The 457,890-nt window shown below is 71.6% G+C and carries 399 protein-coding genes, 4 tRNA genes, 20 pseudogenes and 2 riboswitches (2 of these 425 running past the window's edge); of the genes and pseudogenes, 185 read left to right on the forward strand and 238 right to left on the reverse strand.

Features of this window, described 5'->3' with window-relative positions:
• On the forward strand, positions 1-177 hold the 3' portion of the coding sequence (locus ACWG52_RS05700) for an alpha/beta hydrolase (protein WP_453128024.1). The gene continues 1,392 nt to the left of window position 1, outside the view; the window shows 177 of its 1,569 coding nt (coding positions 1,393-1,569); its start codon lies beyond the left edge, outside the window; the stop codon is at positions 175-177.
• 111 nt (positions 178-288) lie between these two features.
• On the opposite strand, the gene ACWG52_RS05705 is transcribed toward ACWG52_RS05700, so the two are convergent.
• Genes ACWG52_RS05705 through ACWG52_RS05720 form a run of 4 tightly spaced genes read right to left on the reverse strand, consistent with a single transcriptional unit; the run spans position 289 to position 4,715 of the window.
• Complete coding sequence (locus tag ACWG52_RS05705) at positions 289-741, reverse strand: SRPBCC family protein (RefSeq protein ID WP_389810399.1); 453 nt, start codon at positions 739-741, stop codon at positions 289-291.
• A 50-nt stretch (positions 742-791) separates the two neighbouring features.
• Entirely contained in the window at positions 792-2,174 is a 1,383-nt protein-coding gene (locus ACWG52_RS05710; RefSeq protein ID WP_453129041.1) for an MFS transporter, read from the reverse strand.
• 56 nt (positions 2,175-2,230) lie between these two features.
• Positions 2,231-2,644: a PaaI family thioesterase gene (locus ACWG52_RS05715; RefSeq protein WP_389810401.1), complete on the reverse strand. Its 414-nt coding sequence runs from the start codon at positions 2,642-2,644 to the stop codon at positions 2,231-2,233.
• Between the two features lie 46 nt (positions 2,645-2,690).
• Positions 2,691-4,715: an oxidoreductase gene (locus tag ACWG52_RS05720; RefSeq protein ID WP_389810404.1), complete on the reverse strand. Its 2,025-nt coding sequence runs from the start codon at positions 4,713-4,715 to the stop codon at positions 2,691-2,693.
• Between the two features lie 184 nt (positions 4,716-4,899).
• Here ACWG52_RS05720 and ACWG52_RS05725 point away from each other — a divergent pair, with 184 nt between their 5' ends.
• Positions 4,900-5,229 carry a hypothetical protein gene (locus ACWG52_RS05725; protein WP_389810407.1) on the forward strand — a complete coding sequence of 110 codons (330 nt, stop codon included), beginning with the start codon at positions 4,900-4,902 and terminating at the stop codon, positions 5,227-5,229.
• Positions 5,230-5,259: 30 nt separating this feature from the next.
• Here ACWG52_RS05725 and ACWG52_RS05730 read toward each other — a convergent pair whose 3' ends face one another.
• The 4 genes from ACWG52_RS05730 to ACWG52_RS05745 all read right to left on the reverse strand — a co-directional run bounded on the left by ACWG52_RS05730 (position 5,260) and on the right by ACWG52_RS05745 (position 11,534).
• Positions 5,260-8,283, reverse strand: a complete 3,024-nt coding sequence (locus tag ACWG52_RS05730; protein ID WP_389810410.1) for an alpha-mannosidase — start codon at positions 8,281-8,283, stop codon at positions 5,260-5,262.
• A gap of 76 nt (positions 8,284-8,359) precedes the next feature.
• Positions 8,360-9,220, reverse strand: a complete 861-nt coding sequence (locus ACWG52_RS05735; protein WP_389810412.1) for a carbohydrate ABC transporter permease — start codon at positions 9,218-9,220, stop codon at positions 8,360-8,362.
• Positions 9,217-10,092, reverse strand: a complete 876-nt coding sequence (locus tag ACWG52_RS05740) for a carbohydrate ABC transporter permease (protein ID WP_389810719.1) — start codon at positions 10,090-10,092, stop codon at positions 9,217-9,219. The genes ACWG52_RS05735 and ACWG52_RS05740 overlap by 4 nt, the downstream gene beginning before the upstream one ends.
• A 107-nt stretch (positions 10,093-10,199) precedes the next feature.
• Positions 10,200-11,534, reverse strand: coding sequence for an ABC transporter substrate-binding protein (locus ACWG52_RS05745; RefSeq protein ID WP_389810415.1), 1,335 nt, complete (start codon positions 11,532-11,534; stop codon positions 10,200-10,202).
• 373 nt (positions 11,535-11,907) lie between these two features.
• Here ACWG52_RS05745 and ACWG52_RS05750 point away from each other — a divergent pair.
• Positions 11,908-11,983 (forward strand) — tRNA-Cys (locus ACWG52_RS05750).
• Positions 11,983-13,845 (forward strand): hypothetical protein, encoded by a 1,863-nt coding sequence (locus ACWG52_RS05755; protein WP_389810417.1) that lies wholly within the window; start codon positions 11,983-11,985, stop codon positions 13,843-13,845. The genes ACWG52_RS05750 and ACWG52_RS05755 overlap by 1 nt, the downstream gene beginning before the upstream one ends.
• On the opposite strand, the gene ACWG52_RS05760 is transcribed toward ACWG52_RS05755, so the two are convergent.
• Positions 13,846-14,631, reverse strand: a complete 786-nt coding sequence (locus ACWG52_RS05760; RefSeq protein WP_389810419.1) for a hypothetical protein — start codon at positions 14,629-14,631, stop codon at positions 13,846-13,848. It abuts the gene before it with no gap.
• A 219-nt stretch (positions 14,632-14,850) separates the two neighbouring features.
• Between ACWG52_RS05760 and ACWG52_RS05765 the strand changes: the two genes are divergently transcribed.
• Positions 14,851-15,141, forward strand: coding sequence for a hypothetical protein (locus tag ACWG52_RS05765; RefSeq protein ID WP_389810422.1), 291 nt, complete (start codon positions 14,851-14,853; stop codon positions 15,139-15,141).
• Positions 15,142-15,169: 28 nt separating this feature from the next.
• On the opposite strand, the gene ACWG52_RS05770 is transcribed toward ACWG52_RS05765, so the two are convergent.
• Positions 15,170-16,555, reverse strand: coding sequence for a serine hydrolase domain-containing protein (locus ACWG52_RS05770; RefSeq protein WP_389810424.1), 1,386 nt, complete (start codon positions 16,553-16,555; stop codon positions 15,170-15,172).
• Between the two features lie 314 nt (positions 16,556-16,869).
• Here ACWG52_RS05770 and ACWG52_RS05775 point away from each other — a divergent pair, with 314 nt between their 5' ends.
• Together ACWG52_RS05775 and ACWG52_RS05780 are read left to right on the forward strand one after the other, a co-directional pair.
• Positions 16,870-18,135: an AraC family transcriptional regulator gene (locus ACWG52_RS05775; protein WP_389810426.1), complete on the forward strand. Its 1,266-nt coding sequence runs from the start codon at positions 16,870-16,872 to the stop codon at positions 18,133-18,135.
• 324 nt (positions 18,136-18,459) lie between these two features.
• Complete coding sequence (locus tag ACWG52_RS05780) at positions 18,460-18,930, forward strand: universal stress protein (protein WP_389810428.1); 471 nt, start codon at positions 18,460-18,462, stop codon at positions 18,928-18,930.
• 53 nt (positions 18,931-18,983) lie between these two features.
• On the opposite strand, the gene ACWG52_RS05785 is transcribed toward ACWG52_RS05780, so the two are convergent.
• Both ACWG52_RS05785 and ACWG52_RS05790 read right to left on the reverse strand, forming a co-directional pair.
• Positions 18,984-19,286 (reverse strand): hypothetical protein, encoded by a 303-nt coding sequence (locus tag ACWG52_RS05785; protein ID WP_389810431.1) that lies wholly within the window; start codon positions 19,284-19,286, stop codon positions 18,984-18,986.
• Positions 19,279-19,983 carry a TetR/AcrR family transcriptional regulator gene (locus ACWG52_RS05790; protein ID WP_389810435.1) on the reverse strand — a complete coding sequence of 235 codons (705 nt, stop codon included), beginning with the start codon at positions 19,981-19,983 and terminating at the stop codon, positions 19,279-19,281. The genes ACWG52_RS05785 and ACWG52_RS05790 overlap by 8 nt, the downstream gene beginning before the upstream one ends.
• Positions 19,984-20,111: 128 nt before the next feature.
• Between ACWG52_RS05790 and ACWG52_RS05795 the strand changes: the two genes are divergently transcribed.
• Positions 20,112-21,533: an amidase gene (locus tag ACWG52_RS05795; protein WP_389810438.1), complete on the forward strand. Its 1,422-nt coding sequence runs from the start codon at positions 20,112-20,114 to the stop codon at positions 21,531-21,533.
• A gap of 36 nt (positions 21,534-21,569) precedes the next feature.
• On the opposite strand, the gene ACWG52_RS05800 is transcribed toward ACWG52_RS05795, so the two are convergent.
• A complete protein-coding gene (locus tag ACWG52_RS05800; RefSeq protein WP_389810440.1) occupies positions 21,570-22,520 on the reverse strand; it encodes a serine/threonine dehydratase in 951 nt (316 codons plus the stop codon).
• A 14-nt stretch (positions 22,521-22,534) separates the two neighbouring features.
• Entirely contained in the window at positions 22,535-23,230 is a 696-nt protein-coding gene (locus tag ACWG52_RS05805; protein ID WP_389810443.1) for a TetR/AcrR family transcriptional regulator, read from the reverse strand.
• A gap of 156 nt (positions 23,231-23,386) precedes the next feature.
• On the opposite strand from ACWG52_RS05805, the gene ACWG52_RS05810 reads away from it, so the two are divergent.
• Complete coding sequence (locus tag ACWG52_RS05810) at positions 23,387-25,063, forward strand: ricin-type beta-trefoil lectin domain protein (protein WP_389810446.1); 1,677 nt, start codon at positions 23,387-23,389, stop codon at positions 25,061-25,063.
• A 16-nt stretch (positions 25,064-25,079) separates the two neighbouring features.
• Positions 25,080-27,416, forward strand: a complete 2,337-nt coding sequence (locus tag ACWG52_RS05815; RefSeq protein ID WP_453128031.1) for an alpha-N-acetylglucosaminidase — start codon at positions 25,080-25,082, stop codon at positions 27,414-27,416.
• 49 nt (positions 27,417-27,465) lie between these two features.
• Here the strand turns inward: ACWG52_RS05815 and ACWG52_RS05820 are convergent, their stop codons facing one another.
• Positions 27,466-28,707: an MFS transporter gene (locus ACWG52_RS05820; RefSeq protein ID WP_453128033.1), complete on the reverse strand. Its 1,242-nt coding sequence runs from the start codon at positions 28,705-28,707 to the stop codon at positions 27,466-27,468.
• A gap of 215 nt (positions 28,708-28,922) precedes the next feature.
• Here ACWG52_RS05820 and ACWG52_RS05825 point away from each other — a divergent pair, with 215 nt between their 5' ends.
• Complete coding sequence (locus ACWG52_RS05825) at positions 28,923-30,470, forward strand: molybdopterin-dependent oxidoreductase (RefSeq protein ID WP_453129042.1); 1,548 nt, start codon at positions 28,923-28,925, stop codon at positions 30,468-30,470.
• 27 nt (positions 30,471-30,497) lie between these two features.
• Here ACWG52_RS05825 and ACWG52_RS05830 read toward each other — a convergent pair whose 3' ends face one another.
• The 3 genes from ACWG52_RS05830 to ACWG52_RS05840 form a co-directional block, all read right to left on the reverse strand.
• A complete protein-coding gene (locus ACWG52_RS05830; protein ID WP_390136726.1) occupies positions 30,498-31,760 on the reverse strand; it encodes a cytochrome P450 family protein in 1,263 nt (420 codons plus the stop codon).
• Positions 31,761-31,845: 85 nt separating this feature from the next.
• Positions 31,846-33,135 (reverse strand): putative Ig domain-containing protein, encoded by a 1,290-nt coding sequence (locus ACWG52_RS05835; protein WP_390167607.1) that lies wholly within the window; start codon positions 33,133-33,135, stop codon positions 31,846-31,848.
• Positions 33,136-33,223: 88 nt separating this feature from the next.
• Positions 33,224-34,117 carry a LysR family transcriptional regulator gene (locus ACWG52_RS05840; protein ID WP_389810460.1) on the reverse strand — a complete coding sequence of 298 codons (894 nt, stop codon included), beginning with the start codon at positions 34,115-34,117 and terminating at the stop codon, positions 33,224-33,226.
• A gap of 573 nt (positions 34,118-34,690) precedes the next feature.
• On the opposite strand from ACWG52_RS05840, the gene ACWG52_RS05845 reads away from it, so the two are divergent.
• The 10 genes from ACWG52_RS05845 to ACWG52_RS05890 are packed head-to-tail and all read left to right on the forward strand — an operon-like array spanning position 34,691 to position 54,886.
• A complete protein-coding gene (locus ACWG52_RS05845) occupies positions 34,691-41,485 on the forward strand; it encodes an SDR family NAD(P)-dependent oxidoreductase (RefSeq protein WP_453128036.1) in 6,795 nt (2,264 codons plus the stop codon).
• Entirely contained in the window at positions 41,478-46,142 is a 4,665-nt protein-coding gene (locus ACWG52_RS05850; protein ID WP_453128038.1) for a beta-ketoacyl synthase N-terminal-like domain-containing protein, read from the forward strand. Before ACWG52_RS05845 ends, ACWG52_RS05850 begins: the two co-directional genes overlap by 8 nt.
• Positions 46,132-46,452, forward strand: coding sequence for an acyl carrier protein (locus tag ACWG52_RS05855; RefSeq protein WP_389810469.1), 321 nt, complete (start codon positions 46,132-46,134; stop codon positions 46,450-46,452). Before ACWG52_RS05850 ends, ACWG52_RS05855 begins: the two co-directional genes overlap by 11 nt.
• A gap of 7 nt (positions 46,453-46,459) precedes the next feature.
• Positions 46,460-47,335: an alpha/beta fold hydrolase gene (locus ACWG52_RS05860; protein WP_390167603.1), complete on the forward strand. Its 876-nt coding sequence runs from the start codon at positions 46,460-46,462 to the stop codon at positions 47,333-47,335.
• Positions 47,336-47,337: 2 nt separating this feature from the next.
• Entirely contained in the window at positions 47,338-48,525 is a 1,188-nt protein-coding gene (locus tag ACWG52_RS05865; RefSeq protein WP_390137161.1) for a glycosyltransferase, read from the forward strand.
• Entirely contained in the window at positions 48,522-50,387 is a 1,866-nt protein-coding gene (locus ACWG52_RS05870; protein WP_390136736.1) for a class I SAM-dependent methyltransferase, read from the forward strand. Before ACWG52_RS05865 ends, ACWG52_RS05870 begins: the two co-directional genes overlap by 4 nt.
• Positions 50,384-51,325 (forward strand): galactokinase, encoded by a 942-nt coding sequence (locus tag ACWG52_RS05875; RefSeq protein WP_389810477.1) that lies wholly within the window; start codon positions 50,384-50,386, stop codon positions 51,323-51,325. The genes ACWG52_RS05870 and ACWG52_RS05875 overlap by 4 nt, the downstream gene beginning before the upstream one ends.
• 46 nt (positions 51,326-51,371) lie before the next feature.
• A complete protein-coding gene (locus ACWG52_RS05880) occupies positions 51,372-52,658 on the forward strand; it encodes an alkaline phosphatase family protein (RefSeq protein ID WP_390167599.1) in 1,287 nt (428 codons plus the stop codon).
• 23 nt (positions 52,659-52,681) lie between these two features.
• On the forward strand, positions 52,682-53,953 hold the full coding sequence (locus ACWG52_RS05885; RefSeq protein WP_389810482.1) for an MFS transporter: 1,272 nt from the start codon (positions 52,682-52,684) through the stop codon (positions 53,951-53,953).
• Between the two features lie 9 nt (positions 53,954-53,962).
• Positions 53,963-54,886, forward strand: a complete 924-nt coding sequence (locus ACWG52_RS05890; protein WP_389810484.1) for an SDR family oxidoreductase — start codon at positions 53,963-53,965, stop codon at positions 54,884-54,886.
• Positions 54,887-54,924: 38 nt separating this feature from the next.
• Here the strand turns inward: ACWG52_RS05890 and ACWG52_RS05895 are convergent, their stop codons facing one another.
• Entirely contained in the window at positions 54,925-55,689 is a 765-nt protein-coding gene (locus ACWG52_RS05895; protein ID WP_390136745.1) for a TetR/AcrR family transcriptional regulator, read from the reverse strand.
• Positions 55,690-55,787: 98 nt separating this feature from the next.
• Here ACWG52_RS05895 and ACWG52_RS05900 point away from each other — a divergent pair, with 98 nt between their 5' ends.
• Together ACWG52_RS05900 and ACWG52_RS05905 are read left to right on the forward strand one after the other, a co-directional pair.
• Positions 55,788-58,049, forward strand: coding sequence for an ATP-binding cassette domain-containing protein (locus ACWG52_RS05900; protein ID WP_389810490.1), 2,262 nt, complete (start codon positions 55,788-55,790; stop codon positions 58,047-58,049).
• 64 nt (positions 58,050-58,113) lie between these two features.
• Positions 58,114-58,755 (forward strand): TetR/AcrR family transcriptional regulator, encoded by a 642-nt coding sequence (locus tag ACWG52_RS05905; RefSeq protein ID WP_389810492.1) that lies wholly within the window; start codon positions 58,114-58,116, stop codon positions 58,753-58,755.
• On the opposite strand, the gene ACWG52_RS05910 is transcribed toward ACWG52_RS05905, so the two are convergent.
• Entirely contained in the window at positions 58,742-60,010 is a 1,269-nt protein-coding gene (locus tag ACWG52_RS05910; RefSeq protein ID WP_389810494.1) for an enoyl-CoA hydratase/isomerase family protein, read from the reverse strand. The genes ACWG52_RS05905 and ACWG52_RS05910 overlap by 14 nt on opposite strands.
• Between ACWG52_RS05910 and ACWG52_RS05915 the strand changes: the two genes are divergently transcribed.
• Entirely contained in the window at positions 59,904-60,467 is a 564-nt protein-coding gene (locus ACWG52_RS05915) for a dihydrofolate reductase family protein (protein WP_390136748.1), read from the forward strand. The two genes, ACWG52_RS05910 and ACWG52_RS05915, sit on opposite strands and share 107 nt — an antisense overlap.
• 28 nt (positions 60,468-60,495) lie before the next feature.
• On the opposite strand, the gene ACWG52_RS05920 is transcribed toward ACWG52_RS05915, so the two are convergent.
• Positions 60,496-61,056, reverse strand: a complete 561-nt coding sequence (locus ACWG52_RS05920; RefSeq protein ID WP_389810500.1) for a DUF6434 domain-containing protein — start codon at positions 61,054-61,056, stop codon at positions 60,496-60,498.
• A gap of 113 nt (positions 61,057-61,169) precedes the next feature.
• Here ACWG52_RS05920 and ACWG52_RS05925 point away from each other — a divergent pair, with 113 nt between their 5' ends.
• Positions 61,170-61,751: a hydrolase gene (locus ACWG52_RS05925; RefSeq protein WP_389810503.1), complete on the forward strand. Its 582-nt coding sequence runs from the start codon at positions 61,170-61,172 to the stop codon at positions 61,749-61,751.
• Between the two features lie 80 nt (positions 61,752-61,831).
• A complete protein-coding gene (locus ACWG52_RS05930) occupies positions 61,832-63,799 on the forward strand; it encodes a CASTOR/POLLUX-related putative ion channel (RefSeq protein WP_453128045.1) in 1,968 nt (655 codons plus the stop codon).
• 51 nt (positions 63,800-63,850) lie between these two features.
• Here the strand turns inward: ACWG52_RS05930 and ACWG52_RS05935 are convergent, their stop codons facing one another.
• The 3 genes from ACWG52_RS05935 to ACWG52_RS05945 form a co-directional block, all read right to left on the reverse strand.
• Positions 63,851-65,812: a flavin monoamine oxidase family protein gene (locus tag ACWG52_RS05935; protein ID WP_389810509.1), complete on the reverse strand. Its 1,962-nt coding sequence runs from the start codon at positions 65,810-65,812 to the stop codon at positions 63,851-63,853.
• 132 nt (positions 65,813-65,944) lie between these two features.
• The gene (locus ACWG52_RS05940; RefSeq protein ID WP_389810512.1) at positions 65,945-66,682 is read right to left on the reverse strand and encodes a carbonic anhydrase; all 738 of its coding nucleotides are present in this window, start codon (positions 66,680-66,682) and stop codon (positions 65,945-65,947) included.
• A 109-nt stretch (positions 66,683-66,791) separates the two neighbouring features.
• Positions 66,792-67,658: a helix-turn-helix transcriptional regulator gene (locus ACWG52_RS05945; protein ID WP_389810515.1), complete on the reverse strand. Its 867-nt coding sequence runs from the start codon at positions 67,656-67,658 to the stop codon at positions 66,792-66,794.
• Between the two features lie 151 nt (positions 67,659-67,809).
• On the opposite strand from ACWG52_RS05945, the gene ACWG52_RS05950 reads away from it, so the two are divergent.
• On the forward strand, positions 67,810-68,637 hold the full coding sequence (locus tag ACWG52_RS05950) for an alpha/beta fold hydrolase (protein ID WP_453128047.1): 828 nt from the start codon (positions 67,810-67,812) through the stop codon (positions 68,635-68,637).
• A 114-nt stretch (positions 68,638-68,751) separates the two neighbouring features.
• Positions 68,752-69,648, forward strand: coding sequence for an alpha/beta hydrolase (locus tag ACWG52_RS05955; RefSeq protein ID WP_453128049.1), 897 nt, complete (start codon positions 68,752-68,754; stop codon positions 69,646-69,648).
• A 53-nt stretch (positions 69,649-69,701) separates the two neighbouring features.
• Here ACWG52_RS05955 and ACWG52_RS05960 read toward each other — a convergent pair whose 3' ends face one another.
• A complete protein-coding gene (locus ACWG52_RS05960; RefSeq protein WP_389810524.1) occupies positions 69,702-71,519 on the reverse strand; it encodes an ABC transporter ATP-binding protein in 1,818 nt (605 codons plus the stop codon).
• A gap of 202 nt (positions 71,520-71,721) precedes the next feature.
• Positions 71,722-72,885 (reverse strand): agmatine deiminase family protein, encoded by a 1,164-nt coding sequence (locus ACWG52_RS05965; RefSeq protein ID WP_453128051.1) that lies wholly within the window; start codon positions 72,883-72,885, stop codon positions 71,722-71,724.
• 158 nt (positions 72,886-73,043) lie between these two features.
• Here ACWG52_RS05965 and ACWG52_RS05970 point away from each other — a divergent pair, with 158 nt between their 5' ends.
• Positions 73,044-73,694, forward strand: a complete 651-nt coding sequence (locus ACWG52_RS05970) for a TetR/AcrR family transcriptional regulator (protein ID WP_389810529.1) — start codon at positions 73,044-73,046, stop codon at positions 73,692-73,694.
• Positions 73,695-73,704: 10 nt separating this feature from the next.
• Here the strand turns inward: ACWG52_RS05970 and ACWG52_RS05975 are convergent, their stop codons facing one another.
• The 10 genes and pseudogenes from ACWG52_RS05975 to ACWG52_RS06020 all read right to left on the reverse strand — a co-directional run bounded on the left by ACWG52_RS05975 (position 73,705) and on the right by ACWG52_RS06020 (position 84,620).
• A complete protein-coding gene (locus tag ACWG52_RS05975; protein ID WP_389810532.1) occupies positions 73,705-74,529 on the reverse strand; it encodes an ABC transporter ATP-binding protein in 825 nt (274 codons plus the stop codon).
• Positions 74,519-75,538, reverse strand: a complete 1,020-nt coding sequence (locus ACWG52_RS05980; protein ID WP_390167592.1) for an ABC transporter ATP-binding protein — start codon at positions 75,536-75,538, stop codon at positions 74,519-74,521. The genes ACWG52_RS05975 and ACWG52_RS05980 overlap by 11 nt, the downstream gene beginning before the upstream one ends.
• A complete protein-coding gene (locus ACWG52_RS05985) occupies positions 75,535-76,389 on the reverse strand; it encodes an ABC transporter permease (RefSeq protein WP_389810538.1) in 855 nt (284 codons plus the stop codon). The genes ACWG52_RS05980 and ACWG52_RS05985 overlap by 4 nt, the downstream gene beginning before the upstream one ends.
• Positions 76,386-77,348 carry an ABC transporter permease gene (locus ACWG52_RS05990; protein ID WP_389810541.1) on the reverse strand — a complete coding sequence of 321 codons (963 nt, stop codon included), beginning with the start codon at positions 77,346-77,348 and terminating at the stop codon, positions 76,386-76,388. Before ACWG52_RS05990 ends, ACWG52_RS05985 begins: the two co-directional genes overlap by 4 nt.
• Positions 77,345-79,018, reverse strand: coding sequence for an ABC transporter substrate-binding protein (locus ACWG52_RS05995; RefSeq protein WP_389810544.1), 1,674 nt, complete (start codon positions 79,016-79,018; stop codon positions 77,345-77,347). Before ACWG52_RS05995 ends, ACWG52_RS05990 begins: the two co-directional genes overlap by 4 nt.
• Before the next feature lie 87 nt (positions 79,019-79,105).
• Positions 79,106-80,119 carry an agmatine deiminase family protein gene (locus tag ACWG52_RS06000; RefSeq protein ID WP_389810547.1) on the reverse strand — a complete coding sequence of 338 codons (1,014 nt, stop codon included), beginning with the start codon at positions 80,117-80,119 and terminating at the stop codon, positions 79,106-79,108.
• A 137-nt stretch (positions 80,120-80,256) separates the two neighbouring features.
• Positions 80,257-80,481, reverse strand: a pseudogene (locus ACWG52_RS06005) (urease subunit gamma); the annotation flags it as partial.
• A gap of 420 nt (positions 80,482-80,901) precedes the next feature.
• Entirely contained in the window at positions 80,902-81,483 is a 582-nt protein-coding gene (locus ACWG52_RS06010) for a TetR/AcrR family transcriptional regulator (protein ID WP_389810550.1), read from the reverse strand.
• A gap of 122 nt (positions 81,484-81,605) precedes the next feature.
• Positions 81,606-82,775 (reverse strand): agmatine deiminase family protein, encoded by a 1,170-nt coding sequence (locus tag ACWG52_RS06015; protein ID WP_453128053.1) that lies wholly within the window; start codon positions 82,773-82,775, stop codon positions 81,606-81,608.
• Between the two features lie 114 nt (positions 82,776-82,889).
• On the reverse strand, positions 82,890-84,620 hold the full coding sequence (locus tag ACWG52_RS06020) for a serine/threonine-protein kinase (protein WP_453128054.1): 1,731 nt from the start codon (positions 84,618-84,620) through the stop codon (positions 82,890-82,892).
• Positions 84,621-84,735: 115 nt separating this feature from the next.
• Between ACWG52_RS06020 and ACWG52_RS06025 the strand changes: the two genes are divergently transcribed.
• The 4 genes from ACWG52_RS06025 (at position 84,736) to ACWG52_RS06040 (ending at position 87,800) form a co-directional block, all read left to right on the forward strand.
• A complete protein-coding gene (locus ACWG52_RS06025) occupies positions 84,736-85,332 on the forward strand; it encodes a TetR/AcrR family transcriptional regulator (protein ID WP_453128055.1) in 597 nt (198 codons plus the stop codon).
• Positions 85,333-85,524: 192 nt separating this feature from the next.
• Positions 85,525-86,682 (forward strand): agmatine deiminase family protein, encoded by a 1,158-nt coding sequence (locus tag ACWG52_RS06030; RefSeq protein ID WP_389810560.1) that lies wholly within the window; start codon positions 85,525-85,527, stop codon positions 86,680-86,682.
• 89 nt (positions 86,683-86,771) lie between these two features.
• Entirely contained in the window at positions 86,772-87,653 is an 882-nt protein-coding gene (locus tag ACWG52_RS06035; protein ID WP_389810562.1) for a DUF4436 family protein, read from the forward strand.
• A 9-nt stretch (positions 87,654-87,662) separates the two neighbouring features.
• Complete coding sequence (locus ACWG52_RS06040; protein WP_389810565.1) at positions 87,663-87,800, forward strand: hypothetical protein; 138 nt, start codon at positions 87,663-87,665, stop codon at positions 87,798-87,800.
• A 33-nt stretch (positions 87,801-87,833) separates the two neighbouring features.
• Here ACWG52_RS06040 and ACWG52_RS06045 read toward each other — a convergent pair whose 3' ends face one another.
• The gene (locus ACWG52_RS06045; RefSeq protein WP_453128058.1) at positions 87,834-88,985 is read right to left on the reverse strand and encodes a helix-turn-helix domain-containing protein; all 1,152 of its coding nucleotides are present in this window, start codon (positions 88,983-88,985) and stop codon (positions 87,834-87,836) included.
• Between the two features lie 257 nt (positions 88,986-89,242).
• Here ACWG52_RS06045 and ACWG52_RS06050 point away from each other — a divergent pair, with 257 nt between their 5' ends.
• Positions 89,243-91,984, forward strand: coding sequence for a M4 family metallopeptidase (locus tag ACWG52_RS06050; protein ID WP_453128059.1), 2,742 nt, complete (start codon positions 89,243-89,245; stop codon positions 91,982-91,984).
• 90 nt (positions 91,985-92,074) lie between these two features.
• On the opposite strand, the gene ACWG52_RS06055 is transcribed toward ACWG52_RS06050, so the two are convergent.
• Together ACWG52_RS06055 and ACWG52_RS06060 are read right to left on the reverse strand one after the other, a co-directional pair.
• Positions 92,075-93,325, reverse strand: coding sequence for an acyltransferase family protein (locus tag ACWG52_RS06055; protein ID WP_453128060.1), 1,251 nt, complete (start codon positions 93,323-93,325; stop codon positions 92,075-92,077).
• On the reverse strand, positions 93,322-95,415 hold the full coding sequence (locus ACWG52_RS06060) for a bifunctional polysaccharide deacetylase/glycosyltransferase family 2 protein (RefSeq protein ID WP_390137163.1): 2,094 nt from the start codon (positions 95,413-95,415) through the stop codon (positions 93,322-93,324). Before ACWG52_RS06060 ends, ACWG52_RS06055 begins: the two co-directional genes overlap by 4 nt.
• Positions 95,416-95,518: 103 nt before the next feature.
• On the opposite strand from ACWG52_RS06060, the gene ACWG52_RS06065 reads away from it, so the two are divergent.
• Both ACWG52_RS06065 and ACWG52_RS06070 read left to right on the forward strand, forming a co-directional pair.
• The gene (locus tag ACWG52_RS06065) at positions 95,519-96,073 is read left to right on the forward strand and encodes a hypothetical protein (protein WP_390168789.1); all 555 of its coding nucleotides are present in this window, start codon (positions 95,519-95,521) and stop codon (positions 96,071-96,073) included.
• 314 nt (positions 96,074-96,387) lie between these two features.
• Complete coding sequence (locus tag ACWG52_RS06070; RefSeq protein ID WP_389810575.1) at positions 96,388-97,326, forward strand: glycoside hydrolase family 16 protein; 939 nt, start codon at positions 96,388-96,390, stop codon at positions 97,324-97,326.
• 64 nt (positions 97,327-97,390) lie between these two features.
• Here the strand turns inward: ACWG52_RS06070 and ACWG52_RS06075 are convergent, their stop codons facing one another.
• Positions 97,391-98,683, reverse strand: coding sequence for a DUF5933 domain-containing protein (locus ACWG52_RS06075; RefSeq protein WP_389810734.1), 1,293 nt, complete (start codon positions 98,681-98,683; stop codon positions 97,391-97,393).
• A 331-nt stretch (positions 98,684-99,014) separates the two neighbouring features.
• On the opposite strand from ACWG52_RS06075, the gene ACWG52_RS06080 reads away from it, so the two are divergent.
• The gene (locus tag ACWG52_RS06080) at positions 99,015-100,517 is read left to right on the forward strand and encodes a SulP family inorganic anion transporter (RefSeq protein ID WP_389810578.1); all 1,503 of its coding nucleotides are present in this window, start codon (positions 99,015-99,017) and stop codon (positions 100,515-100,517) included.
• A 51-nt stretch (positions 100,518-100,568) separates the two neighbouring features.
• Here the strand turns inward: ACWG52_RS06080 and ACWG52_RS06085 are convergent, their stop codons facing one another.
• From ACWG52_RS06085 to ACWG52_RS06100, 4 genes are all read right to left on the reverse strand, one after another.
• Positions 100,569-102,101, reverse strand: a complete 1,533-nt coding sequence (locus ACWG52_RS06085) for an SPFH domain-containing protein (protein WP_389810581.1) — start codon at positions 102,099-102,101, stop codon at positions 100,569-100,571.
• Between the two features lie 100 nt (positions 102,102-102,201).
• The gene (locus ACWG52_RS06090; protein WP_389810583.1) at positions 102,202-102,711 is read right to left on the reverse strand and encodes a hypothetical protein; all 510 of its coding nucleotides are present in this window, start codon (positions 102,709-102,711) and stop codon (positions 102,202-102,204) included.
• Positions 102,712-102,870: 159 nt separating this feature from the next.
• Positions 102,871-103,920 (reverse strand): PucR family transcriptional regulator, encoded by a 1,050-nt coding sequence (locus tag ACWG52_RS06095; RefSeq protein WP_453128064.1) that lies wholly within the window; start codon positions 103,918-103,920, stop codon positions 102,871-102,873.
• A gap of 126 nt (positions 103,921-104,046) precedes the next feature.
• Positions 104,047-104,727: a TetR/AcrR family transcriptional regulator gene (locus tag ACWG52_RS06100; RefSeq protein WP_389810589.1), complete on the reverse strand. Its 681-nt coding sequence runs from the start codon at positions 104,725-104,727 to the stop codon at positions 104,047-104,049.
• Positions 104,728-104,864: 137 nt separating this feature from the next.
• Here ACWG52_RS06100 and ACWG52_RS06105 point away from each other — a divergent pair, with 137 nt between their 5' ends.
• Positions 104,865-106,682 carry an ABC transporter ATP-binding protein gene (locus tag ACWG52_RS06105; RefSeq protein WP_453128066.1) on the forward strand — a complete coding sequence of 606 codons (1,818 nt, stop codon included), beginning with the start codon at positions 104,865-104,867 and terminating at the stop codon, positions 106,680-106,682.
• Positions 106,679-108,394 carry an ABC transporter ATP-binding protein gene (locus tag ACWG52_RS06110; protein WP_389810594.1) on the forward strand — a complete coding sequence of 572 codons (1,716 nt, stop codon included), beginning with the start codon at positions 106,679-106,681 and terminating at the stop codon, positions 108,392-108,394. Before ACWG52_RS06105 ends, ACWG52_RS06110 begins: the two co-directional genes overlap by 4 nt.
• Positions 108,395-108,497: 103 nt before the next feature.
• On the opposite strand, the gene ACWG52_RS06115 is transcribed toward ACWG52_RS06110, so the two are convergent.
• Positions 108,498-108,890 (reverse strand): excalibur calcium-binding domain-containing protein, encoded by a 393-nt coding sequence (locus ACWG52_RS06115; protein ID WP_389810598.1) that lies wholly within the window; start codon positions 108,888-108,890, stop codon positions 108,498-108,500.
• A 4-nt stretch (positions 108,891-108,894) separates the two neighbouring features.
• On the reverse strand, positions 108,895-109,329 hold the full coding sequence (locus ACWG52_RS06120) for a hypothetical protein (protein WP_389810601.1): 435 nt from the start codon (positions 109,327-109,329) through the stop codon (positions 108,895-108,897).
• Here ACWG52_RS06120 and ACWG52_RS06125 point away from each other — a divergent pair.
• From ACWG52_RS06125 to ACWG52_RS06150, 6 genes and pseudogenes are all read left to right on the forward strand, one after another.
• Positions 109,319-109,912: a hypothetical protein gene (locus ACWG52_RS06125; protein WP_389810604.1), complete on the forward strand. Its 594-nt coding sequence runs from the start codon at positions 109,319-109,321 to the stop codon at positions 109,910-109,912. The two genes, ACWG52_RS06120 and ACWG52_RS06125, sit on opposite strands and share 11 nt — an antisense overlap.
• A gap of 243 nt (positions 109,913-110,155) precedes the next feature.
• A complete protein-coding gene (locus tag ACWG52_RS06130; RefSeq protein WP_453129043.1) occupies positions 110,156-111,100 on the forward strand; it encodes a type IV pilus twitching motility protein PilT in 945 nt (314 codons plus the stop codon).
• 431 nt (positions 111,101-111,531) lie between these two features.
• Positions 111,532-112,308 carry a hypothetical protein gene (locus ACWG52_RS06135; protein WP_371588872.1) on the forward strand — a complete coding sequence of 259 codons (777 nt, stop codon included), beginning with the start codon at positions 111,532-111,534 and terminating at the stop codon, positions 112,306-112,308.
• A gap of 479 nt (positions 112,309-112,787) precedes the next feature.
• Positions 112,788-113,267 (forward strand): hypothetical protein, encoded by a 480-nt coding sequence (locus ACWG52_RS06140; protein WP_453128069.1) that lies wholly within the window; start codon positions 112,788-112,790, stop codon positions 113,265-113,267.
• Positions 113,264-113,389 carry a hypothetical protein gene (locus ACWG52_RS06145; RefSeq protein WP_376681432.1) on the forward strand — a complete coding sequence of 42 codons (126 nt, stop codon included), beginning with the start codon at positions 113,264-113,266 and terminating at the stop codon, positions 113,387-113,389. Before ACWG52_RS06140 ends, ACWG52_RS06145 begins: the two co-directional genes overlap by 4 nt.
• A gap of 158 nt (positions 113,390-113,547) precedes the next feature.
• Positions 113,548-113,712: pseudogene (locus tag ACWG52_RS06150) on the forward strand (N-acetyltransferase family protein); the annotation flags it as partial.
• Positions 113,713-113,855: 143 nt separating this feature from the next.
• Here the strand turns inward: ACWG52_RS06150 and ACWG52_RS06155 are convergent.
• The 6 genes from ACWG52_RS06155 to ACWG52_RS06180 all read right to left on the reverse strand — a co-directional run bounded on the left by ACWG52_RS06155 (position 113,856) and on the right by ACWG52_RS06180 (position 117,674).
• Positions 113,856-114,047, reverse strand: a complete 192-nt coding sequence (locus ACWG52_RS06155) for a hypothetical protein (RefSeq protein WP_266606730.1) — start codon at positions 114,045-114,047, stop codon at positions 113,856-113,858.
• A gap of 118 nt (positions 114,048-114,165) precedes the next feature.
• The gene (locus tag ACWG52_RS06160) at positions 114,166-114,432 is read right to left on the reverse strand and encodes a metal-sensitive transcriptional regulator (RefSeq protein WP_266606729.1); all 267 of its coding nucleotides are present in this window, start codon (positions 114,430-114,432) and stop codon (positions 114,166-114,168) included.
• A 65-nt stretch (positions 114,433-114,497) separates the two neighbouring features.
• Positions 114,498-115,070, reverse strand: coding sequence for a rhodanese-like domain-containing protein (locus tag ACWG52_RS06165; protein WP_376681433.1), 573 nt, complete (start codon positions 115,068-115,070; stop codon positions 114,498-114,500).
• Between the two features lie 94 nt (positions 115,071-115,164).
• Positions 115,165-115,911: a sulfite exporter TauE/SafE family protein gene (locus ACWG52_RS06170; RefSeq protein ID WP_453128073.1), complete on the reverse strand. Its 747-nt coding sequence runs from the start codon at positions 115,909-115,911 to the stop codon at positions 115,165-115,167.
• Positions 115,908-116,267, reverse strand: coding sequence for a rhodanese-like domain-containing protein (locus ACWG52_RS06175; RefSeq protein ID WP_266444689.1), 360 nt, complete (start codon positions 116,265-116,267; stop codon positions 115,908-115,910). Before ACWG52_RS06175 ends, ACWG52_RS06170 begins: the two co-directional genes overlap by 4 nt.
• A gap of 39 nt (positions 116,268-116,306) precedes the next feature.
• Positions 116,307-117,674 (reverse strand): MBL fold metallo-hydrolase, encoded by a 1,368-nt coding sequence (locus tag ACWG52_RS06180; protein WP_453128076.1) that lies wholly within the window; start codon positions 117,672-117,674, stop codon positions 116,307-116,309.
• Positions 117,675-117,823: 149 nt separating this feature from the next.
• Here ACWG52_RS06180 and ACWG52_RS06185 point away from each other — a divergent pair.
• The 3 genes and pseudogenes from ACWG52_RS06185 to ACWG52_RS06195 all read left to right on the forward strand — a co-directional run bounded on the left by ACWG52_RS06185 (position 117,824) and on the right by ACWG52_RS06195 (position 119,527).
• Positions 117,824-118,197: pseudogene (locus tag ACWG52_RS06185) on the forward strand (DUF302 domain-containing protein).
• Positions 118,198-118,777: 580 nt separating this feature from the next.
• Entirely contained in the window at positions 118,778-119,269 is a 492-nt protein-coding gene (locus tag ACWG52_RS06190; protein ID WP_453128078.1) for an OsmC family protein, read from the forward strand.
• A gap of 3 nt (positions 119,270-119,272) precedes the next feature.
• Complete coding sequence (locus tag ACWG52_RS06195) at positions 119,273-119,527, forward strand: BON domain-containing protein (protein WP_376681436.1); 255 nt, start codon at positions 119,273-119,275, stop codon at positions 119,525-119,527.
• A gap of 160 nt (positions 119,528-119,687) precedes the next feature.
• Here the strand turns inward: ACWG52_RS06195 and ACWG52_RS06200 are convergent, their stop codons facing one another.
• From ACWG52_RS06200 to ACWG52_RS06210, 3 genes are all read right to left on the reverse strand, one after another.
• Positions 119,688-119,963, reverse strand: coding sequence for an isoamylase early set domain-containing protein (locus ACWG52_RS06200; protein WP_376681437.1), 276 nt, complete (start codon positions 119,961-119,963; stop codon positions 119,688-119,690).
• Between the two features lie 215 nt (positions 119,964-120,178).
• Entirely contained in the window at positions 120,179-120,397 is a 219-nt protein-coding gene (locus ACWG52_RS06205; protein ID WP_376681438.1) for a CBS domain-containing protein, read from the reverse strand.
• 253 nt (positions 120,398-120,650) lie between these two features.
• Positions 120,651-121,142 (reverse strand): CBS domain-containing protein, encoded by a 492-nt coding sequence (locus ACWG52_RS06210; RefSeq protein WP_376681439.1) that lies wholly within the window; start codon positions 121,140-121,142, stop codon positions 120,651-120,653.
• Between the two features lie 236 nt (positions 121,143-121,378).
• Between ACWG52_RS06210 and ACWG52_RS06215 the strand changes: the two genes are divergently transcribed.
• Positions 121,379-122,002 carry an Rv1733c family protein gene (locus ACWG52_RS06215; RefSeq protein WP_376681440.1) on the forward strand — a complete coding sequence of 208 codons (624 nt, stop codon included), beginning with the start codon at positions 121,379-121,381 and terminating at the stop codon, positions 122,000-122,002.
• Between the two features lie 80 nt (positions 122,003-122,082).
• On the opposite strand, the gene ACWG52_RS06220 is transcribed toward ACWG52_RS06215, so the two are convergent.
• Together ACWG52_RS06220 and ACWG52_RS06225 are read right to left on the reverse strand one after the other, a co-directional pair.
• Positions 122,083-122,481, reverse strand: coding sequence for a PP2C family protein-serine/threonine phosphatase (locus ACWG52_RS06220; protein WP_376681441.1), 399 nt, complete (start codon positions 122,479-122,481; stop codon positions 122,083-122,085).
• An 86-nt stretch (positions 122,482-122,567) separates the two neighbouring features.
• A pseudogene (locus ACWG52_RS06225) lies at positions 122,568-123,407 on the reverse strand (PP2C family protein-serine/threonine phosphatase); the annotation flags it as partial.
• A gap of 395 nt (positions 123,408-123,802) precedes the next feature.
• Here ACWG52_RS06225 and ACWG52_RS06230 point away from each other — a divergent pair.
• On the forward strand, positions 123,803-125,146 hold the full coding sequence (locus ACWG52_RS06230) for a phosphoribosyltransferase family protein (protein ID WP_453128081.1): 1,344 nt from the start codon (positions 123,803-123,805) through the stop codon (positions 125,144-125,146).
• A gap of 92 nt (positions 125,147-125,238) precedes the next feature.
• Here the strand turns inward: ACWG52_RS06230 and ACWG52_RS06235 are convergent, their stop codons facing one another.
• Positions 125,239-125,955, reverse strand: coding sequence for an MIP/aquaporin family protein (locus ACWG52_RS06235; RefSeq protein ID WP_376681443.1), 717 nt, complete (start codon positions 125,953-125,955; stop codon positions 125,239-125,241).
• 314 nt (positions 125,956-126,269) lie between these two features.
• Here ACWG52_RS06235 and ACWG52_RS06240 point away from each other — a divergent pair, with 314 nt between their 5' ends.
• Positions 126,270-126,452, forward strand: a complete 183-nt coding sequence (locus ACWG52_RS06240; protein WP_376681444.1) for a hypothetical protein — start codon at positions 126,270-126,272, stop codon at positions 126,450-126,452.
• A gap of 1,019 nt (positions 126,453-127,471) precedes the next feature.
• Here the strand turns inward: ACWG52_RS06240 and ACWG52_RS06245 are convergent.
• Positions 127,472-128,047: a DUF5994 family protein gene (locus ACWG52_RS06245; RefSeq protein WP_376681445.1), complete on the reverse strand. Its 576-nt coding sequence runs from the start codon at positions 128,045-128,047 to the stop codon at positions 127,472-127,474.
• A gap of 96 nt (positions 128,048-128,143) precedes the next feature.
• On the opposite strand from ACWG52_RS06245, the gene ACWG52_RS06250 reads away from it, so the two are divergent.
• Positions 128,144-128,476, forward strand: a complete 333-nt coding sequence (locus ACWG52_RS06250) for a DUF5994 family protein (protein ID WP_376681465.1) — start codon at positions 128,144-128,146, stop codon at positions 128,474-128,476.
• 795 nt (positions 128,477-129,271) lie between these two features.
• Here the strand turns inward: ACWG52_RS06250 and ACWG52_RS06255 are convergent.
• On the reverse strand, positions 129,272-129,463 hold the full coding sequence (locus tag ACWG52_RS06255; RefSeq protein ID WP_327381885.1) for a hypothetical protein: 192 nt from the start codon (positions 129,461-129,463) through the stop codon (positions 129,272-129,274).
• A 903-nt stretch (positions 129,464-130,366) separates the two neighbouring features.
• Between ACWG52_RS06255 and ACWG52_RS06260 the strand changes: the two genes are divergently transcribed.
• The 6 genes and pseudogenes from ACWG52_RS06260 (at position 130,367) to ACWG52_RS06285 (ending at position 134,917) form a co-directional block, all read left to right on the forward strand.
• Positions 130,367-131,092, forward strand: a complete 726-nt coding sequence (locus ACWG52_RS06260; RefSeq protein ID WP_376681446.1) for a sigma 54 modulation/S30EA ribosomal C-terminal domain-containing protein — start codon at positions 130,367-130,369, stop codon at positions 131,090-131,092.
• A gap of 63 nt (positions 131,093-131,155) precedes the next feature.
• Positions 131,156-131,962, forward strand: a complete 807-nt coding sequence (locus tag ACWG52_RS06265) for a CBS domain-containing protein (RefSeq protein WP_376681447.1) — start codon at positions 131,156-131,158, stop codon at positions 131,960-131,962.
• A gap of 16 nt (positions 131,963-131,978) precedes the next feature.
• On the forward strand, positions 131,979-132,863 hold the full coding sequence (locus tag ACWG52_RS06270) for a universal stress protein (RefSeq protein WP_376681448.1): 885 nt from the start codon (positions 131,979-131,981) through the stop codon (positions 132,861-132,863).
• 242 nt (positions 132,864-133,105) lie between these two features.
• A pseudogene (locus ACWG52_RS06275) lies at positions 133,106-133,741 on the forward strand (baeRF2 domain-containing protein); the annotation flags it as partial.
• Positions 133,720-134,541: pseudogene (locus ACWG52_RS06280) on the forward strand (nicotinate phosphoribosyltransferase); the annotation flags it as partial. The pseudogenes ACWG52_RS06275 and ACWG52_RS06280, both read left to right, overlap by 22 nt.
• 94 nt (positions 134,542-134,635) lie before the next feature.
• Positions 134,636-134,917 (forward strand): RtcB family protein, encoded by a 282-nt coding sequence (locus tag ACWG52_RS06285; protein WP_376681449.1) that lies wholly within the window; start codon positions 134,636-134,638, stop codon positions 134,915-134,917.
• Positions 134,918-135,125: 208 nt separating this feature from the next.
• Here ACWG52_RS06285 and ACWG52_RS06290 read toward each other — a convergent pair whose 3' ends face one another.
• Positions 135,126-135,404, reverse strand: coding sequence for a DUF1540 domain-containing protein (locus ACWG52_RS06290; protein ID WP_376681450.1), 279 nt, complete (start codon positions 135,402-135,404; stop codon positions 135,126-135,128).
• 24 nt (positions 135,405-135,428) lie between these two features.
• Between ACWG52_RS06290 and ACWG52_RS06295 the strand changes: the two genes are divergently transcribed.
• Complete coding sequence (locus tag ACWG52_RS06295; RefSeq protein ID WP_376681451.1) at positions 135,429-136,520, forward strand: tyrosine-type recombinase/integrase; 1,092 nt, start codon at positions 135,429-135,431, stop codon at positions 136,518-136,520.
• Between the two features lie 639 nt (positions 136,521-137,159).
• Here ACWG52_RS06295 and ACWG52_RS06300 read toward each other — a convergent pair.
• On the reverse strand, positions 137,160-137,663 hold the full coding sequence (locus ACWG52_RS06300) for a TspO/MBR family protein (RefSeq protein WP_376681452.1): 504 nt from the start codon (positions 137,661-137,663) through the stop codon (positions 137,160-137,162).
• Between the two features lie 39 nt (positions 137,664-137,702).
• Between ACWG52_RS06300 and ACWG52_RS06305 the strand changes: the two genes are divergently transcribed.
• Together ACWG52_RS06305 and ACWG52_RS06310 are read left to right on the forward strand one after the other, a co-directional pair.
• Positions 137,703-138,470, forward strand: coding sequence for a hypothetical protein (locus ACWG52_RS06305; protein ID WP_453128086.1), 768 nt, complete (start codon positions 137,703-137,705; stop codon positions 138,468-138,470).
• A 335-nt stretch (positions 138,471-138,805) separates the two neighbouring features.
• A complete protein-coding gene (locus tag ACWG52_RS06310) occupies positions 138,806-138,991 on the forward strand; it encodes a hypothetical protein (protein ID WP_443072688.1) in 186 nt (61 codons plus the stop codon).
• Positions 138,992-139,090: 99 nt separating this feature from the next.
• Here the strand turns inward: ACWG52_RS06310 and ACWG52_RS06315 are convergent, their stop codons facing one another.
• Positions 139,091-139,603, reverse strand: coding sequence for a universal stress protein (locus ACWG52_RS06315; RefSeq protein WP_453128088.1), 513 nt, complete (start codon positions 139,601-139,603; stop codon positions 139,091-139,093).
• Positions 139,604-139,895: 292 nt separating this feature from the next.
• Here ACWG52_RS06315 and ACWG52_RS06320 point away from each other — a divergent pair, with 292 nt between their 5' ends.
• Positions 139,896-140,258: an SAV_915 family protein gene (locus ACWG52_RS06320; RefSeq protein WP_329097292.1), complete on the forward strand. Its 363-nt coding sequence runs from the start codon at positions 139,896-139,898 to the stop codon at positions 140,256-140,258.
• Between the two features lie 11 nt (positions 140,259-140,269).
• Complete coding sequence (lysA, locus tag ACWG52_RS06325; RefSeq protein WP_376681456.1) at positions 140,270-141,604, forward strand: diaminopimelate decarboxylase; 1,335 nt, start codon at positions 140,270-140,272, stop codon at positions 141,602-141,604.
• Between the two features lie 136 nt (positions 141,605-141,740).
• Here lysA and ACWG52_RS06330 read toward each other — a convergent pair whose 3' ends face one another.
• On the reverse strand, positions 141,741-142,025 hold the full coding sequence (locus ACWG52_RS06330; protein WP_266845868.1) for a hypothetical protein: 285 nt from the start codon (positions 142,023-142,025) through the stop codon (positions 141,741-141,743).
• 54 nt (positions 142,026-142,079) lie between these two features.
• Between ACWG52_RS06330 and ACWG52_RS06335 the strand changes: the two genes are divergently transcribed.
• The 6 genes from ACWG52_RS06335 to ACWG52_RS06360 all read left to right on the forward strand — a co-directional run bounded on the left by ACWG52_RS06335 (position 142,080) and on the right by ACWG52_RS06360 (position 146,689).
• Positions 142,080-142,811, forward strand: coding sequence for a MerR family transcriptional regulator (locus ACWG52_RS06335; protein WP_453128092.1), 732 nt, complete (start codon positions 142,080-142,082; stop codon positions 142,809-142,811).
• A gap of 766 nt (positions 142,812-143,577) precedes the next feature.
• Entirely contained in the window at positions 143,578-143,904 is a 327-nt protein-coding gene (locus ACWG52_RS06340) for a PadR family transcriptional regulator (protein WP_266674586.1), read from the forward strand.
• Positions 143,901-144,257 (forward strand): DUF1048 domain-containing protein, encoded by a 357-nt coding sequence (locus ACWG52_RS06345; RefSeq protein WP_266845869.1) that lies wholly within the window; start codon positions 143,901-143,903, stop codon positions 144,255-144,257. Before ACWG52_RS06340 ends, ACWG52_RS06345 begins: the two co-directional genes overlap by 4 nt.
• A 1-nt stretch (position 144,258) precedes the next feature.
• Positions 144,259-144,585 carry a DUF1048 domain-containing protein gene (locus ACWG52_RS06350; protein WP_376681460.1) on the forward strand — a complete coding sequence of 109 codons (327 nt, stop codon included), beginning with the start codon at positions 144,259-144,261 and terminating at the stop codon, positions 144,583-144,585.
• 329 nt (positions 144,586-144,914) lie between these two features.
• Positions 144,915-145,901 (forward strand): ATP-binding cassette domain-containing protein, encoded by a 987-nt coding sequence (locus ACWG52_RS06355; RefSeq protein ID WP_376681461.1) that lies wholly within the window; start codon positions 144,915-144,917, stop codon positions 145,899-145,901.
• Positions 145,898-146,689: an ABC transporter permease gene (locus tag ACWG52_RS06360; RefSeq protein WP_266845872.1), complete on the forward strand. Its 792-nt coding sequence runs from the start codon at positions 145,898-145,900 to the stop codon at positions 146,687-146,689. Before ACWG52_RS06355 ends, ACWG52_RS06360 begins: the two co-directional genes overlap by 4 nt.
• Before the next feature lie 156 nt (positions 146,690-146,845).
• On the opposite strand, the gene ACWG52_RS06365 is transcribed toward ACWG52_RS06360, so the two are convergent.
• The 4 genes from ACWG52_RS06365 to ACWG52_RS06380 all read right to left on the reverse strand — a co-directional run bounded on the left by ACWG52_RS06365 (position 146,846) and on the right by ACWG52_RS06380 (position 153,721).
• Entirely contained in the window at positions 146,846-147,019 is a 174-nt protein-coding gene (locus ACWG52_RS06365; RefSeq protein ID WP_453128096.1) for a hypothetical protein, read from the reverse strand.
• A gap of 80 nt (positions 147,020-147,099) precedes the next feature.
• On the reverse strand, positions 147,100-149,037 hold the full coding sequence (locus tag ACWG52_RS06370) for an APC family permease (RefSeq protein ID WP_214346416.1): 1,938 nt from the start codon (positions 149,035-149,037) through the stop codon (positions 147,100-147,102).
• A gap of 386 nt (positions 149,038-149,423) precedes the next feature.
• Positions 149,424-151,574, reverse strand: coding sequence for a potassium-transporting ATPase subunit KdpB (gene kdpB / locus ACWG52_RS06375; RefSeq protein ID WP_376682787.1), 2,151 nt, complete (start codon positions 151,572-151,574; stop codon positions 149,424-149,426).
• 260 nt (positions 151,575-151,834) lie between these two features.
• Positions 151,835-153,721: an APC family permease gene (locus ACWG52_RS06380; protein WP_376682788.1), complete on the reverse strand. Its 1,887-nt coding sequence runs from the start codon at positions 153,719-153,721 to the stop codon at positions 151,835-151,837.
• A gap of 241 nt (positions 153,722-153,962) precedes the next feature.
• Here ACWG52_RS06380 and kdpF (ACWG52_RS06385) point away from each other — a divergent pair, with 241 nt between their 5' ends.
• From kdpF (ACWG52_RS06385) to ACWG52_RS06420, 8 genes are all read left to right on the forward strand, one after another.
• The gene (gene kdpF, locus ACWG52_RS06385) at positions 153,963-154,052 is read left to right on the forward strand and encodes a K(+)-transporting ATPase subunit F (protein WP_214346424.1); all 90 of its coding nucleotides are present in this window, start codon (positions 153,963-153,965) and stop codon (positions 154,050-154,052) included.
• Positions 154,053-154,086: 34 nt separating this feature from the next.
• The gene (locus ACWG52_RS06390) at positions 154,087-154,839 is read left to right on the forward strand and encodes a DUF4118 domain-containing protein (RefSeq protein WP_376682789.1); all 753 of its coding nucleotides are present in this window, start codon (positions 154,087-154,089) and stop codon (positions 154,837-154,839) included.
• A 239-nt stretch (positions 154,840-155,078) separates the two neighbouring features.
• Positions 155,079-155,168 (forward strand): K(+)-transporting ATPase subunit F, encoded by a 90-nt coding sequence (gene kdpF / locus ACWG52_RS06395; protein ID WP_037789535.1) that lies wholly within the window; start codon positions 155,079-155,081, stop codon positions 155,166-155,168.
• A gap of 6 nt (positions 155,169-155,174) precedes the next feature.
• Entirely contained in the window at positions 155,175-156,839 is a 1,665-nt protein-coding gene (gene kdpA / locus ACWG52_RS06400; RefSeq protein WP_376682790.1) for a potassium-transporting ATPase subunit KdpA, read from the forward strand.
• A complete protein-coding gene (kdpB, locus tag ACWG52_RS06405; RefSeq protein WP_453128099.1) occupies positions 156,836-158,941 on the forward strand; it encodes a potassium-transporting ATPase subunit KdpB in 2,106 nt (701 codons plus the stop codon). The genes kdpA and kdpB (ACWG52_RS06405) overlap by 4 nt, the downstream gene beginning before the upstream one ends.
• Before the next feature lie 22 nt (positions 158,942-158,963).
• Positions 158,964-159,680, forward strand: coding sequence for a potassium-transporting ATPase subunit C (locus ACWG52_RS06410; protein ID WP_453128100.1), 717 nt, complete (start codon positions 158,964-158,966; stop codon positions 159,678-159,680).
• 122 nt (positions 159,681-159,802) lie between these two features.
• Positions 159,803-160,492, forward strand: coding sequence for a response regulator (locus ACWG52_RS06415; RefSeq protein ID WP_327381725.1), 690 nt, complete (start codon positions 159,803-159,805; stop codon positions 160,490-160,492).
• Positions 160,493-160,531: 39 nt separating this feature from the next.
• Entirely contained in the window at positions 160,532-163,075 is a 2,544-nt protein-coding gene (locus tag ACWG52_RS06420; protein ID WP_453128101.1) for an ATP-binding protein, read from the forward strand.
• 65 nt (positions 163,076-163,140) lie between these two features.
• Here ACWG52_RS06420 and ACWG52_RS06425 read toward each other — a convergent pair whose 3' ends face one another.
• Both ACWG52_RS06425 and ACWG52_RS06430 read right to left on the reverse strand, forming a co-directional pair.
• The gene (locus tag ACWG52_RS06425) at positions 163,141-163,395 is read right to left on the reverse strand and encodes a winged helix-turn-helix domain-containing protein (RefSeq protein ID WP_376678672.1); all 255 of its coding nucleotides are present in this window, start codon (positions 163,393-163,395) and stop codon (positions 163,141-163,143) included.
• Between the two features lie 74 nt (positions 163,396-163,469).
• Positions 163,470-163,886 carry a hypothetical protein gene (locus ACWG52_RS06430; protein WP_453128102.1) on the reverse strand — a complete coding sequence of 139 codons (417 nt, stop codon included), beginning with the start codon at positions 163,884-163,886 and terminating at the stop codon, positions 163,470-163,472.
• A gap of 770 nt (positions 163,887-164,656) precedes the next feature.
• On the opposite strand from ACWG52_RS06430, the gene ACWG52_RS06435 reads away from it, so the two are divergent.
• From ACWG52_RS06435 to ACWG52_RS06445, 3 genes are all read left to right on the forward strand, one after another.
• Positions 164,657-165,463 carry an SDR family NAD(P)-dependent oxidoreductase gene (locus tag ACWG52_RS06435; RefSeq protein ID WP_453128104.1) on the forward strand — a complete coding sequence of 269 codons (807 nt, stop codon included), beginning with the start codon at positions 164,657-164,659 and terminating at the stop codon, positions 165,461-165,463.
• Between the two features lie 161 nt (positions 165,464-165,624).
• Entirely contained in the window at positions 165,625-166,401 is a 777-nt protein-coding gene (locus ACWG52_RS06440; protein ID WP_453128105.1) for a GNAT family N-acetyltransferase, read from the forward strand.
• 17 nt (positions 166,402-166,418) lie between these two features.
• Positions 166,419-167,249 carry an alpha/beta fold hydrolase gene (locus ACWG52_RS06445; protein ID WP_376680258.1) on the forward strand — a complete coding sequence of 277 codons (831 nt, stop codon included), beginning with the start codon at positions 166,419-166,421 and terminating at the stop codon, positions 167,247-167,249.
• A 62-nt stretch (positions 167,250-167,311) separates the two neighbouring features.
• Here the strand turns inward: ACWG52_RS06445 and ACWG52_RS06450 are convergent, their stop codons facing one another.
• Together ACWG52_RS06450 and ACWG52_RS06455 are read right to left on the reverse strand one after the other, a co-directional pair.
• Entirely contained in the window at positions 167,312-168,736 is a 1,425-nt protein-coding gene (locus ACWG52_RS06450) for a hypothetical protein (RefSeq protein ID WP_453128107.1), read from the reverse strand.
• 319 nt (positions 168,737-169,055) lie between these two features.
• A complete protein-coding gene (locus ACWG52_RS06455) occupies positions 169,056-169,742 on the reverse strand; it encodes a response regulator transcription factor (protein ID WP_266674626.1) in 687 nt (228 codons plus the stop codon).
• A gap of 561 nt (positions 169,743-170,303) precedes the next feature.
• Here ACWG52_RS06455 and ACWG52_RS06460 point away from each other — a divergent pair.
• From ACWG52_RS06460 to ACWG52_RS06470, 3 genes are all read left to right on the forward strand, one after another.
• On the forward strand, positions 170,304-171,293 hold the full coding sequence (locus ACWG52_RS06460) for a hypothetical protein (RefSeq protein WP_376680261.1): 990 nt from the start codon (positions 170,304-170,306) through the stop codon (positions 171,291-171,293).
• On the forward strand, positions 171,290-172,519 hold the full coding sequence (locus ACWG52_RS06465) for a hypothetical protein (RefSeq protein ID WP_453128109.1): 1,230 nt from the start codon (positions 171,290-171,292) through the stop codon (positions 172,517-172,519). Before ACWG52_RS06460 ends, ACWG52_RS06465 begins: the two co-directional genes overlap by 4 nt.
• Before the next feature lie 474 nt (positions 172,520-172,993).
• Complete coding sequence (locus tag ACWG52_RS06470; protein WP_376680263.1) at positions 172,994-173,785, forward strand: GNAT family N-acetyltransferase; 792 nt, start codon at positions 172,994-172,996, stop codon at positions 173,783-173,785.
• A gap of 74 nt (positions 173,786-173,859) precedes the next feature.
• Here the strand turns inward: ACWG52_RS06470 and ACWG52_RS06475 are convergent, their stop codons facing one another.
• Entirely contained in the window at positions 173,860-175,008 is a 1,149-nt protein-coding gene (locus ACWG52_RS06475) for a magnesium and cobalt transport protein CorA (protein WP_376680264.1), read from the reverse strand.
• A 290-nt stretch (positions 175,009-175,298) separates the two neighbouring features.
• Between ACWG52_RS06475 and ACWG52_RS06480 the strand changes: the two genes are divergently transcribed.
• Positions 175,299-176,387 (forward strand): magnesium and cobalt transport protein CorA, encoded by a 1,089-nt coding sequence (locus tag ACWG52_RS06480; RefSeq protein WP_376680265.1) that lies wholly within the window; start codon positions 175,299-175,301, stop codon positions 176,385-176,387.
• A gap of 85 nt (positions 176,388-176,472) precedes the next feature.
• Here the strand turns inward: ACWG52_RS06480 and ACWG52_RS06485 are convergent, their stop codons facing one another.
• Positions 176,473-178,035 (reverse strand): Na+/H+ antiporter, encoded by a 1,563-nt coding sequence (locus tag ACWG52_RS06485; RefSeq protein WP_453128112.1) that lies wholly within the window; start codon positions 178,033-178,035, stop codon positions 176,473-176,475.
• 212 nt (positions 178,036-178,247) lie between these two features.
• Between ACWG52_RS06485 and kdpF (ACWG52_RS06490) the strand changes: the two genes are divergently transcribed.
• The 8 genes from kdpF (ACWG52_RS06490) to ACWG52_RS06525 all read left to right on the forward strand — a co-directional run bounded on the left by kdpF (ACWG52_RS06490) (position 178,248) and on the right by ACWG52_RS06525 (position 186,861).
• A complete protein-coding gene (gene kdpF / locus ACWG52_RS06490; RefSeq protein WP_107093322.1) occupies positions 178,248-178,337 on the forward strand; it encodes a K(+)-transporting ATPase subunit F in 90 nt (29 codons plus the stop codon).
• Between the two features lie 2 nt (positions 178,338-178,339).
• On the forward strand, positions 178,340-180,886 hold the full coding sequence (locus tag ACWG52_RS06495) for an ATP-binding protein (protein ID WP_453128114.1): 2,547 nt from the start codon (positions 178,340-178,342) through the stop codon (positions 180,884-180,886).
• A 55-nt stretch (positions 180,887-180,941) separates the two neighbouring features.
• Positions 180,942-182,816 carry an NAD-binding protein gene (locus tag ACWG52_RS06500; protein ID WP_453128116.1) on the forward strand — a complete coding sequence of 625 codons (1,875 nt, stop codon included), beginning with the start codon at positions 180,942-180,944 and terminating at the stop codon, positions 182,814-182,816.
• 55 nt (positions 182,817-182,871) lie between these two features.
• On the forward strand, positions 182,872-183,315 hold the full coding sequence (locus tag ACWG52_RS06505; RefSeq protein WP_214346496.1) for a hypothetical protein: 444 nt from the start codon (positions 182,872-182,874) through the stop codon (positions 183,313-183,315).
• Complete coding sequence (locus ACWG52_RS06510) at positions 183,315-185,378, forward strand: hypothetical protein (RefSeq protein ID WP_376680268.1); 2,064 nt, start codon at positions 183,315-183,317, stop codon at positions 185,376-185,378. The genes ACWG52_RS06505 and ACWG52_RS06510 overlap by 1 nt, the downstream gene beginning before the upstream one ends.
• The gene (locus ACWG52_RS06515) at positions 185,375-185,905 is read left to right on the forward strand and encodes a hypothetical protein (RefSeq protein ID WP_376680269.1); all 531 of its coding nucleotides are present in this window, start codon (positions 185,375-185,377) and stop codon (positions 185,903-185,905) included. Before ACWG52_RS06510 ends, ACWG52_RS06515 begins: the two co-directional genes overlap by 4 nt.
• A 62-nt stretch (positions 185,906-185,967) precedes the next feature.
• Positions 185,968-186,192, forward strand: a complete 225-nt coding sequence (locus ACWG52_RS06520; RefSeq protein WP_214346505.1) for a hypothetical protein — start codon at positions 185,968-185,970, stop codon at positions 186,190-186,192.
• Between the two features lie 204 nt (positions 186,193-186,396).
• The gene (locus ACWG52_RS06525) at positions 186,397-186,861 is read left to right on the forward strand and encodes a hypothetical protein (RefSeq protein ID WP_376680270.1); all 465 of its coding nucleotides are present in this window, start codon (positions 186,397-186,399) and stop codon (positions 186,859-186,861) included.
• A 46-nt stretch (positions 186,862-186,907) separates the two neighbouring features.
• Here the strand turns inward: ACWG52_RS06525 and ACWG52_RS06530 are convergent, their stop codons facing one another.
• The 4 genes from ACWG52_RS06530 to ACWG52_RS06545 all read right to left on the reverse strand — a co-directional run bounded on the left by ACWG52_RS06530 (position 186,908) and on the right by ACWG52_RS06545 (position 192,116).
• Positions 186,908-189,427: a DUF4118 domain-containing protein gene (locus ACWG52_RS06530; RefSeq protein WP_453129044.1), complete on the reverse strand. Its 2,520-nt coding sequence runs from the start codon at positions 189,425-189,427 to the stop codon at positions 186,908-186,910.
• A 200-nt stretch (positions 189,428-189,627) separates the two neighbouring features.
• On the reverse strand, positions 189,628-189,936 hold the full coding sequence (locus ACWG52_RS06535) for a hypothetical protein (protein ID WP_376680272.1): 309 nt from the start codon (positions 189,934-189,936) through the stop codon (positions 189,628-189,630).
• A 106-nt stretch (positions 189,937-190,042) separates the two neighbouring features.
• A complete protein-coding gene (locus tag ACWG52_RS06540; RefSeq protein ID WP_376680273.1) occupies positions 190,043-191,338 on the reverse strand; it encodes an APC family permease in 1,296 nt (431 codons plus the stop codon).
• Positions 191,339-191,831: 493 nt separating this feature from the next.
• Entirely contained in the window at positions 191,832-192,116 is a 285-nt protein-coding gene (locus tag ACWG52_RS06545; protein ID WP_376680274.1) for a hypothetical protein, read from the reverse strand.
• Between the two features lie 592 nt (positions 192,117-192,708).
• Between ACWG52_RS06545 and ACWG52_RS06550 the strand changes: the two genes are divergently transcribed.
• The 3 genes and pseudogenes from ACWG52_RS06550 to ACWG52_RS06560 all read left to right on the forward strand — a co-directional run.
• On the forward strand, positions 192,709-193,554 hold the full coding sequence (locus tag ACWG52_RS06550; RefSeq protein ID WP_453128120.1) for an IS5 family transposase: 846 nt from the start codon (positions 192,709-192,711) through the stop codon (positions 193,552-193,554).
• Positions 193,551-193,955, forward strand: a complete 405-nt coding sequence (locus tag ACWG52_RS06555) for a hypothetical protein (RefSeq protein ID WP_453128122.1) — start codon at positions 193,551-193,553, stop codon at positions 193,953-193,955. Before ACWG52_RS06550 ends, ACWG52_RS06555 begins: the two co-directional genes overlap by 4 nt.
• 72 nt (positions 193,956-194,027) lie before the next feature.
• A pseudogene (locus tag ACWG52_RS06560) lies at positions 194,028-194,165 on the forward strand (IS256 family transposase); the annotation flags it as partial.
• A 136-nt stretch (positions 194,166-194,301) separates the two neighbouring features.
• Here ACWG52_RS06560 and ACWG52_RS06565 read toward each other — a convergent pair.
• From ACWG52_RS06565 to ACWG52_RS06585, 5 genes are all read right to left on the reverse strand, one after another.
• On the reverse strand, positions 194,302-195,297 hold the full coding sequence (locus ACWG52_RS06565) for a carbohydrate kinase family protein (RefSeq protein ID WP_453128123.1): 996 nt from the start codon (positions 195,295-195,297) through the stop codon (positions 194,302-194,304).
• A gap of 83 nt (positions 195,298-195,380) precedes the next feature.
• On the reverse strand, positions 195,381-196,223 hold the full coding sequence (locus ACWG52_RS06570) for a carbohydrate ABC transporter permease (protein ID WP_453128125.1): 843 nt from the start codon (positions 196,221-196,223) through the stop codon (positions 195,381-195,383).
• 3 nt (positions 196,224-196,226) lie between these two features.
• A complete protein-coding gene (locus ACWG52_RS06575; RefSeq protein WP_453128126.1) occupies positions 196,227-197,096 on the reverse strand; it encodes a carbohydrate ABC transporter permease in 870 nt (289 codons plus the stop codon).
• A gap of 256 nt (positions 197,097-197,352) precedes the next feature.
• Complete coding sequence (locus tag ACWG52_RS06580) at positions 197,353-198,696, reverse strand: sugar ABC transporter substrate-binding protein (protein WP_453128128.1); 1,344 nt, start codon at positions 198,694-198,696, stop codon at positions 197,353-197,355.
• An 81-nt stretch (positions 198,697-198,777) separates the two neighbouring features.
• Positions 198,778-199,797, reverse strand: a complete 1,020-nt coding sequence (locus ACWG52_RS06585; RefSeq protein WP_030297526.1) for a LacI family DNA-binding transcriptional regulator — start codon at positions 199,795-199,797, stop codon at positions 198,778-198,780.
• A gap of 180 nt (positions 199,798-199,977) precedes the next feature.
• Between ACWG52_RS06585 and ACWG52_RS06590 the strand changes: the two genes are divergently transcribed.
• The 3 genes from ACWG52_RS06590 to ACWG52_RS06600 all read left to right on the forward strand — a co-directional run bounded on the left by ACWG52_RS06590 (position 199,978) and on the right by ACWG52_RS06600 (position 202,486).
• Positions 199,978-201,324: a glycoside hydrolase family protein gene (locus ACWG52_RS06590; RefSeq protein WP_052872400.1), complete on the forward strand. Its 1,347-nt coding sequence runs from the start codon at positions 199,978-199,980 to the stop codon at positions 201,322-201,324.
• Positions 201,325-201,657: 333 nt separating this feature from the next.
• Positions 201,658-201,876: a helix-turn-helix transcriptional regulator gene (locus ACWG52_RS06595; protein WP_366266752.1), complete on the forward strand. Its 219-nt coding sequence runs from the start codon at positions 201,658-201,660 to the stop codon at positions 201,874-201,876.
• A gap of 160 nt (positions 201,877-202,036) precedes the next feature.
• The gene (locus ACWG52_RS06600) at positions 202,037-202,486 is read left to right on the forward strand and encodes a transposase (protein ID WP_453128131.1); all 450 of its coding nucleotides are present in this window, start codon (positions 202,037-202,039) and stop codon (positions 202,484-202,486) included.
• Between the two features lie 18 nt (positions 202,487-202,504).
• Here ACWG52_RS06600 and aspA read toward each other — a convergent pair whose 3' ends face one another.
• The 5 genes from aspA to ACWG52_RS06625 all read right to left on the reverse strand — a co-directional run bounded on the left by aspA (position 202,505) and on the right by ACWG52_RS06625 (position 208,070).
• The gene (gene aspA, locus ACWG52_RS06605) at positions 202,505-203,914 is read right to left on the reverse strand and encodes an aspartate ammonia-lyase (protein WP_453128133.1); all 1,410 of its coding nucleotides are present in this window, start codon (positions 203,912-203,914) and stop codon (positions 202,505-202,507) included.
• Positions 203,915-203,970: 56 nt separating this feature from the next.
• On the reverse strand, positions 203,971-204,987 hold the full coding sequence (locus tag ACWG52_RS06610; RefSeq protein WP_453128135.1) for an asparaginase: 1,017 nt from the start codon (positions 204,985-204,987) through the stop codon (positions 203,971-203,973).
• Between the two features lie 89 nt (positions 204,988-205,076).
• Positions 205,077-206,516 carry an amino acid permease gene (locus ACWG52_RS06615; RefSeq protein WP_257553328.1) on the reverse strand — a complete coding sequence of 480 codons (1,440 nt, stop codon included), beginning with the start codon at positions 206,514-206,516 and terminating at the stop codon, positions 205,077-205,079.
• A complete protein-coding gene (locus ACWG52_RS06620) occupies positions 206,513-207,244 on the reverse strand; it encodes a FadR/GntR family transcriptional regulator (protein ID WP_078613352.1) in 732 nt (243 codons plus the stop codon). Before ACWG52_RS06620 ends, ACWG52_RS06615 begins: the two co-directional genes overlap by 4 nt.
• A 31-nt stretch (positions 207,245-207,275) precedes the next feature.
• On the reverse strand, positions 207,276-208,070 hold the full coding sequence (locus ACWG52_RS06625; RefSeq protein ID WP_453128138.1) for a gamma-glutamyl-gamma-aminobutyrate hydrolase family protein: 795 nt from the start codon (positions 208,068-208,070) through the stop codon (positions 207,276-207,278).
• A 272-nt stretch (positions 208,071-208,342) separates the two neighbouring features.
• Between ACWG52_RS06625 and ACWG52_RS06630 the strand changes: the two genes are divergently transcribed.
• Positions 208,343-209,251, forward strand: a complete 909-nt coding sequence (locus ACWG52_RS06630) for a LysR family transcriptional regulator (RefSeq protein ID WP_053788610.1) — start codon at positions 208,343-208,345, stop codon at positions 209,249-209,251.
• A gap of 210 nt (positions 209,252-209,461) precedes the next feature.
• On the forward strand, positions 209,462-210,727 hold the full coding sequence (locus ACWG52_RS06635; RefSeq protein WP_453128140.1) for a hypothetical protein: 1,266 nt from the start codon (positions 209,462-209,464) through the stop codon (positions 210,725-210,727).
• Positions 210,728-210,915: 188 nt separating this feature from the next.
• On the opposite strand, the pseudogene ACWG52_RS06640 reads toward ACWG52_RS06635, so the two are convergent.
• Both ACWG52_RS06640 and tpg read right to left on the reverse strand, forming a co-directional pair.
• Positions 210,916-212,117 (reverse strand): annotated as a pseudogene (locus tag ACWG52_RS06640) (IS3 family transposase); the annotation flags it as partial.
• Positions 212,118-212,174: 57 nt separating this feature from the next.
• A pseudogene (tpg, locus tag ACWG52_RS06645) lies at positions 212,175-212,420 on the reverse strand (telomere-protecting terminal protein Tpg); the annotation flags it as partial.
• Between tpg and ACWG52_RS06650 the strand changes: the two are divergent.
• A pseudogene (locus ACWG52_RS06650) lies at positions 212,412-212,501 on the forward strand (transposase); the annotation flags it as partial. The pseudogenes tpg and ACWG52_RS06650 sit on opposite strands and share 9 nt — an antisense overlap.
• A 110-nt stretch (positions 212,502-212,611) precedes the next feature.
• On the opposite strand, the gene ACWG52_RS06655 reads toward ACWG52_RS06650, so the two are convergent.
• Complete coding sequence (locus ACWG52_RS06655) at positions 212,612-213,202, reverse strand: hypothetical protein (protein WP_453128142.1); 591 nt, start codon at positions 213,200-213,202, stop codon at positions 212,612-212,614.
• Between the two features lie 654 nt (positions 213,203-213,856).
• On the opposite strand from ACWG52_RS06655, the gene ACWG52_RS06660 reads away from it, so the two are divergent.
• Together ACWG52_RS06660 and ACWG52_RS06665 are read left to right on the forward strand one after the other, a co-directional pair.
• Positions 213,857-214,351 carry a winged helix-turn-helix transcriptional regulator gene (locus ACWG52_RS06660; RefSeq protein WP_453128144.1) on the forward strand — a complete coding sequence of 165 codons (495 nt, stop codon included), beginning with the start codon at positions 213,857-213,859 and terminating at the stop codon, positions 214,349-214,351.
• 65 nt (positions 214,352-214,416) lie between these two features.
• The gene (locus ACWG52_RS06665) at positions 214,417-216,723 is read left to right on the forward strand and encodes a WD40 repeat domain-containing serine/threonine protein kinase (protein ID WP_453128146.1); all 2,307 of its coding nucleotides are present in this window, start codon (positions 214,417-214,419) and stop codon (positions 216,721-216,723) included.
• Here the strand turns inward: ACWG52_RS06665 and ACWG52_RS06670 are convergent.
• The 5 genes from ACWG52_RS06670 to ACWG52_RS06690 form a co-directional block, all read right to left on the reverse strand.
• Positions 216,656-217,021, reverse strand: a complete 366-nt coding sequence (locus tag ACWG52_RS06670; RefSeq protein WP_453128148.1) for a hypothetical protein — start codon at positions 217,019-217,021, stop codon at positions 216,656-216,658. The two genes, ACWG52_RS06665 and ACWG52_RS06670, sit on opposite strands and share 68 nt — an antisense overlap.
• 740 nt (positions 217,022-217,761) lie before the next feature.
• Positions 217,762-218,085: a hypothetical protein gene (locus ACWG52_RS06675; RefSeq protein ID WP_453128149.1), complete on the reverse strand. Its 324-nt coding sequence runs from the start codon at positions 218,083-218,085 to the stop codon at positions 217,762-217,764.
• A complete protein-coding gene (locus ACWG52_RS06680) occupies positions 218,082-218,450 on the reverse strand; it encodes a DUF6247 family protein (RefSeq protein WP_351319650.1) in 369 nt (122 codons plus the stop codon). The genes ACWG52_RS06675 and ACWG52_RS06680 overlap by 4 nt, the downstream gene beginning before the upstream one ends.
• A 38-nt stretch (positions 218,451-218,488) precedes the next feature.
• The gene (locus ACWG52_RS06685; RefSeq protein WP_398566059.1) at positions 218,489-218,686 is read right to left on the reverse strand and encodes a type II toxin-antitoxin system prevent-host-death family antitoxin; all 198 of its coding nucleotides are present in this window, start codon (positions 218,684-218,686) and stop codon (positions 218,489-218,491) included.
• A 330-nt stretch (positions 218,687-219,016) separates the two neighbouring features.
• Complete coding sequence (locus ACWG52_RS06690) at positions 219,017-219,235, reverse strand: hypothetical protein (RefSeq protein WP_453128152.1); 219 nt, start codon at positions 219,233-219,235, stop codon at positions 219,017-219,019.
• 702 nt (positions 219,236-219,937) lie between these two features.
• Here ACWG52_RS06690 and ACWG52_RS06695 point away from each other — a divergent pair.
• Both ACWG52_RS06695 and ACWG52_RS06700 read left to right on the forward strand, forming a co-directional pair.
• The gene (locus ACWG52_RS06695) at positions 219,938-221,185 is read left to right on the forward strand and encodes a DnaJ C-terminal domain-containing protein (RefSeq protein ID WP_453128154.1); all 1,248 of its coding nucleotides are present in this window, start codon (positions 219,938-219,940) and stop codon (positions 221,183-221,185) included.
• A gap of 176 nt (positions 221,186-221,361) precedes the next feature.
• A pseudogene (locus ACWG52_RS06700) lies at positions 221,362-222,564 on the forward strand (IS3 family transposase); the annotation flags it as partial.
• Between the two features lie 331 nt (positions 222,565-222,895).
• On the opposite strand, the gene ACWG52_RS06705 reads toward ACWG52_RS06700, so the two are convergent.
• Complete coding sequence (locus ACWG52_RS06705) at positions 222,896-223,852, reverse strand: DMT family transporter (RefSeq protein ID WP_453128156.1); 957 nt, start codon at positions 223,850-223,852, stop codon at positions 222,896-222,898.
• A 70-nt stretch (positions 223,853-223,922) separates the two neighbouring features.
• On the opposite strand from ACWG52_RS06705, the gene ACWG52_RS06710 reads away from it, so the two are divergent.
• From ACWG52_RS06710 to ACWG52_RS06720, 3 genes are all read left to right on the forward strand, one after another.
• Positions 223,923-224,840 carry a LysR family transcriptional regulator gene (locus ACWG52_RS06710; protein ID WP_453128158.1) on the forward strand — a complete coding sequence of 306 codons (918 nt, stop codon included), beginning with the start codon at positions 223,923-223,925 and terminating at the stop codon, positions 224,838-224,840.
• A gap of 296 nt (positions 224,841-225,136) precedes the next feature.
• Positions 225,137-225,361 (forward strand): hypothetical protein, encoded by a 225-nt coding sequence (locus tag ACWG52_RS06715; RefSeq protein ID WP_453129045.1) that lies wholly within the window; start codon positions 225,137-225,139, stop codon positions 225,359-225,361.
• 96 nt (positions 225,362-225,457) lie between these two features.
• The gene (locus ACWG52_RS06720) at positions 225,458-225,607 is read left to right on the forward strand and encodes a hypothetical protein (protein WP_453128160.1); all 150 of its coding nucleotides are present in this window, start codon (positions 225,458-225,460) and stop codon (positions 225,605-225,607) included.
• A gap of 865 nt (positions 225,608-226,472) precedes the next feature.
• Here ACWG52_RS06720 and ACWG52_RS06725 read toward each other — a convergent pair.
• A pseudogene (locus ACWG52_RS06725) lies at positions 226,473-226,677 on the reverse strand (hypothetical protein); the annotation flags it as partial.
• Between the two features lie 162 nt (positions 226,678-226,839).
• Between ACWG52_RS06725 and ACWG52_RS06730 the strand changes: the two are divergent.
• Positions 226,840-227,676, forward strand: a complete 837-nt coding sequence (locus ACWG52_RS06730) for a PhzF family phenazine biosynthesis protein (protein WP_453128162.1) — start codon at positions 226,840-226,842, stop codon at positions 227,674-227,676.
• A 422-nt stretch (positions 227,677-228,098) separates the two neighbouring features.
• On the opposite strand, the gene ACWG52_RS06735 is transcribed toward ACWG52_RS06730, so the two are convergent.
• From ACWG52_RS06735 to ACWG52_RS06745, 3 genes are all read right to left on the reverse strand, one after another.
• Complete coding sequence (locus ACWG52_RS06735) at positions 228,099-230,561, reverse strand: ATP-binding SpoIIE family protein phosphatase (RefSeq protein ID WP_405941212.1); 2,463 nt, start codon at positions 230,559-230,561, stop codon at positions 228,099-228,101.
• A 208-nt stretch (positions 230,562-230,769) separates the two neighbouring features.
• The gene (locus tag ACWG52_RS06740; RefSeq protein WP_252308817.1) at positions 230,770-231,420 is read right to left on the reverse strand and encodes a hypothetical protein; all 651 of its coding nucleotides are present in this window, start codon (positions 231,418-231,420) and stop codon (positions 230,770-230,772) included.
• A 366-nt stretch (positions 231,421-231,786) separates the two neighbouring features.
• Positions 231,787-232,653, reverse strand: coding sequence for an alpha/beta fold hydrolase (locus ACWG52_RS06745; RefSeq protein ID WP_252308818.1), 867 nt, complete (start codon positions 232,651-232,653; stop codon positions 231,787-231,789).
• Between the two features lie 84 nt (positions 232,654-232,737).
• On the opposite strand from ACWG52_RS06745, the gene ACWG52_RS06750 reads away from it, so the two are divergent.
• A complete protein-coding gene (locus ACWG52_RS06750; protein WP_252308819.1) occupies positions 232,738-233,349 on the forward strand; it encodes a TetR/AcrR family transcriptional regulator in 612 nt (203 codons plus the stop codon).
• Positions 233,350-233,787: 438 nt separating this feature from the next.
• Here ACWG52_RS06750 and ACWG52_RS06755 read toward each other — a convergent pair whose 3' ends face one another.
• From ACWG52_RS06755 to ACWG52_RS06780, 6 genes are all read right to left on the reverse strand, one after another.
• Positions 233,788-234,060 carry a hypothetical protein gene (locus ACWG52_RS06755; RefSeq protein ID WP_252308820.1) on the reverse strand — a complete coding sequence of 91 codons (273 nt, stop codon included), beginning with the start codon at positions 234,058-234,060 and terminating at the stop codon, positions 233,788-233,790.
• A gap of 117 nt (positions 234,061-234,177) precedes the next feature.
• On the reverse strand, positions 234,178-235,119 hold the full coding sequence (locus ACWG52_RS06760) for an endonuclease/exonuclease/phosphatase family protein (RefSeq protein ID WP_252308821.1): 942 nt from the start codon (positions 235,117-235,119) through the stop codon (positions 234,178-234,180).
• Between the two features lie 840 nt (positions 235,120-235,959).
• Positions 235,960-236,463: a hypothetical protein gene (locus ACWG52_RS06765; protein ID WP_252308822.1), complete on the reverse strand. Its 504-nt coding sequence runs from the start codon at positions 236,461-236,463 to the stop codon at positions 235,960-235,962.
• Positions 236,464-237,088: 625 nt separating this feature from the next.
• Positions 237,089-237,646 carry a 2'-5' RNA ligase family protein gene (locus ACWG52_RS06770; RefSeq protein WP_252308823.1) on the reverse strand — a complete coding sequence of 186 codons (558 nt, stop codon included), beginning with the start codon at positions 237,644-237,646 and terminating at the stop codon, positions 237,089-237,091.
• A 206-nt stretch (positions 237,647-237,852) separates the two neighbouring features.
• Positions 237,853-238,284, reverse strand: coding sequence for a GNAT family N-acetyltransferase (locus ACWG52_RS06775; RefSeq protein WP_252308824.1), 432 nt, complete (start codon positions 238,282-238,284; stop codon positions 237,853-237,855).
• 726 nt (positions 238,285-239,010) lie between these two features.
• Entirely contained in the window at positions 239,011-239,874 is an 864-nt protein-coding gene (locus tag ACWG52_RS06780) for a PhzF family phenazine biosynthesis protein (RefSeq protein ID WP_453128169.1), read from the reverse strand.
• Positions 239,875-239,946: 72 nt separating this feature from the next.
• Between ACWG52_RS06780 and ACWG52_RS06785 the strand changes: the two genes are divergently transcribed.
• Positions 239,947-240,789, forward strand: a complete 843-nt coding sequence (locus tag ACWG52_RS06785; RefSeq protein WP_252308826.1) for a LysR family transcriptional regulator — start codon at positions 239,947-239,949, stop codon at positions 240,787-240,789.
• Between the two features lie 29 nt (positions 240,790-240,818).
• Here ACWG52_RS06785 and ACWG52_RS06790 read toward each other — a convergent pair whose 3' ends face one another.
• The 15 genes from ACWG52_RS06790 to pdhA all read right to left on the reverse strand — a co-directional run bounded on the left by ACWG52_RS06790 (position 240,819) and on the right by pdhA (position 256,695).
• A complete protein-coding gene (locus tag ACWG52_RS06790; RefSeq protein WP_030830728.1) occupies positions 240,819-241,724 on the reverse strand; it encodes a LysR substrate-binding domain-containing protein in 906 nt (301 codons plus the stop codon).
• A 337-nt stretch (positions 241,725-242,061) separates the two neighbouring features.
• Positions 242,062-243,525, reverse strand: coding sequence for an amino acid permease (locus tag ACWG52_RS06795; protein WP_252308827.1), 1,464 nt, complete (start codon positions 243,523-243,525; stop codon positions 242,062-242,064).
• 297 nt (positions 243,526-243,822) lie between these two features.
• On the reverse strand, positions 243,823-244,959 hold the full coding sequence (gene paaE / locus ACWG52_RS06800) for a 1,2-phenylacetyl-CoA epoxidase subunit PaaE (protein WP_252308828.1): 1,137 nt from the start codon (positions 244,957-244,959) through the stop codon (positions 243,823-243,825).
• Positions 244,959-245,495 carry a 1,2-phenylacetyl-CoA epoxidase subunit PaaD gene (paaD, locus tag ACWG52_RS06805; protein WP_314245591.1) on the reverse strand — a complete coding sequence of 179 codons (537 nt, stop codon included), beginning with the start codon at positions 245,493-245,495 and terminating at the stop codon, positions 244,959-244,961. Before paaD ends, paaE begins: the two co-directional genes overlap by 1 nt.
• Positions 245,489-246,355 carry a 1,2-phenylacetyl-CoA epoxidase subunit PaaC gene (gene paaC / locus ACWG52_RS06810; protein WP_252308830.1) on the reverse strand — a complete coding sequence of 289 codons (867 nt, stop codon included), beginning with the start codon at positions 246,353-246,355 and terminating at the stop codon, positions 245,489-245,491. The genes paaD and paaC overlap by 7 nt, the downstream gene beginning before the upstream one ends.
• Before the next feature lie 12 nt (positions 246,356-246,367).
• A complete protein-coding gene (gene paaB, locus ACWG52_RS06815) occupies positions 246,368-246,694 on the reverse strand; it encodes a 1,2-phenylacetyl-CoA epoxidase subunit PaaB (protein ID WP_252308831.1) in 327 nt (108 codons plus the stop codon).
• Positions 246,691-247,665 carry a 1,2-phenylacetyl-CoA epoxidase subunit PaaA gene (gene paaA / locus ACWG52_RS06820; protein WP_030830738.1) on the reverse strand — a complete coding sequence of 325 codons (975 nt, stop codon included), beginning with the start codon at positions 247,663-247,665 and terminating at the stop codon, positions 246,691-246,693. The genes paaB and paaA overlap by 4 nt, the downstream gene beginning before the upstream one ends.
• A 35-nt stretch (positions 247,666-247,700) precedes the next feature.
• Positions 247,701-248,546 (reverse strand): enoyl-CoA hydratase/isomerase family protein, encoded by an 846-nt coding sequence (locus ACWG52_RS06825; protein WP_314245586.1) that lies wholly within the window; start codon positions 248,544-248,546, stop codon positions 247,701-247,703.
• The gene (locus tag ACWG52_RS06830) at positions 248,537-249,403 is read right to left on the reverse strand and encodes a 3-hydroxyacyl-CoA dehydrogenase family protein (RefSeq protein ID WP_314245584.1); all 867 of its coding nucleotides are present in this window, start codon (positions 249,401-249,403) and stop codon (positions 248,537-248,539) included. The genes ACWG52_RS06825 and ACWG52_RS06830 overlap by 10 nt, the downstream gene beginning before the upstream one ends.
• Positions 249,400-250,170, reverse strand: coding sequence for an enoyl-CoA hydratase/isomerase family protein (locus ACWG52_RS06835; protein ID WP_030830748.1), 771 nt, complete (start codon positions 250,168-250,170; stop codon positions 249,400-249,402). The genes ACWG52_RS06830 and ACWG52_RS06835 overlap by 4 nt, the downstream gene beginning before the upstream one ends.
• Positions 250,167-251,351 carry a thiolase family protein gene (locus ACWG52_RS06840; protein WP_030830751.1) on the reverse strand — a complete coding sequence of 395 codons (1,185 nt, stop codon included), beginning with the start codon at positions 251,349-251,351 and terminating at the stop codon, positions 250,167-250,169. The genes ACWG52_RS06835 and ACWG52_RS06840 overlap by 4 nt, the downstream gene beginning before the upstream one ends.
• On the reverse strand, positions 251,344-253,050 hold the full coding sequence (gene paaN, locus ACWG52_RS06845; protein ID WP_266599554.1) for a phenylacetic acid degradation protein PaaN: 1,707 nt from the start codon (positions 253,048-253,050) through the stop codon (positions 251,344-251,346). Before paaN ends, ACWG52_RS06840 begins: the two co-directional genes overlap by 8 nt.
• A gap of 77 nt (positions 253,051-253,127) precedes the next feature.
• Positions 253,128-254,537: a dihydrolipoamide acetyltransferase family protein gene (locus ACWG52_RS06850; RefSeq protein WP_252308836.1), complete on the reverse strand. Its 1,410-nt coding sequence runs from the start codon at positions 254,535-254,537 to the stop codon at positions 253,128-253,130.
• Positions 254,534-255,553: an alpha-ketoacid dehydrogenase subunit beta gene (locus ACWG52_RS06855; RefSeq protein WP_252308837.1), complete on the reverse strand. Its 1,020-nt coding sequence runs from the start codon at positions 255,551-255,553 to the stop codon at positions 254,534-254,536. Before ACWG52_RS06855 ends, ACWG52_RS06850 begins: the two co-directional genes overlap by 4 nt.
• Before the next feature lie 5 nt (positions 255,554-255,558).
• The gene (gene pdhA, locus ACWG52_RS06860) at positions 255,559-256,695 is read right to left on the reverse strand and encodes a pyruvate dehydrogenase (acetyl-transferring) E1 component subunit alpha (protein WP_252308838.1); all 1,137 of its coding nucleotides are present in this window, start codon (positions 256,693-256,695) and stop codon (positions 255,559-255,561) included.
• Between the two features lie 150 nt (positions 256,696-256,845).
• On the opposite strand from pdhA, the gene ACWG52_RS06865 reads away from it, so the two are divergent.
• Positions 256,846-257,316, forward strand: coding sequence for an Lrp/AsnC family transcriptional regulator (locus ACWG52_RS06865; protein WP_453128177.1), 471 nt, complete (start codon positions 256,846-256,848; stop codon positions 257,314-257,316).
• A 12-nt stretch (positions 257,317-257,328) separates the two neighbouring features.
• Here the strand turns inward: ACWG52_RS06865 and ACWG52_RS06870 are convergent, their stop codons facing one another.
• The 4 genes from ACWG52_RS06870 to ACWG52_RS06885 all read right to left on the reverse strand — a co-directional run bounded on the left by ACWG52_RS06870 (position 257,329) and on the right by ACWG52_RS06885 (position 262,421).
• Entirely contained in the window at positions 257,329-259,113 is a 1,785-nt protein-coding gene (locus ACWG52_RS06870; protein ID WP_453129046.1) for an aldehyde dehydrogenase family protein, read from the reverse strand.
• Positions 259,101-260,147: a histidinol-phosphate transaminase gene (locus ACWG52_RS06875; RefSeq protein ID WP_252308840.1), complete on the reverse strand. Its 1,047-nt coding sequence runs from the start codon at positions 260,145-260,147 to the stop codon at positions 259,101-259,103. Before ACWG52_RS06875 ends, ACWG52_RS06870 begins: the two co-directional genes overlap by 13 nt.
• A gap of 996 nt (positions 260,148-261,143) precedes the next feature.
• The gene (locus tag ACWG52_RS06880) at positions 261,144-261,623 is read right to left on the reverse strand and encodes a hypothetical protein (RefSeq protein ID WP_453128180.1); all 480 of its coding nucleotides are present in this window, start codon (positions 261,621-261,623) and stop codon (positions 261,144-261,146) included.
• Between the two features lie 378 nt (positions 261,624-262,001).
• The gene (locus tag ACWG52_RS06885; RefSeq protein ID WP_453128182.1) at positions 262,002-262,421 is read right to left on the reverse strand and encodes an acyl-CoA thioesterase; all 420 of its coding nucleotides are present in this window, start codon (positions 262,419-262,421) and stop codon (positions 262,002-262,004) included.
• Between the two features lie 1,000 nt (positions 262,422-263,421).
• On the opposite strand from ACWG52_RS06885, the gene ACWG52_RS06890 reads away from it, so the two are divergent.
• Positions 263,422-263,874 (forward strand): hypothetical protein, encoded by a 453-nt coding sequence (locus ACWG52_RS06890; protein WP_386088926.1) that lies wholly within the window; start codon positions 263,422-263,424, stop codon positions 263,872-263,874.
• Between the two features lie 314 nt (positions 263,875-264,188).
• On the opposite strand, the gene ACWG52_RS06895 is transcribed toward ACWG52_RS06890, so the two are convergent.
• On the reverse strand, positions 264,189-265,097 hold the full coding sequence (locus ACWG52_RS06895; protein ID WP_453128184.1) for a LysR family transcriptional regulator: 909 nt from the start codon (positions 265,095-265,097) through the stop codon (positions 264,189-264,191).
• 281 nt (positions 265,098-265,378) lie between these two features.
• Between ACWG52_RS06895 and ACWG52_RS06900 the strand changes: the two genes are divergently transcribed.
• Together ACWG52_RS06900 and ACWG52_RS06905 are read left to right on the forward strand one after the other, a co-directional pair.
• Complete coding sequence (locus ACWG52_RS06900; RefSeq protein ID WP_453128186.1) at positions 265,379-266,140, forward strand: gamma-glutamyl-gamma-aminobutyrate hydrolase family protein; 762 nt, start codon at positions 265,379-265,381, stop codon at positions 266,138-266,140.
• A gap of 129 nt (positions 266,141-266,269) precedes the next feature.
• A pseudogene (locus ACWG52_RS06905) lies at positions 266,270-266,813 on the forward strand (IS630 family transposase); the annotation flags it as partial.
• Positions 266,814-266,915: 102 nt separating this feature from the next.
• Here the strand turns inward: ACWG52_RS06905 and ACWG52_RS06910 are convergent.
• From ACWG52_RS06910 to istA, 6 genes are all read right to left on the reverse strand, one after another.
• A complete protein-coding gene (locus ACWG52_RS06910; protein WP_453128188.1) occupies positions 266,916-267,314 on the reverse strand; it encodes a hypothetical protein in 399 nt (132 codons plus the stop codon).
• A gap of 1,691 nt (positions 267,315-269,005) precedes the next feature.
• On the reverse strand, positions 269,006-269,116 hold the full coding sequence (locus ACWG52_RS06915; RefSeq protein ID WP_453128190.1) for an SDR family NAD(P)-dependent oxidoreductase: 111 nt from the start codon (positions 269,114-269,116) through the stop codon (positions 269,006-269,008).
• Positions 269,117-269,455: 339 nt separating this feature from the next.
• Entirely contained in the window at positions 269,456-270,169 is a 714-nt protein-coding gene (locus ACWG52_RS06920) for an endonuclease/exonuclease/phosphatase family protein (protein ID WP_453128192.1), read from the reverse strand.
• 209 nt (positions 270,170-270,378) lie between these two features.
• A complete protein-coding gene (locus tag ACWG52_RS06925; RefSeq protein WP_453128194.1) occupies positions 270,379-270,753 on the reverse strand; it encodes an Imm1 family immunity protein in 375 nt (124 codons plus the stop codon).
• 36 nt (positions 270,754-270,789) lie between these two features.
• The gene (gene istB, locus ACWG52_RS06930) at positions 270,790-271,554 is read right to left on the reverse strand and encodes an IS21-like element helper ATPase IstB (RefSeq protein WP_453128196.1); all 765 of its coding nucleotides are present in this window, start codon (positions 271,552-271,554) and stop codon (positions 270,790-270,792) included.
• Entirely contained in the window at positions 271,551-273,146 is a 1,596-nt protein-coding gene (istA, locus tag ACWG52_RS06935) for an IS21 family transposase (RefSeq protein ID WP_453128198.1), read from the reverse strand. The genes istB and istA overlap by 4 nt, the downstream gene beginning before the upstream one ends.
• 311 nt (positions 273,147-273,457) lie before the next feature.
• Between istA and ACWG52_RS06940 the strand changes: the two are divergent.
• Positions 273,458-273,805, forward strand: a pseudogene (locus ACWG52_RS06940) (tyrosine-type recombinase/integrase); the annotation flags it as partial.
• Between the two features lie 99 nt (positions 273,806-273,904).
• On the opposite strand, the gene ACWG52_RS06945 reads toward ACWG52_RS06940, so the two are convergent.
• A tRNA-Pro gene (locus ACWG52_RS06945) sits at positions 273,905-273,978 on the reverse strand.
• A gap of 108 nt (positions 273,979-274,086) precedes the next feature.
• On the opposite strand from ACWG52_RS06945, the gene ACWG52_RS06950 reads away from it, so the two are divergent.
• Positions 274,087-274,560 (forward strand): DUF309 domain-containing protein, encoded by a 474-nt coding sequence (locus ACWG52_RS06950; protein WP_389813645.1) that lies wholly within the window; start codon positions 274,087-274,089, stop codon positions 274,558-274,560.
• On the opposite strand, the gene ACWG52_RS06955 is transcribed toward ACWG52_RS06950, so the two are convergent.
• From ACWG52_RS06955 to ACWG52_RS06970, 4 genes are read right to left on the reverse strand one after another with little or no spacing between them, the layout of a single operon-like run.
• The gene (locus ACWG52_RS06955; protein WP_389813642.1) at positions 274,557-274,946 is read right to left on the reverse strand and encodes a VOC family protein; all 390 of its coding nucleotides are present in this window, start codon (positions 274,944-274,946) and stop codon (positions 274,557-274,559) included. The genes ACWG52_RS06950 and ACWG52_RS06955 overlap by 4 nt on opposite strands.
• A gap of 4 nt (positions 274,947-274,950) precedes the next feature.
• Positions 274,951-275,607 (reverse strand): LutC/YkgG family protein, encoded by a 657-nt coding sequence (locus ACWG52_RS06960; RefSeq protein WP_389813640.1) that lies wholly within the window; start codon positions 275,605-275,607, stop codon positions 274,951-274,953.
• Positions 275,604-277,073 carry a lactate utilization protein B gene (locus ACWG52_RS06965; protein WP_389813637.1) on the reverse strand — a complete coding sequence of 490 codons (1,470 nt, stop codon included), beginning with the start codon at positions 277,071-277,073 and terminating at the stop codon, positions 275,604-275,606. Before ACWG52_RS06965 ends, ACWG52_RS06960 begins: the two co-directional genes overlap by 4 nt.
• A complete protein-coding gene (locus ACWG52_RS06970; RefSeq protein ID WP_389813634.1) occupies positions 277,070-277,825 on the reverse strand; it encodes a (Fe-S)-binding protein in 756 nt (251 codons plus the stop codon). Before ACWG52_RS06970 ends, ACWG52_RS06965 begins: the two co-directional genes overlap by 4 nt.
• Before the next feature lie 18 nt (positions 277,826-277,843).
• Between ACWG52_RS06970 and cobF the strand changes: the two genes are divergently transcribed.
• Complete coding sequence (cobF, locus tag ACWG52_RS06975; protein ID WP_389813632.1) at positions 277,844-278,596, forward strand: precorrin-6A synthase (deacetylating); 753 nt, start codon at positions 277,844-277,846, stop codon at positions 278,594-278,596.
• On the opposite strand, the gene ACWG52_RS06980 is transcribed toward cobF, so the two are convergent.
• Positions 278,583-279,743, reverse strand: coding sequence for an aminotransferase class V-fold PLP-dependent enzyme (locus tag ACWG52_RS06980; RefSeq protein WP_389813629.1), 1,161 nt, complete (start codon positions 279,741-279,743; stop codon positions 278,583-278,585). The two genes, cobF and ACWG52_RS06980, sit on opposite strands and share 14 nt — an antisense overlap.
• Complete coding sequence (locus tag ACWG52_RS06985) at positions 279,740-280,693, reverse strand: LysR family transcriptional regulator (RefSeq protein WP_453128200.1); 954 nt, start codon at positions 280,691-280,693, stop codon at positions 279,740-279,742. Before ACWG52_RS06985 ends, ACWG52_RS06980 begins: the two co-directional genes overlap by 4 nt.
• A gap of 124 nt (positions 280,694-280,817) precedes the next feature.
• On the opposite strand from ACWG52_RS06985, the gene ACWG52_RS06990 reads away from it, so the two are divergent.
• Positions 280,818-281,162, forward strand: a complete 345-nt coding sequence (locus ACWG52_RS06990; protein WP_389813780.1) for a YybH family protein — start codon at positions 280,818-280,820, stop codon at positions 281,160-281,162.
• 52 nt (positions 281,163-281,214) lie between these two features.
• Here the strand turns inward: ACWG52_RS06990 and ACWG52_RS06995 are convergent, their stop codons facing one another.
• A complete protein-coding gene (locus tag ACWG52_RS06995) occupies positions 281,215-282,963 on the reverse strand; it encodes a glycoside hydrolase family 71 protein (RefSeq protein WP_390136810.1) in 1,749 nt (582 codons plus the stop codon).
• 386 nt (positions 282,964-283,349) lie between these two features.
• Here ACWG52_RS06995 and ACWG52_RS07000 point away from each other — a divergent pair, with 386 nt between their 5' ends.
• Both ACWG52_RS07000 and ACWG52_RS07005 read left to right on the forward strand, forming a co-directional pair.
• Positions 283,350-283,763, forward strand: a complete 414-nt coding sequence (locus ACWG52_RS07000) for a hypothetical protein (protein ID WP_386235301.1) — start codon at positions 283,350-283,352, stop codon at positions 283,761-283,763.
• A pseudogene (locus ACWG52_RS07005) lies at positions 283,684-283,938 on the forward strand (SUMF1/EgtB/PvdO family nonheme iron enzyme); the annotation flags it as partial. The gene ACWG52_RS07000 and the pseudogene ACWG52_RS07005, both read left to right, overlap by 80 nt.
• Positions 283,939-283,976: 38 nt before the next feature.
• Here the strand turns inward: ACWG52_RS07005 and ACWG52_RS07010 are convergent.
• From ACWG52_RS07010 to ACWG52_RS07040, 7 genes are all read right to left on the reverse strand, one after another.
• Positions 283,977-284,753, reverse strand: a complete 777-nt coding sequence (locus tag ACWG52_RS07010) for a hypothetical protein (RefSeq protein WP_390168820.1) — start codon at positions 284,751-284,753, stop codon at positions 283,977-283,979.
• A gap of 201 nt (positions 284,754-284,954) precedes the next feature.
• A complete protein-coding gene (locus ACWG52_RS07015; protein ID WP_389813616.1) occupies positions 284,955-287,174 on the reverse strand; it encodes an NADP-dependent isocitrate dehydrogenase in 2,220 nt (739 codons plus the stop codon).
• Between the two features lie 222 nt (positions 287,175-287,396).
• Positions 287,397-287,750 (reverse strand): DUF805 domain-containing protein, encoded by a 354-nt coding sequence (locus ACWG52_RS07020; protein ID WP_389813613.1) that lies wholly within the window; start codon positions 287,748-287,750, stop codon positions 287,397-287,399.
• 315 nt (positions 287,751-288,065) lie between these two features.
• A complete protein-coding gene (locus ACWG52_RS07025; protein ID WP_453129047.1) occupies positions 288,066-288,881 on the reverse strand; it encodes a chitosanase in 816 nt (271 codons plus the stop codon).
• A 130-nt stretch (positions 288,882-289,011) separates the two neighbouring features.
• On the reverse strand, positions 289,012-290,094 hold the full coding sequence (corA, locus tag ACWG52_RS07030) for a magnesium/cobalt transporter CorA (RefSeq protein ID WP_389813610.1): 1,083 nt from the start codon (positions 290,092-290,094) through the stop codon (positions 289,012-289,014).
• Positions 290,095-290,202: 108 nt separating this feature from the next.
• Positions 290,203-290,595, reverse strand: coding sequence for a TOBE domain-containing protein (locus tag ACWG52_RS07035; protein ID WP_030009938.1), 393 nt, complete (start codon positions 290,593-290,595; stop codon positions 290,203-290,205).
• 73 nt (positions 290,596-290,668) lie between these two features.
• Positions 290,669-291,577, reverse strand: a complete 909-nt coding sequence (locus ACWG52_RS07040; protein WP_389813607.1) for a LysR family transcriptional regulator ArgP — start codon at positions 291,575-291,577, stop codon at positions 290,669-290,671.
• Between the two features lie 69 nt (positions 291,578-291,646).
• On the opposite strand from ACWG52_RS07040, the gene ACWG52_RS07045 reads away from it, so the two are divergent.
• The 3 genes from ACWG52_RS07045 to ACWG52_RS07055 all read left to right on the forward strand — a co-directional run bounded on the left by ACWG52_RS07045 (position 291,647) and on the right by ACWG52_RS07055 (position 294,592).
• The gene (locus tag ACWG52_RS07045) at positions 291,647-292,270 is read left to right on the forward strand and encodes a LysE/ArgO family amino acid transporter (protein ID WP_389813603.1); all 624 of its coding nucleotides are present in this window, start codon (positions 291,647-291,649) and stop codon (positions 292,268-292,270) included.
• A 79-nt stretch (positions 292,271-292,349) separates the two neighbouring features.
• Positions 292,350-293,345 (forward strand): NUDIX hydrolase, encoded by a 996-nt coding sequence (locus ACWG52_RS07050; protein ID WP_389813600.1) that lies wholly within the window; start codon positions 292,350-292,352, stop codon positions 293,343-293,345.
• 56 nt (positions 293,346-293,401) lie between these two features.
• A complete protein-coding gene (locus tag ACWG52_RS07055; protein WP_389813597.1) occupies positions 293,402-294,592 on the forward strand; it encodes an MFS transporter in 1,191 nt (396 codons plus the stop codon).
• Positions 294,593-294,790: 198 nt separating this feature from the next.
• On the opposite strand, the gene ACWG52_RS07060 is transcribed toward ACWG52_RS07055, so the two are convergent.
• Positions 294,791-296,236, reverse strand: a complete 1,446-nt coding sequence (locus ACWG52_RS07060) for a glyceraldehyde-3-phosphate dehydrogenase (RefSeq protein ID WP_033219914.1) — start codon at positions 296,234-296,236, stop codon at positions 294,791-294,793.
• A 143-nt stretch (positions 296,237-296,379) separates the two neighbouring features.
• Positions 296,380-297,981, reverse strand: coding sequence for a phospholipase D-like domain-containing protein (locus tag ACWG52_RS07065; RefSeq protein WP_390136817.1), 1,602 nt, complete (start codon positions 297,979-297,981; stop codon positions 296,380-296,382).
• A 199-nt stretch (positions 297,982-298,180) separates the two neighbouring features.
• Here ACWG52_RS07065 and ACWG52_RS07070 point away from each other — a divergent pair, with 199 nt between their 5' ends.
• Entirely contained in the window at positions 298,181-298,627 is a 447-nt protein-coding gene (locus ACWG52_RS07070) for a DUF7144 family membrane protein (RefSeq protein ID WP_453128205.1), read from the forward strand.
• Positions 298,628-298,718: 91 nt separating this feature from the next.
• Here the strand turns inward: ACWG52_RS07070 and ACWG52_RS07075 are convergent, their stop codons facing one another.
• The 11 genes from ACWG52_RS07075 to ACWG52_RS07125 all read right to left on the reverse strand — a co-directional run bounded on the left by ACWG52_RS07075 (position 298,719) and on the right by ACWG52_RS07125 (position 307,749).
• Positions 298,719-299,504: a class I SAM-dependent methyltransferase gene (locus tag ACWG52_RS07075; RefSeq protein WP_389813587.1), complete on the reverse strand. Its 786-nt coding sequence runs from the start codon at positions 299,502-299,504 to the stop codon at positions 298,719-298,721.
• Between the two features lie 154 nt (positions 299,505-299,658).
• Positions 299,659-299,732 (reverse strand) — tRNA-Pro (locus ACWG52_RS07080).
• A gap of 119 nt (positions 299,733-299,851) precedes the next feature.
• Positions 299,852-300,214, reverse strand: a complete 363-nt coding sequence (locus ACWG52_RS07085; protein WP_389813584.1) for an MmcQ/YjbR family DNA-binding protein — start codon at positions 300,212-300,214, stop codon at positions 299,852-299,854.
• 73 nt (positions 300,215-300,287) lie between these two features.
• A complete protein-coding gene (locus ACWG52_RS07090) occupies positions 300,288-300,857 on the reverse strand; it encodes a GAF domain-containing protein (RefSeq protein ID WP_389813581.1) in 570 nt (189 codons plus the stop codon).
• Positions 300,854-301,486 (reverse strand): GTP-binding protein, encoded by a 633-nt coding sequence (locus ACWG52_RS07095; RefSeq protein WP_389813578.1) that lies wholly within the window; start codon positions 301,484-301,486, stop codon positions 300,854-300,856. The genes ACWG52_RS07090 and ACWG52_RS07095 overlap by 4 nt, the downstream gene beginning before the upstream one ends.
• Positions 301,464-301,877, reverse strand: a complete 414-nt coding sequence (locus tag ACWG52_RS07100) for a DUF742 domain-containing protein (protein ID WP_051763219.1) — start codon at positions 301,875-301,877, stop codon at positions 301,464-301,466. Before ACWG52_RS07100 ends, ACWG52_RS07095 begins: the two co-directional genes overlap by 23 nt.
• Entirely contained in the window at positions 301,874-302,308 is a 435-nt protein-coding gene (locus ACWG52_RS07105; RefSeq protein WP_202505849.1) for a roadblock/LC7 domain-containing protein, read from the reverse strand. Before ACWG52_RS07105 ends, ACWG52_RS07100 begins: the two co-directional genes overlap by 4 nt.
• A gap of 37 nt (positions 302,309-302,345) precedes the next feature.
• Positions 302,346-304,208 (reverse strand): ATP-binding protein, encoded by a 1,863-nt coding sequence (locus ACWG52_RS07110; RefSeq protein ID WP_390136823.1) that lies wholly within the window; start codon positions 304,206-304,208, stop codon positions 302,346-302,348.
• 277 nt (positions 304,209-304,485) lie between these two features.
• The gene (locus ACWG52_RS07115) at positions 304,486-305,727 is read right to left on the reverse strand and encodes an MBL fold metallo-hydrolase (protein ID WP_390136825.1); all 1,242 of its coding nucleotides are present in this window, start codon (positions 305,725-305,727) and stop codon (positions 304,486-304,488) included.
• Positions 305,728-305,825: 98 nt separating this feature from the next.
• Entirely contained in the window at positions 305,826-306,611 is a 786-nt protein-coding gene (locus ACWG52_RS07120) for an SGNH/GDSL hydrolase family protein (protein WP_389813559.1), read from the reverse strand.
• Positions 306,612-306,774: 163 nt separating this feature from the next.
• A complete protein-coding gene (locus ACWG52_RS07125) occupies positions 306,775-307,749 on the reverse strand; it encodes a M23 family metallopeptidase (protein WP_389813556.1) in 975 nt (324 codons plus the stop codon).
• A 2-nt stretch (positions 307,750-307,751) separates the two neighbouring features.
• Positions 307,752-307,927: riboswitch (cyclic di-AMP (ydaO/yuaA leader) on the reverse strand.
• Positions 307,928-308,242: 315 nt separating this feature from the next.
• Here ACWG52_RS07125 and ACWG52_RS07130 point away from each other — a divergent pair.
• Positions 308,243-309,034, forward strand: coding sequence for a tyrosine-protein phosphatase (locus tag ACWG52_RS07130; RefSeq protein ID WP_389813553.1), 792 nt, complete (start codon positions 308,243-308,245; stop codon positions 309,032-309,034).
• Positions 309,035-309,081: 47 nt separating this feature from the next.
• Here the strand turns inward: ACWG52_RS07130 and ACWG52_RS07135 are convergent, their stop codons facing one another.
• The 15 genes from ACWG52_RS07135 to ACWG52_RS07205 all read right to left on the reverse strand — a co-directional run bounded on the left by ACWG52_RS07135 (position 309,082) and on the right by ACWG52_RS07205 (position 326,394).
• On the reverse strand, positions 309,082-310,494 hold the full coding sequence (locus ACWG52_RS07135) for an aspartate aminotransferase family protein (RefSeq protein WP_390167782.1): 1,413 nt from the start codon (positions 310,492-310,494) through the stop codon (positions 309,082-309,084).
• Positions 310,491-311,522, reverse strand: a complete 1,032-nt coding sequence (hpnH, locus tag ACWG52_RS07140; RefSeq protein WP_389813548.1) for an adenosyl-hopene transferase HpnH — start codon at positions 311,520-311,522, stop codon at positions 310,491-310,493. The genes ACWG52_RS07135 and hpnH overlap by 4 nt, the downstream gene beginning before the upstream one ends.
• A gap of 5 nt (positions 311,523-311,527) precedes the next feature.
• Complete coding sequence (locus ACWG52_RS07145; protein WP_389813545.1) at positions 311,528-312,193, reverse strand: phosphorylase family protein; 666 nt, start codon at positions 312,191-312,193, stop codon at positions 311,528-311,530.
• Positions 312,193-314,427 (reverse strand): squalene--hopene cyclase, encoded by a 2,235-nt coding sequence (gene shc / locus ACWG52_RS07150; protein ID WP_389813543.1) that lies wholly within the window; start codon positions 314,425-314,427, stop codon positions 312,193-312,195. The genes ACWG52_RS07145 and shc overlap by 1 nt, the downstream gene beginning before the upstream one ends.
• A 120-nt stretch (positions 314,428-314,547) precedes the next feature.
• Positions 314,548-315,723, reverse strand: a complete 1,176-nt coding sequence (locus ACWG52_RS07155) for a polyprenyl synthetase family protein (RefSeq protein ID WP_389813541.1) — start codon at positions 315,721-315,723, stop codon at positions 314,548-314,550.
• On the reverse strand, positions 315,720-317,099 hold the full coding sequence (hpnE, locus tag ACWG52_RS07160; protein WP_389813538.1) for a hydroxysqualene dehydroxylase HpnE: 1,380 nt from the start codon (positions 317,097-317,099) through the stop codon (positions 315,720-315,722). Before hpnE ends, ACWG52_RS07155 begins: the two co-directional genes overlap by 4 nt.
• 163 nt (positions 317,100-317,262) lie before the next feature.
• A complete protein-coding gene (hpnD, locus tag ACWG52_RS07165) occupies positions 317,263-318,225 on the reverse strand; it encodes a presqualene diphosphate synthase HpnD (RefSeq protein ID WP_390167780.1) in 963 nt (320 codons plus the stop codon).
• Positions 318,222-319,106: a squalene synthase HpnC gene (gene hpnC, locus ACWG52_RS07170; protein WP_389813532.1), complete on the reverse strand. Its 885-nt coding sequence runs from the start codon at positions 319,104-319,106 to the stop codon at positions 318,222-318,224. The genes hpnD and hpnC overlap by 4 nt, the downstream gene beginning before the upstream one ends.
• 409 nt (positions 319,107-319,515) lie before the next feature.
• Positions 319,516-320,298, reverse strand: a complete 783-nt coding sequence (locus ACWG52_RS07175) for an ABC transporter ATP-binding protein (RefSeq protein ID WP_389813529.1) — start codon at positions 320,296-320,298, stop codon at positions 319,516-319,518.
• A complete protein-coding gene (locus ACWG52_RS07180) occupies positions 320,291-321,220 on the reverse strand; it encodes an ABC transporter permease (protein ID WP_389813526.1) in 930 nt (309 codons plus the stop codon). The genes ACWG52_RS07175 and ACWG52_RS07180 overlap by 8 nt, the downstream gene beginning before the upstream one ends.
• Before the next feature lie 94 nt (positions 321,221-321,314).
• Positions 321,315-322,160: a glycosyltransferase family 2 protein gene (locus ACWG52_RS07185; RefSeq protein ID WP_389813774.1), complete on the reverse strand. Its 846-nt coding sequence runs from the start codon at positions 322,158-322,160 to the stop codon at positions 321,315-321,317.
• Between the two features lie 35 nt (positions 322,161-322,195).
• The gene (locus ACWG52_RS07190) at positions 322,196-322,975 is read right to left on the reverse strand and encodes a CDP-alcohol phosphatidyltransferase family protein (RefSeq protein WP_078909265.1); all 780 of its coding nucleotides are present in this window, start codon (positions 322,973-322,975) and stop codon (positions 322,196-322,198) included.
• Positions 322,953-324,014 carry an iron-containing alcohol dehydrogenase family protein gene (locus ACWG52_RS07195; protein ID WP_033219950.1) on the reverse strand — a complete coding sequence of 354 codons (1,062 nt, stop codon included), beginning with the start codon at positions 324,012-324,014 and terminating at the stop codon, positions 322,953-322,955. Before ACWG52_RS07195 ends, ACWG52_RS07190 begins: the two co-directional genes overlap by 23 nt.
• Positions 324,002-324,754, reverse strand: a complete 753-nt coding sequence (locus ACWG52_RS07200; protein WP_033219952.1) for a phosphocholine cytidylyltransferase family protein — start codon at positions 324,752-324,754, stop codon at positions 324,002-324,004. Before ACWG52_RS07200 ends, ACWG52_RS07195 begins: the two co-directional genes overlap by 13 nt.
• The gene (locus ACWG52_RS07205) at positions 324,751-326,394 is read right to left on the reverse strand and encodes a DUF5941 domain-containing protein (protein ID WP_453128215.1); all 1,644 of its coding nucleotides are present in this window, start codon (positions 326,392-326,394) and stop codon (positions 324,751-324,753) included. The genes ACWG52_RS07200 and ACWG52_RS07205 overlap by 4 nt, the downstream gene beginning before the upstream one ends.
• On the opposite strand from ACWG52_RS07205, the gene ACWG52_RS07210 reads away from it, so the two are divergent.
• The 3 genes from ACWG52_RS07210 (at position 326,371) to idi (ending at position 328,997) form a co-directional block, all read left to right on the forward strand.
• On the forward strand, positions 326,371-326,508 hold the full coding sequence (locus tag ACWG52_RS07210) for a hypothetical protein (RefSeq protein ID WP_390136831.1): 138 nt from the start codon (positions 326,371-326,373) through the stop codon (positions 326,506-326,508). The genes ACWG52_RS07205 and ACWG52_RS07210 overlap by 24 nt on opposite strands.
• A gap of 410 nt (positions 326,509-326,918) precedes the next feature.
• Positions 326,919-328,244: a GNAT family N-acetyltransferase gene (locus ACWG52_RS07215; protein WP_389813518.1), complete on the forward strand. Its 1,326-nt coding sequence runs from the start codon at positions 326,919-326,921 to the stop codon at positions 328,242-328,244.
• A gap of 153 nt (positions 328,245-328,397) precedes the next feature.
• Positions 328,398-328,997, forward strand: coding sequence for an isopentenyl-diphosphate Delta-isomerase (idi, locus tag ACWG52_RS07220; RefSeq protein ID WP_389813515.1), 600 nt, complete (start codon positions 328,398-328,400; stop codon positions 328,995-328,997).
• 42 nt (positions 328,998-329,039) lie between these two features.
• On the opposite strand, the gene ACWG52_RS07225 is transcribed toward idi, so the two are convergent.
• Positions 329,040-329,534, reverse strand: a complete 495-nt coding sequence (locus tag ACWG52_RS07225; RefSeq protein WP_389813771.1) for an ATP-binding protein — start codon at positions 329,532-329,534, stop codon at positions 329,040-329,042.
• Positions 329,535-329,664: 130 nt separating this feature from the next.
• A complete protein-coding gene (locus ACWG52_RS07230) occupies positions 329,665-330,342 on the reverse strand; it encodes an HdeD family acid-resistance protein (RefSeq protein ID WP_453128217.1) in 678 nt (225 codons plus the stop codon).
• 80 nt (positions 330,343-330,422) lie between these two features.
• On the opposite strand from ACWG52_RS07230, the gene ACWG52_RS07235 reads away from it, so the two are divergent.
• Positions 330,423-331,181 (forward strand): enoyl-CoA hydratase/isomerase family protein, encoded by a 759-nt coding sequence (locus ACWG52_RS07235; RefSeq protein ID WP_390137165.1) that lies wholly within the window; start codon positions 330,423-330,425, stop codon positions 331,179-331,181.
• 10 nt (positions 331,182-331,191) lie between these two features.
• Here ACWG52_RS07235 and ACWG52_RS07240 read toward each other — a convergent pair whose 3' ends face one another.
• Together ACWG52_RS07240 and ACWG52_RS07245 are read right to left on the reverse strand one after the other, a co-directional pair.
• On the reverse strand, positions 331,192-331,821 hold the full coding sequence (locus ACWG52_RS07240) for a DJ-1/PfpI family protein (RefSeq protein WP_386131246.1): 630 nt from the start codon (positions 331,819-331,821) through the stop codon (positions 331,192-331,194).
• 83 nt (positions 331,822-331,904) lie between these two features.
• A complete protein-coding gene (locus ACWG52_RS07245) occupies positions 331,905-332,888 on the reverse strand; it encodes a GlxA family transcriptional regulator (protein WP_389813509.1) in 984 nt (327 codons plus the stop codon).
• 100 nt (positions 332,889-332,988) lie between these two features.
• On the opposite strand from ACWG52_RS07245, the gene ACWG52_RS07250 reads away from it, so the two are divergent.
• On the forward strand, positions 332,989-334,626 hold the full coding sequence (locus tag ACWG52_RS07250; RefSeq protein ID WP_453128219.1) for an ABC-F family ATP-binding cassette domain-containing protein: 1,638 nt from the start codon (positions 332,989-332,991) through the stop codon (positions 334,624-334,626).
• Here the strand turns inward: ACWG52_RS07250 and ACWG52_RS07255 are convergent.
• From ACWG52_RS07255 to ACWG52_RS07280, 6 genes are all read right to left on the reverse strand, one after another.
• Positions 334,613-335,086, reverse strand: a complete 474-nt coding sequence (locus ACWG52_RS07255) for a hypothetical protein (RefSeq protein ID WP_390136833.1) — start codon at positions 335,084-335,086, stop codon at positions 334,613-334,615. The two genes, ACWG52_RS07250 and ACWG52_RS07255, sit on opposite strands and share 14 nt — an antisense overlap.
• Complete coding sequence (locus ACWG52_RS07260; RefSeq protein ID WP_453128222.1) at positions 335,083-335,862, reverse strand: SDR family NAD(P)-dependent oxidoreductase; 780 nt, start codon at positions 335,860-335,862, stop codon at positions 335,083-335,085. The genes ACWG52_RS07255 and ACWG52_RS07260 overlap by 4 nt, the downstream gene beginning before the upstream one ends.
• Before the next feature lie 8 nt (positions 335,863-335,870).
• Complete coding sequence (locus ACWG52_RS07265; protein WP_389813497.1) at positions 335,871-337,046, reverse strand: MAB_1171c family putative transporter; 1,176 nt, start codon at positions 337,044-337,046, stop codon at positions 335,871-335,873.
• The gene (locus ACWG52_RS07270; protein ID WP_389813494.1) at positions 337,036-337,536 is read right to left on the reverse strand and encodes a hypothetical protein; all 501 of its coding nucleotides are present in this window, start codon (positions 337,534-337,536) and stop codon (positions 337,036-337,038) included. Before ACWG52_RS07270 ends, ACWG52_RS07265 begins: the two co-directional genes overlap by 11 nt.
• Positions 337,537-337,806: 270 nt before the next feature.
• Positions 337,807-340,245: a Tex family protein gene (locus ACWG52_RS07275; protein WP_389813491.1), complete on the reverse strand. Its 2,439-nt coding sequence runs from the start codon at positions 340,243-340,245 to the stop codon at positions 337,807-337,809.
• Between the two features lie 84 nt (positions 340,246-340,329).
• A complete protein-coding gene (locus ACWG52_RS07280; protein ID WP_390136837.1) occupies positions 340,330-341,193 on the reverse strand; it encodes an SCO6745 family protein in 864 nt (287 codons plus the stop codon).
• Positions 341,194-341,624: 431 nt separating this feature from the next.
• Here ACWG52_RS07280 and ACWG52_RS07285 point away from each other — a divergent pair, with 431 nt between their 5' ends.
• Positions 341,625-343,172: a M1 family metallopeptidase gene (locus tag ACWG52_RS07285; RefSeq protein WP_390136838.1), complete on the forward strand. Its 1,548-nt coding sequence runs from the start codon at positions 341,625-341,627 to the stop codon at positions 343,170-343,172.
• Between the two features lie 57 nt (positions 343,173-343,229).
• Here the strand turns inward: ACWG52_RS07285 and ACWG52_RS07290 are convergent, their stop codons facing one another.
• Entirely contained in the window at positions 343,230-344,126 is an 897-nt protein-coding gene (locus tag ACWG52_RS07290) for an oxygenase MpaB family protein (RefSeq protein ID WP_453128227.1), read from the reverse strand.
• 130 nt (positions 344,127-344,256) lie between these two features.
• On the opposite strand from ACWG52_RS07290, the gene sph reads away from it, so the two are divergent.
• Positions 344,257-345,246: a sphingomyelin phosphodiesterase gene (sph, locus tag ACWG52_RS07295; protein WP_033220217.1), complete on the forward strand. Its 990-nt coding sequence runs from the start codon at positions 344,257-344,259 to the stop codon at positions 345,244-345,246.
• A 51-nt stretch (positions 345,247-345,297) separates the two neighbouring features.
• Here sph and ACWG52_RS07300 read toward each other — a convergent pair whose 3' ends face one another.
• Both ACWG52_RS07300 and ACWG52_RS07305 read right to left on the reverse strand, forming a co-directional pair.
• The gene (locus tag ACWG52_RS07300) at positions 345,298-346,983 is read right to left on the reverse strand and encodes a BCCT family transporter (RefSeq protein ID WP_390136842.1); all 1,686 of its coding nucleotides are present in this window, start codon (positions 346,981-346,983) and stop codon (positions 345,298-345,300) included.
• Between the two features lie 174 nt (positions 346,984-347,157).
• Positions 347,158-349,047 (reverse strand): AMP-dependent synthetase/ligase, encoded by a 1,890-nt coding sequence (locus ACWG52_RS07305; protein WP_389813475.1) that lies wholly within the window; start codon positions 349,045-349,047, stop codon positions 347,158-347,160.
• A gap of 85 nt (positions 349,048-349,132) precedes the next feature.
• On the opposite strand from ACWG52_RS07305, the gene ACWG52_RS07310 reads away from it, so the two are divergent.
• Positions 349,133-349,864 carry a MerR family transcriptional regulator gene (locus tag ACWG52_RS07310; RefSeq protein ID WP_389813472.1) on the forward strand — a complete coding sequence of 244 codons (732 nt, stop codon included), beginning with the start codon at positions 349,133-349,135 and terminating at the stop codon, positions 349,862-349,864.
• Positions 349,865-349,978: 114 nt separating this feature from the next.
• Entirely contained in the window at positions 349,979-350,647 is a 669-nt protein-coding gene (locus ACWG52_RS07315) for a maltokinase N-terminal cap-like domain-containing protein (protein WP_389813469.1), read from the forward strand.
• Between the two features lie 55 nt (positions 350,648-350,702).
• Here ACWG52_RS07315 and ACWG52_RS07320 read toward each other — a convergent pair whose 3' ends face one another.
• Genes ACWG52_RS07320 through ACWG52_RS07340 form a run of 5 tightly spaced genes read right to left on the reverse strand, consistent with a single transcriptional unit; the run spans position 350,703 to position 357,522 of the window.
• A complete protein-coding gene (locus ACWG52_RS07320; protein WP_389813466.1) occupies positions 350,703-352,874 on the reverse strand; it encodes a 3-hydroxyacyl-CoA dehydrogenase NAD-binding domain-containing protein in 2,172 nt (723 codons plus the stop codon).
• A gap of 51 nt (positions 352,875-352,925) precedes the next feature.
• Positions 352,926-354,140, reverse strand: a complete 1,215-nt coding sequence (locus ACWG52_RS07325) for an acetyl-CoA C-acetyltransferase (protein ID WP_390167770.1) — start codon at positions 354,138-354,140, stop codon at positions 352,926-352,928.
• Positions 354,141-354,187: 47 nt separating this feature from the next.
• Positions 354,188-355,330, reverse strand: a complete 1,143-nt coding sequence (locus ACWG52_RS07330) for an acyl-CoA dehydrogenase family protein (protein WP_389813461.1) — start codon at positions 355,328-355,330, stop codon at positions 354,188-354,190.
• Positions 355,331-355,339: 9 nt separating this feature from the next.
• Positions 355,340-356,365 (reverse strand): LLM class F420-dependent oxidoreductase, encoded by a 1,026-nt coding sequence (locus ACWG52_RS07335; protein WP_389813458.1) that lies wholly within the window; start codon positions 356,363-356,365, stop codon positions 355,340-355,342.
• Positions 356,365-357,522, reverse strand: coding sequence for a CaiB/BaiF CoA transferase family protein (locus ACWG52_RS07340; protein ID WP_389813455.1), 1,158 nt, complete (start codon positions 357,520-357,522; stop codon positions 356,365-356,367). The genes ACWG52_RS07335 and ACWG52_RS07340 overlap by 1 nt, the downstream gene beginning before the upstream one ends.
• 267 nt (positions 357,523-357,789) lie before the next feature.
• On the opposite strand from ACWG52_RS07340, the gene ACWG52_RS07345 reads away from it, so the two are divergent.
• Entirely contained in the window at positions 357,790-358,989 is a 1,200-nt protein-coding gene (locus ACWG52_RS07345; RefSeq protein WP_453128231.1) for a saccharopine dehydrogenase family protein, read from the forward strand.
• Between the two features lie 60 nt (positions 358,990-359,049).
• Here the strand turns inward: ACWG52_RS07345 and ACWG52_RS07350 are convergent, their stop codons facing one another.
• Entirely contained in the window at positions 359,050-359,727 is a 678-nt protein-coding gene (locus ACWG52_RS07350; RefSeq protein WP_389813451.1) for an endonuclease V, read from the reverse strand.
• A gap of 26 nt (positions 359,728-359,753) precedes the next feature.
• On the opposite strand from ACWG52_RS07350, the gene ACWG52_RS07355 reads away from it, so the two are divergent.
• Complete coding sequence (locus tag ACWG52_RS07355) at positions 359,754-360,053, forward strand: YciI family protein (RefSeq protein ID WP_033220007.1); 300 nt, start codon at positions 359,754-359,756, stop codon at positions 360,051-360,053.
• A gap of 505 nt (positions 360,054-360,558) precedes the next feature.
• On the forward strand, positions 360,559-361,089 hold the full coding sequence (locus tag ACWG52_RS07360) for a GNAT family N-acetyltransferase (protein WP_389813448.1): 531 nt from the start codon (positions 360,559-360,561) through the stop codon (positions 361,087-361,089).
• Here the strand turns inward: ACWG52_RS07360 and ACWG52_RS07365 are convergent, their stop codons facing one another.
• Both ACWG52_RS07365 and ACWG52_RS07370 read right to left on the reverse strand, forming a co-directional pair.
• Entirely contained in the window at positions 361,090-362,175 is a 1,086-nt protein-coding gene (locus ACWG52_RS07365; RefSeq protein ID WP_453129048.1) for a WD40/YVTN/BNR-like repeat-containing protein, read from the reverse strand.
• 115 nt (positions 362,176-362,290) lie between these two features.
• Positions 362,291-362,638, reverse strand: a pseudogene (locus ACWG52_RS07370) (amidohydrolase family protein); the annotation flags it as partial.
• On the opposite strand from ACWG52_RS07370, the pseudogene ACWG52_RS07375 reads away from it, so the two are divergent.
• The 8 genes and pseudogenes from ACWG52_RS07375 to ACWG52_RS07410 form a co-directional block, all read left to right on the forward strand.
• Positions 362,635-363,297, forward strand: a pseudogene (locus ACWG52_RS07375) (nitrate reductase); the annotation flags it as partial. The pseudogenes ACWG52_RS07370 and ACWG52_RS07375 sit on opposite strands and share 4 nt — an antisense overlap.
• 227 nt (positions 363,298-363,524) lie before the next feature.
• Positions 363,525-363,941 carry a spore wall synthesis regulator SsgD gene (locus ACWG52_RS07380; RefSeq protein WP_389813442.1) on the forward strand — a complete coding sequence of 139 codons (417 nt, stop codon included), beginning with the start codon at positions 363,525-363,527 and terminating at the stop codon, positions 363,939-363,941.
• 177 nt (positions 363,942-364,118) lie between these two features.
• A complete protein-coding gene (locus ACWG52_RS07385) occupies positions 364,119-365,762 on the forward strand; it encodes an ABC-F family ATP-binding cassette domain-containing protein (RefSeq protein WP_389813439.1) in 1,644 nt (547 codons plus the stop codon).
• Positions 365,763-366,085: 323 nt separating this feature from the next.
• Positions 366,086-367,057: an acyl-ACP desaturase gene (locus ACWG52_RS07390; protein ID WP_266606448.1), complete on the forward strand. Its 972-nt coding sequence runs from the start codon at positions 366,086-366,088 to the stop codon at positions 367,055-367,057.
• 72 nt (positions 367,058-367,129) lie between these two features.
• Positions 367,130-367,432, forward strand: coding sequence for a hypothetical protein (locus ACWG52_RS07395; protein ID WP_390136852.1), 303 nt, complete (start codon positions 367,130-367,132; stop codon positions 367,430-367,432).
• Positions 367,425-368,558 (forward strand): putative T7SS-secreted protein, encoded by a 1,134-nt coding sequence (locus tag ACWG52_RS07400; RefSeq protein WP_453128236.1) that lies wholly within the window; start codon positions 367,425-367,427, stop codon positions 368,556-368,558. The genes ACWG52_RS07395 and ACWG52_RS07400 overlap by 8 nt, the downstream gene beginning before the upstream one ends.
• Positions 368,559-368,638: 80 nt before the next feature.
• Positions 368,639-369,181 carry a hypothetical protein gene (locus ACWG52_RS07405; protein WP_389813430.1) on the forward strand — a complete coding sequence of 181 codons (543 nt, stop codon included), beginning with the start codon at positions 368,639-368,641 and terminating at the stop codon, positions 369,179-369,181.
• Positions 369,178-369,759 carry a hypothetical protein gene (locus ACWG52_RS07410; protein ID WP_389813427.1) on the forward strand — a complete coding sequence of 194 codons (582 nt, stop codon included), beginning with the start codon at positions 369,178-369,180 and terminating at the stop codon, positions 369,757-369,759. Before ACWG52_RS07405 ends, ACWG52_RS07410 begins: the two co-directional genes overlap by 4 nt.
• Here the strand turns inward: ACWG52_RS07410 and ACWG52_RS07415 are convergent, their stop codons facing one another.
• The gene (locus ACWG52_RS07415) at positions 369,760-370,002 is read right to left on the reverse strand and encodes a WhiB family transcriptional regulator (protein ID WP_033220027.1); all 243 of its coding nucleotides are present in this window, start codon (positions 370,000-370,002) and stop codon (positions 369,760-369,762) included.
• A 225-nt stretch (positions 370,003-370,227) separates the two neighbouring features.
• On the opposite strand from ACWG52_RS07415, the gene ACWG52_RS07420 reads away from it, so the two are divergent.
• The gene (locus ACWG52_RS07420) at positions 370,228-370,890 is read left to right on the forward strand and encodes a TetR/AcrR family transcriptional regulator (protein WP_389813424.1); all 663 of its coding nucleotides are present in this window, start codon (positions 370,228-370,230) and stop codon (positions 370,888-370,890) included.
• A gap of 9 nt (positions 370,891-370,899) precedes the next feature.
• On the opposite strand, the gene ACWG52_RS07425 is transcribed toward ACWG52_RS07420, so the two are convergent.
• Together ACWG52_RS07425 and ligD are read right to left on the reverse strand one after the other, a co-directional pair.
• Positions 370,900-371,778 (reverse strand): alpha/beta hydrolase, encoded by an 879-nt coding sequence (locus ACWG52_RS07425; protein ID WP_389813421.1) that lies wholly within the window; start codon positions 371,776-371,778, stop codon positions 370,900-370,902.
• A gap of 139 nt (positions 371,779-371,917) precedes the next feature.
• Positions 371,918-372,937 carry a non-homologous end-joining DNA ligase gene (gene ligD / locus ACWG52_RS07430; protein ID WP_453128240.1) on the reverse strand — a complete coding sequence of 340 codons (1,020 nt, stop codon included), beginning with the start codon at positions 372,935-372,937 and terminating at the stop codon, positions 371,918-371,920.
• A 75-nt stretch (positions 372,938-373,012) separates the two neighbouring features.
• On the opposite strand from ligD, the gene ACWG52_RS07435 reads away from it, so the two are divergent.
• Complete coding sequence (locus ACWG52_RS07435; RefSeq protein WP_453128242.1) at positions 373,013-374,083, forward strand: ATP-dependent DNA ligase; 1,071 nt, start codon at positions 373,013-373,015, stop codon at positions 374,081-374,083.
• Positions 374,084-374,101: 18 nt separating this feature from the next.
• Here ACWG52_RS07435 and ACWG52_RS07440 read toward each other — a convergent pair whose 3' ends face one another.
• Complete coding sequence (locus tag ACWG52_RS07440; RefSeq protein ID WP_389813414.1) at positions 374,102-375,502, reverse strand: NAD(P)-binding protein; 1,401 nt, start codon at positions 375,500-375,502, stop codon at positions 374,102-374,104.
• A gap of 138 nt (positions 375,503-375,640) precedes the next feature.
• Entirely contained in the window at positions 375,641-376,618 is a 978-nt protein-coding gene (locus tag ACWG52_RS07445) for an NAD(P)/FAD-dependent oxidoreductase (RefSeq protein ID WP_389813412.1), read from the reverse strand.
• A 66-nt stretch (positions 376,619-376,684) separates the two neighbouring features.
• Here ACWG52_RS07445 and ACWG52_RS07450 point away from each other — a divergent pair, with 66 nt between their 5' ends.
• Positions 376,685-377,302 carry a helix-turn-helix domain-containing protein gene (locus ACWG52_RS07450; protein WP_375932677.1) on the forward strand — a complete coding sequence of 206 codons (618 nt, stop codon included), beginning with the start codon at positions 376,685-376,687 and terminating at the stop codon, positions 377,300-377,302.
• Positions 377,299-377,790: a nucleotide triphosphate diphosphatase NUDT15 gene (locus ACWG52_RS07455; protein ID WP_389813408.1), complete on the forward strand. Its 492-nt coding sequence runs from the start codon at positions 377,299-377,301 to the stop codon at positions 377,788-377,790. The genes ACWG52_RS07450 and ACWG52_RS07455 overlap by 4 nt, the downstream gene beginning before the upstream one ends.
• Before the next feature lie 41 nt (positions 377,791-377,831).
• On the opposite strand, the gene ACWG52_RS07460 is transcribed toward ACWG52_RS07455, so the two are convergent.
• The 4 genes from ACWG52_RS07460 to ACWG52_RS07475 all read right to left on the reverse strand — a co-directional run bounded on the left by ACWG52_RS07460 (position 377,832) and on the right by ACWG52_RS07475 (position 383,090).
• Entirely contained in the window at positions 377,832-378,494 is a 663-nt protein-coding gene (locus ACWG52_RS07460) for a GOLPH3/VPS74 family protein (protein ID WP_389813405.1), read from the reverse strand.
• Positions 378,495-378,596: 102 nt separating this feature from the next.
• Positions 378,597-380,657 (reverse strand): MDR family MFS transporter, encoded by a 2,061-nt coding sequence (locus tag ACWG52_RS07465; RefSeq protein WP_453128245.1) that lies wholly within the window; start codon positions 380,655-380,657, stop codon positions 378,597-378,599.
• 72 nt (positions 380,658-380,729) lie between these two features.
• Entirely contained in the window at positions 380,730-382,097 is a 1,368-nt protein-coding gene (locus tag ACWG52_RS07470) for a 6-phospho-beta-glucosidase (RefSeq protein WP_453128247.1), read from the reverse strand.
• Positions 382,098-382,220: 123 nt separating this feature from the next.
• The gene (locus ACWG52_RS07475) at positions 382,221-383,090 is read right to left on the reverse strand and encodes an MmyB family transcriptional regulator (RefSeq protein WP_390136873.1); all 870 of its coding nucleotides are present in this window, start codon (positions 383,088-383,090) and stop codon (positions 382,221-382,223) included.
• A 334-nt stretch (positions 383,091-383,424) separates the two neighbouring features.
• On the opposite strand from ACWG52_RS07475, the gene ACWG52_RS07480 reads away from it, so the two are divergent.
• The 3 genes from ACWG52_RS07480 to ACWG52_RS07490 all read left to right on the forward strand — a co-directional run bounded on the left by ACWG52_RS07480 (position 383,425) and on the right by ACWG52_RS07490 (position 385,881).
• The gene (locus ACWG52_RS07480; RefSeq protein WP_033220048.1) at positions 383,425-384,093 is read left to right on the forward strand and encodes a helix-turn-helix domain-containing protein; all 669 of its coding nucleotides are present in this window, start codon (positions 383,425-383,427) and stop codon (positions 384,091-384,093) included.
• A 64-nt stretch (positions 384,094-384,157) separates the two neighbouring features.
• On the forward strand, positions 384,158-384,715 hold the full coding sequence (locus tag ACWG52_RS07485) for a toxin-antitoxin system, toxin component (protein ID WP_327738503.1): 558 nt from the start codon (positions 384,158-384,160) through the stop codon (positions 384,713-384,715).
• Positions 384,712-385,881: an MAB_1171c family putative transporter gene (locus ACWG52_RS07490; RefSeq protein WP_389813395.1), complete on the forward strand. Its 1,170-nt coding sequence runs from the start codon at positions 384,712-384,714 to the stop codon at positions 385,879-385,881. Before ACWG52_RS07485 ends, ACWG52_RS07490 begins: the two co-directional genes overlap by 4 nt.
• Before the next feature lie 30 nt (positions 385,882-385,911).
• Here ACWG52_RS07490 and ACWG52_RS07495 read toward each other — a convergent pair whose 3' ends face one another.
• Entirely contained in the window at positions 385,912-386,694 is a 783-nt protein-coding gene (locus tag ACWG52_RS07495) for a bestrophin-like domain (protein ID WP_389813392.1), read from the reverse strand.
• Between the two features lie 64 nt (positions 386,695-386,758).
• Positions 386,759-387,352, reverse strand: a complete 594-nt coding sequence (locus ACWG52_RS07500) for a hypothetical protein (protein WP_453128252.1) — start codon at positions 387,350-387,352, stop codon at positions 386,759-386,761.
• A gap of 115 nt (positions 387,353-387,467) precedes the next feature.
• On the opposite strand from ACWG52_RS07500, the gene ACWG52_RS07505 reads away from it, so the two are divergent.
• From ACWG52_RS07505 to ACWG52_RS07520, 4 genes are all read left to right on the forward strand, one after another.
• Complete coding sequence (locus tag ACWG52_RS07505) at positions 387,468-389,168, forward strand: serine/threonine-protein kinase (protein WP_389813387.1); 1,701 nt, start codon at positions 387,468-387,470, stop codon at positions 389,166-389,168.
• Positions 389,169-389,265: 97 nt separating this feature from the next.
• Positions 389,266-390,864, forward strand: coding sequence for a YfcC family protein (locus ACWG52_RS07510; RefSeq protein WP_390136875.1), 1,599 nt, complete (start codon positions 389,266-389,268; stop codon positions 390,862-390,864).
• 75 nt (positions 390,865-390,939) lie between these two features.
• Positions 390,940-392,250: a sensor histidine kinase gene (locus ACWG52_RS07515; RefSeq protein WP_390136878.1), complete on the forward strand. Its 1,311-nt coding sequence runs from the start codon at positions 390,940-390,942 to the stop codon at positions 392,248-392,250.
• Complete coding sequence (locus ACWG52_RS07520; RefSeq protein ID WP_453128255.1) at positions 392,238-392,900, forward strand: response regulator; 663 nt, start codon at positions 392,238-392,240, stop codon at positions 392,898-392,900. The genes ACWG52_RS07515 and ACWG52_RS07520 overlap by 13 nt, the downstream gene beginning before the upstream one ends.
• A gap of 7 nt (positions 392,901-392,907) precedes the next feature.
• Here the strand turns inward: ACWG52_RS07520 and ACWG52_RS07525 are convergent, their stop codons facing one another.
• From ACWG52_RS07525 to metG, 4 genes are all read right to left on the reverse strand, one after another.
• Positions 392,908-393,660 carry a hypothetical protein gene (locus tag ACWG52_RS07525; protein ID WP_453128256.1) on the reverse strand — a complete coding sequence of 251 codons (753 nt, stop codon included), beginning with the start codon at positions 393,658-393,660 and terminating at the stop codon, positions 392,908-392,910.
• A 27-nt stretch (positions 393,661-393,687) separates the two neighbouring features.
• On the reverse strand, positions 393,688-396,246 hold the full coding sequence (locus ACWG52_RS07530; RefSeq protein ID WP_389813371.1) for an MFS transporter: 2,559 nt from the start codon (positions 396,244-396,246) through the stop codon (positions 393,688-393,690).
• 40 nt (positions 396,247-396,286) lie between these two features.
• Positions 396,287-397,549, reverse strand: coding sequence for a hypothetical protein (locus ACWG52_RS07535; protein WP_389813368.1), 1,263 nt, complete (start codon positions 397,547-397,549; stop codon positions 396,287-396,289).
• Positions 397,550-397,727: 178 nt separating this feature from the next.
• The gene (metG, locus tag ACWG52_RS07540; RefSeq protein ID WP_033220058.1) at positions 397,728-399,443 is read right to left on the reverse strand and encodes a methionine--tRNA ligase; all 1,716 of its coding nucleotides are present in this window, start codon (positions 399,441-399,443) and stop codon (positions 397,728-397,730) included.
• A gap of 498 nt (positions 399,444-399,941) precedes the next feature.
• Here metG and ACWG52_RS07545 point away from each other — a divergent pair, with 498 nt between their 5' ends.
• Together ACWG52_RS07545 and ACWG52_RS07550 are read left to right on the forward strand one after the other, a co-directional pair.
• Positions 399,942-400,508 (forward strand): sigma factor-like helix-turn-helix DNA-binding protein, encoded by a 567-nt coding sequence (locus tag ACWG52_RS07545; protein WP_389813364.1) that lies wholly within the window; start codon positions 399,942-399,944, stop codon positions 400,506-400,508.
• A gap of 809 nt (positions 400,509-401,317) precedes the next feature.
• Positions 401,318-402,037 (forward strand): annotated as a pseudogene (locus ACWG52_RS07550) (IclR family transcriptional regulator domain-containing protein); the annotation flags it as partial.
• 391 nt (positions 402,038-402,428) lie between these two features.
• Here ACWG52_RS07550 and ACWG52_RS07555 read toward each other — a convergent pair.
• A tRNA-Leu gene (locus ACWG52_RS07555) sits at positions 402,429-402,513 on the reverse strand.
• A 232-nt stretch (positions 402,514-402,745) separates the two neighbouring features.
• Here ACWG52_RS07555 and ACWG52_RS07560 point away from each other — a divergent pair.
• Positions 402,746-403,951: a low temperature requirement protein A gene (locus tag ACWG52_RS07560; protein WP_390136881.1), complete on the forward strand. Its 1,206-nt coding sequence runs from the start codon at positions 402,746-402,748 to the stop codon at positions 403,949-403,951.
• Here the strand turns inward: ACWG52_RS07560 and ACWG52_RS07565 are convergent.
• Positions 403,935-404,876, reverse strand: coding sequence for a beta-ketoacyl-ACP synthase III (locus ACWG52_RS07565; RefSeq protein WP_033220062.1), 942 nt, complete (start codon positions 404,874-404,876; stop codon positions 403,935-403,937). The genes ACWG52_RS07560 and ACWG52_RS07565 overlap by 17 nt on opposite strands.
• Before the next feature lie 205 nt (positions 404,877-405,081).
• On the opposite strand from ACWG52_RS07565, the gene fdhD reads away from it, so the two are divergent.
• A complete protein-coding gene (fdhD, locus tag ACWG52_RS07570; protein ID WP_453128261.1) occupies positions 405,082-405,909 on the forward strand; it encodes a formate dehydrogenase accessory sulfurtransferase FdhD in 828 nt (275 codons plus the stop codon).
• 168 nt (positions 405,910-406,077) lie between these two features.
• Here fdhD and ACWG52_RS07575 read toward each other — a convergent pair whose 3' ends face one another.
• Entirely contained in the window at positions 406,078-406,509 is a 432-nt protein-coding gene (locus tag ACWG52_RS07575) for a (2Fe-2S) ferredoxin domain-containing protein (RefSeq protein ID WP_266353900.1), read from the reverse strand.
• Positions 406,510-406,518: 9 nt separating this feature from the next.
• Positions 406,519-407,559 (reverse strand): bile acid:sodium symporter family protein, encoded by a 1,041-nt coding sequence (locus ACWG52_RS07580; RefSeq protein WP_389813353.1) that lies wholly within the window; start codon positions 407,557-407,559, stop codon positions 406,519-406,521.
• 161 nt (positions 407,560-407,720) lie between these two features.
• On the opposite strand from ACWG52_RS07580, the gene ACWG52_RS07585 reads away from it, so the two are divergent.
• From ACWG52_RS07585 to ACWG52_RS07610, 6 genes are all read left to right on the forward strand, one after another.
• The gene (locus ACWG52_RS07585) at positions 407,721-408,578 is read left to right on the forward strand and encodes a LysR substrate-binding domain-containing protein (RefSeq protein ID WP_033220067.1); all 858 of its coding nucleotides are present in this window, start codon (positions 407,721-407,723) and stop codon (positions 408,576-408,578) included.
• Between the two features lie 103 nt (positions 408,579-408,681).
• Entirely contained in the window at positions 408,682-410,505 is a 1,824-nt protein-coding gene (locus ACWG52_RS07590; protein WP_389813348.1) for an AMP-dependent synthetase/ligase, read from the forward strand.
• A 101-nt stretch (positions 410,506-410,606) separates the two neighbouring features.
• Positions 410,607-411,875, forward strand: a complete 1,269-nt coding sequence (locus tag ACWG52_RS07595; protein WP_390136886.1) for an ABC transporter substrate-binding protein — start codon at positions 410,607-410,609, stop codon at positions 411,873-411,875.
• 9 nt (positions 411,876-411,884) lie between these two features.
• Positions 411,885-414,605 carry an ABC transporter permease subunit gene (locus tag ACWG52_RS07600; RefSeq protein WP_390167758.1) on the forward strand — a complete coding sequence of 907 codons (2,721 nt, stop codon included), beginning with the start codon at positions 411,885-411,887 and terminating at the stop codon, positions 414,603-414,605.
• Entirely contained in the window at positions 414,602-415,378 is a 777-nt protein-coding gene (locus ACWG52_RS07605) for an ABC transporter ATP-binding protein (RefSeq protein WP_389813339.1), read from the forward strand. Before ACWG52_RS07600 ends, ACWG52_RS07605 begins: the two co-directional genes overlap by 4 nt.
• A gap of 116 nt (positions 415,379-415,494) precedes the next feature.
• Positions 415,495-416,343 (forward strand): aldo/keto reductase, encoded by an 849-nt coding sequence (locus ACWG52_RS07610; protein ID WP_389813337.1) that lies wholly within the window; start codon positions 415,495-415,497, stop codon positions 416,341-416,343.
• 42 nt (positions 416,344-416,385) lie between these two features.
• On the opposite strand, the gene ACWG52_RS07615 is transcribed toward ACWG52_RS07610, so the two are convergent.
• Both ACWG52_RS07615 and ACWG52_RS07620 read right to left on the reverse strand, forming a co-directional pair.
• Complete coding sequence (locus ACWG52_RS07615; RefSeq protein WP_389813335.1) at positions 416,386-417,150, reverse strand: class I SAM-dependent methyltransferase; 765 nt, start codon at positions 417,148-417,150, stop codon at positions 416,386-416,388.
• 3 nt (positions 417,151-417,153) lie between these two features.
• Entirely contained in the window at positions 417,154-417,459 is a 306-nt protein-coding gene (locus ACWG52_RS07620; RefSeq protein ID WP_389813332.1) for a 4a-hydroxytetrahydrobiopterin dehydratase, read from the reverse strand.
• 174 nt (positions 417,460-417,633) lie between these two features.
• Here ACWG52_RS07620 and ACWG52_RS07625 point away from each other — a divergent pair, with 174 nt between their 5' ends.
• Positions 417,634-419,421 (forward strand): hydroxysqualene dehydroxylase, encoded by a 1,788-nt coding sequence (locus ACWG52_RS07625; protein WP_453128265.1) that lies wholly within the window; start codon positions 417,634-417,636, stop codon positions 419,419-419,421.
• A 32-nt stretch (positions 419,422-419,453) separates the two neighbouring features.
• On the forward strand, positions 419,454-420,254 hold the full coding sequence (locus ACWG52_RS07630) for a helix-turn-helix domain-containing protein (protein WP_386018784.1): 801 nt from the start codon (positions 419,454-419,456) through the stop codon (positions 420,252-420,254).
• On the opposite strand, the gene ACWG52_RS07635 is transcribed toward ACWG52_RS07630, so the two are convergent.
• Positions 420,240-420,662: a hypothetical protein gene (locus tag ACWG52_RS07635; protein ID WP_389813327.1), complete on the reverse strand. Its 423-nt coding sequence runs from the start codon at positions 420,660-420,662 to the stop codon at positions 420,240-420,242. The genes ACWG52_RS07630 and ACWG52_RS07635 overlap by 15 nt on opposite strands.
• Before the next feature lie 115 nt (positions 420,663-420,777).
• The gene (locus ACWG52_RS07640; RefSeq protein ID WP_453128267.1) at positions 420,778-421,074 is read right to left on the reverse strand and encodes a hypothetical protein; all 297 of its coding nucleotides are present in this window, start codon (positions 421,072-421,074) and stop codon (positions 420,778-420,780) included.
• 235 nt (positions 421,075-421,309) lie between these two features.
• Here ACWG52_RS07640 and ACWG52_RS07645 point away from each other — a divergent pair, with 235 nt between their 5' ends.
• Genes ACWG52_RS07645 through ACWG52_RS07660 form a run of 4 tightly spaced genes read left to right on the forward strand, consistent with a single transcriptional unit; the run spans position 421,310 to position 425,709 of the window.
• Entirely contained in the window at positions 421,310-422,335 is a 1,026-nt protein-coding gene (locus tag ACWG52_RS07645) for a hypothetical protein (RefSeq protein WP_389813322.1), read from the forward strand.
• Positions 422,332-422,967, forward strand: coding sequence for a toxin-antitoxin system, toxin component (locus ACWG52_RS07650; RefSeq protein WP_390136891.1), 636 nt, complete (start codon positions 422,332-422,334; stop codon positions 422,965-422,967). The genes ACWG52_RS07645 and ACWG52_RS07650 overlap by 4 nt, the downstream gene beginning before the upstream one ends.
• 16 nt (positions 422,968-422,983) lie before the next feature.
• Positions 422,984-424,504: an NAD(P)/FAD-dependent oxidoreductase gene (locus ACWG52_RS07655; protein ID WP_390167752.1), complete on the forward strand. Its 1,521-nt coding sequence runs from the start codon at positions 422,984-422,986 to the stop codon at positions 424,502-424,504.
• Positions 424,501-425,709: an MAB_1171c family putative transporter gene (locus tag ACWG52_RS07660; protein WP_389813315.1), complete on the forward strand. Its 1,209-nt coding sequence runs from the start codon at positions 424,501-424,503 to the stop codon at positions 425,707-425,709. The genes ACWG52_RS07655 and ACWG52_RS07660 overlap by 4 nt, the downstream gene beginning before the upstream one ends.
• Before the next feature lie 139 nt (positions 425,710-425,848).
• Here ACWG52_RS07660 and ACWG52_RS07665 read toward each other — a convergent pair whose 3' ends face one another.
• Positions 425,849-426,694: a bifunctional 5,10-methylenetetrahydrofolate dehydrogenase/5,10-methenyltetrahydrofolate cyclohydrolase gene (locus ACWG52_RS07665; RefSeq protein WP_453129049.1), complete on the reverse strand. Its 846-nt coding sequence runs from the start codon at positions 426,692-426,694 to the stop codon at positions 425,849-425,851.
• A gap of 78 nt (positions 426,695-426,772) precedes the next feature.
• A riboswitch (ZMP/ZTP riboswitch) is annotated at positions 426,773-426,875 on the reverse strand.
• Positions 426,876-426,932: 57 nt separating this feature from the next.
• On the opposite strand from ACWG52_RS07665, the gene ACWG52_RS07670 reads away from it, so the two are divergent.
• Complete coding sequence (locus tag ACWG52_RS07670; protein WP_389813312.1) at positions 426,933-427,694, forward strand: class I SAM-dependent methyltransferase; 762 nt, start codon at positions 426,933-426,935, stop codon at positions 427,692-427,694.
• A 215-nt stretch (positions 427,695-427,909) separates the two neighbouring features.
• Positions 427,910-429,502: an RNA polymerase sigma factor gene (locus ACWG52_RS07675; RefSeq protein ID WP_389813309.1), complete on the forward strand. Its 1,593-nt coding sequence runs from the start codon at positions 427,910-427,912 to the stop codon at positions 429,500-429,502.
• 63 nt (positions 429,503-429,565) lie between these two features.
• On the opposite strand, the pseudogene ACWG52_RS07680 reads toward ACWG52_RS07675, so the two are convergent.
• The 5 genes and pseudogenes from ACWG52_RS07680 to ACWG52_RS07700 form a co-directional block, all read right to left on the reverse strand.
• Positions 429,566-429,886 (reverse strand): annotated as a pseudogene (locus ACWG52_RS07680) (DUF2201 family putative metallopeptidase); the annotation flags it as partial.
• 215 nt (positions 429,887-430,101) lie between these two features.
• On the reverse strand, positions 430,102-430,542 hold the full coding sequence (locus ACWG52_RS07685) for an SRPBCC family protein (RefSeq protein WP_389813306.1): 441 nt from the start codon (positions 430,540-430,542) through the stop codon (positions 430,102-430,104).
• A 41-nt stretch (positions 430,543-430,583) separates the two neighbouring features.
• Positions 430,584-431,969, reverse strand: a complete 1,386-nt coding sequence (locus ACWG52_RS07690) for an amino acid permease (protein ID WP_389813304.1) — start codon at positions 431,967-431,969, stop codon at positions 430,584-430,586.
• A gap of 75 nt (positions 431,970-432,044) precedes the next feature.
• Positions 432,045-434,252, reverse strand: coding sequence for a phage holin family protein (locus ACWG52_RS07695; protein WP_389813302.1), 2,208 nt, complete (start codon positions 434,250-434,252; stop codon positions 432,045-432,047).
• A gap of 169 nt (positions 434,253-434,421) precedes the next feature.
• The gene (locus tag ACWG52_RS07700) at positions 434,422-434,826 is read right to left on the reverse strand and encodes a hypothetical protein (protein ID WP_033220099.1); all 405 of its coding nucleotides are present in this window, start codon (positions 434,824-434,826) and stop codon (positions 434,422-434,424) included.
• A 122-nt stretch (positions 434,827-434,948) separates the two neighbouring features.
• Between ACWG52_RS07700 and ACWG52_RS07705 the strand changes: the two genes are divergently transcribed.
• Both ACWG52_RS07705 and ACWG52_RS07710 read left to right on the forward strand, forming a co-directional pair.
• Positions 434,949-435,725, forward strand: coding sequence for an MBL fold metallo-hydrolase (locus tag ACWG52_RS07705; RefSeq protein WP_389813299.1), 777 nt, complete (start codon positions 434,949-434,951; stop codon positions 435,723-435,725).
• Positions 435,722-436,351, forward strand: coding sequence for a DedA family protein (locus ACWG52_RS07710; protein WP_453128272.1), 630 nt, complete (start codon positions 435,722-435,724; stop codon positions 436,349-436,351). The genes ACWG52_RS07705 and ACWG52_RS07710 overlap by 4 nt, the downstream gene beginning before the upstream one ends.
• Before the next feature lie 51 nt (positions 436,352-436,402).
• Here the strand turns inward: ACWG52_RS07710 and ACWG52_RS07715 are convergent, their stop codons facing one another.
• A complete protein-coding gene (locus tag ACWG52_RS07715; protein WP_453129050.1) occupies positions 436,403-437,350 on the reverse strand; it encodes an SMP-30/gluconolactonase/LRE family protein in 948 nt (315 codons plus the stop codon).
• Positions 437,351-437,501: 151 nt separating this feature from the next.
• The gene (locus ACWG52_RS07720) at positions 437,502-438,833 is read right to left on the reverse strand and encodes a serine hydrolase domain-containing protein (RefSeq protein ID WP_453128274.1); all 1,332 of its coding nucleotides are present in this window, start codon (positions 438,831-438,833) and stop codon (positions 437,502-437,504) included.
• 298 nt (positions 438,834-439,131) lie between these two features.
• Here ACWG52_RS07720 and ACWG52_RS07725 point away from each other — a divergent pair, with 298 nt between their 5' ends.
• Positions 439,132-439,593: a MarR family winged helix-turn-helix transcriptional regulator gene (locus tag ACWG52_RS07725; protein ID WP_390136895.1), complete on the forward strand. Its 462-nt coding sequence runs from the start codon at positions 439,132-439,134 to the stop codon at positions 439,591-439,593.
• A 27-nt stretch (positions 439,594-439,620) separates the two neighbouring features.
• On the opposite strand, the pseudogene ACWG52_RS07730 reads toward ACWG52_RS07725, so the two are convergent.
• The 3 genes and pseudogenes from ACWG52_RS07730 to ACWG52_RS07740 all read right to left on the reverse strand — a co-directional run bounded on the left by ACWG52_RS07730 (position 439,621) and on the right by ACWG52_RS07740 (position 442,808).
• Positions 439,621-440,744 (reverse strand): annotated as a pseudogene (locus tag ACWG52_RS07730) (MBL fold metallo-hydrolase).
• 34 nt (positions 440,745-440,778) lie between these two features.
• Positions 440,779-441,996, reverse strand: coding sequence for an aminotransferase class I/II-fold pyridoxal phosphate-dependent enzyme (locus tag ACWG52_RS07735; RefSeq protein ID WP_389813761.1), 1,218 nt, complete (start codon positions 441,994-441,996; stop codon positions 440,779-440,781).
• 239 nt (positions 441,997-442,235) lie between these two features.
• Complete coding sequence (locus ACWG52_RS07740) at positions 442,236-442,808, reverse strand: TIGR03086 family metal-binding protein (protein WP_389813283.1); 573 nt, start codon at positions 442,806-442,808, stop codon at positions 442,236-442,238.
• A gap of 211 nt (positions 442,809-443,019) precedes the next feature.
• On the opposite strand from ACWG52_RS07740, the gene ACWG52_RS07745 reads away from it, so the two are divergent.
• Positions 443,020-443,880, forward strand: coding sequence for a methyltransferase domain-containing protein (locus tag ACWG52_RS07745; protein ID WP_389813280.1), 861 nt, complete (start codon positions 443,020-443,022; stop codon positions 443,878-443,880).
• Positions 443,881-444,128: 248 nt separating this feature from the next.
• Entirely contained in the window at positions 444,129-444,497 is a 369-nt protein-coding gene (locus ACWG52_RS07750; protein WP_453128277.1) for an LppU/SCO3897 family protein, read from the forward strand.
• Here the strand turns inward: ACWG52_RS07750 and ACWG52_RS07755 are convergent.
• Both ACWG52_RS07755 and ACWG52_RS07760 read right to left on the reverse strand, forming a co-directional pair.
• On the reverse strand, positions 444,487-446,457 hold the full coding sequence (locus ACWG52_RS07755; RefSeq protein WP_390136905.1) for a DUF5107 domain-containing protein: 1,971 nt from the start codon (positions 446,455-446,457) through the stop codon (positions 444,487-444,489). The genes ACWG52_RS07750 and ACWG52_RS07755 overlap by 11 nt on opposite strands.
• Positions 446,458-446,522: 65 nt before the next feature.
• Positions 446,523-447,422: an arginase family protein gene (locus tag ACWG52_RS07760; protein WP_389813273.1), complete on the reverse strand. Its 900-nt coding sequence runs from the start codon at positions 447,420-447,422 to the stop codon at positions 446,523-446,525.
• Between the two features lie 121 nt (positions 447,423-447,543).
• Between ACWG52_RS07760 and ACWG52_RS07765 the strand changes: the two genes are divergently transcribed.
• Positions 447,544-448,251 (forward strand): hypothetical protein, encoded by a 708-nt coding sequence (locus ACWG52_RS07765; protein ID WP_453129051.1) that lies wholly within the window; start codon positions 447,544-447,546, stop codon positions 448,249-448,251.
• 39 nt (positions 448,252-448,290) lie between these two features.
• Here the strand turns inward: ACWG52_RS07765 and ACWG52_RS07770 are convergent, their stop codons facing one another.
• From ACWG52_RS07770 to ACWG52_RS07785, 4 genes are all read right to left on the reverse strand, one after another.
• Positions 448,291-450,327, reverse strand: coding sequence for a prolyl oligopeptidase family serine peptidase (locus ACWG52_RS07770; RefSeq protein ID WP_390167742.1), 2,037 nt, complete (start codon positions 450,325-450,327; stop codon positions 448,291-448,293).
• Between the two features lie 13 nt (positions 450,328-450,340).
• Positions 450,341-451,738, reverse strand: coding sequence for a M20/M25/M40 family metallo-hydrolase (locus ACWG52_RS07775; RefSeq protein ID WP_390136908.1), 1,398 nt, complete (start codon positions 451,736-451,738; stop codon positions 450,341-450,343).
• Position 451,739: 1 nt separating this feature from the next.
• The gene (locus ACWG52_RS07780) at positions 451,740-452,573 is read right to left on the reverse strand and encodes a M55 family metallopeptidase (protein ID WP_390136911.1); all 834 of its coding nucleotides are present in this window, start codon (positions 452,571-452,573) and stop codon (positions 451,740-451,742) included.
• A 281-nt stretch (positions 452,574-452,854) separates the two neighbouring features.
• Positions 452,855-453,298 (reverse strand): SRPBCC family protein, encoded by a 444-nt coding sequence (locus tag ACWG52_RS07785; protein ID WP_033220130.1) that lies wholly within the window; start codon positions 453,296-453,298, stop codon positions 452,855-452,857.
• A 423-nt stretch (positions 453,299-453,721) separates the two neighbouring features.
• Here ACWG52_RS07785 and ACWG52_RS07790 point away from each other — a divergent pair, with 423 nt between their 5' ends.
• From ACWG52_RS07790 to ACWG52_RS07800, 3 genes are all read left to right on the forward strand, one after another.
• Positions 453,722-454,753 carry an Rv2578c family radical SAM protein gene (locus tag ACWG52_RS07790; protein ID WP_390136913.1) on the forward strand — a complete coding sequence of 344 codons (1,032 nt, stop codon included), beginning with the start codon at positions 453,722-453,724 and terminating at the stop codon, positions 454,751-454,753.
• A gap of 112 nt (positions 454,754-454,865) precedes the next feature.
• Complete coding sequence (locus tag ACWG52_RS07795) at positions 454,866-456,458, forward strand: alpha/beta hydrolase (protein WP_453128280.1); 1,593 nt, start codon at positions 454,866-454,868, stop codon at positions 456,456-456,458.
• Between the two features lie 46 nt (positions 456,459-456,504).
• The gene (locus ACWG52_RS07800) at positions 456,505-456,924 is read left to right on the forward strand and encodes a RidA family protein (protein WP_390136915.1); all 420 of its coding nucleotides are present in this window, start codon (positions 456,505-456,507) and stop codon (positions 456,922-456,924) included.
• A gap of 10 nt (positions 456,925-456,934) precedes the next feature.
• Here the strand turns inward: ACWG52_RS07800 and ACWG52_RS07805 are convergent, their stop codons facing one another.
• Entirely contained in the window at positions 456,935-457,489 is a 555-nt protein-coding gene (locus tag ACWG52_RS07805; protein ID WP_389813258.1) for a HEAT repeat domain-containing protein, read from the reverse strand.
• A gap of 396 nt (positions 457,490-457,885) precedes the next feature.
• Here ACWG52_RS07805 and ACWG52_RS07810 point away from each other — a divergent pair, with 396 nt between their 5' ends.
• Positions 457,886-457,890, forward strand: partial view of a 3-hydroxyacyl-CoA dehydrogenase family protein gene (locus ACWG52_RS07810; RefSeq protein ID WP_389813255.1) — the 5' portion only. Its footprint extends 1,795 nt past the window's final position; the window shows 5 of its 1,800 coding nt (coding positions 1-5); its start codon is at positions 457,886-457,888; the stop codon falls past the right edge of the window.

The following is a 457,890-nucleotide window of genomic DNA, read 5'->3' on the forward strand; positions in this document are numbered from 1 at the left end:
GTGTACCTCTTCGACCCCACCTCCTGCGCCAACGCCGCGGTGAACGCGTACCTGACCACGGGCAAGCTCCCCGCCCAGGACGTCACCTGCCAGAACCCGCCGGCCGCCGCCGAGCGGCAGGGCGCGGAGGCGCCCGCGAAACCGCTGCCGTTCCCGTCCACGCCCGGACGCTTCTGACTCCGGCCGGAGCCGGTACCCGCCCGGGCCCCGGCCCGGGCGGGTTCCACGGCCACGCGTTCGGGCGGAGCGACGTCGACGCCCTCGCGCTGAACGTTCCCGGGACGGCCCTCAGGCCTTGATCGACGCCTCCGCGGCCGCCTTGATGCGCCGACCGAAGTCGGGGGCGTCCTTGCGGGCCGCGCCGAGGGCCAGGCCGACGAGCAGTTTGCCGATTCCGTGGCCTTCGAGGGTGTTGAAGATGCGGACGCGGGTGCGGCCGCCGGGGAGGGGTTCGAGGTCGTAGCCGCCCTCCGCCGTGACGAGGTTGCGGCTCTGCTCCGTCCAGCGGATCAGGTGCGGCGCGTCCAGGCCGACGATGCGGAACTCGCGGCCGGTCTTCATCCCGGCGTCCTTGACCGTGCTGCGGAAGACCGTGCCGAGGGCCGTGGGGCCGTCCGGGGTCTTGGTGATCTCCTGGACGCGGGGGCTGAACTCGGGGTCGTGCCGCCCGTCGGCCAGATAGGCGAACACCGCCTCCACCGGTCGGTCGATCTCGACACTCGCCTCGAACTGTCCGGACATGTGGGCTCCTCGGTACGGCTAGCTGTGGACCACGATCGCAGAGCGACACCTCATGCGCGCGCCGACGGCCCCTCGGCCGGCTCCTGGGCCGGGGCGGCGGGCCCGGCCTCGCCCGCTCCCGCGCGGCTGCCGCGCAGCGGGGTCAGCAGCGCGCCGCCGAGGACCAGCAGGCACAGCGCCCCGCCGGCCAGGCTGACGGCGGGGACCCCGTGGCGCGCGGCCAGCAGCGTGAGCACGGCCGCCCCCACCGGGCCCGAGGCGTTGTGGACCGTCCAGAAGGCGGAGGTGACCCGGCCGAGCAGGTGGTCCGGGGTCACCTCCTGGCGCAGGGTCATGCTGCAGATCCCGCCCAGGGTGATCCCGAACATGAAGACGGCGGCCAGGGCGGCGATCACCGGGACGCTGCGGCTGACGCCCGTCACCGTCACCCCGACGGCGATCATCGCGACCGAGGCGAGCCAGCACGTGCCGAAACCGAGGAGCCGGCGCAGTCGACCCGCGCTCAGGGCCGCCGCGACCGAACCGGCCCCGCTGACGGCGATCACGTAGCCGAGGGTGGCGGCGTCCCGGCCGAGGTCGTGCTGGACCCGGTAGATCAGCAGGTCGGTGGCGCCCATGGTGACGAACGTCAGCACGGTGAGCCCTACGGTGAGCGGGCGCAGCAGCGGGTGGCTCCACAGGAAGCGGAAGCCGACCACGAACATCTCCCGGAACACCCCGGCGCCGGCCCCCGCCCCGGCCTTGTCCGGCTCGTCGCCGGCCGGGCGCGCGGTGAACCTCAGCCGGCCCAGGCTCGCGGCGGAGACCAGGAAGGTCGCCCCGTCCAGGGCCAGTGCCCAGTCGGCGCCCACTCCGGCGGTGAGGAAGCCGGCCACCACCGGCCCGAGCAGACTCCCGAGGGCGAAGGTGCCCATCAGCCGTCCGTTGGCGGCCGTGAGGTCCTGCGTGCGCACCAGATGGGGGACGGCGGTCACGTACGCGACGTCGAACAGCGTCCTCAGGACGGCGGCGAGCGCGGTCAGCACGTACAGCAGCCAGATCTGCGGCCCGGCCACCCACCAGACGAGCGGTACCGCGCCGAACAGCACGGCCCGCGCCAGATCGCAGACGATCATGAGCCTGCGGCGGTCCAGCCGGTCCACCACGTACCCGGCGAAGACCCCCGCGCCGATGGAGGTGGCGCTGGAGACGACCGTGACCAGGCCCATCTGGACGAGCGACCCGGTGGCGTGGAGGACGAGCAGGGGGAGCGCGAGCATCGAGACGGACCCGCCGAGCACGGACAGCGCCTGGCCGAGCCAGAAGACGGTGAAGTCCTTGTTCCGCCGCAGCGGCGGAACACGATCGCATGGTGTGGATTCCGCCGAGATGGTGCCGCTCCCCCGTGCCCGCCGGCCGCCTTGGTGGTCGGCCGTCGGTGCGAGGGTAGGCAGCCGGCTCGTCGCCCGCCAACGCCTTTTCCCGGCTCCCCCGCTCCCCGGGGGGCGTCCTAGCCGAGCAGGGCGTACACCGTGGAGGCCGTGGCCGCCGGGTCCGTGGCGCCCTCTGGGGTCAGGGTGATGTCGGCGAAGGCCATCCGCTTGCCGAGCTTGGTGACCCGGACGTGGATCAGTACGTCGGCCCCGACCACCGGCCGCTGGAAGCTGGTGGACTGCTGGACGGTGGTCATCGGCCCGTAGGCGCCGCGGGCGGCGGAGATCGCGATGACGGTGGCCGTGTCGGCGGCCGCCATCATGGCCTGGCCCGAGAGGCCGCCGCCGTCCCGGGCCAGTTCGTCGGACCAGGGCAGCCGCAGTACGGCGTGCCGCTCCCCGGTCTCCTCGACGGTCAGTCCGAGGGCGAGCACCCAGGGGGCGAAGTTGTCGCCGAGGATCTTGTCTGCGTCAGTGGGTGAGATCGTCACCGGGCGATTGTGGCGGTCCCGGCGGACCACCACAATCCCCTTTCGGTCAGAGGCCGGCGGCCAGTTCCGTGCCCTGCTTGATGGCCCGCTTGGCGTCGAGCTCGGCGGCCACGTCGGCGCCGCCGATCAGGTGGGCCTCGACGCCGGCGGCGCGCAGGGCCTCGTACAGGTCGCGGCGCGGTTCCTGGCCGGTGCACAGGACCACCGTGTCGGCGGGCACGAGGTGCTGTTCGCCGCCGACGGTGATGTGCAGGCCCTGATCGTCGATGCGGTCGTACGTGGCCCCCGCGACGGAGACGACGCCCCGGTGCTTGAGCTCCGCGCGGTGGATCCAGCCGGTGGTGGTGCCGAGGTCCTTGCCGACCTTGGTGGTCTTGCGCTGGAGGAGGTGGACCTGGCGGGGCGGCGCGGGGCGTTCGGGGGCGGTGAGCCCGCCGGGGCCGGTGTACGTGGTGTCCACGCCCCAGTGGCGGAAGTAGACGTCGGGGTCCTGGGAGGCGCCCTCGCCGCTGTCGGTGAGGAACTCGGCGACGTCGAAGCCGATGCCGCCGGCGCCGACGACGGCGACGCGCTCACCGACGGGTGCGCCGTCGCGGAGCACGTCGAGGTAGGTGACGACGTTGGCGTGGTCCACGCCCTCGATGTCGGGGGTGCGGGGGGTGACGCCGGTGGCGACGACGACCTCGTCGTAGCCCTGGAGGGTCTCCACGTCGGCGCGGGTGTTCAGGCGGACCTCGACGCCCGACTCCACGAGCTGGGTGCCGAAGTAGCGGATGGTCTCCTCGAACTCCTCCTTGCCGGGGATGCGGCGGGCGACGTCGAGCTGGCCGCCGATGTGGCCGGAGGCCTCGAAGAGGGTGACGGCGTGGCCGCGGCCGGCGGCGGAGACGGAGCAGGCGAGACCGGCCGGACCGGCGCCGACGACGGCGACGCGCTTCCTGGTCCGGGTCGGGGACAGCACGAGCTCGGTCTCGTGGCAGGCGCGCGGGTTGACCAGGCAGCTGGTGATCTTGCCGCTGAAGGTGTGGTCGAGGCAGGCCTGGTTGCAGCCGATGCAGGTGTTGATGGTCTCGGAGCGGCCGGCGGCGGCCTTGGCGACGAAGTCGGCGTCGGCCAGGAAGGGGCGGGCCAGGGAGACCAGGTCCGCGCGCCCGTCGGCGAGCAGTTCCTCGGCGATCTCCGGGGTGTTGATGCGGTTGCTGGTGACGAGGGGGACGCTCACCGCGCCCATCAGCCGCTTGGTGACCCAGGTGTAGGCGCCGCGCGGGACGGAGGTCGCGATGGTGGGGATGCGGGCCTCGTGCCAACCGATGCCGGTGTTGATGATGGTGGCGCCGGCCGCCTCGATCTCCTTGGCGAGGTGGACGACCTCGTCGAGGGTGGAGCCGCCGGGGATGAGGTCGAGCATGGAGAGGCGGTAGATCAGGATGAAGTCCTCGCCGACGGCCTCGCGGGTGCGCCGGACGATCTCCAGCGGGAACCGCACGCGGTTCTCGTAGGCGCCGCCCCAGCGGTCGGTGCGCTTGTTCGTCGCGGCGGCGATGAACTCGTTGACCAGATAGCCCTCGGAGCCCATGATCTCGACGCCGTCGTAGCCCGCGAGCTTGGCGAGGCGGGCGGCCCGGACGAAGTCCTCGACGGTGGCCTCGACCTCGGCGTCGGTGAGCTCGTTCGGGACGAAGGGGCTGATGGGGGCCTGGAGGGCGCTGGGGGCGACCAGGTCCTTGTGGTAGGCGTAGCGGCCGAAGTGGAGGATCTGCATGGCGATCTTGCCTCCCTCGGCGTGCACGGCCTCGGTGATCACCCGGTGCTCGGCGGCCTCGTCCTCGCTGGTGAGGCGGGAGCCTCCCTCGAAGGGGCGGCCGGCGTCGTTCGGGGAGATGCCGCCGGTGACGATCAGACCGGCGCCGCCGCGGGCGCGCTCGGCGTAGAAGGCGGCGAGCCGCTCGAAGCCGCCCTGGTGCTCTTCGAGGCCTGTGTGCATCGAGCCCATGATCACGCGGTTCGGCAGGGTGGTGAAGCCGAGGTCCAGGGGGCTCAGCAGGTGCGGGTACCGGCTCTGGGAACTCATGAGGGGCGCCTCCTCGCGCGGGGGTGATGAACCTGTTCTAGCGAGCGGAGGTCGGTTTTGCAACTAAGTGCATAACCGGAGTCCTGCGGCCGGGACCCGTCCGCCCCCGGAATCCCGGGGCCCGGGCGCGGCCGACCCGCAACCCTGTGGCGGAGTTCACGCCGCCCCGCGTACCGTCGGCCCGATGACCGACCCCCGCACCCGGCCCGTGCATGACGACCGGGCGCGGCTGCTTCCGGGTGCCCCGCCGCCGCTGCCACGCCGGGCCCGGCGGGTCCTGGAGCACTCCGGCCCCGTGCCCTGGGCCACCAAGATCGGCACCTACCGCGCCGCCGCCCGGGTACCCGCCCTGCGGCACGCCGTCTTCCGCGCCGTCCCGCGCAGCCGGTACGACGTCCACGGGAGTGTCGACGCCGCCGAGGGCCTGGCCCTGCTCGACGATCTCGAACTCCCGCCGGACATCGAACGCCTGGCCGAGCTGGGCGGCGCACTGGCGGCGGACACCCGACCCTGACGGGCCGGACCGGGGTCCGCCGCGGGGGCGTCAGGCACGGCGCAGGCGGACCGTGACGATCTGGAACGGGCGCAGCGTGAGCGGGACCCGGCTCTCCGGGGTGGGGACACCCACCGCCGTGCCGGCCAGGGGGCGCTCCAGCAGGTCGCTCTCCACCGCCGCGGCCAGGGGGAAGTCCGCGGTCAGCGTGGCACGGGCGCGGCCACCGCGGGACTCGTAGAGGCGGACGATCACGTCCCCGCTGCGGTCCTCGGCCAGTTTGACCGCCTCGACCACCACCGCGTCCTCGTCGACGGCGACCAGCGGGGCGACCGGGCCGGCGCCCGGGACCACCCGCTCGGGCAGGTTCAGCGCGTGGCCCTCACGGACCGCGTCCCCGATCCCGGCGCCGGGCGCGAGCGAGAAGCTCAGGGTGTGGGAACCCTGGTCGGTCTCCGGGTCGGGGTAGCGCGGGGCGCGCAGCAGGGAGAGCCGGACCGTGGTGGTCTGGCCGCCGTCGGCCCGGACATCGCGGGTGACGTCGTGCCCGTACGTGGAGTCGTTGAGCAGCGCCACCCCCCAGCCGGGCTCTTCCGCGTGGATCCAGCGGTGGGCGCAGATCTCGAACTTCGCCGCCTCCCAGGAGGTGTTGGTGTGGGTGGCGCGGTAGACGTGCCCGAACTGGGTCTCGGAGGCGGTCCGTTCGGCCTTCACGTCCAGGGGGAAGGCGGCCTTGAGGAACTTCTCCGTCTCGTGCCAGTCCACGTCCGTGACGATGTCGACCGTCCTGGCCCCGGCCCGCAGGGTGATCCGCTGGACCGCCGCCGACCGCCCGAAGGAGCGGGTCACGCGTACGGTCGCCGCGCGCGGGCCGCTCCCGGTGACCTCCAGCCGGTCCAGCTCCACGAGGTCGGTGACCCGGTTGCGGTAGAACGCGTCGATGTCCCAGGCGTCCCACATGTTCGGGAAGTCGGGGTGGATCTGGAGCAGGTTCGCCGCAGTGCCCGGGGCGATCGTCTCCCGGCGCGCCTCCAGGTCGTAGACGGAGACGATCAGGCCGCGGGCGTCGATCTCCACCAGCAGTCGACCGTTGGCCAGGATGTGCCCGCCGCCGTGCCGCTCCTCCACCGTGACCGGCTCCTCCGCGGCGGCCGGGCGGCCGGCCCCGCCGGCCGGGACGCCGCGGCGGGCGTGCGGGGCGCAGTTGAAGACCAGCTCCTCGGTGCCCTGCCCCGCGAGCGCCTGCTGCGCGGCGAGGGTGATCGCCTGGAGCTCCTCGCGTACGGCCGCGTACGTCGCGCGTGCCTCGCGGTGCACCCAGGCGATGGACGAGCCCGGCAGGATGTCGTGGAACTGGTGGAGGAGCACCGTCTTCCAGATCCGCTCCAGGTCCTCGTACGGGTAGGCGTACCCCGCGACCCGCACCGCGGCGGTCGCCGCCCACAACTCGGCCTCGCGCAGCAGCGACTCGCTGCGCCGGTTGCCCTGCTTGGTCTTGGCCTGGGAGGTGTAGGTGCCGCGGTGCAGCTCCAGGTAGAGCTCGCCGGCCCAGACGGGAGCGTCCTCGTACTCGGCGTGGGCCTTCTCGAAGAAGGCGTCCGGGCGCTCGATCCGGACCTTCGGGGAGCCCTCCAGGTCCCGCTGCCGGCGGGCGCGGGCGAGGTGTTCGCGGGTGGGGCCGCCGCCGCCGTCGCCCCATCCGAAGGGGACGAGCGAACGTGAACCGTGGCCCTTCTCGCGGTAGTTGCGGGCGGCGTGGGCGAGTTGGGCGCCACCCAGGTCGCTGTTGTAGGTGTCGACGGGCGGGAAGTGGGTGAAGACGCGGGTGCCGTCGATGCCCTCCCACCAGAAGGTGTGGTGCGGGAACCGGTTCATCTGGGACCAGGAGATCTTCTGGGTCAGGAACCACTTGGAGCCGGTGAGCTTGACGATCTGCGGCATCGCGGCGGTGTAGCCGAAGGAGTCGGGGAGCCAGACGTTCTGCGTCTCGACGCCGAATTCGTCGAGGAAGAACTTCTTGCCGTGGAGGAACTGGCGGACCATGGCCTCGCCGCCGACCATGTTGGTGTCGGACTCCACCCACATGCCGCCGACCGGTACGAACTGCCCGTCCGCGATCTTCTTCTTGATCCGCTCGAAGAGCTCGGGCCGGTAGGTCTTGATCCAGTCGAGTTGCTGCGCCTGGGACATCGCGAAGACGAACTCGGGGTGCCGGTCCATCAGGTCGACCATGTTGGAGGTGGTGCGCGCGACCTTGCGGACCGTCTCGCGCAGGGGCCACAGCCACGCGGAGTCGATGTGGGCGTGGCCGACCGCGCTGATCCGGTGCGCGGAGGCGTTGGCCGGGGCGGCGAGCACGGCGGTCAGGCAGCCGCGGGCGGCGGCCGCGCTGCCGGGCACGTCGTCGAGGTCGAGGGTGTCCAGGGCCGTGCCGAGGGCCCGCAGGATCTCGTGCCGACGGGCGTCCGCGGTGTCGAGTTGGACCATCAGGTCGTAGAGCACCTCCAGGTCCTGGACCAGTTCCCAGACCTCCGTCTCGAAGACGGTGAGGTCCATCCGGGCGAGCCGGTACAGCGGCTGGTCGCCGCTGGTGGGCAGGTCCCCCTCGTAGGTGAGCGCGTGGTCGACGAGGACCGGGTTGGAGGCGGCCTCGACGTACCACTCGACCTGTTCGCCGCCCTCGGCGCGATCGGCCACGCGTACCCAGTCGTTGTACGGGTTGAGGGCCTTCACCTCGCCGCCGTCGGCCCGGTGGACCAGGCCCTCGCACTGGAATCCGGGCATCATCCGGTCGAAGCCGAGGTCGAGGACGGCTTCCACCGTACGGCCGGCCCAGTCCACGGGGACCGTGCCGGTGACCTTGAACCAGGTGGTGCCCCAGGCCGGGCCCCACGGGGCGCCGATCGCGCAGGGCTCGTAGGGGGCCGCGAGCCCTTCGGCGACGGGGACCGGTTCGCCGGGGGCTTCCCAGCGCTCGACGGTCAGCGGGACCGCGCGGGAGTGGACGGCGGGCTTGACGCGCTGCTCCAGAACCCGACGGAGGCGGTGTTCGGTGATGTTGCGGTCGTCATGCATGACGGCTGCTCCAGGGAGGGTGGTCGGCACGGAGTGTCGGTACGGGGGTGTCGGTACGGAGGGTGCGCGGGCCGGCTCAGATCTTGACGGCTCCCTCGCCCACGCCCTTGAAGAAGAAACGCTGGAGGGCGAAGAAGAGCAGCATCATCGGGACGAGCGCGGCCATCGCGCCGGCGGCGACGAGCCGCTGGTCGTTGACGGTGGTGGCCCCGGCCAAGGTCTTCAGGCCCAGTTGGAGGGTGTAGTGGTCGCTGTCGGTGAGGACCAGCAGGGGCCACAGGAAGTCGTCCCAGGCGCCCATGAAGCTGGTGATGCAGACGACGGCCAGGGCGCCCTTGGCCATGGGGAGGAAGACCCGGGTGAACCGGGTCCATTCGCCCGCGCCGTCCAGCACGGCGGCCTCCTCGACCTCCCGGGGCACGGCCAGGAAGGCCGCCCGCATGATCATGATGTTGAGTACGGAGACCGCGCCGGGCAGCCACACTCCGATGAGGGTGTCGACGAGACCCATCTCGCGGACGGTGAGGAACATCGAGATCATCACGGACTCGAAGGGGAACATCAGGGTCGCCACCAGCACGGTGAAGACGATCCGCCGCCCCATCCAGCCGGCTCGGGAGAGGGCGTAGCCGCCCATCGCGGCGAAGAGCATGTTCGAGGCGATCGCGAGGACGGCGACGGTGAGGGTGTTGCCGACGTACTGCAGGAGCGGGAAGGACTCGGCGACCCGGACGTAGTTGTCGAGGGTGGGCCGCGCGGGCAGCACGCCGTCGTACACGTTCTCGGTGCGGCCGCGTACGGAGGTCAGGAACTGCCAGACGATCGGGCCCAGCATGACCACGAGCATCAGCACCAGGGTGGCGTACCGCGCGGCGAAGGCGATCCGGTGGCGCCGGCGGGCGGCGGCGGACGCCGGTGTGCTCGCCTCTCGTCTCACGGCTCGTCCCCTTTCGACAGGCGGCGCCCCAGCAGGCTGAAGACCAGGGTCAGGAGGAACAGCAGGATGGAGAGGGCGCAGGCGTAGCCGGTCTCGCCGGAGAAGCCGAGGCCGACCTGCCGGATCAGGAAGGGCAGGGTGCGGGCACCGCCGCCGGGGCCGCCGCTCTCGCCGCCGAGGATGTAGATCTCGGTGAACACGCGCAGCGCCGAGATGGCGGAGAGGGTGCCGACCAGCAGCATCATGGGCTTCACCTGGGGCACGGTGATGCTGAAGAAGCGGCGGACGGGGCCGGCGCCGTCGAGGGCGGCCGCCTCGTGGAGGGCGGCGGACACGTTCCCGAGGGCGGCCAGGTAGAAGACCATGTAGTAGCCGAGGCCCTTCCACACGGTCACGATCATCGCGGAGACCAGCAGCATCGTGGAGTCCGTCAGAAACGGGATCGGCTCGGAGACGAGGTGCAGCCGTTGGAAGACGGTGTTGACCAGGCCGTCGCTGCGCAACACCCACTGCCAGATCAGCCCGACGACCACGGCGGAGGCGATCACCGGGGTGTAGAAGGCGGAGCGGAAGAAGCCGATGCCGGGAATCCTCGCCCGGACGAGGACCGCGAGGGCCAGCGGCAGGAGGACCAGGCAGGGGACGACGACCACGAGGTAGAGCACGCTGTTGCCGGTCGCGACCCAGAAGTCGGGGTCGGCGAAGGCGCGCCGGTAGTTGTCGAGGCCGACGAAGCCGCCGCCGCGCAGGATCTGGGCGTCGGTGAAGGAGAGGACGACGGTGTTGACGAACGGCCAGAGGCTGAACAGCGTCACCATCACGAGGCCGGGTGCGAGGAACAGGTAGGGGGTCCACCCACTGCGGTGGGGCAGTCCGGTCTCGGTCTCCACGGCCCGCGTGGCGCGCCGCCCCCGAGCGGCTCCGCGACGTCGCTCGTGTGCGCCGGCGCGGCTCCGCGGCCGGTCGGTGGTGAGGCCGGTCACTTGTCGGCCGCGGCGGCGAGGAGCTTGTTCGCCGCTTCCTGGGCCTTCCGCACGGCTGTCCGAGGGTCCTGTTCGCCCATGATGGCCTTCTGCATCTCGCGTACGACGGCGTCGCCGACCTGATTGGTCCACTGGACGGGGGTGTTGGCGTCGAGCGCGGCGGTCTTCAGCTGTTCGGCGCCGACGGCCCGGGCGAGGGTCTCCGCGTCCTTGCCGTCGCCCTTGTCGGAGAAGAACGGATCGGCGAGGCCTCGGGCGTTGGAGGGGTAGATGGTGGCCTTCCTGGAGAACTCCACCTGGTTGGGTCCGTTGGTCACCCACTTGGCGAACTCGGCCGCCGCGTCCACATGCGCGGTGTCCTTCTTGATGCCGAGCGACTGGGCGTAGATGCCGATGTGGCCGAGCTCGCCGGTGACGGCTCCGGCGACCTGGGTCTTGGCGTAGATCTCCGGGGCGTTCTTCCTGATGTCCTTGACGAAGCCCGGGGAGCCCGGACCGAAGACGATCTTGCCGCTGCCGTAGAGCTGGTTGATGTCGTCCGCCTTGAGGAGGGACTCCTTGGGCATCGCGCCCTTGGCGTACAGATCCTTCATCCGCTCCACCCACCGGACGGCCCGGTCCGTGTCGAAGGTGAAGCGGTCGCGCTTCTCGCTGAGGATCGGGATGCCCATCTTCTGCCAGTCCCCGGGCAGTCGCCCCTTCGGGTCGGCCATGAAGGCGGAGTACCGGCCGCCGGACGAGGCGGCGATCCGCTCGGCGTAGTCGAAGAACTGCTCCACGCCGGTCGGCGGCGCGGCCGGATCCAGACCGGCCTGCTCGAAGAGCTCTCTGTTGTAGGTGAGGATCTCCGGCGTCACGTACCAGGGGTAGGCGTACACGCTGTCGCCCTTGCCGGGAAGTTTGAACTGCTCCCAGGCTCCCGGCACGTACTCCTCGGCCGACGCCCCGTCGAGGGCGGCCACGTCGGCGAGCATGCCCCGGTCGCCGAGGAGCTGGAAGGAGTCGGTGGAGAGGTTGACCACGTCGGGGAGGGCTCCGGCCTGGGCGTCGGCGACGAGCTTCTCGTTGTAGCCGTCGCCGGGGACGTCCTCCCAGGTGACCTCGACCTCGGGGTACCGCTTCTCGAACGCGTCGATGACCCCCTGTACGTAGGTCGTGAAGGTGGGCTTGAGTTGGAGCGTCCGGAAGGTGATCGCACCGGCCACCTCGCCCGTCCGCCGCGCCTCCTTCCCGTCGGCGCCACCGCCGCTCAGGCCGCACGCGGTCGTCGAGAGGAGGGTTCCCGCGGCCAGCAGGACAACAGCGGTACGGGTCGGGTTCGAACGGGTCATCGTCGCCGCCTTTGCAGAAGTCCGGCCTCGTCGCCGGAGGCGGTGCCCACGGTCGTCCGCGAGCAAGACCTCGTCAATGAGGCAGGAGGACGGCCGGCCGGTGACGCATCGGTGCCGAATGGCCCGCCCGCGCCGGGCAGGTCCGGCAGGTCGCCTGCACCGCCGCTCCGAGCTGGACTGATGCGCTTTAGTACAAAGGCGGTCGAGCAGGGTGTCCATTCGACGACGGAGCCGCTTCCGCGTCACAACTTGACTTCTTATGGACGGTTCACGGCAGGAACGCGCTAATGCGCTTTAGTCGCACGACGCGAACCGCTCACGCGGGGATCGTGGTTGTGCGAGCGACGGAGGCACGTCTAAGTTCACCCTCGAACGGCGTGTAGCTCAGTAGCCAGAGCACCGACCTGCAAAGTCGGAGGGCGCAGGGGCAGGACCTGCCACGCCGGCCATGGACGAGAACACCGAGATCCGACTCCCCGCCCCAGAGCTCCCGACCGCCGGGCTCTCCGCCGCCGGGCTCTTCGAGCACCATCTCACCGACGAGGGCCTCGCCCGGCTGTGGTCGATGCTCGACAGCGGGCGGTACGAGGTGCGCGCGCCGGAGGAGGCCGCGCTGCTCTGCGTCGCGTGGCTGGTGCGCGCCGGGGAGAGCGGCGCGGCGGCCGCGCTCGTGGAGGAGATACGGCCCTTCGCGGGCGAGGTCCGCTTCGCGCCGCACCCCGCGGACCGGCCCGTTCCGGCCGCGGACACCGTGCACGTGCGCACCGTCGGCGAGGTCGCCGGGATGCTCGCGCTCCGCGCGCCGCGCCCCGGCATCGCGGCGCAGCACGAGGCCCTGACCGTCTGGCGGCCCTTCGAGGACGAGTTGCTCGACCACTGGCTGCGCGCCGGCGCGGACCCCGAGCAGGACGCCGGGCGGCACAGCCGGCAGGACACCGAGGAGGGCGCCGCGCTCCTCGCGCGGTACCGGCGGCTCGCGGCCACGCACACCCGCTGCACCAAGCACCTCGACCCCAAGGCCAATGCGGCGGTCCTGCGCCGCGCCCTGGAGGAACGGGTCGCCGGGCGGGCGCTGTCGCCCCGCCTCTCCGGACTGCTGCGCCGTGCCGTCGCCTCGATGGTCGCCAAACGCGGCCGGCCCGGCTCCGCCGAACACACCCGGCTGCGCGCCGCCCAGGCCGCCCAGGCGGACCGGCTCGCGCACCACGACCTGACCGCCCTCGTCCTGCGCCGGCTCGCCCCGCTCGACGTGAGCCGGGCGGTGGAGGACATCGGGCCGTTCATCGGCCCGGTGACCGCCGAGGAGGCCGCGAGGTACGGGCTGCCCGCCGGGGCCGTCGTCCCGGCCCCGGTACGGGCCGCGGTCGCCACGGCGCGCAGCGCGCCCCTGGACACGTTGCTGGAGCACGGGCTGATCCCCTCCGCGGAGGTGCTCGGCGAGGTGGCGGAACAGCTGATCTGCACGCACACCGCGCGGGGATACGCCGATCCGGCGCTGCGCACGCTGATGGCGGCGACCTACCGGGCCGGACGCGATCGCCGCCATCCGCACCGGTGGACCCCGAAACACCATGCACGGATCACCGAGCTGCCCTGGGTACGGGCGGTCGCCCCCTGGGCCGCCGACCCGGTGGAGCAGGCTCGTTCGACCCTGCGGACGCTCGGCGAGGCCTGCGTACGGGCCTTCCCGGGCGCCGGGCTGCCCAACCTGACGGTACGGATGCTGTCCGGGCTCGCGCGGCTCGCCGAGCTGCCCGTACCGCTCGCCGCCGAGCCACTGGCCGACTCGTACAGCGGGATGGCCGGCCCCGAGGTCCTGGCGGCGGCGCGGACCGCCGCCGAGCTGCTGCGCGGCACCGTCTACGAGCGCTACCACGGCATCGACCACACGGCCGTACGGGACCTTGCGGACGCCCGGGACCGGCACGGCTTCGCCCTGCTGTGCGCCGAGCGTGCCGGGCGCCCCGAACAGCCGCCGGCGAGCGACCCGGCGGTCGTCGCGCAGGCCCACGTCCTCACCACGTCCAACCTCGCCACCCTGGTCGTGCACGCGGGCCTCGCCCCGCGCGGCGGCTGGGGCGGCCCGGCTCGGGGCGCGTTCGCCGCCGCGACCGCTCCGGCTGCCACCGCGAAGAGCACCGCGTGCGCCTGGCGGCAGTTGCTGTTCCACCTCGCGCTGTGCGACGCGGACGAGCGGGCCCGCGTACTCACCTGGATCGACGCGCGGGCCGCCCGGCTTCCGGCACGCGCCGCCGCGCGGATCGCCGGGCCGCTGGCGGATCTGCGCCTCGCCGCCGCCGCTGTCGGATAGTCACTTGGGCTTGTTGCGGTAGATGCGACGGCCGGCCAGGTGCGTGGTGATCGTCTCGCCGCGCCACAGTTTCCGGTCGCCGTCCATCTCGTCCGGCGCGGGCCATCGACCGCGGCTGATGTCCGACCGGATGCTGTCGGGCTGCAGGCCGGAGGCCTCGGCGATCTCGACGACGGTGTAGCGGCGGGACGGTTCGAGCGCGGTGGCCTCCCGGGTGTGGTGCTCGCCGAAGAACCGGGCGATGGCCTCCGGGTCGAACTCGATGGTCCTGCCGCGCTTGCCGATGGCGGCCGGCCATCCGGGGTGCCGGCCCCATCGGGGGTTCTCCGACAGGTAGCGGGCGCTCATGCCGTAGTGCTCGGCTATCTCGGTGTACGTGACGCCTGTGCGGCCCTCGGGAGGTACGGGCCCGCCGTTCGCCGCGCGGGAGCCGGCGGCCGACCGGGGGTGCCCGCCGGCGCGTGGCTCCGGCGCCGCCCGGCCCGGGCGGGCTTCGGCGACGGTGAGGACGACCGTACGGCCGTCCGGGTCGGTCAGCGTGTGCCGGCCCGGCGGCAGGAAGCCGGCGCCGTTCGGCGGGGCGGTGAGGCCGAGGCGCAGGTACCCGGTCTCCGGGCGGTTCGTGGCGGGGTAGAGCTCCAGGACACCGCCGTCGGCGAGCGTCGCCGCGTAGTGCTCCGGCCCGTTGCCGTGCCGCTCGCGTACGAGGGCGAGGCCGATGCCCCGGTAGAAGTCGCGGCAGGCGTCGAGCCGGGTCGTGTAGATCACGGCGAGTTCGAGGATCATGCGGGCGCTCCTGGTGTGTGATGGCTGCGAGCGAACGGTGGGCCCCGGCCCGCACCTCGCAACGGCGGTCACCTCCAGGGCACTTGTCTGCGGCGTCGCTGTGCCGCCTGCCGAACCCCCGATCGAGGCAGCCCACTTGGCACGTCCGTGCCCCGGCGCGACACGCGCCGAGTGGGAAGGTCATCTTAAATTCCTACCACGTCTGCGTACGCTGTCCCCATGACCGACAGCACCCTTTCCGATCAGCAGGTGCTCGATGACCTGCGCGTCTTGACCGTCGAGTACCTGAGCGCGGTCCGGACGTGCCTGGCCGGCATCGAGGCTCCCGTGGTGCGGGAACGAGCCGCGCGGCTGTTCACCGATCAGTTGCTGCCCGATGTGGCGAAGGCGGTCAAGGACATACGTACCGCCGCTGTGGGCGAGCTGCGTCAGGGGCGAACCCTGCGGGAAGTGTCCGTACTGATAGGGCTGTCCGTGCCCCGGGTCGACCAACTGCTCAAGGGGAAATGAGCAGTCGCCGCACCTGACGGCCGGGTGTTCAGCCCGCGTCGACCTTGGGCGCGCAGCGCATACCGATGTAGCAGCAGGGGGTGCCGTCCACGAGGGTGGCGAAGACGACGGGCATCCAGTCGCCGCTGAAGGAGGGGCCTGCGCCGGAGGCGGCGAAGACCGTGGAGCTGAGCGGCGTGAGGTCCATCTCCAGCGGCGGCGAGAAGTCCCGCATCCCGTCGACGAACTCGTACAGCAGGTGGGGGGCGCCGTCGGGCCGCAGTCCGACGGTGATGACCACTCCTTCTCGGCGGTAGGTGCCGACCAGCGGGACCATGTCGACGACCGGGGGCCGCGCGGGCGGCGCGAAGGCGGGCGGCATGTGGACCCCGCCGAGATCGCGCAGGAGCTCGCGCATCAGGTCGGCGTAGAGGAAGCGGGCGGCGCCGCCGTTGGTGAGCAGGACGACGACGAGGTCGGCGCCGGGGACCACGCGCACGTAGCCGTACTGGCCGATCGAGGCGCCGTCGTGGCCGTAGCCCGGGACCCCGTTCCAGTCGTAGAGCGACCAGCCCAGCCCCCAGCCGTCCGCGCTCACCGTCCACCTGTCGGGGACGTCGACCGCCCACCGCTGCATCTCCGCGACGGCCCGGGCGCCGAGGATCTGCGTACCGTCCGGGGCGGATCCGCCGTCGAGGTGCAGCTTGGCCAGCCGGAGCACATCCGCGGCGGTGGCCAGGACACGTCCGTACGGGCCCGCCGAACGGGGCATCATGTCCCAGGCCGGCGCCGGCTCCGGGTCCGGTCCCTCACCCGGAAGGTGCCCCATCGCGGTCCGGAAGGCCAGTGCTTCCTCGGGCAGGGTCATGGTGTGGGTCAGGTTCAGGGGGGCGACGAGCCGCTCCTTGAGGGCCTGGTCCCAGGTGCGTCCGGTGAGGACCTCGACGACGCGGCCGAGGACGTTGTAGCCGACACTGCTGTAGGAGACCGCTGTGCCGGGCGGACAGTCCAGCGCCACGTTCCCGGCGGCTGCCACATACTTGGCCAGACAGTCGTCCCCGCGGCCGCTGTCGTAGGTGAAGTCGCAGGTCAAACCGCTTGTGTGGCTGAGGAGTTGGCGGGTGGTGATCGTCTTGGTGGCCTCGGGGTCGGCCACGCGGAACTCCGGGAGCACCTCGATGACGGGTGCGTCGAGGTCGAGTTCGCCCGCGGTCGCGAGCTGCATGACCAGGGTCGCCGTGTAGAGCTTGGCTATCGATCCGAGCTGGAACACCGAGTCGGTGGTCGCCTCCACCCCGGTGCCACGGTGCAGGATGCCGCTCGCCAACTCGTGGATCCGTCCCTCGGCGAACACCGCGAGGGTGGCGCCGGGAACGTGGTGGGCGGCGCGGAGTGCGTCGAGGCGGCTCTGCCAGTGGGCCAGGGAGAACGTCACATCGGTTCCTTCGGCTCGGGGTCTCGCACGGATCGCGGCACGTTTCTTGATCCACAAACCGGGATCCACGCCACCGTAGGTCGGTCCCCGAGGCAGGGGTAAGGACCCGCACGCGTCAACGAGGGGACCCCCGGCGCCACCGGGCGGAACCGCACCAGGAGGGGCGTTCGCGCCACACCGGGGGTCCGGCCCGCCGAGGAGGCGGTCTCACCGGTCGGTTCGGGTGAACGGCTGCTAGCGTCGACGGTCCCCTGCGCTCTCCTGGCACCGCCGGCACCGTCTCCGTCCACCTCGCGCGGTTCGTCGTCGACGCCTTGCACCGGTCGGATGCGGGTCCGGGCCGGGTCGCCCGATCACCGGACCTGGGACCCGACGTGCTGGGCAACGATCTGGCCCGGGTCTCGACCGCGTCGGCGCCGGCCGTGTGGGAGCAGTTGACGCTCGCGGAGCCGGGGACGACCATCGGCGCGCTGATCACCGCCGAAGCGCCGATCGGGACGTTCGGCCTGTGGGACTACCTGGTGACCACCGGGCCCAACCTTCGGGAAACCCTGAAGCGGGCGGTGGAGTACAACGCCGTCATCGGTGACGCGATCCAGGAGAAGCTCCTCGTCGAGGAGGACGGTCGCTCTTTCACCATCCGTCACGCGACGGGCAGTTGGGGCCCCGATGTGGTGGAGGCGATCGATTTCTTCGCCCTGGGCATGTTCCTGACCCGGTCCCGGGCCGCCACCGGTCGGCCCGTCGTCCCGCTGCGCGTCACGGTGACGCACGCCGCGTCCGGCCGCTTCCGACCACTGGCCGAGTTCTTCGGGACGACCCGCATCGACTTCGGCGCCGCGTACAACTCGATCACCTTCCACGACGACGACGTACGCGCCCCGCTGCCCAAGGCGCAACCGGGGCCGGACCGCCTCCTCGCGCAGCAGGCGGCGCTGACGATCGCGTCGGCGCAGCCGGCCCTGCTCTGGCAGGACCGCTTCCGGATGGTCCTGGAGTCCGCCTTCCGGGAGGACACGGTGAGCCTGGAACACGTGGCGCAGCGACTGGCGATGAGCCCGCGCACCTTGCAGCGGCGCCTGGGCGAGCACGGCACGACCTGGCGCGAGGAGGTCGGGGCCGTACGCCAGGAGCACACCATGGAGCTCCTGCGCGCCACCGACCTGCCGCTGCGTTCGGTGGCGGCCCGGGTCGGTTACAGCGACGTGCGCGCTGCGCCGGGCGGTACGGCGCTGGGAGGGTCGGGCGCCTCGCGACATCCGCAACGACGCGGGGCTCGCGGCGATGCCGTCGGGCGCCGACGCGGTCGAGCGACCGCCCCGGAAGCCCGACATCGGCGGCCGATCGGTCACTTCATCGGGTACTGCGTCTTCTCCGCGAGCTTGCCGTCCTTGAAGCAGAAGCGCAGGACGGTCTCTTCGCCGTTCTTGGTCTCGCCGCTGGATATGTACCAGGAGCAGGTGCTGCCCTCGGGCTCGACCGGTCCGCCGTCCTTGAGGGCGTCCTTGACGAAGCTTTCCCCGGACGGGAGCTTGCCGCGGACCTCGCTCTCCGCGTCCCCGGTCTTCACCGCCTCGTAGACCGCGGGATCGACGAGGGTCTTGTCGGCCATGTCGAGGACCTTGCCCATGCCGAAGACCACGGCCACGAGCAGGCCCACGCCGAGGACCAGCGCCACCGCGCACCCGATCAGACAACCCTTGCGCTGAGCCACGCCCGTTCCTCCGTGTCGTTCCTGTCCGGCGGCGGTCGCCTGGACACTCACACCCTCGCAAGGGGCCGGGGGTGCGGGCTGTCCTCGAAAGTCGTCGGCCGGCACGACGATCGTCGTTCGAGGTCGGACGCACCGCGCCGTGTATACAGGGAGGAGATCGACTATTCGGGCGAAGCGAGAGGATCCCACCGTGAGTGAGCAGACCATCGAGCCGCTGATCGTCGTCGGCGTGGACGGGTCGAACCATTCGAAGGAGGCGCTGCGCTGGGCGGTCGCGCAGGCCGCGATGACGGGCGCCCGGGTGCACGCCGTCATGGCCTGGGAGTGGAACCGCAATCCGTTCGCCATCGGCCCGACGGCCGCCGAGACCGCCGATTCGGAAGTGGTGACGGCCGAGGAGGCCGCCCGACGGAAGCTGGCGGACACGGTCGCCGTCGCCGTCGGCACCTCGCCGGGGGTGCCGGTGTTCCGGCGTGTCGAGCAGGGGTCCCCGGCGCAGGTCCTGGTCGACGCGTCGAAGGAGGCGGACCTGATGGTGGTGGGGACCCGCGGGTACGGCGGCTTCAAGGGAGCGCTGCTCGGCTCGGTGAGTCAGCAGGTCGTGCAGTACTCCGCCGGCACGGTCGTCCTCGTCCGCGAGGGCGCGGACGAGAACGACTGACGCGTCTCCTCGGGGCGCGGTCCGGCTCACCTGACGACCTGTCGGCGGCGCGCTCAACGAAGCAGGCGGTCCAGCATCGCCCTCAACCCGGGCGGGCACTGCGCACGGGGAACACCGCACTCCTCGACCACTCGGGCCGCCCGCACGAGCGCTGCGGGTTCGGCCGACGCGTCCAAGGCATCCGCGAGCATGCCCAGAGCCGGGACCAGGTTGGCCTGGAGTGGGTCGGGAAGCGAGTCGAGGAAGATCGTGTCCTCGGTGAACACCAGGTCGACCAAGGCAGCACAGCGCGCTCTCAGCCCGTCCGCGTCATGAACCCCGCCGCTCGGCCGGGCCGTGGACTCCCGGTCAGCCACGGGTCCTCCCGGTCGTGGGCGCCCTGCCCGGGGCCGGCCCGACCGGAGGAGGATCCTCCACCCCGCGGGGAATCGAGCTCGCGCTCCGCTCCCGGAGGCCGACCAGATGCGCGTCGAGGACCTCGTACGCCTCCTGCGGGGTGAGGTGGCCGATGAGGACGTGCGTGGTGAGACCGTCCGCGAGGGCGAGGAGGGTGCGGGCCTCGCGCTCCGCGCCCCGGCGCCCGGCGCCGTCGGCTTCCTCGCCGGCTTCGGCGTCCTCACCGGCTTCGGCGATGAGACGGGTGAACGCCTCCTGCATGGTCGCGTAGTTCGCCCTGAGCGTCCTGGCGAGCACCTCGCTGACGGCGGCCTGCGCGACGAAGGCGAGCCAGACCCGGGCCTCGGCGCGGTGCTCCTCGCGGAGCAGCGCGATCTCGGTGACCGCGTGTCCCAGGGCGGTGCCGGCCGACTGGGCCGGGCTCCGGACGAGCCGGGCCCGTACGCGCTCCATGATCTGCTCACCGATGTGCCCGAGCGCGAAGACGAGCATCTCCTCCTTGGTGCGGAAGCACCGTTGGACGGCGCCCATCGACACCTGCGCGCGCGCCGCGACGTCGCGCAGGGTCACCCCCTCCAGCCCGCGCTCGTCGGCGAGGCGGCAGACGGCCTCCGCGATGAGGCGACGTCGGCCCGCGTGATCGACCTGCCTGGGCATGCCCGGCCCCTCCCTGTCCACGGCACTCCGTGCGTGCAGCACTTTATGCGATGCGCACGTATCGGTTCCAGGGGTACGCTGCGGTTCCGATGCAATCGCATCGGTACGTGGATGGGGAGGGGAGCGCCATGCCGGACGCCCTGTGGAGGATGTCGGCCGCCGCGCAGGCGGAGGCGGTACGCGGTGGGAAGGTCTCGGCCGTCGAACTGGTCGACAGCCACCTGGATCGGATCGCCTCGGTCAACCCGACGGTGAACGCGGTCACCCAACTCCTGGCGGATCGCGCGCGTGAGGCCGCGGGCCGGCTGGACCGACGGCGGGCGGCCGGTGACCCGCTGGGACCACTCGCGGGCGTGCCCTTCACGGTGAAGGAGAGCACCGCGATCGAAGGCGTGCCGACCACCTTCGGCACCGCGCGCTTCCACGACCTGGTGGCGCCCGCCGACGCACCCCCGGTGGCCCGACTGCGCGCGGCGGGAGCCGTCCCGATCGGCCACAGCAACCTCCCCACACTGATCCTCGCGGGGATGCACACGCGCAGTGAGCTGTACGGCGACACGGTCAACCCGTGGGACGGCGGCCGGACCCCGGGCGGATCCAGCGGGGGCGACGCGGTGGCCGTGGCCACCGGTATGGCGGCGCTCGGGCTCGGCAACGACTCCGGCGGGTCGGTGCGCATCCCGGCCCAGTTCTGCGGTGTGGCCGCACTGAAGCCGACCACGGGCCGGTTCCCCGCCGACCACCGGGTCCTCGGTCCGGACGACCCCGGACCGGCGTCCCAGATGCTCGTCACCGACGGCCCCTTGGCCCGGAGCGTGGGCGATCTCGCACTCGCCTACGAGGTGCTCGCCGGTACCGATCCACGCGACCCGCGGGCCGTGCCGGTGCCCGCGTACGGCGAACCGCTCCCCGGACGCGTGAAGGTCGCGGTCGTGGCGGACCCCGGCGGGCACGGCGTCCACCCCACGGTGCGCGGAGCCGTCACGACCGCGGCCGACGCGCTGCGCGACGCCGGATACGACGTGCGCGAGGTGCCGGACGTGCCGCGGCTGGACGAGGCGCTCGACGCCTACGGCCGGATCACCGTGACCGAGTTCGCCCCGAACTGGCCGGTGGTGCGCACGCTGCTCGGCCGGGGCGGGGACCGCTACATCGCGATGATGATGGAGCGGACCCCGCCCGCGAGCGCGGACGAGTTCATGAAGCTGATGGGCACCTGGCTGAACATCCGTCGCTCGTGGGCCGCATTCCTCGACGAGTACCCGCTGTTGCTCGGTCCGGTCTTCACCGAGCCGCCGGTCGAACCGGGGCTGGAGTCTCGCGACCGGGCGGGCCGGGACCGGGTCGGGTCCGCCATGCGGCTGTGCACGGTGACCAGTTTCGTCGGCGTGCCCGGTGTGGCCGTACCGACGGGGACGGTCGACGGGCTCCCCTGCGGGGTGCAGATCGTCGGGCGCGCGTTCCGGGAGGACCTGTGCCTGGCCGCGGCCCGAGCGGTCGAGGACCGGCTCGGCGTGCTCACCCCGATCGACCCGCGCACGGGAGGGTGAGGCCGGGCCCGCCGAGCCCTCGTGCACGGACGCGGCTCAGGTACCGGGGGCCACCAGGTCCCGGGGGTCCGTGTTGGCCCCGCAGAGGATGACGGCGACCCGGTCACCCAGCGGCCGCGGCGCGACGCGCAGCGCCGCCGCCGCGGTGGCCGCGCCCGCCTCGACCACGATCCGGTGCTCCTCCCAGAGCGCGCGCCGGGCGGCCGTGATCTCCGTGTCGGGGACGAGGACCGAGGTCACGTGCTCCTCCTGGGCGGCCGCCAGCGCGTCCGCCGAGACCCGGGTGGCCCCCAAGGAGTCGGCGGCGACCGATTCCACGGCCACGTCCACGACCCGGCCCGCCGCCAGGGCCGCGTTCAGGGCCCGGCAGTTCTCGGGCTCGACCGCGACCACCCGTACGCCGTGCGCGCGTGCGGCCGTGGCGACCCCGGCGAACAGTCCGCCGCCGCCGACCGCGACGACCACCGTGTCCAGACCGGGCAGGGCGGCCCGGATCTCCTCCAGCAGGGTTCCGGCTCCCGCCGCGATCAGCGGGTGGTCGTAGGCGTGACTGCTCAGCGCCCCGCTCTCGGCGGCGAACTCCTCGCAGGCGGCCAGCGCCTGGGCGTACCGGTCGCCGACGAGCCGCACCTCGGCCCCGTACCCGCGCAACCGTTCCACCTTCACCCGTGGGGCGTTGGCGGGCAGGAACACCGTCGCGGGCACGGACAGCGCGCGGGCCGCCCAGGCGCAGGCCAGCCCGGCGTTGCCGCCGGAGGCGATGGTGACCCCGGCGGCCGGGAGGGCGCCGGCCTCGTGGTGGGCGGCGAGGAAGTTGCGGGCGCCGCGCGCCTTGAAGGAGCCGGTGTGCTGGAGGTACTCCAAGGCGTACCAGACCCCCGCCTCGGCGGCGGGCGCCACCGTGACGGGGCGGATCCCGCCCGCGATCCGGTCGGCGGCGGCGCGGACGGCGGCGTGGTCGAGCTGCTGGGCCGGTGCTGCGGGCATGGGCTGTCTCCCCATCAGGTGCGGGTGGTGGGCCGGGTGGACCGGGCGGGTGCGGCGGACCTGCCGGGTGCGCCGGCGGGCCGGGCGGCCTCGATCAGCTGGCGCAGGGCCCCGTAGTAGACCTCGTGGTCCGTCAGGGGAGGCAGTACGTCGGGCAGTCCGCCGGAGAGTACGGGGAACAGCTCGGGATCCAGCGCGGCCAGGGCCGCCCGCGAGGCGGCGGTCGCCGCGGCCGGATCCCGGTGGTCGACGAAGGCCGCGCTCCCCAGGGTGAGCAGGTACATGCGGCGGTAGGTGGTCATCGCCTCGGCGAGGGTCATCCCGGCGGCCACGCTGTCGGCGAGCGAGGGCTCCACGAGCCGCGCCAGCAGCTGACGCCCGAGCCAGGGCCGGCCGCCGCGCAGCACCAGCAGTCCGGGGTGGGCGGTGAGCAGCAGGTACAGCGCCCGGAACCGCTCCTCGGCGGCCTGCGCCCAGTCCGTGCCGGCCGGGATCTCGGGGAGCTGCCCGGCGAGGTGCTCGGTGCACAGGTCGAGCAGGCCCGCGAGGTCGACGCAGCGGCGCTGGACGGTGGCGTGCGAGACCTCCAGCCGGTCGGCGAGGGTGCGGAAGCTCAGGTGGCCCGGCCCTTGCTCGTCGAGGATCCGCAAGGCGGCGACGGCGATGGCCTCGGGGGTCGCACGGTCCAGGGCGGCTGATCTTCGCGGCATGAGATACACCGTAACATACGTCGTATCTGCACTTTCGTGTGACAGCGATTGCAGCCATATTGCTGGTCATCGGCCGACAATCAGCGACTTGTGTTGACAGAGGGTAATCGCCTCGCTGCACTGGGCGCACGACTGCCCCCACGTCAAGGAGACTCCGTGCCGCCTCGCCTGCGTGCAACGCTCCCCTGCCTGACCGCGGCCGCCCTGTTCGCCGTCGCGCTCTCTCCCGCCCCGGTGGCGGCCGAGCCCCGGGCGACCTCGGACACCCCGCTCGCGCTCACCCCGCCCATGGGGTGGAACAACTGGGCGCACTACATGTGCGACATCGACGAGGCCAAGGTGGTGGCCAACGCCGACGCGCTCGTGTCCACCGGGCTCGCCGCCAAGGGCTACGACACGGTGACCGTCGACGACTGCTGGATGACCAAGAGCCGTGACGCGCGGGGCGGTCTGGTCGTCGACACGGCGAAGTTCCCGCACGGCATGGCCTGGCTCGGCGAGTATCTGCACGCCAAGGGACTGAAGTTCGGCATCTACCAGGACGCGGGCTCCCTCACCTGCGAGAAGTACCCCGGAAGCGGCGCCCCCCAGGGCGGCGGCCCGGACCACTACGCGCAGGACGCCCGGCAGTTCGCCTCCTGGAAGGTGGACTACGTCAAGATGGACGGCTGCAACCTCTGGGTCCCGGAGGGCACGACCAAGGAGGAGGCCTACCGCGACGCCTACAACGCCGTCGCGAAGGCCCTGCGGGACAGCGGCCGGGACATGATCCTGTCGGCCTCCGCGCCCGCCTACTTCCAGCAGGGCGAATGGGGCGGCTCCGACTGGCACAAGGTCCTCGACTGGGTCGGCGAGACCGGCCAGCTGTGGCGCGAGGGCAAGGACATCAAGGTCTACAACCCGGCCGCACCGGCCACCTCGCGGTGGAGCGCGGTCCTGGGGAACTACGGCTACAACCGCTGGCTCGGCCGGTACGCGGGCCCCGGCAACTGGAACGACCCCGACTTCCTGATCGCGGGCGCCCCCGGCCTCACGGCCGCCGAGAGCCGCAGCCAGGTCGCCCTGTGGGCCATGATGGCGTCCCCCTTCATCCTCTCGTCCGACGTCTCGAAGCTGACACCGGCGGGCCTGGCGGCCCTCGGCAACACCCGGATGATCGACCTGGACCAGGATCCGATGGGCCGTCAGGGCTCCGTGGTCTCCTCCAACGCCACCTTCGAGATCCTGGTGCGGCCGCTCGCGAACGGCGACCGCGCGGTCGCGGTGCTCAACCGCTCCGCCGCCACCCGGGACATCAATGTGCCACTCGACGAGATCGGCCTGACCGACTGCACCGCCGGCGCCCAGGACCTCTGGAGCGGCACGAGCCGCGAGATCTCCGGCACGCTGACCGGGAAGGTCGCCGGGCACGACACCGGGGTCTGGCGGCTCAGCCCGCGCGGCTGCGCCGAGGCCGTACCGACCGGGCAGATCGTCGGTGACGGCGCCCGGTGCGCCGACGGCGCCAACACCACCGGCGTCGGCGCCGTGGTGATGGCCGCCTGCACCGGAGCCCCCGACCAGCGGTGGACCGTGGGCAAGGACGCGCGCCTGCGGCTGGCCGGCGAGTGCCTGTCGGCGGGCGCGGACCGCCTCGTGGAACTGGCCGACTGCACGACCCGTCCCGAGGAGCAGCCCGGCCAGAGCTGGTCGCAGCGCCGTGACGGAGCCCTGGTGGAGGAGGTCAGCGGGCTGTGTCTGACGGCTCCGGCGGCCGCCGCCCCCGCCGAGCGGCTGCGGCTGACCGACTGCGGCGACCACCGGGTCGACCAGGCCTGGGCCCTGCCGGTCTGACGGCCCGGTCGAACGGATGAGGAACTCGACGCATCGCGGCGGGCGCAGGCCGAGGACCCGGCGCCCGCTCGCCCTCGGCGCTCTTCCGGCGGCGCTGCTGGCGCTGATCTGCGCGGGGCCCGCGCCCGGGGCCACCGCCCCGGGCGCGGGATCGCCCGCACGTGCCGACGTACGGACCGGCACGCACCCGGACGGGCACACGGCCGCGCGACCGGGTGCCGTCCGGGGTCCGGGCCACGCCCGCACCTTCGACGTCGCGCCCGCGCGGGCCGCCCTGCGTCGGCTGCTTCCGCGCCACTGGGGGCAGTTCACCCTGGTCCCCGACACGACCGCCGCCGTCGACACCTTCACCGTGTCCGGCACCGCCGGCGCGATCACCGTCCGCGGCAGCACCGGAGCCACCCTGCTCACCGGGGTCGGCTGGTACCTCCAGCACGTCGCCGGGGTCGACATCGGCTGGCCCGGCGACAGCATCGGCATGCTGCCCGCCCGGCTCCCGGCGGTGCCTTCCCCGGTCACCCGCGGCGCGCAGGTGCCCCACCGGTACGCGCTGAACGACACCGACGACGGCTACTCCGGCCCGTACCGCTCCTTCGAGGAGCACCAGCGGCAGATCGACCTGATGGCCCTGCACGGCATCAACGAGGTGTTCGTGCAGGTCGGCGCCGAGTACCCGTACTACCGGGCGCTCCAGGGGTTCGGCTACTCCGCTGCGGAGCTGCGGCAGTGGATCCCCGGCCCCGGCCACCAGAGCTGGTGGCTGCTGCAGAACCTGAGCGATTTCGGCGGGCCGGTCACGGAGCGGCTGATGCGCGAGCGCGCCGAGCTGGGCGGTCGGATCGCCGAACAGCTCCGCGGGCTCGGCATGACTCCCGTGCTGCCGGGCTACTTCGGCACCGTGCCGCCCGGGTTCGCCGCGCGCAACCCGGGTGCGGCCACGGTGGCGCAGGGCGACTGGGCGGGCTTCGACCGCCCGGACTGGCTGGACCCCGCCTCGCCCGTGTTCGCGAAGCTGGCCGCCGCCTACTACGCCGAGCAGCGGGCGGTGTTCGGGGACAGCGCGATGTACCGGATGAGCCCGCTGCACGAGGGCGGGCAGACCGGATCCGTCGACGTCGGCGCCGCCGCGCGCGCCATCCAGGGCGCGCTGCACGCGGCCCACCCCGGGGCGCTGTGGGCGGTGCTGGGCTGGCAGGACGACCCGACGGCCGAGCTGCTGGCCGGGGTGGACACCTCGAAGCTGCTGATCCTGGACGGGCTCTCCGACCGGTACAACCGGCTGGACCGGGAGGCCCGTTGGGGCGGGGCCCCGTACGCCATGGGCACCATCTACAACTTCGGCGGGCACACGACGGTCGGCGCGAACAGCTCCGTCTGGATCGAACGGTTCGGGCCCTGGCGGGACAAGGCGAACAGCGCGCTCGCCGGGATCGCCTACCTGCCGGAGGCCACCGGGACCAACCCGGCCGCCTTCGACCTCTTCACCGATCTGGCCTGGGAGCGCGGGCCGATCGACCAGCGGGCGTGGTTCGCGGACTTCGCGGCCCGCCGCTACGGCCGCCCGGACCCTGCGGCCGCCGCCGCCTGGGAGGAGCTCCGCACGGGGCCGTACAGCACCTCCTCCGGTCTGTGGTCGGAGTCGCAGGACAGCCTGTTCACCGCCCGGCCGAGCCTCACCGCGGCGGGGGCGGCGTACTGGAGCCCCCGTTCCATGCGCTACCCGGCGGGTTCGGTGCGCAGGGCCCTGGACCACCTGCTGAGGGTGGATCCGGCGCTGCGCGACTCCAGCGCCTACCGCTTCGACCTGGTGGACACCGCGCGGCAGGCCCTCGCCAACCACTCGCGGGTGCTGCTGCCGAAGATCAAGGCGGCCTACGAGGCCGAGGACCTGACCCGCTTCCGCGCCCTGGCGGCCGAATGGCAGGACGGGATGCGGATGTTGGACGCGGTCACCGGCTCCGACCCGGCCTTCCTCCTCGGCACCTGGCTGTCCGGGGCCCGCTCCTTCGGCGCGGACCGGGCCGAGCAGGACCGGTACGAGTACGACGCACGCTCGCTGCTGAGCGTGTGGGGGCGTCGCAGCACCAGCGGGGGCGGTTTCCTGCACGATTACGCGAACCGCGAATGGAGCGGCCTGATCTCGGAGTTGTACGCACCCCGATGGGCGCACTACTTCGCCGCGTTGGACGAGGCGCTGGTGAAGAAGGCCGCGCCGCGGGAGGTCGACTGGCACGCCTTCGAGGCGGAGTGGGCCGCACGCACCACACGGCACCCGAACCGCCCGGCCGGTGACCCGTACCGACTGGCCGCGCAGATCGCCGCGGCCCTGCCGCCGGCCGCCGCCGGCCGCTGACCCTCGTGCACCGGTCCGCCCGCACCCCGGGCGGACCGGTGCCGCGGGTTCACGGGCCCGATTTCCGCCGCGCCCGCACGGCTCCGGCGGCCACCACCCCGAGGACGGCGATCGAGGCGGCCGAGGCCAGCAGGGTCTCCCGGGCTCCGAGCCCGGCCACCAGCGGGCCGCCCAGCACGGTACCGAGCGGCACCGCGAGCACCCGGACCGCGGAGCTCGCCGCCAGGGTCCGGGGAAGCAGTTCCGGCGGGGTCGAGCGCTGGAAGAGGGCGGTGGACAGCGAGGCGTACGGGGGCCAGAGCAGCCCGGCGGCCGCGAACCCCGCGACGGCGACCGCCGTCGGCGCGCCCAGCCCCGTCGGTAGCAGGAAGACGCCGAACGCGACGACGACGCCGGTCGTGACCGGCCACACCGGCAGGCGGTTCAGGTAGCCGGTCAGGACGGAGCCGAGGACGGCGCCGACCCCGAACGCGGTGTAGAAGGCGGCCAGCAGGCCCGCCGAAGCGCCCGGTACGTCCGACACGTACAGCGGCAGGGCCACGTACACGGGGCCGAAGAGGCAGAAGAAGGCGAAGCTCAGGGCGACCAGGCCCAGCAGGGCCGGGGTGCGGCGGATGACGGCGAAGCCCGCGGTCCGCGAAGCGACCTCCGCTGCTGCGGGCGCCGCCGCGTCGCGAGGCAGGCCGAAGAGGAAGGTGGCGGCCAGGACGAGGAAGGTCGCCGCGTCGACGGCGATCACCGTCGCGGCGCCGCCCCACAGGATCAGGGCGCCCGCGAGCGGCGGGCCGAGGACGGTGGAGAGCGAGCCGATGCCGGACAGGACGGCGTTGCCGGCGAGGTGGTCGCGCTCCGGCAGCAGCCGGGCCACCAGGGTGTGGGCGCCGGCCTGGCCCCACGCGTGCAGGACGGAGGACACGGCGAGCAGGGCGACGTACGACTCGATGCTCAGCACCCCGAGGGCGTGACACACAGGGATCGCGCCGAGGGCGGTGGCGCGCAGCAGGGCGTCGCAGGCGACCAGTCGGGCCGGGGAGCGGCGGCGCAGGAACCGGCCGAGGAGGACGGCTCCCGCGGCGCCGGAGAGCGTGTAGGCCGCGGCGGCCAGGGCCACCCACATGCCGCGTTCCGCCGCCGGTGCGATCTCGATCGCCAGCCAGCTCACGGCGACCACCGCCATGCCGTCGCCGAGGGAGGAGACGGTGAAGCCGGGTAACAGGCGGCGCAGCGTCGCGTGCGTGAGTACGGGCCGGTAGGGCGAGGTGCGGACGGTCCGGTCGGATGTCAGGGGCACGGTGTCCACGCTTTCGGGAGACGACGGGGAACATGTCGTCATCGTTGCCGCGTGCCCGGCCGTCGCCTCGGCCCGTTCGCTCCGGGCAGGGTCCTTTCACCCTGGGCGCAAGAGGCCGGCGCCGACCGGCACGGCGGCGGCACGGGAGGGCCCGGGCGCGGGACACTGGCCGTGTGGAGGCACACCCGAGCCGTTCCGGGCGGCCGCGGCGGGCGATGGGCGCCGTCAGCGGGATCGTCGCGGCCGTGGCCGGACTGGCGTCCGCGCAGCTGGCCGCGGCCGCCGGCCGGCCCGAGGCCTCACCGGTCACGGCCGTCGGCGGGGCCGTGGTCGACCTGACACCGGTGGCCGTCCGGGAATGGGCCATCCGGCTGTTCGGCACCTCCGACAAGCTGGTGCTGGGCCTCGGCATCCTCGCCGTCCTGGCCGCGCTCGCCGTCGCCACCGGGCTGCTCGCCGTACGTCACCTGCCGGCCGCGCTCGCCGTCACGGGCGGTTTCGGGCTGGTGGGGGCGTTGGCGGCGCTCAGCCGGCCGGAGGCCTCCTGGCGGGACGCGCTGCCCTCGTCGGTCGGCGCCCTGGTCTCGGCCGGCGTGCTGTATCTGCTGGTCACGGCCGCCCGACGGACCCGCCCGGCCGGAGCACCGCAAGGCCGGGCCGACTCGATGGACCGCCGCCGCTTCGGCCGCCTGGTGGTCGCCGTCCTGGCGGCATCGGCCGGGGTCGGAATCGGTGCACGGCGCCTCGGCGCCCACGGTTCCGCCGACGCCACCGCCTCCCGGGCCCGCTTCCGGCTCCCCCGGCCCACCGTGCCCGCGCCGCCGGTGCCCGCCGGAGCGGATCTGCGGGTGCCCGGACTCGGCCCCTTCCTCACCCCGAACCAGGACTTCTACCGGGTGGACACCGCGCTGGTCGTCCCGCGCGTGGACGCCGACACCTGGCGGCTGCGCATCCACGGGGAGGGGGTGACGCGGCCGCTGGAGCTGGATCTGCGTCAGCTCCTCGCCCGGCCGGTGGTCGAGCACGACATCACCCTCACGTGCGTGTCCAACGAGGTCGGCGGCCCGTACGCGGGCAACGCCCGCTGGCTCGGCGTACGCCTCGGGGACCTGCTCCGCGAGGCGGGGGTGCGGCCGCCGTCCCAGGGCGGGACCGCCGACCAACTGGTGGCGCGTTCGGTGGACGGCATGACCATCGGGACTCCGGTCGAGGCGGTCATGGACGGCCGGGCGGCACTGCTGGCCGTCGGAATGAACGGCCGACCGCTGCCCTTCGCCCACGGTTTCCCCGTCCGGATGGTCGTACCGGGCCTCTACGGGTACGTGTCCGCCTGCAAATGGCTCGCCGAGCTGCGGCTGACCACCTTCGCCGCCTACGACGCCTACTGGGTGCGCCGGTCCTGGGCGCAGCAGGCGGTCGTCAAGACGCAGGCGCGCATCGACACCCCCCGCCCGTACGCCGACCTGTCCCCGGGCCGGGTGGCGGTCGCCGGGGTCGCGTGGGCCCAGCACCGCGGGATCGAGCGGGTCCAGGTACGGGTGGACGGCGGGCCCTGGCAGGAGGCGCGGCTCGGGACGGCGGACGGCGTGGACACCTGGCGCCAGTGGGTGTGGCCCTGGCAGGCCACCCCCGGACGCCACCGCCTGGAGGCCCGCGCCACGGACGGCACGGGCGTCGTCCAGACGGGCGTCCGCACCGGCACCGTCCCGGACGGGGCGACCGGGTGGCACGCGGTGGACGTGACCGTCCGCGCCCTGGGCTGAGCGCCGGCGCCGACCCCGGCGTCCGGATCAGCCCCGGAGGCGGACCGGCAGCGACCGGACGTTGTTGCTGATGAAGCTGTTCTGGTAGGGGAGTTCGGCGTCCGGGACGGCCAGGTCGAGGTCGGGGAAGCGGGTGAAGAGGCGTTCCAGGGCGATCGTGGCCTCCAGGCGGGCGAGCGGGGCCCCGGTGCAGTAGTGGGCGCCGTGGCCGAAGGCGAGGCTGCGGGCGGCGGAGGGGCGGGTGATGTCGAAACGGTCGGCGTCCGGCCCGTGGAAGGACTCGTCGCGGCCCGCCGCGCTGTACCCGGCGAGCACCGGGGTGCCTTGCGGGATCACGGTCCCGTCGACGGTCAGGTCGCGGGTGGGGTAGCGGAAGGGGAACCAGCTCACCGGGGTGTCCCAACGCAGCGTCTCGTCCACCACGTCCGACCAGGTGGCCTTGGCGTCCAGGACCAGGGCCAGTTGGTCGCGGTGGGTACACAGCGCGCGGACCGCGTTGACGATGAGGTTGAGGGTGGTCTCGTGGCCGGCGACGAGCATCAGCCGCATGGTGCCGATGAGTTCGACCTCGGTGAGCCGGTCCCCGTCGTCCTCGCGGGCGGAGATCAGCGCGCTGGTGAGGTCCTCGCCGGGGTTCGCGGCGCGGGCGGCCGCGATGGCGCCGGTCAGGGCCATGAGTTCCTGAAGGGCGACCATCTTCTCGGCCGGGGTGATGTCGGTCGCGATGATCACCCTGTTGGTGAGGTGGTGCAGCCGGCCCCGGTGCTCGGGGTCCACGCCGAGCAGTTCGCAGATGACGTTCATCGGGAGCGGGAGGGCGAAGTGCTCGTACAGGTCGGCGGTCCCGTCCGGGGACTCGGTCGCGGCCCGGCCGAGGTCGTCGAGGAGTTCGGCGGTGAGCTCCTCGACGCGCGGCCGCAGCCGTTCCACCTGGCGGATCGTGAAGGCCTTGCCGACGAGTCCGCGCAGGCGGCGGTGGTCGGCGCCGTCCGCGGTGTGCATGCCCTGGGCGTTGGCGAAGACGCGCAGCGGCCAGTCGGCGGGGATGGTGCCGTCGTGCAGGGCGGGGAAGTGCCGGGCCCCCTTGGCGACTTCGGGGTGGGCGAGGAACTCCTTCAGCGCGTCGTGTCCCAGGACGACCGCTCCGGGGACCCCACCGGGGAGCACGACCTCCGCCACCGCGCCGTGCTCGGCGCGCAGCCGGGCGTTGAGGGCGTGCGGGCAGCCGCCGGCGGGGTCGATCACGTGCGGGGCCGGGCCCTGCGGGACGGGTGAGATGGGGGACGACAAGCCGGTTCTCCTGACCTGATGGACGGAACTCGGTCAACAGTGCGGCCTAGGGGGCGGGTTGGACAAGCCCGCACCGGCCCCCGTCTCAGAACCAGTTGAGCGTCAGGGTGAAGGTGGTGCCCGCGGTGGCTCCGGTGGCATCGCTCGCGGTGGCGGTGACCGGGAAGGCGCCGCTGCCCCAGGGCTTGCCGGTGATCCGCCCGGAGGCGCTGTCGAGGGTCAGCCCCCAGGGCAGGCCGGTGACGGCGTACCGGACGGGTGGCCGCGCCCCGGTGGTGGCGAGCTGGACGGTGCAGGGTCGGTTGAACGTGCACGTCTGCGGGCCGGGGTCGGTGAACTTCAGCCCGCCGGGGGTGGGGGTCGACGTGGGGGTCGACGTGGGGGTCGACGTGGGGGTCGACGTGGGGGTCGACGTGGGGGTCGGGGTCGGCGTGCCGCCGCAGCCCGGGGTGGCCTCCGGCGGCAGCGGGACCCGCCAGATCTGGGTGTCGTTCTCCGAACCCACGAGCAGGTTCGCGCAGTCGGCGTAGGTCAGCGTCTCCCCCTGCGACTGGGCCGGGAGGGCGACGTCCGCGAGCTTGACCCCGGCCGTGTCGTACACGGAGGCCGTGTCGGTGCCCAGCGGGCCGCCGCTGCGCAGGGAGTACGAGGCCCCCGTGGGCGAGAAGGCGCCGTCGGTGGCGAACACGGGCCCGGGCCGGACCCCGGTGAGGGTGTTGACCTGCCCGGTCACCGGCGGCAGCGGGGCCTGGTACAGCTTCCCGGCGGCTCCGACGAGCTTGCTGGCGACGTAGAGGCGGCCGGTCACGGGATCGGCGAGCAGGGACTCGGCGTCGTGCCTGCCGTCCGCGTAGGCGAAGCGGTACGTCACGGGCGTGACCGTCGCGTTCGTGAGCTGATCGGGCTCGGCGAACCGGTGCACGGTGATCTCCGCGCGCCCGCTGAAGTTGTCCCCGATGTCGCCGACGAGGACGGCCGGGGCGCCGTTCGCGTCCGTGCCGAGCGCGAGGCCTTCCCAGTCGGTGTTGCCGACACCGGAGAGGGTGAGGGTGGCCAGCAGCCGGCCGGTTGTGGTGGTGCAGTCGACGGCGAAGACCTGGTTGGTGTTGCCGCTGTCGTTGACGGCGTAGAAGACCCCGGGATGTCTGCGGCTCATGGCGAGGCCGCTGAGTTCGGCGAGGCCGCCCGGGAGGGTGCACTTCCTCTCCGGTGCGAGGGCCGCGGCGGCGGGGACGGCGGACGCGGTGGAGGGGAGGGAGGGAGGGGAAGGGGTGGAGGCGGTCGCGGTGGCCATCCAGGCGAACGCGGACAGGAGCGTGGCGAGGCCCGCGGTCGCGAGGGCGGCGGCCCGTGGGAGTGTCAGGAGTCGGGACATGCGCACAATGTGAGGGGACATCGGTCGGCCCGCCAGGCCCGATCCCGCCCTCTTCGAGCATCGTTCGATGCCGCGAGGGCATGTCCGGTCAGCGCACCGGTTCCCGGACCGGCGCCTTGTGACCGGCCTGCGCGATGAACGCGCGGGCCGCCCGGCCGAGCGGCCGCCGGGCGTGGGCGATGCCCACCGGCCGCAGCAGCGGAGGGGTGAAGGACCGGATCTCGGCCCGGCTCCCGAAGGCCCTCAGCACCACGTCCCGGTACCAGATGAGCGAGCCCCGGCCGTCGGTCACCCCTGTCACCCAGGCGAGGCGTTCGTCGACCTCCAAGGTGGGGAGGGGCCGTACTCCCAGGCAGCTGAACATGGCCTCCATCTCGGTGCGCCGGCCGGTCCCGGGCGTGGGCAGCACCATCGGCAGCCCGTCGAGCATGCGCAGCGGCATCGGGTGCGGCAGCCGGGAGCCGGGCGGTGATATCAGCACCACCTCCCGTTCCTGGATGAAGTGGGTGGAAAGCTCCTTGTCGACGGGCAGGTCGACCAGGGCCAGTTCCGAACGCCCCTGGGTCACCTCCTCGACCAGCGCCTCTCTGCTGCCGTGCTGCCGGAGTCGGACGTCGACGGTCGGGTGCCGTGCGGTGAAGGCCGCGATCAGGTCGGCGGCCAGGTCGAGGGCGAGGGTGGGGGTGGTGACCAGGGTGAGGACCGCCCGGGCGTCCCCGCCGTGCGGGGTCCCGATGTCGTCGATGGCCTCCACCGCGTTGAGCACCGTCCGGGCCAGCCGGACGACCCGGGCCCCCTCCGGAGTGAGGTCCACCCCCCTTCCCCGGCGGGCCAGGAGTTCGACGCCGAGATCGCGCTCCATGGCCTGCACGGCCCGGGACAGCGCGGACTGGGCGACGAAGACCGAGGCGGCGGCGCCGGTGATGGATCGGCAGTCGGCGACGGCGACGAGGTAGCGGAGCTGCGCGAGGGTGGGGGTCATGACCGGACGGTAACCGCGCGAGGCTGTACCTGTAAGGGCTCGTCGGGTGAACAACCGGCAGCTTCCGACGTGCTGGTCATGCCCGGTCGGTGGCTACGCATGCCGGGGCGGCATGTCCGCCTGCACGTGGTACGCCGGCCCGCGCGGCGGGGGCGCCCCGGCCGGACGGAGAACGTCGCAGGCCACCGGCTCGGACGGGGGGTGCCGGGGCCCCGCCCGGGCGGGATTTCGGGTGGCACGTGTACGTCGCGAGTGCGAAGCATCGTATTCCGCATGGCTGTTGACAGTGCAGGGCGACCACCGCACGATGCAACGCGGCATTGCGGGTGATTGACCACGGTTCGATCCCGCCGTACCCGCGGCGGGTGGCCCGGCCGGTGCGAGTGACCGCCACCGCACTCCCCCGTCCTCCGCCCTGCCCCGCACTGCCGCTGCACGGCTCGTCGGCTCGCCCGCTCGCCCCGCTCAGCCGCTCGCACCGTTCGGCCACCCGCCCGTTCGGCGGTGCGCCTGCTCGTCCGTTCTTCCGTCCCGCACTGCGCCATGTCACACAGCATTGGAAGAGGAGCGCCCGTGACCCCCCACCCGCAGCCCGCCGCCACCCGTGACCTGGTCGTCGCCGTCAGCCCGTTCGAGGAACCCCACCCGGCCGTCGTGACCGCCGCCGAACGCGCCGGGGCCCTCGGCGTGCTCGACCTCGGCCGGGACGCCGACGCCGCACGGCGCGGTTTCGCGGAGCTGGGTCGCCGGCTCGCGGGCGGCGCCCGGTACGGGGTGCGGGTCCCGGCCGGCTGCCCGCTCGGGCCCGGAGAGCTGCCCGCCGCCGTGGACACCGTGCTGCTCGCCGCTCCCGCCGCGCACACCGCCGGGCAGGTGGCCGCCTGGGCCGCGGCGGCCGGGCGGCCCCGGGTGTGGGCCGAGGTCACCGGCGCGGCCGAAGCCCGGACGGCCGTCGCCGCCGGGGCGCACGCGCTCGTCGCCAAGGGCCACGAGGGAGGCGGCCGGGTGGGGGCGGCCACCACCTTCGTCCTGCTCCAGCAACTCCTCGACGACCCCGTGGTCCGGGTGCCCGTGCGGGCCTGCGGCGGCATCGGCCCGCACACCGCGGCCGCGGCCGTCGCGGGCGGGGCCGCCGGGGTGCTGCTCGATGCCCAACTGGCCCTGACCACCGAGGGTGAGACCGAGCTCCCCGAGGAAGTGGCCGCCGCGCTGAGGGCGATGGACGGCTCCGAGACCCGGCTGATCGACGGTCACCGGGTGTTCGCCCGACCCGACCTGCCCGAACCGGACGGCCCCGTACCCACCCTGCTCGGCGCCCGCGACCTGCGGACCCAGCTGCTTCCCGTCGGGCAGGACGGCGCCTCGGCGGCCCGACTGGCCGCGCGGTACCGGACCACGGGCGGCGTCCTTCAGGCCGTACGGGCGGCCGTCGTCGGGCACCTGGAGGCCGCCGTACGGGCCCGCCCCCTGGCACGCCCCTTGCCCGTCGCGCAGGGCCCGATGACGCGGGTGAGCGACCAGGCGGCCTTCGCCGCGGCGGTGGCTGGCGCGGGCGGGGTCCCGTACCTGGCTCTCGCGGTGATGGAGGGCCCCGACGTACGCCGACTGCTGGCGGAGACCGCCGAGCAGCTCGGGGACCTCCCCTGGGGCGTGGGCCTGCTCGGCTTCGCCCCGCCCGAGCTGCGGCGGGAGCAACTGGCCGCCGTGACCGAGGCCCGCCCCCCGTACGCGATCATCGCCGGCGGCACCCCGGCGCAGGCGGCCCCGCTGGAGGCCGCCGGGATCCGGACCCACCTGCACGTCCCCTCCCCCGGCCTGCTGGAGCGGTATCTCGCCGAGGGGGCACGGCGGTTCGTCTTCGAGGGGCTGGAGTGCGGCGGACACGTCGGGCCGCGCGCCTCCTTCCCCCTGTGGGAGGAGCAGATCGAACGGCTCCTGGCCGGCCCCGAACCGGACGCCCTGGACCTGCTGTTCGCGGGCGGCATCCACGACGAACGGTCCGCCGCGATGGCGGTGGCGGCCGCCGCCCCGCTGGCCGACCGGGGCGCACGCGTCGGGGTGCTGATGGGCACCGCCTATCTGTTCACCGAGGAGGCCGTCACGGCGGGCGCGGTCCTGCCGGGCTTCCAGCGCGCGGCGGTGGAGTGCGCGGACACCGTGCTGCTGCACACCGCGCCGGGACACGCCATCCGGTGCGCGGCCACCCCGTACGCCGAGACCTTCGAGGCGACCCGGCGGCAGCTCACGGAGAGCGGCGCCCCGCAGCGCACGGTGTGGGAGGAGCTGGAGCGGCTGAACCTGGGCCGGCTGCGGATCGCCGGCAAGGGTCTGCGCAGGAGCGCCGACGGGGGCGGGCTGGAGCCGGTCCCCGAGGAACAGCAGTACGCGGAAGGGCTGTTCATGCTGGGTCAGGCCGCCACCCTGCGTACGGCCACCACCACGATCGCGGCACTGCACGCGCAGGTCACCGAGGGGGCCACCGCCCTGCTGGAGCGGCGGGCCCGGGAGCTCGCCGAGGCCGGGCCGACGGCGCCGGAGCCGGCGGCCGACCCGCTGGACATCGCCATCGTCGGGATGGCCTGCGCCTATCCGGGCGCCCCCGACCTCGCCGCCTATTGGGCGATGGTCCTCGCCGGTACCGACGCCGTCACCGAGGTCCCGGCCGAGCGCTGGGACCCGGAGCTCTACTACGACGCCGACCCGGCCCGGGCCGGTGAGCGCACCCCCTCCCGCTGGGGCGGCTTCCTCGGCCCGGTGCCGTTCGACGCCCTCGCGCACGGCATCCCGCCCGCCTCGCTCGCCGGGATCGAGCCGGTGCAGCTGCTGGCCCTGGAGATCTCGGCGCGGGCCCTCGGGGACGCCGGCTACGGCAAGGACCGCGCCTTCGACCGCTCCCGGACCTCGGTGGTCTTCGGCGCGGAGGCCGGTACGGAGCTCGCCGGCGCCTACGGGCTGCGCGCCCTGCACCCCGCCTACCTGGGGGAACTCCCGGCCGAGTTGGACGAGCAGCTGCCGCGCCTCACCGAGGACTCCTTCCCCGGGATCCTCGCCAACGTGATCGCCGGGCGGGTGGCCAACCGGCTGGACCTGGGCGGCGCGAACTGCACGGTCGACGCCGCGTGTGCGTCCTCGCTCGCCGCACTGGACCTGGCCTGCCGCCAACTGCGCGACCATGACAGCGACATGGTGCTGTGCGGGGGCGCCGATGTGCACAACGGCATCAACGACTACCTGATGTTCGCCTCCGTCCGCGCCCTGTCCCCCGGCGGCCGCTGCCGGCCCTTCGACGCGGCCGCCGACGGGATCGCGCTCGGCGAGGGCGTGGGCGCCCTCGTCCTGAAGCGGCTCGCGGACGCGGAGCGCGACGGCGACCGCGTGTACGCCGTGATCAAGGCGGTCGGCGCCGCGAGCGACGGCCGCTCCCTCGGCCTGACCGCGCCCCGACCCGAAGGACAGCGGCGGGCTCTGGAACGCGCGTACGCCCGGGCCGGCGTCACCCCCGCCCAGGTGGGCCTGGTCGAGGCGCACGGCACCGGCACCGTCGTCGGGGACAGCACCGAACTCTCGGTCCTGAGCGAACTGTTCACCGCGTCCGGGGCCGAGCCCGGGTCCTGCGCGTTGGGCTCCGTGAAGTCTCAGCTCGGGCACACCAAGTGCGCGGCCGGGCTGGCCGGGCTGATCAAGGCGGCCCGAGCGGTCCACACGGGTGTGCGGCCCCCGACCCTGCACATCGACACGCCCAACCCGGCCTGGCGGGCGGAGAGCAGCCCCTTCTCCTTCGACAGCGAGGCCCGGCCCTGGCCGGTGCCCGCGGAGCGGCGGATCGCCGGAGTGAGCGCCTTCGGCTTCGGCGGCACCAACTACCACGCCGTGCTCGCCGGTCACGTCGGCTCGGCGGAGCCCCGGCACGGCCTGGAGGAGTGGCCGGCGGAGCTGTTCTGCTTCCGCGGCGAGGACCGGCGGGCGGCGGGTCGGTCGATGGCCCGGCTGGCCGCGCGGCTGGAGGAGAACGACACGGCCGGCCGGCCGTGGGCACTGCGCGACCTGGCGGCGGAGACCGCCGCCGGCACGGGCCCGGTCCACGTCGCGGTCGTGGCCGCCGACCTGGACCAACTGGCCGTGCGCCTGGAACAGGCCCGCGCCTTCACCGCGGGCGCGGGGGTCCACGTACGGGAGGAGGCCGCGGACCCGGGCGAGGTGGCGTTCCTGTTCCCCGGCCAGGGCAGCCAACGCCCGCGCATGCTCGCCGACCTCTTCCTGTCCTTCCCCGCCCTGCGACGACTGCTGGACGAGGCCCCGCCGCCGGTGGTCTCGACGATGTTCCCACCGACCGCGTTCACCGCCGAGGGCCGGGCGGCGCAGCGGGCGGCGGTCACCGACACCCGCGTGGCCCAGCCGGCCCTCGGCCTCGCGGGGGCGGCGGCGCACCTGCTGCTCGGCGAACTCGGCGTACGGCCGGACTGCGTGGCCGGCCACTCGTACGGGGAGCTCACCGCGCTCTGGGCGGCCGGGGCCTTCGACACGCAGAGCCTGCTGCGGCTGAGCGCGCGCCGCGCCGAGGCGATCCTGGCGGCCGCCGGCGCCGATCCGGGAGCGATGGCGACGGTGTCGGCCGCACCGCGGGAAGTACGGGAGATCGCGGCCCGCGCCGGATGCGTGGTGGCGAACCACAACGCGCCCCGGCAGTGCGTGATCTCGGGCCCGACAGCGGCCGTCGCCACGGCCGTGACGGCCCTGCGTGAGGCGGGCCTGACGGCCGAACCCCTCCCCGTGGCCTGCGCCTTCCACAGCACGGTGGTGGCCGGGGCGGCGCAGGCCCTCATGGCGGAGCTGACCACGACGCCCCTGGCGGAAACGCACCTCCCGGTCTGGTCGAACGCGACGGCGAGCCGCTACCCGACGACGGCCGAAGGGGTACGAGGCCTTGCCGCGCGCCAGGTCGCGGAGCCGGTCCGGTTCGTGGAGCAGGTGGAGGCCATGTACGCGGCCGGTGTCCGGACGTTCGTGGAGGCGGGGCCCGGCCGGGTCCTCTCCGGTCTGGTCGGCCGGATCCTGCACGGGCGGCCGCACACGGTGGTCCCGCTGGACGTACCGGGCGAGCACGGTCTGCTCCGGCTGGTCACCGCGCTGGCCGAACTGATGGCGGCGGGGGTCGTGGTGGCCCCGCAGGCCCTGTTCCGCGGCCGGACCTCCCGCCTCCCGGAGCACGCCCCGCGCCGGCCGGGCTGGCTGGTGGACGGCCACCTGGTCCGCACCGCGGACGGCGCACCGGTCCCGGGCGGCCTGCGCCCGGCCCGCCGGGTGGCTCCGGCCACGTACCCGGGCGGACGAGAAGCGGCGACGGAGAAGGGTGACCGACGCGAGGAAGCCGTACTGGAATACCTGCGCGGCTCCCGCGAGCTGGTCGAAGCCCAACGGGACGTCCTGCTCGGCTTCCTGGGCGCCGGACCCCGCCACGGTTTTGACGGGGTCGGGAGTGTGTCGGGGCGATCCCCGCAGGGCGCCGAACGCACCGCCGCCGCACCTTTTGACCCCGCGCCCCGTTCGGCGCCCGAGGAGACGCCCCGGCGCGCGCCCGGCCCCGGCAAAGCCGCCCCCACCGATCCCGCCCCCGCACCGCAGGGCCCCCGCACCGCCGAGGAGGTCATGGACCTCGTCCTGGAGATCGTCCACATCCGCACCGGCTACCCCCGGGACATGCTCGACCCCGAGCTCGACCTGGAGGCGGACCTGTCCATCGACTCCATCAAGCGGGTCGAGATCATCGGCGCCCTCGCCGACCGCATCGGACTCCCCCAGGATCCGACCAGCGGCTCCGCCGAGTCCGCGGTCGAGGAACTGTCCCGGATCAAGACCCTGCGCGGCATCGTCGACTGGATCACGACCCACACCCCCACCACACCGGAACCCACAACCACACCCACACCCACACGGCGGCCGACACCGGCCCGCTTGAGCCGACTCCGCGTCGACCTGCTCCCCGCGCCCTTGGCCGACGCCGCCCCCGAAACCCTGCGCGGCCTGCGCATCGCCCTGGTGGACGACGGTCAGGGCATCGCCCGCACCCTCGCGACCGCCCTGGAGGACATGGGCGCCGAGCCGACGATCCTGCCCTCGGCCGAGCCCGGCTTCGACGGCCTCGTCGACCTCTCGGCCCTGCGGCCCACCGCCGATCCCGTGCTGCCGGACGCCTTCCCGGCGCTGCGGGAGGTCCTGACGGCCGGAACCCCACGGCTGCTGCTCGTCACCGGGCCCGGCACCCCCGGCGCCGGCCTGCACGGCTTCGCCCGTGGTGCGGCCCTCGAATTCCCCGGCGCGCTGGTCCGCGCCGTGGACATCCGCCCCAAGGAGGACCCGGAACGCATCGCGGCACAGCTCGTCGCGGAACTGAGCGGTGCCACCGACGTCGGCGGCACGACCGACGCCCTCGCCTCCGTGGGCTACACCGCCGAGGGAACCCGTGTCACCCGCCGCCCCGTACCGACCCCGCTCCGCGCGTCCGACGGCCCACCGCCCCTGGAGCCCGGCTCGGTGGTCCTCCTCACCGGCGGCGCCCGCGGCATCACCGCCCGCACCGCCCTCGCGTTGGCCCGGAGCACCGGATGCCATGTGGAACTCCTCGGCCGCACCCCCGAACCGCTCGCCGGGACGGACGAGTTCGGCCAGGCCCAGGACCGCGTCGCGCTGCGCGCCGCGCTCATCGCCGCCGGGCTGCGTACGCCCGCGGAGATCGAGGCGGCGGCCTCGCGGATCCTCGCCGAGCGCGAGGTCCGGACCACCCTCGCCGCCCTGCGCACCACGGCGGCCTCCGTCCGCTACCACTGCGCGGACGTCACCGACGAGCGGGCCGTCCGGGCCGTCGTGGCCGACGTACGGGCACGCCACGGCCGCCTGGACGGCATCGTGCACGGCGCCGGCGTGCTGCGGGACGGGCTGCTGCGCGACAAGCGACCGGCCGATTTCACCGCGGTGTTCACGACGAAGGTGACCGGGGCCCGCCACCTGGCCGCCGCGGCGGCCGCGCACGGGGACGGGCCCCCGCCCCGGTTCCTCGTCCTGTTCGGCAGCGTCGCCGGGGTGTACGGGAACCGGGGCCAGTGCGACTACGCGGCGGCCAACGACGCCCTCGACGGCCTCGCGCACACCTGGGCGGAGTCCTTCCCGGGCCGGGTGCTGTCCGTCGACTGGGGCCCGTGGGCGGCGGAGGCGGGCGGGATGGTCTCCCCCGAGCTGGAACGCGCGTACGTCCGGCGGGGGATCCCGCTGATCGATCCGGACGCGGGAACCGCCGCGTTCCTCGACGAACTGGCGTACGGGAGCGACGTACAGGTGGTTCTGATGGCGCAGGAGGGCCGGGGCGATGCCTGAGGTGGAGCGGCGCGGCCCCCGCCCGACCGACGCGGCGATCGTCGGGATGGGCGCGGTGTTCCCGGGGGCGGCCGACCTGGCCGCGTACCGGCGCAATCTGCTCGCCGGTACGGACTGCGTCGGCGAGGTCCCGCCGGGGCGTTGGGACCCCGAGGTGTACTACGACCCGCGGGGCGCCTCCGGACCGGTGGCGGGCGACCGGTTCTACTGCCGCCGCGGCGGCTTCGTGGACGGTCTCGCCGCCTTCGACCCGACCCGGTTCGGGATCATGCCGGCCGCCGTGGAGGGGGCCGAGCCGGACCAGATGCTGGCCCTGCACGCGACGGCCGAGGCCATCGCCGACGCGGGCGGCGAGGCCCGGCTGCCCGCCGACCGGTCGCGGATCGGGGTGGTGCTGGGGCGCGGCGGGTTCATGGGGGTGGCCACCGCGCGACTCGACCAACGGGTGCGCACGGCACATCAGCTGGCGCAGACCTTGCGGGAGCTGGCGCCGGAGCTGGGTGAGCGGCGGATCACGGAGGTGCGCTCGGCGTTCCAGGAGGCGTTGGGGCCCGAGCGGCCGGACGCGTCGATCGGGCTGGTGCCGAGCTTCACCGCCGCCCGGACCGCGAACCGGCTGGACTTCCGTGGGCCCGCCTACACCCTGGACGCGGCCTGCGCCTCCTCCCTGCTGGCGGTGGACCAGGCGGTGGGGCTGCTGACCGCCGGCCGCTGCGACGCGGTGGTCGCCGGGGCGGTACACCACTGCCACATCGCGACGCTGTGGAGCGTGTTCACGCAGCTGCGGGCGCTCAGCCCGAGCGAGCGGATCCGGCCCTTCGACCGCCGGGCCGACGGGACCCTGCTGTCCGAGGGCACCGGGGTGGTGCTGCTGAAGCGGCTGGCGGACGCCGAGCGCGACGGGGACCGCGTGTACGCGGTGATCCGCGGGACGGGTGTGGCCGGGGACGGCCGGGCGGCGAGCCTGATGAGCCCGCTGGTGGCGGGCCAGGTGCAGGCTCTGGAGCGGGCCTGGCGGGAGGCGGGCCTGGATCCGCGGGCGCCGGGCGCGCTGGGACTGCTGGAGGCCCACGGCACGGGCACCCCGATCGGGGACGCCGCCGAACTGGACACCTTGGCCCAGGTGTTCGGCCTGCCGGAGCCGGGGAGCGGACCCGGAATCGGCTTCGGCTCGGTGAAGTCGATGCTCGGGCACACCATGCAGGCCTCGGGCATGGCCGGGCTGATCAAGGCCGCCCTGGCCGTGTACGAGGGGGTGCTGCCGCCGACGCTGCACCTGGAGGAGCCGCACCCGGACCTGGCCCGGACCCGGATGCGGCCGGTGCACGCGGCCGAGCCGTGGGAGCGCGGTCCGCAGCCGCGCCGGGCCGGGGTCGACGCGTTCGGCTTCGGCGGGATCAACGCCCATGTGGTGCTGGAGGAGGCACCGACGGCCTCGCGCCCGGCCCCCGCACCCGCCACCGCCCCGACCCCGGTCCGCGCCTCCGGCCGGACGGCCCCCGTACGCCGTTTCCTGCCGCTGGGGCTCGGGGCCGCGCCGGTCGGTCCGGCCGCGGGGGGCGACGTACTCCTGATCGGCGCGGACACCCCCGAGCGGCTCTCGGCCCGGCTGGCGTCCGCCACCCCGGTGTCCGGCGGCGACGGGCCCTGCCGGGTCGCGGTGGTCGGGCCCACGCCCCAGCGGCTCGCGCTGGCCGCCAAGGTGGTGGCGCGCGGCCGGCCGTGGCGGGGGCGCGGGGACGTGTGGTTCGCCCCGGAGCCGCTGGGCGGCCGGGTGGCGTTCCTGTTCCCGGGTCTGGAACCGGAGTTCGCCCCGGTGGTGGACGATGTCGCGGAGCGGTTCGGGCTCGCGGCGCCCCGGCTGACCCGGGGCGGGTCCCTCATGGAGCGGGCCCTCGACGCGATCGGGACCGGCCGGTTCTTCGCCCGCGTCCTGCCCGAACTGGGCGTCGAGGCCGATGTGCTGGCGGGCCACAGCCTGGGTGAGTGGGCGGCGATGGTGGCCGCCGGCATGTACCCGCAGGAGGCGGCCGACGCCTTCCTCGACTCGCTGCGGCCGGGCGATCTCCGGGTCCCCGATCTCGTGTACGCGGCGCTGGGCTGCGGCGCGGCGCGGGCGCGGGCCGCACTGCACGACCTGGACCGGGTGGTGGTCAGCCACGACAACTGCCCGCACCAGTCGGTGATCTGCGGAGAGCCGGAGCATGTGGGCATCGCCGTCGCGCGGTTGCGCGGTGACGGGGTGCTAGGCCAGGAGCTGCCGTTCCGTTCGGGTTTCCACACCCCGATGTGGGAGCCCTACCTCGGGCAGGTCCGGGCCGCCTTCGGCCGGCTGCCGCTGCGGCCGGCCGAGCTCCCGGTGTGGTCGGCGACCACGTGCGCGCCGTTCCCGTCCGCGCCGCGGGACGTACGGGACCTGGTCGTACGGCATCTGCTGGAGCCGGTCCGCTTCCGGGAGCTGACACAGCGGCTGTACGAGGACGAGGGCGTGCGCGGCTTCGTCACGCTGGGCCCGGCCAGCCTGCCGGGCTTCGTCGAGGACACCCTGCGCGAGCGCCCGCACCTCTCGGTCTCGACCTCCTCGCCGCGCCTGCCGGGCCTGGCGGCGCTGCGCCGTACCTGCGCCGCACTCTGGGCCGAGGGACACGCGCCGCGATGGGACCGGCTGGCCGAGGAGGCACCCGTACCGACACCCGTAACGGCCCCCGTACCCTCACGCGCACCGGCGCCCGTACCGGCCCCGGTGCGCTCCGCCGGGCGCGCGATGCCGCTGGACCTCGGGTCCCCGCTGGTCCGTCTCGGTGAGCCGGCCCGGGCCGCGCTCGTCGGCCTCCTGGCACCGGCACCGACCGCCGTGACACCGTCCGCCGCGCCCGCGGGCGACCGGCCGGTGCTGCTGTCCGCCCTGGACGCGGTGCTGGCCGACGCCGGCTCGGCCGCCCGGGCCGTCACCGAGGCCTGGTCGACAGAGGTCCCGGAACCGGCGGCGGCCGACGCCCCGGCCCCGGCCCCGGGGCGGCAGACCCTGCGGTTGTCCCTCGCCGCGCTCCCCTACGTACGGGACCACTGCGTGTACCTCCAGCCCGACGGCTGGCCGGAGGACTCCGACCGGTTCCCCGTCGTACCCATGACCACCATGTTGGAGCTGGCCGCCGAAGCCGCCCGCCGGCACGCCCCACCCGGTCTCGTCGTCCTCGGCCACGAGGAGGTACGGGCTCTGCGGTGGCTCGCGGTCGAACCGGCCGTCGACGTCGAGGTCACCGTCCGTGGTGACGGTCCCGGCCGGATGCGGGTCACCCTCGGCGACCACGCCTCGGTGGTCGTGCTGCTCGGCGAAGGCTACGGGGAGCCGCCCGCGCCCGACCTCACGCCGCTGCGTGATCCCGGACCCGCCCCGGTCAGCGCCGCGGCCCTGTACCGGGACCGGTGGATGTTCCACGGCCCGCGCTTCGCCGGGGTCCACGAGGTGCGGTCCGTCGGCTCGGACGGCATCCACGGGGTCCTGCGCGCGCTGCCCGATCCGGGCGCGCTGCTCGACGCCGCCGGGCAGCTCTTCGGGCACTGGATGCAACTGCGGCTACCGGTCGACCGGCTGGTGTTCCCGGCCACCGTGGACCGCATCCGGTTCTACGGGCCGCCGCCCGCCGCCCGGGAGTTGGTGACGGCCACGGCCCGGATCCGCGCCGTCCAGGACGTCACCGTGCGCGGTGACATCGAGCTGCGCGGGGCGGGCGGCGAGGTGTGGGCCCGGATCGAGGGGTGGACGTACCGCCGGTTCGGCGCCGACGAGCGGGTCTGGCCGATGAAGTTCACCCCGGAGGTGTGCGGGATCGGCGAACCCCGGCCCGAGGGCTGGTGCCTGGCCCGGCGCCGCTGGAACGATCCCGCCTCGCAGGAACTGGTGATGCGCCGCTACCTCGGCGCCGCCGAACGGGCCGCCTACGAGGGGCTGTCGCCGCGCGCCCGGGCGCCCTGGCTGCTGGGCCGGATCGCGGCCAAGGACGCGCTGCGTCAGCTGCTGTGGGACGGCGGGGCCGGACCGATCTTCCCCGCGGAGGTACCGATCGGCAACGACCCGGCGGGCCGGCCGCTGGCCGTGTCCCCGTCGACGGCGGGTTTCCGGCTGTCGATCGCCCACAAGGACCGGATCGCGGTCGCCCTCGCCGACCCGGCCCGGCCGGTCGGCATCGATGTGGAGCAGGTGACGGCGGACCCGGACGCCCTGATCCGGATCGCCCTCGGGCCGGCCGAACTCCGGCTGGCCGAGGGGCTGGCCGCCCGTGGGGGCACCGGCCTGGCCGCCGCGCTCACCGCCCTGTGGTGCGCCAAGGAGGCCGCGGCCAAGGCGGCCGGGGGCGGGCTGGGCGGCCGGCCGCGGGACTGGCGGGTGGCGGGGGACCCGGATTCCGGCGCGCTGATCGTGACCTCGCCCGAGGGGGACCCGTACCCGATCCGCACCACCGAGCTCTCCACGGGGCTCACCACGGGGCTCACCGCACCACGCACCGCGCCGCTCGCCCCACCCGTCACCGCGTCGCCCGGCCCACCGCTCGCCGACACCGTGCCCGACCACGTCGTCGCCTGGACCGACCACCTCGCGGCGCCCTCGCCCGTACCCGTCCCCCTTCCCCTCACGGAGGCCCGTCATGGCAACTGACATCCTCGCCGAGATCACCGGCATGCTCGTGGAGATCGTCGGCGACGAGTACCTGCTCGCGGAGGAGGTGACGATGAAGACGACCTTCAACGAGGACCTCGCCCTGGAGAGCATCGAGTTCGTCGCGCTCGCCGAGCTGCTCCACCATCGCTACGGCGCCGAAGTGGACCTGATGGGCTTCCTCGCCGAGAAGGACATGGACGCCATCCTGGCCATGTCCGTCGGCGAGCTCGTCACCCACATCGGCCGGATCACCCACGCCTCCCTGGCCCGGGCCGCGGCGGGATCCTCCCCCGCGTCGGCCGGCTGAGCCGGCCATGGCCTTCGTCCACGCGGGCTCCCTGCGCTTCCACGTCCAGCGGCTCCCGGCCACCGCCGGAGCCGCCGCCCCCGACCGGCCCGTCGTGGTGTTCCTGCACGGGCTGGTCGTCGACAACCTGTCCTCCTTCTACTGCCCCTTGGCCGTGCCGGTGGCCCGGTCCGGCCACGAGGTGGTCCTCTACGACCTGCGCGGCCACGGCCGCACCGACCGTCCGGGGTCCGGCTACGACAGCCGCAGCGCCGTACGGGACCTCTTCGCCCTGCTCGGCGCGCTGGACCTCGGACGGCGACCGGTCCACCTGGTCGGCAACAGCTACGGCGGGACCCTCGCCCTGCACACGGCCCTGGCCCGGCCCGACCTGGTCACCGGGCTCACCCTCCTCGAACCGCCGCTCGGCGGTGCCTGGGTGGAGAACATGGTGGACACCCTGTCGGCCGCCGCGCTGAGCCTGGAGGACAGCACGGTCCCGACCGAGCTGCTCACCCTGCGGCTGCGCAAGGCCGCCCATCTCACCGCCATCGCCGACGCCCTCCTCAACCGCACCACGCTCATCGACGACATCGCGGCGAGCCGCGTCTTCACCGCGGCGGACTTCGCCCGGCTGCGCTGCCCGGTCCTGGTCGTCTGCGGCGAGCACTCCGAACTCCTGCCGGGCGGGCGGGAGCTGGCGCACCACGCCCCGCACGGTGTGCTGCGGATCCTGCCGGATCTGGGACACGACGTCCTGAAGGAGAGCAGCGGGGTCCTCCGCGCGACCGTGCTCGCCCATCTCGACGCGACGGCCGAGGCCGCGGCCGACACGACGGCCGGTACGACCGTCGGCTCGGCGACGGCGGCGGCATGGCCGCGGGTGGGAGCGCTGGTCCCGTGAGGGTGCTGTTCACCGTGCCGCCGCTGGCGGGGCACGTCAATCCGACGGTGGCCCTCGGGGCCGAACTGGCTGCCCGGGGCCATGAGATCGCCTGGACGGGACCGCCCTCGGCCCTGGCCCGGCTGCTGCCCGCGCAGGCCCGGATCCTGCCGGCCGGGGAGGAGCCGGCCGCCGGCGGGTACGCGGCGCTGCACGAGAGCTGGCGCGATCTGCGCGGGGTCGGCGCGCTGCGGTTCCTGTGGGAGGAGGCGCTGGTTCCGCTGGCCCGGGCGATGGTGCCGGGGGTGGCCCGGGCCGTCCGGGCCTTCGGGCCGGACGTGCTGGTCGCCGACCAGCAGGCCCTGGCCGGGCCGTTGGTGGCGCGGCGGCTCGGTGTCCCGTGGGTGACGTCGGCGAGCACCTCGGCCGAGCTGACCCGGCCCTTCGCGGACTTCCCGAAGGTCGGGGAGTGGGTGGCCGGACAGATCTCGGGCCTGCTCGCGGAGTTCGGCGCGGGTCGGGACCAGGTGCGGGATCCGGGGAGCGGGGCGGGCTGGGACCCGCGCTTCTCCGAGCGGCTGGTGCTGGTCTTCTCCACTCCCGAACTCGTCGGCACGGAGGCGGACTTCCCTCCCCACCACGCCTTCGTGGGACCGGCGTTCGGGGCCCGTCCGGCGGCGCCCGACTTCCCCTGGCAGCGGCTGGATCCGGCGCGGCGACGGGTGCTGGTGTCCCTGGGCACCCTCAACCAGGCGGCCGGGGCCCGGTTCTACGGCGCGGTGCTGGGCGCTGCCGAGCGGCTCGCCGAGCAGGTCCAGTTCGTCCTGGCGGCGCCCGCCGCCCTGATCGGGGCCGTACCGGACCACGTCCTGCTCCAGGAGAGCGTCCCGCAACTGGAGCTGCTGCCGCACCTGGACGCGGTGGTCTGTCATGCGGGCCACAACACCGTCTGCGAGGCCCTCGCGCACGGGCTGCCGCTGGTCGTCGCCCCGATCCGGGACGACCAGCCGATCGTGGCCCGGCAGGTGGTCCTGGCCGGGGCCGGCGTCCGGGTGCGGTTCGGCCGGACCCGGGCCGAGGAACTGCGTGACGCGCTCACCGCCGTGCTGGACGATCCCGGCCCCCGCCGGGCCGCCCGGCGGATCCAGGCCTCATTCGCCGCGGCGGGCGGGGCCGCCGCCGCGGCCGACCGGTTGGAGAAACTGCTATGACGCCTCCCCCGCTCTCCCGGGTCCCTTGGACCTCCGTCCTGTTACTGGCCGCCCTCGGCGCGGGCACCGTACGCGCCAGGCGCCGGCTGCGGGCCGTCCCGGTGCTGCCGCTGACCCCGCCCGGGGCGGCCGGGGTGCCGCGCGCCGCCGGGTGGCGGCTGCTCACCGCCCGCGGGGTCGAGCCGGACCCGGCCACCTTCCTCGCCGCCTGCGCGTACGCCGAAGGGGAGGGCCTGCGGGTGCTGGACCTGCTGCCCGCGGATCTGCCGGCCGAGCGGGCGCTGGGGCTGCTGCGCCTGGTCGACCCGGCCCGGTACCGGCAGGACCGGCTCGCCGCGGGCCGCGGGGCCGGGTTCGCCGTGCTCGCCACCGAGGAGGTGCTGGCCCGGGCCGGGGTGGATCCGGGCGGGCCGCGCCCGGATCCGGCGGAACTCCTCGCTCTGACGCGCCGGTTGAAGGAGTACGCCGCCGATGCCACGGGGCTGGCCATCGCCCCCGGCCTCAGCTGTGGCGGGCTCGGTGAGGCCGCGGGGCCGGCGCGGGCCGCCGAGTTGCGGGCCCAGGGGCTGCCGCCGGGGGCACTGGCCGCCGCGCAGCTCGGCGGACTGGCGCTGCTGGCGGGGGTCGCCGTGCGCCAGGGCCGGTGGGGCGCAGCGGCGGCCGGGCTGTACTGGCTCCAGCCGTCCCTGGTCCTCGGCGGTCGGCGCTCCCCGCTGCGGCCGGCCGGTCTGGGCCGGGCCACGGCGGCCCGGCCGCTGCGCTCCCTCGGCGCGGGCCTGCGTACGGCCGCGGCCGCCGGCCGGGACACGCCGTCGGACGGCGCCTTGGAGGCCGCGCGGGCCGCCGCGTACCGGGAGGACCTGGCGGCGGGCATCGGCCGGTTCCTCGAACCGCGCCGGACGGACTGCCCGTGGTGCGGCTCCGACCGGCTCACCGTCCAGGTCCGGGTGCCCGACCTGCTCCAGGGCAAGCCGGGCCGGTTCACGCTGGAGCGGTGCGAGGAGTGCCGGCACGTCTTCCAGAATCCCCGACTGAGCCTGGAGGGGCTGGAGTTCTACTACCGGGACTTCTACGACGGGCGTGGCGGCGAGGGCACGGGCGTCGTCTTCGGCACGCAGGGCGCCGCCTACCGGGGGCGCGCGGAGATGCTCCTCCCGCACGCCGACCCGGCGTCCTGGCTCGATGTCGGCACCGGGCACGGCCACTTCTGCAACGCGGCGCGCGCGGTCTGGCCGCGGACCCGGTTCGACGGGCTCGACATGGGCGACGGGGTGCGAGAGGCGGAGCGGCGCGGCTGGGTGGAGACGGGATATCTGGGCCAGTTCCCGGAGTTCGCCGCGAAGCTGGCGGGTCAGTACGAGGTGGTCAGCATGTACCACTACCTGGAGCACACCCGGGAGCCGCTCGCCGAGCTGGACGCGGCGGCCACCGTTCTCGCCCCCGGCGGGTTCCTGGCCATCGAGCTGCCCGATCCGCAGTCGCGGATGGCCCGGTTCGTCGGGCCGCTGTGGCTGCCCTGGTTCCAGCCCCAGCACCAGCACCTGATGCCCGCCGCCAATCTGCGCGAGGCGCTGGCCGACCGGGGGTTCACCGTGGTCGCGGAGGAGCACGGACCGGCCCACCAGGGCAACGACTTCTTCGGCGCGGTGGCCCTCGCGGCGACACGGCTGTCCCCGGATCCGGACCGGCCGTGGGGCCCGGGGTCCACACCGCGCGCCCGGCTGCTCGCCCACGTCGTACGGGTGGTGGCGCTGCCGTGCTTCGCCGCCGCGGTGGCGCTCGACACGGTCCGCTCGGCGGTGGCCCGGCGCACGGACGGCGGGAACGCCTACCGGATGCTGGCCCGCAAGGACACGCGGTGACGGGCGCGGAACCCGCCGCTCCCGTGACCGCCGACCGGGCCGGGGGCGACCTGGCCCGGCGGGCGACGGCCGATCCGCTGTACCGCCTCGTCGCCTACGCCTTGGAGGCCGCGCACGGGCGGCCCCCGGCGGCCGTGTGGAGCGCCCCGTACGCCTTCCATCTGGGCTCCCCCGGGCTGGTCGCGGCGGCCGGCTGGCCCACGGCGGCGGCCGCGGCCCCGCGCACGGACGGGCTGGTGCGGCTCAGCTCCCTCGGACATCCCGCGGACAGCTGCGATCTGCCGCTGACGCTGTCCGGGCCGCCGCCCGCCGCCCCCGCCTGGGCGGTCCGGCCGTACGCCGTGCTCCGGGCGCTGGCCCGGGCCGGGTACGGCACCGGCGGGACCGACCTGCACGTGCAGGGCTCGCTGACGGGGGCGGCCGGGCTGGCCACGGCGGAGCCCACGGACTGCGCGGTGGCGCTGGCGGTGGCCGACGTGCACGCGGCGACGGGTGAGCCGCCGGACCGCGAGCGGCTGGCCCGGCTGCTGGCCGCGGTGCTCCCGGACGGGGACGACGGGCTGCGCCGGGCGGTGCTCTTCGCCCGGCCCGGCCGGGCCCTGCTGCTGAGCGCGCGGCCCGGGCGGCGCCGGCGCCACGTCGCCTTCGACCCGGCGGCCTCGGGGGCGCGGCTGGTGCTGGTCGCCGTACGCGGGGAGGCCGCGGACCGGCCGAGGGACCTGGCGCGGGCCGTCGCCTGCGCCCGCCGGGCCGGGGCACTGAGCGCCTGGCCGCCGGGGCCGGGGCCCGAGCCGGGGCGGAGCGTGCTGATGCTGCTGCCCGAGGCCCGACTCGCGGCGGTGCGGGCCGCGGTGGCCGAGGACTTCCGCGACCGGGGGCGACCCGTACCGCGTTTCCTGAACATCGCCGTGGCCGGTGCGGCCCGGCGCGAGGAATGACCACGCCCCGGGGCTGACCCGGGCGACACCGAGGAGGACGACACCCATGCGCACCCTTCGACCCTCACCCACGGCGCGCGCGAGACGCGGAGCCCGCCGGCCGGCGCTGGTGGCCGGGATCGGCGCGCTCGGCCTGCTGGGCGCCTTCACCGTGGCCAACTCGCAGGCCGCGGTGCCCGGTTCCGCCGCCGCGCCGGCTGCGGCCGCGGCGCTGCCGACGTACGACCATGTGGTGGTCGTCGTCTACGAGAACAAGCAGTACGGGGAGATCATCGGCAGCGCGAACGCCCCGTACATCAACCAGTTGGCGAACGGCGGCGCCAGTCTGACCGGGATGAAGGCGCTGACCCACCCCAGCCAGCCGAACTACTTCAACCTCTTCTCCGGCGCCACGCAGGGGATCACCGGCGACGGCTGCTACACCCCGCAGTCGATGACGGCGCCGAACCTCGGACAGGAGCTGATCGCGGCGGGCAAGACCTTCGCGACGTACAACGAGGACCTGCCGAGCGAGGGGTCCACGGCCTGCACGAACGGCCAGTACGCGCAGAAGCACAACCCGTGGTTCGCCTTCAAGAACGTGCCGTTGAACACGGGCAAGACCTGGACGCAGTTCCCGCAGAACAACTTCGCGGCGCTGCCGAGCCTCTCCTTCGTGGTCCCCAACCAGTGCAACGACATGCACTCGTGCTCGGTGGGCACGGGTGACACCTGGACCCGCAACAACCTCGACGCCTACGCGCAGTGGGCGAAGGCCAACAACAGCCTGCTGGTCCTGACCTGGGACGAGGACAACTACCTGGGCTCCAACCAGATCGCCACCGTCTTCCACGGGGCCAAGGTCAAGACGGGCAAGTACGCGACGGCCTTCAACCACCACCATCTGCTGAGGACCTTCGAGGACCTCTTCGGGACGGCGACGCACGCGGGCAACGCGGCGAACGTATCGCCGATCACCGAGGTCTTCGACACCTCGACGAACCCGACACCCACCCCCACGCCCACGCCCACCCCGACCCCGACCCCGACCCCGACCCCCACGCCCACGCCCACGCCCACGCCGACCGCGGGCGGTCTGCACCTGGCCGACCCCGGTCCGCAGACCTGCAAGTTCAACCAGTCCTGCACCATCCAGCTCAGCGCCACCGGCGGCAGACCTCCGGTCCGCTACGCGGCCACCGGCCTGCCCTGGGGGCTGACCGTCGACGCGGGCTCCGGCCGGATCAGCGGCAAACCGTGGGGCAGCGGCACGGTCCGGATCACCGCGACCGCCACCGACTCCACGGGCACCACCGTCACCGCCGCGTTCCCGCTCACCGTCAACTGGTTCTAGACCGGCCGATCCTGGAGGCATCCGTGTACCTGTCGACCAGCCGGGCTTCGGACATCGCCGGGAACACCCCGGCCCAGAAGGGCCCCGTGCGGGCCGTCCCCGGCACGGTGTTCGCCCTCGGGCTGGTCAGCCTGGTCACGGACGTCTCCGCGGAGATGGTCACCGCCGTCCTGCCGTTGTACCTGATGGCCGGACTCGGCATGTCCCCGCTCGCGTTCGGCGCCCTGGACGGCCTGCACCAGGGCGCCACCGCGGTGCTGCGCCTCGCGGGCGGGCGGATCGCCGACCGTACCCGGCGCCACAAACTCGTCGCGGGCACCGGCTACGCGCTGTCCGCCGCCTGCAAGGCGGCCCTGCTCGCCGTCACCACCCCCTGGTCGGTGGCTGCGGTGCTCGCCGCCGACCGGACCGGCAAGGGCCTGCGCACCGCCCCGCGCGATGCGCTGATCTCGCTGTCCGTGCCGCCCGGCGAGCAGGGCCGCGCCTTCGGGGTGCACCGCGCGCTGGACACGGCGGGCGCCCTGCTGGGGCCGCTGGCCGCGTTCGGGGTGCTGTGGGTGGCGGTGGACGGGTACGAGGCGGTGTTCACCGTCAGCTGCTGCGTCGCCGTCCTGGGCGTGGTGCTGCTCGCCCTGTTCGTCCGGGAGGCCCCGGCGCCCGCCACCGCCCCCGCCACCGCGCCGGCCCGCGCGGCTCGCGCCGCGCCGCCCCCGGTACGCACCCTGCTGCGCCTGCCCGGCCTGCGGGGGCTGTGTCTGACCGCGGTCGTGCTCGGCCTGTTCACCGTCGGCGACGCCTTCCTCTACCTGCTGCTCCAGCGCCGGCTCGACCTCCCCGCCGCCTACTTCCCGCTGCTGCCCGTCGGCACGGCGGCCGTGTTCCTGCTCGCCGCGCTGCCGGTGGGGCGGCTCGCCGACCGGCTGGGCCGGCGCCGGGTCTTCCTCGGCGGGCACCTGCTGCTGCTCGGCGCCGCCCTGCTGCTCCTGGCCCCGGTACCGGTCGGGGCGCCACTGGCCCTCGGTGTGCTCGCGGCGCTCGGCCTGTTCTACGCGGCCACCGACGGGGTGCTGATGGCCGCCGCGGGCCCGCTGCTGCCCGCCGGACTGCGCACGACCGGGCTCGCGGTGCTCCAGACGGCCCAGGCGCTGGCCCGGTTCGCGGGTTCCCTGCTGTTCGGTTCGGCCTGGACCCTGTGGGGGCCGGGCGTGGCGCTGGGGCTGGCGGCGACCGGGCTGTCGCTGTCGCTGGTGGCGGTCGCCGTGTTCGGCGGGACCCGGGCGGAGCGGCCGTCGTAGGGTCGGGCCATGCCGGAAACACAGCGAACTCTCGAAGGCAAGGTGGCCCTGGTGGCCGGGGCGACGCGCGGCGCGGGCCGGGGCATCGCGGTCCAGTTGGGCGCGCGGGGTGCGACCGTGTACGTGTCGGGGCGCAGCACCCGGGGTCGGCGCTCGGAGTACGACCGGCCCGAGACGATCGAGGAGACGGCCGAGCTGGTGACGGCGGCGGGCGGCCGGGGCATCCCGGTGGTCGCCGACCACCTGGTGCCGGCGCAGGTCGAGGCCTTGGTCGGGCGGATCGACGCGGAACAGGGCCGCCTGGACGTCCTGGTCAACGACATCTGGGGCGGTGAGGTGCTCTTCGAGTGGGAGAGCACGGTCTGGGAGCACGACCTGGACAAGGGGCTGCGGCTGCTGCGGCTGGCCGTGGAGACCCATGCCGTCACCAGCCATTTCGCGGTGCCGTTGCTGCTGCGCGAGCCGGGCGGGCTGGTGGTGGAGATGACGGACGGCACCGCCGAGTACAACGCGGCCAACTATCGGGTGTCGTTCTTCTACGACATCGCCAAGTCCTCCGTGTTGCGGATGGCGTTCGCGCTGGGGCACGAGCTGGGGCCGCGCGGGGCGACGGCGGTGGCGCTGACACCGGGCTGGCTGCGGTCGGAGATGATGCTGGACCACTTCGGTGTGACGGAGGCGAATTGGCGGGACGCCCTGACGAAGGTCCCGCACTTCGGTATCTCCGAGACCCCGTCGTACGTGGGCCGGGCGGTCGCGGCGCTCGCCGCGGACCCGGAGGTGGCCCGCTGGAACGGCGCGTCGCTCTCCAGCGGACAGCTCGCCCAGGTCTACGGCTTCACGGACCTGGACGGCAGCCGGCCGGACTGCTGGCGCTACATGGTCGAGGTCCAGGACCCGGACCGCCCCGCGGACGCCACGGGCTACCGCTGAACGGTCCGGTCCGGGTGGATCCGGGCCGGAGGAGCTCTTCACCGCTCCGGGCGTGAGTCGATCAGGTGGGCCAGGCCGTCCAGGACGCATCGGAGGCCGAAGGCCCAGAGGGTCCGCGGTTGGTATGCGGCGACCGTGGCGCCCACGCGGCCGGCGAGCGGATAGCGCTCGGGGTCCATCACCCGGCTCAGGAGCGGTTCGCTGACGGCCCACCAGTCCTCCTGGCTCTGCCGGCTGTTGTGCGCCGCGTCGTCGGCGACTCCCAGGGCGTGCGCGTGGACGAAGCCGAGGAGGTGGGTCAGGGCCGCGTCCATCTCGACGTCGGTGAGGCCGATGGCGTCGAAGGCCGCCAGTTCGTGGTCGTACTTCCCGATGACCCCGGGCCCCAGAGGCGGGCGGGTGACCGCCAGGTCCGCGATCCAGGGATGGCGGGCGAGCAGGTCCCGGTTGTCCTCGGCCACGCGGGTGACCTTGGTCTGCCACGGGTCGCGTACGCCGGTCGGCCGGCGTTCCATGCGCGCGTACGCCTCGTCCAGCATGATGTCGAGCAGTTCGGCCTTGCCGGGGACGTACGTGTAGAGGGTCATGGGTGTCACGGCCAGCCGTTGGGCCAGTGCCCGCATGGTGAGCGCGGCCAGGCCGGCCTCGTCGGCGAGCTCGGTCGCGGCCCGGACCACGGCGTCGACGGTGAGGCCTTGCCGCGGGCCGCGGCGGCCCGGCCGGGCCGGCTGCTGTCCCCGCTCCCGCCAGAGCAGCTCCATCGTGCGGACGGGGTCGCCCGCCCCACTGCGGTCCTTCGCCATGCGTGGTCCTCCGGGTACGTGCGCGGCCGATAATTCGCTACACCGTATAGAGTACGGTGTACAAAGTAAGCTCGAAACGCCGCCACGCGAGGAGTTCCGTGCAGATCGCCGCCGACAGCCATCAGGTCATCCAGGTCCGCGGAGCGCGGGAGAACAACCTGAGCGACATCTCCCTCGACATCCCCAAGCGCCGACTCACCGTCTTCACCGGTGTCTCCGGCTCCGGCAAGTCCTCCCTCGTCTTCGGCACCATCGCCGCCGAGTCGCAGCGGATGATCAACGAGACGTACACCGCCTTCATCCAGTCGTTCCTGCCGAGCCAGGGCCGACCCGACGTGGACGGGCTGCACAATCTGAGCGCCGCCATCGTCGTCGACCAGGAGCGGATGGGCGCCAACTCCCGCTCCACGGTCGGTACCGCCACCGACGCCTCCACCATGCTGCGGATCGTCTTCTCCCGCCTCGGCACCCCGCACATCGGCGCGTCCACCGCCTTCAGCTTCAACGCCCCGGACGGCATGTGCCCGCACTGCGAGGGCATAGGGCAGGTCTCCGACATCGACGTGGACCAGCTGGTGGACCGTGAACTCTCCCTCAACGAGGGCGCGATCACCGTCCCCGGCTACGCCGTGGACACCTGGTACTGGCAGAACGTGGTCAACTCCGGCTTCTACTCGCCCGACGTCAAGCTCAAGGACTTCACCGCGCAGGAGTGGGCCGACCTCCTGCACAGGGGCCCGGTGAAGGTGAAGGCCGGCTCCACCCACTACACCTACGAGGGTCTGGTCACGAAGGTCCGGCGGACGTACCTGTCCAAGGACCGTGAGGCGATGCAGGCCCACATCAGGGCCTTCGTCGACCGCGCCGTGATCTTCACCGACTGCCCCGACTGCGGTGGCACGCGCCTGTCCGCGGCGGCGTTGTCCTCGCGCATCGACGGGATGAACATCGCCGAATGCTCGGCGATGCAGATCAGCGACCTGGCCTCGTTCGTCCGCCGGATCGACGACCCCGGCGTGGCCCCGCTCCTCGCCGGCCTGCGGGACCTGCTCGACTCCCTCGTGGAGATCGGCCTGGGATACCTCAGCCTGGACCGCCCCTCCGGCACCCTGTCGGGCGGCGAGGCCCAGCGGGTCAAGATGGTGCGGCACCTGGGGTCCTCGCTCACGGACGTCACGTACGTCTTCGACGAGCCGACCACCGGCCTGCACCCGCACGACATCCGGCGCATGAACGACCTCCTGCTGCGGCTGCGCGACAAGGGCAACACCGTGTTGGTGGTGGAGCACAAGCCCGAGGTCATCGCGATCGCCGACCACGTCGTCGACCTCGGTCCGGGCGCGGGCACGGCCGGCGGGCGGCTCTGCTACACCGGGGACGTGGCCGGGCTGCGGACCTCCGACACCCTCACCGGGCGCCATCTCGGTCACCGGGCGCGGCTGCGGGAGCGGGTGCGCACCCCGCGCGGGCACCTGTCGGTCAAGGACGCCGACCTGCACAACCTGAAGGACGTCAGCGTGGAGGTACCGCTGGGCGTGCTGACGGTGGTGACCGGCGTCGCCGGGTCGGGCAAGAGCTCGCTGATCCACGGGTACCTGGCCCGCCGGGACGGGGTGGTGGTGGCCGACCAGTCGCCGATCCGCGGTTCGCGCCGGTCCAATCCGGCCACCTACACCGGGCTGCTGGGGCCGATCAGGACGGCCTTCGCCAAGGCCAACGGGGTCAAGGCCGCCCTGTTCAGCGCGAATTCGGAAGGCGCCTGCCCGAAGTGCAACGGCCTCGGGACGGTCTACACGGACCTGGCGATGATGGCCGCGGTGGCCTCGGTCTGCGAGGAGTGCGAGGGCCGGCGGTTCACGCCCGAGGTGCTGACGTACCGGCTGCGCGGCAAGAACATCAGCGAGGTGCTGAACCTGTCGGTCGCGGAGGCGCACGCGTTCTTCCCCACCGGGCAGGCGCGTGCGGTCCTCGGCCGGCTGGCCGACGTCGGCCTCTCGTACCTGCGGCTCGGGCAGCCCCTCAACACCCTGTCGGGCGGTGAGCGGCAGCGGCTCAAGCTCGCCATCAGCATGGCCGAGAAGTCCACGACGTACATCCTGGACGAGCCGACGACCGGCCTGCACATGGCCGACGTGGACAAGCTGCTGGCCCTGCTGGACCGGCTCGTCGACGACGGGAACTCGGTGATCGTCATCGAGCACCATCAGGCCGTGATGGCGCACGCCGACTGGCTGATCGACATCGGCCCGGGTGGCGGCCACGCCGGCGGGGAGGTCGTCTTCGAAGGCACCCCGGCGGACCTGGTGGCCGGGGCGGACACCCTGACCGCCCGTCATCTGCGGGAGTACGTGGGCTCGTAGCGCGGTGGCGGACGCCGTACGCGGGGCCGCGTACGGCGTTCGCACCGTCGGTTAGGCTGGCGGCATGTCAGCAGACGAGCGGACACGCCCGCGCCGCGAGGAGCGGCAGCCCGCGCTGAGCCGGGCCCTGATCGTCGCGGCGGCCGTCCGGCTCCTCGACGCCGAGGGCATCGAGGAGCTCAGCATGCGCAAGCTCGGTACCGGGATGGGCGCCGCCGCCACCTCCCTGTACCGGCACGTGACCGGCAAGGACGAGCTGATCGAGCTGGTCCTGGACGAGGTGTACGGCGAGCTGGAGGTGCCCGGGGCGGCGAGCGCGGGCGAGTGGCGCGACGCCGTCTCCCGCGGCGGCCACGACCTGCGCGCGATGGCCCTGCGTCACCCCTGGGTGGCCTCGGTGATCGGACGGGTGGGACCGGCGCGCCTCGGCCCGAACCTGACGCGCGCGACGGATCGGATGCGGGCGCTCCTGCGGACGGGCGGCTTCCCGGCGGACGAGGCGGAGCTCGCCATGAGGGCGGTCGTCTCCTACGTGGTCGGCGCCACCACGGGCGAGGCCGCCCACCTCTCGCGGCTCGCCCGCAGCGGGCGGAGCGAGCAGGAGTGGCGGGAGGGCCGGGACCCGCGGAAGGTGCGCGAGGAGAACTTCGACTACGGACTCCAGCGGGTCCTGGACGGTCTGGAGACGCGGCTCAGCCGCGCCTGAGGTCCTCGCGCGGCGGCGGCAGACGCAGTTCGCGGTCCTCCCCGAGCGGGGCGAAGAAGCGCTCCACGTCCGCGCCGCTCACCTCGGCGAGGGTCGCCGGCGACCAGCGCGGAGCGCGGTCCTTGTCGACGACCTGGGCCCGGATGCCCTCGACCAGGTCGGGCGCGGTCAGGGCATTGCAGGAGACCCGGAACTCCTGGGCCAACACCCGCTCCAGCGGGCCGAGTTCCACGGCCCGACGCAGCGCGGCCAGGGTGACCTTGAGGGCGGTCGGGGACTTGGCGAGGATCGTCTCGGCGGCCTCCTTGGCGGCGGGCTCCCCCTGGCCGAGCAGCCGCTCGACGATCTCCTCGACGGTGGTGGCCGCGTAGCAGTGGTCGATCCAGCCGCGCCGGTCGGCGAGTTCACCGGGTCCGGGGGTGGCGGCGTATCGCGGGATCACCTCGTGGGCGGGTGCTCCGGCGAGGGCGGCGGTCAGCTCCGGGAGCCGGTCGGCCGGTACGAAGTGGTCGGCGAGCCCGCACAGCAGCGCGTCGGCGGCGCCGACCGCGGTACCGGTGAGGGCGAGGTGGGTGCCGAGTTCGCCGGGGGCGCGGCCGAGCAGGTAGGTGCCGCCGACGTCGGGGACGAAGCCGATGCCGGTCTCGGGCATGGCCACGCGGGAGCGTTCGGTGACGATCCGGACCGAGCCGTGGGCGGAGACACCGACGCCGCCGCCCATGGTGATGCCGTCCATGAGGGCGACGTAGGGCTTGGGGTAGCGGGCGATGCGGGCGTTGAGCCGGTACTCGTCGCGCCAGAAGTCGGCCGAGGCGGTGTTCCCGGCCTTCGCGTCGTCGTGGATGGCCCGGATGTCGCCGCCCGCGCACAGGCCGCGCTCACCGGCGCCGCGGATCAGGACCTGTTGGACGGCGGGATCGTCCGCCCAGGCGGCGAGGGCCTCGTCGATACGGCTCACCATGGGGTGGGTGAGGGCGTTGATGGCCCTGGGGCGGTTGAGGGTGACCACCCCGGTCCGGCCGTCGGTGTGGAACAGCACGGTGTTCGCGTCTTCGGGCTGCGCGTCTTCGGTCTTCACACCGGCCAGTATCGCCGCGGCCCGCGCCGCTCCCGGCGCCGGGCGCTCCCGGGGCGTACCGTGGTCGGCCATGAGGAAGATCGTGCTGATGGCGGGGATCTCGCTCGACGGGTACATCGAGGGGCCGGACCGGGACATCGACTGGCACCAGGTCGACGAAGAGCTGCACCAGCACATGAACGACGTGCTCAGCCGGATGGGCGGTTTCCTCAGCGGGCGCGTGACGCACCAGCTGATGGCGGACTACTGGCCGACCGCCGACGCCGATCCCGCGAACGCCGGTCCGGTGGCCGAGTTCGCCGAGATCTGGCGGTCCAAGCCCAAGTACGTGTACTCGCGCACCCTGCGGTCGGCCGAGTGGAACACCACCGTCGTGCGGGACGTCGTGCCCGAGGAGGTCGCCGCGCTCAAGGCGGCCCCCGGCGGCGACCTGACCTTGAGCGGGGCGGATCTCGCCGCCTCGTTCCTGCGCCAGGACCTCGTGGACGCGTACCGGATCTACGTGCACCCGGTACGGATCGGGCGCGGCCGGCCGCTCTTCCCGATCCTCGACCACGGTCCGGTGACCCTGCGGCACACCGACACCCACACCTTCGGCAACGGCGTGGTCCTGCTGCGCTACGAGCGCGGGTAGTCCTCCCGGCGGCCGCCGGAGCCGATGGTCAGTCCCGGGGGCGGGCCCGGTGGTCCCGCCATGCCGCGAGGGCCTCGGTACGGGCCCCGTCCGGGTACCGGCCGTGCCAGGCGCGCAGGAACCGGTTGAACTCGAACTGCGCGCCGACCTCCTGGGGTTCGGCCGCGCGTGCGCGGGTCGCGTGCCAGTGGGCGACGGCCTCGGCGAGGGTGTGGCCCGCGTGCGAGGCGATGTAGTCACGCATGAAGGCGTCGAAGTGGAAGCCGGGTCCGATCTCGCGGACGAAGTACGCGCGCAGCACCTGGCTGCAGTTCTGCCCCGGCGGGATCACGCTCGCCCCGGTGACGGGCGCGGCGAGCCGGCGCCCGGTCCGGCGGGGTGCCGGGGCCGCCGGGGCGGCGGGTGCGGGGAGCCCGTCGAGCGCGGCGGCGAGTCGTGCGGTGACGGCCACCTTGCCGCCGCCGGCCGGGAGGCCCATCTCCCGTGCGAGGGTGCTCAGTTCGGCCAGTGTCCAGTACCAGCGCAGCAGCTCGGCCCCGGTCAGCGCGGGCGTCAGGGCGGGCCGGGACTCCCCGGCATTCGTACTCATGTTCCCATGATAGAGGTGGGTGAATCCGGCGGAAGCACCCACGGGGCCGGGGAGATCGACAGGGCGACCTTATAGATTTGCACCATATGCCCCACATCGTCGGAGGAGAGCTCATGACCGCCGCACCCCACCGCCTCACCCTCGGCGGGGACACCGCCCTCGTTCTCATCGACCTCCAGACCGGCATCCTCGACCGGCCCACCGCGAAGCCCGCTCCCGAGATCCTGGGGAAGGGGATCGCGCTCGCCGAGGCGTTCCGCGCCCACCGGCTGCCCGTGGTCCTGGTGAGGGTGGCGTGGTCCCCGGACGGCGGGGACCTGCCCACCGCGAACGTGGACCGCCCCGGCCCTGCCGCCGCCCCGCCCGCCGCCTTCTCCGAGATCCCGGCCGAGCTGGCCGCCCTCGGGGACGTGGTCGTCACCAAGCGCCACTGGGGTGCCTTCACCGGTACCGAGCTCGACCTCCAGCTGCGCCGCCGCGGTATCCACCGCATCGTGCTGGCCGGCATCTCCAGCAGCGTAGGCGTCGAGTCCACCGCCCGTACGGCGTGGGAGCTCAGCTACGACCTGGTCTTCGCGGAGGACGCCACCGCCGACACCGACGCCGACTCCCACGCCCACACCTTCGGCAAGATCTTCCCGCGCATCGGCAAGGTCAGCACCACGGAGGAGATCATCGCGGCCCTGGACTCCTGAGCGGCGCCGCGGCGTGGGCGGTTCACCCGTAACCGAGCGGGCGCCCGCGGGTTAGCAGCGCGGAAGACGAGGGAGTTCTCATGGCGCAGCGGCACACGACGACCGTGAGGCTGCGCCTGCGGTACCGGTTCGACAATCTGATGGCGGGGGGAACCACCGCGCTCATCGGCTGGTTCGCCCTGGCCTGCCTCGCCGTCGTGGTCCCGGCGAGCACGGTCCTCGTCTGGGCCGACCGGGCCGCCCCGGCGACCCTCTCCGGCCGGCTCGCCGCCGTATGGGTCAGCGTCGGGCAGACGCTCAAGATCGGGGGCGCGGTCGGATCCCCGCTCTACGTACTGGCCTCCGTGGCACTCGCGCTGGTCGCCCTGCTGTTCGTGTCCACGCTGGTCGGTCTGATCACCACCGGCATCAACGCGCGCATCATGCTGCTTCGGCGTGGCCACTCCACCGTGCTGGAATCCGGGCACACCGTCGTGCTGGGCTGGTCGGACCAGATCTTCCCGGTGGTCGGGGAGTTGGTGACGGCGAACGCCAACCGGCGCAGGTCGGCCATCGCCGTGCTCGCGCCGAAGGACAAGGTGGAGATGGAGGACGAGATCTGCACCTCCACCGCCTCCGTCGCCGTCGCCGGTGCCGGCAGGACGCGCATCATCTGCCGCAACGGCCGTACCACCGACCCCGCGGAGCTGGCCCGGGTGAGTCCGCGGACCGCGAAGGCGGTGCTCGTCCTGCCGCCCGAGGGGGACACCGGTGACGCCCAGGTGGTGAAGACCCTGCTCGCCCTCGACGCGGCGGTCCCCGGGTCCGGCGGGGCGGTGGTGGTCGCCGCCGTGCGCGACACCCGCAACCACCTCACCGCCCGGCTGGCCGCCGGGCCCGGCGGGCACGTCCTGTGCGTCGACGACATCATCGCCCGGCTCCTCGTCCAGACCGCCCGCGAGCCCGGTCTGTCCCTCGTCTACCAGGAACTGCTCGACTTCGCGGGCGACGAGTTCTACACCGCCGCCGCCCAGGGCCTCGCCGGGCGCACCTTCGGCGAGGCCCTGCTGTCGTTCACCACGTCCTCGGTGGTCGGTCTGCTGCGGGCCGACGGCCGGGTCGCGCTCAATCCGGACCCCGGTACGGCGATCGGCGCGGACGACCGGATCATCCTGATCTCCGAGGACGACGACACGGCCGTCCCGGCGGACGCGTCCGGGCACGTCGACGAGGCCGCGATCGTCACCGCCCGCCCCCGGTCCCCCGAGGCCGAACGGCTGCTCCTCCTGGGCTGGAACCGCCGCGCGCCGCTCGTCGTGGAGCAGCTCGACCAGTTCGTCGGCCCCGGCACCACGCTGGACGTCGTCTCGCTCGCCGACGTCGTACGGATGCGCCGCGCAGCCGGCGACGAGCGGCCGCGCAGCAGTCTCGAAGTGGCCTTCCGCAGCGGGGACATCACCGATCCCGAACTGCTCGCCAAGCTGGACGTGCCCTCGTACGACCGTGTGATCGTCATCGGCGAGACGGGTCACGAGCCCGTCCCCCACCACGCGGCGCCGCCCACCCCCGCGATCGACCTCGGCCTGGCTCCGGACACCGGGACGCAGACCGACGACCGGACGCTGGTCACCCTGCTGCACCTGCGGGCGATCGGGGAGGCGGCGGGACGGGAACTGTCGCTCACCACGGAGATGTCCGACGACGCCAACCGGCTGCTGGCGCCCGCCCGGGCGGGCGCCGACTTCATCGTCAGCGGCCGGCTGATCAGCCTCCTCATGACCCAGATCTCGGAGAGCCCTTGTCTGGCCGACGTCTTCGAGGAGTTGTTCGAGGCGGAGGGCAACGAACTGCACCTGAAGCCGGTCGCGGACTACGTGCGCACCGATCGCGAGGTGGCGTTCGCGACCCTCGTCGAGTCGGCGCGCCGGCGCCGCGAGTGCGCCGTCGGCTACCGGCTGCGCGCCGAGGCCGCCGTGGGCCCGGCGTACGGGGTGCGGCTCAACCCGGACAAGGGGCAGCGGGTGCGCTTCGACGAGCACGACTGGCTGATCGTGCTCGCCGAGAGCTGAGAGGGAACCGAGGGCCGGGAGCCGGGAAGCCCGCGCCCTGGGGCGTGCCGATCAGAGCGTCGAGTGGACCTCCAGGGCGGTGCGTACCGCGGACTCCAGGGCTCCTTCGATCCACGCCGGCTTGACGGAGGTGTGGCAACCGGCGAAGTGCAGGTTCCCCTCGGCCTTGCGGACGTGGGGGAAGAGCTCGGTGTGCTGGCCGGGCAGCAGCACGGAGGCCTCGCCGTACGCGTACGGGTCGCGCATCCAGGACTGGGTACGCCCGACCCCGGTGTAGAACACCTCGATCCGCTGCCCGAACACCTCCTGCACGCCGGCGAGCGCGCGCGGGTAGCGCTCCTCGTCGTCCAGGGAGTCCCACTTCAGGGCGTCGTCCGACCAGCTGTAGGAGGCGAGCACGACCCCGCCCGCGCTGCCCTCGACGGGGTAGGAGGGCTGGAACATGAAGCGGTTGGGGTTGTCGGTGGCCGAGCCGCCGCCGATGACGCGGGCCGCCTCGGGCTGGTCGCGGGTGACCGCCCGGCAGGCCGCGTAGTGCGCCCGCTGCCCGCCGGAGATGCCGCGGTCGGACACGGAGGAGTGCGCGCCCAGCAGCGTGCCGTCCGCCGGGGTCCGCCCGAGTTGGTACGCGCGGTACAGGCCGGGCCGGATCGCCTCCAGCTCGCGCTTCCAGTCGGCCTCGTCGAACTCCCACCAGCGGCGGCTGAATTCCAGCAGCACCTTGGTCGCCGCGTCGTAGTGCAGCTCGGTGATCGCGCGCCGCTTGCCGTACGAGAGCGCGGGCGCGACCGGGATGTGGCGCAGGCCGGAGAAGGGCACGGTGATGATCGCCGTGTCGCCGGTGAAGGTCTCGCGCCGTACGGGGCTGCCGCCGCGGCCCTCGGAGACGGTCTCGACGGTGACCCCGTCCTCGCCGTGGGAGATCCGGGTGGCGCGGCGGTCGAGCCGGACGAGGTCGTCGACGCGGGCGTAGAGGGCGTCGACCAAGGTGGCGGTGCCGCCGGGCAGTTCGAAGAAGGCGGTGTCCGGGCTGATCAGCGAGGCCCCGATGAAGCTGTGCACGAAGGCGAGGTGGAGGCGGGAGGTGAGGTTCTCGACGGTGCCGATCAGGTCGATGGTCCGCTCGTCGAGCTTCGCCTCCTCGGTCAGGTAGCGGTACATCGACATGTGGCCGTAGCGCTGGATGACGTGCGCCCAGCCCTCGACGAGCTGCTTGTCCTGCTTGCCCTCGATCTCCTTGCGGACGGGGGCGAAGGCGTTGCGGACGATCTGCGCGGCGGGCACGCCCTCGTAGGCCGCCGGGACCCCGAAGGACTTGTTGAGGGCCTGCGGGCTGCGCGCGTAGTCGGCCCGGCGGACGCGGATGCCGTTGACGTGGATCCACGTACGGAAGGCGGGGCGGCCAGAGCCGTCGACATCGACCAGGTGGAAGCGCCTGCGCTTCAGGCCGAGGCCGTCGATCAGGCCGGTGACCAGCGGGTGGCTGTCGGGAATGCGCATCGCGCCGGCCTCGGCGTACTGCTTGGGGTCGGCGAAGGGGGCCGCGGACTTCTCGTGGCCGCCGGCGCGGAAGGTCTTGATCCGGCCGCCGACCCGGTTTCCGTTGGCCTCGATGACGGTGACCTGGTGTCCGGCCTCGCGCAGCAGGTGGGCGGCGGTGAGCCCGGCGGGACCGGCGCCGACGATCAGTACCTTCTTGCGGGTACGGGACCGGGGCAGGCCGTTCTTGAGCAGGATGTCGGAGTAACGGGGCACCAGCGGCTCGTCGTCCTCGTCGCGTACGAGGACGGCCCGGGCGATCGTGAGGCAGGTCTCCCAGTCGGGGCGCGCGGAACCCGACGGCGCCTGCGGGGTCCCGGCGGACGCGGCGGCGACCGACAGGGCGCCGACTCCCGCGACGGCGGCCGCGCCGGCGATGACGGTACGGCGGGAGGGGCGGCGGGCGGCGGCCCGGTCGGGCTCGCCGGAGGGGCCGGGCGTGGGGTCGGGCGCGGGCACGGGTTCGATGATCATGGACCAACTCTCCCGGCCCGCGGACACCTTGATCGCCGAAAGCCGCCCTGGTGGGGAACAATCACCCGGATGTGCGGTGCCGGCCTCACGGCGCTGACGAACGGGGATACGGGCCGGGGTGGACCCGGCGGGTCAGCCGAGCCGGCGCACCCGCTGGTCGGTGAGTTCGTAGCGGGCTCCGACGACGGTCAGGTCCCCGGCCGCGATCTTGGCGGCGAGCTCCGGTTCCGCGGCGAGCCGCGCCCGTACGAGCCGTACGTTCGCGGTGATCGCGGCGTCGATCCGGGCCGCCCCGCGCAGGGTGTGGTCGATCGCCGGGTGGATCTGATCGACCAGGTACTGCATGTGGCCCGGCAGCGCGGGCCCGCCCTCGTCGGCCCGGACGGCCGCCGCGACCGCCCCGCACGACTGGTGGCCCAGGACGACGATCAGCGGGATGCCGAGTTCGAGGACTCCGTACGCGATGCTGCCGAGCACCGCCTCGTCCAGGACCTCGCCGGCCGACCGGACCGTCAGCAGATCGCCCAGGCCCTGGTCGAAGACCAGCTCCGGGGGGACGCGGGAGTCGACGCAGCCGAGGACGACGGCGAACGGGTGCTGGCCGCCGACCAGCGTCTGCCGCACGGTCCGCGTCTCGTCGGGATGCCGCTCGTGCAGGCTGCGCCAGCGGGCGTTGCCCGTCTCCAGCTCCCGGAGCGCGGATGCGGGGGTGGCGGGCCGAACCCTCCCGGGGCCCCCGGCGACGGGGTCCTCCGGGGGACGGGGGGACCCGGCCACGAGGCCGGCTGCCAGGGCGACCGTGCCGGTCAGGACCACCCGGAGCAGCCGGCGCCGCCCCGGGCCGCCATTCCTGTCCACAGCAATGCTCATATCAGGACAAACTATTCGCATTCCCTCCTGGATCCTGGCTGCCGCTCTCGGACGGCACCCTTCAGCGAGCAGCCGAGGTCCCTTCCGGCAGACCGGCGCGAGCACCAGGTCAGCCCACTGCCGCGGGGAGCCGTTCGGTGTCGAGGACCCGGAGCAGGGCGAGGCGGTCGGCCGTGTCCGAGCCGGGCGGCGGGGTGAAGAGCACGAGGCGCTGGTCCGCCTCCTGGGCGAGGAGCACCTGGCAGTCGAGGTCGACGGGGCCGACGACCGGGTGGACGACCCGCATCCGGCTGCGGCGGCGGACGGCGACCTCGTGCAGGTCCCACAGGGCGGTGAACTCGTCACCGACCCCACGCAGGCGTTCCACCAGACGGGCGGCCGCGGGGTCGGCGGCGCCCCGGCGGGCGACGGCCGCCCGCAGGTCCGCGACGTGCAACCGGCTGTAGTGGTCGTGCTCTTCCGGCGGATACGCGGCGCGCGCGGCCGGGTCGGCGAACCAGCGCCAGATCACGTTGCGGCCGTGCTCGGAGACCGTGCACACGCCGCCGAGCAGGGACCGTGCCAGGTCGTTCTGGGCCAGGACGTCACCCAGGTCGCCGAGTACCTGGGCGGCGGTGCCGGGCAGTTGGTCCAGCAGGTGCAGCAGCCCCGCGCCGACCCGGTCGCCACCGATCCGCCCGGCGGGCGGCCGGTGCCCGGCGAGCAGGTGGAGATGGTCGCGTTCGTCGTCGCTCAGCCGCAGGGCGCGGGCCAGCGAGGAGAGGATCTGCGGTGACGGCTGCGGGCCTCGGGCCTGCTCCATCCGCATGTAGTAGTCGGCCGACATCCCGGCGAGCTGGGCGACCTCCTCGCGCCGCAGCCCGGCCGTCCGCCGCCGCGGTCCCTCGACCAGTCCCACGTCCGACGGACGCACGCGGTCACGCGAACGGCGGAGGAAATCGGCGAGTTCCCGGCGATCGATCGTCATGTGGATCATTCTGCCGGACGGGTTGTGGGCCCTCGGGCGAGCCCAGGATCCCCGGTCCTAGGTTCGAGCGGGCTCTCCCGCCCGCGGGGCGGCGACGGCAGTGTGGGCGGAGCCGGAGCGAGGAGCGCCGGCGCCCACCCCGTCAGAAGGAGCGACCGCCATGTCCGCCACCGCCACCCTCACCTCTGCCACCACCCGTACCGCGAGCGTGCGGGTCGGCGAGGCCCAGGTCCACTACGACCGCACCGGCTCGGGCCCCGCGCTCGTGCTCGTCCACGGCACCGGATCGGGCGGCTCCGCCGTCAACTGGGGCCAGGTGCTGCCGCGCTTCACCACCGACCGCACCGTCGTCACCCCTGACCTCTCCGGCACCGAACGCACCGTGGACGACGGGGCTCCGCTGACCGTGGAGGGCCTGGCCGCCCAGGTCATCGCCGTCATCGAGGACGCGGACGCGGGCCCGGTGGACCTGCTGGGCTTCTCCATGGGCGCCCCGGTGTCCGCCGCCGTGGCCGCTCTGCGCCCCGACCTCGTACGCCGGTTGGTCCTGGTCGCCGGATGGGCCCACACCGACGGCGACGAGTACCTGCGCAACCTCTTCACCCTCTGGCAGCGGCTCGGCACCTCCGACCCGGCCGCCTTCGGCCGCGCCGTCGCCATGACCGGCTTCAGCCGCGGATTCCTCAACGCGATCGGCCGCGAACAGATGGAACTGCTGATCCCCAACATGCCGCCCACCCCCGGCACCCTGCGCCACGTCGACCTCGACACCCGCATCGACATCCGCGACCTGCTGCCGCACGTCCGGGCCGAGACGCTCGTGATCGGCTGCACCCAGGACATCACGGTCCCGGTGGAGAACAGCCGCGCCCTGCACGCGGCGATCACCGGCAGCCGCTACGCCGAGATCGACGCCGGGCACGTCGCCTTCTTCGAGAAGGAGGACGAATTCGTGCGGCTGGTGGAGGAGTTCGTCCCCGCCGTGTGATCCGCCCCGCCCCGCGCTCCGCCCGGCCGGGTGCGCCGATCGGCGCGCGGAGGGCCCCGGACCCGCGACGGCCGGCGGGTGCCCCCTCGGGCGGCGGCCGTGAGGATGGTCGTCATGGATCCCGAACTCGAAGCCTTCATCCCCCTCCTCCCCCGAACCGACCTGACCGACCCGGTCGGCACGCGCGAGACCCTCGCCGAACTGGCCTCCTCGCGGCCGGCGCCGGACACCGCGGGCCTGGAGATCGAGGACCGCACGGTCCCCGCCGATCCGTGCGTGCCGGTGCGGATCTACCGCCCGCACCAGGCCCAGGGCGCCGTCATCTGGCTGCGCGGCGGCGGATTCGTCTTCGGTGACCTGGAGACCGAGCACCCGTGGGCCTCCCGGATCGCCGCCGGCTCGGGCGCGGTGGTGATCTCGGTGGACTACCGACGCGCTCCCGAGCATCCGTTCCCGGCCGCCCTGGACGACGCCTACGCCGTACTGACCTGGGCGCACGAGCACGCGGCCGAACTCGGCGTCGACCCGCACCGGATCGCGGTCGGCGGACACAGCGCCGGCGCGGGGATCTCGGCCGCGGTGGCCCTGCTGGCGCGCGACCGGCAGGGGCCGCCGATCCGCTTCCAACTGCTCAACGAGCCGGCGCTCGACGACCGGCAGGAGACCTGGTCGCAGCGGAACTTCACCGACACGCCCTGGCACGACCGCGACAGGATCTCCCTGATGTGGGGGCACTACCTGGGCTCCGGGCAGGCCACCCCGTACGCCGCCCCGGCGCGGGCCACCGATCTGTCGGGGCTGCCGCCCGCCTACATCGCCGCCGCGGAGTTCGACCCGCTGCGCGACGAGAACATCGACTACGCGGTGCGCCTGATGCGGGCGGGCGTACCGGTCGAGCTGCACCAGTGGCCCGGCACCTTCCACGGGTCCCAGGCGATCACGTCGGCCGATGTGTCGCAGCGGCAGAGCGCCGCACTCCTCGGCGCCCTGCGCCGGGCCCTGGCCGCGTAGGACGGGCCCGGCCCTGCCCGGCCGGGCCGCGGTCGATCGTCAGTGGTCGGTGGTCAGTGGAGGTCGGACCGTGCGGCGGAGGTGTCGTCGAGGAAGCCGCCCGACTGGTGCTGCCACAGCTTCGCGTAGGCGCCCTCCGAGGCGAGCAGCTCCTGGTGCGTGCCGGCTTCGACGATGCGTCCGCGGTCGAGGACCACGAGTCGGTCCATGTTCGCGACCGTGCTCAGCCTGTGTGCCACCACGAGGGCCGTCCGGCCCTCCATAAGCCGCCACAGCGCCTCCTGGACGAGGATCTCGCTCTCCGAGTCCAGCGCGCTGGTCGCTTCGTCGAGCAGCAGGATCGGCGCGTCGCGCAGGATCGCCCGGGCGAGCGCGACGCGCTGGCGCTGTCCGCCGGACAGCTTGACGCCACGCTCGCCCACCATGGTGTCGAAGCCGTCGGGCAGGGCGTCGGTGAACTCCGTGACGTGCGCCGCCTCGGCCGCGCGACGGATCTCGGCCTCGGTGGCGTCCGGTCGGGCGAAGGCGATGTTGTCCCGCAGGGTGCGGTGGAACATCGCCGGGTCCTGCGGGACGTAGGCGATCAGGCTGCGCAGGTCGGACTGGCGCAGTCGGGTGATGTCCTGGCCGCCGATCAGGATCCGGCCGGACTCGATGTCCGTCATCCGCATCAGCAGTCGGGTGAGTGTGGTCTTGCCGCCGCCGGATCGGCCGACGAGGCCGATCTTCGTGCCGCCGGGCACGTTCAGGTCGAGACCGTCGAAGAGCGGCTTGCCGCCGCCGTGGGCGAAGGTGACCCGCTCGAAGCGGACCTCGGAGGACGCGGGCCGCAGCGGCTCGGGCGAGGGCGGGTCGAGGACGGTCGGCGGTGTGAGGAGGAGTTCGGTGAACTGCGCCGCCTCCGTCATCGAGCTCTCCAGCCGCCGGTAGATCTGGTTGAACTCGAACATGATCCGCGTCGCGCTCGCGTAGTAGGTGAAGGCGACGATGACGGCCTCCACGCCGTGTTCTCCCCCGCCGAGCGTGACGGCGAGCAACAGGCCCAGCGCGTTGGTCAGTACGGACATCGGCGCGACGACCGTGTCGATGCGCAGGTTGCCGTAGTCCCAGGAGCGCAGGGTGAGCCGGCGCGACTCCGCGACGCGGGAGCGGTGTTCGGCCGCCTCGCGTTCCTCGGCGGCGAAGGCCCGGACGGTGTCCATGTTCATCAGGCTGTCGGCGACGTGGCCGGACACCCGGGCGATGGCCTCCTCGCGTTGGGCGACGAGTGTTTGGCGGCGCCGGATCAGCGGTGCCACGCCCAGCGCGGTCACGGCGATCATGACCAGGAGTCCGGCGACGAGCAGCGGGTCGTACTGCCACAGCACCACGGAGGCGAACACCAGCGGTACGAAGCTGCCCATGACCGAGAAGGTCAGGGTGTCGACGAACTCCTCGAAACGGGAGGCGAAGCTCAGCACCCGTTTGGTCAGCGAACCGGCGAAGTTGTCGTGGAAGAACGCGGCGTCCTTCGCGAACAGTTCGTCCATGCCGACGACGTACAGGTGCTCGATGCCGCGGGCGTCGAGGCGGTTGAGGCAGTGCAGGCCGAGGCGCCACAGCGCCTCCGCGAGGAGCAGGACGCCAGCGAAGGTGAGGACGTACGGCAGCATCGCGTCGACGGTGCTGCTGCCACCTCCGGCGATGCGGCCGACGAGCTTGGCGACGATGAGGGGGGCGATGTAGTTGATGCCGATGTTGCCCAGTGCCGGGAGCAGCATCGCGGGTGCGGTCAGCAGACGGAGGCGGACCAACTCCCGTCCGTAGTAGCGAAGTGCGAGGAGTACCGGGCCCTTGCCCGGTCGTTTTTCGGGCGGTTCAGGCGTTCCCATGACAACCCTGTGCGTTCGTGTGCGGACGGCTTGCAGGAACCGAAGTGTCCCGTGGCGGCCTCCGCGCGGTCCAAGGCTTTTCCCGAATGGCGGTATCTCGTACCCGTTCGTGCCCGGAAATGGTGGAGGGCCGTTCCGGATGGCTCCGGAACGGCCCCGTGGTCATGGGCGCCCTGCTCTGGGTGTGGGGGCGGAGGCTCGGTTACGGGACGGGCTGCTGCTGGGTGACGCAGTGGATCCCGCCGCCGCCGGTGCCGAGCCGGTCGATGTTGAGCTGCTCGATGGTGCGGCCGGGGTAGAGCCGGGCCAGGGTGGCCTTCGCCGCGGTGTCGGCGCGGGTGTCGCCGAAGTGGGCGGAGATGACCGCGCCGTTGCACAGGTAGTAGTTGGCGTAGGAGGCGAGGAAGTCCGGGTTGGAGGAGCGGATCTTGTCGTAGTCGGGGCCCTGGATCTGGTCGACGGTCATGCGCGCGCCGCCGGCGGCGGTGGAGGCGGAGAGGATCTGGTACTGCTGGCGCGCGTCCTTGGCGTAGACGTCGTTGTCCGAGGCCAGGGGCATCTGGACCGCGGCCCGGCCGGGTGCGAGGAAGCGCGAGGTCGCGTCGACGTGGTCGTCGGTGATGTCCTGGCCCTTGACGCCGTCGAACCAGATGACCTTGGTGGCGCCGTAGGCGGCGAGCATGGCGGACTCGATCTGTGCCTGCGTCTTGTTGGGGTTGCGGTTCTTGTTGACGAGGCTGCTGCGGGTGGCCATCAGGGTGCCGGCGCCGTCCTGTTCGATCGCGCCGCCTTCGCCGACCAGGGCCGCGGCGGTGTAGGGCACCCCGACGTAGGAAGCGATCCGTCCGGCGACCAGGTTGTCGCGGGAGTGGGCCTGCTTCTTGCCCCAGCCGTTGAAGTTGAGGCCCACGGCGTCCAGACCGCCGGATCCGTCGGTGCGGAAGACGGGGCCCGTGTCGCGCATCCAGCAGTCGTCGACGGGGATGGTGCTGATGACGGTGACGGTGGAGCCGCACATCGAGCGGGCCTTGGCCGCGCTGCCGGAGTTGGCGCAGATGTAGACCGGCTCGTACTTGGCGATGGTGCGTGCGATGAGCGCGATGTCCTGCTGGACGCCGCTGAGCGTGTTGCCCCAGATCGAGGTGGAGTCCGGCCAGGCCATCCAGGTACGGGTGTGCCGGACGTCCTCGATCGGCACGCGGAAGGCACCCGCCGCCGCCGGCCGGGGTGCGGACACGGCCCCGGCCCGCCCTTCGGTGGCCGCGATCGCGGCCGCGGCGGCGGTGAGGCCCGCCGCGGCCAGGAACCTGCGCCTGCCCATGCCCATGCCCTCGCCCGCGGGCCGGTTCGCTGCGTGATCGTTCATGTGGGGGTTCCTCCGATGGCTCAACTCCCCGCGGGGACAGCGGGGTTGACCGGAAAGCTAAAACTGGCCAAGCGCTCGGTCAATACTTTGGGCGAGGTCATTCCGGTGGATCGTGGAAAGCCCCAGGTCGCGGCCCGAAGGCCGGCTAGAGTGACGCCATGGCAGCTGTCGCGAAGGACTCCGGGGGCCGGCCGGCCGCTCCCCCTGCAAGGGCCGGCCGGCCACGGGCCTCGGCGAAGGGCGAACAGACCCGGGCGCGACTGATCGCCGCCGCACGGACCCTGCTCGCGGGCGAGACGAGCGAGGGCTTCACCACGCGCAACGTCGCGGCGTTGTCGGGCGTTTCGCACGGGATGTGCCACTACCACTTCCAGGACCGGACCGATCTCGTCCTCGCGGTCATCGAGGACATCCGCCCGGAATGGATCACCCCGCTGGAGACGGCGGTCTCCGCACCCGGACCGTTCGCCGAGCGCGCCGAACGGGTCGTCCAACTGCTCGGCCGCCCCGAGGGCACCGAGCTCTCCCACCTCCATTCCGCCCTGCACTGGCAGGCGTTGAACGACTCCCGCGTCCGGGAGAGCCTGGAGACCGAGTACCGGCGCTGGCGCGCCTGCTTCGTCGCCCTCTTCCAGGTCCTGGCCGACGAGCGCGGCGCGGGCCTCGATCCGCGCCCCTTGGGGCTGGCCGTGGCCGCCGCCGTCGACGGTCTGGCGGCCATGGACTCCCTCGGCGCCGACGGCGGTACGGAGCCGATCCTGCGGACCCTGATCCGTACCCTCGCGGCGGGCGCCGGATCCGGTCCGTGACCGGTCGCCGCTACAAGGCCCTGCGGGCCGCGGCGATCGCCTCCGGGTCCCACCCCGGGCGGGGCACCGACTCCAGCAGCAGGCGCGTGTACGGGTGCCGGGGCGCGGCCAACACCTCGGCCGTGGCGCCCGCCTCGACGATCCGGCCGTGCCGCATGACGACGATCTCGTCGGTCACGCACCGTACGACGCCCAGGTCGTGGGTGATGAAGAGGTACCCGATACCGGTCTGCTCCCTGATGTCCGCGAGCAGGTTGAGGATCTGCGCCTGTACGGAGACGTCGAGCGCGGCGACCGCCTCGTCCAGGACGAGGACGGACGGCTCGACGGCCAGCGCGCGGGCGATGGCGACGCGCTGACGCTGGCCGCCGGACAGCTGCCGCGGCAGCGCGTCCGCGGCCCGGGTGCCCAGACCCACCTGGTCGAGCAACTCCTTGATCCGCCGCGTGTGGTCGCGGCCCGGGAAGTGCAGGCGCAGGGTTTCCCGCAGCGCCGCCTCGACGCCGGTGCGCGGATCGAGGGAGAGGTACGGGTCCTGGAAGACCATCTGGACCTCACGGGCGCGGGCCAGGCGTCGCGCACGGCCGCGGCCTTCGCCCCGCGCGGTCCGGTTCCGGCCGCCGACCAGGACCTCGCCCTCGTCGGCACGTTCCAGGCCGACGATGATCCGCGCGGTGGTGGTCTTGCCGGAGCCGGACTCCCCCACGATCCCCAGCGAGCCGCCTTCGGGCAGGACGAAGGACACGTCGTCCACGGCGCGCACGGCTCCGTAGGAGCGGCGCAGGCCCGTGACCTCCAGGACGTTGCCGGGAATTCCCGGTCCGTTAGCGGGCATCGACGGTGCTCCCTTCGAGCCGGTCGCTGTGATGGCAGGCGGCCACGTGGCCCGGCCGGCCGGGGGCGGCCACCGGCAGCGGAACCTGCTGGTCGCAGACCTCCGTGGCGAGCGGGCAGCGGGCGGCGAAGGCGCAGCCGTGCAAGGCTTGGCGCAGGTCCGGCGGCCGGCCCTCGATGGCGGCGAGCCGGCCGCGCGGGCCGTCCATCCGCGGGGTGGAGGCCAGCAGGGCTGCCGTGTAGGGGTGCCGGGGGCGTGCGAAGAGGGCCTCGGCGGGCCCGCTCTCGGCGATCCGGCCCGCGTACATGACGTAGACGCGGTCGCTGATGGCCGCCGCCAGGTCGAGGTCGTGCGTGACGAACAGCAGTCCGGTGCCGAAGCGGGCGCGGAGCCCGGCCAGCAGGGCGATGACCTCGGCCTGGGAGGTGACGTCCAGGGCGGTGGTGGGCTCGTCGGCCAGCAGGAGGACCGGGTCCCCCATGAGGGCCGCCGCGATCACCACGCGTTGGAGCATGCCGCCGGAGACCTGACCGGGGTACTTGCGCATCACCGCCGGGTCCAGGCCGACCGCCCGCAGGAGTTCGGTGGCGCGCGCGGTCGCCTCGGCCCGGGTCATGACCCGGGTGAGCGTGGCGCTCTCGGTGAGGAAGTCCCCGATGCGGCGCAGCGGGTTGACGGCGGCGCGCGGATCCTGGAAGACCATGGCCACGGCGGAGGCGCGTACGGTGCGCAGCCGGTCCGCGTCCATGGTGAGGACGTCCTCGCCGGCCACCCGTACGGCTCCTTCGACGACGGCTCCGGGCGGCAGCAGGTTGAGGGCGCTGCGCGAGGTGAGGCTCTTGCCGGAGCCGGACTCGCCGACGAGGGCGACGGTCTCCCCTTCGAGGACGGTGAGGTCGACGCCGTCGAGGACGGGCCGGGCGGTGCCGGGCAGGGTGATCCGCAGCCCTTCGACATCGAGGGCGCGCACCGGTGCCGTGGGGTGCGTCATGGGGTGCGGTGCTGTCATCGGGCCCTCCTGGCCATACGGTCGGCCCAGCGTTCGCCGACCACGTTGAAGGCGACCACGGTCAGCACGATGAAGGCGCAGGGCAGGATCGCGGACAGCGGGTAGCCGTGCTGGACGGCGGTCTGGCCGTCGAAGACCATGCGGCCCCAGTCGGGGGTGAGGGCGGGTACGCCGAGCCCGAGGAACGACAGGCCGGCCAGGTCCATCAGGGCGTAGCCGAAGTTGATGGTGGACTGGGCGAGGACGACGGGGGCGATGTTGGGCAGGACGTGGCGCAGGCAGATCTGGAGCGCCGAGTGGCCTTGGACCTGGTAGGCGCTGACGTACGGGCGGGCCCGTTCGGCCAGGACCAGCGAGCGGGTGAGCCGGCTGACGTAGGGCAGGTAGGCCACGGCGAGCGCGATGACCGGGGCGAGCAGCCCCTCTCCGTAGACCGAGATGATCAGGATGGCCAGCAGCATGCCGGGGAAGGCGAAGACGAGTTCGGTGCTGCGGGAGAGCACGGAGTCGATCCAGCCGCCCCGCCAGGCCGCGGCCGTGCCGATGGCGATGCCGGCGACGGTGGAGAAGGCGACGACGCCGAGCGGTCCGAGGAGCGAGGTGCGGGCGCCGAGCAGCAGCCGGGAGAGGGTGTCGCGGCCGGCCGCGTCCACTCCGAGCGGGTGCGCGGCCGACGGTGCGGCCAGCGCGTTGCCGAGGTCGACGGCGTTGGGGTCGTGGGGTACGACCCAGGGTGCGAGGAGGGCGGCCAGGACGACGACGGCGACGAGCACCAGGCAGACCAGGTGGAGCGGGGAGCCGGCGGCGCGGATCCGGGACAGGCCGGGCCGGCGGGTCAGGACGGCGGTCATACGGCGGCGCTCCTGGTTCCGAGGGTGACCCTGGGGTCGACCAGGGGCAGCAGGAGGTCCACGATCAGGTTCACGATCATGAAGAGGGCGACGATGATCAGGGAGATCGCCTGGACGGTCGGGAAGTCCTTGGTGGTGGTGGACAGTTCGAGGAGCTGGCCGATGCCGCCGATGCTGAAGGCCGTCTCGACCAGGATGGTGCACACCAGCAGGGTGGAGACGATGAGGCCGCCGGTGGTCAGGACGGTGCCGAGCGAGTTGCGGAAGACGTGGCGCTTGATGACCTGGCGTTCGGGGACGCCCCGGCTGCGGGCGACGGTGACGTGGTCGCTGTCGAGGGCTTCGAGCATGGCGGAGCGGGTGACCCGGGCGAGCATGCCGATCAGGTAGAGCGCGAGGGCGATGGAGGGCAGCGTGAGGTGCCAGAGCATGTCGCCGAATCCGCCGTCCCCCGCGCCGCTGCTGGGGAACCAGCCGAGGTTGACGGCGAAGAGGCCTTGGAGGAGGACCGCCGCGACGAAGGACGGGGTGCCGACGGCGAAGGTCGTGGTGACGAGGACGGCGGAGTCGGTGGCCCCGCCGCGGACGGCGGCGATCCGGCCGAGGAGGAGGCCGACGGTGACGACCACGGCGAGCGACATCACGATGAGCAGCAAGGTGGTGGGCAGCCGGTCCGCCAGCAGCCGCGAGACGTCGGTGCGGTAGGTGATCGACCGCCCGAAGTCGCCCTGGAGGATGTCGCCGAGCCACCGGAGGTACCGCATGAGGAAGGGGTCGTCCAGGTGGTACTGGGCGTTGATGGAGGCGAGGGCCTCCGGGGAGGCGGAGCGGCCGGCGAGCAGGAAGCTCGCCGGGTTGCCCGGTGCCAGGTACATGGCTCCGAAGACCACGAACGAGGCGGTCAGGAGGGTGGCGGCCATCTCCGCCACCCTCCGCAGCGCGAATCTGACGAAACTCACTGCGCGGCCCCCACGTCGGCGGCCCACGGGTAGTACATGTACGAGATGGTGGTGGGGGCGCCGGTGATGCGGTTGTTCATGAAGAGCGCGGTGGGCCACTCTGCGACGGGGATCCACAGGAGCTGTTCCGAGGCGTGGTGCTGCAGCTTCGCCTCGATGTCCATCCGCTGTTCGATCGGGTAGACGGCGCTCGCCTGGTCGACGAGCTTGTCGTACTCGGGGTCGCTGTAGCCGGCGAAGTTCATGTACGCGCCGGTCTTGAAGTTCTGCAGCAGGTCGAGCGGGTCGGTGATCGAGTCGTAGTAGGTGAGCGGGAACATGTCGATGCCCTCGCGCGCCTGGGGATCGGTGAACAGCGCGGTGAAGGCGTTCGGGGCGATCGTCTTCAGCTTGATGTCCAGGCCGATCCGGGTGCCGGCCGCCTGGACGGCGGTGGCGAGGAGGGAGACGTCCTGGCCTATGGAGCTGGTGGCCACGGTGAGCGTCTTGCCGGTGGCGCCGGCCTCCTCGACCAGGGCCTTGGCCTTCTCGATGTCCTGGCCGGTGGGCGGGAGGCTGTCGAAGGCGGTCTTCAGGGTGCGTTCGGGGGCGGCGGCCCAGGCGGCGCGGGTGGTGAGCGAGTTGGTGACGGTGCCCGCCCCACCGAGGCCGGCCTTGACGAAGCCGGAGCGGTCCAGCGCCAGGGACAGCGCGCGGCGGACGCGGATGTCACCGAGCGGGCCCCGCATGTCGGTGACGTTGACGTTGACCGTGCTCAGGCCCTCGCCGAAGTAGAGGGTGCCGGTGCCGCTGTTCTTCAGGCGGGCGTAGCTCTCGGTGGGGATCAGGTATCCGCCGTCGGCCTCGCCGCTGAGCATGGCGTTCGTCCGGGCGGAGGGATCGGTCAGGACGCGGAAGACGGCCTTCTTCGACTTGGCCTTGGTGCCCCAGTAGTTGTCGAAGCGGTCCAGTTCGATCGACTGGCCCTTGTTCCACGTGCCGAGTTCGAAGGGGCCCGTGCAGCCGAGGCCGCCCGTGGTGCCGTAGTCCTTGCCGGCCGCCTCGACGGTGGCCTTGGAGGCGACCACGCCAGCGGCGGTGGCCATGTACTGGGGGAACTGCGAGTCGGGCTTGTTCAGCTTGACGGTGACCTGCAGCGGGCCGCTCTTGGTGATCGAGGCGACGTTCTGGAACACCTGGGCCCAGGCGGCCGCGTTGTCGGGGTCCGTCTGGCGGCCGAGGCTGAAGACCACGTCGTCGGCGGTCATCTCCTTGCCGTCGTGGAAGCGCACCCCGGGGCGCAGGTCGTAGACCCAGGTGGTGGGGTCCGGGTTGGAGGCCTTCTGGGCGAGACCGGGCTCGGTGGTGAGGCCCGGGGTCCAGCGCATCAGGCTCTCGCACACGTTGGACAGGACGGTGTTCTGCGGGTAGTCGAAGGCCACCGTGTAGTCGAGGGTGGGCGGTTCGGCGTAGACGGCCCAGGTGAAGGAGTCGATCTCGCCGTGGGCCTCGGGCGTGGAGGCCGACAGCCTGACGTCGGTGACACCGCCGCCCTTCTCCTTCGGCGGTCCGGAGCAGGCCGCGAGCAGGGAGACGGCGGTCAGGGCGGCGGTCGCGGTCACGGCAACGGGGCTGAGCCGGCCGCGCCGACGGCGGAAGGGTCTGCCGGTGCGGGGCGGGGTGGTGGTCATCGTCGCGCTCTCTATTCCGTGAGGGATGCGGGGGGAGGAGCGGGCGGACCGCCGGAGCGGTCCGCCGGGAGCGGCCGGTTTCCCGGGTCAGGCGGTGGTCCGCACCGCCGGGATCTGCTGGGTGATGCAGTGGACGCCGCCGCCGCCGAAGGCGATGGCCGGCGCCCGGACCCCGACGACCTTGCGGCCCGGGTAGGCCGTGGCGATCACGGCGAGGGCTTCCTCGTCCTGGGGCACTCCGGCGACCGGGACGACGACGCCGCCGTTGGCGACGTAGTAGTTGAGGTACGACACCTCGATCTCGCCGTCGGCCAGATCGGCGAAGGCGGTCTGCGGCACCTCGATGATCTCCAGGCGGCGGCCGCGGGCGTCGGTGCTCGCCTCCAGCACGGCGCGGTTGGCGCGCATCCGGGCGTGGTCGGGGTGGTCCGGGTCGGCGGGCAGGGAGATCACGACCGTGCCGGGGGCGGCGAAGGCGCAGACCCCGTCGACGTGGCCGTCGGTCTCGGTGTCGAGCAGGCCGCCGTACGGGAGCCAGATGACCTTGGTGACGCCGAGCCGGGACTTCAGTTCGGCCTCGATCTGGTCGCGGGTCATGCCGGGGTTGCGGTTGGGGTGCAGGAGGCACTGCTCGGTGGTGATCAGCGTGCCCTCGCCGTCGACGGTGATGGCCCCGCCTTCGAGGATCATGCCGGAGGGGATCCGGTCGACCCCGAGGTGCTCCAGCAGCAGGCCGCTGATCCGGTCGTCCGAGTCGAACGGGTGGTGCTTGCGGCCCCAGGCGTTGAAGCGGAAGTCCACCCCGGCGCGGTTGCCGTCGCCGTCGAGGACGAAGAGCGGGGCGGAGTCACGGAACCAGGAGTCGTCGAGCGGCAGCTCGATGACGGTGACGCCGTCGCCGCACCGTGCGCGGGCGTCCTCGCCGAAGCCGGGCGGGGCGACCATCGTGACGGGCTCGAACGCGGCGATGGCGCGGGCGACGTTCGCGTACTCCTCCTTCACGTCGGCGAGCACGCTGCCCCACAGGTCCTCACGGGTGGGCCAGGCCATCAGACAGCCGTCGTGCTGGGACCACTCGGCGGGCATACGGAAATCGGTCATCACATGTCTCATTTCTTGCGTGAGGTGGAGTCTTCCATCCGACTGAAAATTCAGTCAAGAGTGGAGAGGTGCGTCGAGGGAGGGAGCGCGGAAGGACTGGAGGAAGCGACGAGGGGAGTCGGCCGGAGGAAGGAGAGGCGGTTCAGGGCGTCGGCCGGGCGCAGCCCGTCGCGGGCCGCCTCGCACACCGCGTCCCCGATCAGGGCGGTCACCTCGGGGACGTCGAGCCGTAGGCCGCGGGCATGCCGGGCGCGGGCCGGCTCGGCGGCGGTGAAGAGCGGCAACCGGTCACGTTCGGCGGGGGGTCGGGTGCATGACGTCCCCCGACCGTCCCGCCCGGCGCCGGGGCCGGTCGAAGCCATCATGATCATTCCTTCCTCCGGAGCGCGGGCGAGGAAGCGGCCGAGGCCGGTGGCGCGCCGGGGGACGCCTCAAGGGGTGCGTCGAGGGGTACGGGCCGGGTGCGGGCCCGTGAGGCGGTACGGGCCGGCCGGCGGTCCGAAGGGGCGGGAGGTTCGGTCCGCCCTGCCCGGAATCCTCACTCTGGCATTGACTGAAAATTCAGTCAAGAGTCTGAACGGGCCTGGGTCCGCAAGGAAACACGGGAGTCCGGAGGGAGACGTGTGGGTGGCGGGCAGGCGTCGGGTGGAGCGCGACCGGAGGCACGTAGCGGCGGGGACGGGTAGGGCCCGGGAGCCGACCCGGGCCGCACGAGGGCGGCGCGGGGAGGGACCGGGGCGCGGCGAGGGACCGGGGCGCGGAGCGGCCCCGGCCGGTGTACGTCAGCCCCGCCCGAGGCCTGCCAGTTCGGCGTCGATGGCGCCCCGCATCAGATCGCGGGCGTGGTCGATCTTGATGCCGCCGCTCAGCCAGCGCATGCTCAGCCCCTCCAGCAGGGCGGTGAGTCGCTCGGCGGCCGCGGCGAGGGAGGAGGCCGGCACCATCGGCTGGACCTGGCCCAGCAGGGCGGCCACCTCCTGGACCCACACCAGGGTCGCCCGCGCCAGGTCCTCGCGCAGGACCTCGTCGAAGACGGCGCTGGCCCGCAGTTCACCCCAGGCCGAGCTGTTCTCCCGTACCTCCACCGTGTCCTGGAGCTCCAGCAGGAGGGTCTCCTCCAGCTCCTCGCGCGGGGTGAGCGGCGGCTCGTCCGGGTCGCGGTCGGTGGTGTAGCGCTCGGCGCGGTCGTTGATGAACTCCAGCGTCTGGCGCAGGACGCCCGTACGGTCCTTGAAGTGGTAGTAGATCAGGGCGGTGGAGACGCCGGCCTCGGCCGCGAGTTCCTCCACGCGCAGCCCGCGCACACCACGCCGGGCGATCACCCGGGCGGCGGCTTCGAGGATCTGAGTACTACGAGACGACATGCTCCGCACCCTACCGGGATGATCGGGTGCGTACGTACGCGGCCCGTCACCAGGGGTGCCGGACGGCGCGCGGGCCGCCCCGGCGGGCGCGACCGGCCGCTCCGGCCGGGGCGGCCCTGGCATCAGAGCGCCGGCGGTGCGGCCGGGTGGGACTGGGTCGCGCAGTGGATTCCGCCGCCGCCGGAGGCTATGCCGTCGATCGGGAGCTGCTCGACGCGGTAGGACGGGTAGGCGGACTGGAGGATGGCGTAGGCGACGCCGTCGGCGTGGCCGTCGCCGAACCGGGGGGCGATCACCGCGCCGTTCGCCGTGTAGTAGTTGGTGTAGCTGGACAGGAACTCGTCGCCCCGGCCGGTGATCTCGCGCCGGTCCGGGCCGGGCAGCTCGGTGATGGACAGGCGGCGGCCCCGGGCGTCGGTGGCGCTCTGCAGGCCCCGCTTGGTCTCCTCGTAGACGGCCACCCACTTCTTGTCGGCGCCGGGGCCGGGCTTGTCGAGGATGACGCGGCCGGGGGCGATGAAGCGGGCCAGGCAGTCGATGTGGCAGTCGGTGATGTCCTCGCCGGCGAGGCCCGGCACCCAGATCACCTTGTCGATGCCGAGCGCCGTCTTCATGGCCTGCTCGACCTGGGCCTGACTCATGCCCGGGTTCCGGTTGGCGTTCACCATCGAACTGACCGTGGCCAGCAGGGTGCCGTCGCCGTCGGTCTCCAGCGAGCCGCCCTCGCCGACGAAGCCGGCGCGGATCCGGTTCACCTCGCACTCGGCGAGGAGCGTGCGGGCCGCCGCCGCGTCGTTGGCGAAGGGCTGCGCGAACTTGGTGCCGGCCTTGCCCCAGCCGTTGAAGTTGGTGTCCACACCGGCGACGGCGCCCGGGGCGACGACGAAGGTGGGCCCGAAGTCGCGGATCCAGAGGTCGTCGTTGGGGATGTCGATGACTTGGATGCCGTAGTAGGCGCCCGGTCCGCACTGGTAGCGGGCCTCGGCGACCTGGCCGGGGCGCGCCAGCACCACGACCGGCTCGTAGCGCGAGATCACGTGGGCGACATCGGCGATGTCCCTGCGTACCGCCGCGAGGCCGCTGCCCCACACCGAGGAGAGGGCCGGCCAGGCCATGTACGTACGGAGGTGCCGGTCGGTCTCGGCGGGCATGCGAAGCGTGTCGGTTCCGTTCGGGGCGGCCGAGGCCGTCTGCACCAGCGAGGGGAGGGTGGAGCCGAGGGCCGCCAGCGGCAGGGCCGCCGCGCCGAACTGGAGCACTCGGCGGCGCGAGGTGCGGGGGTTGACATCCATGGTGACTCCCTGATGAGGAGGGGCGGGATGGACGGCATCCTTGCCTTAACTGAAAATTCAGTCAACCTTTCCGCGTGTCGCGACGGTGCGCGGACGTGGTTCCACTTCGGGGGATCAGCTCTTGCGGAAGTGGTCGACGGCGATCGTCACGGAGCCTGCGGAGGTCGCCTCGACGAGCCGGACGATCGCGAGTTCCCGCTGGTCAGGGCTTCGCACACAGAAGGGGCGCTCCTTGGCGAGCGCCTTGAACGGCAGGGTCGTCACGGGCCGGGTCTCGATGCCTCGGGCGCAGTCGTCCGGGGTCAGGTCTCCGTTTCCGTCGGCGACGAACGCGTCGGACTCCTCGGGCAGCACGAAGGCGTCGGAGCCGCGGGCGAGGTACCAGGCGGCGCTCTCGACGGGGACCACCTTCCCGGCGCGCAGGTCGAACTCATAACCGGAATCCGGGGCGGTGAGCTCGGCCTGCGCATATCCGGGCACGTACGCGGACGCCGTGGGCCCGGAGGAGGATGCGGCGGGTTCCGCGGCGGGGGTCTCGCCCTCCTCCGGGGGGAGGCCGAACCAGTAGGCGCCGCCACCGCACGCCAGCAGGGCGGCGGCCGCCAGGGCGACCACGGGGAGCCGGCTCCGGTCGCGCCGCCGGTCGCGGCGCGCCGGGGGTGTCGGCGCCTCCGGGGCCGGAGCCGGAGCCGGGGCCGGGACCGGGGCCGGGCTCGACGCCCGATGCGGGACGGGGCCCGGGCTCGGGCTCGGGCTCGGGCTCGGGCTCGGGGCGTACGGCATGGTCCCGCCCGGACCGGGCGCGGGGTACGCGGCCGCCGCCACCGTCGCCTGACGGCGCTCCGGTACGGGCTGCCCGGGCCGATCGGATCCGGCGGCGCCCGCACCGCCCGCGGACGACCCGGACCCCGCCACCCCCGCGTCCGGGTCGGCACCCGTCCGGCCCCCGACCTCCGCCAGCACCGGACGGGGCAGCCAGCCGTCGGTGAACTCCGGTCGCCGCCCCACGAGCGGGTGCGCGTGGACGGCCGCGATCAGGTCGGCGGTGGTGGGACGGTCCTGCGGACGCTTGGCCAGGCACCACGACAGCAGCTCGTGCAACTCGTGCGGGATCCGGCCGAGGTCCGGCTGCTCGTGGACCACCCGGTACAGGGCGCCGGACTCCGGGCCGTTCCCGAAGGGCGGGACCCCGCCGGCGACGAACCCGGCGAGCGCCCCGAGCGCGAAGACATCGGTCGCCGGGGTCACCGGGTGGCCCAGCGCCTGCTCCGGCGCCATGAAGGCGGCGGTGCCGATCCGTAGGCCCACGCCGGTCAGGGCGGCGGCGTCGGCGGCGCGCGCGATACCGAAGTCGATCACTCGTGGCCCGTCCCCCGCGACCAGCACGTTCGCCGGTTTGAGGTCCCGGTGGACGACGCCCACCCGGTGGATCTCCTGGAGGGCCTCGGCGATGCCGGCGACGAGCAGCAGCACCGTCCGCACCGGCAGCGGCCCGTGCCGCCGCACGACCTCGTGCAGCGAGGGGCCCGGCACGTAGGCCGTGGCCAGCCACGGGGTGTGGTCGTCCTCGCCCGAGTCGACCACCTGCGCCGTGAAGAGGCCATGGATCCGGCGGGCGCTCGCCACCTCCTGGGCGAAGCGCTCGCGGAACTCCGGGTCCGCGGCGAACTCGCGCCGGACGGCCTTCAGCGCGATGGGCCGTCCGCCCGGCGTGTACGCCAGGTAGACCACCCCCATGCCGCCGGAGCCGAGCCGGGCGTGGAGGCGGTAGCCACCGATCTCGTGGGGGTCGTCGGCGGACAGGGCCGTGAGGGCGGACTGTACGCCGGGAAGCTGAGCGAACATGCGGTGGCTCTTTCAACGATGCGGCAATGACCTGGGCCGCATCGTGCCGCTAACTAAAGTTTCAGTCAATGTGTGACAATGCGAGACGCACACCGCCAGAAGGGAGGATCGACCGGTGTCGGATCGAAGAAGGGCCATCCTGGAGGGCGCCGCCCGGGTCATCGCCAGACGCGGGGTCCGCGGACTGCGGGTGACCGATCTGGCGGCCGAGGCCGGCGTGTCGACCGCCCTGATCTACTACCACTTCAAGGACCGGACCGGCATCCTGCGGCACGCCCTGACCTTCATCGGCGACCGGGCCGACCGCTACACGGGTGCCGCCGACGAGGTGGGCGCCGCTCCCTCGACCGTGGACCCGCACCGACTCCTGGAGCGGATCCTGCTGCTCGAATTCCAGGACCTGCCCGAGGTGCGCGAGAACAGTACGGCCTGGGGGGAGCTGCGGTCCCACACGATCTTCGACCCGGAACTGCGCGACGAGCTCACCGCGGCCGGCGCGGCCTGGGTGGAGGAGGTCGCGGACCTGCTGGCCGCGGCGTGCCCGGCCGCACCCGACACCGCCGTCACCGCCGCCGCCGAACGACTGACCGCCCTGCTGGAGGGGCTGAGCGGTCGCTGGCTGAGCGGCCTGCTGCCCGCGGCGCACGCCCGTGACCTGATGCGCGGGGCGATCGGGGTCGAGATCGGGCAGCTCGGTTCCCTCACCCCGTAAATTGACTGAAATTCCAGTCAGTGCAACAGTGGACGACATCCGGCCGCACCACTTACCCGTGCGTATCGGATGTTCTCGGTGCAAAGCGTGCACCCTTTGGATAGGGCCCGGCCCGCCGGCCTGTGCCACGCCTCCCGTGCCCGCCCTGGCCGGACGCCCCTCGCTCCGCCAGCACACGATCGGAGTCCCCTCGTGTCGTTCACTCCCCCCACCCGCCGGTCCGTCCTCCGTACCTTCGCCGGGATCGGCGCCGCCGTCTTCGGCGCGGCCGCCTGCGGTCCCGCCGAATCCGGCAAGCAGACCGGAGCCGGCGGCTCCCCCCAGCCCACCGCGGACGGAAAGCGCCGGTTCGGCGCCGAGTGGGAGAGCCACACCCGCACCTTCATGTCCTGGCCGGCCCTCGCCTCGGTCTGGGAGCAGGACCTGCCCTACGTACGCGAGGACATCGCGCGGATCGCGCGGGCCGTCGGCGACTACGAAGAAGTGATCATGATGGCCCGGCCCGACCAGGTGAGCGCGGCCCAGAAGGCCGTCGGCTCCCAGGTCGAGGTGATCCCGCTGGCCGTCGACGACCTGTGGGCCCGCGACACCGTCCCCGTGTTCGTCGAGGAGGGGGCCAAGGTCGTCGGCGTCGACTTCAACTTCAACGGCTGGGGCAACAAGCAGGAGCACACGAACGACGCCCAGGTGGGGCGCCTGCTGCTGCAGAAGTACGGCATCCCCCGGGTCCAGGCCCCGCTCGTCGCCGAGGGCGGCTCCTTCGAGACCGACGGCGAGGGCACCCTGATGGTCACCGAGAGCTCGATCGTCAACGACAACCGCAACAAGGGGAAGTCCCGGGACACCATCGAGGCCGAGCTCAAGCAGACCCTGGGCGTCCAGAAGGTCATCTGGCTGGCCGGCGTACGCGGCGAGGACATCACCGACGCGCACGTGGACAGCCTCGTACGCTTCACCGCCCCCGGAGTGGTCCTGCTCGACCGCGCCCACCCCAGCACCTCGCCGGACTCCTGGTCCCGCTCCGCCGACCAGGCGAAGTCCGTCCTGTCGAAGTCGACGGACGCCCGCGGCCGCCGCTTCGAGGTCATCGACCTGCCCCAGCCCGACCTGAACCGGATCACGGGCGAAGGCGACGACTTCGTCTCCACCTACGCCAACTTCTACGTCGCCAACGACTCGGTGTTCATGCCGCAGTTCGGGGACCGCAAGGCGGACGACCGCGCCCGCGGCATCCTGCGGGAGCACTTCCCCAAGCGGGACGTCGTCATGGTGAAGATCGACACCATCGCCTCGGGCGGCGGCGGCATCCACTGCTCGACCCACGACCAGCCCGGCAAGCCCGCCGCCTGACGCCTGATCCGTCAGCGGCCACCCCCGGCACACCCCGCGGCCCGCCCCGCCCCGGCCCGCACGCCGTAGCCCGCACCACCGGAGCCACCTTGTCGAACTCCCACCGCCCCGCACGACCCGCGCGCCGCGTCCCGCTGCTGCCGGGCCTGGTCCTGATCGCCATCGTGGCGGCGGTCACCGTGGGGGCGTGGCTCCAGTTCGGGGAACGCCAGGCCCTGGACACGGTGTACACGGCGGGGCGCGCCGACCGGGACCGCGTCGACATCGACGCCACGATCCAGCGCGTCGACGCCGCGGGCCGCGAGATGACCTTGCGCGTCCTGGTCACCCCCCGGGGCGCCCTGGCCGAGGCCGACGGGGTCTCCCCCACCGAGGACCTCACCGTCCTGACGTCCACGGCCACCCGGGGCGACCTCACCTTCAAGGCCCACCAGCGCATCGCCACGACGGACGTGCCGGTGGCCCTGACGGGCGGCTCGATCACGGACTACCCCTTCGACACCTACGGGGCGGACGTCGAGTTCGGTGCGGTGCTCGGCGGCGAGAAGGTCCCGGTCCGCGTGACGCTCTCCAACAACGACGTCCTCTTCTCGGCGACGGTCGACGCCTCGACGACGCAGGGCATCGCGGTCCTCGACATCGGCCTGGCCCGGTCCAACAGCGTCTTCGTCTTCGCCGTCTTCATGATGCTCGCCATGTGGGCGCTCGCCGTCTCGGTCCTGATCGGCGGCTGGTACCTGGTCACCCGACGCAAGGGCCTGACCTGGCCCGCCCTCGGCTGGATGGCCGCGACCCTCTTCGCGCTGGCCGCCTTCCGCAACACGGCCCCGGGCTCCCCGCCCATCGGCTGCCTGCTCGACTACATCGCGTTCCTCTGGGCGGAGACGGTCATCGCGTTCTGCCTCATCACGGTGGTCATCACCGGCATCCGCGCCGAACCCCGGGCGACGACGCCCACGGACGCCCCCTAGGGGCGCCTGGTGCGCAGCACGGGCCCCGTTCCCGGCGACGGCTCGCTCGTCGCCACGTCCCCGGCCGTGGTCAGCCACCGCGGCCGGGCGGCTCCGGTCCGGCGCCGTCGCCGGACCACCGACGGCATCCGGACCGGGACGGCCTGACCCGCCCCGACGGCCGTGGTCGGTGAGGTCCGCTCAACGGTGCCGTGCCGGGTCCACCGCCTCGCCCCCGCGCGGCTCACGGCACGGGCCGGGCTCGGGGTGGAGCGGGCGTAGCAGGAGATCGTGGGGTGCGCCCCGCCCCACGGACCGACCCGCGGCCGAAGCGGCGGCCGGACCGGCGGCGCCGGACCCCGTGAAGTGCGCTCCCGGCCCCCCTGCCTCGCCGTCCGGATCGGGGTGCGGCTGCAGCCAGCCGCGGATGGCGGCCTGGACACCGGCCTGGAAGCGGGTGTCGGCGCCGAGTTCCTCCAGCATGCGGGTGATCCGCCGGCGCGCGGTGTGCACGTGCACCCCGAGCCGGCGGGCGATGGTCTCGTCCTTCAGACCGGACGCGAGCAGCCCGAGCAGTTCCCGCTGGTCCGCGACGAGCGGACTGCCAGGGCTGCCCACGGGGGTGGCGCGCGCCCACAGGGACTCGAACAGGGGCAGCGCGGCCCGGTGCACCAGGGAGTCGCCGAACACCAGGGCCGCCCCGTCGACTCCCCCGGCTCCGTCCACCCCGTCGGCTCCGTCGTCGATGTCGGGTTGCGGGGGCAGCAGGCAGGTACGCCGGTCCACGAGGACCAGGCCTGTGGGCAGGCGCCGGCCGATCCGGGCCTGGAGGCCGAGTCCGGTGAGGGCGATCAGCTCCTTCGCCCGGTCCGGGAAGTCGGTGCCCCGCCGGTCGGTGACGGTCCGTACGACGACGCCGCGCGCCAGCAGGTGGCGTATGCGGTCCCAGCCGATCGCCCCCACCGCCCCGGCGGCCCCGACCGCACCGGCCCCGGCCTCCTCCCGTCCGGGAGCCTCCGGTGCTCTTTCGGTGCGGTCGAGGATCAGCACCTCCGTCTCCGCGGTGTCGAGCAGGGTGTCGAGGCGGGCCCGGGCCGCTTCGGTGCCGGTGAGGATCTCGATGCCGGCCGGCGCGTCGGGGGGTGGCGCGGGCTGCGGCGGAAGCCGGTGGGCCAGCCGGTCGGCGTAGGAGCGCAGGGAGTTGAGGTCGGCCGACTCCTGGTGCAGGAGGGCTTGCCTGCGCTGGATGAGTACGCGCAGCACGGAGGCCGGATCGGCGGCCGTGTGCGTCACCGGCCGGCTGTCTTCCTGCGTGCGGGCCGGGGTCCTGTCGTGCGGGTCGGTTTCGATCATGCCGGGGATTTTGACCGCCTTCACAGAGCCCCCACAAGTGTGCATGGCCACTTCTGAGGGGGTCCCGGCTCTGGTCGGGAGCCGTCCGCGCCGCTTGCATGGCGGCAACTCACAGCAACGCATCAGGCACTCATGGTTGAGGAGACCCCTTGCCCGAGCTCAGCGCAGGTTCTACGGCATCCACCCCTGCCGCACGACAGATATGGCGGAAAGACCTCCGCTCCGCCGGAGCGATCGCGGTTCTGCTGGCCGCCGCAATGACCTTGCAGGCGTCGCCGGCCTGGGCCGCGGACCCCGGCCCCTCGAACGCGTTACCCGGCCAGGACACCGCGACCCCGGTGCTCGTCGAGGGCATACGGGAGCCCGTGGACGCCAAGGCCGCCCCGGCCGACGCGGCACGGCAGCACCTCGCCGCGAACAAGGGCCGCTACAAGATCCCCCGGGCGGGCAGCGACCTCGTCCCCCTGGCGGCGACGGCCACCGGGTCCGAGGACGAGACGGTCCGGCTGCAGCAGAAGCACCGCGGTGTCCCCGTCCTGGGCGGCCAGTACGTCGTGCGCATGCAGAAGCAGGACGGCAAGCGCGTGGTCACCGGCACCTCGGGGCACTACTTCACCGCCCTCAGCACCGGCGTGACCCCGCAGGTGGCGGAGGACGTCGCGGTCCGCCGCGCGGTGGCCGCCACGGCCCGCCGGCTGGGAGCGGCTCTCGACAAGGGCCAGGCACCGCGGTCCGAGTCCGGTGATCCGGCGGCCACCGGCATGACCGGTGAGGCCAAGGGGCTCGTCGTCCTGCCCAAGGGGGCCGGTGTCCTCGCCTACCGCGTCACCGTGCGCGGCACCGCGCCCGGCACCGGGGCACCGGTCGTGGACGAGGTGTACGTGGACGCCCGCTCGGGCTACTCGGCGCTCCAGTACAGCGCGCTGAAGACGATGGCGGCCCCGGCGGCCTCGGCGGCCGGTGAGTTCGCCGAGAGCCCGACGGCGGACGGCCCGCCGGCCGCTCCCGCGAACCTGGTCCCGGAAACCGGGTCCGGGGCCCGGCTGAGCGGCGCCGCGGCTTCGCTGGACATCGCCTACGACCCGGCGGCCGGCAGCTACCTCCTCGCGGACGCGGGCCGTATGCGCACCACGAGCAAGAGCCTGCTGTCCACGTGGGACGCCCGTGGCAAGTCGGTGTCGGAGACCTCGGGCAGGTGGCCCTCCGGCATCACGATGTTCTCCTCCCCGAACACCTCCTTCGGCGCGGCGGCGACGGACTCGGGAGCCGTGGACGCCCACTGGAACGCGGGCCAGGTCTACGACTTCTACAAGAAGAACTTCGGGCGCGACAGCCTCGACGGGAACGGCGGGACCGTCAACTCCCTGGTCGGCGTGACGTACTACGGCCAGCCGTACGCCAACGCGTTCTGGGACGGCACCAAGATGGTCTACGGCATCGGGGACAAGGAGTTCAAGCCGATGTCGGCCGACACGGACGTCGTCGGCCACGAGATGACCCACGGCGTCATCGAGCACACGGCGAACCTGGTCTACGCGGGCCAGTCCGGCGCCCTGAACGAGGCCCTGGCCGACTACTTCGGCAACGCGATCGACGTCACCGCGAACGGGACGCCGATGGGCGATCCGACCGCCGGCCTGATCGGCGAGGACCTGTGCCGCACGAAGGCGGCCGCCGACTGCGCCCTGCGCGACCTCAACGACGGGGCGACCACCTCGAAGAGTTTCCTGGGCGTGTCGTTCGCCACCGACAACGGCGGCGTGCACCTGAACTCGACGATCTTCTCCGGCGCGTTGTGGGACATGCGCGAGGACCTGGGCGGCGCCCTGGCGGACAAGATCGTGTACAAGGCGGTCACCGAGTACATGACGCCGATCGACGGGTTCACCGAGGCCCGGGGCGCGGTGCTCGCGGCGGCCAAGGCACTGGGCGCGACCGCCGGCCAGCAGAACGCGGTCAAGCGGTCGTTCAACGCCCACGGCATCGTCCCCGGCTGGGAGCAGGCCCTCGGCGTCGACACCGACACCCTCTTCGGCAAGCTGAACACCACCGACTCCGGAGTGGGTGCGGGCGGCGGCTGGTGGACGGCCTCCAAGTCCGACGACGACGGCTCCGAGCCCTACTCGGTGTACGCCGGCCGCCTGGACGGCAAGGGCGCCCCGAAGGTGATCAGCCCCAACGACGGCCGCTACCACACCGCCCCGGCGACGGACGGCAAGACCGTGGTGTGGACGGCGTACGGCCCGACCTCGGTCGACGTCCTCTCCCGCCCCGTGGCGGGCGGCCCGATCAAGACCCTGTACAGCTCCGTGACCGGCGTCGCGGGCCTGCGGGTGGAGAAGAGCACGGTCGTGTTCGAGGAGTACGACATCCTCGGCGGCCGGCACGTCGGCTACCTGCGCCCCACCGACAAGGCCCCGGTCTTCACCGACGGGAAGAGGTGGAACACGCTGACCGCGCTCCCCTCCATCGGTGACAACAAGATCGCCTACGCGAAGCTCTACCCGGAGGCCGGTTCCTACCGGCTGGGCGTGGAGGTCGTCGACCTCGCCACCGGCAAGGCGGTCATGACGGAGCAGCTCGACGAGCCGGTGAGCCTCGGCCAGACCGGTATCAACGGCAAGAACGTGTTCTGGCTGGCCGACACCGACGAGAGCGACGGCGGTCTGACGTCGGTCATCAGCTCCGGCCTGGACGGCCGCGGCGCCTTCATCGTCAGCAGCGAGCACAAGCCGGGCGCCTTCATCGCCTCCGACCTGACGGTCTCGCAGGACGCGCTGACCCTCGTCGCCCAGACGCCCGACACGCGCTACCGCAACGAGACACTGCCCAAGCTGTGGCAGCTGACCACCGACGGCTCCCGCCGCGAACGGGTCTCCTGCAACCGCGGTGAGCAGAGCTACCCGGCGGCGGGCGCGGGCCGCCAGGTCACCTGGCTGGACGCGACCACCGGCTCCACCGACCTGGTGGTCCGGGAGCGACCGGCCGGCACCTGCTGATCCCTCCCGACGAGCGACGGGGCCGACGGCGCAGCCGTCGGCCCCGTCCGCGTGCCCGCTCGCGGCGGCCCCGTACCGGGAGCGCCCCGATCAGTCGGCGGCCCGACGCCTGCCCCGTAGGCGGCGCGGGTACGGGAAGAGCCGCGGCGACCGCTTGGCGGCCACGTCCTCGATCCACCCGAAGGTCAGCACCAGCAGGCCGAGCAACGGGATCGCCACCAGCAGCGTGAACCATTGGCTGGCCAACAGCCACTGGAAGTGCGCGTAGACGAAGGGGACGCTCCAGAGCGGGTCGATCAACGGGACGGCGGCCACCAGTGCGACCTGGTGCCAGAGGTAGAAGCTGACGGCGCGTGCGTTGAGCAGGCCGACCAGGCCGTTCCAGCGTTCCAGCGGCCTGGGCCACCGCTCCCAGGCCGGGCTGACGTGAAGCAGGACGGCGACGAAGCCGAAGGACCACAGGGCCTGGGCGATCGGCCAGGCCTCGATGTCGGTCACCACGGTCGGATCGACCGGACGGGTCTGCAGGTACCAGAAGCCGGCCACCATGATCAGCGGCGCGACGGACGGCAGTACGTACTGCGGGATCTTCTTGAGGAGCCCCTCCTGGTGGGCCATGCCGAGGATCCAGCAGGCGCCGAAGGTGGCGAAGTCGTTGGCGGTCTCCCAGAGCCGGCCGTAGACGAATTCCTGGTCGGCGAAGAACGCGTTCATGACGATCACCGTCGCCAGGGGGGCGGCGAGCGTCAGCACCGGGAATCGTCGCAGCGCCCGAAGCAGCAGTGGCGAGAGCAGGACGTACCAGAGGTACGCCCGGAGGTACCAGAGCGGGACGATGATCTGCGCGGCCCAGCTGTGTTCCACGAACGGGAAGCCGGACAGCTCGTCCGCGTACGGCGGGGTGCTCAGCGGCAGGATCCAGAAGGACAGCTCGGCCCACCACCACGTGGGGTGGCCCTCGGACCGGGGGCCCCAGCCCGCGTGGATCTGGAGCGCGATCATGACGGCGCCGAACAGCCACATCGGCGGCAGCAGTCGGCGAAGTCGGCCGCGGATCACGCCGGCGGCGGGCCGGCCGAGCGAGCGAGCCATCAGCGATCCCGCCAGGGCGAACATCACGCCCATCGACGGGAAGACGAGCGGCAACCAGAACCAGCCGAAGTTGTGGTAAAGCACCACACGGCCCAGGGCCAGCGCGCGCAGCAGGTCGAGGTAGCGGTCCCGGCCGCCCGTACGTGCGGACGGCGCCGCGACTTGCGGCTCCTGCTCGGCGCGCAGAGCGGCGGGGATCCGCAGTCGGACGGTGTCCTGGGAACGCCCGAGGTCGAGGGAGGCGGTCACGGTCGGGCCTCCACCGGCACGGCGACCTCGCCGGTGCGCCGGAGCTTCTGCCAGCGCAGTCGTCCCCCGGTCATCGCCGTGATCGCGGACTGCAACAGGACGACGTACATCAGCTGCCGGTAGGCCAGTTGCTGGATCGGCAGGCTGATCAGATGCCAGGGCTTCTCGTGGTCGAGCCGGAAGGCGTACCAGGACAGTGCGGCTTGGAGCAGGATGAAGCCGCCCCAGCTGGTGAGGGTGATCGGGGCGTCCCCGAACAGCACGCCGTACAGCAGGAACATGTCGACGAGCGGTGCCAGCAACGGGGCGACCACGCCGAAGAGCACGATGAGCGGCAGTCCGAGCCGGCCGAAGCGCCCGGCCGGGCCACGGGAGGTCACGGCGCCGCGGTGCTTCCACATCGCCTGCATGCTGCCGTAGCTCCAGCGGTAGCGCTGGGACCAGAGCTGCTGGAGGCTTGCGGGAGCCTCGGTCCAGGCTCGGGCCCGCTCCGCGTAGACGATCCGCCAGCCGGCGCAGAGCACCGCGATGGTGATGTCGGTGTCCTCGGCGAGGGTGTCGTCGCTCATCCCGCCGACCCGCCGCAGGGCCTCCTTACGGAAGGCGCCGACGGCTCCGGGGATGGTGGGGATGACGCCCAGCATGTCGTACATCCGGCGGTCCAGGTTGTGGCCGAGGACGTACTCGATGTGCTGCCAGGCCCCGATCAGGCTGTCGCGGTTGCCGACCTTGGCGTTGCCCGCGACCGCGCCGATCGCCGGGTCGGCGAAAGGCTGGACCAGTTCGCGCACGGTGGACGGCTCGAAGACGGTGTCGCCGTCCATCATCACGATGATGTCGTGCGAGGCGGCGGCGATCCCGGTGTTGAGCGCGCTGGACTTACCGCCGTTGCCCTGGCGGATCAGCCGGACGAACGGCAGGTCCATCTCCTCGACGATGTCCGCGGTCCCGTCCGTGGAACCGTCGTCGATGACGATCACCTCTATCGGATGGTCACTGACGGCGAGGGAGCGCAGGGTGTTGGCTATGCACTCGCGTTCGTTGTAGGCGGGGACCAGTACGGTGACCCGCTCGGTCACCGGTGGTCCCCAGGCGTCCCGCCTTTTGGACCGGCGGGCGTGGATCGGAGCGAGTACGAGCATCAGGGCGAAGCGGCCGAAGTTGAGGAAGCCGACGAGGGCCAGCAGCCAGACCAGCACCGGCAGGGTGTGCACGGCGACCTGGGTGGCCCAGATGAATCCCTTGCCCGCCCACAGCTGGAATCCCTCCACCGGCACGGTCGCGCCGGAGGCCCCGAGTGCGTCGGAGATGGTCGTGAAGCGGTAGCCCTCGGCCTGCAGTTTGTCGATGATCTGCACGAGTGCGGCCAGGGTCTGGGTGCGGTCGCCACCGGCGTCGTGCAGCAGGATCAACGCGCCGGCACCCGGCTTGGCGGGCATCGCGGCCTTGACGATCGCGTCGACTCCGGGGCGCTTCCAGTCGTCGGTGTCGCGGTCGATGAACGCGGTGAGGTAGCCGCGCGCGCCGACGTACTTGATCACCGGATAGTTCCAGTCGTCCATCGCGGTGGCGTCGGAGGAATACGGCGGACGGAAGAGAGCGGAGTGGACGCCCGCGACGCCCGCCAGCGCCAGCTGCGTCTGCGCGAGCTCCCAACTGATCCGGGCGTGGGACTGGTACACCAGGTCGGGGTGGGTGAAGGTGTGCACGCCGAGTTCATGGCCGCCCGCGACGATCTGCCGAATCAGCTCCGGGTTGCGAGTGGTCATCGCGCCGGTCACGAAGAAGTCCGCCCGGACCTTGCGGGCGGCGAGCACCTCGAGGATCTTCGGAGTCCACTCGGGTGAGGGGCCGTCGTCGAAGCTCAGCACCGCGGTCCGGTCGGGGATGTGGTAGCTCACGGGGTGCTCGTTCCTGGCGCCCCGCGCGTCGATGACAGGGCCGCCCTTGAGCAGGCTCTGCGGCACGGTGTCCTTGTCGACCGAGATCGCGATCCGTGAGTCGTGGAACGCCTCGTTGGTGGCGAGGCCGCGCAGGACGAGGAGCGCGAGCAGGCAGGCCAGCAGGGACAGCGGCATGAAGAAGCGCAGCGGCGGCGCGGCCAGTCGGCGCGGCCTGAGCAGGGACTGCCGGCGGCGCTGGTGGCGGGACAATGACGCTCCTGGAGACGGTGGTGCGGGTGATCAGGGCTGCTTGGCCGGGCGGCCCGAGGGTTTCGCCCCACGCGGCGCGGTGGCGCCGGGCTTCGCCGTCGCCCCCGTCTTCGCCGTCGCCCCCGCATTCGCCGTGGCGACCGCGGTCTTCGACGCGACGGCCGAGTTCTTCGTCCGGGGTGTCGCGGACCCCGCGACCGTCCGCGGTGTGGACGACGTGGTCGACACGGACGACACGCCGGGCGACAGCGACGGCGCGGGGGTGCGTGACGGGACGGGTGTCCGTGAGGGCTGCGCGGGAACGCCCATCGCCGGGGCGTCCGCCTGGACACCGACCAAGCTGCCGGCCATCGCGACCGCCAGGATCGCGCCGACGACGGAAACCGGCCAGCCGATACCTCGCAGCAGGCGGCCACGCGTTCCCGACCGGTCGACGAACACCGGTGCGGGAGCGAACTCCAGGAAGCGCGACCGAGACGTTTCGGGGTCCGCCGGACGCACCGGTCCACGCTGGCTTGAATTGATCGTTTGGCGCACCTTGCGAAGCCTTTCATTGCAGGGCACGTGGATCGCTGGATCGCAGGGCGAACGCTAGTGCATCGAACCGAGGCAACTTGCGGTGCATGATGGCATTTGAGTCGATCTGCACGTGGGTCGTAATCGGATCGAAACTCCAATTGTCGGTACCGACCGGTAGCCCCGGACTGCCGGCCGTCGAGTGCAGAGAGGGGCATATTTCAGCCAAGCCATGTCTCCGGAACCGTGGCGACCGGGGGAGCGCGGTGCCGCCACGGTGGTCGCCGCGGTCCTCGCTCGGAGTCGTAGGATGACGCCCTCATCGGACCGTCCGCCGATCTCCGCGCGCGAGGGCATGTCCGGAAACCGCCTCTACTCCCCCGAGGAGCCCGTGTGAGCCAGCCTCGCCGCAGATCTCGTCGCCGCGCGTGGACCGCGCTCACGCTGCCCGTTCTTCTGTGCGTGCTCGCCGCGTGCTCCGGCGGCCCCGGTGACGATGCCGCCGCGCCCGCCGCCGATGCCTCGCCGACGCCGACCGGGCCGCCGGGAACCCTGTTCGACAACTTCCACTACAGCGGCCCCGACGACCCCTCGCTCGCGGCCCACGGCTGGGAGATCCGTACCGACGGGGGCGGCCCGGGGATCAAGAGCACCTGGTCCACCGAGGGCGCCGGCTTCCCCGCCGACACGACCGCCCAGGGGGGCCGGGTCCTGCAGCTGCGGTCCTCCACCGACGGCACCGCGCGGGGCACCAAGCAGGTCGAGGTGCAGAGCACCGGCGGGAACCTGTTCACGGGGACCTTCGCCGCCCGGGTCCGCTTCAGCGACAAGCCCACGAGCGGCCGCGACGGCGACCACGTCGTCCAGACCTTCTTCCCGATCTCTCCTGCGGACTCCTCGGCCGACTACAGCGAACTCGACTTCGAGTACCTGCCGAACGGCGGCTGGGGTTCGGTCGGTCCGCGACTCGACAACGTCAGCTGGTACAAGGCCGATCCGCCGGATCGGGTCAACCACACGCTCGAGCGGGACCTCGAAGGCTGGCACACCCTGATGATCACCGCCATGGACGGAAAGGTCACGTACTCCCTGGACGGCAAGGAGGTGTTCACCAGCTCCGGCAAGTACGTCCCGCGCGAGAAGATGGACATCCACTTCAGCAACTGGTTCGTCGACCTGCCCTTCACAGGCGATCCGCGCACGTGGGACATGAAGGTCAACTGGGTCTACTACAAGGCCGACGAGGCCGTGTCCCCGGCGGACGTGCAGAAGACGGTGGACGGCTTCTACCGGGACGGCAGCAACCACATCGACACCGTGCCGAAGTCCTGACCGAGCACGTCGCGCCCGGGGCGACGGGCGGGCCGGTCCGTGCGGCCCGGCCGGCCCCGCCCGCTCACACCAGTTCGGGCTGCGCCTCGCGTCGTGGCTGCGGCACCCGCGCTCCCGCGGTGGCCGCGTCCTGCCGTTCCCACAGCCGCGTGGTCCGGACGTAGCCGTAGATCACCGAGCCCATCGCCAGGAGCAGCAGCGGCCCGAACACCCACGGGTACGCGGCCAGCTGCGTCGACAGGTAGCGGTACGAGACGAGGTACGCGACGAACACCGCGAAGCCGTAGCCGGTCAGCAGGACGCCGGGGCGGTCCCAGCCGCGGGCGAGCGAACGCAGGCCCGTCTCGATCGTGACCGTGAAGACCACGCCGGCGATGATGTCCGCGCCGTAGTGGTAGCCGAAGCCCAGCGTGGCGCCGAGCGTGGCGATCAGCCAGAAGGTGCCGGCGTAGCGCAGTGCCCGCGGGGCCTTGCGGGAGTGGATGAAGATCGCGGTGGCCCATGCCGTGTGCAGGCTGGGCATGCAGTTGCGCGGGGTGATCTCGTCGAAGGGCATCGGGCCGGGGGCACCGAGCGGTGGCGGTGTGTTCGGCCAGAGGTCGGCCAGAGCCCACTGTCCGCCGTCGGCGCCGTACGCGAAGATCGGCCCGACCACCGGGAAGATCATGTAGATGCCCGGTCCGAGCAGGCCGATGACCAGGAAGGTGCGCACCAGGTGGTGGCTCGGGAAGCGGCGCAGGGTCGCCACGTGGCGCAGCTGGTACAGCGCGACGGCGACCGCGGCCACCGCGAGCTGGATGTAGACGAACTCCAGGACGCGGAAGCCGACCGGGCCGGTGGCCTCGACGAGCCGGCCCACCACCCACGAGGGGTTGCCCAGGGCGTGGTCGGCGGTCGCCACGTACTGGTCGAGGACCGTCGGGCGGGTCTCGGAGGTGATGAACAGCCAGGTGTAACCGGTCTTGCGGCCGGTCACCAGCAGCAGGGCCAGGCCCACGCCCTTGAGCAGCAGGAGGCGTTCGTTGCCGGTCCGGCGGGTGACCGCGATGACGGCCCAGGCCAAGGTCACCCACAGCGCGCCGGTGCCGAACATCATCTGGGCGCCGACCGCCCACCGTACGAGCCAGAGGACGAGGTCGATGCCGATCGCGGCGGCGAGCCCGATGAACCGCTGCCGCCAGGTGAGCACCACCATCATCAGCGCCATGCTGGCGTACAGCACGGTCCCCGACTTGGGGGCGAAGATCACCTCTCGCGCCTGGGCGGTGATCGGGCCCGGTACGTCGTACCAGCGCGCGGCCAGCTCAAGTGCGACGAGGAATCCGACGGCGATCACGCTCACCACGGCCCAGAGCAGGGCCCGCGGTCGAGGCCGCTCGGCGGGGCTGCTGCCGCCGCCTATTCGAGAGAGAACCCGCGATATCGTTGATGTCAATTTCCGGCCGCTTATCGTGGTCCAACGTGAACATTGTCAGGTCGAACATGTTAACGGAGTGGGCAGGTTTGATTGAGCGTGGGTGCACCGGACGGTTCGCCCGGGTACCTGCCACGGTCGGGGTGACCTGAGCGGAGAATTCCGCTCCGCCGGGTGTCGGCGTCCGACGGGCGTGCGACGGGCGGCCCCCGGACCGGGCTGTACCTTGGGGCGTTCCCCCTCCCCGTACACCCGTCCGACAGGTCTGCTCCCCTTGTCCCACTCCGCCGTTTCCCTCTCCGCGCGAGCGCGCGGCTTCCGCCCGTCCTGGCTTTCGCCGAAGGTGCTGCGCACCGAGGTACTGGGCGGGCTGGTGGTCGCCCTGGCGCTGATCCCGGAGGCGATCTCGTTCTCGATCATCGCCGGGGTGGATCCGGCGATCGGCCTGTTCGCCTCGTTCACCATGGCCGTCACCATCTCCGTCGTCGGCGGGCGGCCCGCGATGATCTCCGCCGCCACCGGTGCGGTGGCCCTGGTGATCGCACCGCTGAACCGGGAACACGGGTTCGGATACCTGGTCGCGGCGGTGATCCTGGCCGGGGTGTTCCAGATGGCGCTCGGCGCGCTGGGCGTGGGTCGGCTGATGCGGTTCATCCCGCGCTCGGTGATGGTCGGCTTCGTGAACTCGCTCGCCATCCTGGTCTTCATGGCCCAGGTGCCGGAGCTGCGGAACGTACCGTGGGCCGTGTATCCGCTGCTGGCGGCCGGACTGGCGCTCCTGGTGCTGTTCCCGAGGATCACCACCGCCGTGCCGGCCCCGCTGGTGGCGATCGTCGCCCTCACGGTGATCACCGTCGCGGCGGGGATCGCGGTACCGACCGTCGGGGACAAGGGCGCGCTGCCCTCCTCGCTCCCGGTGCCCGGGCTGCCCGACGTACCGTTCACGCTCGACACGCTGACCACCGTCGCCCCGTACGCCTTCGCCATGGCACTCGTCGGGCTGATGGAGTCGCTGATGACGGCGAAGCTGGTCGACGAGATCACCGACACCCGGTCCTCCAAGACCCGGGAGGCCGTCGGACAGGGCGTCGCGAACATCGTGACCGGCTTCCTCGGCGGCATGGGTGGCTGCGCGATGATCGGCCAGACCATGATCAACGTGAAGGTCTCCGGCGCCCGGACCCGGCTCTCCACCTTCCTCGCGGGCGTGTTCCTGATGGTGCTGTGCATCGTCTTCGGCCCGGTCGTCTCCGACATCCCGATGGCCGCCCTGGTCGCGGTCATGGTCATGGTCTGCTGCGCGACCTTCGACTGGCGTTCCGTCGCGCCCGCGACGCTCCGGCGGATGCCCGCGGGCGAGATCACCGTCATGGTGCTGACCGTGGTCTGTGTCGTGGCCACCCACAACCTCGCCGTGGGCGTCGTGGCGGGATCCGTCACCGCGGTGGTCGTCTTCGCCAAGCGGGTCGCCACGCTCGCCGACGTCACCGCGGTCACCGACCCGGACGGCGGCCGGGTCGTCTACACCGTCACCGGAGAGCTGTTCTTCGCCTCCTCCAACGAGCTCGTGGGCCGCTTCGACTACGCGGGCGACCCCGCCGAGGTCGTCATCGACCTGTCCGCCGCACACATCTGGGACGCCTCCTCGGTCGCCGCGCTGGACGCGATCGAGCACCGGTACGCGCAGCGCGGCAAGAGCGTCCGGATCACGGGGCTGAACGAGCCCAGCGCCCGTCTGCACCGGACCCTCAGCGGCGAACTCGCCGCCACCGGCTGACCGCGGATCCTCGGGAGGCGCGGGACGGTCCGGCGACGGCGGCGCCCCGCGTCAGTCGCTGATCGCGATCTTGCCGTTGACCGGGACCGGGACCGGCTCCGGGGCGGGCGTCGCCGACCTGCTCGCGGCGAAGCCCTTGAGGAGCTGGGTCAGGTCCACGCCCGTGGTGGAGCCGAGCAGCTCCATGCCCTGGGCGACGTTGTCGGCGACGGTGCGGGACAGCCGGTTCGCGCCGTCGGTGGAGATGACGGTCATCTTGTCGATGGCGGCGAGCGGTTCGGCCGCCTTGGCGACCACCTGCGGGAGCACCTCGACCAGCATCTGGGCCATCGCCGCTTCGCCGTAGCTCTCGAATGCGTCGGCCTTCTTCTGCATCGCCTCGGCCTCGGCCGCGCCCTTGGCCGCGATCGCCGCCGCCTCCGCGTCGCCCTCCAGGCGTACCGCGTCGGCGATGGCCGCACGGCGGGCGCGTTCGGCCTCACCGCGCTTGGCGCCCTCGATGGCCTCGGCCTCGGCGAGGGCGGAGCGGCGCTGCTTCTCGCCCTCACCCGTCAGACGGGCCCGCTCGGCCTCCGCCTGGGCGGCGGCGATGGCGGCGAGGCGCTCGGCCTCGGCCTGCTTCACGCGGGCCACGCGCAGTGCCTCGGCCTCCTGCTCCGCCTGGTAGCGGCGGGCATCGGCCGGCTTGCGGACCTCGGTGTCGAGCTGTCGGTCGGTCAGCGCGGCCTGCCGTTCGGCCACCTTCTCCTGCTCGGCCAGGATCTGCTGCTGCCGGTCGGCGTCGGCCAGCGGGCCGGCGGCGTTCGCCTGGGCCGCGGCGGCGTCGGTCTCGGCCTTGATCTCGGCCTGGCGCAGGTACAGGGTGCGCTGCGCGACCGCGATCTCCTCCTCGGCCTTCAGTCGGGCCTGCTCGGCGGCCCGGCGGGCGTTGGCCTCGGCGATGTCTGCCTCCTGCTTGGCGCGGGCGGCCTCGGGGCGGCCGAGGTCCTCCAGGTAGGAGCCTTCGGTGGTGATGTCCTGGATCTGGAAGGCGTCCAGGACGAGGCCCTGCCCGGAGAGGCTGGCCTCGGCCTCCTCCGCGACCTGCCCGGCGAAGGCGGCCCGGTCGCGGATGATGTCCTCGACCGACATCCGGCCGACGATGGCCCGCAGGGCGCCGGAGAGCACTTCCTGGGTGAAGCCGACGATGCCGTCCTGCTGCTGGAGGAAACGCTGGGCGGCGGCGCGGATGGCGTCCTCGTTGCCGCCGACCTTGACGATCGCCACGCCTTCGAGGTTCGACTTGATGCCGCGCAGCGTGACCGCTCCGCGCACGGCGATCGGGATGTGCCGGCTGGACAGGTCGAGGGTGTAGCGCTGCTGGACGAAGGGCACGACGAACACTCCGCCGCCGACCACGACCTTCTGACCGCTGGTATCGGTGAAGATCTGTCCGGTGGCCGGATCGGTGGACTTCTTGCCGCGTCGGCCCGTGATGAGGAAGGCCTCGCTGGGACCTGCGACCTTGTAGCGGGTGACGACGACCAGCGCGAGCAGGACGAGGAGTACGACCACTCCCACGACCGGAACGACGACTGAACTCATGGTGGATCCCCCCTGCCCGCGCTCACGAGGGCAGATCGATGGTGGATGTGAAGGTGAGGGGCTCGGGACGGCGCTCGGCGCTCGGCGCTCGGCGCTCGGGTCAGCGTTCGACGGCGCGCACGCCGACCGACGTCGATGACGGTGTCGCCGTCACCCACACCTCGGTGCCGAGGGCGACCGGGCCGTCCGCGGTCGCGGCGTACTTGACCGGCTGACCACCCAGCCGCAGCATGACCTCGCCGTACCCGCCCGCGGGGATGGCGGTGACCACGGTCCCGGCCGACCCGACGAGCTCGCCGTGGCGCGGGGCGGCCCCGCTGCCGTCCCGGGCGAGGGCCAGGCTCAGCCGGTACGTGGACCAGCCGGCCCCCGCACCGGCCACGGCCCCGGCGGCGGCTGCCGCTCCCGGCCCGAGACCCGTGGTCCCGAGCACGATCGCCCCCGTGAAACCGAGCATCGAGACGAAGCCCGCGACCACCGGGAGCGACAGCCACCCGTCGAACAGTCCGTCCAGGGCACCGTCGAGGACACCCTCGAAGACCCCGTCGAACACCAGCGAGGCGGCCAGCAGGACGATTCCCCCGATGCCGAGACCCAGAAACAAGTCCATGAGCACCTCCCCACTCGGCCGGCATCACCGCTGGACAAGAGCATCGTGCCGGCGCACCCGGATGCCGCACATTGCCTACCTCCGGCAATCTTTACGCCCTCTTGACGCGGGGAGTGCGGAAGCGTGTCCCGGTACTGCGGGTCGGGGTCGCGGTCGGCGTCAGGGCGTCGCGTCGGGCCAGCCCAGCAGCCGTGAGCCGATCACCGCGGTCTGGAGGGTGTAACGGTCCGCCGGGTCGGCCGGGTCCGCACCGGTGAGGGCGTGGATGCGCCCGAGCCGGTACGTCAGCGCGCGCACGCTCAGCGAGAGCCGGCGGGCGGTCTCCGTGGCCACGCAGCCGCTGTCGAAGTAGGCGATGAGGGTGTCCAGCAGGGGCTTGTGGCCGCCGCGTGCCTGGTGGAGCGGGCCCAGGACACTCTCCACGAGGTCCACCATGGCCTGCCGGTCGCGGCCGAGGACCGGGTAGACGAGGAGGTCACCGGCGTGCAGCACCGGCCCCTCCAGGCCCATCCGCCCGCCGATGTCGAGGGCGTTGAGGGCCTCCTCGTACGAGTGGACGACCCCGCCGGGGCCCGGGTGGGAGCGGCCGATGGCGACCCGGCCGCCGTCCGTCGCCGCGTACGCCTGCTCGGCGAAGTAGGCCAGGACATCGGGCTGGTCGCCGGGCGCCACGCAGATCAGGCTGCCGTCCTTGGTGGCCAGCAGGATGTGCCGGTTCCCGAATCGGCCGAGGACCGCCTCCTCGATGCGGCGCGCCACGGGGTAGCCGTCCCCGTACGGTTCGGGGCCGGAGGCCACGGCCACCGCGTGGGCCTGCGACAGGCGCAGCCCGAACCGTTCGGCCCGCTGGGCCAGCAGGCCCAGCCCGCTGCGCCCGTACAACAGGTCGTCGATGAACTCGCGGCGGGCCGCCTCCTCCTGACGGACCGCCTGGCGCTGGGAGCGCTCGTACCCCTCGACGAACGCGTCCACCGCCTGTTCGACCACGGCCAGCAACGGCGCCTGCGATCGGGCCCGGACGCTCTGGGCGGCGGCCAGGTGGTCCCGTATGAGCCCGCGCAACGGCAGGCCCGTCTCGGCCGCCGACCGGCCCTCGGCGCGGCGTGACTCCAGCTCCGTCCTGGTGAGGCGACGCCCCGTGGCAGACGCCTGCCGCAGTATGTCGACGAATCCGCCGAGCCGATCCTCCGGTGTCTCCCGCTCCGCCACGCTCTTTCCCCCCGATCCCGACGCGTACCTTCACCCGCCGTCGACTCGGGACCAGGGTGACACGCGCACCGGGCGACGCCGGCACCAGGACCTGGGGCGTTGCCGCGTGCCGCGTCAGGTCCGCGCTCAGTCGCTCGCGCGCGGGGTGGCGCGTGCGAGCAGTCCGTCGACGAACGTGCGGAGTCCTTCGGGGTAGATGTCCCGTGCGGCCAGTTCGGCCCATCGGACACCGATGGCGGCCAGGTGGGGCACCTGGGCGGGGTCCAGGTCGTCCCGGTGGGCGAAGGGCCGGCCCTCCGCCGTTCGGCGGGCGGAGTGGGCGCGGACGAGGACCTCGCCGACGGTGTAGTACCAGATGCTGCGGAAGACGTCGACGCTCTGCTCGGGCGTGCACCCGTGATCGTGGGCGCCCGCCACGACGGCTTCGACCATCCACATCGCCGATTCGTCGAGGAGGCCGACGAAACCGTCGGCCGAGAGGACCTCCGTGACCCACGGCCAGGCCGCGAGGGCGTCGCGCATCGCGGTGGCGGCCATGACGATGCGCTCGCGTGGCTCATCGGGCAGCGGGGGACGCCCGATCTGCTCGATGTGGTGGTTGAGCAGCAGGAGCAGCAGGTCGTCCTTGTTGCGGATGTGGTGGTACAGGGTCGTCGCCCCGATGCCGATCTCGGCGGCCAGACGGCGGATCGTCAGCTTCTCCCAGCCGTCCTCGTCGATGAGCCGACGGGCGGTCAGCAGGATCTGAGCACGGGAGGTCAGGGGCGGTCGGCCGGTGCGGCCGTGCGGTGCGGGCGCTGGGGACATCCTCCCATCATGCCGCCCCGCCGTCCGCCGTCCCGCCACGGGTACGCATCGGATCCCGTGTTCACGGCGGCCGCTCCCGTGCTACTTTCGGAACACGTTCGGAAATCCAAAGGGCAATTCTCTTAAGGGAGTTCGCGATGAAGCGGGAGCGGTACGCACCCCCGCCCGGAGCCGATGCCACGGCGGGGCGGAGTCCGACCGGGCTGCTGCGCCCCCACTACGCGGGTTTCGCCGCCGTCGTGACCCTCCAGGTCGTCGGCGCGCTCACGGGACTGCTGCCGTTGCTGGCGGTCGTCGAGCTCGGGCGCACCTTCCTGTCCCCCGGCCCGGTCGATCACGGTCACGTGTGGAGCGTCGTCGTCGCGGGTGCGGCCGGCTTGCTCGTACGGCTGCTGTGCACGGCCGCGTCGTCGGGGATCGGGCACATCGTCGACGGCCAGGTGCAGTTCGCCTTCCGTCGGCTGCTGGCGGCGCAGCTCGGGCGGGTGCCGATCGGTTGGTTCGCCCGGCGTCGGACCGGCGAGCTGGCCAAGGTGGTGGGCGAGGACGTCGCCGCCGTGCACCCGTTCATCGCCCATGCCCCCGGTGAGCTCGTCTCCGCCTTCGTGGTGCCGCTGGTGTCGCTGGTCTACCTGTTCACCGTGAACCTGCGACTCACCCTGGTCACGCTGATCCCGGTGGTGGTGGCGGTGGCGCTGGTCCCGCTGATGATGACCCCGGCCCGGCTGCGGGAGCAGCGGGAGTTCGACGCGGGCATGGGACGGATCGCCGACTCGGTCGTCGAATTCGTGCGGGGCATCGCGGTGGTGAAGGCGTACGGCGGATCCGGGCGTGCCCACCGTCGCTTCCTGACGGCCGCCGACGATTTCGTCGACACCTTCCGACGGTGGGTGCACGGCGTCTCCCCCGTCGCCGCGGGGATGCAGCTCGTACTGTCGCCGCCGTTCGTCCTGCTCGTCGTACTGATCGGCGGTACGACGCTGATCACGAACGGCGACCTGGTCCCGGCCGACCTGCTGCCCTTCCTGCTGCTCGGGCTGGGCCTGACCGCTCCCGTAGCGGCCTTGGGCCACGGTTTCGACGAGACGCAGGCCGCGGGGCGCGCGGTCGGCCGGATCCGGGAGGTACTCGCCGTGCGCCCGCTCCCGGTGCCCCCGCACCCGGTCGCACCGCGGGGGCACCGGGTGGAACTGAGTGGTGTGCGGTTCGGCTACGAGGCCGACCGCGAGGTGCTGCGCGGGATCGACCTGGTGCTCGAACCGGGGACGGTCACCGCGATCGTCGGGCCGTCGGGCAGCGGAAAGTCCACACTGGTAAGGCTGTTGCCCCGGTTCTTCGACCCGACCCACGGCCGTATCACGATCGGCGGTGTCGATCTGCGCGAGCTCGCCGCCCGGGAGCTCTACCGGACGGTCTCCTTCGTCTTCCAGGACGTCTCCCTGCTGCGGGCCTCGGTCGCGGACAACATCGCGCTGGCGGTCCCCCACGCCGACCACGACGACGTGGTGCGCGCCGCCCGGCGCGCGCAGATCCATGACCGGATTCGCGAACTGCCGCGTGGATACGCGTCGGTGATCGGCGAGGACGCCGGGCTGTCGGGTGGCGAGGCACAGCGGATCTCGCTCGCGCGCGCCCTGCTGGCCGACACCCCGGTGCTCGTGCTCGACGAGGCGACGGCCTTCGCCGATCCGCAGACCGAGCGGGCGGTGCGCCGGGCCCTGACGGCGCCGGAGGGTGACCGGACCGTTCTGGTCATCGCCCATCGACTGGAGACGATCATGGACGCCGACATCGTGGTCATGTTGGACGACGGGGTCGTCGTCGAGCGCGGCCGACCTGCCGAACTGCTGGCACGGAACGGGAGGTTCGCCGCGTTCCGACGGGCCCACCGATCGGCGGTCCCCGACGGGAGCGACCTCCACGAAGGCGTGTCGCGAGGAGGCGAGCCCCGATGATTCGCATGCTGCTGCGCGTACTGGGCCACGAACACGCCCGGCCGGTGCGTCGCACCGTGGCCCTGATGACGGCGACCGCCCTCGTCGAGGGCGCGTCCTACGCCCTGCTGGTCCCCGTGCTGCGGGCCCTGTTCGGGAGCACGCCCGAGGACGCGTGGCCCTGGCTGACCGCGTTCGGGGCCGCGATCGCCGGCTACGCGGTGCTGCGCTACGTCAGCGACCGGTCCGGTTTCCGGGCCGGGACCACGCTGTTGCGCGGCACCTACCACCGGCTCGGCGACCATCTGGCCCGGCTGCCCATCGGCTGGTACGACGCCGGCCGCGTCGGGGAGGTGTCCGGCCTGGCCGGCCGGGGCGTCCTCCAGGCGATGAGCGTCATCGCGCACCTGCTGGCACCGTTCGTCTCCGCCGTGGTGACCCCCCTGACGATCGTCGCCGTCATGCTGGTCTTCAACTGGCAGCTGGGTCTGGCCGCGTTGGCGGCCGCACCGGTCGTCGCGGCGATCCAGATACGGACGGGACGCTCGATGGCCGCCCTGGACGCCGAGCGCCACGCACGCGACGACGAGGCCACCGCCCGCGTCATCGAATACCTCCAGGCCCAGCCGGTGCTGCGGGCGGGCGGCCGGACCGCGGAACGCTTCCAGGTGCTCGACGACTCGTTGCGGGACGTCCGACGCGCCTCCCGCCGGACCGCGCTGACGGCGCTGCCCGGTGTGGTGGGGCTGACCCTGGCGGTGCAGACGGCGTTCACCGTCGTCCTGGCCCTGGGCACCTTCCTCGCGCTCGGCGGGCACCTCGGCGCCGCGGAGCTCCTGGCGTTCCTGGTGCTGTCCGCGCGCTGCGCGGATCCGCTGCTGTCGCTGTCGGAGATCGGCGGTCGGCTGCGCGGCGCACGGCACGAGCTGGCACGGCTCGACGCGGTGCTGCGCACCGAGCCGCTGCCGGAGCCGGCCGAACCGGTCCGGCCGGTGCGCCATGACCTGGAATTCGAGTCCGTCGTCTTCCGACACGGCGCCCGGACGGTGATCGACGGCATGTCGCTGTCCGTCCCGGAGGGCCAACGGCTCGCCGTCGTCGGACCGTCGGGCGCGGGCAAGAGCACCTTGCTGCATCTGGTCGCACGGTTCTTCGACGTCGATGCCGGCGCGGTACGTGTGGGAGGTGTGGACGTGCGCGCGATGAACACGGAGGTGCTGATGGCCCGGATCGCCATCGTCTTCCAGGACGTCCACCTCTTCGACGGCACGATCGAGGAGAACGTACGCCTCGGCCGTCCCGACGCGGATGAGGCCGAGGTACGGGTGGCGGCCACCGCGGCCGGGCTGGACGAGGTGATCGAGCGGCTGCCCGACGGATGGGCGACGCCTGTCGGCGAGGGCGGCGCACGGCTGTCGGGCGGCGAACGTCAGCGCGTCTCGATCGCGCGGGCACTGCTGAAGGACGCGCCCGTCGTACTGCTGGACGAGGTGACGTCGGCGCTGGACCCGGTGAACGAGGCCGCCGTCCACGAGGGCATCGAGCGCCTGATGGCCGGCCGGACGGTGGTCATGGTCGCGCACCGTATGCGGACCGTCCGGCGCGCCGACCGCGTGGTCTTCCTGGCCGACGGCCGGATCGTGGAGGAAGGCAGCCACGACACGCTGCTCCATCGAGGCGGCCGCTACGCCGACTTCTGGAACGCCTCCCTGACCCCGGCGGCGAGCGAATGACCCGTCGTACGGCCCGGTCCGACGGGGCCGGGGCGATCCACGAGCGGGGGCGGGCCCGGGCCCGGTGCATCGGCCCCCGGGCCCGCCCCCGCTCGCGCCGCGGTCACGTCGGCGTCGGCGTCGGCTTGATCGGCTCGCTGATCGGCGCGCCGTCCACGTCGGTCATGAAGTCGCGGTGGACCGGCTTCTTGTCCTTCGGCGCGGGGAGGTTCGGGCACGCGATGCCGTCGCCGTCCCGGTCGAGTTCGTTCGGGTCGAGTGCGTCCGCTCGCAGCACCGCTTGCGCGTCGGCCTGGGCCTTGAACGCGTCGCAGTCGACCACGTGCCCCTTGTGCACGTACGGGGCGACGTCGAACGCGTGCTCCGGCGGTTCGTCGCCGGCGCAGGCGGACAGCATGATCGCCGCGATCACGCCGACCCCCGCGACAGCGGTTCGACGACCCGGTCGCAGCCGGTGAACCGGGCGCTCGTGGATGGTGCGTGACTGGTCCGACACGGCCCTACACCGATCCTGTCCGGAACACCGCGACCTTCGCGTTCGCCTGATCGACCGCGTACACCTTCGCCGTCCTGTTGTTCACGGCCAGCGCGACGAACGCTTGCGGCGTGCCGATCGGGGTTCGCGTCAGCAGCGTGCCGCCGTCGACCACCCCGAGCCCGCCCGGCGCACCGAGGATGTTCCGTTGGGCGACGAAGACCCTGTTGAAGTTGTTCAGTGTGGCGATACTCGCCCACCGTCCCCCGCTCCCGGTACGGCCCACCAAGGCGACCAGCGGCGCGACGCCCACCGCCGCGGCGTTCCTCGACCCGAGCAACGCGCAGGCGATCGACACCATCACCTCGACCGCGACGCTCACCACGGCCACCCCGTCGGCGTCGGTCGGGCTCGGCGCGTTCGCGATGCCGCCCCTGCCGGCGGGGGCGGTGATCGACAAGGTCGTGCTGCGCGTGGCGCACCAGGGCGACGACACCACCCCGGCGCCACCCTCGCCGACGGAGCCACCCTCGCCGAGGCAGCCACCCTCGCCGAGGCAGCCACCCACGACCGCGCTGACCGTCTCCGGCACCGGTACCGCCTGCGACACGAACCACGCCCTGACCGCCCATGCGGGGGCGGTCGGTGTCGACGTGGTCGACCTCGGCGCCTGCGGGGTCAGGACCGACGACCAGGTGTCCCGACTCGCCGTCGACCATACGGCGACGTTGGGCACGGGCAGTACCGGCGCCGCCGTCCGCCTCGACGGCGTCGAACTCGCGATCGTGTTCCGAGCCCCGTCCATCAGGGCCCTGTCCGGCTGCCTCACCACGGGCAGCGGTTGCGCGGTGCTGAAGTCGACCGACGACGCCGACACGCCCACCCGTCACAGCCGCCCGGTGATCAACGGCACCGTCTACGCGCCGACGGCCGCCGTCGACCTGTCGATGAGCCAGGTCCGCTCGCAGGTCGTCACCCGCGGCATCATCGCCCGGACCATCACACTCGGCACCGCCCGGCCGCCGGACACCTCCGCCCGGTGATCGGAATCCCCCCGGAGCCGGTGCTGTTCACGACCTACCCTGCCGCGATGGCGAAACCGGCGTCCGTCACCGGCCTCACGGGATTCACACCCCCGGCTCCCGGCGCGCCCGTCGACGTCACGGACGCCACCGTCCCCGGCGGCGGCCGGGCGTCCCTCACGCTCGGCGGCTACGGCCTGCCGACACCGGCCCCGACCGTTCCTCCGCGTCGACGGCGCCCTACGACCGGTCGAGGGGGCCGAGCTGACCGAGCCGGAGGTCGATCGCCTGGTGACCGGGGTGCTCGGCGAGGAACTCACGGAACGGTTCCGCCGGGAGAGGCCGATCGATTTCGCGTTCAGCTGGGGGGCGAGGGCCAGACTGCGCGGTAACGCCTTCGTGCAGCGCGGCGCGTCGGCCCTGGCCCTGCGGATCATCCCGTTCACCGTGCCGTCGCCGGAGCGACTCGGGCTCCCCCCCCCGGTCGTCGTCGGCTGGGCGGGCATGCCGCGCGGGTTGGTGCTGGTGACCGGGCCGACCGGGTCGGGGAAGTCGACCAGCCTGGCGGCGCTCCTCGACCACGTCAACACGCACCGGTCGGCGCACATCCTCACCATCGAGGACCCGATCGAGTACCTGCACCGGCACAAGCGCTCGGCGGTCAGCCAGCGCGAGATCGGCACCGACACCGACTCCTTCCCCGCCGCGTTGCGCGCGGCCCTGCGGGAGGATCCCGACGTCCTGCTCCTCGGCGAGATGCGCGACCCGGAGAGCATCTCCGCGGCCCTGACCATCGCCGAGACCGGGCACCTGGTGTTCGCGACCCTGCACACCAACGACGCGTCGCAGACGCTGGACCGGATCGTGGACGTCTTCCCTGCCGAGCAACAGCCCCAGATCCGGCTGCAATTGGCGCACACTCTGGTCGGCATCCTCAACCAGTGCCTCATCCCCCGCGGCGGCGGGGGCCGGGTGGCCGCCTTCGAGGTGCTGGTGGGCACGTCGGCGATCCGCAACCTGATCCGCGAGGGCAAGACCCGCCAGATACGCAACATGATCGCGACCGGCCACCGTGACGGCATGCGGACCCTCGAAGCCGGCATCGACGCCCTCGTCACGGCAGGCACCGTCGCCTACGAGGAGGCCGTGCTGCACACCGCCCACCCGGAGGACGTCCAGCGGCCCCGCGTCCCCGTCGGTCACCCCTGACCGTCCGACGGGGTCCGGCCGATCGGTCGAGGCGGGTCGGCCCCCGACCGGCCTCGACCGCCCCCCGAGAACGAGACAGGGGCCGCTTCAGATCTCTCTGAAGCGGCCCCTGATCTGCGACTCTTTCGAGTCGGGACGACAGGATTTGAACCTGCGACCCCTTGACCCCCAGATCGAGGGGTCGGAGGAAACTTCGCAACATATGCCTCAATCTGGGGGCGCACAGCGTGCACATACGTACCTGCCGTGCGCCCACCGACGTGGGCGCTGGTCTCCAACTGGTCCCCAAGGGGCGCCACTCGGCCCTCAGGCCCGCCTCCCGTCACGGACGGCGCCCGAGTGCTTGTCGTTGCCGGTCTTATGCACGGCGAGGCTCTGGGTTTCGCCAGCTCGGTGCTGCTGGTCCATGGGTGGTGGCAGGATGCTCGGTCATGGCAACGAGAGATGGCAGCGATGAGGCGTACGTCGTTGGGTTGTGCGAGCGGATCCTCGGGGAGAACGCCCTGACACAGCACAGGTTCGACTGGCTGCTCGGAGATCCCGGATCAGGCGGCCGACGAGTCCAACTGCCGGTCGACGCCTACTGGCCGGGCCATCAGCTGGTGGTCGAGTACCGCGAACTGCAGCACGACCAGCCGATGCCCCACTTTGACAAGCCGAACCGCCTCACCGTCAGCGGCGTCCACCGCGGCGAGCAGCGCGCCCTGTACGACGCCCGGCGCGAGGAGCAGATCCCCGCGCACGGGCTGCGCCTGGTCCTCATCCGCCCCGCCGACCTGGATGCGGACGGCCGCGGACGACTGCGCCGCAACGAAGCGGCCGACCTGGCGGCACTGAAGAAGATCCTGGCCCGCGCCAGTGACGAGGACCGGGTTACCGACACCTTCCGCACCTGGCTGCTGGCCGAAGGCTGGACACCCGTCGATCCCACGGACCGGTGGACCGACCTGGAAGCCGTACGCGGCCGGGAACGGCTGATCTGCGAAGCCAAGGGCCGCACCAGCGAGAAAGGCATCGACGCCGACATCGCCTACGGCCAACTGCTGCGCCGCATGACGAGCCAGGACCCGCACACTCGCTACGCCCTCGTCGTGCCGTCCTCCTCCCTCAAGGCCGCCGCACGCGTCCCCGCCCACGTCCGACAGCTCCTGCGCATCGACGTCTACGAGGTGACGGACGACGACAGGGTGTGCCGGCTGACCGACTGATCGATGCCGGGTACCGCGTCGGTTTCGGCTTCACCACCAAGGTGTCCTCCGAAGCCCACGCGCCGTGCGTTGCCACCTCGTTGTACGAACCGGACACCAGGCGTTGCGGCGCGAAGTTGCCGTCCAGGCCAGTGATGTCGGGATCCGCCCGTGTGCTGGAGATCGCACCCCGCCTGCCCTGCCTGGATGCGAGAATGCGGCTCTTGGCCGGAGAGTGCATTGGCTCAAAGTGGGGCACAAGCACCGACGAAGCGGGGGTCGCCATGGCGTTGGCCATGTGTCCACTGTGCAGCGACGATGAGGACATCGTGGTGGTCCGCACGTTCGACGGCGGACGTCGGCTCGTGAAGCACGGGTGCGGTTATGAATGGGAGCACAGGGAGCCCACAGTCCCGCATAGGGAGCCGCTCCGCTCCTTCCAAGACCTCAAGGCCCGTTTCCCGAACGCCGAGGATGTCGATCGCGAGCAGTTGGAACGCGTGACCCGGCTGAAGGAGCAGTACCTCGCCGTCAAACCGGACCTCGACCCTGACGTGGCGGCCTACTGGGCGAAGTACCAGCAGATCTTCTCCCCCGGCGGGCTGTGGACCTGCGACCCCAGAACCCTCAAGGACTTCGCCAACTCCGAGGTCGGAGCCCGCCCCGGCAATCAGGCCACCTTCAACTCCGCGTGGAACGACATGGGCGACACCGCGGCCGGGGAGGCGACCCGCCAGACGATCGAATACCTCCTGCACGGACCTTCCGACATGCCGCTCGAAGACCGGCTCGAGCACCTGCTGTCCGGCACCAAGCCGTTCGCCATGACCGGCTTCAAGGAAGCCCTCCTCACGAGGGTCCTCTGCGTGACGTACCCCGACCGCTTCCTGACGATCCTGAAGTACACGACCGAGGCCGGCGGCAAGCGCGAGATCGCGCGGATGGTCTACGCCTGGAGCTGCCGTCCCCCGAGTCGGTGAACTGGACCCGCGGCCGGCTCATCCTGTGGAGCAATGACCTCCTTCTCGACCTGGCCGGCGAGGGCTTCACCAACCGACAGCACGCCGCCGCGTTCCTGTGGTGGGCCAAAGATCAGCCCTGAGGGCGACTGACAGCTTGACCAGGGTTCCGTCGACCTCGGGCGCGCACGGCCTCCCCCTGGCCGCCTTCCACGCCTTCGAAGCTGGGCCGCCCTCCGCGGGGGCCATAGGTCTGCATGTCGTCGGCGTAGGTGAACGGCGAGAGCACCAGGTCACCATGATCTGGACCGTCCAGTCCGTCATCTTCCCCGAGAACACCGCCAGCCTCGCCCTCCACGCCCGGGCCGGCTTCCGGATCGTCGGCACTCGAGAGAGCATCGGTTGCCACCGGGGCCAGTGGCGGGACGTCGTCCTCGCGGAGCGCCACATCCCTGCCGTCACCTGACTGGCGCCCCTACAACTCGCTCTCGTCCTCGCCGGGCGACGGCTCCGGCAACAGTCGGCGCCCGGCCGCAGTCGGTCGGCCGAGCCGCCGAACCGGTACTGGGATCACCTCGCGCCCTCGCTTCCAGCGGGCATTTGTGCGCTCTACATGCGGGAGGCCGCGAAGCCGATGAGGACGACGGCGGTGACCACGATGCCGATCAGTCCGGCCCAGCCACCCAGCAGGGCGAGCGCCCCTACGACGGCAAGGGCGCCCAGCATGAGCGCGGTGAACGCCCGCACCGACAATCCGCGGTCATCACTGTCTTCGGCCTGCGTCTTCGTCTTTCTGGTCACCGTGCGCACAGTACCGAGTCTGGCGTGGGCGTCTCACCGCGAGGGCTCATGGCGCCGGCCGGTGCGGGTATGCGGACGGCCCGGCTCCTGATGGGGGCCGGGCCGTTCTGCGTGGGCGTCAGGCGAGTGCGAGGAAGAGCTTTTCGAGTTCTGCCTCGGTCATGGGGGCCTGACCCTGGTCGGCTTCGGTCATGCACTGGCGCATGCCGCTGGCGACGATTTTGAAGCCGGCGCGGTCCAGGGCCTTGGAGACTGCGGCAAGCTGCGTGACAACGTCCTTGCAGTCGCGGCCGGCTTCGATCATGGCGATGACGCCGGCGAGCTGTCCTTGGGCGCGGCGCAGGCGGTTGAGGACTGAGTTGACTGCGTCGTCGTCGACTTTCACCGGTTGCCTCCTGTCTTTGTGCGCTCTCACACCATGGTACCCCAGGGGGTATCGGGCGGGGGTGGTCAGCCGGCCCGGAGGGCGGCGAGGGTTGCGTCGAGGTCGCCCTGGTGGGGACGGTTGTGGGGGAGTTTGGCGAGGAGGGAGGCCATGCCGCAGGTGTTGGTGAGGGCGGAGTAGACCAGGCCGCCGGCGACGCCCGCGGAAGCGAGGCGGAAGGCGGGGTGCAGGCGGCCCAGCGCGAGGCCGGTCAGGACGACGGCGCCGGCGGTGAGTCGGACTTGGCGTTCCATGTTCCAGGCGGTGCGTCGGGCGCTGTCGGGGTGGTGGAGGGTGTGGCCGTCCGCTGCCCAGGCTGTTGTGCCGCCGGTGAGGGTGGCGGTGGTGATGCCGTGGGCGGCCAGGGTGTGGCAAGCGTTCTCGGAGCGTGCGCCGGAGGCGCAGACGACGAGGAGGTCGCCGCGCTGGGCTGCGTGGCGGATGTCGGGGAGGGCATGGTCGAGGTGGTCGAGGGGGATGTTGAGGGCGCCGGGAAGGTGGCCGGTGGCGTATTCGCCGGGGGTGCGGACGTCCAGGACGATCAGTTCGTGCAGGCGGGTGCGGGCCTGGTCGGTGTTGAGGGCGTGGGGGGTGGTCATGAGCGGTGTTCCATCCTTTTTGTCTGGTGCCCGGTTACGGACACCTCGTTATCGACTGGCGGTGGGGCGCCGTTGCGGGTCGCGGGCGGGAGGGTCAGCGGAGGGCGTCGATGAGCATGAGGGCGGCGACGGCCAGGAGCACGAGCGCGAAGATCCGCTGAAGGGTGGGACCGGAGATTTTGGAGGCGAGGCGTTTGCCGTCCCACGCTCCGAGGATCGCGGCTCCGGCGAAGGGAGCGATGACCGCCCAGTGCAGGGGCGTGTTGGTGCCGGCGCGGGCGGCGAGCGCGGCGAGGGAGTTGACGGTGATGACCAGCAGGCTGGTGCCGATCGCGGCGCGCATGTGCAGTCCGAGGACGGAGACGAGGGCGGGGACGGCGAGGAAGCCTCCGCCGACCCCGAGGAGGCCGGTGACCGCGCCGAGTCCGGCACCCGCACCGGCGGCCCGGGTGGGCCTGACGGGCCTGGCCTGCTGGTGGGGGTCGGCGAGCTTGAACATCCTGAGGGCTGCGAGGGCCGCGATCGCGGCGAACGCGGCGGTCAGCACCTCCTCGGGCAGGCGTGCGGCCAGGGTGCCCGCAGCGATCGCGGGCACGATTCCGGCGGCCGCGAACAGTGCGCCGGTCTTCCAGCGGACGTTGCCCGAGGTGGCGTGGGTGTAGAGGGCGGTCGCGGAGGTGGCGGTGACGATGATCAGCGAGGCGGTGGTGGCAGCGGCCGGGGTGAAGCCGAGGAGGTAAATCAGGGCGGGGACGGCCAGGACACTGCCGCCGCCCCCGAGCGCCCCGAGGGCCAGGCCGATGACGGCCCCAGCGATGAGGGCGAGGATGAGGGCGCTCACGCTATCCGGCCGCTGCTTCCTTCTGCGTCGACGACCGGTAGCCCGGCTGATGCCCAGGCCTGCATACCGCCCTTGACGTCGACGGCCTCGGCTCCGCGCCCGGCCAAGAGTCTGGCGGCCTGCTGGGAGCGGTGCCCGGAGCGGCAGATCACCAACAGCGGCCGGCCCTGGGCCGTGGCGGGCAGGCCGGTGCCGGTGACCAGCCGGGAGAGCGGCACATGCACGGCGCCGGGGGCGTGGCCGGCATTCCACTCGGCCTGCTCGCGCACGTCGAGGAGGACGGCGTCACCGTCGGTGGTGCGCTGGTGGGCCTGGTCGGGGGTGACGCGGGCGGTGCCGCGGCGGAGGAGAGGCATCTGGTTTCCTTCCGAGTCTCGGGTGGCGGGGGCAGCGGTTCAGCTGCCGGTGCCGGTGGTGAGGGGCAGCCCGGCGTCGGTTGTGGCGTCGAAGGAGTCGTCGACGGCGACGACGTCGCGGCCTGCGGCATCCAGCAGGGAGGCGGCAATGCCCGCGCGCATTCCGCCCGCGCAGTGCACCCACACCGTCCCGGCCGGTACGTCGGCCAGGCGGCGGTGGAGGTGGTGGATCGGGATGTGTACGGAGCCTTCGATCCAGCCCGTGGCGCGTTCGGAGTCCCGCCGCACATCGAGGACCACATCCGGGCGGGGGTCCTGGGCGGCGAGGTCGGCGAAGGTGGCTCGGGGAAAGGAGCGCAGGGCGTGGCCGTCGGGTACCCAGTCGCGGATGGTGCCGGTGGCGGCCGCGGCCGGGCGGTCGATGCCGACGCGGACCAGTTCGCGCTGGGCGGCGGCGAGCTGGGCGGGTGACTCGGCGAGGAGGGTGACGGGCTTGCCCCAGGGGATCATCCAGGCCAGGTAGGTGGCGATCTTGCCTTCCGCCTCGAAGTTGAACGAGCCGGCGATGTGGCCTTCGGCGAACGCGATCCGGTTGCGCAGGTCCACCACCCACTCCCCGGCGGCCAGGCGCTCGGCGATGTCGGCGGCGTCGGCCAGCGGGGGTGCGGTCAGGTCCACCGGGGTGGGGCCTTCGGCGTTGGCCGGGCCCATGTGGGCGTAGTAGGCGGGCACGTCCTCCAGGCCTGCCAGCAGGGCGGCGACGAAGGAGTCGACGTCCTTGACCAGGGCGTCGTTGCCCGCCTTCTCCTTGCCGATCGTGGTGGCGTCGCCCTCGGACTGGGAGGAGGAGCAGAAGCTTCCGAACCCGTGGGTGGGCAGCACCGGCGTCTCGTCGGGGAGCTCGGCGGCCAGCCGGTGCGCGGATGCGTGCTGGGCGCGGGCCAGCTGTTCGGTCAGCCTCGGCTCGACCAGGTCGGGGCGACCGACCGAGCCGATCAGCAGCGACCCGCCGGTGAACACCGCGGCCGCCGTCCCCCGTTCTTCCAGGACGTAGGAGGTGTGGTGCGGGGTGTGTCCGGGTGTGGCCATCGCCCGCAGGGTGATGCCCTCGTCCACACTCACCGTGTTGCCGTCGGCGAACGGTGTGCGGGCGAAGGAGACGCGGGCGGCAGCGGGCACGAGGTAGGCGGCGCCGGTGATGCGGGCCAGGTCCAGGCCGCCGGTGACGTAGTCGTTGTGGACATGGGTCTCCACCACGTGCGAGATGCGCACGCCCCGCGCGGCAGCCGCCGCCAGGACACGGTCGATGTCGCGGGGAGGGTCCACCACCACCGCGGTGTCCGCGCCGCCCGCCAGGTAGCTGCGGTTTCCCAGGCCCTCGGTCTCGATGGTGTCGATGAAGAACACGATGCTCCTTTCGGCTGACATTTACCCCCGGGGGTATATTTTCGAGCCTAGCACGGGTACCCCCAGGGGTATTTTTGACGGTGCGGAGAACCCACTCACACCGGACGGCTACCCGCCGCCCGCCACACACCCCGGACAGGGATGACGCCATGCGCTACGACCGGACCATCCACCTCGATGCCGACTTCACCACGACCGTTTCCGCAGTCCGCGAGGCCCTCGCCGCACAGGGCTTCGGCATCCTTACCGAGATCGACGTCACCGCCACCCTGAAGGCCAAGCTCGGGCACGACATGGAGGACTACCTGATCCTCGGTGCCTGCAACCCGCCGCTCGCCCGCCGGGCCCTGGATGCCGACCGCACCATCGGCCTCCTCCTGCCCTGCAACGTCGTGGTTCGCACCGACGGCGAACGCACCGCCGTCCAGGCCCTAGATCCCGGCGTCATGGTCACTCTCCCGTCGCCGAGGAGGCCACCCGCCGTCTCGACGCCGCCCTCAGCACCCTGGAAACCACCGGATGACCGCGGTCAGGCAACGAGTACCACTTCTGCAGTGTCAGTCGCCATGGCTGCCATCGCCCGCCTCTTGTACCGCGCACCGCATCGACCCGGAGCAGCGGGGCCGGACTCTCGCCGACCCGGCCTTCGTGAGCGACCGAAAGACTGGGAACGGGAGGTTCCGGAAGAGCCGGTGACGCGCATCTTCGCTGCATGCTTCTTCCCGGTTGCTCACGCACGTGTCCCGGAGGCGCGGGCCCCTTCGTCGGTGTGCGGGTCCGCTCGACGAACGCGCGCAGGGCCTCCATGACGTCGACGACGCCGGCGTGCCGGGCGGCTGGCTCAGCCTGACTCGGGTCGCCGGCGCCTGATCACCTTTCGATGAGGCGTGGCGTCTGGCAGCCCCACAGCGGGCCGCCGGACGCCGACGAGTCGATCCGGCCGATCTCGCATCCGGCGCCTGCGAGGCTGACCCGGAGTGCTCCGAACTCGCCGAGTCGGCCCTCAGAGGCCGAGAGGTCCCCGGAAGGGCCCGAAAGGCCCATGCCCAAGGACCGCCGGCCGATCAGAGTGGCAGTAGCCCACCCGAAACGGAGGCCCCGCCATGACGGACACCACAGCGGCACGGCCGTCGGAGGACCTGCAACGGCTCGACGTCACCCATGTCGAGGGTGACGTGTACGCGGTCGACGTGCGCGGACACCGGCTTCGCGTGGACCAGCCCCTGGGAGCGGGCGGGACGGACACCGCGCCCACGCCGACTGAACTGTTCGCCGCCTCCCTGGCCACGTGCGTCGCCTTCTACGCGGGGCGCTACCTGCTGCGCCATGGCCTGCCTCGGGCGGGCCTGGGCGTACGGGCGGAGTTCGCGATGGCCGCCGGCCCGCCCGCCCGCGTGGGCGCGGCGCGCGTCGTGGTCACCCCGCCTCCGGAGCTGCCCGAGGAGCGGCGCGCCGGCCTCCTCGCTGTCGCCTCGCACTGCACCGTCCACAACACGCTCCGGCAGCCGCCGGAGACCACTGTCGAACTCGAACACTCCGCCCACGGCCGGCGCACGGACGAGTCGGCCCCGGGTCGAGCGCCTACCCGGCCCTGAGCAGTGCCAGCGCCGCGGCGGAAGGCGGCCACCGCCGACTTCTCGCGGATCCGGGCTCGAAACCGCGCCGAAGTCCTCAGGGAGGTCGTCGAGCGGCTCTTCCTCCTCTCGCGACAAGACATCAAGATCGATGTCACGCACGGCGTCGTCACCCTGACGGGACACGTCCGCGACGCCCACCTCATCCCCGTGGCCACCCGGCTCGCCCAGGCCGTCGAAGGCGTGGTCGACGTGCGGTGCCGCCTGGAATCCACCTGAGCCATGGTGATGCCGCCGGGCCCGCAGTGCGCGATGGCCTGTTCGGTTCGTCAAGGACGAAGCCCGCCTCCCGGCAGGCCCACCGCCCGAACACCCCGTATCCGAGGCCCCCGCAGCCACCCGGGCGCACGCGTAGGTCCCCGGCTGCAGCACGAGCCACTCAGGTGTGCAAGCGACTGTTCCGGCCGTCATGGCCGTCGGCCTGTTCCTCGTCGAACCAGTAGTCACCGGCGGCCAGGTACCGGAACGAATGGCTCTGGTTGCCGGGCAGCGCCAGCGTGACAGTCCGGGTTCCGTCCTCACGCGTGGTGAGGGGGTGCGCACCGGGTCGCCAGTCGTTGAAATCACCGACCACGCTGACCGGCCCGGGCGGATCGTCGACGGGCAGCACGAACGTGACTTCGGTGCGGTTCTTGCGCTGCTTTCGTTGGAGCATGGAGGGTTCCCTTCCTGCGTCCGGTAGGTCCTCGCTCATCCTGATGCGTCCACACTCATCTGCCTGCCGACGCGTCCGGCCGTGCAGCCGGATGGCCGTCCCTGGACAGCGCTGCGCTGTACCGCTCTTCCTCCACGTGGTAGGGACCTGTCGGCTCACCGCTGATCATGTCGGCGTTGCCGGTGCGGACTTCCTCGGCGGATGACCTTTATCCATCAAGAGGTGGCGCAGATGGCTTCGACGAAGTGGCCGACCTGTTCCTCGGAGAGATGCCGGGCCAGGTCGGCTTCGCTGATCATGCCGACCAGCCGATGGTCTTCGATGACGGGCAGTCGTCGGACGCGGTGTTCTTGCATGATCTGCAGGACCTGTCCGGTATCTGCATCCGCCATGACCGTGAACGGCTTGCCCTCAGCGAGCATTCCTGCCGTCATGTGGTGGGCGTCTACGGGTGCCGGTGACGGGTGATCAGCCGAACAGTTCGCGGACCCGGATAGTGTCCACGGACCGCCCCTGCGGTGTGGCTCTGCGCCGCGTCGGCGGCAGACCGACGGACCTCTCACGTGCGGGCAGCGGGCCACTCGGTCCATTGTCGGCACCCGGCTCCCGCCACCGCTCCGGGCCTGCCCTGTGTGCGGCCGCGCGGGCGTTCGTCCTGGCCATCTCATCCTCATCCTGTGATGCCGCTCAGGGGACGGGGTTCACCCGGTCGTCACGGCGGGGCCCGAGTCCCGGGGTCAACGTGAACGGTCCGATCGGTCTCCCCTCCGCGGTTCGGGGCCCGGAGGCCGGGTGCCGCACGAGGGCGGCGACGATGTCGGAGGCTGTCAGCAGGCCGACCAGCCTGCCGCCGCTGCCGACCACCGGCAGGGCGTCGCAGCCGTTGTCCGTCATGGCGACCGCTGCCTTGCGCACGCTTTCCCCCGCCCGGACCGCCACCCGCCGACGCCCCGACACCAACGTGCCGACGTCCAGTGCCGAGAGCACGACGGCGGGCTCGGAGCACGCGACCGCGACATCGAAGCGATCGAGGAGTCCGGAGCACCGGCCGTCCGGCAGCAGGACGGGAAGGTGCGCGGCACCGGTCCTCTCCAGCAGTTCCCAGGCCATCAGCACGGTCTCGCCGGCGGCGATGGCCACCACGTCCGTCCGCATGGCCTCTCCGACGGTCCAGGTCATCACGGGTGTGTCCGGCCAGGCAGCTGGAGGCTGCGCCTGCGGGCGTGTCGCCGATCCCATGCCAGACTCCCCTCGTCGTGAGGTCTTGTCCCGGATATCCAGCATGGCCCCTGGCCCCTCAGCTCGCGCAGGTGCTGGTCGGGCCCCTCAAGGGGACCGGGGGGCCCATGGCCGTCCGGCTGCCGACGCACGAAGGTGGAGGAGGTAGTCGCACCCGTGTTCCGGGAGGCCTGGCCATGCGCACACCAGATTCCGAAGGAAACGGGCCCGGGCCGGCACGTCGGCACCGGCGCTACGAGAGCCTGCCGGGCGGCGCCGCGAACCCGCTGGAAAGGCCCTCCGACCGCTTGGAGCGCCGGCTCGACCGGGTACTGATGGCCGTGCTGATCGCCTCGCTGCCGCTGGTGGCGTGGACGGGCGGAAGCACGGCTCACGCCCACTTCGAGCACCAGCGCCGGACGCAGGTGGCCGAGCGGCACCTCGTCGCGACGGAGCTCCTGGCCGATGCCCGGAAGGACGGCGGGAGCCCCGGAACGCGTGCCGGGGCACATGCACTGGTCCGCTGGAACGACCAGGCGGGGGTCCACACCGCCGTGGTCCCGGTGGCAGCCGGGCAGCAGCAGGGAACACGGGCACGGGTCTGGCTGGACGCCGATGGCAAGCCCACTTCGCCGCCCGCCACCGCGGAGTCCGTGACGGCCACGGGTATCGCCGCGGGCATGGCCGCCGCGCTCGGCGCGTGCGTAATCGTGGGCGGCACGTACAAGGGGATCCGTTGGACGTTCGACCGGCGCCGAATCCAGCAGTGGGAACGGGAGTGGCAGCTGGTCGAACCCCGGTGGAACCGCCGCGAGCGGTGACGGCGATGAACCAGGCTCGTGCGCGGGGTGGCCGTCGGACGCGCCGGGGAGGTCCCGGACGGGAGTGAAGGAGGGGCTGATCAAGGACCGGGGCCGGGCGGGGTGCGGAGGACGAGCAGGGCGATGTCGTCGTGACCGTCGCCCAGCTGATTGTCGGCCAAGACCTGGCAGAGCCTCTTCGGGGGAAGGTCCGCGTGCGCCGTGAGGATACGGGCGAGAGCGGCCAGCCCGTCGTCGAGCGGCCGGTCGGGGTGCTCGACAAGGCCGTCGGTGAAGAAGACCAAGGACGCTTTCGGAGGCAGGGAACAGCGATGGTCCTGGCGAGGGTGGCTCGTATCCACGCCGAGGGGGAGGCCCGGGTCGCCGTACAGGTACCGGGCCTCCTCACCAGGGATGACGAGCGCTGGAGGCAGGTGCCCCGCGGTACTCCAGTGCACCTCCCAGGCCCGGCCCGCAGACTCGACGAGGGCCAGGCACACCGTGGTGACGGGGTTGTCGGTGATCCCTCCAGCGTGCGGTCCAACTGCGTGAGCACCGCGCTGGGCGGGGTGTGGCGTTCGTAGAGCAGGGCACGCAGCATGTTGCGGATCTGAGCCATCGACGCCGCCGCCTGCATGTCGTGGCCCACGACGTCCCCGATGACCACCGCGCAGGTCCCCCCGGGCACGAGCAGCGCGTCGTACCAGTCGCCGCCCAGCTTGGCCCCCTCTGCCGGGCGGTAGTGCGCGGCGGCGGTGAACGGCGCCAGGTCCGGCAGCGTGGGCAGCAACAGGCGCTGGAATCGTTCGGCGCTCTCCCTGATCTGGGTGAGCAGACGTGCCTTTTCGATGGCCACCCCCGCAGCACCCGCCAGGGCGACGACCACGGCCTGGTCATCGGCGTCGAAGGGCCTGCCGTCGCGGCGCTCGGCGAGGTACAGATCCCCGTACACCTCGCCCTGGACCCTGATCGCCGTCCCCAGCAGTGTGCGCATCGGCGGGTGTCCGGGCGGGAAGCCGGAGGACTCCGGGTGGGCTTCTATGCCATCGACCCGCAGGGGTTCGGGGTGGTGGATCAGATGGCCCAGCAGGCCCCTGCCCTGTGGCTTCCCGGTGCCGGCGAGGCGGCGCTTCTCCTGCTTGGTCAGTCCCAGCGCGATGAAGTCCGTCAGTCTTTCGTGCCGGTCATCGAGGATGCCGATGGCTCCGTAGCGGGCATCGACGAGCGCCATCGCACTGGAGACGATCCTGCGCAGCACACCTGGCAGCTCCTTCTCCCCGCTGACGGCGAACACCGCGTCGAGCAGCCGCCGAAGCCGTTCCTGGGTTTCAGCAAGAGCTTTCGCCCGCTCTGCGATTCGTTCAAGCCCGGTGTCGACATGCGCCTGTGGACTGCCGGGAGCCCGAGGGCCATCCCTCGTACCCATCGCCACTGCCCCTCTCACCGGCCCCCTGTCACAACGGGCTCCGCTCTTCCCAGTCTGCAAGCCCGGACGAGATCGGACACCCGGGAATCGCAGTCCGAGGGGCACGCTCGCACGGTCCTGCGCGATGCCCGCGGCCTGGACGGTGCGTTCGCGGCGCCGGCATCATCCGGGTGCGGACCTCGCGCACCGGTACGACCCTGGAGTCAGGGGTTGTGGTTTCGTGCCGTGCCTGCCCTTCGGCTCCCTGATGCGGAGGTGGCCGGGCCGCCGGGCTCGAACCCCTCACCACCGCGGCCTGCCGACCAGCGCAGCCGTCTGGTTGCCGCCCCGTCCTTCCGGTCGCCTTCCCGGCGGGCGCCGACCGACGGGCCGAGGCCGGCGAAAGGAGGCGCAGCATGCTCTTTGCCGATCGAACGGCCGCCGGAAGACAGCTGGCCGGTGAGGTGTCCCGGCTCGGCCTGGCCGAGCCGGTGGTACTCGGCCTCCCCCGCGGTGGGGTGCCCGTGGCCGCGGAGGTGGCACGCGTCCTGGGCGCGCCGCTGGACGTGATCGTGGTCCGAAAACTCGGGGTGCCCTTCCAGCCCGAGGTGGCGTTCGGCGCCATCGGCGAGGGCGGCGTACGGCTGATCAACGGAGCGACGGTCCGTGCGGCCCGCCTCGGCGAACGGGACTGCGCCAGGGTGGAGGAGGCCGAACGGGCAGAGCTGCAACGGCGGCTGGCACGCTACCGCCAAGGCCGGGAGCGGATCACCCTCACCGGACGCACCGTCGTGATCGTGGATGACGGCATCGCCACCGGATCGACCGCGTCCGTGGCGTGCGAGGTGGCGCGGGAGCACGGAGCGGCGCAGGTGGTCCTGGCCGTCCCCGTGGCGGCTCCGCAGGCGCTGGAGCACCTTCGGCGCGAGGCCAACGAGGTGGTGTGCCTCTCGGTGCCCCGTCATTTCTCCGCGGTGGGCCAATGGTACGAGGACTTCTCGCAGGTGGGAGACGAGGAGGTCGCCGCGCTGTTGGCCGAGGCGGCGCGGGCACGCCCGGCAGCACCGGCACAGGCTTCGGGTCGGGTCCCGCCACAGACTGGTGAGGTGGCGGTGGACGCGGGAGGCACGGCGTTGCCCGGGCTGTTGACCGTGCCCGAGGGCGCGGCGGGTGTCGTCGTCTTCGCGCACGGCAGCGGCAGCAGTCGCCTCAGTCCCCGCAACCGCCACGTGGCCGAGGTCCTCAACCGTGCGGGGCTGGCGACGCTGCTCTTCGACCTCCTCACCCCGGCCGAGGCGAATGACCGGGCGAAGGTCTTCGGCATACCGCTCCTGGCTCTGCGCCTGACGCAGGCCACGGGCTGGCTCCGCGCGCGGCTTCCCCTGCGCGTCTGCTATTTCGGCGCCAGCACGGGCGCCGCGGCCGCGCTCATGGCCGCCGCCGAACCCCGGTCGGACATCGCCGCGATCGTCTCCCGGGGCGGACGCCCCGACCTGGCGGTCTCCCGCCTCGCAGCCGTACGCGCTCCGACCCTGCTGATCGTGGGCGGAGCCGACGATCAGGTGCTGGACCTCAACCGCCAAGCCGCCGCCCGGCTGCGCTGCGAGCACCAGGTCGGCGTGGTTCCCGGCGCGACCCACCTCTTCGAGGAACCCGGCGCGCTGGACGCCGTGGCCGACGCCGCGCTGGAATGGTTCGTCCGCCATCTTCCCCACTTCGGCACCGTTCCCCACAGGTCCGACGAACACCGACAGACGTGATGGCCGCGCGCCCGGCCGACGTGCCGCCGGTCCTCGGCGCACCGGCCGGGCGTCCGTCCGGGAACGCTGACATCCGGATTCACCGGCCTGCCTCATCGGCCCCCGGCCGATACCGAGGCCTCCGGACTCGGGGACCCGCGCAGGATCCAGGCCAGAGGCATGGCGAGCAACGCGCCGACCAGCGGTCCCACCACATAGATCCACAGCTGCCCCATGCTGCCGCCGACCACCGCCGGACCGAGACTGCGAGCCGGGTTCATCGACCCGCCGCTGGCCGGACCGGCCCACAGCGCCGCGAGCGCGACGTAACCGCCCACTGCGATGGCCGCGTTGTGCCCGATGTTGCGGGCCCCGGTCGCCGTTCCCAGAATCACGGTCGCCAACCCCAGAGTCAGCACCATCTCCAAGACGAGCGCGGTTCCGCTCGCCACCCCCGGACCCGGCACCGTTGCCCCGAGCCCGCCCTGCAGACCGAAGAGCGCCCGCAGCAATCCCGCTGCCGCCAGCGCTCCGGCCGTCTGCACGAGGACGTACCCCGGCACCCTGCGCCAGGGAAAGGCACCACGCGCCGCGAACGCCACCGAGACGGCCGGGTTGAGATGGGCCCCGGACGTCTCACCGAGGGTGTAGATCAAGGCGAGCACCATGACCCCCGGTGCCACGGCCTGCGCGCCCGGGCCGACCTTCCCGTGCGACACCGCATCGACCACACCGGCTCCAGCCGCCACCAGGACCAGGAAGAAGGTCCCGACGCCCTCGGCGGTCAGACGCCGCCACTCCGGCGCGCCTCCCGCAGCCGCCCCGCGCACCCACTCTCCACCTCTCCGGCGAGTCACGACACACCGCCCCGCGCCGCCGGGCCACCACAGCTGAAGCCGATCGCCTGCCACACCGGCATCGCACTCACTCCCCTCGATACTTCCCGCCGCGCCCAGACCGGCAGGTACCGTCCACCCGTCCACTATCGGCCGGGGGCAGCACAGCGCGCAGAACCAAGGCTTTGGGACATGACATGGGCGTGCTGACGCCGATCGGTCCCTGCAGGACCTGAACGGGATTCGTGAACGGATCGACACACACGGAGAGAGGTGCTCTGGGCTGCGGCCCATGCGGCGCGTCGGGAGTGCCCTCTGCACATCGTGCACGGCTGCTGGGATCGGTCGGACCGAAGGTCGCCGCGTGCGCCACGACACCCGTCATCGTGGTCCGCGGCACCGAGGACGCCGCCGCAACCAGCCTCCTGGCCGCCGTCCGCGACGAGCACGTCCGTGGCCCGCTCTCCGGTCGAGGCGGCGCGCACCCCTGACCTGCTGATCACGGGCGGGCGGCGCTCCCCTGGTTTCATCGGCCCTGCCCCCGGATGGGCGACGCACAGCCTCCTCCGCCACTCGTACTGCCCCGTGGAACTCACCCGCCAGGCCCGGCAAGCCGCCCGAGGGTGAGCCGTGATCGCCCCACCCGGACAGAGGATTCAGACAGTTCGGGGCGTGCTGTTTCGGCTTCCGGCCTCTCGTCCCGGCACTCAGGCGGATTCTGCGGTTACTCCGCGGACTGTGGCCTCGGCGCCTGCCCGAACGGCCTCGATGGCGCTCTGGTGCAAGGCCCGGCTGGCTTGTTCGCTAGTGCAGGGCAAGGGGCTCCCGGTCACGGCGCACCAGTGGGGGGCACCGCTGTACTGCACCGCTATGTGGGCCTGTCCGTCCTTCCAGATGGTGCGCACGCTCACCTCGCCGGTTACGATCCCGTCCTCGTCGGTACGGACGCCACCCGCGCCGGTGAAGACTCCTGCGGTCGTCCACGTCGATGTCATGTCTTCCGGCCCCTTCCTCGGTGATTCGCATGGACCCTCTTGTCGCCGTCACCCCGGCCGCGGTGGGGCGACGGGCGCCTCCCCGCTGTGGAGGCGAGTACCGCCGCGCCCTCGTCGTGGGCATGCTGGACGGCGCGGGCGAGGAAGTCGGACCATGGCTGCGTCCCCCTTGTGCGTGACGTGAGCCTCGGTCCGTCAGACGGGTACCGGCGCCGGGGGGGGTGGGTGCGCTGTTCGGTTCCGGCGAAGCCGTGAGGCAGGGCTTCGGTGACCGTACGGATGGTCTCGGCGAGGCCGCGACGATCCGGACTTCGGCGTGTCCGGCCGGGGCAGTCCGGGAGCTCCGGATGCGCCCTGGCGGAATCTGTGTCGGCGTCGGACGATGCCGGCACAGAGGGTCGCTGAATTGACAGGCGGCGTGCCTCGTGCCCGGGTGCCGCGCGGGCGGGTTGGCGTGCTGGCTGCGGCCAGGGAGAGGATCGCCGTGGCGAGGACGAGGGGTGTGTCCCCGCCGCTCACTTCCAGGTGTCCCCGGGCGGGGGCAGGTCCCGCCGCCCGATGCCGTGCTTGGAGGGTGCCATGCGGGACCCTCCTTCGCCCTCCCAGGTGTCCTCGCGGCTTCGGGTGTCCCGTAGACCACGGCCAATGGCCGCTTCGTCGGCCATGAGAGCGCCGGCGGTGAGGACGCTGCCGGGGATGGCTGCGGCTGCCATGAGGCGGGCCGCGGCGGCGGGCTCGGTATCGGGCGGGATCACGAGCAGGTCCCAGCGGCCGACGGTGTAGGAGAGCAGGATGAGTTTGTCGGGGTGCTGTTCGGTGAACCAGCCCACGTGGATGGTGTGCCCGCCGGTGTTCACCGTATGGGGGATGACAGGCCAGCGGGTGGGGTTCACGGTGACGCGCGTGATGCGTCCCCAGACCTCGTCCAGTGCCGCCGCGAGGGGCGGAAGCTCGGCTTGGAGGTTGCGCGAGCGCGGCCACCAGGCCCCGTCCAGCTGGCCGGTGAGGGTGGTCTTCGGCGTGAGGGACACACGCGTCGGGAGCTCTGTGGCGAGGTCGCGGGAAGAGGTTCGGCCGGGGGTGGTGGTCATGTCACGGTCCTGCCCCCGGGCTGTCCGTCGGCAGCCCGTTTTTCGTGATCGCTGGGAACGTCGCCCACTGTTAAGACTGTACGCCCGTTCGGCGGGATCCGACCGGTGGGCCAAGCCTTCCGGGCGCACGCGATCAAACCCGGCACGGCTCGGCTGCGGCTTGAGACTACTCCGTCCTGGGAGGGGCTCCTGGACGGCGCGTGGTGGCCGCGCACGCGCGACATCGAGGCCGAACTGCCCGCGTTGATCGGCGTGGTGACCGAGCATCTCGGGCCGATTACCCGCGTCGGCATGGACGCCTCCGCCCGGAACGAACAACCCAACCCCGGGCGGTGGCGCGGAGCCGTCGTCGGGACACATGCGGCACTGTGCAGACGCCCCCGTCACCGTTCGGTGCGTCGAATGCGTCGGAACACCGCGCGCCGGTGAGGGCAGTACGGTGATCACCAGAAGCATCGTGAGCCGCAGCGTCGGCGGCGACGTGCTCGGCTCGCCTCCACGGATTCTTCGCGGGCCGGCCGGGGCTGGGCGCGCAGGTGTAGAGCCCTGGTATCAGGTCACGGTGGTGTCTTTCATGTTCGGGTGGATGGTGCAAGGTCACGGCAATTCTCCACCGGCCGAGAGGGGTGGCGCAGGGCTGCATGGGCCCACTCCTCTGGCCCAAGGGAAGCGGTTCAGCCGGCCCGAGCCGTGACCGCTTCCCGGAATACGGCCATGCACGACGTGCAGTAAAGCTCTGGCAGGGCGGTTCGGTCGGTCGGGGAGACGCCGGCGGGGAGCCGGGAGCCGCACAGTGACGTGTGCGGCTCGATCTTGCTGAGCACATGCCACAGGACACCGGCTACGCCCTCCCCGAGGGGGCCTACGCGCATTTCGTACATAGCGTGCCTCACCGTCTGTCATCGGGACGTGCCTCCCGCCTGACTCAAGGCAACGCCACGACGCCCGATCGGGCCAACTATCGTGGGCCAGACGGGTGACCTTGATGAAGATGGCGTTTGTAGCGGCGCCGCCTGCCGGGGCACTCGGTGGCGAAGGCAGCGACCGGCCAGTCTGCTCGCACGGCGACGACCCGCTCACCTCCATGTCTGCGCCGAGGAGCTCGTCACGCCGTCCGTCCCATTGCTCAGCCGCCTCAGACGGCGGTCGCTTCCGTGCCGAGAAGGCGGCAGCGCACGTCGACGACTCCCTTGCCCGTTCGGCCAACCGGGCGTGGCCGTGGTGCTACAGGCCCTGGGCCAGGAGAAGTTCATGAGCGAGCCGTGCGCCGCGCGCCGCGTGGGCCGACGCGTCCGTGTCCTGTGAGGGGTTGGCCTCCAGGCCTTCGGCCAGTGCCCGGACTGCCTGGGCAAGCGTCTGCACCTGTGCTTCGACGAGCGACAAGCGGTCGTGCTCAGAGGGGGTGCTCTGGGTCATGACAAGCCTCCGTGATCAAGACAGCGGGCATACGGCGTCACGTGCCACTGTGCGTCATGGCAGGGTGGAGGTCCATCGGACATTCGGCCCTCGCCGCTTGTCGGCGGTCGAGTTACAGACGGTCGGCAGACGGAGACAGCCAACGGAGTCGGCGCGTGGTCCGCTCGCTCACGGATTGTTCGGGTGGCGAGCAGCCCAGTCATGGCGGTCAGGACCACACAATCCAGCAGCAGAGTGGGCCGGTGGTGTACCGCCGGGGTCATCGCGGTTCACCTCCGCGGGACGACGATGGTGCGACAGGTCCCCTCAGCCCCGGGAAGGGCCGTTCGGCCCCCTGCGAGTCTCGGGTAGCCAAGGAAGACTGGGTGGTGGCGAGTAAGAAAGCAGAGGGAGCCGAGTTCCCGAACCCGAGAAGCGTCGATGGGACGCGGACCCGCCACGCGACGGGACGCGCGCTCTGCACATGCTCGAAGAGGCACCGGTGGCACACAGCGTGTGCGCCTTCCCACGGCGTGACCGTCAGCGGAGTGATCCATCGGTGAGAGGTCGGCCATGACCGAGAACATGTCGGACACCGAGCGCGCCGAGGACCGGCTGAGCGTCCCCAGAGGTGCTCGTACAGCCCCTGGCACAGCCGGTACGAGCCCTCGCCGAGGAGCCGGAGAAGAACCCGGCGGCGGGGGAAACGGACGCCGCGCAGCGAGCGGCGCATGGGGTCCGGTCGGCTCATGAACTCCTGCTCGCCCAGAACTTGCAAGGCAGGCCGACTGCCGAACGCCGAGTCGCGCAGCGGAGGTCATCATGAAACGAACGGCACCACAACCCCTCATAGATGTGCAGGTGGAGACCCGCGGCCGGGTGTCCACAGAGGATGCCGAATACGTTCGGGACAAGGTACGGGCGATGTTCGACCAGGCACCGGGGCCGGTGCTCTTCGCCCGGGTGAAGCTGACCCGCCTCGCGAACCCGGCGATTGAGCGCCCCGTGACCGCGCAGGCCAACCTGGATGTCAACGGCAGGCTGGCCCGGGCCCACGTGGCGGGTAGCAGCGCCACAGAAGCAGCCGATCTTCTCCGGGACCGGCTCGCGGCCGTGCTGGCGCGGATGGCGGAGCACTGGGAGGCCCGGCGCAGCCGGACGCAGACGCCGGACACCGCCCACGAATGGCGGCACGGCGATGAGCCCGCCCACCGCCCCGGCTACTTCCCGCGTCCGGTCGAGGAGCGGGAGGTCGTCCGGCACAAGTCGTTCACCCTCGCCTTCGAGTCGCCCGACGAGGCGGCGGACGACCTGGAGAGGCTGGACTACGGCTTCCAGTTGTTCACCGACGCCGGATCGGGCGAGGACAGCGTCCTGTACCGAACGGGCACGGCGGAATACCGGCTGGCCCAGGTGCACCCGCGGCCCGATCTAATCGGCCCGGTGTCCGTGCCGCTAACCGTCAGCCCGGCCCCTGCCCCTCCTATGACCCTCACCGAGGCGAAGGGGCGCCTGGATGTCACCGGCTGGCCGTTCGTGTTCTTCACCGACGCCAGCACCGGCCGGGGGAATGTCCTCTACCACCGCTACGACGGCCACTACGGCCTGATCACCCCCACCGCACACGAGTCGACGACCACAGCCGCCTGAACCGGAGGAGACGCACCGCTGCCCGACGCCCGGACCGCGGGACCACATCTGGAGAAGAGCGCCATGAACGAGCATGAGAAGTACTCAGCGGGCGCCGAGGCCGGCCGAGCCATGCCGGGGCACGCCTGGCGGCCCGACGAACCGCTGCGGCAGGACGCCCTCATGCGGTACCTCGGCGCGATCGCGGCCGTGTCCGCCGCGAAGGCGGCCCGGCCTGCCGCCCGGGCGCCCCGCACAGCCCTCCTCGTACGCGACCTGATGGCCGTGCCCCATCCGTCGGTCACCGTCGACACCGGCCTCCCCGACATCGCCCGGGCCCTGTCGGAGCACGGCATCGGGTCCCTGCCCGTCGTCGACGCCGACGACCGGGTACTGGGCGTGGTCTCCGAGGCCGATCTCCTCGCCGTGGTCGCCGCGCAGGCGCACCGTCCCAGCGCCGTGCGCCGACTTCGGGAGACCGGGCCGGTTGCCGAGCCCGGCAAGGAGACGGCCGAGGCCCTGATGACCAGCCCTGCCATTACCGTCCATGGGGACACGACGGTCTCCGAGGCGGCATGGCTGGTGGCCCTCTCCCGCCTCAAGCGCGTTCCAGTCACCGAGCCGGACGGGCGGCTCGTGGGTACCGTCCACCGCCACGCCCTGCTGGACGCCCTGCTCCAGGACGACGCGGCCATCCGTGCGGGCGTGGAGGGCCGCATCCGGGAGGCGTTCCCCGAGGCCGCCGACACGGTGGAGGTCGTGGTCCATGAGGGGGTGGTCCGTCTCCGGGGCCCTGTGGCGGGCGCCGACGCGGCGCGGCTGCTCGCCGAGGTGAAGGGGCTCGACGTGGTGACCGCCGTAATCGACGAACTGGCCGTACGGGACGGATGAGAGGGCGGTGGCTCCGATGGAACTTCCACTGACGGTCGGCCTCGACGGCTCCGACTCCAGCTTCGAGGCACTGGACTGGGCCGTGGACGAGGCGGCGCTGCACAGACGCTCTCTGCGGGTCGTGTACGCCTCCCGGTGGGAGCGGTACGAGACCCCTGCGCCCGGCCAGGACCGGCTGGCCGGACAGGTGGTCGGCCATGACGTCGTGGGAGTCGCCGCCAGGCGCGCCGAGCGGCGGAACCCGGACCTCAGGGTGGATACCGAGGTGCTCGCCGAGGACCCGGTGCACGCGCTGCTTCAGGAGAGCCACACCTCCTGGGCCCTGGTCACCGCTTCACGGGGCCGTGGCGAGATCGCAAACCTCCTGCTGGGCTCGGTCAGCCTGTCTGTCGCCGCCCGCGCCGCGTGCCCGGTCATCATCGTCCGCGGCGACGAGCCCGGCATCCACGGCACACACGACCGCCTCCTGCTCGGCGTCGCCGACGCCCCCGGAGGCCCCGAGGCCGTACGATTCGCCCTGCGCGAGGCCGCTACACGCGACTGCGATCTCGATGCGGTCCGTGCCTGGCGCTGCCCCGCACACGACACTGTCGACCACCCTTCCCTCGCCGACGGCACCTGCCTCTACCACCAAGCACGTGCCGACACCCTGCTCGACGAGGCCCTCACCGGGCCGCTGCGGGAACACCCCTCAGTCCGGCTGCACAGGGCTCTGGTGGAGGGGCCCGCGCACAAGGTCCTCGTCGAACGGACCGCGGCGGCCGACCTCGTGGTCGTCGGCGCACACCGCCACGAGCGCTACCTGGGCCTGCAACTCGGCCACGTCGCCCACGCCCTGCTGCACCACGCACTCTGCCCCGTCGCGGTCGTACCGAAGGTCGAGGGGAGCATCCGAGCGTGAGTCCGCCGGCCGAACCGTGCCTCGTCAGGAGAGGGACTCCATGACGAGGGCGCGGATGTCCTGCGGGAGCTGCTCCAGCGCCGCTTCCAGCTGCGCGGCGAAGCAGGCGGCCACATCGACCGTGGCGCCGGTCGAGGAGTGTGTGCTGATAGCCAGATCGCATCCAGCGCCCCGGCCGTCCCGCCGGGAGCGCCCCGTACGACAGGCAGCGTGACGCCGCCGAGGAGGCAGCGATGAGCCCGATGACCGCAATCAAGGAGGACGCCCTGCAGTCCCTGCTGCGCCACGAGGGTCCCGTGTGCTCGGTGTACTTCCGTCTGGAAACACGGCCCGAGCAGGAAGACGACGCCCAGCAGCGCTGGCACGCCCTGGCCCGTAGCCTGTCCGGCCAGCGGGTCGACACCGCCACGATCGAAGCCCTCGGCGACCGGGTCCGCGAGGCCCTGCCGGGATCCGGTGTCCTGGCCGCCTTCGCGGCCGAGGGCGAGATCCTGTTCGCCACCGAGTTGCCGGCAGCGGACCTGGCCGACACGGCCATCAGGACCGCCCTGCCGCGTCTGCTGCCGGTGCTGGAGTGGCGGCAGAACCATCCCGCACACGTCCTGGCCCTCGTCGACCGCTCGGGGGCGGACCTGGAGACCTACCCGAACGGAGGCACTGAGGCGCTACGGCAGACGATCACGGGCGCCGACGACGAAATCGTACGCAACGCTCCCGGGGGCATGTCCCAGGGCCGATTCCAGAACCGGGCAGAGGACTCCTGGGAACACAACGCGACGCGGGTCGCCACAGCCCTGAGCCGTGCCGTCGCCCGCGTCTCCGCGCACCTGGTCCTGCTCGCCGGAGACGTCCGTGCGTGGCCGCCGCCGTGCAGTACGGCCTTCCCGCCTCCGGCACGATGGCGCACTCGTACATCGAGACCTTCCCCACCGAGCGCGACGCGTTCCGGGCCTTCGTCCGGGCCCACCCCGGCCCTGTCACCCTGCTCGTCGACACCTACGACACCGAGCACGGGGTCAAGGCCGCCGCACAGGTCTTCCACGAACTGGGCGACCCGGCCGGCTGCGCGGTCAGGCTCGACAGCGGGGATCTCGACGCCCTCGCCCGGCGCGCCCGCGCCCTGCTCGACGCCGCCGGGCTGCCGGGCGTGCGGATCATCGCGAGCGGCGGCCTGGACGAGTACGCGGTCGACGTTCTCGTGCGGGCCGGGGCGCCGATCGACGTGTACGCGGTCGGTACGAAGATGGGCGTGGCCGCCGACGCCCCGTACCTCGACGCGGCGTACAAGCTCGTCGCGTACGACGGCCGCCCGGTGATGAAGCTCTCCTCCGCCAAGGCGACCGCACCCGCCCCCAAGCAGGTCTTCCGCCGGCCGGGCCTCCAGGACGTCGTCGGCCTGCGCGACGAGGACGTCCCGGAGGGGGCGGAGCCGCTGCTGCGGACCGTGATGCGGGACGGGCGCCGGGTCGGTCCGCACTCCTCCCTGGCATCGGCGCGCACCAGGTTCGAGACGGATCTCGCACAGGCGCCGGAGGCGGCACGCCGGATCGACAGGCCCCGGGCGCCGGTGGCCGCCGTATCGCCCCCCTTGGCCGCCCTGACAGACGAGGTGAGGCGACGCATCACCGCCTCGATCGGAAGTGACCTGCCATGCGGCACCACAGCGTCGCCGAGCTGATGACGCCGATCGCGGTCGGCGTCCGCGAGCACGCACGATGGCATGCTGATCGGGGTGTCGAGCCGGAGTGATCTGGTTCAGCTCCTCGTGTGCCGTGAGCGCGCGATCCAGGACGAGATCGTCGACCTTCGACTCCTGCTGCCACGGCGCGGGACGGGTACGGAGCCGCCACCGCGCGCAACGCGCGATGACTGTCGAACGACTGCGCACGGAACTCGCCGGAGCCGGGATCGCCGTGCGTCCCACCACCTGGCGCAGTGTGACGGAGGAAGCGCCGGAGGCGTACAAGGACGTCGTCGTCGTCGACGCGAGCGAACACAACAACCTCGGACGCCGTGTCGCACGCCTCCTCCCTCTGGGCGTACTCAAAGGCTGACCCGTCCGTCCGTGGAGACCGAGGGGGACGCCCGGCCCCTGCACTGCGTGCGACGTCACGCACGGGCGCATGGTCTCTGAACTGCAGGAACGGCCGTTGAGGGCCCCGGGCTGACTGTCTCTTCTGGCCTCTGCCTCGCTACTGGCACGTTGTGGCACGGCACCCGTGCAGTGCCGGGGAGGGGGCTGGGCGGTGCTTCGGCTGGGGCTCAGGCGGATGCGTACGTCAGGCAGTCCACGCTGTCCTGCTGGTAGCCGACGGTGATGTTGGGGGCGTGGCACTCGAACTGGACGTTGTGCCGGCAGCCGGACACCTTGCAGGCGCCGACGCGGCCTGTTGCCGCGGGGTCTCCGCCCTTGGACGCGGAGCTGAAGAAGGTGTCGCAGTGCGCGTGCTTGGTGTCTCCGACCGTGATGGCCAGGGCATGGCAGGCACGGTCCTGGTTGTAGGCGCAGTCTTCGACCCCGCACTGCTTGATGACAGGCATGTCCAGCTCGCCGCCAAGGCGCTCGTGCTCAAGCCGACCACCATGGCGCGTTACCGGGACTACGTCCACAACGACCTCGCGCCCGCCTTCGGCACCCTCAAGCTGGACGAGCTCGGGCACCGTCACATCGCCGCGTTCGTGACCGGCGAGCTCGCCGCAGGCCGCGGCAAGACCACCCTCTACCGCTGCCTGGCCACCCTCTCCAGCGCTCTGGGTGACGCGGTCCGCCAGCACTGCCTCGCCCACAACCCCGCCAGTCCCCCGGCGCTTCGCCGTCCACCGTCGCCCGAGCGGCGGAGCTGGACCGCGGACGAGGCCGTCCGCTTCCTCCAGCACTGCCATCGGGCAGACCCGGAGATGGCCGACCTGTTCGAGTTCCTCATCGGCACCGGCATGCGCAAAGGAGAGGCCCTCGGTCTGCACTGGGACGACGTCCACCTGGCTGAGCGTGTCTTCCATGTGCGTTGCACGCTCTCCGCGATCGACAACAACCACCTCGTCATCACCACGCCCAAGACCCGCTCGAGCCGCGGCTGGGTGGCCATCTCTCCCAGGGTCGCCACCGCCCTCTGGCACCGAGCAGGATCAGCTCCCCAAACCCGCGGAGATCCCAACAACCTGTTCACCGGGCTCGTCTTCTGCCAGCCCGACGGCCATCCTCTCGGCCCACACCAGGTCCTGGACCGACTCCACCGGCTCTCCGAGGAAGCGGGCGTCCCCAGGATCTCGGTGCACGACCTGCGCCATCTGGCCGCCACGATCACCATCACCGCTGGCGTGCCGCTCACCGTCGTCTCCAAGACGCTGCGGCACTCCACGCTGTCGACGACCGCGAACATCTACAGCCACCTCACCCAACAGGCAGCCCGCGAAGCCGTCGACACCATCGACCACACGCTGACCAGAGCCGAGAAGACCAGCACGCGTACAGACCGCCCGGCATGGCTGCGACCACCACGCGACCACATCCAGCGCCTCCGCGAAGCCGTCCAACGGCTCCGCTCCCCCTCACCGCCCGCATACAGCACCACGGCGAACCAGCCCCGGACCGGGCATGCGACCACACTGCGACCACCAGGACGCCGGGCACGGAAAAGGCCGTCCTCTCACGGATGAGTGTCGGGCGACACGAAAATGTCAGTGCATGACGACACGCAAATGTGTCAGTGAATTGCTCCTGCTCGTCAGGAGTGCCGAGCTGGGGTGGGATGGTTGCGCCTCCACGGGCGGGCCGAGCTCGCGTGGTGCTGTCAGCGGCGCCGGGTGGTCAGTGGGACGAGACGAAGCAAGCTGATTGGTCGAGGTGGAACGGTAGCCGGGGTTCTCGGGCGCCCAGCCAGCGGCGAGAGCGGTGCGGATGCTCTCAGCGACCTGAGCAGGCAGGACTGGGCTGCCTTGTGTTCCGAACCAGTTGCTCGAGTGCGGCTGGTTGGTGGTGATCACCAGTGTCGTGTCCGGCGTCTCGGCGTGTTCGGCTGCGTAGGTAAGGGGTGAATGGACCAGGCCCTGGTCGTAGGTCGGCCGTCCGCGGAGCCTCCACCGGTAGGTGGTGCCGTCCACGGTGATGAGTCGCGATCAACTGGCCTCTCAAGAGAGCCGAACACCGCAACTGGCCACCACCCACACCAGCCACCGTCACCGTCACCCGGCAGGCCACGACCTAAGTCACCAGCATTGCGGATGGGTCCGGCTCGCCCGGGCGAGGGCGGGACAGCACGGACCGCTGGGCGAACCGCTCCGTCCGCGGTGCCCGCGCTACCCGTTGAGTTGCCAGACGGCAGCGTTGAGGGCGGTCGCGAACGCCACCCACAGCAGGTAGGGGACGAGCAGGAACGCGGCCGTACGGTTCAGGCGGTAGAAGCGGACCAGGGTGACGCCGAGCGCCGCCAGCAGCAGGGCGATGTCCAGCAGGGCGAGTCCGTACTCGCGGGCGCCGAAGAACAGGGGGGTCCAGGCCAGGTTGAGGGCGAGCTGTACGGACCACCAGGTGAGGGCCCGCCGCACCCGCGGGCGATCCGGATGGCGCCACACCAGCCATGCCGCGATGGCGATGGTGGCGTAGAGGACGGTCCAGACGGGGCCGAAGAGCCAGGCTGGTGGAGCCCAGGCGGGACGCCGTAGGGACCGGTAGACCGCGCCCGCGTCGAGGGAGACGAGCACCCCCACGGCCGCGACCCCGTAGGTCACGGCGAGGAACGCGGCGAGGGATCCCCAACCCCTGCTCGCACGGTGTCGTGTCGGTGTCGCAGGTGGTGCCACGGCTGACTCCCGGCTTGGTCTCGATCGCCTCTGGCACGGGTGGGGAGATCGGAGCGGCCCGGCGGCGCCGTCCCCGCCCCACGACCTCTCTTCCCATTCCACACTCCGGCCGGACGCACCGCATCTGCGGGCAACGACATCCGGCTCGACGCACTGCCCAACCAGCCCCTTCACGTCGTCCTCGAACTCGCCCGGCACCTCGACCTCCACCCCGCCGACCTAACCCCCTTCGCCGAAGAGGTCTACCGCCTCCCGCGCCACCACCAGGTCCAGCAGCCCCCCGACCCGTCAGCCGAAGCCGATGCCGTCACCGTCCTGAGCGCCCTCGCGCACGCCGGCCGCCCGCTGACCGCCGACTACCTCGCCGAATGCCTGCACTGGGACACGGACCGCACGATCGACGCCCTTGAACACGCTTGGGCAGCCCCCGGCCTCAGCGGCCCGTACGCGCTGCGTCGGGCCGCCCCCGCCCACTTCACCCTCGCCCCACGCATGGACGTCCTCACCGACGAACAGATGAACGCGATCCACCTCGGCAACCACACCGCGACCTGGCGCAACCCCAACGGCACACATCGCCGGCCCCTCCAGCGCGACGTCCTCAGCGACCGGGACGCCGCCGTCCTCTACCAGGCCTGGCACGACGGTTCCGTGTCCGCCGACGAGGACGGCCCCTGGGCCCAGGCCGTCGCCGGACTGATCGACGCCGGACTCCTCACCGTCACCACCGACGGCGACACCGTCCTGGCCGACGACGTCCAGTACAGCCTCCGCGCCATCGACACCGACGACGTCAATCCCTACTGACACCCGTCATGTCGCCGACCACTGACACTTCCTGTCGTCGGCCACTGACATTCGACTGTCGTCCGACAATGAGAGAACGGCCTCCGACGTGCGTAAAGCACAGTCGGGACGACAGGATTTGAACCTGCGACCCCTTGACCCCCAGGGCGCAAGTTGTGCGTGGGGAGGGCTATCGTGCGCCATCGCGCACACCGTATGGTCCCCAACTGGTCCCCAGGGCCCCTCGGAGGAGCACTCGCGGCAGACACCTCCGAGGCAGCCACCGCTGCCCAGCATCCGCCGGCAAGGCGCAGAGCCGGGTTGCAGCGCGCGGCGTTTGTCACGGGCTGCTGGCCATGCTCCTCGGGTGTGCCTGGGCCGACCCGATCGCCGCCCTGGTGATCGCCTCCGTAGCCGTCAAGGAAGGCCGTGACGCCTGGCGCGGCGAGTCCTGCTGCGGCCCCATGCCTGTCGGCGACGCGATCAAACCTGGCGAGACCGAGGCCAACTGCACGTGCCCGCCCGGCTGCGACTGCTGCTGACAGTGCACGCGGTCAGCTGAGCACGTCGATCGCATGCCGAAAGACCCCGTTCCCCCGTCGACACGGGCTCGCCTCCTCACGGTGATGGCGTCACCCGGCTCACGGAGTCAGCTCCCGCAGGTCCAGCGGCATTCTCCAGAAGTTGCGTCGGCGTGCGGCATCGAGCTCGCTCTGGAGTGGAGACGGAGGCACAACGAGAACAGGGCAGGCGGCGTGCGCGAGGCAGTAGCGAGCCACCGAAGGGCGGACGAGGCGGCGCAACGCGGCGCGTGATCCCGTGCCGACGACGAGGAGGTCGTCCACGTCGCGGGCAGCGTCCACGAGGGCCGCGCCCGGGGTCCCCCGTACCGTGAGGCCGGCGACAGTGACACCGGGCTTTACGGCACCGAACGCCGTATCGAGGACCTCGCGGAGTCTTTCGACAACCGCGGCGCGGCATTCCGCCAGGGCGGAGGGCCCGAGGCCGTTGCGGCTTCCGAGCTCACCGCCCGGTGACTGCCAGGCCAGGACGACCCGCAGCTCCGCGTCGCGCACGCGGGCCTCTGCGGCCGCCCGGTGCAGCGCGGACAGACTCCCCGGCGTTCCCGTCACACCGACCACGACTCTTCGCACGGCCTCTTCCCTCTCTGCTTCGTCCACCAGATCCCATAGAAGAGCCGGAATGGAGGATGACGTGATGTTGCTGATGGCCTTCTAACGCGGAGATCCGTAACCATGACGGGATTCTGATGCCCGTGGCTCCGGCCGTCAGTGATCCGTAAGAACATGGCCGGTCGCCGTATGGGTCCCGTTACGAGGTGGCCACAGGTGCAGGGGTGCGGGGATAGCTTCGATGACGCGCCCCGGCCCGCCTCCCCGCAGCCGGGGCGCCAATCGCCACTCGTGGTTCCTCAGGGAGGGCCCCATGTGTTTGTTCCTGTACGACGACGACCCCGAGCCTGAAGAACAGGCCCCGGCCGGGCCTTTGTACGTGCCCGCCCGGCCGGGAGGAGCACACCAGGTGGTGCGGCTGTTCCGCACCCCGTTGGGAACCCGTACCGCCGTCGGCTTCACCAGCCCGGACCGGCTCGCCGCCGCGCTCGGCACGGCCCAGCCCTGGATCCGGCTCTCCGAAGCCGCTCTCCGGGCAATGTCCGAACCGCTCGGGGTGAACCTGCTGACCGTCGACCCGACCCTCACCGCTCCCCCGGTCACCGCGGCCGCGAGCACCGCCCTGCTCGCGGCACCGGTCACGCAGGCACCCGGAACCACGGCCCGGACGGCCTGAAGGGATCACACATGACTATCACCGCCCTCTCCGCCATACCGACCGACGCGCGTGAACTCTCCATATGGCCCGCGTCCATGACGCCACTCCCGCACGGCGGCCTGGCCGTCGGCGGGGTACCCCTCACCGAGATCGCCGACCGGTTCGACACACCGGCCTACGTGCTGGACGAGGGAGAGGTGCGCGGGCGCTGCCGGACCTACCGGGACGCGTTCCCGGACGCCGACGTGCTGTACGCCGCCAAGGCGTTCCTGTCCCGCGCCATGGTGCGCTGGGTGCGGGAGGAGGGACTGGGCCTCGACGTCTGTTCCGCCGGGGAGCTGGAGCTCGCCGTCACCGCCGGCTTCCCACCCGAGCGCATCGTGCTGCACGGCAACGCCAAGTCGCCCCGCGACCTGGCGGCGGCGCTCCGCCTCGGCGTGGGGCGGATCGTCATCGACAGTCCGTCCGAGATCGCGAGGATCGCGGCCGCCGTCGGCCCCGACGGGCGCCAGAAGGTCATGGTGCGGGTGGTGCCAGGCGTCTCGGCCGGCGGGCACGACAAGATCCGCACCGGTACGGACGACCAGAAGTTCGGTCTGTCCCTCACCGACGGGGGTGCGCAGCACGCCGTCACGCGGATCCTCGGCCAGCCGCAGCTCGAACTGACCGGCCTGCACTGCCACATCGGCTCCCAGATCTCCGACGTGAAGCCCTATCTGGTCGCGCTGCGCCGGATGGTGGGGCTGATGGCGCGTGTCCGTGACGCGCACGGCGTGGTCCTGCCCGAGCTGGACATGGGCGGCGGTCACGGCATTGCCTACCGGCCCGGTGAACCCGCCTTGGACCTGACCGCGCTGGCCCGACGGCTGCGGGCGGAGCTCACTGAGGGCTGCGCCGCTGCCCGGCTGACCGTCCCCCGGCTTCTCATCGAGCCCGGGCGGGCCGTCGTCGGGCCGGCCGGAGTCGCGCTGTACCGGGTGCTCGCCGTCAAGCACACCGGGGAGAAGGTGTTCGTCGCCGTCGACGGCGGCATGAGCGACAACCCCCGGCCCGCCCTGTACGGGGTGCGCTACGCGCCCCGCCTGATCGGCCGCCACTCGGCGGCCGGACCCCGTACGACCACAGTCGTCGGCCGCCACTGCGAGGCCGGCGACGTCCTCGCCGCCGACGTGCACCTGCCCGGCGACATCCGCCCCGGCGACCTGCTCGCCGTTCCGGTTGCCGGTGCCTACCAGCTGTCCATGGCATCCGGCTACAACCTGGTCGGCCGCCCCGCCGTCGTCGCCGTCCACGAGGGCACTGCCCGGCTCCTTGTCCGGCGGGAAACCCTGCAGGACTACCGGAGCCGGGACATCGGCGTCTAGGGCCACGCCAAGGCACGTTCGCCGCCTGCGCTTCTTCATGTCTTCATGGTGAGATGCGGGAAGAAGTGGTCATGGACGATCGCGACGCGTAGCCATCCGAGCTGAGATCGCGTAGGTGCGGCGGCCGGGCGGATCGTCAGCCCTGATGACCGCCCGGTGCCTGCAGCAGCCGGTCCAGCTCCGTTCCGGCATCTTCGTATCCGGCATCGGAGATCCGTTGCAGCTCACGCAGGTCACCGGCTGCCACCGCGCGTCGGGTGAGTAGGAACCCGGCGTGTCGGGATCCTTCGTCCAACAGGTCGCTCAGCTCCGCGAGGTCTCCGGCCGCGTCCGCGAGGTCGGCCAGCCGGTCCAGCGCGGTCTCGTTGCCCTCGTCGGCCAGCTCGCGGAGGGTCTCCCGATCGGGATTCGTGTTCTCCATGACGCCATGCTGCAACCTTGCCCCTGGGGCAAGGTCAAGTGGGACGATGAGCGCGTGATCACCATCGGACAGCTGGCCGGCTACATCGGAGTGTCGATCAAGACCGTCCGCGTCTACCACGACAAGGGGTTGCTCCCCGAACCCGACCGCGACGCGTCCGGCTACCGGCGGTACGGTGCGAACGACGCCGTCGAACTGATCAAGATCCGGACACTGGCAGAAGCCGGCGTCCCTCTGGCTCGTATCCGGGATCTGAGAGCGGCAAGCGACGAGGAATTCCGGCAGGCGCTGGGAGAGATCGACGACGAACTCGGCGCCCGCATCCGCAGCCTGCAGGAAACACAGGGGCGGCTGCACCGGCTCGCCGCCGGGCGGCTGGTACCGCTCCCCGGCGAAGTCGTCGCCCATCTGGAGGACCTGGCCCGTTGGGGATTCACGCCTCGATGGGTGGACCTGCAACGCGACTTGTGGATCCTCGTGTTCGCCACCCACCCGGACCGTGCGATCACCCTGTTTCACGACCAGGCCCAGATCTTGGCCGACCCGGCGCTACGGCAGCTCTTCCTCGGCTACGACCACGCGCACGACCTCGACGCCGACGACCCGCGCCTCGACGACCTCGCCCGCCGTATCGCCGAGGCGAATCGGGAGCGCTACGGGTCCGACGAACGGCCCGGGCTGGATACGGACTCCGAGATCCCCGCCCTCATCCAGGGCAGGGTCAACGCTTCGTCCCCGGCGTGGGAACGGCTCGACTCGCTCATTCGCGCCCAACTGAACGCATGACATGAGCACCCGGGAGCGATCTGCGAGGCGCGCCTCTTCTCGGACCGTCACAATTCCCTTGGCTGCGGCGTGGAGTGGGGTGGGCGAGGGCGCCATCTTTCCAGGTCGACCCGCATGGCACGGCGAGGGGTCTGTTCACCGTCCCAGTACGGCGCCGCAGACACGATCGACGCAGGCGGGCACCCCAGCGGTGGCGGACGACCGTAGACGGCGTCACCTGTCACTGGCTCGCGGTCACGCGTCCCAAGCGGCCGGGAGATACCTCACCCCGCAGATGTCCCGCGTCTCGGGACGCAGGACAACCTCCGCGGCCGGTACGGCCATGCGCAGCGTGGGAACGCACTCGAGAAGCGCGGAGAACGCGACCCGCATCTCGACACGGGCCAGCTGCGCACCCAAGCACACGGTCTCGCCGTGGCCGGAGGGCCAGGTGCCCGCCCCGCCGGACTCCCTCCGGAGGTCGAGCACGTGGGGAACGGCGTAGTGCTCGGGGTCGCGGCACCCCCACGTGTAGGCGAAGCGCCGGGGGTTCGTCCCGTGCGGACGCGATCCGCAGCGGCGCCGGGACGTGTACGTGGTCGACGACGACGCTTTGCACCACTCGATCGCGATCAGCTCGAGGGCAGACGCTCGAGGCCGGCAGCGGCGCGGATCGCAGGGGCCGGTCCCTGTTCGCCGATTGCTGGCACCCTCCACTACTCGGTGATACCGTATAGCTGTACTCGGTACTACGCAGTACCGGTGACGCCGAGGAGGAAGACTTGAGATGGACGACCTGACGGAGATGCTGAAGGGCACGCTCGAAGGGTGCGTGCTCGAGATCATCGACCGCGAGGAGACCTACGGGTACGCCATCACCCGTCAGCTGAACGAGCTGGGCTTCACCGACGTCATCGAGGGGACGGTGTACACCATCTTGCTGCGACTGGAGAGGAACGGACTCGTCCAGGTGACGAAGCGACCATCCGGGGTCGGTCCCCCGCGCAAGTTCTTCGCGCTCAACGACGCGGGCCGCGAGGAGCTCGCGAAGTTCTGGGCGAAATGGCAGTACGTCTCATCACGCATCGACAAGCTCAAGGAGGGCGGGCGATGAACTTCTGGGAGACCATCACAGGCAGCGATCTCACCAGGGAATGGAAGGCGTTCGAAGCCCGGGCCGCCGCCCTGCCGGGTGACTACCGGGCGGCGTGGGAACAGATCAAGGTCGGCCTGCTCCCCCACGGGGACTTCACCGGCCGCAACCTGATGCCGATCCTCGACGCCGCCCTGGGACTGCTCGAAGAAACGGCGGCGGACGGGCAGAGCGTCCAGGAGGTGCTCGGCGACGACATCCGGGGCTTCTGCACGGCACTGGCCGGCGGCGAAGGGGCCCGAACCTATCGCGACCGCTGGCGCGAGCAGTTGAACAGGAACGTCGCCAGGAAATTGAGCAGGCTGGGAGGCTGACATGGGCATCCAGGACATCATCGAGGGCAAGAAGCAGTGGCGGGCGCACAAGGCTCGGGTCAAGGCCCTTCCGCCGGACTACCAGATCGTCTACAAGGAGATGCAGAAGTACCTGTTCAAGGTCGGACCGATCGACCTGCCTGATGGGCCCCTGCTCCCCGGGATCGTCGACTTCTTCGAGGAGGGCGTCGCAGCGGGCAAGGGCGTCTTGCAACTCATCGGCAGCGACGTCGCGGCGTTCTGTGACGACCTGATCAAGGACTCTCCGACCTATGCGGACGCCTACCAGGAATCCCTCAACAGGGAACCCGGCACGGCCGGGAAGTAGCCTCCACCGCTCACCTCAGCGGGCATAGCACGCACGGCTCATCGCTTCGGCGCGGCGCGAACAAATGCGGTTCGACCGACTACCAGAGGCCGCCGCAGATCCTGCCCGCCGAGGTGGGCCGAGCAGCCCCGGCGAGGCCCGACTCAGCCCTGCCGACGCAGGCAACACCGTCGACGGTCAAGTCTCCGCGGCAGGGCGATCGACACCCTCCCCATGACGATGCGCATGACTGACGTGCCGTCACAGACGTTCGCTTGAGCCGAATTCCGAAACAGCATCCCCCTGCGTCTCCTGCCTTCGAAAGGGAAGTCGCCATGCCTTCATTTGTCATGCCCACATCCAGTCGGGTGGACAGTCGCCCGTCGCCGACCGCTGTCTCCGCCGTCGGACTACGCAAGTCCTACGGCGAGAAGCTCGTCCTCGACGGCATCGATCTGCACATCCCGGCCGGGTCCGTGTTCGCGCTGCTCGGCCCGAACGGCGCCGGCAAGACCACCGCCGTGAAGATCCTGTCCACGCTCATCACCGCCGACACCGGTGACCTGCACGTCGGCGGTCACGACCTGGCCGCCGACCCACAGGCGGTCCGTGCCGCGATCGGTGTCACCGGGCAGTTCTCCGCCGTCGACGGACTGATCACCGGCGAGGAGAACATGCTCCTCATGGCGGACCTGCACCATCTACCCAAGAGCGAGGGGCGGCGGGTCGGCCGCGAACTCCTTGAGCGCTTCGACCTGGTCGAGGCCGCGAAGAAGCCTGCCTCGACCTACTCCGGCGGCATGAAGCGCCGCCTCGACCTCGCGATGACGCTGGTCGGCAACCCGCGGATCATCTTCCTCGATGAGCCGACGACAGGGCTCGACCCCCGCTCCCGCCACAACATGTGGGGCATCATCCGCGGCCTCGTCTCCGACGGCGTGACCGTCTTCCTCACCACCCAGTATCTGGAGGAGGCCGACGAACTGGCCGACCGCATTGCTGTGTTGAACGACGGAAAGATCGTCGCCGAGGGCACCGCCGAGGAGCTCAAGCGGCTCGTCCCGGGCGGGCACGTCCGGCTCCGCTTCACCGACCCGGTCGCGTACCAGTCCGCCGCTGACGCCCTGCGCGAGGTCACCCGGGACGACGAGGCACTGTCGCTGTCCATCCCCAGCGACGGCAGTCAGCGCGAACTGCGCTCCATTCTCGACCGGCTCGACTCCGCCGGCATCGAGGCGGACGAACTGACCGTTCATACTCCGGACCTCGACGACGTGTTCTTCGCCCTGACCATCCCGGCCAACGTCCCCAACCAGCCCAAGGAGACAGCCCGATGAGCGCACTCTCTCTCGCTGTACGCGACTCCAACACGATGCTGCGCCGCAACCTGCTGCACGCGTGGCGCTATCCGTCGGGGACCCTGAACCTGCTGCTCACGCCGATCATGATGCTGCTGCTCTTCGTCTACATCTTCGGCGACGTGATGAGCGCGGGCATCGGTGGGGGCGGCGCCGACCGCTCCGACTACATCGCCTACATCGTCCCGGGCTTGCTGCTGATGACCATCGGCAGCACCGTGATCGGGGCCGCGGTGTACGTCTCCATGGATATGACAGAGGGCCTCATCGCCCGCTTCCGCACGATGGCGGTCTACCGCCCTTCGGTACTCATCGGGCACGTCGTCGGCAGCGTGCTGCAATCCGTCATGAGCGTGGTCCTCGTCGGCGCCGTCGGCGCGGCCATCGGCTTCCGCTCCACAGACGCAACCGTCCTGGAGTGGCTGGCAGCATTCGGGCTCATCGTGCTCTTCGCCCTGGCGCTGACCTGGATCGCGGTCGGCATGGGTCTGGCCAGCCCGAACCCCGAGGCGGCCAGCAACATGGCCATGCCACTGATCCTCCTCCCCCTGATCTCCAGTGCGTTCATCCCGGCCGACACCATGCCCGGCTGGTTCCAGCCGATCGCCGAGTACCAGCCCTTCACCCCCGCCATCGAGACCCTGCGCGGCCTCCTCCTCGGCACCGAGATCGGCGATAACGGCTGGATCGCGATCGCCTGGTGCGTCGGCCTGACCGCGCTCGGCTTCCGCTGGTCGACGGCACAGTTCAACCGCGACCCGAAGTAACCGGGACGACCGCGCCGGCCGGCGTCCATCCAGTTGCATGGCCTCTGGCTACAGCAGCGTGGGCCGCCCCACGGTCGTCGCGCTCCAGGACGGCACGGCCCGGGTCCTCGTACGGCGCGGACGCCGGAGGACTAGCGCAACCGGGGCAATCGGCAGTTAGGGGCGGTAGACGAGCTCGATCACCATCGCGGCGATCACCGCCCAGACGCCGAGGCCGAGCAGCCAGAGGGCCTCGAGGAGGGCGCCGGTGGCGATGACGGTCAGGCCGGCCGCGCCGAGGGCGAGGATCGCCCGGCGGATGCCGCGATCGGGGAGCCAGTCGATGGTCACGTCATGAGAATCGCGCCGGCCCCTCGCCTTGGCGAGGGGCCGGCGCGATTCCTGTCGGCAAATTGACGCCGGATCCAGGGTCAGCCGGCGTGAACGTGGGGGCGGCGGGTGCGGTCGGGTTCGGCCTCGCGGATGACCTCGCGGGTGACGGGCGCGACCTCGCCCTGGCCGAACAGGAAGAAGCGGAAGAAGTTGGCGAACGGGTTGCCCTCGGTCCACTCGAAGTAGATGTGGGGGCGCTGGCCGGTCTCGTCGCGGACGTGCAGGAGTAGCGCCGCCAGCGCGTTGGGGATGCTCGAGCTCTCCAGGGTCAGGACGCGGTAGCGGTCGTGGAGCACCTCGCCGCGAACCCGCATGCTGGATTCGAACTCGGACGCGTCCAGGACGGTGACCTCGACGAACATGACGTCGTCCTCGGCCGGGATGTCGTTGTCCGCGCGGATCTGCTGCTTCTTCTGCCGGTACTCGTCGAGGTCCCGACTGTCCGGCTCGTTGGCGATGAAGCGGATCGTGCGGTTCGAGGTGTCGCGGATGAACCGCTGGGCCATGTCGTCGAATTCCATGTGGGTGACACGCAGCTCGAAGACGCGGGCGAGGCGGGAGAGGAGGGAGAGGGCCATGATGCCGGCGATGAAGCAGGCGCCGATCTTCACGCCGTCGGGGCGCTCTGCGACGTTGACGGCGGTGGTGTAGACGAAGACCGCGGAGATCACGCCGAAGCCGATCGTCCAGCCGCGCTGACCGGCCTTCCGGGCTGCGATGGTCACGGCGACGGCGGCCGAGGTGATCAGGACGAGGACACCGGTGGCGTACGCGCCGCCCTGGGCGTCCACGTCGGCGTCGAAGATCCAGGTCACCAGGAACGCGATGAGGGTAAAGACGATGACCATCGGGCGCAGGGCGCGGGCCCAGGAGGGGGCCATGCCATAGCGGGGCAGGTAGCGCGGCATCAGGTTGAGCAGGCCGGCCATCGCCGAGGCACCCGCGAACCACAGGATCAGGATCGTGGAGACGTCGTAGATCGTGCCGAAGGCGGAGCCGAGGTACTCGTGGGCGAGGTAGGCGAGGGCGCGGCCGTTGGCCTCGCCGCCCGGCTGGAACTGGGCGGGCGGGATCAGCAGCGTGGTGATGAAACTGCTGGTGATGAGGAAGACGCTCATGATGATGGCCGCGGTGGTCAGCAGCTTCTTGGCGCCACGGATCCGGCCGGCGGGCTTCTCCTCGGTATCGCCGGAGTCGCCCTCGACGTGCGGCATGACCGCCACACCCGTCTCGAACCCGGAGAGGCCGAGCGCGAGCTTCGGGAACACGACGAGGGCGATGGCGATCATCATGAAGGGGTTGCCGTGTTCGGCGGTCAGAGCCTCCGTCCAGTCGGTGATGACGTGTGGTTCGCTGAGCACCTCCCACAGGCCGACGGCCACGACGACGACGTTCAGCGCGAGGTAGGTGGCCACCAGGACCACGGCCACGCCGATGGCCTCGCTGAAGCCCTTGAGGAACACGGCGCCGAGGAGCGCGATCATGATCAGGGTGATGAGCACCTGGTGGCCGTTGAGGGTGCTGGTGAGGTGCGGGTTCTCCACCAGGTGCGCGGTGGCGTCCGCGGCCGACAGGGTAATGGTGATGAGGAAGTCGGTCGCCGCGAACCCGAGCAGGGTCAGGACGAAAAGCTTGCCCTTCCAGAACGTCAGCAACCGCTCCAGCATGGCGATCGAGCCCTCGCCGTGCGGGCTCTCCTCGGCCACCCGCCGGTACACCGGCAGCGCACCGAAGAGGGTCAGCAGCACGAGCACGATGGTCGCGAGCGGCGACAGCAGGCCGGCCGCGAGCGCCGCAATACCTGGCTGGTAGCCGAGGGTGGAGAAGTAGTCGAGACCCGTCAGGCACATGACCCGCCACCACGGCCGCCCGTGGGGCTGGGCCGCTGCCTCCTTGGCTGCGGGTGAACTGTTCTCGGCGGTCAGGCCTTCCAGCAGCCACGCGCGCAGGCGCGAGGAGCGGGCAGGGGTGGCCATCGTGGGGTGCTCCTGTCGTACGGCAAAGAATCAGCCATCGACATCGACGGCTGAGCTAGCGTACGCAGACTGATCGCTTATGCCCGCGGCTGAGCCAATCCTGACGCGTCCTTAACGCGTACAGAGCCACCTGTGGAGTAGTGAACGTCTTCGCGCGCCAGTGACAGCAACCTGCCTGCGGCGAGCGGGGGAGTGGTCATGAACTAGGAGCGGGGGCGGCCCGGCGGAGGCCGCCCCCGCAGGGGAACCAGCGGAGTGTGGATCAACGCTGGCTGGCCTTGGCGGCCGTGGTCTGAGGAGAGGAAGGAGCCTGCGGTAAGCAGGTGGACGGCAGTATGTGGGGGCTCAGACGCCCCGACGTTCCTCTGATGAGCCGTTGCCGAACGTCAGCCGAGGCCGGGGATGGTGGATACCAGCAGGTCGATGAGCTTGATGCCCACGAACGGCAGGATCAGGCCGCCGAGGCCGTAGACACCGAGGTTGCGCCGCAGCAGGTCGTGTGCGGAGGCAGGCCGGTAGCGGACGCCGCGCAGGGCCAGCGGGATCAGGGCCACGATGATCAGGGCGTTGAAGATGATCGCCGAGGTGATCGCGGAGGTGGGGCTGCTCAGGCCCATGATGTTGAGCGCGCCGAGGCCCGGGTAGGCCGAGGCGAACATGGCGGGGATGATCGCGAAGTACTTGGCGACGTCGTTGGTGATGGAGAAGGTGGTGAGCGCGCCTCGGGTGATGAGGAGCTGTTTGCCGATCTCGACGATGTCGATGAGCTTGGTGGGGTTGGAGTCGAGGTCCACCATGTTCCCGGCCTCCTTGGCGGCCGAGGTGCCTGTGTTCATGGCCACGCCGACATCCGCCTGGGCGAGGGCCGGGGCGTCGTTCGTGCCGTCGCCGGTCATCGCGACGAGCTTGCCGCCTGCCTGCTCCCGCTTGATGAGGGCCAGCTTGTCCTCCGGCGTCGCCTCCGCGAGGTATTCGTCGACGCCGGCCTCGGCGGCGATGGCGCGGGCCGTCAGCTCGTTGTCGCCAGTGACCATGACTGTACGGATGCCCATGGCGCGCAGCTCCGCGAAGCGCTCCCGAATGCCCTCCTTGACCACGTCCTTGAGGTGGATGATGCCCAGCACGCGCGGCCCGTCCCAGTCGTGGACCGCCACCAGCAGAGGGGTCCCACCGGATTGCGAGACCTGAGCGGACCAGGCAGCGGCCTCCGCCTGTACGGTTCCGCCGCGCATCGCCACCCAGTCCATGACCTGTGCGGCCGCGCCCTTGCGGATGGCGCATCCCGCGCCGTTGTCCCAGCTCAGGTTGATCCCGCTCATCCGGGTGCGGGCGCTGAACTCGGTGAAACGGGGGTTGCTGAGGTCCTCGGCGGCGGCCGGCTGGAGCCCGTACCGCTGGGCCAGGGCCACGACGGACCGACCTTCGGGAGTCTCGTCGGCGAGGGAGGACAGCTGGGCGGCGTCCGCGAGCTTGGTGTGGTCGATGCCGGGGAGCGGGATGAAGGCGGCGGCCTCGCGGTTGCCGTGCGTGATGGTGCCGGTCTTGTCGAGGAGCAGGGTGTTGATGTCACCGGCGGCCTCGACGGCGCGGCCGCTCAGCGCGATGACGTTGCGCTGCACGAGGCGGTCCATGCCGGCAATGCCGATCGCGGAGAGCAGGGCGCCGATCGTGGTGGGGATGAGGGTGACGAGGAGGGCAACCAGGACGGTCGTGGACTGGGCGGCGCCGGCGTACGCGGCCATCGGCTGGATGCTGACCACGATCAGGATGAAGATGACGGTCAGGGCGGCCAGCAGGATGTTCAACGCTATCTCGTTGGGGGTCTTCTGCCGGGTGGCGCCCTCGACCAGCGCGATCATCCGGTCGATGAAGCTGTTCCCGGATCGGGAGGTGACCCGCACGACGATCGAGTCCGACAGGACGGTCGTACCGCCGGTGACACCGGACCGGTCGCCGCCCGACTCCCGGAGCACGGGGGCCGATTCACCGGTGACGGCCGACTCGTCCACCATCGCCGCACCGTCGACCACGTCCCCGTCGGCCGGAACCAGCTCCCCCGCTTCGACGAGCACGAAGTCGAAGGGCTGGAGTTCGGCCGGGGTCACGACCTCGGTCTCGGCACTGCACAGGTTCGTCCCGTACGTCCAGTGCTTGAGCCGGAGCGCGACCGTGCCCGTGCGCGCCTTGCGCAGCGATTCGGCTTGGGCGCGGCCACGGCCCTCGGCGACGGCCTCGGCGAGGTTGGCGAACAGGACCGTCAGCCACAGCCAGACGCTGATCACCCAGGTGAAGACCGACGGGTGGATGAGCGCCGACAGCGTGGTCAGGACCGATCCGACCGCGACGACGAACAGCACCGGCTTCTTCACCAGCTCACGCGGATGGATCTTGGCGACGGCCTCCCTGGCCGAGGTGGCGAGGAGTTCGGGCTCCAGCACGTTCACCTGGCCGGAGCGTTTCCTGGACGGCCGGTTGACCGGGGTCCGCGGAGGGGTGCCGAGATCCGGGGGAACGTGCTGCGCGGCGGCGGGAGGCATGAAGCGACCTTCTGGTGAGTTCGGCTGGGCACCCCCCTGCCGGCAGGGTCGGGCAAGGACTGGGTGCGGGTGAGGGGTGTCGCCGCCGGGGACTGTCTCGCATGGACCCCCTCGGCCGTCATGTGAGTAGTCGAGGTCCCCGGCGGCGCAACAGGCAGGAAACTACTGCCCGTTCCAGAGGAAAACCCCATGTGTGCGGGGGAATTGGCACCTTCTTGACGGCGGCGCACGAGACGCGTCAAGCCACCGTCAACGGCACGTCAACGCACGTCCGCGGAGATGCGGAAGCGCAGTCGGCAGATGACGGCGTCGGTGTCGCGGCGGACTGCGTGTGCGACGACGGAGCCGCGCTGGTTCTGCAGCATCCGCTGCCACAGGTGGGCGGGTTCCGTCTCCGGGATGAGGACGGTGACCTGGGTGTCCGGGTGTGCCTGTGTCAGCTCGCGCACGTACTCCGACACCGGGCGGCCGAGCGAACGGGTGTCCGAGGAGACTTCGATCAGCTCGACCCCCGGCTTCCACAACTCCCAGTCCCGGCGTAGGGCTTCGGCCGCCTGACGGTCCTCCGGAGCGGGGTGGGTGACGGTCACGGCGCGGACCTCGTCGCCAAGCGAGCGGGCGGCGGTGAGTGCCTGGCAGGTCAGTCGGGACAGCCCTGAGACGGGCACGACGACCAGAGAGCGGGAGCGTTGGGGCGGCTGAGGGATGCGGCCGAGCTCCAGGCGTTCGCCGATCCGAACGTAGGCGCGATGGATCTTCTCGAAGGCGAGGACGATCAGCGGCAGGGCGAGCACGATCAGCCAGGCGCCCTCGGCGAACTTGGTGGCGGTCACGACGACCGCCGAGACTCCGGTGAGCAGTGCGCCGAAGCCGTTGAGGACGGCCTTCGCCTGCCAGCTCCTGGGGCGTTCGCCGTACCAGTGCCGGACCATGCCGACCTGGCAGACGGTGAAGCCGACGAAGACGCCGATCGCGAACAGCGGGACGAGGGTGTTGGTGTCGCCGCCGGAGAACACCAGCAGGGCACCCGACACGAGCGCGAGGCACACCACGCCGTGCCGGTGCACCTGGCGGTCCGCCTTGAGGGCGAACACGTGCGGCAGGTAGTTGTCGCGTGCCAGCAGACTCATCAGGACGGGCAGCCCGCCGAAGGAGGTGTTCGCGGCGAGCGCCAGCAGCACCATGGTGGCGAACTGGACGACGTAGAAAGCGGCGTTGTGGCCGAACGAGGCGTCCGCGAGCTGGGCCAGGACGGTGACGCCCTCCACGGGCTGGAGGTGGAAGCGGCCGATCAGGACCGACAGGCCGATCAGCATCACGCCGAGCAGGGCGCCGAGGGCCACTTCGGTGCGCTGGGCCCGGCGGGCCGCCGGGGCACGGAAGGACGGGACGGCGTTGGCGACAGCTTCAACGCCGGTCAGGGCGGAGCAGCCGGCCGCGAAGGCCTTCAGCAGCAACAGCGCGCCGACGGTGGTGGCGCCTTCCCCGAGCGCGGAGACGTGTCCGGCGGCCGAGGCGGTGCTCACCGGGCCGTCACGGAACAGACCGATCACGACCATGGCCAGGATCGAGCCCACGAACACGGCGGTCGGTACGAGGAACGCCTTGGCGGAGTCCACGACCCCGCGCAGGTTCACCGCCGTGACCAGGATCAGCACCCCGAGGCAGATCCACACCCGTTCCCCGTACAGCTCCGGGAAGGCGGAGGTCAAGGCGGCGACGCCGGCGGTGACGGAGACGGCCACGTTCAGCACGTAGTCGAGGATCAGCGAGGCCGCGGCGACCAGGCTCGTGCGCCGGCCGAGGTGTTTCTTGGCGACGGCGTACGACCCGCCGCCGTCCGGGAACGCGGCGATCACCTGCCGGTACGAAGCCACCAGCACGGCGAGCAGCGCGGCGATCGCCAGGGTGACGGGGAGGGTGAACCCGAGGCCGTAGGCACCGGCTGCCGCCAGGACCAGCACGATCGACTCCGGCCCGTATGCGACGGAGGCCATCGCGTCGAGCGACAGCGCGGCCAGGCCTTGGAGGGCGGTCAGCCGGTGCCGGTCCGGTGCCTCGGGAGGCGTCCGTACGCCGGTATCAGGAGGTTCCTCCGTGCCCGGCGCCTGTCCTGCCACGGTCGTCTTTCCCCTGTGCATGGCCATCTTCGCTGTTCCTCCGATTGGACAAAGTGAGGACAGCGTCGGGACGGCATGGCCGAATGACCAGTGCTCTTGGCGGAATCCATACGACCGCCGCCCCACTCTTCACGCACTCCTGACGCCGGCGCCGCAAAGTCGTATGAGGTGCGTCAAGACCTCGCCAGGGTGCGCGGCTCCTTCATCGACCCGGGGCACGCTTGATATGGGCGACACATGTCCCACGGAACCAAGGGAGTACACGCTGATGGACGCGGAAAACGTGGTCGGACTCATCGTCGCCGTCGCTTTGCTTGCCTATCTCGTGACCGCCCTCATCAGGCCCGAGAGGTTCTGAACCAAGACCGTCATGTCCGGACGGGAGGCATCACATGTCCGGGTACCGACTCCACGACCGTGCCGTCCTGCTCGCGGCCCTCGTGATCCCCTTCTTCGTTGCGCTCGCGCTCGTGCCGTTCCGAACCGACCTTTCAGCGACGAACGAGGCTCTGATCATGGTCGTCGCGGTGGTCGTGGTCGCCGCGCTCGGCACCCGGGCGGCCGGGGCGCTGGCCGCACTGTCCGCGGCTGCCTGGTTCGATTTCTTCCTGACCAGGCCCTACCAGCAGTTCGCCATCGCCGACGGTGACGAGATCCAGACGGCCGTCCTCCTGCTCGTCGTCGGGCTGATCGTTTCGCAGCTGGCCGTACGCGTACGGAGGCTCCGGACGATCGTGGTCACCGACGCCGCGCACCTGTCCAGCCTCCAGGGAACCGCTCGACTGGCCGAGGACGGCAGCTCACCGGAAGCAGTGGTCGAGTACGTACGCCGCGAGCTCGTCGGCCTGCTGGGCCTGCGCAGCTGCCGCTTCGAGTACGGCAGGCTGCTCGGGCACCGGCCGCGCCTGCAGCACGACGGCAGCCTGTGGCTGCGCAGCGGCGGCCGGATCACCGAGTACGCCGACTGGCCGGACGGGGAGACCGAACTGCGCGTCGTCGGCGGAGGCCACTACTACGGCCGCTTCCTCCTCGATCCACTCCCGGGCCGCCCCCTGCCCCCCGAAGAGGCCCGCCTGGTGGCCGTCGCGCTGGCCGCGCAGGCCGGCGCCGCCCTGGACACAGCCGGCCTGTCCCACCAGGGCTAACTGGCGATTCACGGCTTCACGCGTAAGCGTGGCGTTAAGAGTTCCCCTGCGCCCGTATGGACCCCGTCAAGGTGTCTTAACGCCGGGCTGAAGACACGGTTATCTCGACATCGGCCATCTGGCCGATTCATTTCCTCCCTCTTCATCCAGGAGCTCACGGTGGCCGATCTGGCCTTCGTCGTCACCACGGTCGCGGTGTTCGCGCTGGTGGCTCTCATCGCCCGGGGGGTGACCAAGCTGTGAACGCCGAAAACATCGTCGGCCTCGTCGTGGCCGTCTCCCTGCTCGGATACCTCGTCCTCGCCCTTGTGTACCCGGAGAGGTTCTAGCCACCGATGAGTCCCGTTCTCGCTGGTGTGCTCCAGCTCCTCGCACTGATCGCCGCGCTCGCGCTGGCCTACCGCCCGCTGGGCGACTACATGGCCCGCGTCTACTCCTCCGAGAAGCACTACAAGCCGGAGAAGTGGATCTACAAGGCCATCGGCGCCAACCCGTCCGCCGAGATGCGCTGGCCCGCCTACCTGCGTGCCGTCCTCGCCTTCTCGGCGGTGAGTGTCCTCTTCCTCTACGCCCTCCAGAGGGCGCAGGGCGTCCTGCCCGGCTCGCTCGGCTTCTCCGCGATCGACCCGGACCAGGCCTTCAACACGGCCGCCTCCTTCGTGGCGAACACGAACTGGCAGTCGTACTACGGCGAGCAGGCCATGGGCCACGTCGTACAGACCGGCGGCCTCGCGGTGCAGAACTTCGTCTCCGCCGCCGTCGGCATGGCCGTCGCGGTAGCCCTCGTACGGGGCTTCGCACGCTCGCGCACGGGTGAGCTCGGCAACTTCTGGGCCGACATGGTCCGCGGAGTAGTCCGCATCCTGCTGCCCATCTCCGTGATCGGCGCGATCATCCTGGTCGCCTGCGGTGCGATCCAGAACTTCTCCGGGATCCACGAGGTCGGCCAGTTCATGGGCGGCTCGCAGCAGTGGAACGGCGGGGCGGTGGCTTCGCAGGAGGTCATCAAGGAGCTGGGTACGAACGGCGGCGGTTACTTCAACGCCAACTCCGCGCACCCGTTCGAGAACCCCACCCCGTTCTCGAACCTCTTCGAGATCTTCCTGATCCTCGTCATCCCGTTCGCGCTGACCCGCACCTTCGGCCGCATGGTCGGAAACCTGCGCCAGGGCTACGCGATCCTCGCGACGATGGCGACCATCTGGATCGGCTTCACCGCGCTGATGATGTGGACCGAGTTCGCCCACCACGGTCCGGCGTTCGATGTCGCCGGCGGTGCGATGGAGGGCAAGGAGACCCGGTACGGGATCGGCGCCTCCGCGATCTTCTCGGTCGCCACGACACTGACCTCGACCGGTGCGGTCAACTCCTTCCACTCCTCGTACACGGGTCTGGGCGGCGGCATCCAGCTGCTGGGCATGCAGCTCGGCGAGATCGCGCCCGGCGGTGTCGGTTCCGGTCTCTACGGCATGCTGATCATGGCGATCATCGCGGTGTTCATCGCCGGCCTCATGGTCGGCCGCACCCCCGAGTACCTCGGCAAGAAGATCGGCACCCGCGAGATCAAGTTCGCGGCCTGCTACATCCTCATCACCCCCGCTCTGGTGCTGGGCTTCACCGCCGCGGCCATGGCGCTGGACACCCCGGCCAACTCGATGACCAACACCGGGGCGCACGGATTCTCAGAGATCCTCTACGCCTACACCTCGGGCGCAAACAACAACGGCTCGGCCTTCGCGGGCCTGAACGCCGACACCCAGTGGTTCAACAGCACCATCGGCATCGCCATGCTCCTGGGCCGCTTCCTGCCCATGGTGTTCGTCCTCGCGCTGGCCGGCTCGCTCGCCGAGCAGAAGCCCGTACCCGAGACCGCGGGCACGCTGCGCACCGACAAGCCGCTCTACACGGGCCTGCTCGTCGGCACGATCCTCATCGTCACCGGTCTGACCTACTTCCCGGCCCTGGCGCTGGGTCCGCTCGCCGAAGGACTCGCATCATGAGCACCGCCACACCCACAAGGGCTCCGCACCAGGACGTGCCCACCGGCCACAAGCCGGGCGGCGGGCGCGTGGGCGGCGGCCTGTTCGACCCCAAGCAGCTGTTGAAGTCCTTCCCCGACGCCGTCCGCAAGCTCGACCCCCGGATCATGATCAAGTCCCCGGTCATGTTCGTCGTCCTGATCGGCTCGGTCGTCACCACCGTCCTCGCGATCAAGGACCCGACGGACTGGTTCGGCTGGGCCATCACCGCTTGGCTGTGGCTGACCACGATCTTCGCCAACCTCGCCGAGGCCGTCGCCGAAGGCCGCGGCAAGGCCCAGGCCGACACCCTGCGCAAGGCCAAGACCGACTCCGTCGCCCGCCGCCTCACCAAGGACGGCAAGAGCGAGGAACAGGTGCCCGGCGCGGAGCTGCGCATCGGTGACCTGGTGGTCTGCGAGGCCGGCGACATCATCCCGGGCGACGGTGACGTCGTCGAGGGCGTCGCCTCCGTCGACGAGTCCGCGATCACGGGCGAATCGGCCCCGGTGATCCGGGAATCGGGCGGTGACCGCAGCGCGGTCACCGGCGGTACGAAGGTGCTCTCCGACCGGATCGTCATCAAGATCACGACGAAGCCCGGCGAGACGTTCATCGACCGCATGATCGCCCTGGTCGAGGGCGCCGCCCGGCAGAAGACGCCCAACGAGATCGCGCTGAACATCCTGCTCGCGTCCCTCACGATCGTCTTCCTGCTCGCGGTCGTCACCCTGCAGCCCTTCGCGATCTACGCGGGCGCCGAGCAGTCGATGATCGTGCTCACCGCACTGCTGGTCTGCCTGATCCCGACCACCATCGGCGCGCTGCTCTCCGCGATCGGCATCGCCGGCATGGACCGCCTGGTCCAACGCAACGTCCTCGCCATGTCCGGCCGCGCCGTCGAGGCCGCGGGCGACGTCTCGACCCTCCTGCTCGACAAGACGGGCACGATCACCCTGGGCAACCGCCAGGCGTCGGAGTTCGTACCCGTCAAGGGCACCACCGCGGCCGAGCTCGCCGACGCCGCGCAGCTCTCCTCCCTCGCGGACGAGACCCCCGAGGGCCGCTCCATCGTCGTCCTGGCGAAGGAGAAGTACGGGCTGCGCGAGCGCCACCAGGGCGAGCTGGCCCACGCCGAGTGGATCGCCTTCACCGCACAGACCCGCATGTCGGGTGTGGACGTGGACAACAAGCAGACCCGCAAGGGCGCGGCCGGTTCGGTCATCACCTGGGTCAAGGAGCAGGGCGGCCAGGTCTCCGACGACGCCGACCTCCTCGCCAACAAGATCTCGGAAGCCGGCGGCACCCCGCTCCTCGTCGCGGTCAAGGACGAGAAGGGCGCCCGGATCCTGGGCGTCATCCACCTCAAGGACGTGGTCAAGGAGGGCATGCGGGAGCGGTTCGAGGAACTGCGCCGCATGGGCATCAAGACCATCATGATCACCGGCGACAACCCGCTGACCGCCAAGGCCATCGCGGAGGAGGCGGGCGTGGACGACTTCCTCGCCGAGGCCACCCCCGAGGACAAGATGGCCCTCATCAAGCGGGAGCAGGCGGGCGGCAAGCTCGTCGCCATGACGGGCGACGGTACGAACGACGCCCCTGCGCTGGCCCAGGCCGACGTGGGTGTGGCGATGAACACGGGTACGTCGGCCGCCAAGGAGGCCGGGAACATGGTGGACCTGGACTCCAACCCCACCAAGCTCATCGAGATCGTCGAGATCGGCAAGCAGCTCCTGATCACGCGCGGGGCGCTCACCACCTTCTCGATCGCCAACGACGTCGCGAAGTACTTCGCGATCATCCCGGCCATGTTCGCCGTGGTCTACCCGGGCCTGGACAAGCTCAACATCATGGGCCTGGCCTCACCCGAGTCGGCGATCCTCTCCGCGGTCATCTTCAACGCACTGATCATCATCGCGCTGGTGCCGCTCGCCCTGAAGGGCGTCCAGTACAAGCCGACCAGCGCCGACAAGATGCTGCGCCGCAATATCGGGCTGTACGGCGTGGGCGGTCTGATCGCCCCGTTCATCGGCATCAAGATCATCGACCTGCTCATCTCCCTCATCCCCGGGCTCGCCTGAATTAGGAACGTGCTGATCTGCCATGAACAATTCCGTATCCAGCACCGTCCGCCTGATCGGTGCGGGCCTGCGCGCCCTGCTCGTCCTGACCGTGATCTGCGGGGTCATCTACCCGCTCGCCGTCACCGGGATCGCCCAGGCCCTGTTCAACGACAAAGCGAACGGCTCGGAGATCAAGGACAAGAGCGGCCAGGTCGTCGGCTCCTCCCTCATCGGCCAGAGCTACAACCTGCCGAAGAAGGACCCCAACGACGCCGAAGAGGCGGCCAGGCCGGACCTGAAGTGGTTCCAGCCGCGCCCCTCCAACGGTCTGGGCAGCAACAGTGTCAACATGCAGTACTCGCTGATCCTGTCCGGCGCCACCAACCGCTCCGCCGACAACGGAGCCGTGGGCGGCCAGTGCACCAAGGCGGCGGAGGAAGGCACGCTCTGCGCCCAGGTCGTCGCCGCCAAGGAAGCCGTCATCGCGGACAACTCCACCGCCGGCTACCAGGTCAAGCCCGAGGACGTACCGGCCGACGCCGTCACCTCCTCCGGCTCCGGCCTCGACCCGGACATCTCCCCCGCCTACGCCAAGCTCCAGGCCCACCGGGTCGCCGAGCAGAACAAGCTCGACGTCAAGCAGGTCGAGAAGCTCGTCGCCGACCACACCACCAGCCGGACCCTCGGCTTCATGGGCGAACCCCGCGTCAACGTCCTTGAGCTCAACATCGCCCTCAAGGCACTGACCAAGAGCTGATGTTCCACATCGCACGGTCTGAGCGCCGGCGGGGCGCGGACCTCCCCCAGCTACCGCTGGGAGGGGCCCCAGCGCCCCGCCGGCCTCGTGCCATGCCCGTTACGAAGGAAGGCTGCACACCGATGACCCGGGTGCTGGTGGTGGAGGACGACCCTCAGCTCGTCCGCGCGCTCAAGATCAATCTCCAGGCGCGCAAGTTCGAGGTCGAGGAGGCTTCCGACGGCGGATCGGCCCTGCGGCTCGCGGCCGCCCACAAGCCGGACGTCATAGTGCTCGACCTCGGACTCCCCGACATGGACGGCATCGAAGTCATCAAGGGCGTCCGCGTCTGGAGCAAGGTCCCCATCCTGGTCCTCTCCGCCCGTCACACCTCGGAGGACAAGATCCGCGCATTGGACGCGGGCGCGGACGACTACGTGACGAAACCGTTCAGCATGGACGAGCTCCTGGCCCGCCTACGGGCAGCCGCCCGGAGACATGAAGCCCCGACGGCTTCGCAGGCCGACGAAGTCTCCGTGGTCACGACCGCAGAGTTCACCGTCGACCTGGTCGCGAAGAAGGTGCAGCGGGGCGAGCGCAGCGTACGGCTCACCCCGACCGAATGGCACCTGCTGGAAATCCTCATCACCCACCCCGGCCGGCTGATCACTCAGAGTCAGCTACTGCTGGAGGTCTGGGGACCCACCTACGGGGAGAACACCAACTACCTGCGTGTATACATGGCCCAGCTACGGCGCAAACTGGAAGCGGACCCCTCCCACCCCCGGTACCTGATCACCGAACCGGGCATGGGCTACCGCTTCGAACCCTAGTCACCCGTCCGATCCACAGCAGAGAAAAAGAGTCGGAACATGGGACGCGGCAAGCTCCGCATCTACCTCGGCGCGGCGCCGGGCGTCGGCAAGACGTACGCGATGCTCTCCGAGGCACACCGCCGGATCGAGCGGGGCACCGACTGCGTCGTCGGCTTCGTCGAACACCACAACCGCCCGCGCACCGAGGTCATGCTGCACGGCCTCGAACTCATCGAGCGGCGCGAGATCGAGTACCGGGACGCCACCTTCACCGAGATGGACGTCGACGCGATCCTCGCCCGCCGCCCCGCGGTCGCGCTCGTGGACGAGCTCGCCCACACCAACGTGCCCGGCTCGCGCAACGCCAAGCGCTGGCAGGACGTCGAAGAGCTGCTCCAGGCGGGCATCGACGTCGTCTCCACCGTCAACATCCAGCACCTGGAGTCGCTGGGTGACGTCGTCGAGACGATCACCGGGGTCCGGCAGCGCGAAACGGTCCCCGACGAGGTGGCCCGGCGGGCCGACCAGATCGAGCTCGTCGACATGTCCCCGCAGGCCCTGCGCCGCCGCATGGCCCACGGCAACGTCTACAAACCCGACAAGGTCGACGCGGCCCTGTCCAACTACTTCCGCCCCGGCAATCTCACCGCCCTGCGCGAACTGGCCCTGCTGTGGGTGGCCGACCGGGTCGACGAGTACCTCCAGGAGTACCGGGGCGAGCACAACATCCGCTCCACCTGGCAGGCCCGCGAACGCATCGTCGTCGGCCTCACCGGCGGCCCCGAGGGACGTACGCTCATCCGCCGCGCCGCCCGACTCGCCGAGAAGGGCGCGGGCGGCGAGGTACTCGCCGTCTACATCGCCGCCAGCGACGGCCTCACCTCCGCATCGCCCAAGGAACTCGCTGTCCAGCGCACCCTGGTCGAGGACCTGGGCGGCACCTTCCACCACGTCATAGGCGACAACGTCCCTGACGCGCTGCTGGAGTTCGCCCGCGGGGTCAACGCCACCCAGATCGTTCTCGGCGTCAGCCGCCGCCGCTCCTGGCAGTCCGTCTTCAGCCCCGGGGTCAGCGCCACCGTCGCCCGCGAGTCCGGACCCGACCTCGACGTCCACATCGTCACCCACGACGAGGCCGCCAAGGGCCGTGGCCTGCCCGTCGCCCGCGGCGCGCGGCTCGGCCGCTCCCGCATCATCTGGGGATGGCTCACCGGTATCGCGGGCCCCGCGCTGCTGACCGTCCTGCTGAGCCAGATCGTCCCCGAGCTCGGGCTCGCCAACGACATGCTGCTCTTCCTCACCTTCACGGTGGCAGCGGCGCTGCTCGGCGGACTCCTCCCCGCCCTGGCGTCGGCGGCCTTCGGGTCCCTGCTCCTGAACTACTACTTCACCCCGCCGCTGCACGAGTTCACCATCTCCGACCCCTTGAACATCGTCGCCATCGCGATCTTCGTAGGAGTGGCCGTGTCCGTCGCCTCGGTGGTCGACCTGGCCGCCCGGCGCACCCACCAGGCCGCCCGCCTGCGCGCCGAGTCCGAGATCCTGTCCTTCCTCGCAGGCAGCGTCCTGCGCGGCGAGAACTCCCTCGACGCCCTCCTCGAACGCCTCCGCGAGACCTTCGCCATGCAGTCGGTCGTCCTCCTGGAGCGCACCACCGAGGTCGAACCCTGGACCACGGCCGCCTCCGTCGGCATCAGCCCCGTCAGCCGGCCCGAGGACGCCGATGTCGACCTCCCCATCGGCGACAACATGGCCCTCGCCCTCACCGGCCGGGTCCTGCCCGCCGAGGACCGACGGGTCCTCGGCGCTTTCGCCGCCCAGGCGGCCGTCGTACTCGACCGCCAACGCCTCGTCGACGAGGCCGAGAAGTCCCGCGAACTCGCCGAGGCCAACCGCATCCGCACCGCCCTGCTCGCCGCCGTCAGCCACGACCTGCGGACCCCGCTCGCCGGCATAAAGGCCTCGGTGAGCTCGCTCCGTTCCGACGACGTCGAATGGTCCGAGGAAGACAAGGCCGAACTCCTGGAGGGCATCGAGGACGGCGCCGACCGCCTCGCCGCACTGATCGGCAACCTCCTGGACATGTCCCGCCTCAACACCGGCACCGTCGTCCCGCTGATCCGCGAGACCGACCTCGACGAGGTCGTCCCCATGGCCCTGGGCGGCGTACCCGAGGACAGCGTCGAACTCGACATCCCCGAAACCCTCCCCATGATCGCCGTCGACCGCGGCCTGCTCGAACGAGCCGTCGCCAACATCGTCGAGAACGCCGTCAAGTACAGCCCCGACGGCCAACCCGTCAACGTCACGGCCAGCGCCCTGCACGAGCGCGTGGAACTGCGCGTCGTCGACCGCGGGCCCGGCGTCCCCGACGAGGCCAAGGACCGCATCTTCGAACCGTTCCAGCGCCACGGCGACGCCCCGCGCGGCGCCGGAGTCGGCCTCGGCCTCGCCGTCGCCCGCGGCTTCACCGAGGCCATCGGCGGCACCCTCACGGCCGAGGACACTCCCGGCGGCGGCCTCACCATGGTCATCACCCTCCCCATAGCGGGCGGCGCACCGCCGGTCACCGCGGAACTCCCGACATCGGCGGTCACCTGAACCGGCCCGCGGACCAGGCCCGATGATCGCCGGTCGCATCCTGTGGCCGGCGATCGTCCCCCGCATCAACTCAGTGGGCCCGCGATGGCCGTGAGGGCGGCGAGGTGACGCCGATAGGTGGTCATCCCCTCCTCGGTCAGAGACAGCCAGGTCCGGGGCCGACGCCCGACCTGCCCCTTCTCGACCGTCACCCAGCCCGCTTCCTCCAGGCGCGAGACCTGCTTCGACAGTGCAGAGTCCGTGATCTCCACGAGATCCCGCACATAGGCGAACTCGGCCTTCTCCACAGGAGCGAGAGCCGCGACGATCGACAGACGCACGGCCGATGCGAGAAGCGGTGCGAGTCCGTGTCGCGGATGAGGGCCCTGACCGGCACCCACCGGGACTTCCGGCGTCATACGGCGCGCGCCTCACGCCAGGCCGCCGCAGCGGCCGGCAGCGCGCATGCGACAGCGGCCACGACCACGAAGGCGACACTGTCCAGGAAGACGGTGAGGCCGAGCACGAGCGTCAGGACGTAGGCGACCGCCCAGGCGCCGATCACCCTGAGATGCCTGCCGCCGTAACCGCGCGGGACCACGGGCTGCCTCGTGGCAAACACAGACAATCCCATGACCACAACGGCGTTCGCCAGCGTGCTGACGAGCGTCCCCGTCCGCCCGTGCCACATCAGCACCGCCGGGACGAGAGCGAGCTGCCACGCGGCGAACAGCCAGAGATAGCCGACGTACCAGCCGCTTCGCCCCCGCGCGCTCGCCTCGATCCGCGCAATCCCCTTCAACGACGCGACCGCATCGGCCTGTTCAGACATGGCACACCCCTCCCGTCGTCGCCGAGCAGCCCTGAACCTGCCCACTCGACATCTACTTGCCACATTAGCAAGTACTTGCCAGGAGGGATCAACTGCCGGTGTGCGCGCTGACGCCCGAAACACGCGAGCCGCCCAACTCCGGTATCCCCACACCGGGAGCTGGACGGCTCATGTGTTGTGCGACGGTTGACCAGCACGCGGTCGCATCGGCCCGTACCCCCACGGCCGGACCATGCGCACCTTTGGCGGTGTTCAGGTCACCGACCTCCAGCCGCGTGCCACCGGACCGTCACCGGCTCCGTCGCTCCGCCAGTCTGTTCCCGGCCGACGTCCATGGCAACGCTCCTTGACGCGTTCCTTCCGCACAGCCGTCGATCTTTGACGCGGCCCTGATGACCTGCGCGAAGACCTGATTCGCACGGTCACCCGACGGCCATCAGAAGGCCGTCAAAGTCCCGTTCAGGATCTTGCCCCGGCATCCCTGATGCGCTGGGATGGGGTCATGAACAGCGGTCCGCGCTACGACGATCGGCCACCGTCATGGCGAAGCCGTGCCGGTGTCACGTCGGTGCAGCCGACGGCGCCCGCTGTCCGCCCGGCCTTCTGACATCGGCCGCGCGTCCTCCGTGTACCTGCCACCGGCGTCCTGAAGGACTCCGGCCGGGGCTTCGTACGCATCCTCCCCTTCACCGCATGACCTGAGCCCTCGCCCCCTGCCCAACGCCGGGGGCGCCGGGCGCGTCAGCCATGCCTTCTTCCAGGAATCCGACATGTCTTCATCCCTGTCCGGACGTACCGTCCTCGTCACCGGCGCCACCGCCGGCATCGGCTACGAGACCGCTCGCCAGCTCGCCCAGCGCGGCGCGGTCGTCCTTCTCCATGGCCGTACCGCCGAGGAGGCCCAGGCTGCAGCCGACCGTCTGGTGACCACCGAGGGCATCGACAGCGCCCTGCTGCGACCGCTCGCCGCCGACTTCGCCCGTCTGGAGGAAGTCGAGAACCTGGCCCACGCCGTCGTACGGGAACACCCGCGCCTCGACGTTCTCGTCAACAACGCGGCCATCGCCGCCCCCGAGCGTCACACCCTCACCGTCGACGGCAACGAGATCGCCTTCCAGGTCAACTTCCTGGCGCACTACCTCCTCACCAACCTCCTGGAACCCTCCCTCACCAGCGACCCGGGCGGGCGCGTCGTCAACGTCTCCTCCTCGCTCCACCGCACGGCCGCCATCCAGTGGAGCGACCCGAACCGGGAGCGCCGCTACTCACGGCTGGCTGCATACGCGCAGTCGCAGCTGGCGCTGACCGTCTTCGCCTCCGACCCGCGTGTCACCGCCGTGTCCGTCCACCCCGGTGTCTGCGAGACCGGTCTGCTCCCCCTCTACGGCAACGAAGGCGAATCCGCCGCCGAGGGCGCCCAGCACGTCGTACGCCTCTGCGACCCCACCACCGAGATCGTCAACGGCGCCTACTACGACCGCGAAGAACGCGTCGCCCCGGCCGCCGCCGCCACCGAGGACCGCACGATCAAGCGCCTCACCAAGCTCGCCGACCTCCTCGTCGGCCACACCGCCTGAAGGGACACCCGTCCATGTCCAAGCGCGCACACAAGAAGAGGGCCCGCCGCAAGAAGGGCTCCAACCACGGCAGCAAGCCCTCCTGCTAGCCAACAGCCCATTCCGCGGGGCGGCCCTCCGAACAGGGCCGCCCCGCCTCCATGTCCCGACAAGGAAGCCTCGTGATCAACCTGCCGCCCCACCGACTCCCGGCCCTCGTTCGCTGGTCCCCCACCGGGGCCCCGGGCTCGGCCGCCCTGACCGAGCACGTCCTGACCACCGAGGCCGGCCGCTGGTGGGTGGACCGCGTCATCCAGCCGCGCGTGATCGCCGCCGAATGCGGGGACCACGTCCTCTTGCGCGGAGACCCGCAGGCCCTGATACCGAGGGATCTCAGGGTCTTCGCGGACCACTCCATCGAGGCTCCGGGCCGCTTCCTTCCGCTGATCGGGGCTTCGTTCGACCGGGTCGTGCCGTGGCAGCGCATGGTGTATGTCAAGCGCTGCCCCGTGCCCGCCACCCGGCCGCCCAGGGGTGTGACCGTACGGAGGCTCAACGCCCACGACGCTCGCGCGCTCACCACCCTTCCGCCCGCGATGAGCTGGATTCACCACACCTGGGGCGGTCCGGACGCCCTCGCCCGCTCGGGCTACGCCTGGGCCGCCTTCCAGGGTGACCGCATCGTGGCCGTGGCCTGCACCTACTTCCTCGGCACCGCCTACGAGGACGTCGCCTGCGTCACCGTGCCCGACCCGCGCCTGCAGTACCTGGCTCTCGACTGCGTCAACGCCCTGTGCTCGGACATAGCGGCCCGAGGGCACACCCCCAGCTGGACCTGCTCTGCGAGCAACCGCCCCGGCCGCCTGCTCGCCTGGACCGCCGGCTTCCGTCCCGAGCGGGAGTACGCCCACTACGCCGTCGGCACACCGGCGGCAGCCGGAAGAGTGGCGGCGGGTTGAGGGGCGATACTCGCCGCGTGGACTCCATCTACCGCAGCACGCCGGGCCGGGAGCAGATCCGCCGCTGGTGCACCAGCCGGCTCGACGCATGGCCAGTGCCGCACAAGCGGACCGTTGTGACCGCCAACGGAGCAGAGACCCACCTGGTGAGCGCCGGCTCCGGCCCGACCACGGTGGTCTTCGTGCCGGGTACGAACTTCAACGCGGCCGCATCCCTGCCCCTGGCCACCGCCCTTGTCACGGCCGGCCACCGGCTCCTCCTGCCGGATGTCCCCGGACAGCCCGGCCTCAGCTCCGGGGACCGCGGGATCTCCGGCGGCCGCCTGTCGTGGTACGGCACATGGCTGAGCGAGGTCCTCGACGCTGCTGCCGCGACCGGGCCCGTGGTGGTGGTCGGGCATTCCTTCGGTGCCGCCATCGCCCTGTCCAGCCCGTCACCGCGCATCGACCGGCTCGTCCTAGTCTCCCCCGGCGGACTGGGCCGGCTGCGCCTCACACCCAGGCTGCTCGCCGTCTCCGCCGCCTGGTTCGTCCGGCCGACTCCGGCACGCAGCACCCGGCTCCTGCGGGCCATGCTCTCACCCGGCCACCAACCCCGCGAAGAGCTGGTGGAGTGGATGACGCTGGTCGCACGCCACTCCCGCTCGAGTGGAGCTCCTGGGGTGGCAGACCTCCCTGGGCGGGCCGTTCCCTGGCTGGTCATCACAGGAGCGCACGACACCTTCCTGCCACCGCGACGGCTCGCCCCGGCGGTCCGCACGATGCTCGGCACCGACCTGCACGTCATCCCGGACGCCGGCCACCTCGTGATCGAGGAACACCCCGGCCGGCTGGCGGCCCTTGTATGAGCGGACATCAAGCACACCGATCTCCCCTCCCCTGCCCGCGTCCGTACTGCTCACCGGCCCCCTCACCGGAACTCGGCCAGCCGGCGCCGCAGCCCCAGCACCGTCAACCCGGCCGTGAGCAGCAGCGACGCGCCGGCCGTCGGGCCCTGCGTGGTCAGTGCCCCTCGGCCCTCCCGGACAGCGAGATCGAAGTGCCTCTGGTTGATGGCGGTGACCTGGTCCAGAGCCTTCATCCACTCCCCGAAGTGGGCGTTCGAGGTGTCAGATGCCCAGCCGATGCAGAAGACCGTGGCCTCCTGCTGCTTGCCCTCGGCCACCAGCCGCCGGAAGGTCCGGTCGTCGCGCTGGTAGACGGCGTACGCCTCGACGGTCTTCTGGGCGGCCTCCCGCTCGCCCGCGAAGGTGATGTTGTCCAGTTCGCGCCGGTACTCGCCGGTGAACCGTTTGTCCTCGTGGTTGTTCAGGTACGTGGCCCACGTGTCAGCGAGCCTCCGGTCGTACGTATCGAGTCCGGCGCCCTGAATCCCGTACAGCTGATGCGACTTGTCGAGGAAGGAGAGCTCGTACGGGGGGCGGCGGTCGGGGTCCAGGAGGTAGCGGCTCTCGTCGGCGTTGGCGTCGTAGCCGATCGCTTTGGACCGTGACAGCGCGATGACGGAGTCGAAGGAGTCGCGGCGGGCGACCTTCATCCGGTCGTGGGTGATCGTGAGCAGCTGGGCGCCGCACACGACCGCGACCACGGCGCAGAGGGTGGCGGCGATCAGTCCCGGGTTGAAGACCCGGCGGAACCGGCGCGCGAGATGGATCTGGAGCAGTACCAGCGCGGCGATCAGCAGCAGGCCGAGGACGGCTTCGGCGGTCCGCTGCACGTCGAGGTCACCTCGCGCTGCGACGTACTGCCGCTCGTACACCGCATTGTTGGCGTCAACGAGCTTGCGTGCCTCTGGGAGCAGCCGCCCCGTGAGGAGGTCGGTCGCGGTCCGGTAGTCCTCGCGGGCGGCGTCCTTGCCGCCGGGCCGGCTGTCGTTCTCCAGTGCCCGTCCGATCAGCTCCTGGTAGTGCGCGAAGTCATCGGTGAGCCGCACGACGGTCGCCTCGGTGGCCGGGTCGCCTTCCGAGGCGGCGGCGAGCGTGCGCAGGGAGCGGCTGATGGTCTCCTGCGCCTCTCCGTAGAAGCCACTCGCCTTGGCGTACGACTCTTCCAGGCGCCCCTTGCCGGTACCGGAATCACCACTGGAGAGCAGGATGTTGGCCGTCTGCGCGTCCATGTCGTTGAGCGCGAGGTTGAGCCGGGTCGCGGAGACGGTACGGGGCGCGTCGTGCTGGGCCGTTTCGTCCCAAGCGGCGGTCGCGCCCGTCGCCGCGACCGCGAGCAGGATCAGCAGCCCGGTGGCAAGCAGCACGCACGCCGCGCGAGCGAGGCACAGTCGGCCGGGCAAGGTGGCCCAGTAGCGGTCGGCGAGGAGGCGGGCCGCCCGGGCGATCACGGTGGGAGGCCGTGGTCCCGACGGCCCTCCTCCCAGCTCCCCTCCTGACGGCGAACGTGGGACGCTCACGCGACGGGCGTCCGGTGCGGGGCTCTGCGTGACAGTCTCTGGAGCCCCCGCTCCCTGGGTCTGTTCGGTACCGGCGGTGATCGTCACTCGCGCTCCAGCTCACACCCGGGCCGTTCGTACGGCCCTGCGTGCACGCCAGCATCTGGCTCAACAGTTCGACCCACCAGGCACGTTGATGGTCTTCATACGCGGGGAGACGCAGAAATGACGGGGTCTTGACGGCGCCCTCCGTCCGTCGGCTCCGCCGCACTCATGCCTCGAAGCGGTACCCCATGCCGGGGGCAGTGATCAGATGACGCGGGTGTGACGGGTCCGCTTCCAGCTTCCGCCTGAGGTGAGCCATGTACACCCGCAGGTAGTTGGTCTGCGTTCCGTAGGACGAACCCCACACCTCCTGGAGCAGACGCCGCTGGCTGACGAGCCGGCCCCGGTTGCGGATCAGGACCTCCAGCAGATGCCATTCCGTCGGCGTGAGCCGGATGCTCTTCCCTCTGCGCCTGGCCTTCTTCGCGAGCAGGTCTACGGTGAACTCCTCGGTCTCGACGACCGCTTCGTTCGCGGCGGCCGACTCCTGTGTCGGTGTGCGGCGGATGACGGCTCCCAGCCGGGCCAGCAGTTCGTCCATGCTGAAGGGCTTGGTGATGTAGTCGTCGGCGCCCGCGTCCAGGGCCTGGATCTTCTCCTCGGAGCCGTGGCGGGCGGAAACCACCAGGACGGGCACTTGCGACCATCCGCGCAGCTGCTTGATCACCTCGATCCCGTCCATGTCGGGCAGTCCGAGGTCCAGCAGGACCACGTCCGGGCGGCAGGCCGCCACGGCCGCCAGGGCCGTACCCCCGTCCTGCGCGCAGTCCACGTCGTACTTCCGCGCCTTCAGATTGATCACCAGCAACCGCGCAAGCTGCGGTTCGTCATCCACCACCAGCACCCGGGGCATTGGCGGGCCGCCTTCCTGTTGTACGTCCTGTGAGTACGGATAACCGGAGGGAACATCGGTTTTCGGCCGCCTCGGCAGGCGTTGACGACGTCCATACGGCCGTGGGTGCGACTTTGACGGCTTCCCTACGGCAAGGCTCGCGCGGCAGTGCACGGGACGGCCCGTCCGTGATGCGTCCCGGCTTCAGCCCGACCCCCCGCGGTCCGGACTGGGCGTGGTCTCGGCGCTGATCGTCACGCGCCCTCCAACCTCGCATCACGGACGGTCGTCCGCTTCCCCCTGCCACTCAGTCTGCGATCACCGCCGTGTGCCAACGCACCACGTTGACGCCCCTCTTACGACAAACCCGCACTTCCTGACGCGCTGCTGATGGCGGGCATCGGGGTGGCGTAAACGAGTCGTAAACACCATCGGCATCGGACGTAGCATCGGTGCGTTTGCTGTGATCTACGTGGTTCACCAGGGGGGAATGTCATGGGCATCGGCGGCAGGCAACGGGGAAGGTTCTTCGCCCTTGTTGCAGGTGGGGTGGTTCTTGCCTCGGGTGCGGGGTTGTACGGATTGAGCGCGACGGGCAGCTGGCCGTTCCGCGCGAGCTACTGCTGGGGAGCGTGGCAGGAGGACAGCGGTCCGTCCTTCCTCGGTGATGAGGCGCTCGGCAAGTCCGGCTCCGCGCGCCGGGCCACCGAGTCGGCGCCGCCCTCGTCCACCAGGCCGACCGCCACGTGCACGGTCACCGTCGCCTCGTCGGTCGCCGATGACGACTCCACCGAGCCGCTCACCTTCGATGAGCGCGTCACCCTCGCGTACGGCCCCGTCCCGGCCTCGGCCGAGGAGCGCCGTGCGTGGATAGCCCACTTCTTCGACGGTTCGGCCTCGCCGTTGCCCGACGGACTCAACGGGCTGGTCGGCGGCGATCGGGCCATGCTGGTGCTGCCCGAGACCTGCGATGTGGACGGCAGACCGTCCGCGGTCACGATCCGGAGCGAGAGCTGGGGCGACGGCCACCTGGGCAAGAAGGCCATGCCTTTCACCATCGGAAACCGGATGGACGTCGCCCGGATGCTGCTGGACGCGGCCGGCACCGCTGCGTCGAAGGCGGGCTGCAAGCCCGGAAGGCCGCTGCGCCTGACCTCGCCGATGGTGGTCACCGCGGAGAAGGACGAGAGGGCCTCCACTCCCCTGTGCAGGATTCCGGGGGTGACTTTCGAGTTCGGAAAGGACTCCGCCTATCAGCAGCAGGTGGGCGTGGTCGGTGAGCGGCTCCAGACCTGTTCGATGGTGTGGCGCTCCCGGGGAGTGCCCGATGAGCCGGCGGCGCAGTTCGTGATGGCGTCCGAGCCCCGCATGGTCGCACTGTTCGACGGGCTTCCCGAGGGCAACGGCCAAGGACTTGTGCGGGCCACCTGTGACGGTCGGCGAACCGTGTTCTACGGGAACGTCGAGCCCGGCCTCAAGGGCCGGAGCCGCCCGGACGACCCGCAGGTGTTCGCGAACTTCACCGCGTCCGTGAGCAAGCGCATCGGGTGCCAGGCAGGGGAGAACCGGTGACCGTAGACAACAGCGGCAGCGCGGCGGACAACGGAGAGAGCGTGACACCGGCAGTGGACAGCGAAACGACCCCGGCCCGACAGCCGGACAAGGAGCAGGACCTGGTTCCCTCGGTTCCCTCTCCCGCGCGGCCCTCGTTGGTGCGCCGGCTGCTGCGGAACCGCACCGTCCGGGCCACCGCCGCGGCCGTCCTGGCCGGCGGCCTTCTCGGGGCCGGTGCCGTCGCCTGGCGTACGGACACCCTGCCGCTGCTCGGCCCCGCCCCCTGCTGGGATTCCCTCAGCGACTCGACCGTGTCCTCCCTCTTCGGCGACCGCAGGACCGAGGTCGAGGAGCAGGCGCTGCAGACCGACCCCCACGGCCAAGGACTGTCCTACGGCCAGTGCCGCATCACCAGTTACAAGGACGACAGGGCCAGAAGGCAGCTGACCGTACGGGTGCACAAGCTGGACGGTCTCCACGGAAGCGACGGGCGGCAGTGGCCCGAGGAGTTCCTCGCGGCCGGCATGGTGGCACTCGGAGAAGGCCTGCCCGGCATGGCCTCCTCCTCCCGCGCCTGGCTGGCGCTTCCCCAGTCCTGTACCGGCAGGCCCGACCAGTTCGAGGGCCCGGTCGTGGTCGACGTCGGCATGGGGCCCGCGGGCCTTGACGTCTCTTCGGAGTACGAGAGGGAGGACCGCGCCGCTCTGGCCCACGCTGCGGTGGATGCGGCCAACGGCGTCATACGCGAGCTGGGCTGCTCCGGGGTCTACCGGTCACCGGACCTGCCGAAGGACATCGTCGCGTGGCGGGACACCCAGCCGGACGCCTTCTGCGGGATCAAGGGCCTCGCCCTGCCGGCCGCCTACCGCGAGAGCCTGTCACGTACCCGGGTCAGCGGCGACGGCGGCGCCGCCCGGATCTGCGAGGCCGCCGGCAGCTACCCCAGGGCCGCAGTCCGGATGACGACCGTCGTGGACCCGGCGCTGACCGCCGTCTTCTCCCAGGATCTCCTCAAGGGCGGCTCATCCTTCAAGGGCACCAACGGGTACGGGTCGTTCAACGTGAGCCGGGCCGTGTACCGGGCGCGGTGCCAGACCGGGGACGTGATCTTCATGCTGGAGCAGAAGGACAGGTTCGGGGAGCAGGACTTCACTTTCGTCCGCGACCTGCTGCCCGCCTACGTCGAGGCCGAGTCCAGCCGTATCGGCTGCGGCCAGGAGAAGGTGACACTGCCCCGCGGGTGAGCCGCGGGTGGCGGAGCGGGTTGTGCGGCCCATGATCGGTAACACCCGTCGTGGCCGGGGCCGGTCATGCCGGTATCAGAGCTGTGTCAAGGACTGGGCGACCGCCTTGATCCCTGTCTCAGCAAGCAGTTGGATGAACGACGTGAACAGCGGTCTGCTCCATGACGACCGGCCACCGCATACGGTGCGCCCGGCCTCGCGCGCTGCTCACCTACCGGTGCGCTGACGCACCGATCGCAATCCGCGGCCGCCCACAGTCACCCGTAGGGCGGGCGGCCGCTTCCGTCCCGTGCCTGCCCTCGCCCCGGGCAGGCACGCGGCCTCGCACGCACCTCCTCACCAACCTGTTGGTGCCTGCGCCCGTCGGCCACAAGGCCTGAAGGCGAGCCACGGCCCGGAGCTGCGCGGCCTCCTGCCCTGCACCGCCCGCTCCCCCTGCCCAAGAACCCGTTGCAGCAGTACCTGGAGACATTCGTGATCGAGATCTCCCCGCAGCAGCTCCCCGCCCTGAGCCGTTGGTTCCCCACAGGCTCACCCGGTCCCGGGACACTCGCCGAGCACGTACTGACCACGGGCGTCGGCCTCTGGTGGGCCGACCGCCCCCACCTGCCGCGCGTCCTCGCCGTCAGCTGCGCGGACCACGTACTACTGCGCGGCGATCCGAGCGCGCTCACCCAGAACGCCCTGGCCCGGTTCGCCGACCGGTACGTAGAGACGCCCGCCCGGTTCTGGCCGTCGCTCGGCTCGGCATTCGAACGCGTCGTCCCCTGGGAACGGATGCTGTACGTCCACCAGCGTCAGGCACCGGTGTCCCTCCCCCGCATCCCGCGTGGCGCAACCGTGCGGCGGCTGACTCCCCAAGACGCTCCGGCACTGGCCGCGATGAACTCCGAGAACGCCTGGATTCATGCCAGTTGGGGCGGACCCAGCGGGCTCGCCGCCTCCGGCCACGGCTGGGCCGCGTTCGCCAGGGGTCGGGTCCTCTCCGTCGCCTGCACCTACTTCCTCGGCAGCACCTACGAGGACATCGCGGTCGTCACCGTGCCCGATCGCCGCCGCGAACGCCTCGCACTGGCCTGCGTCGCCGGCCTGACGGCCGACATCCAGGCACGGGGACACACCGCGAGCTGGTGCTGCTCACGCGACAACCGGCCCAGCCGGTTGCTGGCCTGGACGGCCGGCTTCCGGCTGACCCGCGAATACGTCCACCACGTCACCGGACGTGCCATGACACCTGAGGTTCGGGCGACCCCGGTTGCCGCTTGAGCCCCACTGGCTCCCCTGATCTGGCAGAGGAGGCAAGGTCGACCGATCACCGCGCCGCGTTGGTCCGCCTGGATTCAGAGCCAGTCCCGGCGCTTGAAGATCACATAGAGCCCGAGGCACACGGCGGCCATCAGCCCCAGTGCGAAGGGATAACCGAGGGCCCAGCCGAGCTCGGGCATGGTCTCGAAATTCATGCCGTAGATCGTGCCCACCAGGGTCGGGGCGAAGAGGATGGCGGCCCAGGCCGAGATCTTCTTGATCTCTTCGTTCTGGGCATGGCCGGCGTGGGCCAGCTGCCTCATTTCCTCGTTCTGCTGCTGGGTGACCAGGGTGGCGTTGACCGCGAGGATGTCCTGGAGAGCGAGGCGGAAGCTGTCGACGCGTTCGGTGACGTGGGTGGCGTGGTCGGCGACGTCACGCAGGTAGCGTCGCAGTTCCTCGTCGATTCCGTATTTCTCGAACCCGGCGGTCAACCCTTCCAGGATCCTGGTCAGGGGTCTGGTTGCGCGCTGGAACTCCACGACTTCCCGGGAGAGCTCGTAGATGCGGCGGGAGACCTTCGGGTCGCCGCTGAAGACCTCGGTTTCGATCTCGTCGACGTCGTTCTCCACGCCGGCCACGACCGGCGCGTAGCCGTCGACGACCGCGTCGAGGATCGCGTACAGGACGGATTCGGGGCCTCGCTTGAGGAGATCCGAGCTGTTCTCCATGCGGTGTCGGACTGCTGCCAGGTCGGGGGCGGCTCCGTGGCGGACGGTGATCACGAAGTCGGGTCCGACGAAGATATGCAGCTCGCCGAAATCGACCTCCTCCGCGTCATCCAGATAGCGGGCCGCACGCAATACGACGAACAGGGTGTCGCCGTAGCGTTCCAGCTTGGGCCGCTGATGTGCCTCCAGCGCGTCCTCGACCGCGAGCGGATGCAGGTCGAACTCCTCGGCAACGGACAGCAGCTCGGCCTCGGTCGGCCTGTGCAGACCGATCCACGCCATGCCCCCTTCCGCCTCGCGGAGCTTCTGGAAGGTCTCGGCGAGCGAGTCATGCGTGCTGGTGCGCACACCGTCGTGGTACAGAGCGGCAGTGATCACGCTGTTTCCACGGGGCGATTGCCGCTCGGCCGCTACGGCCGTGCCGGACTGTTCGGCAATGGGGCGGGGCTCGGCAGGGCGCTTGGCCGGCTTCTTGAACGCGCGCAGGGCACGCAGGGGACGACGCTCGGACACGACGGAGTCCTTCCGCAGGCAGGAAGTAGAAAGCGTAGGGATGCACGAGGGCACGCCGCAGACGCCGCCTGCGGATCCGGCTAGGGTCCGGCCATGGCAGCGTCCCGCGGCGTTCGACTAGGAGGTTCACCACACATCGTGGATCTCACCTTCCTTGCGTACGCGGCGGGACTGGGCCATCAAGCAGGGTATACCCGCCAGGTGAACGCTTCGGACCGGTGATGGGCCCGGCTCTCGCCGGCCCCACCGGCTGCGGCACACTGGCTGCCGATCCGCCGAAGGAGCTCACCGTGTCGTTCATCCGCAGTCTCCGCCGCGTGGTGCGCCGCACCGACCGGCGCACCGTGGACCTCAGCCATCCGGCACGGTCTCCGCTCGGCAGTGCCGTGGTCAACTGCGTGGTCTACCTGGAGGGCGTGCGGCAGACCGGGAACTGCCTGGCCGACGAAGCGATCCGGCGGGTACGCAAAACGGGCGACGGCTTCGTTTGGATCGGGCTCCATGAACCCGGCCCGGAGGAGCTGGTCGGCGTCGCCGAGCTGTTCGGGCTGCATCCGCTGGCGGTCCAGGACGCGACGCACACTCACCATCGGCCGAAGGTGGTGCGGTACGACGACGTGCTGTTCACGGTCCTCAAGACCGTCCGGTACATCGAGCACAAGGAACTCACGGCCACCAGCGAGGTCGTGGACACCGGCGAAATCATGGCTTTCGTCGGACCCGACTTCGTCGTCACGGTCCGGCGCGGCCGACACGGTTCGCTGGGTCCTCTGCGGGAGGCCCTGGAGGCTACGCCCGAGCAGCTCGCCAAGGGGCCCTCCGCCGTCCTGCACGCCATAGCCGAGCACGTCGTGGACGACTACCTCGCCGTGACCGACGCGATGGAGGCCGATGTCGATGCGGTCGAGTCCGCCGTCTTCACCGAGCACACCGGCCACGGCGACGCGGGCCGCATCTATCAGCTCAAACGCGAGCTGATGGAGCTCAAGCGGGCCGTGGCACCGCTGGAGCGGCCACTGCAGGCCCTCGCGACCAAGCCGTCACCGTCGATCGCCCCGGACATCCAGCCCTACCTCCGTGACGTCGCCGACCATCTGTCCCGCACCACCGACCAGGTCACGGCCTTCGACGCACTCCTCGACTCGATCCTCCAGGCTCATCTCGCGCAGGTGACCGTCGCGCAGAACGAGGACATGCGCAAGATCACGGCATGGGCAGCGATCATTGCCGTGCCGACGATGGTGTGCGGCGTGTACGGCATGAACTTCGACCACATGCCCGAGCTGAAATGGCGATACGGCTATCCCCTTGTCCTTGGCCTGATCTCGGCGGCCTGCGTCTTCATCCACCGCGCCTTCCGGCGCAACGGCTGGATCTGATCCATACCTCTGGACGAACGCGAGGATGCGGTGCTTGCCCCCGGGCGAAGCCCCGGAATCGCAGGATCACAGCACCCCACACGCCTCAGCTCGCCAGATCCAGCCGCGCCTCCTCCAGATCCAGGCTGCGCTGCAGCCGTCGGCGAGTGGTGTCGCTGATGCGGTGCTCGTCGTAGAGGCGCTGCAGTTCGACGGCCTCCACCCGGATCAGGTCACGGCGCAGCAGCCGATAGACCTGGTCTGCAGATTCAGCCAGGTCGGCTTCCTCCAGGCGGTCGCGGGCGTGTTCGAGCCGGGCCTGGAGGCTGCGCCGGAACCGGTCTGCCACGACGTCCGGTACCGCTTCGAGGTCGGACACCTCGTCCAGCCGCAGGATGCCGGCTGCGGCAAGGGCACACCGGGCGGAGGCCTCCTCGCGTTCGGTGTGATCCGGTTCGAGGGCGATTCCAGAGCGGCGGACCACATCGGCCAGGGTGAAACCCTGGGCGACGAGGGTGATCACCACCACCGACGTGGTCAGGACGAGCACGAGCGGGCGCTGGCCCAGGAGGCTGCCGTCGCCCTCCGCGACCGGGATGGAGAGGGCCGCGGCCAGTGGGACAACGCCACGCGTGCCCGCCCAGGTCAGCACGGCCGGGACGCGCCAGGAGGGACGTACGCCCGCGTTCCGCTGGACGACGGCCGAGAGGGGCAGGACCCACAGCAGCCGAACGGTGATCAAGGTCGCGGCGACCGCAAGCGCGTACAGCGGCCAGAGCCCGTCGGCAGCGGTCAGCGCGGCGACCTGGCCGGGCAGGGTGAGGCCGATCAGGCTGAAGACGACGCTCTCCAGCAGGAAGACCACGGTGCCGTTGACGGCGTGCAGCTGGATCCGTATGCCGGCATTGGTGAACCGGTCGGCCCGGCCTCCGAGCACCACGCCCGCCACGACGACGGAGGTCACACCCGATGCGTGCAAGGCCTCCGCCAGCACATAGGCGGCGTACGGGGTCACCAGGGCGACGACGGTCTCCAGTACCGGGTCCTCGGTCCTGCGGCGGATCAGCGCCACGACCCCGGCGACCGCTCCTCCGACGAGGGTGCCGCCGCCGGCAAGCAGCGCAAACTCCGTTCCGGCCGCCTGCCAGGACACCCCGGCGGAGGCCGCGGCGACGACGACCGCGACCCGGAAGAGGACGAGCGAAGTGGCGTCGTTGAAGAGGCTCTCGGCCTGCACGAGGACCTGGACACGGGGAGGCAGGGCGAGGCGCCGACCGAGCGCGGTGACCGCCACCGGGTCCGTACTCGCGAGGACGGCCCCCAGGACCAGCGCCATCTGCCAGGTCAGCGGGGTGAGCAGCGACGCGACCAGGCCGACCGCGGCCGCCGAGGCCAGGACCAGACCGACCGCGAGCACGCTGACCGGCTTCCACACCAGCCGCAGCTCGCGCCAGGACAGTTCCTCGGCGCTGGCGTACAGCAGCGGCGGCAGGACGATGAGGCCGATGACCTCCGGACTGACCCGGATCTCCGGAGTGCCCGGTATCAGCGCGACGACGAGCCCTGCGACAACGAGCAGTGAGGGTGCGGGGATTCGCCAGCGGCGGGCACCTGTGGCCACGACCGTGGCCAGCACCACGAGGAACAAGACCGTAACGACGCTGCGCATTCCGCCCCCACCCGAGTCGACGCGGACCATGCGGTCACGCGACGCCGACCAGGCTTCCCGGCACACCACCTTCACCCTATCGATGCAACGGCCGTCAATACACCGTCAAAGTCCCAGTCGACTCGCGTCAGGAGTGCGTCAGGGCCGTTTCCTTCGCGTCATCGCTGCTGTTCGCTGGTGAAGTTGAGGACGTGCGGAGGAGTCGGGTACGGGTGAGCACGGAAACTGTCGTAGGCATCATCGTCGCGGTCAGCCTGGTCGGGTACCTGGTCCTGGCCTTGTTCTTCCCCGAGAAGTTCTGAGCATGACGACCACGCACGAGGCGGGCCCGGTGGCCGACGCGGGACACCCTGCCGTACGGCCGGGGAGGCTCAAGGTCTTTCTGGGTGCGGCCCCCGGCGTCGGCAAGACGTACCGGATGCTCGACGAGGCACACCGCCGGGCCGCCCGCGGCGCGGATGTGGTGGCCGGTTTTGTGGAGTGCCACCGGCGCCGGCACACCGAGGAGAAGCTCGACGGCCTGGAGATCCTCACGTCGGCCGAACAGGAATACCGTGGCGGCCAATACACGGAGCTGGACCGTGAAGCGCTGCTGGCCAGACGGCCGCAGGTGGTGCTGATCGACGAACTCGCCCATACCAATGTCCCTGGGGGCGGCCGGCACCCGAAGCGGTGGCAGGACGTCGAGGACATCCTCGCTGCCGGGATCGATGTCGTCACCACGCTCAACATCCAGCACCTGGAGTCGCTGAGCGACGTCGTCGAGAAGATCACCGGAGTCCCGCAGCGCGAGACGGTGCCCGATGAGTTCGTGCGCCGCGCCCATGAGGTCGAGCTGGTCGACATACCCCCCGAGGGACTTCGCCGCCGCATGGCACACGGCAACATCTATCCCCCGGAGCGGATCGACGCCTCGCTCGCCAACTACTTCCGCCCCGGCAATCTCATCGCGCTGCGGGAGCTGGCCCTGCTGTGGCTGGCCGGGCGGGTGGACGAGGCCCTCCACAAGTACCGTACCGAGCACGGCATCGGGGACGTCTGGGAGACCCGGGAACGCGTCGTGGTCGCCCTCACCGGCGGCCCCGAGGGCGAGACCCTCATCCGTCGCGCGGCACGTATCGCCGACCGGTCCGCCGGCGGTGAACTGCTCGCCGTACACATCGCTCGCAGCGACGGGCTCGCCGCCGGGGTCTCGCACGCGGCTCTGGCCGGCCAGCGGGCCCTCGTCGAGCACCTGGGCGGCAGCTACCACTCCGTCGTCGGCGACGAAGTGCCCACCGCACTGGTGGACTTCGCCATGGCGGAGAACGCCACCCAGCTCGTCCTCGGTACGAGCCGCCGCCGTCGGCTGGAACGTTTCCTCACCGGTCGCGGGATCGGCGAGACCGTCGTGGCGCTGTCCGAGGACATCGACGTCCACATGGTCACGCACGAGCGGGCGGGCCACGGCCGGCTGCTCCCGTCCCGGCGGCGTACTCTCCCCACCTCCCGGCTCATCGCCGGACCCGTGGCCGGCGTGGTGCTCCCGGTGCTGCTCACCCTCGGCCTCGACCGCATGCGCGGCACACTGAACCTCACCAGCGAGGCGCTGCTCTTCCTGGTGACCGTCGTGGGCGTGGCCTGCATCGGCGGAGTGGCATCCGCGCTGATCGCGGCGCTGACCGCCGCACTGCTCCTCAACTACTGGTTCATGCCGCCCATAGGCGAGTTCACCATGAGCGACCCGGACAGCGTGCTGGCGCTGGTGGTCTTCGCCGTCGTCGCCGCCACCGTGGCCGCCGCCGCGGACAGGTCCTTGCGGCTCTCCCGCCGTGCTGCTCGTGCCACGGCCGAGGCGGAGACGATGTCGTCCCTCGCCGGCAGCATCGTCCGCGGCGACCAGACGATCCCGGCGCTGCTGGAACGTACGCGTGAAACCTTCGGCATGGACACCGTCGAGCTGGCTCCCGAAGCCCCCGGCAAGGGCGGCGCGACGGACCCCGCCCTCGTGGTGGCGGCGGGCCCCGAGGCCTTCCTCGTCCTGCGCGGCCGTACGCTGCCGTCCTCCGAACGCCGCGTGCTGGCCGCCTTCTCCGCGCACGTCGGCGCGGCCGTCGAGCGGGCCCGGCTGGCCGAGGCCGCCGCCGAGGTCGAACCCATCAAGGCCGCCGACCGCCTCCGCACCGCCCTGCTCCGGGCCGTCAGCCACGACCTGCGGACCCCCTTGGCAGGGGCGCTGGCCGCGGTCAGCTCACTGCGCAATCAGGAGATCGAGTTCTCCGCCGAGGACCGCGCGGAACTGCTGACCTCCGCCGAGGTGTCCCTGAACCGGCTCAACCGCCTGGTGGAGAACCTGCTCGATCTCAGCCGCCTGCAAGCCGGCGCCCTCACGCTCGACCTGCGGGCCACCACACTGGAGGAAGTCCTGCCGGCCGCGCTGGACTCGCTGGACCTGACGCCCGACGGCGGGCCCGCCATCGATGTGCAGAGCCTTGAGTCGGTACCGGCGCTTCAGGCCGACCCGCCGCTGCTGGAACGGGTGCTGGCCAACCTCGTCGGCAACGCGGTCCGCCACGCTCCCGCGGAGCGCCCGGTGCTGGTGACAGCCAGCGCCCTGGCCGGGCGGGTCGACATCAGGATCGCCGACCGGGGCCCCGGGATCGCTGCCGACGACCGCGAGCGCGCCTTCGAACCGTTCCAGCGCCTCGGCGACCGCGACAACACCGCCGGACTCGGCCTCGGCCTCGCCCTGGCCAGGGGACTCACCGAGGCCATGGACGGCACGCTCACACCCGAGGACACCCCCGGCGGAGGACTGACCATGGTCCTGTCCCTGCCGATCGCCACCGATGCGACAGCAGGGCGGTTCTGACCGCATGTCCGCAACCCTCCAGCTCCGAGCGCGAGTCGGGCAGCGCTCCCAACACATGATCATTTGTGGTGACGACGGCCTCGCACACCGCCTGGCACAGGAACTCGACGCCGTGTGCGGCGAGGCTGTCACGGTCGTCCTGCCGTCGCGCCGCGAGGGGCACGGCGCCGAGGTCGTCGCCCTGCACCGGGATCCGCGCTCCCCCGTGGAGCTGCTCATCTCCGCGCGGCCCGACGAGCAGACCCTCCGGGAGGCCGGCGTCGAGCGTGCCGCGGCGGTTGCCCTCACCTACGGCGACGACCAGACCAACATGACCGCTGCCCTGCTCGCCCGCAGCATCAATCCGTCCGTACGCCTGGTCATCCGCATGTTCAACCGGGACCGCGGTCGCCATCTCGAACTGCTCCTCGACCGGGCAGCAGCCGCGCACGCCGGGCAGGACGACGCGTTCATCGACGCGTCCACGACGGTGCTCTCCGACGCGGACACGGCCGTCCCCGAATTGGTGGCCGCCGCGGCAGTCGGGCACGGGCCCACCCTCCAGGTCGAGGGCAAGGTGTTCCGCGGAGTGGTCCGCCCCGCCGGAACCCCGCCCCACGCGACGGACCTGGCCACGCTCGCCGTTCTGTCCGGTACGCACATGGACGACCCGATGGGCGAGGACAGCGCGGAAACACCGGGCGCCAACGGCACCCAGCTGCTGCCCGACACCGCTACCGCCTACCACCGGCAGTTCACGCACGGCCGGCTCATGCTCGAAGAGGTGACCCACCACCACGCGCCGGCGTCCCCCGCCAGGCGGCGGGCCTATCGGGGCTGGCTGAGCGACCGGCTCGGGCACCTGCCCTGGAAGATCTTCGTCTCCCGCGAAGTGACCGCCGTCTTCGGGGTGCTCGCCGCGGCGGTGGTGCTACTGGCCACGGCGACGGCCGTCGTGGAGGACGGACCGCTGTGGAAGTCGGTGTACCTGCCACTGCTGGACATCTTCACCATGGGCGACCCGGCAACCGAAGACTCCACGGCCCGCCAGGTCCTCCAACTCATCGCGGGTTTCGTCGGCCTGGCCGTACTCCCTCTCGTCGTGGCCGCCGCCATGAACGCCACCCTGGCCTTCCGCACCGCGTCGGCCAACCACGTACCGGATACGGGTCTGCACGACCACATCGTCCTGGTCGGCCTCGGCAAGATCGGCACGCGCGTCCTGGCGCAGCTGTGTACGACCGACCACAAGGTCGTGGTCATCGAGCGGGACCCGCAGGCCCGAGGGGTCGCGCTGGCACGCGAGCTCGGAGTGCACCTGCTGCTCGAGGACGCCGCCGCTCCCGGGGTCCTCGATCTCGCCCGCATCGGCACCAGCAAGTCATTGCTGGTCCTCACCCACGACGACGGCGAGAACCTCGACATCGTGATGGCAGCCCGCGAGAGCAACCCTCGCGTGCGCGCCGTGATGCGCCTGTACGGCGACGACTTCGCCGCCACCGTCTCCCGCACCATGCGCGCCGGTTACCCGGACGCGCTCACCCGCAGCCGCAGTGTCTCGGCGCTGGCCGCGCCCTCCTTCGCCGCCGCGATGATGGGCCGCCACGTGCTGGGGGTCATGCCGGTGGAGCGCGGATCCCTGCTCTTCACCGTCGTGGACGTCGCCGGCCACCCAGAACTCGAAGGGCACTCCATACACGAGGCCTTCAAGGAACACGAGTGGCGCGTACTCGCCGTCGGCCCCGCGACCAGCCGCCGGTCGGCCTCCTCGACGGACACACTCGGCGGATTCCGCACGGACCGGCCTGCCTTCAACTGGCGACCACCACACGGACGGGTCCTGCGCCACGACGACCGCGTCGTGCTGGTGACCACACGCCGCGGCCTGGACATTCTGATGACCGGTGTCCAGCCACGCCCCGCAGGCCGCCGGCCTCATCCGGCCCAATGATCTCGCTTGGACCGAACTCGCTCACCGATCAAGTCACTTTCACCACGGGGGTCCTATGTCATTCGATGCCGAATGGGCAGAGCTCAAGTCAGCCGCTGCTGCGAACCAGACGGCAATGCGGCTCAATCAGCTCGATCCCGGAGGGGGCGGCGGGCCCGGGCCACAGGGGGATCTGGTGGTCACCCAGAAGGACCTGGCGGCAGTAGGAAACGCCGCATTCAAACTGCGGCAGAGGCTCGGCACCGATGGGGACCATGCCAAGGCCAGTACGCACGAGGCGGCCGGCTCCTTGAAGAAGGACTTCGCTCTGGGGACCGCCCTCTCGACGCTCGCGGACAAGTGGCACGACCAGGTGGGAACGCTGCTGGACGCCTGCGCCCACATTTCCAACCACCTCGACTACACGCAGAACGCGCACGCCGAAGGCGAGTACTGGATCGCCACCCAGTTCAAGTTCGCGCAGCTCAATACAGGATTCGAGGAAAGGGCGCAGCACTGATGGACCTGGACGCACTGCGTTTCGCGGACTTCTCGAAGCTGTCAACCGCCGTCGCGGACTGGACGGCCATGGCCACGAAATTGTGGGAGCTGGAGTCGGATGCCCGTGGCGACCTCGGAGGTAAAGCCGCGAAGGCCGACTGGGCCGGGGTGAACGCGACCGTGACCCGGGAGTTCATCGGCAAGACCGCCAAGGAGTTCGCCGACGCCGCCACCGAGGCCACCAGTATCGGGAACATCCTGCGTGACACCCACGGTGAGCTCGTCGACTACAAGGCCAGGCTGAACGAGGCCGTCCGGCGCGGGCTGGAGAAGAACCTCACCGTGGTGCCGGCGGGCAATGGCGGCTTCACCGTCACGATGAACATCCACCCCGACCGCGCCGCCAAGGGCACGACGGTGCCCGAGCACACCGAGGCCGATGCGACCGCCCTCCGCGACGAGGTCCAGCGGATCCTCGAGGGCGCCACCGAGAGCGACACGACGGCCGCCCAGGCGCTGACCATGCTGGTCAGCCAGACCCCGTACGGCTTCTCCGACGCCGCCTACTACGACCGCGACCGCGCCGCGGACGCCATGAAGGACGCCGACCGGATCGCGAAGCTCCTGAAGACCAAGGGCGACGACATGTCCCCCGAGGAGTTCGACAAGCTCAATGCCGACCTGGCCAAGTACAAGGACGACCGGCTCTTCCAGGAGCAGCTCGCCACCACCATCGGCCCGCGCGGCCTGCTCGACTTCTGGGCGGACCTCGCCGACCCCTCCGACGGCGGCACCCTGCAGCGCTCCCGCCACGACCAGCTCGGCGACTTCCAGCGCAACCTCTCCCTCACCCTGGCCGGCGCCACCCAGTCCGACAGCCCGGCCATGCGCACCTGGGAGAACGACATGGTCAAGCTGGGCGAGGAGCGCATCCAGACCCGCGGCAGCCAGGTCTACGGCTACCAGGTGATGAGCAACCTCATGCGCAACGGCGACTGGGACAACCGCTTCCTGAACGACTACGGCAACGCGCTCGTCGCCACCGAGAAGAAGATGAAGCTCCCGGCCAACTACTGGAACGGCGGCGTGCCACCAGTGCCCAAGATGAACTTCATCGGCGAGGACTTCGGCCGCGACCCCATGACCGGCTTCATGACCGCCCTGGCCGCCAGCCCGAACGCCGCGACGGAGTTCTTCAACGCGACGCAGCCCACCGACAACGCCCAGTACGTCCTCGGCGACCGGCAGACCTTCGACGACACACCCCTCAACACCAAGGACGGCAACGCCGCGCGGGAGGCCACGGGAGCCGCCCTGGTCTCTGCAGCCACGGGAGTCGACCCCAACAACATGACAACGCGTCCCGACGACCTCACGCCTGAACACCGCCAGGTTCTGGACCGCTCCCTGAAGTACCTCTCCGAGCGCGGCGACGAGTTCCCCTCCGAGATGCGCGACGACATGACCAAGGTCCTTTCCGCCCACAGCGATGTCGTACACCACTCGGCCAGCGCCATGTCGGACACGCCGGACGACCCCCGCCAGCTCGACCGCCACCACCTCCTGGAGGTGAGCAAGCAGGTCTCCCGCGACCAGAATTCCTACGGCATGCTCAACGAGGCCATGAACCGAGAAATGATCAAAGACATCCACGCAGAACACCCGCGTGACCCCAACGAGACGCTGCAAGATGCGGGCCGTACGGTCGGCTTCCTCGAAGAGGCCCGCTACCAGGCCCTCAAGACCGACAAGGATGACCCCACGTGGGAAGCCAAGTGGGGTTACCACGGCTTCGGCGGAGCCGCCAACTTCATCCCCGTGGTCGGCGACATAGCGCAACGAGGTGTCGACGCCCTCGCCTACCAGTGGCAGCTCGACGAACAGGCGCGGATCGACGCGGGAGTCCAGGACCAGAACGCGAAGACGTTCACGCACCGGGAGAACCAGCTGAGGGCTCTCTCCGAGGAATGGGCCAAGGCGAACCCCGGGCACCCCTACACGCCGCGCACGCTGGAGCAGGAGATCAACACGTCCGCAGTGACGGGGAACGTCGCCGCCAAGGGTCTGGCAGGCACCCAGTGAAGCGCCTGCGCACGGCCATGACGGCCGCCGCGGGGGCCGCGGCACTGATCTCCGTGACCGGGTGCAGCGAGAGCAGGGAGTACGCGCTGCCGGGCGACCTATGCGGCGTGGCCGTCGATTCGGCCCTCACCGCACCGCTGCTTCCGCCCGGCGCCAAGCTGGAGCAGTCGACGTACGCAGCCAGGCCGCACGCTCCGCGGTGCGAACTGACCGTGGACAAGAACACCGTCCTGACCGTGAAAGGCGACGTGACCACGGCGGACGAAGACGTCATGGGTGGCATCGGACAGCGCTTGGCAAGCTCTGGCGATCCCGTCCAGATCGACGTGGGCGACGCCGCCCGCGTTGCCGACTCCATGGCCGTCGCGGTCGCACGCTGCACTTACGAGGGCAAACCCAGCCAGTTCGTCGTCGAGATCTACCCGCCCATCAAGGCCTCCGACGTACCCGCACGCCGTGAGGCCCTCACCCGTCTCATGACCGTGTACTTCCCCGCGGCCCAGAAGGCAGTGGGCTGCGCCTCCTGACCGCAATGGCCGCTGGGGAATGCGCGCCTCCCCATACCTTCGACCCAGCTAGGACGCAGCCTGTGCATCACGACGACGAACCGGTCTTCAAGCGGAGCAAGTGGGGAACGAACCGCTACTACTACAACCCTCGCAACCCCGTCGGGCTCGCCCTCATCGTCATCACCGTGCTCGTCGTCGGGACGCTGCTGATCCTCATGGCCAACCGGGCCGGACCGTTCGAGCCACCGCCTGCCCCCGCACCGTGGAATCCCGCGCCGGTCACCACCGGCCCGCCAGGCCACTGAACGGCCTGGGGTTGGTCTCGAACCGGAGCGCCGTCAAAATGCCGTAGCCATCACATCAGCGGTGCGTCAGGGTCCGGTGTCGAGGCCCGTACCGGCCCTAACGTCACCCCCATGGGACGACGTTTCACGCAGTCCGCAACCGGTGCTCACGCCGGCGCGGAGCCTCGAGGGCCTATCACACGCGACATCCACTGGGCCGGCGAGATGCGCTCGGCCATCGGTGTCGCGTCCCTCCTGTACTCGGCCCTGCTCGCCATGGACGCGGGTTTCGGCAAGCTCGACGCGACCCGCGGCGCCCTCTGGACCGGCCTGGCCGCCCTCTTCTTCGTGATCCTGCTGCCGTCCAGGGTCTCCGTAGGTCCCGGTCTGCTCAGCGCCCGAGGACTGCTGGTGGAACACACTGTCCGCACCGACTCCCTCGTCTCGGTCAGGTGGTCCGACGGGGTGGCCCAGCGGATGATCCTCCGCGACACGGAGGGAAGCCAGGTCGAGATCGATCCGACCGTCCTGGTCCGCAATCCCGCGATGTGGCGCCGGGTCGACACAGACACCCGCACATCGATCCAGCGCGGCACTCTGCTGTGCGGCGAGACGGCCCTGCGCCGGCTGGCAGAGCGTATCGACCGCGAGACGGCCCTCACGGTCTTCAAAGTCTCAGGCCTGCAGTGATCGACGGTCAGTGACTTCTGTGCACCCGGGCAGTGGCTGACGCGAGTCACTGATCCTCCGTCGGGGAGGGCGCAGACGGGGTGATCGGCCGCCGGGAGGCCGCCGCCGGAAGCGTGAGCGTCACGGCAAAGCCGGGGCCGACGGCTGCGGCTTCAAGGGTGCCCCCCATCGTCTCCGTGAGGTCACGGCACATCCGCAGGGTCAGACTGTCCGGCGTGCGACTCGGATGTGTGCCGCGTTCCGCTCCCTGCACTTCGTCGTTGGTGCCGTCCGTCATGTAGATCTCCACCTGACCAGCCCGGGTCTTGCCTGTCAGCCGCGCGGGCCGGTCCGGCGGGCTGTGGCGTTGGGCCTCGGCCGCCAAAGCGGTCAGCACGCGAGTGAGCACCGCCGCGTCGGCGATCACGTCGGGCAGCAGCTCCGGCAGGCTGCATTGGATCGCATGGCCACCAGGACCCAGGTCGTCCAGAACGGCGGTCAGCAGCTCGTCGAGATCGACCGGTCGCAGATACAGATCCAGTGCCCCGGCGTGCAGGCGGCTCAACTCGTCGAGGTCCGAGAGAAGCTGGACCGCACGCCGCACCGACGACCGAGCTATGGCGAGGTTCCGGCTCTCTCTCATATCCGTGCCGACGCCTAGGCCATCCAGCGCTTCGTCGGCTGTGCGCAGTGGGCCCCGCAGATCGCGGCTCGCGGTGAGGAGGAGCGAGGCCCGAGTGTGCTCGGCTTCGGCGCGCAGGCCCGTTTCGGCATCGTGGGCAGCGAGCCGGCCGTGGGAGTAGGCCATGCCCAACTGGGCCGCGCACGCTCCCAGTACTCGCTGGTCATCGCTGCTCAGCGGGCGCCCTCGGGCAGCCAGGGTGAGGTCGTCGCCGACGGGGCTGTCCACATCCGCGTCGTACGGGCGCTCGGGTGGATCCTCACCAGTGCTGGCGACGACGTACCAGCGGGGCTCGGCGGCATGCCCCGTATCGCGTTCCAACAGACTCACCGCATCCAGGCCGAAGTCCTCCCGTACCTGTTCGAGCAAGGTCGGCAGGTCCTGGCCGTGCATCATGGCGGTGGCCAGCCGACTCAGTGCCCGGGCCTCGGAGCTCGCGCGGACGGCCTGGTACGTGCTGCGTGCGGCCGCACCCGCAGCCATGCCGACGATGACGGCCGTGACGACGTACACCACCAGCGCTATGACGTCGGCGAGGTGCTGTACGCGCAACGAGTGCATCGGCGGGGTGAAGTAGTAGTCGGCGAGCAGTCCCGCGGCAAGAGCGGCCACCAGTGCGGGAACGAGGCCACCGACCAGGGCGATCACGACAACGGCGAGCAGGTAGAGCACCAAGGCGAGGGAGAGATCCACGTGCTCGCCCAGGAGAACCAAGAGGGCGGTCAGGCCCGGGAGCGTGATCGCCGCGAGCAGCATCGCCGTCCAGAAGCGCCGTGGGCCGGTGGCGCGGCTCGGGTGCGGCAGTCGCAGCGGGGAAGTCGAGCCGGCGGCGTGCTCATGGGTGATCACGAGTACGTCGATGGGGCCGGATCGCCGGATCGTCCGGTGCCCCACACCGCCACGGAGGAACGTGGAGAGCCTTCCGCGGCGGCTCGCGCCCAGCACGATCTGCGTGACGTTCTCGGCCTCCGCGAACTGGAGCAGCGCCTCGGGGATGTCGTCGCCGGTGGTCTGGTGGTAGCTGCCGCCCAGCGACTCCACCAGGGCCCGCTGGGCGGCGAGGGCGGCCGGATCGCCGTGGGTGAGGCCGTCGCTCGGTACGACGTGCAATGCCAGCAGCTCACTGCCGGGGACTCGGGCGCTGATCCGGGCGCTGCGGCGGATCAGAGTTTCTCCCTCGGGGCCGCCGGTGAGGGCAACCATGATGCGCTCGCGGGTTTCCCAGGGGGTGGTGATGCCGTGTTCCGCGCGGTAGCGCTGCAGTCCTTCCTCAACGCGGTCGGCAAGCCACAGCAGGGCGAGTTCGCGTAGGGCGGTGAGGTTGCCGACGCGGAAGTAGTGGGTGAGGGCGGCCTCGATGCGGTCCGAGGGATAGACCTCGCCGTGCAGCATGCGTCGGCGCAGCAGCTCGGGCGGCAGGTCCACCAGTTCGATCTGGTCCGCGCGGCGTGCCACCTCATCGGGCAGGGTCTCACGCTGCGGGACACCGGTGATCTGCCGGACCACGTCGCCCAGGGACTCCAGGTGCTGGACGTTGAGCGTGGTGACTACGTCGATCCCCGCGTCGAGGAGTTCCTCGACGTCCTGCCATCGCTTGGCATGGCGGGAGCCGGGCACATTGGTGTGGGCCAGTTCGTCGACCAAGGCGACCTGCGGCTGGCGGGCGAGCACCCCGTCCAGGTCCATCTCGGTGAAGCTCGCACCCCGGTACTCCATGGGGCGCCGGGAAATGATCTCCAGCCCCTCGGCAAGGGCAGCCGTGGGCCGCCGACCGTGCGGCTCGACGAAACCGACGACCACATCGGCACCGGCCGAAGCCAGCCGCTGCCCTTCCTCGAGCATCGCGTACGTCTTTCCCACCCCCGGGGCGGCCCCGAGGTAGATCCGCAATCGCCCACGCACCATCGACGGGCTCCTGCCCGCTCGTCGCACCCCCTCGGCCCCCGCATCCCATGGTGCGCCCAACCGCGCTCCCGCGCTCGCAATCCGCGCGGGAGCGCAGGTCAGACGCCCTGATGCGACGGCTACTCTCGGGCGGCATGGCTTCCCCACACATGATGTCGAGGACGGCGACGAGCCAGCGAATCGGACCGTCGTCCCCGGGCTCAGCCTCCTTGGCCTGTGCCTCTCGGACGCTGCGCACGCGTGATCAACACCAGGGCGAACAGCAACACCACGGTGCCGGGCACGGTGAACATGGTGCGGTAGGCGGAATCGACCGCCAGGAGACCGATCAGCTGGATGCCCAGCGCGATCGCGATCAGGAGCTGTGCCCAGCCGAAAAGCCGGAGACGGACGATGTGCCGCCGCTGCCAGGGCAGCAGCCAGCCACTGCTGAGTGTGGCGATGCCGGAGCCGGCGAGCAGTAGCGCTGTGACAGCGATCAGTGCGCCGATGCCGTAGCGGATCCCCATGCGGGCTCCTTTCAGTGGGTGTGTGCCATGGGTGATTGTGGTGGGCCGTACAAGGGCCCGGCTGACCGGGCCTGCGGATCGTGGTCGATGTGGTGACCGCTTCGGATCAGTCAGCTTCGGCACGGGCTTCCACGTCCTCGATGCCGGATGGACGTCCGGCTCGGACCCAGCGGAGGTAGAAGGCTCCGCCGATGGCGAGGGTGGCGACCAGGGAGAGGATGGGCCAGCCACGGAGGAGGTTCACCAGGAGGGTGAAAGCCACCGTGACGGCCGCCATGGCATTCAGCCAGGCGAGGGCGGGCTTGCGCTCGGTACGGGCGAAGCGGGTCATGGCCAGCAGGCCGACGAGGAAGCTGACGAAGACCGCGACCGCGTAGAAGAGGACGAGCTCCTGCTCCTCCCCCGCGGCAGCCACGATGATCACCGCCGCCGCGGCCAGGTAGACGACGACGGACCAGTACGGGGTGTGGTGCCGGTTGGTCCGACCCAGCAGTTCGGGCAGCACACCCGGGCGCTCCGGTGTGCCGGCCAGAGCCTTGAGGAGTCCCGGGCCTGCCTGGAAGGAGGAGCTGGCGGCGGCCAAGAGCAGAAGGGAGCTGGTCACCTGGAAGGCTCCGTAGAGCCAGCCGGATCCGGCGGCGGCGTGGGCGATGTCGGCGATCTGGGTGGAGTCCTTGTCCGGGATGCCGATGCGGAGGCGCACGGCGAGCGCGGTCAGGGCCAGGGTGAGGCCCCCGACGATGACCAGGAGCAGGGCGAGGGTGCCGCGCCCGAAGCGGCGGCGGTGGGTGTCGTCGAGCTGGCCGAGCTGCGCGATGGCCGTGGACGGGGCCTCGATGCCGGTGGCCAGGGCCATCGCGACGGGGAAGGCGAGGACGACCGCGAGGGCGGCGGAGCGGCCCGGGTCCGTCGAGGCGGGGGCCTCACCCATGGTGTGCGGTGAGACGAAGCCGTGTACGAGCACGGCGACACAGACGAGCACGAAGAGCACGGTCATGACGGCGAACAGCAGCCGCCCGCCGTGTCCGAACCAGGTCAGCCCGGCGACGACCAGCAGCAGGAGCAGGGCGAGCGGGACACGGAAGGGCGCGGCGGCGGGGAAGAGGGCGATCACGGCGCTGGCGGCGGCCGCGATGGAGATGCCGATGGTGAGGACGAAGTCGACGACGAGCGCGCCGATGGGTACGAACGTCCAGCGCGGCCCGAAGGCCCGCCCGGCCGCAGCCGCCGCCCCACCGCCCTTGGGGAAACGGCGCACCAGTTGCCAGTAGTTGGCGGTGACCACCACGACCAGGCCCACCACCAGCGACATCGTCGGCAGCAGCAGGGCGAGATCGCCGTGCAGGGCGCGCAGCGCCGCCTCGATGGCGTACGCCACGGAGGAGACTGGATCTGCGATCACAGCGAAAGCGAACGCGAAGAAAAGGACCGAACGGCGCGGACTCCGGCGGCCGGGCCCGCCTGGCAGGGGCGCAGGCGCAGCGGGCTGCTGTATGGCGGTCATGACGGATGCCTTTCAAAGCGAGAGCCGGAGCCCATGGAAGAACCCATGGCTCCTGACCGCCGACCAGACTTCCCGGCACACCAGGCGTCAAGAATACGTCAGAAGTCCGTTAACGAAGAGCAGAAATCCACTGTGTTGACAGGGCACTTGAGCGCTGGGCCCGCTGGCCCGGCCGCATGGCTGCGCCCAGTCAGCGGCCGGTGCCACGGCTGGTCCGGTCGTCGTCAGGTCGGCGGTGCGGTTCAGGCGTGCGTCGCGTTCATCTTCGGCTGCCAGGAGTTGAGCAAAGACATGGGAAGCTGCCCCTTTCGCCGCCGGAGTGGTGGTGGCGACATCGTCCCGTGCGGCGCCGGTACACCGCCGGTTCCTTGGTCCCAGGGCGCGTCGCGCCCTACCACCGCTTCTCCTTCCTGGCGGTGATCGTGCGGCGGATCCCGTATGCGGCGGCGCCCGCGGCCAGGACCGCGGCGCCGGTGATCACCGATGAGCGGGCAGGGCGAAGGCCAGGACCAGGGCAGCTGGCCAGCCCCACCACGGGGATGATCCGCGCCGGTCGTCCTTCGGCTGCTGTGAGGGTCCAGGCGGAGGCATTGGCGATCGCGTAGTAGACCAGGGCACCAAAACTCGGCTGTTCACCGGCCCCCGAGGCGGTCGTATGTACACGATCGGCGGGCACAACTCGCTCACCACCACGCAGTACTAGCTGCACCCCGACGACCGCCGGGTCACCGCCGCCAGCACCACGCTCTTCGCGCACCTCAGCGTGTTGCGAGCCCGCGGTCGCTCACGGTACCGATCATGGTCGCCACCTGACGCGGTCAAGCGGGTTGGTCCCCAAGTGGTCCCCAAAAACGATCAAGGGGCCGTTTCAGATTGCTCTGAAACGGCCCCTGACCTGCGACTTCGAAAAGTCGGGACGACAGGATTTGAACCTGCGACCCCTTGACCCCCAGATGGCTGCGCCAGGCCCACAATCAGGACATGTGGCGCTATTTGAGGGCGAGGAACGTGTGCCAATGCGCGTGCCGTGCACCTGCGTGCAGCGGCACTGGTCCCCAACTGGTCCCCAACCAGTCGTCATCCCAAGGCGCCACTCGGGAGGTTCGGACGGATTGGGCGGGCCGCGCACGCCCTGGGCTTTCAGCCCACTCCCACGGGCGACCTGAGAGGGTGGTTCGTGAGTCTTTGTGTGTTTTTATTGTCGCCTGATGGTGTGGGTGCGGGCCGAATCCGCTGGTCCGCAGCCGGTGGTCTGCTGGGGTGGCGGAGTGAGTGAACGCAAGTCGTACCCGAGCGACTTATCGGACGAGCAGTGGGATCTGGTCGAGCCGGTGATCACAGCGTGGAAGGACCGGCATCGCTCGGTGAGTGGCCACCAGGGCGCGTACGCGATGCGGGAGATCGTGAACTCGATCCTCTACCAGGGCCGGACCGGCTGCCAGTGGGCCAACCTGCCGCACGATCTGCCGCCGAAGAGTGCGACATACTACTTCGCCGCCTGGCGGGACGACGGGACCGACCAGGTCATCCACGAACTCCTGCGCCGCCAGGTCCGGGAGCGGGCCAGTCGATTAGAGGACCCGACCCTGGTGGTTCTGGACACGCAGAGTGTCCGTGCGGCTGCCGGGGTCCCCGCCACCACGACCGGCCGGGATCCGGCGAAGCGGGTGCCGGGCCGCAAGCGGGGACTGGCCGTGGACGTGCTCGGGCTGGTCATCGCCGTCATCGTGCTGGCCGCGAACGCTCACGACAACGCCGTGGGCATCGCCCTGCTGGACCGGGTTGCCGAGCACGCTGGCGGCACCGTCCGCAAGGCCCTGGTCGACCAGGGCTTCAAGAACCAGGTCGTCGCGCATGGATCCGGCATGGGCATCGATGTCGAGATCGTCGAACGCAACCCGCAGGAGACAGGGTTCGTTCCGCAGCCGAAGCGGTGGAGGGTTGAGCAGACCTACGGGATCCTGATACTGCACCGGCGCCTGGTCCGCGACTACGAGCACCGCCCGGCCTCCTCCGCCTCCCGCGTCTACTGGGCCATGACCCACGTCATGGCCCGCCGGCTCACCGACGCGAACACCCCCACCTGGCGCGATGCGCAGGCGATGGCAGCGTGAACATCGACCCCCTGCTCGACGCGCTCGGCATCCAGCAGGACGCCGCCCGGGCCCTGGCCGAGGACCTCCGCACCGAGATCGACGCACTGCAGGCCCGACTGCGGGAGGCCGAGATCCACCTCGAGCATCTGGCGATCACCCGGAAGACCGTCACCGCCCTCGCCGACCGGATCCCCGCCCAGGCGGACTCGCCCTACCTTCCCGAGCACCCGGACCACCCCCGCATCCTCACCGTATTCAACGAGGCCACCGGACCCCTCCGGGCCCGCGACGTCTGTCAGGCCCTCGACCACGAACTGCTGCCGAAGAACGTCGAGGGCACCCGCGCCAAGCTGAAACGCCTGGTCAAGCTCGATGTCCTCACCGAAGTCGATGTTGGCAGCTTCGCCAGGAGGCAGTAGCCGGCCGAGCGCCCGCCCAGCAGCCATACCCCAGCCTCACCCGGAAACAGACATCAACTCACGAACCGCCCTCTGAAGTGCGTCTGCATGGCCGTCATGAGCCTGGACCCCACCGGCCAGGGCCGAAAGCGCTGGACCCCACGCTGGAAAGCCGTTCTGAACGCCTTCGACATCACCTTCGACGGCCGACTCCCAGCCGCCCGCCGCTGAACCCCCGACAACTCCAGAACCACCGTTAATTTTACAGACCCGCCAGCCGAGGCGTATCCGAGGGCCGGTCCTGAGAAGCGGAAGTGGAGGTGGAGGTTAGTCCCTGCTTCTCACGGGTTGGCGCCGTTACCCAGGCTCATGTGCTGTGGATGTGCCCTCGTGCGCCCGGGTTCTGGGCGGGCCGGGACGCCAAACGTTCTGCCCAGGGTGGGTCTGCACCGGGGACGGAGCAGGTGAGGGCGGCGACGCGGGCGGCGAAGGAGCAGGCGTCGGTGGTGCCTTCGAGGGTCAGGGCATCGAGTCGGCCGCCAAGGTGTCCGAGTGCGGTGAGGCGGTGCAGCAAGCCGGCAGTGAAGGCGTCTCCGGCGCCGACGGTGTCGATGACGTCGACGGTCGGGGCCGGGACGGTGACGCGTGCGCCGTCGAGGGAGGCGAGGGCGCCGCGTCCGCCGAGGGTGATGACGACGAGGCGCGCGCCGGCCGCGTGCCAGGTATCGCAGGCCTGTTCGGGGCTGGCCCCGGGGAGGAGCAAGCTGAGGTCGTCTTCGCTGAGGCGGAGGATGTCGGCCACGGCGCACCAGTGGTGGAGCCGCTGGTGGTAGGCGGCGGGCGGTACGAGGAGTGGGCGGACGTTGGGGTCGATGGACACGGTGGCGTGCTCGCGTGCCTTGGCGAGGTAGTCCTCGATGTGGCTGCCTCCGGGGCGGCGTATCAGCGCCAGGGAGCCGGTGTGCACGGCGACGGTTTCGCCCGGCACGGTGTCGGACAGTTCGTCGGCGGTCCACTGCCAGTCGGCGGCACCGTCGGCGAAGAAGGAGTAGGTGGCCTGGCGGGTCTCGTCGAGGTCGGCGATGGCCAGGGTGCTGGGCTCGGGGGCGGCCACGCTGCCGCTCAGGTCGACGCCGGAGGCGCTGAGGCGGTTGCGGAAGAGGGTGCCGAAGACGTCGTTGGAGATCCGGGCGAGGAAGCGAGTGGGGGTGCCGAGTCGGGCGAGGGCAACGGCGGTGTTGGCGGGGCCGCCACCGGGCAGGACGCGCAGGGCGAGATCGGCGGGGCTGGACAGGGCGGGGTCGGTGAAGGCGTCGGCGACGCACTCGCCGAGGACGGTGACGCTGCTGGTGGGGATGTTCATGGGCTGTCTCTCTGTAAAAGCGCAGTGCGGGGGGCTCGGTCGTAGCGTTCGTCCTTGACCTTGCGGATGGACACGCGCCGGACTCAGCCCTTGACCGCAGAGCTGGCCACGCCTTGGACGAACCACCGCTGGAAGAACGCGAAGACGATCAGCACCGGTAGGACCAGCAGGACGCCGAAGGCGAGGATCTGGCCCCAGTCCGGGGGCTGCTGGCCCTGGAAGACGCTCATCTCCAGCGGCAGCGGGCGGACCGACGGGTCGGAGACCATCAGCACCGGCCACAGGAACGAGCCCCACTGGATAAGGAAGGTCAGGATCGCCACTGAGGCGAACGCCGGCTTGCTCATCGGGACGATGATCGCGAAGAAGGTGCGCCAGGGGCCCGCGCCGTCGATCCGGGCAGCTTCCTCGATGCTCGGTGGGATCGAGCGGAAGAACGTGTGGAACTGATAGACCGAGAAGGCGTTGGCGATGAAGGGGAGCGCCAGGATGTAGAGGGTGTTGCGCTGGTCGTTGAACATGTAGAAGAGCGGGACGGCCACCGACTCGAACGGGACCAACATCAGCAGCAGAATGAGCGTGAAGGCGGCTTCGCGTCCGCGCCACTTCAGCCGTGACAGCCCGTACGCGGCCATCGAGTTGACGAACAGGCCGCCCGTCACGACCACGAACGCCAGCAGCAGCGAGATGCCCATGAAGCGCCAGAAATAGCCGGTGCTGTCGGAGTTGAGGCTGCTCAGGACGGCGGAGTAGTTGTCGAAGGACAGGTCGGTCGGGAGGAAGCCGGAGAGACCGTCCAGGATCTCGTCGGACGGCTTGAGGCTGCCCAGGAACAGGTAGATCACCGGTAGCACGAAGACGGAGGCCAGCACGCTGAGTACGGCGTAGTCCATGAAGCGGCGCAGGGGCGTAGGGGTCGTGCCCATGAGTCAGTCCTCGTTTCCGGGCCGGACGAGGCGGCGCTGGATGAGGGTCAGGACGACGACGATCAGGAAGAAGACGACGGTGATCGCGGACGCCTGGCCGATGTTGTTCTGGTCGAAGGCGGTGGTGACGGCCTGGTACATCACGGTGCGGGTGGCGTCCTCATCCAGACCGCCCCCGCGGACGAGGACGTACACCTGGTCGAAGACCCGGAAGGAGAGCACCGAGGTGAGCATCGCAACGAAGACGAGGGTGGAGTGGATGCCGGGCAGGGTGACGTGGCGGAACTGCTGCCAACGACTGGCGCGGTCGAGTTCGGCGGCCTCGTAGAGCTCACCCGGGATCTGCTGGAGGCCGGCGAGCAGGATGACCATCTGGAAGCCGACGCCCTGCCAGATGGACAGCACGACGATCGAGGCCATGGCGGTGGCGGAGTCGCCGAGCCAGTCGAAGGCACCCCAGTTGCCGAAACTCACCGCGTCCAGCGCGGAGTTGAGCATGCCCTGGTCACTGCGGGCCAGTATGAGTCGCCAGATCACGGCGACCAGCGTCATGGGGAAGACGACCGGCATGAAGAAGAGCGACCGGAACAATCCGATGGCCTTGAGCTTGCGGTTGAGCAGGATCGCCAGGGCCAGCGCCAGGGCCGTCTGCACGGGTACGACGAACACGGCGAAGGTCAGGTTGTTGAGCAGGGCCCGCAGGAACGGGCCGGACAGGTCGGGGTCGGTGAACAGCCTCCGGTATTGCTCCAAGCCGAAGAAGCTGGGCTCCAGCGGGGAGCCGAGGCGGACGTTGTAGAAGGAGAGCACCACGGCGTAGCCGAACGGCACACCGACGAAGACGATCAGTCCGACGACGGCCGGGGCGGACATGAGTAGTCCGTGCAGCCAGTCACGGTTCTTGCGGCCCGGCCGCGCTGATCGCGTCGATCGCGCGGATGTCACGGATGTCACGGATGAGGCCTGCTCCGGGCCGGGCGGCGCGGCGTGCGCGGGTTCCACGGATGTCACGGATGAGGCCTGCTCCGGGCCGGGCGGCGCGGCGTGCGCGGGTTCCACGGATGTCACGGGAGGGTCCTGTTCCTGGCGGGGTGGGCGCGGCAGCCGCGGCCGCCCGGGCCGATGGGTCCTACGGGATCTTGTAGCCGGCGTTGTCGGAGAAGTCCTGGTCGATGGCGCGGGCGGCCTTTTGCAGAGCGCGCTCGGGGTCGGCGCCACCGTAGATGGAGTTCAGGGCCTCGCTGAACTTCGAGGTGACCAGGGGGTAGCCGGCGGTCACCGGGCGGGTGACGGCGACGCAGGACTTGGTGATGTCCTTGTCGCCGCAGGGCTTGGCGAGCTGGTCGGCGTAGAGCTGGAGCGGGCCGCCCTGCTTGTAGAGCTCGCTCTTGTCGAGCGCGGTCTTGGTGGCGGGCACCGCCCCGTTGGCCGTCGTCATGGCGGTGATGTTGGCGTCGTTCAGGAGGGTGTCCAGGAACGTGCCGGCGGCCTTGGCGTTCTTGCTGTCGGCGCCGATGCCCCAGGCCCAAGAGCCCTGGCCGGTCTTGGGGCCGTTGCCGAAGTCGGGCAGCGGCAGTACGACGAGGTCGTCGCCGAGGGCCTCGCTGTAGGCGGGGTACATCCAGTGGCCGACCCAGCTCAGGGCGACGCGGCCCTTGGCGAAGGCGTTGCCGTCGGTGTTGGGGTCGACATACGTCTTCCAGGACTGGAAGGTCTTCATGGCCGAGATCACGGCCGGGGTGTCGAGGGCGCCTTCCGCCTTGCCGTCCTTGAGGAGGGAACCTCCCGCGGACCAGACGACCGGGGCGAAACCGTAGGTGCCCCACTCGTTGGCGTAGCCGCCGGTCTCCTGGAGGTCGAGGGTCTTGCCGTCGGTGTCCATGGCCTTCAGCGCCCCCAGCGCGGCGGTGAACTCCGTCGCCGTCCAGTCATTGGACAGGCTGGTCGGGTACTTCACCCCGGCCGCGTCGAGCAGCTTCTTGTTGCCGTAGATCCCCAGGCCGGAGTCGAACATGCCCAGGCCGTAGTGCTTGCCGCCGACCTCGCCCTGCGCCTTGCTCGCGTCGGTGGCGTTGTCCATGGTCTCGGTGGAGACGTGCGTGTCGATGGGGGCGAGCTTCTTGTTGTAGACGAAGTTCGCCATGGTCGGGCCGTCGAACTCCATCACGTCCGGCAGCTTGGAGGCGTCGGTGGCCGTGATGGTCTTGGTGTAGTCGGCCTCGGGGATCAGCTTCAAGTCGACCTTGATGTCACCCTGCGAGGAGTTGAAGGACTTCACCGCGTTCTGCAGCGCACCGGCCTCGTTCTTCTGGCCCTGGTGGGCCCAGACGCTGATGGTGCCCTTGCCGCTTCCGGCCTCGGCGGAGGCATCGGTGCCGCCGCCCGAGCCGCAGGCGGCCAGCGCCACCACGGGGAGAGCGAGGGCCAGGCCCGTACGGACGGTACGGCGGTACTTTCTGTTGGTCGAGCTCATGGTTTGTGCCTCCGTGCTGCGGCGAGGGTTCGAAGTGCGGGGGGGAGCTTTCCGGGGCGTGGGGGTGCGGCGCTCGGGGGGTTACCTCGGGCCGCGCAGGCGCGGCGGGGCGGTGGTCTCGCGCAGGACGAGACGGATGGGCATCTGCACCTGCCCCGGCGGCTCGGCGTCGGGTTCGTCCAGTTGCCGCAGCAGCAGCCGGGCGGCCTCGGCGCCCTGGTCGGCAACCGGCTGGGCGACGGTGGTCAGTCCGACCACGTCGGCGAGTTCGTGGTCGTCGAAGCCGACGACGGACACGTCGTCCGGCACCTTCAGCCGGTGGCGGCGCAGGGCGCGCAGTGCGCCCATCGCCATCTCATCCGACTGCGCGAACACGGCAGTCGGCGGGCGGGAGACAGCCAGCAGCTCGGTCATGGCCCGCTCACCGCCCTCGACGGTGTAGTCGCCGTCCGCTTCCAGGGCCGCATCGTGCTCAATCCCCGCATCGGTCAGGACGTCCAGGTAGGCGCTGCGCCTTTCGACGGGGGTGGTCCAGTGCAGCGGCCCACTGGACCCGCTGATCATCCCGATCCGTCGGTGACCGAGGTTCACCAGGTGGCGTACGGCGCTCTCCGTTCCGGCCCGGTCGTCGATGCCGACGACGGTGAAGCCGAGCCGGGCTCCGCCGACCGTGGTGGCCAGCGGCACCCCGAGTGAACGCAGTGCAGCCGACTCCTCCTCGTCAGGGATGAGGAGCGACAGCACGGCGTCCACCCGCTTGCGGACCGGCAGCTTGGTGAAGAAACGCTTGCGTGTCTCCGGCGATCCCAGGTTGTACAGCAGCACGTCGTACCCGGCGGCGCTGAAGACCTGCTCGGCGGCGTCCACCACGGTGCCGAAGAACCAGCGGCCCACGTACGGGACCACGACCCCGATGGTGAAGGTGCGCCCGCTGGCCAGGCTCGACGCGGAACGCGAGGCGGTGTAGCCGAGCTGGGCGGCGAGGGCCGCGATCTGCGTCCGCACCTCCTCGGACACGCCCGGCCGTCCGCGCAGCGCGCGGGACACGGTGGACGTCGAGACTCCGGCGGCGCGGGCGACATCGGTGATGCTGGCCGTCACGGCGCATTCCCTCCCGTTGGTTTCACGTCGATGTGATCTGCAGGTGACGTGACCGTAAACCCGCCCTCGTTGTTGCGCAAGCGTTTGCGTTCGGATTTACTTGGGCTGATCCTTGAGAGACCTTTTTGTTATCAAGCATCAGCGCATACGTTTGGGCGCTGTGAGCCGACAGGAATGTGCATGCGATACGCCCCGCCCGGCCTCTGCGTGAACGACTTCGCCCTCCTGCGGGACGAGGACGGCACATACGCGGTGCTGCACCTGCAGGGGCCCTGGACAACGGAGTTCGATCATCTGCGGATGGAGACCTCCTACGGCCGGGCAACCTCCACCGACCTGGTCCACTGGCAGCCCCAGGGCACCGCCTTCGGCAACGGCCTGCCCGGCCGCTTCGACCAGCAGGCCGTGTGGACCATGCACCCCATCCGGCACGGCGACGCAATGACGATGTTCTACACCGGCGTCTTCGGTCTCACACCGGGCGGCTGGCCGGTCCAGTCGGTCGGACTGGCGTACTCGGACCGCACGGACGGCACCGGTTGGCGCCGCCATGGCACCAGGCCGGTCGTCGAGGCGGACCCGCGCTGGTACCGCACCAGCGAGAAGATGGCCTGGCGTGACCCGTTCGTCGTACGCGATGACGCGTCGGACGGCTGGGTCATGGTCGTCTGCGCCAGCGACGCCTCCCTCCCGGTGGAGGTCAGCGGCTGTGTCGCCCTGGCCACCTCGGCGGACCTGGAGCACTGGACCGTCCATCCGCCGCTCATCTCCCCCGGTGACGTCGATGAACTGGAGTGCCCGGTCCTGGAACGCCTCGACGACGGAAGCTGGCTGCTGCTCGGCTCCATCGGCGCGACCCGCGGCTTCGAGTCGTGGACCGCCCCCAGCCTGCGCGGGCCCTGGACCCGCCGCGGTCCCCTCGGCCCGGCCGGCGCCTACGCCCCGCGCGTCATCGTCGCGCCCGATGGCTCCCGCGTCGTGCTGCACACTACGCCTCGCCGGGTCGGCCTCACTGACTCCGGCGAGACCTGCCGCGGGATGCTCGCCCAGCCCAAGTCCCTTGTCATGTTGGACGGTTCGACGCCCCGCCTGGAATGGTGGCCCGGCCTGGACGTCTGGCTCGGCGAGGAAACGGAGCACCCCGCCCCGCACGCAGTCGGCGACATCGGCCTCACCGGGCCCGTCGACGTTATTCTCCGCACCGATTCCCCGGACGGCAGCCCCGCCCTCGTTGTCGGCTGCGACGGCAAGAACCTCTGGGTCACCGGCCCCGAGGGGACCCGGCTCGGCGAGACCGTCCTGACCGAACCCGCCGCCACACTGCGCATCCTCACCATTGGCGAGTACGTCGAGGTCTACGCCGACGGCCTCTTCGTCCTGACCACCCTGTGCTACTCCGGGCACCCCGCCCCGTGGACGGCCGCCACCGAAGGCCGCGAACGCACCATCCCTGTCCGCCCGATCCGGCTGCCCGACCCGCACCGCGACGACGCCTCGGCCATCTGGCCAGGCTCCACAACACCCTGACGGGCGACAGCCCACGCCCGTCTGATCGTCACCCGGCACGACCCCGGAAAGACTCAATCGGGTGTGCGAGGACATCGACCGCCCGCCAGGAACCGGCGAGTCAGCTCGAGCGCTCCACCGGGCGGAGTGCCAAGATCTTCCAGAGGGACACCTTGCTGTCCATGGCGGACGCGGGCCTGCGTCATGCCGACGGCAGCCGCGATGCGCGCCTGGCCGGCCCTGCTGTACTGCTGGCCGTGGCGGAACACGGTGCCGATATCGCGGGTGCGGAGGGCTTGGCGGACATCTGCGCGCTCCCATGCCCAGTCAGGCAGAGACGTTGGTACGAGCGGTGTGGTCACGGTCCTCGGCGACGACCTCGGCGCCACCGCGCTCGCCGCGCACGCGGGAGTCAGCGCGCGCCACCTGGCCCGGCTGTTCCTCGACCAGCTCGGACAGACACCTGCCCAGTTCGTACGGACCGCCCGAGCCGAGGCGGCCGCACAACTCCTCGTCTCCACGGCACTGCCGCTGGCCTCGATCGCCAGGCGCTGCGGGTTCAGCTCCGCCTAGACGATGAGGCAGGTGTTCCTGGAACACTACGGAACGACACCCAGCCGGCACCGCACCCTCCACAGCAGTTCCCGGGTCGCACCCTCCGAAGTACCAGTGGCCTGACGGGTGGCTGGATGTTTCGACTCGGACGGCGACGCATCGTGGCCTGCGGTCGCACGTGGTCCACGAGCACGGGAGCGACACGGCCCGCAGCACCTCCGCGTGGTCCCACGGCGACTGGCGCCTGCTTGTGCCCGCCGAGTGGCAGGACGACACTGAACGCCGCATAAAAGCCGGCCTACCCGAAGAGGTCGGGCACCGGGAGAGATTGCGCCTGGCCCTGGACCTCATTGACGAGGCGGTCGCCTGGGGCCTGGAGCCGATGGTGATCGTCGCCGACGCCGGCTACGGCCAGATCACCGCGTTCCGCCACGGCCTGGCGGAACGCGGGCTGGACTACGTCGTCGCCGTCCGCTCGGACGAGTCCGCGCACCCGCAGGCGGCCGCGCCCACCGCATCGCCGTGGAGCGGGAACGGCCACCATCCCGCCACCGCCACCCCACCCTCCGCACCACGGCTGGCCACGGCCGGAATGAGGAGCAGCGCCGGAGTCGCACGCGGCCGGTAAGCCGACAGCGGACCCCTGTCAGGCCATGGTCGCGCCGGTTCCCGCGATCACCTCGGGCCGCAGCAGGGCGGCGAGCTTCTCGGCCGGCAGCAGGCCCTTCTCCAGGACCAGCTCGGCCACACCCCGGCCACTGGCGAGGGCTTCCTTGGCGATGTCGGTGGCGGCCGTGTACCCGATGTGCGGGTTCAGGGCGGTCACCAGGCCGATGGAGTTCTCGACGGTGGCGCGCAGCACCTCGGTGTTGGCGGTGATGTCGGCCACGCAGCGCTCGGCGAGGGTGAGGCAGGCCGCGCGCAGGTGGGTTATGGACTTCGACAGAGAGTGCAGGATGACCGGCTCGAAGGCGTTGAGCTGGAGCTGTCCGGCTTCGGCGGCCATCGTGATGGTGATGTCGTTGCCGATCACCTCGAAGGCGACCTGGTTGACGACCTCGGGGATCACCGGGTTGACCTTGCCGGGCATGATGCTCGAACCCGCCTGCACCGGCGGCAGGTTGATCTCGCCGAAGCCCGCGCGCGGCCCGGAGGACAGCAGGCGCAGGTCGTTGCAGGTCTTGGACAGTTTGACGGCGATGCGCTTGAGTACACCGGACATCTGGACGAACGCGCCGCAGTCCTGGGTGGCTTCGACCAGGTTGGCCGCGGTGACCAGGGGCAGCCCGGTGATGTCGGCGAGGTGGCGGCGGGCCGATTCGGCGTATCCGGCGGGGGCGTTGAGGCCGGTGCCGATCGCGGTCGCGCCGAGGTTGATCTCCAGGATCAGCTCGACGGCCTCCGCGAGGCGGCTGCGGTCCTCGTCGAGCATGACGGCGAAGGCGGAGAACTCCTGCCCGAGCGTCATCGGCACGGCGTCCTGCAGCTGGGTGCGGCCCATCTTCAGAACGTCGCGGAACTCGACGGCCTTGCGGGCGAACGCGTCCTGGAGGACGGCCATGGCGCCGAGCAGGCCGCGCACCGCAAAGACGGTCGCGATCCGCACGGCGGTCGGGTAGACGTCGTTGGTGGACTGGCCGAGGTTGACGTCCTCGTTGGGGTGAAGGTCCCGGTACTCGCCCCTGGCACGGCCCAGCAGCTCCAGCGCCCGGTTGGCGATGACCTCGTTGGCGTTCATGTTGGTCGAGGTGCCAGCTCCGCCCTGGATGACGTCGACGACGAACTGGTCGTGCAGCTTCCCGCCGCGGATCTCCTGGCAGGCGGCGACGATCGCGGCGGCCTTCGCGGGCTCCAGCAGGCCGAGTCCCACGTTGGCGAGAGCGGCGGCCTCCTTGACGGCGGCGAGGGCGTCGATCAGGTGCGGGTAGGCGGAGATGGGCGTCCCGGTGATGGGGAAGTTCTCGGTGGCGCGCAGGGTGTGGACGCCCCAGTAGGCGTCGGCGGGGACTTCGCGGTCTCCGAGCAGGTCGTGTTCGCTGCGGGTGGCGGCGGTCATGGGTGTGCGGCCCTCTTCCTGAGGTGGGTGGGTCAAGGTGGTGAAAGGGGATGGAGTCAGGCGGTGGCGGGGATGCTGAGCGGGTTCAGCGCCGCCACCGGCTGGATGCCGCCGACGGGCCGGCCGCCGCCGGTCATCGGCTCGCCCTCGAACCCGGCGAGCAGCCGCGGCTCGACTCCCGCCCGGGCGAGGGCTGCGGCCGTCACCGGGATACGCGCCCGGTCCGCCCCGTCGGCGATCTTCACTGCGACGGCCCGGCCGTCGGGCAGCGCGGCCACCTGGACGCCCTCGAAGCCGTCCTTGGCCAGCAGCCCGGGCACCGCACGCATCAGCCGGGCCGTGTCTCGCCCTGTGCCGGAGGCCATCTCCGGGTGGAGGCGCAGCGCGTCCGCCACCCGGCGCCCGGCGGTGTCCGGACCGGCCGTGGCGATGCGGGCGGCGGCGCGGGCCAGGCCGTGCAGGGACACTGCGAACAGCGGGGCTCCGCAGCCGTCGACGGTGACGTTCGCGATGTGCTGGCCGGTGAGTTCCTCGACGGCCTCGGCGATCGCCCTCTGAAGCGGGTGGCCCGGGTCGAGGTAGCTCTCCAGGGGCCAGCCGGCCAGTTTGCACAGGTACAGCATCGCCGCGTGCTTGCCGGAGCAGTTCTGGGCGAGCCGGGAAGGCCCGCGGCCCTCGCGCACCCAGGCATCCCGGACCGCCGGGGCGTACGGCACGTCGGGGACGTTGCGCAGGTCGTCCTCGGTGAGGCCGGCCAGTTCGAGGATCAGCCGGGTACCTGCGAGGTGGTGCTCCTCGCCGGAGTGGCTGCCCATCGAGAGGGAGAGCAGGGCGCCGTCGAGCGGCAGCCCGGCCCGCACCATGGCGAGGGCCTGGACCGGCTTGAGGGCTGAGCGCGGGTAGCAGGCGGCCTCGATGTCTCCGATGCTCAACCGGACGTCGCCATTACTGCCGAGGACGACGACGGATCCGTAGTGGACTCCCTCGATCATGCCGCCCCGGGTGACGTGGGCGACGGGTGCATGCTGGGGCTCGCGCATCGCGGGCGCGTCCGCGAGGAGACTGCTGCGCATCACTGCCTCGTTCGGTGGTGGGTTGCTGCTGACCGGGGTGGCCGGCGGCGGGCCCGGCCCGGGGGGACGGGCCGCGCCCGCCGCCCGGCTCAGCCCTCGCTCTTCGCGGCGGCGCGCGCCACGCGGCCGCGGACGGCGTACCAGCCGGCGACCAGCGCCGCGGCGATCAGTGGCACGCACAGCACGGTGGTGCGCGCCGCTCCTCCGTCGGCGTACATGAGGACCAGGACGGAGGCGAGGAAGGCCAGCGTCACGAGTTCGGTCCACGGGGAGCCGGGCAGGCGGTAGGAGGGGCGGGTGAGTTCGCCGTCACGGGTCTTCCGCCAGAAGAGGAGGTGGCAGAGCATGATCATGCCCCAGGTGGCGAGGATGCCGATGGCGGCCAGGTTGAGCACGATCTCGAACGCGTCCGCCGGAACGACGAAGTTGAGCCCGACGCCGAGGACGCACATGCCGCTGGTGAGCAGGATGCCGCCGTAGGGCACCTGGGTGCGGCTCAGCCGGGCGGTGAAGCTCGGGGCGGAGCCGTTGACGGCCATCGAGCGCAGGATGCGGCCGGTGGAGTAGAGGCCGGAGTTGAGCGAGGACATGGCCGCGGTGAGAACGACCAGATTCATCACGTCGCCGGCCGCCGGGATGCCGATGTGGGAGAGCACGGTCACGAACGGGCTCTGGCCGGCGCTGTAGCTGTTCCACGGCATCAGCATCGACAGCAGGACGACCGAGCCGACGTAGAAGAGGCCGACGCGCCACATGATCGAGTTGATCGCCTTCGGCATGATCTCCTCGGGATTCTCGGTCTCACCGGCCGCGACTCCGACCAGCTCGACGGAGGCATAGGCGAAGACGACGCCCTGGATGATCAGCAGCATGGGCAGCAGGCCGTTGGGGAAGATCCCGCCGTTGTCGGTGATCAGGGACGGACCGGGCACGGCGTCGTCGATGGGGTGCCGGGTCACGAGGAAGAAGATCCCGATGGCCATGAAGACGACCAGCGCGCCGACCTTGACGATGGCGAACCAGAACTCCAGTTCGCCGAAGATCCGCACCGAGATGAGGTTCACGGTGAGGACCACGGCCAGGGCTATGAGCGCGATCACCCACTGCGGGACGTCGGAGAACAGGCGCCAGTAATGGGTGTAGGTGGCGACGGCGGTGATGTCGGCGATGCCGGTGGTCGCCCAGTTGAGGAAGTACATCCAGCCCGCGGTGTACGCGCCCTTCTCCCCGAGGAACTCCCGGGCGTACGAGACGAAGGCGCCGGAGGACGGCCGGTACATGACGAGTTCGCCGAGCGCGCGTACGACGAGGAACGCGAAGATCCCGCAGACGGCGTAGGCGACGAACAGTGAGGGGCCGGCGTCGGCGAGGCGTCCGCCCGCGCCGAGGAAGAGCCCGGTGCCGATCGCACCCCCGATGGCGATCATGTTGACGTGCCGGGGTGTCAAGGACTTGCTGTAGCCGGTGTCCCCGGCGTCCACGTGACGGGTCGTGGGGCGCTTCTCGTCTTTGAGGAACTGCTCGCTCACGCCTCGGGTCTGCCTTCCGTGGAGGTGGCCGCGCGCTGGGGGCGCACGATTTCTGTGAGGGTCGTCTCGACCCGCAGGAGGTGGTGGGACATGGCCTCCACCGCGTCGTGCTCGCTGCCGTCGGCCAGCGCCTCGAGGATCGCCCGGTGCTCGCAGTTGGACTGCTCGCGCCGGCCGCCCAGTTCGTTGAGGAAGGTCGACTGACGCGCCAGTGCGTCGCGGATCTCCTCGATGACGCGGCGGAAGACGGGGTTGCGGGATGCCTCGGCCACCGCCAGGTGGAAGACGGTGTCCATCGCCACCCACGCGGTGGTGTCGGTCTCCTGCTCCATCCGGTCGAGCAGATGGCCCAGATGGTCCAGGTCCTCCGGGGTGCGGCGCAGCGCGGCGTACCCGGCGACCGGGATCTCGACGTGCCGGCGCACCTCCAGCAGGTCGCTGGCGACGTAGTCGCCGAAGGTGGGGTCCTCGACCGTGTTCGCCAGGACGAACGTGCCCTTGCCGCTCTTGGAGGCGGTCAGGCCGATGGCTTGGAGGGCTCGGAGCGCCTCCCGCAGCACGGGCCGGCTGACCTCCAGGGTCCGGCACAACTCGGCTTCGGAGGGGAGCTTGTCGCCCACGACGTACTCACCGCGCTCGATGGCGCTGCGCAGGTGGCCGAAGACCGCTTCCATCGCGCTGACGCGCCGCGGGGCCTGGCCACCTGTCTGGCTGTCTGACAGGTTCACGGTGTGATCCTGATGGGTGCGCCGGAGGGTGTCAAGACACCTGTGTCGGGAAAGTCCGGCCCGGCGAGTTTCGTACCGTGCGCACTTTCCGTCCTGCCACCGAAGCCGCCCGATCGGTGTCTGCGGCGGAACCGGCGGCATCCACCAGGGCGTGCACCACCGGCGTGTCGACACCCATCTCCGGATGCCACTGGACGCCCACGGCGAAGCGGTGCCGGGTGCTCTCGATCGCCTCGACGGTGCCGTCCGCCGCACGGGCTGACACGATGAACCCGGAGCCAAGGCGATCCACGGCCTGATGATGGTGCGTGGCGACCTCGCGGGTCCCCGGCAGGAGGGCGCCGATCCGGGTCCCCGGCGCGGTGGTGACGGTGTGGGCACAGAAGTGGCCCCGGTCGGGGTTGTGGCCGTGATGGCCCACCCTGTCGGGCAGGTGCTGGATGAGGGTGCCTCCGGCGTGTACGTTCATCAGCTGCATACCCCGGCACACTCCGAGCACGGGTATGTCGCGGGCGAGACCGGCGGCCAGTACAGCCTGCTCCCACCGGTCGCGCTCGCGGACCGGCGGCCCCGTGCGCGGGTGGGGCCGGGCGCCGTACAGGGCGGGATCCACGTCCTCGCCTCCCGTCAGGACGATCGCGTCCAGACGTGCGACCACATCGGCCGCTGCCGACGGGGCGTCCGGCGGCAGCAGGACGGCCCGGCCGCCCGCGGCCTGGAGACAGTCGGCGTAGGCCGCAGGCAGCACTGCGGCGGGCAGGTCCCACTCGCCCCACCGGGCGTCGGCCAGGTAGGTGGTGAGTCCGATGAGTGGTGGCTGGGTCATACCACTTCCTTTCAGGGCGTGAGGGGTGATCGTCGACGGCCGGGTGCACACCCGCCCCGCCGGACGTCCCCGGCCACGGCGGGCTGCGGCAGAAAAGGCGGACGGGGCGGACGGGGCACTGGCGGAGGGCGCCCCGGCGACAAGGTGGAGGGGCGGTCACGATCCGGGAGCGCGGGCTTGCGTTTTTCTTGCCGCGAGCAAGAATCCTGCTGGCGTTCATCCGCAATCACAAGAAAACACATCTTCGCGACAGATAAGTGAGCCTTAACTCCGTGCACGGACTCGACCCCCGCCTGCTCGCCACCCTCGAAGCCGTCGTGCGGCACGGCTCCTTCAACGCCGCCGCACGCGAGCTCGGCTACAGCGCGCCCGCGGTCTCCCAGCAGATCGCCGAACTCGAACGCCGCGCGGGCCTGAGAGTGCTGGAGCGCCGGCCCGTGCGCGCCACACCGGCAGGCGAAGTCCTTCTCGACGCCGAGCAGGGCGTCCGCAACGCGTTGGCGACGGCATCGGTGGAACTCGATGCCATGCGCGCGGGTACGGCCGGACGGATCCGCCTCGGCGCCTTCGCCTCGGCCGCCACCAGCATCGTTCCGCAAGCGCTGGCCCAACTCCACGCGGCCTACCCCCACGTGCAGGTCAGCCTCAGCCAACTGGAACCCGAGGCCTGCTACAACCGGCTCAAGCGGGGGGACATGGACCTGGCCCTCAGCTACGACTACGACTTCATCCCCGTCCCGCCGCCCCGGATGCTGCGCCGGACGCTGGTCGCACGGGATCCGGTGGTGGCCGTGGTCCCGGCACACCACCGCCTGGCCGACAGGGAGGTCATCGACCTGGCCAGCCTCGCGTCCGAGACCTGGATCGCGGCTCCGGAGGCCGCACTGCGCCTGGAACTGCTTTCCCAGATGGCCAAGACGCCTGGCTTCCAGGCCCGCCTGCAATACGAGGGGGACGACTTCAACACCGTGCTCGGCTTCGTGGCCGCAGGCCTGTGCGTGGCCGTCATGCCGCAACTCGCCCTGCCCCGCGCCAACACCCAGGTCGTGGCCCGGCCCCTGGCCGAGCCGCAGTTGACGCGCTTCATCTACGCCGTCCGCATCGACACCCGGCACGCCCCGCGCGCCGTCCTGGACCTGGAGCAGATGCTCGCCGCGCAAGCGCTGGCCGCGCTCGCATGAGGCTGCGGCGGGCGGCCACCGGAGGCGAACGGAGCGTGAACCCACGTGAAATGCGCCAAGTTGACGGCGGCCGCACGCGCGTAGACCGGGTGGTGACGCCAGGTCTCCCGGCTTGTCCGACTACCGGACGCGGTGGCTGAAAGTTAAACTATTGTGTGACGGGCGCCCTACGTTTGCGGCGGTTGACGTTCCAGCGAGAGGAACCCCCTCATGACCGCCGCCGACAGTGCGCCGCGAACGGCCCGCGTCCTCACCGGCTACCGCCCCGAGGACGGCTTCATGGCCGTGGAGCTGGACCCGCCTCCGGGCGAGTACGTATGGCACGACGAGCACGCCGAGCAGCAGGAGCAGCGCTACGGCCCGGGTGCGGGCTACCACCAGTGGCTGGCAGTGGACGCACGCGACGGCGCCGTATGGTTCGGCGACATCGACTGGCGGGCCCCGTCCGAAGACCTCGGCAGCCAGCTCCCCGGCCTCCCCCGCAGGGCACTCGGCGACGGGGCCGTCCCGGCCTCCGGAATAATGGTGCAGTTGCTCGGCCACCTGGCCCATGACGAACAGCGCGGCTGCTCCTGGCGCTTCTTCACCGCTGAGGAACTGCACGCGCTCGCCCTGCGCATACTCCCCGCCGTGCAGCGGCTCGTGGACTCCATCCACCGCATCGGACCGGGCGACGAACTGGAGTGGTCGGCCGAGGCCGCCACCGCCTGGGACGACATCGAGCAGGCCGCGACCCACACCTTCGATCCCTCCGGCGATCTCCGCTGGCCCAGGCTGCGCACGACACCGATCCCTGCCTGGCGTGTCGAGGTCGGCGCGTTCCTCGCCATGAACCCCGGTCTGTGCGATCCCTCCTGGGGCCTGGCCACGGACGCGGAACTCGATGCCTACGCCGACTACTCTCCCGAGAGCGGCTATGGCGGTGTACCGGGGCGGATGTGCCGCGCCGCCGACCGGCAGATCGAGGACGGTTTCACTTTCTACGGCCACCGTGCCGCCCTGTACGCCTACCGCGCGCAGGCGTGCGGCGACCGTGTTCCGACAGACGCCCGCGTCTGGCTGGAGACGACAGAGGCGGGTCGGGGCACCTGGGAGGCGGCCAAGCCCCCCGGGGCCACCCTCGCCGACGTCCCCGACTGCGTGCTGGCGGCCTTGGCCGAAGGGTTCCAGAACTCCGCGCACGAGGAGGGTCTGGTCCTGACGGGCCTGGACGCCCATCTGCGCCGGTTGCGCGCCGAGGAACGCTCCGCCGTCGACCAGCAACTCGTCCGCGAAGCCGAGGAAGTCGAACGCCTCGAGAACATGCTCAAGGACTTCCGCGCGGCACGGAACCGCACCGTGACACGCATCCTGGCCTGGTCCGATGGGCGCAGCGACGGGGAAATCGCCCGCCTGGCGTCCATGCCCGACGACTACGTCAGCAACTGGCGGGCCCGCCTGACCGACGAACAGACGACGGCCACACCCGCAACCTGAAGCATGTGCGGCGAAGACAGGGCACCCGCTCCGCAGCCTCACCGCCCGGGCAGCCCGTCGAGCGCCACGGCCGTCCGTAGACCGAGGCGACGGCCCGAGGCCTTGAGCTGGTGCCGCCGGCCCGTTGCGAGTACCGCTGCGCGGGGTAGGCGGAGCCGGGCCTTGACCCCGGATGTTGAACACGTATATGCGGCTTGGGCCAGGGTAGTTGCTGTTGGTCGGAGGTCGTTTTCGTAGGCGATCGGGGACCGCTGGCCGAGGCGGGAGTGCCTGCGTCGGGTGTTGTATCGGGTCAGCCGGCGGAACGCGTCGAGCCTGGCCTCGCGCTCGCTCGACCAGGCCTTCCGGCCTTTGAGCGTCTCCCTCTTGAAGGCGGCGTCGAAGCTTTCCGCGGCGGCATTGTCCGCGCTGGAGCCGACCGCGCCCATGCTCTGCCGGACCCCTGCTGACCTGCAGATTTCAGCGAAGGCCCTGCTCGTGTACTGCGATCCGTGGTCGGTGTGCATCACCGCTCCGGCCAGGCTCCCGCGGGTCCGTTCGGCGGCCGCCAGGGCATCGGTGACGAGCTCGGTTCGCATGTGATCTGCGATCGCCCACCCGGCCAGACGGCGTGAGGCGAGGTCGATGACGGTCGCGAGATAGAGCGGCTTCGAACCGCTGACCGGCAGATACGTGATGTCGCCGACGTACTTCGTGTTCACCTCGGATGCGGTGAAGTCACGGTCGATCAGATCCGGCGCCTTCGCCGCGGCCTGATCCGCGAGCGTGGTGCGCTGCCGACGGCGCAGACGGACCCCCTTGAGCCCGAGGTTCCGCATGATCCTCGCGACGCGCTTGTGGTTGACCGCCGGGCCGCCTTCGTCACGGAGTTCGGCGGTGATTCCGGGGCTCCGTAGGTCGGAGACTTGGTGGGCCTTGCGTATCCGGGCTGCGAGCCCGGCCTCGGCGGTCTGCCGAGCGATCCGCGCGGCCGCGGTGCGGCGCCAGTAGTAGAAACTCGAGCGGGAGAGGCCGAGGATGTCGCAGAGCCGCTTCACGCCGTGACGGCGCTGGTGATCTTCAACGAACTGGCAGCGGTTCACCAGCGCGTCTCCGTCGCGAAATACCGGGCTGCCTTGCGGAGGATGTCGCGCTCTTCCTCGAGCTCGCGGATCCTCTTTCGGGCTGCGGCGAGCTCCGCCTGAACGTCGTCACCACCATCCCCGGCAGCCGCCGGCGCTGAGGAGTGGGCGCCCGGGCGGCGCCCGTCGGCAGCCCGAATCCAGTTCCGCAGCATCTCGGTGTTCACCCCGAGATCGGCGGCGACGGACTTGATGGTCGCCCCGGGCCTCGACCGGTACAGCGCGACCGCGTCCGCCTTGAACTCGGCGGGGTAGTGCTTCATCCCCACGGGGACTCCGTTCTCCTGGACCAAGATCCAAGTGTCTCCGGTGTCCAAAACCCGGGGTCAAGGCCCCTGGGCGCGGTTCCCGCCGTCCTTGAAGTAGACCTCTTGCAGTCCCTCGGCAACGATCTGTCGCATCTGCTCATCGCCCGCGCCCGCCGCGCGGGCGTCGAAGAGACGCTGCGCGTACGCGGGCGGCAAGTGGACGGTCAGGCGTCGCATCCGGCCGTCGTCGGTCGTGCCAACCGGCGCGGTGTAGCCGAACCGGGCCCGCGTCTCCACCGTGATGCCGGTCCTGGTGGCGGCCTCGACTGGGAGGTGTCGGTGGACTCGACAGCAGTACGAGCCCACCAGCACGCCGCCGGCGCGAGGAAGGTGTCCGCGGCCGCATGAATGATCACAGCTCATGGGGGCGGGGAGATCTCACGGATGCTCAGTGGGCGGTGTTGGAGTTGTGACCTGATCTTGGAGGTGGTCGTGGGACTCGACCACCCTCCTGCTCAGCCCTCCTCGCGCATGCCCGGCCGAAGGACGAGGGGACGTACGTATGGAGCGATGCGGGAGGCGATGTCGTCCCGACCTATCACCGCGAAGCTGTCCGAACCGTCATGCAGGCCGTGGGACAGCAGTAGTTCGGAACCCCCGTCGAATGTCAGAAGCAGTCCCGCCTGGCACGGGCGTTGCTGCATGAGAACACTGTCGCTCCGCTGGTGCAGCAGGGTCATGGACGCCAACCGCCTTCCCCTCACATGGCAGGTCGATGTGTCGGAATAGACGGGGTCGCAGCCGTCGACCGGGTGCAGGCCCTCGTCCTGTTCGACTGGGGTACCGGCGCTGCTCTCCAGCCATACCGTGACCGAGTGGAGTTCGGAAGAGCTGGCGAAGCCGACAACCGTCCCGGAATCAAAGGTGACCAGCAATGGCCCTGCCGTGCGGCTGAATACCGCGCTGGGCTTGAGTTCGAGTTCTTCAGCCGCCTTCGCCGGTGGCCACCAGCTCCACCGCACCAGTCGCTCCACTTGCTGACCGATCAGCCCCAGCAGCAGGTCGCAGTGCACCAAGGGGACGGCCTCACGAAATTGAGCAGCCATGGGGTGCTCCTCACTGCTTGAGCAGCGGTATTGATCGCGAGTCATTCCAATCATTTCATTTCGTCATTATCACCCGCCCGGAATCGGGGCAGGGCGACGGGCATTGCCTCAGCGGTCTACTCTGGCATGGTCGGCGGTCGTTCCGCTTGCTGGTTTCCGTGACGGATAAAGCCCTGCGGAGCCTGCTTCGTCCCGGTCCACAGCAGTGCGGTGGAGTGAGGCGTGCACGGTTCTCACCCACCCGCTGCAGCTCCGTCAAGGGCGATCCCTTGGCGCCGACCCGCGGCCCACAGCCGCTAAAGCCCGGCAAACATAACACGGTCATAAACAGTCATTTTTTTCCAACGGTATTACTCGGAAACTCCCACTTGATCACCACACGAGTCGGCGGCACAGTATTCGCGGACTGGTCGTGGGCGCCGGCAGGACGATTGGCATCCCCGCCATGGGGTGCCGGCATCGCCCTCGCCGAAAGGGCTATCACGCCACGAGGCAGCTGCCGCCCGATGCAGCTCAGGGCAAACCATCGGTCGCACGCGAAGTGCGGAATCTCGCGCCCGTGGGTGATGGCAATTCCAGGAGCTGCCCCAGCGCAGCAGCTGCCGAAACGGATTCGTGAGTGCGTTCAGAATATGAATGCACTAGGTTGTGTCCATGCCTCGTGCCTCATTCGCAGCGTTCCACTGTTCGCTGTCGCGCTCCCTGGATGTGATGGGTGACTGCTGGTCACCGCTGGTCTTGCGCGACATCTCTCTAGGCATTGACACTTTTGAGGAGCTGGCCCGCGACCTTGGCGTGTCCCGCGCACTGCTGAAGAATCGGCTCGACAGACTCGTGGACGGCGATGTGCTGGAACGGGTCGAGTGCTCCACGCGTCCCCAGCGGTTCCGTTACGTGCTCACCACATCAGGACGGGAGCTCGTGACGGTGCTTTTGGCACTCACCCAGTGGGGCGACCGCTGGCACGCGCCGGATGGTCCGCCGATCGTGTTTCGGCACCACTGCGGAGAGGTCCTAGAGGTGTCCGTCACGTGTCGTACCTGCAGTGGAGCGGTTCATCCGGAGGGCGTCTCGGTCCAGCCGGGCCCGGGCGGGCGCGCAGCGCCCGGCACTCTCGTCATTGCCGAGCGCCTTGCGGAGATGGCATGACTGATCACGTCGCAGCATGGCGAATGGCCGGCGAGGCGGGGGACGCGAGAGCGGCAGTAGCCGCTATGTCCGAGGACGTTGAGCTGGCGTTCACGGGCCTGAAGGGCGAGGACCCCGGACAGATAGGTCCCTACCGCATCATGGCGCTCCTGGGCGAGGGCGGGATGGGACGGGTGTATCTGGGCCTGTCGCGGGGCGGCCGCTCGGTGGCGGTGAAGGTCGTGCGTCCGGAGCTGACGGACGACCGGGAGTTTCGGCGGCGGTTCGCGCGTGAGGTCGACGCGGCCCGCCGGGTGAACGGGCTGTTCACCGCCGGTGTGGTCGACGCCGATCCGCATGGGACGCCGGCCTGGATGGCCACGGCGTACATCCCCGGGGTGTCGCTGGCCGACGCGGTGAACGAGTACGGCGCGTTGCCGTGGGAGTCCGTCGCGGCACTGGGCGCCGGGCTGGCCGAGGCACTGGAGGCGATCCACACCGCCGGACTGGTCCACCGGGACCTGAAGCCGTCCAATGTGCTGCTGGCCGAGGACGGCCCCCGGGTGATCGACTTCGGGATCTCGGTGGCAAGCGAGGCGACCGTGCTGACACGGACCGGTCTGGTGGTGGGGACGCCGGGATTCATGTCGCCGGAACAGCTGACGGATCGGCGGGTCAGCCCGGCGAGCGATGTGTTCTCCCTGGGTACGGTGCTCGCGTTCGCCGCGTGCGGCGCCGGGCCCTTCGGCACGGGGTCCGTGCAGGGGCTGCTGTTCCGCATCGTGTTCGAGGAACCACACCTGGAAGGGATACCCGGGGCGTTGCGGGAGGTGTTGGCGCGATGCCTGGCGAAGGAACCCGACCAACGGCCCTGCGTGCCGGAGGTGTTGGAGGAACTGGCTGGACTGGCTGCCCGGCAGGGCGGTTCGCCGGGCGGGGGCGTGGGCTGGCTGCCCGGGCCGCTGGCCCACGCCGTTCGTCTACGCACCGACCACCCCACCCCCGCGACGGCGCCTGCCGTGGCCGCGCCGTCGGTCGAGGACAAGGTGGAACCCGCACCTCCCACCGTCCGGCCCGGCTCCGAGCGTACTCCGACCGTCTCCGCCCGACCAGGCCCGCCGTATGTCCCGGCCGATCCTGCGGGCAACGTCCGGACAGCACGGGGGGACATCAGCCATGCCCTCACACAGACGGCCGTGGCCGACGGGCCGCCCGGCCCGGCTCTCCCGTCCCCGCCCGAAGACCCGGAGCTGACGGAGAAGCCGGGTTCCCCGACCGGATCTCCCGCCGCGCCCGGCGTCAGCCGGGACGAGCGGCACCGCCCCACACGCCGCACGATGCTGCTGTCCGTCGCGGCAGCCGTGGGTGCTGTAGGGCTTCCCGCCGGCATCTACCTCACCCGGTCGGCCAGCAACAACCCTTCCCGGACCGGCCAGTCCTCGGCCACCCCCTCCCGGTCCGCGCGGCCCACGTCAGCTCCACCACGACCGGCAAGGCGGATCTCCGTCGGATCCGCTGTGAACACGCTGGCATTCAGCCCTGATGGCAAGGTGCTCGCGGGCGGCTGCGACGACGGGGCGATCCGGCTGTGGAGCACGGCGACCGGCAAGCTCAGCGCTACCCTCAAAGCCGAAGAGCCCAACGGGGACGACGGGACCGATGTGCTCGCCGTGGCATTCAGTCCTGACGGTAGGACCCTGGCCGGCGCCAGAGATTCCGGCACCCTTCAGCTGTGGGATCCGGCGACCGGCGACCTCACCGCCAGCAACGACGAACCAGGCGACAGTTTTCATACCTTGGTGTTCAGCCCCGACGGCAGGAATCTGGCCGGCGTGGATTCTGCGGGCACCTTGAGCCTGCGGCACCTGCCAGCGGGCAGAGACCACATCAGGTATTCCGGTGTTGCCGTGTCGGTGGCTTTCAGTCCCGACGGCAAAACCTTGGCCGTTGGCGGCCGCTCATCCAACCCGGGCCGGGCCCGGCTGTGGAGCACGGCGACCGGTAAGCTCACCGCCACCTTGGAGGGCGCCACCTTCGGGGTGAACTCGGTGGCGTTCAGCCCGGATGGCAGGGTACTGGCCGGCGGCTCGGGAGACGACACCGTCGCCCTGTGGGACCCGGCGACAGGTGAACTCACCGCCACCTTGGCGGGGGAAAACGTTGACGATGGCGAGGCCCAGAGCGTGGACGAGGTGCGGTTCAGCGCGGATGGCACAGTCCTGGTCACCTGCGGCTACCCCAACACAATACGGCAGTGGCATCCGGCGACCGGCAAGCTCAAGGCCACCTCCAAGGCCCCTGCCTACAGGATGTACAACTGGGCGTTCAGCCCGGACGGCAGCGTTCTGGCGGGCACCGATTTGGACAACACCGTCTGGCTCTGGCAGCTATGACGTCCGTCAGGATCCCTGCCGCGGGCTGCCCCATGGGAACCAGGAGGAAGACTTCCACGACTTCGTCCCACTCGGAGGCGTTGATCATCTCCGGCGGCGTGGTCCGTACCTCGACGGTCACTGCGACCGGACCGGTGTGTACCCCGGTGATGACCACGGCTGCACCGGGCTGCGTCACCGCGATGAGACCGTTGGGCTCACCGCTCTCGGCGCCGGGCATTTGTGCGGTGTCGACCAGCCAGAACGTGTGGTTGCTGGCATCGACATCTACCGGGCCGCCCCGGTGGGACTCGGTCATGGAAGCTCCCTGTTGTTCAACCGACTACGGTCTGATCTCGACATGGAAGGCGTCGTCGGCAGCCCGCTGGCGCCACTGGCTCAGCTGACAACCCGAAGTGCATGGTCAATCTGCATGCGGCTCTGCCGTGATGCAGGATGCTCCAGGCGCGGAGCCCGGATTCGTCAGCCTGGCGGCTGCTCCTGCTGCGGTGGGCCGCGCTCGCTGACCGGACCGCCTACGCCACCGAACTTGCGTACCTGAGTGACGGGGCCATGGTCACGATGACCGAGTACGCCCTGGACCGCGCCGATACGGCCGCCTTGAAGCTCCGCGCGTTCGACTCGAGACCGGCAGCGCCTACGCCGAGGGTGAGATCAGCCTGGAACACAAGGTGTGGGACGACGAGCCGGACGGCGCGTGGGCGTACGCGCGCCAGGAGTACGAACAATGGCGGCGAGTCGAGGGAGAGGCCGCAGCAGCGCACCTCACGCCGTGACGCCGGCGGCGCGAGCTGGCGAGAGGATCGACGGGCAGGGCCCTGTAAGGATGCTGTGGGTGCCGATCCGGCGCCACCGGACCATCCCCGCGGGCGCGGGGCCGACGAGGGTGCACGTCTCTTCTCGGAGCTGGACGTCGGCCCATCCCGCGGGCGCAGGTCGACGACAGGACGGTCCAGCCCAGGTCAGCGCCGGTCTCTACGCCGGGCCAACTTGCTCTCAGCGTATGGGGCAGGGGGCGTTGCTGGTACGGACGAACGGTCAGGCCCAGAACGTGTCGGTGACGGTGATCTGAGGGTCGGCATGGCGGCGGACGAAGGTGAAGATGAGCCAGCCGCGGCCACCGGCGAGGTCGGCGATGTGCGGGCCACCCGGACTGGTCGAGGCCAGCGGGCGGACGGTGATCCAGTGCGGCAGTGACACGTCGGCGTCGATGCCCCGGTAATAGGGATCCGGGGCGGTGATCAGCTCGGCGCGGGCTGACAGGACCAGCTGCTTGCCGTCCTGGGGCATGCTCTCGAATTCCTGGAGCGCCTCTGCCGTCCAGTCCATTTTCCAGGGCGGGAGTGGGAGCTCATCGGTCACCGACCGGGCTCCACCACGGCCGCCTGGCGGCGCAGCCGGCTGTACTCGGCCAGGAGCCGGGCGGACTCCTCGGGGTCCTCGGACTTCGCGGCGCGGGCTTCGAGGTCTCGCAGGTGGGCTTCCAGGCCTGGGTCACGGGCGATGGCGTACTGGGTCCACCACAAGCGCATGAAGGCTGGCACCGGGGTGAGGTTGAAGGCGTCGCCGATCGCTCGGCGCCAGTGGGCCTCGAAGTCCGGCAGCAGATGCGGGGCATGTTCCTGAATGGCCAGGCGCAGGGCCTGCGGGGTGCGTTCGGGCATCGGCGGCACCTGGCGGGGCTTCTCGCCGCCGGGGCCGTCGAAGTGAATGGGCTGCGCTGTCATGACGAAGGAACTCCTGCTCTGCCTGCGGTCCGGCCCTTTCAGGCGGCGTTCTGGCCGGCGCCGGGGGCCGACGGATGCTGTGCCATGTACTGCTCGAACCACTCGGCCGGCACCAGGTAGGCCAGGGTCTTGCCCTTGCGGGTGATCGCGGCAGGCTCCCCCGCGATCCGGGTGCGGTCGAGAATCTCACCCATCTGCTTGCGGAGATCGATCGTCGTGTACGTCTTCGGCTCCATCCCACCAACCTACCCCAACTATCATAGTTGCGATAGTTCGCCTCCACGCACACAAACCCCCTGCCGGACATATCGCCAACGGCACCCTCGAACCATCCCCGCGGGTGCGGGGGCGACACTTTCTGAGCTGGCGTTTTGTCGGCCCAGGTGGCTGTTCTCGTTCAGTTGCTTCGGGGGCAGAGAGGATCAGCCAATACGAGTCGACGAGCTTTCACCCGGCGTGGTGTCACGACGGTATCTCCTACCTGGCCGGACCGGAATCCACTCCGGCCAATCCTGAAACCAAACAGGGCGGATGTTGTGGTGCGTGCCGTTGCCTGTCCTGTGCGGTCAGGAGCAGGACCAGGGCCTTGGAGCGGTGGTGCCGAGCGCGGTGGCCACCGCTTCGGCGGACATGCCGTCGTCGCACAGCGCGCTGGCGGCCTCCCGGCCGACCCGGGCTGCGATCCGCTCCAGCACACCTGCGGCGCGCAGCGCGGCCAACGGCGCGTCCGCGGCCGTGGCGGTCAGTTGCTCGGCCATCTCGACCAGGAGCGCGGCTAGCGGCACGGCGGCATCGCGAATGACGGACAGGTGCGCGGTCCAGTCGGCGAGCGGTTGGCTCTGGTCTCGACTCGTCAGCGCCCGGCACGGCCCACTGCAGGGGAGCAAACGATCGGTGCCACTGGTTGCCCGGATCTCGCGGCGTGACCGCCTCCCATGGGGGTGACCATGGGTGACAACCGGGCGTCGCACCCACCTCCGCGGCATCCGTGGAACTACTCGAAGCTGTGGATCAATCTGAGCACCCGTGACGGTCGCGACGGGCCCTCACGGAAGCCGCCAGTGCATGAACATGACTTGAGGCTAACGTTCGAATTTCTCGACGATGAATGATCGGAAACTTGCGCTAGAAAAAGTGCGGGTCGATCGGCACAGTAGCCCCAAGTCGAACAATCGCCCACTACGAAGGAACGTTCGGTGGGTTCTGGCGGAGCCTGATTGCCGCCCCGGTCAGGAACGCGGGCGATCGCGCGACACGAACCCTGGCCGCCTGCAACCTCGTCGATCCGGAGCTTCCTTGAACCTGTCAGTCAGCCAGGCAGGTGCGAGCCCTCTCGCATCAGTGTCTGGCTGTTCGCCGCCACTGAGTGCGGCGGCTGCGGTCTAACACGACGTACTGGATTGACGCCCAGCGCGTACCGCGCGGCGTTCACCCACCCGAGCGAAGTGCCGTAACAGCACCCTGGTCGAACAGGAGACGACGAGTCGATGAGCCAAACCGAACGAAGGCCCCGGCTGGGCACCGACTCGGTCTTCCAACTGGACCTCGACCTGGCTCAGCTCGCCTTCGGTGACGAGGTCGAGGTCGCCGTGGACCTGTCGACCGTGTGCTCCGCCTGCGCCGGCGCGCCGAGCGCTGTCGCGGGCTGCCCAATCTGTGACGACGAGGGTCTCGTCACTGCGCGCAGGACGCTGACGGTGCCGGTTCCGGCCGGCATCGAGGACGGCACCTGGGTACGCGTACCCGGTGGCGATGCCGACGGAGCATTCGGCGGCACCAGCGGCGAACTGTACGCGCTGGTCGTGGCAGTACCACACCCGGTGTTCACCCGTACCGGCAACGACCTCCGCTGCGTGCTGACCGTGCCCGCGGGCGAGCTCGTCCCCGGGGTGTCCGCCTCGTTCGTCGGGCTGGACGGGACGGTGGCGATCCGTATGCCGGCCGACGTCGGTAACGGAGCGACGCTGCGCATACCGGGTCGGGGCGTGCCCGACCGGGACGGGAACGGCCGGGGCGATCTGTACGTGACACTTTCCGCGGAAACCGGGACCGCGCCGCAGGCCGCCGCCGAGGGAGCCCCGCAGCCGCCCGCCGAGCAGCAAGCCAGGCGGATATGGGGGCGGCGCCCGGTCGCTCCGGCCATACCGGTGCTGCTTCAGCACTACGTGGGCATGCCCTCGTACAAAGTGGTCTCTGCCACCCATCAGTGGGCGCTGTTCCCCACCACGGTCGACCGGCCGCCCGCAGGAACGGTCACCCGGACGCTCACCTGCCCGCAGTGCGGCGCCCAGGTGCGCTGCGTGGTGCGGAGCATCGAGCGGACTCGGCAGCTCAGGCGCTGGTGGAGCGTCGGCGTGCTGACGACCGCCGCGATCGTCGCAGCCGCCGGGGTCGTGGCCGCATTCGTGCCCGACTACGAGTCAGCGGTTCCATACGAGGTCTTCGTCGGAGTGCCGGTCTCGATGGGGCTCGCCTGTCTTGTGTTCGGGCGGCTGTGGGTACGTGAATTCGGGTTCAGGGGTCCCCAGCCGTGGACGAACCGCAGCCATCTGGTGCTGCTCGCCGACGATGTCGATCGTGAACTCGGTCGCGGCATCGGTCGCTCCGCGGAGCCTGTGGTGGTGACCACGCGGCACACGCTGTGGGAGGCCCTCCCCGGAATGGTGAATCGATGGTCGAGGCGGAACGCGACGAATACGCCGTTCCTGAACGGTCCTGGGCTGGTCATCGAGTAGGCCCGCGCTGCGGGATGGGTCGGGTGCCAAGAGCCCGACTCGCAGCTGGACGCGCTCACCCAGCACGGCATCCGGAGGGACAAGATCTTTAGCGAGACCCCGGCGCGTGAGGGACACGGCTGTCCGGGACGGTGCCCGCGGTCGGGTCAGGTCGGGTCCAGGAGAACGGAGTCCCCGTGGGGATGAAGCACTACCCCGCCGAGTTCAAGGCGGACGCGGTCGCGCTGTACCGGTCGAGGCCCGGGGCGACCATCAAGTCCGTCGCCGCCGATCTCGGGGTGAACACCGAGATGCTGCGGAACTGGATTCGGGCTGCCGACGGGCGCCGCCCGGGCGCCCACTCCTCAGCGCCGGCGGCTGCCGGGGATGGTGGTGACGACGTTCAGGCGGAGCTCGCCGCAGCCCGAAAGAGGATCCGCGAGCTCGAGGAAGAGCGCGACATCCTCCGCAAGGCAGCCCGGTATTTCGCGACGGAGACGCGCTGGTGAACCGCTGCCAGTTCGTTGAAGATCACCAGCGCCGTCACGGCGTGAAGCGGCTCTGCGACATCCTCGGCCTCTCCCGCTCGAGTTTCTACTACTGGCGCCGCACCGCGGCCGCGCGGATCGCTCGGCAGACCGCCGAGGCCGGGCTCGCAGCCCGGATACGCAAGGCCCACCAAGTCTCCGACCTACGGAGCCCCCGGAATCACCGCCGAACTCCGTGACGAAGGCGGCCCGGCGGTCAACCACAAGCGCGTCGCGAGGATCATGCGGAACCTCGGGCTCAAGGGGGTCCGTCTGCGCCGTCGGCAGCGCACCACGCTCGCGGATCAGGCCGCGGCGAAGGCGCCGGATCTGATCGACCGTGACTTCACCGCATCCGAGGTGAACACGAAGTACGTCGGCGACATCACGTATCTGCCGGTCAGCGGTTCGAAGCCGCTCTATCTCGCGACCGTCATCGACCTCGCCTCACGCCGTCTGGCCGGGTGGGCGATCGCAGATCACATGCGAACCGAGCTCGTCACCGATGCCCTGGCGGCCGCCGAACGGACCCGCGGGAGCCTGGCCGGAGCGGTGATGCACACCGACCACGGATCGCAGTACACGAGCAGGGCCTTCGCTGAAATCTGCAGGTCAGCAGGGGTCCGGCAGAGCATGGGCGCGGTCGGCTCCAGCGCGGACAATGCCGCCGCGGAAAGCTTCGACGCCGCCTTCAAGAGGGAGACGCTCAAAGGCCGGAAGGCCTGGTCGAGCGAGCGCGAGGCCAGGCTCGACGCGTTCCGCCGGCTGACCCGATACAACACCCGACGCAGGCACTCCCGCCTCGGCCAGCGGTCCCCGATCGCCTACGAAAACGACCTCCGACCAACAGCAACTACCCTGGCCCAAGCCGCATATACGTGTTCAACATCCGGGGTCAAGGCCCCTGGGGCTGTTGGCCTTGATGTTGAACAGGGAGTGGCCCAGGAGGTTGATGCCGGTCCTTGGGCACGAGAACCTCAACGTGCTCGGTCGCTACAGCTTCCCCACCTCCAGCCGCCTCCAGCGCCCTGCGGCCCCTGCGCGACCCGGACACACCCGAACTGGACGATGACGACGACGGCGGGTAGGGCTGATCTTCCACAGGGGTCGGGGGTCGGGGCTGGGGCCAGGAGAGTCCCGGGACAAGCCAGGCGCGTCCGTCGCTGCCCCGGTCCGCCCGTCACAAGGCGGCCCTGGGAGTGCATCAGCTATGGGGGCGGGCGCCCGCCACGTGCTCGGCCGCGGCCGCCCTGGGGGGTGGGGTGTCCCGTTTCCTGACCCGGAGTCCGAAGGCGACGCCGATGAGGACGAGCGCAGCTCCCGCGATCTGGTTGAGGGAGGCGGTTGCCGTGCCGGTCACGGACAGGGCCAGAAGTGAGGCCAGGGGGATGAGGCCGTTGAAGAGGCCGGTCCGGCCGGTGCCGAGCCGCTCGACGGCTCCGTACCACATCAGGAAGACGACCGTGGTCACGCCGAGGGCGAGGAAGGCCAGCGCCGAGAGCTCGGCGCCGCTCGGTCGCCGCAGCACAGGGGTCCCGGTGACCGAGCCCGTGATCACGGCGGTCAGGAAGAGCATGCCCGAGGCGAGTGCGCACGCGTAGGTGATGGCGGTCAGCGATCCGAGCGCCTTGGTGGCGGGCGCACCGAGCAGTGTGACCGCGCACACTCCGGTGAGGGCCAGGCACGACCACGCGAAGCCCTGGGCACTCCACTGCACTGTGCCGCCGGTGGACAGCTGTGCCACGGCGGACCCGCAGGCCACAGCCAGGGCCCCTGCCATCAGACTCCGGGAGGGGCGCACCTGAGCGAGCAGGGACTGGACCAGGACGATGATCAAAGGTGCGGCGCCCAGCGCGACACCGACATTGCCCGGCGAGGTCATCGAGGTGGCGTAGACGAGCACGACGCCGTACCCGGCCATCCCGGTCGCGGCCAGCAGAAAGACCCATGCCATTTGGGCCGGGGAGGGCCGTATGAAGGTGTGCTTGCGTATGCGGGCCCAGACCAGCAGGAACACGGTCGCGAGCCCGTAGCGGACGGCCTGCCCGCCGAGGAGCGGATAGCCGTGAAGGTGGGTGGCAGCGGCGACGGACCCGCCGATGAGGCATACCGCCCCGAGAGCCAGGGCGGCCCCGGAGCGTTCTCGTGCATCGAACATCATGCGGCCACGCTGACATCGATGTGTCGTAAGCAGAAGTACGATATTGCTCACTAGGCAGTAAGGGGAACTGATGATTGAGGTGCAGCGGCTCGTCCTGTTCCGCGAGGTGGCCCACCGCGGGAGCTTCGCCCGTGCGGCTCAGGCACTGCAGATGACCCCGTCGGCGGTCTCCCAGCAGATGGCGGCCCTCGAACGCGCCGCCGGGTTGAGGCTCTTCGAACGCAGCACCCGAGGCGTCACCCTCACCCCGGCGGGCCAGATCCTCGCGCGCACCGCCGACACCGTCCACGGCGAACTGCACCGGGCCCACCGGACACTGGCCCAGCTGCGTGACCAGGGCCCGCCCACGGTGACCGTCGCCACTTTCCCCAGCGCCGGCGCCTTCCTACTCGCGCCCGCACTGGCAGCACTCGCGGCGCGACGCGACACCCACGTCGACACAACGGTGATCGAATCCGAACCCACTCAGGCTCTGACCGCCCTCGGTGACGGCCGCGCCGATATTGCCCTCGTCTACCACTTCAACACCAGGCATCCCCCACCGAGCTGGAAGGACGCCGCAGCCCGCTGCACCTACCACCCGCTCCTGCACGATGACCTGCGCTTGGTTGTATCCGCCGACCACCGACTCGCCTCGCGCCGAGCGGCCCGTCTCGAAGACGTCGCCGACGAACCATGGATTCACGGATGGGACCTGCTAGGAGACGCGGTCGACGCGCTCACCTCCGCGCACGGCCTCACGCCCAAGGTGGTCTGTCGCTCCAGCGATTTCCGCTTCATGCAGGCGCTCGTCGCGGCGGGAGTCGGAATCGCCCTCATCCCTTTCCTGGCCGTCGAGGACCGGAACGACACCCGCGCCCTGCCCGTCACGCCCACCGCCAAGCGCCGCATCGGCGTCTACACCGCACCAGGCACGCCACCCACGCCACCTGTGCGCGCACTGCTCGAAGCCCTCCAGGAGCGAGCCGAAGCCCTGCACCCGGACTGACCGCTGCCGGGCCGCCGACCGGACCCGACGCCGTTCACCGCACTCGGCCCCGCCGCAGGAGACCACCGCCGGAACCCTCCTCCACCGGCGTCGCCCGCGAAGTAGCGGCCCGGAACCGGATTCGCACAAACGATGGCACCCTCAAGTGATCAGCGCACCACCCACGGATGACATGTGATCGTGGAGGCACAGGTGCGTGACTACGGGTTTTCGCCGGCTCAGCAGCCGGTGGCGAACGCGACGAGATATCCTGAGGCATCACCGCCGGAGAGTCCGCCCGGCAGCTGGCCGGAAGGCTGGGCAGATCGCCTTCGACCGTCTCCCGCGAAATCGCCCGCAACAGTGACCGGGACCGCTACCGAGCCGCTTCCGCCGACGAGGCCGCCTACACGTGTGGGCGCCGGCCCAAGCTCGCCCAAAAGCCCGCTCTGCGTTCGTCGAGCGCCCCAGCCGCTACAGGGCCATCGTCGCGCTCCCTGACGGCATCATGGCCGAGCAGGTCACTCCGCACCTCACCATGAGCCTCCTCGGCATCCCGCCGCAACTGCGGCGGACGCTCACCTGGTGTCGAGGGCGAGAGACAGCCGAGCACCAGGCCATCACCGCCGAGCCGGGAGATGCCGATCTACCTCTGCACGCCTCGGAGCCCGTGGCAGCGCGGCACCAACGAGAACACCAACCGGCTGCTTCGGCAGTACCTGGCCAAGGGCGCGGACCTCCGTACGTTCAGCCATGCCGACCTGGATGCCATCGCCCATCGCCCATGAACTCAACCATCGGCCGCGCAAGACCCATGGCTACCGCACTCCGGCAGAGGTCTACGCCGGCCTCTTGAACAGCGGTGATGCGCTAACCGCTTGAGCTCGCCATCCTTTGCCAGTGAACTACGATCGGCTCTCAGAACCCGTTCTCACGCAAAAGAGGGACGGACCTCCTTCTGAGACTTGCATTGTGCGAAAATCCGGACCCATGACGGACCCTCAGCAGCCTTCCCCGACCAACCGGTCGGACGCCGACGATGTCGAACGGTACGCCTGCGAAGTGTGACGCACAGCCCGGCTCGCCGTGCCGCTCGCGCTGTGCCGTCGCCTCCGCCTACCACACCCGCCGCTTCAGCAAGGTGCCCCGCCTGTCGAAGGTGCCCACCGCAGTCGGGCCTGCGCGCCCCCGAAATCCGTCCTGCTCACGGGAGTGACAGCGCGTACTCGGGCGGGTCCGGCGCACAATGAGTTCAGGGTGCACCGCTGGACGAGCACCGAGCTGCTGGTGTCACGCAGCGTCGAACGTGGCCGGGGTGACGGCAGCGGTGAGCCCGCCCAGGACCGCCGCCGCGATCGCCGACAGGCGAGGAGGGGCCTCCTGCGGGGGAGGATGTTGCGCGCATGTCAGAACGTACCGACAAGCGCGGTCGCGCGCGGCGTCCTGGAGCCTGTGAATCCGGATTGCGCGAGGCCCTGCGCTCGCAACCCGGCGTCCCGTTCTGCCCGGTGCGTTCCGCACCGCCGACAGTGGTGCCCCGCCGTCCTTGCCGTCCGCGCCCCTTCCGAGGGGGCTGCCCACCCGGGGCACAAAGCCCTCGGGGGTAGCTCACCGCCCTCGCGACGGACCGGTGGAGGGGCCCACGGCGGGAACTCATCGTCGCGCGAATGGCTCCTTCTCCGCACCGCCCACGGCGCCCGGGCCGGACGGCTCCTCGGTTCCAGGACACTTCGGCTCGTCTTCCGTGGTCCGGGCGGGCAGGGTCTGCTCGGCCCAGATCGTCTCGCCCGTGCGTGTGGCGGCTGCCCCAGCGCTGGGTGAGCTGGGCGACGAGCAGCAGACCGCGGCCGCCCTTCGTCGAGGCACCGCTTCTACTTCCGCGAGCGGATGGCCGTGACCGCCTTCAACTTCGGCAAGCCCCTCGACTGACGAGAGCCCCGCCGGACGGGCAGGACAGGCAGGCCACTCTCGCGGAATTGGCCTTCCTTTGGTGACGGTTGGCCTCGCTAAGTTTCTTGGCATGCGAATCCAGATCGTAGACGCCTTCACCACCCAACCCTTCACCGGAAACCCCGCCGGTGTCTGTCTGCTCCCGGCCGGGGAGTGGCCGGACGACACGCGGCTGCAGCAGATCGCCGCGGAGCTGAACCACGCGGAGACGGCCTTCGCCCTGCCGCTGCCGGCCGGGGGCGAGGCCGATTGGGAGATCCGCTGGTTCACCCCGACCGTCGAGGTCGGCCTGTGCGGCCATGCCACTTTGGCCACGGCGCACTCGCTGGAACGGGACGGGCTGCTGCCGGCCAGCGGGTCGGTGCGGTTCCGCAGCCGCTTCCACGGCCTGCTCATCGCGCATGCCGGGGAGGAGGGGGAGATCACCCTGGACTTCCCGGCCGCGCCGGCCATTGAGGTCCCCGTCCCCGGCGGCCTCGCCAAGGCGCTGGGGCTGCGGCCCGAGGCGACCTTCCGTACCGGCGCCCTGGGCCATCTCCTGACCGTGCTGCCCGACGAGGCGGCCGTACGGGGGCTGCGCCCCGACCTCGGGGCGATCGCGGCCCTGACCAGGCGTGAGGAACTGTGGGGGGTCATCGTCACCGCCGCTGCGGCCGCGCCGGGGTCCGGCTACGACTTCGTCTCCCGCTTCTTCGTGCCCGCCAACGGCATCCCCGAGGACCCGGTGACCGGCAGCGCCCACACGGCGCTCGCCCCCTACTGGTCGGCGCGGCTGGGCAGGTCCGGCGTCCTCACCGGATTCCAGGCGTCCGCCCGCACCGGCCTGGTCAGTACGGAGCTGCGGGCGGACCGTGTCCTGCTCACCGGGCACGCGGTCACCGTTCTGGAGGCGACCCTGCGCGTCTGACGGTCCGCCCGCGGCGACTGTGACCCCGGGACCCCTGCGGCGGCGTCTTCCCGGGCGCCCGCGTCCCCATCGCCGTCCACTTCGGCATCCGCGTCCGCGACCGTTCCCGCCTCCCCTTCTGGTACTCCGACGGCTGTCGGCTCCTCGGTGCCCTCGGCCCCGACCCGGCTGAGGGGCGCGGTCGACACCAGGATCCAAGTAGGAACGGCACAGCCAGATCATCCAGGCCGGCGCAGAACCGCGCCACGTCCGCGTTCAGGGAACCGATCGTCGGGTCATCGCTCGCCCGCACACCCTGATGACCCTGATCGATGACAAGCGCATCTCCGTCCACATGGACCCGGCGCACGACGGAACTCATCGCCGCGCGAGTGGCTTTTCCCCACCACCGCCTACGGCGCCTCGGCTGGATCCTGTGTCGCTTACGGTGCCTGAGGCCCGTTCTCCGCGCGTCCGGTGGGCAGGGCCTGCTCGGCCCAGATCGTCTTGCCCGTGCGGGTGTGGCGGCTGCCCCAGCGCTGGGTGAGCTGGGCGACGAGCAGTAGACCGCGGCCTCCCTCGTCGAACACGCGGGCCCGGCGCATGTGGGGGGCCGTGCTGCTGGAGTCCGAGACCTCGCAGATGAGCGCTGTGTCAAGGATCAGGCGCAGTTGGATGGGGGATCCGCCGTAACGGATGGCGTTGGTGACGAGTTCGCTGACGACGAGTTCGGTAACGAAGCCGAGGTCCTGCAGGTGCCAGGTGGCCAGTTGCTCGCAGGCCAGTGCACGGGCGCGGGCGACGGAGGAAGGGTCCGCGGGTACGTCCCAGGCGGCGACCCGGCTGGCTTCGAGCGCACGGATACGGACCACGAGGAGGGCGACGTCGTCGGCGGGCCGGTCGGGCACCAGACTTCGTAGGACTCCGTCACAGATCTCCTCCAGTGCACGGCCGGGGCCGCCGAGGGCCCGGCGGAGCATCGCGAGTCCGTCGTCGAGGTCGCGGTCGGGGGCGTGGACGAGGCCATCAGTGTAGAGGGCGAGGATGCTGCCCTCGGAGATGTCGAACTCCGCGGTTTCGAACGGCAGACCGCCCAGCCCCAAGGGGGGTCCTATCGGCAGGTCGAGGAAGGAGACCTTGCCGTCAGGGGTGACCATGGCCGGGACAGGGTGACCGGCGCGGGCCATGGTACAGCGGCGTGAGATGGGGTCGTAGACGGCGTAGAGGCAGGTGGCTCCGACCTCGCCCGGGCTCGGTGGTTCCTCGGCGGCATCCTGTGTCCGCTCGGAGTCCAGGCGCAGGACGATGTCGTCGAGCTGGGTGAGCAGTTCGTCGGGGGCGAGGTCGACGTCGGCGAGGGTGCGTACGGCGGTGCGGAGCCGACCCATGGTGGCGGACGCCTGCACCCCGTGGCCGACGACATCGCCCACGACGAGGGCCACCCGGGCTCCGGATAGGGGGATGACATCGAACCAGTCGCCGCCGATGCCGGCGCGGGAGCTCGCTGGCCGGTAACGGGAGGCGACCTCTACGGCCGCCTGTCTGGGTGCGTGCTGCGGGAGCAGACTGCGCTGGAGGGCGAGTGCCGTGTCGCGTTCCCGTGTGTAGCGGCGGGCGTTGTCGACACACACCGCCGCGCGTGCTGCGAGTTCCTTGGCGAGCAGCAGATCGTCGTCGTCGAAGGGTTCCGGTGTCCGGTGGCGGCCGAGGATCGCCAGGCCGAGCGTGATGCCGCGGGCCCGCAGCGGCACCACCAACAGGGTATGGATGCCGTGGGTGTCGATGCTTCGGACACTGTCAGGGGAGTCCGCGGCCCACCATCGCCGCCCGGCTTCGTCGACGGCGTGGAACAGACCGCGGCCGTCCGTCAGCACGCGTCCCTGCGGCGAGTCCTTGCGGTAGCCGTGCGTGGCACCGACGGGGATCGTCACCTCGGGACAGCCCTCTAGCACGGACCGGCAGGCGGTGCGACGGAAGACGGGCGCGGCATCGGGCATGGCGCCCGTCTCGTCCCCGGCCAGCGCGGACTCCAGCAGGTCCACGAGAGCGAAGTCAGCAAAGTGCGCCGTGTACACCTCGGCCAGTTCCTCGGCGGTGCGGGCCACGTCGAGGGTGGAGCCGATCCTGACGCTGGACTCGTTGAGGACGCTCAGTCTGCGCCGGGCGAGGAACTGCTCTGTACTGTCCATGGCCGCCAGACACAAGCCTCGTATCCGGCCCGCATTGTCCTTCAGCGGGCTGAGGGACACCAGCCAGGCGTGTTCGCGGGGCTCGCCGGGGGCGTGTAGCCAGGCCTCGTACGGCATGGTCTCGCCCGTGCGCAGGACCCGCTGCACCGCGTCACCAAGGCCCTCGAAGCCGGGGAGGCGCCGCAGGCCGTCGACCGATTCGCCCACCCGACGGCCGAGCAGATCCCTGGAGGGCCTACCCATCACCCCCTCCATCGCGGAGTTGGTGGACACCGCGAGCCCGTCCTGGTCGAAGAGGGCCACCGGGACGGGGAACTGCTCCAGCGCCCACTTCTGCAGCTGCGCCGCCGGCTCTGGCACGGTGGCCGTGAGAAACCAGTGGACGGCACCGGCCCCGTCGAGCAGCGGGTGCGCGTCCAGCCGCACCTCGACGGGGTGGCCGTCCCGGTGCTGCACCACGACCGTACCGCTCCACTCGTCCGGCTCGGCCAGGCTGCGCAGGGCATCGACCGGCAGTGGTTCGGCCAGCAGATCCGCCACGGAGCAGCCAATCACGTCCCCGGGCTCGAAGCCGAGCAGGCGGCGGGCCGCGTCGCTCCACGCGGTGACCAGCCCTCCGGCGTCCGCCGCCGCTGCGGCGGGGCCCCGGTTCACCGATGCGGCCCTGCGCTCGTCCACGGGTTCATCCTTCTCGACGGCACCAGTGTTAGTACTCATTGTGCGCCGGACCCGCCCGAGTACGCGCTGTCACTCCCGTGACCTGGACGGACGTCGAGGGCACGCGGGCCCACGACAGCAGGTACTCCGCTCTACGGCAGGCGTTGCCGGCCGCAGACAGGGCCCGCTCCGGCGCGTGATCGTGTGTCGTGAGGGCTGGGAGACGGCTTCTGCCCTGCTGTGACTCCGCGGGCCTCGCCGGGGCCGCTCATCGATGGTCGAGGCCCCATCGGTTTGAGGTGGCGGAGGGGGCGGTCGTGGCACTTTCCGCCGCCCCGGTGTCCGCCTCACACCGCTCCCGGTCCGGCGGCGAAATCAGCCGGTGAGCAGCGAGCCGGTCGGTCCGGAACGTCACCTCCGGTACCCCGTCGCCGCCTAGGCGGTCGATTCCTTCGGGCAGTTCATCGGCGGTCAGGGGGGTGCCGGCGTAGACGGCCATGAGGACGCCGGTGCATGCGTCGCGTTCCGCAGCGGATAGGCCCGGCGGGAGCCCGAAGAGCCGCTTCTCGCTTCCATCCGTGCCCAGTTGCACGCGAAGAGCCGGACTCAGTTCGTTGCCCGACGCCGTGGCGGTGAGCCGCCAGAACTGGACCTGTACGGTGACTGGTGCGCACAGCGGCCGGCCGTCGGCCGTGCCCCGCGGGCGGACCTCGACGACTGCCTCCTCGCCGGACGCGTCCTCATCGAATGACACGGCGGAGCGCAGCCACTGCGCCTGTTGCTGCGCTGACCAGCCTCCGTCGTCCCGGCAGCCGCTGGCTTCCACGCCGTCGGCCCTTCCCGCACAGCCGGTCGCCAGCAGTGCGGCAGCCGCCGCCAGCGACGTCAGCGAGGCGAGTGCGATGGGCGTTCTGGACATTGTTTCCCTCGATCGGAGTGGGCGCGGCCGGACGCCTAGACGGGCGGGCGGGAAGCAGTCTCGCCCGCCAGCCGGGGTGGCGGGGGCGTCGGGACGGGCATGTCGCCGTTCTGTGATCGCCAGACGTAGGCGGGTGTTCACGGGCCGTCGCGCAGTCCGTCTCGCCGAGAGGGGCGCCGTCTGGCCCAGCTCTGCAGTGTCAGCTGCTCAGCTTCCGACAGCACCAGTGGTGGCAGCCTGTTATCGCCCATGCCATGAGGACACCGGACCCACATGATCTGAAACAGAACACGGCTCATGGGGCGAGCCCACACCTCAAAACCCGGTCACTAGGGCGCGTCACGGGCAGTGGGTCCTGGACCAGGATCAGGCGGGAGTGGCGTCCGCCGGTGTGGCGCCGGTGGGGGTGTTGCGGATGAACTCGCTGATGAGCAGGGCTGTCAGATCGGGTTGGTCGCGCATCACCCAGGTGCGGCTGTCGGGAATGGTCTCCAGCTGGGCGCCGGGCACGATCGCGGCCAGTCGCTCGCCGTGCGCGTAGGGGAAGAGCCGGTCCTCGCGGGCGAAGGCCAGCAGGGTGGGCCGGTCGAAGGAGGCGAGCCGCCTTACCGGTTCGAGCAGGGCCGTGGGGACGATCCCACGGGTGACCTTGACGCAGTCGCGCCGGACGCCGGGGTCGGCGAAGAAGGCCCCCAGCCAGTCGTCGATCAGATCGTGGGGCAGTGCGCCCCTGGTCAGCAGGCCGAACCCGAAGGGCATGCGACGAACGGCACGCAGCCGCAGGGCCTGGAAAACCAGGGTGAGCAGACCGGGCACCCTGGAGGCGGGGACAAGTGATCTGAACCAGGGTGACGGGCAGTTGTCGAAGCACTCGCCGTTGGTGAGGACGAGACGCCCGATCCGCTCGGGATGACGGGCGGCGACGAGCTGGGCGACGGCGGTGCCGAGATCGTTGCCGACCAGGGTCACCCGGGGCAGATCGAGCGCGACGATCAAATCCGCGACCAGCCGGGCGATCCCCGGGAGGCTGAGGTCCGTGCCGGGGTTCATCGGGGTGCGGTGGGCACCGAGGGGCAGGTCGGGGGTGATGCACCGGAAGTCTGGGGCGAGCCGGGCGACGACCGGTTCCCAGAGCCTGCTGTCCATGAGGTACCCGTGCAGAAGCAGCACAGGCTCGCCTTCTCCGGTGTCCCGGTAGTGGACGGTTCCCTGGTCAAGCGTGAGCTGTGGCATGGCGGGCACCCTTCGGGGCAAATTACGTACAGACTGTATGCATGTAGAGTGGCATACAGGCTGTACGGAACTCAAGGGGGCAGGATGGAATCGACCGGCACCAAGCACACCCAGCGTTCCCGGGCGACCCGGGCGGCTCTCATCGCCGCCGCCCGGTCGCTGTTCGGCGAGCGCGGCTACGCGGGGGTGGGGACCGAGGAGATCGTCCGGGCCGCCGGGGTGACCCGGGGGGCGCTCTACCACCAATTCCGGGACAAGAACGATCTGTTCGACGCCACGGTGCAGACGGTCGAGGCGGAGCTGACCGAGCGGATCGCCGGGCAGGTCATGACGACCGCCACGGATCCGGTGCAGGCGCTTAAGGCGGGGGCGCGCGCGTTTCTCGACGCCTTCGCCGAGCCGGACGTGGAACGCGTTCTGCTGCTGGACGCCCCAGGGGTGCTGGGCTGGCGGCGGTGGCGGGAGATCGGCCAGGAGCACGGCCTCGGAGTGATCACGGCGGCCCTGGAGGCGGCGATGGCGGCCGGGGCGCTGGCCCCCCGGCCCGTACCGCCGCTGGCCCACATCCTTCTCGGCGCGCTGGACGAGGCGGCGCTGATGGTCGCGCACGCGGACGATCCCGGGGCCACCCGCACGGAGATGACGGAGGCACTGGAGCACCTGGTGGACGGGCTGCTGGTGCGGAACGGGAACTGAGCGGGTGCCGTCCGCCGATCCTGTGCGCGGTTGCCCGATCCACCAGGTACCAGGCGACCTCGCGTTTCTCCGGCGGGCCGTACACCTTCGCCGTCGCACTGTAAGGACAAGGGCGTCCCCGTCCCGGACATCGCGAAGAAGCTCACCATCAAGTGGGAAGAACGCAGGCAAGTCCCCATCCGTCGCATCCCTCTACCGAGCACTCGCAGAAGCTGAACATGCCGTCGCAGACCACGGCCTGCCGCTTCGGCCCAAGCCCGTCCGCATCCGCCGCCCCGGGGAGCCGCTTACCCCCGAAGAGATCGACCTCCGCGACCGGCTCCAGGCCCAGCCCCACCCAAACGCCGGAGCCACTCCCCTTGGATGACCTGGCGACCGGCGACCCCGGCGAACGCCTTCCAGCCGGGGTCCTGCTCTCGCAAGATCAAGTGCTTAGCGTTAATGGCTGTTCTGATGGTCCCCTTGGCCGATCTCCGTCTCCAGCGCCCGCCACATCGCGCCCGCATCCAGATCCGCGCCGCTCTCGGCAACCAGGTCCTGCTGCTCGCTCCACAGCCGGAACACCCCATCGAGCATCCGTGACGCCTTCGCCACTCGGCCCCGGGCCGCCACCCGGTCCCGGTCCGGCGCGCGGCGCGCGGCGCTGATCAGCCTCACCTGCATCAGCAGCACGAACAGAGCCAGCGCGTCGTCGGTCTCCGCGGCCTCCATGTGCCGGCTTTGGGGCTTACGTCGGCGATACCCGTGGACGTGATCTTGCGGGCATGGTGCCGAGCGCGGCCGGCCCACGGCAGGCGCCGGTCCCGGTTTGGTCGTAAGGTGGGCGCTTCAGTCGTCGATCGTTTCGGATGCAGCTGGCGCGGCTTGCCTCCGGGGCCGGTAGGTGAGGGCGTCGGTCAGGCGGTCGGCGTCAAGGGTCAGACGGACGATGTGGTGGTCTGATATACCCGGTTCGACCTCGATCACGTCGACATCCCTCACCGCTCCGAGTAGGGCGGGCGTGGCGTAGATCCTGTCGATCCGCGTGTCCGGGCCGTGCGTCGGACTGGCGTTCATCGTGCGGGACGCGGCTGCCTTGTCGCCATCGCGGGTGTTCGCCCAATAGCGGGCCACGTCCTCCAGGCCGGCGGTGCGCAGAGCCTCGTCAGGGCAGGTGTCCAACAGCCGCTGCCCATCGGGGCCGATGTGGGAGCGGTGGAGCCGGTGCGGCCGGTCGGCGATCTGTTCCAAATCCGGCAGGGGGAGGTCCCCTTCCAGACCGGGCACCGGGTAGGAGTTGTTGTCACCGCCCATGAGGGCGGGCATCAGCATCCGCTCGCCGTCCGGCATCGTCCACTTGCGGTCGGCCCACTTCGTCAGCCGCTCCACCTCGGCCTGGCGGGTTGTGGCAGAGGCGTGGTTCAGGTGATAAGAAGCCACAACAAGGGGCAGGGACTGGCTGCCGCCTGGTGTGAAGCGGAAGACCGCAACCGTGGGTGGATGAACCCAAACAGGGCCGACGTCCTCACACTCCCTCAGCGGCTGGAACAGCGTCGGGTTCGCGAAGACGGCCGTGCAGGCTCGGGGGCCGAGAAAGCCGCGCAAGCCAAGGACAGCCTCAACCTCGTACATGATCCGGTTGCCGTCCGCCGCAGCACCATCCATCTCTTGGCGGAGGACGAGGTGAGGGTCGAGGGATGCCAGCAGCTCGTGGGCACGCCGCCGCTTGGTGGTGTCACCAGCACCGTTGCGTTTGAGGTTCCAGCACAGGACTGTCACATGCTGGCTCATGCGTTCACCTCTGAAGAGAGAAGAGAGTCGTCTTCGCGTCGCCCGTAGCCTCATCCCCGAATTGGACGATTTGGGCACCGTCAACAACCATCAGATGTCGTTCTGCCCAGGTCGGCCCTGCGGTTCCTGTACGACCTGCTGGTCGTGTGACAACGCCAGCGGGGGACGCTCTGGCGCCGACATCCAGCGAGCCGACAAGTTGATCGACTCGGAGCTACTGTGCCGATCGGCCAGCACCTTTTCTAGCGCAAGTTTCCGATCATTCATCGTCGAGAGAATCGAACGTTAGCCTCAAGTCAGGATCAGGCGCTGACGGTTGCCGTGAGCGGCCCGTCGCCACCGTCACGTTACTCACGTTGATCCACGGCTTCGAAGAGTTCCACGGGTGCCACGGAGGTGGGCGCGACGCGGGTTGTCACCCGGTGACGCCACCGATCGTGAGGAGTGGGTCCGCCACCTTGTCGCCCTTCAACCAGCTCGGCCGCGCCCGGCCTCCAGCACCATGCGGCAGCCCGCCGTGCCCACCCGCCCGCTGTGGGAAGGACAGCCCTTACGTGGTGGCCCCCAACCTGCGAAAGGAAAGCTCCCGATCGTGGCGAGGCTTGATCTGCAGCGCGAACGCGGCCGGCCCGGCGTTCCTGGCGCTTCAGCCGTGACCACCTCCAGCCCCTTGACGATCGCGACGGGGCACCCCGCGGGGAAGCAGCCGATGCCCGAGCGCGCCGGATCGTCAATGCACGCTGCCACGGTGAGAGCCAGCTTCGGCCCTGGCCTGCGGGCTGGTGTATCCCGTTGACGCGGCTGCTGTGATACCTCGGTGGTGGGCAGTCGAGAGGCAGGTCATTCGGGATAACGTGTCGACGTACCGCAGATGTTCAGGTACAAGTCGAGGAGTTTGACCGTGGCGAAGGCTGTGGCCCCGATGCGCAGAGCGTTGACCCCGAACCAGGCCCAGGCAAGTGTGTCGACGCGCGCCGGGTCGTTGATCGGAGGCCCGAAATACAGCGTGCCGTTGATTTGCGTGACGGCGACGAAGGTGAGCGCGGCCATAGCGAGATGGCCGCAGGTGGCGAGTCGCAGGCGAGTCTGGTTCGCGGGCGACAGCCCGCCCCGCTTCAGCCAGAGAAAGGCCAGCGAGCCCAGTACCGGGACAGCCACGATCGCATAGTAGAAGACCGGGTTGGTGACCGAATGATACGGGTCCCACAAAGACTGGGCTTCCACAGCATGTGCGCCCATCATCATGTTCGGGACATCGACGATCTCCTCATAGAGGAAACCGAAGAAGAACCACGCGTGGCACAGAACCGCTGTGCCCGCAGCGGGGCCTATACGGGCATGCAAGGGGGTCGCCTCCTGGATGGAAGAAGAGAGCCGACCTCCATCAAATAGTCAAACTCTTTACATATCAACTCGCTTGAAGACTCACGCGTAGGGAGGGGGGGGTCGACCTCCCTCGCCTGCTGACGGGGGAAATGACCGACCCCAGCAAGGCGATCGACTTGATAGGCAGCGCTGCAGCAAGCCGGATCAGTATCAACCAGATACACCTAATTTTGCTTGGAACGCTGGGGGCATCAGGGACTCATGAGCACGAGTCAGGTCGTCGGCCCCGTGCTGACGACTGCCGCCATCAGTGCTAAAGCCATCCCGGATGGAGGCTCGGGGGTATGCGCGTCGTGAAATGGATCCAACGACAGACGCAGGGTGCTGCTGCCCGGCGTCTCGGTGCTGGCCAGGCAGGTGTCGGAGGCCCGCACGGGGCCGAGTGGCGTCTGTACGAGGCGGTAGCCCGCCGCGCGCCGGGCCCATGATGCGCTCGCGCCGGCGCCCGCCCTGCGGCCGCACCTTTGACGGTGGGATCAGCGGCTCCGCGATTCCCACAGCCCGTCCGGAACAATCCAACTCCAAGTACCCCTTCTGGCGGATTGCGACCTTCGGTACGGCAACCTCACCAGCCGCGACGACCTCATCGACATGATTCACCTCGACCGAGCAGGGGAAAGGCCGCCTGTTCATGCCAGGACTCGCCGTCGCAAACCAAAAGCTGAACCGCCGAAACGCGGGCGGTGACCGGCAGACGGCCGGTGAGGGCGGCCTCGGCCTCGTCGAATACGCTCCGCTCCTGACCATGGGCCACCGTCAGGTGCGGGACGACCTCGACGAACCGGCCCCCATAGGGCGGGACCTCCGGCCATCGTTCGCAGACGGCTTGAGTAAGAGCCCGCAGCGGACCCCCCGGTGTCGGCACCAGGAAGAGCACGTCGGGGAACCGCCCGAAGCATTCGAACCGGATGTCGAAGGCTCCGTGGGCACCAACGAGTAATTCGAGCGCGCCGAGCACGTCGGCATCGATGCGGCCATGGTCCAGAAATGGATAGAGCACCGTCACGTGCGCCGGAAGCCTGGCTCCGGCCGAGGAGTCGAACCGCCGGCGCCATCCGCCCACGAGCGGCTCGGCTTCGGGCACCTTGACCAACAGCAACGTTTCGCCTGCCTGATACAGGCCCGACTGGTCTTCCGGCATGCCTCTCCCTGATCCCGTCCGGTCTCATAGGACCACACGCCGAAGAGCGTCGCAGCGTGTTGGGACGAGTCGGCGGAGCGGTGTTCCGAATCCGTCGAACCGCAACTACGGCGAGGCGCTTGGCTTCCCCGCGCACCGCATTGCGGCAGCTCGCACCGCCTGCCTTGGTCCGGTCTCGCGTTCCCCGTATCGAGGTGCTTGGGGGCTCACTGCTCCCCTAGAGTCATCCATTTCTCCGGTTTCTCCAGTGATGCGAAGCCCACCTTGGCGTAGACCGCGTGCGCGTCCGCCGTGGCCAGCAGGATTCGACGCAGGCCGTAAGGAGAAAGATGGTCCCGGATCGCAGTGGCCAGAGCGGTTCCCAGGCCCTTGCCACGTGCGTCGCGTGCGATGTAGACGTCACACAACCAGGCGAAGGTGGCCGAGTCAGTGACAACACGGGCATAACCGACCTGGGCGCCTGAGACGCTGTCGTAGACGCCGAAGTTGAGGGAACAGGCGATCGCCATGTCCTGTTTTTCCCTGGATCGACCAACGGCCCAGTAGGAGTCCTGTGACAGCCACTGGTGGATCAGCGCAGGATCGAGGCGGGTGGGGTCTGCGGATATCTCATATCCGGTAGGAAGTTCAGCGTTCATGAGTGTATTGATCCAGTCTGTGCAACTGACCAACCGGCGCGGAATTCGGCATCCGAGTCCGGCCCGTGTTGTCCTGCTCTTATGGACGTCGAATCGGCTTCGGCGGCTAGGAATCTGAGCATGGGTCTTCCTCTGACGAGATGCGGCTTACGTTTGCTGTGCCAGTGCCACTGGCTGGGGGAACTCTCGGCGCGACCGCCTCCTATGGTGGCAGGCCGGCTTGAGCGCTTGGCTGCCGAGGGTGTCGGCCGAGACGCCGAGGGAAACCGTAGCGCTGGGGCGGGCAACCCGGCTCTGTCTCAGCCCCGGGTTCTTGCAGCACGCGTCCACCTCGTCGACCTGAACGCTTGCCTACGCGCTGGTGGAGGCGGAGCGCTTTTGCGAAGCGACAGTCGTCTTCCAAACCTTCGCAGGCGTGGTGACGTCGTGGCCGCGGGCGACATCAGGAGATGCAGTGCAGCGATATACCAAAGCGGCCGAACCTGCCAGACGGCGCTGGGCGGTCTGAATGGGCCGCCAGTTTGAATCCTCAGGTCGAGAAACTGCTCTGCCGGACGCGGCATCCTTTACGTGACATCGCCGACGCTCTACCGGCCGAGCCGTCAGAGAGAAGTCGTGACCGACTCCGCAAAAGGATAGCGTCGAATCTGGCCCGCTCCCCCGGATGGGTTCACCCGACAGCGACCAGACGACGGCTGTCGGACCGGAAGTATTCCAGCAACCCGCTCATGCTGGCAGCTCCTCCAAACGTCCGTTCGCGACGAACGAGACTTCGCCGCCGACCTGTACCGAGCGGACGTCCCCACTCGGGCCCTGCGCGCTGATCGTCATCTGGCTGGGACGGCCAGTGAACCGGCCCTGTGTGAGGACCACCTTTTCCCCGTCGCGGATGCGGCCGTGGCGGCGCAGATAGGCGGCGGCACATCCTGCTCCGCTTCCGGTCGCCACGTCCTCGCCGATCCCGTCGTTGTTCCAGTGCCGTGACTCCAAGGTGTCGGCATCGAGGAGATAGGCGAACTGTGCGCCGAGACTGGAAAGCGGCGTGTCGAGATCGAAAGCGATCCGGGCCCGTTCGAGTGCGCCGCTGCGTACCGGCAGCACCAGGTAGCGCAGACCAGTGGAGACCACCTCGGGCGGGAGATCCGCATCCAGGTCTTCTTCATTCAGCGAAAACCAAGACGCCAGGTCCTTGCGGTCCGGCTGGCCGAGGAAGGAGGGAGCGCCCTGATCCAGCACGCTCGCGTACCGCCCAGGACCACGCCGGTGTGTGGTGATCTCCACCGTGCGGGCTTTCAATTTCATCGTCCACGTCTCACGGTCGCCACTGCCGTGCAGCGCGTGCAGGACGCAGGCGGCTCCGATGACAGGGTGGCCAGCGAAGTCGAGTTCCTCGACGAGGTCGAAGACGCGGGCCCGCCAAGCTCCGTCTCCCGCGTCCTCACCTGTCAGGAAGATCGATTCGAAGTGGCGCATTTCCCGCGTGATGGCCGCCATCTGGCCGCTGCTGAGCTGGGCGGCATCGGGGAAGACAGTGAGGCTGTTGCCGCTGAAGGGCCGAGAGCTGAACACATCGACGTGGAAGTAGTGCATGGGACTGACGCTAATGATTCGCTCCTTCAGATGGAACTACCCAATGAACAGGGGGCCGTATAACGTGCGGTTATGGCCTTCGACCGCGATCTAGAGACGTCGTTGCTGCGGATGTTCGTCAGCTGCGCCCGCCTCGGCAGTATCAGTCGCGCTGCAGCCGCGCTCGGGTACAGCCAGCCGGCCCTCAGCCAGCAGCTGCGGAAGCTCGAACGCTCCGTCGGACAGCCACTGCTGCACCGTACGGCCACCGGAGTGAGCCCGACCAAGGCTGGCGAGGCATTGCTGCCCTATGCCGAGCGGATCCTGGCCCTGTCTGCCCAGGCGCTCACCGCAACAAGGCGAACGGTGACGGGTCATTGCGGTGTGGGACTGATCGAGGACCTCGCCGCTGCACCGTTTCCCCAGGCACTTGCCGATTTTGCCCGCCTTAACCCCGAAGCGACGCTGGAAGTGGTCAGCGCTCCTGGGCCGTACATGAGGGAGGCCTTTTCCTCCGGACGCATCCACATCGCCCTGTGTGATCCGTCCTACCTGCCCGGCCTACCGCGCTGGACGATTCGGTTGCCGCTGAGATGGGCCGTCGGGCCCGGACTGGATCCAGGCGCTGACCCCCTCCCTCTCGTGCTGTTCTCCCTGCCGTGTCGCTGGCGCACGCCGGTGCTCGACGCGCTGGAAGCCAACGGACGTACATGGCGTGTTGTTTTCGAAAGCACCAGCCTGGCCGCCGTGCAAGCCGCCGTCCGGGCCGGCCTCGGCGCTGCGGCTCTACTGCCCGCCTGCGTGGAACCCGGCACCGCCGCGTACGGCGGCCTGCCAGAACTTCCTGACGTCGAACTGGGTCTCATACGGCGGGCAGGCACTGAAGGCGATCCGCTCATCGACGCGGTCGAAGACGTGCTCAGACGTCTGGCCTGACAAGAGCAGGGCCCCCGCGGCTCATGCGGTCACAGCACCAGCTGCTCAGCAGCCTGGAGCAGTGCCTGTCGGGCGGCTTTGATGGTGGGGTGCTGGCCGCCTCCGCGACGCACGGCAGTGAGCAGTCTGCGTCTGTGATGAGCCCGTGGCAGTGGCTGTATGGGGACGGTCGGGGGACGGCCGTGCCATGCCAAACCCGGAAGCAGCGCGGCCGCATGACCCTGTTCGGCTAGCCGCAGATGCAGGAAGTGATCGGTGGACTCGTAACGGATGTCGGGTTCGAAGCCTGCTTCGCGGCACAGTGCCATCGACCAGCGGCGAGCCATGGTTCCTTCGGGCTCCATGATCCACGGCTGTCCTGCCAGGCTGAGGAGAGCCTCCATGGGGTCGGCCATGCCCCCAATGGCCGGATGAGCCAGATGCAGGGTGTCCTCACACAACTCCTCCTGCTCCACCTCCGCGGGCCGGGGACCGGGAATACCGGGGTACTCCACGTCGATGATCAGATCGAAGTCACGCGCTAGCAGAGCAGAAATGGCACTTTCCCGCTCCATCTGAGTGAGATGGACACGCAGCAGCGGATGAGCGGCATGCAACAAGTTCAGTGCGGTGGGGACCAGGGCCAGCGCCGCACTCTGAAAGGAGGCGATGCGGAGTGTTCCGGTCAAATCGGTCAAGGATGTCGCGATGTCGGTCTCTGCGCGTTCCAGCCGCTCCAGGACAGCCTCGGTGTGGGCGACGAGAATCTCCGCCTGTTGGGTGAGGCGTACCCGCCGACCGACGTGTTCCAGTAGCCGGACGCCGACCTCGGATTCCAGCAGCGACAACTGCTGAGAAATGGTCGATGGACTGTAGGACAAGGCAGCGGCAACGGCGGCCAGCGTGCCGCGGTGCTTGAGCTCCCTGAGAAGTCTGAGCCGGTGAAGATCGAACATGACAGCGCCTGAAACAGCTGGCTTTCTCGTGGGAGAGCTTGTGCCGGACGCGCAGAGTGTGATGTCACGCTACGCCTCGCGGTTGACTCGGGCTGACGGCGGCGGATTACAAGGATCAGCGCCTCCGGCTCTAGGGCTGGGTGCCGTATCGAGGGGTGTGCGGTGGCCAGGAATCCCTGGGGCGCGGTCGATCGTAAGGCGACCACCGGGCCATTGAAGAGCGTTACGAGGGCACGTTGAATGCGTCCTGGGCAGGTTGGCGGCACGGCCCGTATCAGGCAGGTGATGTCACGCCACTGATGCGTGGGCGAGCCGCCCCGATGTGTCGCCGTCGAGGTCATGGCCTGGCTTGGGCGTCCTCGGCTGCCCTGCGCATGCCGGCCACCCGGCCGCGCACGCCGAACCACCCGGCGACGAGGGCTCCGACGATCAGCGGAAGACACAGCACGGTGGTGCGTGCGGCCCCGCCGTCGGCATACATCAGCACCAGGACGGAGGCCAGGAAGCCGAGGGTCACGATCTCGGTCCACGGCGAGCCGGGCAGCCGGTAGCCAGGACGCGTCAGCTCGCCCTGCTGCGTCTTCCGCCAGAAGAGCAGGTGGCAGATCATGATCATGCCCCACGTGGCCAGGATGCCGATCGCCGCGAAGTTCAGGACGATCTCGAACGCCTCCGCCGGTACGACGAAGTTGAGGCCGACGCCGAGCACGCAGATACCGGTCGTGAGCAGGATGCCACCGTAGGGAACCTGGCTGCGGCTCATCGCACTCGTGAACCTCGGCGCCGAGCCGGACATCGCCATGGAGCGCAGGATGCGGCCGGTCGAGTAGAGGCCGGAGTTGAGCGAGGACATGGCTGCGGTGAGGACGACGAGGTTCATCACGCCGCCCGCGGCGGGGACACCGATGTTGGACAGCACCGTCACAAAGGGGCTCTCGCCGGCGACGTACTTGTTCCACGGAAGCAGCATGGAGAGCAGGATGACCGAGCCGACGTAGAACAGCGCCACGCGCCACATGATCGAGTTGATCGCCTTGGGCATGATCTTCTCGGGGTTCTCGGTCTCACCCGCGGTAACGCCGACCAGCTCGACTGCGGCGTAGGCGAAGATGACGCCTTGGGTGATCAGGAGCATGGGCAGCAGACCGTTGGGGAAGACGCCTCCGTTGTCGCTGATCACGGACAGACCGGGGTGGTGACCGTCGACGGAGTGTTGGGTCACCAGCAGGAAGATGCCGATACACATGAAGAGGACGAGGGCGCCGACCTTGACGATTGCGAACCAGAACTCCAGCTCGCCGAAGATTCGCACCGATATCAGGTTGACCGCGAGGACGACCGCCAGGGCGATCAGCGCGATCACCCATTGGGGTATGTCGGAGAACATGCCCCAGTAGTGGGTGTAGGTGGCCACCGCGGTGATGTCGGCGATACCGGTCGTGGCCCAGTTCAGGAAGTACATCCAGCCTGCGGTGTAGGCGCCCTTCTCGCCGAGGAACTCCCGGGCGTACGACACGAAGGCGCCGGACGAGGGCCGGTACAGGACGAGTTCGCCGAGCGCGCGGACGACGAGGAAGGCGAAGACGCCGCAAACCGCGTACGCGACGAACAACGACGGGCCGGCCTCGGCGAGGCGGCCGCCGGCACCGAGGAAGAGGCCGGTTCCGATGGCACCGCCGATGGCGATCATGCTGACGTGCCGGGACTTCAACGACTTGCTGTAACCGGCGTCTCCAGCGTCGACATTGGGCCGGGCCGGTCTGGAGGGCGCTCCGGGCTTTACGAGCGGCTGCTCACTCACGCCTTGCTCTCACTTTCCATAAGTTGATGCAGTGCGGTCCGTTACTGCCGGTCCGCTCAAGATCTCGATAGGCGCACGCCGTCGGTCAACGAACGTTGCGGGCGGCCCGAGTTTGCGCGGTCTCCCGCGTCGGGGACCAAGGCGGCAAGCAGGCTTTCACCCGTCATACCGAACATCTGTTCGAAAAGAGCGATTGATTGACCCGGGCTTACTGTGCCGAACGGCATGCGCCTTTTCCAGCGCAGGTTTCCGATCGTTCATCGTCGAGAAAACCGAACGTTGTCGACATGTTCGCGCTCACATGTCGAAGTCCACGGTGAGCTCGTCCGATGCGGGGCGGGTCTGGCAGGTCAAGACGTATCCCGCGGCCACCTCCGCGGGCTCCAGGGCGTAGTTGCGGCGCATGTCCCCCCGGCCCTGGGTCACCAGGGCGCGGCACGTCCCGCAGACGCCGCCTCTGCAGGCGAACGGCAGGTCGGGGCGGAGCTGTTGGGCAGCGTCGAGGACGGTCCGGTCCCGGGGGGCCGGGAACGTGGTGACCCTGCCATCCAGGACGACGGTGACTTCGCTCGTGGCGAGACCGATCGCCGAGACCTCGTGGCGGGCGGCGGGCGGCTCTTCATCGGCGTGGAACAGTTCCTGGTGGATTCGGTCAGCCGGGACGCCGAGCCCGGCCAGGATGGCGCTGGAGTCACGGACCATGCCGTGCGGACCGCACAGCCACCATTGGTCGACGCCGTCGGTGTCGACCAGGGCATCGAGCAGGGCGGTGAGCCGCGCCGCATCGAGGCGGCCGGAGAGCATTTCGGCCCCGCGCGGCTCGCGGGACAACACGTGAACAAGCTGGAAGCGGGCCGGGTACTGGTCTTTCAGATCTGCCAGTTCGTCCGCGAACATCACCGAATCGGTGCGCCGGTTGCCGTAGAGGAGGGTGATGCGGGACGAGTCGTCGGCGGCGAGTACGGAGGCGGCGATCGACAGCATCGGTGTGATGCCGGACCCGGCAGCGATCAGCACGAAGTGGCCGAGGCCACCGGGTTGACCGGAATCACCGGGTTGACCGGCTGCGCTGAGGTCGGGGGTGAAAGCACCGGCCGGCCCCATCACCTCAAGGGTGTCTCCTGGGCGCACACCGTGGACGAGCCAGGAAGAGAACAGGCCGCCGGGTACGACGCGGATGCCAATACGCAGAGGTTCCCCGACGGGGGAGCAGATGGAGTAGGAGCGGCGCTCGTCGCGGCCGTCGATCTCCCGGCGCACGGTGAGGCACTGGCCGGGGAGAAACGCGAATTCCTCGGCCAGACGGTCCGGTATCGCGAGGGTGAGCGCGGTGGCGTCGGAGCACAGCCCCTCAACCGCTGCGACGCGCAGGGCGTGGAAGGTGGGACGCAGACGGGTCCGCGCCGTGACGGGGGGACGGGAGGGGGTCGTCATCAAAGGTCCTTGAGGTGCTCGAAGGGCTCCAGGCAGGTGCCGCAGCGGCGGAGCGCCAAGCAGGCGGTTGCGGCGAACCGTGAGATCTCCTCGGTATCGACCGAGGCGCAGCGCGGGCAGGGCACATCCGCCGGGGCCGGCCCGAGGGACAGCCACACCGGCCCGGATTCGCTGAGGCGCCGAGGCCCCGGTGGTGCGATGCCGTGTTCGGCGAGCTTGAGACGGCCCTGGGATGTGATCCAGTCGGTAGTCCAGGGCGGGTCGAGCACGGTGACGACCCGAACGGCGGGAAAGCCGTCCGCCTGCAGCCGGGTGGCGGCTTCAGCCCGCATCTCGGCCACGGCGGGACAGCCTGAGTAGGTCGGGGTGAGCCGCACGACGACCGTACCGTCCTGCTCCACCTCGACACCGCGGAGCACTCCGAGGTCGGCGAGGGTAAGCATGGGCAGTTCAGGATCGGGGATCTCGCAGGCGGTACGCCAGGCGCGGTGCGCCGCATCTCGGCGGTGCTCGCCGGCATCCGCGAGCGTCACCATTGCGCCTGCGGGTGTGCGCGGGCGATGCTCTGGAGTTCGGTGAGGAGCGGCGCCAGGTGTTCGGTACGGTCACCGTCGCGGCCGGAGCCGGGTATGGCGGGGGCGGACGCCGGGCCGAGAGGCAGGACCTCGGAGGGGTCGAATCCCGCTCGCACCAGGACGTCGGCGAGATGCCGCAGCGTCCGGTCGGCGACCACTGCGGACTCGGCGCCCAGACCGGCTGCGGTCCGGTCGGTCAGTGGTTCTCCCAGCCAGGGCGCGACGTCGAACAGCGCCGTTCTGAGACGGTCACGGGACTCGGGAGTCCCGTCGCCCAAGCGCACGGTCCACACCGCGGCGTAGTGGCAATGGTAGGAGAGCTCCTTCACGCTCTTGGCGGCGATGGCGGCGAGCACCGGATCAGGAGCGCTGGTGAGCTCCTCGAAGACGGCCAGCCGCCAGACCGACATGACGAGCAGCCGTGTGATCGTGAAGGCGAAGTCGCCGCCGGGCAGTTCGGCCAGCCGTAGGTTGCGGAAGCCGTCTGGATCACGGAAGTAGGCGTACGCGTCCTCGCCGCGGCCCGTACCGTCGGCCCGTCCCGTCCTGGCATACAGCAGCCGGGCCTGGCCGAGCAGGTCGAGGCCGATGTTGGCCAGGGCGAGTTCCTCCTCCAGTTCCGGGGCGCGTGTGCACCACTCGGCGAGCCGCTGGGCGGACACCAGGGCGTCGTCGCCCAGGGCCAGACAGCAGGCGGCAAGGTCTCCGGCGTCGATGCCGTCCGGCACCCTCTGGTCGATGCCGTGCAGGGGGTCGGTGAATCCGGTGCCGAACGCCCACTGCGCGTTGTCGTGGTCGACGTACAGATCCTCGTGACTCATTGGCGGCCGCTCCTAGATGTGGGGTACGTCGTCGGGGATGTCGTAGAAGGTCGGGTGCCGGTAGACCTTGTCGCCGCTGGGCGCGAAGAAGGGATCCTTCTCGGCGAGGGTGGAGGCGGCGATGGAGTCGGATCGCACGGCCCAGACACTCACGCCCTCGTTGCGCCGGGTGTACAGGTCGCGGGCGTGGACAAGGGCCATCGTGTCGTCGGGCGCGCGCAGGGAGCCCACGTGGACATGGTTCAGTCCACGCTTGCCCCGGACGAACACCTCGTACAGCGGCCACTCGTCCCGTATGCGGACGGGTCCGCCGGCGGAAGTCCGGTCGGTGCCGCTCATGCCGCCGCTCCTTCACGCACCCGGGTCGCCCGCTTGGAGGCATGGGCCGAGGCCGCCTCCCGCACCCAGGCGCCCTCCTCGTGGGCGGCCCGGCGCCGTGCAATCCGTTCGGCGTTGCACGGTCCGTCGCCGGAGACCACGCGCTTCAGCTCGTCCCAGTCGGGGGCGCCGAAGTCGTGGTGCCCGCGCTCCTCGTTCCACCGCAGGCCGGGGTCGGGCAGGGTGACGCCGAGCTTCTGGGCCTGCGGCACGGTCATGTCGACGAACCGCTGTCGCAGTTCGTCGTTGGAGTGCCGTTTGATCTTCCAGGCCATGGATCGCGCGGAGTTGGGCGAGTCGGCGTCCGGCGGGCCGAACATCATCAGCGACGGCCACCACCAGCGGTTCACCGCGTCCTGCACCATCTCCCGCTGCTCGTCGGTGCCGCGCATCATCGTCAGCAGGAGTTCGTACCCCTGCCGCTGGTGGAAGGACTCCTCCTTGCACACACGGACCATGGCGCGCCCGTACGGGCCGTACGACGTCCGGCACAGGGGCACCTGGTTGCAGATCGCCGCGCCGTCCACGAACCAGCCGATCACGCCGACGTCGGCGAAGGTCTCGGTCGGGTAGTTGAAGATGGACGAGTACTTCTGGCGGCCGTCGATCAGACGCGCCGTCATGTCCGTGCGGTCCGCCCCGAGGGTCTCAGCCGCGGAGTAGAGGTACAGCCCGTGCCCGGCCTCGTCCTGCACCTTGGCGAAGAGGATGGCCTTGCGGCGCAGCGAGGGTGCCCGGGTGATCCACTCGCCCTCCGGCTGCATACCGATGATCTCGGAGTGGGCATGCTGGGCGATCTGCCTGATCAGCGTGGTGCGGTAGCCGTCGGGCATCCAGTCCCGGGGCTCGATGCGCTGGTCGCGGGCGATGGTGTCCTCGAAGGTGGCCTCGGGGCCCTGGGGCCCGGATGGTGTGACGGTGGGGGTGTTCATGGGGTATGCGTGTCCCGTCGTACTCGATGAGTGGGTCAATGGCCGCGGAAGGCCGGGCTGCGGCGTTCGAGGAACGCCGTGACGGCTTCGCGGTGGTCCTCGGTGGCGCCGAGCCGGCGCTGGATCACGGCTTCGCGCTCCAGCGCGGCCGGCAGCGTGGCGGTGGCCGCGGACCGCAGCAGTGCCTTGATCTCTCGGTGGGCGGCGGTGGGTCCGCCTGCGAGGGAGCGGGCGACGGCCAGCCCCTCAGCCGTGGCCGAGCCGTCCGCCACGACGCGGTGGACCAGGCCCCAGCGTTCGGCGTCCTGTGCGGAGAAGCGGTCTCCGAGGAGCATGAGTCCTGCGGTCCGCGAAGGACCGAGCTGGCGGGCGAGGCCGCGGGCGACCCCCGAGTCGGAGGCCAGGCCGATGCCGGTGAAGGCAGTCGCGAAGTGGGCTCCTTCGGCGGCGACGCGCAGATCCGCGCAGAGCGCGATGCCGAGCCCAGCCCCGACACATGCGCCCTCGACGGCCACGACGAGCGGGACCGGCAGCCCGTGCAGCTCCTTCAGCAGCGGGTTGTAGTCGTTGGGAAGGTTCGCGAAGGCCGCCTCGGGCGCGGTGTTCAGCTGCCGGGCGTGCTCCCTGAGGTCCTGGCCGACGCAGAAATGCCTTCCGCGGGCAGTGATCAGGGCAGCCCTTACACCGCGTGCGGTGTCCGTGGTCAGGCGGCGTGCCGCCATGAGGAGGGCGCTGCGCATATGGGTGTCGAGCGCGTTGCCGCTCCCGGGACCGCGCAGCTCGATGACGGCCACGGCGTCGGTGACGTCGTAGGCGACCCCGTGACGGGCGGGACGGCCCGGCTCCTGACCCTCGGTGGGCGCACCATCGGTCACGGCCATGAGTAGAACCCCTTCCCCGTCTTGCGGCCCAGCTCGCCGCGGGCGACCTTCTCCCGCAGCAATGCCGGCGGGGCGAACCGCTCCCCGAGCGTCCTGTGCAGGTGGTCGGCAATGGCCAGCCGTACGTCGAGACCTACTACGTCGGTGAGGCGCAGCGGCCCCATCGGGTGCCGGTATCCCAGGCGCATGGCCGTGTCGATGGCCTCCGGCTCGGCGACCCCCTCCTCGACCATGCGGACGGCCTCCAGACCGAGGGCCAGGCCGAGACGGCTGCTGGCGAATCCCGGCGAGTCCTGGACGACGACCTTCTGCTTGCCCAGGGCGTGCGTCCAGCCGACCGCCGCCGTCAGAGTCTCCCCCGTGGTGTCGGGAGTGAGGACCAGTTCGACGAGCGCGGAGACGGGCACCGGGTTGAAGAAGTGCATGCCCAGGAAGCGTCCCGGCCGCTTCAGGGCCGCCGCGAGTTCGGTGACCGGCAGGGAACTGGTGTTGGTGGCGAGCACGCACCGCTCCCCCACGGCCCGCTCGGCGGCGGCGAGCAGCCGGGCCTTGAGCGCGGCGTCCTCCGGTACCGCCTCTACGACGAGATCGGCGTCGGCCGGTAGTTCGGCGATCGAGGTGACGGCGGTGACCCGGTCCGGTACGTGATCGGTGGCGGATCCGCCGGGCCCCCCGCGCTCGGCGGCCCGCCGCAGCCCGTCGGCGATGCGGTTCAGCGCGACGGTCGCGGCCGCTTCGTCGTGTTCCACGACGACCACGGACGACCCTGCGGCCGCGAAGGACTGGGCGATACCGGTCCCCATCCGGCCGCCGCCGATCACCCCCACGACGGCGGGCGGTACTGATGCCAAGGTCATGCCCGGCCTCCGTTCTTCTCGTTCTTCTCCAGGAATCGCGTCATGCGCTCCTCCTTGTCGCGGCCCTCGAACAGCACGGCCTGGGCGAGGTCGTCAGCCACCGGATGGGCACCCGGGGCGTCGGTGACGAGCTTGGTCAGCCGCAGGGCAAGCGCCGAGGAACGAGCCATGCGGTCCAGCAGGGCGTGTGCCTCGGCGTTCAGCCGCTCGGCCGGTACGACGTCCGTGACCAGCCCACAGGCGAGCGCGGCAGGTGCGTCGAGGTTCCGCCCGGCGAGCAGGACCTGTTTGGCCACCGACTCGCCGAGCAGCTCCCGCAGCCGCCAACAGGCCCCGGCGGCGGCGAGGATGCCCAGGCCAGGTTCGGGGTTGCCGAAGACGGCGTTTGGCCCGGCGATCCGGATGTCGCAGGCGTACGCAAGCTCGGCGCCGCCGCCCAGCGCCCAGCCGTCCACCGCGGCCACGGTGGGCAGGGGCAGCCTGCGTACCCGCTCGAACAGACGGCTGTTGATTCCCTGCAGCGCCTCCTCCCGGCCACGCCAACGCAGTTCGGCTATGTCGGCGCCGCCGGCGAAGACCCCGCCGTGCCCGGTGAGCAGAAGCAGCCTCGGCGCGCGCTCCAGGTCCTCGCACACGCGATGCAGTTCGGCGATCATGCCGCTGCTGATGGCGTTGCGAGCCTCCGGCCGGTGCAGGGTCACGACAACCCGGTCCGCGCCGGCCTCGACCCGCAGGGTCTCGTACGCCGTGTCGTCCCGCGTGCTCATACGCGCTCCACCAGCATCGCCACGCCCTGGCCGACCCCCACACACATGGTCGCCAGTCCCCGTCGGGCGTCCTCGCGTTCCATGCGTCCGAGCAGGGTGAGCAGGATGCGGGCGCCGGAGCAGCCGAGCGGGTGTCCGAGGGCGATGGCGCCGCCGTCGGCATTGACGCGGTCCTCGTCGAGCCGCAGGCGTCGGACGACTGCCAGCGCTTGGGCGGCGAAGGCCTCGTTCACCTCGACGGCGTCCAGGTCGTCGGACCGCCAGCCCGCGCGGGCGAGTGCCTTCAAGGTGGCCGGCACAGGCCCGAGCCCCATCAAGCGGGGCTCGACCCCGGCCGATGCGGCGGTGACGACGCGGGCCCGGGGGGTGAGCCGGTATCGTTCGACCGCCGCCAAACTCGCCACCACGATGGCAGCGGCCCCGTCGGACAGCGGCGAGGAGTTGCCCGCGGTGATGATCCCGTCGCTGCGGAAGGACGTGCGCAGTCCGCCGAGCTTCTCCAGCGAGGTGGACGGCCGAGGCCCCTCGTCCTGGGTCACCTCGCCGTCCGCCACCCGCACCGGCACGATCTCTTCCTTGAAGCGGCCCGCCCTCTGGGCGGCCTCCGCCCTGCGGTGGCTGCGCAGCGCGAAGGTGTCCGCGTCGAGGCGGGTGATGCCGTCCAGGGCGGCGACCTCCTCGGCGGTCTCGCCCATGGACAGGCTGGTCGCGGCCGGGAAGCGCGGGTTGGTGAAGCGCCAGCCGAGGGAGGTGTCGTGGACCTCGCCGGGCCGGGCCCAGGGCGTGCCGGGCTTGGCCATCACCCAGGGGGCACGGGTCATCGACTCCACTCCGCCCGCGACGACCAGGTCTGCCTCCCCCGCACGAATCGCCTGGGCGGCCGAGGCGACGGCCGTCAGTCCGGACGCGCACAGCCGGTTGACGGTGTATCCGGGCACGGTGTCCGGCAGTCCGGCCAGCAGGACGGCCATCCGGGCCACGTCCCGGTTGTCCTCGCCCGCCTGGTTTGCGGCGCCGAGGATCACCTCGTCCACGGTGTCGGCCGGGATGCCAGAGCGACGTACCGCCTCGCCGACCACGAGGGCGGCCAGATCGTCGGGGCGTACGGAGGCCAGGGCGCCTCGGTGGCGGCCGAGCGGAGTGCGGGCCCCGTCGATCAGGTAGACCTCATCATCACGCATCGACGTGCTCCTCTGCGGGTGCGTGGCGCCGGGACTGGACGACCGAGAAGCGTCCGGTGACGAACGCCGGGTCGGTGAGGGCGGCATTGGCCGCGGGGTTGGCCGCGGTGCCGTGGAAGTCGCTGAAGGCGGCGGACTGGTTGACGAAGACCGCGCCGGTCAGGTTCTCCGACAGGTGCACGCCCGCCTCCAGCGCGGTTGCCCGTGCCGCCTCCAGCACACCCTCGGCGGTGGCGTACACGGAGGCGGTCAGCGCGCCGTGGCGCCGTACGGTGTCGTGCAGGAGACGCAGGCCGTGCGCGGTGGAGTCGGTACCGATGACGAAGGAGACCGGCCCGAACCACTCGCTCGTGTATGTCTCTTCGTCGGTCTCGGCCTCGAGCCGGACCAACAGCGGGGAACGGACGGCCGCGTCCGGGAAGTCCGGGTGGGTGATTTGCCTCGATGGATGGGCGACACGGTCGAGTTCCGCCGCCTCCGCCACGCGCTTCAGGACACCGTCGTTCACGATCGCGCCGAGGGTGGCGGCCGCACGGGCCGGGTCGCCGAGCAGCCTGTCCAGGGCGGCGCCGAGGTCGGCGGCGAACTCGTCGGCCGTACGGCGCCCCTGGTCGGTGGGGAAGCCGTTGCGGGGAACGAGGATGTTCTGCGGGGTGGTGCACATCTGGCCGCTGTAGAGCGACAGGGAGAAGGCGAGGTTGCGCAGCAGACCAGCGTAATCGTCCGTGGAGTCCACGACGACGGTGTTGAGCCCGGACTTCTCGGTGTGGACCGCGGCCTGGCGGGCGTTGGTCTCCAGCCAGTCGCCGAACTCGCTGGAGCCGGTGTAGTCCACGATGCGCACATCGGGGTGGGTGGCCAGGGCAGGGGCGGTGCGCTCGTCGGGCTTCGCGGCGGCGAGCAGTACCACGTCCGGATCGAAGCCGGCCTCCGCCAGCACCTCACGGGCTATCCGCACGGTGATCGCCAGTGGCAGCACGGCACGTCGATGAGGCTTGACGACCACCGGGTTGCCGGTGACCAGACTCGCGAACAATCCCGGATAGCCGTTCCAGGTGGGGAAGGTGTTGCAGGCGATCAGCACTGCCACACCGCGTCCCACGGTGGTGAAGGTCTTGTCCATGACGAGCGGGCCGCCCTTGCGCTGGGGCTTCCTCCAGCGGGCCGCGACCGGATGGCGCGTTTGCTCGTTCCATGCGTGGGCGACCGCTTCGAGACCCCGGTCCTGGGCGTGTGGACCGCCGGCCTGGAACGCCATCATGAAGGGCTGGCCGGTGGTGTGCTGGACGGCGTACGCGATCTCGAAGGTCGCCTCGTTCAGCCGGGCGAGGATCTCGGCGGCGACGCCGGCCCGGGTGTCCGGGCTCGCGGCGCGCCATGCCACTGCGGCTGACTTGGCCGTCGCGACGGCCACATCGGGCGCCAGGTACGGGTAACTGACGCCGAGCGGGAAGCCGTAGGGCGAAACCTCGGTGGCGGGCACGGTGCCGGTGGCCGGATGCCCTTCGATGCGGAAGGGCTGGCCGAGGAGGCCGTGGAAGGCGGCCTCGCCCAGCCGGGATGCCTCGGCCCCGTACGCAGAGGTACTGGGGGTTTCCGGGTACGGCGTCCAGTAGGTGCGGTCGGCGGCACACTCCACCGCCTGGTCGAGCAGCGCCGCATGGCGGACGAAGAAGTCGGGATGCTGGTCGGTGGTCACTGAGAGCTCCTGGCCGAACGTTCGGTAGGTTTATGGGTGCAAGGCGCCTGGGCAGACGCGGGGGAAGCGGGCGTGGATCAGACGTCGGCGAGCAGGATCGCCGGGCGTTCCACGCAGTCGGCCACGAAGCGCAGGAACCCGCCGGCCACACCGCCGTCGCAGACCCGGTGGTCGAAGCTGAGGGAGAGCTGCATGACCTTGCGGACGGCCAGCTCGCCGTCCACCACCCAGGGTTTGTCCACGATGCGGCCCGCGCCGAGCAGAGCGGCCTCAGGGTGGTTGATGATGGGCGTGGATCCATCGACACCGAACACGCCGTAGTTGTTGAGGGTGAAGGTCCCGCCGGTCAGACGGTCGGGCGGCAGGGCCCCGTCGCGGGCCAGCCCGGTCAACCGGGCGAGCTCGGCAGCCAGTTGTGCGGTCGTCATGCGCTGTGCGTCGCGGACGACGGGGACCACCAGGCCGCGTTCGGTCTGGGCTGCGAAGCCCAGGTGCACCTCGCTGAAGCGGACGATCTCCCGCCGCTCGGTGTCGACGGTGGAGTTCAGCTCCGGGAAGCGGTGCAGTCCGGCGATGCAGAATCGGGCGAGCAGGGCCAGCAGCCCGATGGGGCGGCCGGGGTCTGCGGCCTGCATGGCCTTCCGGGCTTGGAGCAGGCTCGTCGCGTCCACGTCGACCCAGGTGGTGGCGTCGGGGATCTCGGTGCGGCTGCGGGAGAGCTTGTCCGCGACCGCGCGGCGGACTCCGCGCAGCGGGATGCGCTCAGGGCCGGCCGGCGCCGGCCGAGCGTGCGGTGCGCGATCCGCCGACTGCTGCCGGTCCGGGGTGACCGGTGCGGTATCGGGGTCCGTCGCCAGCTGGCCGGCCCGCCCAACGGCCTGCTCGACATCTCGTCTGAGCACGACCCCTGCGGGACCCGATGGCGCCAACGCGGCGAGGTCGATCCCGTGTTCCCGCGCCATCCTGCGTACGAGGGGAGATATGACCCGGGGAGCGTGCAGCTCTCCGGACGGCGCCGCCTCGGCACCAGTGCCGCCTCCCGTCGCGGCGCCCCCGCGTCGGCGTCGGCGACGCGGTGCCGGGCCGTGGCCGGTGCCGTAGCCGATCAGGACGTTGCCGGACCCGGCCTGCTCCTCCTCCCGGTATCGCTCAGCGGCAGGGTCGGCCGACGTCGAATCGACGGGAGGCTGGGCGCCCGGGCCCTCCCCCGCGCCGTCGGGCCGGCCGGAAGTCGGCGTACCCACCGTGATCAGCGGCTTCCCCACCTCCAGCGCCGTACCCGCCTCCGCGTGCAGTTGCAGCACGGTGCCCGCGTAGGGGACCGGCACCTCGACTGCGGCCTTGGCGGTCTCGACCTCGATGACGATCTGGTCGATCGTCACCGTGTCACCGACCGCGACCTTCCACTCGATGATCTCGGCCTCGGTCAGCCCTTCGCCGAGATCGGGCAGCCGGAACAGCTGCTCCTGAAGCGCTGCGGTGCTCATGCGGCCGTTCCCTTCAGCAGGTGCCGGGTGTCCGGCGCGTCGCTGAACTGGAGACGGTCGACGGCGTCGAGGATCCGGTCGACGCTGGGCAGATGCGCGTGCTCCAGCTTCGGCGGCGGATACGGGATGTCGAAGCCGGCCACCCTCAGGACCGGCGCGGCCAGCGAGTGGAAACAGCGCTCCTGCACCCGTGCGGCGATCTCCGCCCCCACGCCGGCGAATCCCTGGGCCTCCTGGACGACCAGGCAGCGCCCGGTCCGGTGTACCGATGCCGTGACCGTCTCGTCGTCGAAGGGCACCAGCGTGCGCAGGTCCACGACCTCCAGCTCGATGCCATCGGCCGCCGCCGCTTCGGCCGCGGCCAGCGCCACCGGCACCGACGGCCCGTACGCGACGACCGTGGCGTCGCGGCCCTTCCGCCGGATCGCCGCCTGCCCGAACGGCAGCGCTCCGCGCCGCTCGAGGTTGACGTCCTCCTTCGACCAGTACAGCTTCTTCGGCTCCAGGAAGACCACCGGGTCGGGGTCGGCTATGGCGTCGCGCAGCAGCCAGTACGCGTCCTCGGCCGTCGCCGGGGTGACGACTTTCAGGCCCGGGGTGTGCGCGTAGTACGCCTCGCTGGAGTCGCAGTGGTGCTCGACTCCCCCGATGCCGCCCGCGTAGGGGATACGGATCACCATCGGCAGCGCGAGCCGCCCCCGGGTCCGGTTGCGGAGCTTGGCCACGTGTGAGGCGATCTGTTCGAAGGCCGGATAGGCGAAGGCGTCGAACTGCATCTCCACCACGGGCCGGAAGCCGCCCATCGCCATGCCGACGGCCAGTCCAACGATGCCGGCCTCGGCCAGCGGGGTGTCGAAGCAGCGCTGCTCGCCGAAGTCGCGGGTCAGCCCGTCGGTGATCCGGAAGACGCCGCCGAGCGGACCGACGTCTTCACCGAAAACGAGCACGCGCTCATCCTCGCGCAGTGCGTCGCGCAGGGCGGCGTTCAGCGCCTGCGCCATCGTGATCTTGGCCATGGCCGTCAGTTCTCCTGAGTGTCGAGTGCGGGGGAAGCGGCGTCTTCGGCCAGCTCGGCCGCCAGCAGGGCGCGCTGTTCGCGCAGCTGCGGAGTCGGCTCGGCGTAGACGTGGTCGAAGAGCTCCAGCAGGTCGGGCACGGACTCCTCGTTCATGCCCCCGCGCAGCTCTGTCGCCAGGGTCTCGGCCTCCTCCCGCACCGCCGCGACATCCTCGTCGGTGAGGGCGCCGCGGGCCCGCAGGTACGTTTCAAGACGGCTGACCGGATCGGCGGCACTCCACCGTTCGACCTCCGCCGCGTCCCGGTAACGGGTCGCGTCGTCGGCGTTGGTGTGCGCGTCCATGCGGTAGGTGTGCGCCTCGACCAGGACCGGTCCGTGCCCGGCACGGGCGTGCTCGACCGCCGCGGTCAGCACCGCCAGCACGGCGACCAGATCATTGCCGTCGACCTGTTCGGAACGCATCCCGTGTCCGATGCCCTTGTACGCGAGGGCGGGGGCCGCGGACTGCCGGGCCAGCGGCACGGAGATCGCGTACTTGTTGTTCTGCACAAAGAAGACGACCGGCGCGCGGAAGACGGCAGCGAAGTTCAGCGCCTCGTGGAAGTCCCCCTCACTGGTCGCCCCGTCCCCGACGAGGGCCATCGCCACACCGTCTCCGCCTGTGCGCCGCAACGACTCCGCCATGCCGGTCGCGTGCAGCACCTGAGTGGCCAGCGGGGTGCACTGGGGGGCGACGCGGGTGGCGGCCGGGTCGTATCCGCAGTGCCAGTCGCCGCGCAGCAGCGTCAGCACCTCAAGGGGGTCGATGCCCCGGGCGACCAGGGCCACGGAGTCGCGGTAGGTCGGAAACAGCCAGTCGTCCGGGCGCAGCGCGAGCACGGCGCCGATCTGGCAGGCCTCCTGGCCGCGGCTGGACGGGTAGACCGCGAGCCTCCCCTGCTTGGTCAGCGCGGTGGCCTGGGTGTCGAACCGGCGTCCCACGACCATCCGCCGATAGGCCTCGCGCAGCGCCTCCGGCGCAGGCTCTGTGTAGCCGGGCGCGGGCTTGGCCACCGGCGTGCCGTCCTCGGCCACGAACCGCACCGGCGTGAGGGACGGCAGGAGGCCCTGGACCGTCTGGCGAAGGTTCTTCACGGGCATGGAGGCCACTCACTTTCTCTGGACACTTGACGCGAGTATCGTCGCCATTGCGGAATATCTGTTCAAGGTTTCAGGCGAACCAGCGACGGACTGCCGAACGACGCGCTCTAGGAGGGCAAAGTGTCCGAGCAAAACACACCTGCGGAGTCCATGACCGGACGAACTGCCGTCCGGCTCGACGACACCGACCGGCAGATCCTGGCCGGGCTCCTCGACGACGGCCGGGTGTCGATCAAGGCGCTCGCAGACAAGCTGCACATCTCGCGCGCCAACGCGTACACGCGTATCAACAGGCTGATGGCCGAGGAGGTCATCACGGGCTTCAGCACGCAGCTGAATCCGCAGCGTGCCGGCCTCGGCACGAGCGCGTACGTGACGTTGACGATCGATCAGAATGCGTGGCGGGACACCTCCCGGGAACTGCGCGAGATCCCCTACGTCGAGCATGTCACCCTCGTTGCGGGCGACTTCGACGTCTTGGTGCTGGTCCGCACTCCGGACAACTCGGTGCTGCGCCGGGTCGTGCTGGAGCGCATCCAGGCGGTACCGGGAGTGCGCTCGACCCGTACCTGGCTGGTCTTCGACGAGGTGCGGGGACGCGGGACGCACTGGACTGCCTGACCGCTCGGTCACTCAGACGTCGACCAGCGCGGCAGCGGAACCCGCGGCCGGCGCCGGAGCCCGAGGCGACTCCGCAGCCCCGATGGGGGTCGGTCTCGGGGCCGCCTCCACGACAGGAGCCGGGGCGGTCCCGGCCGCATGCTGCCGAGACCGCACCACCCGGAACCGCCCGGTGACGAAGTGGGCGCCCTCGGGGGGCAAATCCGCGCCCGCTGAGGAGGGGTCCGCGGGGAAGTCGTCTGCGAGGTTCTGCACCAGGTGCACCCCGGCGTCCAGTGCTGCCGTCTCGGCGACCGCCAGCACCAGCGGGTCGGTCGAGTGCACGGTGGCGTACGACGCCCCGTGGCGGCCCACCGTGCGGCGGAAGAGCGCCAGACTGTGCGACGTCGAGTCGGTACCGACAAGGAATGAGACGGGCCCCGGCCACTCCCTGGCGTAGATCCGTTCGTCCTGCGCCGCCAGCCGGACGAGCAGGGGGCTGCGCACATCGGCGGCCGGATGAGTCGGATGGCGCAGCGCTCCGGAGGCATGGAGCACGGTGCCGTACCGCGTGGCCTCCGCCAGCCCCGCCCGCACCGTATCGCTGGCGATCGCGCCCAGCAGCCTGGCCACACGTGCGGGATGCCCGAGCAGGCGATCCACGGCCTCGCCCAGGTCGGCGCCGAAGTCCCCCAGACTCTTGTGCCCCTCATCGGTCGCGATGCCCATCGTCGGCACCAGGATGTTCTGCGGCGTGGTGCGGACCGTGCCGCTGCACCGGCACAGGGAGTGGGCCAGACCGCGCACGAGATCCCGGTAGTCACCGGTGGAGTCGACGATCACCGTGTTCAGGCCGGTCCGGTCGACGAACGTGGCGGCTTGGCGGGCGTGTTCCTTCAGCCAGCCGGCGAACTGCGCCGATCCGGTGAAGTCGACGATGCGCACCCCCGGGTCCGTGGCCAGCCTCTCGTGCAGCCGTTCCGCTGGTTCCGCCACCGCGAGGGTCACGATGTCCGGTGGGTGGCCGGCCTCCGCCAGCACCTGCCGGGCGACGCGCACGGTGATGGCCAGCGGCAGCACGGAACGCGGATGCGGGGCGACGATCACCGGGTTGCCGGTCACCAGGCTGGCGAACAGACCCGGGTAGCCGTTCCAGAGCGGATAGTCGGGGCAACCGATGAGCAGCGACACTCCGCGGGGCACCAGGGTGCTGGTGCCCCGCATCGGCGACGGTTGCCCGCTCCCTTGGGTCCCTTGGCCGCTCTCCCAGCTCAGGTCCGCCGGAACGCGCTCCGACTCCGCGAAGGCAAGGGCCACGGCCTCCAGCGCACGGTCCTGGGCGCGCGGCCCCGCGGACCGGAACGCCGCCTGCGGCGGCTGCCCCGTGGTGTGCTGCGCCGCAAGGGCCAGCTCATGGCTGCGAGTGTTCAGCCGGCGCAGTATCTCCACGGCCAACCCGGCTCGTCGGCGGAGCCCGGCTGCGCGCCACCCGGCCGTCGCCTGAGCGGCAGCCGCCACCAGAGCTGCGGGGTCGCATCGCGGGTAACTGATGCCCATGCCGATCCCGTATGGCGAGGACTCGGTGCACACCCGGCCCAGCTCGCCGGGCTGGTCGAGATCGAAGGGCCGTCCCAGCAGGGAGCCGAAGACCTTCCCAGCTGTTCGGACCGATCTCATCCCCGCGTCGGCAGCATCCTGTCCGGTCGCCTCCGTGAAGGGCCGCCGGCATTCACCGGCGGCGAGGGCCCGCACGGCTTGCTGAAGCAGTTCGCGATGCCGCTCATAAGGACCAGGGCGCACGGCCTTCAGCCTCTCCAGGTCGCGGCGAGATCGAGGAAAGCCTCGTTCTCCTGCGGCAGTCCGATCGTCACCCGGACGCCCTCCCCGAGGAACGGGCGTACCACGACGTGCCCGCCAAGACAGTGGACGGCGAAGTCAGCGCTCTCGTCCGCAAGCGGTAGCCACACGAAGTTGGCCTGGGAGTCGGGGACTTCGAAGCCCAGCGCGTGCAACATCAGAGTCACGCGCTCCCGTTCGACGACCGTGAGGGCGGCCCGCCGGGCGACTTCCGCGCGCTCGCCGAGGGCGACGACGGCGGCCTCCTGGGCGAGGGCGCTGACGCTGAACGGTACCTGCGCCTTGCGCACATGAGCGGCGATCCACGGCGGCGCCACGCAGTAGCCGACGCGCAGTCCCGCCAGTCCGTAGGCCTTGGAGAACGTCCGCAGAACCACCACGTTGGGGCGGTCGCCGAGCAGGGCCAGGGCATCGGGGACCAGCGCCGGATCCGCGTACTCACGATAGGCCTCGTCGACGACGATCAGCACGTCTTCCGGGACACGGTCCGCGAAGTCGAGGAGCGCCCGCTCACCGACCGCGGTGGAGGTGGGGTTGTTCGGATTGCAGACGAAGACCAGCCGGGTCCGATCGGTGATCGCCGCGGCCATGGCGTCGAGGTCCAGCGCATGGTCGCGCAGCGGGACCCGTACCGCCACACCGCCTGCCACCGCCGTGAGAATCGGATACGCCTCGAAGGACCGCCATCCGAAGACGACCTCGTCGCCGAAGCCGACGACCGAGTGCAGCAGCTGTCCGCAGACCTCCGAGGATCCGGCGCCCACCGCGATCCGCTCCGGCTCGACCTCGTGGTGCCCGGCTATCGCCTGCACGAGTGCGGTGGCGCTCAGGTCGGGGTAGCGCGACATGCCGCCGGCCAGCTCCGTAAGCGTTGCGGCTACACCGGGCAACAGTCCGTAGGGGGATTCGTTGCTGGCCAGCACCACCGCACCGGGCACTTTGCGGCCCGGGACGTAGGCGGGCAACTGTGCCAAGGATGAACGGACACGCACCATGCTCGACTCGCTTCTGAATCGGTGGGGCCCGAGGCCGTGCCTCAGGGCACTTGACAGGTAAAGCGTGAACATCAGAGGTCAAACGCTCAACTGTTTGGAGAATTCGGCGACAGATCGCATCCATCCGGCAGCTGGCACGGCAAGCCGTCTCCTCGCCTGCTGGTTCGGCCCCTCGTCACGAGACGGACGGAGCGCAGCTCACCAGGCGTCGATGACTACTCTCGGCTACAGGCAGGACTCGCTGGCCCCGACGCCCGACGCCCGCCGCCGACACTGACCGTGAGACCTGGTCCCCACGCACTCACGAGGTGCCTGCACCGGTCCGCTCCGATGAAGAGGACCAAGCCCAAGTCGGCACTCCCCGAGGTAGTTGCCGCTGGCCGCGACTCCCTCGCGGGCTGACGGCCGACCGTACGGGAACGGCCGACCGTAGCGGTGGGTGCACTCGTTGTCCCTTCTTGCACGCAGGGCGCCCGCCGGTGCTCTCTGTCTGCTCCGCCCCCGCCCGGGTTGTCGGTCGCACCTCGGCCTGCGAGGAGGTGACATATCCGGACTCGGGAGCAGACATCACACACGGGAACCACGTGCGCTGCTCGACGAAGAGGTTTGCGGCAGGTGGCACGTGCGACTCCGCTCCTGCTCGCGGCAGAATCCTGCAATCGCACAGAAGTAAGCGCAAGTAAAGACACCTTTGTGTTGGATAAGCCGTGCTTACTGCGCGCGGCGGTAGACCCCCCGTCTCCCGCCTCTTCAACGGGCCTCGGAACCGCGCTGCAGTCGACGACCAGAGCGGAGCCGGCCTGACAAACAAGCTCAACCAGTTCGGCACCGGCGCAGGCGACATCGGGCGCCCTGAGCCACCCCGGGCGGACTGATCGCAGGCGCCCGCGGCACCGGGCGGCCGCCAGGCGCAACCACTGACCAGCGCGCAGGACGTCCCCGCCCCAGACCCGAGGCCAATGATGCCTCACCACGGGAACAGGTCTTGGGTCAGGGCTAGTCGAGGACGCGCCACAGCTTCGGGAACCACACCCAGCGCCCATTGACGTAGGCCATTCCGTCGTACGCCTTACCGAGAACTTCGCCTGGCTCCAGATACTTCCACCGGTAGATCGTCGTTCCCGGTTTGAAGTAAGGGGCCACCTTCTCATACCCAAGAGGGAATTCTTCACTAGGCTGATTCGCCCAATTCCTGAGGTCGTCCGTGGTAGCCTTCGCCATCTCGATTTCGGTCTTTTCAGGGGCGACGTCAAGCGCGGCGGGGGGCTTGGACCAGATCCACTCTTCGTACATCTTCTCGGCTTTGGCCGCGAACTCCGGCTCGAAGACCGCTGCGTAGTCAGCGGAGTTCGGCTTCAGTGAAGCCACCACATCCTCGTCAAAACGTACAGCCATGATCAGCTTCCGGAAACCTGCATCCGTGTTCGGGTACAGTGTCGCCTGAGTTGTGCTCGCCGACGTCTCGGCGGGTTGCATTCCCTGACCATTTGCGGAACACGCACTCAGACTCAACAGACACACAACACAGAAGGGGACAAAGCGATTCTTCACTTGTTTCTTTCCTATGCGAGTGAGGCGGGTCAGACTTCCTGCCTCATAGGAGGTTGAGACCTACTCATCCCGCAACACGACGGATGAGCCGCGGGCGGGGACGGATTGAGACGGCGAGGCCCCCCCAGGACGAGCAGCAGGGATGTCATTCGAGTCATTTCATTTCTTCGTTGTTTCCTGCCCGCATCACGGTATGGCGATGGCACTTGTTCAGCGGGTCCACTCGGGCGTGGCAGGCGGTCGTCGCCCATGTCAGCGGTCGTCGCCCCTGCGGGGGTGAACCGGGCCGGCCCGGTCAAGCGGTCACTGCTGCGTCAGAAATCCCGTGAGGTAAGCGCGTTCAGCCTCGGTGAGGCGCCGCGGGCGCTTGCCCTCCAGGTCGTAGGGAACCATCGTGGAGGCTGCCCTCGCGTACAGAGTCCCTTCGTCCTTCACCTCGTAGGCAAGGCTGAAGGACACCGCCCTGAGGCCGGTGACCCAGACCTCTACGGTGACTGGCGTTTCGCGCCACTCCAAGGGTGCCTTGTACTCGATCTCGTGCTTCGCGCTCACGCAGCCCGCTGTGAAGGTGTCCACACCGGCGGTGGCGGCCTGGCTGCCGAGTATGTCGCTGCGCGCCTCCTCAAGATAGGTGAGGAAGACGGCGTTGTTGACGTGCCCGTAGACGTCCATGTCCGACCAACGGACTGAGCAGCGGTATTGATGGCGAGTCATTCCAGTCATTCCATTTCGTCGATATTTCCCGCCCGGAATCAGGGCAAGGCGATGGGCATTGTTTCAGCGGTCCACTCGGGCATGGTCGGCGGTCGCCCCGCTTGCTGGTTTCCGTGCGGATACAGCCCCGTAAAGCCTGCTTCGGCCCGGTCCGCCGCAGTGCGGCGGAGAAAGGCGTGCACGGTTACCACCCACCCGCTGTAGCTCCGTCAGGGGCGCGCCCCGGATACCGATCCGAGGCCCACGGCCGCGGCGCCCGGCAAACATAACACGACCATAAATGGTCGTTTTTTTCCATCGGTATTACTCGGAAACTCCCACTTGATCACCACGCGAGTCGGGTGGCAGAGTATTCGCGGACCGAATCGGTGGGGCACTGGCAGGACCATCGGCATTGCCGCCAAGGGAGCGCCGGCATCGCCCTCGCCGAGACCTCTATCACGCCATGAGGAAGCTGCCGCCCGATGCAGCTCGGGACAAACCCACCGGTCGCACGCAAAGTGCGGGATCTCGCGCCCGCGTGAGTGATAGTAATTCCAGGAGCTGCCCCAACGCAGCAGCCACCGAAGGGCTAAGTGAGGGCATTCAGAATCTGAATGCACTAGGTTGTGGCCATGCCTCGTGCCTCATTCGCAGCGTTCCCCTGTTCGCTGTCGCGCGCCCTGGATGTCATGGGTGACTGGTGGTCTCCGCTGGTCCTGCGCGACATCTCTCTCGGTATTGACACTTTTGAGGATCCGGTACGCGACCTTGGCGTGCCCCGCGCACTGCTGAAGAATCGGCTCGACAGACTCGTGGACGGCGATGTGCTGGAACGGGTCGAGTACTCCGCGAGTCCCCAGCGGTTCGTTCGTCCGGAGGGGGTCTCGGATCAGCCGGGCCCGGGCGGGCGCGCAGCGCCCAGCACTCTCGTCATTGCCGAGCGCCTTGCGGGGATGGCATGACTGATCACGTCGCAGCTTGGCGAATGGCCGGCGAGGCGGGGGATGCGAGAGCGGCAGTAGCCGCTATGTCCGAGGACGTTGAGCTCGTTTCGCCACTGACGGACCGGTTCACGTTTCGGGGGCACCGTGAACTCGAGGAACTCCTGACGAGCGTGTTCGAAGTGTTCACCGGCATCCACTACGAGGCACAGTTCCAGGAAGGACAGCACGCGGTCCTGCGCGCCGCGGGTCATGTCGGTCGCCTGCGGTTGGAGGAAACCCAGTATCTCGATCTCGACGATGAGGGCCGTATCCGACGCCTCACCCTCATGATGCGCCCGCTCACAGCCGCCACCCGTTTCCTGCGCGTGCTTGGGCCTCGGGTTGCGAGCCGGCAGGGACGGCCGGGCACGGCGGGAGTACTCATCGTGGCGGGCGCATGGCTCGACTCGGTCGTGGCCGGCGGCGATCGGGTCTTCATGCCCATGGCCAGTCCTGATCGGTCTCGTCCAGTCCAGGTCGACCGCCCACCGGCGTGATCGGCTGTCGGCGGTGTTCCTCCACCGCCGAGGCGTCCATGTCGGGGGGCGACGCTCATGCCCACGCCGGGCTGCCATGTTCGCGGCCACGAGACCGGTGATCAGTCAGCGCCACGATGTCGCCACGTCGAATCACGGCAGCGCTCATGCGGAAAGAGGTTTCCGCGTCACGTCACTACACGACAGCGGTCAGCTCCCCAGGAGCCTCCCGAGGGCGATTGTTTGGCAGCACCCGACCTGGGGCGGGCGCCACGATGTATGTATTCACAAATGATCGAATGTGTCAGTGCACCGCCGAACGGCTGGTCGGGGGCTCAGGCCATGACTGCCCGGACTTGTGTTGTCAGCATTCGCTCGAGCGCCAGCAGCGCTTCGGGGGCGTGGCGGGTGTCGAGGCGTACGGTGTAGATGAACCGTGTCAGCTCCGGGTTGGCCAGCGGTCTCGCGACAACATTGGCCACACCGCGGGGCAGGGCCAAGCGGGGCAGTACCGCGACACACAGGCCCGCGGCAACGCAGCCCAGGATGGTGTTGAAGTCGTCGCCCTCGTACTCCAGTCGGGCCTCGAAGCCTGATGTCTTGGCCAGCTGGGCAAGCAGCTCCAGCCGCAGCGCGGCCTCGGGCGCGGCGACCCACGTCTCGCCGGCCAGGCTCGCCAGGTCGATGACCTCCCGGCTGGCCAGCTCGTGGCCTGCGGGAAGCACCGCCACGACGGGGTCCCGTGCAACCAGGGTCCGGCGCAGTGTGCGCGGCGGCGGCTGGGGAATGAAGTCGTAGTCATAAGTCAGGGCAAGGTCGGCGTCTCCCCGTTTGATCCGACCGTAGCCGGCCTCGGGCTCCAGCTGCGAGAGGCTGACCCGGACGTCGGGGTACGACGTTTGCAACTGCGCGAGAGCCTTCGGGACGATGCTCGTGGCGGCCGAGGCGAAAGCGCCGAGCCGGATCCGCCCGGACGTGCCGGCACGCAGGGCGTCGAGTTCCAGGGCAGCTGCGGCCAGCGCGGAGCGTACCCCTTGTTCGGCATCGAGGAGGACCTGGCCGGCGGGCGTGGGACGCACGGGACGGCGCTCCAAGACTCGAAGGCCTGCGCGGCGTTCGAGTTCGGCGATCTGCTGAGAGACGGCGGGGGCGCTGTAACCGAGTTCGCCGGCGGCGGCAGCGAACGAGCCGTGGCGCACCACGGACTCCAAGGTGGCGAGCAAGCGGGGATCTGGCATCTGCATGGGTTAAGCCTGACTTACCTCACACGAAGATGTCATTTCTTGTGCTTAAGGAGGAACGCCAGCAGGATTCTGCCACCAGGCAAGGGGCGTGACCCGTCTCGCTCCGTGCCGTGGCCGTCCCCTTACCCATGCCGCGATGTGCACCCGTGCACCGCCGTCCGTGCAACGGAGCCCTGGCGCCCCACCGTGCAGCGTTGCCCGCAACCGTCGCCGGGCCGGGGTTTCAGGGGGCGGTCAGTCATCTGACTGGATTTGACTGCTGCATGGGAAAGGGGCGCTGCGTGCGCAAGCCACTTATCGGAATCACCACTTACCTCACCGACGCGCGGTGGGGAGAGTGGGAGCTGCCCGCCGCACTGCTGCCCGCGGCGTACGCCACATGCGTTCAGGCTGCCGGAGGCCGGGCCGTCCTTCTGCCGCCCGATGCGCCGGGCGCGGCGGCGGACGTCATCGCGCGATTGGACGGCGTCATCCTCGCCGGAGGTGAGGACCTGGATCCCACCCTGTACGGGGCCGAGCCCCACCCGTGTGCGGGGACTCCGGTCCCCGCCCGCGACCGGTGGGAGCGCGCTGTCCTCAAGAACAGTCTGGACCGTGACATTCCCGTCCTCGGAATCTGCAGGGGCATGCAGCTGATGAACGTTCACGCGGGCGGCACGTTGATCCAGCACCTGCCCGAGAAGGTGGGTCACGACGCCCACAACGGGTATCTCGGACTCTTCGCGCCACATGCCATCACCACCGTGCCGGGCACCCGTCTGGCCGCACTCCTGCCCGGGACCAGACAGGTGGCCACGCACCACCACCAGGCAGCCGACCTCCTCGGCGCAGGCCTGGCGGTCGCGGCCTACGCCGAAGACAGCACAGTCGAGGCCATCGAAAGCACCCGGCACCACTTCGCCCTGGGCGTGCAGTGGCACCCCGAGATGAGTGCCGACCAAGCAGTGATACAAGCTCTGGTGTCGGCAGCCCGGCAGCGTACAACGGCAGGGTTGCACGAGTCGGCTGAGCGGCAAGCACCGGTCGGCGGCGTTCCCCTTTAACGTCTTGTAACACCTCGCGCCACTGTCAGCTCGGCCACCACATCCGGCAGCGGAGCGGCAGCTGCCAGCACACCGGCAGCGTCGCTGCCTGCCCTGCGCTAGTGACCTGGGTCTGAGGTGTGTCGTGTGACGCACTGCTCGACCCGGTCGATGGCCGCGGCCACGGGCATGTCGCAGTGGACGGTCTCATGGATCTGGCGGCGTTCGCCCTGGCCCCGCACCGGTCGCACACGTTCAAGCTGTCTGACGGGCCCGCTGTTTATCGACAAGGCCCGCGACGTCGTCGCGCTCTGCCTCGACCCGCCGGAGAAGGCCCCTGGTCCTCTGCGTGGACGAGAAGCCGCAGATCCAGGCCCTGGACCGGTCCAAGCCGGTCCCGCGATGATGCCCAGCGTTCCAGAACGCCGCAGCCACGACTACATCCGCGCCGGCACCACCACCCTCTACGCGGCCCTGGAAGTCGCCACGGGCAAGTCATCTTCGCGCGGCCGAGGTCGAGAAGTTCGTGACCAAGCTCGACAAGGGAGTGCCCGCAGACCTCCAGGTCCATCTGATCCTCGACAACTACGCCACCCACAAGACACCGGACGGGAAGAAGTGGCTGCTGGCGCACCCGCGGTTCCACCTGCACTTCACACCCACCAGCGCGTCGTGGCTGAACCTGGTGGAGAGGGGACGCTGCTGGAAGACGACATGAAGCGGGTGCGGAACAAGTCCGGGGCCACCCGGCTCGGCTTCCCTACGACACCTTTCCCTGCATTCCGGCTGCCCTCCTTCAGTAGCCGTCGGTCCCGGGCTCGGTGCCGTCGTCGGCGACGGCCTCGCCGAGGCGGAGCACACGGCCGGGTTCGTCGGCGTCGTGGGCCGCCCGGTCCGCGTAGATCCTCAACTCGTCCCCGGTCAGGACGACGAGGGGATCGGTCCACGCCTCGGTGTCTTCCGGCACGAGCAGGCGCGAGGCGCCCCGCTCGATATCGTGGATCAGCAACGAGGCGATCCAGCCCCCTCCCGGGCCCCATCTCTGCATCGGATGGTCGTCCGGGCCCATGGCCTGCACCACGTAGAACCGGTTCCCCTGCCAGTGGCCCCCGAAGTCCAGGGCCACGTCCGCTTCCACCTGGACGCCGTCCACCCACAGGCGAGATGCCCACTTCTCGTCCTCACGACAGGACACCGCACGATGCCGGTCGTCAGGGCTGAACCTCACCCTCAGCCAGGTGTCCCCGTAGAAACCGCTGCACGCTCCCGGCGCCGGGCCCTCGCGACGGCCCGGCGCGGCCGGCTCCAGAGCGCAGATCTCCGGAGTGCGACACGCCCGGTCGATGCGCCGTTCGCACCCCATGCCCGCCGCCGCGCAGTCACGGGGGGGGACGCCCGGGACAACAGCTCGCGCCCCCGCTCCTGGTACGCATCCTCCCCGACCAGGGCCCGGTAGGCCTCCGCGTGTCCCCACCACGCGAGCAGGTCGACGGCCACCGGCGAGCGGCGCAGCCACGGCCACCACTCCACGCCCTGAAGGCCCCAGTGCCGCAGCACCCGGCTCTCCGGCGCCTCCGCTCCGCCGAACCCCTTCTGCGTTCGGTGCTGCCTGTCCCATCGCCATTTCATGATCCCGCCCTCCCTGTACGGCTTCCGAGATCATGAGAAAGCATCGGACGTCAAGAGAGCAAACTGCTTTGCCGACCGGAAGAGGAACCGTCTGCGTGAACGTACTTGAACTGCTGCTGGCTGCGACCGATGTCGGAGGGACACGCGGCAGGCCTCCCGTTGGCGCGCGATCTTCCCGTGAGCAATCGAAGCGGCAGCGCTGCTGTAGGCCGCGACTGATCTCGGAGGTGGTCGTGGGATCTGCGGATCAGTCGTGGTCGAGACCGAGCAAGGCTTGTTCACCCAGCCGCGGCCGGAGCCGCCCGGTGACGCCGTGGCCAGCCCGCTTGCCCCTCCCGAAGGAGCGAAACGGACATCACCTCACGCGCCTCCCTCTGAGTAGAACGTCGACGTCCCACCGGGATGCGGGAACCGGGAAACTAGGGCGGCAATCTACGTAGTTCCACGGATGGCTCGTGGTCGGATGTCTGGAAGGATCATGAGCCAAGGGCCAAGCCCCGGTGACTCGATGACCACCGAACGCCCAGCGACAGCAGCGGCGTTGTCGTGCACGGACACGGCGAGAACCGCCACCATGATCACCATGCACAACACGTCAACGGCCAGGCCGTGCTTGAGCCCGGTATTCTTTTGCCGCATCACGCCCGCCGACTCCGCGGGCACCCCGGCCGCCCTGTACATGCTCTGGAAGTCGAGCACCCAGGCTCGGGTCCGCCTTCCGCCGCGCCCTCTCCCGCACCTGCCAGCGCAGCAGGTTTGTTCTTGGCGCCGGGTGGCCGTCCGGTGCCGGCGCCTCGGGGATTGGGAACACGGGTCGGGCAGGCGAGGTGAGCGCGGATGTTCCTGAACCCCCGGCGGACCCGGGCCCGGCTGCGATCCGGACCACGCGTCCTTCACCGTCGCGCTGACCGACCGGCGCGAGCTGTTGCGCCACCGCTGTCTTCTGCACGTGCCCCAGGCCGCCGACGCTTTGGCCAGATCGCCCGGCTGGGAGCGGGAGCTGATGCTCTTCGACTGGCGGCTGATGCCTGAACCCGGGGCGGCCGGGAGTTGGGGGGCGGGACGATCGGACCGGCCTGCGCCGTAATGGCGTCCATCCGCCGCCACCGTTTGCGGGCGTGGCGGCCCTGCCGCTGGCACAGATGTTCGGGGGCTTCGGCGCGGGCTTCATTCCGCCGGATGCCGGATGCCGGACCGGCCCGACGCGGTCTCCACCGGCCCCGGGCAGAGCGCGAGCACACGGATGCCGCGCCGCCGTTACTCGTGGCGGAGCGCGAGGCTGAAGTTCAGCACGAAGGTCTTGGACGCGCCATAGACGGCGAAGTACGCCGTCGGCTGGAAGGCGGCTGTGGACGCAACGTTGACCACCCATCCACGGCCGCCCTCGAACAGGTCAACGCCACCATGTCGCAGCTCAAGCGGTACTGGGCGAAGATCCGGGAGAGCGGCGACCCCGAAGAGTCCCCCGCCGTCGACGCGCGAGGCCGGAATCCTCGCGTTGCACTGAATCCGACCCGACCATGGACGAGGGCTGTCTTGACTTGGCTGTTCGCCGTTCCTCGGTACGCTGTCACGTCTCCGGGAGAGCGCAACCCTCATCGAGGTCGAGAAAGTCGGCCGACGGGGGTGGACCGTGCAGCTCGGGCCTGTCGAGCAAGGGGCGGTGGTGACTCGTTGTCGGGTCTCTTCCCCCGCTCGTTGCCCAGCTCACATGGTGACGGTCGCGCGGACCAGATTGTGGTCCGAGAGGCCCTCCATCCTCTCGACCGCTGCGTTGCTGACAACAGCGCCCCGCACGACCACGTGGTCGATCCACTGCGACTTCGAGCCTGACGTGCGCGGCCGTGTCGGCAGGCCGTCCGGCGGGAGGTCCGCGACGGCGAAGCAAGTACCCAGAGCCGACGCTACGGTGGCACGGTCGGTGTTGAAGTCCCCAAGAAGTATTGCTGCGTATCCCCGCGAAGAGGCGGCCAATTCGGCCAGGCGTGCCAGCTGGCGCGTGCGCCGCTGATCGCCGCTCACGTGCGTGGCGACAATCAGCGTTCCGGCGGTCTCGACGGCGAGCGCGCCCTTCCCCGGGTCGTCCTCGAAGGACTCGGCAGCGACCTCCCGGCTCGGTCCGTCGACCAGGAGCACGAGGTACTCCTCGGGGTCGTGCAGCGAGCAGCTCCCGTGGCGCGGTGCTGGGACGCGCGGGTACCTCAACGCGTGGATACTCCGGCCGGCCAGGGCAAGGCGGAGGCTGGCCAGTTGGTCACCGCTAACTTCCTGCAGGGCGATGACTTGCTCGTCTCGTCCCACCAGCAACGCCGTAACCGCGGCGATCCGCTCAGACTCGGCCGGGCAACCCCTCAGGACGTCCTCGCCCCAGTTCTCGGCGTGGACGCGGTGCAGAACATTCCAGCTGGCAACCGTGATCATAAGTCGCGATGTTAGAGGTCCTGACAGAAGCCGGTCGAGGTGTGCCTGTCGATGCTCGTTGGTCTGGCCGTGGGAAAGAGGGAGTCTCGTCCGTGGATCGTCTCGGATGAACTGTGATGGTCGATTGAGCCGTTGCTGCCGATACGGCTGTGGACGGTCACTCATTTCCCCAGGTCTGACTTCACGTAATTCCCCAGGTGCTGGCCTCGTCAGCGGTCGATCGCCCAAGCAGCGTCTGTGGGTGGAACACCTGTTGTGAGGATGTGGCGGACGATCCGCATCGCTTCTGTGAGAGGGACGGTGTCCTCGTCGGGGTACTCGTCGTGCTGTCCGTTCGCCAGGACAAAGCCGCTGCTCGAGCCGTTGGCGCCGGGGCTGAGGGCGTGCTCGCCGGGATCGGCCTCATCATCGAGGAGCATGACCATCGCGCGGTCGGTGTTGCTGCTGATGGCCAGGGAACGGCCGCGCGAGCTCGTCAGCCAGGTCTCGAGGCGCCCGGCTGCGATCCGTTCTTGAAGTACGTCCAGCGCCGTGGCGGCCGAAGCGGGCACGGCGCTGTCGGTGAAGACCCAGGACTCGACCATGTGCACGACCCTCTCACACAGTCTGAGTTGGTCCTTCTAGCTGGTCGGCGGCTTGTCCGTCGGGTTCTTGGGGCGCTTGTTCGGGCGGTAGCTGGGGCCGTTCATGATGACCTGGTGGCTGGTGTTGATCAGCCGGTCCAGGAGCGACTCGGCGACGACGGGGTTGGGGAAGAGCGGATACCAGTCGCTGGGTGCCCGGTTGCTGGTGACGATCAGGGACCGGCCCTGCCGTTCGCTGACCAGCTCGTATAGGTCGTCAGCCTGGGCCGCGGTCAGCTGCCGCATCGCGAAGTCGTCCAGGATGAGGACATCCGGGCGGACCAGCTCCCGAACCCGCTTCTCCCAAGTCCGGTCCGCGTGGCCGCCGGCCAGCTCGGCCAGGATCCGGCTGGTCTTCGCGAAGCGGACGTTGGCACCCAGGCGGATCGCGAGATGGCCCAGGGCCTGGGCGACGTGGGTCTTCCCGACCCCGACCGGCCCGAACAAAATGACGGACTCTCCGGCGTGGAGCCATCGGAGTGCGGCCAGGTCACGGATCTGGGCTGCAGGCAGCTTCGGGGAGGCGGTGAAGTCGAACTCCTCGAGCGTGACTTGCTGTTCGCACTTCGCCCGCTGGAGCCGGCGCTGGAAGGCGACGGTCTCACGGCGGGTGATCTCGCCCTGGCAGAGGACCTGGAGGAAGTCGAGGTGGCCGAGCTCGCCGCCGTGGGCCTGGGCCAGACGGGCGTCGAGCGTCTCCAGCATCCCGGAGAGCCTCAGGGCCTTGAGGGACTCGCGCAAGGCGGTGTCCATCACGCTCATCGAGCGGCCTCCTGGGCGTCGTCGCGGCCCTGGTCACCGTGGAGTTCGTCTGTTGTCTGGGTGGGGATGGCGGCGGCGAACAGCCCCTCCGGTCCGTGGAGGAAGGCCGCGGCGCCCGCGTCGCCGGTCTCGGGTTCCGGGTCGGTCTCGGTTCCGGCGATCAGGATGCCCTTGATGGTGCGGTAGGAGGGGTCGCCGACCGTGATGGCCTTGGTGCAGGCGGCCTCGAGCCTGCCGTCGCCGTACTTCTTCCGCAGCCCGAGGATCCCCTGGGCGGCGCGGAGACGGTAGAGTGCGTTGACTTCCAGGAGCTGGTCGATGACCTCCCGGCAGGCGTCACCGACCTCGCTCGCCTGGGTGCGGCACCAGATCGGCGTCTTCATCTGGAACGCGATCTTCTCCGGCGGGTAGTCGCCCTTGTCGGTGCGTTTGCCCTGGTCCAAGGCTGCGTGGGTCTTGACCAGATCGCCCTCGTGGAAGACCTGGACCATGGTCGCGGTGGAGCGGACGTCGACCTTTCGGCCGATCAGCTTCCAGGGCACCGAGTAGAGGGTGCGGCCGACCTTGATGTGGATGTCCGGGCCGACCGTGGCGGCGGACCAGCGGGCCAGCACGAACGGCTTGTCCGGCAGCGGGAGCAAGGCCTTGGCCTCGACGGCTTCGAACACCGCCAGCGGGGCGGCCCCGCCCAGCGGCCGGCACTGCCGCTTGCCAGCGACGTTCCTCGCCCAGGTGATGGCCTCGGCCTGCATCTGCTCGAGCGAGGTGAACTGCCGGCCGCTCCAGAACGAGTCACAGACGTAGGGCATCGGCCGCTCGACCCGCGGCTTGTCCTTCGGATGCGCGGCCCTGGCCGGATCCGGCAGGGTCTCGTAGTGGGAGGCGAGTTCGCTGTACGACTTGTTGATCTTCGGGTCGTAGAGATCGGGCCGGTCCACAGCCGTCCGCAGGTTGTCCGGCACCAACCGGCGCGGAACACCGCCGAAGTAGCGAAACGCTTCGACGTGGGCCTCGGTCCAGGCGTTCTGGTCCATGTAGATCACCGGGCGTACGAACATGTGCCTCGAGCACGGCAGCACCATCACGAATGCCCAGATCCGGTGCCGTTTCCCGGTGCCCGGGTTGATCCACTGCCCGAGAAACCCGTAGTCGATCTGAGCTTCCGAGCCCGGCTCGACCTCGTCCCGCAGCACCGTGACCCGTGACCTGGCCGCCTCGTCGGGAAGGTTCTCGTGCACCCAGCGCCGAAACGACGACAACGACGCCTTCAGCTTGTGTTCGTCGCGAAGCCGCTGGTGGATCGTGGTGACGGTGGTGGTCTCGAGCAGGCTTTTGACGTAGTCACGGTGGTGCTCGATTTCCGGCCAGGTGATCTGGTTCAGCCGTCGGCTGGCCAGCTCCGGGAACCAGCTCCTGATCAGCTTGGCCCAGTCGGCCTCGCCCATCGGTGGCCCGCCCGGGGTGATCCCGGCCTGCTCGGCCGGTCGCAGGTACTTCCTGACCGTCTTGCGGTCCAGCCCCAAAGATGCCCCGACCTGGCTCTTCGAGCGGCCCGCATACCAGTGGACGTAGATCTCGATGATGTCGACCACGGTGAACGTTCTCCTTGCCATCCCGCGTGTCCGTTGACCTCTCGGCCCGTAGGCCGAGGGACGACTGCAACTCCGAGATGGTCAGGCCCCTCAACCCGGCTCCGGCATGCCCATGGGGAAACCAGAGGAATCGAAAGAGAAGACGACGCAGCGACCAAACCACCCGAAACGGGGAACACAAGCCCGGAACCGCGGACCATCACCCTGCCGGCCACGTTCACCGCCCTCATGGGGAAACGTGACCACGAGGGTGGGGAATTGACTGACGCCGGACCTGCCGGAAGTAGGGAATTGGATGACCGCTCACAGCCGCCGGCAACAGCCCCGACGCCCGGATCTTCTTCGGCCCCCGCGGCGGACGCATCTCCACCGCCGTCCTGCGCGACGCCACCCACTGGGACAACGTCGTCACCGAGCTCGGCTTCGAGCACCTTCGACGACACGACCTGCGCCACACCGGACTGACCTGGTTCGCCGACGCCGGCGTGCCGCTTCACGTCCTGCGCAAGATCGCCGGACACGGCTCGCTGACCACCACTCAGCGCTACCTGCACCCCGACGCCGGCCAGATCACGGCAGCTGGTGCCGCCCTGTCTGCGCACCTCATGGTGCTCCGTGCACCTCGTTCGCTGCCAGTCACGGCCGTCACCGCCGCCTGACCCACACTAGCCGCCCTGGTCCCCAACTGGTCCCCAAAAACGATCAAGGGGCCGTTTTGGATTACTCCAAAACGGCCCCTGACCTGCGACTCTTTCGAGTCGGGACGACAGGATTTGAACCTGCGACCCCTTGACCCCCAGTCAAGTGCGCTACCAAGCTGCGCCACGTCCCGTTGTGCCTTCGACCTGGGGTTTCCCCCTGCCCGGCGGCACATGCAGAACATTACCCCACGCCGAGGGGTGTGCATGCACGGGTAATCGGAGCGGGGCAGGATGGGGTGGTGAACGCACGGGATCGGGATGTCGACGGGCGAGCGCGCAGCGCGCGGCCCAGGGACGGGCTGGGGCGGCCGCTCGCCTACGGGGAGGCCGGGGTGGAGCGGCAGCCCGAGGGGGTGGTGCGCTCCCCGGAGGAGACCGTGCGGGAGGCGCAGCGGCTGTTGGACGCCGGGATGCCGTTCCACGCGCACGAGGTGTTCGAGGACGCCTGGAAGTCGGGGCCGGAGGCCGCGGCTCCCCTCTGGCGGGGGCTCGCGCAGCTCGCCGTCGGGTTGACGCACGCCGCGCGCGGCAACACGGTCGGCGGGGCGCGGCTGCTGCGGCGCGGGGCCGCCGGGATCGAGGGGCTGGACGGGAGCCCGTACGGGGTCGACGTGCCGGGCCTGGTCCGGTGGGCCGAGGAGCTGGCCGGCCGGGTGGCGGACGGGGGCCCGGCCGTCGATGCCGCGCGGGAGGCGCCGAGGCTGGCGGGCTAGGCGGGCTGGAGGAGGTCCCAGCGGTTGCCGTACAGGTCTTCGAAGACGGCGACGGAGCCGTAGGCCTCGTGGCGCGGCTCCTCCATGAAGCGGACGCCCTCGGCGGTCATCCGGGCGTGGTCGCGGGCGAAGTCGTCCGTGTACAGGAAGTGGCCGACGCGGCCGCCGGTCTGGTCTCCGACGCGGGAGCGCTGGGCGTCGTCCTTGGCCCGGGCCAGCAGGAGGGCCGATTCGGTGGCGCCGGGCGGGCGGACCACGACCCAGCGGGAGCCGTCGGGGCGGGGGGTGTCCTCGGCGAGGTCGAAGCCGAGTGCGCGGGTGTAGAAGTCGATGGCCTCGTCGTAGTCGTGGACGAGGAGGGCCGTGAGGGCGATGTGCGATGCCATGCCCTCATTGTGTCCCGGGCGCCGCCGCCAGCAGGATCACGTCCAGTCGGCGGGGGCCGTGGACGCCCTCCACCCGGTCGAGTTCGATGTCGCTGGTGGCGGAGGGGCCGGAGATCCAGGTCAGGGGGCGGGTCGGGTCCAGGAGCGGCAGGGCCTGCGGGACGGAGTCCACCACCTGGTCCGGGACCCGGATCACACAGATGTGGTGGTCCGGGATCAGGGTGATGCGGCGCCGACCCTGGTCGGGGCCGCCGTCGAGGACGATCGTGCCGGTCTCGGCGACGGCCAGGGCGCAGCCGGTGACCACGCTGTCGACCCGGTCCAGTTCGTACGGGGTGGAGGTCTCGTGGTCGGGTACGCGGGTGGGGCCCTCGGCCGGGAGCCACTGCGGGGGCAGGCCGGGCGGGACGATCACCGACCGGGCGCCCCGCTCGGCGAGGAGCCGGCTCAGGAGTGCGGGGAGTTCCTCGCCGTCGGCGCGGTGGACGACGGCCCGGTACTCGGTGAGGTGGGCGGCGAGCAGGTCCACCCGCTCGGCGGGGGTGCGGACCCCGTGGGTATGGAGGTAGTCGCGGGGGATCTCCGTGGACGGGCCGTCGGGGGGCGGGCCGTCGGGCAGTGCCCGGCGGATGCGGCCCAGGATGCGGTCCTTGCCGCTCATCGCGGGGTGCTCCGTTCCCGGGCCCACCAGTCGCGGAAGGACTCCGCCGCCACGGTGGGAAGTTCGCGGCTGTCGGTCCAGGCCCGCCCGGCCCCGGGGAGCCGTCGGGGGGCCAGCCGCCGGGCCCTGGCCAGCAGGCGCTCCCCGGCGCGCAGGGCCCCCGGGTGGTCCAGGAGCAGCCGGGCGGCGCGCATGGCGGCCCGTTCGGCGGTGTGGCCGTCGGCGGGGCGGAGGGTGACGCGGATGCCGTCGCGGGTCACCGGGCCGCCCTGGGCGACCCGTTCGCGGAGGTGGACGAGGACCTCGGGGATGTCGATGGCGACGGGGCAGGCCTCGTAGCAGGCGCCGCACAGGGTGGAGGCGTAGGGCAACGAGGCGTCGATCTCGCTTTCGGTGCCGCGCAGTTGGGGGCTGAGGATGGCGCCGATGGGGCCGGGGTATACGGAGCCGTAGGCGTGGCCGCCGGCGCGTTCGTAGACCGGGCAGACGTTGAGGCAGGCGGAGCAGCGGATGCAGCGCAGGGCCTGGCGGCCGGTCTCGTCGGCGAGGGTGTCGGTGCGGCCGTTGTCGAGGAGGACGAGGTGGAAGGCGGCGGGCCCGTCGCCGTCCGTGACGCCTGTCCACATCGTCGTGTACGGGTTCATCCGCTCGGCCGTCGAGGAGCGGGGCAGCGTCTGGAGGAAGATCTCCAGGTCGCGGAAGGTGGGCACGACCTTCTCGATGCCGACGACGGAGATCAGGGTCTCGGGCAGGGTCAGGCACATCCGGCCGTTGCCCTCGGATTCCAGGACGACCATCGTGCCGGTCTCGGCGACCATGAAGTTGGCCCCGGACACGGCGACCTTGGCGCGCAGGAACTTCTCGCGCAGGTGCAGGCGTGCCGCTTCGGCGAGTTCCCGCGGGTCGTCGCCGAGGGATGCGGGGGCCGGTCGGCCCCAGTCGCCCATCTCGGTGCGGAAGATGTCGCGGATCTCGGCCCGGTTGCGGTGGATGGCCGGGACCAGGATGTGGGAGGGGCGGTCGTGGCCGAGCTGCACGATGAGTTCCGCGAGGTCGGTCTCGTACGCGGCGATCCCGGCGGCCTCCAGGGCTTCGTTGAGGCCGATCTCCTGGGTGGCCATGGACTTGACCTTGACGACCTCCCGTTCGCCGGTGGCGCGGACCAGTTCCGTGACGATCCGGTTGGCCTCGTCCGCGTCGGCGGCCCAGTGGACGGCGCCGCCGGCCGCCGTGACCGCTTCCTCCAACCGCAGCAGGTAGTGGTCGAGATGGCGCAGCGTGTGGTCCTTGACGGCCTTGCCGGCGGCGCGCAGCCGGTCCCAGTCGGCGAGTTCGGCGACGGCCCGCGCGCGTTTGTCGCGGATGGTGTGGGTGGCGCGGCGGAGGTTGCCGCGCAGCACCTCGTCCCGTACGGCTTCCCGTGCGGCGGCGGGGAAGGGGGGCATGCCCAGGTACGTACCGCTCACGGCAGCGGTTCCTCCTCGGTGGCGGCCAGGATCTCGGCGAGGTGCAGGGCCCGCATCGGGCTGTCCGCGCGGCGGAGCAGGCCGTCGAGGTGGGCGAGGCAGGAGTTGTCGGCGCCGCACAGCACCTGGGCTCCGGTGCCGGCCGCTGCCGTGATCTTGTCGGTGCCCATGGCGGTCGAGACGTCGGGGTTCTTGACGGCGAAGGTGCCGCCGAAGCCGCAGCACTCCTCGGCGCCGGGCAGCTCGACCAGGTCCAGCCCCTTCACCGCGGCCAGGAGCCGGCGCGGCCGGTCCCCGAGCCCCAGGCCGCGCAGGCCGTGGCAGGAGGGGTGGTAGGTGACGGTGTGCGGGAAGTACGCGCCGACGTCGGTCACCCCGAGTACGTCGACCAGGAACTCGGTCAGCTCGTACACGCGCGGCGCGAGCGCGGCGGCCGCGTCGGCGAGCTCGCTGCCGCGCCCCTCCGCCGCCGCCTTCCGGCCGATGCGCGGGTAGTGCTCGCGGATCATCGCGGCGCAGGATCCGGAGGGGGTGACCACGTACTCGTGTCCCGCGAAGGCCCGCGCGGTGCGCCGCATCAGCGGTTCGGTCTCGTACCGGTAGCCGGTGTTGTACTGCGGCTGCCCGCAGCAGCTCTGGGCGGCCGGGAAGTCCACGCCGACCCCGAGCCGCTCCAGGAGGCGTACGACGGCGATGCCGGTCCGCGGGTAGAGCGCGTCGTTGACGCAGGTGACGAACAGGGCGGCTCGCATGATGGGCACAATAGCCCGGTGAAGAAGTTCTCAGTGATCGGCATAGGCGCGGGCGACCCGGACCATCTGACCCTCCAGGCGGTCAGGGCGATCGGCGCGGCGGACGCATTCCTCATCCTGGAGAAGGGCGAGGAGAAGGCGGATCTGACCGGGCTGCGGCGGGCGATGCTCGACGCGCACGCCCGTCCCGGCCACCGGTTGGTGGAGGGCCGCGACCCGGACCGGGACCGGACGCCCGCCGACTACACCCCGACGGTGGACGGCTGGCGCAGTGCGCGGGCCGAGCTCTTCGAGCGCTTCGTCGCGGAGGATCTGGCGGACGGGGAGACCGGGGCGTTCCTGGTCTGGGGCGATCCCTCCCTCTACGACTCCACGCTCGCGATCCTCGACGAGGTGCTGGAGCGCGGCCGGGTGGCCTTCGAGCACGAGGTCGTGCCCGGGATCAGCAGCATCTCGGCGTTGCTGGCGCGGCACCGGACCACCTTGAACCGGGTCGGGCGTCCGGTCCAGATCACCACCGGGCGCAGGCTCGCGGAGGGCTGGCCCCAGGAGGTGGACGACGTGGTGGTGATGCTGGACGCGCGGCACGCCTTCACCGCCCACCTGGACCAGGACCTCTTCATCTACTGGGGGGCCTACGTCGGTACCCCGGACGAGATCCTGGTGCAGGGCAAGCTCGCGGAGGTAGCCGGGCGCATCGAGGAACTGCGCACCGAGGCCCGCGCCCGCAAGGGCTGGATCATGGACACGTACCTGCTCAGGCGCGCCTGAGGGAGGACGGGAGGACGGCGGCGAGGCGTTCGTACTCCTCGGGGCGGTTGTAGATCTGGCCGCAGACGCGGATGCCGCCGCCGCCCGGCCAGGGCCAGATCAGCACCCGGATGCCGTGCTCGGCCGCGATCCGCTCGCGCAGCTCCCTGGCCCGGTCCGGGGTCTCGGCGACCCCGGGCGGCAGCCGCAGGGTGCGCATGGCGAGGGCTTCGCCGTGCGGGAGCGGGGTGAGCCCGGGCAGCTCGGCGAGCAGGGCCGCGCCGTGGGCCGCCAGCGTGCTGTTGTGGGCCCGGACCTTGGCCGCGTCGAGGCGTTCGAGGAGGTCGAGCCCGTCGGGGGCGGCGAGCCAGCCGGTGTAGTCGGCGGTGGCGCGGTTCTCGACGGACCGCGGGAAGCCGTGCGGGTCCTCCCAGGACGGTACGAGGGCCCTGATCCGGTGGCGGTGCTGCGGGGCGACGGCCAGGACGGCGCTGCCGGAGGGCGCGTAGCCCCATTTGTGGAGGTTGCCGAACCAGAAGTCGGCGCCGCCCGCGAGCGGGTCGGCGAGCATGCCGAGGGCGTGGGCCCCGTCGACGACGGTGGTGACCCCGCGGGCGCGCAGGTCCGCGAGGAGCCGGGGGGAGGCGATGATCCGGGCGGTGGGCGAGCTGACCTGGTCGAGTACGGCCACCCGCGTACGGGGGGTCAGCGCGGCCAGCACGGTCTCCCGTACGGCGTCCTCGTCGGGCAGGTGGGGATCGAGGGCGACGGTGGTGAGGGGGGCGCGGCGGGCGGCGGCCGCGACGACGGTGCCGTAGCCGTGATCGGTGACCAGGATCTCGTCGCCGTCGGTGAGCGGGACGGCGTCCAGGGCGAGGTTGGCGCCTTCGGTGGCGTTGGCGACGAAGGCGATCCCGTCGGGGTCGGCGCCCAGGTGGGCGGCGATCCGGGTACGGGCTTCGGCGAGGCGGTCGGCGACGGAGACGAAGAAGGCGTCGGGGTCGGCGTGGGCCTCGGCGCGGAGCGCGGCCTGTGTCTCCTGGACGGGGACGGGGACCGCGCCGAAGGAGCCGTGGTTGAGATGGGCGACGCGGGGGTCGAGGCGGAACAGGGCGGGCCCGCCGGGGAACTCCTGGGCGGACCCGGCGGGTCGTATCGGCTCGGTCACTGCGCCTCCGGGATTGCTGCTCGACTGTCCCTCGGATCATCTCCCGCGGCCGCGGGCTCCGGTAGACCACGGCCGTCGCCGAAGGCTCGGCGCGTGTGGGCGAGCAGCTCGCGCACGGCGGGGCCGTGCGCGGCGCGCCAGACCAGGCAGAGCAGGGCGGGGATGTCGACGTCGTCGACGACGCGGGCCGCGAGGCGGTCGCGGTAGCTCTCGGCCATGGACTCGCTGAGGACGGCGACGCCGAGGCCGCGCGTGGCGAGGTCGGCCATGGCGTCCGCGGCCCCCGCCTGCAGGGCGATCACCGGGTGGAGCCCCTGTGCGGCGCAGGCCTGGTCGAAGACGGTGCGCAGGCCGGTGCCGGTGGGCATGCAGATGACCGGGTGGTCGGTGAGGTCGCGCAGGGTGACCCGGGGCCGGTGGGCCAGCGGGTGATCGGGCGGGACGGCGACGACGAGCCGCTCGCTGACGAGGGTGAGGGCTTCCAGTCCGGCCGGGGCGGCGGTCGCGGTCCCGATGAGGGCCACGTCGACCGTGCCGGCGCGGACCGCTTGGACGAGCCGGTCGGAGTTGTCCTCCAGCAGGGCGATCTCCACACCGGGGTGGGCCCGGTGGAAGGCGGCGAGGGCGTCGAAGAGCGGGGTGACGGTGCAGTCGACGACCATGCCGACCGTGATCCGGCCCCGGATCACGCCGGCCACGTCCCCCACGGCCTGGCCCACCGCCGCGGCGGCGGCGAGCGCGGCCCGGGCGGGCGCGAGGGCGGCCGCCCCGGCGGCGGTGAGGGTCGCGGTGCGGGCCGAGCGGTCGAACAGCTCGGCGCCGAGGTCCCGTTCCAGTTGGCGGATCTGGGCGCTGACCCCGGACTGGCTGATGTGCACCCGTTCGGCCGCCCGGGTGAAGTTCTGTTCCTCGGCGACGGCGACGAAGTAGGCGAGCTGCCTCAGTTCCATGACTGAGGATTCTAGTGACCAGAAGATCCATCTGTTGGACTTCTGGTCACCGGAAGATCAGGCTGGAGGGACGAAGCGCAGCGGACGTACCCATCCCACGGAGGTAGTCGTGTACGAGAAGGCGATGCGGCCCGAGGACATCACCCGCCTGTTCGTCGAGCGTTCGAACGCCGGCGACGCGGCCGGGGTCGCCGCGCTCTACGAGGAGGACGCGGTGCTGGCGTACCCGCCCGGGGAGTTGACGGTGGGCCGCGAGGCGATCTCGGCCCTGTGGGAGAAGGTGCTGGCCCACCGCCCCGTCTTCGAGCCGGAGGCGCCGCTGCCGACGCTGGTCAGCGGTGACATCGCGCTGACCTCGACCCCGCCGAAGGACGGCTCCGGCGCCCGTGCGCAGGTCGTCCGCCGGCAGCCGGACGGCAGCTGGCTGCGCCTGCTCGACCAGCCGGAGTTCGCCCCGCCGAGCGCCTGACCGCCGGACGGGCCCGCCCGGGGTGGCAGCTGGCAGCTGGCGGGCGGCGGGCCTACGATTCCCGGCCGCTGGTCGCCGCGTAGTACTGGAGGTCCTGCACCTCCACCTTGTGGTCCACCCGGTACGGCAGGTCGACCTTCACCCCGCCCTTCCCGTCCCGGACGACCTGCGCCGAGCTGGTGCCGGCCTTCAGCGGCAGCAGCTGCGCGTGGATCCCCCCGGGAGCCTCGTAACTGCCCTGCGCGGCGCCGACGGTCGTACGGACGGAGCCGGCCCCGGTGAGGAAGCTGAGCACCTCCACCTTGTCCCGGGGCGGGGCGCTCCCCTTGCGGAGCGACATCACCAGCGACTGGTCGCCCGTCGGGTCGGCGTCCGCGAACTGCGTGCGCGCGGAGAGGTAGAGGGTGTCCCGGACGATCTTCGGCCAGCTGCCCGTCTTGAACTTGGTGAGGTAGTACGAGGTCAGGTCCAGGTACGCGTGGCCGTTGTGCAGGGAGGGCGCGAACTGGCTGCCCTCCGAGTAGTCGTTCCAGGTGGTGAGCTGCACCCAGTCCGCGCCGTCCTCGATGGCGCGCGTCCAGGTGGCGCGCAGGGTCGCGGTGTTGCCCGCCTCGTCGTAGATGCCCTGGTTGGGGCGCGCGTCCTGGACCGACACCGGCTGCATCCAGATCTTGCCCATGTCGTGGGCCCGCCGGACGTCGCGCGTGGAGCTCTCCTGGCCGACGTAGCTACGGCTGCCCCACTCGGAGAAGCCGTGGCTGATCGAGGCGAACTCGTCGCTGTGGGCGCCGAAGTCGAGGAAGAGCGGCACGAAGGCGGTGCGGATGCCGTGCTCGGACTTCAGGACGGCGATGACCTCGGTCCACCAGGCGACGCTCTTCTCCTCGGCCTTGAAGGGGGAGACCACGAGGCGGCCGTCGGGGAGCCGGTGCGCGGCGGAGGCGTCGGCGAGGGTGGCGATCGCCTCGGCGAGCACGCGGGGGTCGTCGGTCTTCAGGGAGGTCATGTCCGGCATCAGCATGATCTTGAAGGCCGGGTCCACCGAACGGGCCGCCGCCATCAGCAGGTTGCTGCGGTCCCAGTTCTTGCCGGAGAGGGAGAGCAGGTCGAGGGTGAAGCCGTCGATGCCGGCCGCGCGGGCCGTGCGCACCTCCTGCTGGAGGTTGGCGTACTCCCAGTCGCCGCCCTTGGGGGTCACGGGCAGCGGCCGGTCGCGCAGCAGGCCGCCGTAGCGGCCGTGCTTCCCGCTCTCGCCGTCGGGGTTCAGGTAGTTGCGGGTGTAGTAGTCCCGGTCGGCAGCCGCGTTGTCGAGGGAGAGCGGGTAGGGGGTGAAGTAGTGGGCGAACACCAGCTTCTTGCCCGCTCCGCCCGAGCGCAGGGCGGCCGGCGCCGGCATGTCGAAGGGCAGTGCGCCGGTGGGGCGTTCGGCCCCGGAGTCCACCGCGTTCTCGGGGTTGCCCTTGGCGGCCGCGCCCTTGGTCGGCGCCGCCGGCGCGACGGGTGACGGGGTGGCCTCGCCGGACGGGCCGGGCGAGCCGCCGTTCCCGGTGGCCACCGGGAGGTCGCCGGGGGCCGCGGCCCCCCGCACGGAAGCCGCGTCGCTCGGGTCCCAGGCGATTCCGGTGGCCGCGCAGACACCGACCAGGAAGAAGGCGGAGAGCAGCGTGGCGAGCAGCGGCCTGCGGCCCCGGAAGGCCGGTCGGCGCCGGTGCGAGACGGGTCCGGCCGCCCGACCCGCGCCCTGTGCCCGTGCGCCCGCACGATGCCGTGCTCGCCGGTCCGTTCGCCGGTCCGCTGTCATTCTGGTCCCTCCCGCGAATATGCCCCGACTGGGGGGCTGCACAGCAGTAGAGCCCAATCCCGGCTTCCGGACAACCGTTCCCAGGGCGTGGGGTTCAGGTGCGTACGTCACACGGACCACGGGAACTACGCCGCCCGTCCGGCGGCCCGTACGAAGTCCCCACCTGGGCCGCAGCGAACCGGTCCTTCGGAATGCGACATTCCCCTAGCCTTACGGCGCAAGTGGCGCATAATCGTCGTCACGCGGCTCGAAAAAACCCTCGTGCCGCACGTGGTCACGCATGCAGTGGGGGCATCGTGCCGATGGGGAAATCCGGGGCCATGGGGGAAGCCGGGTCGATGAAGGAAACAGGCTTATCCGGAACGCTACCGGCGACGTCCGCCGAAATGTCCCGGCTGCTCACCGCCGTCCGGCGGGGGCGCGTGCTGACCGTGGCGGGGGCCTTCCGCGAACCGCGGAGCCTGCTGGTGCGGGAGATCGCACGGCGGATCTCGTCCAACTTCTACGACGGGGTGGCCGTCGTCGCCATGAACCCCCGGCACGGCGGCTACGGGGTCCGGGAGCTGACGGCCGAGCTGGGCTCCGTACCCGGCATGCCCGTACCGGCCCGAGGGACGGCGAACACCGCCTCGTGGCTGGCCGAACGGGACATGCTGCTCGTCCTGGACGGCGCCGAGCAACTCGGCCCGGACGCCCTGGCCTGGCTACGGAATCTACTGACCGTGGCACCGGGGCTGCGGATCCTGGCGGCCGGGCGGTCCCCGCTGGCCTTCGAGCAGGAGCGGATCCACCAGCTCTGATCCGCCGGACCGAACTCCCGTCACGTGCGCGGCACAGCGCCGCCATGGAGCCGCCCAGGCGTACTGCGCCTGGGCGGGGACCCGGCTGCCCACGGAGCCGGAGTGGGAGTTCGCGGCGCGCGGCGGGCCGGAGCAGAAGCGCTACCCGTGGGGCGACGAGCTGCGGCCCGGCGGGCTCCGCCGGGCACATCGGCTTCCGGGTGGCCGCCGACATCAGCCCAGCTGCCGGCTGAGCTGTCGCCACACCGGGGCCGGGCAGCGCCCCTGCGGGCGGGACTTGAGGAACATGCCGTAGTCGACCAGACGCGGCGTCCGGCCGAACTCCACCCAGTGGGCGCGCCCGGAGGCCCGGTCCCAGCCGTCGTTGGGGATCCGGATGTGGTCGGCGCGCCCGTCCTTGTCCTTGGTGGTGATCTGGGCGACCTCCGCGTGGCCGGGATGGACGGCCAGCACCACGCAGTAGTGGCGCAGCTGCCGCGCCGGGTCCTCGCGCAGCGGCACCATGGCCAGCCAGATCTCCCCCGGTGCGGGCCGGTGGGTGCCGACGGCGACGCGCGGGCCGCCACGGGTGGCGTCCCACCGGCGGACCGCCACGACGAAGGCGAGCGCCACCAGACCGGCGGCCGAGCTCTCGGCCGTCGCCCGGACGTTCCACACCGGATGGTCCCCGACCTGGCCCTCCGTCCACCACAGCGCCGCGGCGACGAGCGCGAGCAGGGCGAGGGCGCGGGCCGGGACCAGCCACCGGGCACCGGACCGGCGGCGCGAGGCGAACACGGCCAGCAGCAGGGCCACGACGGTCGGGATCGCGTAGACGACGAGGTACTGGCCGAAGCCCCGCAGCTGCTGCGGGGGTGACTGCTCGGCCAGCAGGTCCGGCAGCGCCAGGGGCACCGCCAGCAGATAGCCCACGGTGGGCAGGACGAACAGCACGAGCAGGAGCCCGGCGCATCCGGGACCGGCGCAGGACGTGTCGGAACGGCGTGCCACAGAACCCCCAGAGCGTTTCGGTGAAGCCCCCGGGGCCACCGACCCCGAACGCTAGCGCAGGGCCCCCTCCGCGGCCAGGAGTCCCCTGGCGGCCCGGTCCCCGAGGGCCCCGGACACGGCTCCGCCCCGGCCGGGCACGGGGCCGGCCGGGGCGGAGCGGATCACGTCGTCACGGACGACGCGTGGGTACGGCTGTCGGCATCAGCCCAGGAGGGCGAGCGCCTCGTTGAGGGTCGCGGACGGGCGCATGATCGCCGCGGCCTTCGTGGCGTCGGGCTGGTAGTAGCCGCCGATCTCGGCCGGGGAGCCCTGCACCGCGACGAGCTCGGCGACGATGGTCTCCTCCTGCTCCGACAGCGCCTTGGCGACCGGCTCGAAGGCCTTGGCCAGCTCGGCGTCGTCGGTCTGCTTGGCCAGCTCCTGCGCCCAGTAGGTGGCGAGGTAGAAGTGGCTGCCGCGGTTGTCGATGCCGCCCAGCTTGCGGCTCGGCGACTTGTCCTCGTTGAGGAAGGTGCCGGTCGCGCGGTCCAGGGTGTCGGCCAGCACCTGGGCGCGGGCGTTGCCGGTGGTGGTCGCGAGGTGCTCGAAGCTGGCGGCCAGCGCGAAGAACTCGCCCAGGCTGTCCCAGCGCAGGTAGTTCTCCTTGACGAGCTGCTGGACGTGCTTCGGGGCGGAGCCGCCGGCGCCCGTCTCGAAGAGGCCGCCGCCGTTCATCAGCGGGACGACCGACAGCATCTTGGCGCTGGTGCCCAGCTCCAGGATGGGGAAGAGGTCGGTCAGGTAGTCACGCAGCACGTTGCCGGTCACCGAGATGGTGTCCTCGCCGCGGCGGATGCGCTCCAGGGAGAAGGCGGTGGCCTCGACCGGGGAGAGGATCTTGATGGTCAGGCCCTCGGTGTCGTGCTCGGCGAGGTACGTCTTGACCTTGGCGATCAGCTGCGCGTCGTGGGCGCGGTTCTCGTCCAGCCAGAAGACGGCCGGGACGCCGGTCGCGCGGGCGCGGGTGACGGCGAGCTTGACCCAGTCCTGGATGGGGAGGTCCTTGGTCTGGCAGGCGCGGAAGATGTCACCGGCGGCGACCTCCTGCTCCAGGACCGTGTTGCCCGCGGCGTCGACCAGGCGGACGGTGCCCGCGGTGGCGATCTCGAAGGTCTTGTCGTGGCTGCCGTACTCCTCGGCCTTCTGGGCCATGAGACCGACGTTGGGGACCGAGCCCATGGTGGACGGGTCGAAGGCGCCGTGGGTGCGGCAGTCGTCGACGACGACCTGGTAGACGCCGGCGTAGCTGCTGTCCGGGAGGACGGCGAGGGTGTCGGCCTCGGCGCCGTCCGGGCCCCACATGTGGCCGGAGGTGCGGATCATGGCCGGCATCGAGGCGTCGACGATGACGTCGGACGGCACGTGCAGGTTGGTGATGCCCTTGTCGGAGTCGACCATCGCGAGGGCCGGGCCCTCGGCGATCTCGGCGTCGATCGAGGCCTTGATCGCGTCGCCGTCGGACAGCGCGCCCAGGCCGTTCAGGATGGCGCCGAGGCCGTCGTTGGGCGACAGACCGGCGGCGGCCAGGGTCTCGCCGTAGCGGGCGAAGGTCTTCGGCAGGAAGGCGCGGACCACGTGGCCGAAGATGATCGGGTCGGAGACCTTCATCATCGTGGCCTTGAGGTGCACGGAGAACAGCACGCCCTCGGCCTTGGCACGCTCGATCTGGTCGTTCAGGAAGGTGCGCAGCGCGTCGACGTGCAGGACGGACGCGTCCACGACCTCACCGGCGAGGACCGGTACGGACTCGCGCAGCACGGTGGTGGCGCCGTCGGCGGCGACGTGCTCGATGCGCAGGGTGCCGGCCTCGGCGATGACGGTGGACTTCTCCGTGGAGCGGAAGTCGTTCTCGCCCATCGTGGCGACGTTCGTCTTCGACTCGGTGGTCCAGGCGCCCATGCGGTGCGGGTGCGTCTTGGCGTAGTTCTTGACCGAGGCGGGGGCGCGGCGGTCGGAGTTGCCCTCGCGCAGGACCGGGTTGACGGCGCTGCCCTTGACCTTGTCGTAGCGGGCGCGGATGTCGCGCTCCTCGTCGGTCTTCGGGTCGTCCGGGTAGTCCGGGAGTGCGTAGCCCTGGCCCTGGAGCTCGGCGACCGCGGCCTTGAGCTGCGGGATCGAGGCCGAGATGTTCGGAAGCTTGATGATGTTGGCTTCCGGGGTCTTCGCCAGCTCGCCGAGCTCGGCGAGGGCGTCGGCGATCCGCTGGCTCTCCTGGAGGTACTCCGGGAAGACGGCGATGATCCGACCGGCCAGGGAGATGTCACGGGTCTCGACATTCACACCGGCCGTCGACGCGTACGCCTGGATCACAGGCAGGAAGGAATACGTCGCGAGGGCCGGGGCCTCGTCAGTGTGCGTGTAGATGATGGTCGAGTCAGTCACCGGATGCTCCGCTCCACAGTCTGCGTCTCTCGTCTGCAACATTGCTCGACATCAAGATATCTCGTGATCGGGCCGGTCAGCACAGCCTCCGGCCGCCAGTCCGCGAGACGCACGTCACGCGGCGCCCGACCGCCCCCGGAAATGCCGAGAGCGCCGCCCCCGGCTGTTCCCGGCCGGGGGCGACGCTCAGGCATTCGGGCCTTGATCAGGCCGTACGGCAGATCAGACGCCGTAGGCCTTCGGGTCCGGGCCGTACTGGTTCTGCTGCTGCTGACCGGCGGTGGCCAGGAGGACGATGATCCAGATGAAGCCGACGAGCGGGACGGCACCGATGAGGATCCACCAGCCGGACTTGCCGGTGTCGTGCAGACGGCGGATGGTGACGCCCAGGTTCGGCAGGAAGACCGCGACCACGTAGAGGGCGTACAGGATCGGGGAGGTGCCCAGCACGCCGTCGAGGATCGACAGGACGATCACAGCGGCCAGGTTGAAGAGGAAGAACATCCAGTACTCCTGGCGGCGCGCGCGGCCGGAGAAGACGGCGTACTTCTTCAGAACGTCAAGGTAGTGGTTCATGAGGGTCCCCCCAGAGGACGGTTGGTTCGGCCCGTCCTGGTGGAGCAAGCCGGGGCAGAACTTATGCCCCCCTTACGTCGCGGTCAAGCCACTTATGGGGAGGCCAAATCGGCTGGACCGCCCGATTTCCGGCACCGGAGTTACGACTTCGGGACACAACCGCAGCGCCATGTCCCCGAACGTCCGAAACGTCCGCACACGAGGCCCACTTGACGCCCCCGCCACTGCTCTGATCGTTACCCACATCGTTATCGCCCCGCGACACCGCGGGCCGGGGCGGGGAGGAGGACTCCCGCCCCGGCTCCGGGCGCACCGTCAGCCGATGTGGAAGGAGTCCCCGTAGACCTTCCAGTCGAGCGGCGTGTTGAGGTTCAGGTTCCCCTTCTTCAGGAAGACCCGCTGCGCGGTGTCGACCCGGCTGGTGTCGCTGTGCGCCTCCTCCTGCTTCATCGCCCAGACCCGGGCGTCGAGGAAGGCGTTCAGGTAAACGGTCTCGTTGCCGCCCTGGGACGGGGGCTTGGCCTTGGACAGTGCGCGCTTGCGGATGTTGCGGAAGCTCGTGGAGTCGCCGCCGTCGCCGTGCATGACGATGGCGTCGTAGTAGATGAACTGCCCCAGCACGCCGACCCCGTCGGCCTTGCCCTGGTTCACGGAGGGGTTGAAGTAGACCCGGTCGCGCTCGTGGTCCTGGGCCTTCCTGAAGTCGGCGTCCTGGGCCGCCTTCGCCCAGTCCTTGGTGAAGTTCGGGTCGAGGCCTGCGTGCGAGTCGCTGCCGTCGACCTTGCGCAGGGCGGGCAGGTACTTGGCGAGGACGTTGCCCGGCTTGATCTGCGTGTAGTACTCGACGAGGTCGAGCATGTCGCCGGTGCCGGAACAGAATCCGATGATGCCGGCCGTGTATCCGCGGCCGTCGTCTATGTCCTCGATGTACTTGTACTGCGCCTTCCAGTCCAGCGAGGAGTTCTCCGCACTGGAGACGATCTTCATGGCGATCTCCTTCTTCGCCGGATCGTCGAGTCCTACGGCTGCCGCCACGGCGGTCTCCGCCACGGGGGCGGGGGCCGTGGTGGCATGGGCTGCGACAGGGACGGCGATCAGTGCGCTGCCGAGCAACGCACCGATCGCCAGCATCTTGCGGCGAGGGGTGAACACAAGGCCTCCATCTGGTAGTTGAGGCGTCCCAGCTTCGTTAGGAAACTTTACTACCAGAGCTGACGGCAGCTCAATACCCGGGCGCTCCCCAGGGAACGGCCGCGTCCGGTCAGAGCCAGCCGTTCCGCCTGAACCCCCGGTGGATGACGAAGCAGGCGAGCGCCATGACGCCGAGGACCAGCGGATAGCCGTAGGTCCAGTGCAGTTCGGGCATGTGGTCGAAGTTCATGCCGTACACCCCGCAGACCATCGTCGGCACGGCGACGATCGCCGCCCATGCCGTGATCTTGCGCATGTCCTCGTTCTGGGCGACGGTCACCTGCGCCAAGTGGGCCTGCAGGATGGAGTCGAGGAGGTTGTCGTAGGCGCCGATCTGTTCCGTCGCCCGGATCAGGTGGTCCGCCACGTTCCGGAAGTACGCTCGGGTCTCCGGCGGGATGACCGGTATCGGCTGCGTCGCCAACTGCTGGAGCGGGCGGCCGAGCGGCGCCACCGCCCGCCGGAGCTCCAGGAGTTCGCGCTTGAGCTGGTAGATCCGCCCCGCGTCGCCGCGGCCACCGGCCTCGCTGAACACCGCCGTCTCCACGGCGTCGATGTCGTTCTGCACCGCGTCCGTCACGGCCACGTAGTCGTCGACCACATGGTCGGCCATGGCGTGCAGAACGGCCGCGGGGCCGATGGCCAGTTGGTCCGGGGCGGCCTCCAGCTCCTCACGGACCGGGCCCAGCGTGCCGCGGCCGCCGTGCCGGATGGTGATGATGAAGTCCTGGCCGGTGAAGGCCATCAGCTCACCGGTCTCCACCACCTCGCTGGTCGCGGTCAGCTCCTCGTGTTCCACGTACCGCACGGTCTTGAAGACGGAGAACAACGTGTCGTCGTAGCGCTCCACCTTGGGACGCTGGTGCGCGTTCACCGCGTCCTCGACGGCGAGGGGGTGCAGGCCGAACAGCTCGGCCAGCCCGGCCAGCTCCGACCTCGACGGTTCGTGCAGACCGATCCAGACGAAGCCGTCACCCGTCTTACGGACCCGGCGCAGTGCCTCCTCGACCTCGGCGCAGTCCTCCTGCCGCACCCCGTCGCGGTAGACGATGCAGTTGACCACCGCGCTGCCGAGCGGGGAGCGGGCCGGATGGCTGAGGTCGACGGCCCGCCGGTAGCTGCGCCGCACGACCCGGCGCAGGTTGCTGAACATGGACAACGGCGTACTCCCCTTCGGCGGATCAGCGGCCAGTCTGCCATCGCCGCCGGAACGCCTGCGTCCGGGCTCACCGGCCCGGGGGGGGGGACCCGGCCGCCCGTATCAGACCCGGTCGATGAACACGCTCGTCGACTTCACGCGCGCCGTGGCCCGCGCGCCCACCTCCAGCCCGAGCTCCTCCACCGCCTCACGCGTCAGCAGCGAAACGATCCGGTGCGGCCCGGCCTGGATCTCCACCTGCGCGTCGACGGTACCCAGCTTCACCCCGGTGACGATGCCGGGGAAGGCGTTGCGGGCCGAGGTGTACGGGGCCTCCTCGCCCTCGGCACCCTCCTGCGCGGCCTCGACGCAGAAGGCGGCGAGGTCGGGGCCGTCCACCATCCGCCGGGTGCCCTCGCGGTGGGTGGGGAAGCGTTCGGCATCCGCCCAACGCCGGGCCGTGTCGACGCTGACGCCGAGCAGCCGGGCGGCCTGGCCGATCGTGTAGGACTCCATGTCCGCAGCTTAGGGGGTGTCCTGTCGATCATCTCGGATCGGGCCCGGTAGGACCGGGCCTTGTCGATCCGGTTCAGGCCGGGGGGTTGCGCAGCGATTCCCGGGCCGCCGTCGCGATCACCTCCGCGACCGTCGACAGGGCGGGCGAGTCCAGCCTCCACTGCTGCCAGTACAGGGGTACGTCCATCGGCCGCAGCGGCTCCAACAACACCAACTGCCCCGCCCGCACCAGCGGTCTCGACTGCTGCTCCGGCACCAGCCCCCACCCCAGCCCCGCGACCACCGCGTCGCGGAACCCCTCCGATGTCGGGATGTGGTGTCGTACCGGCCCCGCCCCGCTCGCCGGGTCCCCCGTCAGCCCGCGGACGAAGGCGTCCTGGAGGTCGTCCTTCCGGTCGAAGACGATCGTCGGCGCCTCCCGTAGGTCCCGCTCCGGCTCCCCCGTCAGGTACCGGGCCGCGAACGCGGGACTCGCCACCGGCAGGTACCTGGCCAGCCCCAGCATCCGTACGCTGCAGCCGGCCACCGGATCGGGCGAGGAGGTCACCGCCGCCATCACCTGCCCCTCCCGCAGCAGCGCGGTCGTGTGCGACTCGTCCTCGCGGTGGAGTTCGAGGCAGACCGGCGGATCCTGCGGCACCCGCGCCAGCGCGGGCAGGAACCAGGTGGCGAGGGAGTCCGCGTTCACCGCGATCGGCAGGCGCACCGGGCCCATCCCGTCGGCCATCCCCAGCTCGGCGCGCGCGTCGCGCTCCAGGCGGGCCAGCTGCCGGGCGAAGCGGACCACCACCTCCCCGGATTCGGTCGCCCGCACCGGCTTCGTCCGCATCAGCAGCACCCGCCCGGTCCGCTGCTCCAGCGCCTTGACCCGTTGGCTGACCGCGGAGGGGGTCACGTGGAGGGCGGCCGCCGCCGCGTCGAAGGTGCCCTCGTCCACCACGGCGAGCAGCGTGCGTACCTGGTCCAGCGGAAGCTCATCCATCACAAGCGCTAATGGTACGTAAAAATCTTTAGCTGTACTGAACCGATCTCGCTGCCTACCGTCGCTGTCATGAACTACGGCATCACCAGCGCCGCCCTGGCCGGCTTCGGCAGCGGACTCTCCCTCATCGTCGCCATCGGCGCGCAGAACGCCTTCGTCCTCCGCCAAGGCGCGCGCCGTCACGCGGTCCTCGCCGTGGTCGCCGTCTGCGCCGTCTCCGACGCGGTCCTCATCGCCCTCGGCGTCGCCGGCGTCGGCGCCTTCGTCACCGCCTGGCCGGCCGCCCTGACGGTGGTCGCCCTGGCCGGAGGCGGGTTCCTGATCTGCTACGGAGTCCTCGCCGCCCGCCGGGTGCTGCGGCCCTCCCCGGACGCCGCCCTCACCACGGAGGGCGCGACGACCGGGTCCGCCCGCCGGGCCGTACTGACCGCCCTGGCCATGACCTGGCTCAACCCGCACGTCTACCTGGACACCGTGCTGCTCCTCGGTTCCGTCGCCGCCGGCCGCGGGGACCTGCGCTGGGCCTTCGCCATCGGGGCCGTGCTGGCCAGCCTGACCTGGTTCGCCGGTCTGGGCTACGGGGCCCGGCTGCTCAGCGGTCTGCTCGCCCGTCCGGCCGCCTGGCGGGTCCTGGACGGCCTCGTCGCTGCGACCATGGTCACCATGGGCGGCCTGCTGCTGGCCCGCGCCTGAGCCCGCACGTCGGCGCCGGGCATCCACCGCGGCCGGGGCATGGAGCTCGCGCCGCCGACCCGATCCTCAGGAGCCCGCCGTGCCCGACCGTCCCTCCCCGCTCGTGGCCGCCGCCGGGGTCGTCCTGGACACGCGCGGGCGGGTCCTCGTACTGACCACCCCCGGCCGGTCGGAGCCGGAGCTTCCGGGCGGTGCGGTCGAGGGCGCCGAGACCCCGGAGGAAGGGCTGGCCCGCACGCTGCGTCAGGATCTGGGCCTCGTCCGTCCGGCCGCCCGGCTGCTGGCGGTGGACTCCCGGCCGCCCGGCCCGACCGGCCGCTCCCTGATCGTGCACGTCCATCTCGTCGGCCCGCTCCCGCCCGCGGAGGTGGCGGCGATCTCCGTCCCCGACGGGGAGGGCACCGAAGCGCGCTGGCTCCCGCCGGAGGCGGCCTGTGCACTGCTGCCCGCCCCTGTCGCGCCCCGGCTGCGCGCCGCGCTGGCCGCCCTGCACGCCGGTTCCTTCGCCCACCTCGTCGACGGGGTGCCCCAGCCCGGCTCCCCCGCCGGACTGGACCCGGCTCGGCGCATCGCCCTGGAGCATTCGGGCACCCTCGCCCCGGCCGACCACCGGGCCGGCCGCCCCAAGGCGGTGACCGCGGCGAGCGTGCTGTTCACCGGCTCCGACGGCCGGATCCTGCTGGTGCAGCCCGCGTACGGCCGGTCCGACCGCTGGAACCTGCCGGGCGGCGGCATCGACAGCGACCTCGGCGAGATCCCGCGCGCCGCCGCCCGGCGGGAGGTCCACGAGGAGCTGGGCCTGGACCTCGCCCCGGGCCGGCTGCTCGCCGTGAACTGGGCCCACAAGAGCGGCCGTCCGGCCCGTATCCGCTTCCTCTACGACGGCGGTGTCCTCGACGACTCCGTCCTCGCCCGCATCCGACTGGACCCGACCGAGCTGCTCCAGTGGCGCACCGTCACCCCCGCGGAGCTCCCCGGCCTGGTCAAACCCGCCCTGCGCCGCCAGATCACCGCCTGCCTGACCGCCCGTGCCACGGGCGCCGGGCCGCTGGAACTCCACGCGGGCCGCCCCTGACCGACGGCCCGGTCGCCGCCGTGCCGAGCCGCGACGGCGGGGTTACCGTCGGCGGCATGGACGGTGATCGCCGGCGGTGGCGCCAGTGCCTGCTCGGCGGGGCGGTGTTCGCCGTGTGCATGGCGGGCACCACGCTGCCCACCCCCCTGTACGGGCTCTACCAGGACAAGTTCGGTTTCTCCGAGCTGATGGTGACCGTCGTGTACGCCGTGTACGCCTTCGGGGTGATCGGCGTACTGCTGCTGGCGGGCAACGCCTCGGACTCCGTCGGAAGACGGCCCGTGCTGCTGGCCGGCCTGGCGTTCTCGGCCGCCAGCGCGGTCTGCTTCCTGTGCGCCACGGGCATGGGCTGGCTGTACGCCGGCCGGCTGCTGTCGGGACTGTCCGCCGGACTGTTCACCGGGGCCGCCACGGCCTACGTCATGGAACTGGCCCCCAAGGGCGGCACCTCACGGGCCACCTTCGTGGCGACGGCCGCCAACATGGGCGGGCTGGGCTGCGGCCCGCTGCTCGCCGGCGTGCTCGCGCAGTACGCCGCCTGGCCGCTGTACCTGCCGTTCGTCGTGCACCTCGCGCTGGTGGTCGTCTCGGCCGCCGTCCTGGCACGGCTCCCCGAGACCGTGCGGGACCGGCGGCCGCTGAGCACCGTGCGACCGCAGCGGCCCGGCCTGCCCCCGCAGGTGCGGTCCGTGTTCGCGCCCGCGGCGATCGCCTCCTTCGTCGGCTTCGCGCTGTTCGGGGTGTTCACCTCGGTCAGTCCCGCGTTCCTCGCCGAGTCCCTGGACGTGCACAACCACGCGGTGACCGGGCTGATCGTCGCGCTGGCCTTCTTCGCCTCGACCGCCGGGCAACTGGCGGTCGGCCGGATCGGGGTGGGCCGGTCGCTGCCGCTCGGCTGCGCCGGGCTGCTCGCCGGGCTGGCGCTGCTCGCGGGCGCCCTGTGGTGGGACCTGCTGGCGCTGGTGGTGGCGAGCGCCGTCGTGGGCGGGGTCGGGCAGGGCCTGGCGTTCCGCGGGGCCCTGGCCGCGGTGGCCGCGGCCTCGCCGCCGGACCGTCGGGCGGCGGTGATCTCGATGCTGTTCGTGGTGGCCTACACGGGCATCTCGCTGCCCGTGATCGGGGTGGGGTTGCTGGTGGGCCCGATCGGTCTGGAGGGCGCCGGGCTGGTGTTCATCGCCTGCATGGCCGTACTGGTCGTGGCCGCGGCCGGTTACCTGCTGCGGCGACCGGCGCGGGCCCCGGCGTGAGGCTCGTACCGCGTCGGCGGCGGTGGACGGGACCGCCCCCGGGGACGGTCCCTCTCGTGGCGTCGTGCGGACCGGGCCGGGACGCACGACAGGCGGGGGACGGCGGGCGGGGCGACCGATGCGTGTCGGCATCGATCGCCCTCCCACCGTCACCCCGCCTGTCGAAGCGGCCGGTCGGACGGCGAGCGTTCTGACGGATCAGACCGCCGGAACCGGGTAGGTCGGGTACTCGACGCCGGACACGTGCTGGACCACACGGATGACCTGGCAGGAGTAGCCGAACTCGTTGTCGTACCAGAGGTAGAGGATCGCGTTGTCGCCGTCGACCTTGGTGGCGCCCGCGTCGACGATCGAGGAGTGGCGCGAACCGACGAAGTCCATGGAGACCGCGTCGGGAGCCGTGGTGAAGTCGATCTGGCGCTTGAGCGGCGAGTGCAGCGAGACGTCGCGGAGGTAGTCGAGGACCTCGTCGCGGGTGGTCTCACGGCCCAGGCGCAGGCTCAGGATGGCGATCGAGACGTCCGGGACGGGGACGCGGATCGAGCTGCCGGTGATCGGCGCCTTCAGGTCGGGGAGCGCCTTGGCGACGGCCGAGGCGGCACCGGTCTCGGTGATGACCATGTTGAGCGGCGCGGAACGGCCACGACGGTCGGCCTTGTGGTAGTTGTCCAGCAGGTTCTGGTCGTTCGTGAACGAGTGGACGGTCTCGACGTGACCGCGCAGGACACCGTACTCGTCGTCCATGGCCTTGAGGGGCGGGACGATCGCGTTGGTGGTGCAGGAGGCGCAGGACAGGATCTGCTCGTCCGGCTTGATGGTGTCGTGGTTGACGCCGTGCACGATGTTCGGGACGTCGCCCTTGCCCGGAGCCGTCAGCACGACCTTGTCGATGCCGGGGCGCAGGTGCTTGGACAGACCCTCGCGGTCGCGCCACTTGCCCGTGTTGTCGATGAGGATGGCGTCCTTGATGCCGTACTCGGTGTAGTCCACCTCGGACGGGTCGTTCGCGTAGATCACCTTGATGGCGTTGCCGTTGGCGATGATCGTGCTGTTCGCCTCGTCGACGGTGATCGTGCCCTGGAACTGGCCGTGGATCGAGTCGCGGCGCAGCAGCGAGGCGCGCTTGACCAGGTCGGCCTCGCCGCCCCCGCGGACGACGACGGCGCGCAGGCGCAGGCCGTTGCCGGAGCCGGCCTTCTCGATCAGCAGGCGGGCGACGAGGCGGCCGATGCGGCCGAAGCCGTACAGGACGACGTCGCGGCCTTCGCCGCGCTCGAGCTTGTTGGCGCCGGTGGCACCGGCGACGGCCTCGGCGGTGAACTCGGCCACGGACAGGCCGCGGTCGTCGCTCTTGTACTCCGCGGCGAGCATGCCGATGTCGATCTGGGACGGGCCGAGATCGAGCGTGGTGAGCACCTGCAGGAACGGCAGCGTCTCGGTGACCGAGAGCTCCTCACCGGCTATCTGCCGGGCGAAGCGGTGGGTCTTGAGGATGCTGACCACCGACTTGTTCACCAGGGAGCGGCTGTGGAGCAGGATCGTGACGTCCCGCTCCCGGTGCAGCTTCCCGATGATCGGGATCATCGACTCCGCGATCTCCTCGCGGTTCTTCCAGCTGGTGAACGAGTCCTCATTGACAGTCACAGGATTATCTTTCGAGCTAGGCGGTGCTCATATGCTAACCCGCCGCCATTTTGGTCACTCAAGCGGTACCCACCGCGCCGGGAACGGGCACTATGTGACATGAGTTCGTACGTTTTTGCAATGGTTTGCCGTGAGCAGGCGTCTCAGAACCGGCGGCGGAGCCTCATGCCGAGCGGGCGGCCGTCCGGGTCGACCAGCACGTGGTGCAGGGGTGCCGCGAGCATCCGCCGCGTCACGGCCAGGTCCGGCGGGACGTAGCGGCGCAGTCGGCCGGGCGGGCGGGGACCTCGGCGGCCGCCCGCGTGCCACGCGTCCAGGACGGCCGCGCTCTCGGCGAAGGCGTCGAAGGCCGCCACCGGGTCGCACAGCTCGTCCGCCGCCGCCCCGGCCTCGACGTGTTCGCTCATGAGCTCCAGGCGCAGCTCCCGGGCGAAGGCCCGCGCCCCGTCCCCGAGACCTCCCGGGTCGGCCGGCGCCCGCGGGTCCGGACACTCGTCGTGGACGGCGCAGCCCAGCTCGGAATCGTGCGTCCAGGAGCGGAGGTTGATGTTGTCCGAGCCGACCGAGGCCCACACGTCGTCGATCACACACACCTTGGCGTGGACGTAGATCGGGGTTCCGGCCGCGTTCTCCAGCCCGTACACCGCGACCCGGTCGCCGCCGGCCCGGCGCAGCGCGTCCAGGGCCTTGATCCGTCCGATCAGGTTCATGGGCAGCGTGAGCCGGCCGGCCTGCTCCGGGACGCTGGGCACGACCCCGATCAGCCGCAGCCCCGCGTGCCGGGTCAGCGCCCGGGCGAAGGACTCCACCACCCGGGGGGACCACAGGTACTGGTCCTCCAGGTAGATCAGTGCCCGGGCCCGTCGTAGTGCCTTGGTGTACCCCCGCGCGATGCTGCGCTCCCCGTCGGGGGCGAAGGGGTAGCCGCGCAGCAGCCGGTTCGGGTAGGTCCGCAGCAGCTGGACGGTGTGCGCGCCGCAGACCTGCGGATCGGGTGTCTGCTCCGGCAGCGGGTCCGCGCTGACGTCCTCGCGGTGCGCCAGCTCCCGCAGGCGGGTGAGCGGGCTGCGGCTGAGCGGAGCCGGATCCTCCCACCGTTCACGGAAGACGGCCTCGACGTCGCCCACGACCGGCCCGCGCAGGGCGAGCTGGACGTCGTGCCAGGGCGGGTGCGGGCCGTAGGCGGCGGCCAAGGGCAGCGACCGGCGGTCGCCGCGGTGCGAGGCGTCGTCGTTGCGGTTGCGACACAGGTCGATCCCGCCGACGTAGGCCACGTCCAGCTCCGGGCGACCGCGATGGCGCAGCACCACGAGTTTCTGGTGGTGGGAGCCGCCCGGCCGGACGCGCATGTCGAGCAGGCACTCCCCGCCGGCCCGGGCCAGCTCCTTGCCGAAGCGGCGGTTCTCCTCTTGGCTGAAGTGAAGACCGTCCAGGTGCGAACGCCACAGCAGGCCCTTGACGACGACGCCGCGCTCGGCCGCCCGACACAGGACCGAGCCGATCTCGGTCCCGGGTCCGTCGAGTCGCTCGTCGGGGTCGCCGCGCCAGTCGGTGAACAACAGCAGGTCGCCGGGGCCCATCGCGCGGACGGCTTCCAGGAGCTCCGCGAAGTACACGGCTCCGTGGACCAGGGCGCGTACGTGGTTCCCCCGGGACCAGGCCGCCCCGTCCGGGCGGCGCCGGTCCAGGCGCGTCGCCGGGTTGCCCCGTTCACCGGGTCCCAGCAGCCAGTCGGCACGGGTCATCGCTCCGGCCCTCCGATCGCGCTGGAGTACCGCACTCCCAGGCTAGCCGGGCCCCCGGGGCTCGGCCCCTCGGCGGCGGCCCGCGGCGCACGCGTCCGGTCGCGGCTCCACGTGCCGACGGAGGGTGACCGTGCCACGCTGAATCGGGGGAACTCCGACTCCGGTGCGCCGGAGCGGCTCTGCCACCGAGGAGACCGACATGGCCAGTGACGCCAGCAGCCCCCGGACCAGCTCGTCGCCGCCCAGCGCCTGGCATGCGCCCACATCGGGTACGACCATCGCCGCGGGCGCCCTGATGGTCTTCGCGGGCGCCATGGCGATCCTTGAGGGGATCGCGGCCCTCGCCAGGGACGACCTGTTCGTCGTGACGCGGCACTACGTGTTCGAGTTCAGCCTGACGGGCTGGGGCTGGGTCCATCTGATCGTGGGCATCGCCCTCGTCCTCGCCGGCTGCGCGGTGTTCACCGGAGCCCTCTGGGCGCGCTTCCTGGGCGTGGCCATCGCCGGCCTCGGCGCGATCGCCAACTTCCTGTGGCTCCCGTACTACCCGTGGTGGTCCGTGATCCTGATCGCCGTCAACCTGTTCGTCGTCTGGGCGCTGTGCGCGGGCATGCAACGGGAGGCCGACGCGGGCACGACCGTCTGACCCGGGTCGTCACGACCCGGGCCGCGGAGCGTCCCGGCGGGGCGCACCAGGTCGAGGGGCCGCTTCGGATCGCTCCGGAGCGGCCCCTCGGTCACGCCGCGCGCCGGCCCCGTGCGGCCCAGGCCCGCGCACGCAGCGGGATCGAGCCGTCCGCGGCCCGGGGCAGTGCCGACCGCAACCGCTCGCGCAGCTCCGCGCGACGCGCCTCGGGCAGGGAGGCCACGTAGGCGGGCGCCGGCCCCTGCCCGCCCAGGAACGGCTGCCAGTAGTCGTCGAAGCCCGAGAACCGGGTGGGCACGACGATCGCGTCCACCTCCACGTCCTCCAGCCCCGCCCCGACCAGCAGCTCCCGCAGCGGCGCCCGCCCGCACAGCGGAAACCTGACGGCCTCGTCCAGGTCCCGGGCGGCCGGGTCCAGGGCGGTCGCGGCGTCCCAGAAGGCACGGATGGCCTCCATGCCGCCTTCCTCGAAGTCCCAGAGGTACGCCGCGACCAGACCCCCGGGTCGGACCGCCCGGGCCATCTCGGCCGCCGCCCGGGGTGCGTCCGGTACGAAGTTCAGCACGAGCCCGCTGACGGCGACCGATGCCGTGGCGTCGGCGAAGGGCAGCTTCACGGCGTCGGCCAGGACGAAGGTCGCCCGCGCGTCGGTGATGTTCCTCCGCGCGTACCGCACGTAGCCGGCGGACGGATCGATGCCGACGACGGTCTCCGGTTCGGCCAGATCCAGCACGGCCCGTGTCACCGCACCCGTGCCGCACCCGATGTCGCGCCAGCTGCCCCCGGGAGCCGCATCCAGCAGGCGAACGAAGCGGCGTGCCACCACGCGGCTCCAGCGCCCCACATACGGCTCGTACGCCTCGCCGGTCACCCACATCGGCCCGTACCTCTCCGGAAGACGTAGCCCCGGGGCCATCCTGCCGCGGCGGCGTGGCGGCCGCACGGACACGCGACTCCCCCACGCCCCGGAACGCACGAAAGGCCGCTCCCCCATGGATGAGAGAACGACCTCCGACGTGCGTGAAGCACAGTCGGGACGACAGGATTTGAACCTGCGACCCCTTGACCCCCAGTCAAGTGCGCTACCAAGCTGCGCCACGTCCCGATGCGCGCTGACCTGGGCTTTCCCCTGGTTGAACGCGCAGGAGAACGATACCGCACTTCATGGGGTGGTCGCGCGCACCTTTCCGCTCCCGGCTCTGCGTCGACCACGGTTCCGGCCGCTCAGCCGGTGCGGCCGGTCAGTTCCGGATGCGCGGCGATCAGACGTTTCGGGGCCGCCTGGAGCCAGGAGTCGATCAGGATGGAGCGCAACTCCTCCGCGCTCCGCAGCGCCGCGAGCCGCACCCGGATCCAGGCGTAGTTGTCGTCGTGTCCGGCGCGCAGGAAGAACTTCTCGGGCTCCGCCGCGATCAGCTCCGCCCGCTCCTCCTTGGGGCACTTCACGCCGATCGAGGTGTCGTCGTCGGCCAGCGAGACGAAGATCTTCCCGCCCACCCGGAAGGTCGGCATGCCCCAGGCGGGCTTCTCCGTGCTGTCCGGGAGGGACAGTGCGATCAGGCGGACGTCCTGCGCGGTCGTGGCCATCCCCGAGACTCCTTCTCCAGCAGCCGGTGAACCCTTGTCCGGCGACCGTAGCGCCCGCCACCGACCGTCCCGCTCACCCCCGCCGGTCCTCCCCCGCGGCCTGTGCCCGGTCCTCCCGCTCGTGCACCAGCGCCACCAGCTCCGCCGCCAGCGCCTTCACCGTGGCGAGTCCCTCCGTCCCCCAGCGCCGGGGCACCACGTCCACCGCGCACACCGTGCCCAGGACGATGCCGCGTCGGTCCGTCAACGGAGCGCCCACGTACGAGCGCACCCCGCTCTCGTCGACCACCGCGTTGCCCGCGAAGCGCGCGAAGTCCCGTACGTCCTCCAGGACCAGCGCCCTCCGCCGCACCACCACGTGCGGGCAGTAGCCGTGGTCCCGGGCCAGCACCCGCGCCGGGTAGCCGCTCGCCGGAGCCTCGGCGCCATGATGCAGCCCGGCGAAGAACTGGCGTTCCTCGCCGACGAAGTTGACCCCCGCGTACGGTGCGCCGAGCGCGTCGGCGACGCGCCGCGCGAAGGCGTCCAGCTCGGCGTCCGTACGCTCGCCCAGACCCAGCTCGCGCAGCCGGACGGCGCGCGCGGGTGCTTCCCGGTCCACCGGCGTGAGCAGCAGATGTCCGTTCGATTCGTAGTACGTCATGGCGGTTCCCCCGACTCCGAGGACGAAGAGCTGATTGCGGACATGCACAACAGATGGCGGACGAGGGCGGCCAGCGCCCCCGTCCCGGAGCTCGCGAGGCGCGCGTCGCACCGTACGACGGGCACCTCGGGCCCGAGCCCCACCGCCTCGCGGACCTCGTCGGGCCCGTAGCGGTGACCGCCGTCGAACTCGTTGACGGCGACGATGAAGCCGATCCCGCGCCGCTCGAAGAAGTCCACGGCGGGGAAGCAGTCGGCCAGGCGGCGGGTGTCGGCGAGCACCACCGCCCCGAGCGCGCCCGCGCACAGCTCCTCCCAGAGGAACCAGAAGCGGTGCTGTCCCGGGGTGCCGAAGAGGTAGAGCACATGGCGCTCGTCCAGGGTGATCCGGCCGAAGTCGAGCGCGACGGTCGTCGTGGTCTTCTCCTCGACGCCGTGCAGCGGATCGCAGCCGGCTCCGACCCCGCTGAGGAGTTCCTCCGTGCTCAGCGGTTCGATCTCGCTCACCGCCCCGACGAAGGTGGTCTTGCCCGCCCCGAACCCGCCCGCGACCAGGATCTTCAAGGTCGCGGGCGGAGCCCCGGCGGCCGGGGCCGGCGCGGGGGCGTCACAGTCGTCTACGCAGGCCATCGAGCACCGCCAGGAGCAGGGACCGGTCGTCGGCGGCGAACGAGCCGCCGCCCGGGAACCGCGGAGCCCGCGCCATGACGGCCCCGTGTTCCATCAGGTCGGAGAGCAGCACCTTCACCACGACCGCCGGCAGCCGCAGTTGCCCGGCCACCTCGGCGACGGTGACGCCGGCGGCGCCCGCACACATCCGGAGCGCCAGCGTGTGCTCCGCCCCGAGCGGGACGTGCGGGCGCACCCCGGTCGCGGTCACCAGCGAGAGCAGGTCGAGCGTGAAGCCCGGCCGGGTCCGTCCCCCGCTGGCGGTGTACGGGCGCATCACGCGGCCCGCCGAGTCGTCGAGCCATGGTGTGTCCCGCCCCTTCGCGTACGCCCCCGTCCCGCGGGACCTCATCGCTCCACGTCGGCGACGGGCCGCCGCGGCGAGGCCGCGAGGTACGGACGCACGCTCTTGACCAGCATCGCCATCTCGTAGCCGAGCACCCCGGCGTCGGCCTCCCGATCGGCGAGGACGGCCAGGCAGGTGCCGGACCCGGCCGCGGAGACGAAGACGAGCGCCGTGTCGAGTTCGACCACGACCTGCCGGACCTCGGCGCCGTCCGCGAAGCGGGAGCCGGCGCTGCGGCCCAGGGAGTACAGCCCCGAGGCGAGGGCGGCCAGGTGGTCGGCGCTGTCGGCGTCGAGTCCGTGCACGCAGGTCACGAGCCCGTCGGCGGTGAGGAGTACGGCGCTTCGCGTGTACGGCACGCGCTGCACCAGGCCGCTGAGCAGCCAGTCGAGGTCGGAGAGCCGGCTGCCGGTCTTCATCGCCACTTCGCCGCCCATGGGGTGCGCTCCTTGCTGATGAGGTGAGGGGTCGGGGTCATGCCTGGTTCTCCGACTGGGCGAGGCCGAAACCTCGTTGGAAGGCGGCCATCAGGCCCGGATCGTGCACCGGCTGCTCGGGGTCCGCGGCCCGCCGGGGGGCGGGGGCCTCGCGGAGCTGGGGCGCCAGGTGCTCCTGGGCGCGCCGCCGGGGCAGCCGTGGCCGGTCGCCCGCGTCGGGTGCGGGGTCGACCGCGGACTCCGGTTCGGGCGCGGGGGCCGACCAGGCCACGGCTCCGGTCGGCGGAGCCGGGGCGGGCCCGCCCCGGGGATCGACCGCGGGCGCCGACCAGGCCACGGCGCCGGGGCCGTCCGCCTCCCCGGACCGGGGCGCGGGCAGGGGGGCGGGACGGGGCTCCGGCCGGGGCCGGGGCACGGGGGTGGACGGGGAGTGCGCCGGGGACGCCGATGCGGGGGCGGGGTGCGGGGCGGGGTGCGGGGCGGGGCGGGGCTCGGGGCGCGGCTCGGGGCCGTGCGGGGCCGGGTCGTGCCGGGCGGGGTCGTGCGGGGCGGCGGACCCCGGGCCTCCGGACGCCTGCCATCCCTCGGACAGGGGCGTCGGCAGGGGCATCCGCACCGGCTCCAGCGGCGGCGTCGGCGCCCCCTGCCCGGTCCCCCACGAGGTGGCCCGCGAGCCCCCCGCCGCATCGGCCGCGGTGGGCGCCTCCGCGCCCAGCAGTTCCTGCGGCAGGACCAGCACCGCGAGCACACCGCCGTAGATGTTCGACTTGAGCTCGACGGCGATCCCGTGCCGGCGGGCCAGCGCCGACACCACGAACAGGCCGATCCGGCCGTCCGCCAGCAGGTGCCGGACGCTGATCTGGTCGGGGTCGGCGAGCAGGGCGTTCATCCGGTGCTGTTCCTCGGTCGGCATGCCCAGTCCCCGGTCCTCCACCTCGACGGCGATCCCGGCGGTGACCCGCTCGGCCCGCAGCACCACATCGGTGTCGGGGGCGGAGAAGACCGTGGCGTTCTCGACCAGTTCGGCCAGCAGGTGCACCACGTCCGCGACGGCGTGCCCGCGCACGCTGCCGCCGGCCGGGGGTACGACCTTGACCCGGGTGTACTGCTCGACCTCCGCGACCGAGGAGCGGAGCACCTCGCTCAGGTCGATGGGCCGGGTCCACTGGCGCCGGGACGCGGCGCCGCCCAGTACGGCGAGGTTCTCGGCGTGACGGCGGATCCGGGTGGCGAGGTGATCGACGTGGAAGAGCTCCTTGAGCAGGTCCGGGTCCTCGACCGTGTCCTCCAGCTCGTCCAGCAGCGAGATCTCGCGGTGCACGAGGGACTGGAGCCGGCGCGCGAGGTTCACGAAGACCTCGACCTTGCGCTCGGTGTCGGTCGGGGCGGTGGGTCCGGCCAGCCTCAGGAGCGTCGTGTGCGCCTCTTCACGGGCGCCGCGCAGCTCCTGCGAGAGCAACCAGAACTCGTCCATCCCGGCCGGGTCCCCGCCGGGCGGCGGCGTGCTCGGTCCGCCCCGCACCGGCCGGGGCGGGGTCTCGCCCCGTTCCAGCCGGTCGGCGGCCGTGCGCAGCTCGCCCCGGCCGCGCACGCTGGAGCGGCGCAGCGCCTCGCACCGGTCCCGGACGGCCTTGCCGGCGCGCTGGGCCCCGAGCAGGGCCGCGGCGAGGGCGCCCACCACGAGGAGGGCGCAGCCGGTGAGTACGGGCCACAGTCGGGCGTCGCGGTCGCCGGCTCCTCCGCCGAGCTGGAGGGTGAAGATCACCGCGGCGGCCCCGCTGAGCGCGGCGGCGAGCGTGGGTAGGACGGCGGCGCGCACCAACAGGGGGCGTATCTGCCGGCTGGGACCGGTGACGGCGTGTCTCGACGGTGCGTGGCGGGCGGCGCGGAGTCCGGACATCTGCGTCCTCGGTACGTGGGGCCCGGCCCCCAGCGTTCCCGGGGCCCGGTGTTGATCACCGAATACCCACGCTAGACCCCATCGCAGCACCCCGGACGGCCAGTTGGCGAAGTTCGCGGGGGTGCTTCCCGCTCCCGGTGGAGCGCTCGCACAGCAGCCCGAATGCGCCGGTCAGGCCCTGGGGACCGCCCCGGCGCCGCCCCGCGTCGACCGGCCCGGACGAGCGCCGGCCGCCCCGACGGGTCGGGGCGGCCGTGACATCCGTCCGGAGCGCGCGCTACGAGCCGACGGATTCCTGCTTCTCCTGTCCGCCGGCCGCCGCGGATCCCACCCGCGCCGCCGTTCCCGCCACCGACCCGGCGGCCCGCGCGGGCACGGCCGAGGGTCCGTCGACCCGGCCGCCCGCCGGGGCCCCGGCGACGAAGGGTCGCCACCACGGCAGGCGCGGGGCGTCGGCGGCGTTCGGCTCGAAGGGCCGGCCCGGGATCGGCAGCGCGACGGCGGCCCCGGCCCCCTCGGCCGCGGTGAGCGTGCCCTCACCCGGCTCGTCCCACGGGTGCAGGGCCAGGTTGAAGGTGCCCCAGTGGATCGGCAGCATCGTGCCGCGGGGGGTGCCGCCCTGCAGGTCGAGGTGGGCGCGCATGCCTTCCTCGGGCGTCATGTGGATGTCGGGCCAGTACTCCGAGTAGGCGCCGATCTGGATCATGGTGGCGTCGAAGGGCCCGTGCGCGGCGCCGATCTCCTCGAATCCGGGGAAGTAGCCGGTGTCGCCGCTGTGGTAGATCCGGTGCTCGTCGCCCGCGACGACCCAGGACGCCCACAGGGTGTGCTGCTGGTTGCGCAGCCCGCGGCCGCAGAAGTGCCGGGCGGGAGTGGCCGTCAGCGAGAGACCGGCGACCTCGGTGCTCTCGTTCCAGTCCAGCTCGCGCAGCCGATCGGCCGGTACGCCCCAACGCTCCAGGTGCGCGCCGACGCCCAGCGGAACGGCGAAGACCGTGTCCGTACCGGCCAGGGCCTTGATCGTCGGCAGGTCGAGGTGGTCGTAGTGGTCGTGCGAGATGACCACGACGTCGACCCGGCCCAGCGAGGCCAGCGGGACCGGGACGGGGTGCAGCCGCTTGGGACCGGCGAAGGGGAAGGGGGAGCACCGCTCGCCCCACACCGGGTCGAACAGCACCCGGCGCCCGTCGATCTCCGCGAGCACGCTGGAGTGCCCCATCCAGGTGAGCCGCAGGCCGCTCGCGGGCGGCTTCGCCAGGTCCGCGAGGGTCGTCGGGTGGACCGGGATCGGCGCGGCGGGGCTGCGCCGTACCCGTTGCTCCCGGTGGAAGTAGATCTTGGCGAACTCCGCCATCGAACCCGAGGGCCTGTTCCGGGCCCCGACCGGGTTCTGGAAGACGCCGTCGGCGAAGTTCGGCGAGCGGCGGATCCGCTCCAGCCGGGCACCGGACGGGTCCGCACCGAAGGCTTCGGGCCGCAGGGCACGCAGCCGCGGACGCAAGGGACGGGAGCCGGTCAAAGCGCCTCCAGGGAGGATGGGGTCAGGACGGTCGTCGCTCTACGACCATCCCAACGCACACCGACCCCGAAGGATTCCACTTCCGGCTCCCGCGCCCGTCAGAGCGGCAGCAGGTCCGGCCGCTTCGCCTCCACGTGGTCCCCGGAGGACTCCCCGCGCAGCCGTCGTCCGATCCACGGCACGAGGTGCTCGCGCGCCCACTGGATGTTGTCCCGGGTCACGTCCACCGAGCCGCGCGGCCGCTCCGGGGGCCACGGCTGGTCGGGGTCGGCCGGTACGTCCAGCCCGAGCACCTGGGCGGCGCGCAGCGCGACCCGGGTGTGTCCCTCGGGCGAGAGGTGCAGCCGGTCCGTGTCCCAGGCCCGCCGGTCCTGTACGGATTTCAGCGACCAGAGGTCGAGCACCGGGCAGTCGTAGCGGTCGGCGATGGCGCGGACGTGCGCGCTGTACGTCGCCACCTTGCCGCGCAGGTGCTTGAGCACCGGTACGCCCCGGGTGTCGAAGCCCGTGGTGATCATGACGTGGCCGACGGCCCCGGTGAGGTCGGCCACGGCCGCCTCGAACCGCTCCGCCACGTCGTCCGGGTCGGTCCCGGGTCGGATGATGTCGTTGCCGCCCGCGCAGAAGGTCACCAGGTCCGGTGCGAGGGCCTTGGCCCTCGGGAGCTGGTCGGCCACGATCTGGTCGAGGAGCTTCCCCCGCACCGCCAGATTCGCATACCGGAAGTCGTGCTCTTCGCGCTGATCGGCCAGGAGCACGGCGAGCCGGTCCGCCCAGCCGAGAAATGAATCCCCGGGTCCCGGGTCCCCCACGCCCTCGGTGAAGCTGTCCCCGATCGCCGCGTACGAGCCGATGGTCTTGAGTTTCGTCGTCGTCGCTGCCACGAGAACCCATACTTCACTCCCGTAACCAACCTACGCCAACGTAATGAGGGGTTGACGGACCGTGATCTGTACCACGTGGGGGATAAGGAATAAGTACACGTGAGGCCGGAACCCCCCTCGGGTCCCGGCCTCACGCGTGTCGGTGGTCCTTCGGCGGGTGCCGTCAGAGGCTCGCGCCCTTGGCGCGGAGGTAGGCGATCGGGTCCATGTCCGAGCCGTAGGACGGGGTCGTACGGATCTCGAAGTGCAGGTGCGGGCCGGTCGAGTTGCCGGTGGAGCCGGAGAGGCCGATGGTCTGCCCGGCGGTGACGCTCTGGCCGGAGGAGACGGAGAGCTGGGAGAGGTGGGCGTACTGGGAGTACTTGCCGTCCGCGTGCCGGATGACGACCTCGTTGCCGTACGAGCCGCTCCAGCCGGCGGAGACCACGGTGCCCGCGCCGACGGCCTTGACGGTGGTGCCCATGGCCGCGATGAAGTCGACGCCGGTGTGGTGGCCGGAGGACCACATGGCGCCCGCGACCTTGTACTGGGTGGAGATGCCACCGCCGACCGGGGCCACGAAGCCGGCGGCCGACCGCGGCGCGGCGGGGGCCTGGGCCTCGGGCTCGGCGGCGGTCTCCGGTCGCGCCGGGGCGGCCTGCTCGGCGTGCCCCCGGACCGGCTTCGGCGCGGCCTGCGCGGCCGGCTTCGCGTCGGCCTCGGACGGGGCCTCGGGGGCCGGGGCCGCCTCGGCCTCGGACGGGGCGGGCTCGCCGGGACCGCCGAGGTGGAGCTTCAGGCCCGGGTGGATCAGCGACGGGTTGCCACCGACGGCCTCGCGGTTGTCGGCGTACAGCTGCTCCCAGCCGCCGGCCAGGTGGCGCTCGGCTGCGATCTTGGAGAGGTAGTCGCCCGGCACGACGGTGTAGACGCTCGGGGCGGCGTGTGCGGCGACGGCGGGCGCCGACGGGAGGGCGAGGGGGGCCTGCGGGGCCACCGCGGGGATCGCCGCGGGGGCGGCGGCCGGGGCGCCGGCCGCGTGGGCGCCGGCGGCACCGATCAGCGGCAGCGCGAGGGCCGCGCCACCGGTTCCGGCGACGGCGAAACCGCGGGAAAGGGAAAGGGACTTGGGACGGCGGTGCTTACCCTTTGCAGGCATGACGAATTCCTCTCCGGCGCCTGCGAGGTGAGCTGTCGGGTTCGGACTGGAGATGTCCGGCCGTACATGTACCAGCCATGAACGACTTCACCCCGAGCCGTCCCGGCGAAAAGATCTCCGGGCCGGCGGCTTACCTGGTTCCCCCGCTCCTGCCGCGCGAATAGGTCGGATGCGGTTTCCGGGAGGCGGCAGGATTTGGCGGTCCACCCGGATCGATCGCGAAGGTAATCCCTTGTGGCCGCAGGGAACAAGCCATGAATTCCCTGACGGAATACCAGGCATGAGGGACCGACGGAATTACGGTCACCCTCCGTCCATTCGACACCGCCAACAGCCGCCCCGACGGGGCCATTCGCCTTTAGCGATCAGGCACTCACGGTCACCGTATGATCTGGCTCACGGGGACGTGCCCGATCTCGCCTCCGGATATGGCAAGTTGGCGCCAAACAGTGTAATTCGGACACAGGACCCACGATGTGGCGGAGGAGTTGCTTTGACCCAGCAGATACAGGAGCCGGAGCTGTCCGGAGTGCGCAATTTCCGCGATGTGGGCGGATTGCCGACTTCTGACGGACGAACGGTCAGGACGGGACGACTGTTCCGAAGCGGACATCTCGCACATGCCACCGAAAGTGATGCAGAGTTCCTCGCCTCGCTCGGCCTCCACACCATCTTCGACTTCCGCAACGTCGCCGACCACGCGCTGGAGGGGCCGGACGTCGAGCTGCCCGGCGTCCGCAACGTCAACATCCCGCTCTCGGACCCGGCCGACGGACGGGAGTTCTGGCGGCTGGTCCGCGACGGCGACCTCGCTCAGCTGCGCGAGATCCTGGGCGACGGCAAGGCCGCGGCCCGGATGTCGAACTCGTACCGCGGGATCATCCGGCAGCGCACCGCCGAGCACAGTCGGGTCGTGCACGCCCTGGCCGAGGACAGCGTCCCCGCGCTCATGCACTGCGCGGCCGGCAAGGACCGGGCCGGCCTGTCGATCGCCGTCACCCTGCTCGCCCTGGGCGTCGAGCGCGAGGCGATCGTGACGGACTACCTGGAGTCGAACGCCCCGCACCGCCGCTATCGCGTGCGCCGCACCGACGAGTCGGCGGGCGAGCGCTCCCCCGAGGTGACGGAGCTGCTCGCGCCGCTCTTCGACGCCCGCGCCGAGTACCTGCTGGCCGCCTTCGACACCATCGACGAGGTCTGGGGCGGGGTGGACCGCTACCTGGCGGAGGGCCTCGGACTGACGCCCGAGACCCTCGACCGACTGCGCGACCGGCTCCTCGTCTGACGCGGGCGGGAACCGGCCGACCGGTTCCCCACCAGGTGGGCGGGCCGTCAGCGCGTGGCGACGGCCTGCTTCACCAGCGTCCTGCCGAAGTCCCAGATCAGCCCGGACCCGCCGTGCGCCTCGTCCATGACCTCGCGGAAGGCCCCGACGAACCGGTCCACGTCCCCCTCGTCCACGATCAGCGGCGGGATCAGCTTGATCACCTCCAGGTGGTCCCCGGAGACCTGGGTGAGGATCCGGTGCTTCTGCAGCAGGGGCACCACGACCATCTGTGCGAAGAGCCCCTTGCGGGCCGCCTGCAACATCGTCCACCGGCTGCGCAGACCCAGCGAGGACGGTCGGCCGAACTCGATGCCGATCATCAGCCCGCGCCCCCGCACCTCGTGCAGCAGCTCGTACTCGTCCACCAGAGCGGCGAGGCGCCCGCGCAGCAGGTCGCCCATGACCCGGGCGTTCGCCACGACCTCCTCGTCCTCCATGACGGACAGGACCGCGAGGCCCGCCGCCATGGCCTGGGCGTTGGAACCGAAGCTCGCGGAGTGCACGAGCACCCGGTCCATGGACGAGTAGACCTTCTTGAAGATCCAGTCCTTGCCCAGGGTCGCACCGACCGGGACGTACCCGCCCGAGAGCGCCTTCGCCACGCACACCAGGTCCGGTTCCACGCCCGGCTCGTGCTGGTACGCGTAGAAGTCGCCGGTGCGTCCGAGGCCGGTCTGCACCTCGTCCGCGATGAGCAGCGCCCCCCGCCGGTGCAGCATCTCCTGCGCGGCGAGCAGGAATCCGGGCGGGGCGGCCAGGACCCCCTTGCCCTGGATCGGCTCGACGACGAGGGCGGCGACGTCCCCGCGCTTCAGCTCCCGCTCCAGGGCGGCGAGGTCCCCGAGCGTGATCCTCGTGTCGGGGAGCAGCGGGGCGAAGCCGTCGCGGAACCCGCTCTCCCCGTTCACCGAGAGGGAGCCCGCGGTCAGCCCGTGGAAGGCGTGGTCGCAGTAGAGGATCCTGGGGCGCCCGGTGGCGTACCGGGCGAACTTCAGGGCCGTCTCCACCGCCTCGGTGCCGCTGTTGCCGAAGAAGACCCGGTCCAGGTGCGGGCTGTACGAGAGCAGTTTCTCGGCCAGCAGTCCCGGCAGCGGTTGGCAGTCGAAGCGGGTGAGGTCGGCGAGCTGGGCGTCCAGGACGTCGTGCAGGGCCCGGCGGACGACCGGATGGTGCCGGCCCAGGCCCATCACCCCGAACCCGGCCAGCATGTCCAGGTAGTCGTTGCCCTCGGCGTCCCAGAAGTGGGCGCCCTCGGCCCGCTCGTAGACCTTGTCGAAGCCGAGGGTGTGGAGCATGCGGGGCAGCTGGTGGTTGAGGTGCCGGGCGTGCAGCTCGTACCGTTCCGCCCCGCGCTCGGCCAGCAGGGCGCCGAGGTCGAAGCCTCGGCCGCCCCCTTCCTCCCGTGGCCGCCCGGTCATGCCGACGTGCCCCGGTTGCTCGCGATCGTCTCGCGGGCCGCACGCAGGGATTCCTTGAGGGAGCCCATGGTGGCGAGGACGGCGGTGGGCTCGTAGCCGCAGTGCGCCATGCAGTTCGCGCAGCGCGGGTCCTTTCCGCGGCCGTACTTGTCCCAGTCGGTGTCGTTGATGAGCTCGCGGTACGTCGGAACGTATCCGTCGCTCATCAGATAGCAGGGCCGCTGCCAGCCGAAGAGGGAGTAATTCGGAATGGCCCAGGCCGTGCAGGGGAAATCGGCCTTTCCTTCCAGGAAGTCCAGGAAGAGCGGGGAGTGGTTGAGCCGCCAGCGCCGCCGGTTGCCGCCCGCGAAGGCCTTCCTGAAGAGCTCTCGGGTCTGTTCGACGCCGAGGAAGTGCTCCTGGTCGGGTGCCTTCTCGTAGGCATAGGCGGGCGAGATCATCATTTCGTCGACCCGGAGGTCGTCATTGAGGTAGTTGAGGACCTCGATGATGGTCTGCGGGGTGTCGGTGTTGAAGAAGGTGGAGTTGGTCGTCACCCGGAACCCACGCCTCTTCGCCTCCTTGATGGCGGCGACCGCCTCGTCGAAGACGCCTTCCTTGGCCACCGACTCGTCGTGGCGCTCGCGCAGACCGTCGATGTGCACGGCGAAGGCGAAATACGGGGAAGGGGTGAACTTCTCGATCTTCTTGCGCAGCAGCATCGCGTTGGTGCAGAGGAACACGTACTTCCGCCTCGCCACCAACTGTCGGACGATCTCGTGGATCTGCGGGTGCATCAAGGGCTCGCCGCCCGCGATGGACACCATGGGCGCACCGGACTCCAGCACGGCGCCGACCGCCTGGGCGACCGGCATGCGCTGCTTGAGCACCCCGGCCGGGTGCTGGATCTTCCCGCACCCCTCACAGGCCAGGTTGCAGGCGTAGAGCGGTTCCAGTTCGACGATCAGGGGGAACTTCTCGCGCTTGCGGAGCTTCTGTTCGAGAAGATACGTCCCGACCCTGATGGACTGGCGCAGCGGCATGGCCATCTGGCTCACCTCCTGGGGAGCAGCAACGAACGGTGCCATTCATGAAACGCGGGCAGTACGGCACGCAGGACACGGAAGGCCGATATTCCCCCGCGAACCGTGCCGATACGGACGAGCTCGTGCTCCGGAGCGTCCACGATCACCCGGACGGCCGCAACCGGACGGTCACCGCCCCGGGAGGCGGTCCACAAGGTGGCCGCGGACTCCATGTCGACCGCGATGGCGCCGGTGGCGCGCAGCTGCGCGCGCTCCTGGCCGCGGACGACGTGGTCGGATCCGGTCAGCGCGCCGCGGTGCACGGTCCGGCCGGGCGCGGCCCGGGCCAGTGCCTCGGCGAGCAGGACGCTGCCGGTGCAGGTGACGATCCCCCGCGGATCCCGGGTCTCCTCGGCGACGACCAGGTCTCCGGGGTGCATGCCGGGGACCAGCCCGGCGCAGAACCCCGTCGCGAGGACGGCGGCCCGGTCCGTTCCCGGCCGCTCCAGTGCCCGGCCGAGGGCCCGCTCGGCCGCGCGCGGGCCCATCCCGGTGCGCAGCAGGACGTGCCCGCCGGTCGATCCGCGGCCGGCGCCGCGGCCGGCGCTGCGCAGCGCCACCTGCTCGATGCGCAGCGCGCAGGCCACCAGCAGCGGGTCGCTCGGGCGGCCCCGGTCCCCGTCGGCGGGGGACATCACGCTTCCCCGGCCGGTGCCGGGTGCGCTCCGGCCGGGGCGAAGGGTTCCCCGTACAGGTAGCGGCCGAGCGCGGTGAGCGGGAACACCTGCCGGTACAGGTGGTAGTTGATGGAGAAGTCCCAGGGGAAGCCGGTGCCGGTGAAGTACGGCTCGTCCCAGGTACCGTCCTCCTTCTGGGTCTCCACGAGGTGGGCGACGCCCCGCTCGACGGCCTTGCCCTCGCGTTCCCCGGCCGACAGCAGGGCCATCAGCGCCCAGGCGGTCTGCGAGGGGGTGGAGGCGCCCTTCCCGGCCCAGGAGGGGTCCTTGTAGGAGCGCTGGTCCTCGCCCCACCCGCCGTCGTCGTTCTGTACGGATTCCAACCAGCGCACGGCCCGCCGGATCGCGGGATGCCCGGGGGCGATCCCGGCGGCGACGAGGGCCGGGACCACCGAACCGGTGCCGTAGACGTAGTTGGTGCCCCAGCGGCCGAACCAGCCGCCGCTCGGCTCCTGTTCGGCCAGCAGCCAGGCGATGCCGCGTCGGGTCCGGGCGTCCGACGCCCGGCCCTCGAAGGCGAGCATCTCCACCACGTGGGCGGTCACGTCGGCCGAGGGAGGGTCGATGACCTCGCCGAAGTCGCAGAAAGGCAGCTTGTTCGGCAAGGGGCTGGTGTTGTCGGCGTCGAAGGCGCCCCACGCCCCGTTCCGCGACTGCATGCCGAGGTTCCAGGACACCCCGCGGGCGATGGCGCCCTCGACCCGGGCCGGGTCGGGGTGCTTGATGCGGCGCAGGGCGAGGACCACCTCGGCCGTGTCGTCGATGTCGGGGTAGGTGTCGTTGTGGAACTCGAACGCCCAACCGCCGGGGGCGAGGCCGGGCCGGCGCACGGCCCAGTCGCCCGTGCGGACGATCTCCTCGCCGAGCATCCAGTCGGCGGCCTTGACCAGCGCCGGATGGTCCGGGCGCAGGCCCGCGTCGGCCAGCGCGATCGCGGCGAGGCAGGTGTCCCACACCGGGGACTGGCAGGCTTCGATCATCCGGGCGCCGTCCGCGCGCCACACCGCGAACCGCTCCAGGGACTCCAGACCGGCGCGCATCACCGGATGCCCGAGGTCGTAGCCGAGCAGGTGCAGGGCGATGACCGAGTACACGGCGGGCGGCTGGATCCCGCCCCAGCAGCCGTCGTTCTCCTGCCGTTCGACGATCCAGCGGCCCGCGCTCGCCATCGCCGCCTTGCGCAGGCGGCGGGGTGCGAAGCGCCGGTAGACGTGCAGGGCCTTGTCCATCCGCTGGAAGGCGCCGTCCCAGCTGGTCAGCGGGGCGAGTCTCCGGGCGGGGTTGGGGGTGCGCGCGTCGGCGTGCAGCTCGTCGAGGGCGAAGGGGGCCGGGCGGACGGGGCGCAGCGCGGAGACCACGGTGAGCGGGACGATGGTCTGGCGGGCCCAGCAGCCGAAGTCGTAGATGTTCAGCGGTACCCAGGGCGGCAGGAAGACCAGCTCGGGCGGGAGTTCGGGCAGGTGGTCCCAGTTCCACCAGCCGAAGAGGGCCAACCAGATCCGGGTGAAGACACGGGCCGCGGCGATCCCGCCGTGGGCCCGGATCCAGGCGGAGGCGCGGCTCATGTGCGGGGCGTCCGGCGCGTCCCCGGCGAGGCGCAGTGCGACATAGGCCTCGATGGTGGCGGACAGTTCGGGCGGCCCGCCGTGGAAGGTGGCCCAGGTGCCGTCCTCCCGCTGTTCGCCGCGGATGAAGAGGGCGGCGGCCCGGGTGGTGGCCTCGTCCCGGATCCCGAGGAACTGCCGCAGCAGCAGGTCCTCCGCGTCCATGGTGACGTTGGTCTCCAGGTCGCCCTTCCACCAGCCCTCGGGGTCCTGGCGCTCCAGCAGGTTCCGGGTGGCACGCGCGGCGGCCTCGTACACCCCCGGCCCGATGCCGTCCGGCGGGCGGCGCAGGTCGGCGGTGGTCCGCACCGCGTCCCGGGTCGTGTCGCGCACCGAGTCCCGGGCGGTGGTCCGCCCCGCCCCGGGGCGCGAGAGGCGGCCGAGCCGGCCTGGTAGGCCCGGTGGGGCGTACTCGGCGCGCGGGCCCGCCCGGCCGAGCCGGGTCGGCGCCGGTGGGACCGGGGGCGGTGCCGGGGGCCCGGCGGCCAGGCCCGCGGTGCGGCCCGCGGGGCCGGGCGGTACGGCGCCCGGGGTGGATTCGCTGCCGGCGCCGGCGCCCTCGGCGCTGCCGTCGGTCGTCGCTGTCATGGCTTCCCCTTAGAACAGTGTCCTCTGCTGTGCTGGGGTCTGCCGTCGGCCGGTGCGCGCCACGCTCAGGTGGCGGCGCCGGCCGGCGACTCGCGATTCATATCCGCTGTCGGGTGGCGATCACCTCTTGCGCACGACGACGAAGTCCGCGAGGGCCACGAGCTGGTCGCGCACGCGCTGCGGCATGTCGACGTCGTCCAGGGCCCGGATCGCGATCGCGTGCTGGCGGCGCGCCTCGTCGGCGGTCCACCGGCGGCCGCCCGCCGCGTCGATGAGCGCCGCGCGGGCCGCGAACTCCTCCTCCGAGAAGTTCTCGAAGTCGCTGCTCTTGGCGTCGGCGGCGAGCAGTTCGGCGAGCTGCTCGGAGGCCTCCCCGCCGGCCGCGAGGGCGGCGACCACCGGCAGGGACTTCTTGCGCTGGCGCAGGTCGCTCCAGGTCTGCTTGCCGGTCGCCTCCGGGTCGCCCCAGATGCCGAGCAGGTCGTCGACGGCCTGGAAGGCGAGGCCCAGGTGGTAGCCGTACTCCTCCAACTTGTCGGCGGTACGGTCGTCCGCGCCGCCGAGCACGGCGCCGATGGAGACCGCGCAGGCGAGCAGGGCGCCGGTCTTGTTGCCCTCCATCTCCAGGCACTCCTCGACGCTGACGCGCTCGCGGTGCTCGTAGGAGATGTCCTGCGCCTGGCCGTCGATGAGCTTGCGGCTGGCGGTGGTCAGCCGGCGGGTCGCGCGGCCGGCCTCCACGGTGCCGAGCTCCAGCAGGACCTCGTTGGCGAGGGCGAACAGGGCGTCGCCGACCAGGATGGCGAGGGCCGGTCCGTGCACCTTCCACACCGTGTCGCGGTGGCGGCGCTGCTCGTCGCCGTCCATCAGGTCGTCGTGCAGCAGCGAGAAGTTGTGCACGAGCTCGACCGCGACGGCGCCGGGGATGCCGACCTCGGCCGCGGCGCCCGCGGCCTCGGCGGAGAGCAGCGCGAGCGCGGGACGCACGGCCTTGCCGCCGTCGCCGTCCGCCACGTTGCCCTGGGCGTCGATCCAGCCGAAGTGGTAGGCGGCGACGGTGTCCATGGGCGCCGCGAGCCGGTCGACGGCGGCGCGGAGCGCGGGGGTCGAGAGGGTACGGCCGCGTTCCAGGAGCGCGATCGTGTCCGCCTTCTCCACGCCCCCTCCGGCTGTGCCCACACTGGCATCCGTGTTCTCGACAGCCGGGTTCCCCGGGTTCACTGGCTCTCCTCTTGTTCCTGTACGTGCTGTGCTCGTGGTGCTGGTGGTGCCGGTGCTGCTGATGGTGCTCGTCATGCCGCCTCCTGCAGAGGGTGTTCGCGGTGGCGGCCGAGCGCGGCGAGTGCGGCGTGGGCCGCGCTCAGTCCGCTCCGGACGGCGCTCTCCATGGTCGCGGGCCAGCCCGTGGCAGTCCACGCACCGGCGAGGTAGAGCCCCGGCGTGTCGGTGTGCGCCCCGGGGCGCAACCGGCCGACGCCGGGGGTGGGGGCGAAGGTGGCCGTCCGCTCCCGGGTGACGAAGAAGTCCCGTACCTTGGCGCCGCGCGCGGCGGGCAGCAGTCGCTCCAGCTCGGGCAGGTACTTGGCGCGCAGGATCGAGACGGGCTCGTCGATGTCGTCCTGGGCCACGGACTGGGACAGCGCCAGGTACTGGCCGCCGTCCGGGAGTCCGGAGGATTCGGTGCGGTCGAAGACCCACTGGACCGGGGAGCCGAGGGCGGCGAAGAAGGGCTGCTTGAGCACCTTGCGGTCGTAGACCACGTGGACGTTGAGGATGGGCGCGGTGCCGATGTCCAGGAGCTTGTCGGGGTCGGGGAGGGCGCCTGCGGGCAGCAGTCCGTGCGCCTCGCGCTGCGGGACGGCGAGGACGACGGTGCCCGCCTCCAGGCACTCCTCCTCGGTGTCGATCCGCCACGCGCCCTCGGGCATGCGCGAGATGTCCGTGACCCGGGAGCGCAGCTCGGTGCGTACGCCGGCAGCGTCGAGGGCCTTGCGGGCGAGGGTGTCGTGCAGTTCGCCCAGGGGTACCCGGGCCCAGCCGATGTCGGCGGCGCCGTTCTCGGAGAGCAGGCCGGTCTTGAAGACCATGGCGGCCAGGCCCAGCGAGGACTGTTCGGCTGTGGCGTTCAGGGTGGCGACGCCGACCAGGTCCCACAGCGCCTCGATCGTCCGGGCGGACTGCCCGTAGCGGCCGAGCCAGGTCGCGAAGTCCAGGCCGTCCAGCGCCGGATCGGCGGGGTCCAGGCGGCGCAGCGCGAGGGCGGCCCGGCCGACGCTCAGGCGCTCGGCGAAGGAGAGGTGCGGGTAGCGGGCGAGTGATCCGGCCAGGTGCAGGGGCACGGGCAGGGCGCTGCGGCGCAGCCGTCCCAGGCGCGGACCGCCCTTGCGGGCGACGTCCAGGACGGGGACGTCGAGCCGGTCCTGCAGGGGCGCGAGGGCCGCGCCGTCGACGCGGTCGAGGAACCACCGGTAGGCGGTGCAGCACCGCAGGTAGACGTGCTGGCCGTTGTCGACCTCCAGGTCGCCGCGCTTGAAGGAGAAGGCCAGTCCGCCGAGCCGGGGACGGCCCTCCAGCAGGGTCACGCGGAGCCCGGCGTCGGCGAGTTCGAGGGCGGTGGTGACACCGGCGAGTCCGCCGCCCACGACCACGGCGTGCTCTTCGAAGCCGGTCATGTGCCCTCCCCCGTGGTGCGGTGGCCCTCCGGGCCGGCCGGACGGTACCGAGTGGGCGCCGCGGCCGTGCCCGGCGCGAAGTCCCTGGGGAGAGACGCGGCCGCCCGCTCGGTGGTTGCTCGGGTCCGGGTCCGGCCGGGCCCGGCGAGAGCGGTCGTGGTCATCAGGCTCGCCTCCGGGTGTTCTGGCGGGAGACGGTCCGCGCGTCGAGGCCGGACAGGCCGCGCACGGCCACGTACGCCTTCTCGTGCGGCGGCAGCGACACGCGGCCCCGCAACACCGCCTCCGGCTCGCGTTCGATGCGGTCCAGCAGCCGCCGGTAGATACCGGCCATGGCGGCCACGCAGGCGCCGCTGCGCCGGTCGAGCATCGGCAGCAGCCGGTAGCCCTCGGCGAACAGGGCACGGGCGCGCCGGACTTCGTGGTGGACGAGCCCGGCGAAGTCGGCGCCGGCGGGCATCCGCTCGCTGCCGAAGCCGTCCGAGCAGCCGAACTTGGCGAGGTCCTCGGCGGGCAGGTAGGTGCGCCCGTTGCCGGCGTCCTCGCGAACGTCCCTGAGGATGTTGGTGAGTTGCAGGGCGAGTCCGAGGGTGTCGGCGTACTCACCGGCGCGCTCGGCGTCGGCCGCCGCGAGGCCCGAGCCGTTCACCGTGCCGAACACGCCGAGCGAGAGCCGCCCGATGGCCCCGGCCACGCAGCGGCAGTAGGTCCTGAGGTCGTCCCAGGTCTCGTAGGTCTCGCCGCGGACGTCCATCAGGACCCCGTCGATGAGTTCGTCGAGGCCGCCGAGCGGGATGGGGAAGCGGCGCGCGGCGTGCGTGAGGGCGACGGCGACCGGGTCGGTGTCGTCCTCGTCGATCTCCTCGGCGCGGATCCGCCCGAGCAGGGCGCGGGTCTCCTCGAGCCGGGCGAACTTGGCCTCGGGTGCCAGCGTGCCGTCGCCGATGTCGTCGACCCGCCGCGAGAAGGCGTACAGCGCGGACATCGCCTGCCGCTTGTCGGTCGGCAGCAGGCGGATGCCGTAGGCGAAGTTGCGTGCCTGGGCACCGGTGACGGCCTCGCAGTAGCTGTAGGCGGCCTGGACCGGTGCGGACGCGTGTGTGAGGCCCTCCACGGTCGGGCTCACCCCTTTCTCGGCGCTGTGCGCAGGACGGCGGCCACCTCGCGGAGCAGGCCGTGCTTGGTGGGCTTGGGCGGGCCGGGGAGTACGTCGAAACCGGCGGCGGTGACGGCTCGTAGAGCCGCTCGCCCCCCTCCCACGAAGCCCGCGAGCAGCAGCCGGAGTCTGCCGTGCACGCTCCCCACGAGCGGGGTGCCTTCCTTCAGCAACTCGCGTGCGCGCTCGGCCTCGAACGCGATCAGGGAGCGTACGGAGGCGCCGGCGGACGGGGCCGCGAGCTCGGCCTCGGTCACGTGGAAGCGGCGCATGTCCTCGGCGGGCAGGTAGATGCGGTCGCGGCCGAGGTCCTCGGCGACGTCCTGGATGTGTTCGACGATCTGCAGGGCGGTGCAGACGGCGTCGGAGCGGCGGACGCGTTCGGGGGTGCTGGTGCCGGTGAGGGAGAGCACGAGGCGGCCGACCGGGTTCGCGGACAGCTCGCAGTAGCCGACCAGGTCGGCGTAGGTCTCGTAGCGCGTGACCCGCTGGTCCTGGCGGTTGGCCTCGATCAGCCCGAGGAACGGCTCGGGGGTCAGGTCGTGGGCGCGGACGACGGGCCGCAGGGCCTGCAGCAGCGGGTGCCGCGGGGGGCCGTCCGTGCCGCCGAACACCCGGTGCAGGTCCGCCTCCAGGGCGTCGAGCATGGCGGGCCGGTCGTCGACCGCGGCGGGGTCGAGTCCGAGGAGTACGGCGTCGTGTCCGCCGGGGGCGAGGTCGCCGTCGCCGATGTCGTCGACGAGGCGGGCGTACCCGTAGACGGCCGTCAGTCCGTCGCGCCAGGCGCGGGGCAGGAAGACGGGGGCGACGGGGAAGTTCTCCGCCGCCGCCTTGTCGAGGGTGGCGCTCACGTGGACCGGGTCGGCCAGGGGTCGGATGCCGTGCCCCGGGGTCACCGCCCGCCGCCCGGGGCGGGGACGGCCGTCGTGCCTGGGGGCCGGAGAATTCCCGTAGCCATTGCCGTCACATCTCCCGTTCTACACTGCCGACCCATTACATCCTATTTCGGACACGCCGCCGAGGGATTCCCCGGGCTGCCCCAAGGCCCTTCACCTGCGGGGAATCGTCCCCTCTTGCCGCGATTGGGGACCGCCTCAGCTTACGCGGTAGAACGTCGCGGAGCCCTCCGGGGTATTCGCTCCGCCACCGAATGTCGCCGCGAAATGCGAGAACACGATTGAGGCCCCCGCCGCGCTGAGCGGCGGGGGCCTTCGGGTGAAGCGGAAAAGCGCCGGAAGAGGGCGCCGCGCGACCCGGAGCTCAGCCGTTGGTGGCCTTCTCGTATGCCGAGACGACTTCCTCGGTGGGCCCGTCCATCAGGAGCTCACCCTTCTCCAGCCACAGCACCCGGTCACAGGTGTCGCGGATGGACTTGTTGTTGTGGCTCACCAGGAAGACCGTGCCGGCCTTCTGTCGGAGTTCGCGGATCCGGTCCTCGGAACGCACCTGGAAGCTGCGGTCACCGGTGGCCAGCGCCTCGTCGATCATCAGAACGTCGTGGTCCTTGGCCGCCGCGATGGAGAAGCGCAGGCGCGCCGCCATACCCGAGGAATAGGTACGCATCGGCAGGGAGATGAAGTCGCCCTTCTCGTTGATGCCCGAGAAGTCGACGATGCTCTGGTAACGCTGCTTGATCTGCTCGCGGCTCATACCCATCGCGAGACCGCCGAGAACGACGTTCCGCTCGCCGGTGAGGTCGTTCATCAGGGCCGCGTTGACACCCAGCAGCGAGGGCTGGCCGTCGGTGTAGACCTTGCCCTCCTCGCAGGGCAGCAGGCCCGCGATGGCGCGCAGCAGGGTGGACTTGCCGGAGCCGTTGGAACCGATGAGGCCGATGGCTTCGCCGCGGTAGGCGGTGAAGGAGACCCCGCGCACGGCGTGGACCCGCCGGACGCCCGGGGAGTCGCCCTTCTTCCGGCGGACTATCTTGCTGAGCGCGGCGGTGGCCGCACCCTTGCCGCTGCTGCCGGTGTTGACCCGGTAGACGATGTGGACGCCGTCCGCGATCACGGTGGGGACGCGCCCCTGGGTGTTGTCAGCCACGGCCGTAACGCTCCTCAGACTTCCAGAAGTACACGAAGCCGCCGATGCCGATCACCACGGCCCAGCCCACGGCGAATGCCCACACGTGCGGGGGCAGGTTGCTGCTGCCGTAGTCGTCGATCAGCGCGAACCGGATGAGGTCCATGTAGATCGCGATCGGGTTCCACAGCAGCACGTCACTGATCCACTGCGGCTGGTCCTTGAGGTAGACCCCGATCGGGAACATGACGCCGGAGGCGTACATCCAGGTACGCATCACGAACGGCATCAGCTGCGCGAGGTCGGGGGTCTTGGAGCCCGCCCGCGCGAAGATCATGGCGAGGCCGGTGTTGAAGACGAACTGCAACGCCAGGGTCGGGACGACCAGCAGCCAGGAGAGCCGCGGGTAGTTGCCGAAGGCGATGGCGATCACGAAGACGACGATCATCGAGTACAGCAGCTGCTGGAGCTGCTGGAGCGAGAAGGACACCGGCAGGGAGGCGCGCGGGAAGTGCAGCGCCCGGACCAGCCCGAGGTTGCCCGAGATCGCCCGGACGCCCGCCATCAGCGAGCTCTGGGTGAAGGTGAAGACGAAGATGCCCATCATCAGGAAGGGGACGTAGACGCCCTTGGGCATCTCCCGGCCCGCGCCGAGGATCAGGCCGAAGATCAGCCAGTAGACGGCCGCGTTCAGCAGCGGGGTGGCCACCTGCCAGACCTGGCCGAGCTTCGCCTGGCTGTACTGCGCGACCAGCTTGGCCCTGGAGAAGGCCATGATGAAGTGGCGCCGGCCCCAGAGCTGCCGCACGTACTCGCCGAGGCCCGGCCTGGCGCCGCTGACCGAGAGGCCGTACTTCCTGGCGAGCTCCGCGGGACTCAGCCCCGCGTCGTCGGACGGCGGCCTGCTCGTGGCGAGGGCGCCGTCGTGGGTTGTGTCACTCACAAGTTGAAACTTTCGTCTTCAAGATGCGGCCAGGTGGGCATCAGGCTGGTGGCTCGAAGCCCGTGATCGCGTCATGTTCCCAGACGCGAGCTGGTCAGATGACAGGAGGTCGACCCAGCCGGGTCAACCGCCAGACCGTTCGCCATCTCATCGGGCGGCGGGGTCCACAGGGACTGGTCCATCCCTCGCGGAAACCGCCGAACCAGGCCTTGAGCGCGGGTACCGAGGGCTTCCGTACGAGCGTCAGCAGGAGCCAGACGCCCAGGTAGACCGGGACCAGCGGGGCGGGCAGGTTACGGCGGGCGAGCCACACCCGGTTACGAGCCACCATACGGTGATAGACCGCGTGCCGGGAGGGGGCAGTGGTCGGGTGCAGCAGCACCATGTCCGAGCGGTAGTCGATCAACCACCCTGCGTCGAGGGCCCGCCAGGCCAGATCGGTCTCCTCGTGCGCGTAGAAGAACTCCCCCGGCAGCACTCCGACCTGCTCGAACACCGTCGTGCGGACGGCATTGGCGCCGCCCAGGAAGGTGGTCACGCGCGACGAGCGCATCGGGTCGGAGGCGCGCAGCCGCGGCACGTGCCGGCGCTGCGTGACGCCCGTCTCGGGGTCGGCGATCCGGAAGCTGATGATCCCGAGCGCGGGGTCCTCGGCGAAGGCCTGCCGGCACAGCTCGGCGGTGTCGGTGCGCTCCAGCAGACCGTCGTCGTCCAGGAAGAGCAGCACGTCCACGTCGCGGCCGCCGGGGCCGAAGGCCTCGATGCCGACGTTGCGTCCGCCAGGGATGCCCAGGTTCTCGGGGAGGTCGATGCTCCGGACGCCCTCGGGCAGGCCGGTGACCCGCACGCCCTGGCCCACGACGACCACGTCGATCGGGGCGCCGTCCTGGCGGGCCACCGAGTCGAGGAGCGCCTTGAGCTCGTCGGGCCGGTTGCCCATGGTGATGATCACGGCGCCCAGCCGCAGCGGGGCACTCACTTGAGCCTGCTGGAGGCGAGGATGGACACCAGGTGCAGCACGGTCTGGAGCATCGCGATGCCGGCCAGTACGGCGACACCGACGCGGGACCAGTAGAGGTCTCCCTGCACCTGGTCGACGACGGCCAGCACCAGGATGAGCAGCGAGGCCTCGATGCCCAGGATCAGGCGGTGGAACTTCAGCGCGGCGGCGGCGCGGCGGGCGAAGGCCATGCCCTTCGCGCGCGGCTCGGCGGCCGCGTCCTTGACCACGGGCTTGCCGGCCTGGTGGCGGGCGACGCCGACCAGATCGGTCTCGGCCTTGATCAGGATGGCGCCGAGTGCGGCCAGGGTGCCGAGGAAGGCCCACAGCCAGTCGGCGCCGCCGGGGCCCCAGAGGTCGGCGGCGCGCAGGCCGAAGCCGACGAGGACCGCGGCGTCGCACAGGTAGGCGCCGACCCGGTCGAGGTAGACGCCGGAGAGCGAGAACTGCTTCTTCCAGCGGGCGACCTCGCCGTCGACGCAGTCGAGCAGCAGGTACATCTGGACCGCGACCACGCCGAGGACGGCGCCCAGGATGCCCGGCACCAGCAGGGCCGGGAGGGCCAGGACGCCGGCGAGGGTCATCAGGTAGGTCAGCTGGTTGGGCGTGACCTTGGTGGTGACCAGGTGGCGGGTGATGCGCAGGGAGATCTCGCGCATGTAGAGGCGCCCGCCCCAGTGCTCGCCGCTGACCCGGTCCTTCACGCCCGCGGGGTGGACGACGGGCCGCAGTTCAGCTACGGATGGTCTTGACATAGTCGGCGTAAGCGTCCCTGATCTCGGCGGCGGACAGGTTGAGGTGCTCCAGGATCGTGAAGCGTCCCGGGCGGGTCTGGGGGGCGTACTCGACGGCCGCGACGAACTCGTCGACGCTGAAGCCGATCTCCTCGGGCCCGACCGGCAGACCGTGCCGGCGCAGCACCTCGACGAAGAGGCCGGACGTCTCGGCGGCTCCCCGCAGGTGCATCGCGAAGGCGGCGCCGATGCCGACCTGCTCGCCGTGGAGGGCGGAGCGGCCCGGGTGGAGCAGGTCGAAGGCGTGGCTGATCTCGTGGCAGGCGCCGGACGACGGGCGGGAGTCCCCGCTGATCGACATGGCGATGCCGGAGAGCACCAGCGCCTCGGAGAGCACGGTGAGGAACTCGTCGTCGCCGCAGCCACCGGGGTGGCGCAGCACGGATTCACCGGCGGTACGGGCCATCGCGGCGGCCAGGCCGTCGACGGGCTCGCCGTTGATCTTGTGCGAGAGCTCCCAGTCGGCGATCGCCGAGATGTTGGAGATCGCGTCGCCGATGCCGGCGCGGATGAACCGGACCGGGGCTTCCTTGATCACGTCGAGGTCGATCACCATGGCGATCGGCGTCGGCACACCGTAGGAACCGCGGCCGTTGTCGTTGTCCAGGATGGACACCGGCGAGCAGATGCCGTCGTGCGAGAGGTTGGTGGCGACGGCCACCATGGGCAGCCCGACCCGCGCCGCGGCGTACTTGGCCACGTCGATGATCTTGCCGCCGCCCAGGCCCACGACGGCGTCGTAGCGGCGGCCCTTTATGTCGTCGGCCAGCTTGACCGCGGAGTCGATGGTGCCGTCGACGACGGCGTACCAGTCGGCGTGCGGCAGCACGGGCTCCAGCCTGGCGCGCAGTGCCACGCCGGAGCCCCCGCTGATCGCGATGGCCAGCTTGCCGGAGGCGGAGATCCGCTGGTCGGCCAGGAGGCCGGCCAGGTCGTCCATCGCCCCGCGACTGATGTCGACGACGACGGGCGAGGGGATGAGCCTCGTCAGTACTGGCATGCGATCGTCCGGCCCTTGGCGAGGTCGTCGTGGTTGTCGATCTCGACCCACTTCACGTCGCCGATGGGGGCCACGTCGATGGTGAAGCCGTCGTTGACGAGCTGCTGGTAACCGTCCTCGTAGTAGAGGTCGGGGTCGCGCTCGAAGGTGGTCTTCAGGGCCTCGGCCAGCTGCTCGGCGGCCTCGGGCTCGATGAGGGTGACACCGATGTACTCGCCGGTGGCGTCCGCGGGGTCCATCAGCTTGGTGATCTTCTGGACGCCCTTCCCCTCGGCGGTGACGACCTTCATCTCCTCGTCGGCCAGGTTCTTGACCGTGTCGAGGGCGAGGATGATCTTCTGGCCGTTGCCGCGGGCGGCGAGCAGGGTGCGCTCGACCGAGACCGGGTGGACGGTGTCGCCGTTGGCGAGGATCACACCCTGCCCCAGGACCTCACGCGCGCACCACAGGGAGTAGGCGTTGTTCCACTCCTCGGCCTTGTCGTTGTCGATCAGCGTGATCTTGACGCCGTACTTGGCCTCCAGGGCCTCACGACGGGCGTACACGGCTTCCTTGCGGTAGCCGACGACGATGGCGACCTCGGTCAGGCCGACCTCGGCGAAGTTGCCCAGCGTGAGGTCGAGGACCGTCAGGCTCTCCTCGTCGCCCTCGGGGCCGACCGGCACGAGCGCCTTGGGCAGGGTGTCGGTGTAGGGACGCAGACGGCGTCCGGCACCGGCAGCGAGTACAAGGCCGATCATGCTGGTTCTCCTTCGTCATGTACGGCGGGTGCTCCGGAGGAGACCCAGAATCGGATGCTCTCCACGAGCACCACGAGTGCCACGAACACGGCCATGACCGTGAGCGCGACAGGGAAGTCCGCTTCGCGCGACACGAGGACGGCCGCCAGGGCCGTGATCAGCAGGACCCGGCCTTCGTGGCCGCCGATCGTCCGCACCAGCCAGTGCGGGGGCGCGCCGGTGCCACCGCGAATGCGGTACACCGTGTCGTAGTGATGGTAGGCGACCGCCGCGATCAGGCCGAATGCCGCCGGAAGGGCCCCGGGGACGTCCGCCTTGACGGCGAACGCGAGGACGGTGACGTATTCGGCGGCCCGGAACAGCGGCGGGATCAGCCAGTCCAGGGCGCCCTTGAGGGGCGCGGCGACGGCGAGCCCGGCCGCCATGACATAGATCACCGCGACGGCGATCAGCCGGGGGTCGCCGAACGGCAGGAACACGGTGCCCGCGATCATCACCAGCGTGCCGAGGGCCGCCACGTACACGGAACCGAAGGATCCGGCGCGGCCGCGCAGCAAGCGGGCCTGGAGCTCGGCGAGCGGACCCGAGTCGGCCAGGTCGGCCAGCGCCTGGGCCGCCCGGTCGGTGCGGGTGGCCTTGCGCGTCAGGGAGCGCAGGACCCGGCCGGCGGTGGTGTAGAGCGCTCCGAAGGCGCAGCCGATCAGCAGGGCGTAGAAGACGATCCGGGGGGTGGTGAAGGCGGTCAGGACCGCGATCATCGCCCAGCGCTCACCGATCGGGAGGATGATCATCCGGCGGACCCACACGGTCCAGCCCACGCTGTCGAGCCGGCCGGACAGGGCGGCCGTGGGAGACGTGTTGGCGGTGGCGTCGTGGTTGGCCTCGTTGAAGGAGAAGTCCACGACGTGCCGGCAGGTCATCAGGATCATGGAGCCGACGGCCAGGGCCCAGACGTCGTCGCCGTTCCTGGCCGCGCCGAGCGCGAGTCCCGCGTAAAAGGCGTACTCCTTCGCGCGGTCGAAGGTGGCGTCGAGCCAGGCGCCCATCGTCGAGTACTGGAGCGAGTAGCGGGCGAGCTGCCCGTCGGTGCAGTCCAGTACGAAGGAGACGAGGAGCAGCACACCGGCCGCCACGTAGCCCCAGCGTTCGCCGGTGGCGGCGCAGCCGGCCGCGATCAGTGCGGTGATCAGCGAGGCGGTGGTGACCTGGTTCGGGGTCAGGCCGCGGCGCGCGCACCAGCGGGCGATGTAGCGCGAGTACGGGCTGATGAAGAAGGTGGTGAAGAAGCCGTCGCGGGACTTCACGGCGGTCCGCAGGCGGACTGCCTCGTCGTCGACGGCGGCGACGGCTGCGGTCGCCGCGTCCCGCTCCGCGCGAGCGGTGGGGACGGTGGCGACGAGCGTGCCCAGTTCGGGGCGCTGGACGGTGGTCCCGGCGGCCTCGACGGCGGCCGCGAGCCGGTCCGCGTAGGGGATCGCCTCGTCGGCGCCGCTACCGGCGGCCTCGGCGGCGGCCTTGTCGAGGGCGCCGCGGGCCCCGGCCTGGACGGCGAGGGCACCGGTGACGGCGCAGGCGTCGAAGCGCGGGTCGGTCAGCGCGAGCCGCAGCGCGTGCACGTGCCCGACGAAGGCACTGTCCACGACGGCCACCCGCTGGTCGGCGGGTACGCCCGCCAGCGCGGCGGCGGCGTCCTGGGGGCCGGCGGCCGGGCGGACGTCGAAGCCGAGGGAGCGCAGCTCGTCCGCGAGCGGTGATCCGGGGACCGGCAGGCCGGTGAGGATGACGGTCGGCAGACGAACTCACTCCTTGTAACGGATTGCGAACGCGCGCCCTTATGGGGCGGCAGCACGTCGGCAGAGGCTATCGGATGAATGGAGGCAGGGGTTCACCACCCGTTTACGCCCTGATAAGCCGAATATTCGGGCCCGGGGCCGGGTTCCGATCATCATTGACGATCACGGCGCGGTACCACAAACGGCCCGGATGTTACGGTGGACACGCCCCTGAACGTGTCGAGTGGAAAGAGGTGGGTTGATGACCGTCGTAGTGGTCGCGGCCATGCGCAGCGAACTCCGGTACATCTCCCCTTCCTTCCGGGCATCCGGCCGGGCCTGATCACACAGCTGGGCCTCGTCGGCCGGAGCCCCCGTTCCAAGGGTTCACGTTGACCGACAGCAATTCCTTCGACGATTCCGTCGACCTCGACGGCGCCGACGACTTCACGCACGCATTCTTCGCCCTGCACCACGGCCTGCCCCGGCAGGCTCCGGGCTCCGACGCGAGCACCCGCCACCTGTTGTCCCTGTGCGGACCGCTGCCCGAGCGGCCGCGCGTCCTCGACCTGGGCTGCGGCCCGGGCCGCAGCGCACTGCTGCTCGCCGCCGAGGCGGGCGCGGCCAAGGCGGCCGGCGCCGAGGTGACCGCCGTCGACCTGCACGCCCCCTTCCTCGACGAACTCCGTGCGGCCGCCGCGGCGCGCGGTCTCGCCGACCGGGTCCGCACCGTGGAGGCGGACATGGGCGCCCTCCCGGACGAGGGCTTCGAGGACGGTTCCTTCGACCTCGTGTGGGCGGAGGGTTCCGCCTACCTCCTCGGCTTCGACGCCGCGCTCGCGCGGTGGAAGCGACTGCTCGCCCCGGGCGGCACCCTCGTGCTGACCGAGTGCCAGTGGTCGGTCGCGCGGCCGTCCGCGGGCGCCCGCGCCTTCTGGGACCCGCACTACGCGCTGCGCACCACCGCCGGCAATCTCGCGGCCGCCCAGGCGGCCGGGTACCAGGTGCTCGGCGTGCACGAGCTGCCCGACTCCGACTGGGCCGAGTACTACGGCCCGCTCGCCGAGCGGGTCCGTACCCTGTCCGGCACCGGTGGCCCGGCGATGGCGCGGGCCCTGGCCGCGACGCGCGAGGAGCTCGACGTACGGGCCCGCCACGGGCACGAGTACGGGTACACGGGCTACGTCCTGCGCCCGGTGAGCGCCGGGGACGGCGACGCCTGGCCCGCCCGGCCGGAGACCGCGGCCGACGTGGCGGCCGTACGGGCGGTGAATCTGGCGGCGTTCGGAACTCCGCTGGAGGCCGACCTCGTGGACGCGCTGCGCGGCGACGAGGCCTGGCTGCCCGGGCTGTCGTACGTGGCGCAGGCCCCGGACGGTTCGGTGGCGGCGCACGCCCTGCTGACCCGGTGCGAGGTCGGCGGCGTCCCGGCGCTCGCGCTCGCCCCGGTGGCGGCCGATCCGGCCCGGCAGCGCTCGGGCGCGGGCAGCTCGGTCGTACGGGCCCTGCTGGCGGCGGCCCGGGAGCGCGGGGAGTCACTGGTCCTGGTCCTGGGGCACCCGGAGTACTACCCGCGCTTCGGCTTCGTGCCGGCGTCGCACTTCGGGATCCGGGCCCCCTTCGAGGTGCCCGACGAGGCCATGATGGCGCTGGTGCTGGACGATTCCCGCCCGGTGCCGGTGGGGACGATCGGCTATCCGGCCCCGTTCGGAGTCTGACGCGCACACAACGTCATATGAATGACACGTGAGGTGATCCGCCCCTCGTCGCCTAGCACGCGACGGGGGGCGGACATGCGTGGATCTCCGAAGTGGGGACAAGCCTCTTTTGTACGGCAGACTGAAGGCCGAAGTCCGAAGCGAAGGATGGGTATGCCGACCACACCAGCCACCGCCGCGAACAGCGCGTCCAACGGCACCGGTACTCAAGAACCGATCATGCTCGAACTGGTCGACGAGGCCGGCAACACCATCGGCACGGCGGAGAAGCTCTCCGCCCACCAGGCGCCCGGCCTGTTGCACCGGGCGTTCTCCGTGTTCCTCTTCGACGAGCAGGGCCGACTGCTGCTCCAGCAGCGGGCCCTCGGGAAGTACCACTCCCCCGGCGTCTGGTCGAACACCTGTTGCGGGCACCCGTACCCCGGGGAGTCGCCGTTCGCGGCCGCGGCCCGTCGGACCCATGAGGAGCTGGGCCTGTCGCCCTCGCTGCTCGCGCAGGCGGGGACGGTGCGCTACAACCACCCGGACCCCGCTTCGGGTCTGGTGGAGCAGGAGTTCAATCACCTGTTCGTGGGACTCGCGCAGACCGTCGTGCGGCCGGATCCGGAGGAGGTCGAGGACACGGCCTTCGTGACCGCCGAGGAGCTGGCGAAGCGGCACGCCGAAGTGCCGTTCTCGGCCTGGTTCATGACCGTGCTGGACGCGGCGCGGCCCGCGATCCGCGAGCTGACCGGCGACGCGGCGGGCTGGTAGTCCGTACGCCGTCCCGCTGTCCGCCCGCCCGTCGGCCGCCGCTCAGCCGGCGGTCGGCGGGGCGGTGAGCGGCAGGGCCGCCCAGATCACCTTGCCGCCGGTCGAGGTGTGCTCGACGTCGCAGACCCCGCCGGCCTCCAGGGTGATCTCCCGGACCAGGAGCAGGCCACGGCCGCCGGTCTGGCCGAAGTCGGCCTCCAGCGCCTTGGGCCGGTAGGGGTGGTTGTCCTCCACGGCCACCCGGACCCACTCACGGCCGATCGCGACCTCGACCGCGACCTCCGGCGAGAGCAGGGCGGCGTGCCGGACCGAGTTCGTCACCAGCTCGGAGACGATCAGGAGCAGGGAGTAGACGAGGTCCTGATGGGCCGGCACCCCCTGGCGCCCGAGCAGGTCCCGGACCGCACGGCGGGCCTGCGGAACGGATTCTTCAACGGCGGGTGCGGTGAACCTCCACACTCCCTCGTAGGCGAGGGGGTCGCCCGGAGCCTCCACCTCACCCGCCTTGGCTGGCGGGACGCTCCCGCTGACATCCATCTTCCGTCCCCCGTCTTCGCGCTCGATCGTCTCCACGCGACAAGAGTGGGGAACGGGCTGGTCCGGACCCGACTGCTGACCAAAAGTCAGCGCCTATCGGACACTTTCTGACCGCCGGCGTATGACAGAGTCAGTTGTTCGACTGTTCCTGATCTTCTGTCGGTCGCTTCACGGCCGCCTCGCCCGCCGACGCCGCCGCGGCCGCCCCCGCCGGAGCCTCGTCCTCCCTGACCAACCCCAGGATGCGCCGGGAACCCATGCCCATGGCCACCAGGCTCAGCCCGTCGAACAGCAGGGCGAGGGAGAAGAACGTTCCGATCACGTACAGACTGTTGCCGGGCCAGTTGGAGAGGATCAGGAAGCCCAGCAGGATCCCGAAGGCGCCCTGGACGACCGCGAGCCCGAAATTGGCGCCGCGCACCACCAGCGCCCCGACCAGCCGGAACACCCCTGCCGTGAGGAACAGCAGCGCGGCGAACATGGTCAGTGCCTCGGCGCTCGCCTCGGGGCGGCGCAGGATCACGAAGCCCGCGGCCAGGTTGATCGCGGCGACGACCACGGCGAGCCAGAAGTAGTTGCTCCTGCGTGCCTGGACGGCCTGCAGCAGGCCCACCACGCCGCCGAGGAGCAGCAGCCAGCCGAAGAGGAACATCGAGGTGAGCGTGGCCACCCCCGTGTAGACCAGGCCGACCAGACCGGCCAGCACCAGGACCACCCCGAGGGCCGTCATCAACGCGAAACTGCGGTTGAGCTTCTTCTTGTCCCGCTGCGGTTCCGGGCCGCCGGCCTTCGCACGGTCTGCGCCCATGGACGTGCCACCTCCTCGCAAGGACTCCCTTGATCATAGGTATGACCGCGCGGGATAGCATCCGGCGCATGGACGCAGCCCTGGACGCACAGCTCCTGCACACGGTCGCCGACGGGGTGGCCACGGTCGTCATCTCGCACCCCGCCAAACGCAACGCCATGACCGCCGCCATGTGGCGGGCGCTCCCGGAGCTGCTGACGGGCCTGGCGGACGATCCGGCCGTACGGGTGCTCGTGCTGACCGGGGCCGGACCGACCTTCTGCGCGGGCGCCGACATCTCCTCTCTGACCGGGGACGCCGGCGCGGCCGGGGCCGAGGACCCGCGAGTCCTGGCGGTGGCCGCCGAGGAGGCCCTGGCCGCCTTCCCCAAGCCGACCCTGGCGGCGATCCGCGGCTTCTGCGTGGGCGGTGGCAGCCAGCTGGCGGCCGCCTGCGACCTGCGCTTCGCCGAGGAGGGTGCCTCCTTCGGGGTGACCCCGGCCAAGCTGGGCATCGTCTACCCGGCGTCCTCCACCCGCAGGCTCGCGGCCCTGGTCGGCCCGGCCTGGGCCAAGTACCTCCTCTACTCCGCGGAGCTGATCGGCGCGGAGACGGCGCTGCGCGCGGGGTTCCTGAACGAACTGCTGCCCGCCGGGCAACTGGACAAGCGGGTCGTCGAGTTCACCCGGATCCTGGCCACGCGCTCGCAGCTGACGCAGGCCGCGGCCAAGGAGTTCGCGGACGGCCGGACCGACCGGGACGCGTACTGGGAGGACCAGGCCGCCGGGAGCGCGGACACCGCCGAGGGGGTCGCCGCGTTCCTGGAGCGCCGGTCCCCCCGCTTCACCTGGACACCGTGACGGACGGCCCTCAGCCGGGCGTGCCACCGCCCCGCAGCATCGCGACGAGGGCGGCCGGGGCCTTGTCGGGCGAGCCGGCGTCGTAGGGCGGCCGGGGATCATACTCGGTCATCAGCTGCACGGCTTTGGCGAAGTCGTCACCGGCGATCCGGCCGAGCAGGGTGAGCCCCATGTCGATCCCGGCGGACACCCCGGCGGCCGTGACGTACTTCCCGTCGAACACCACCCGCTCGCCGGTGGGCTCGGCCCCGTGGTTCGGCAGCTGGTCCAGGTACAGCCAGTGGCTGGTGGCCCGCCGGCCGTCGAGCAGCCCGGCGGCGGCCAGCAGCAGGGATCCGGTGCACACCGAGGTCGTCCAGGTGGTGGTGGCGTCGACGGCGCGCAGCCAGTCCATGACCACCGGGTTGGCCATCTCCCGGTCGGGATGCGGCCCGCCGGGCACGATCACGATGTCGGGGCGGGTGACCTCGTCGAGCCCCTTGTCGGCGACGAGCGCGAGCGAGCCGTTGTCGGTCCGCACGGGCCCCGGCCGCTCCGAGACGAAGACGACCTCGGCGTCGGTCAACCGGCCGAGGGTGTCGAAGGGGCCGATGGCGTCGAGGGCGGTGAAGTGGTCGTAGAGCAGTACGGCGATCTGCATGGCTCCTCCGGAGCGTCGGTCCGAACACGGCTCCGCCCGCGTGGGCGGTTCTCTCTCTTCTTCCGGGTGCGCCGGGGCGGCGCTCAGGGGCCCGGACCCGGGCCCGCCGTGCCGAAGCGGCGGCGGTACTCGGCCGGCGGCTGGCCGAGGTTGCGCACGAAGGCCCGGCGCAACGCCTCCGGGTTCCCGTAACCGCAGGCCCGGGCGATCTGTGCGATCCCTTCCCCGCTCTCCTCCAGCAGCCGCCGGGCGTGGTCCACCCGGACCCGTTCGACGTACCGGCCGGGCGTGACCCCGGTCTCCGCCTGGAAGGCCCGCGCGAAGTGCCGCGGCGAGAGCCGGGCACGGGCGGCGAGCTGCTCGACGCCCAGCTGCTCCCCCGGGTGCTCGGTGATCCACTGCTGGACGTCCCGCAGCGGGTCCCGGCGGGCCGTCTGGGCGGCCAGCTGCGCACTGAACTGCGCCTGGTTGCCGGGCCTGCGCAGGAACACCACCAGGTGCCGGGCGATCGTCAGGGCGACGTCCTGCCCGTGGTCCTCCTCCACCAGCGCCAGGGCGAGGTCGATCCCCGCCGTGACCCCGGCCGAGGTGGCCACCGGCCCGTCCCGTACGTAGATCGGGTCCGGGTCGACGGCGACGGCCGGATAGTCGCGCGCCATCCGCTCGCAGGCGTTCCAGTGCGTCGTCGCCCGCCGCCCGTCCAGCAGTCCCGCCTCGGCGAGCAGCAGCCCTCCCGTGCACACGGAGACGAGCCGCTCCACGCCTCCCCCGTGGGTCCGGAGCCAGTCGGTGAGCCGGGGCTCGAAGTCCGCCGTGAACCGTCCCCCGGGGACCAGCACCGTCGTCCCGGGCCCCGGTCGGGCGCTCTCCAGTTCCCCGTCCGGCACCAGCGTGAGGCCGCTGCCGGTGCGGACGGGCTTCCCCTGCGGGGAGACGGTCCGGATCGTGTACCCGGCCCGCCCGGGAAAGTGCGCGAGCGCGGCGAACACCTCCACCGGACCGGTCACGTCCAGGCTCTGGACCCCGTCGTAGAGGAGGACGAGCACGTCGTGCGGCGATGACCCCATGGCTTCATGGTGTTCCGCCCCCGCGATGGCCGCAATGACGTGCTTCCCACCTATCCGGCCATGCCGGGCCCCGTCCGGGCGCGGATAGGATCGGCACATCATGACTGCAACCCTCGTCGCCAAGAAGCTCACCGCCGCGCACGGTGAGCGCACCCTCTTCGCCGATCTCGACCTCGTCGTCGCCCCCGGCGACGTCATCGGCCTCGTCGGCGTGAACGGCGCCGGGAAGTCCACCCTGCTGCGGCTGCTCGCCGGGCTGGACACCCCCGAGACCGGGGAGCTGCGGCTCTCCCCGCCCGGTGCCGCCGTCGGCCACCTCCCGCAGGAGCCGGAGCGTCGGCCCGAGGAGTCGGTCCGGGAGTTCCTGGCCCGCCGTACGGGCGTGGCCGCGGCCCAGGCCGAGCTGGACGCGGCGACACAGGGCCTGGTGGACGGAACGCCGGGCGCGGACGACGCGTACGCGACCGCGCTGGACATGTGGCTGAACCTCGGCGGCGCCGACCTCGACGAGCGGGCCCAGGAGGTGGCCGACGAGCTCGGGCTCGCCGTCGGTCTCGACCTTCCCATGACGGCGCTCTCCGGCGGCCAGGCGGCCCGGGCGGGCCTGGCCTCGCTCCTCCTCTCCCGCTACGACGTCTTCCTGCTCGACGAGCCGACCAACGACCTCGACCTCGACGGTCTGGAGCGGCTGGAGCGCTTCGTCAAGGGGCTGCGGGCCGGCACGGTCGTCATCAGCCACGACCGCGAGTTCCTCACCCGGACGGTCACCAAGGTGCTCGAACTCGACCTGGCGCAGCAGCAGATCAACCTCTACGGCGGCGGCTACGACTCCTATCTGGAGGAGCGCGCGCGGGCCCGCAGCCACGCGCGCGAGGAGTTCGAGGAGTACGCGGACAAGAAGGCCGCCCTGGAGGGCCGGGCCCAGATGCAGCGCAACTGGATGGACAAGGGTGTGCGCAACGCCCGCCGCAAGGCCTCCGACAACGACAAGATCGGAAAGAACCTGCGCGGCGAGTCCAGCGAGAAGCAGGCCGCCAAGGCCCGCCAGACCGCCCGGGCGATCGAGCGGCTGGAGGTCGTCGACGAGCCCCGCAAGGAGTGGGAGCTGCGCATGGAGATCGCGGCGGCCCCGCGCTCCGGGTCCGTGGTGGCCACCCTGCGCGAGGCGGCCGTCAAGCGGGGGGACTTCGCCTTCGGTCCGGCGAGCCTGCAGATCGACTGGGCGGACCGGGTGGCGATCACCGGGGCCAACGGCGCCGGCAAGTCCACGCTGCTCGCCGTCCTGCTGGGCCGGCTGGCACCGGACTCCGGGTCCGCCACCCTCGGCTCCGGCGTCCTGGTCGGCGAGGTCGACCAGGCGCGCGGCCTGTTCCTCGGCGACGAACCGCTGCTCGAAGCCTTCTGCGCGGCGGTCCCCGAGACCGAGCCGGCCGAGGTCCGCACCCTGCTGGCCAAGTTCGGCCTCAAGGCGGCCCACGTCCTCCGCCCGGCGGGCACCCTCTCGCCGGGCGAGCGCACCCGGGCGGCGCTGGCCCTGCTCCAGGGGCGCGGGGTGAACCTGCTGGTCCTGGACGAGCCGACCAACCACCTCGACCTTCCGGCGATCGAACAGTTGGAGGCCGCGCTCGACGCCTACGAGGGCACCCTGCTGCTGGTCACGCACGACCGCCGCATGCTGGACGCCGTGCACGTGACCCGCCGCCTGGAGGTCTCCGGCGGCAAGGTCACCGAGCTCTAGGGCGACTCCCCGAGGCGTCCCGCCGGGCACAGCGTTCGCGTGCCTCGCGGACCGGCAGGCCGACGAGGACGGTGTACGCCTCGGGCAGGCGGCCGGTGTCCAGCTTCCGGCCGATGCTGAAGGCCGCCCCGCTCGCGATGCCGCCCAGGACGCCCATGGACCGGCCCAGGAGCCGGCGGACCCGCTCGCCGGACTCGTCCAGCACCACGTGGACGTCGAACACTCCGATGAGGTCGAGGAGTTCCCCGAGGAACTCCTCGTCCCCGGGGGCGAAGTCGCCCCACAGTTCCTCGGCGCCGCGCAGCCGCCGCTGCACGTCGGCGCGCGGGATGCCGAGCGCCTCGCACACCGCGAGGGCGGTGTCCTGGAAGTCGGCGCCGACCGTGAGGGCCGCGTACACCTCGACGGGCGGCAGCCCCGACGCCAGGGCCTCGCGGGCCCGCTCCACGGTCGCACTCATGCGGTCGGGTCCGCCGGGGCCCGGCGCTCGCGGGCCATCCTGGCGGCCACGAACGTACGCGGCAGGTGCCGGACGGCGAGGGCGTAGGCGCGGTAGCGGAGGCCGGTGACGCTGACCGGTCGGCGCAGGGCGAGGTCCTTCAGGGCCTGGGCGACCACGGCCTCCGGCTCCAGCCAGACCGCGTCGCGCAGCGCGCTGACGTCCATCCCGGCCCGCTGCTGGAACTCGGTGCGGGTGAAGCCGGGGACCACGGCCAGCACCCGGACCCCGTACGGTGCCAGGTCCACCCGGAGCGACTCGCTGAAGGCGGTGATCCAGGCCTTGGCGGCGCCGTACGTCCCGGTCGGCAGGAGTCCCGCCACCGACGAGACGTTGAGGACCGCGCCCCGGCGGCGGGCGCGCAGGCCCGGCAGGAGCGCGTGGGTGAGCCGGAGGGGGACCTTGACCAGCAGGTCGAGCATCCGCTCCTCGTCCTCGACCGGGCTGTACGGGAAGGGGGCGGCCAGCCCGAAGCCCGCGTTGTTGACCAGGATGTCCACGGGCCGGGCCGACGCGGCGAGCCGCTCGGTGACGAGCGCGCAGTCCGCCGGGTCCAGCAGGTCGGCGGGCAGCACCTCGGACGCGGTGCCGTATTCCCGGGCCAGTTCGGCGGCGACGGCGTCGAGCCGGTCCTTGTCGCGGGCGACGAGGACCAGGTCGCAGCCCTTGGCGGCGAAGCCCCGGGCGAAGGCCGCGCCCAGTCCGGCACTGGCGCCGGTGATCAGTACGGTGGTCACGAGGTGTTTCACTTCCTTGTGGTGGCGGGCGCGGCGTACGCCTGGGCGACGTCGACGAGGAACCGGGCCTCGTCCGCCAGGTCCCCGCCCTCCTGCGAGGTGTGGATCGCGGCGGGCAGTTCCAGCGCGGCCGCCTCGCCCGGCCGCCCGGGCGCTCCGTCGAGCTTGGCCTGCCGGGCCTCCTTCAGTACGCGGGCCAGCGCGGCGGCGGTGGCCCGCTGCTCGGGGACCCCGTGGCCGGTGACCTGCCCGCGGGCCTCTTCCATGGCGCCCGGGGCCGCGTACTCGCCCAGGATCAGGATCGCGTCGCGGGTCTCGATGACCTTCCGGTACACGAGCAGGTTGCGCGGGACCGGCGGCCACAGCAGCTCCATCACCCGCCAGGCGCGCGGCTTGTTGAGGGCCACGTGCGGCACCGCTTCGACCAGGTCGCGCCACAGCGGCCAGAGCCGCCAGGTCGTGGCGATGTCCGCGCAGGTGCGGCGGAGCGTGAAGAGGGTGGGCACGAGGATCGCGGCGGCGCGCAGCAGGCCGTGCAGGTTCATGAGCAGCGGGAGGGCGGGCATCGCCCAGGTGCTGCCGAAGAGGGCCTTGAGCAGGTAGGCCAGCCAGAACAGTCCGGCGAGGGCGGTTCCGAGGCCGAAGAGCCGCAGGCCGGCGGCCAGGCCCCGGCTCTCGGTACGCCGGCTGTAGCGCGAACACAGGGCCACGCAGACGATGTTGGCGACCACATGGGCGGAGATCAGCACGAGCCAGTACGCGAGGGAGGGCACCGGGTCGCCGACCGGGGGCATGGTGTGCGTGCCGTGGTCGGGGGCGGCCGCGTCCAGGGCGAGGAGGGTGATGAGCCAGGCCACGGTGGCGACGCAGGCGGTGAGTTGGAGCCTGCGGCCTCGGGTCGTGGCGGCCACGAAGTAGAGCACGGCGCCGGCCGAGAGCACGCCGATGAGGTTGCGGACGAGGCCGATGGTGTGGGCGTAGCCGGAGCCGCGGCTCATCGCGTAGGCGACCACGTCCGGGAGGTTGAGGGTCATCGCGGCGGCGGCGGTGGCGACGGCCAGCCACAGGCCGCGCTGTTGCGGGGAGCGCAGGGCTCCGGGGGCGCGGAGCAGGACGGCGGCCCACAGGCACACCACGCTGGGGACGGCGAGCCAGTTGCCGAGGTCGGTCAGGTCAGTTGCCATCGGTGCCCCGCTCGTACCCCATGGCCGACTCCAGCCGGGCCAGGGTGCCGCGCGCGCCGTTCGCGGACCGGGGGGCGAGGTTCGCGGTGCGGATGCGGATCATGCTGGCGAGCATCTCCGCCTCCTGCTCCTGCCGGGTGGTGTAGTTGGTGCGCCCGAGCACCACGGGGGCGTGCCCGTCGGTCTCCTCCCCTTCCAGGGAGTGGTGACCGAAGAGGATGTGGCCCAGCTCGTGGAGGACGATGTGCTCCCGGTGCAGCGGGGTGGTCTGCGCCTCGTAGAAGACGTAGTCGACGCCGGCCGTGCCCACCCACAATCCGCAGACTCCTGACTCGGCCGCCTCCTTGGGGAGCGGGTGGAGCCGGATGGGACGGCCGCGCCGCTCGGCTATCCGGCGGCACAGGTCGTCGAGGGAGAACGGGTGGGTCAGATCCAGATGGCCGAGAATCTGCTCGCACCTCTTGCGAATGCTGAGTTGCCGGTGGGGCATGTGATCCCTCTTCGGACCCTTTCCGGGGCAACGGTGGTAGGCGTGTGTGGGCATGGGCATGACGTCCTGTGCCTTCGAGGCGGCCTCGGGGAATACGGTCCTGAGGGGAAAACGCGGAAGCCCGTCCGCCGAGTGACGAACGGGCGTTCCACCATGCCTACAGATCTTGTACGCGAGTTGGCAAGGCAAGTCCCCAGGTGGGGAAGCTATTCGGCCACTCCGTACGCGGCCCGCGCCTGTCGGGTGGCCTCAAGACGCCCTTGACGGGGGCTACTTCTTGCGGCGCTCCTCGGGTGCGGTGAGGCCCGCGCGGCGCAGGGCGTCCGCCATCGCGCTGTTGGCGGGGGCGGGGGCGTTGCCGCCGCCCTGCCGACGGCCCTGACCGCCCTGGCCGCGCTCGCCCTGGCCCTGGTTCCGGCCGCCCTCGCGGTTACCGGACCCGCCGCGCTGCTGCGGCGGCCGGCCACCGCCGCCACCGCCCCGTCGGTCCTCGCGCTGCCGGGGCGCGCCCGCGCCGCGCTCCGCCCCGGCCTCGTCCTCCAGCCGCAGGGTCAGCGAGATCCGCTTGCGCGGGATGTCCACGTCCATGACCTTCACCCGGACGATGTCGCCCGGCTTGACCACGTCCCGGGGGTCCTTGACGAAGTTCTTCGACAGCGCCGAGACGTGCGCGAGCCCGTCCTGGTGGACGCCGATGTCGATGAAGGCGCCGAAGGCGGCCACGTTGGTGACGACGCCCTCCAGGATCATCCCGGGGGCCAGGTCGCCGATCTTCTCGACGCCCTCCTTGAAGGTGGCCGTCTTGAAGGCCGGGCGCGGGTCGCGGCCCGGCTTCTCCAGCTCGCGCAGGATGTCCGTGACGGTGGGCAGACCGAAGGCCTCGGTGACGAACTGCTCCGGCCGCAGCGAACGCAGCAGACCGGAGTTGCCGATCAGGGCCGCGACCTCGCTGCCCGCGGTCTTGGCCATGCCCCGGACCACCGGATAGGCCTCGGGGTGCACGCTGGAGAAGTCCAGCGGGTCGTCGCCGCCGCGGATCCGCAGGAATCCCGCGCACTGCTCGTACGCCTTCGGGCCGAGCCGGGCCACGTCCTTGAGGCCCTTGCGGCTACGGAAGGGGCCGTTGGCGTCGCGGTGGGCCACGATGTTCTCGGCGAGGCCGCCGCTGATGCCCGACACCCGCGAGAGCAGCGGCGCGGAGGCGGTGTTGACGTCCACGCCGACGCCGTTCACACAGTCCTCGACGACCGCGTCGAGCGAGCGCGAGAGCTTCACCTCGGACAGGTCGTGCTGGTACTGGCCGACGCCGATCGACTTCGGGTCGATCTTGACGAGTTCGGCGAGCGGGTCCTGCAGGCGGCGGGCGATGGAGACGGCGCCGCGCAGCGACACGTCCATGTCCGGCAGTTCCTGCGAGGCGAAGGCGGAGGCCGAGTACACGGAGGCGCCCGCCTCGGAGACCATCACCTTGGTGAGCTTCAGCTCGGGGTGGCGCGTGATGAGGTCCCCGGCCAGCTTGTCGGTCTCGCGGGAGGCCGTGCCGTTGCCGATGGCGACCAGCTCGACGGCGTGCTCCTTGGCCAGGCGGGCGAGCTTGGCGAGGGACTCGTCCCACTTGTTGGCGGGGACGTGCGGATAGATCACGTCGGTGGCCACGACCTTGCCGGTCGCGTCCACGACGGCGACCTTCACACCGGTACGGAAGCCCGGGTCGAGGCCGAGCGTCGCCCGGGTGCCGGCGGGGGCCGCGAGCAGCAGGTCGCGCAGGTTCGAGGCGAAGACCCGTACGGCCTCGTCCTCGGCGGCCTGGCGCAGTCGCGTCCGCAGGTCGATGCCGAGGTGCACCTGGATCTTCGTACGCCAGGCCCAGCGGACCGTGTCGGCCAGCCACTTGTCGCCGGGACGGTCACGGTCGGCGACACCGAAGCGGCGCGCGATCATGCCCTCGTAGGTGGACGGGCCGGGCGTCGCTGTGTCTTCGCGGTCCTCCGGCTCCAGGACGAGGTCGAGGACGTCCTCCTTCTCGCCGCGCAGCATGGCGAGGACGCGGTGCGAGGGCAGCGCGGTGAACGGCTCGGCGAAGTCGAAGTAGTCGGCGAACTTGGCGCCCGCCTCCTCCTTGCCCTCACGGACCTTCGCCGCGAGCCGGCCGCGGCCCCACATGCGCTCGCGCAGCTCGCCGATCAGGTCGGCGTCCTCGCCGAACCGCTCGGTGAGGATGGCCCGGGCGCCGTCCAGGGCGGCCGCCGGGTCGGCGACGCCCTTGTCGGCGTCGACGAACGCGGCCGCGGCGGCGACCGGCTCGACGGACGGGTCGGCCAGCAGGCCTTCGGCGAGCGGCTCCAGACCGGCCTCGCGGGCGATCTGCGCCTTGGTGCGCCGCTTGGGCTTGAAGGGCAGGTAGATGTCCTCCAGCCGGGCCTTGGTGTCGGCCGCGGCGATCCGCGCCGCCAGTTCGTCGGTGAGCTTGCCCTGCTCCCGTACGGAATCCAGGACCGCCGCGCGGCGGTCCTCCAGCTCCCGCAGGTACCTCAGCCGCTCCTCTAGGGTGCGCAGCTGGGCGTCGTCGAGCATCTCGGTCGCTTCCTTGCGGTAGCGCGCGATGAACGGCACGGTGGAGCCGCCGTCGAGCAGCTCGACGGCGGCCTTGACCTGCCGCTCCCGTACGCCGAGCTCCTCGGCGATCCTGCCTTCGATGGACGTCGTCACGATCGGGTCCCGCCTGCCTTCGTTTGCACTGGAAGGCTGCCAATTGTGGCAGGTGGCGGTGGCGGACGGGCGGAGCCCTGCCCGTCAGGCCCTGCCCATCAGGTCCCGCGGGAAGGCCCCGGCGGTCACGGCCTTGAGGACGAGGGCGCCGCCGAGTTCGGTGAGGCGGGCCAGGCCGTCCGCGCCGAGGTGCTCGTAGGGGGCGGCGTCGAGGCGGTCGGTCTCGCTCTCCAGTCGCTCGCGCAGGGCCGTGCCCTCCTCGGTCAGGTCGCCGTCGGCGTCGAGGACGCCGCGCTCGCGCAGCCGGTCGGCCGCGGCGTCGAGGTCGTCCTGCGTCCAGCCGCGTATGCCCTTGATCCGCTTCGGGGTCATGCCCTTGCCGGTGGCCGTGTGGCTGACCAGGGCCTCCACCGGGTCCAGGCCCGCGAGGAGCAGGGCGGCGAGGTGGCCGTCGCCGCGGTGCTCGCGCAGCAGGGTGGTGGCGTGCCACAGCCGCAGGTGCGGGGCCTCGGGTACGGGGAGGTCGGCGTGGGCGGCGTAGAGGGTGCGGGCGTGCCGGGTGCAGCGCTCGGTGGCCCGCATCGCCAGGTCGGCGGCTTCGGCGACCTCGGGGGACTTCACGGTCTCTTCGCCGAGCAGCCGGGTCAGGGTGGCGTCGGCGGCGCGCAGCCGAGCGGCGAGGGCCTGCTCGGGGGTGACGGTGTCCCAGACGGCGGGCAGGTGCCGGGCGACGACGTCGTGCCGGTAGTTGTAGAAGGCGGCGGTGACCGCGCCGGCCCCGACGGCCCCCATCGCGGCGGAGCGGTGCGCGAGGTTGACGGCGACCGGGTCGGTTATCCCGAGGGCGGCGAACTCCTCGGCGATCTCCGGCGAGAAGTAGACGGTGGAGTGCAGCGGATTGACGGCGGTGTGCCAACAGCGTCGCGCGGCGCGCGGGTGAAGGGTCATGCGCGGCACGGTACCTACTGTCCGGTACGCCGGACAGGGGGATCGAGCCCCACGCTCCTCCGCTCCCCGCGCGGGGTCGCTCCGCACCGCCGACCGGGGGCGGGGCGGCCGCACAAGGGTGGGTGTACCGCAAGGGGTGTCGTGGTGATCCGGACGTTCCCTCGGGCAGGGTCGGGCGGGTGGTGGCGGCTTCGGGAAGGGGGCTCCTGGCGGTCGGTGCGCAGGCCGGGGCGGGTGTGCCGGGGTGGGCGGTACCCCCGTGGGTGGTCGCGGCACCGTCCCGCGCGCGGACGCGTGACGGCCGAATGGCGATCGTGTGACAGCAGGGGCCATGGACATGACCTGAACGGTCAAGGGTGAATACGGTCGAACGACAAGGCCTTGGACCACTCTGTGAACCGATCTGTCTCCCCTACCACTTGGAGCCATTCGTGCACCGCAAAGTCATCGCCCCGAGCGTGCTCGCCGCTTCCCTCCTGCTGGTGATCCCGGCGTCGGCGGCGGGTTCGGGTTCGGGCGCCCCGGGTATCGGCGATCCCTACTACCCGGCCAGCGGCAACGGCGGATACGACGTGTCGCACTACGACCTGCGCCTGCAGTACCAGCCGAAGACGGACCTGTTGGAGGGCACGGCCACCCTGTTGGCCACCGCCAAGCAGGACCTGTCCCGCTTCAACCTGGACTTCGGCCTCCAGGTCAGCGAGATCCGGGTCAACGGGGTCAAGGCGAAGTTCGCCACGTCCGGCTCCCACGAGCTGGAGGTCACCCCGGCGAAGCCGCTGGCGCGCAACACCCCGCTGTCCGTCGTCGTCAAGTACGCCGGGAAGCCCTCGGAGTTCAAGGTGGACGGCTGGAGCGCCTGGCAGCGTACGCCCGACGGTGGGGTCGCGGCGCAGGAGCCCGACTCGGCGGTCTGGTGGTTCCCCAGCAACGACCACCCGCTGGACAAGGCCACCTTCGACGTCTCGATCAACGTGCCCGACGGCACCCAGGCCATCAGCAACGGCGTGCTGCAGTCCCAGACCTCGCGGCTGGGCTGGACCCGGTACAACTGGCGTTCCAACAAGCCGCAGGCCACCTATCTGGCCACCCTGGCCGTCGGCAAGTTCGACATCACCACCGACAAGACGGCGAGCGGGCTGCCGATCCTCAACGCGTACAGCAAGGACCTCGGCGACAACGCGGGCGCGGCGCGCGCGAGCGTGGAGCGGACCGGCGAGGTCGCCGAGTGGCTGGAGGGGGTCTTCGGGCCGTACCCCTTCAACGCGCTGGGCGGCTACGTGCCGAACGTGACGGCCGGCTTCGCCCTGGAGACCCAGACACGGCCGTTCTACGGGCCGGCGCAGTTCCGCAACGGCGCCAACGTCTCGGTGGTCGTGCACGAGCTGGCGCACCAGTGGTACGGCGACAGCGTGTCCGTCGAGGGCTGGAAGGACATCTGGATCAACGAGGGCTTCGCCCGCTACAGCCAGTGGCTCTGGTCGGAGAAGGAGGGCGAGGGCACGGCGCAGGAGCTGGCCGACTGGGCCTACGCCCTGCGCCCGGCCGAGGACGCGTTCTGGCAGGTCAAGCCGGGTGACCCCGGTCCGGAGAACCAGTTCCACGGCGCCGTCTACGACCGCGGGGCCATCGCCCTGCAGGCGCTGCGCAACGAGATCGGCGACGAGAAGTTCTTCGAGATCCTCAAGGGTTGGCCGACCGAGCGGGCCTACGGCAACGCCAAGGTCGGGGACTTCGTCCGGTACGCCGAGAAGGTCTCGAAGAAGCCTCTCGCCCAGCTCTTCGAGACCTGGCTGTACACCCCGGGCAAGCCCGAGGCCTCGGCCCTGAACCCGTCGGCGGCGGGGCCCACGGCCCGCTCGTCGCGGCAGTCCTCCCCGGCGAAGCCCGCCGCGGAGCCGAAGTCCTGGAAGAAGATCGCGGCGACCGACACGATCCACGACACCGAGCACGGCGCCGGGCCCGGCCACCGGCACTGAGTCCGCACCGCCCGCGGCCCCCGCATCCGGCGGGGGCCGCGGGCGCACGGAGGGTCGTCAGCGGCGGCCCGCATGCCACGCGGCCCGCGCCCGGTAGGCGATCGGCAGGTACCGCAGCCGCTCGGGCAGCAGCGGTACGAGGAGCCGTACGACCGTGCTGAACCGCCGGAGCGTGCGCTCCTGGGCCGGGCTCCACTCCAGCCCGATCGCGGCGCGGGCCTCGGGCGGCATGTAGCCGACGGTGACGAAGGCCCGGAGGCGCAGGAAGGCGGCCCGCAGCACCGGCCAGGTCAGCCTCAGCAGCAGGCGCACGGCCGGCGAGCCGGCCGGCGGCCGGGGCAACTTCACCTCGGTGGAGATCAGCTCGCGGGCGACGGCGGTGGGCTCGATCTCCTCGGCCAGCATCCGGCCCCAGTACGTCCAGTACTCCTCGATGCTCTGCGGCATGTCCCGGTCGCGCAGGCCGAGGATGCGCCCCACCTGGAGCCACTCCTGGTAGAGCTGCCGCTCCTGGGCCGGGGTGAAGCGGCGCAGCAGGTAGCGCCCGGCGTAGAGGTAGACCGGGAAGCCGGTGGCGTGGACCCAGGCGTAGCAGGCGGGGTCCAGGGAGTGGTAGCGGCGGCCGCGGGTGTCGGTGCCCTGGATGTCCTTGTGCAGGCGGCGCACCCGGCGGCCTTCCTCGGCGGCCTCCTCCCCGCCGTACACCCACAGCTGGACCGAGCGCAGGGAACGCTCGCCGCGGCCCCAGGGGTCGGTGCGGAAGACGGAGTACTCGTCGACACCGGCCGCGATGGCGGGGTGGGCGACCTGCATGGTGAAGGCGGCGGGCAGCATCAGCAGGGCCCGGACGTCACCGGCGATGGTCCACAGCACCCCGCCGGGTGGCGGCGGCTCGGGGTCGGTGCGGCGCGTGGCCGCAGGTCCGGCGGGGTGTACGGAGTCCGTCTTCGTCATATGACAAGTATGCGAGCACCGGACGGCCGTCCTACGGACAGAAAGTCTCTGCACGGGTGTTACCCAGAGGTAACTGCTGCTGCTTGTATGACGGCGTCGATCTTCCCCCGCAGGAATGATGGAGACCTCCATGCTGCTTTCCTCGCCCCGCTCGCGCCGCGCCGCCGCCACGGCCGTCGCCGCGGTCGCCGCAGGCGCGCTGGCCGCCACCACCGCGCCCGCCGCCTCGGCGGCGGAGACCGCCGCCGCGCCGCGGCTCAGCGTCCTGTCGTACAACGTGTTCCTGATGAGCAAGAACCTGTACCCGAACTGGGGCCAGGACCACCGGGCCGCCGAGATCCCCCGGACCTCCTTCTACCAGGGCCACGACGTGGTCGTGCTCCAGGAGGCCTTCGACAACAGCTCTTCGGACGCGCTGAAGGCGAACTCCGCCGCGCAGTACCCGTACCAGACCCCGGTCGTCGGCCGCAGCAAGAGCGGCTGGGACGCCACGGGCGGCGCGTACTCCGCCACCACCCCGGAGGACGGCGGGGTCACGATCCTCAGCAAGTGGCCGATCCTGCGCAAGGAGCAGGTCGTCTACAAGGACGCCTGCGGCGCCGACTGGTGGTCCAACAAGGGCTTCGCCTATGTCGTGCTGAACGTGAACGGCACCAAGGTGCACGTGGTCGGTACGCACGCGCAGTCCACCGACCCGGGCTGTGGCGCGGGCGAGGCCGCGGAGATGCGCGCCCGTCAGTTCCGCGCCGTGGACGCCTTCCTGGACGGGAAGAACATCCCGGCGAACGAGCAGGTCATCGTGGCGGGCGACCTGAACGTCGACTCGCGCACGCCGGAGTACGCGAGCCTGCTGGCGAACGCCGACCTGGCGGACGCCGACAGCCGTACGGGGCACCCGTACTCCTTCGACACCGCGCTGAACTCCATAGCGAAGTACCGCTACCCGACCGACCCGCGCGAGGACCTGGACTACGTCCTCTACCGCAAGGGCAACGCCCGCCCGGCGGGCTGGGAGAACAACGTGGTCAAGGAGCAGTCGGCGCCCTGGACGGTCTCCAGCTGGGGCACCTCCTACACGTACACCAACCTCTCCGACCACTACCCGCTGATCGGACGCTGAGCGTTCGCTGTCGGGTCGCGCCGGTACGGCCCGACCCGACAGCCCCGCTCGTCAGGGACGGCCGTCGGGTGGCCGGGCCGCGTCCGTGCCCGTCGTGTCCGTCGTGTCCGCCTCCGGGTCGCCGGAGGGGCCGATGCGGATCTCGAACTCGCCGCCGTACTCCTCGTGGCCCGCGGCCACGGCCACGGCCACCGCTTCCTCGCCCTGTTCGCCCTGGATGATGAGCGGGTCCCGGCGCAGGTCGCGCATGAGCGCCACGCACATACCGATCATGACCAGGGTGAACGGCGCCGCCACGAGGATCGTCAGGTTCTGCAGTCCGGCGAGCGCGTCGCCCTCCCCGTTGCCGATGAGCAGCATGATCGCCGCGACGGCACCGGTGACCACGCCCCAGAAGACGACCACCGGCCGGGACGGTTCGAGGACGCCCTTCTGGGAGAGCGTGCCCATCACGATGGAGGCGGCGTCCGCGCCGGAGACGAAGAAGATCGCGACGAGGACCATCACCAGCAGGCTCATGAAGGTGGCGGCGGGGAACTGCTGGAGCAGCCCGAAGAGTTGTCCCTCCGGGGTGCTCTCCTTGGGGAGGTCGCCGCTCTCCTGGAGCTTCATGGCCGTGCCGCCGAAGACGCAGAACCACACCAGGCTGACCGTGCTCGGTACGAGGATGACGCCGCCGATGAACTGCCGGATGGTGCGGCCGCGGCTGATCCGGGCGATGAACATGCCGACGAACGGGGTCCAGGAGATCCACCAGGCCCAGTAGAAGACAGTCCAGCTGCCCAGCCACTCGGCGACCTCGCCGGCGCCGGTGGCCTCGGTACGGCCGATGAGCTGGGGAAGGTCGCCGAGGTAGGCGCCCAGGGACGTGGGCAGCAGGTCGAGCACGATGATGGTCGGCCCGGCGATGAACACGAAGACGACCAGGAGCAGGGCGAGCACCATGTTGATGTTCGACAGCCACTGGATGCCCCGCTCCACACCGGAGACCGCGGAGGCGACGAAGGCGACGGTCAGGACGGCGATGATGCCCACGAGCAGCGCGGTGCCGACCGAGTCCATCCATCCCAGCTCCTGGAATCCGCTGCCGATCTGGAGAGCCCCGAGGCCCAGCGAGGCGGCGGAGCCGAAGAGGGTCGCGAAGATCGCCACGATGTCGATGACCCGGCCGGCGCCCCCGTGGGCGTGCCGGACTCCGATGAGCGGCTCGAACACGGCGCTGATCGTCTGGCGGCGGTCGCGTCGGAAGGTGCTGTAGGCGATGGCGAGCCCGACGACCGCGTAGATGGCCCACGGGTGGAGCGTCCAGTGGAACAGGGTGGTGGCCATCGCCGTCTGCATCCGCTCGGCGGAGTCGACCGGATGCGTGCCGGGCGGGGGCGTCCCGTAGTGCGCCAGGGGTTCGCTGACGCCGTAGAACATGAGCCCGATGCCCATGCCGGCGCTGAACATCATGGCGACCCAGGAGACGGTGCGGAACTCCGGGACCTCGTCCTCGTGGCCGAGGCGGATCCGGCCGTAGCGGCTGATCGCCAGCCAGAGGGCGAACACGACGAAGCCGCTGGCGGCGAGCATGAAGGCCCAGCCGCCGTTGTGGATGAGCCCTTCGAGCAGGCTGCTCGACACGCTCTCCAGCGAGTCCGTCGCCACGGCGCCCCAGAGGACGAAGGCGAGGGTCAGGCCCGCGGTGACCCCGAAGACCACCTTGTCCGTGCGGGAAGGCTGATCGGCCGGCAACGAAGCCCCCTTCCCCGAAGGACTGGAACCACATATCGTGACAGAGCATCATGTATTTCACATTTAAGCTCATATCGGCCGATGAGGGTCGTAGGGCGCCCGCGCGGCGGTTCACCCGCTCCGCGACACCGGTGCGGTGGGCACGATCCCGCCCACCGCACCGGTCCGTCCGGGCTACGCGGACGCGGACGGCTCCTCGGACGGCTCCCCGGAGGGCTCCCCGTGGGGCGCCTCGTACGGGTCGTCGTACAGGCCGTCGATCAGCGCGCCGTACTTGTCACGCACCACCCGGCGGCGGAGCTTGAGCGAGGGCGTGAGTTCCCCGGTCTCGGGGCCCCACTCCTGCGTCAGCAGCCGGTACCGCTTGATCTGCTCGGTCCGGTTGAGCCGGGCGTTGGCCGCCTCCACCGCGCGGGCGATCTCCGCCCGGACGGCGGGGTGCGCGGCGAGCTCGGCCGGGGAGGCCGCCTCGATGCCGCGGGCGGCGGCCCAGACCGGCGCCAGCTCCGGGTCCAGGACCAGCAGGGCGACCAGGTAGGAACGGCCGTCCCCGTGCACCAGGGCCTGGCCGATCAGCGGGTGTTCCTTGACGGTGTTCTCCACCAGGGCGGGCGAGACGTTCTTGCCGTTCGAGGTGATGATCAGTTCCTTCTTGCGGTCGGTCAGCCAGAGGTAGCCGTCCTCGTCGAGGCGGCCGATGTCCCCCGTCGGGAACCAGCCCTCGGTGTCCGCGGCGCTCTCCACCGAACCGTCCGGCCGCAGATAACCGCCGAAGACGGTCGCCCCCCGGGTGAGGATCTCCCCGTCCTCGGCCAGCCTCAGCTCCAGCCCCTCGATCGGACGGCCCACCGAGCCGAGGCGGAAGCCGTCCGGGCTGTTGACCGTGCACACGCCCGAGGTCTCGGTCAGCCCCCAGGCGTCCATGATGGTGATGCCCCAGCCGGCCCAGAAGCGGACCACGTCGATCGGCATCGGCGCGGTGGCGCTGGCCGTCCACATCAGCCGGTCCATGCCCGCCAGCCCCAGCAGCGGGTCCAGCACCTGCTCCTTGGCCCGGGCGTACGAGGCTTCGAGCGCGGCCGGCACCTCCTCGCCGCGCTCCCGGTGCGCGGCCCGGGCGCGGGCCAGGTCGTTCGCGGCCTCGATGGCCGCGCGCTGCGCCTCGGGGAGCTGGGCGAGGACCGCGCGGACCGAGGCGGCGAGCTTCTCCCACACCCGGGGCACGCCGAAGAACTGCACCGGGTGCAGCTCCCGGACCGCCCCCGACACGGCGGCGGGGTCCGCGCACAGCCGTACGTGGGAGGCCCGGAGCAGGGGCAGGTAGATGCCGAGGACCCGCTCGGCTATGTGCGCGAAGGGCAGGTAGCAGATGTGCTCGGCGTGCTCGGGCAGATCCACGTGCCGGTCGAGGCGGATCGCCTGCAGCATGAGGTTGTGGTGGGTCAGCCGTACGCCCTTCGGGTCCCCGGTGGTCCCGGAGGTGTAGACGACCGTCAGCGGGTCCTCGGGGCGGGTCTCCCGCCAGGCCTTCTCGAAGGCGTCGGCGCGGTGCAGCCGGACCCCGCCGGAGTACACGGAGCCGTAGGTGGAGTGGCTGCCGGCTTCGGCGGCCTCGGCCACGACGAGCCGCTCCAGGGGCACGTTCGGGTCGGTCAGCAGCGGTTCCCACCGCAGGAGTTCGCGGGCGCCCTCGACGACGGCGACCCGGGCCCGGCTGTGTCGGGCGATGTGGGCGATCTGCTCGGGCGCGGAGGTCCCGTACACGGTGACGGGCACGGCGCCGAGGTGGACGAGGGCGAGGTCGCTGAGCCAGTGCTCGGGGCGGTTGCCCATCATCATCAGCACGTGTTCGCCGCGCTCGACGCCGAGGGCGGCGTATCCGGAGGCGAGGACGGCGACCTTGCGGCGCACCTCGCCCCAGGTGAGGGTCGTCCACTCGGCGGCGTCGGGGCCGGCCCGCCAGGACAGGGCGGGGAGCTCCCCGTACTCGGCGGCGTTGCGGGCCAGCAGGGCCGGCAGGGTGATCTCTTCGGGTCGTCCGGGCAGTCGCAGGTTCGTGGTCATGGGCAGCTCCTGGCCGTTTCACATCGTTGGTGCGACAGCAATACTGTTGAACCCAAGCTGTGGAGCAGAGAGCGAGGCGCAGACGATGGCCGACCAGGCACCCGAGCCGATGCTCACCGTCGACGAGCTGGCGGCCCGGGCGGGCGTCACCGTGCGCACCGTTCGTTTCTACAGCACCCGCGGGCTTTTGCCCCCTCCCGTGATCGGCCCTCGTCGGGTGGGGCACTACGGGCCGGAACACCTGTCGCGGCTGGCGCTGATCGAGGAGCTGCAGCACCAGGGCATGACCCTGTCCGCGATCGAGCGCTATCTGGACGCGCTGCCGGACGACCTGAGCGCCCACGACCTGGCGATCCACCGTGCGATGGTGGCCAGTTGGGCTCCGGACGCGGCGCAGGAGGTGTCGCGGGAGGAGCTGGAGAAGCGGGCGGGGCGGAGCCTGTCGGACACCGATGTCCGGCGGCTGACTGCGATGAACGTGCTCGCCGCCGCGGGGGACGGGTTCCGGGTGGACGTGGGGCTGCTGAGGCTCGGGGTCGCGCTGCTCGACGTACCGATCGCCCACGAGACGATCCTGGCGGCGCGCGGGGTGCTGATCGAGCACACCCGGTCGGCGGCGCACGAGCTGACGGCGCTGTTCCGGGACGAGGTGTGGGGGCCGTTCACCCGGGGCGAGAGCGATCCGGAGCGGGTGGAGTCGATGAAGGCGCTGTCGGCGCACATGCAGCCGATGGTGGTCCAGGCGCTGGTGACGGCCTTCCAGCGGTCGCTACGGGAGGAACTGCGGGCGGCGTTCGCCTCGGAACCGGAGGCATGACGGGCGGCACGGCCGGCGGCACGACGGGCGGTGGGCGGCGGGCGGCACGACGGGCGGTGGACGGCGGGCGGGCCGGCAGGCGGGCACCCCCGCCGCCCGGGTAGGTTGCCGATCATGGCAGTCATCCATCGCACGACCATGTCGCCCGGCAAGCTCGAACTCCTCGCCGGCTGGCTGCCCTTGCGCCCCTGGTACCGGGGTGGCTCGGGCGGTCCTCAGCTCTCCAAGGCCGGTGGATTCCGGCTCGACGACCCCGAGGGCGAGGTGGGCATCGAGTTCATGGTGGTCACCGACGCCGGCGGGAACGATCCGGTGACCTACCTGGTCCCGCTGACCTACCGCGGCGCTCCGCTCAAGGGCGCAGAGGACGGCCTGATCGGCACCTCCGAGCACGGCGTGCTGGGCCGTCGCTGGATCTACGACGGGGCCCACGACCCCGTCCTGGTCGAGCAGTTGCTGGCCCTGCTCGCGGGCCGGACGACGGCCCAGGACCAGAACGAGAACGACACCCCCGACCCGACGGTCGAGGTCCGGACCGAGGGGGCCGGGGTGCCGGGGTGCCCGACCGGCCCCGGGACCGTGACGGACACCGCCGACGCGAGCCTTGTCACCGTGGGCCCGATGATGGAGGAGGGCCCCGTGTCGACCCTGACCGTGTGCCGGGTACTGCGTCCCGCTCCCGCCGGTGACGGCGCGGGACGACGGGTCCTGGCCGGCTGGTCCGCCCCGGACGGGACCCGGCAGCACGGGCTGTTCGCCCACCTGGCCGTGTCCGAGGACTGACCGGAGGAACACCTCGGGCCCGCCCCTGGGGGGCGGGCCCGAGGCTGTCACCGGATCAGTCGGCGTAGGTCTCGCCGCGCTCGGCCTTCGCGACCAGCGAGGCCGGCGGGGTGAAGCGCTCGCCGTACGTGTCGGCGAGGTCGCGGGCCCGGGCCACGAAGCCGGGCAGGCCGCCCTCGTAGCCGTTGATGTACTGGATCACGCCGCCCGTCCAGGCCGGGAAGCCGATGCCCATGATGGAGCCGATGTTGGCGTCGGCGATCGAGGTGAGGACGCCCTCGTCGAGGCAGCGGACGGTGTCCAGGGCCTCGGCGAAGAGCATCCGCTCCTTCATGTCCTCGAACGGGATCTCGTACCCGGGCTTGGCGAAGTGCTCGCGCAGGCCCGGCCAGATGCGGGCGCGCTTGCCGGCTTCGTCGTACTCGTAGAAGCCGGCTCCGCCGCTGCGGCCGGGACGCTCGAACTCGTCCACCATGCGGTCGATGACCGCGTCGGCGGGGTGCTCGGTCCACGCCTTGCCCTCGGCCTCGAAGGCCTTGCGGGTCTCGTTGCGGATCTTGCGCGGCAGGGTGAGGGTGAGCTCGTCCATCAGGGAGAGGACCTTGGCCGGGTAACCGGCCTGGGCGGCTGCCTGTTCGATCGACGCGGGCTCGGCACCCTCGCCGACCATCGCCACGCCCTCGTTGATGAACTGGCCGATGACGCGCGAGGTGAAGAAGCCGCGCGAGTCGTTGACCACGATCGGCGTCTTGTTGATCTGGCGGACCAGGTCGAAGGCACGGGCGATGGCCTCGTCGCCGGTCCGCTCCCCCTTGATGATCTCCACGAGCGGCATCTTGTCGACGGGCGAGAAGAAGTGCAGCCCGATGAAGTCGACCGGGCGCGCGACGCCTTCCGCGAGGCCCGTGATGGGCAGCGTGGAGGTGTTCGAGCACAGCAGCGCGTCCGGCTCGATGACGTCCTGGATCTCCTGGAACACCTTGTGCTTCAGGGAGGTGTCCTCGAAGACGGCCTCGATGACGGCGTCGCAGCCCGCGAGGTCGGCCACGTCGGCGGTCGGGGTGATCCGGGCGAGCAGCTCGGTGCGCCCCGCCTCGGTGGTCCGGCCCCGGGAGAGCGCCTTGTCGAGCAGCTTCTCGGAGTACGCCTTGCCCTTGGTGGCGGCATCGAGCGAGACGTCCTTGAGGACCACCTCGATGCCCGCGCGGGCGCAGGAGTAGGCGATGCCCGCGCCCATCATCCCGGCGCCGAGGACGGCGACCTTGCGGACCTTGCGGGGCTCCACGCCCTGCGGGCGGCTGCGGCCCGCGTTGACGGCCTGGAGGTCGAAGAAGAACGCCTGGATCATGTTCTTGGCGGTCTGGCCGGTGACCAGCTCGGTGAAGTAGCGGGCCTCGATGGTCAGCGCGGTCTCGAAGTCCACCTGGGAGCCCTCGACGGCGCAGGCCAGGATGTTGCGCGGCGCCGGGTACGGGGCCCCGTTCAGCTGCTTCTTCAGGTTGGCCGGGAAGGCCGGGAGGTTGGCGGCGAACCGCGGGTTGGACGGTGTACCGCCCGGGATCTTGTAGCCGGGTACGTCCCAGGGCTGCTTCGACTCGGGGTGCGCGTCGATGAAGGCGCGGGCCTTGGTCAGCATCTCCTCGGGGGTGGCGGCCAGTTCGTGCACGAGGCCGTTGTCCAGGGCGCGCTGCGGGGTGTACTGGGTGCCCTGGAGCAGCACCTTGAGCAGCGCGTCGGCGATGCCCATCAGGCGCACGGTACGGGTGACACCGCCACCGGCGGGGAGGAGGCCCAGGGTGACCTCGGGCAGGCCGATCTTGGAGCCGGGCGCGTCGAGGGCGACGCGGTGGTGGGAGGCGAGGGCGATCTCGTAGCCGCCTCCGAGGGCCGCGCCGTTGATGGCGGCGACGACGGGCTTGCCGAGGGTCTCGATCCGGCGCAGGGAGCGCTTGATCTCGGTGCCGGTGTCGAAGGCGATCTGCGCGTGCTCGGGGCGGAGCCGGATCATGTCCTTGAGGTCGCCGCCCGCGAAGAAGGTCTTCTTGGCGGAGGTGTAGATGATGCCGCGGATGGAGTCCTTCTCGGCCTCGGCGCGGTCGGCGATCGCCGCGATGGAGTCCTTGAAGGCCTGGTTCATCGTGTTGGCGGACTGGTCGGGGTCGTCGAGGATCAGGGTGACGACGCCGGTCTCGTCCTGTTCCCAGCGGATCGTGGTGGACTCGCTCATGGTCACTGCTTTCGTTTCGGAAGGTCCGGTGGGCAGGGAGAACAGGACGGATCAGAGGCGTTCGACGATGGTGGCGACGCCCATGCCGCCGCCGACGCAGAGGGTGACGAGGCCGTAGCGCTTGTCCTGACGCTCCAGCTCGTCGACGATCGTGCCGAGGATCATCGCGCCGGTGGCGCCGAGGGGGTGGCCGAGCGCGATGGCGCCGCCGTTGACGTTGACCTTGTCGAGGGACAGGCCCATGTCCTTGACGAAGCACAGGACGACACCGGCGAAGGCCTCGTTGATCTCGACGAGGTCGATGTCGTCGATGGTCAGGCCGGCCTTGGCGAGGGCCTTGCGGGTGGCGGGGGCGGGGCCGGTGAGCATGATGGTGGGCTCGGAGCCGGAGACGGCCGCCGAGACGATCCGGGCGCGCGGGGTCAGGCCGTTTCGCTCCCCCGCCTCGCGGGAACCGATGGCGACGAGGGAGGCGCCGTCGACGATGCCGGAGGAGTTGCCGGCGTGGTGGACGTGGTCGATCTTCTCGACCCAGTGGTACTTCTGCAGCGCGACCGCGTCGAAGCCGCCGAGCTCGCCGATGTCGGCGAAGGAGGGCTTCAGCTTGGCGAGGGTGTCGGCGGTGGTCCCCGGGCGGACGAACTCGTCGTGGTCCAGGACGATCAGACCGTTGCGGTCGGTGACCGGGACCACGGACTTCGCGAAGCGGCCGTCCTTGATGGCGGCGGCGGCACGCTCCTGGGAGAGGGCCGCGTACTCGTCGACGTCGCGCCGGGAGAAGCCCTCGATGGTGGCGATCAGGTCGGCGCCGATGCCCTGCGGGACGAAGCCGGTGTCCCAGTTGGTCATCGGGTCGGCGAACCAGGCGCCGCCGTCGGAGGCCATCGGGACGCGGGACATGGACTCCACGCCGCCCGCGAGGACCAGGTCCTCCCAGCCGGAGCGGACCTTCGCGGCGGCCAGGTTGACGGCCTCCAGGCCGGAGGCGCAGAAGCGGTTCTCCTGTACACCGGCGACGGTGTCCGGGAGGCCGGCGGCGATGGCCGCGATCCGGGCGATGTCGGAGCCCTGGTCGCCGACCGGGCCGACGACGCCGAGCACGATGTCGTCGATGGTGCCGGGGTCGAGGCCCGGGTTGCGCTCGCGCAGGGCGTCGATGAGTCCGACGACCAGGTCGATCGGCTTGGTGCCGTGCAGGGCGCCATTGGCCTTGCCGCGGCCGCGCGGGGTGCGGATCGCGTCGTATACGTAAGCTTCGGTGCTCACTGGTCAAGCCTTTCGGAGGTGTCCAGGGGGAGGAAGGAAGAGGGAGGTCAGCCGAGCAGGGAACGACCGATGATCTCCTTCATGATCTCGGTCGTGCCGCCGTAGATGGTCTGGATACGACCGTCGATGAAGGCTCGGGCGACCGGGTACTCGCTCATGTAGCCGTAGCCGCCGTGGAGTTGCAGGCAGCGGTCGGCGACGCGCTTCTGCAGTTCGGTGGCCCACCACTTGGCCATCGAGGCGTGCACATGGTCCAGTTCGCCGTTGGAGTGGTCGGTGATGCAGCGGTCGAGGAAGGTCCGGGTGACGGCGACCTCGGTGGCCATCTCCGCTATCTCGAACCGGATGTGCTGCAGCTTGGCCAGCGGACGGCCGAAGGCCTCGCGCTCCTTCACGTACCGGGTGGTGATCTCCAGCAGGTGTTCGGCGGCGGCGATGCCGGCCATCGCGATGCCCATCCGCTCCTGCGCGAGATTGGTCATCAGGTGGACGAAGGCGCCGTTCAGCTCGCCGAGCAGGTTCTCCTTCGGGACGCGTACGTCGTCGAAGAACAGCTCGGCGGTGTCCTGGGACTTCTGGCCGATCTTGTCGAGGTTGCGGCCGCGCTCGAAGCCCTCCGCACCACGCTCGACGACCAGCAGCGACAGTCCGTGCGCCCCGCCCTCGGGGGTGGTCTTGGCGACCACGATCACCAGGTCGGCGAGGATCCCGTTGGAGATGAAGGTCTTGGAGCCGTTGAGCACCCAGTGGTCGCCGTGGTCCTCGGCGGTGGTCCGGATCCCCTGGAGGTCGGAGCCCGCGCCCGGCTCGGTCATCGCGATGGCGGTGATGGTCTCGCCGGAGCAGAAGCCGGGCAGCCAGCGGCGCTTCTGCTCCTCGGTGGCGAGCGAGGTCAGGTAGGGCCCGATGATGTCGTTGTGCAGGCCGATGGCCAGCCCCGGGGCCCCCGCGCGGGTGAACTCCTCGGCGATCACGGCGGCGTAGCGGAAGTCGGTGTTCCCACCGCCGCCGTACTCCTCGGGGACGGCAAGGCCCAGCAGCCCCTGGCGGCCCGCGGCCCGCCAGGCCTCGCGGCTGACGATGCCGTCCTTCTCCCATTGTTCGTAGTGCGGCAGCACCTCCTTGCTGAGGAAGGTGCGTACGGTCTCGCGGAACGCCTCGTGGTCGGCGTCGAAGATGCGGCGTTGCATCGGGGCCCCCTAGAGCCAGCTCTTGACGGTTTCGATCAGCTTGGCCGGGTCGGGGCCGACCGGTGTGACGTTGAGCATGGTGACGCCCGCCTCGCGGAAGGCCTCGACGCGCTCGCGCACGTACCCCTCGGGCCCGCACAGCGTCATCAGCTCGCAGAACTCGTCCGGGACGGCGGCGGCTGCGTCGCGCTTGCGTCCGGCGAGGTACAGCTCCTGGATCCGCCGGGCCTCTTCCTCGTACCCGTAGGCGACGGCCAGGTCGTTGTAGAAGTTCTTGCCGACCGCGCCCATCCCGCCGACGTACAGGGCGATCTGCGGGCGCGCGAGGTCCCGTGCGGCGGCCGCGTCGTCGCCGATGGCGAGCAGGCCGCCCGCGACGGTCCGCAGCGGGCCGAGCTCCGGCGAGCGCTTGGCGGCGCCCTCGGCGAGCGGGCCGCCCCACACCGCGGCGGCCTTCTCCGGGATGAAGAGCGTGGGCAGCCAGCCGTCCGCGATCTCGGCGGTCAGTCGCACGTTCGCGGGACCGAGCGAGGCGATGTAGACGGGGATCGCGGGGCGGACCGGGCGGGTGAGGATCTTCAGCGGCTTGCCGTGCCGGCCGCCCTTCTCGGGCGGCAGCGGCATGTCGGTGATGCCGTGGTGGTCGATCGTCTCGCGGCGCCAGATGCGCCGACACAGCTCGACCGTCTCCCGGGTCCGGCCGAGCGGCTTGTCGTACGGCATCCCGTGCCAGCCCTCGACGACCTGCGGGCCGGAGGCACCCAGACCCAGCAACGCCCGGCCGCCGGAGAGCGCGTCCAGGCCGGCGGCGGTCTGGGCGATGAGGCCGGGGGTGCGCGAGTAGACGTTGAGGATCGCCGAGCCGATCTGCAGCCGCTCGGTGCGGGCGGCGAGGTAGCCCATGATCGTCGGGGAGTCGAAGCCCCAGGCCTCGGCCACCCATACGGCGTCGAGCCCGGCCGACTCCAGCGCGGCGGCCTGGTCGGCGGCCCGGCGCGGGTCTGCGGCGTAGTCGAGCATCATGGACAGTTCCATCAGTTCTCCTCCTGCTGCGCGAGCAGGGCCGGTACGTCCCAGTCGGCCGCGACCGACTCCGTGTGCGCACCCGGCTGCGCCGGTCCTGTGGTGAGGGCACCCGGGGTCGTCGAGAAGCGAGGCGCGGGCGCGGGCTGAACGATCCCGCCGAGGTCGGTGAAGGTCCCGCGGGCGGCGAGGTGCGGATGGTCCGGGGCCTCGCGCAGCGAGAGCACGGGCGCCACACAGGCGTCGCTGCCCTCGAACACGGCCGTCCACTCGGCGCGCGTACGGGTCCTGAAGCGTGCGGCGACGACCTCCCGCAGCTCGCCCCAGCGGGCGAGGTCCTTGCGGGCCGGGGCCTGGTCCTCGATGCCGAGGAGTTCCACGAAGGCGTCGTAGAACTGCTGCTCCAGCGCGCCGACCGCCATGTACCCGCCGTCGGAGGTCTCGTAGGTGCCGTAGAAGGGGCAGCCACCGTCGAGGAGGTTGGCGCCGCGGCGGTCCTGCCAGCCGCCCGCCGCCATCATTCCGTGGATCATGGCGGTGAGGTGGGCGGTGCCGTCGACGATGGCCGCGTCGACGACCTGGCCGGTGCCGGTGGCGCGGGCGTGGTGCAGGGCGGCGAGGACCCCGATGACCAGGTAGAGCGAGCCGCCCGCGTAGTCCCCGACCAGGTTGGCGGGTACGGCCGGCGGCTCCCCCGGCTTCCCGATCATGCCGAGTGCGCCGGTGACGGCGATGTACGCGATGTCGTGCCCGGCTCTCTCGGCGAGCGGGCCGTCCTGGCCCCAGCCGGTCATCCGGCCGTAGACGAGCTTCGGATTGCGGGCGTGGCACTCGGCCGGTCCGACCCCGAGGCGCTCGGCGACCCCCGGCCGGAACCCTTCGAGGAGCACGTCGGCCCGCTCGACCAGGTCGAGGACCCGGGCCGGTCCGTCGGCGGACTTGAGGTCGAGCAGGACGGAGCGTTTGCCGCGGTTGGTGACGTCGTAGGCCGGATCGACCGCGAGGCCGCCACCACCGGGCCGGTCCACCCGTACGACGTCGGCGCCCAGGTCGGCGAGGAGCATGGCGGCGAACGGTCCGGGGCCGATGCCCGCCAGTTCGACGACGCGCACCCCGGCGAGCGGGCCGGGCCCGCTCGCGTCCCGGTTCCCGTTCCCTGTCACTGCCATCGGGCCCCCAGCGGCTCTGGTGTGCATGGTGTGCGTGGTGTGCGGCTATGTGACACAACTGATGTAACACCAGTGATGCTAGGAACGTGTTCCATCGAACACAAGCCCCCGGGCGGGGCTCCGGGTGACGGCCCGGCCCCGGAGCGTCCGGGCCGTCCCTTTCGGATCTTGCCGGGCCCGGCCCGCCCGGCGCGGCGTACCCGCTCGTACCGGCGGCCGAGCATCACGCTAGCCTCGGCCACCGAAACCCCCTGGGAGGAGCCGTTCATGAACGCAACTGTCCCGCACGACCGGCCGGAACGCGCCTACGACGTCGTGCTGTTCGGCGCCACCGGGTTCGTGGGCGCGCTCACCGCCGAGTACCTCGCCGCGCACGCGCCCGCCGGCTGCCGGTGGGCGCTGGCCGGCCGGAACACGGCGAAGCTGGAGCGGCTGCGCGAACGGCTGGCCTCGATCGACCCCGCGTGCGCCCGGCTGCCGCTGCTGCGGGCCGACGCCCAGGACCCCGCGGCCGTGCGGGAGCTGGCCGCGTCCACCCGGGTGCTGGCCACGACCGTGGGCCCGTACATCTGGTACGGGGCGGAACTGGTGGCCGCCTGCGCCGAGGCGGGCACGGACTACGTGGACCTCACGGGCGAGCCGGAGTTCGTGGACCGCATGTACGTCGAGCACGACGCACGGGCCCGGGAGACCGGGGCGCGGATCGTGCACGCCTGTGGCTTCGACTCGATCCCGGCCGACCTCGGGGCGTACTTCACGGTCCGGCAGCTGCCGCGGGGGGTCCCGCTGGCGGTCGACGGGTTCATGCGGTCCAACGCCTTCTTCTCCGGCGGCACCCTGGCCTCCGCGCTGACCGCGCTGAGCCGCGGCCCCCAGACCCTGGCCGCGGCGCGCGAGCGCCGGCTGCACGAGCCCCGGCTGCTGGGGCGGCGGGCCCGCGGGCCGGTGGGGGTGCCGCGGTTCAGCCGGGAGACCGGGACGTGGGCGATGCCGTTGCCCTCGCTGGACCCGCGGATCGTGGCCCGGTCGGCGGCCGCGCTGGAGCGCTACGGCCCGGACTTCCGCTACCGGCACTACGCCTCCGTCAAGCACCTGCCGGTCGCGGTGGGCGGTACGGCGGCGCTGGGCGCGACGGTGGCCCTGGCGCAGGTGCCACCGGCCCGGCGGTGGCTGATGAACCGCTGGGAGCCGGGCCAGGGGCCGGACGCGGAGCGCCGCGCGCGCAGCTGGTTCACCGTGCGGTTCGTGGGCGAGGGCGGCGGCCGGCGGGTGTTCACGGAGGTCGCGGGCGGCGACCCCGGTTACGGGGAGACGGCGAAGATGCTGGCCGAGTCGGCGCTGTGCCTGGCCCACGACGCCCTGCCGGAGGTGGCCGGACAGCTGACGACGGCCGTGGCGATGGGCGACGCCCTGATCGCCCGCCTCCAGAAGGCCGGGATCACCTTCCGGGTGGCGGACGCCCGCTGACGCACGGCCGGTCGGTCGCCGGTCAGGCCGGGCCGGGGCACGGCACCCGCACCGGGTGCCTCAGGAGGCCTCCCGCAGCGCCCGGCGGCACAGGGAGTCGGCGTGGCGGGTGGTCTCGGGGATCCGGAAGCGCGGGCTCAGGGCCAAGGCGTGCGCGCAGGCGTTGTCCAGCGAGACCCGGTGCCCGACGGACACGTAGACCGGCTTGATCCCGTCCTGTGTGCGCAGCGCCCGACCGACCTCGGTCCGGTCGGCCGCGAGGAGCGCGGCGCTGTCGCCCCGCCGGGCGCCCGGTTCCTCGTAGGTGAAGGTGAACGGGTTCTTCGCGATGCCGATGGTCGGGAGTCCGGTGACCACCCCGAGGTGGCAGGCGAGGCCGAAGCCGCGGGGGTGCGCGAGGCCGTAGCCGTCGCAGACGACGAGGCCGGGCCCGGTCTTCAGGGAGTCGAGGGCGGCCAGTACGGTCGGCAGCTCGCGGAAGGCGAGCAGCCCCGGCACGTAGGGGAAGCTGACGTGCCCCACGGCGGTGGCCTCCTCGACGACCTCCAGGGTGGCGGCGTCGAGCACCACGGCCGCGGCGGCGACCAGGTCGCGGTCGTCGTCGTAGGCGACGTCCACGCCCGTGACGAGGCCGCGGCCGGGTGGCGGGCCGGGCTCGGTGAGCACGACCTGATGGCGTAGTTCGTCCTGTATCGCCCGGGCCTCGGCCTCGTCGGCGGGGGTCTTCACACTCGTCATGATGGAGCGAGGGTAGCCTGGCGATCATGTTCGTCATGGAGCTCAGCTACACCGCCCCTCTTGAGTCCGTCGAAGAGCAGATGGATGCTCACATCGCCTGGCTGGACGGCTACTACGCCGCCGGCGTGTTCCTCGCGTCGGGGCGCAAGGTCCCGCGCGACGGCGGCGTGATCCTGGCCGGTGGGGTGTCCCGGGCGGAGATCGAGCGGATCGCGGCCGAGGACCCCTTCGCGGTGGCGGGTGTCTGCGCCTACACCATCACCGAGTTCATCGCCACGAAAACCTCCGCGGACCTGTCGACGGTGCGGGAGAACCCGGTCACGTAGGCCCGCTCTCGGATGATGCCGGTCGAGCCCGGGCGGTCGGTGCCATGGCGTCTCCCCAGGCCCACGGGGCCGAGGGGAAGCATCGCAAGGCGGAGGGGCCGGACGAGCCCGCCCGGCGCGGTGACCTGCAGCGTTCACCGGGTCGTCGCACGGCCCGCCCGCACCGCACCAAGGTGTCGGAACACATGAGTACGTCCGCACCGGAACGGGAACGGCCCCTTGGGCCGTCATTCGTGGATCCTGCCGGTCGAACCCGGGGCGTCCGCTGCCGTGGCGTGCCGTGCGGGTCGGGCACGCGGGCGTTCCCATGCCCCGGAGCCCCCCCGGGCCCGAGGTTGTCCCGTTCGTCCGGGCTCCACGCAAGCCCCACGGTCCGTCTGGCGATGCTCCCTTCGGCCGTGGCGTGCCCGGGGACCCCTCGCACCGGACTCCGCTCCCTGATCCGGCCCGACCGACCGGACGTCCCCCCAGAACCCCTCGACCGCCCTCACCCACCGGAGTGTTCATGCAGCCGCGCCTCGCCGTTCCCGCCGATGTCGCCGAGCTCATACGCCTGCGCGCCGCCGCGCTCGACGCCCTCGGGGTCGACCCCGGGCCCGCCGAGGCCGCCTGGCGACAGGTCGCCCGCAGTTGGTTCCTCGAACGCGTCGGCGACCGCCCCGACGTACGCTGCCTGGTCGTCGGCGGAGCCCCCGGCGAACCGCTGCTCGCCACCGGCATGGCCTGGGTCACCTACCATCTGCCCGGTCCGCTGTGGACCGACGGCCGGCGCGGCTACCTCGACGGGATCGTCACCGACGCGCCCGCCCGTGGGCGGGGTCACGGCCGCCGGATCGTCGACGCGTTGGTCGCCTGGCTCGGTGAAATCGACATCCACTACGTGCAGCTGCACGCGAGCCCGGACGGCGAGCCCGTCTACCGGGCCGCGGGCTTCACCGCCGGGCGCTACCCGGGCATGGACCTCGTCACCACCCCGACGCCGCCCGCGTCCTCGCCCGCGCCGGCCCCGCCGGCCCCGCCTGCGCCGGCCGGCTGATCAGCGGAGCCGTTCCAGCCGCGCCACGCGTCCCTTCTCCCCCGCCGCCCAGCATCCGGTGTCCGGCGCGCAGTCGACCGTGTCGAAGGAACCCGCCTCCAGGGGCCGCCAGCCGCGACCCCCGTCCGTGGTCACATCGGTGCCGGTGGGCCCCACCGCGAGCGCCGTACCCCGGCTGTACGGGAACCAGGCCGCGCCCGAGCGATAGGCCGGCGGTGGTGTCGCGGCCTGACGCCAGGTGCGTCCCCCGTCGGCGGACACGGCCGCGGCCCGCGGGGAGGCCTGCCCGGTGCGGTAGTCACCCCCGACCGCGAGTCCCCTCGTACGGTCCCGGAAGGCGAGGGCGAAGACCCCGCGCGCCGGATCGCCCGCCGGGACGGTGGATTCGGCGACCCGCCAGGTCAGGCCGCGGTCCGCGGAGTGCAGCACCCGGGCCTGCGCCCCGCCGCCGGTGGCCAGCCACACGTCGCGCGGGCCGGAGCTCACCAGGCACTGGCCGCTCGCGGCGAAGCCCGCCTCGCCCGGCAGCGCCTCGGGCATGCCCCCGTTCGACAGGACCCGCCAGGTGCGGCCGCCGTCGTCGGTGGCCAGGATGCGGAACTTCCCGTCCACCGGATCGCTCATGGCCAGGCCGTGGCGGGCGTCGAAGAAAGTGAGGCAGTCGTAGAAGGCGCGCGGGTCGGGATTGCGGAAGGCCTCGGTCCAGGTGGCTCCGCCGTCCTCGGTGCGCAGGACGCGGGAGGCCTCGCCCTCCCCGATGGACAGGGCCACGGCGCGCCGTGCGTCGAAGGCCTCGATGTCGCGGAACTCCAGGCCCTCCGCGACCGCGCCGGGTGGCGAGACGTCACGCCAGCTGCGGCCGCCGTCCACGGTGCGCAGCACGGTCCCCTTGGAACCGGCCACCCAGGCCGTGGTCCGGGTGACCGCCGCGAGTCCGCGGAAGCGTACGTCGCCCTTCCCGGTGTCCTTCAGGGCCCAGCCGGCGCCGCGTAAGTCCTGCGCCAACGGGGCCGGGCCGGTGGCCGGGGCCGCATCGGCCTGGGCGGGCGCGGCCAGTACTCCCACGACCAGGGTTGCCGCGCACATGCCGATTCCGAGTTCCAGAAGTCTCATGGCGCGGGAAGCTAACGCACCCCGGATGCGCCGTCCAGGGCGCCTTCCGGCCCCTGCCGTCGCACCTGCCCCAGCCCCCGTGGCCGGGTCACAGGCGCGCGTCGCGGTGGGTCACGCCGCCGTCGAGGACGGTGAGGAGCACGGGCAGCTGCGGCAGTTCGGTGGCGGCGACGGTGAGCGAGTCGTCGGCGAGGACCGTCAGGTCGGCGCGGCGGCCGAGGGCGATCCGGCCCGCCAGATGCTCCTCGCCCGCGGCACGGGCGGCGTTGACGGTCATGCCCTGGAGGGCCTGGAGCGCGGTGAGGGCCTGCTCGGGACCGTGCGGGGCCTGGGTGAGGTCGCGGCTGGGTCGGCGGTGGCGGGCGCCGCCCATCACGCCGAGCGGCGGGTACGGGGCGATCGGCCAGTCGGATCCGAGCACCACGGTGGCTCCGGAGGGCGATCATCGGCTGGACGGCCCTCGGAGCCTTCGTGCCCAGCGTCGTCGTCTGTTCGCTGGGCGCCTTCGCGGCGACCGCGGTCGACATGAGCGATCCCCAGGCCGCGCTGCAGAAGGTTCTGCCCGGGCGGTTCCACCCGGTCTTGCTGCTCGCCCTGATCCTCGGCACGATCTCCGTCAACGCCCTGACCGCCTACAGTGCCGGGCTGGCCCTGCAGGCCGTCGGGATCCGCATCCGACGCTCCGTCAGCGTCCTGTTCGACGGTGCCGTCGCCGTCGCGCTGACCCTGTACGGGCTGCTCGTCTCCAACCTCCTGGACACCGTCAGCAACTCCCTGCAGCTGATCGTCGTCCTGATCGGCCCGGTCATGGCGATCTACGCGACCGACATCCTGCTGCGCCGGTTCCGCTACGACGGCCGGGCGCCGGCCGACGAGAGCACCGGCAGCCCCTTCTGGTACACCGGGGGCGTCCATCTCGCCGGTGCCCTCGCGCTCGTGGCCGGGGTGGGCGCGGCCGCTCTGTGCGTCAACACCCTCTACACCGGGCCGATCGCCTCGGCCCTGGGCGGCATCGACCTCTCCCTGCCGGTCGGCATGACCGTCTCCGCCGCCCTCTACGCGGCCTCGGCGCGGAGCCTTACGCCTGTGGAGTGATCGGTTACCGGCCCTTCTCGGAGGTGCCCCGGACCCGTCGCGGCGCGGGGCCGCCTTCGGGCACATCACCCGTCCGGTCACTCTGTGCGATCACACGGAGTGGTTCCAGCCAATCGGTGACACAGCTCACGCAACGGCCCATGCACGGATTTGCCGATTCCGGCGTCTATCGGGTTGCCGGGCCCCACCAACAGCCCGGCAGCAGATCCGCCGCAAGGGAGTGAGCCTTGATCACTGTCATCGAGCAGGCCGCACAGGCCCGTCTGGTCGCCACCGCGCCGAAGGTCGAGACCGTGCCCGTCACCCTCTGCTACGACCGTGCGGATCCGTTCGCCGTGCGCATGGCCTTCCCCGCCCCCGCCACGCTGGAGGGCGTCGAGGTCTCGTGGACCTTCTCGCGCGAGCTGTTGGAGTCCGGGTTGGACCGCCCGTCGGGCTACGGCGACGTACGGGTGCGCCCGTACGACGGCGACCGGACCACCATCGAGTTCCACGCGACCGAGGGCGTCGCGATCGTGCTGATGCTGACTGCGGAGCTGCACCGCTTCCTGGAGCGGGCGGCGACGGTGGTGCCGCCCGGCCTCGAACACCTCTACCTGGACATGGACCACAGCCTGGCCGAGCTGATGAGAGACAGCTGCTGAGTAATTCGTTTGCGGGCGGCCACGGCCGCCCGTAGCTTCGAAGACGGCCCATCCCCGTCGAAACGGAGCAGGACATTGCTCGTCTGAGGTTCGAGACACCGACCACCACGCCCTGCGGCTGAACCGTCGGCTGTCTCCCCGCGTTGCACGCACCACTCACGCAACCTGGAGGCCTCCATGAGTCATGCCCCTGCTTTCATCACCTGCTCCGCCCTGTCCTTCGACTGGCCCGACGGCACCCCCGTCTTCGACGGGTTCCAACTCGCCGTGGGCCCCGGCCGCACCGGCCTGATCGGGCTCAACGGCTGCGGGAAGTCCACCCTGCTGAAGCTGATCGCCGGCGAACTGACCCCGACCGAGGGCCAGTCCTCCGTCGCCGGCTCGGTCGGACACCTCCCGCAGAACATCACCCTCGACACCGCGCTGCGCGTGGACGAGGCACTCGGTATCCGCACCACCCGCGCCGCGCTCCACGCCATCGAGGCGGGCGAGGCCACCGAGGCGAACTTCACGGCCGTCGGCGACGACTGGGACGTGGAGGAGCGGGCCCTGGCCACGCTCGACCAGCTCGGTCTCGCCAGGATCGGCCTGGACCGCACCGTCGGCGAGCTGTCGGGCGGTGAGTCCGTACTGCTGCGGCTGGCCGCCCTGCTGCTCGCCCGCCCCGACGTCCTGCTGCTGGACGAGCCCACCAACAACTTGGACCTACGGGCCCGTAGCCGGCTGTACGCGGCGGTCGAGTCCTGGTCCGGGGTGATGCTCCTGGTCAGCCACGACCGGGAACTGCTGGAGCGGGTCGACCAGATCGCCGACCTGCGCGACGGCGAAGTGCGCTGGTACGGCGGCAACTTCACGGACTACGAGGAGATGCTCGCCGCCGAGCAGGAGTCGGCCGAGCGGATGGTCCGGGTCGCGGAGGCCGACGTACAGCGGCAGAAACGCGAACTGGCGGACGCGCAGGTCACATTGGCGCGGCGCAAACGGTACGGACAGAAGATGTACGACACCAAGCGCGAGCCGAAGATCGTGATGGGCGCACGCAAGCGTGCGGCCCAGGAGTCGGCGGGCAAGCACCGGATCATGCACACCGAGAAACTGGCGCAGGCGAAGGAACGCCTGGACCAGGCGGTGGAGGCGGTGCGCGACGACGACGAGATCCGGATCCAGCTTCCCGCCACCCAGGTCCCGCCGGGACGGCAGGTCCTGACGCTGAGCGATCTGCGCCTGGCCCACGGGGCCGCCGTGCCGGGCGAGTGGGAACTGCGGGGTCCGGAGCGGATCGCCCTGGTGGGCCGCAACGGCTCGGGCAAGACCACCCTGCTGCGCACGATCGCGGGGCAGCTCGCGCCGGAGTCCGGGGCGGTGGTGGCGCACGTGACGACGCGGTTCCTGCCGCAGCGGCTCGACGTGCTGGACGAGAGCCGTTCGGTGGTGGAGAACGTGGCGCGGTTCGCCCCGCAGGCCACGAACAACCTGATCCGGGCCCGACTCGCGCACTTCCTGTTCCGCGGCGCCCGGGCGGACCGTCCGGCCGGCACGCTGTCGGGCGGCGAACGCTTCCGGGCGACACTGGCGGCCCTGCTGCTGGCGGAGCCGGCTCCGCAGCTGCTCATGCTGGACGAGCCGACGAACAACCTGGACCTGTCGAGCGTGCGGCAGCTGACCGACGCGCTGGAGTCGTACGAGGGCGCGCTCGTGGTGGCGAGCCACGACGTGCCGTTCCTGGAGTCGATCGGCATCACGCGATGGCTCCTGCTGGACGGCGAGCTGCGACCGACCACGGCCGAGGAGGTCCGCGAAACCCTGTGGTCGGGTGAGTGACAGCGCGTCGGCGTCGGCGTCGCCGGTGGGTCCTGCACGGACCCGCCGGCCTGCCGGCGGGTGGGCGGCGCGGGGCCGGATCGGCGCGGGCCGACCGGTCAAGCGGAATCAATTTTTTCGCGTCGGAACGGGGCTCGCGAACCACCTGCCGGCGTGTTTTCGGCCCCTCGAAGCCCGCTCAGGCCGCTCATAAACTGCATAGATAGCTGGATGTAACCGGACATACACCTACCGGGGGGTTGGCTGGCCTTGATGTCACGCTTAACCTACGACTCCGTAGGCTACGGAACCGTAGGTAGTTCGCTTTACACCCAGGAGTACCCGTGACGATCACCTCTCCCCACCTCGGCAGCTCGGAGGCGTGGACGGACGCCAAGCTGCTGTTCGCGCTGGAAGAAGTGGTCGAAAAGGAGCTCAACCGCCACCTGAAGGTCACCAAGGACTGGATGCCCCACGAGTACGTCCCGTGGAGCGAGGGCCGGAACTTCCCCGGCTTCTTCGAGGACGGCGAAGCCTGGGACCCGCAGCAGTCCAAGGTCACCGACATCGGCAAGATCGCGCTGGTCGTGAACCTGCTGACCGAGGACAACCTCCCGAGCTACCACCACGAGATCGCGACGCTCTTCGGACGCAACGGCGCCTGGGGCACCTGGGTGCACCGCTGGACCGCCGAGGAGGGCCGCCACGGCATCGTGATGCGCGACTACCTGCTGGCCTCGCGCGCCGTGGACCCGGACAAGCTCGAAGCGTTCCGCATGCAGCACATGTCGGAGGGCTTCGAGTCCGACAACCGCCACTCGATGCTGCACTCGGTGGCGTACGTGGCCTTCCAGGAGCTCGCGACCCGCATCTCGCACCGCAACACCGGCCACCAGTCCGGTGACCCGGTCTGCGACCGGATGCTGGCCCGCATCGCGCAGGACGAGAACCTGCACATGGTCTTCTACCGCAACCTGCTGGGCGCGGCCTTCGAGCTCGCCCCGGACCTCACCATGCAGGCCGTGCGCGACGTCGTCGTCAACTTCCGGATGCCCGGCCACGGCATGCCCGGCTTCGAGCGGATGGCCGCACAGATGGCCATCGGCGGGGTCTACAACCTGCGGATCCACCACGACGACGTGCTGAGCCCCGTGATCCGCTTCCTCAAGATCATGGACATCGACGGCCTCGGCCCCGAGGGCCAGAAGGCCCAGGAGGAGCTCGGCCTGTTCATGAACGGCCTGGACTCCGAGGCCCGCAAGTTCGACGAGAAGCTGGCCGCCCGCGCCGCCCGCCTCGCCGCCCGCAAGGGCTGACCGATTTCCGCTCGCTCGGGCGAGTGACGCCGATTGCCCTGGCAGAGCCGCGCTCTGCCAGGGTTTCGCGTCATGACCTCGCTCCAGGTGGACATCGACCAGCTGACCCGTCTGACGCGCGCCCTGGACTCCTCGCTGGTCTCCCTTCGGGAGGCCCGGCGCGCCCTGGACCACGTACGGCCCGATCAGCTGGGCACGGCGGACCTCGACGCGGCGTGTGACGGCTTCCAGGAACGCTGGGCCTACGGCACGCGGGAGCTGACCAGACGCGTCAAGGACCTCCGGGAGGGCGTGGACCGCAGCGCCTCGGAGTACGCGGAGCTGGATCAGGCCGTGCGTGCGGCCTTCCTCCGGGCGGCGGCCGCACGTGACTGAGTACGCGGCGCTGGGCTTCGACCCGGCCCCCGGTGATCCCGCGTCGGTCCTGGCCCTGGCCAAGAAGCTCAGCGCCTCGGCCACCTCCCTCGGGGAGGCCTCCCGGGTGCTGAAGGACCTGGTCTCCCACAGTTCGGCCTGGCAGGGCGAGGCCGCCACCGCCTTCCGCGCCTCCCTCTCGCAGGACCTCCCCCGCTACCTCGGCGCGGCCCACGCCTCCCTCGCGGAGGCGGCCCGCCGACTCACGGGCTGGCACGACACCCTGGTCGCCCACCGCACGCTGGCCCAGCAGTACGAGGCCCGGGCCGCGGCGGCGAAGACGGAGGAGGCCGTCACCGATGCCCGCCGCCTGGCCCGCGAACTCGCCTCCGAGCACGGCACGGCCGCCCGCCGGGTGGCACAGACCCTGAACGCGGCGACGGACCGACTGGCCCCGAAGGAACCGGGCCTCCTGGCCTCGATCTGGAACAAGATCGTCGAGGACCCGGCGGACGCGATGTCGAACGCGTCGGCGATCCTGGGGGCGATCGGTGTGGGCGTGGCCCTTGTCTGCCCGCCGGCCGGACTCGCGATCATGCTCGTCGGCAGCGGCCTGTCCCTGGCCGCTCTGGCAATGCACACCTCGGACCCTAAGTTCCGGAAATCCCTGAGCGACGGATTCACCAAGGGCCAGTTCGACGCGGACTTCTGGAAGAGCAGCGTGACGCTCCTGGGAGACACCGCCGGCGCAGTCCCGGGCGTGGCGGCCGTCGCCTCCGGCGCCAAGGCAGGCACGGCGGCGGCCCGAGCGGCCATGGCCGCAGCCCCCGAAGGCAGCGCCCTGACGGGGCTTGCCCCTGGGGCCACCGCCTTCAGGCAAACGGCGTGGAACACTTCGGACGACCTGCGGCAGCTGGACAGTCCACTGACTGGATGGGCCATGCGGTCGTCGTCGCAGGACGCGAGGGATCGAGTAGGTGTAGCGGTTGCAGTAACGGGCGCGGCAACCGCTGCAGGGGACTACGCTTCGGACAGCGAGACGCTGGAGCAAAGCTCGACTGCCGTGGACGGCACCCGAGGGGTCCTAGATGACGCTCCCTCGGCCGTCAGGAAGTCAGGCCATGTCTTGTCGGTGCTGCGGCCATGATGCGTCAGGGCAGTCTTCCGCCCGTCTGGTTCCGTCTCCCTCCAGGCTTCTACGACGTCAGCCCCGAGGACAGAGCGACTTTGGACGCCTTCGCCGAGGCCTTGGGCGGCTCCGAGGCACAGCAACAACTATCCCGGCTTATCGACGGACTCGAGGGGCTGGCAGAGCACGAGGTCGTGCACACCGCGTTCGGATTTCATCCCGAGGAGCCTGCCAGCGTTGCCACGTCACTGTTCTCCCTGACCGTACGACGGATCGAACAGCCCAACCCCCGCCTCGCCGTGGCACGTACCGCCCTGGCGATTGCCCGCTCGCCTTTGTGGACCAGCGCCGACCGCAGGTTCATCGAGCTGCCCTCCGCCCGCCCCTGCTGTCTCGTCGCCGGGACGATGTCCCTACACGACGTGGCCCGATGCCCCTTTCAGGCCAGGGCTGTGACCACCCATCCGGACGGGCGCCATCTACTCATCCTCGATCTGACCACTGCGTCCTCCCAACACGCGGGCTCCTACACAGACATCCTCGAAGCGATCGCGCACACCCTTGCCTTCTCCGACCCCGACCCGGCTGCGCAGAGCTCGACGGTCTCGGGTGTCTCACGCATCCTGGAGGTACTCCTGTGAGCGTCACCCTCACCAAGACGGCCTGGGATCACCCTCCGACTGTGGTCGGCTACAAGCGACTGGTGGTCCGGCGCCTCATCTGGGTACTCAGTCTCGGCGTTCCTCCACTGATCGCCCTATCCTGCTCCGGCGTGAGCCGCCGCGCGGCCTGGGCCTTCATCATCATGATCATTATTGGGACGCCCTATTTGCCATGGGTGGTCGTCACGTACCTCCGGCGGCGCAGAGTCGCCGCGGTGCTCCAGGCCTACCCCTGGCAGGAGTGGCCGTGCCGCCACCCGCGCAGGCCGCCCGGGAGCCCCGCGACCATCGCCGTTCCGTTCCGGGGGGACTTCACCGCCATGTTCCGCGTCATCCCGTTCCCGGTCCCGGTCGAAACCATGGAAGACGGCCACCCGGACCGGATCTGGTTCGCGGGCGACCCCCGCTTCGGTGGCGTCGTATCGCCCGTCGGTGGGCACTATCCCGTGCGCGTCGTCCCCCACACGCCACGCCGGGAGGAGTGCGGTGGCGAGGGGTTCGAGCTCGCGCGGCGCGTGGGGTTGGTGCGCGGGAGTGGGAAGGCGACACGCACCTGATCAGCGGCGGCGCAGGGCCTGTCGCTCGGACTCCGAGAGACCGCCCCAGACGCCGAACCGCTCGTCGTTGGCCAGGGCGTACTCCAGGCACGCAGCCCGCCCCTCGCACGCCCCGCACAGCCGCTTCGCGTCGCGCAGGGAGGAGCCGGGCTCCGGGAAGAAGAAGCCGGGGCCCGTCTGGGCGCACAGGGCGAGGTCGTACCAAGCGGTGTCAGTGGTTGCGGTAGTGGTGTTAATCGACATGCCGGTGATCCTGGTCGCCGCGGATGGACGTCCGATCAACGACTGATCAACACGCTGTCATCCCCGCGCGCAGGTACGCCGACCACCGGCCGTCTTCTTCCCTCGGCACCAGGTCGACCCTGCCCCCTTCCCGCCCTGCCTCGTCCCCCGGAGCATCGCATCCCCCACTGACATCGAGACCGTTCCGCACAGAGTGAACGATCGTGCGTTCGGTAAGATGGAGCCATGGCTGACGGACGCGTGGAACGCGGCAACCAGACGCGGCGGGTCGTTCTCGACCGCACGATGAACATCGCTTCCGTGGACGGCCTGGAAGGCCTGTCCCTGGGGAAGATCGCCGCTGATCTCGGCCTGAGCAAGAGCGGGGTTTTCGCGCTCTTCGGCTCCAAGGAGGACCTGCAGCTCGCCACCGTCCGTGCCGCTGTGGACGTGTTCAAGGACGAGGTGGTGCGGCCGGTACACCGCGACCCCGACGGTCTCGCCAAGGTGTGGCGGCTGTGCGAGCGCTGGCTCGACTACTCCGGGCGCCGGGTGTTCCCCGGCGGTTGCTTCTTCTACTCCGTCTCCGCGGAGTTCGATGCCCGCCCCGGCCCGGTACGGGACGAGATCGCCAAGGCGCGGGCCGACTGGACGCGGTACATCGAGCGGCTCTTGGACGAGGCGCGGCTGACGGGCGGGTTCCGGGACGCGGCCGACGCGGACGAGGTACCTCAGGTCACCTTCGAGTTGACGGCCTTGATGGAACTGGCCAACGCGCATTCCGTACTGCACGGCGACCCGCTGGCGTACGAGCGGGCCGGCCGGGGGATTCTGCGCCGACTGCGCGCGGTGGCGGCCGATCCGGATGAACTCCCGGAGCGGCCGCCCGCGTTCAGTTCGCCCTCCTGACCTCTGCCTTCATGCTCGCCGCACGGTCGCGGTGGTGGGCTCGGGCGCCGGCTCGGACAGCACGAAATCGACCGTGGTCGCGATGACGGCGGGGTCGGACAGGATGCGGCGGTGGCCGAGGCCCGTGGTCTCGATCAGGCGGGCCTGCGGGCCGTACGCGGCGGCGATCGCGCGGGACTGGGTGGGGTCGATCACGTCGTCCTCCGTGTCGTGGAAGAGGAGGATCGGCGCCGGCGTGCCGGGAAGGCGACGGCGGGCGTCGAGGCGCTGCCAGATGTCGGGATCGCCGGGGAAGAGTCGGCGCTCGACATGGGTGCGCAGGACGTGGCCGACTTCCTCGCCGAGGTTCAGCCCGGCCCGGAACCGCTCGACGAGATAGTCGAAGTGGGCCACGCCTCCGATGCCGATGACGCGGTCGGCCGGTATGCCGTCGTTCAGCGTGGAGAAGGTGGCGACCACGCCGAAGGAGTGGGCCACGACGGCCGAGAAGTCACCGTGCTCCGCGTGCAGTCGGCCGATGATGGCGCGGTAGTCGAGGATCGTGGAGAACCGGCCCTTGGACTCCCCGTGCCCCGGCGCGTCGAAGGCGATCACGGTGCGGCCCTGGGCGCGCAGGGCCTCGACGAAGCCGGCGAACCGTGAGGCGCGCGAGGACCAGCCGTGCACGATCAGCACGGGCCGGCCCCCGTCCCCCCACCGGTAGGTGGTCACGGCCGTGCCGCGCACCACCATCCGCCCGCTCTCGGCCCGCGCCATGACCTGCGCCTCCTCGGGCCTTGGTCGCGCACGCCCGAGAGGCTTGACGAAGAGCGCGAAGGCCCGGGGCCCTGCCAGGCCCGGGGCGAGCCGGCTGGTGATGTTGAGGGTGGTGCTCAGGAGTGAAGCCATGGGGTGCATGTGCGGGTTCTCCGGAATTCTCCTCAGGGCGGCCAGATGCCGAGGCAAGCCGATGTGGAGATATTAGCACGATCGTTCGTGTTGTTTTATGGGCCCGGCTCGTCCCGGGCGGTGTGCCACCTGCCGACCGTCAGTCCTCGTGCTTCGCCCGGCTGGGCTGGACGCGCTTGGGCTCGCCCGGCATCTTCGGGTAGTCCGGGGGGTAGGGCATGTCCCCCAGGCCGTGCTCGTGCTCGTCTCGGGCCGCGAGTTCCAGTACGGCGTCCAGGGCGAAGGCGTGCTCGTCCATGTCCGCGTGCAGGTCGCCCAGTTCGGCGAAGCGGGCCGGCATCGTCACGATGTCGAAGTCGCGGGGTTCCGCGTCGTCCACCTCGTCCCAGCGCAGCGGCGCGGATACCGGGGCGTGCGGGCGGGGGCGGACGGAGTAGGCGGAGGCGATCGTGCGGTCGCGTGCCGTCTGGTTGTAGTCGACGAAGATCCGCTCGCCTCGCTCCTCCTTCCACCAGGCGGTCGTGACCTTGCCCGGCATGCGGCGCTCCAGTTCCCGGCCGAGGGCGATGGCGCACCGGCGGACCTCGGTGAAGGTCCAGCGCGGCTCGATCGGCACGAAGACGTGCAGCCCTCGACCGCCCGAGGTCTTGGGCCAGCCCCGCAGACCCAGTTCCTCCAGCAGGGCACGCAGTTCATGGGCGGCCGCCACCGCGTGATGGTAGTCCGTGCCCGGCTGCGGGTCCAGGTCGATCCGGAGCTCGTCGGGGCGGTCGGTGTCCTCGCGCCGCACCGGCCACGGGTGGAAGGTGAGGCACCCCAGGTTGGCCGCCCACAGGACGGCGGCCGGTTCGGTCGGGCAGATCTCATCGGCCGTGCGACCGCTCGGGAACGCGATGCGGGCGGTGGGGATCCAGTCGGGAAGGTTCTTCGGTGCCCGCTTCTGGAAGAACGACTCGCCCTCCACCCCGTCCGGGAAGCGCTCCAGCGTCGTCGGCCGGTTGCGCAGGGCGCGCGTGATGCCGGGTGCCACCGCCAGGTAGTACTCGGCCACATTCCTCTTGGTGAGGCCGCGCTCCGGGAAGTAGACCTTGTCCGGGCTGGACAGCCGTACCGTCCGCCCGCCCGCTTCCAGCTCGATCGCATTACCGGCAGCACCCATGTGCGCCACGGTAGGCGGGCCCGGTCATGCGCGCATACCGGGCGGGTCCGGACGTACCACCGCAGAATCGGAGGCATGGATCTGCCAGTGATGCCGCCCGTGAAGCCGATGCTCGCCAAGTCCGTGGCGAAGATCCCGCCCGGGATGCAGTACGAGGCCAAGTGGGACGGCTTCCGGGCCATCGTGTATCGCGACGGCGACGAGGTCGAGCTGGGCAGCCGCACCGGCAAGTCTCTGACCAGGTATTTTCCCGAGCTGGTGGAGGCCTTGAAGGACAACCTGCCGAGCCGTTGCGTCATGGACGGCGAGATCGTCATCGTTCATGGCGGGCGTCTCGACTTCGACCGGCTGACCGAGCGGATCCATCCCGCGCAGTCCCGCGTCGCCCTGCTGGCCGAGACCACGCCCGCCGGCTTCGTCGCCTTCGACCTGCTCGCCCTCGGCGACGACTCGCTGCTCGACAGCCCGCTCGCCGACCGCCGTGCCGCCCTCGTCCGTTCCCTCTCCACCGCTCGGCCCCCCGTTCATCTCGCGCCCGCGACCACCGATCCCGCGCTCGCGCAGGAGTGGTTCGAGCGGTTCGAGGGCGCCGGGCTCGACGGGGTGATCGCCAAACCGCTCGATCTCCGCTACCGGCCCGATGCCCGCCTCATGTTCAAGGTCAAACACCAACGTACGGCCGACGTCGTCGTCGCAGGTTTCCGTTTCCACAAGAGCGGTCCGATTGTCGGATCGCTGCTGCTCGGCCTGTACGACGCCCACGGCGCCCTCCAACACGTGGGCGTGTGCGCCGCCTTTCCCATGAAGCGCCGCGCCGAATTGGTGGAGGAGCTCGAACCCCTGCGGATGCCCGACCCGGCCGGCCACCCGTGGGCCGCCTGGGCCGAGGAGTCCGCCCACGAGAGCGCCCGGCTGCCCGGCGCGCAGAGCCGCTGGACCGGCAAGAAGGACCTGTCCTGGGTGCCGCTGCGACCCGAGCGGGTCGTGGAGGTGAAGTACGACCACATGGAGGGCGACCGCTTCCGCCACACCGCCCAGTTCCACCGCTGGCGGGACGACCGGACCCCCGAGAGTTGCACCTACACCCAGTTGGAGGAGGTCGTCGGATACGACCTCGCCGAGGTGCTCGGCCCCACCGCCGACTGAGCGGCCCGCCGCCTCGCCTCAGCCCGCCGTCAGCTTCTCCCACTCCTCACGGTCCGGCCCCGCCGCGTTCGGCGCGTAGTGCGGCCGATCCGCCAGCCAGCGCGTCACCCGGGCGCGGATCTCCGGATCCGCGTACGCCCGCTCCGGCGGCTCCACCAGGTGCCGGACCCTCGCCCGCGCCCGCATCACCACCGGGTCCTCCAGCGCGCAGTCGAACAGCGCGGACACCTCGCGCGCCGTCCCGCCGCGCACCGCCCGGGTCGCGAAGCGCTCACCGATCGCCGCGTCCGCGACGACCTGGAAGTCGAACCACGGCTTCAGGGTGCGTTCCGCCCAGGCGTGGTGATCTGCGGCGTACCGCGCCGATCCCGGGTCCCGGTGCGCCGTACGGGCCACCCGGCGCGCCGCCCACAGCGCGAGCGAGGTGCCCTGTCCGAGGGTCGGGTTGGTGTGCGTGATCGAGTCCCCGACCGGCACCAGCCCGGTCACCACCGGCCCCGCCTCGTCGACCAGCGCGCTCCACCGGTTGTCCAGGCTCGCCGTGGCCAGGACACCCGACAGCGGCTCGGCGCCCGGCCCCAGCCAGGCGGCGCCGGGCGGGAAGGCGCGTGCCGCCGCCTCGAAGACGGCGGGGTCGCGCAGAGCCGAGCGCGTGGTGTCCGTGGTGTGCACGAACAGCGTCACGGCGAACACCCGGTTGTCGGCCGGGAAGACGGCGCACCCGGCGAAGGGCCCGCCGGTCACCGCCCACGGCCGGCGCGGCCCCTCGTCCACCCCGTCGGGCAGCCGGTACCAGCGGCAGAAGTAGGCGAGGCCGGTGCGGTGCCGTTCCACGACGGGCGGCCTGCAGCCGGCCTCGGCCAGCCTGCGTTCGGTGCCGCCGCGCCGCCCACCGGCGTCCACGACGAGGTCCCCCGGGTAGCTTCCGGTCTCGGTGGTCACTCCCGTCACCTGGATCCCGGCGCCCTCGGACGAGCCCGGGGCCGTGATCAGCCCGTTGACCGGTTCCCCGTACCGGACGACGACCCCCGGTTCCGCGCGCAGCGCCGTGGCCAGGGCGCTTTCCAGCACGATGCGTCGGGCCTGGAGCATCACGAGGTCGTCGTCGCCGGGCCACGCGGGCGGACGTACGTCGAACCAGTCGAGCTCGTTCCGTTCGCGGGCTCCGAGCCGGAGCATCTCCGCGTGGACGTCGGGCAGATCGCCGCGCAGGACGTTGCGGGCGGCTCCGAGCAGCACGTGCGGCTGGGCGGCCTGCGGTACGGTCGGCCGCCGCCAGCCGAAGAAGTCACGGTCGAGCGCCGTGCCCGGGGCCCGCGTATCGCGCTCGAAGACCTCCGCCGTGTGTCCGTGCCGCGCCGCGAGCAGGGCGGTGGCGGCCCCCGCGACACCTCCGCCGATGACCAGCACATGTGCCATGGAGCGTCCCCCCGAGCCGTTGGACCGTACGACGATCACACCGCCCAGAGCCTGCGCGAACGGGAGGCGACCGAAACCCGCACAGATGTCCGAGAACAGCTCAGGCGGTCACCTCTCCCGTCTCCGCTCACTCCCCCCTCACACGACGGCGCCCGCGCGGTGGGCCTCCAGCGCCCGCCGGGTCTCCGCCTCGATCAGGTCGGTGTTGACGGCCACCGCCGCGCGCACCCCTTGGGCGGCAGCGCCCGGCACCTTCTCCAGCGGGGAGGTCACATTGCCCGCGACCCAGACCCCGTGCAGGGCGGTGGCCCCGGTGTCCGGATCGGACGCGACGCAGGTGCCGACGGCCGCGCCGTCCCGCTCCATGACGACGGTCGGCAGGCCGAGGCTACCGAGCACGCCCGAGCGGGCGGTGAACCGCGGGGCGACCACCAGCGCCTCGCACTCCTCCACCGCGCCGCCCGCCAGGGTCACGCCGGTCAGCCGGTCCTCCCGGACCGCGAGGCCGGTCACCTCGCCCTCGACGACCGGGACCGCGAGGGCGGCGAGCAGTTCCCGGTCCTCGGCGGTGAGCCGCCAGGTGTGCGCCAGCAGGGTGATCCGCCCGCTCCACTGCCGCCAGAGCTGGGCCTGGTGCACGGCGAGGGGCCCGTCGGCCAGCACCGCGATCGGCCGGTCCCGGACCTCCCAGCCGTGGCAGTACGGACAGTGCAGCACGTCCCGCCCCCAGCGCGCCCCGAGGCCCGGCACGGCGGGCAGCTCGTCCACCAGGCCGGTGGCGACCAGCAGCCGGCGGGCCCGGACGGTCGTGCCGTCCCCGCAGCGCACCAGGAAGCTCCCGTCGGGCAGCCGGTCCGCGGCCACGGCCGTGCCGGGGCGGATCTCCCCGCCGTACCCGGTCACCTCCGCGCGGCCCTCGGCCAACAGCGCGGCGGGGCTCCGCCCGTCCTGCCCGAGGTATCCGTGCATGTGCGCGGCCGGGGCGTTGCGCGGGCTGCCGGAGTCGATGACCAGTACCGAACGGCGGGCCCGTACCAGGGTCAGCGCCGCGGCCAGCCCGGCGGCCCCGCCGCCCACGACCACCACGTCGAAGGAGGTCTCGCTTGCGTTGTCCATGCCTTCGAGGGTCCGCCCACGGCGGCCCGCTTGACAAATGTTCTTGCCGAAGTGGCAAATGGATCCATGGCCACCGAGGAACAGGACGAGGAACTCGCCGACGTGCTCACCGCCGTGGGTCCGCGGCTGCGTGCCCTGCGCCGACAGCGCGGCACCACGTTGGCCCAGCTCAGCGAGACCACCGGCATCTCGCTCTCGACCCTTTCCCGGCTGGAGTCCGGACAGCGCAGGCCGACGCTGGAGCTGCTGCTTCCGCTGGCCAGGGCGCACCGGGTGGCGCTCGACGAGCTGGTCGGTGCCCCGGAGACCGGGGACCCCCGGATCCGGCCGCGTCCTTTCGTCCGGCACGGCAGCACCTACGTGCCGCTGACCCGGAAGTTCAGCGGGGTGCACGCCTTCAAGCAGATCCTCCCGCCCCTCGAAGGCCCGCCGCCCGAGCCCGAACTGCAGGTGCACGAGGGCTACGAGTGGCTGTACGTGCTCGCCGGACGCATCCGGCTGCTGCTCGGCGGGCACGACCTCGTGCTCGGTCCGGGTGAGGCCGCCGAGTTCGACACGCGCACCCCGCACGCCTTCTTCAACGCGGGTCCGCAGCCGGCGGAGTTCCTCAGCCTGTTCGGCCCCCAGGGCGAGCGGATCCACGTCCGGGCCCGGCCCACCCCTCCATCGGAAGGACGTCCATGACCCCCACCGGCGAACGCCCCGAGCGTGCCGTGCCGCAGCCCCAGGCCGTCGTCGGCGTCGGACTGGTCGTCCTGGCGGCGGACGGCCGGGTGCTGCTCGGCCAGGCGCACGACGGCCGCTGGGAGCTGCCCGGCGGCAAGGTCGACCCCGGGGAGGGCTTCGAGCTTGCCGCCGCCCGGGAACTCGCCGAGGAGACGGCCCTGCGGGCGGCCCCCGAGTCGATCCGGATCCTGTCCGTGCAGATCGACGCGCAGGCCGGGATCACCCGGCTGACGGCGGCCGCCGTCACCACCTCGGCGGAGGGCGTCCCGGCCGTCACCGAGCCGCACAAGATCGCCCGCTGGCAGTGGTTCGCCCCCGCCGAGATCCCCTCGGCCCTCTACGCCCCGTCGGCGGGCGTGCTGCGCGCCTGGCGCCCGGACCTCACGACGCTGCCGCCCGTCCCCTCGTACGCCTACCCGGTCGCGAGCCCGCCACCGAGCGCCTGAGCGGCCGAATCCCTCAGGAGACGGGCCGTCGGAGGTGGCCGTCAGGAGGTGGCCGTCAGGACCGTCACGACGGTCACCGTCACCATCGCGGCCTGCATGTCACGGATGGCGGCCCGGACGCTCTCGGCCGCCCACCGGCCGGCGGCCATCTCCGCCATCCGGGCGGTCACCTCGTCGGGCTGCCGGTCGGGGAACGCGAGCCGGTGCAGCTTGGCCGAGTGGATCAGCGCGATCAGCCCGGCCGTGCGCTCGTCCGGCTCGGCGCCTTCGAGGACCACCTCGCGGAGCCGCTCGCGCAGGGCCCTCTCGACGGTGCCGTCCTCCTCCGGGTAGCGGCGCTGCGGGAACACCCCGAACACCTTGTGCACCTGGGCGACCACCAGCCCGCGCTCACCGAGCCTCTCCAGGGTGGCTCCGACCGCCTTGGGCTGGTCCTTCGTCAGCCAGTCCGTCACCCGGCGCTTCCCGCGCCCCCGGAGCCAGGTCTCCAGCAACCGGATGCGTCCGTCGAGCAGTTCCTCCCCCGTCGGCTCGGTGCTGCTGAGCTCCAGGTACTTGCCCGCCACCGACACCCGCTCCGCCAGGACGAGTTCGAGCAGCAGCGCGCCCGCCACGGCCCAACCCGCCGACTGGCGCTGCCGCGCCGCCCCGGACTCGTCGTCCAGGGACAGCAGCATGATCTCCTCGGCCAGTGTGATGCTCACGAGCGCCCCCTCGTCCGTCGTCCGGCTACCGGCCCGGCTGTCCGACCGCCTCGAAGGGGAGGACGACGGACGACCCCGCGGGGTTCCGTTCCGGGCCCGGATCTAGTGGCGCACCACCACCTTTGGCGCGAAGTTGCCCTCCCCCAGATCCTCCTCGAGCAACCGCTTGGCGATCGCGTCCGCCGCGACCCGCAGTTCGGCGCTCCGCGGCCGCCCCCGGTCCTTCTCCAACTGGTCCTTGAGCCATTCGCCCCACGCCTTCGAGATGACGTCGGCCTCCCGCTGCCCGGCCGCCGTGAGCGTGAAGAAGCTGCCCTCCCGGCTGAGGAAGCCCTCGTCCTCCATCCGCTCGTAGACGGGGACCAGCACCTCCGGCGGCAGCGACCGGCGGCCCGCGATCAGTCCGATGCCGGCGTGGCCGATGGTCCGGGTCAGCACCTCCACCTGCATCACCGCCCAGGCGCCCGCGATGTCCAGCCGCGTGTCGGAGCCTTCGACGATCCCCCGCGCCGTGTCCGCGCCCATGTTCCGCACGAGTTTGCCGACGGCCAGCTCCAGCAACTTGGCCGAATCCCCCGAGGCCGTGGCCGGTGAGCCGAAGCCGTCGCCCATGTCCGTGGAACCGGCGCGGGCGCTGTCGCGCAGCCTCACCTGCTTGAGGAAGAGCGCCACGACGAAACCGAACACGGCGACCGGAACGGTGTAGACGAACACGGACTGCAGGGCCTGCGCGTACGCGTCGATCACCGGGGCGGCGGCTTCCGGGGGGAGCCGGTGCACCCCTTCCGGGGTGGACGCCGCCTTGGCCAGCTGCTCCGGATCCTGCCCGGTGAGGCGGGCCGCCTCCACGTACGCGGCCTCCAGCTCGGGCCCCAGGTGGTTCGCGTAGATCGTTCCGAAGACCGCGGTCCCGAAGGCGCTGCCGAGCGTACGGAAGAAGGTGACGCCCGAGGTGGCGGTGCCGAGGTCGGCGTAGTCGACGGTGTTCTGCACGGCGATCGTCAGCACCTGCATGGACAGGCCGATGCCGGTTCCGAGCACGAACATGTACAGCGATTCCAGCAGGGTGCCGGTCCCGGGACCCATCAGCGACAGCAGGTACAGGCCGACGCCCAGGACCGCGTTCCCGACGATGGGGAAGATCCGGTACCGGCCGGTCCTGCTCACCACGTTGCCGCTGAACACGGAGGCGATCAGCAGGCCGATGACCATGGGCAGGGTGCGGACGCCCGAGATCGTGGCCGAGTCCCCGTCGACGTACTGGAGGTAGGTCGGCAGGAAGGTCATCGCGCCGAGCATCGCGAACCCGACGACGAAGCTCAGGATCGAGCACACGGAGAAGACCGGGTTGCGGAAGAGCCGCATCGGCAGCATCGGTTCCGCCGCGCGCGTCTCGACCAGGCAGAAAAGCGCCAGCGCGACCGCGCCGCCCGCGAACAGGCCGATGATGACCGGCGAGGTCCAGGCGTACTCGTTCCCGCCCCAACTGGTGCCCAGGATCAGCGCGCCGGCGCCCACGGCGACCAGCGCGATGCCCAGGTAGTCGATGACCGGCCGGCCCGACGCGCGGACCGCCGGGATGGTCTTCGCGGCCGCCACGACGACGAGGATCGCGATCGGGACGTTGACGTAGAAGCACCACCGCCAGGACAGCTGGTCGGTGAAGAATCCGCCGAGCAGAGGTCCGATCACCGTGGCGACCCCGAACACGGCGCCGATCATGCCCTGGTACTTGCCGCGTTCGCGCAGGGGCACCACATCGGCGATCAGCGCCATCGCGGTGACCATCAGGCCGCCGGCCCCGACACCCTGGACGCCGCGCCACACGATCAGGAAGGTCATGTTGCCGGACAGGCCGCACAGGAAGGAGCCGCTGATGAAGACGATGGCGGAGATCTGGAAGATCAGTTTTCGGCCGAAGAGGTCGCCGAACTTACCGACCAGGACCGTGGCCACGGTCTCGGCGAGCAGGTACGAGGTGACCACCCACGACATGTGGTCGCCGCCGCCCAGGTCCCCCACGATCGTGGGCAGCGCGGTCCCGACGATCGTCTGGTCGAGTGCCGCGAGCAGCACACCGAGCATGATCGTGCCGAAGATGATGTTGCGCCGCCGCCGGTCGATCACGGGGGGCGCGGCGGCTTCGGCGGGGGCAGTCGTCACCCTCGCACTGTCACAGCGCGCCCGCCCGGGCGCATGCGGCGGTGAGCCGTACGGGGGACGCGCCTTCCGGGATCAGCGCAGGTAGGCGAGGCCCGGATGCGCCGCCGCGTACCCGTCGAGCAGGCGTCGGGCCACGCCCACCGAGTCGATGAGCGGATGGAGCGCGAAGGCCTTGACCGCGTCGGTCCGCGATCCGCTCGCGGCCGCCGCCAGGATCTCCCGTTCGACGGCCTTGACCGCCGTCACCAGCCCCACCGCGTGCAGGGGCAGCTGTGCGACGCCCACCGGGTGGGCGCCGTTCGCGTCGACCAGACAGGGCACCTCGATGACGGCCTCGGCGTCGAGGACGGACAGCGTCGAGCCGTTGGGTACGTTCAGGATCAGTGTGGCCCGTTCGTCCCGGGCGATGGCCCGCATCAGCGCGAGCGCGACCTTCTCGTAGCCGCCGGATTCGAGGTCGCTCTCCTCGCGCTCCGGGGCACCTGCCGCCTCGCGGTTCTCGGCCATGTACGTGGCTTCGCGCTCGGCCCGGGTACGGTCCCAGGCGGCCAGCGCCGCCCCGGCCGGCGCCCCGGCCCGGGCGGCCTCGGCGTAGAAGCCGCGCTGCTGGTCGCGCAGGAAGGCCCCGCGGGTCTGCTCGGCCTCCTGGTACGCCCGTACGGTGTCACGGTTGAAGTAGTAGTAGTGCAGGTACTCGTTGGGGATCGCGCCGAGCGAGCGCAGCCATTCGGCCCCGAAGAGCCGGCCCTCCTCGAAGGACTCCAGCGCCTCGGTGTCGGCCAGCAGCCGGGGCAGCTCGTCGCGACCGCCGACGCGCAGCCCGCGCACCCAGCCCAGGTGGTTGAGGCCGACGTAGTCGATCCAGGCGTCCTGCGGCCGGGCGCCCAGCAACCGGGCGATGCGCCGGCCGAGGCCCACGGGGGAATCACAGATGCCGATCACCCGCCGGCCGAGCACCTCGGCCATGGCCTCGGTGACCAGCCCGGCCGGGTTGGTGAAGTTGATGACCCATGCCTCGGGGGCGTGGCGGGCGATCCTGCGGGCGATCTCGCGCGCCACCGGCACGGTCCGCAGGCCGTACGCGATCCCGCCGGCGCCCACGGTCTCCTGGCCGAGGACACCCTCCGCCAGGGCGATCCGCTCGTCCGCGGCGCGCCCTTCCAGGCCACCGACGCGAATGGCGGAGAAGACGAAATCGGCCCCGCGCAGGGCCTCGTCGAGCTCCCCGGTGACCGTCACGGTCGGCGGGTCCACCGTCGGATCGGCCGCCGACGCGGCCGCGGCCTGGTCACGGAGCACCCGGGCCATGGCGGTGAGCCGCGCCGGGTCCTCGTCGTACAGCGTCACCTGGGACACCCTGCCCTCGGCGCGGTCGCCGAGCAGTGCCCCGTGGACGAGCGGGACCCGGAAGCCGCCCCCACCGAGGATCGTCAGCCGCACGCCCCTACCGCCTTTCGCCAGTGCAGATCCCGTCGCCGACGCCGCCGCCGTGACGGCCGATGCCACGATCGGCGGCACGGAAGCCACGGCACACGTCCGCGGGCACCAGTCTGCCCCGGCCGGTCACTCCACCGGCGACGGCACGGCGCGCAGCCTGGCTCCCTGCTGCTGGGTGAAGCCGCCGCCGCGGACGGGGCCGCTCGGTGCGCCCGTGGGCGTCGAAAGGATCAGGGTGATCCGGGTCAGCCCCATCTCGCCCAACATCCGACTGGTCTCGGCCACCATCCGGCACCGCACCAGCCCCCACCGCGGGTCGGGGTGGCGCACGGTGCGCACCGCCCCGTCGAGCTCGGCGGCGTCGGTCCCGTGGGTGCTCAGCCAGTGCGGCACGCCGTACCGGTAGGCCGCCTCCATGAACGGGTCACGGGCCACCTCCTGGCGGATGCTGCGCAGCCCCTCGTCCTCGGGGGCGCCGGCCAGCGCGGTCGCGAACTGGGCCAGCAGCGGTACGCACCAGGCCGGTTCATGGTCCTCCAGCACGGCTGCCGCGTCCGGGTGGAACAGCACGAAGCGCAGGAAGTTGTCGTCCGGCAGGGCCGTCGGGTGGGGTCTCACCGACCGGAAGAGCTGGTCGAAGGCCGAGTTGGTCAGGGCCACGTCCCAGCGGTGGTCCACCAGGAAGCTCGGGTACGGCACGGACTCCATGAGGGCGGCGTAGTCGCACAGGTAGTCACGCTGCGCCGGATCGTCGGGCAGCCGGTTCTCCTCGGCGGCCCGCCACGTGGGCGGCGGATCGCGGTCCACCATGACGCGGAACAGCCAGAAGCATTGCCGCTCGCTCATTTCCAAGGACTCGGCCAGGGCGAGCAGTTTGCGGTCCGTCCACTCCTTGACCAGACCTCTTTCCCAATTCCCGTACGCGCGCACGCTGATGCGCAATCGGGCGGCGAGGTCTTCCTGACTCAGGCCCAGCTCCTCGCGGCGCTGGCGCAAAATCTCCTTGCGTCGCTCCGACCGCACGGCACCGCGGGCGGGTTCTTCGCCCGTCAGGCGCTCTTCAACGGCTCGGGCGAGTCCATCGGACGGGCCCACCGCTGCGAGATGTGGCACTGAGAGCTCCCCCTCCTCCGGTCTGGATCTTCATTTCCGTGTGGCGATCCTGCTACCGACTTCATTCGAGTGTCAACTATTGTGGCAATTCCAGCCTCTTGACAGCTCATTCCCGCCACAGCTGTGGCACGTTCTAGCCCTTACGGGCGAGAGCGGCTAGATTCCAGAAGCCGACCATGTGCCCATACCGACTTCGCGCGATCTAGGAGAACCACTGGTGACAGACGGCTTCCCGGCTCCCGTCGCGGTGGCCGACGCACCCCTGGCAGCCACCATCACGCGTGTCGCCGAACTCGCGGGAAAGATGGGCCGCGACCGTAACCAGGTCTTCGACCTGCGGCGGCTCTCCGAGGCCTCCGGCGTACCCACGGACGTGGTCAGGACCCTGCTCGACGGCAGGCCGGCCGGCGAACCCGATCTGCAGACCCGCTTCCTCCAACGTCTCGACCTGCTGCGGCGGACCCGCGTCAAACCGAACGGCCGCCGCTACACCCAGCAGGAGATCGCGGACGGCGCCGGCATGTCGCGGCAGCAGGCCGGAGCGCTGATCAACGGCGACCGGCGTCCCACCATGGAACACTGCGACGCGATCCAGCGGTTCTTCGGAGTGCACGCCGGCTTCCTCACGGCGCACGACGCGGACGCCCTCACCGACGCGCTCCAGCGGACGGAACAACAGCTGCTCCAGGACTTCGCTGGCCGGGCGCGGGAAACCGTACCGGCCTCGGGCGCATCGGCGGGCGATCCACTGGCAAGACTCCTCCAGAACCACGGTGTACGGGGCATCGCCTGGCGCGCCGCCCAACTGCCCAGCGACAAGCACCGGGACAAGGTGACCGAATGGCTGGACATGCTCCTCGAAAGCGTCAAACCGAACGAATCCTGACCCAGTCGAAAGTCTGGGTCTGATCCTTGAGTCCTGATCCGGATCCGCGCCGACGGGGAGAACGGTGAGCATAGGCAGAGAGCAGCGGCGGTTGTGCGGGGAGCTGGTGGCCGGCATCCGGCTGACCGCCCCCGTGGAACCCATGGACCTCTACGCTGCCCTCTGCGAGGGCATGAGCAGACACCGCGGCCGCCGGGTGGACTTCCGGATGGCCTCGTTCCCACCGCGGACGGCCAGCGGCCTGTGGCTCGACATGGCGGACCGCGATCTCGTGGTCATCGAGGAACGCACCGCCCCGGACCACCAACTGGTGATCCTGGGCCACGAGCTGTGGCACATGAAGGCGGGTCACTGCAGTCACCACGTCGACGGCGCCGCCGTCGCCGCGCGGCTGCTGACCGACGAGGCCGACATCGGCGAGACCGTGCGCCGCGTCGCCGCGCGCACCCGCGCCGACGTCCAGGAGGAGACCGAGGCCGAAACCTTCGGCTTACTGCTCGGTAGTCGGTGTCGGAACTGGCTGGCCGGATCGGCGAGCCACCGCGCTCCGGTCCAGCGCGATCAATTGGCGGGCCGGATCGAGGCTTCGCTGGGCTACCGGGGGCACAGGAACGAGCGTTGAACGGCCAGGACTACTACATACCGGCGGCCGCGATGGCGGTCTCACTCGCCTTCAAGCTGCCGGCCCTGCGGCACAACTGGCGCGACCCGCTCCTACGGTCGGTCGTCGCCCTGCTGACCCTTGCCGGCGCGGTGTTCACCTTCGCCGCCCCGCCCACCATCGCGGCGGTCAACCGCTGGACCGGGATCGTCAACGTCTCGGCCCCACTCGTCTACTGCCTGATCACCGCCTTCAGCGCCTCCTGCCTGGTCCTGATGGTCAACTGGCGGGGCGGACCGGCCGAACGGACCCAAGGCATCTCGCGCCGCTGGATCCAGGGCTACAGCGCGGTGGTCGTCGCCCTGGTCGTGCTCTTCGCACTCGGTGAGGCCCCGCAGGAGCGCCTGCGCGACTTCGACACCTATTACGCGAACACGCCGTACATCGGCCACATGATCGCCCTCTACCTGCTGGCGCACTGCGTGGCCGCGGTGGTGATGGTGGTCCTGTGCTGGCGCTGGTCGCTCCAGGTCTGCGGCTGGCTGCGGGTCGGCCTGGTCATCATCGTCATCGGCTACATCTTCAACCTCGCTTACGACGCCACCAAGATGACCGCGGTCGTCGCCCGCTGGACCGGTCACGACCTCGACGGCCTCAGCACCTACGCCGCTCCGCCGCTCGCCTCCCTCGGGGCCCTGATCAGCGCGATGGGCTTCGTGGTCCCGCTCGTCTGCCAGCGGCTGTCGGACCACTGGCAGATCTGGGCGACGTACCGCCGGCTCGGCCCGCTCTGGCACGAGGTGCAGATCTCCGCGCCCAGCGGCACGCCCTCCGTGCAGATGGCCTGGTGGTCCGCGGCGGAACTGCGCGTGATCCAGCGCGAGTCGGACATCCACGACGGCTTCCTGCACCTCGGGCCGTACTTCGACAAGGGCCTGCGCGACGGCGCCTACGACAGCGCCGTCGCCGAGGGCGCCGACGAGGAGACGGCCCGCGCCGTCGCCGAGGCCGCCATGGTCGCGGCCGCCGTACGGGCCCGCTCCGCCGACCCCGACGGAAAGATCATCGGCGAGGACGAGGAGACGATCCTCGACACCGCCGACGGTCCCCGCGACCTGCTCCGGATCTCCCACGCGCTGCGCCACTCACCGGTGGTGCAGGCGGTCCGGCGCGAGGTGAGCGTGTAGCGGCGACGACCCGCCGGCCGTCGCCACCGCTCAGCGGGCGGCCACGGCCGCCGTCGCGCTCACCGGGAACAGATCCTGGAACGGCGCCGCCGAATCGATGCCCTCCCGCCCGTACGGCGCATCGAAGCTCCACACCATGAAGAGCAGGAACACGATCAGCGCGCTGAACAGTCCGGCGAGCAGCAACTCCCGGCCGGAGCGGCGGATCTGCAGGGTGAAGATCAACCCGATCGTGACCAGCCCGCCGACCAGCAGCCCGAACCACACCACCCCCGGCAGGGTGGACTCGGAGCTCTGCGTCCGCGAGTGCCGCGCGTCGTCGGCGGCCGCGATGTGGTCCAGCAGGGGCTGGTAGGCCTGCGCCTGGAGCTCGTTCGCCGGGCTCTGGTGCGTGACGTCGGTCCGCAGCTTGCCGAGCAGCACGGCGCCCTCGGCCGAGGCGCCGTCGCCGGAGGTCAGCAGCGGCCAGTCCACGGCGACGGTGTGGGAGACGTACGCGTCCACCTCGCCCCGGATCCGGTCGCGGACGGCCGCCGGGTAGACGTCGGCGCGCTGGGTGACCTCGTACAGGGCCTGGGCCTCACGGCGCACGCTGTCCTCGGCGGCGCCGCGCGCCTCCCAGACGCCCGCGATGGCCAGGCCCAGCACGATCGCGTAGACCACGCCCACCATCATCGTCATGTACTCGATGACATCGGGGGTTTCGCTGGTGTCCTCGTCGTCGGCGGCCCGGCGGTGCCGGATCGCGGTGATGGCGAGGACGAGGGCGCAGACGAGCGCCATGGCGATGGCCAGGACCAGCCATTCGGACACGTGGATTCTCCCGGTGTGGGTCGGTGGGTGACGTCGGTGGGTGAAGGGGGAACGGCGGCGTCGGTCAGCCGCGGCTCTTGGAGCGGGGGCGCAGGGCGGCGGCGGCCAGTACGGCCGGGGTGGTGACGACGACCATGAGCGTCACGGTGGACATCCCGCCCGGGCCGCGCCGCTCCAGGGCCACCGAGCGGTACGGACGCACGTGGAAGGCGCTCACCCGTGCGACGGCGGCCCCGGCCGCGGGCGGGGCGGGGGCGTCGGCCGGCGCCGGTGCGGAGGGATCCTCGGGACCCGCCGCGGGCTCCGGCGGCTGCGACCCCCCGGCCCTCGCCTCCGCGGAAGGCACCCCACCGCCCGGAGGGCTCGGCGGCGCGGGCTCGGCCGGCCGCGCGGGCCGCCCCGCGGGGGTGGCGGACCCGGCGGGCCGCCCCGGATGACGCACGGTCGGCCGCTCGGCGCCGGGTACGACCACCCGTACCGAGGGCAGTCCGGACGGCGGCCGGAAGACCGGCCGCTCCGGCCGCCCCGCCGGCACGCACAGGTCGACGCGGGCCCCGTAACCGTCGCCGTCGTCCTCGCCCGCGACCGCCACATGGCCCTGCAGCGGGCAGAGCGCGGCCACCAGGCCCGCCCCGGCGAAGTACTGCCAAGCGGTCACCGCGCGCCTCCCGAAATCCGCAGCAGAAGTAAGGGCTACCGGTGAAGAAACGATCAAGGGGCGGCTTCGACACGCCGCGGACGGGTGCATATCGCGGATGCGGCATGATGTCGCCATGGGGACCGAGGGGGCGAACGCCCGGCTGATCGCAGGGCGCTACCGGTTGGACGCCAAGCTCGGACGCGGCGGCATGGGCATCGTGTGGCGCGCCACCGACCAGTTGCTCGGCCGGAACGTCGCGGTCAAGGAGGTCGCGCTCGACCCGGCACTGTCCGAGGAGGAGGCCCGGCACCAGCGTGAGCGCACGCTCCGCGAGGCACGGGCGGCCGCGCAGCTCAAGCACCCGCACATCATCGTGGTGCACGACATCGTCGAGGACGGCGAACTCCCCTACATCGTCATGGAACTGGTCGAGGGCGGCTCCCTCGCCGACCGGCTCTCCCGAACCGGCCCGGTGGATGTCGCGGAGGCGGCCCGGATCGGGATCGCGTTGGTCGGCGCGCTGCGCACGGCACACGCGGCCGGCGTGCTGCACCGGGACATCAAGCCGGCGAACGTCCTTCTGGAGGCCCCGGGCGGGCGGGCCGTGCTCACCGACTTCGGCATCGCCCAGGTCTCGGGTGCCACGACGCTGACCACCACCGGGTCCTTCGTCGGTTCCCCCGAATACACCGCGCCCGAGCGGATGTCGGGGCAGACGCCGGCGGGACCCGAGGCCGATCTGTGGTCGCTGGGCGCCTTGCTGTGCGCGGCTCTCAGCGGTACCTCGCCCTTCCGGCGGGACTCCCTCGGCGGGATCCTGCACGCGGTGGTCTTCGACGAGATCCGGCCGCCGGAGGCGTGCGGGCCGCTGCTGCCGGTGGTGCGGGGACTGCTGGAACGGGACCCCGCCGGGCGGCTCGGCGCGGAGCGGGCCGAACAGATGCTGCGGGCCTGCGCGGAGGCGGCCGCGGCGCCGTACACCCCGACGCGGTCCGCCCCGGTGGCCCCGGCCGTGCCGAGCCCCGCTCCGCAGGCGCCGGCCGCGCCTGCCCCCACCCCCCGCACGCCCGTTCCGCACGGCCCGACGCACCCCGGCGCGGCCCCGGTGGCCGCGCCGACGCCCGTGTCGGCCCCCGTACCGGCTCCGGTGCCCGCAGCCGCCCCCGTGAGCGCGCCGGGGAAGCGGCGCCCGGGGGCGGCGCTGATCGCCGCCCTGCTGGTGGCCGCGATCGCCGGGGCGGGCGTGTCCGCCGCGCTGCTCACGGACGACGGCGAGCGCGGCGGGCGGACCTCCACGAGCGGGGCGGCCGGTCAACCGTCCGCACCCGCCTCCACCACCCCCGGCGAGCGGACCGGCACGGTCTCCCCCTCGTCCGACGACAGGCCCGCGCCCGCCGGCTACCACGTCGTCACCGACCCGGAGGGCTTCTCGCTCGCCGTACCCCTCGGCTTCACCCGCAAGGTGGAAGGTCCGCGGATCTTCTACATGTCACCCGGTGAGACCTTCCGCATCGGCATCAAGATCGCGGAGCCCGAGTCGGGCGGCCCGCTGGCCGTCCATCAGCGCGCCCACGCCAAGGGGCCGGGCACCAACCCCGGTTACCGGGACGCCCAGGTCGAGATGACCTCGCGGAACGGCCGGCAGGGCGCCCTCTGGTTGTTCACCTGGGACGGCTTCTCCCCCGCCGAGGGCCCCCGACACACGCGTGACCTGTGCTGGGAGGAGGACGGTCGGCTGTACGACGTGTGGGTGTCCTCACCGGTCCGCCAGGCCGACGAGGCCCGCGGGTATTTCGACACCGCGGTGTCGACCTTCGTACGCACCGGAGGCTGACACCCGCCGCCGCGCCTCCGTTCACCCGGCAGGCGCAGCCCACCACGGCACCCGCCACCGCGCCGCTCCATGATCGGAGGAGCGGACCCTCTCAGGGATGGTGGCGGATGGAACCGGACAGCCGAGGTACCCGTTGAGCGCGACTCCCCCGGCTCCCCCCGCGCCCCCGACCCCCGCCGATCCGGCCCCCTCGCCCGCTCCGGAGGAGCCCGCCGGCAAAGGGTTCCGCCTTCCGAGCGCGCTGACCGTTCTGGCCCTGGTCACGGTGGGGGTGTGGCTGCTGGCCTTCCTCGTCCCGGCCGGCCGGTACGACCGCGACGACAGCGGTGCGCCCATCTCCGGCACCTACCACCGGGTCCCGGACACCCAGAGCTTCGTCGACCGGCTGAACGACCTCTTCCTGGCCCCCGTGAACGGCCTCTACGGCATCCGGGACGAGAAGACCGGCGAGGTCGGGCCCACCTTCAGCGGCGAGCTGTACGGCAGCGCCGGCGTCTTCCTCTTCGTCCTCGCCATCGGCGCGTTCATCACCGTCGTCTTCGCCACCGGCGCCCTCGACCGCGGGATCGCCCGCCTCGCCCATCGGCTGCGCGACCGCGGCGCCCTGCTGATCGCCGCCGTGATGCTGGTGTTCTCCGTCCTCGGCACCGTGGAGGGCTTCGCGGAGGAGACCCTCGGCTTCTACGGGCTGCTGGTGCCGATGATGCTGGCCCTCGGCTACGACCGGATGGTCGCCGTCGGCACGGCCATCCTGGGCGCGGGGATCGGGGTCCTGTGCTCCACCGTGAACCCCTTCGCGACGGGCGTGGCCTCGGCGGCCGCCGACATCTCGCTGGGCGACGGCATCGCGCTGCGCTTCGTGATGTGGGTGGTCCTGACGGCCGTGACCATCCTCTACGTCGTCCGGTACGCGAAGCGCGTCGAGAAGGACCCGGCCAGGTCCGTGTGCGGGTTCCTCCCCGGTGACCGCGAGCAGAAGGCGACCGGCGCCGAGGAGGTGGCTCCGGAACTGACCCGGCTGCACAAGCTGGTGCTGGTGCTGGTCACCGTGGTCTTCGGCTTCATGATCTTCTCGGTGGTCCCCTGGGCCGGCGCGCTCACCGGCGAGGCGGACGCCGCCCCGTACGCCTGGGAGCTGGGCTGGTCCTTCCCGGAACTCTCGGCGCTGTTCCTGTGCGCCTCCGTGCTCGTGGGCCTCGTGGCAGGGATGGGCGAGGCGAAGATCAGCGCCACGATCGTCCAGGGCGCCGCCGACTTCATCTCTCCGGCCCTGGTCATCATGCTGGCGCGCGGGGTCACCGTCATCATGAACAACTCAAGGATCACCGACACCGTCCTGCACTCCATCGAGGGCGCGGTGCAGGGCACCTCGTCGACGCTCTTCGCGGTGATCGTCTTCCTGGTCAACCTCCCCCTGGCCTTCCTGATCCCCTCCACCTCCGGACACGCCACCCTCGTCATGCCCATCCTGGCCCCGCTCGCCGACTTCGCGGGCGTCTCGCGCGCGTTGGTCGTCACGGCCTGGCAGTCGGCGAGCGGTTGGATGAACCTGTGGGTCCCCACCTCGGCGGTGACCATCGGCGGTGTCGCCCTGGCCAAGGTCGGCTACGACAAGTACCTACGCTTCGTCTGGCCCCTGTTGGCCATCCTCCTCGTGCTGATCTGCGGCTTCCTGGCGCTGGGCGCGGCGATGTGACGCCTCGTCAAGGGCCGGTGCGGGCGCCGGCCCCGCTCCATACCGACCGGCGGGACACCCCTAAGCTGGGGACACATGTCCGACTCCCTCCCCCTCCCCGAACGGGACGGCCCCGCGCCCGTCGCCGTCCTGACGGCGATACGCCGACCGCTGCGGTTCCTCGGCTCGTGGTGGCCCTGGCGGTGCTGGGCGTACCTGGGCAGCGGGTTCCTCATCGGCTACCCCGTACTGATCGTCCTCGTGGTGCTCCTCGGGGTCGGCGTGGCGCTGGCGGTGGTCGGGATCGGGCTGCTGATCCTGATCGGCGCCGTCGCCGCCGGGGTGCCGCTGGCAGCGCTGGAGCGGTGGCGGCTGCGGTGCGTGGAGCCCGTGCCCGTACCGGACCCACACACCTCCCTCGCCGGGGCCGGACCGGCGGCCTGGCTGCGGACCCGGCTGCGGGAGCGGGCCACCTGGCGGGAGTTCGCGTACGCCACCCTGCTCGGGCCCGTCTTCGGGGCGGCCGGGTTCGCCGTGATCACCCTGCTGGCCTTCGCCCTGATCCTCGTCGCGACCCCGGCGATCGTCTGGGCCATCGCCCCGGACCACGTGATGCTGATCCCCGGCCGGCAGGTCTCCGGGCCGCTGGAGGCCCTGGGCGGCACGGCGGTCGGACTGGTGGCGATGACGGTGGCGGCGTACGCGGGCGCCCTGCTCACCGGGGCCCAGGTGAAGACGGCCCGGCTGCTCCTCGGGCCGCGCGTGGAGACCGACCGGATCCTGGAACTCACCCGCTCCCGGGTGCGCCTGGTCGACGCCTTCGAAGCCGAACGGCGGCGTATCGAGCGGGACCTGCACGACGGCGCGCAGCAGCAGCTGGTCGCCCTCAGCATGACCCTGGGCCTCGCCGAGCTGGAGCTGCGCGGGATCCCGCAGGCGGCCGGCGCGGCCGCCCTGGTGGCCCGGGGGCGCGGCGAGGCCAAGGTCGCCCTGGAGCAACTGCGCGACCTCGTCCGGGGTATCCATCCACAGGTCCTCACCGACCACGGGCTGGCGGCGGCCGTCGCCGAGGTCGCCCTGCGCCATCCCGTGCCGGTGTCCGTGGACCTCGACGTGCCCCGGCTGGCCGAATCGGTCGAGATCACGGCGTACTTCACGGTCACCGAGGCGCTCGCCAACGCGGCCAAGCACAGCGGCGCCTCGCACGTCGCCGTCGTCGGTAAGGTCGAGGGTGACCGGCTCACTCTCACCGTCACCGACGACGGTCGTGGCGGCGCCGATCCGGGCGCGGGAGCGGGACTGGCGGGACTCGCGGACAGGGTGGCGATGTTGAAGGGCAGGCTGGTGGTGTCCAGTCCGGTGGGCGGACCGACCCGACTCCGGGTGGAGGTCCCGTGCTCCGGCTGATCCTCGCCGAGGACTCCGTGCTGTTGCGCGCCGGGTTGACGGAGCTCCTCACCCGTGGCGGGCACCAGGTCCTCGCCGCCGTCGGGAACGCCGAGGAGCTGGTGCGGGCGGTGGAGGCGCAGCGGCCGGACGCCGTCGTGACCGATGTGCGGATGCCGCCGGACTTCCGCGACGAGGGGCTGCGCGCCGCGCTCGAACTGCGGTCCCGGGACTCCTCGTTGCCCGTGCTCGTGCTCTCGCAGTACGTGGCCACGGCGTACGCCACCCAGTTGCTCACGGGGGCTTCGGCGGCCGGGTTGGGTTACCTCCTCAAGGACCGGGTCGGGGAGGTGGCCGAGTTCCTCGACGCCCTCCAACAGGTCGCCGAGGGGCGTACGGTCATCGATCCGGAGGTGGTACGGGTCCTGCTCAGCCGGCAGTCGGAGCAGCGGCCGCTGGCGCGACTGACCCCGCGCGAGCGGGAGGTGCTCACCTTGATGGCCTCGGGCCTCAACAACCAGGCTTTGGCGGCGCGGCTGTTCATCACCGAGGCCGCCGTGGTCAAGCACGCGTCGAGCATCTTCATGAAGCTCGACCTGGACGCCACCGAGGGCAACCGCCGGGTGCTTGCGGTCCTGGCCCACCTGTCGGGCCAGGACGCCGAGGCCTAGGCCTACCTCAGAAGCAGGAGCGCACCGCGTCGTCCCGGGCGGCGGGGCTGCGGTGGTGGTTCGCGTGTCCCGCGGCGAGCACCTGGCGCAGCTCGGCGAGGTGCGGGGTGTCCACCGGGAGGTCCAACCGGTCCAGGAGGGCCGACGCGGCGGCCGGTTCCAGGTCGCCGTACACGTCGTGGAAACTCGCCCGGAGGCCGCGGAAGAGCGCCGGGTGCAGGGCGGGCAGCCGTAGGGCGGTGCGGTAGGTCGGCTCCTTCACGGACCAGGGCACCGGGCCCGAGCACTCCAGGACGCGGCGGGCCCGGCGGAGCGGGGCTTGCGACGGGTCGGTCACCACGTGCTCGATGTCGTTGCCGAGCACCTCGGCGAAGGCCTTCGCGGAGGTGGCGCGGTCCTCGAACCAGTCCACCCACAGCGAGTAGGTGACGGCCTCGACCTCCTCGTCCGCCTCCAGGCGTCGGCGGTAGCCGTCCCACAGGACGTCGGCGGGCAAAGGGCCTTCGGAGCTGTCGTCCGCGAACCGGATCTCGCAGGTGACCCAGTACTCGTCCAGGAGGTCCAGCAGCCCGAAGGCCAGCCGCAGCCGGCCGGCGGCGTCCAGGTCTTCGGCGAACACGTCGCCGGCCCAGGTGTGCGCCACGTCGTTGGCCGTGAGCAGCACGTCCGGCTGCTCGTGGCGCACCCACCCGCCGCGCACCTGGGTGACGCCCTGTTCGGCCAGCCAGTGCCGCGCCGCCTCCACCGCTCCGCCGTCCATCCGGAAAGTATGACAAGCGGCGTGCCATCAGTACGGGACGGCCTGGTTCGCGTCCCGTCGCGCGGCCCGGGAGCTGATCAGCAGCGCGATCGGCAGGGCCGCGAGCACGAGGCCGCCGGCCGCGCACCACAGGGTGGTGGTGTAGGCGTCCAACAGCCGGGCGAACACGTCCGTGTCCTGGGAGATCCGGTCCAGGCGGCTCACCAGGACGGTGCCGAGCACGGCTCCGCCGATGGACTGCCCGAGGTGGTGGGCCGCGCCGAGGGCTGCCGAGGCCCCGCCGGCGTGCTGCGGGGACACCCCGGCGGTCGCGGTGGCGTAGAGCGGGACGAGGGCCAGGCCCAGACCGATGCCGGTGAGCAGCATGCCGGGCAGTACCCCGGTCGCGTAGCCGGCCGCACCTCCCGCACCGGCCAACAGCGCCAGGCCGAGGGCCGTGACCGCCAGGCCCGGCAGGATCAGGGCGCGGGGGGCGGTGCGGGGCAGCAGGCGGGCGGAGACCTGGGTGGCGGTCACGAGGGCGGCGGCGACGAGCGGCAGGTGGGCCGTCCCGGCGGCGGCCGGACCCTCGCCGCGGATCTGCTGGGCGAAGAAGCCGAGGGCGGGGAGGAGGGCGACCAGGGCGGCGCCCGTGAAGAGGACGGCCAGGAGGGAGGCGAGGCGGTTCCGGTCGGCGAGGACGTACGCGGGGAGCAGCGGGCCGGAGGTCCGCCGCTGCCACCACAGGAAGGCGGCGAGCAACGCGATGCCGCCCACGAACAGCGCCAGGCTCCGGACGGCGCCCCAGCCCACCGTCTCGACCTCGGCGAGGCCGTAGGCCAGGGCCGCGGAGCCCGCCGTACCGAGGAGTGCGCCGGGTCCGTCGAAGCGGGCCCCGGTGCGGCCCGGACGGTCGGGCAGCAGGGTGAGCGTGCCGATCAGGGCGAGCAGGGCGAGCGGCACGACCGACCACAGGGCCCAGCGCCAGGTCAGGGTCTCGGCGAGCCACCCGCCGGTGAACACGCCGAGCGCGCTGCCGCCGGCGGCGACGGCCGCGTAGATCCCGAAGGCTCGGCCGCGTTCCCGGGGGTCGGTGAATCCGGTGACCACCAGGGACAGCGCGGCCGGGACCAGCAGGGCCGCGAAGGCCCCCTGCAGGGCGCGGGAGGCGATCAGCGGCCCCGCCCCGGAGGCCGCTCCGCCGAACACGGCGTTCGCCGCGAGACCGATCAGTCCGGCCACCAGCATCCGGCGGGCCCCGAGCAGGTCGGTGAGGTGGCCGCCGAGCAGCAGGAGTCCGGCGAGGGTGACCAGGTAGACGCCGAAGACCGGGTTCAAGGCGTCGGCGCCGAGGCCGAGATCGGCATGGATCTGCGGCCCCAGCAGGCTGAACTGCGCCGCTTCGACCAGCACCGACAGCTGCGTCAGGGCGAGGACCGCCAGGCCCCACCATCGCCTGGGGTGCGGGGTCGCGTCGGCGACGGACGGGTCGCCGGGTGCGGGGCCCGGGGGCGGGCCGAAGCCGTCCGCGGGGCCGAAGTGGCCGGGGGGCGTGGGGGCGTACGCGGGCGGCGGGGGCGGTGTCGGATACGGGGAGGCGTCCTGCCGGGACTGCGCCGGTACGAGGCGGGGGTCCGACGGCCCGGCGGGCGGGTCCTCGGTCGGGGCTTCGCCCGCTCCGGCCCCGCCGCCGCCCCGTACGGGTGACGCCGGTGCGTAGTCCAGCAACCGCGCCGCATGGCGGCCCAGTTCGGCCAGGACCGCGCCCGGGAGCCATTCCCCGGCGGCGTCCGCCGCCGTACGCGCCGCCACCTCCTCGGGGGTGGGACGCCGGGCCGGGTCCTTGTGCAGGCAGGCGCCGACGAGTTCGACCAGCGGCTCCGGGACCCCGGTCAGGTCCGCCTCCTCCTCGGCGATCCGGAAGAGGTGGGCGTTCAGCCCGGTGTCCGTGGCGCCGAAGAGCATGCGTCCCGTGGCGGCGTACACGAGGACCGCGCCGAGGCAGAAGACGTCGCTGGCGGGGCTCAGTTCGAGTCCGCGGACCTGTTCCGGGGACATGAATCCCGGCGAGCCGATCAGCATGCCCGTGCGGGTGTGCAGGCTGTCCCCGGTCAGGCTGTCCATCGCTCGTGCGATGCCGAAGTCGATGACGCGGGGCCCGTCGACGGTGACGAGGACGTTGGACGGCTTCAGGTCGCGGTGGATCAGGCCCGCCTCGTGCACGGCCCGCAGGGCGAGGGCGAGGCGGTTGGCGAGGGTGCGTACCGAGTCCTCGGGCAGCGGGCCGAACTGCCGGGCGACGACGGTCTGCAGGTCGGGTCCCGGGATGTACTGCGTCGCCACCCAGGGCACGGCGGCCTCGGTGTCGGCGTCGAGCACCGCCGCCGTCCAACTGCCGCCCACCCGCCGCGCGGCGGCCACCTCCCGGGCGAACCTCCTGCGGAATTCGGGGTTCCCGGCGAACTCCGCCTGGACCACCTTCACGGCGACGGTACGGCCGCCCTCGGAGCGACCCAGATAGACCAGGCCCATGCCACCCGCGCCCAGCCGGGCGATCAGGCGGTACGGTCCGATACGGCTCGGGTCCTCGGCGATCAGCTGATCCACGAGCGGAAGAGTATTTCAACGATCCGATGTGCGGGGGCCATCAGGCGAAATGGCCTCCCGGCCGCTCGTTCCGCGCCGTCGGCCGCCCGCCGCCGGACGGCCGGAGCCGGAAGGATCCGGTCACCACGCGCGAGACGCCCGGTACGGCCACCGAGCGGGCCCAGACCGCCAGGAGGACCGGCAGCGCCAGGTAGCCGAAGCGGCCCGCCGGTGCCAGGAGGAAGGCCAGCGTGAGGCCGAGGGCAAGACGGTCGGCCGCGGCCACCACCGTACGCGGCGGCCGGGTGAGCAGGGAGAGGGCGACCGCGAGGCCTCCCGACAGCAGCAGGCCCATCGCGAGGTACCAGCCCCAGGGGCCCAGTTCGGTCAGCAGTCGCCCGGGCAGCGGGCTGCTCGCCGGGGTCGGCACCGGCGCCCGCCCGGTGGGGAAGGCGAACACCTGGCGCCACAGCTCCGCCGGCTGGAGAAGGGCGGCCGGCAGCACCAGCAGGGTCGTACCGCCGGCCGCCACCAGGGCGCAGCGCACCGCGGGCCGTCCGCCGCGGAGGACCGCGAGCAGGGCGACGGCCACGGCGACCGCGGGCAGTGCCGTCCACTTCAGCGCGCACGCCCCGGCGAGGGCCGCCCCGGTCAGGACGGGCCGCCCGGAGGCGGCGGCCGCCAGGGCCAGGCAGCAGAGCCCGGCCAGCGGCAGGTCGACCCCGCTCACCGTCAGGGGCAGGGCCACCACCGGCGAGGCCGCCAGGACGGGCAACAGCCGGCCCGGCCCACCGCTCGGCCCATCGCCCCACCCACCAGCCGGCCCGCCCCCGAGCAGGCGTCGGGCCGCCCACAGGCAGCCGAACAACGCGGCCGCGCACCAGATCCGGGCGTCCCCCAGCATCCGCACCACCCAGCCGTCCCCGCTGCCGTCGCCCCCGAGCAGCGCCCGCGGTACGCCGAGCAGAGCCATGCCGGGCAGGTAGGGGGTGTACTCCTCGACCTGCGCGGGCCGGTCGACGTAGAGCCGGCCGGAGTCCAGCAGGAGCCGGCCGGACCGTTCGATGACGGTCACCTCCGACTGGCCCTGGCCGGTCAGGACCAGCCACAGCAGCGGTACGGCGACGGCGCCCAGCAGGGCGGCCGCGAGCGCCGCGCGGCGGCGGCCGAGTGCGGTGGCCGCGGCGGCCCCGAGGTATCCGGCGGCGGCGCACCAGCCCCACAGCCGGTGCGGGGCCAGTGCGGAGAACAGGGGGAAGGACAGCGCCCACGCGGCGGCGAGCAGCCAGCCGGTGGTCCACCGGGCGGTAGGGGAAAGGGTCATGGCCCCATTCCAGCCGCGCCGCGCCGCCCGGTCTGCACGGCCAGGTGGACGGTCCGCGGTGGGGTTTTCCCTACCGAGCGGGGCACGCGAAAGGGGCACGCGAAAGGGGCACGCGAAAGGGGCACGACCCCGACGGGTCGTGCCCCTCACACCGTTGTCACCGGGCCCTGCGGGGGCCTCAGGCCTCCGGGTTACCGCCGAACCGCTCGCGGTAGGACTCCAGGTCCTCCTCCGTGACCCGCGCGAACAGCACCGGCGGCACCGTGAACGGGGTACCGGCCGGCACCGCGTCCAGGGAGCGGGCCTGCTCCGGGGTGATCCAGGTGGCCGTGTCGTCGGCGAGCGCGAACGAGGAGCGCATGGCGCGCGCCGAGGCCGGGATGAACGGCTCGGAGACCACCGAGTAGAGGTGGATGAGGTTCATCGCGGTGCGCAGGGTGAGCGCCGCGCCCTCCAGGTCGGTCTTGACCTCCAGCCAGGGGGCCTTCTCGTCGAGGTACGCGTTTCCGGCCGACCACAGGGCGCGCAGCGCGGCCGCGGCCTTGCGGTACTGGAGGGCGTCCATGTGGCCCTCGTACTCGGCCAGCAGCTCGGCGATCTGCTCGCCCAGCTTGGCCTCGGCCTCGCCCGCGGGGCTGCCGGCGGGGACGTCGTCACCGAACTTCTTGCGGGAGAAGGTCAGTACGCGGTTCACGAAGTTGCCGAGGGTGCCGCCGAGGTCCTTGTTGACCGTGGCCTGGAAGTGCTCCCAGGTGAAGGACGAGTCGTCGGACTCGGGTGCGTTGGCGATGAGGAAGTAGCGCCAGAAGTCGGCCGGGAGGATCTCCAGCGCCTGGTCGGTGAAGACGCCGCGCTTCTGCGAGGTGGAGAACTTGCCGCCGTAGTACGTCAGCCAGTTGAAGGCCTTGACGTAGTCGACCTTCTTCCACGGCTCGCGGGTGGCCAGTTCGGTGGCGGGGAACATCACCGTGTGGAACGGGACGTTGTCCTTGGCCATGAACTGCGTGTAGCGGACGTCCTCGGCCTCGTACCACCACGACGTGTAGTCGCGGTTCGCCGGGTCCAGGTCGGCCCACTCCTTGGTCGAGCCGATGTACTCGATCGGGGCGTCGAACCAGACGTAGAAGACCTTGCCCTCGGCGGCGAGCTCGGGCCAGGTGTCGGCCGGGACCGGGACGCCCCAGTCGAGGTCACGCGTGATGGCGCGGTCGTGCAGGCCCTCGGTCAGCCACTTGCGGGCGATGGAGGAGGCGAGCTGCGGCCACTCCTCCTCGTGCTCGGAGACCCAGGCCTCGACCTCGTGCTGGAGCTTGGACTGCAGGAGGAAGAGGTGCTTGGTCTCGCGGACCTCCAGCTCGGTGGAGCCGGAGATGGCCGAGCGGGGCTCGATCAGGTCCGTGGGGTCGAGGACGCGGGTGCAGTTCTCGCACTGGTCGCCGCGGGCCTTGTCGTAGCCGCAGTGCGGGCAGGTGCCCTCGACGTAGCGGTCCGGGAGGAAGCGGCCGTCGACCGGCGAGTACACCTGCCGGATCGCGCGCTCCTCGATGAACCCGTTCTCCTGCAGCTTGCGCGCGAAGTGCTGGGTGATCTCGCGGTTCTGCGCGGAGGAGCTGCGGCCGAAGTAGTCGAAGGACAGCTCGAAGCCGTCGTAGACCGCCTTCTGGGCGTCGTGGGCCTGCGCGCAGAACTCGGCGACCGAGACGCCGGCCTCCTTGGCGGCGAGTTCGGCGGGGGTGCCGTGCTCGTCGGTGGCGCAGATGTAGAGGACGTCGTGGCCGCGCTGGCGGAGGTACCGGGAGTACACATCCGCCGGAAGCATCGACCCGACCATGTTGCCCAGGTGCTTGATCCCGTTGATGTAGGGAAGCGCGCTGGTGATCAGGTGTCGAGCCATCCTCGGATGCTCCATTTCCTCTGTGCGGTACAACGTGACGTAACGGATTGTGAATGCGGTTCATCGTATCGAACCGCCGTGAGGCCACGCGCCGCATTTGTACTTGGGTGGACGTAACGCAAAAGCGAGGGCTGTGACCTCTCCGTCACGGCCCTCGCGATCGGGCCCATGTTACAGCGGTACCGCGGGGCACCCGACCGGTGTCCAGGAGCCGGCGGTGGCATGGGCGACGGAGGGTTCGACCGTGGGGGTTCGGCGATGGCACCGGCAGCGGGCATATGCATACGTGCTGGCTGGAGCCGTGCGTGATCGAGATCGATCACAGGTCGATCATCCACGACACATTGCTTCCAGGTTTCTTCTCTGCGCCCCCCGAGTGCGCCCGCGCTGCTTTCCTGTTCAGCGCACAGGGGATGAGGTGGAGCGGTGAACGATGGCGGACCGGAGGAGTCCGGTGGGGCCGTGGGACTACCGAGCCGGCGTCGGCGGCCGACTCCCATGAGCCAGTGGGATCCGACGGCGCGCCTGTCGTACTGGGCCTTCCACGCCAATCGGCGGCCCGCGTACATGCGGTTCGCCTATCTGCAGCTGGGCTCCGACGCGGCGGCCGAGGAGGCCGTGGACGCCACGTTCGACTCGATCATGGGTGAGTGGCTGCGGATGCTCCACATGGACCGCCTCGACGCCTACGCCTGGACCGTCCTCAAGCACTGTCTGGTCCACCGGCAGCGACGGCGCCACCCCGGGGAGCAGCGCCCCGAGCCGATGGACATCAGCGCCTTCGAGGCCGCCCTGAAGGAGGTCCACGCCGACCGGTACGAGGTGCTGACCGACACCATCCGTTTCTACTCCGCCGTCTCCCGGCTCGCCGAGCGGCAACGTGACGCCGTACTCCTGCGGTACGGGCTCCAGTGCACCCCCGGTGAGGCCGCCTCCGTGATGGGCGTCGACGAGGCCACGATCCGCTCCCACCTCGGACAGGCCCACCGGCGGCTCGCCCGTCTGCTCGCCACGTCCGCCGCGTCCCCCGAATCGGCCGCGCCCCCCGAATCCACCGAATCATGAGGCGCTCCGAACGGCAGGAGCGCCAGGACCGCGACCCGATCCCCCGCTCCCTGGCCGAACTCCTCGCCCGGGCCGGCGTCCGCGACCGCTACCGTCACTACGACCTCGGTGCCGCCGAGGCCCGGCTGCTGCGCGCCACACCGCACCCGCCGTCCGGCCACCGCGCGCGACGCCGGTCGGTGCACGGCTGGAGCGATCCCGCCCGGGACTGCCCCCTCGACGCCGAACGGGCCCGGCGCGACCTCAAGGCCGTCTGTCTCGCCTCCGCGTGCGCGCCCAAGGCCGGGGCGCACCTCGACTCCTTCCTGACCGACGGACACACCGACCTGGCCGGGGCCGTCGTCTTCGGCTGTCTGCTGCACCTGGCCGGGCTGCGCGAAGGGGCCCGCTTCTGGTGGCAGTTCGCCGCCGGGTCAGGGAGTCCGCGGACCTCCGTGGCCGCGTACTGCCTCTTCCTCGACCACTCGCGGCGCGGCGAGCACCACGACGCCCGGCACTGGGCGCGCGAGCTGGGCCGGCGCGGTTTCCGGCCGGGCGGCCGACGGGATCTGCGGGAGGTCCGGCTGTGCACGCAGGCGGCCGTGCTGTGCTACGTCGACCAGCGCGAGGATCCCGACCTGGGCCCGGTGCCGCTGCCGCGGCCCGGACTGTCCGGGGTACTGGCCGCGTTCCTGCCCCAGCCCGTGACCGTGTCGGCCTCGGCGCCGCGGCCGGCGGTCCCGCTCCGCCCGGCCACCGGCCCGCTGCGCCACCCGGCGCTGACGGAGGCGAGCCGCGGGACCGCCGGCCGGGCGGAGACGGGCCGGGCACTGACACAGGCGCGCCGCGCGCTGGCCGTCGTACGCGTCCTGGAGCGCCACCCGTTGGGGGTGCGAGCCGCCCAACTCGCCCGGGAGTCCGGCCTCGCCGAGGGGGAACTGCGGCCGCTGCTCGCGATGCTGTGCGAGGAGGAGTACGCGGTCCGCCCGGCGCTCGGGGTCTACGGGCGCGGCCCCGCCCTGGACCGGCTCGCCGCCCCCGGCGGGCACGGCCTGGCCGGGCAGCTCCAGCGCACCCTGGCCCTGGCCCGGGACAGCGCGGGCGCCGCCGTGTACCTCGGCCGGTACGCCGACGGCGAGGTCCGGATCACGCAGATGGCGGACGGGCCCGCGACCCCGCCGGTGCGGGAGTGGGTCGACTTCCGGGCCGCCGCGCACGCCAGCGCGGTCGGCAAGTGCCTGCTGACCCAGCTCGACCACGACGGCCGCGCCGACCATGTGGCCCGGCACCGGCCCGCGCGGCTCACCCCACGGACGATCACCGACAGTCGGGTCCTGTTCAGCGCGTTGGACGCGGTGGCTCCGGGCGCGCCCGTGTTCGACCTGCGCGAGTACTCCCCCGGGGTCGTCTGCTCGGCGGTCCCGATCGCCACCGGGATCGCCGCCGGGAGCCTCGCGCTCTCGCTGCCCGCGAGCCACGCCCACCGGCTGGGCGCGGCCACCGAGACCCTGCGCCGCAAGGCCGTCCCGGTGCTCCTGGCCCTGCTCCTGACGGGCGCGATCCCCCCGGACGCCCCGGCGGTCGCCGCCGAGGAGGCGGCTCCGGTCGGGCGGCCCCGGCCGATGCCGGCCCCGGTGACCCCGGAGACCTTGCGGCACCTGCGGCGGCTCTTCCCCACGCCGATCACCGGAGGCTCGACCGCGGCGGGCGGCCCCCACCTGGTCAGCGACACCGCGGCCGCCACTGCCTACCTCTTCGACGCCGTCCCGGACACCGACCAGCCCCGACTGTCACTGCCCCACACCTTCACCTCGCTCCCCCCGGGGAGCCTGAGCACCCCGACGGGCCTGGTGGTCCTGGGCCCGTGACCGGCCGGGAGCGCCGGACCGGACCGGGAGAACGGCAAGAGCCCCACACGATGTGTGGGGCTCTTGCTTCTTGTGTCCGAGGGGGGACTTGAACCCCCACGCCCGATAAAGGGCACTAGCACCTCAAGCTAGCGCGTCTGCCATTCCGCCACCCGGACCAGGTGGTCGGCCCCGGTTTCCCGCGGCGACATGGACAACAATAGCAAAGGATCGGCGGGGCTCCGACCACATATCCGGGCGGTGATCATCCGCCACGCCGGGCTGACCTGCACGCATACACCGACGACCCTAGCGAGACGGATCGTCTCGCAGCCGGATGTCGATACGGGCTGGACATCAGGGGCGGCCGGGCGGTCGGATGGCTGCGCACACGTCCGGGGGGAGCCGCGCATGGAATCCGAGCACCGCGTCAGCACGCTGGAGCTGTTCTTCGACCTCGTTTTCGTCTTCACCATCACGCAGTTGACGGTGCTTCTGGCGGACGACCTGACTCCGCGGGGCGCCGGGCAGGTGGTACTGATCTTCACCGTCCTCTTCTGGATGTACGGGGGCTACGCGCACCTGACCAACCAGGTGCCGCCGGACCGGACGGTCCGGCGGGTGCTGCTGATGCTGGCCATGGGGGCGTTCCTGGTCTGCGCCCTGGCCGTACCGACCGCCTTCGGGGCCGGCGGTATCGCCTTCGGCCTCGGGTACCTGTTGGTGGTCCTGGTCCACGGCGCGCTGTTCACCCAGGCGCACGGGCGCGGCGTGCTGTGGTTCGCGCTGCCCAACGTGCTGTGCGCGTTGTCGGTGACGGCGGCCGGTTTCTTCGACGGGCTGCCTGCCTGGGGGCTGTGGATGTCGGCGCTGCTCCTGCAGTTCGTGACGCCGGTGGTCGTGCAGCGGGTCGCGGCGAGCGGGGCGGCGGAGGCGGCCGAGGTGGCCGAGACGGTCGAAGGTCCCGGGCAGACGGTCGGTGATCAGCTGGGCGGGATGAACGCGGCGCACCTGGTGGAGCGGCACGGTCTGCTGCTGATCATCGTCTTCGGTGAGTCCGTGATCGCGATCGGCATCGGGGTGGGCTCGCTGCCGCTGTCCCTCGGTATCGCGGCCGGCGCGTTCCTGGCCCTGACGATCGCGTCGGCGATGTGGTGGATGTACTTCGTGCGCGACGAGGGCCGGGCCGAGGAGGTCTTCGAGCGGACCCCGGCGGAGCGGCGTTTCAAGCTGGCGATGGTCGCCTACTACTACGCCTTCCTGCCGATGCTCCTGGGCATCGCCGTCTTCGCGGCGGGCGTGAAGAAGACCATCGGTCACCTCGGCGAGCACCTGCACACCGGCCCGGCGGTCGCGCTGGCGGGTGGGGTCGCCCTCTATCTCGCCGGGGACCTGGCCTTCCGCGCGGCACTGGGTATCGGACCGGCGCGCTACCGCGCCGCCGCCCTGGTGCTCGCGCTCGCCACCGTCCCGGTGGGAACCAGCTGGACGGGAGCCGGCCAGCTGGTGGCCCTGGCGTGCGTCCTGGTCGGGGCGCTGGCCGCCGAGGGCCGCCGCTCCCCCACCGAACCGGCGGAGGAGGCAGCGGCCGCGGGAGCCGTCACGGGCAGTGGATGACCTGGCCCGCGTAGGAGAGGTTGCCACCGAAGCCGAAGAGCAGGACCGGGGCGCCGGAGGGGATCTCCCCGCGCTGGACCAGCTTCGACAGGGCCATCGGGATGCTGGCGGCCGAGGTGTTGCCGGACTCGACGACATCGCGGGCGACGACGGCGTTGACGGCGCCGATCTTCGCGGCGAGCGGCTCGATGATCCGCAGGTTCGCCTGGTGGAGGACGACCGCGGCCAGTTCCTCCGGGGTGACTCCGGCCTTCTCGCACACCTTGCGGGCGAGCGGCGGCAGCTGGCTCGTGGTCCAGCGGTAGACGGACTGGCCCTCCTGGGCGAAGACCGGCGGCGAGCCCTCGATCCGGACCGCGTTGCCCATCTCCGGGACCGATCCCCACAGGACCGGGCCGATACCGGGCTCCTCGCAGGCCTCGACCACGGCCGCGCCCGCTCCGTCGCCGGTGAGCACACAGGTGGTGCGGTCGGTCCAGTCGGTGATCTCGGTCATCTTGTCGGCGCCGATGACCAGGGCGCGGGTGGCGGAGCCGGCCCGGATGGCATGGTCGGCGGTGGCCAGGGCGTGGGTGAAGCCCGAGCAGACGACGTTGATGTCCATGACGGCGGGGCCGCCGCCCATGCCCAGCTTGGCGGCGACGCGCGCGGCCATGTTGGGCGAACGGTCGATCGCGGTCGACGTGGCGACCAGCACCAGGTCGATGTCGTCCGGGGTCAGGCCGGCGCCGGCCAGCGCCTTGCCCGCCGCCTGGTAGGCCAGCTCGTCCACCGGTTCGTCCGGGCCCGCCATGTGGCGCGTGCGGATGCCGACGCGGGACCGGATCCACTCGTCGGTGGTGTCGACCATGGCCGAGAGGTCCTCGTTGGTGAGCACTTTCGCGGGCTGGTAGTGCCCTAGCGCCACCACGCGTGAACCGGTCATGGGCGGGGTCCCCCCTTGTACGGAAGTCAGGATCACCCAGCTTTGCCTGCTACTGGTGGGTACGTGTGCGTGTGACCCGACAGGATTCCGGCACCGGATTTTGGAGCTTCCCGAGGATCCACCTGCCGGGAGCGTCGCGGGAAGCGGAACCGCGACAATGAGCTTGTCGGAAACGGGCGGGAACAGAAGGGGTGTGCTGATCACCATGGGACGGGTCACCGAGCGTCGTCGCGTCGTCCGGATCCGGAACGGCTCGGCGGGTGTCCGGCCGGACACGCTGGTGGTCGAGGAGCCGCTGGAGATACGGCTGAACGGCAAACCGCTGGCCATCACGATGCGTACGCCGGGCGACGACTTCGCCCTGGCGGTGGGCTTCCTGGTCAGCGAAGGAGTGCTCGCGGCCGCCTCGGACGTGCAGGCCGTCACCTACTGCGAGGGGGCGACGCAGGACGGTTCGAACACCTACAACGTGGTGAACGTGCAGCTGGCCGCCGGGGTCCCGGTGCCCGACATCACCCTGGAGCGGAACGTCTACACCACCTCCTCGTGCGGCCTGTGCGGAAAGGCCGGCCTGGACGCGGTCCGTACGGCGACCCGCTTCCCGGGGCTCGCCGCCGATCCGGTACGGGTCCCCGCGGAGGTCCTGTGCGCGATGCCGGACCGGCTGCGCGAGGCCCAGAAGGTCTTCGACCGGACGGGCGGGCTGCACGCGGCCGGGCTGTTCACGGCGCAGGGCGAGCTGCTCGACCTGCGGGAGGACGTGGGCCGGCACAACGCGGTGGACAAGATCGTGGGCCGGGCGTACCGATCCGGGATGCTCCCGCTGGCCGGCACGGTCCTGCTGGTGTCGGGCCGGGCCTCCTTCGAGCTGGTGCAGAAGGCGGTGATGGCGGGCATCCCGGTGCTGGCGGCCGTCTCGGCGCCGTCCTCACTGGCGGTGGACCTGGCCCTGGAGTCGGGGATGACGCTGGTCGGCTTCCTGAGGGGACCGGACATGAACATCTACGCGGGCGAGGAGCGGATCACCCTGTAGCGGTGCGCCGGAACAGCACCCTGCCACGTTCGTGGCTGCCCAGGACGAGGCCCGCACGTCACTGCCGTCTCCTTCGGTGCCCCCCTTGCCGGTGCCGTGGAGCGTGAACCACCCGTCGCCGGCCTGCAAGCCGAACAGCACGAGCACCGCGCGGCGAGGTTCCGCACGTCAGCGCCCCCGGCGTGAGCGGCGTGCGGACTCCTTGGCCGGCTTCGGTGTCGGCGGGTCGATGCGGTGCAGGTCCAGGGTGGGCGGGATCGGGGTGGTGCCCGGGCCGCCGGATTCGGCCCAGGCGATGATCTCGTCGGTCGCGGTGTCGTCCAGGGCCCAGCCGAACCACGCCGCGCGGGCGCCGCGGCGGCGGGCCTCGGTGGTGGGCTGGACCACGATGACGTTGGCCTGGGCGCAGGGGCCGAGGCAGTCGCTCGTACGGACGGCCAGCCGGCCCCCGGAAGCGGCGGCGGCCTCGCGCAGCCGGGCGAGCTGACCGGCGTGGTCGGAGCCGGGGTTCTTGCGCGGGTCACCGCAACAGCAGCCACGGCAGACCACCAGCGTGCAGGGGCGTTCGGCATGGGCGGCGAGCGGGCGTATCCAGGTCACCACCGAACGTTAACGGGCCCGGGGCGCGGGCCGTCGGCGCACGGGCGAGACGTCCGCCACACGGTCGGCGGCGAGTTCGGGCAGCGGGTCCTGGGCGCGGCGCCGGGCGATGACCGCGCAGACCATCAGCTGCATCTGGTGGAAGAGCATCAGCGGAAGCACGGCCAAGGCGGCGTGGGCCCCGAACAGCACGCTCGCCATGGGAAGTCCGGCGGCCAGGCTCTTCTTGGACCCGGCGAACTGGATGGCGATGCGGTCCGCGCGGCCGAAGCCGAGGCGGGCCGCGCCGTACCAGGTGGCGAGGAGCATGACGGCGAGCAGGACGGCCTCGACCAGCATCAGGGCGGCGAGCCCGGGGAGGCTGACCTGGTGCCAGATGCCCGCGACCACGCCCGCGCTGAAGGCGGCGTAGACGACGAGCAGGATCGAGCCGCGGTCGACGTGGCCGAGGACCTGCTTGTGGCGGACGAGGAAGTCACCGACCCAGGGGCGCAGGGCCTGTCCGAGGAGGAACGGCAACAGGAGTTGGAGGGTGATCCTCAGGAGGGAGCCGAGGGAGAAGCCGCCCGCGTCGCCCCCGAGCAGGCCGGCGGCGAGGAGGGGGGTGAGGACGATGCCGGCCAGGCTGGAGAAGGAGCCCGCGCAGATCGCGGCGGGGACGTTGCCGCGGGCGATCGAGGTGAAGGCGATCGAGGACTGCACGGTCGAGGGGACCAGGCAGAGGAAGAGCAGGCCGCCGTGGAGCGGGGCGGTGAGCAGGCCGGGGACGAGGCCGCGGGCGGCGAGGCCGAGGAGCGGGAAGAGTACGAAGGTGCAGCCGAGCACGGTGAGGTGGAGCCGCCAGTGGCGCAGGCCGTCGAGGGCCTCGCGGGTGGAGAGCCGGGCGCCGTAGAGGAAGAAGAGCAGGGCCACGGCCGCGGTGGAGGCGAGGTCGGCGGCGTTGGCGGCCGGGCCGCGGGCCGGGAGCAGGGCGGCGAGGCCCACGGTGGCGAGCAGGGCCAGGATGTACGGGTCCAGGGGCATCCGGGCGGGGAGGTGCGGGCGGCGCATGCGGGGGTGCTCACTTGCTGTCGGGGCGGGGGCTCGGGGTGGTGCTCGGGGTGCTGGTGCTCGGGGTGCTCCCTTCATGGTCGGCGGTGGGCGCTCATCGGGAAACCCGCACACCGCACTCACTGCCATCGCGATCCGTGATGAGCGGCTACCGTGGCGGTATGTACGACCCGGTGCAGCTGCGTACGTTCCTCACGGTCGCCCAGACGCTCAGCTTCACGCAGGCCGCGGGGCGGCTCGGGGTGGGGCAGTCCACGGTGAGCCAGCACGTGCGGCGGTTGGAGGAGGCGACGGGGCGGCCGCTGTTCGTCCGGGACACGCACAGTGTGGGGCTGACGGAGGACGGGGAGGCGTTGCTCGGCTTCGCGCGGACGATCCTGGAGGCGAACGAGCGGGCGGCGGCCTTCTTCGCGGGGACCCGGCTGCGCGGGCGGCTGCGGTTCGGGGCCTCGGAGGACTTCGTGCTGACACGGCTCCCGGAGATCCTCGAAGGGTTCCGGCACGAGCATCCCGAGGTGGATCTGGAGCTGTCGGTGGAGCTCTCCGGGACGTTGCACGAGCGGTTGGACGCGGGGCGACTGGACCTGGTGCTGGCGAAGCGGCGGGGGCCCGGGGACGAGCGGGGCCGGCTGGTGTGGCGGGACCGGCTGGTGTGGATCGGCGCGGAAGGGCTGCGGGTGGACCCGGAGCGACCCGTTCCGCTGATCGTCTTCCCGCCGCCGGGCATCACCCGGGCGCGGGCGCTGGAGGTGCTGGAACGGGAGGGGCGGGACCTGCGGATCGCGTGCACGAGCGGCAGCCTGAGCGGCCTGATCGCGGCGGCCCGGGCGGGGCTCGGCGTGATGGCGCACGCCCGCGGGCTGATCCCGCCGGGGCTGGTGCGCGTGGGTGGTCTGCCGGAGCTCGGACCGGTGGAGTTCGCGCTGCTCCGCGGGCCGCGTCCGTCGGCGGCCGCGGAGGCGTTGGCCGCGGCCGTGCTCTCCGGCGCGGACCGGCTCAGTCGCACGTCAACGGCGTGAACACCGTGATCACTGGGGAGGTCTTGTGGAGTTATCGAAAGGCCGGTGAACCCCTGTTGACCATGCGGTACGTTCACCGCGGCGCGCGGAGAGGAGCGGGGCCTTGCGCGAAATCACCGTCCCACCCGTCGTCACGGGCGCGCCCGTCGGCGGCCTGGCCGACATCGTCTTCCAGCACGCCCACGAGGAGCCGGACCGGGTGGTGCTCGGCCGGAAGACCGACGGGGTCTGGCGGGACGTGACGTCCCGGGAGCTGGCCGGCGAGGTGCTCGCTCTCGCCCGGGGGCTGCTGGCCCAGGGGGTGCGCTTCGGGGACCGGGTCGCGATCATGTCCCGCACCCGGTACGAGTGGACCCTCTTCGACTTCGCCCTGTGGGCGATCGGCGCCCAGCCCGTCCCGGTGTATCCGACCTCCTCCGCCGATCAGGTGCACTGGATCCTGTTCGACTCCGACTGCACGGCCTGCGTGGTCGAGGACGAGAACCAGGCCATGACGGTGGGTTCGGTCATCGACCGGCTCCCCCACCTGCGCCGGCTGTGGCAGCTCGACGCCGGGGCGGTGGACGGGCTCGTCGCCGACGGCCGCGGGATGGCCGAGGACGTCGTGCACCGGCACCGGGGTGCCGTGACGCCCGACGCGACCGCCACCGTCATCTACACCTCGGGGACGACGGGCCGGCCGAAGGGGTGCGTGCTCACGCACGCCAACTTCATGTACGAGACCGACACGCTGGTCAACCGCTGGGAGTCGGTCTTCCAGGCCCGGCAGGGCGAGGAGCCGTCCACCCTGCTCTTCCTGCCGCTGGCGCACGTGTTCGGGCGGATGGTGGAGGTGGCCGCCGTCCGGGCACGGGTCAAGCTGGGCCACCAACCGGTCCTGGCGGCGGCCGAGTTGCTGCCCGATCTCGCCGCCTTCCGGCCGACCTTCGTGCTGGGCGTCCCGTACGTCTTCGAGAAGATCTTCGCGGCCGCGCGCCGCAAGGCGGAGGCGGAGGGACGCACGGGCCCCTTCGACCGGGCGGTCGAGACGGCCGTGCGGTACGCGGAGGCGCGCGAGCGCAAGGCCTTCGGCCTCGGGCCGGGACCCTCGGCCGCGCTGCGCATGGAGCACCAGCTCTTCGACCGGCTCGTCTACGGGAAGGTCCGTGAGGCGATGGGCGGCCGGGTGCGGCACGCCATGTCGGGCGGATCGGCGATGTCGCGCCGCCTGGGGCTGTTCCTGGACGGGGCCGGGATCACGGTGTTCGAGGGGTACGGGCTGACCGAGTCGTGCGCGGCGGCCACGGCGAACCCGCCGGGGGCGACCAAGTACGGCACGGTGGGGCGGCCGATCCCGGGCAGTACGGTGCACATCGCGGACGACGGGGAGGTCTGGCTGCACGGCAGCCACATCTTCTCCGGGTACCTGAACGACCCCCGCGCCACGGAGGCGGTCCTGCGCGGCGGGTGGCTGGCCACGGGGGACCTGGGCCGGCTGGACGGGGACGGGTACCTGACCATCACCGGGCGCAAGAAGGACATCCTGGTGACCTCCAACGGCAAGAGCGTCGCGCCCGCCGCGCTGGAGGAACGGGTCCGTTCCCATCCGCTGGTGTCGCAGTGCGTGCTGGTGGGCAACGACCGGCCGTACATCGCGGCGCTGCTCACTTTGGACATGGACGGGATAGCGCACTGGCTGTCGATGCGCGGCCGGCCGCAGTTGCCGGCGAAGGCGCTGGTGGGGGACCCCGAGCTGACGGCGGAGGTCCGGCGGGCGGTGGTGGCCGCGAACACCCTGGTCTCGCAGGCGGAGGCGATCCGTACCTTCCGGGTGCTGGGTGAACAGTTCACGGAGGAGCGGGGGCTGTTGACGCCGTCGCTGAAGCTCAAGCGCCGGGCGATCGAGAAGGCGTACGCGAAGGAGGTCGCGGCCCTGTACTCCTCCTGAACGGGAATCTGACGGTTCGTCATTTCCGCTCGTCGACAATATTGACGATCCGTCAGGTCACGCACAGAATGCGGGGATTCCGACCGGAGGGGATCCCCGACATGTTGCGTCCGATCCGCACCCTGGCCGCCGCGGCGGCGGCCCTCGCGCTCGTCTCCGCCTGCAACTCCGCCTCCACGAACGGCAGCTCCCCCGGCAAAGGCGGCGACGCGCCCGGCAACTCCCGCGGGGTGAGCGCCGACTCCGTCAAGGTCGGCGGGATCGTCTCGATGACCAGCGCCGGCGGTTACAGCAAGAAGGACACCGACCTCGGGGCCAAGGCCCGCTACCTCCGGGCCAACGCCGAGGGCGGGATCAACGGACGGAAGATCGACTACCTCGGCGCGGAGGACGACGGTCAGGACCCCGCCAAGAACCTGGCGGCCGCCCGCAAACTCGTCCAACAGGACAGGGTCTTCGCCGTCGCCCCCATGAGTTCGGTGACCTTCTCCGGCGCGGACTTCCTGGAGCAGGAGAAGGTCCCCACCTTCGGCTGGGGCACCCTGCCGTCCTTCTGCGGACCCAAGCACATCTACGGCTTCAACGGCTGCCTGGTCCCCACCCCGGGCGGCACCCTCAACCAGACCTGGCCCGAGGGCATCGGCCAGATCCTCGGCGGGGCCCAGGGTAAATCGGTCGCGATCATCGCCAACGACAGCGACGCCGGCAAGTTCGGCATCCGGACCTTCCAGCAGGGCTTCGCCAGTGCCGGGTTCAAGGTCTCCTACGCCAAGGCCTCCGTGCCCGCCACCGCCGTCCCGAGCGACTGGTCCGCGTACGTGAAGGAGATCCTCGCCGCGAACGACGGCAAGGCCCCCGACGCCGTCGTCTCCGTCATGCAGACCCCGAACAACATCGGGCTCTTCACCGCGCTCAAGCGCAGCGGCTACCAGGGCCTGCTCTCCGACCCGACCGACTACGACCCCGGGCTGCTCGCCAAGGACGCCACCAAGCAGGCCCTCGACGGGGTGCACGTACTGCTGCAGTTCCAGCCCTTCGAGTCGACCGATCCGAAGATGGCGCAGTTCAAGGCCGACATCAAGGCGGCCGCGGGCGGCCGGGAAATCCCGCTCAACATGCACATGTTGACCGGGTACATGTCGGCCGACCTGTTCGTCTCCATCGCGCAGAAGGCCGGCAAGGACCTGACCGTCGAATCCTTCCAGGCCGCCGCGCAGGGCTTCTCCGACACCGGCACGCTCGTCGGCGACCGCTCCGAGCCCAAGGGGCAGAAGGACAGCTTCGGCTGCGGGGCGCTCGTACAGCTGAAGAACGGCGCGTACGAGGTCTCCGTACCGTTCAAGTGCTACGAACCCATCCCCTTCAAGTAGGGCAGCGACATGGGGGATCTGCTCGTCTTCGTACTGAGCGGCCTGGTCTCCGGCGCCCTGTACGCACTGCTCGCCACCGGGCTGGTGCTGTCGTACTCGGCGTCCGGACTGTTCAACTTCGCGCACGGGGCCACCGCCTACCTGTGCGCGCTCACCTTCTACGAGCTGCACTCGGGCCTCGGCTGGCCCGCCGTCCCGGCCGCCCTGCTGGTGGTGTGCGTCCTGGCCCCCGGCCTCGGCTGGGGGCTGGACCGGCTGATGTTCCGGCGGCTGGCCCGCGTCGGTGAGACCGCGCAGATCGTGGCCACCATCGGGCTGCTGGTGGCGCTGCCGGCCGCCGGGCTGTGGGCGGTGGAACTGTTGGCGGACGCGGGCGTGCCCGTGCTGCCGGCGGAGAACCAGTTCGGACTGCCGGGAGTGGGACCCAGCCCGGCGAAGTCCTGGCAGCTCGCGGACGGCGTCGGCATCGACTCCGACCAGCTGATCACCTGGGTGGTGACGGCGCTGGTGGCGGTGGCCCTGTGGGTGCTGATGCGGCACACGCGGCTCGGGCTGCGGCTGCGGGCCGCCGTCGACAACCGCTCGCTGACCGAGCTGCGCGGGATCAGCGCCGACCGGCTGTCGTCGGTCGCCTGGATGATCGCCTCGGGGCTCGCCGGGCTGGCCGGTGTGCTGGCGACACCGCTGCTGGGGTTGTCGGCGCACGACTTCACGCTGTTCCTGTTCGTGTCGGCCACGGCGGCGGTCATCGGACGGTTCGCGTCCGTGCCGCTCGCCTTCGCGGGCGGACTCGGGCTCGGGGTGCTGCAGAACCTGGTGGCCGGGTACGCGTCCTTCGCCGAGTCCGTCACCGGCTTCCGTACGGCCGTACCCTTCCTGATCCTCTTCGGCGGGCTGCTGGTGCTGACCCGCCGGGCCCGCGCGGCGGGGGTCGCGGCCGTGGACCCGCCGCCGGTCGACCATCTGGCGGGGGCCTCCTGGTCTCGGCGGTGGGGCGTGTGGGCGGCGGGCGCGGCGCTCCTGTGCGTGGCGTTCTACACCGTCACCACACCCTTCTGGAGCGGGCTGCTGGCCCAGGGGCTGGCCGTCGCGCTCGTGTTCATGTCCTTCACGGTGGTGACCGGGCTCGGGGCGATGGTCTCGCTGGCCCAGGGCAGCTTCGTGACCGGCGCGGCACTCGTGGCGGGGCTGCTCATGAGCCGGGGCTGGCCCTTCGTGGCCGCGCTCGCGGTGGGCACGTGCGTGGCGGCCCTGCTGGGGGCGCTCGTCGCGCTGCCTGCGCTGCGGCTGGGGGGCAGATCCCTGGCCCTGGCCACGCTGGCGCTGGCCTTCCTCGCGGATCAGGTGCTGTTCCAGCTGCGGTGGCTGCGCAACGGCGACGCGGGGTGGCCGATCCCGCGGCCGGTGTTCGGGCCGGTGGACCTCTCCGACGACCGGGCGCTGGGGGTGGCCCTGGTGGTCCTGGTCGCGCTGGTGGCGGCCGGGCTGACCGCGCTACGGAACTCGCCGTCGGGACGGGCGATGCTGGCGGTCCGGTCGGCCCCGGCGGCGGCGGTCGCCTCGGGGGTCTCCGTACTGCGCACGAAACTGCTGCTGTTCACCGTGTCGGCGGGGCTGGCCGGGTTCGGGGGCGTGCTGTACGCCTCGTACAACACCCGGATCACGGCGACGGACTTCACGGCGATGACCGGGCTGGTGTGGCTGGCGGTGGTCGTGGCGGCGGGGGTGCGCAGGCCGCAGTACGCGGTGGTGGCGGGGCTGGTGTTCGCGGTCGCTCCGCGGGTGCTGTCCGACTACGTGACGGAGTCCGCGCACCTGCCGGTGATCCTGTTCGGGCTGGCGGGGCTGGCCCTGGCCAACGACCCGGACGGGTACTGCGCCGCGGTTCCGGTGCGGCTCGCCCGGCGGCGCGCCGCCGCCGGGCGCGCCGCCGCCTCTTCCCGGGGCTCCGCCCCGGACCCGTCGCAGGCTCCGCCCCCGAACCCCCGCGCCTCGATCTCCCCCAGCTACCGCCGGGACGGGCCCCCTGGCGGGGCCGATGTCGCCCTGGAGCTGCGCGAGGTCACCGCCGGGTACGACGGGGGGCTCGTGCTGCACGGGGTGGATCTCGCCGTCCGCGCGGGCGAGATCCTCGCCGTGCTGGGGCCCAACGGCGCCGGGAAGAGCACCGCCTGCCGGGTCGCCGCCGGGCTGCTGCCGGTCGGGGCCGGGGCGGTGTACGTGGGCGGGCGGGACGCGACCCGGGACGGGGCCGTACGTCGGTCGCGGGCCGGGGTGCTGCTCGCCCCCGAGGGGCGCGGGATCTTCCCCGCGCTCACCATCGAGGAGAATCTGGCCCTGTACCTCGACGACGCCGACGCCCGGGCCGCCGTCTACGCGCGCTTCCCGCGGCTCGCCGAGCGGCGCCGGGTCCCGGCCGGAGCCCTCTCCGGCGGGGAGCAGCAGATGCTGGCCCTGGCTCCGCTCCTCCAGCGGCCGCCCGCGGTGCTGATCGCCGACGAACCCTCCCTCGGGCTCGCCCCGCGCGTGGTGGAGGAGGTGTACGCGCTGCTCACCGAGCTCCGTGACGCCGGGACGGCGCTGCTCCTGGTGGAGGAGAAGGCGGCCGAGATCCTCGGGATCGCCGACACCGTGGCCTACCTCTCCCAGGGCCGGGTCTCCTGGTGCGGCCCCCGGGACCAGGTGGAGGCCGACCGGCTCACCGAGGCCTACCTGGGGATGGCGACATGAGCCCGGGCGGGTACGTGCTGGAGGCCCGCGGGGTCGGTGTGCGTTTCGGTGGCGTACGGGCGCTCACCGGGGTGGATCTCGGGGTCCGCGCGGGCGAGGTGTGCGGGCTGATCGGGCCGAACGGCGCCGGGAAGACCACGCTGTTCGACGTGCTGTCCGGGATCCGCCGCCCCGACCAGGGGCGGATGCTGCTGGACGGGGCGGACGTCACGCGCCGCTCCCCCGTCTGGCGGGCCCGGCACGGGATACGCCGGACCTTCCAGCGGCAGCAGTTGTTCGGACAGCTCAGCGTGGCCGACCACCTGCTGGTGGCGCAGGAGTGGCGGGGCGGCGGGGGCGGGCCGGCCGCGGATCTCCTCGCCCTGCCGACCCGGCGCGCCCGGGAGCGCGAGCGCCGGGCCCGCGGCGAGCGGGTGCTGGCCGACTGCGGGATCGGGGCACTCGGGGCCTCGTACGCCGGCGGGTTGCCCGTGGGGCAGGCCCGGATGGTGGAGCTGGCCCGTGCGGTGGCCGATCCGCCGCGGGTGTTGTTGCTGGACGAGCCGGCGTCGGGCATGTCCGCGCCCGAGCGGGACCGGCTCGCGGAGGTCGTGCGGCGGCTGGCGGAGCGGGAGGGCTGCGCGGTGCTGCTGGTCGAGCACAACGTGGCGTTCGTGATGGAGCTGTGCGCGCGGGTCGTCGTACTGGATCTGGGGACGGTGCTGGCCGAGGGCACCGCGGCCGAGGTGCGGGCGAATCCGCTGGTCCGGGAGGCGTACCTCGGGACGGCGTGAGGACGACACACGGCGGATGGCGGGAATACGTCGTACGGGAGGCCGGTTGTCGCCCCTCGTACGACGTTTTTCCGCCACCGCGCCTACGCGCCGACGACGTGAGGGAACGACCAGACGTGAACCAGGTCCCCGCCATCAAGCTCAACAACGGCACGCTCATGCCCCAGCTCGGCTACGGCGTCTGGCAGGTGCCGGACGCGGAGGCGGAGCGCGCCGTCGGGACCGCCCTGGAGGCGGGTTACCGCAGCATCGACACGGCCGCCATCTACGGCAACGAGGCGGGCACCGGCAAGGCCGTCGCCGCTTCCGGGCTGGCGCGCGAGGAGCTGTTCGTCACCACCAAGCTGTGGAACGGCCCGAAGCAGAAGTGGGGCCGGGACCAGGTGCTGCGCGCCTTCGACGACTCCCTGGCCAAGCTGCGCCTCGACCACGTCGACCTGTACCTGATCCACTGGCCGCGTCCGATGCGCGACGACTTCGTCGCCATCTGGAAGACCTTCGAGGAGATCGCGGCGAGCGGCCGCGCCAAGGCGGTCGGCGTGTCGAACTTCCGCCCGGCCGACCTGGCGCGCATCGCCGCCGAGAGCGAGCTGGTCCCGGCCGTGAACCAGGTCGAGCTGCACCCCCTCTTCCCGCAGGCCGAGCTGCGCGCCGTGCACGCCGAGCGGGGGATCGCCACCGAGGCCTGGTCCCCGCTGGGCCAGGGCAAGGAGCTGCTGACGCTCCCGGCCGTGACCGCGATCGCCGCCGCGCACGGCCGCAGCGCCGCCCAGGTGGTACTGCGCTGGCACCTGCAGCACGGGAACATCGTGATCCCGAAGTCGGTGACCCCCGCCCGTATCCGGGAGAACCTGGACGTGTTCGGCTTCGAGCTGTCGGCCGCCGACATGGCCGCGCTGGACGCCCTCGGCTCGGGCGCGACGGGCCGCCGGATCGGTCCGGACCCGGCCGAGTTCGACGTGTGACCGGTCCGGATCCGGACGTCCCGTCCCGCCGCGTCGCGCCGGTCAGACGCGGACGAAGCTCCGTATGCGGTACGTCGGCTCCGCGCGCGGGACGTCCTGGTCCGGCAGCAGCTCCAGCCGGTCCGCCAGTTCCCGCGCGGTGATGCCGCGCGGGACGATGCGGGAGGCGTAGCGGCCCGCGAGCAGGGACTCGGCGGAGCCGCGCGGGGTGCGGCCCTGGCCGTGGCCGGTGAACCGCGCCTCGCCGACGGCGAGGAGTCCGGCCCGGGCCGCGTAGGCCTCGACCTCCCCGGAGGCGTCCGAGGGGGTCGGGGTCAGGTGCGCGGCGAAGACGGCGTCGATGTCGCTGCCGACGTCGTGCGCCGAGTCCTTGTCCACGGTGGCGAGGAAGACCCCGCCGGGTCGCAGCACCCGGGCGGCCTCGGCGATCACCGCCGGCACCAGGCCCGGCTCGCGCAGCAGGTGCAGCAGCCACACCGCGCTCACCGCGTCCAGGGACGCCGACCGGATCGGCAGCCGGGCCGCGTCGGCGAGGGTCACCGGGATGCCGCGCCGCGCCGCGATCGCGGCCATGCCGTGGGAGGCGTCCGCGCCCAGGACGCGCAGGGCGGGGCGGCTGATCCGGCTGGTGACGATGCCGGTGCCGCAGCCGAGGTCGAGGAGGGTGCGCGTGTCCGCGGGGAGGAGTTCGAGGACGGCGGCGGCCGCCGCCTCGGCGCGCGGGGTGCCGCCGCGGGTGGTGTCGTAGGCCTCGGCCTCGGCGTCGTAGTCGAGCAGGGATCTCACGGACGGTATGTGCGTGGTCATCGGCTAGGCCGCACCGTGGGCCGGGGCGAGGGCCTCGACGCGTTCGGCGAGGGCGAAGTCGGACTCCGTCACCACCCCGCCGGCGTCGTGGCTGTTCACGGAGAGCCGGACCGTGTCGTAGCCCAGGGTCAGGTCGGAGTGGTGGTTCAACTCCTCCTGGACGCTGGCGATATGGGCGACCAGGGCGCTGGCGGCGAAGTGGCCGCCCAGCCGGTAGGTGCGGAAGATCCGGTCGTCCTCGAAGGCCCAGCCGGGGAGCTCCCGCAACCGGTCCTCGATCTCCTTCTGTGACAGCGGCTCACTCGGCATGCACCGGCTCCTTTTCCCCGTGACGTGTAGTCAAGGTTCCCACAGTGCACGGTGGAACAATCCTTTCGCGCCATAGTGCGCTCGGGTACTTCTACGCCTTCCAGGTCCGGCGCGCCCCCCATATGCTCCTGCGCCGAACGGACTGTTACCAGCGGTAACGAGGGGGCATTCGCCATGGCGGGCACAGGAAGTTCCAGGCGTACGTTCATCGCGGGCGCGGGCGCGGCGGCCGCCGCCGGTGCGGCCCTGACCGGGGCCGGAGCCGCGCCCGCGGCGGCCGCCGCGGCAGGACCGGCCTCCCCCGGACGGCGCGTCGCGGTGCTCGGCGGCGGGGTGGCGGGCCTGACCGCGGCGCACGAACTCGCCGAGCGCGGCTACGCCGTGACGGTGTACGAGCGCCGCGCCCTCGGCGGCAAGGCGCGCAGCATGGACGTGCCCGACAGCGCCCGCGGCGGGCGCCGGCCGCTGCCCGCCGAGCACGGCTTCCGGTTCATCCCCGGCATCTACCACAACCTGCCCGACACCATGCGGCGCATCCCCTTCCCCGGGAACGCGGCCGGGGTGTGGGACAACCTCGTCGCCCCGCGCGAGATGATGTTCGCCCGCGCGGCCGGGCGCGAGGACCTGCGCGGACCCATCCCCTGGCCCGGGCACTCCCCCGCCGAGCTGACGCCCGAGGAGATCCGGCGCGCCCTCGCCGGCATCCTGCAGACACTGGTCCGGCTCCCGCCGCACGAGACGGCGTACTTCGTCGACCGCGTGCTGGTCTTCCTCACCAGCTGCGACGAACGGCGCGAGGAGGTGTGGGAGCGGACGCCGTGGTGGGACTTCGTGCGCGCGGAACGGATGTCGAACGAGTACCGGCGCATCCTCGCCGTCGGCATCACCCGCAACATCGTGGCGACCAAGGCCGAGGAGGCCTCCACCCGCACGGTCGGCACCCTCGGCGAGGCCTTCGTCCTCAACGCACTGGGGCGCGGGGCGGACGGCCCGCCCGACCGGATCCTGAACCTGCCGACCAACGAGGCCTGGATCGACCCCTGGGAGGCCCATCTGCGTTCCCTCGGCGTGGAGTTCAGGATCGGCTGGACCGTGCGGGAGGTGCGGTACGCGGGCGGTCGGGTGAGCGGGGTCGCCGTCGAGGGGCCGGACGGCGCCGCGCGGACCGTCACCGCCGACCACTACGTGAGCGCGCTGCCCGTCGAGCACGCCCGCCGCACCTGGAGCGCGGCCCTGCGCGCCGCCGATCCGATGCTGGGACGCTGCGACAAGCTGGAGACGGACTGGATGACCGGCATCCAGTTCTATCTGACGGAACGGGCCGAGCTGGTGCACGGCCACCTCAACTGCATCGATTCGCCCTGGTCGTTGACGGCGATCCAGCAGGCCGAGCACTGGCCGTCCCGCGACTTTCCGGCGGACTACGGCGACGGGACGGCGGTCGACTGCCTGTCGGTGGACATCTCCGAGTGGGACAAGCCGGGGATCCTGTACGGGAAGACGGCCAAGCAGTGCACCCGCGAGGAGGTGGCGCGGGAGGTGTGGGCGCAGCTGAAGGACTCCCTCAACGACACCGGGAAGGCCCTGCTGACCGACACCACGCTGCACTCGTGGTTCCTGGACCCGGGGGTGGACGGGATCGGCACCCCGCACCCGACCAACCAGGACGAGCTGCTGATCCACCCGGTCGGCACCCTGTACAACCGACCGAGCGCGGGCACCCGTATCCCGAACTTCTTCCTCAGCGGGGACTACGTGGCCGTCGACATCGACCTGGCGACGATGGAGGGGGCCAACGCCTCGGCGCGCGCGGCCGTCAACGCCCTGCTGGACCGCGACGGTTCGGACGCCGCACGGTGCGTGGTCCACCCGATGTACCGGGCGCCTGAACTGGAGGCGGCCAAACGGCACGACCGATGGCGCTACCGGCTGGGCCTGCGGAACCTCTTCGACCTGGGCTGAGCGCCCGCCCCCGCTCAGCTAACGTCGTGTGCATGACGACGACGAGTCCGACGACGAGTGTGGGCACCCTGCTGCGCGCCTGGCGGGAGCGGCGCGGCATCAGCCAGCTGGAGCTGGCGGGCCGCGCGGACTCCTCGTCCCGGCACATCAGTTTCATCGAAACGGGCCGGTCCCGGCCGAGCGAGGAGATGGTGCTGCGGCTCGCCGACCATCTCGACGTGCCGATGCGGGAGCGCAACACCCTGTTGTTCGCGGCCGGTTACGCGCCGCGCTACGCGCACACCGCGCTGGACGACCCGGCGATGGAGACGCTGCGCGAGGGCATCGCCCGCCTGCTGACGGGGTACGAGCCCTATCCCGCGCTGGTCGTGGACGCGGTGTACAACGTCGTCGCCGCCAACCAGGGCATCGCGATGCTGCTGGACGGGTTGCCGGAGCACCTGCTGACCCCGCCGCTCAACGCCATGCGGATCACCCTGCACCCCGAGGGTCTGGCGCCGAGGATCCACAACCTCAAGGAGTGGCGCGGGCACCTGCTGGCGCAGATGGAACGGCAGATCGCGCTGGCCCGCTCGGAGCCGCTGCGCGCCCTGTACGAGGAGGTGTCGGCGTATCCGGTCGCCGAGCGGCCGGGCGACGGCGCCCCGCAGGAGCCCACCGCCTACATCGCGCTGCCGCTGGTGATCGAGCACGACGGGCACCTGCTGTCCTTCGTGTCGTCCATCGCGACCTTCAACACGCCGATGGACGTGACCGTCGCCGAGCTGGCCATCGAGACGATGCTCCCGGCCGACCCGGCGACGGTGAAGTACCTGCGCTCACTGGGAGGCTGAGCCCGCACGCAGGGCGATCTGCTGGAGCACGGCGAAGCCGGCCACGGTCAGGGCCTGCATCGGGATCCACAGCAGGCCGGCGGCGGTGGGCTCGAACCAGAGCGCGAGGGAGACCAGGCTCAGGGCGGCCCAGGCGTAGTTCGTCTCGATGACGAGCTTCACGGGCAGGACCGGCGGCTGCCGCCGCGAGGCGAGCCATCCGACGCCGAGCCCGTAGACGGTGAGCAGGATCCCGAGTTCGAGCAACAGCACCTGCCCGACCCCGAGGAGCCGGCCGAGCGGGGCGGAGAAGGCGACGTACGCGAGCCCGTTGGCGGTGGTGACGACGGAGTCGAGGGCGAGGAAGCGGCGCAGCGCGGCGTGCGGGACACGGTTGCGGGCGAAGCCGGCGAGCGGGGTCGCGGACATGGGAAATCAGCCTCCATCGAGGTCGAACGGCCTGGTGGGACACGGATCCCGGGACCGAGTGCGCGGCCCCGGAACCCGATGCGTCCACTGTGCCGGGAGCCGCGGGGAGGGTCGATTACCTCCGAGGTAACGAGGGGTCCGGGGCGATGCGGATCGGGCCCGGTGGCCGGACGACCGCTTCGTGGAGCTCCGACGCCGCGTAGGCGCGCTCGATCTCGCCCAGGTACTGCTCCAGGTGGAAGCGGACCTCCTCGACGGTGGTTCCGTCGGGGCCCGGGTACATGAGGTCGGACCAGATGACCGTCTCGCCGCGCAGGCGGATCCGGACGGTCAGCGGGTAGGGGCTCGGGGCGGGCCCGCTCCGCCTGTCGGGCGCGGTGGCCCGCAGCGCACGCGGGGCTCTACGCGGCATCCGCCTGAAGTGAGGTCATACGTCGATCGCACCGGCTCCCCCGCCCACCTCCTCCGCCAACGACCGCCGTGCGCACGGAGCTTGTCGTACCGCTTCGGCGCGAGCCGATGCCAACCCTTTTTGAGCTGTACGGCAGGAAACGTTGGGGTTCCCCTGGTTCGGCCAGGGGCGGGAGGCTAGGCTTCACGGTGCCCGAATCACTCGAACGCCTTGTCGACATATGGAGAATCCGCCGGTGCGAGCCGCCGCCCGACCCGATCTCGCCGCGATCTGGCGTCGTACCCGGGCGCTGGCGCAGGAGCACGGGCAGGACCCCGACGAGGTGCTCGCGGTGGAGCGGCTGAGCCATCTGTCCGGCGTCGACCCCGGGCGCATACCCCAGGTGGTGGCGGGCACCGCCGTGGAGGCGCCGCTGGAGCGGCGGGTGCACCAGCGGTTCCTACGGCTGCGCGCCACGCGACGCGACAAGCACGGCCGGGAGTGGCCGCTGGCCGCCATCGCCGACGACTTCGACGCCCCCGGCGCCTCCCTCGGACCGCTCAACGCCGGTACCGGGCTGCCCCGGATGGGTCACGCGGCCGGTGTGCAGCGGTTCTTCGGCGTTCACGCCGGATTCCTGCTGGCCGACAGCAAGAGCGCGGTGGAACGGGCCCTCGCCCTGTCCGCCACCACCGTCTCGGACGGCCGGGACGACCTGGAACACCTCTCGTACCTCACCGGCATGACCCCCCAGGCCATCCGGCTCACCCTGGACGGGCGACCGCCCCGGCTCCCGCTCAAGGAGCAGGTGCACCTGCGGTTCGAGCACCTGCGTCGGACCCGCGTACGGGAGGACGGCCAGCCCCACTCTTTGGCGGCCATCGCCAAGTCCTTCGACGCGTCGGGACAGTCTCTGACCCGCCTGGCCCAGGGCGAGGGCCTGCCGAACCTCGCCGCGGCCGCCGGGATCCAACGTTTCTACGGCGTCGAGGGCGGCTTCCTGCTGGCCGACGACCGCGAGGCGCTCGCCGGCGCCCTCGCCCTGGTCGAGGGCGAGTTGGAGTCGGCGGTGCGGGACCGGGAGAACCCGATGCTGGCGGTGCTGCGCGCGCACGACGTACGCAGCATCGTCACCCGGGCCGGGAGGTTGTCGCCGCAGGGCTGGAAGTCGCTGGCCGACCACTTGGACGACCTCCTCGCGCGCGAGGGGCAGCTCGGAGTTCCGGGCACGAAGAGCGGGGCGCCGATCGAGGGCGCCGCCGCCGAGGGAGAAGCACCATGAGGACCACACGGGCCATGCGCAAGCTGGCCGCCGAACTGCTGGAGGGCGCACGCCTGGCGCCCCCGGCCGATGCCGGGGAGATCATCGGGGCGCTGTGCGCCGCCTACGCCGTACGGCGCGGCGGAGAGCGGAAGGTCGATGTCCACTTCACCTCCTTCCCGCCCGACACCGCGAGCGGGCTGTGGCTGGAGCTGGACGACGTCGACCTGATCGTCGTCGAGCAGCACACCCGGCCCGAACACCAGCTGGTCATCGCCTGCCACGAGCTGTGGCACCTGGACGAGGGGACCGGCGACAGCGTCGGTCCGGGCATGCTGGCGGCCGCCCGGCTGGCGGGTCACCCCGGTCGCCTCGCCGAACTGCTCGCCTCCGACGCCGGGTTGGAGGCGATGGTCCGGCAGGCCGCCGCCCGTGCCGACCAGGGGGATCCGGCGGAGATCCGCGCCGAGACCTTCGGCCTGCACCTCGGTAACACCCTGCGCTCCTTCCTGCCGTCGCCCCGGGAGCAGCAGCTCCCCGAAGCCATCGAGCGCATCAAGTCCTCACTCGGTTGGGGAAGCCCCGTGCCACGCCGTGACCCGCACCAGCCGGTCGCCGCATCCCTCGCGCCGATGCCCTCAGCACGGCCCTGACAGAGAGCACGCCACGATGAACCAGTCCTCCCCGCCCCGCCACGCAGTCGTCATAGGCGGCAGTCTGGCCGGCCTCCTCGCGGCCGCTGTCCTCGCCGAGCACGCCACGGTCACCGTCATCGACGCCGACCCGCTGCCCGAGGGTCCGGCCCCGCGCCGTGGACTCCCGCAGGCCCGGCACACCCATCTCCTGTGGTCGGGCGGTGCCCGGGCCATCGAGCGGATCCTGCCCGGCATCACCGACGACTGGACGAAGGCGGGTGCCATCCGCCGGAGCCTGCCCACCGACCTGGTCACCAAGACCGCCCAGGGCTGGATCCCGCGCTGCGGGGAGAAGCAGTTCAACATCTCCTGCAGCCGCGACCTCCTCGACTCGGTGATCCGTGCCCGGGTGACCGGCCTGAAAGGGGTCTCCACGCTCCAGCGCAGCCGGGTGCGCGCCCTGGAGGGCACGGCGTCCCGGGTCACCGGCGTCCTGGTCGACACCCCGGAGGAAGCGGGCCGGCTGCTGAGCGCCGACCTCGTGATCGACGCGAGCGGGCGCGGCTCGCGCGCCCGGACCTGGCTCCAGGCGCTCGGCGTCACCGGTATCCGGCAGGCCGAGGTCGACTCGGGCCTCGTCTACGCGACGAGGATCTTCGAAGCGCCGCCCGGGGCCCACGAGATGGGCTTCCCCATCGTCAACGTCCAGTCCGACCCCCGGGTCCCCGTGCCCGGGCAGACCGCCACGATCGTCCCGATCGAGAACGGTCAGTGGCAGGCCACCCTCTCCGGGACCCGCGGCGGCCAACCGACCGGCGACCCGGACGCGTTCATCCCGTTCGCCAAGTCCGTCCGGGACCCGATCGTCGGTGAGCTCCTGGAGGGCCGCAGACCCCTGACGGACGTCGCCGTCACCCAGGGCACCGCCAACCGCCGGATCTACTTCGAGAAGGCCGAGCTGCCCGACGGCTTCTTCGCCGTCGGCGACTCCGTCGCCACCTTCAACCCCCTGTACGGACAGGGCATGACCGTCGCGGCCCAGGGGCTCCTGGCCGTACGCGCCCTGCTGCGGGCCAAGGGTCTGGGGCATCCCGGGATCGGCCGCGCGGCGCAGCGCGTCATCGCGCCGCAGGTCAGCACCGCCTGGGAGCTCGCCACGTCGCAGGACATCCTGTATCCGGGGGCCACCGGGATGAAGCCGCGCGCCGGCACCGGGCTGCTCAACGGGTACGTCAACCGGCTGATGACGGGGGCGACCACCGACGAGGCGCTCACCGCCGCCCTGTTCAAGGTCCTCACCATGAGCATCGCGCCCACCCACTGGCTCCACCCGTCGGTGGTCTGGCACGTCGCACGCGCCTCGGACCGGGGCGCGCTGAAGGCGCCGCCGCTCACCGCCGCGGAGCGGGCCGTCGCCAGGCTCGACCGGGCACCGGGCACGACGCCCGCAACCGGCACCGGCACCGGCACCGCGGCCGTGACGGGCACCGCCGGGACCGGCCCGACGGAGGAGGACCCGGTCGGCCCCGCCGACGCCGTCGGACAGGCCCGATGAGCGACAGGATCCTGCCGCTCCTGCCCGCTTCCCTGATGGTCCTGGCGCTGCTGATCAAGCTGCCGAAGCTGCGCCGGGACCGGGACCGGCCACTGAACCGGACGGCGTGCGCGCTGCTCGCCGTCGGGGCGCCCATCAACTTCCTCGCGACGCCGTCGACCATCGCCTCGGTCAACCGCCACACCGGCGTGGTCAACTTCTCCGCGCCCCTGGTGTTCGGCCTGTGCACGGTGTTCTCCGGGCTGTGCGTCGTCCTGGTCCTGCAGTGGCGCGGCGGGCCGCCCGCGGCCGTGCGCCGGGCCACCCGGCTGACCACGGCCGTGTTCGGCACCGCGACCGCGGCCATCGTCGTCCTGTTCGTGATCGGCGACGCGCCGGTGGAGCGGCTCCAGGACCTGGACACGTACTACGCGACGACGCCCTGGATCCGCGAGATGATCGTCTGCTTCCTCCTGGCGCACACCATGGGGACCTCGGCCCTGACCTGGCTGTGCGGCAAGTGGCTGACGCGCGCGGACCGGGCACTGCGCCCGCTGCGCACGGGGCTGGCCCTGATCGTGGTCGCCGGGCTGATGGACCTGGCCTACCTGGCCGCCAAGTGGGCCTCGGTCGTGGCCCGCTGGACCGGCCACGACCTGGTGTACCTGTCCACGGACGTGGCGCCGCCCCTGGCCGGGGCCGCCGGGCTGCTGCTCGGTGCCGGGTTCCTCGTGCCCCTGGTCGGCGGGTCGGCGACCTGGGTGGCCCTCAGCCAGTACCGGAGGCTGCGCCCGCTGTGGAAGGCGCTGCGCGGGTTCGCCGCGACCCAGGGCCGGGTCGTTCCGCTGACCTGGTGGTCCCCGGTGGGGATCCGGCTCATCCACCGCGAGTCGGTCATCGACGACGGCATCCTGGCGCTGGCCGCCTGGTGCGATCCGCGGGTGCGGGACGCCGCGTACGAGGCGGCCAGGGGCCGGGGCCTGAGCGAGGCGCGGGCCGCCACGGTCGCGGACGCAGCCGTCCTGGCGGCCGCCTGCCGCCTCAAGGCGGCCGCCGCGAGCGGATCCGTGCCGGCGCCGGCCGCGATCCCGCAGCCGTACCGCCTGGGCCGGCTGCCCCTGACCGCCCTGGCCCAGGCGTTCCGTACCTCCGACATCGTCGCCGCGGCCCGTGACGCGGCGACCGCCGGGTCGCCGGACCTGACCCCCGGCCCGGTCGGCGCCTGAGGGTCCCGGGCCTCCGTGCCCCCTGTCCCCTGTCCGCTGTCCCCTGTCCCCGGGAACGCACGACGCCCCGGACCGAGGGGCCGGGGCGTGCGTGGAGGCGTGGGCGCGGGCGTCCTACGAGGGTCCGCGCGCGGTGGGATCAGAGCTCGGCGAGGTCCAGTCCGGCCTGTGCGGCGGCCGCCTGCACGGTCTGCTCCAGCAGGACGGCGATGGTCATCGGGCCGACACCGCCAGGGACCGGGGTGATCAGCGAGGCGCGGGCGGCGGCCGACTCGAAGTGCACGTCGCCGACGTTGCCCTCGTTGTACCCGGCGTCCAGGACGACCGCGCCGGGCTTGATGTCCTCGCCCCGGATGAACTCGGCCTTGCCGACGGCGGCGACCAGGACGTCCGCCTGGCGCACGATCGAGGGCAGGTCCTGGGTGCGGGAGTGGCAGTAGGTGACGGTGGCGTTCTGCTCCAGCAGCAGCATCCCGGCCGGCTTGCCCAGGATCGCGCTGCGGCCGACGACGACGGCGTGCTTGCCGGTCAGGTCCACGTCGTAGGCGGCGAGGAGGCGCATGATGCCGCCGGGGGTGCAGGAGACGAAGCCCGGCAGCCCGAAGCCCATGGCGGCGAAGGAGTGCATGGTGACCCCGTCGACGTCCTTGCCCGGGGCGATGGCCTCGAAGGCGGCCCGCTCGTCGATGTGGTGCGGGACGGGGTGCTGGAGCAGGATGCCGCTGATCTGCGGGTCCTCGGAGAGCTCGGTGAGGGTGGCCACCAGCTCCTCGGTGGTGGTCCCGGCCGGCAGCTCGACGTGGCGGGAGGTGATCCCCGCCTTGGCACAGCGGTTCTGCTTCATGCGGACGTAGGTCACGGAGGCCGGGTCCTCGCCGACCAGCACGGTCGCCAGGCACGGCGCGATGCCGGTGCGCTCGGTGATCTTCGCCGCGTAGGCGGCGGTCTGCTCCGAGATGCGGCGGGCGAGGGCCGTGCCGTCCATCAGCCGGGCGGATCCGGCGGCAGGGGCGGGGGCAGTCTGGGCAGTCGTCACGGGGTCTCCTGAACGTCGCTGCGGATCGCGGTTCGCCCAGGCGCGCGGCAGTCGACGTACCGGAGGTCCACAGGTACGCCGGGCCGCTCCCCGGTGGTGATCCACCCGAACGCCAGTCACGGCCCGCCGACCACTGTAGTCGACATATCCGGTGGTTGTCGGGCGTCCGACCTGGGACGATCAAGGCATGACGCGTACTTTCGACCATCTTGTCGCCGAGGCCGAGTCCGTCTCCGTGGACGGCTGGGACTTCTCCTGGCTCGACGGCCGGGCCACCGAGCAGCGCCCCTCCTGGGGCTACCAGAAACTGATGAGCGAGCGCCTGGCCCAGGTCCGGTCCGCGCTGGACATCCAGACCGGCGGGGGTGAGGTCCTGGCCGGATGCGCTCCGCTGCCACCACTGACGGTCGCCACCGAGTCGTGGCCGCCCAACATCGACAAGGCGACGCGGCTGCTGCACCCGCTGGGCGCGGTGGTGGTCGCCGACGCCGACGAGCCGCCGCTGCCCTTCGGCGACGCGGCCTTCGAGCTGGTGACCAGCCGGCACCCGGTGTCGATCTGGTGGGAGGAGATCGCGCGGGTGCTGGCGCCGGGCGGCAGCTACCTCTCGCAGCAGGTCGGCCCGGCGAGCGTCTTCGAGCTCGTCGAGTACTTCCTCGGCCCGCAGCCGGAGGAGATCCGGCGCGGCCGGCACCCCGACGACGCGGTCGCCGACGCCACCGCGGCCGGCCTCGAAGTCCTCGATCTGCGATCCGAGCGACTGCGCACGGAGTTCCACGACATCGGAGCCGTGATCTACTTTCTACGGAAGGTGATCTGGATGGTGCCCGGCTTCACGGTCGGGCAGTACCGGGACCGGTTGCGTGAGCTCCACGAACAGATCGAACGTGAAGGTCCGTTCGTCGCTCACACCGCCCGCTTCCTCATCGAAGCCCGCAAAACGGGCTGATCTGAAGGGCGGACGGATCTACGCCGGATCGGGTTGCGCGGCCACAGCGTGGCGCAGGTCACTCAATTCAGCGCGTAACGAATCGACTCGGGCATGCGATGAACCGACAGGTGTCCTCGCGCGGCCCGGAATACAGACCCCCCTCGGGTCTGTTTCCCGAGTTCGCGCGATGATGTCCCGCCCACCATTTATCTGTTCGCAACGAGAGGCTCCTTGTGTCGCTCAGCCCGTCCCGTACGTTCCCTCCGGAGATCGCCGAATCCGAGGCCCTTGTCGCGCTCGTCGAGCGCGGCCGCGAGCAGGGTCACATCAACGGTGACGACGTGCGCCAGGCCTTCGAGGCCGGCCGCATCCCGGTGGACCAGTGGAAGCGGGTCCTGCGCAGCCTGAACCAGGTCCTGGACGAGGAGGGTGTCGCCCTTCACGTCAGCGCGGCCCCCGCCACCAAGGCTGCCGCCAAGAAGCCCCGCAAGGCTGCCGCCGCCCCGGCCCGCACCGTGGCCAAGAAGGCCACCGCCGCGCCGCGCCCCATCGGCGCCCGGAAGACCGCGGCCACCGCCGCGGCCACGGCCGCCACCACCGCCACGGCGATATCCGCTTCGTCGGCCGCCGCCATCGAGGACGAGACGTCGGCCGAGGCCGCCGCCGAGCCGAAGAAGCGCACGGTCAAGAAGACCGCCGCCAAGAAGACCGCCGTGAAGAAGACCGCGGCGAAGAAGACCAGCGCCAAGGACGCCGACGAGGGCGAGACCCCCGTCGTCGAGGGCGAGGACTGGGCTGCCGAGGACCTCGCCGACGAGGCCGAGGACGAGGCGCCCAAGGCCGGCGGCACCCAGGGCTTCGTGCTGTCCGACGACGACGAGGACGACGCCCCGGCGCAGACGGTCATGGTGGCCGGAGCCACCGCCGACCCGGTCAAGGACTACCTCAAGCTCATCGGCAAGGTGCCGCTCCTCAACGCCGAGCAGGAGGTGGAGCTCGCCAAGCGCATCGAGGCGGGTCTCTTCTCCGAGTACAAGCTCGAAGAGGAGGAGGACCACAAGCCCGCCTTCAAGCGCGAGCTGGAGATCCTGGTCGAGGACGGCCGCCGCGCGAAGAACCACCTGCTGGAGGCCAACCTCCGCCTCGTGGTCTCCCTCGCCAAGCGCTACACCGGCCGCGGCATGCTCTTCCTGGACCTGATCCAGGAGGGCAACGTCGGTCTGATCCGCGCCGTGGAGAAGTTCGACTACACCAAGGGCTTCAAGTTCTCCACGTATGCGACCTGGTGGATCCGGCAGGCGATCACGCGTGCCATGGCCGACCAGTCGCGCACCATCCGCATCCCCGTGCACATGGTCGAGATCATCAACAAGCTCGCCCGTGTGCAGCGCCAGATGCTCCAGGACCTGGGCCGTGAGCCCACCCCGGAGGAGCTGGGCAAGGAACTCGACATGACCCCCGAGAAGGTCATCGAGGTCCAGAAGTACGGCCGCGAGCCGATCTCCCTCCACACCCCCCTGGGTGAGGAGGGCGACAGCGAGTTCGGTGACCTCATCGAGGACTCCGAGGCGGTCGTCCCGGCGGACGCGGTCTCCTTCACCTTCCTCCAGGAGCAGCTCCAGTCCATCCTGGGCACGCTCTCGGAGCGCGAGGCGGGCGTGGTGTCCATGCGTTACGGCCTCAACGACGGCCAGCCGAAGACCCTGGACGAGATCGGTCGCGTGTACGGGGTCACCCGTGAGCGCATCCGCCAGATCGAGTCCAAGACCATGTCGAAGCTGCGCCACCCGTCGCGTTCGCAGGTGCTGCGCGACTACCTCGACTGAGTCGATCTCCTCCGGAACGCCCCTGACCTGCTCATCCGCGGGTCGGGGGCGTTCTGCGTCCGCTCAGGTAGGGCCAGGCCAGGTCAGGCGGAAGACGGGACCCTTCGGGGTGAACGGCAGGGAGGCGCCCTGCGGGATCAGGTAGGCGTGCTCGCGCCGGATCCGCAGGGTGTCGCACCAGCCGTCCGTGATCACCAGGACCGGCGCCCCGGGCGGGAAGTCCTCCGCCCGATGCAGCAGGTCGATGCCCGGCTGCAGCTCGGTGCCGCCGCGGCCGCGGACCCGTACCCGTCCCGCGATCTCGGTCGAGGGCACATAGCCCGCGTCGTAGGGCGCCGCGTCGCAGAAGACGACGCGCGCCGCCGGCACGTCGCGGGCCTCGGCGCGGTCGCGGCGCCCGCCGGCGACCTCCATGGCGGCGCAGACGCTGCGGGTCAGGGCGTGCGCGAAGGCGGTCTCCCAGTCGGGGACCGGGGTGGAGTTCCCTGCGCGCCAGGTGACCAGGAGCGGGTCCGGGTGCTCCCCGGCGGTGCCGCAGAGCTCGTAGGCGGCGGGGACACGGCCCGGGGCATCCGGTTTTCGCGCCCGTCCGCGAAGGCTCAGGTTTCGAGGAGGTGCTTGAGCTTCTCCTCGCCCCGGGGCATCTCCTTGCGGACCATGGGCCGGACCACGAGGGGGACGAGGGCCCGGCCCACGCCGCGGCCCTCGAAGTCGACGTCCAGGGTGACGCGGGAGCGGGTACCGCCGTCGAGGGGTTCGATGGTGCCGCGCACATCGGGTCGTACCGGTCCGTCGATCCCGTGCACGTGCCAGCTCCGCGGCGGGTCGAGCTCCACGAACTCCATGGTCGTGGGGACCCGCCGGCGGCCGATCTGCCGGGTGACGAGGATCCTCGAACCGACGTGCACGGGGAGATCGCCGATCGGGACGGCGGATACGGCGCTGTCCTGCCACTCCGGCAGGTGTGTGGGGTCCGTCAGGTACGAGTAGACGTCCTCGGGCCTGCGGTCGATGTCGATGCTCTTCCTCATCGCGGACATGGCGGTTCCTTGGCGCCCCCTGGCCGGCCCCTTCTTCCACGCTACTCCGCGGGGGACGCGGCGGCGCGGTGCTTCCTGGCGGACATGGCGGCGTACACGAGCACACCGGCGAAGAGGAAGAGCACGCCTTGGTAGACGGCCGCGTAGCCGGACCCGGCGACCAGCCACATCGAGAAGCCGAAGGCGAGGGCGGCGAGGACGCCGTCGCGGGCCAGCCGGCCGGGGTGGACCCGCTCGCGCTGCCCGGAGAGCAGGAAGTAGATCTGCGCGGCGGTGGCCAGCAGGTAGGGCACGGTCGCCGTGAAGGTGGTGATCAGGACGAGGCTCTCGAAGACGCCTTGGCTTCCGGCCGTGTAGTTGTAGACGGTGAGGGCGGAGGCGAGGGCGACGGTGACGATCACGCCGACGACGGGGACGCCGCGCCTCTTCGTCTCGAAGGCCTTCGGGAAGAGCCCGTCCTTGGCGGCGGCGTAGGGGGTCTGCGCGCTGAGCAGGGTCCAGCCGTTGAGTGCGCCGAGCATCGAGATCACGGCGGCGCAGGCGACCACGGTGCCGCCCCAGGTGCCACCGAACATGGAGTTGACGGCGTCGGTGAAGGGGGCGGTGGAGGACACCAGCCGGTCGTGGGCGACCAGGCCGAAGACGGCGACGGTACCGAGCAGGTACACGGTGGCGGCGCCGACCGTGCCGAGGACGGTGGCCCGGCCGACGTTGCGGGCCGGGTCGCGGACCTCGCCGGCGCTGACGGTGGCGGACTCGACACCGAGGTAGCTGAAGAGCAGGATCGCCGCGGAGGCGGAGACGGCGCCGGCCGCGCTCTGGTCGGTGGCCCGGAAGGGACCGAGGTTGGCGGGGTCGAAGAAGAACAGCCCGCCGACGGCGACCAGGAGCAGCGGGGCGAACTTCAGTACGGTGGCCACGACCTGGACCGCGCCGACGTAGCGGGTGCCCGCCAGGTTGGAGAGGGCCGGGAGCCACTGGACGGCGAGGGCGGCCAGGCACATGGACCACTTGTGCTCGCCCGCGGCGGGGAACAGCACCGTGAGGTAGCCGACGGCCGCCACGGCCAGGGCCGCGTTCGAGACCCAGGCGGTGATCCAGTAGCTCCATGCGGCGAGGAAGCCGGCGAAGTCGCCGAAGGCGGCGCGGGCGTAGACGTAGGGGCCGCCGGTCTGCGGGTGGCGTTCGGCGAGCCGGCCGAAGACCAGCGCGAGGGCGACGGCCCCGACGGTGAGGACGGCGAAGGCGACGAGGCTGATGGTGCCGAAGGGGGCGACCGAGGCGGGGAGGAGGAAGATGCCACCGCCGATGATGTTGCCCATGACCAGGCAGGTCGCGACGGGGAGGCCGAAGCGGCGTGCATGGGGGTCGCGGCCACGCTCGGGGGCTGCGGCGACCTCGGTGGGCAGGGTTGCGGTGCTGGTCATCGGTGGTGTGCCTCTGGATGTCTCACATGCTGGTCAGGTCAACACATGGTTGACCACCGCGCATGCGGCACAAAATCAGCGGATTTCGTCCCGTGCGGGCACCCCTGCGGAAGGAAGGCTTCCGCTCTTTCCGTCGTCGGGCGGGGTTTCCTCCAGCGGCGGCCCCACGGGCTCGCCGACCTCCTCGACCGCGGGCACGGACACGGTGACCGCCTCGCTCGCGGGCGCGGCCACCGGCCCTCCGACCGCCTCGGACGCCGCCACGGCCACCGGTACCTGCGGCCCGTCCGCCTCCCGCAACCAGCGCCGCAGCACGGCGTGCACCGCCTCCGCCCCGGTCGGTTCCTCCTCGGGGTCCGACAGTTCCGTGGGCCACATCAGGAACGGGTGTCCCTGCTCGCCGCCCAGCCCGCCGTGCGAGCCGATCTGCTCCTCGAAGGCGTGCACCGTGCCCGTCCGCGGGTCGTACGCCGAGTTCACCATCACGTCCGCCACGTGCGGGAAGGTGTCGGTCCGGCGGACGGCCTCGGCGGCGCCCGGGCCGAAGGGAGCCAGCAGTTCCTCCGCCTCCCCCGGGACGTCCAGTCGGGCCGCCCTTCCGTCCCGGCCCAGCACCACCCCGTCCACGAGCAGGAACCCCACGCCCGGATGGTTCGCGAGGGTGGCGAGCAGGGCGGGGTGCGCCCGCTCGACGCGGGCCCGCGAAGCCCGGCCGGGGATGTCCGGGAAGGAGATCAGGCCGAGGTTGCCCGACGCCAGGACCACCGGATCGGAACCCGGTCCCGGATGCGCCTGTTCGCCCTCCTCCACCGGCCGGTGGAGCGCCGCGAGGACGGCCGCCCGGGCCTCGGCCCCGCTACGGGTCCGGCCGGCCCGGCGCGAGACCGGCAGTCCGCAGCCCGCGCGGACGAGGTCCTTGAGGGTCAGCCCGTACCGTCCGAGGAAGGTCTCCCCCGGGCTCTGGCCGTGATCGGAGAGCAGCACGATCCGGTACCGGCGCGGCGCGTGCTCGGCGACCCGGACGATCAGCGCGAGGCTGCGGTCCAGGCGCTGCAGCACCCGGTCGGTGTCCCGGCCGCGCGGTCCCGAGTGGTGCGCGACCTCGTCGTAGGCCACCAGGTCGGCGTAGACCGCGGAGCGCCCGGCGAGCATGTCGCCGATGACGGCCGCGACGACCACGTCCCGTTCGACCACGGTCGCGAAGGCCCGGATCAGTGGGTACAGCCCGCCGCGCGACACCCTCGGCCGGTCCCCGCGGATCCGTGCCCGCAGCGACTGGACGACCTCCCGGACCACTTCGGCCACGAAGGACCCGGCCGTACGGACGGCGTTGGCCGGATCGGAGAAGTACGCGAAGTAACCCGCGCGGGACCGGTTGGCCCGGCCCCGCCGGGCCGAGACCGACAGCACCAGCGCCAGCTGGTCGGCGCCGCCGCTGAACAGGTTGCCCCGGCTCGCCCCGTCCAGCGTGAGCAGTCCGCCGTCCCCGGTGCGCCCGATGGCCCGCCGCTGCAGCTCGGCGGCGCTGGTCGGCCGGTTGCAGACCATCACCTCGCCGGTGTCCTTCTCGTACCAGCGGAAGGCCGGCACATCGAAGTTGGAGCCGTGCAGGATGCCGAGCTGGCTGGCACCGGTCTGGCTCGACCAGTCCGTACGCCAGGAGCGGGCGCGGTGGCTGCCGTCCAGCAGCCCGGCCACGGTGGGCATCAACCCGTCGGCGCACGCGCGGCGCAACTCCTCGTACCCCACCCCGTCCAACTGGAGCATGAGCAGGCCCGGCGGAGCCTCGCCGTCCCGGGCCGGGCCCGTCCGGCCCTGCCTGCGGCGGCGGCGGTCGGCGAGCCGGTAGAGCCGCCGCCGGTAGGCCTCGTCGTCGCGCACGGCGAGGGCGGTGGAGGTCGCCGACGCGACCGCGGACATCACGGCGGCGACGACCACCGCGGTCTCGGGGGCCACCTCGCTCCGGCCGTCCGGGATCAGGCTGAGCGCGATCAGCAGGAGCGAGCCGTTGAGGAAGAAGACGAGCAGACCGAGCACCAGCGCGGGCACCAGCAGCAGGGCACGGACGAGCACCGGCCAGACCAGCGCGCTCAGCAGGCCGAAGGCGCCGGCGGCCCAGGCGGCGGTCAGCCCGATCTGCGTGATGCTGTCGCCGTCGTCGGACTGCAGCCGGAAGTCCGGCAGGATCCCGGCCAGGGCGAGCATCGTGAGGGTGGACACGGCCCACACCAGGAGCACCCGCACCAGGGCACTGCCCGCGGTCCGCCACCGTCCTCGCCCCACGCCGCCACCTCCCGCGAGCCCGCTCCCGCCCTCCAGGCTCGCACAGCCCGGCGCGCCCGGTCGGGCGAAGGGGCGGGCGCACAGGGGTGCGAAGCGGGCGGGTCGGGGCGGGTCGGATGTCCGGAGTGCAGGTGCCGGGCGTCGGGCGTCAGGCGTCGGAGGTCGGGCGTCAGGTGCCGTCGTAGCCGGCGGTCGGCATGGACAGCCTGCGGTGCACCTCGGCCTTCATCGCCGAGGTGTACCGGGGCTCCTCGCCCCCGGCCGTCTCCAGCCGTACGCCGCGCCGCTCGCACTCGGCGGTGAACTCCTCGACGGAGCGCAGCGCGCGGGCCAGCACCCGGGGGTTGGCGGCGACGAACAGGTCGACCTGCCCGGTGTCGACGTCGGACCAGAGCCCGCAGTGGTCGGCGCGCAGCCCGTAGACCAGCAACTGCCTCGTCACGACGTAGCCCCGGTCGGCGGCCCAGCGGGCGCACATGGCGTGCTGGCCGCGGGTGTCCACGGCGAACGGGTCGGCGTCGAGGTCTTCGAGCGGGGCCAGGCTGGTGATCGCGGCCACGCGCAACTCTTCCATGCCGCCGGACCCTACTCCGATACTCCCGCGTAGAGGAGGGGACGGCCGAGATCCGATTCCGAGCGGCCGCGCGGGGAAGACACCCCCTAGGGTCGTGAACGAGGCGTGAGGAGGGAGGCCGGGTGCCGGTGGAGATCACCTGGTGGGGTCATGCCACGTGCACCGTCGAGGACTCCGGGGTCCGGCTGCTCACGGACCCGCTGTTCGCCCGGCGGCTCGCGCACCTGCGGCGGCGGCGCGGGGCGCTCCCTCCGCCCGAGGCGGCGGCCGCCGACGTGGTGCTGATCTCGCATCTGCACGCCGACCATCTGCATCTGCCGTCGCTGGCACGACTCGCGCCCGGCACCCGGCTGTTGGTGCCGCGCGGGGCGCGCCGGGCCGTGCCGGGGCTGGCGCGGGTCGCCGGGCTGCGCGGGCTGGCCGTGACGGAGGTGGCGCCGGGCGAGGAGGTCCCCGTACGGGACGGCCTACGGGTCCGGGCGGTCGGCGCACGGCACGACGGGCGGCGGCTGCCGTTCGGGCCGCGCCTGTGCCCGGCGCTCGGGTACGTGGTGCGGGGCGCGGCGCGGACCTACTTCGCCGGGGACACCGGGCTGTTCGACACGATGGCCGAGGAGGTCGGGCCGGTGGACGTGGCCCTGCTGCCGGTGGGCGGCTGGGGCCCCTACCTCGGACCGGGGCACCTGGACGCGGGGCGGGCGGCGCAGGCGCTGGCCCGACTGGCGCCCGCGGCGGCGGTTCCGGTGCACTACGGGACGTACTGGCCCGTCGGGATGGACGCGGTACGGCCGCACGAATTCCACGCGCCGGGCGAGGAGTTCGAGCGGCTCGCGCGGCGACTGGCGCCCAAGGTGACCGTCCGGGTGCCGCGGCACGGCGAGCGGGTGCGGCTGCCGTGACGTGGCGCGAGTTCGCGGCGGCGGCCGGGCAGGTGCCGCCGGAGAGCACCCAGCAGGCGGTGGGGTACCCGGCGCTGTTCCTGCTGGTGGCGCTGGGTGCCCTGGTACCCGTCATCCCGACGGGCGCGCTGGTGAGTTCGGCGGCGGTGGTGGCCTTCCACCACCAGTCGCCGCCCTACGGCGTGCTGCTGGTGTTCGCCGTGTCGGCGGTGGCGGCGTTCACGGGGGACATGACGCTGTACTGGCTCGGGCAGCGCGGGGTGCGCTCACGGGGCGGCTCGCGGTGGTTGGAGACGCTGCGCGGCCGGGCCACACCGGAGCGGCTGGAGCAGGCGCGGACGCGGCTCGACGAGCACGGGGTCCTGGTCCTGGTCCTGTCGCGGCTGGTCCCGGCGGGCCGGATCCCCGTGATGCTGGCCTGTCTGCTGGCGCAGATGCCGTTGCGCCGCTTCGCCCGCGGCGACGCCCCGGCCTGCCTGGCCTGGGCGGCGACGTACGGCCTGATCGGCATCCTGGGCGGCACGCTCTTCGCGGAGCCTTGGAAGGGCGTGGCCCTGGCGGTCGGCCTGGCCCTCGCGATCAGCGCGGGGCCCCCGCTGTGGCGCCGGTTGTGGCCGAAGCCGTGAACGGGCCCCGGCCGATGCCGTGAGGGGGCTCCGGCCGACGCCCGTCGGCCGCTACCGGCCCGTGCCGTGTCCCGGTCGCGCGGCGGCCGGCGGGAAGGAGAGCCCCGTCGGTGTGTTGAGGCCGGTGAAGGCGAGCGTGACCTGTCCTTCGCCCGTCTCGCGGACCCGTACCACCCGGTTGTTGAAGCCGTCGGCCACGTAGAGGTGGCCGGAGCCGTCGAGGGCGAGGCCCAACGGGGAGTTGAGGCCGGTGACGGGCACGGTGCTCTGCGCACCGCTGCCCGCGGCCAGCTTCACCACTCGGTTGTTGCCGCTGTCGGCGACGTAGAGGTCACCGGCGGCGTTCAGGGCCAGTCCGGTCGGTTGGGAGAGATCGGTGGTGGGCACGGTGGTCTGGCCGCTCCCGTCCACGGCCACCTTGACGACGCGGTCGTTGACGAAGTCGGAGACGTACAGCTGCCCGCCGGGCGCCCACGCCAGCCCCCACGGGTGCAGCAGCCCGGTGGTGGGGACGGTCGTCTGGGTCCCGCCGCCGGCCGGCACCTTGACGATCCGGTCGTTGAAGCTGTCGGCGATGTAGAGGTTCCCGGCCTGGTCGACGGCGAGTCCCAGCGGGCGCGACAGGTCGACGGTGGGTACGACGGCCTGTTCCCCGCCGTTCGGGGGCAGGACGAGGACCCGGTTGTTGCCGGTGTCGGAGACGTGGAGGCGGCCCGCGGCGTCCCAGGCCATGCCGGTCGGGCGGACCAGGCCGTCGAGGGGGACGGTGCTCTGCTCCCCGCCGTCGGCGGGCAGGGACACCACGCGGTTGTTGCCGTAGTCGGACACGTACAGGGGTGGACCGGCGGGCGACCCTACGTCACCGGGCTGGGCGGCGCCCGCAGCTCCCGCAGCGCCCGCGGGGAGCGGGCAGAGCATCAGCAGCGCCACCGCGGCGGCCAGCCGTCGGGGCCACCGCCGGGCGGCCGGGGCTTCTCGCGTTCCTGACTCGGCCGTCATGCGTTCCACGACTCACCCACCCGATCCGGACGATCGGCCGGCCCGGTGCCGACCCCCGCCGACCCTAGGAAGCCTCGGCCGTCGGCGCGGGAGCCACGCCATCACAGCGGCCGTCGGCCACTCGTATGCCCAGGGCGAGGTCAGGGCGAGGTCAGGGCGTGGGGAGGTCGAGGCCGGTGTAGATCTGGTCGAGGAGGGTGGGCAGCATGGCCTGGGCCGTGGTCCGGCCGTCGGGTGACAGGGTCAGGTTCGTCCAGACGACGAGCGTGACGTCGTCGACCGGGTCGTGGCCGATGAAGGAGTTGAAGCCGGGGAGTTCACCGCCGTGGAAGAACATCTCCGCGTTCGGGCCGAACTTCTGGTGTGCGATGCCGTAGCCGTACTTCTGCCCGTCGGGCGCCGCCGGGTCCTCGGCCTGGGGGCTCTCCAGCCACTGGCGCTGGGTCGTCGGGGCCAGGACCTTGCCCGTCACCAGCGCCTTGATCCAGCCGGCCAGGTCCTCGGCGGTGGAGATCGCTCCGCCGGCGGCGGTGGCGTAGGAGGGGTTCTGGTGGGTGTGGTCGACGGGTGCGAGGGTGCCCGCCTCCGCCGCCTCGCGCAGGGCGTCCGGGTAGGGCTTGTCGACCAGGGCGTAGGCCGTGCCGCCGTACATGTAGCCGTGCGCGTAGGGCTCGGCGAGGGACCGGTCGTGGATGTCCGGCAGTGACGTCCCGGCGAGGCCCAGCGGGGTGAACAGTCGCTCCCGGAACTGCTGGGCGAGCGGGCGGCCGGCGGCCTTCTCGGCGACGAGGCCCAGCAGGGCGTAGTTGGTGTTGGAGTACTCGTAGTCCGTGTCGGGCGCGAAGTTCGGGGGCCGCCGGAAGGCGATGTCCAGGACGTCCCGCGGGGTGTAGGCCCTCCCCGGGTCGGCGTCCAGGGCGGCGGCGAGTTCGGGCGCGTCGGTGTAGTTGTAGAGCCCGCTGCGCATCTTCAGCAGGTCGGCGACGGTGATGTTCGCGCCGTTCGGCACGTCCGCGACGTACTTCGACACCGGATCGCTCAGCCGCAGCTCGCCGTCCTGCGCGAGGAGCATGATCAGCGCCGCGGTCATCGTCTTGGTGTTGGAGGCGATCCGGAAGTGGTCCCGCGCGTCCGGCGGCTCGGCCTTGCCCCGCTCGACGGTGCCGACGGCGGCCCGGTAGGTGCCCTGCGGGGTGCGGAGCAGCACCATGGCTCCGGGCACCATCAGCTTCTTCGCCAGGCGTGCGACGGAGGCCTGGAAGGCGGCCGGATCGATGGGCTTCAGCGCCGAGGCGGCGGGAGTGGGGGCGGGGGCGCGGGCGGGGGCGGAGGCCTCGGCCGAAGGAGCGGTCGTGGGGCTGGGTGACGGGTCCGCGAGGGCCAAGGCGGTCGATCCGGGGGCGAGGGTGGCGCCCGCGAGCAGGAGGGCCACGCAGGGCGCGAGCAGAGTCGGCCGGCGGCGGATCGCCCAGCAGGTCTTCATGCGCGCATCACGACCGTTGCGCTCGGCCCCCGACGCGGGTGGAACCACCACATTTTATCAACGGCGACCACCCCCGGCACCCCGGTGGCGCGCCCGCTCCCCCTGCGTGGCCACCCCCCGCTCCGCGCTCGCGGGGGCGCGATCGGGACGGGTTCCGCCGGGGGCTGGACCTCAAGTGCGGTTGAGTTCATAGGGTCTTGCCCAGCGCACCCCACCACAACGCACCACAGCGCGCCCCACCACACCACACCGCGGCGCGCCTCGGCGCACCGCACCGCCGACGGGGAGTCGATCCGCCATGGAGTACTCGCACGAAGACGCCGAACTGATCCGCCAGCCCATCGGCTACTGGAGCTGGGCCGCCTACGACGCGGTCGTCAACCGCACCCGCGGCGCCCTCGCCGAGCTCGGTACCACCCAGCCGCAGTGGTGGATCCTGGCCCGGGTCGCCCTGGCGGGCGACGAGGTCAGGACCCGGGACGAGCTGACCGCGACCCTGCGGGGCTACCTCGCGGTGGGCGAGGAGACGCTGTCCGAGGAGCTGGACACCGTCGTCGTCCGGGGCTGGATCACCCAGGACGACGGGGGGCGCCTGGAACTGACCCCCGAAGGGCGGGAGTTCTACGACAAGGCCGCGACCCTGCAGGGGGACCTGTGGGACGAGCGGCACGCGGGGATCTCCGACGAGGAGTACCTGATCACCCTGAAGGTGCTGCAGCGGTTCGTCCACAACGTGGGCGGCCGGGCCTGGCACCACTGAGCCGGCCGACGGAGCCACGAAGCCGCGTCACGCCTCCCCCGCCGCCTCCGCCTTCGCCCTCGCCTCCGTCCCGTCCGCGCCCATGTCTCCGTCTTCGGACCCGGCCGGTTCCGGGGCCAGGGTGCGGGAAGCGCCGACCGGCAGGTCCCAGAGGTCCTCGCGGGGCAGGCCGGCCCCGGACCAGGCGGCCAGGGTGCGGTGCAGGGGCTCCATGACCGGCTCGGCGGAGAGGACGAAGGTGGCCCAGTGCATGGGAGCCATCCGGCGGGCGCCGAGGTCGAGGTAGGCCCGGACGGCTTCCTCCGGGTCGGCGTGGACGTCGCCGAGCCACCAGCGCGGGGCGTACGCGCCGACGGGCAGGAGGGCGAGGTCGATGCCGGGGTGCCGGCGGCCGATCTCGCCGAACCAGTGCCCGTAGCCGGTGTCACCCGCGAAGTAGAGCTTCCGCGGCGCCGCGCCCCGGGTGTCGGTGAGGACCCAGCCGCCCCACAGGGACCGGCAGGTGTCCATCAGCGACCGCTTCGACCAGTGATGGGCGGGGACGAACTCGAACCGTACGCCGCCCAGTTCGGCGGACTCCCACCAGTCGAGGTCGGTGACCCGGGTGAAGCCGCGGCGGCGGAACCAACCGGCCAGGCCCGCCGGTACGAAGAGGGGCGTGTGCCGGGGCAGCCGCTTGAGGGTGGGGGCGTCGAGGTGGTCGTAGTGGTTGTGGCTGATCACCACCGCGTCCACCGGCGGCAGGTCCTCCCAGCGCACCCCGACCGGCGTCATCCGGGCCGGGGTACCCAGGATCCGCCGGGACCAGACCGGGTCGGTCAGCACGGTCGATCCACCGATCCGCAGTACCCAGCTGGCGTGTCCGGCCCAGGTGACGCAGATGCCGCCGAGAGGCACGGAGGGCAACGGGCCGGGCTCGTACGGCAGGTCGGGAATGCCGCGCAGCCCTTCGGGGCCGGGCCGGAAGGCGCCCTCGCGGGCGAGCCGGGCGTAGGCGCGGACCCGGGGAGCGGGGTGGTCAGCCGGTCGGCGAAGGAGCGCGGCCAGCGTCGGTGTTCACCGAGCGGGCGCGGCGCGCGGGTGGCGGCGGGTCGTGCCGGCACCACGGGGGCGGAGGGGGCGGGGGCGGGGGCGTCCGTCCGGTCCCTCATCGCGAAGTCTCCGTTCACCGGGGTCGGGTGGCGGTCAGGCCAGCCCGGCCAGGACTGATCCGAGGAGTTCCAGGGAGTCGCGTACGTGCGGGAGCGCGAGCGGATCGCGGGCGGTGAGCGCCGCCAGCCGCTCCTGCGGGGTGGCTCCCAGCAGTGGCCCGGTGGACAACCGCACGCGCAGCGCGCCCAGTTCGTCGGCGAACCGCTGCCCGCCGGGCGTGGGCGCGCCGAGCCGGCCGCCGAGCCAGTCCTCCAGTTCCATGGCGTCGCCGACCCCGTGCCGGGCGAGGCCGGCGCGCAGCGGGGTGAGGTCGGCGTACAGGTGCCGGCCGGCCTGTGGGGGCCGGGCCAGGGCCCCGGCCGCGAGCAGGCGCCGGTGCGCCTCGGTGGCCACCACGCCGTGCAGGGTGGCGGCGGCGTACGCGCGCCCTGCGACGGCGTCGGGTTCGTCGAGGGCGTGCGCGGCGGCCCCCGCGACGGGGCCGGCGACCATCGCTCCGGTGGCGGTGAGGACGTCGAGGGTACGGGCGCGCAGCCAGGTCCCGCGCGGGGTGTCGGGGAAGCGGGCGACGGCGGCGGGCCAGCCGGCCGGCAGCATCGAGCCGGACAGGTCGACGAGGACGGCCGCCTGCTCGGGGAGCATCTCGGCGGGGCTCAGGACCAGGGTGTCGTGGGGCCGGTGGACGGTGTCGCGCCAGCTCTCGTCGCTGACGACGAACAGTCCGGCGGATTCGGCGGCCTCGCAGGCCTCGCGCACCAGCTCGGGCGGCGGCACGGTCGCGGTGGGGTCGTCGGCGACCGACAGCAGCAGCACGCGCGGGTCACCGCCCTCGGCGCGCACCCGTCGTACCGTCTCCAGCAGGGCGTAGGGGTCGGGTACGCCGCCGCACTCGGCCGGGGTCGGCACGTGGTAGGCCCGCCGGCCCAGCAGCCGGACCTGCGGGGTCCACCACGCGGGACAGGGCCGGGGCAGCATCACGTCTCCCCCGTACGCCCCGAGCAGGGCCAGGAGCAGCGCGGGCGCTCCGGGTCCCGCGGCCACGTTCTCGGGGGCGGTGGGGAGCCCGCGGCGCCCCCAATGTCGACAGGCGGCCTCCCGTAGGGCCTCGCCGCCGCCAGGGGGTTCGGGGGCGGCGCGCCCCGCGGCCGCGGCGAGGACGGAGACCAGCTCGGGGAGTACGGGCAGGCCGGGCTGGGGGGCGGGTGGGCCGTACCGGACCGGGCCGCGGCCCTCCGCCGCCGTGCGCTGCATCCCCGCCACCGCTTCCCGCCTTCCGCGCTCGCCCTGCCGGGCCCGCCGGGCTCCGCGAAGCCCCGCGCTGCCGCACGACTCCCCGCCAGACCTGACCTTTATACGATTATTTGAGGCGGTACGCCTGTTGTGCGGGGCGTGGGACGCGGCTCGCGGCTAGCGGCTCTCGGCTCTCGGCTCTCGGCTCTCGAAAGCGGGATGGGGTGTGCGGTACCGCGCGGCGCCCGCCCGGCGGCGCGTCAGCCCTCGCGCCCGACCATCGCGAGGAGCCTGGTCTGCGCGTCCGCGCCCGCCGGGACCTCCACCGGCTCGGCGTACTGACCACTGGCCGCGAGCCCGTCGGCGTACGGCATGATCTCCTTGATCGAGAACTCGACGAGGCTGTCGGGCAGTCGGTCCGAGGCGCCGATGCCCCGGGCGAGGTCCCAGGTGTGCACGACACAGTCGGCGGTCAGCTCCGAGCAGTACGCCGATCCGAGCGCGGAACCGTACGACAGCCGCACCGCCCTGTCCAGCGCGCCGGACGCGGCGAAGGCGGCGTGCGCGGCGGCCGAGGCCCGGTCCCAGGCCGCGACCGGGTCGTCGCCCAACACGTCCCCGGAGAAGCTGCCCTCCAGCTGCTCGACGGTCCGCCCCTCGGCGACCAACGGCGGGATCCAGAGCTGCTCCGCGGTGACGTGGTTGACCAGCTCCCGCACGTTCCATTCCGCGCACGGGGTCGGCGCTCCCCACTGGTCGCCGCGGATGTCACGCACCCGCTCGCCGAAGAGCCTCAGCGCCTCGGCGTGCCGTTCGAGCAGCGCGTCCGTCATGACCCTCACCGCCCTCCGCCATGGAGATGTGCCCCTTGCAGCCACTCTCCTCGCACCTCCGTCACCCTGCCACCGCCCTGTCCGACGCCCTTGGCGCACAAGCCTCCCGTCCACATGTCAAAACGGTGATCTCAGATGGCGAACTGATCGTCTACGGTGGGACCAACGCTTCGACCAACGCTTCGACGAGGAAACGAGGAGGGGGCCGGTCATGACCGACGCCAGGGGAACCGCCGCCGCGGAAGCCGCCGAGGAGACCGCCAAGGAGACCGCCGTCTACACGCACGGCCACCACGAGTCGGTGCTGCGCTCGCACCGCTGGCGCACCGCCGAGAACTCCGCCGCGTACCTGATCGGCGAGCTGCGCCCGGGGATGCGGGTGCTGGACGTCGGTTGCGGCCCGGGCACCATCACCGCGGACCTGGCGGAACTGGTCGCACCGGGCGGCCACGTCACCGCTGTCGACGCCGCCGAGGACGTCCTGGCACAGGCTCGGGCGCACGCCGCCGAACGCGGCCTGGGCGATGTCGTGTCCTTCGCCACCGCCGACGTCCACGCGCTGGACTTCCCGGACGACTCCTTCGACGTGGTCCACGCCCACCAGGTGCTGCAGCACGTCGGCGATCCGGTACGGGCGCTGCGCGAGATGCGGCGGGTGTGCCGGCCGGGCGGGATCGTGGCCGCGCGCGACGCCGACTACGCGGCGATGACCTGGTACCCGGCCACGCCGGGCCTGGACGACTGGCTGGGTCTGTACCGGCGGGTGGCCCGCGCCAACGGCGGCGAACCGGACGCCGGCCGCCATCTGCGGGCCTGGGCCCGACAGGCCGGTTTCACGGACGTGACCTCCTCGGCGAGCGCCTGGTGCTTCGCCACCCCGGAGGAAACCGCCTGGTGGTCGACCCTGTGGGCGGACCGCACACAGGCCTCCGCCTACGCGGCCAACGCCACCGGCGGCGGCCACACGACGGACGCGGAACTGGCTGCGGTCGCCGAGGCCTGGCACGCCTGGGGCGCGGACCCCGACGCGTGGTTCTCGGTCCTGAACGCCGAGATCCTGTGCCGGGCCTGACGCGGTAGGGGCTCGGCTGTGGGAGTGTCGGCGCCTTGATACAGCGTGCGCACGTCAATGAACGCGTCACGCACATCGGGGGACACACCCATGACCCATCCGCCGCAGCCAGGCACCAACCCGTACGCCCAGCCCGGACAGCCCGGCCCCTACGGCCAGCCCGGCCAGCCCGGCCCGTACGGCCAGCCCGGCCAGCCCGGCCCGTACGGCCGGCAGCCGCCGCAGGGACAGGGGCAGGGTCCCCAGCCGTGGTCCGCTCCGCCGGCGCCGCCCGCCCGGCGTGGGGCATGGGCGTCCTGAAGATCCTCAAGATCATCGGCGTCGTGGCCGTCCTCATCGCCGTCGGCGTGGGCTACTTCCTGAGCCAGGACGACGCCGACCACGCCAAGGCCGGCGACTGCCTGAAGAACAACGGGACCCAGATCTCGCCCGACCTTCAGATGGTCGAGTGCGGCGGCGCCACCGCCGAGTACAAGGTGGTCCAGGTGCACCAGGACACGCTGGACACCGCCAAGTGCGAGAACGTCTCCGACATCGGCTACCAGGAGCAGACCAGCGGCGGCCGGCGCTCCTCGGGCAAGAGGTTCGTGCTCTGCATCGACAAGATCAAGAAGTAGGCGGCCGCATCCGGAAGTCGTAGCGCGCGGGCAGCGGGCAGTCGGTGAGGGAGGACCAGACTTCGGCCAGGGTCTCCTCACCCTCCCGCAGGTCCGGGAGTTCGAACCCGTCCTCGAAGACCCGACGAGCCGCCCGCACATGGCCCTCGGCCGCGAGCAGCCGGGCCGCGAGGAGCCGGAAGCGGCCCTGCTCACGCAGGGCGGGCCGCAGCCGGTCCCAGACGGCGCGGGCCTCGGGCAGCCGGCCCGCCGCGAGGAGGGCGACCATCGCCTCCCGGCCGAGCGCCGACTCCGCGGCGGACCACGGCTCGCCGCCACGGCTCTCCACGGCCAGGTCCTCGAAGGCCGCCGCGAACCCGTCGGCCGCCCGCGCCACGTCGCCCGCCAGGGCGTCCGCCATCGCCAGGCACCGCAGCAACGGCCACCGGGAGGGGGCCAGTGCCAGCCCGCGCTCCCAGCTGCGTACCGCCTGGGCCACGTCCCCGGCATGCCACTGCGCCACGCCCAGGTGGTACTCCGTCAGCGGATCCGCCGGGGCCGTCTCCAACATGTCCCGCCAGTGCGGGGCGACCAGGCTCGGCCCGGGCGGGACCACCCGGCGCGGCGCCGGCAGGGCGCCCGTGCGCCAGAGCTGGAGCCACGGCTCCTGCTCCTCCTCCAGCAGGTCCTCCCCGAAGGGGGTGCCGGGCAGTTCGAAGCGCCCGCACAGCAGCTCCAGCGCGCCCCAGCCCGAGCCCCGGGCCAGCCGCTCCCCCGGCTCGGTGTCGGCGCTGCCGCGCCACTCCTCGTACGCCGCCTCCACCCGCTCCCGGGGCAGTACGGTGTCCAGCGCACCCTCGGCCGCGCCGCGGGCCGCCGCCCAGTCCGCGCCGTGCACCTGCGCCGGCTCCGCCGACAGCGGCCCGTACGCCTCCAGCCAGCTGAACTCCGCCCCGCCCTCCAGCCGTACGTGCTCCAGCTGGGTCCGGGCCAGCCCCGCCTGGATCTCCGCGTAACCCCCCGTGCCCGGCTCGGTCAGCCACTCCTGCCAACGCCGGCCGCCACCGCCCGCGCCCCACACGAACAGCTTGCGCCCGCGCAACCGCGCGGTGGAGGTCTGCACGAGCCCGTGCCCGGCGGCGTCCAGGGAGGCGATCCAGGGCCTGGCCCCGTCCGGGACCTCGTAGAAGAAGTCGGCCGGATACTCGCCGCGCAGCGGGTACGTGCGGTCCGCACCCTCCCACTCCGGTACGGGGATGCGGCGCAGGGACCGCTCGTAGCCGAAGTGCCAGGCCTCGTCGGCGGGGGCGAGCACGCGCGTGCCCGCGTCCTCCGGGACGGCGATGTTGGACCACCAGTACACCGGGGCGGGCCGCTCGTGCGGATTGCGGACGCGGACGCCGACGTAGAGGAACTCCGAGTCCTGCGGCAGCCACAGGTCCACCTGGAAGGGGAGGTCGCGCAGCCGCTCCCACTCCCACAGCCGGACCATCACGCCCCCGTCCGGGGCCGGGACGAGCGCGGCGTGCACCGGGGCGCAGGACAGGGTGGTGTGCCCGGTCGCGCCGGTGTTCCACTCGATGCCGCCGGAGAACCAGGCTCCGTTGAGCGCGAAGTTGGCGGGCTGGAACACCGGGTTGCGGTAGAGGAGTTCCCGTCCGGTCGGCAGGTGCACGAGCGAGTGGACGCGCCCGCCGAGGCTCGGGAGCACGGTCACCCGCAGGTGGTCGTTCTCGATGACGATCGACTCGAACTCCCGCTCCGCGCGCTGCCGTCCGTACCCGTCGCGGATCCGTACGGGCAGCAGGGAACGCAGTGGCTCGTAGCCGATCTGCCGCGCCATGTCGCGCGGCATCCCCTCGCGCGCACGTTCGTCCAGGGTGTGCGCCTCGTCGGGCGCGCGCAGGGCGGGCAGCGGGTTGTCCGCGCCCAACGGGGCGGCGGGGAGGGTCAGTACGGCGCGTCGGACGGTGGTGGCCATGAAGGAAATGGAACACGCCACGGCGGCCGGTGCACAGGGGTTCCGCGGATCACCACCGGTCAGGATTACGCAAAGGCGCCCGCCACCAGGTCGGCGAGGAGGACGCCCGCACGCCCGTCCGGATCCAGGTCCGGGTCGTAGATCGTGACGTTGAGCCCGGCGCAGCGCGGCGAGCCCACCAGGACGGCGAGCAGCTCGGCGAGTTCGTCGGGGAGCAGACCTCCGGGGTCGGGGCTGTCCACGGCCGGCATGACGCTCGGGTCCAGCACGTCGGCGTCCAGGTGCACCCAGAACCCGGCGGTGTCCGGCGGGTGCAGCCCGTCGAGCGCCGCCCGGGCCACCGGTCCGGCGCCGCGTCGGCGGATGTCCCCGACGGTGGCCACCGGGATCCGGGCCGCGTGCAGCTCGGCGAGGTCCGCGTCGCCGTCGCGCAGCCCGAACAGTCGTACGTCCTCGTCGCGCAGATAGGGACCGCGTCCCTCCAGGTCGGCGAGATCCGCCTGGCCGCGGCCGGTGGAGAGGGCCAGCTCCTCGCCGCCGGCGGCGCCGACGGGCCCGTTGACGGCCTCGTTGCCGGGGTGGCGGAAGTCGGCGGAGCCGTCGATCGCGGCCAGCCCGTAGCGCCCGAGGCGGCGCATGGCGAGGGCCGCGCCGAGCTGGATGGAGCAGTCGCCGCCGAGCACGACGGGAAACTCGCCCGCCCGCAGGTGTCGTTCGATCCGGTCGGCGAGGGTGACGGTGTACGCGGCGAGGGCCTCGGCGTGGAACACGCCGTCGCCCTCCCGCCAGTCCCCGCGGTCGTAGCGCGGCGGCACCACCACCCCGCCCTCGACGGCACCGAGTCGAGCCAGCAGGCCCTGCTCACGCAGGGCCCCGGCGAGCTTGTAGACACCCGGCACGACGCCGGGCGCGGGCGGACGCAGCCCGAGGTTGGAGGGGGCGTCGAGAAGCACGAGGGTTCGCATCCCCCCATCCTGTGCGATGCGCCCCCGCGGAGCCCGACATTTCCCGGGCACAGCCGCAGTATCTTGATCGCACCATCCGATCGACACGACCGCCGGTCGATGGCAGCATCACCGCGTGATCATGGACGAGACGACGCGGACGACGGTGCTCCGCCGGGCCGCTGTGAACAACGCAGCGTGGTGTGACGCGGTCGGTCGGGCGCACGGGCTGATGCCCGGATACGACGGCGAGCGCCTGTGGTTCAGCGCGCGGCGGACTCCGCCGATGTATCCCGATGCCGTCACCCTGCAGCCGGCCGTGTCGGCGGGGAGCGTCGTCCGGGGTGTCGACATCGACTCGCCCGGCTGCTCCGTGAAGGACAGCTTCGCCGACCTGGACCTGGCCGGGGACGGCTTCGAGGTTCTGTTCGAGGCGCAGTGGATCCATCGGCCCACCGGGGACCCGCTCCCCGAGGCCGAGGGGGAAGCGGCCGGGCTGGAGTGGTCCGAGGTCGCGGACGCCGAGGAACTGGCGGCCTGGGAGGCCGCCTTCGACGGCCACGGGGGCGACCGGCTGTTCCGGCCGGCCCTGCTCCGCGACGGGATCGTCTTCCTGGCCGGGCGCGCCGGCGGTCGGATCGTCGCCGGGGCCGTCGCGAGCACCGGCGGGGGTGTGGTCGGCGTGTCCAACCTGTTCGGGGCCGCCTGGGCGGGTGTCCTCTGCGCGGTCTCCGACCGGTGGCCGGAGCTGGACGTGGTCGGCTACGAGCACGGGGAGGACCTGGCGGCGGCGGTCCGGGCCGGGTTCACGGCGATCGGACCGGTACGGGTCTGGCTTCTCGCCCGGTGATCGACTCGGCGCCGTCACCCGGGGTCTGAGCGCCCCGCGTCAGCCGTCCAGGTCCAGGTCCAGGTCCAGCCGTGGCACGTCGGTGCGTTCGATGCCGAAGACCTGGGCGTACAGCGAGAGTTCGGCCTCCAGCGCGCGCACCATGGTGTCCGCCCGGCGGAAACCATGGCCCTCGCCCTCGAAGGTCACGTACGCGTGCGGCACCGGCTCCGGGCGCCCCTGCAAGGCGTCGAGCAGCCGTTCCGCCTGGGCCGGCGGGCAGATCGGGTCCTCCAGGCCCTGGAGGAGGACGAACGGCGCCGTGATCGCGTCGGCCCGGGCCACCGGCGAACGGTCGCGGTTGATGACCGCCAGGGTCTGCGGCGGCCCGGCCAGGCCGTCGATGTAGCGGGATTCCAGGTCGTGGGTCTCCTCGGCGAAGCCCACCAGGTCCAGCACCGGGTAGATGATCGCGGCGCACGCGTACAGGTCGGTGGCGGCCAGCGAGGCCGCGGCGGTCCAACCGCCCGCGCTGCCACCGCGGATGGCGAGCCGGGCGGGGTCGGCGGTGCCCTCGGCGGCGAGCGCGCGGGCCACCGCCGCGCAGTCCTCCACGTCCACCACGCCCCACTGCTCACGCAGCCGCTCCCGGTAGGCGCGGCCGTAGCCGGTGGAGCCTCCGTAGTTCACCTCGACCACGCCGATGCCGCGCGAGGTGAAGTAGGCGATCTGCAGGTCGAGTACGGGCGGCACGTGGTCGGTGGGTCCGCCGTGCGCCCACACCACGTACGGGGGCAGTTCGTCGGCGGCGGCCCGGCAGGCCGGGTGGTGCGGCGGGTAGACGTACGCGTGGATCTGGCGGTTGTCGGGGCCGAGGAAGGTGCGGCTCTGCGGCTCCGGGTAGTAGGCCGGGTCCACCGGGTCCGGGCGCTGCGCGCCGACCGCCCGGGCGTGCCCGGTGGCGGTGTCCAGCTCGACCACCTCGTACGCGCTGCGCGGGCTGGCGGCGACCCCGTACACCCGGGTGCCGTGCACGGCGAGGGTCGGCTGCCATGCGGTCCACGGCCCGGCGGCGTCCACGAGGTCGCCGCTCTCCGGGTCGAGGATGCCGAGCACCGAGGAGCCCTGTCCGTGCAGGACGGCGACGAGCCCGGCCCCCGAGCCCGCGGTGTGCGGGGTGTCCCCGGGGAGCGGTGCGAGCCAGCGCAGCCCCGGCTTCCACAGTGGTCCGCCGAACTCCTCCTCCCGCGGGCAGAGGTTGATCGCCCAGCCGGTCCGCGGATCCACGCTGTACGGGTTCCACCAGCCGCCGCGGTCGCTGACCGCGAGGAGGTTTCCCTCGGCCGTCCACTCGACCTGGGCGACGGCCTCGTCGGGGCCGCCGAGCACGGTCCGGGCGTCGGCGAGCTCCCCGCCGTCGGTGACCTCCGCGACCCGCAGCTCCGTACCGTCCCACGGCATCCGGGGGTGGTCCCACACCAGCCAGGCGGCGCGCCGGCCGTCCGGGGAGAGCCGGGGACCGGTGGTGAACCGGTACCGGTCGTGCGTCAACTCCCGCACCGCGCCGCGGTTCTCGGCCGCCGAGCCGTCGAGCGGTACGGCGGCCGACACGCGCCGCACATCGGTCGGGCCGGGCCCGGTGAACTCCTCCAACACGCACCACACTTCGCCGCCCCGCAGCACCGGGTCGGCCCAGCGCAGGCCGCCACCGGTCCGGGAGACGGGGGTGAGGGGCCGCGGCTCGGGGCCGCCGGGCGCGTCGGGCTCGTAGGCGTACAGCCGCTGGTCGGCGAAGTGGACGAACACCAACAGGGGTCCGTCGGCGGGCCGTTCGGCCCCGGCCCAGGGCAGGCCCCCGTACTCGGTGACGCGGCTGCGCACGTTCCACGGGGCGGGCAGTTCGGTGATCTCGGGCTCGCCGTCGACGAGGCGGCGGCGCACCAGGGTGCGGCGGCCGGCCTCCTCGGGCCTGGGTTCGGTCCACCAGACCTCGGGGCCCACCGTGCCGAGGTACTCGGGCCGCCCGTCGAGCGAGGCGGCGAGGCCCGCGTCGATGGGTGAGGGCCAACTGCCGTAGGGCCGGGTCGTCGCCGTCATCACCGGGCCCCGCTCACAGGGTCCGCAGCGCGTGGTCGAGGACGCGGACGCCGAAGTGCAGGGCGTCGACGGGCACCCGCTCGTCGACGCCGTGGAAGAGCGCCCAGTAGTCGAAGCCGGGCGGCAGCTTCAACGGGGAGAAGCCGTAGCCGGTGATGCCGAGGCGGGAGAACTGCTTGGCGTCGGTGCCGCCCGCCATGCAGAAGGGGACGACGTGGCCGTCGGGGTCGAACCGCTCGACCGACTCGCGCAGGATCGCGTACGTCCGCCCGTCCACGGGGGCCTGCAGGGCGACCTCCCGGTGGTGGAACTCCCACCGCACGTAGGGGCCGGTGAGGGCGTCGAGGGTGGCGACGAACTCGGCCTCACCGCCGGGCACGGTCCGCCCGTCGACGTATCCGGTGGCGTGTTCGGGGATCACGTTGAGCTTGTAACCGGCGCTCAGCATGGTCGGGTTGGCGCTGTTGCGGACGGTGGCGCGGACCAGGGCGCCGGCCGGGCCGAGTGCGTCGAGGAGCTCGTCGACGTCGAGGTCCGGCCGCCGCGGGTCCACCGACAGGCCTTGCAAGGCGGCGAGTTCGGCGATGCAGGCGGTCACCGTGTCCGTGAGACGGACCGGCCATTCGTACGCGCCGATCCGCGCGACGGCACCGGCGAGCCGGCTGACGGCGTTGGCCCGGTTGGGCTTGGAGCCGTGACCGGCGGTGCCGTGCGCGGTCAGCTTCAGCCAGGCGGTGCCCCGCTCACCCGCCGCGATCGGGTAGAGGGTGCGGCCGCCGGGGCCGCCGTGCACGGTGAACGCTCCGGACTCGCCGATGCCCTCGGTGCAGCCTTCGAAGAGGTGCGGGTGGTGGTCGGCGAGGAAGCCGGAGCCGTCGACCGCGCTGTCCTCCTCGTCGGCGGTGTAGGCGATCACGATGTCCCGGCGCGGCTTGACTCCCGCGCGCGCCCAGGCCCGTACGACGGCCAGGACCATCGCGTCCATGTTCTTCATGTCGACGGCGCCGCGCCCCCAGACCACCCCGTCGCGGACCTCGCCGGAGAAGGGGTCCACGCTCCAGTCGGCGGCCTCGGCCGGGACCACGTCGAGGTGGCCGTGGACGAGGAGGGCCTCGGCGCCGCGGTCGGTGCCCTCGATCCGGGCGACGACGTTGGTGCGGCCGGGGGTGCGCTCCAGCAGGAGCGGCTCCAGGCCGGCGGCGGCGAGGCGCTCGGCGACGTACTCGGCGGCGGGGCGCTCGCGGCAGTCGCCGCCGCCCCGGTTGGTGGTGTCGATCCTGATGAGGTCGGAGGTGAACCCGACGGCCTCGTCGAGAGCCACCGCGTCCACGATCTCCACCGCATCCGCGGTGTCGACGACGCGGGCGGCGTGGGCGGCGCCGGCCGGGACCTCGGCGTTGATTGCGCACATGTCAGCCATACTGCTCCTCCACGGCCGCCGAGACGACCGTCGTGACCGCTTTGAAGGCCCGGATCCCCTCGTACATGGTTTCGCTGGAGTACGCGACCTTGCGCTCGCCGGACCGCTCCACGCCGGGGACCACCGTCGCGGACATCGCCAGGTGCGCGGCGTCGAACTCCAGCTCCACGGTGAAGGGGCCGCCCCGGACCGGCTCGTGCCGGACGGCCAGGGCTGCGGCCTCCTTGGCTGCGGCCCGGATGTCGGCGGCGGTACGGGCCGGGGTGCGGCACACGGCGGCGTAGCGCGAGACGTGGTCCTTGACGGCTACGGTCACGGCCGCGGGGGCGTATCCGGCGGCGTCCACGCAGGTGAGGTCGTCGCCGGTGACCAGGACGACGGGGACCCCGTACTCGGCGACGACGTGCGCGTTGAGCAGCCCCTCGCTCGCGCGCGTCCCGTTGACCCAGACTCCGGTGATGGAGTTGGCGAGGTAGGTGTGGGCGAGGACCCCTTCGGAGCCGGCTCCGGTGTGGTAGCCGACGAAGGCGACGCCGTCGACGTCGCCGTGCTGGACCCCCTCGACCATGGAGAGGGTCTTGTGCCGGCCGGTGATCATCTCGGCGCGGGCGTCGAGCTTCTCCAGGAGCAGGTTGCGCATGGTCCAGTGCGCCTCGTTGATGAGGACCTGGTCGGCTCCGCCGTCGTAGAAGCCCAGTACGGCGGCGTTGACGTCGGAGGTGAACATCGCGCGGCAGCGTTCCCACTGCGGCGTTCCGGGCAGCACGTCCGCGGGCCAGGTGACGCCGGTGGCGCCTTCCATGTCGGCGGAGATGAGGATCTTCATCGGGCCCCCGGGCGGTCGGTTGCGCTCAGGGTGCCACCCTAGCCGCCGAGATCCCCGGAGGCCGTGGGGCGCACGCCCCGGCGCGGCGCGCGGTGGCGGACCCTCGGCGCGCGGGTGCGCGGCCCGCGGGTGCGCGGCGTCCAGGCGGCGACCCGCCGGCCCGTGGCCCTGCCGACCGTGGCCCTCCCGGTCCGCCCGCGCGCGGCCTGCGGACGGTCGGCGCGCCGGGTTCACCCGATCCGGTGAGGCCGCGATTGCGGCCTCACCGTCAACGCCGTTGCTCAGCGCTCCACTTCGGTGGCCAGGTTCTCCAGCACGGAGTCGTAGATCCGGCCGAGGCCCTTGGGCGCGAAGGTGCGCTCGAAGAAGCCGCCGATACCACCGGCGCCGTTCCAGACGGTGGTGACCACGGCCTTGGACTTGCCCTCACCGGCGGGGGTGACCCGCCAGGTCGTGACCATCGAGGAGTTGCGGTCCTTCTCCACCAGTTCACCGTCGGTGGGCTCGCTGACCTCCAGCAGGCAGTCGCGCACGCGCTTGCTGGTGGCCTGCAGCTTCCAGTGCACCAGGGTGCCCTCGCCGTCGCCGCCCTCGCGCACCTCGTACTCGCTGAAGTGCTCGGGCAGCAGCTTCTTGCGGGTCCCGGTGTAGTCCGCCAGCGCGTCGAACACGGTCTCCGCGTCAGCCGCGATGATCCGCTCCGTGGTGGCCTCGACCTGCGCCATAGCTGTTCCTCCAGCAGTTGTGTCCGCTCGTCACGGCGAAGCCAACCACCTCCGGGGCGGTGGCCCAAATCCGGGTCGGACGTGGCAGCGGAGCTTGACCAGGAGGGTGTCCCCGGGCAGCTCCTCCAGGTACCCGCTCCTGGTCGCCCCCCGGAGCAAGGGCAGGGGCGGGCGGTGGACGCAGGCGTCCGGGCCGTCGCAGTCGCCGTGGACGGCGGGTTCGTCCTCCCCGTACCACCAGCCGTCGAGGGTGAGTACGTGCCGGTGCCAAGGGGGCCGGCACTCACGGCGACGGCGAACTCCTCCCGACCGGCCGGCCCGACGGTCTCGGCGGCGGCTCCTCGTACCCCGAGCATTCGGCCCGCACGATCATGGGAACGTTTGTTCTATTCTCGGCGCCAGAGCTACCGAGGGAGGCGCCTCATGCGCTGGGAGAACCTGACCGAGGGATCCGCCGGGCCGGCCGCGCTGTTCGGGGCCGGAGCCGTCGTGACCCGCACCATCGACACCCCCGAGTTCCGGGGGATCACCTTCCACGAGGTACGCGCCAAGTCGATCGTCAACCGGGTGCCCGGCGCCTCGCGCATGCCGTTCGAATGGACCGTGAACCCGTACCGGGGTTGCAGTCATGCCTGTGTCTACTGCTTCGCCCGCAAGACGCACAGCTACCTCGATCTCGACACCGGCATCGGCTTCGACTCGCAGATCGTCGTCAAGACCAACGCCCCCGAACTGCTGCGCCGCGAGCTCGGCTCGCCCCGCTGGACCGGCGCGCACATCGCCATGGGCACCAACGTCGACTGCTACCAGCGTGCCGAGGGCCGCTACCGGCTGATGCCCGGGATCATCGAGGCGCTGCGCGACCGCGCCAACCCCTTCTCGATCCTGACCAAGGGCACGCTCATCCTGCGCGACCTCCCCCTCCTGCGGGAGGCCGCCGAGGTCACCGAGGTCGGCATCTCCGTCTCGGTCGGCTTCACCGACACCGGGCTCTGGCGGACCGTCGAGCCGGGCACCCCCTCCCCCGCCGCCCGGCTCGCCGCCGTACGGACCCTCACCGACGCCGGGATCGAGTGCGGGGTGCTGATGGCCCCCGTGATCCCCTTCCTCGGGGACTCCCCGGAGCAGCTGCGGGCGACCGTACGGGCCGTGGCCGAGGCCGGCGCGACCTCCGTGACACCCCTGGTACTCCATCTGCGGCCCGGGGCGCGCGAGTGGTTCATGGCCTGGCTGGGCGCCCACCACCCCCACCTGGTCCCCCGGTACGAGCGGATGTACGCGGGCGGCTCGTACGCGCCCACCTGGTACCAGCGCCGGATCACCCGCCAAGTCCACGAACTGGCGGCCGAATTCGGCATCGGCCCGGCCCGCCGGGGCGAGGCCCGCAGGATCGTCGTTCCGGAGCGTCCCGACGATTCCGCGCCCGCCGGGGCCACTCAGCTCAGTCTCCTGTGATCGTCGACGCCGCCTGAGCGGTCATCACATCGGGCCAATCAGCGGCCCAATCCCGCCTTCCAGGCGCGGTTTCCGGGACGATTCCGCCCAGAACCCTCGGCTGGGAGGCCTCATGCTCCACCCCTTGAAGAAGCGCGCCGCTGTCCTGCTGTCGATCTCCACCGTCGCCGCCACCGTCGCCGCCGCTCTCGCGAGCCCGGTCACGGCCGCGCCCGCCGCACCGGCCGATCCGGCCGCCCAGGCGCCGGCGCGGGCCGCGCTGCGCTGGACCGGCTGCAAGACTCCGCGTTACCCGACGCTGCAGTGCGCGTCCCTCAAGGTGCCCCTCGACCACGCACGGCCCGACGGCCGGCAGATCACCCTCGCCCTGACCCGGGTCCCGCACACCGGCCCCACCTCCCAGGGCCCGCTGCTGGTCAACCCCGGTGGCCCGGGCGGCAGCGGCCTCAGCCTCGCCGGTTACATCGCCTCCGCCCTCCCCAAGGAGGTGTCCGCCCAGTACGACGTGATCGGCTTCGACCCGCGGGGCGTCGGCAAGAGCGAGCCCACCCTGGACTGCGCCGCCGGCCACTTCAAGCCCGCCCGGCCGGACTCCGTCCCCATGGACGAGGCCACCGAGCGGGCCAACCTGGACCGGGTGCGCTCCTTCGCCGAGTCCTGCGGGACCAAGCACGCGGACGTGCTCCCGTACATCGACACCGTCTCGGCCGCCCGGGACATCGAGGCGCTGCGCGGCGCTCTGGGCGCGGAGCGGATCAGCTACTTCGGCTACTCCTACGGGACCTACCTGGGCGCGGTGTACGCCAAGCTCCACCCGGGCCGCGTGCACCGGCTCGTCCTGGACTCCGTGGTCGACCCGGCCGGGGTCTGGTACGAGGACAACCTCTCCCAGGACCTCGCCTTCGACGCCCGCCACAAGGCCTTCCTGGCCTGGGTGGCCCGGTACGACGCCACCTACAAGCTGGGCACGGACCCGGCGGCGGTCGAGCGGGCCTGGTACGCGATGCGGGACGCGCTGCGGGAGAGTCCGGCGGGCGGCAAGGTGGGTCCGGCGGAGCTGGAGGACACCTTCATGCCGGGCGGGTACTACAACGGTTACTGGCCGAACCTGGCCGAGGCCTTCGCCGCGTACACGGTGGCCAAGGACCCGAAGCCGCTGGTGGCCGCCTACGAGCGGTTCGGCGCGGTGGAGCCCTCGGCGGGCAACGGCTACAGCGTCTACACGGCGGTCCAGTGCCGCGACTCGGCCTGGCCGAAGGACTGGAACCAGTGGCGGGCTGACATGTGGCGCACCCACGCCAAGGCGCCGTTCATGACCTGGAACAACGCCTGGTACAACGCCCCGTGCGCGTTCTGGCCGACGGAGCCGCTGGACGCGCCGGACGTGACCAACGCGGATCTCCCGCCGGCCCTCCTGCTCCAGGCGACGGAGGACGCGGCGACCCCCTTCGAGGGGGCGCTCATCATGCGGGAGAAGCTGTCGGGCTCGGCCCTGGTGGTGGAGGAGGGCGGCGGCAACCACGGCATCGCCCTGAGCGGCAACAAGTGCCTGGACGAGAAGGTGTCGGCGTATCTGACGACGGGCAAGGCCTCGGACGCCACCTGCCCCGCGCAGGCGGCGCCGAAGCCGACCACGGCGACGCGCGCGGTGCCCGCGTCCGCCGGCGGCGCGGCCCTGCACGGCCTGCTCGGCTTCCGGGGCTGACGCCCCACGGATCGGGGCGGGAGGGCGAGCGGGCAAGATCGTGTCCATGACCACGACACCGTCGCCCCGCAGCCCTCTCACCCGTATCGCCGCGCCGGAAGGAGTCGCCCCGAGCCCGCACCACAGCCATGTCGTCCTCGGCACGGGGCGCTTCGTCGCCGTGTCCGGACAGTGCGCGCTCGACGAGCGGGGCGAGGTCGTGGGCGAGGGGGATCCGGCCGCCCAGGCCCGGCAGGTGTTCGAGAACCTGCGCCGGTGCCTGGCGGCGGCCGGGGCTACCTTCGACGACGTCGTGAAGCTCACCTACTTCGTCACGGACGTCGCCCACCTGCCGGCGGTACGGGAGGCCCGTGACGCGGTGATCCCGGCCGACCGCCTCCCGGCCTCCTCGGCGGTCGAGGTCTCGGCACTGTTCCGGCCCGAACTCCTGGTCGAGATAGAGGCCTTCGCGGTCGTCGCCGGATAGCGGGCCGCGATCAACGGCCCAGCTCGCGCAGCGCGGCCGTCGCCGCCACCGCCAGCCGGGGGTGCGACTGGGCGCGGACGAGGAGGTCCCGGGCGCGGGGGTCGGCGAGGGCGCCCAGGCCCTCGACGCAGGCCAGGGCCACCCGCCAGTACGGCTCGTGCGGGGACAGCAGCCGCCCCAGGGTGGCCAGCAGGGCCGGTACGGACTCGGGTGCGCGCAGGGCGGTGAGCAGCCGCACGGGCTGCAGGGCGTAGGCCGTGCGCAGGCCGTTGGTGGCGAGGGCCGCCGCCGCTCGGGCGGTGCGCGGGTCGTCGAGGACGGCCAGCGCCTCGGCGGCGGCCGCGCAGCGGGCCGGGTCCCGGTGGTTGAGGAGCAGCACGAGGGCTTCGAAGGCCCGGCGGTCTCCGGCGAGGCCCAGCCGGTACGCGGCCAGTTCGCGGGCCCACAGGGGCAGCCCGGCCGAGGTCAGGGAGGCCGCGAGGCCGTCGGGGGCGGCCGTGAGCAGCACCTCGTACTCGGGTGACGGTCCCGCCTCCGCCCGCAGGCGCTCCAGCACGTCGTTCACCCGGCCACCCTAGGGGGACACAGCGGTCGCCGTGCCGGGTTTCGGGACATCGGAGACAGCCGGTTGATCGATGATCGATGATCGGTACATTTGGGCGGTACAGGTCACATCTCCGCGCTCTGGCGGACCAGTTACCGGCGAGTTACTGTCGTTTCAACACGTACGAAGGCGGCCTGGTGACGCAGCCGCCTCGTGCCGGTCGGTTCGTATTCCACGGTGTGACCCCGGGACAGGGTTCCGCCGTTCTCGCCCCAGGGAGTCGTCTCCCCGCGGGCTCCCCTCCTCGGGCCCCCTCACCCCGGGCCCTTCCACCGCACGGCTCTTCCGTACGGCATCCGCGCGCGCCGTGCGCCGCGCGCCCCCTCAGTCGTCACCCTCTTCCACTGGAGTCCCTCGATGGA

This window comes from Streptomyces sp. CLCI03 (assembly GCF_053615355.1).

Bases quoted from the DNA above. Each gene is read 5' to 3' on its own strand.
- ACWG52_RS07510 (WP_390136875.1), top strand. From the start codon at position 389,266: ATGGTGGCGGATGGAACCGGACAGCCGAGGTACCCGTTGAGCGCGACT.
- ACWG52_RS07545 (WP_389813364.1), top strand. From the start codon at position 399,942: ATGAGCCAGTGGGATCCGACGGCGCGCCTGTCGTACTGGGCCTTCCAC.
- ACWG52_RS07735 (WP_389813761.1), bottom strand. From the start codon at position 441,996: ATGCAGCGCACGGCGGCGGAGGGCCGCGGCCCGGTCCGGTACGGCCCA.
- ACWG52_RS05890 (WP_389810484.1), top strand. From the start codon at position 53,963: ATGCCGGAAACACAGCGAACTCTCGAAGGCAAGGTGGCCCTGGTGGCC.
- ACWG52_RS07565 (WP_033220062.1), bottom strand. From the start codon at position 404,876: ATGACCGGTTCACGCGTGGTGGCGCTAGGGCACTACCAGCCCGCGAAA.
- ACWG52_RS07350 (WP_389813451.1), bottom strand. From the start codon at position 359,727: ATGACGAGTGTGAAGACCCCCGCCGACGAGGCCGAGGCCCGGGCGATA.
- ACWG52_RS07000 (WP_386235301.1), top strand. From the start codon at position 283,350: ATGTCCCGGCTGCTCACCGCCGTCCGGCGGGGGCGCGTGCTGACCGTG.
- ACWG52_RS07190 (WP_078909265.1), bottom strand. From the start codon at position 322,975: ATGTCAAGACCATCCGTAGCTGAACTGCGGCCCGTCGTCCACCCCGCG.
- ACWG52_RS07315 (WP_389813469.1), top strand. From the start codon at position 349,979: ATGGCAGTCATCCATCGCACGACCATGTCGCCCGGCAAGCTCGAACTC.
- ACWG52_RS06050 (WP_453128059.1), top strand. From the start codon at position 89,243: ATGACCTTGCAGGCGTCGCCGGCCTGGGCCGCGGACCCCGGCCCCTCG.
- ACWG52_RS05950 (WP_453128047.1), top strand. From the start codon at position 67,810: ATGTCCGCCACCGCCACCCTCACCTCTGCCACCACCCGTACCGCGAGC.
- ACWG52_RS07195 (WP_033219950.1), bottom strand. From the start codon at position 324,014: ATGCCAGTACTGACGAGGCTCATCCCCTCGCCCGTCGTCGTCGACATC.
- ACWG52_RS07765 (WP_453129051.1), top strand. From the start codon at position 447,544: ATGGACGAGACGACGCGGACGACGGTGCTCCGCCGGGCCGCTGTGAAC.
- ACWG52_RS06970 (WP_389813634.1), bottom strand. From the start codon at position 277,825: ATGCGAGCCGCCCTGTTCGTCACCTGCGTCAACGACGCGCTCTACCCG.
- ACWG52_RS06825 (WP_314245586.1), bottom strand. From the start codon at position 248,546: ATGGCCGTGACCGATGGTGCGCCCACCGAGGGTCAGGAGCCGGGCCGT.
- ACWG52_RS07090 (WP_389813581.1), bottom strand. From the start codon at position 300,857: ATGACGTACTACGAATCGAACGGACATCTGCTGCTCACGCCGGTGGAC.
- ACWG52_RS06000 (WP_389810547.1), bottom strand. From the start codon at position 80,119: ATGACCGATTTCCGTATGCCCGCCGAGTGGTCCCAGCACGACGGCTGT.
- ACWG52_RS06210 (WP_376681439.1), bottom strand. From the start codon at position 121,142: ATGACCTGGACCGTCGGAGAGGCCATGCGGACGGACGTGGTGGCCATC.
- ACWG52_RS06580 (WP_453128128.1), bottom strand. From the start codon at position 198,696: ATGAGCTCGACCAACAGAAAGTACCGCCGTACCGTCCGTACGGGCCTG.
- ACWG52_RS07450 (WP_375932677.1), top strand. From the start codon at position 376,685: ATGGCCACCGAGGAACAGGACGAGGAACTCGCCGACGTGCTCACCGCC.
- ACWG52_RS05720 (WP_389810404.1), bottom strand. From the start codon at position 4,715: ATGAGTTCCCAGAGCCGGTACCCGCACCTGCTGAGCCCCCTGGACCTC.
- ACWG52_RS06960 (WP_389813640.1), bottom strand. From the start codon at position 275,607: ATGAGCGGCAAGGACCGCATCCTGGGCCGCATCCGCCGGGCACTGCCC.
- ACWG52_RS06895 (WP_453128184.1), bottom strand. From the start codon at position 265,097: ATGCAGATGCCAGATCCCCGCTTGCTCGCCACCTTGGAGTCCGTGGTG.
- ACWG52_RS06215 (WP_376681440.1), top strand. From the start codon at position 121,379: ATGCGCACACCAGATTCCGAAGGAAACGGGCCCGGGCCGGCACGTCGG.
- ACWG52_RS06885 (WP_453128182.1), bottom strand. From the start codon at position 262,421: ATGACTGGAATGACTCGCCATCAATACCGCTGCTCAGTCCGTTGGTCG.
- ACWG52_RS07455 (WP_389813408.1), top strand. From the start codon at position 377,299: ATGACCCCCACCGGCGAACGCCCCGAGCGTGCCGTGCCGCAGCCCCAG.
- ACWG52_RS06255 (WP_327381885.1), bottom strand. From the start codon at position 129,463: ATGACCCAGAGCACCCCCTCTGAGCACGACCGCTTGTCGCTCGTCGAA.
- ACWG52_RS06790 (WP_030830728.1), bottom strand. From the start codon at position 241,724: ATGTTCGATCTTCACCGGCTCAGACTTCTCAGGGAGCTCAAGCACCGC.
- ACWG52_RS07245 (WP_389813509.1), bottom strand. From the start codon at position 332,888: ATGGGGTCATCGCCGCACGACGTGCTCGTCCTCCTCTACGACGGGGTC.
- ACWG52_RS05805 (WP_389810443.1), bottom strand. From the start codon at position 23,230: ATGCCGCGAAGATCAGCCGCCCTGGACCGTGCGACCCCCGAGGCCATC.
- ACWG52_RS06510 (WP_376680268.1), top strand. From the start codon at position 183,315: ATGGACCTGGACGCACTGCGTTTCGCGGACTTCTCGAAGCTGTCAACC.
- ACWG52_RS06345 (WP_266845869.1), top strand. From the start codon at position 143,901: ATGAACTTCTGGGAGACCATCACAGGCAGCGATCTCACCAGGGAATGG.
- ACWG52_RS07665 (WP_453129049.1), bottom strand. From the start codon at position 426,694: ATGGACGGCACGGCCCTCGCCCGCCGCATCTCGGAGCAGACCGCCGCC.
- paaE (WP_252308828.1), bottom strand. From the start codon at position 244,959: ATGACGACCCCCTCCCGTCCCCCCGTCACGGCGCGGACCCGTCTGCGT.
- ACWG52_RS07560 (WP_390136881.1), top strand. From the start codon at position 402,746: ATGGAATCCGAGCACCGCGTCAGCACGCTGGAGCTGTTCTTCGACCTC.
- ACWG52_RS07290 (WP_453128227.1), bottom strand. From the start codon at position 344,126: ATGACGAAGACGGACTCCGTACACCCCGCCGGACCTGCGGCCACGCGC.
- ACWG52_RS06340 (WP_266674586.1), top strand. From the start codon at position 143,578: ATGGACGACCTGACGGAGATGCTGAAGGGCACGCTCGAAGGGTGCGTG.
- ACWG52_RS06415 (WP_327381725.1), top strand. From the start codon at position 159,803: ATGACCCGGGTGCTGGTGGTGGAGGACGACCCTCAGCTCGTCCGCGCG.
- ACWG52_RS06530 (WP_453129044.1), bottom strand. From the start codon at position 189,427: ATGGTGCGTGGGCGATTGCGGATCTACCTCGGGGCCGCCCCGGGGGTG.
- ACWG52_RS06745 (WP_252308818.1), bottom strand. From the start codon at position 232,653: ATGCCACAGCTCACGCTTGACCAGGGAACCGTCCACTACCGGGACACC.
- aspA (WP_453128133.1), bottom strand. From the start codon at position 203,914: ATGACCGCCGCCACCCGCAGCGAACACGACCTGCTCGGAGACCGCGAA.
- ACWG52_RS05795 (WP_389810438.1), top strand. From the start codon at position 20,112: ATGCCGGACGCCCTGTGGAGGATGTCGGCCGCCGCGCAGGCGGAGGCG.
- ACWG52_RS06455 (WP_266674626.1), bottom strand. From the start codon at position 169,742: ATGCCCCGGGTGCTGGTGGTGGATGACGAACCGCAGCTTGCGCGGTTG.
- ACWG52_RS06370 (WP_214346416.1), bottom strand. From the start codon at position 149,037: ATGGCCACCCCTGCCCGCTCCTCGCGCCTGCGCGCGTGGCTGCTGGAA.
- ACWG52_RS07355 (WP_033220007.1), top strand. From the start codon at position 359,754: ATGTTCGTCATGGAGCTCAGCTACACCGCCCCTCTTGAGTCCGTCGAA.
- ACWG52_RS07250 (WP_453128219.1), top strand. From the start codon at position 332,989: ATGACTGCAACCCTCGTCGCCAAGAAGCTCACCGCCGCGCACGGTGAG.
- ACWG52_RS07615 (WP_389813335.1), bottom strand. From the start codon at position 417,150: ATGACCACGCACATACCGTCCGTGAGATCCCTGCTCGACTACGACGCC.
- idi (WP_389813515.1), top strand. From the start codon at position 328,398: ATGCCGACCACACCAGCCACCGCCGCGAACAGCGCGTCCAACGGCACC.
- ACWG52_RS06925 (WP_453128194.1), bottom strand. From the start codon at position 270,753: ATGGTCGAGTCCTGGGTCTTCACCGACAGCGCCGTGCCCGCTTCGGCC.
- ACWG52_RS07040 (WP_389813607.1), bottom strand. From the start codon at position 291,577: ATGGATGAGCTTCCGCTGGACCAGGTACGCACGCTGCTCGCCGTGGTG.
- ACWG52_RS05705 (WP_389810399.1), bottom strand. From the start codon at position 741: ATGTCCGGACAGTTCGAGGCGAGTGTCGAGATCGACCGACCGGTGGAG.
- ACWG52_RS05985 (WP_389810538.1), bottom strand. From the start codon at position 76,389: ATGACCGCCGTCCTGACCCGCCGGCCCGGCCTGTCCCGGATCCGCGCC.
- ACWG52_RS07620 (WP_389813332.1), bottom strand. From the start codon at position 417,459: ATGCCGAGTGAGCCGCTGTCACAGAAGGAGATCGAGGACCGGTTGCGG.
- ACWG52_RS07605 (WP_389813339.1), top strand. From the start codon at position 414,602: ATGAGCCCGGGCGGGTACGTGCTGGAGGCCCGCGGGGTCGGTGTGCGT.
- ACWG52_RS05815 (WP_453128031.1), top strand. From the start codon at position 25,080: ATGAGGAACTCGACGCATCGCGGCGGGCGCAGGCCGAGGACCCGGCGC.
- ACWG52_RS07785 (WP_033220130.1), bottom strand. From the start codon at position 453,298: ATGGCGCAGGTCGAGGCCACCACGGAGCGGATCATCGCGGCTGACGCG.
- ACWG52_RS06260 (WP_376681446.1), top strand. From the start codon at position 130,367: ATGTTCGACCAGGCACCGGGGCCGGTGCTCTTCGCCCGGGTGAAGCTG.
- ACWG52_RS06505 (WP_214346496.1), top strand. From the start codon at position 182,872: ATGTCATTCGATGCCGAATGGGCAGAGCTCAAGTCAGCCGCTGCTGCG.
- istB (WP_453128196.1), bottom strand. From the start codon at position 271,554: ATGAGCGTGATGGACACCGCCTTGCGCGAGTCCCTCAAGGCCCTGAGG.
- ACWG52_RS07515 (WP_390136878.1), top strand. From the start codon at position 390,940: ATGTCCGACTCCCTCCCCCTCCCCGAACGGGACGGCCCCGCGCCCGTC.
- ACWG52_RS07420 (WP_389813424.1), top strand. From the start codon at position 370,228: ATGGCTGACGGACGCGTGGAACGCGGCAACCAGACGCGGCGGGTCGTT.
- ACWG52_RS05880 (WP_390167599.1), top strand. From the start codon at position 51,372: ATGCGCACCCTTCGACCCTCACCCACGGCGCGCGCGAGACGCGGAGCC.
- ACWG52_RS07715 (WP_453129050.1), bottom strand. From the start codon at position 437,350: ATGACGGCCGAGTCAGGAACGCGAGAAGCCCCGGCCGCCCGGCGGTGG.
- ACWG52_RS05975 (WP_389810532.1), bottom strand. From the start codon at position 74,529: ATGCCCGCTAACGGACCGGGAATTCCCGGCAACGTCCTGGAGGTCACG.
- ACWG52_RS06485 (WP_453128112.1), bottom strand. From the start codon at position 178,035: ATGCGCAGCGTCGTTACGGTCTTGTTCCTCGTGGTGCTGGCCACGGTC.
- ACWG52_RS07265 (WP_389813497.1), bottom strand. From the start codon at position 337,046: ATGGCAACTGACCTGACCGACCTCGGCAACTGGCTCGCCGTCCCCAGC.
- ACWG52_RS06525 (WP_376680270.1), top strand. From the start codon at position 186,397: ATGCGCTCGGCCATCGGTGTCGCGTCCCTCCTGTACTCGGCCCTGCTC.
- metG (WP_033220058.1), bottom strand. From the start codon at position 399,443: ATGGCTCGACACCTGATCACCAGCGCGCTTCCCTACATCAACGGGATC.
- ligD (WP_453128240.1), bottom strand. From the start codon at position 372,937: ATGGGTGCTGCCGGTAATGCGATCGAGCTGGAAGCGGGCGGGCGGACG.
- ACWG52_RS06680 (WP_351319650.1), bottom strand. From the start codon at position 218,450: ATGACAGCGCAGCCCATTCACTTCGACGGCCCCGGCGGCGAGAAGCCC.
- ACWG52_RS06625 (WP_453128138.1), bottom strand. From the start codon at position 208,070: ATGACCCAGCCACCACTCATCGGACTCACCACCTACCTGGCCGACGCC.
- ACWG52_RS05925 (WP_389810503.1), top strand. From the start codon at position 61,170: ATGACCGCCGCACCCCACCGCCTCACCCTCGGCGGGGACACCGCCCTC.
- ACWG52_RS06720 (WP_453128160.1), top strand. From the start codon at position 225,458: ATGCCGATCTACCTCTGCACGCCTCGGAGCCCGTGGCAGCGCGGCACC.
- ACWG52_RS06875 (WP_252308840.1), bottom strand. From the start codon at position 260,147: ATGGTGCGTGTCCGTTCATCCTTGGCACAGTTGCCCGCCTACGTCCCG.
- ACWG52_RS06380 (WP_376682788.1), bottom strand. From the start codon at position 153,721: ATGGCCATGCACAGGGGAAAGACGACCGTGGCAGGACAGGCGCCGGGC.
- ACWG52_RS07635 (WP_389813327.1), bottom strand. From the start codon at position 420,662: ATGTCCGCGACCCCGCTCGCCGGCTTCGCCCGCAACCGTGTCCCGCAC.
- ACWG52_RS06850 (WP_252308836.1), bottom strand. From the start codon at position 254,537: ATGAGCACCGCAGCGCTTCAGGAGCAGCTGTTCCGGCTGCCCGATCTC.
- kdpA (WP_376682790.1), top strand. From the start codon at position 155,175: ATGAGTCCCGTTCTCGCTGGTGTGCTCCAGCTCCTCGCACTGATCGCC.
- ACWG52_RS06785 (WP_252308826.1), top strand. From the start codon at position 239,947: ATGGCCTTCGACCGCGATCTAGAGACGTCGTTGCTGCGGATGTTCGTC.
- ACWG52_RS06015 (WP_453128053.1), bottom strand. From the start codon at position 82,775: ATGGATGTCAACCCCCGCACCTCGCGCCGCCGAGTGCTCCAGTTCGGC.
- ACWG52_RS06920 (WP_453128192.1), bottom strand. From the start codon at position 270,169: ATGATCACGGTTGCCAGCTGGAATGTTCTGCACCGCGTCCACGCCGAG.
- ACWG52_RS07360 (WP_389813448.1), top strand. From the start codon at position 360,559: ATGCAGCCGCGCCTCGCCGTTCCCGCCGATGTCGCCGAGCTCATACGC.
- ACWG52_RS06670 (WP_453128148.1), bottom strand. From the start codon at position 217,021: ATGACCGAGTCCCACCGGGGCGGCCCGGTAGATGTCGATGCCAGCAAC.
- ACWG52_RS06420 (WP_453128101.1), top strand. From the start codon at position 160,532: ATGGGACGCGGCAAGCTCCGCATCTACCTCGGCGCGGCGCCGGGCGTC.
- ACWG52_RS05835 (WP_390167607.1), bottom strand. From the start codon at position 33,135: ATGTCCCGACTCCTGACACTCCCACGGGCCGCCGCCCTCGCGACCGCG.
- ACWG52_RS06750 (WP_252308819.1), top strand. From the start codon at position 232,738: ATGGAATCGACCGGCACCAAGCACACCCAGCGTTCCCGGGCGACCCGG.
- ACWG52_RS06310 (WP_443072688.1), top strand. From the start codon at position 138,806: ATGCTCCTCGGGTGTGCCTGGGCCGACCCGATCGCCGCCCTGGTGATC.
- ACWG52_RS06865 (WP_453128177.1), top strand. From the start codon at position 256,846: ATGACCGGACGAACTGCCGTCCGGCTCGACGACACCGACCGGCAGATC.
- ACWG52_RS07760 (WP_389813273.1), bottom strand. From the start codon at position 447,422: ATGCGAACCCTCGTGCTTCTCGACGCCCCCTCCAACCTCGGGCTGCGT.
- ACWG52_RS06110 (WP_389810594.1), top strand. From the start codon at position 106,679: ATGATTCGCATGCTGCTGCGCGTACTGGGCCACGAACACGCCCGGCCG.
- ACWG52_RS06535 (WP_376680272.1), bottom strand. From the start codon at position 189,936: ATGGGGATCCGCTACGGCATCGGCGCACTGATCGCTGTCACAGCGCTA.
- ACWG52_RS06590 (WP_052872400.1), top strand. From the start codon at position 199,978: ATGCGATACGCCCCGCCCGGCCTCTGCGTGAACGACTTCGCCCTCCTG.
- ACWG52_RS05905 (WP_389810492.1), top strand. From the start codon at position 58,114: ATGTCAGCAGACGAGCGGACACGCCCGCGCCGCGAGGAGCGGCAGCCC.
- ACWG52_RS07105 (WP_202505849.1), bottom strand. From the start codon at position 302,308: ATGGGCGGCGAAGTGGCGATGAAGACCGGCAGCCGGCTCTCCGACCTC.
- ACWG52_RS07650 (WP_390136891.1), top strand. From the start codon at position 422,332: ATGAGGACCACACGGGCCATGCGCAAGCTGGCCGCCGAACTGCTGGAG.
- ACWG52_RS07800 (WP_390136915.1), top strand. From the start codon at position 456,505: ATGACCACGACACCGTCGCCCCGCAGCCCTCTCACCCGTATCGCCGCG.
- ACWG52_RS07070 (WP_453128205.1), top strand. From the start codon at position 298,181: ATGGCCAGTGACGCCAGCAGCCCCCGGACCAGCTCGTCGCCGCCCAGC.
- ACWG52_RS06390 (WP_376682789.1), top strand. From the start codon at position 154,087: ATGTCCGGGTACCGACTCCACGACCGTGCCGTCCTGCTCGCGGCCCTC.
- ACWG52_RS06990 (WP_389813780.1), top strand. From the start codon at position 280,818: ATGCGGCCCGAGGACATCACCCGCCTGTTCGTCGAGCGTTCGAACGCC.
- kdpB (WP_453128099.1), top strand. From the start codon at position 156,836: ATGAGCACCGCCACACCCACAAGGGCTCCGCACCAGGACGTGCCCACC.
- ACWG52_RS05870 (WP_390136736.1), top strand. From the start codon at position 48,522: ATGACGCCTCCCCCGCTCTCCCGGGTCCCTTGGACCTCCGTCCTGTTA.
- ACWG52_RS07625 (WP_453128265.1), top strand. From the start codon at position 417,634: ATGGCGGGCACAGGAAGTTCCAGGCGTACGTTCATCGCGGGCGCGGGC.
- ACWG52_RS07385 (WP_389813439.1), top strand. From the start codon at position 364,119: ATGAGTCATGCCCCTGCTTTCATCACCTGCTCCGCCCTGTCCTTCGAC.
- ACWG52_RS07230 (WP_453128217.1), bottom strand. From the start codon at position 330,342: ATGGGCGCAGACCGTGCGAAGGCCGGCGGCCCGGAACCGCAGCGGGAC.
- ACWG52_RS06570 (WP_453128125.1), bottom strand. From the start codon at position 196,223: ATGGGCACGACCCCTACGCCCCTGCGCCGCTTCATGGACTACGCCGTA.
- ACWG52_RS05760 (WP_389810419.1), bottom strand. From the start codon at position 14,631: ATGATCCTCGAACTCGCCGTGATCTACACGACCCGGCTCGACGCCTGC.
- ACWG52_RS06090 (WP_389810583.1), bottom strand. From the start codon at position 102,711: ATGGACTTGTTTCTGGGTCTCGGCATCGGGGGAATCGTCCTGCTGGCC.
- ACWG52_RS05910 (WP_389810494.1), bottom strand. From the start codon at position 60,010: ATGTGCTGGTGCAGCTCTTCGTCGACCTGGTGCCAGTCGATGTCCCGG.
- ACWG52_RS07135 (WP_390167782.1), bottom strand. From the start codon at position 310,494: ATGACCGGGCGGCCACGGGAGGAAGGGGGCGGCCGAGGCTTCGACCTC.
- ACWG52_RS05960 (WP_389810524.1), bottom strand. From the start codon at position 71,519: ATGGGAACGCCTGAACCGCCCGAAAAACGACCGGGCAAGGGCCCGGTA.
- lysA (WP_376681456.1), top strand. From the start codon at position 140,270: ATGACTATCACCGCCCTCTCCGCCATACCGACCGACGCGCGTGAACTC.
- ACWG52_RS06100 (WP_389810589.1), bottom strand. From the start codon at position 104,727: ATGTCCCCAGCGCCCGCACCGCACGGCCGCACCGGCCGACCGCCCCTG.
- ACWG52_RS07100 (WP_051763219.1), bottom strand. From the start codon at position 301,877: ATGAGGTCCCGCGGGACGGGGGCGTACGCGAAGGGGCGGGACACACCA.
- ACWG52_RS05965 (WP_453128051.1), bottom strand. From the start codon at position 72,885: ATGAACGATCACGCAGCGAACCGGCCCGCGGGCGAGGGCATGGGCATG.
- ACWG52_RS07145 (WP_389813545.1), bottom strand. From the start codon at position 312,193: ATGTCCCCCGCCGACGGGGACCGGGGCCGCCCGAGCGACCCGCTGCTG.
- ACWG52_RS06230 (WP_453128081.1), top strand. From the start codon at position 123,803: ATGCTCTTTGCCGATCGAACGGCCGCCGGAAGACAGCTGGCCGGTGAG.
- ACWG52_RS06205 (WP_376681438.1), bottom strand. From the start codon at position 120,397: ATGACGGCAGGAATGCTCGCTGAGGGCAAGCCGTTCACGGTCATGGCG.
- paaC (WP_252308830.1), bottom strand. From the start codon at position 246,355: ATGAGTCACGAGGATCTGTACGTCGACCACGACAACGCGCAGTGGGCG.
- ACWG52_RS06685 (WP_398566059.1), bottom strand. From the start codon at position 218,686: ATGGAGCCGAAGACGTACACGACGATCGATCTCCGCAAGCAGATGGGT.
- ACWG52_RS07240 (WP_386131246.1), bottom strand. From the start codon at position 331,821: ATGCAGATCGCCGTACTGCTCTACGACCACTTCACCGCCCTCGACGCC.
- ACWG52_RS07775 (WP_390136908.1), bottom strand. From the start codon at position 451,738: ATGTGCGCAATCAACGCCGAGGTCCCGGCCGGCGCCGCCCACGCCGCC.
- kdpB (WP_376682787.1), bottom strand. From the start codon at position 151,574: ATGCCTCCCGCCGCCGCGCAGCACGTTCCCCCGGATCTCGGCACCCCT.
- ACWG52_RS06705 (WP_453128156.1), bottom strand. From the start codon at position 223,852: ATGATGTTCGATGCACGAGAACGCTCCGGGGCCGCCCTGGCTCTCGGG.
- ACWG52_RS06995 (WP_390136810.1), bottom strand. From the start codon at position 282,963: ATGACAGCGGACCGGCGAACGGACCGGCGAGCACGGCATCGTGCGGGC.
- ACWG52_RS07125 (WP_389813556.1), bottom strand. From the start codon at position 307,749: ATGCCTGCAAAGGGTAAGCACCGCCGTCCCAAGTCCCTTTCCCTTTCC.
- ACWG52_RS06955 (WP_389813642.1), bottom strand. From the start codon at position 274,946: ATGGCATCGCACATCGCCCTCACGGCCCTCCTCGTCCACGACTACGAC.
- ACWG52_RS06085 (WP_389810581.1), bottom strand. From the start codon at position 102,101: ATGAGTTCAGTCGTCGTTCCGGTCGTGGGAGTGGTCGTACTCCTCGTC.
- ACWG52_RS07795 (WP_453128280.1), top strand. From the start codon at position 454,866: ATGCTCCACCCCTTGAAGAAGCGCGCCGCTGTCCTGCTGTCGATCTCC.
- ACWG52_RS07505 (WP_389813387.1), top strand. From the start codon at position 387,468: ATGGGGACCGAGGGGGCGAACGCCCGGCTGATCGCAGGGCGCTACCGG.
- paaB (WP_252308831.1), bottom strand. From the start codon at position 246,694: ATGAGCGGCACCGACCGGACTTCCGCCGGCGGACCCGTCCGCATACGG.
- ACWG52_RS06840 (WP_030830751.1), bottom strand. From the start codon at position 251,351: ATGCGTGATGATGAGGTCTACCTGATCGACGGGGCCCGCACTCCGCTC.
- ACWG52_RS07435 (WP_453128242.1), top strand. From the start codon at position 373,013: ATGGATCTGCCAGTGATGCCGCCCGTGAAGCCGATGCTCGCCAAGTCC.
- ACWG52_RS07725 (WP_390136895.1), top strand. From the start codon at position 439,132: ATGGAGTACTCGCACGAAGACGCCGAACTGATCCGCCAGCCCATCGGC.
- ACWG52_RS05930 (WP_453128045.1), top strand. From the start codon at position 61,832: ATGGCGCAGCGGCACACGACGACCGTGAGGCTGCGCCTGCGGTACCGG.
- ACWG52_RS05850 (WP_453128038.1), top strand. From the start codon at position 41,478: ATGCCTGAGGTGGAGCGGCGCGGCCCCCGCCCGACCGACGCGGCGATC.
- ACWG52_RS05895 (WP_390136745.1), bottom strand. From the start codon at position 55,689: ATGGCGAAGGACCGCAGTGGGGCGGGCGACCCCGTCCGCACGATGGAG.
- ACWG52_RS07200 (WP_033219952.1), bottom strand. From the start codon at position 324,754: ATGATCGGCCTTGTACTCGCTGCCGGTGCCGGACGCCGTCTGCGTCCC.
- ACWG52_RS06175 (WP_266444689.1), bottom strand. From the start codon at position 116,267: ATGCCTCTCCTCCGCCGCGGCACCGCCCGCGTCACCCCCGACCAGGCC.
- ACWG52_RS07535 (WP_389813368.1), bottom strand. From the start codon at position 397,549: ATGACCCTTTCCCCTACCGCCCGGTGGACCACCGGCTGGCTGCTCGCC.
- ACWG52_RS05825 (WP_453129042.1), top strand. From the start codon at position 28,923: ATGGGCGCCGTCAGCGGGATCGTCGCGGCCGTGGCCGGACTGGCGTCC.
- ACWG52_RS05970 (WP_389810529.1), top strand. From the start codon at position 73,044: ATGGCAGCTGTCGCGAAGGACTCCGGGGGCCGGCCGGCCGCTCCCCCT.
- ACWG52_RS05755 (WP_389810417.1), top strand. From the start codon at position 11,983: ATGGACGAGAACACCGAGATCCGACTCCCCGCCCCAGAGCTCCCGACC.
- ACWG52_RS06500 (WP_453128116.1), top strand. From the start codon at position 180,942: ATGATCATTTGTGGTGACGACGGCCTCGCACACCGCCTGGCACAGGAA.
- ACWG52_RS06755 (WP_252308820.1), bottom strand. From the start codon at position 234,060: ATGGAGGCCGCGGAGACCGACGACGCGCTGGCTCTGTTCGTGCTGCTG.
- ACWG52_RS06245 (WP_376681445.1), bottom strand. From the start codon at position 128,047: ATGACCACCACCCCCGGCCGAACCTCTTCCCGCGACCTCGCCACAGAG.
- ACWG52_RS07580 (WP_389813353.1), bottom strand. From the start codon at position 407,559: ATGCGCCGCCCGCACCTCCCCGCCCGGATGCCCCTGGACCCGTACATC.
- ACWG52_RS06575 (WP_453128126.1), bottom strand. From the start codon at position 197,096: ATGTCCGCCCCGGCCGTCGTCGGACTGATCGTCTTCGTCGGTGTGCCG.
- ACWG52_RS05855 (WP_389810469.1), top strand. From the start codon at position 46,132: ATGGCAACTGACATCCTCGCCGAGATCACCGGCATGCTCGTGGAGATC.
- ACWG52_RS07595 (WP_390136886.1), top strand. From the start codon at position 410,607: ATGTTGCGTCCGATCCGCACCCTGGCCGCCGCGGCGGCGGCCCTCGCG.
- ACWG52_RS06020 (WP_453128054.1), bottom strand. From the start codon at position 84,620: ATGTTCGCTCAGCTTCCCGGCGTACAGTCCGCCCTCACGGCCCTGTCC.
- ACWG52_RS05915 (WP_390136748.1), top strand. From the start codon at position 59,904: ATGAGGAAGATCGTGCTGATGGCGGGGATCTCGCTCGACGGGTACATC.
- ACWG52_RS07415 (WP_033220027.1), bottom strand. From the start codon at position 370,002: ATGTCGATTAACACCACTACCGCAACCACTGACACCGCTTGGTACGAC.
- ACWG52_RS07330 (WP_389813461.1), bottom strand. From the start codon at position 355,330: ATGCAACGCCGCATCTTCGACGCCGACCACGAGGCGTTCCGCGAGACC.
- ACWG52_RS06270 (WP_376681448.1), top strand. From the start codon at position 131,979: ATGGAACTTCCACTGACGGTCGGCCTCGACGGCTCCGACTCCAGCTTC.
- ACWG52_RS05800 (WP_389810440.1), bottom strand. From the start codon at position 22,520: ATGCCCGCAGCACCGGCCCAGCAGCTCGACCACGCCGCCGTCCGCGCC.
- ACWG52_RS05955 (WP_453128049.1), top strand. From the start codon at position 68,752: ATGGATCCCGAACTCGAAGCCTTCATCCCCCTCCTCCCCCGAACCGAC.
- ACWG52_RS07660 (WP_389813315.1), top strand. From the start codon at position 424,501: ATGAGCGACAGGATCCTGCCGCTCCTGCCCGCTTCCCTGATGGTCCTG.
- ACWG52_RS06565 (WP_453128123.1), bottom strand. From the start codon at position 195,297: ATGAACATCCCCACCAGCAGCGTCACCGTCCTCGGCGAGTGCGTCGCC.
- ACWG52_RS07585 (WP_033220067.1), top strand. From the start codon at position 407,721: ATGTACGACCCGGTGCAGCTGCGTACGTTCCTCACGGTCGCCCAGACG.
- ACWG52_RS07655 (WP_390167752.1), top strand. From the start codon at position 422,984: ATGAACCAGTCCTCCCCGCCCCGCCACGCAGTCGTCATAGGCGGCAGT.
- shc (WP_389813543.1), bottom strand. From the start codon at position 314,427: ATGACAGCGACGACCGACGGCAGCGCCGAGGGCGCCGGCGCCGGCAGC.
- ACWG52_RS06320 (WP_329097292.1), top strand. From the start codon at position 139,896: ATGTGTTTGTTCCTGTACGACGACGACCCCGAGCCTGAAGAACAGGCC.
- ACWG52_RS07790 (WP_390136913.1), top strand. From the start codon at position 453,722: ATGCGCTGGGAGAACCTGACCGAGGGATCCGCCGGGCCGGCCGCGCTG.
- ACWG52_RS07685 (WP_389813306.1), bottom strand. From the start codon at position 430,542: ATGTCCGCGATGAGGAAGAGCATCGACATCGACCGCAGGCCCGAGGAC.
- ACWG52_RS07425 (WP_389813421.1), bottom strand. From the start codon at position 371,778: ATGGCTTCACTCCTGAGCACCACCCTCAACATCACCAGCCGGCTCGCC.
- ACWG52_RS06410 (WP_453128100.1), top strand. From the start codon at position 158,964: ATGAACAATTCCGTATCCAGCACCGTCCGCCTGATCGGTGCGGGCCTG.
- ACWG52_RS06880 (WP_453128180.1), bottom strand. From the start codon at position 261,623: ATGCAACCCGCCGAGACGTCGGCGAGCACAACTCAGGCGACACTGTAC.
- sph (WP_033220217.1), top strand. From the start codon at position 344,257: ATGCTGCTTTCCTCGCCCCGCTCGCGCCGCGCCGCCGCCACGGCCGTC.
- ACWG52_RS05980 (WP_390167592.1), bottom strand. From the start codon at position 75,538: ATGACAGCACCGCACCCCATGACGCACCCCACGGCACCGGTGCGCGCC.
- ACWG52_RS06855 (WP_252308837.1), bottom strand. From the start codon at position 255,553: ATGGCCAAGATCACGATGGCGCAGGCGCTGAACGCCGCCCTGCGCGAC.
- ACWG52_RS06835 (WP_030830748.1), bottom strand. From the start codon at position 250,170: ATGAGCACGCGGGACGACACGGCGTACGAGACCCTGCGGGTCGAGGCC.
- ACWG52_RS07255 (WP_390136833.1), bottom strand. From the start codon at position 335,086: ATGAGTGCGACCGTGGAGCGGGCCCGCGAGGCCCTGGCGTCGGGGCTG.
- ACWG52_RS07345 (WP_453128231.1), top strand. From the start codon at position 357,790: ATGAACGCAACTGTCCCGCACGACCGGCCGGAACGCGCCTACGACGTC.
- ACWG52_RS07155 (WP_389813541.1), bottom strand. From the start codon at position 315,723: ATGACGAGCACCATCAGCAGCACCGGCACCACCAGCACCACGAGCACA.
- ACWG52_RS06985 (WP_453128200.1), bottom strand. From the start codon at position 280,693: ATGGAACTGAGGCAGCTCGCCTACTTCGTCGCCGTCGCCGAGGAACAG.
- ACWG52_RS07440 (WP_389813414.1), bottom strand. From the start codon at position 375,502: ATGGCACATGTGCTGGTCATCGGCGGAGGTGTCGCGGGGGCCGCCACC.
- ACWG52_RS07270 (WP_389813494.1), bottom strand. From the start codon at position 337,536: ATGCCCCACCGGCAACTCAGCATTCGCAAGAGGTGCGAGCAGATTCTC.
- ACWG52_RS07055 (WP_389813597.1), top strand. From the start codon at position 293,402: ATGGACGGTGATCGCCGGCGGTGGCGCCAGTGCCTGCTCGGCGGGGCG.
- hpnE (WP_389813538.1), bottom strand. From the start codon at position 317,099: ATGACCGGCTTCGAAGAGCACGCCGTGGTCGTGGGCGGCGGACTCGCC.
- ACWG52_RS07320 (WP_389813466.1), bottom strand. From the start codon at position 352,874: ATGAGCGAGTCCACCACGATCCGCTGGGAACAGGACGAGACCGGCGTC.
- ACWG52_RS06655 (WP_453128142.1), bottom strand. From the start codon at position 213,202: ATGGCTGCTCAATTTCGTGAGGCCGTCCCCTTGGTGCACTGCGACCTG.
- ACWG52_RS07365 (WP_453129048.1), bottom strand. From the start codon at position 362,175: ATGTGCGCGGCAACCCTGGTCGTGGGAGTACTGGCCGCGCCCGCCCAG.
- ACWG52_RS06770 (WP_252308823.1), bottom strand. From the start codon at position 237,646: ATGCCGGAAGACCAGTCGGGCCTGTATCAGGCAGGCGAAACGTTGCTG.
- ACWG52_RS05745 (WP_389810415.1), bottom strand. From the start codon at position 11,534: ATGACCCGTTCGAACCCGACCCGTACCGCTGTTGTCCTGCTGGCCGCG.
- ACWG52_RS07185 (WP_389813774.1), bottom strand. From the start codon at position 322,160: ATGGGCAACCGGCCCGACGAGCTCAAGGCGCTCCTCGACTCGGTGGCC.
- ACWG52_RS07095 (WP_389813578.1), bottom strand. From the start codon at position 301,486: ATGGCCTGCGTAGACGACTGTGACGCCCCCGCGCCGGCCCCGGCCGCC.
- ACWG52_RS06775 (WP_252308824.1), bottom strand. From the start codon at position 238,284: ATGAACGCTGAACTTCCTACCGGATATGAGATATCCGCAGACCCCACC.
- corA (WP_389813610.1), bottom strand. From the start codon at position 290,094: ATGTTCAGCAACCTGCGCCGGGTCGTGCGGCGCAGCTACCGGCGGGCC.
- ACWG52_RS07745 (WP_389813280.1), top strand. From the start codon at position 443,020: ATGACCGACGCCAGGGGAACCGCCGCCGCGGAAGCCGCCGAGGAGACC.
- ACWG52_RS05725 (WP_389810407.1), top strand. From the start codon at position 4,900: ATGACCGACCCCCGCACCCGGCCCGTGCATGACGACCGGGCGCGGCTG.
- ACWG52_RS06190 (WP_453128078.1), top strand. From the start codon at position 118,778: ATGACGGACACCACAGCGGCACGGCCGTCGGAGGACCTGCAACGGCTC.
- ACWG52_RS05940 (WP_389810512.1), bottom strand. From the start codon at position 66,682: ATGAGCATTGCTGTGGACAGGAATGGCGGCCCGGGGCGGCGCCGGCTG.
- hpnH (WP_389813548.1), bottom strand. From the start codon at position 311,522: ATGGCCATGCCGCTGCGCCAGTCCATCAGGGTCGGGACGTATCTTCTC.
- ACWG52_RS07630 (WP_386018784.1), top strand. From the start codon at position 419,454: ATGACGACGACGAGTCCGACGACGAGTGTGGGCACCCTGCTGCGCGCC.
- ACWG52_RS06695 (WP_453128154.1), top strand. From the start codon at position 219,938: ATGAGCCAAACCGAACGAAGGCCCCGGCTGGGCACCGACTCGGTCTTC.
- ACWG52_RS06610 (WP_453128135.1), bottom strand. From the start codon at position 204,987: ATGCGCAGCAGTCTCCTCGCGGACGCGCCCGCGATGCGCGAGCCCCAG.
- ACWG52_RS07780 (WP_390136911.1), bottom strand. From the start codon at position 452,573: ATGAAGATCCTCATCTCCGCCGACATGGAAGGCGCCACCGGCGTCACC.
- ACWG52_RS06730 (WP_453128162.1), top strand. From the start codon at position 226,840: ATGCGAATCCAGATCGTAGACGCCTTCACCACCCAACCCTTCACCGGA.
- ACWG52_RS06165 (WP_376681433.1), bottom strand. From the start codon at position 115,070: ATGACCACCCCCCACGCCCTCAACACCGACCAGGCCCGCACCCGCCTG.
- ACWG52_RS06265 (WP_376681447.1), top strand. From the start codon at position 131,156: ATGAACGAGCATGAGAAGTACTCAGCGGGCGCCGAGGCCGGCCGAGCC.
- ACWG52_RS07525 (WP_453128256.1), bottom strand. From the start codon at position 393,660: ATGGACGGCGGAGCGGTGGAGGCGGCGCGGCACTGGCTGGCCGAACAG.
- ACWG52_RS07305 (WP_389813475.1), bottom strand. From the start codon at position 349,047: ATGACCACGAACCTGCGACTGCCCGGACGACCCGAAGAGATCACCCTG.
- ACWG52_RS06830 (WP_314245584.1), bottom strand. From the start codon at position 249,403: ATGACCTTGGCATCAGTACCGCCCGCCGTCGTGGGGGTGATCGGCGGC.
- ACWG52_RS05945 (WP_389810515.1), bottom strand. From the start codon at position 67,658: ATGATCCACATGACGATCGATCGCCGGGAACTCGCCGATTTCCTCCGC.
- ACWG52_RS06430 (WP_453128102.1), bottom strand. From the start codon at position 163,886: ATGTCTGAACAGGCCGATGCGGTCGCGTCGTTGAAGGGGATTGCGCGG.
- ACWG52_RS07690 (WP_389813304.1), bottom strand. From the start codon at position 431,969: ATGACCAGCACCGCAACCCTGCCCACCGAGGTCGCCGCAGCCCCCGAG.
- ACWG52_RS06740 (WP_252308817.1), bottom strand. From the start codon at position 231,420: ATGTCCAGAACGCCCATCGCACTCGCCTCGCTGACGTCGCTGGCGGCG.
- ACWG52_RS07310 (WP_389813472.1), top strand. From the start codon at position 349,133: ATGGCCGACCAGGCACCCGAGCCGATGCTCACCGTCGACGAGCTGGCG.
- ACWG52_RS06735 (WP_405941212.1), bottom strand. From the start codon at position 230,561: ATGAGTACTAACACTGGTGCCGTCGAGAAGGATGAACCCGTGGACGAG.
- ACWG52_RS07740 (WP_389813283.1), bottom strand. From the start codon at position 442,808: ATGACGGACGCGCTGCTCGAACGGCACGCCGAGGCGCTGAGGCTCTTC.
- ACWG52_RS07335 (WP_389813458.1), bottom strand. From the start codon at position 356,365: ATGGAACTGTCCATGATGCTCGACTACGCCGCAGACCCGCGCCGGGCC.
- ACWG52_RS07035 (WP_030009938.1), bottom strand. From the start codon at position 290,595: ATGGAGTCCTACACGATCGGCCAGGCCGCCCGGCTGCTCGGCGTCAGC.
- ACWG52_RS06665 (WP_453128146.1), top strand. From the start codon at position 214,417: ATGTCCGAGGACGTTGAGCTGGCGTTCACGGGCCTGAAGGGCGAGGAC.
- ACWG52_RS06780 (WP_453128169.1), bottom strand. From the start codon at position 239,874: ATGCACTACTTCCACGTCGATGTGTTCAGCTCTCGGCCCTTCAGCGGC.
- ACWG52_RS05920 (WP_389810500.1), bottom strand. From the start codon at position 61,056: ATGAGTACGAATGCCGGGGAGTCCCGGCCCGCCCTGACGCCCGCGCTG.
- ACWG52_RS06360 (WP_266845872.1), top strand. From the start codon at position 145,898: ATGAGCGCACTCTCTCTCGCTGTACGCGACTCCAACACGATGCTGCGC.
- ACWG52_RS07110 (WP_390136823.1), bottom strand. From the start codon at position 304,208: ATGTCCGGACTCCGCGCCGCCCGCCACGCACCGTCGAGACACGCCGTC.
- ACWG52_RS05860 (WP_390167603.1), top strand. From the start codon at position 46,460: ATGGCCTTCGTCCACGCGGGCTCCCTGCGCTTCCACGTCCAGCGGCTC.
- ACWG52_RS07755 (WP_390136905.1), bottom strand. From the start codon at position 446,457: ATGGCCACCACCGTCCGACGCGCCGTACTGACCCTCCCCGCCGCCCCG.
- ACWG52_RS05765 (WP_389810422.1), top strand. From the start codon at position 14,851: ATGACCGACAGCACCCTTTCCGATCAGCAGGTGCTCGATGACCTGCGC.
- pdhA (WP_252308838.1), bottom strand. From the start codon at position 256,695: ATGCCCGTGAAGAACCTTCGCCAGACGGTCCAGGGCCTCCTGCCGTCC.
- ACWG52_RS06135 (WP_371588872.1), top strand. From the start codon at position 111,532: ATGGCAACGAGAGATGGCAGCGATGAGGCGTACGTCGTTGGGTTGTGC.
- ACWG52_RS07445 (WP_389813412.1), bottom strand. From the start codon at position 376,618: ATGGACAACGCAAGCGAGACCTCCTTCGACGTGGTGGTCGTGGGCGGC.
- ACWG52_RS07670 (WP_389813312.1), top strand. From the start codon at position 426,933: ATGACGCGTACTTTCGACCATCTTGTCGCCGAGGCCGAGTCCGTCTCC.
- ACWG52_RS07225 (WP_389813771.1), bottom strand. From the start codon at position 329,534: ATGGATGTCAGCGGGAGCGTCCCGCCAGCCAAGGCGGGTGAGGTGGAG.
- ACWG52_RS05995 (WP_389810544.1), bottom strand. From the start codon at position 79,018: ATGACCACCACCCCGCCCCGCACCGGCAGACCCTTCCGCCGTCGGCGC.
- ACWG52_RS06350 (WP_376681460.1), top strand. From the start codon at position 144,259: ATGGGCATCCAGGACATCATCGAGGGCAAGAAGCAGTGGCGGGCGCAC.
- ACWG52_RS07640 (WP_453128267.1), bottom strand. From the start codon at position 421,074: ATGCCGCGTAGAGCCCCGCGTGCGCTGCGGGCCACCGCGCCCGACAGG.
- ACWG52_RS06890 (WP_386088926.1), top strand. From the start codon at position 263,422: ATGTCCGAGGACGTTGAGCTCGTTTCGCCACTGACGGACCGGTTCACG.
- ACWG52_RS07075 (WP_389813587.1), bottom strand. From the start codon at position 299,504: ATGTGGGTGACCGGCGAGGCGTACGAGCCGTATGTGGGGCGCTGGAGC.
- ACWG52_RS07085 (WP_389813584.1), bottom strand. From the start codon at position 300,214: ATGGCCACGACCGCGCAGGACGTCCGCCTGATCGCACTGTCCCTCCCG.
- ACWG52_RS06010 (WP_389810550.1), bottom strand. From the start codon at position 81,483: ATGTCGTCTCGTAGTACTCAGATCCTCGAAGCCGCCGCCCGGGTGATC.
- ACWG52_RS07600 (WP_390167758.1), top strand. From the start codon at position 411,885: ATGGGGGATCTGCTCGTCTTCGTACTGAGCGGCCTGGTCTCCGGCGCC.
- ACWG52_RS07395 (WP_390136852.1), top strand. From the start codon at position 367,130: ATGACCTCGCTCCAGGTGGACATCGACCAGCTGACCCGTCTGACGCGC.
- ACWG52_RS06660 (WP_453128144.1), top strand. From the start codon at position 213,857: ATGCCTCGTGCCTCATTCGCAGCGTTCCACTGTTCGCTGTCGCGCTCC.
- ACWG52_RS07770 (WP_390167742.1), bottom strand. From the start codon at position 450,327: ATGACGGCGACGACCCGGCCCTACGGCAGTTGGCCCTCACCCATCGAC.
- ACWG52_RS06710 (WP_453128158.1), top strand. From the start codon at position 223,923: ATGATTGAGGTGCAGCGGCTCGTCCTGTTCCGCGAGGTGGCCCACCGC.
- paaA (WP_030830738.1), bottom strand. From the start codon at position 247,665: ATGAACACCCCCACCGTCACACCATCCGGGCCCCAGGGCCCCGAGGCC.
- ACWG52_RS06330 (WP_266845868.1), bottom strand. From the start codon at position 142,025: ATGGAGAACACGAATCCCGATCGGGAGACCCTCCGCGAGCTGGCCGAC.
- ACWG52_RS06200 (WP_376681437.1), bottom strand. From the start codon at position 119,963: ATGCTCCAACGAAAGCAGCGCAAGAACCGCACCGAAGTCACGTTCGTG.
- ACWG52_RS06045 (WP_453128058.1), bottom strand. From the start codon at position 88,985: ATGATCGAAACCGACCCGCACGACAGGACCCCGGCCCGCACGCAGGAA.
- ACWG52_RS07025 (WP_453129047.1), bottom strand. From the start codon at position 288,881: ATGCTGGCGATCGGTGCGTTGCTCGGCAGCGCACTGATCGCCGTCCCT.
- ACWG52_RS07700 (WP_033220099.1), bottom strand. From the start codon at position 434,826: ATGGAAGAGTTGCGCGTGGCCGCGATCACCAGCCTGGCCCCGCTCGAA.
- ACWG52_RS06760 (WP_252308821.1), bottom strand. From the start codon at position 235,119: ATGAGCCAGCATGTGACAGTCCTGTGCTGGAACCTCAAACGCAACGGT.
- ACWG52_RS06290 (WP_376681450.1), bottom strand. From the start codon at position 135,404: ATGCCTGTCATCAAGCAGTGCGGGGTCGAAGACTGCGCCTACAACCAG.
- ACWG52_RS06355 (WP_376681461.1), top strand. From the start codon at position 144,915: ATGCCCACATCCAGTCGGGTGGACAGTCGCCCGTCGCCGACCGCTGTC.
- ACWG52_RS06105 (WP_453128066.1), top strand. From the start codon at position 104,865: ATGAAGCGGGAGCGGTACGCACCCCCGCCCGGAGCCGATGCCACGGCG.
- ACWG52_RS07065 (WP_390136817.1), bottom strand. From the start codon at position 297,981: ATGACCCGTGCCGACTGGCTGCTGGGACCCGGTGAACGGGGCAACCCG.
- paaD (WP_314245591.1), bottom strand. From the start codon at position 245,495: ATGGTGACGCTCGCGGATGCCGGCGAGCACCGCCGAGATGCGGCGCAC.
- ACWG52_RS05790 (WP_389810435.1), bottom strand. From the start codon at position 19,983: ATGCCCAGGCAGGTCGATCACGCGGGCCGACGTCGCCTCATCGCGGAG.
- ACWG52_RS07720 (WP_453128274.1), bottom strand. From the start codon at position 438,833: ATGAAGACCTGCTGGGCGATCCGCCGCCGGCCGACTCTGCTCGCGCCC.
- ACWG52_RS06635 (WP_453128140.1), top strand. From the start codon at position 209,462: ATGACCGCCGCCGACAGTGCGCCGCGAACGGCCCGCGTCCTCACCGGC.
- ACWG52_RS07280 (WP_390136837.1), bottom strand. From the start codon at position 341,193: ATGACCCTTCACCCGCGCGCCGCGCGACGCTGTTGGCACACCGCCGTC.
- fdhD (WP_453128261.1), top strand. From the start codon at position 405,082: ATGGGACGGGTCACCGAGCGTCGTCGCGTCGTCCGGATCCGGAACGGC.
- ACWG52_RS07045 (WP_389813603.1), top strand. From the start codon at position 291,647: ATGAACTACGGCATCACCAGCGCCGCCCTGGCCGGCTTCGGCAGCGGA.
- ACWG52_RS07340 (WP_389813455.1), bottom strand. From the start codon at position 357,522: ATGGCAGTGACAGGGAACGGGAACCGGGACGCGAGCGGGCCCGGCCCG.
- ACWG52_RS06495 (WP_453128114.1), top strand. From the start codon at position 178,340: ATGACGACCACGCACGAGGCGGGCCCGGTGGCCGACGCGGGACACCCT.
- ACWG52_RS07020 (WP_389813613.1), bottom strand. From the start codon at position 287,750: ATGAACCACTACCTTGACGTTCTGAAGAAGTACGCCGTCTTCTCCGGC.
- ACWG52_RS05730 (WP_389810410.1), bottom strand. From the start codon at position 8,283: ATGCATGACGACCGCAACATCACCGAACACCGCCTCCGTCGGGTTCTG.
- ACWG52_RS05935 (WP_389810509.1), bottom strand. From the start codon at position 65,812: ATGATCATCGAACCCGTGCCCGCGCCCGACCCCACGCCCGGCCCCTCC.
- ACWG52_RS05840 (WP_389810460.1), bottom strand. From the start codon at position 34,117: ATGACCCCCACCCTCGCGCAGCTCCGCTACCTCGTCGCCGTCGCCGAC.
- kdpF (WP_214346424.1), top strand. From the start codon at position 153,963: ATGGACGCGGAAAACGTGGTCGGACTCATCGTCGCCGTCGCTTTGCTT.
- ACWG52_RS06435 (WP_453128104.1), top strand. From the start codon at position 164,657: ATGTCTTCATCCCTGTCCGGACGTACCGTCCTCGTCACCGGCGCCACC.